The 461,373-nt window shown below is 41.7% G+C and carries 405 protein-coding genes, 5 tRNA genes, 4 pseudogenes, 1 riboswitch and 1 other annotated feature (2 of these 416 only partly in view); of the genes and pseudogenes, 163 read left to right on the top strand and 251 right to left on the bottom strand.

Annotation, left to right across the window (positions count from 1 at the left end; genetic code table 11):
- Together IUZ65_RS07040 and IUZ65_RS07035 are read left to right on the top strand one after the other, a co-directional pair.
- Positions 1-488: the final stretch of an HD-GYP domain-containing protein gene (locus tag IUZ65_RS07040; protein WP_195703063.1), read on the top strand. The gene continues 958 nt to the left of window position 1, outside the view; only the last 488 of its 1,446 coding nucleotides appear in the window; its start codon lies off the left edge, out of view; it ends in the stop codon at positions 486-488.
- A 212-nt stretch (positions 489-700) separates the two neighbouring features.
- Positions 701-1,891, top strand: a complete 1,191-nt coding sequence (locus tag IUZ65_RS07035; RefSeq protein WP_195703062.1) for an amino acid aminotransferase — start codon at positions 701-703, stop codon at positions 1,889-1,891.
- 186 nt (positions 1,892-2,077) lie between these two features.
- Here the strand turns inward: IUZ65_RS07035 and IUZ65_RS07030 are convergent, their stop codons facing one another.
- The 16 genes from IUZ65_RS07030 to nrfB all read right to left on the bottom strand — a co-directional run bounded on the left by IUZ65_RS07030 (position 2,078) and on the right by nrfB (position 17,316).
- Positions 2,078-2,716 (bottom strand): response regulator transcription factor, encoded by a 639-nt coding sequence (locus IUZ65_RS07030; protein ID WP_195703061.1) that lies wholly within the window; start codon positions 2,714-2,716, stop codon positions 2,078-2,080.
- The gene (locus IUZ65_RS07025; protein ID WP_195703060.1) at positions 2,701-4,077 is read right to left on the bottom strand and encodes a cache domain-containing protein; all 1,377 of its coding nucleotides are present in this window, start codon (positions 4,075-4,077) and stop codon (positions 2,701-2,703) included. The genes IUZ65_RS07030 and IUZ65_RS07025 overlap by 16 nt, the downstream gene beginning before the upstream one ends.
- Positions 4,078-4,199: 122 nt before the next feature.
- The gene (locus IUZ65_RS07020) at positions 4,200-5,483 is read right to left on the bottom strand and encodes a TRAP transporter large permease (RefSeq protein WP_195703059.1); all 1,284 of its coding nucleotides are present in this window, start codon (positions 5,481-5,483) and stop codon (positions 4,200-4,202) included.
- Positions 5,480-6,022 carry a TRAP transporter small permease subunit gene (locus IUZ65_RS07015; RefSeq protein ID WP_195703058.1) on the bottom strand — a complete coding sequence of 181 codons (543 nt, stop codon included), beginning with the start codon at positions 6,020-6,022 and terminating at the stop codon, positions 5,480-5,482. The genes IUZ65_RS07020 and IUZ65_RS07015 overlap by 4 nt, the downstream gene beginning before the upstream one ends.
- A 129-nt stretch (positions 6,023-6,151) precedes the next feature.
- A complete protein-coding gene (locus IUZ65_RS07010; RefSeq protein ID WP_195703057.1) occupies positions 6,152-7,252 on the bottom strand; it encodes a TRAP transporter substrate-binding protein in 1,101 nt (366 codons plus the stop codon).
- A 376-nt stretch (positions 7,253-7,628) separates the two neighbouring features.
- Positions 7,629-7,985 carry a MarR family transcriptional regulator gene (locus tag IUZ65_RS07005; protein WP_195703056.1) on the bottom strand — a complete coding sequence of 119 codons (357 nt, stop codon included), beginning with the start codon at positions 7,983-7,985 and terminating at the stop codon, positions 7,629-7,631.
- Positions 7,986-8,141: 156 nt separating this feature from the next.
- Entirely contained in the window at positions 8,142-8,795 is a 654-nt protein-coding gene (locus IUZ65_RS07000) for an MBL fold metallo-hydrolase (RefSeq protein WP_195703055.1), read from the bottom strand.
- A gap of 68 nt (positions 8,796-8,863) precedes the next feature.
- Complete coding sequence (locus IUZ65_RS06995; protein WP_195703054.1) at positions 8,864-9,430, bottom strand: YcbK family protein; 567 nt, start codon at positions 9,428-9,430, stop codon at positions 8,864-8,866.
- Between the two features lie 170 nt (positions 9,431-9,600).
- Positions 9,601-11,160, bottom strand: a complete 1,560-nt coding sequence (locus IUZ65_RS06990) for a L,D-transpeptidase family protein (RefSeq protein ID WP_195703053.1) — start codon at positions 11,158-11,160, stop codon at positions 9,601-9,603.
- Between the two features lie 159 nt (positions 11,161-11,319).
- On the bottom strand, positions 11,320-11,916 hold the full coding sequence (locus IUZ65_RS06985) for a GTP cyclohydrolase II (protein ID WP_195703052.1): 597 nt from the start codon (positions 11,914-11,916) through the stop codon (positions 11,320-11,322).
- A gap of 189 nt (positions 11,917-12,105) precedes the next feature.
- Positions 12,106-12,579 carry a heme lyase NrfEFG subunit NrfF gene (gene nrfF, locus IUZ65_RS06980; RefSeq protein ID WP_229638001.1) on the bottom strand — a complete coding sequence of 158 codons (474 nt, stop codon included), beginning with the start codon at positions 12,577-12,579 and terminating at the stop codon, positions 12,106-12,108.
- Between the two features lie 24 nt (positions 12,580-12,603).
- On the bottom strand, positions 12,604-13,116 hold the full coding sequence (locus tag IUZ65_RS06975; RefSeq protein ID WP_195703051.1) for a DsbE family thiol:disulfide interchange protein: 513 nt from the start codon (positions 13,114-13,116) through the stop codon (positions 12,604-12,606).
- The gene (locus IUZ65_RS06970; RefSeq protein WP_195703050.1) at positions 13,103-15,013 is read right to left on the bottom strand and encodes a heme lyase CcmF/NrfE family subunit; all 1,911 of its coding nucleotides are present in this window, start codon (positions 15,011-15,013) and stop codon (positions 13,103-13,105) included. The genes IUZ65_RS06975 and IUZ65_RS06970 overlap by 14 nt, the downstream gene beginning before the upstream one ends.
- 50 nt (positions 15,014-15,063) lie before the next feature.
- Positions 15,064-16,011 carry a cytochrome c nitrite reductase subunit NrfD gene (gene nrfD, locus IUZ65_RS06965; RefSeq protein WP_195703049.1) on the bottom strand — a complete coding sequence of 316 codons (948 nt, stop codon included), beginning with the start codon at positions 16,009-16,011 and terminating at the stop codon, positions 15,064-15,066.
- A gap of 2 nt (positions 16,012-16,013) precedes the next feature.
- The gene (gene nrfC / locus IUZ65_RS06960) at positions 16,014-16,697 is read right to left on the bottom strand and encodes a cytochrome c nitrite reductase Fe-S protein (protein ID WP_195703048.1); all 684 of its coding nucleotides are present in this window, start codon (positions 16,695-16,697) and stop codon (positions 16,014-16,016) included.
- Positions 16,698-16,707: 10 nt separating this feature from the next.
- On the bottom strand, positions 16,708-17,316 hold the full coding sequence (gene nrfB, locus IUZ65_RS06955; protein WP_195703047.1) for a cytochrome c nitrite reductase pentaheme subunit: 609 nt from the start codon (positions 17,314-17,316) through the stop codon (positions 16,708-16,710).
- Positions 17,317-17,800: 484 nt separating this feature from the next.
- Between nrfB and nrfA the strand changes: the two genes are divergently transcribed.
- A complete protein-coding gene (gene nrfA, locus IUZ65_RS06950) occupies positions 17,801-19,219 on the top strand; it encodes an ammonia-forming nitrite reductase cytochrome c552 subunit (protein WP_195703046.1) in 1,419 nt (472 codons plus the stop codon).
- Between the two features lie 741 nt (positions 19,220-19,960).
- Here the strand turns inward: nrfA and IUZ65_RS06945 are convergent.
- The 3 genes and pseudogenes from IUZ65_RS06945 to IUZ65_RS06935 all read right to left on the bottom strand — a co-directional run bounded on the left by IUZ65_RS06945 (position 19,961) and on the right by IUZ65_RS06935 (position 24,462).
- Positions 19,961-20,446 (bottom strand): TPR domain-containing protein, encoded by a 486-nt coding sequence (locus tag IUZ65_RS06945; RefSeq protein WP_195703045.1) that lies wholly within the window; start codon positions 20,444-20,446, stop codon positions 19,961-19,963.
- Positions 20,447-20,692: 246 nt separating this feature from the next.
- On the bottom strand, positions 20,693-23,353 hold the full coding sequence (gene gyrA, locus IUZ65_RS06940; RefSeq protein WP_195703044.1) for a DNA topoisomerase (ATP-hydrolyzing) subunit A: 2,661 nt from the start codon (positions 23,351-23,353) through the stop codon (positions 20,693-20,695).
- A 407-nt stretch (positions 23,354-23,760) separates the two neighbouring features.
- Positions 23,761-24,462 (bottom strand): annotated as a pseudogene (locus IUZ65_RS06935) (DUF1223 domain-containing protein).
- 221 nt (positions 24,463-24,683) lie between these two features.
- Here IUZ65_RS06935 and ubiG point away from each other — a divergent pair.
- The 4 genes from ubiG to IUZ65_RS06915 all read left to right on the top strand — a co-directional run bounded on the left by ubiG (position 24,684) and on the right by IUZ65_RS06915 (position 29,721).
- Positions 24,684-25,394 (top strand): bifunctional 2-polyprenyl-6-hydroxyphenol methylase/3-demethylubiquinol 3-O-methyltransferase UbiG, encoded by a 711-nt coding sequence (ubiG, locus tag IUZ65_RS06930; RefSeq protein WP_443083734.1) that lies wholly within the window; start codon positions 24,684-24,686, stop codon positions 25,392-25,394.
- A 405-nt stretch (positions 25,395-25,799) separates the two neighbouring features.
- The gene (gene nrdA / locus IUZ65_RS06925; protein WP_195703042.1) at positions 25,800-28,085 is read left to right on the top strand and encodes a class 1a ribonucleoside-diphosphate reductase subunit alpha; all 2,286 of its coding nucleotides are present in this window, start codon (positions 25,800-25,802) and stop codon (positions 28,083-28,085) included.
- 127 nt (positions 28,086-28,212) lie between these two features.
- On the top strand, positions 28,213-29,346 hold the full coding sequence (nrdB, locus tag IUZ65_RS06920; protein WP_195703041.1) for a class Ia ribonucleoside-diphosphate reductase subunit beta: 1,134 nt from the start codon (positions 28,213-28,215) through the stop codon (positions 29,344-29,346).
- A gap of 96 nt (positions 29,347-29,442) precedes the next feature.
- Positions 29,443-29,721, top strand: a complete 279-nt coding sequence (locus IUZ65_RS06915; RefSeq protein ID WP_195703040.1) for a 2Fe-2S iron-sulfur cluster-binding protein — start codon at positions 29,443-29,445, stop codon at positions 29,719-29,721.
- Here IUZ65_RS06915 and IUZ65_RS06910 read toward each other — a convergent pair.
- Positions 29,697-30,044: a hypothetical protein gene (locus IUZ65_RS06910; protein ID WP_331275672.1), complete on the bottom strand. Its 348-nt coding sequence runs from the start codon at positions 30,042-30,044 to the stop codon at positions 29,697-29,699. The genes IUZ65_RS06915 and IUZ65_RS06910 overlap by 25 nt on opposite strands.
- A gap of 295 nt (positions 30,045-30,339) precedes the next feature.
- The gene (locus IUZ65_RS06905; RefSeq protein ID WP_195703039.1) at positions 30,340-31,575 is read right to left on the bottom strand and encodes a CinA family nicotinamide mononucleotide deamidase-related protein; all 1,236 of its coding nucleotides are present in this window, start codon (positions 31,573-31,575) and stop codon (positions 30,340-30,342) included.
- 281 nt (positions 31,576-31,856) lie between these two features.
- Here IUZ65_RS06905 and IUZ65_RS06900 point away from each other — a divergent pair, with 281 nt between their 5' ends.
- Together IUZ65_RS06900 and IUZ65_RS06895 are read left to right on the top strand one after the other, a co-directional pair.
- Complete coding sequence (locus tag IUZ65_RS06900) at positions 31,857-32,759, top strand: DUF3943 domain-containing protein (protein WP_195705026.1); 903 nt, start codon at positions 31,857-31,859, stop codon at positions 32,757-32,759.
- A gap of 137 nt (positions 32,760-32,896) precedes the next feature.
- On the top strand, positions 32,897-33,409 hold the full coding sequence (locus tag IUZ65_RS06895; RefSeq protein ID WP_195703038.1) for a glycine cleavage system protein R: 513 nt from the start codon (positions 32,897-32,899) through the stop codon (positions 33,407-33,409).
- Positions 33,410-33,523: 114 nt separating this feature from the next.
- Here the strand turns inward: IUZ65_RS06895 and nspC are convergent, their stop codons facing one another.
- The 3 genes and pseudogenes from nspC to IUZ65_RS06880 all read right to left on the bottom strand — a co-directional run bounded on the left by nspC (position 33,524) and on the right by IUZ65_RS06880 (position 38,949).
- The gene (nspC, locus tag IUZ65_RS06890; protein WP_195703037.1) at positions 33,524-34,657 is read right to left on the bottom strand and encodes a carboxynorspermidine decarboxylase; all 1,134 of its coding nucleotides are present in this window, start codon (positions 34,655-34,657) and stop codon (positions 33,524-33,526) included.
- Between the two features lie 110 nt (positions 34,658-34,767).
- Entirely contained in the window at positions 34,768-36,012 is a 1,245-nt protein-coding gene (locus tag IUZ65_RS06885) for a carboxynorspermidine synthase (protein WP_195703036.1), read from the bottom strand.
- Between the two features lie 13 nt (positions 36,013-36,025).
- Positions 36,026-38,949, bottom strand: a pseudogene (locus tag IUZ65_RS06880) (pyridoxal phosphate-dependent class III aminotransferase).
- A 555-nt stretch (positions 38,950-39,504) separates the two neighbouring features.
- Between IUZ65_RS06880 and IUZ65_RS06875 the strand changes: the two are divergent.
- Positions 39,505-41,247 (top strand): methyl-accepting chemotaxis protein, encoded by a 1,743-nt coding sequence (locus IUZ65_RS06875; protein WP_195703035.1) that lies wholly within the window; start codon positions 39,505-39,507, stop codon positions 41,245-41,247.
- Between the two features lie 61 nt (positions 41,248-41,308).
- Here the strand turns inward: IUZ65_RS06875 and IUZ65_RS06870 are convergent, their stop codons facing one another.
- Positions 41,309-42,982, bottom strand: coding sequence for an EAL domain-containing protein (locus IUZ65_RS06870; RefSeq protein WP_195703034.1), 1,674 nt, complete (start codon positions 42,980-42,982; stop codon positions 41,309-41,311).
- A 200-nt stretch (positions 42,983-43,182) separates the two neighbouring features.
- Positions 43,183-43,845: an SDR family NAD(P)-dependent oxidoreductase gene (locus IUZ65_RS06865; protein WP_195703033.1), complete on the bottom strand. Its 663-nt coding sequence runs from the start codon at positions 43,843-43,845 to the stop codon at positions 43,183-43,185.
- Positions 43,846-43,993: 148 nt separating this feature from the next.
- Between IUZ65_RS06865 and IUZ65_RS23485 the strand changes: the two genes are divergently transcribed.
- Together IUZ65_RS23485 and IUZ65_RS06850 are read left to right on the top strand one after the other, a co-directional pair.
- Positions 43,994-44,494 (top strand): glucose PTS transporter subunit EIIB, encoded by a 501-nt coding sequence (locus IUZ65_RS23485; protein ID WP_443083727.1) that lies wholly within the window; start codon positions 43,994-43,996, stop codon positions 44,492-44,494.
- Between the two features lie 277 nt (positions 44,495-44,771).
- Positions 44,772-45,461, top strand: a complete 690-nt coding sequence (locus IUZ65_RS06850) for a hypothetical protein (RefSeq protein ID WP_195703032.1) — start codon at positions 44,772-44,774, stop codon at positions 45,459-45,461.
- A gap of 166 nt (positions 45,462-45,627) precedes the next feature.
- On the opposite strand, the gene IUZ65_RS06845 is transcribed toward IUZ65_RS06850, so the two are convergent.
- From IUZ65_RS06845 to IUZ65_RS06830, 4 genes are all read right to left on the bottom strand, one after another.
- Positions 45,628-45,714 (bottom strand) — tRNA-Leu (locus IUZ65_RS06845).
- Positions 45,715-45,933: 219 nt separating this feature from the next.
- The gene (locus IUZ65_RS06840) at positions 45,934-46,623 is read right to left on the bottom strand and encodes a LutC/YkgG family protein (RefSeq protein ID WP_229638000.1); all 690 of its coding nucleotides are present in this window, start codon (positions 46,621-46,623) and stop codon (positions 45,934-45,936) included.
- Positions 46,620-48,047: a LutB/LldF family L-lactate oxidation iron-sulfur protein gene (locus tag IUZ65_RS06835; RefSeq protein ID WP_195703031.1), complete on the bottom strand. Its 1,428-nt coding sequence runs from the start codon at positions 48,045-48,047 to the stop codon at positions 46,620-46,622. The genes IUZ65_RS06840 and IUZ65_RS06835 overlap by 4 nt, the downstream gene beginning before the upstream one ends.
- Positions 48,047-48,802, bottom strand: coding sequence for a (Fe-S)-binding protein (locus IUZ65_RS06830; protein WP_195703030.1), 756 nt, complete (start codon positions 48,800-48,802; stop codon positions 48,047-48,049). The genes IUZ65_RS06835 and IUZ65_RS06830 overlap by 1 nt, the downstream gene beginning before the upstream one ends.
- Before the next feature lie 128 nt (positions 48,803-48,930).
- On the opposite strand from IUZ65_RS06830, the gene IUZ65_RS06825 reads away from it, so the two are divergent.
- Positions 48,931-49,830 carry a LysR family transcriptional regulator gene (locus IUZ65_RS06825; RefSeq protein WP_195703029.1) on the top strand — a complete coding sequence of 300 codons (900 nt, stop codon included), beginning with the start codon at positions 48,931-48,933 and terminating at the stop codon, positions 49,828-49,830.
- 150 nt (positions 49,831-49,980) lie between these two features.
- On the opposite strand, the gene IUZ65_RS06820 is transcribed toward IUZ65_RS06825, so the two are convergent.
- The 5 genes from IUZ65_RS06820 to IUZ65_RS06800 form a co-directional block, all read right to left on the bottom strand.
- Positions 49,981-51,267, bottom strand: coding sequence for a rhodanese-like domain-containing protein (locus IUZ65_RS06820; RefSeq protein WP_195703028.1), 1,287 nt, complete (start codon positions 51,265-51,267; stop codon positions 49,981-49,983).
- A gap of 232 nt (positions 51,268-51,499) precedes the next feature.
- On the bottom strand, positions 51,500-52,876 hold the full coding sequence (locus IUZ65_RS06815; protein WP_195703027.1) for a DUF3373 family protein: 1,377 nt from the start codon (positions 52,874-52,876) through the stop codon (positions 51,500-51,502).
- Between the two features lie 139 nt (positions 52,877-53,015).
- On the bottom strand, positions 53,016-53,342 hold the full coding sequence (locus IUZ65_RS06810; protein WP_195703026.1) for a hypothetical protein: 327 nt from the start codon (positions 53,340-53,342) through the stop codon (positions 53,016-53,018).
- A gap of 46 nt (positions 53,343-53,388) precedes the next feature.
- The gene (locus tag IUZ65_RS06805) at positions 53,389-53,976 is read right to left on the bottom strand and encodes a cytochrome b/b6 domain-containing protein (protein ID WP_229637999.1); all 588 of its coding nucleotides are present in this window, start codon (positions 53,974-53,976) and stop codon (positions 53,389-53,391) included.
- 15 nt (positions 53,977-53,991) lie between these two features.
- Positions 53,992-55,611, bottom strand: coding sequence for a tetrathionate reductase family octaheme c-type cytochrome (locus tag IUZ65_RS06800; RefSeq protein WP_195703025.1), 1,620 nt, complete (start codon positions 55,609-55,611; stop codon positions 53,992-53,994).
- 604 nt (positions 55,612-56,215) lie between these two features.
- Here IUZ65_RS06800 and IUZ65_RS06795 point away from each other — a divergent pair.
- The 3 genes from IUZ65_RS06795 to IUZ65_RS06785 are packed head-to-tail and all read left to right on the top strand — an operon-like array spanning position 56,216 to position 58,601.
- Positions 56,216-56,602 (top strand): PepSY domain-containing protein, encoded by a 387-nt coding sequence (locus tag IUZ65_RS06795; RefSeq protein ID WP_195703024.1) that lies wholly within the window; start codon positions 56,216-56,218, stop codon positions 56,600-56,602.
- 9 nt (positions 56,603-56,611) lie between these two features.
- A complete protein-coding gene (locus IUZ65_RS06790) occupies positions 56,612-57,271 on the top strand; it encodes a response regulator transcription factor (protein ID WP_195703023.1) in 660 nt (219 codons plus the stop codon).
- Positions 57,261-58,601 carry an ATP-binding protein gene (locus tag IUZ65_RS06785; protein WP_195703022.1) on the top strand — a complete coding sequence of 447 codons (1,341 nt, stop codon included), beginning with the start codon at positions 57,261-57,263 and terminating at the stop codon, positions 58,599-58,601. The genes IUZ65_RS06790 and IUZ65_RS06785 overlap by 11 nt, the downstream gene beginning before the upstream one ends.
- A 139-nt stretch (positions 58,602-58,740) precedes the next feature.
- On the opposite strand, the gene IUZ65_RS06780 is transcribed toward IUZ65_RS06785, so the two are convergent.
- Complete coding sequence (locus tag IUZ65_RS06780) at positions 58,741-59,109, bottom strand: YgiW/YdeI family stress tolerance OB fold protein (RefSeq protein WP_195703021.1); 369 nt, start codon at positions 59,107-59,109, stop codon at positions 58,741-58,743.
- Positions 59,110-59,319: 210 nt separating this feature from the next.
- Positions 59,320-60,471 (bottom strand): iron-containing alcohol dehydrogenase, encoded by a 1,152-nt coding sequence (locus IUZ65_RS06775; RefSeq protein WP_195703020.1) that lies wholly within the window; start codon positions 60,469-60,471, stop codon positions 59,320-59,322.
- A 172-nt stretch (positions 60,472-60,643) separates the two neighbouring features.
- Here IUZ65_RS06775 and IUZ65_RS06770 point away from each other — a divergent pair, with 172 nt between their 5' ends.
- Positions 60,644-61,537 carry an AraC family transcriptional regulator gene (locus IUZ65_RS06770; protein ID WP_195703019.1) on the top strand — a complete coding sequence of 298 codons (894 nt, stop codon included), beginning with the start codon at positions 60,644-60,646 and terminating at the stop codon, positions 61,535-61,537.
- A 649-nt stretch (positions 61,538-62,186) separates the two neighbouring features.
- Here the strand turns inward: IUZ65_RS06770 and IUZ65_RS06765 are convergent.
- From IUZ65_RS06765 to IUZ65_RS06755, 3 genes are all read right to left on the bottom strand, one after another.
- Positions 62,187-62,262, bottom strand: a tRNA-Gly gene (locus tag IUZ65_RS06765).
- Positions 62,263-62,296: 34 nt separating this feature from the next.
- Positions 62,297-62,383, bottom strand: a tRNA-Leu gene (locus tag IUZ65_RS06760).
- Between the two features lie 228 nt (positions 62,384-62,611).
- Positions 62,612-63,853, bottom strand: a complete 1,242-nt coding sequence (locus tag IUZ65_RS06755) for an HDOD domain-containing protein (protein WP_229637998.1) — start codon at positions 63,851-63,853, stop codon at positions 62,612-62,614.
- A gap of 392 nt (positions 63,854-64,245) precedes the next feature.
- On the opposite strand from IUZ65_RS06755, the gene IUZ65_RS06750 reads away from it, so the two are divergent.
- Positions 64,246-64,548: an isoamylase early set domain-containing protein gene (locus IUZ65_RS06750; RefSeq protein WP_195703017.1), complete on the top strand. Its 303-nt coding sequence runs from the start codon at positions 64,246-64,248 to the stop codon at positions 64,546-64,548.
- A 140-nt stretch (positions 64,549-64,688) separates the two neighbouring features.
- Here the strand turns inward: IUZ65_RS06750 and IUZ65_RS06745 are convergent.
- The 5 genes from IUZ65_RS06745 to uvrY all read right to left on the bottom strand — a co-directional run bounded on the left by IUZ65_RS06745 (position 64,689) and on the right by uvrY (position 68,209).
- Positions 64,689-64,764: transfer RNA gene (locus IUZ65_RS06745), tRNA-Gly, on the bottom strand.
- A 19-nt stretch (positions 64,765-64,783) separates the two neighbouring features.
- Positions 64,784-64,857 (bottom strand) — tRNA-Cys (locus IUZ65_RS06740).
- A gap of 271 nt (positions 64,858-65,128) precedes the next feature.
- A complete protein-coding gene (pgsA, locus tag IUZ65_RS06735) occupies positions 65,129-65,686 on the bottom strand; it encodes a CDP-diacylglycerol--glycerol-3-phosphate 3-phosphatidyltransferase (protein ID WP_195703016.1) in 558 nt (185 codons plus the stop codon).
- Between the two features lie 46 nt (positions 65,687-65,732).
- Entirely contained in the window at positions 65,733-67,565 is a 1,833-nt protein-coding gene (gene uvrC, locus IUZ65_RS06730; RefSeq protein WP_195703015.1) for an excinuclease ABC subunit UvrC, read from the bottom strand.
- Complete coding sequence (uvrY, locus tag IUZ65_RS06725; protein WP_195703014.1) at positions 67,565-68,209, bottom strand: UvrY/SirA/GacA family response regulator transcription factor; 645 nt, start codon at positions 68,207-68,209, stop codon at positions 67,565-67,567. The genes uvrC and uvrY overlap by 1 nt, the downstream gene beginning before the upstream one ends.
- A gap of 285 nt (positions 68,210-68,494) precedes the next feature.
- Between uvrY and IUZ65_RS06720 the strand changes: the two genes are divergently transcribed.
- Complete coding sequence (locus IUZ65_RS06720; protein ID WP_195703013.1) at positions 68,495-70,858, top strand: DNA polymerase II; 2,364 nt, start codon at positions 68,495-68,497, stop codon at positions 70,856-70,858.
- 36 nt (positions 70,859-70,894) lie between these two features.
- Here IUZ65_RS06720 and IUZ65_RS06715 read toward each other — a convergent pair whose 3' ends face one another.
- A complete protein-coding gene (locus IUZ65_RS06715; protein WP_195703012.1) occupies positions 70,895-71,662 on the bottom strand; it encodes a nucleotidyltransferase domain-containing protein in 768 nt (255 codons plus the stop codon).
- Positions 71,663-71,841: 179 nt separating this feature from the next.
- On the opposite strand from IUZ65_RS06715, the gene efpL reads away from it, so the two are divergent.
- Both efpL and IUZ65_RS06705 read left to right on the top strand, forming a co-directional pair.
- Positions 71,842-72,411: an elongation factor P-like protein EfpL gene (efpL, locus tag IUZ65_RS06710; protein ID WP_195703011.1), complete on the top strand. Its 570-nt coding sequence runs from the start codon at positions 71,842-71,844 to the stop codon at positions 72,409-72,411.
- 10 nt (positions 72,412-72,421) lie between these two features.
- A complete protein-coding gene (locus IUZ65_RS06705) occupies positions 72,422-72,775 on the top strand; it encodes an HI1450 family dsDNA-mimic protein (protein WP_195703010.1) in 354 nt (117 codons plus the stop codon).
- 77 nt (positions 72,776-72,852) lie between these two features.
- Here the strand turns inward: IUZ65_RS06705 and rluB are convergent, their stop codons facing one another.
- The 3 genes from rluB to rnm all read right to left on the bottom strand — a co-directional run bounded on the left by rluB (position 72,853) and on the right by rnm (position 75,434).
- Positions 72,853-73,749 carry a 23S rRNA pseudouridine(2605) synthase RluB gene (rluB, locus tag IUZ65_RS06700; protein WP_195703009.1) on the bottom strand — a complete coding sequence of 299 codons (897 nt, stop codon included), beginning with the start codon at positions 73,747-73,749 and terminating at the stop codon, positions 72,853-72,855.
- A 190-nt stretch (positions 73,750-73,939) separates the two neighbouring features.
- Complete coding sequence (locus IUZ65_RS06695; RefSeq protein ID WP_195703008.1) at positions 73,940-74,560, bottom strand: L-threonylcarbamoyladenylate synthase; 621 nt, start codon at positions 74,558-74,560, stop codon at positions 73,940-73,942.
- A 31-nt stretch (positions 74,561-74,591) separates the two neighbouring features.
- Positions 74,592-75,434, bottom strand: a complete 843-nt coding sequence (gene rnm, locus IUZ65_RS06690) for an RNase RNM (protein ID WP_195703007.1) — start codon at positions 75,432-75,434, stop codon at positions 74,592-74,594.
- 123 nt (positions 75,435-75,557) lie between these two features.
- Positions 75,558-75,658: a sequence feature (Trp leader region), on the top strand.
- 174 nt (positions 75,659-75,832) lie between these two features.
- On the opposite strand from rnm, the gene IUZ65_RS06685 reads away from it, so the two are divergent.
- From IUZ65_RS06685 to IUZ65_RS06620, 14 genes are all read left to right on the top strand, one after another.
- Positions 75,833-77,398, top strand: coding sequence for an anthranilate synthase component 1 (locus IUZ65_RS06685; RefSeq protein WP_195703006.1), 1,566 nt, complete (start codon positions 75,833-75,835; stop codon positions 77,396-77,398).
- Positions 77,399-77,403: 5 nt separating this feature from the next.
- On the top strand, positions 77,404-77,982 hold the full coding sequence (locus IUZ65_RS06680) for an aminodeoxychorismate/anthranilate synthase component II (RefSeq protein WP_195703005.1): 579 nt from the start codon (positions 77,404-77,406) through the stop codon (positions 77,980-77,982).
- A 48-nt stretch (positions 77,983-78,030) separates the two neighbouring features.
- A complete protein-coding gene (gene trpD, locus IUZ65_RS06675; protein WP_195703004.1) occupies positions 78,031-79,029 on the top strand; it encodes an anthranilate phosphoribosyltransferase in 999 nt (332 codons plus the stop codon).
- 2 nt (positions 79,030-79,031) lie between these two features.
- On the top strand, positions 79,032-80,429 hold the full coding sequence (gene trpCF, locus IUZ65_RS06670) for a bifunctional indole-3-glycerol-phosphate synthase TrpC/phosphoribosylanthranilate isomerase TrpF (RefSeq protein WP_195703003.1): 1,398 nt from the start codon (positions 79,032-79,034) through the stop codon (positions 80,427-80,429).
- Between the two features lie 17 nt (positions 80,430-80,446).
- Positions 80,447-81,637: a tryptophan synthase subunit beta gene (gene trpB / locus IUZ65_RS06665; protein ID WP_195703002.1), complete on the top strand. Its 1,191-nt coding sequence runs from the start codon at positions 80,447-80,449 to the stop codon at positions 81,635-81,637.
- The gene (gene trpA / locus IUZ65_RS06660; protein WP_195703001.1) at positions 81,637-82,443 is read left to right on the top strand and encodes a tryptophan synthase subunit alpha; all 807 of its coding nucleotides are present in this window, start codon (positions 81,637-81,639) and stop codon (positions 82,441-82,443) included. The genes trpB and trpA overlap by 1 nt, the downstream gene beginning before the upstream one ends.
- 201 nt (positions 82,444-82,644) lie before the next feature.
- Positions 82,645-83,181, top strand: coding sequence for a septation protein A (locus IUZ65_RS06655; protein ID WP_195703000.1), 537 nt, complete (start codon positions 82,645-82,647; stop codon positions 83,179-83,181).
- A gap of 52 nt (positions 83,182-83,233) precedes the next feature.
- Complete coding sequence (gene yciA / locus IUZ65_RS06650) at positions 83,234-83,641, top strand: acyl-CoA thioester hydrolase YciA (RefSeq protein WP_195702999.1); 408 nt, start codon at positions 83,234-83,236, stop codon at positions 83,639-83,641.
- 95 nt (positions 83,642-83,736) lie between these two features.
- Positions 83,737-84,033 carry a YciI family protein gene (locus IUZ65_RS06645; protein ID WP_195702998.1) on the top strand — a complete coding sequence of 99 codons (297 nt, stop codon included), beginning with the start codon at positions 83,737-83,739 and terminating at the stop codon, positions 84,031-84,033.
- A gap of 2 nt (positions 84,034-84,035) precedes the next feature.
- Positions 84,036-84,449, top strand: a complete 414-nt coding sequence (locus tag IUZ65_RS06640; protein WP_229637996.1) for a GspS/AspS pilotin family protein — start codon at positions 84,036-84,038, stop codon at positions 84,447-84,449.
- Positions 84,450-84,717: 268 nt separating this feature from the next.
- Positions 84,718-85,866 carry an ABC transporter substrate-binding protein gene (locus IUZ65_RS06635; RefSeq protein WP_195702997.1) on the top strand — a complete coding sequence of 383 codons (1,149 nt, stop codon included), beginning with the start codon at positions 84,718-84,720 and terminating at the stop codon, positions 85,864-85,866.
- Between the two features lie 6 nt (positions 85,867-85,872).
- Positions 85,873-87,558 (top strand): ABC transporter permease, encoded by a 1,686-nt coding sequence (locus IUZ65_RS06630; protein WP_195702996.1) that lies wholly within the window; start codon positions 85,873-85,875, stop codon positions 87,556-87,558.
- Positions 87,524-88,162: an ATP-binding cassette domain-containing protein gene (locus IUZ65_RS06625; protein ID WP_195702995.1), complete on the top strand. Its 639-nt coding sequence runs from the start codon at positions 87,524-87,526 to the stop codon at positions 88,160-88,162. The genes IUZ65_RS06630 and IUZ65_RS06625 overlap by 35 nt, the downstream gene beginning before the upstream one ends.
- 2 nt (positions 88,163-88,164) lie before the next feature.
- Positions 88,165-88,791, top strand: coding sequence for a CDP-alcohol phosphatidyltransferase family protein (locus IUZ65_RS06620; RefSeq protein ID WP_195702994.1), 627 nt, complete (start codon positions 88,165-88,167; stop codon positions 88,789-88,791).
- A gap of 155 nt (positions 88,792-88,946) precedes the next feature.
- Here IUZ65_RS06620 and pepT read toward each other — a convergent pair whose 3' ends face one another.
- From pepT to IUZ65_RS06600, 4 genes are all read right to left on the bottom strand, one after another.
- A complete protein-coding gene (pepT, locus tag IUZ65_RS06615) occupies positions 88,947-90,170 on the bottom strand; it encodes a peptidase T (RefSeq protein ID WP_195702993.1) in 1,224 nt (407 codons plus the stop codon).
- A gap of 59 nt (positions 90,171-90,229) precedes the next feature.
- Complete coding sequence (locus IUZ65_RS06610) at positions 90,230-91,162, bottom strand: class I SAM-dependent methyltransferase (protein WP_195702992.1); 933 nt, start codon at positions 91,160-91,162, stop codon at positions 90,230-90,232.
- A 3-nt stretch (positions 91,163-91,165) separates the two neighbouring features.
- On the bottom strand, positions 91,166-91,846 hold the full coding sequence (locus tag IUZ65_RS06605) for a TIGR01621 family pseudouridine synthase (RefSeq protein ID WP_195702991.1): 681 nt from the start codon (positions 91,844-91,846) through the stop codon (positions 91,166-91,168).
- 116 nt (positions 91,847-91,962) lie between these two features.
- Positions 91,963-93,249 (bottom strand): sodium-dependent transporter, encoded by a 1,287-nt coding sequence (locus tag IUZ65_RS06600; protein WP_229638119.1) that lies wholly within the window; start codon positions 93,247-93,249, stop codon positions 91,963-91,965.
- Between the two features lie 491 nt (positions 93,250-93,740).
- Between IUZ65_RS06600 and cls the strand changes: the two genes are divergently transcribed.
- Together cls and IUZ65_RS06590 are read left to right on the top strand one after the other, a co-directional pair.
- Complete coding sequence (gene cls / locus IUZ65_RS06595; protein WP_195702989.1) at positions 93,741-95,195, top strand: cardiolipin synthase; 1,455 nt, start codon at positions 93,741-93,743, stop codon at positions 95,193-95,195.
- Between the two features lie 99 nt (positions 95,196-95,294).
- Positions 95,295-96,482, top strand: coding sequence for a cystathionine beta-lyase (locus IUZ65_RS06590; RefSeq protein WP_195702988.1), 1,188 nt, complete (start codon positions 95,295-95,297; stop codon positions 96,480-96,482).
- A 90-nt stretch (positions 96,483-96,572) separates the two neighbouring features.
- Here IUZ65_RS06590 and IUZ65_RS06585 read toward each other — a convergent pair whose 3' ends face one another.
- From IUZ65_RS06585 to pspA, 9 genes are all read right to left on the bottom strand, one after another.
- Entirely contained in the window at positions 96,573-97,226 is a 654-nt protein-coding gene (locus tag IUZ65_RS06585) for a PilZ domain-containing protein (RefSeq protein WP_195702987.1), read from the bottom strand.
- A gap of 163 nt (positions 97,227-97,389) precedes the next feature.
- Complete coding sequence (locus IUZ65_RS06580) at positions 97,390-98,535, bottom strand: HD domain-containing phosphohydrolase (protein WP_195702986.1); 1,146 nt, start codon at positions 98,533-98,535, stop codon at positions 97,390-97,392.
- Between the two features lie 150 nt (positions 98,536-98,685).
- Positions 98,686-99,240 carry a DNA-3-methyladenine glycosylase I gene (locus tag IUZ65_RS06575; protein WP_195702985.1) on the bottom strand — a complete coding sequence of 185 codons (555 nt, stop codon included), beginning with the start codon at positions 99,238-99,240 and terminating at the stop codon, positions 98,686-98,688.
- Positions 99,241-99,299: 59 nt separating this feature from the next.
- Positions 99,300-102,431 (bottom strand): efflux RND transporter permease subunit, encoded by a 3,132-nt coding sequence (locus IUZ65_RS06570; protein WP_195702984.1) that lies wholly within the window; start codon positions 102,429-102,431, stop codon positions 99,300-99,302.
- Positions 102,431-103,519: an efflux RND transporter periplasmic adaptor subunit gene (locus IUZ65_RS06565; protein WP_195702983.1), complete on the bottom strand. Its 1,089-nt coding sequence runs from the start codon at positions 103,517-103,519 to the stop codon at positions 102,431-102,433. Before IUZ65_RS06565 ends, IUZ65_RS06570 begins: the two co-directional genes overlap by 1 nt.
- A 1-nt stretch (position 103,520) precedes the next feature.
- Entirely contained in the window at positions 103,521-104,555 is a 1,035-nt protein-coding gene (locus tag IUZ65_RS06560) for an efflux RND transporter periplasmic adaptor subunit (RefSeq protein WP_195702982.1), read from the bottom strand.
- A gap of 130 nt (positions 104,556-104,685) precedes the next feature.
- Positions 104,686-105,075 (bottom strand): envelope stress response membrane protein PspC, encoded by a 390-nt coding sequence (gene pspC / locus IUZ65_RS06555; protein ID WP_195702981.1) that lies wholly within the window; start codon positions 105,073-105,075, stop codon positions 104,686-104,688.
- Positions 105,065-105,301: an envelope stress response membrane protein PspB gene (gene pspB / locus IUZ65_RS06550; protein WP_195702980.1), complete on the bottom strand. Its 237-nt coding sequence runs from the start codon at positions 105,299-105,301 to the stop codon at positions 105,065-105,067. The genes pspC and pspB overlap by 11 nt, the downstream gene beginning before the upstream one ends.
- Positions 105,302-105,319: 18 nt before the next feature.
- Positions 105,320-105,985 (bottom strand): phage shock protein PspA, encoded by a 666-nt coding sequence (pspA, locus tag IUZ65_RS06545; RefSeq protein ID WP_195702979.1) that lies wholly within the window; start codon positions 105,983-105,985, stop codon positions 105,320-105,322.
- A 211-nt stretch (positions 105,986-106,196) separates the two neighbouring features.
- On the opposite strand from pspA, the gene pspF reads away from it, so the two are divergent.
- The 6 genes from pspF (at position 106,197) to IUZ65_RS06515 (ending at position 112,676) form a co-directional block, all read left to right on the top strand.
- Positions 106,197-107,246: a phage shock protein operon transcriptional activator gene (pspF, locus tag IUZ65_RS06540; RefSeq protein ID WP_195702978.1), complete on the top strand. Its 1,050-nt coding sequence runs from the start codon at positions 106,197-106,199 to the stop codon at positions 107,244-107,246.
- 184 nt (positions 107,247-107,430) lie between these two features.
- On the top strand, positions 107,431-109,050 hold the full coding sequence (locus IUZ65_RS06535) for an ABC transporter substrate-binding protein (RefSeq protein WP_195705021.1): 1,620 nt from the start codon (positions 107,431-107,433) through the stop codon (positions 109,048-109,050).
- Positions 109,051-110,013: an ABC transporter permease gene (locus tag IUZ65_RS06530; protein ID WP_195702977.1), complete on the top strand. Its 963-nt coding sequence runs from the start codon at positions 109,051-109,053 to the stop codon at positions 110,011-110,013. It abuts the gene before it with no gap.
- Positions 110,000-110,887, top strand: a complete 888-nt coding sequence (locus IUZ65_RS06525; RefSeq protein ID WP_195702976.1) for an ABC transporter permease subunit — start codon at positions 110,000-110,002, stop codon at positions 110,885-110,887. The genes IUZ65_RS06530 and IUZ65_RS06525 overlap by 14 nt, the downstream gene beginning before the upstream one ends.
- Positions 110,887-111,879: a peptide ABC transporter ATP-binding protein gene (locus IUZ65_RS06520; RefSeq protein ID WP_195702975.1), complete on the top strand. Its 993-nt coding sequence runs from the start codon at positions 110,887-110,889 to the stop codon at positions 111,877-111,879. The genes IUZ65_RS06525 and IUZ65_RS06520 overlap by 1 nt, the downstream gene beginning before the upstream one ends.
- Positions 111,879-112,676: a peptide ABC transporter ATP-binding protein gene (locus tag IUZ65_RS06515; RefSeq protein ID WP_195702974.1), complete on the top strand. Its 798-nt coding sequence runs from the start codon at positions 111,879-111,881 to the stop codon at positions 112,674-112,676. Before IUZ65_RS06520 ends, IUZ65_RS06515 begins: the two co-directional genes overlap by 1 nt.
- 129 nt (positions 112,677-112,805) lie before the next feature.
- Here the strand turns inward: IUZ65_RS06515 and IUZ65_RS06510 are convergent, their stop codons facing one another.
- Entirely contained in the window at positions 112,806-113,204 is a 399-nt protein-coding gene (locus tag IUZ65_RS06510; RefSeq protein WP_195702973.1) for a DUF2750 domain-containing protein, read from the bottom strand.
- Between the two features lie 86 nt (positions 113,205-113,290).
- Positions 113,291-114,196, bottom strand: a complete 906-nt coding sequence (locus IUZ65_RS06505; RefSeq protein WP_195702972.1) for a manganese-dependent inorganic pyrophosphatase — start codon at positions 114,194-114,196, stop codon at positions 113,291-113,293.
- Positions 114,197-114,435: 239 nt separating this feature from the next.
- Here IUZ65_RS06505 and IUZ65_RS06500 point away from each other — a divergent pair, with 239 nt between their 5' ends.
- Positions 114,436-115,053 (top strand): DUF2057 family protein, encoded by a 618-nt coding sequence (locus IUZ65_RS06500; protein WP_195702971.1) that lies wholly within the window; start codon positions 114,436-114,438, stop codon positions 115,051-115,053.
- 92 nt (positions 115,054-115,145) lie between these two features.
- Here IUZ65_RS06500 and torA read toward each other — a convergent pair whose 3' ends face one another.
- Genes torA through torE form a run of 3 tightly spaced genes read right to left on the bottom strand, consistent with a single transcriptional unit; the run spans position 115,146 to position 119,030 of the window.
- A complete protein-coding gene (torA, locus tag IUZ65_RS06495; RefSeq protein ID WP_195702970.1) occupies positions 115,146-117,608 on the bottom strand; it encodes a trimethylamine-N-oxide reductase TorA in 2,463 nt (820 codons plus the stop codon).
- 18 nt (positions 117,609-117,626) lie between these two features.
- Positions 117,627-118,811 (bottom strand): pentaheme c-type cytochrome TorC, encoded by a 1,185-nt coding sequence (gene torC / locus IUZ65_RS06490; RefSeq protein ID WP_195702969.1) that lies wholly within the window; start codon positions 118,809-118,811, stop codon positions 117,627-117,629.
- 42 nt (positions 118,812-118,853) lie between these two features.
- The gene (gene torE, locus IUZ65_RS06485) at positions 118,854-119,030 is read right to left on the bottom strand and encodes a trimethylamine N-oxide reductase system protein TorE (protein ID WP_195702968.1); all 177 of its coding nucleotides are present in this window, start codon (positions 119,028-119,030) and stop codon (positions 118,854-118,856) included.
- 452 nt (positions 119,031-119,482) lie between these two features.
- Between torE and IUZ65_RS06480 the strand changes: the two genes are divergently transcribed.
- The 3 genes from IUZ65_RS06480 to IUZ65_RS06470 all read left to right on the top strand — a co-directional run bounded on the left by IUZ65_RS06480 (position 119,483) and on the right by IUZ65_RS06470 (position 121,794).
- Entirely contained in the window at positions 119,483-120,268 is a 786-nt protein-coding gene (locus tag IUZ65_RS06480) for an ABC transporter permease (protein WP_195702967.1), read from the top strand.
- A gap of 436 nt (positions 120,269-120,704) precedes the next feature.
- Positions 120,705-120,938 carry a TIGR02647 family protein gene (locus IUZ65_RS06475; RefSeq protein WP_195702966.1) on the top strand — a complete coding sequence of 78 codons (234 nt, stop codon included), beginning with the start codon at positions 120,705-120,707 and terminating at the stop codon, positions 120,936-120,938.
- Positions 120,939-120,951: 13 nt separating this feature from the next.
- On the top strand, positions 120,952-121,794 hold the full coding sequence (locus IUZ65_RS06470) for an NAD-dependent epimerase/dehydratase family protein (RefSeq protein ID WP_195702965.1): 843 nt from the start codon (positions 120,952-120,954) through the stop codon (positions 121,792-121,794).
- Between the two features lie 124 nt (positions 121,795-121,918).
- On the opposite strand, the gene IUZ65_RS06465 is transcribed toward IUZ65_RS06470, so the two are convergent.
- Positions 121,919-123,766, bottom strand: a complete 1,848-nt coding sequence (locus tag IUZ65_RS06465; protein WP_195702964.1) for a M3 family metallopeptidase — start codon at positions 123,764-123,766, stop codon at positions 121,919-121,921.
- 136 nt (positions 123,767-123,902) lie between these two features.
- On the opposite strand from IUZ65_RS06465, the gene IUZ65_RS06460 reads away from it, so the two are divergent.
- Complete coding sequence (locus tag IUZ65_RS06460) at positions 123,903-124,247, top strand: YajD family HNH nuclease (RefSeq protein ID WP_195702963.1); 345 nt, start codon at positions 123,903-123,905, stop codon at positions 124,245-124,247.
- 51 nt (positions 124,248-124,298) lie between these two features.
- On the opposite strand, the gene mukB is transcribed toward IUZ65_RS06460, so the two are convergent.
- The 4 genes from mukB to IUZ65_RS06440 are packed head-to-tail and all read right to left on the bottom strand — an operon-like array spanning position 124,299 to position 131,035.
- Positions 124,299-128,759, bottom strand: coding sequence for a chromosome partition protein MukB (gene mukB, locus IUZ65_RS06455; protein ID WP_195702962.1), 4,461 nt, complete (start codon positions 128,757-128,759; stop codon positions 124,299-124,301).
- Positions 128,756-129,475 carry a chromosome partition protein MukE gene (gene mukE / locus IUZ65_RS06450; protein WP_195702961.1) on the bottom strand — a complete coding sequence of 240 codons (720 nt, stop codon included), beginning with the start codon at positions 129,473-129,475 and terminating at the stop codon, positions 128,756-128,758. Before mukE ends, mukB begins: the two co-directional genes overlap by 4 nt.
- Positions 129,456-130,793: a chromosome partition protein MukF gene (gene mukF, locus IUZ65_RS06445; RefSeq protein ID WP_195702960.1), complete on the bottom strand. Its 1,338-nt coding sequence runs from the start codon at positions 130,791-130,793 to the stop codon at positions 129,456-129,458. The genes mukE and mukF overlap by 20 nt, the downstream gene beginning before the upstream one ends.
- Positions 130,794-130,834: 41 nt before the next feature.
- Complete coding sequence (locus IUZ65_RS06440) at positions 130,835-131,035, bottom strand: hypothetical protein (protein WP_195702959.1); 201 nt, start codon at positions 131,033-131,035, stop codon at positions 130,835-130,837.
- Between the two features lie 118 nt (positions 131,036-131,153).
- Here IUZ65_RS06440 and elyC point away from each other — a divergent pair, with 118 nt between their 5' ends.
- The gene (gene elyC, locus IUZ65_RS06435) at positions 131,154-131,954 is read left to right on the top strand and encodes an envelope biogenesis factor ElyC (protein WP_195702958.1); all 801 of its coding nucleotides are present in this window, start codon (positions 131,154-131,156) and stop codon (positions 131,952-131,954) included.
- A 53-nt stretch (positions 131,955-132,007) separates the two neighbouring features.
- Here the strand turns inward: elyC and torR are convergent, their stop codons facing one another.
- A complete protein-coding gene (torR, locus tag IUZ65_RS06430; protein ID WP_195702957.1) occupies positions 132,008-132,721 on the bottom strand; it encodes a two-component system response regulator TorR in 714 nt (237 codons plus the stop codon).
- Between the two features lie 233 nt (positions 132,722-132,954).
- On the opposite strand from torR, the gene torD reads away from it, so the two are divergent.
- The 5 genes from torD to IUZ65_RS06405 all read left to right on the top strand — a co-directional run bounded on the left by torD (position 132,955) and on the right by IUZ65_RS06405 (position 136,939).
- The gene (gene torD / locus IUZ65_RS06425; protein WP_195702956.1) at positions 132,955-133,602 is read left to right on the top strand and encodes a molecular chaperone TorD; all 648 of its coding nucleotides are present in this window, start codon (positions 132,955-132,957) and stop codon (positions 133,600-133,602) included.
- Positions 133,603-133,850: 248 nt separating this feature from the next.
- Positions 133,851-134,870: a substrate-binding domain-containing protein gene (locus IUZ65_RS06420; RefSeq protein WP_195702955.1), complete on the top strand. Its 1,020-nt coding sequence runs from the start codon at positions 133,851-133,853 to the stop codon at positions 134,868-134,870.
- 138 nt (positions 134,871-135,008) lie between these two features.
- Positions 135,009-135,111, top strand: a riboswitch (cyclic di-GMP riboswitch).
- 117 nt (positions 135,112-135,228) lie between these two features.
- Complete coding sequence (locus tag IUZ65_RS06415) at positions 135,229-135,819, top strand: TfoX/Sxy family DNA transformation protein (RefSeq protein ID WP_195702954.1); 591 nt, start codon at positions 135,229-135,231, stop codon at positions 135,817-135,819.
- Positions 135,820-135,955: 136 nt separating this feature from the next.
- Positions 135,956-136,633, top strand: a complete 678-nt coding sequence (locus tag IUZ65_RS06410; RefSeq protein WP_195702953.1) for a TVP38/TMEM64 family protein — start codon at positions 135,956-135,958, stop codon at positions 136,631-136,633.
- 3 nt (positions 136,634-136,636) lie between these two features.
- Positions 136,637-136,939, top strand: coding sequence for a DUF2007 domain-containing protein (locus tag IUZ65_RS06405; RefSeq protein WP_229637995.1), 303 nt, complete (start codon positions 136,637-136,639; stop codon positions 136,937-136,939).
- A 6-nt stretch (positions 136,940-136,945) separates the two neighbouring features.
- On the opposite strand, the gene IUZ65_RS06400 is transcribed toward IUZ65_RS06405, so the two are convergent.
- The 3 genes from IUZ65_RS06400 to topA form a co-directional block, all read right to left on the bottom strand.
- Entirely contained in the window at positions 136,946-137,743 is a 798-nt protein-coding gene (locus tag IUZ65_RS06400; RefSeq protein WP_195702952.1) for an alpha/beta fold hydrolase, read from the bottom strand.
- Between the two features lie 172 nt (positions 137,744-137,915).
- Complete coding sequence (glgA, locus tag IUZ65_RS06395; RefSeq protein ID WP_195702951.1) at positions 137,916-139,364, bottom strand: glycogen synthase GlgA; 1,449 nt, start codon at positions 139,362-139,364, stop codon at positions 137,916-137,918.
- A gap of 278 nt (positions 139,365-139,642) precedes the next feature.
- A complete protein-coding gene (gene topA / locus IUZ65_RS06390) occupies positions 139,643-142,270 on the bottom strand; it encodes a type I DNA topoisomerase (protein WP_195705020.1) in 2,628 nt (875 codons plus the stop codon).
- A gap of 369 nt (positions 142,271-142,639) precedes the next feature.
- On the opposite strand from topA, the gene IUZ65_RS06385 reads away from it, so the two are divergent.
- Positions 142,640-142,885: a DUF2498 family protein gene (locus IUZ65_RS06385; RefSeq protein WP_195702950.1), complete on the top strand. Its 246-nt coding sequence runs from the start codon at positions 142,640-142,642 to the stop codon at positions 142,883-142,885.
- Between the two features lie 121 nt (positions 142,886-143,006).
- Here IUZ65_RS06385 and aroA read toward each other — a convergent pair whose 3' ends face one another.
- Positions 143,007-144,293: a 3-phosphoshikimate 1-carboxyvinyltransferase gene (aroA, locus tag IUZ65_RS06380; protein WP_195702949.1), complete on the bottom strand. Its 1,287-nt coding sequence runs from the start codon at positions 144,291-144,293 to the stop codon at positions 143,007-143,009.
- Between the two features lie 149 nt (positions 144,294-144,442).
- On the opposite strand from aroA, the gene aat reads away from it, so the two are divergent.
- From aat to infA, 3 genes are all read left to right on the top strand, one after another.
- Positions 144,443-145,165 carry a leucyl/phenylalanyl-tRNA--protein transferase gene (gene aat / locus IUZ65_RS06375; RefSeq protein ID WP_195702948.1) on the top strand — a complete coding sequence of 241 codons (723 nt, stop codon included), beginning with the start codon at positions 144,443-144,445 and terminating at the stop codon, positions 145,163-145,165.
- A 13-nt stretch (positions 145,166-145,178) separates the two neighbouring features.
- Positions 145,179-145,877, top strand: coding sequence for an arginyltransferase (locus IUZ65_RS06370; RefSeq protein WP_195702947.1), 699 nt, complete (start codon positions 145,179-145,181; stop codon positions 145,875-145,877).
- Between the two features lie 79 nt (positions 145,878-145,956).
- Positions 145,957-146,175, top strand: a complete 219-nt coding sequence (gene infA, locus IUZ65_RS06365; protein ID WP_005600159.1) for a translation initiation factor IF-1 — start codon at positions 145,957-145,959, stop codon at positions 146,173-146,175.
- A gap of 150 nt (positions 146,176-146,325) precedes the next feature.
- Here the strand turns inward: infA and clpA are convergent, their stop codons facing one another.
- The gene (gene clpA, locus IUZ65_RS06360) at positions 146,326-148,596 is read right to left on the bottom strand and encodes an ATP-dependent Clp protease ATP-binding subunit ClpA (RefSeq protein ID WP_195702946.1); all 2,271 of its coding nucleotides are present in this window, start codon (positions 148,594-148,596) and stop codon (positions 146,326-146,328) included.
- Between the two features lie 47 nt (positions 148,597-148,643).
- A complete protein-coding gene (gene clpS / locus IUZ65_RS06355) occupies positions 148,644-148,964 on the bottom strand; it encodes an ATP-dependent Clp protease adapter ClpS (protein ID WP_195702945.1) in 321 nt (106 codons plus the stop codon).
- Between the two features lie 397 nt (positions 148,965-149,361).
- Between clpS and cspD the strand changes: the two genes are divergently transcribed.
- Entirely contained in the window at positions 149,362-149,583 is a 222-nt protein-coding gene (gene cspD / locus IUZ65_RS06350) for a cold shock domain-containing protein CspD (RefSeq protein WP_195702944.1), read from the top strand.
- Between the two features lie 82 nt (positions 149,584-149,665).
- On the opposite strand, the gene IUZ65_RS06345 is transcribed toward cspD, so the two are convergent.
- Complete coding sequence (locus tag IUZ65_RS06345) at positions 149,666-151,894, bottom strand: NADP-dependent isocitrate dehydrogenase (RefSeq protein WP_195702943.1); 2,229 nt, start codon at positions 151,892-151,894, stop codon at positions 149,666-149,668.
- 296 nt (positions 151,895-152,190) lie between these two features.
- Here IUZ65_RS06345 and IUZ65_RS06340 point away from each other — a divergent pair, with 296 nt between their 5' ends.
- Positions 152,191-152,871 (top strand): pseudouridine synthase, encoded by a 681-nt coding sequence (locus tag IUZ65_RS06340; RefSeq protein ID WP_195702942.1) that lies wholly within the window; start codon positions 152,191-152,193, stop codon positions 152,869-152,871.
- Positions 152,872-152,910: 39 nt separating this feature from the next.
- Here the strand turns inward: IUZ65_RS06340 and IUZ65_RS06335 are convergent, their stop codons facing one another.
- A complete protein-coding gene (locus IUZ65_RS06335; RefSeq protein WP_195702941.1) occupies positions 152,911-153,180 on the bottom strand; it encodes a hypothetical protein in 270 nt (89 codons plus the stop codon).
- A gap of 188 nt (positions 153,181-153,368) precedes the next feature.
- Between IUZ65_RS06335 and mnmA the strand changes: the two genes are divergently transcribed.
- From mnmA to IUZ65_RS06315, 4 genes are all read left to right on the top strand, one after another.
- Positions 153,369-154,478, top strand: a complete 1,110-nt coding sequence (mnmA, locus tag IUZ65_RS06330) for a tRNA 2-thiouridine(34) synthase MnmA (protein ID WP_195702940.1) — start codon at positions 153,369-153,371, stop codon at positions 154,476-154,478.
- Between the two features lie 36 nt (positions 154,479-154,514).
- On the top strand, positions 154,515-155,132 hold the full coding sequence (gene hflD / locus IUZ65_RS06325) for a high frequency lysogenization protein HflD (RefSeq protein WP_195702939.1): 618 nt from the start codon (positions 154,515-154,517) through the stop codon (positions 155,130-155,132).
- 33 nt (positions 155,133-155,165) lie between these two features.
- Positions 155,166-156,536 carry an adenylosuccinate lyase gene (purB, locus tag IUZ65_RS06320; RefSeq protein ID WP_195702938.1) on the top strand — a complete coding sequence of 457 codons (1,371 nt, stop codon included), beginning with the start codon at positions 155,166-155,168 and terminating at the stop codon, positions 156,534-156,536.
- 81 nt (positions 156,537-156,617) lie between these two features.
- On the top strand, positions 156,618-157,124 hold the full coding sequence (locus IUZ65_RS06315) for a GNAT family N-acetyltransferase (protein ID WP_195702937.1): 507 nt from the start codon (positions 156,618-156,620) through the stop codon (positions 157,122-157,124).
- 56 nt (positions 157,125-157,180) lie between these two features.
- On the opposite strand, the gene IUZ65_RS06310 is transcribed toward IUZ65_RS06315, so the two are convergent.
- The 5 genes from IUZ65_RS06310 to IUZ65_RS06290 form a co-directional block, all read right to left on the bottom strand.
- Positions 157,181-159,298, bottom strand: coding sequence for a methyl-accepting chemotaxis protein (locus tag IUZ65_RS06310; RefSeq protein ID WP_195702936.1), 2,118 nt, complete (start codon positions 159,296-159,298; stop codon positions 157,181-157,183).
- A gap of 164 nt (positions 159,299-159,462) precedes the next feature.
- Entirely contained in the window at positions 159,463-161,580 is a 2,118-nt protein-coding gene (locus tag IUZ65_RS06305; protein ID WP_195702935.1) for a methyl-accepting chemotaxis protein, read from the bottom strand.
- A gap of 538 nt (positions 161,581-162,118) precedes the next feature.
- Entirely contained in the window at positions 162,119-163,192 is a 1,074-nt protein-coding gene (locus IUZ65_RS06300; RefSeq protein WP_195702934.1) for a GGDEF domain-containing protein, read from the bottom strand.
- A 101-nt stretch (positions 163,193-163,293) separates the two neighbouring features.
- The gene (locus IUZ65_RS06295; RefSeq protein ID WP_195702933.1) at positions 163,294-164,250 is read right to left on the bottom strand and encodes a helix-turn-helix domain-containing protein; all 957 of its coding nucleotides are present in this window, start codon (positions 164,248-164,250) and stop codon (positions 163,294-163,296) included.
- Between the two features lie 316 nt (positions 164,251-164,566).
- Positions 164,567-166,180, bottom strand: a complete 1,614-nt coding sequence (locus IUZ65_RS06290) for a methyl-accepting chemotaxis protein (protein ID WP_195702932.1) — start codon at positions 166,178-166,180, stop codon at positions 164,567-164,569.
- Positions 166,181-166,455: 275 nt separating this feature from the next.
- Here IUZ65_RS06290 and IUZ65_RS06285 point away from each other — a divergent pair, with 275 nt between their 5' ends.
- The 3 genes and pseudogenes from IUZ65_RS06285 to xthA all read left to right on the top strand — a co-directional run bounded on the left by IUZ65_RS06285 (position 166,456) and on the right by xthA (position 169,411).
- Positions 166,456-167,643 (top strand): EAL and HDOD domain-containing protein, encoded by a 1,188-nt coding sequence (locus tag IUZ65_RS06285; protein ID WP_195702931.1) that lies wholly within the window; start codon positions 166,456-166,458, stop codon positions 167,641-167,643.
- A gap of 637 nt (positions 167,644-168,280) precedes the next feature.
- Positions 168,281-168,484 (top strand): annotated as a pseudogene (locus IUZ65_RS06280) (tyrosine-type recombinase/integrase); the annotation flags it as partial.
- A 120-nt stretch (positions 168,485-168,604) separates the two neighbouring features.
- Complete coding sequence (gene xthA / locus IUZ65_RS06275) at positions 168,605-169,411, top strand: exodeoxyribonuclease III (RefSeq protein ID WP_195702929.1); 807 nt, start codon at positions 168,605-168,607, stop codon at positions 169,409-169,411.
- Between the two features lie 126 nt (positions 169,412-169,537).
- Here xthA and IUZ65_RS06270 read toward each other — a convergent pair whose 3' ends face one another.
- The 4 genes from IUZ65_RS06270 to IUZ65_RS06255 all read right to left on the bottom strand — a co-directional run bounded on the left by IUZ65_RS06270 (position 169,538) and on the right by IUZ65_RS06255 (position 172,827).
- Positions 169,538-170,215, bottom strand: a complete 678-nt coding sequence (locus IUZ65_RS06270) for an ABC transporter permease (RefSeq protein WP_195702928.1) — start codon at positions 170,213-170,215, stop codon at positions 169,538-169,540.
- Positions 170,216-170,220: 5 nt separating this feature from the next.
- Positions 170,221-170,961 carry an ABC transporter permease gene (locus tag IUZ65_RS06265; protein WP_195705019.1) on the bottom strand — a complete coding sequence of 247 codons (741 nt, stop codon included), beginning with the start codon at positions 170,959-170,961 and terminating at the stop codon, positions 170,221-170,223.
- Positions 170,962-171,121: 160 nt separating this feature from the next.
- Positions 171,122-171,889, bottom strand: a complete 768-nt coding sequence (locus IUZ65_RS06260; protein ID WP_331275671.1) for an ABC transporter substrate-binding protein — start codon at positions 171,887-171,889, stop codon at positions 171,122-171,124.
- A 167-nt stretch (positions 171,890-172,056) separates the two neighbouring features.
- The gene (locus IUZ65_RS06255; RefSeq protein ID WP_195702926.1) at positions 172,057-172,827 is read right to left on the bottom strand and encodes an ABC transporter ATP-binding protein; all 771 of its coding nucleotides are present in this window, start codon (positions 172,825-172,827) and stop codon (positions 172,057-172,059) included.
- A gap of 811 nt (positions 172,828-173,638) precedes the next feature.
- On the opposite strand from IUZ65_RS06255, the pseudogene IUZ65_RS06250 reads away from it, so the two are divergent.
- The 3 genes and pseudogenes from IUZ65_RS06250 to IUZ65_RS06240 all read left to right on the top strand — a co-directional run bounded on the left by IUZ65_RS06250 (position 173,639) and on the right by IUZ65_RS06240 (position 178,812).
- Positions 173,639-175,180, top strand: a pseudogene (locus tag IUZ65_RS06250) (DUF3360 family protein).
- Between the two features lie 239 nt (positions 175,181-175,419).
- Positions 175,420-177,696, top strand: coding sequence for a formate C-acetyltransferase (gene pflB / locus IUZ65_RS06245; RefSeq protein ID WP_195702925.1), 2,277 nt, complete (start codon positions 175,420-175,422; stop codon positions 177,694-177,696).
- 120 nt (positions 177,697-177,816) lie between these two features.
- A complete protein-coding gene (locus IUZ65_RS06240; RefSeq protein ID WP_195702924.1) occupies positions 177,817-178,812 on the top strand; it encodes a lipid A deacylase LpxR family protein in 996 nt (331 codons plus the stop codon).
- A 38-nt stretch (positions 178,813-178,850) separates the two neighbouring features.
- On the opposite strand, the gene IUZ65_RS06235 is transcribed toward IUZ65_RS06240, so the two are convergent.
- On the bottom strand, positions 178,851-180,731 hold the full coding sequence (locus IUZ65_RS06235; RefSeq protein ID WP_195702923.1) for a methyl-accepting chemotaxis protein: 1,881 nt from the start codon (positions 180,729-180,731) through the stop codon (positions 178,851-178,853).
- Between the two features lie 215 nt (positions 180,732-180,946).
- On the opposite strand from IUZ65_RS06235, the gene pflA reads away from it, so the two are divergent.
- Entirely contained in the window at positions 180,947-181,687 is a 741-nt protein-coding gene (pflA, locus tag IUZ65_RS06230; protein ID WP_195702922.1) for a pyruvate formate lyase 1-activating protein, read from the top strand.
- Positions 181,688-181,741: 54 nt separating this feature from the next.
- On the top strand, positions 181,742-182,242 hold the full coding sequence (locus tag IUZ65_RS06225) for a YfbU family protein (protein WP_195702921.1): 501 nt from the start codon (positions 181,742-181,744) through the stop codon (positions 182,240-182,242).
- A gap of 68 nt (positions 182,243-182,310) precedes the next feature.
- On the opposite strand, the gene eat is transcribed toward IUZ65_RS06225, so the two are convergent.
- The 19 genes from eat to IUZ65_RS06130 all read right to left on the bottom strand — a co-directional run bounded on the left by eat (position 182,311) and on the right by IUZ65_RS06130 (position 199,138).
- On the bottom strand, positions 182,311-183,735 hold the full coding sequence (gene eat, locus IUZ65_RS06220; RefSeq protein ID WP_195702920.1) for an ethanolamine permease: 1,425 nt from the start codon (positions 183,733-183,735) through the stop codon (positions 182,311-182,313).
- A gap of 190 nt (positions 183,736-183,925) precedes the next feature.
- Complete coding sequence (locus IUZ65_RS06215; protein WP_195702919.1) at positions 183,926-184,474, bottom strand: BMC domain-containing protein; 549 nt, start codon at positions 184,472-184,474, stop codon at positions 183,926-183,928.
- Between the two features lie 12 nt (positions 184,475-184,486).
- Positions 184,487-185,830: a 4Fe-4S dicluster domain-containing protein gene (locus tag IUZ65_RS06210; RefSeq protein WP_195702918.1), complete on the bottom strand. Its 1,344-nt coding sequence runs from the start codon at positions 185,828-185,830 to the stop codon at positions 184,487-184,489.
- Between the two features lie 11 nt (positions 185,831-185,841).
- Positions 185,842-186,498 carry an ethanolamine utilization microcompartment protein EutL gene (gene eutL / locus IUZ65_RS06205; protein ID WP_195702917.1) on the bottom strand — a complete coding sequence of 219 codons (657 nt, stop codon included), beginning with the start codon at positions 186,496-186,498 and terminating at the stop codon, positions 185,842-185,844.
- Positions 186,499-186,507: 9 nt separating this feature from the next.
- A complete protein-coding gene (gene eutC / locus IUZ65_RS06200; RefSeq protein ID WP_195702916.1) occupies positions 186,508-187,392 on the bottom strand; it encodes an ethanolamine ammonia-lyase subunit EutC in 885 nt (294 codons plus the stop codon).
- A gap of 12 nt (positions 187,393-187,404) precedes the next feature.
- Complete coding sequence (locus IUZ65_RS06195; RefSeq protein WP_195702915.1) at positions 187,405-188,772, bottom strand: ethanolamine ammonia-lyase subunit EutB; 1,368 nt, start codon at positions 188,770-188,772, stop codon at positions 187,405-187,407.
- Between the two features lie 11 nt (positions 188,773-188,783).
- Positions 188,784-190,214, bottom strand: a complete 1,431-nt coding sequence (locus IUZ65_RS06190; RefSeq protein WP_195702914.1) for an ethanolamine ammonia-lyase reactivating factor EutA — start codon at positions 190,212-190,214, stop codon at positions 188,784-188,786.
- On the bottom strand, positions 190,211-191,452 hold the full coding sequence (locus IUZ65_RS06185) for an iron-containing alcohol dehydrogenase family protein (protein WP_195702913.1): 1,242 nt from the start codon (positions 191,450-191,452) through the stop codon (positions 190,211-190,213). The genes IUZ65_RS06190 and IUZ65_RS06185 overlap by 4 nt, the downstream gene beginning before the upstream one ends.
- A 6-nt stretch (positions 191,453-191,458) precedes the next feature.
- The gene (gene eutJ, locus IUZ65_RS06180; protein WP_195702912.1) at positions 191,459-192,301 is read right to left on the bottom strand and encodes an ethanolamine utilization protein EutJ; all 843 of its coding nucleotides are present in this window, start codon (positions 192,299-192,301) and stop codon (positions 191,459-191,461) included.
- A gap of 3 nt (positions 192,302-192,304) precedes the next feature.
- Positions 192,305-193,699 (bottom strand): aldehyde dehydrogenase family protein, encoded by a 1,395-nt coding sequence (locus tag IUZ65_RS06175; RefSeq protein ID WP_195702911.1) that lies wholly within the window; start codon positions 193,697-193,699, stop codon positions 192,305-192,307.
- Between the two features lie 27 nt (positions 193,700-193,726).
- The gene (locus IUZ65_RS06170; protein WP_195702910.1) at positions 193,727-194,023 is read right to left on the bottom strand and encodes a EutN/CcmL family microcompartment protein; all 297 of its coding nucleotides are present in this window, start codon (positions 194,021-194,023) and stop codon (positions 193,727-193,729) included.
- Between the two features lie 50 nt (positions 194,024-194,073).
- The gene (gene eutM, locus IUZ65_RS06165; RefSeq protein WP_229637994.1) at positions 194,074-194,352 is read right to left on the bottom strand and encodes an ethanolamine utilization microcompartment protein EutM; all 279 of its coding nucleotides are present in this window, start codon (positions 194,350-194,352) and stop codon (positions 194,074-194,076) included.
- 40 nt (positions 194,353-194,392) lie between these two features.
- Entirely contained in the window at positions 194,393-194,701 is a 309-nt protein-coding gene (gene eutM, locus IUZ65_RS06160; RefSeq protein ID WP_331275673.1) for an ethanolamine utilization microcompartment protein EutM, read from the bottom strand.
- 24 nt (positions 194,702-194,725) lie between these two features.
- Complete coding sequence (pta, locus tag IUZ65_RS06155; RefSeq protein ID WP_195702907.1) at positions 194,726-195,697, bottom strand: phosphate acetyltransferase; 972 nt, start codon at positions 195,695-195,697, stop codon at positions 194,726-194,728.
- A 1-nt stretch (position 195,698) separates the two neighbouring features.
- The gene (eutT, locus tag IUZ65_RS06150; RefSeq protein ID WP_195702906.1) at positions 195,699-196,502 is read right to left on the bottom strand and encodes an ethanolamine utilization cob(I)yrinic acid a,c-diamide adenosyltransferase EutT; all 804 of its coding nucleotides are present in this window, start codon (positions 196,500-196,502) and stop codon (positions 195,699-195,701) included.
- Between the two features lie 8 nt (positions 196,503-196,510).
- Entirely contained in the window at positions 196,511-197,221 is a 711-nt protein-coding gene (eutQ, locus tag IUZ65_RS06145) for an ethanolamine utilization acetate kinase EutQ (protein WP_195702905.1), read from the bottom strand.
- A gap of 34 nt (positions 197,222-197,255) precedes the next feature.
- A complete protein-coding gene (locus IUZ65_RS06140) occupies positions 197,256-197,735 on the bottom strand; it encodes a EutP/PduV family microcompartment system protein (RefSeq protein WP_195702904.1) in 480 nt (159 codons plus the stop codon).
- The gene (gene eutS, locus IUZ65_RS06135; protein ID WP_195702903.1) at positions 197,732-198,085 is read right to left on the bottom strand and encodes an ethanolamine utilization microcompartment protein EutS; all 354 of its coding nucleotides are present in this window, start codon (positions 198,083-198,085) and stop codon (positions 197,732-197,734) included. The genes IUZ65_RS06140 and eutS overlap by 4 nt, the downstream gene beginning before the upstream one ends.
- A gap of 354 nt (positions 198,086-198,439) precedes the next feature.
- Positions 198,440-199,138: a MipA/OmpV family protein gene (locus tag IUZ65_RS06130; RefSeq protein ID WP_195705018.1), complete on the bottom strand. Its 699-nt coding sequence runs from the start codon at positions 199,136-199,138 to the stop codon at positions 198,440-198,442.
- Positions 199,139-199,519: 381 nt separating this feature from the next.
- Between IUZ65_RS06130 and IUZ65_RS06125 the strand changes: the two genes are divergently transcribed.
- The 3 genes from IUZ65_RS06125 to IUZ65_RS06115 all read left to right on the top strand — a co-directional run bounded on the left by IUZ65_RS06125 (position 199,520) and on the right by IUZ65_RS06115 (position 204,396).
- Complete coding sequence (locus IUZ65_RS06125; RefSeq protein ID WP_195702902.1) at positions 199,520-201,454, top strand: PrkA family serine protein kinase; 1,935 nt, start codon at positions 199,520-199,522, stop codon at positions 201,452-201,454.
- 144 nt (positions 201,455-201,598) lie between these two features.
- On the top strand, positions 201,599-202,870 hold the full coding sequence (locus IUZ65_RS06120; protein WP_195702901.1) for a YeaH/YhbH family protein: 1,272 nt from the start codon (positions 201,599-201,601) through the stop codon (positions 202,868-202,870).
- An 11-nt stretch (positions 202,871-202,881) separates the two neighbouring features.
- Complete coding sequence (locus IUZ65_RS06115) at positions 202,882-204,396, top strand: SpoVR family protein (RefSeq protein WP_195702900.1); 1,515 nt, start codon at positions 202,882-202,884, stop codon at positions 204,394-204,396.
- 60 nt (positions 204,397-204,456) lie between these two features.
- Here IUZ65_RS06115 and kdsB read toward each other — a convergent pair whose 3' ends face one another.
- The 5 genes from kdsB to IUZ65_RS06090 are packed head-to-tail and all read right to left on the bottom strand — an operon-like array spanning position 204,457 to position 210,424.
- Positions 204,457-205,212: a 3-deoxy-manno-octulosonate cytidylyltransferase gene (gene kdsB / locus IUZ65_RS06110; RefSeq protein WP_195702899.1), complete on the bottom strand. Its 756-nt coding sequence runs from the start codon at positions 205,210-205,212 to the stop codon at positions 204,457-204,459.
- The gene (locus IUZ65_RS06105; protein WP_195702898.1) at positions 205,212-205,391 is read right to left on the bottom strand and encodes a Trm112 family protein; all 180 of its coding nucleotides are present in this window, start codon (positions 205,389-205,391) and stop codon (positions 205,212-205,214) included. The genes kdsB and IUZ65_RS06105 overlap by 1 nt, the downstream gene beginning before the upstream one ends.
- A complete protein-coding gene (lpxK, locus tag IUZ65_RS06100) occupies positions 205,372-206,379 on the bottom strand; it encodes a tetraacyldisaccharide 4'-kinase (protein WP_195702897.1) in 1,008 nt (335 codons plus the stop codon). The genes IUZ65_RS06105 and lpxK overlap by 20 nt, the downstream gene beginning before the upstream one ends.
- Positions 206,380-206,384: 5 nt before the next feature.
- Positions 206,385-208,136 (bottom strand): lipid A ABC transporter ATP-binding protein/permease MsbA, encoded by a 1,752-nt coding sequence (msbA, locus tag IUZ65_RS06095; RefSeq protein ID WP_195702896.1) that lies wholly within the window; start codon positions 208,134-208,136, stop codon positions 206,385-206,387.
- Positions 208,137-208,168: 32 nt separating this feature from the next.
- On the bottom strand, positions 208,169-210,424 hold the full coding sequence (locus IUZ65_RS06090; protein WP_195702895.1) for a DNA internalization-related competence protein ComEC/Rec2: 2,256 nt from the start codon (positions 210,422-210,424) through the stop codon (positions 208,169-208,171).
- 8 nt (positions 210,425-210,432) lie between these two features.
- Here IUZ65_RS06090 and IUZ65_RS06085 point away from each other — a divergent pair, with 8 nt between their 5' ends.
- Complete coding sequence (locus IUZ65_RS06085; RefSeq protein ID WP_195702894.1) at positions 210,433-210,942, top strand: DUF2062 domain-containing protein; 510 nt, start codon at positions 210,433-210,435, stop codon at positions 210,940-210,942.
- A gap of 305 nt (positions 210,943-211,247) precedes the next feature.
- Here IUZ65_RS06085 and lolE read toward each other — a convergent pair whose 3' ends face one another.
- Positions 211,248-212,495 carry a lipoprotein-releasing ABC transporter permease subunit LolE gene (gene lolE, locus IUZ65_RS06080; RefSeq protein WP_195702893.1) on the bottom strand — a complete coding sequence of 416 codons (1,248 nt, stop codon included), beginning with the start codon at positions 212,493-212,495 and terminating at the stop codon, positions 211,248-211,250.
- 1 nt (position 212,496) lies between these two features.
- Complete coding sequence (gene lolD, locus IUZ65_RS06075) at positions 212,497-213,216, bottom strand: lipoprotein-releasing ABC transporter ATP-binding protein LolD (protein ID WP_229637993.1); 720 nt, start codon at positions 213,214-213,216, stop codon at positions 212,497-212,499.
- A gap of 317 nt (positions 213,217-213,533) precedes the next feature.
- Between lolD and IUZ65_RS06070 the strand changes: the two genes are divergently transcribed.
- Both IUZ65_RS06070 and IUZ65_RS06065 read left to right on the top strand, forming a co-directional pair.
- The gene (locus tag IUZ65_RS06070; protein WP_195702892.1) at positions 213,534-214,466 is read left to right on the top strand and encodes a TAXI family TRAP transporter solute-binding subunit; all 933 of its coding nucleotides are present in this window, start codon (positions 213,534-213,536) and stop codon (positions 214,464-214,466) included.
- A gap of 96 nt (positions 214,467-214,562) precedes the next feature.
- Positions 214,563-216,452: a TRAP transporter permease gene (locus IUZ65_RS06065; RefSeq protein ID WP_195702891.1), complete on the top strand. Its 1,890-nt coding sequence runs from the start codon at positions 214,563-214,565 to the stop codon at positions 216,450-216,452.
- Positions 216,453-216,542: 90 nt separating this feature from the next.
- On the opposite strand, the gene lolC is transcribed toward IUZ65_RS06065, so the two are convergent.
- Entirely contained in the window at positions 216,543-217,751 is a 1,209-nt protein-coding gene (lolC, locus tag IUZ65_RS06060) for a lipoprotein-releasing ABC transporter permease subunit LolC (RefSeq protein WP_195702890.1), read from the bottom strand.
- Between the two features lie 177 nt (positions 217,752-217,928).
- Here lolC and IUZ65_RS06055 point away from each other — a divergent pair, with 177 nt between their 5' ends.
- From IUZ65_RS06055 to IUZ65_RS06040, 4 genes are all read left to right on the top strand, one after another.
- A complete protein-coding gene (locus tag IUZ65_RS06055; RefSeq protein WP_195702889.1) occupies positions 217,929-218,498 on the top strand; it encodes a PilZ domain-containing protein in 570 nt (189 codons plus the stop codon).
- Between the two features lie 3 nt (positions 218,499-218,501).
- Positions 218,502-221,969 carry a transcription-repair coupling factor gene (gene mfd / locus IUZ65_RS06050; RefSeq protein ID WP_195702888.1) on the top strand — a complete coding sequence of 1,156 codons (3,468 nt, stop codon included), beginning with the start codon at positions 218,502-218,504 and terminating at the stop codon, positions 221,967-221,969.
- Between the two features lie 67 nt (positions 221,970-222,036).
- Complete coding sequence (locus IUZ65_RS06045; RefSeq protein WP_195702887.1) at positions 222,037-222,798, top strand: peptidoglycan binding protein CsiV; 762 nt, start codon at positions 222,037-222,039, stop codon at positions 222,796-222,798.
- 89 nt (positions 222,799-222,887) lie between these two features.
- A complete protein-coding gene (locus tag IUZ65_RS06040; protein ID WP_195702886.1) occupies positions 222,888-223,430 on the top strand; it encodes a GNAT family N-acetyltransferase in 543 nt (180 codons plus the stop codon).
- 184 nt (positions 223,431-223,614) lie between these two features.
- Here the strand turns inward: IUZ65_RS06040 and IUZ65_RS06035 are convergent, their stop codons facing one another.
- The 7 genes from IUZ65_RS06035 to hinT all read right to left on the bottom strand — a co-directional run bounded on the left by IUZ65_RS06035 (position 223,615) and on the right by hinT (position 229,627).
- Entirely contained in the window at positions 223,615-224,904 is a 1,290-nt protein-coding gene (locus tag IUZ65_RS06035) for an NAD(P)/FAD-dependent oxidoreductase (RefSeq protein ID WP_195702885.1), read from the bottom strand.
- A gap of 318 nt (positions 224,905-225,222) precedes the next feature.
- Positions 225,223-225,762 (bottom strand): alpha/beta hydrolase YcfP, encoded by a 540-nt coding sequence (gene ycfP / locus IUZ65_RS06030; RefSeq protein ID WP_195702884.1) that lies wholly within the window; start codon positions 225,760-225,762, stop codon positions 225,223-225,225.
- Positions 225,763-225,959: 197 nt separating this feature from the next.
- A complete protein-coding gene (locus IUZ65_RS06025; RefSeq protein WP_195702883.1) occupies positions 225,960-226,805 on the bottom strand; it encodes a phosphotransferase in 846 nt (281 codons plus the stop codon).
- Positions 226,806-226,869: 64 nt separating this feature from the next.
- Complete coding sequence (lpoB, locus tag IUZ65_RS06020) at positions 226,870-227,460, bottom strand: penicillin-binding protein activator LpoB (protein ID WP_195702882.1); 591 nt, start codon at positions 227,458-227,460, stop codon at positions 226,870-226,872.
- Between the two features lie 9 nt (positions 227,461-227,469).
- Positions 227,470-227,859: a YcfL family protein gene (locus IUZ65_RS06015; protein WP_195702881.1), complete on the bottom strand. Its 390-nt coding sequence runs from the start codon at positions 227,857-227,859 to the stop codon at positions 227,470-227,472.
- Positions 227,859-229,250 carry a COG3014 family protein gene (locus tag IUZ65_RS06010; protein ID WP_195702880.1) on the bottom strand — a complete coding sequence of 464 codons (1,392 nt, stop codon included), beginning with the start codon at positions 229,248-229,250 and terminating at the stop codon, positions 227,859-227,861. The genes IUZ65_RS06015 and IUZ65_RS06010 overlap by 1 nt, the downstream gene beginning before the upstream one ends.
- Before the next feature lie 26 nt (positions 229,251-229,276).
- Positions 229,277-229,627 (bottom strand): purine nucleoside phosphoramidase, encoded by a 351-nt coding sequence (hinT, locus tag IUZ65_RS06005; RefSeq protein ID WP_195702879.1) that lies wholly within the window; start codon positions 229,625-229,627, stop codon positions 229,277-229,279.
- A gap of 249 nt (positions 229,628-229,876) precedes the next feature.
- Here hinT and IUZ65_RS06000 point away from each other — a divergent pair, with 249 nt between their 5' ends.
- Positions 229,877-231,868: a methyl-accepting chemotaxis protein gene (locus tag IUZ65_RS06000; RefSeq protein WP_195702878.1), complete on the top strand. Its 1,992-nt coding sequence runs from the start codon at positions 229,877-229,879 to the stop codon at positions 231,866-231,868.
- Positions 231,869-232,037: 169 nt separating this feature from the next.
- The gene (locus IUZ65_RS05995; RefSeq protein WP_195702877.1) at positions 232,038-233,198 is read left to right on the top strand and encodes a DUF1887 family protein; all 1,161 of its coding nucleotides are present in this window, start codon (positions 232,038-232,040) and stop codon (positions 233,196-233,198) included.
- Between the two features lie 118 nt (positions 233,199-233,316).
- Here the strand turns inward: IUZ65_RS05995 and udp are convergent, their stop codons facing one another.
- The 8 genes from udp to IUZ65_RS05955 all read right to left on the bottom strand — a co-directional run bounded on the left by udp (position 233,317) and on the right by IUZ65_RS05955 (position 244,226).
- Entirely contained in the window at positions 233,317-234,075 is a 759-nt protein-coding gene (udp, locus tag IUZ65_RS05990) for a uridine phosphorylase (RefSeq protein WP_195702876.1), read from the bottom strand.
- A gap of 237 nt (positions 234,076-234,312) precedes the next feature.
- Positions 234,313-236,592, bottom strand: a complete 2,280-nt coding sequence (locus IUZ65_RS05985; protein WP_195702875.1) for a zinc/cadmium/mercury/lead-transporting ATPase — start codon at positions 236,590-236,592, stop codon at positions 234,313-234,315.
- 102 nt (positions 236,593-236,694) lie between these two features.
- Positions 236,695-237,168 carry a response regulator gene (locus IUZ65_RS05980; RefSeq protein WP_195702874.1) on the bottom strand — a complete coding sequence of 158 codons (474 nt, stop codon included), beginning with the start codon at positions 237,166-237,168 and terminating at the stop codon, positions 236,695-236,697.
- Between the two features lies 1 nt (position 237,169).
- Positions 237,170-238,495: an ATP-binding protein gene (locus IUZ65_RS05975; protein ID WP_195702873.1), complete on the bottom strand. Its 1,326-nt coding sequence runs from the start codon at positions 238,493-238,495 to the stop codon at positions 237,170-237,172.
- A 5-nt stretch (positions 238,496-238,500) separates the two neighbouring features.
- Positions 238,501-239,919 carry an SLC13 family permease gene (locus IUZ65_RS05970; protein WP_195702872.1) on the bottom strand — a complete coding sequence of 473 codons (1,419 nt, stop codon included), beginning with the start codon at positions 239,917-239,919 and terminating at the stop codon, positions 238,501-238,503.
- Positions 239,920-240,087: 168 nt separating this feature from the next.
- Positions 240,088-241,557, bottom strand: a complete 1,470-nt coding sequence (locus IUZ65_RS05965; protein ID WP_195702871.1) for an MATE family efflux transporter — start codon at positions 241,555-241,557, stop codon at positions 240,088-240,090.
- A gap of 70 nt (positions 241,558-241,627) precedes the next feature.
- Positions 241,628-242,044 carry a CBS domain-containing protein gene (locus IUZ65_RS05960; protein ID WP_195702870.1) on the bottom strand — a complete coding sequence of 139 codons (417 nt, stop codon included), beginning with the start codon at positions 242,042-242,044 and terminating at the stop codon, positions 241,628-241,630.
- Positions 242,045-242,297: 253 nt separating this feature from the next.
- On the bottom strand, positions 242,298-244,226 hold the full coding sequence (locus tag IUZ65_RS05955) for a methyl-accepting chemotaxis protein (RefSeq protein ID WP_195702869.1): 1,929 nt from the start codon (positions 244,224-244,226) through the stop codon (positions 242,298-242,300).
- A gap of 442 nt (positions 244,227-244,668) precedes the next feature.
- Between IUZ65_RS05955 and IUZ65_RS05950 the strand changes: the two genes are divergently transcribed.
- The gene (locus IUZ65_RS05950; RefSeq protein ID WP_195702868.1) at positions 244,669-245,685 is read left to right on the top strand and encodes a LacI family DNA-binding transcriptional regulator; all 1,017 of its coding nucleotides are present in this window, start codon (positions 244,669-244,671) and stop codon (positions 245,683-245,685) included.
- A gap of 308 nt (positions 245,686-245,993) precedes the next feature.
- On the opposite strand, the gene IUZ65_RS05945 is transcribed toward IUZ65_RS05950, so the two are convergent.
- From IUZ65_RS05945 to IUZ65_RS05915, 7 genes are all read right to left on the bottom strand, one after another.
- Positions 245,994-249,095, bottom strand: coding sequence for a GH116 family glycosyl hydrolase (locus IUZ65_RS05945; protein ID WP_195705016.1), 3,102 nt, complete (start codon positions 249,093-249,095; stop codon positions 245,994-245,996).
- Between the two features lie 84 nt (positions 249,096-249,179).
- Positions 249,180-251,591, bottom strand: a complete 2,412-nt coding sequence (locus IUZ65_RS05940; RefSeq protein ID WP_195702867.1) for a GH36-type glycosyl hydrolase domain-containing protein — start codon at positions 251,589-251,591, stop codon at positions 249,180-249,182.
- A gap of 76 nt (positions 251,592-251,667) precedes the next feature.
- Entirely contained in the window at positions 251,668-252,759 is a 1,092-nt protein-coding gene (locus tag IUZ65_RS05935; protein ID WP_195702866.1) for an ABC transporter ATP-binding protein, read from the bottom strand.
- A 93-nt stretch (positions 252,760-252,852) separates the two neighbouring features.
- Positions 252,853-253,719 carry a carbohydrate ABC transporter permease gene (locus tag IUZ65_RS05930; RefSeq protein ID WP_195702865.1) on the bottom strand — a complete coding sequence of 289 codons (867 nt, stop codon included), beginning with the start codon at positions 253,717-253,719 and terminating at the stop codon, positions 252,853-252,855.
- A gap of 1 nt (position 253,720) precedes the next feature.
- A complete protein-coding gene (locus IUZ65_RS05925; RefSeq protein ID WP_195705015.1) occupies positions 253,721-254,713 on the bottom strand; it encodes a carbohydrate ABC transporter permease in 993 nt (330 codons plus the stop codon).
- Positions 254,714-254,793: 80 nt separating this feature from the next.
- Positions 254,794-256,041 carry an ABC transporter substrate-binding protein gene (locus IUZ65_RS05920; protein WP_195702864.1) on the bottom strand — a complete coding sequence of 416 codons (1,248 nt, stop codon included), beginning with the start codon at positions 256,039-256,041 and terminating at the stop codon, positions 254,794-254,796.
- Between the two features lie 17 nt (positions 256,042-256,058).
- Positions 256,059-257,063 carry a LacI family DNA-binding transcriptional regulator gene (locus tag IUZ65_RS05915; RefSeq protein ID WP_195705014.1) on the bottom strand — a complete coding sequence of 335 codons (1,005 nt, stop codon included), beginning with the start codon at positions 257,061-257,063 and terminating at the stop codon, positions 256,059-256,061.
- Between the two features lie 1,322 nt (positions 257,064-258,385).
- On the opposite strand from IUZ65_RS05915, the gene IUZ65_RS05910 reads away from it, so the two are divergent.
- Positions 258,386-259,621 (top strand): carbohydrate porin, encoded by a 1,236-nt coding sequence (locus IUZ65_RS05910; RefSeq protein WP_195702863.1) that lies wholly within the window; start codon positions 258,386-258,388, stop codon positions 259,619-259,621.
- Positions 259,622-259,962: 341 nt separating this feature from the next.
- Here IUZ65_RS05910 and IUZ65_RS05905 read toward each other — a convergent pair whose 3' ends face one another.
- The 4 genes from IUZ65_RS05905 to IUZ65_RS05890 form a co-directional block, all read right to left on the bottom strand.
- Complete coding sequence (locus IUZ65_RS05905; RefSeq protein WP_195702862.1) at positions 259,963-260,832, bottom strand: ABC transporter ATP-binding protein; 870 nt, start codon at positions 260,830-260,832, stop codon at positions 259,963-259,965.
- Positions 260,833-260,851: 19 nt separating this feature from the next.
- Positions 260,852-261,820: an ABC transporter permease gene (locus IUZ65_RS05900; RefSeq protein WP_195702861.1), complete on the bottom strand. Its 969-nt coding sequence runs from the start codon at positions 261,818-261,820 to the stop codon at positions 260,852-260,854.
- A gap of 108 nt (positions 261,821-261,928) precedes the next feature.
- A complete protein-coding gene (locus IUZ65_RS05895) occupies positions 261,929-263,329 on the bottom strand; it encodes a CmpA/NrtA family ABC transporter substrate-binding protein (RefSeq protein WP_443083726.1) in 1,401 nt (466 codons plus the stop codon).
- Positions 263,330-263,971: 642 nt separating this feature from the next.
- A complete protein-coding gene (locus tag IUZ65_RS05890) occupies positions 263,972-264,157 on the bottom strand; it encodes a hypothetical protein (protein ID WP_195702859.1) in 186 nt (61 codons plus the stop codon).
- A 168-nt stretch (positions 264,158-264,325) separates the two neighbouring features.
- On the opposite strand from IUZ65_RS05890, the gene IUZ65_RS05885 reads away from it, so the two are divergent.
- The 3 genes from IUZ65_RS05885 (at position 264,326) to IUZ65_RS05875 (ending at position 267,494) form a co-directional block, all read left to right on the top strand.
- Positions 264,326-265,330 (top strand): adenosine deaminase, encoded by a 1,005-nt coding sequence (locus IUZ65_RS05885; protein ID WP_195705013.1) that lies wholly within the window; start codon positions 264,326-264,328, stop codon positions 265,328-265,330.
- A gap of 93 nt (positions 265,331-265,423) precedes the next feature.
- Complete coding sequence (locus tag IUZ65_RS05880; RefSeq protein WP_195702858.1) at positions 265,424-266,899, top strand: coniferyl aldehyde dehydrogenase; 1,476 nt, start codon at positions 265,424-265,426, stop codon at positions 266,897-266,899.
- Between the two features lie 7 nt (positions 266,900-266,906).
- Entirely contained in the window at positions 266,907-267,494 is a 588-nt protein-coding gene (locus IUZ65_RS05875; RefSeq protein ID WP_195702857.1) for a TetR/AcrR family transcriptional regulator, read from the top strand.
- A 2-nt stretch (positions 267,495-267,496) separates the two neighbouring features.
- Here the strand turns inward: IUZ65_RS05875 and IUZ65_RS05870 are convergent, their stop codons facing one another.
- The 4 genes from IUZ65_RS05870 to IUZ65_RS05855 form a co-directional block, all read right to left on the bottom strand.
- Entirely contained in the window at positions 267,497-268,612 is a 1,116-nt protein-coding gene (locus tag IUZ65_RS05870) for a DUF481 domain-containing protein (protein ID WP_195702856.1), read from the bottom strand.
- A gap of 179 nt (positions 268,613-268,791) precedes the next feature.
- The gene (locus IUZ65_RS05865) at positions 268,792-269,640 is read right to left on the bottom strand and encodes an HD-GYP domain-containing protein (RefSeq protein WP_195702855.1); all 849 of its coding nucleotides are present in this window, start codon (positions 269,638-269,640) and stop codon (positions 268,792-268,794) included.
- Between the two features lie 281 nt (positions 269,641-269,921).
- Positions 269,922-270,896: a glycosyl transferase family protein gene (locus tag IUZ65_RS05860; protein WP_195702854.1), complete on the bottom strand. Its 975-nt coding sequence runs from the start codon at positions 270,894-270,896 to the stop codon at positions 269,922-269,924.
- A 112-nt stretch (positions 270,897-271,008) separates the two neighbouring features.
- Positions 271,009-271,674: a pyridoxamine 5'-phosphate oxidase family protein gene (locus IUZ65_RS05855; RefSeq protein ID WP_195702853.1), complete on the bottom strand. Its 666-nt coding sequence runs from the start codon at positions 271,672-271,674 to the stop codon at positions 271,009-271,011.
- A gap of 102 nt (positions 271,675-271,776) precedes the next feature.
- On the opposite strand from IUZ65_RS05855, the gene pdxR reads away from it, so the two are divergent.
- Positions 271,777-273,246, top strand: coding sequence for a MocR-like pyridoxine biosynthesis transcription factor PdxR (gene pdxR / locus IUZ65_RS05850; protein WP_195702852.1), 1,470 nt, complete (start codon positions 271,777-271,779; stop codon positions 273,244-273,246).
- An 18-nt stretch (positions 273,247-273,264) separates the two neighbouring features.
- Here pdxR and IUZ65_RS05845 read toward each other — a convergent pair whose 3' ends face one another.
- A complete protein-coding gene (locus IUZ65_RS05845) occupies positions 273,265-273,696 on the bottom strand; it encodes a c-type cytochrome (protein ID WP_195702851.1) in 432 nt (143 codons plus the stop codon).
- A gap of 189 nt (positions 273,697-273,885) precedes the next feature.
- Here IUZ65_RS05845 and IUZ65_RS05840 point away from each other — a divergent pair, with 189 nt between their 5' ends.
- On the top strand, positions 273,886-274,509 hold the full coding sequence (locus IUZ65_RS05840) for a cytochrome b/b6 domain-containing protein (protein WP_195702850.1): 624 nt from the start codon (positions 273,886-273,888) through the stop codon (positions 274,507-274,509).
- A 119-nt stretch (positions 274,510-274,628) separates the two neighbouring features.
- Here IUZ65_RS05840 and IUZ65_RS05835 read toward each other — a convergent pair whose 3' ends face one another.
- Positions 274,629-275,681: an MBL fold metallo-hydrolase gene (locus IUZ65_RS05835; protein ID WP_229637992.1), complete on the bottom strand. Its 1,053-nt coding sequence runs from the start codon at positions 275,679-275,681 to the stop codon at positions 274,629-274,631.
- A gap of 147 nt (positions 275,682-275,828) precedes the next feature.
- Between IUZ65_RS05835 and IUZ65_RS05830 the strand changes: the two genes are divergently transcribed.
- Together IUZ65_RS05830 and IUZ65_RS05825 are read left to right on the top strand one after the other, a co-directional pair.
- Positions 275,829-276,458, top strand: a complete 630-nt coding sequence (locus IUZ65_RS05830) for a TetR/AcrR family transcriptional regulator (protein WP_195702848.1) — start codon at positions 275,829-275,831, stop codon at positions 276,456-276,458.
- Between the two features lie 433 nt (positions 276,459-276,891).
- Positions 276,892-277,035, top strand: coding sequence for a hypothetical protein (locus IUZ65_RS05825; protein ID WP_195702847.1), 144 nt, complete (start codon positions 276,892-276,894; stop codon positions 277,033-277,035).
- 179 nt (positions 277,036-277,214) lie between these two features.
- Here the strand turns inward: IUZ65_RS05825 and IUZ65_RS05820 are convergent, their stop codons facing one another.
- From IUZ65_RS05820 to IUZ65_RS05810, 3 genes are all read right to left on the bottom strand, one after another.
- Positions 277,215-278,396: an NnrS family protein gene (locus IUZ65_RS05820; protein ID WP_195702846.1), complete on the bottom strand. Its 1,182-nt coding sequence runs from the start codon at positions 278,394-278,396 to the stop codon at positions 277,215-277,217.
- A 488-nt stretch (positions 278,397-278,884) separates the two neighbouring features.
- Complete coding sequence (gene nifJ, locus IUZ65_RS05815; protein ID WP_229637991.1) at positions 278,885-282,481, bottom strand: pyruvate:ferredoxin (flavodoxin) oxidoreductase; 3,597 nt, start codon at positions 282,479-282,481, stop codon at positions 278,885-278,887.
- Positions 282,482-282,491: 10 nt separating this feature from the next.
- On the bottom strand, positions 282,492-284,120 hold the full coding sequence (locus IUZ65_RS05810) for an NAD(P)-binding protein (RefSeq protein WP_195702845.1): 1,629 nt from the start codon (positions 284,118-284,120) through the stop codon (positions 282,492-282,494).
- 451 nt (positions 284,121-284,571) lie between these two features.
- On the opposite strand from IUZ65_RS05810, the gene IUZ65_RS05805 reads away from it, so the two are divergent.
- Positions 284,572-286,284 (top strand): sensor domain-containing protein, encoded by a 1,713-nt coding sequence (locus tag IUZ65_RS05805; protein WP_229637990.1) that lies wholly within the window; start codon positions 284,572-284,574, stop codon positions 286,282-286,284.
- A gap of 98 nt (positions 286,285-286,382) precedes the next feature.
- Positions 286,383-287,243 (top strand): DMT family transporter, encoded by an 861-nt coding sequence (locus IUZ65_RS05800; RefSeq protein WP_195702844.1) that lies wholly within the window; start codon positions 286,383-286,385, stop codon positions 287,241-287,243.
- A gap of 83 nt (positions 287,244-287,326) precedes the next feature.
- On the opposite strand, the gene IUZ65_RS05795 is transcribed toward IUZ65_RS05800, so the two are convergent.
- Positions 287,327-287,566 carry a hypothetical protein gene (locus IUZ65_RS05795; RefSeq protein ID WP_195702843.1) on the bottom strand — a complete coding sequence of 80 codons (240 nt, stop codon included), beginning with the start codon at positions 287,564-287,566 and terminating at the stop codon, positions 287,327-287,329.
- A gap of 123 nt (positions 287,567-287,689) precedes the next feature.
- Here IUZ65_RS05795 and IUZ65_RS05790 point away from each other — a divergent pair, with 123 nt between their 5' ends.
- Entirely contained in the window at positions 287,690-288,580 is an 891-nt protein-coding gene (locus IUZ65_RS05790) for an AraC family transcriptional regulator (protein ID WP_195702842.1), read from the top strand.
- A gap of 80 nt (positions 288,581-288,660) precedes the next feature.
- Positions 288,661-289,560 carry an AraC family transcriptional regulator gene (locus IUZ65_RS05785; protein WP_195702841.1) on the top strand — a complete coding sequence of 300 codons (900 nt, stop codon included), beginning with the start codon at positions 288,661-288,663 and terminating at the stop codon, positions 289,558-289,560.
- A 37-nt stretch (positions 289,561-289,597) separates the two neighbouring features.
- Here IUZ65_RS05785 and IUZ65_RS05780 read toward each other — a convergent pair whose 3' ends face one another.
- On the bottom strand, positions 289,598-290,557 hold the full coding sequence (locus IUZ65_RS05780; RefSeq protein WP_195702840.1) for a LysR substrate-binding domain-containing protein: 960 nt from the start codon (positions 290,555-290,557) through the stop codon (positions 289,598-289,600).
- A 99-nt stretch (positions 290,558-290,656) separates the two neighbouring features.
- Here IUZ65_RS05780 and IUZ65_RS05775 point away from each other — a divergent pair, with 99 nt between their 5' ends.
- Positions 290,657-290,863, top strand: coding sequence for a DUF1127 domain-containing protein (locus IUZ65_RS05775; protein WP_195702839.1), 207 nt, complete (start codon positions 290,657-290,659; stop codon positions 290,861-290,863).
- Positions 290,864-290,990: 127 nt separating this feature from the next.
- Positions 290,991-291,380 carry an MAPEG family protein gene (locus tag IUZ65_RS05770; RefSeq protein ID WP_195702838.1) on the top strand — a complete coding sequence of 130 codons (390 nt, stop codon included), beginning with the start codon at positions 290,991-290,993 and terminating at the stop codon, positions 291,378-291,380.
- Between the two features lie 25 nt (positions 291,381-291,405).
- Here IUZ65_RS05770 and IUZ65_RS05765 read toward each other — a convergent pair whose 3' ends face one another.
- Positions 291,406-292,272, bottom strand: coding sequence for an EamA family transporter (locus IUZ65_RS05765; RefSeq protein ID WP_195702837.1), 867 nt, complete (start codon positions 292,270-292,272; stop codon positions 291,406-291,408).
- Positions 292,273-292,687: 415 nt separating this feature from the next.
- Between IUZ65_RS05765 and glpD the strand changes: the two genes are divergently transcribed.
- Complete coding sequence (gene glpD / locus IUZ65_RS05760) at positions 292,688-294,217, top strand: glycerol-3-phosphate dehydrogenase (protein WP_195702836.1); 1,530 nt, start codon at positions 292,688-292,690, stop codon at positions 294,215-294,217.
- A gap of 181 nt (positions 294,218-294,398) precedes the next feature.
- Here the strand turns inward: glpD and IUZ65_RS05755 are convergent, their stop codons facing one another.
- Both IUZ65_RS05755 and IUZ65_RS05750 read right to left on the bottom strand, forming a co-directional pair.
- Positions 294,399-295,379: a Gfo/Idh/MocA family protein gene (locus tag IUZ65_RS05755; protein ID WP_195705010.1), complete on the bottom strand. Its 981-nt coding sequence runs from the start codon at positions 295,377-295,379 to the stop codon at positions 294,399-294,401.
- Between the two features lie 23 nt (positions 295,380-295,402).
- Positions 295,403-295,690 (bottom strand): putative quinol monooxygenase, encoded by a 288-nt coding sequence (locus IUZ65_RS05750; protein WP_195702835.1) that lies wholly within the window; start codon positions 295,688-295,690, stop codon positions 295,403-295,405.
- A gap of 120 nt (positions 295,691-295,810) precedes the next feature.
- Here IUZ65_RS05750 and IUZ65_RS05745 point away from each other — a divergent pair, with 120 nt between their 5' ends.
- From IUZ65_RS05745 to msrB, 4 genes are all read left to right on the top strand, one after another.
- Positions 295,811-296,686: a LysR substrate-binding domain-containing protein gene (locus IUZ65_RS05745; protein WP_195702834.1), complete on the top strand. Its 876-nt coding sequence runs from the start codon at positions 295,811-295,813 to the stop codon at positions 296,684-296,686.
- A gap of 119 nt (positions 296,687-296,805) precedes the next feature.
- Positions 296,806-297,900, top strand: a complete 1,095-nt coding sequence (locus tag IUZ65_RS05740) for a PfkB family carbohydrate kinase (RefSeq protein WP_195702833.1) — start codon at positions 296,806-296,808, stop codon at positions 297,898-297,900.
- Complete coding sequence (locus IUZ65_RS05735; protein ID WP_195702832.1) at positions 297,894-298,811, top strand: pseudouridine-5'-phosphate glycosidase; 918 nt, start codon at positions 297,894-297,896, stop codon at positions 298,809-298,811. Before IUZ65_RS05740 ends, IUZ65_RS05735 begins: the two co-directional genes overlap by 7 nt.
- Before the next feature lie 319 nt (positions 298,812-299,130).
- Positions 299,131-300,273, top strand: a complete 1,143-nt coding sequence (gene msrB, locus IUZ65_RS05730) for a peptide-methionine (R)-S-oxide reductase MsrB (protein WP_195702831.1) — start codon at positions 299,131-299,133, stop codon at positions 300,271-300,273.
- A 125-nt stretch (positions 300,274-300,398) separates the two neighbouring features.
- Here the strand turns inward: msrB and IUZ65_RS05725 are convergent, their stop codons facing one another.
- Positions 300,399-301,154 (bottom strand): nitroreductase family protein, encoded by a 756-nt coding sequence (locus tag IUZ65_RS05725; protein WP_231363606.1) that lies wholly within the window; start codon positions 301,152-301,154, stop codon positions 300,399-300,401.
- Positions 301,155-301,183: 29 nt separating this feature from the next.
- Positions 301,184-302,032 carry a 3-mercaptopyruvate sulfurtransferase gene (gene sseA / locus IUZ65_RS05720; protein ID WP_195702830.1) on the bottom strand — a complete coding sequence of 283 codons (849 nt, stop codon included), beginning with the start codon at positions 302,030-302,032 and terminating at the stop codon, positions 301,184-301,186.
- Between the two features lie 206 nt (positions 302,033-302,238).
- On the opposite strand from sseA, the gene IUZ65_RS05715 reads away from it, so the two are divergent.
- Positions 302,239-302,694, top strand: a complete 456-nt coding sequence (locus tag IUZ65_RS05715; protein WP_195702829.1) for a hypothetical protein — start codon at positions 302,239-302,241, stop codon at positions 302,692-302,694.
- A 217-nt stretch (positions 302,695-302,911) separates the two neighbouring features.
- On the opposite strand, the gene IUZ65_RS05710 is transcribed toward IUZ65_RS05715, so the two are convergent.
- The 4 genes from IUZ65_RS05710 to IUZ65_RS05695 all read right to left on the bottom strand — a co-directional run bounded on the left by IUZ65_RS05710 (position 302,912) and on the right by IUZ65_RS05695 (position 307,900).
- Positions 302,912-304,471 carry an AbgT family transporter gene (locus IUZ65_RS05710; protein WP_195702828.1) on the bottom strand — a complete coding sequence of 520 codons (1,560 nt, stop codon included), beginning with the start codon at positions 304,469-304,471 and terminating at the stop codon, positions 302,912-302,914.
- Between the two features lie 204 nt (positions 304,472-304,675).
- Complete coding sequence (locus IUZ65_RS05705) at positions 304,676-305,659, bottom strand: glutathione S-transferase family protein (protein ID WP_195702827.1); 984 nt, start codon at positions 305,657-305,659, stop codon at positions 304,676-304,678.
- Between the two features lie 47 nt (positions 305,660-305,706).
- Positions 305,707-306,402 carry a pirin family protein gene (locus tag IUZ65_RS05700; protein WP_195702826.1) on the bottom strand — a complete coding sequence of 232 codons (696 nt, stop codon included), beginning with the start codon at positions 306,400-306,402 and terminating at the stop codon, positions 305,707-305,709.
- Positions 306,403-306,604: 202 nt separating this feature from the next.
- On the bottom strand, positions 306,605-307,900 hold the full coding sequence (locus IUZ65_RS05695) for a MipA/OmpV family protein (RefSeq protein ID WP_195702825.1): 1,296 nt from the start codon (positions 307,898-307,900) through the stop codon (positions 306,605-306,607).
- Positions 307,901-308,216: 316 nt separating this feature from the next.
- Here IUZ65_RS05695 and IUZ65_RS05690 point away from each other — a divergent pair, with 316 nt between their 5' ends.
- A complete protein-coding gene (locus IUZ65_RS05690; protein ID WP_195702824.1) occupies positions 308,217-309,248 on the top strand; it encodes a DUF1254 domain-containing protein in 1,032 nt (343 codons plus the stop codon).
- Between the two features lie 171 nt (positions 309,249-309,419).
- Complete coding sequence (locus tag IUZ65_RS05685) at positions 309,420-310,025, top strand: LysR family transcriptional regulator (RefSeq protein ID WP_195702823.1); 606 nt, start codon at positions 309,420-309,422, stop codon at positions 310,023-310,025.
- Positions 310,026-310,068: 43 nt separating this feature from the next.
- Here the strand turns inward: IUZ65_RS05685 and IUZ65_RS05680 are convergent, their stop codons facing one another.
- From IUZ65_RS05680 to IUZ65_RS05665, 4 genes are read right to left on the bottom strand one after another with little or no spacing between them, the layout of a single operon-like run.
- A complete protein-coding gene (locus IUZ65_RS05680; RefSeq protein ID WP_195702822.1) occupies positions 310,069-311,589 on the bottom strand; it encodes a tripartite tricarboxylate transporter permease in 1,521 nt (506 codons plus the stop codon).
- On the bottom strand, positions 311,590-312,039 hold the full coding sequence (locus tag IUZ65_RS05675) for a hypothetical protein (protein ID WP_195702821.1): 450 nt from the start codon (positions 312,037-312,039) through the stop codon (positions 311,590-311,592).
- A 52-nt stretch (positions 312,040-312,091) separates the two neighbouring features.
- Complete coding sequence (locus IUZ65_RS05670) at positions 312,092-313,027, bottom strand: tripartite tricarboxylate transporter substrate binding protein (RefSeq protein WP_195702820.1); 936 nt, start codon at positions 313,025-313,027, stop codon at positions 312,092-312,094.
- A 46-nt stretch (positions 313,028-313,073) separates the two neighbouring features.
- Complete coding sequence (locus IUZ65_RS05665; protein WP_195702819.1) at positions 313,074-314,537, bottom strand: sulfatase family protein; 1,464 nt, start codon at positions 314,535-314,537, stop codon at positions 313,074-313,076.
- A 388-nt stretch (positions 314,538-314,925) separates the two neighbouring features.
- Here IUZ65_RS05665 and IUZ65_RS05660 point away from each other — a divergent pair, with 388 nt between their 5' ends.
- From IUZ65_RS05660 to IUZ65_RS05650, 3 genes are read left to right on the top strand one after another with little or no spacing between them, the layout of a single operon-like run.
- Positions 314,926-315,741: a LysR family transcriptional regulator gene (locus IUZ65_RS05660; protein WP_195702818.1), complete on the top strand. Its 816-nt coding sequence runs from the start codon at positions 314,926-314,928 to the stop codon at positions 315,739-315,741.
- Between the two features lie 29 nt (positions 315,742-315,770).
- A complete protein-coding gene (locus IUZ65_RS05655) occupies positions 315,771-316,181 on the top strand; it encodes a MerR family transcriptional regulator (RefSeq protein WP_231363605.1) in 411 nt (136 codons plus the stop codon).
- Between the two features lie 30 nt (positions 316,182-316,211).
- Positions 316,212-316,787 carry an NAD(P)H-dependent oxidoreductase gene (locus IUZ65_RS05650; RefSeq protein WP_231363604.1) on the top strand — a complete coding sequence of 192 codons (576 nt, stop codon included), beginning with the start codon at positions 316,212-316,214 and terminating at the stop codon, positions 316,785-316,787.
- 63 nt (positions 316,788-316,850) lie between these two features.
- Here IUZ65_RS05650 and IUZ65_RS05645 read toward each other — a convergent pair whose 3' ends face one another.
- Positions 316,851-317,942, bottom strand: a complete 1,092-nt coding sequence (locus tag IUZ65_RS05645; protein ID WP_195702816.1) for an alkene reductase — start codon at positions 317,940-317,942, stop codon at positions 316,851-316,853.
- Positions 317,943-318,009: 67 nt separating this feature from the next.
- Positions 318,010-318,639 (bottom strand): glutathione S-transferase family protein, encoded by a 630-nt coding sequence (locus IUZ65_RS05640; RefSeq protein ID WP_195702815.1) that lies wholly within the window; start codon positions 318,637-318,639, stop codon positions 318,010-318,012.
- 124 nt (positions 318,640-318,763) lie between these two features.
- Between IUZ65_RS05640 and IUZ65_RS05635 the strand changes: the two genes are divergently transcribed.
- Complete coding sequence (locus tag IUZ65_RS05635) at positions 318,764-319,642, top strand: LysR family transcriptional regulator (RefSeq protein WP_195702814.1); 879 nt, start codon at positions 318,764-318,766, stop codon at positions 319,640-319,642.
- A 214-nt stretch (positions 319,643-319,856) separates the two neighbouring features.
- Here the strand turns inward: IUZ65_RS05635 and IUZ65_RS05630 are convergent, their stop codons facing one another.
- Together IUZ65_RS05630 and IUZ65_RS05625 are read right to left on the bottom strand one after the other, a co-directional pair.
- A complete protein-coding gene (locus IUZ65_RS05630; protein ID WP_229638115.1) occupies positions 319,857-320,849 on the bottom strand; it encodes an aldo/keto reductase in 993 nt (330 codons plus the stop codon).
- Positions 320,850-321,012: 163 nt separating this feature from the next.
- The gene (locus IUZ65_RS05625) at positions 321,013-322,803 is read right to left on the bottom strand and encodes a choline/carnitine O-acyltransferase (protein ID WP_229637988.1); all 1,791 of its coding nucleotides are present in this window, start codon (positions 322,801-322,803) and stop codon (positions 321,013-321,015) included.
- A 428-nt stretch (positions 322,804-323,231) separates the two neighbouring features.
- Between IUZ65_RS05625 and betB the strand changes: the two genes are divergently transcribed.
- From betB to IUZ65_RS05595, 6 genes are all read left to right on the top strand, one after another.
- Complete coding sequence (gene betB, locus IUZ65_RS05620; protein ID WP_195702812.1) at positions 323,232-324,698, top strand: betaine-aldehyde dehydrogenase; 1,467 nt, start codon at positions 323,232-323,234, stop codon at positions 324,696-324,698.
- Between the two features lie 9 nt (positions 324,699-324,707).
- Positions 324,708-326,384 (top strand): choline dehydrogenase, encoded by a 1,677-nt coding sequence (gene betA / locus IUZ65_RS05615; protein WP_229637987.1) that lies wholly within the window; start codon positions 324,708-324,710, stop codon positions 326,382-326,384.
- Between the two features lie 266 nt (positions 326,385-326,650).
- Positions 326,651-327,868 (top strand): BCCT family transporter, encoded by a 1,218-nt coding sequence (locus tag IUZ65_RS05610; protein ID WP_195702810.1) that lies wholly within the window; start codon positions 326,651-326,653, stop codon positions 327,866-327,868.
- Between the two features lie 393 nt (positions 327,869-328,261).
- Positions 328,262-328,555, top strand: coding sequence for a hypothetical protein (locus IUZ65_RS05605; protein WP_195702809.1), 294 nt, complete (start codon positions 328,262-328,264; stop codon positions 328,553-328,555).
- Between the two features lie 157 nt (positions 328,556-328,712).
- Positions 328,713-329,108 carry a DUF3465 domain-containing protein gene (locus IUZ65_RS05600; RefSeq protein ID WP_195702808.1) on the top strand — a complete coding sequence of 132 codons (396 nt, stop codon included), beginning with the start codon at positions 328,713-328,715 and terminating at the stop codon, positions 329,106-329,108.
- A 173-nt stretch (positions 329,109-329,281) separates the two neighbouring features.
- Positions 329,282-329,440, top strand: coding sequence for a hypothetical protein (locus IUZ65_RS05595; protein ID WP_195702807.1), 159 nt, complete (start codon positions 329,282-329,284; stop codon positions 329,438-329,440).
- Positions 329,441-329,511: 71 nt separating this feature from the next.
- Here the strand turns inward: IUZ65_RS05595 and bioD are convergent, their stop codons facing one another.
- Genes bioD through bioB form a run of 4 tightly spaced genes read right to left on the bottom strand, consistent with a single transcriptional unit; the run spans position 329,512 to position 333,203 of the window.
- Positions 329,512-330,195 (bottom strand): dethiobiotin synthase, encoded by a 684-nt coding sequence (gene bioD / locus IUZ65_RS05590; protein ID WP_195702806.1) that lies wholly within the window; start codon positions 330,193-330,195, stop codon positions 329,512-329,514.
- Complete coding sequence (bioC, locus tag IUZ65_RS05585; protein ID WP_195705006.1) at positions 330,188-330,949, bottom strand: malonyl-ACP O-methyltransferase BioC; 762 nt, start codon at positions 330,947-330,949, stop codon at positions 330,188-330,190. The genes bioD and bioC overlap by 8 nt, the downstream gene beginning before the upstream one ends.
- A 41-nt stretch (positions 330,950-330,990) precedes the next feature.
- Positions 330,991-332,145 carry an 8-amino-7-oxononanoate synthase gene (gene bioF / locus IUZ65_RS05580; protein ID WP_231363603.1) on the bottom strand — a complete coding sequence of 385 codons (1,155 nt, stop codon included), beginning with the start codon at positions 332,143-332,145 and terminating at the stop codon, positions 330,991-330,993.
- A gap of 5 nt (positions 332,146-332,150) precedes the next feature.
- Positions 332,151-333,203, bottom strand: coding sequence for a biotin synthase BioB (gene bioB, locus IUZ65_RS05575; RefSeq protein WP_195702805.1), 1,053 nt, complete (start codon positions 333,201-333,203; stop codon positions 332,151-332,153).
- A gap of 122 nt (positions 333,204-333,325) precedes the next feature.
- Between bioB and bioA the strand changes: the two genes are divergently transcribed.
- On the top strand, positions 333,326-334,603 hold the full coding sequence (gene bioA, locus IUZ65_RS05570; protein ID WP_195702804.1) for an adenosylmethionine--8-amino-7-oxononanoate transaminase: 1,278 nt from the start codon (positions 333,326-333,328) through the stop codon (positions 334,601-334,603).
- A 150-nt stretch (positions 334,604-334,753) separates the two neighbouring features.
- Here bioA and serS read toward each other — a convergent pair whose 3' ends face one another.
- The 5 genes from serS to lrp form a co-directional block, all read right to left on the bottom strand.
- Positions 334,754-336,046 carry a serine--tRNA ligase gene (serS, locus tag IUZ65_RS05565; RefSeq protein ID WP_195702803.1) on the bottom strand — a complete coding sequence of 431 codons (1,293 nt, stop codon included), beginning with the start codon at positions 336,044-336,046 and terminating at the stop codon, positions 334,754-334,756.
- Between the two features lie 107 nt (positions 336,047-336,153).
- Positions 336,154-337,503 (bottom strand): replication-associated recombination protein A, encoded by a 1,350-nt coding sequence (locus IUZ65_RS05560; protein WP_195702802.1) that lies wholly within the window; start codon positions 337,501-337,503, stop codon positions 336,154-336,156.
- A 118-nt stretch (positions 337,504-337,621) separates the two neighbouring features.
- On the bottom strand, positions 337,622-338,221 hold the full coding sequence (gene lolA / locus IUZ65_RS05555) for an outer membrane lipoprotein chaperone LolA (protein ID WP_195702801.1): 600 nt from the start codon (positions 338,219-338,221) through the stop codon (positions 337,622-337,624).
- A gap of 304 nt (positions 338,222-338,525) precedes the next feature.
- Positions 338,526-341,372, bottom strand: a complete 2,847-nt coding sequence (locus tag IUZ65_RS05550) for a DNA translocase FtsK 4TM domain-containing protein (RefSeq protein ID WP_195702800.1) — start codon at positions 341,370-341,372, stop codon at positions 338,526-338,528.
- A gap of 164 nt (positions 341,373-341,536) precedes the next feature.
- Entirely contained in the window at positions 341,537-342,031 is a 495-nt protein-coding gene (lrp, locus tag IUZ65_RS05545) for a leucine-responsive transcriptional regulator Lrp (protein WP_195702799.1), read from the bottom strand.
- A gap of 156 nt (positions 342,032-342,187) precedes the next feature.
- Between lrp and ald the strand changes: the two genes are divergently transcribed.
- Positions 342,188-343,312 (top strand): alanine dehydrogenase, encoded by a 1,125-nt coding sequence (gene ald / locus IUZ65_RS05540; RefSeq protein ID WP_195702798.1) that lies wholly within the window; start codon positions 342,188-342,190, stop codon positions 343,310-343,312.
- A 265-nt stretch (positions 343,313-343,577) separates the two neighbouring features.
- On the opposite strand, the gene IUZ65_RS05535 is transcribed toward ald, so the two are convergent.
- Positions 343,578-344,789 carry a methyltransferase gene (locus tag IUZ65_RS05535; protein ID WP_195702797.1) on the bottom strand — a complete coding sequence of 404 codons (1,212 nt, stop codon included), beginning with the start codon at positions 344,787-344,789 and terminating at the stop codon, positions 343,578-343,580.
- A 51-nt stretch (positions 344,790-344,840) separates the two neighbouring features.
- Positions 344,841-345,815: an HTH-type transcriptional regulator CysB gene (gene cysB, locus IUZ65_RS05530; RefSeq protein WP_195702796.1), complete on the bottom strand. Its 975-nt coding sequence runs from the start codon at positions 345,813-345,815 to the stop codon at positions 344,841-344,843.
- Between the two features lie 305 nt (positions 345,816-346,120).
- Here cysB and IUZ65_RS05525 point away from each other — a divergent pair, with 305 nt between their 5' ends.
- Positions 346,121-346,882 carry a DNA repair protein gene (locus tag IUZ65_RS05525; RefSeq protein ID WP_195702795.1) on the top strand — a complete coding sequence of 254 codons (762 nt, stop codon included), beginning with the start codon at positions 346,121-346,123 and terminating at the stop codon, positions 346,880-346,882.
- 125 nt (positions 346,883-347,007) lie between these two features.
- Here IUZ65_RS05525 and IUZ65_RS05520 read toward each other — a convergent pair whose 3' ends face one another.
- Positions 347,008-350,196, bottom strand: a complete 3,189-nt coding sequence (locus IUZ65_RS05520) for a CBM96 family carbohydrate-binding protein (RefSeq protein WP_195702794.1) — start codon at positions 350,194-350,196, stop codon at positions 347,008-347,010.
- Between the two features lie 362 nt (positions 350,197-350,558).
- On the opposite strand from IUZ65_RS05520, the gene murQ reads away from it, so the two are divergent.
- The 6 genes from murQ (at position 350,559) to IUZ65_RS05490 (ending at position 355,222) form a co-directional block, all read left to right on the top strand.
- Positions 350,559-351,488, top strand: coding sequence for an N-acetylmuramic acid 6-phosphate etherase (gene murQ / locus IUZ65_RS05515; RefSeq protein WP_195702793.1), 930 nt, complete (start codon positions 350,559-350,561; stop codon positions 351,486-351,488).
- Positions 351,489-351,527: 39 nt separating this feature from the next.
- Entirely contained in the window at positions 351,528-352,010 is a 483-nt protein-coding gene (agaV, locus tag IUZ65_RS05510) for a PTS N-acetylgalactosamine transporter subunit IIB (protein WP_195702792.1), read from the top strand.
- A gap of 3 nt (positions 352,011-352,013) precedes the next feature.
- Complete coding sequence (gene agaW / locus IUZ65_RS05505; protein WP_195702791.1) at positions 352,014-352,787, top strand: PTS N-acetylgalactosamine transporter subunit IIC; 774 nt, start codon at positions 352,014-352,016, stop codon at positions 352,785-352,787.
- Position 352,788: 1 nt separating this feature from the next.
- The gene (locus IUZ65_RS05500; protein WP_195702790.1) at positions 352,789-353,628 is read left to right on the top strand and encodes a PTS system mannose/fructose/sorbose family transporter subunit IID; all 840 of its coding nucleotides are present in this window, start codon (positions 352,789-352,791) and stop codon (positions 353,626-353,628) included.
- Positions 353,629-353,695: 67 nt separating this feature from the next.
- On the top strand, positions 353,696-354,130 hold the full coding sequence (gene agaF, locus IUZ65_RS05495) for a PTS galactosamine/N-acetylgalactosamine transporter subunit IIA (protein WP_195702789.1): 435 nt from the start codon (positions 353,696-353,698) through the stop codon (positions 354,128-354,130).
- Between the two features lie 240 nt (positions 354,131-354,370).
- Complete coding sequence (locus tag IUZ65_RS05490; protein ID WP_195702788.1) at positions 354,371-355,222, top strand: MurR/RpiR family transcriptional regulator; 852 nt, start codon at positions 354,371-354,373, stop codon at positions 355,220-355,222.
- Positions 355,223-355,674: 452 nt separating this feature from the next.
- On the opposite strand, the gene IUZ65_RS05485 is transcribed toward IUZ65_RS05490, so the two are convergent.
- On the bottom strand, positions 355,675-356,904 hold the full coding sequence (locus tag IUZ65_RS05485) for a glycoside hydrolase family protein (protein ID WP_195702787.1): 1,230 nt from the start codon (positions 356,902-356,904) through the stop codon (positions 355,675-355,677).
- 808 nt (positions 356,905-357,712) lie between these two features.
- Between IUZ65_RS05485 and miaE the strand changes: the two genes are divergently transcribed.
- Positions 357,713-358,480 (top strand): tRNA isopentenyl-2-thiomethyl-A-37 hydroxylase MiaE, encoded by a 768-nt coding sequence (gene miaE, locus IUZ65_RS05480; RefSeq protein ID WP_195702786.1) that lies wholly within the window; start codon positions 357,713-357,715, stop codon positions 358,478-358,480.
- 160 nt (positions 358,481-358,640) lie between these two features.
- Here miaE and pyrF read toward each other — a convergent pair whose 3' ends face one another.
- From pyrF to sohB, 7 genes are all read right to left on the bottom strand, one after another.
- Positions 358,641-359,339 (bottom strand): orotidine-5'-phosphate decarboxylase, encoded by a 699-nt coding sequence (gene pyrF, locus IUZ65_RS05475; protein WP_195702785.1) that lies wholly within the window; start codon positions 359,337-359,339, stop codon positions 358,641-358,643.
- Positions 359,340-359,566: 227 nt separating this feature from the next.
- Positions 359,567-360,736, bottom strand: coding sequence for a lipopolysaccharide assembly protein LapB (gene lapB, locus IUZ65_RS05470; RefSeq protein WP_195702784.1), 1,170 nt, complete (start codon positions 360,734-360,736; stop codon positions 359,567-359,569).
- Positions 360,737-360,759: 23 nt separating this feature from the next.
- Positions 360,760-361,035, bottom strand: a complete 276-nt coding sequence (locus IUZ65_RS05465) for a LapA family protein (protein WP_195702783.1) — start codon at positions 361,033-361,035, stop codon at positions 360,760-360,762.
- A gap of 131 nt (positions 361,036-361,166) precedes the next feature.
- Positions 361,167-361,448: an integration host factor subunit beta gene (ihfB, locus tag IUZ65_RS05460; RefSeq protein WP_195702782.1), complete on the bottom strand. Its 282-nt coding sequence runs from the start codon at positions 361,446-361,448 to the stop codon at positions 361,167-361,169.
- Between the two features lie 74 nt (positions 361,449-361,522).
- The gene (rpsA, locus tag IUZ65_RS05455) at positions 361,523-363,202 is read right to left on the bottom strand and encodes a 30S ribosomal protein S1 (protein ID WP_195702781.1); all 1,680 of its coding nucleotides are present in this window, start codon (positions 363,200-363,202) and stop codon (positions 361,523-361,525) included.
- Positions 363,203-363,306: 104 nt separating this feature from the next.
- Positions 363,307-363,984 (bottom strand): (d)CMP kinase, encoded by a 678-nt coding sequence (cmk, locus tag IUZ65_RS05450; protein WP_195702780.1) that lies wholly within the window; start codon positions 363,982-363,984, stop codon positions 363,307-363,309.
- Between the two features lie 270 nt (positions 363,985-364,254).
- Positions 364,255-365,316, bottom strand: coding sequence for a protease SohB (sohB, locus tag IUZ65_RS05445; protein ID WP_195702779.1), 1,062 nt, complete (start codon positions 365,314-365,316; stop codon positions 364,255-364,257).
- Between the two features lie 87 nt (positions 365,317-365,403).
- Between sohB and IUZ65_RS05440 the strand changes: the two genes are divergently transcribed.
- Entirely contained in the window at positions 365,404-366,144 is a 741-nt protein-coding gene (locus IUZ65_RS05440) for a YciK family oxidoreductase (RefSeq protein ID WP_195702778.1), read from the top strand.
- A gap of 141 nt (positions 366,145-366,285) precedes the next feature.
- Here the strand turns inward: IUZ65_RS05440 and IUZ65_RS05435 are convergent, their stop codons facing one another.
- Positions 366,286-367,221 carry a hypothetical protein gene (locus IUZ65_RS05435; RefSeq protein ID WP_195702777.1) on the bottom strand — a complete coding sequence of 312 codons (936 nt, stop codon included), beginning with the start codon at positions 367,219-367,221 and terminating at the stop codon, positions 366,286-366,288.
- Positions 367,222-367,403: 182 nt separating this feature from the next.
- On the opposite strand from IUZ65_RS05435, the gene imuA reads away from it, so the two are divergent.
- From imuA to IUZ65_RS05420, 3 genes are read left to right on the top strand one after another with little or no spacing between them, the layout of a single operon-like run.
- Positions 367,404-368,093: a translesion DNA synthesis-associated protein ImuA gene (imuA, locus tag IUZ65_RS05430; protein ID WP_195705004.1), complete on the top strand. Its 690-nt coding sequence runs from the start codon at positions 367,404-367,406 to the stop codon at positions 368,091-368,093.
- Positions 368,093-369,490: a Y-family DNA polymerase gene (locus IUZ65_RS05425; protein WP_195705003.1), complete on the top strand. Its 1,398-nt coding sequence runs from the start codon at positions 368,093-368,095 to the stop codon at positions 369,488-369,490. Before imuA ends, IUZ65_RS05425 begins: the two co-directional genes overlap by 1 nt.
- Positions 369,491-372,589, top strand: a complete 3,099-nt coding sequence (locus IUZ65_RS05420; protein ID WP_195702776.1) for an error-prone DNA polymerase — start codon at positions 369,491-369,493, stop codon at positions 372,587-372,589.
- A gap of 32 nt (positions 372,590-372,621) precedes the next feature.
- Here IUZ65_RS05420 and IUZ65_RS05415 read toward each other — a convergent pair whose 3' ends face one another.
- On the bottom strand, positions 372,622-373,563 hold the full coding sequence (locus IUZ65_RS05415; RefSeq protein WP_195702775.1) for a chemotaxis protein CheV: 942 nt from the start codon (positions 373,561-373,563) through the stop codon (positions 372,622-372,624).
- Between the two features lie 178 nt (positions 373,564-373,741).
- A complete protein-coding gene (gene mlc / locus IUZ65_RS05410) occupies positions 373,742-374,956 on the bottom strand; it encodes a sugar metabolism global transcriptional regulator Mlc (protein ID WP_195702774.1) in 1,215 nt (404 codons plus the stop codon).
- A gap of 287 nt (positions 374,957-375,243) precedes the next feature.
- On the opposite strand from mlc, the gene pyk reads away from it, so the two are divergent.
- On the top strand, positions 375,244-376,689 hold the full coding sequence (gene pyk, locus IUZ65_RS05405) for a pyruvate kinase (protein ID WP_195702773.1): 1,446 nt from the start codon (positions 375,244-375,246) through the stop codon (positions 376,687-376,689).
- A gap of 70 nt (positions 376,690-376,759) precedes the next feature.
- Here pyk and IUZ65_RS05400 read toward each other — a convergent pair whose 3' ends face one another.
- Together IUZ65_RS05400 and cydH are read right to left on the bottom strand one after the other, a co-directional pair.
- On the bottom strand, positions 376,760-377,920 hold the full coding sequence (locus tag IUZ65_RS05400; protein ID WP_195702772.1) for a patatin-like phospholipase family protein: 1,161 nt from the start codon (positions 377,918-377,920) through the stop codon (positions 376,760-376,762).
- Positions 377,921-377,941: 21 nt separating this feature from the next.
- Positions 377,942-378,031: a cytochrome bd-I oxidase subunit CydH gene (gene cydH, locus IUZ65_RS05395; RefSeq protein WP_195702771.1), complete on the bottom strand. Its 90-nt coding sequence runs from the start codon at positions 378,029-378,031 to the stop codon at positions 377,942-377,944.
- A 639-nt stretch (positions 378,032-378,670) separates the two neighbouring features.
- Here cydH and IUZ65_RS05390 point away from each other — a divergent pair.
- Positions 378,671-380,158: a sodium-dependent transporter gene (locus IUZ65_RS05390; protein ID WP_195702770.1), complete on the top strand. Its 1,488-nt coding sequence runs from the start codon at positions 378,671-378,673 to the stop codon at positions 380,156-380,158.
- Between the two features lies 1 nt (position 380,159).
- Complete coding sequence (locus tag IUZ65_RS05385; protein WP_195702769.1) at positions 380,160-380,261, top strand: MetS family NSS transporter small subunit; 102 nt, start codon at positions 380,160-380,162, stop codon at positions 380,259-380,261.
- 67 nt (positions 380,262-380,328) lie between these two features.
- On the opposite strand, the gene IUZ65_RS05380 is transcribed toward IUZ65_RS05385, so the two are convergent.
- The 15 genes from IUZ65_RS05380 to yceD form a co-directional block, all read right to left on the bottom strand.
- A complete protein-coding gene (locus tag IUZ65_RS05380; protein ID WP_229637984.1) occupies positions 380,329-380,757 on the bottom strand; it encodes a DUF3996 domain-containing protein in 429 nt (142 codons plus the stop codon).
- A 158-nt stretch (positions 380,758-380,915) separates the two neighbouring features.
- Positions 380,916-382,349, bottom strand: coding sequence for a PTS glucose transporter subunit IIBC (gene ptsG, locus IUZ65_RS05375; protein WP_195702768.1), 1,434 nt, complete (start codon positions 382,347-382,349; stop codon positions 380,916-380,918).
- A 367-nt stretch (positions 382,350-382,716) separates the two neighbouring features.
- Positions 382,717-383,484, bottom strand: a complete 768-nt coding sequence (locus tag IUZ65_RS05370; protein WP_195702767.1) for a TatD family hydrolase — start codon at positions 383,482-383,484, stop codon at positions 382,717-382,719.
- Positions 383,475-384,440 (bottom strand): DNA polymerase III subunit delta', encoded by a 966-nt coding sequence (gene holB / locus IUZ65_RS05365; RefSeq protein ID WP_195702766.1) that lies wholly within the window; start codon positions 384,438-384,440, stop codon positions 383,475-383,477. The genes IUZ65_RS05370 and holB overlap by 10 nt, the downstream gene beginning before the upstream one ends.
- A gap of 5 nt (positions 384,441-384,445) precedes the next feature.
- On the bottom strand, positions 384,446-385,081 hold the full coding sequence (gene tmk / locus IUZ65_RS05360) for a dTMP kinase (protein ID WP_195702765.1): 636 nt from the start codon (positions 385,079-385,081) through the stop codon (positions 384,446-384,448).
- Positions 385,081-386,094 (bottom strand): endolytic transglycosylase MltG, encoded by a 1,014-nt coding sequence (gene mltG / locus IUZ65_RS05355; RefSeq protein ID WP_195702764.1) that lies wholly within the window; start codon positions 386,092-386,094, stop codon positions 385,081-385,083. Before mltG ends, tmk begins: the two co-directional genes overlap by 1 nt.
- Entirely contained in the window at positions 386,091-386,894 is an 804-nt protein-coding gene (gene pabC / locus IUZ65_RS05350; protein WP_195702763.1) for an aminodeoxychorismate lyase, read from the bottom strand. Before pabC ends, mltG begins: the two co-directional genes overlap by 4 nt.
- 87 nt (positions 386,895-386,981) lie before the next feature.
- Positions 386,982-388,223, bottom strand: a complete 1,242-nt coding sequence (gene fabF, locus IUZ65_RS05345; RefSeq protein ID WP_195702762.1) for a beta-ketoacyl-ACP synthase II — start codon at positions 388,221-388,223, stop codon at positions 386,982-386,984.
- Positions 388,224-388,322: 99 nt separating this feature from the next.
- Positions 388,323-388,556 (bottom strand): acyl carrier protein, encoded by a 234-nt coding sequence (gene acpP / locus IUZ65_RS05340; RefSeq protein ID WP_017051317.1) that lies wholly within the window; start codon positions 388,554-388,556, stop codon positions 388,323-388,325.
- A gap of 167 nt (positions 388,557-388,723) precedes the next feature.
- A complete protein-coding gene (gene fabG / locus IUZ65_RS05335) occupies positions 388,724-389,461 on the bottom strand; it encodes a 3-oxoacyl-ACP reductase FabG (RefSeq protein WP_195702761.1) in 738 nt (245 codons plus the stop codon).
- Positions 389,462-389,476: 15 nt separating this feature from the next.
- The gene (gene fabD, locus IUZ65_RS05330) at positions 389,477-390,400 is read right to left on the bottom strand and encodes an ACP S-malonyltransferase (RefSeq protein WP_195702760.1); all 924 of its coding nucleotides are present in this window, start codon (positions 390,398-390,400) and stop codon (positions 389,477-389,479) included.
- A gap of 72 nt (positions 390,401-390,472) precedes the next feature.
- The gene (locus IUZ65_RS05325) at positions 390,473-391,456 is read right to left on the bottom strand and encodes a beta-ketoacyl-ACP synthase III (protein WP_195702759.1); all 984 of its coding nucleotides are present in this window, start codon (positions 391,454-391,456) and stop codon (positions 390,473-390,475) included.
- Positions 391,457-391,461: 5 nt separating this feature from the next.
- A complete protein-coding gene (gene plsX / locus IUZ65_RS05320) occupies positions 391,462-392,502 on the bottom strand; it encodes a phosphate acyltransferase PlsX (RefSeq protein ID WP_195702758.1) in 1,041 nt (346 codons plus the stop codon).
- Between the two features lie 9 nt (positions 392,503-392,511).
- The gene (gene rpmF / locus IUZ65_RS05315; RefSeq protein ID WP_195702757.1) at positions 392,512-392,682 is read right to left on the bottom strand and encodes a 50S ribosomal protein L32; all 171 of its coding nucleotides are present in this window, start codon (positions 392,680-392,682) and stop codon (positions 392,512-392,514) included.
- A 30-nt stretch (positions 392,683-392,712) separates the two neighbouring features.
- Positions 392,713-393,237, bottom strand: a complete 525-nt coding sequence (yceD, locus tag IUZ65_RS05310; RefSeq protein WP_195702756.1) for a 23S rRNA accumulation protein YceD — start codon at positions 393,235-393,237, stop codon at positions 392,713-392,715.
- A gap of 115 nt (positions 393,238-393,352) precedes the next feature.
- Between yceD and IUZ65_RS05305 the strand changes: the two genes are divergently transcribed.
- A complete protein-coding gene (locus IUZ65_RS05305) occupies positions 393,353-393,940 on the top strand; it encodes a Maf family protein (RefSeq protein WP_195702755.1) in 588 nt (195 codons plus the stop codon).
- A gap of 11 nt (positions 393,941-393,951) precedes the next feature.
- Here IUZ65_RS05305 and rluC read toward each other — a convergent pair whose 3' ends face one another.
- A complete protein-coding gene (rluC, locus tag IUZ65_RS05300) occupies positions 393,952-394,893 on the bottom strand; it encodes a 23S rRNA pseudouridine(955/2504/2580) synthase RluC (protein WP_195702754.1) in 942 nt (313 codons plus the stop codon).
- A 615-nt stretch (positions 394,894-395,508) separates the two neighbouring features.
- Between rluC and rne the strand changes: the two genes are divergently transcribed.
- Positions 395,509-398,652, top strand: a complete 3,144-nt coding sequence (rne, locus tag IUZ65_RS05295) for a ribonuclease E (RefSeq protein WP_195702753.1) — start codon at positions 395,509-395,511, stop codon at positions 398,650-398,652.
- A 101-nt stretch (positions 398,653-398,753) separates the two neighbouring features.
- Here the strand turns inward: rne and IUZ65_RS05290 are convergent, their stop codons facing one another.
- From IUZ65_RS05290 to hutW, 5 genes are all read right to left on the bottom strand, one after another.
- Entirely contained in the window at positions 398,754-400,544 is a 1,791-nt protein-coding gene (locus tag IUZ65_RS05290) for an ABC transporter ATP-binding protein (RefSeq protein ID WP_195702752.1), read from the bottom strand.
- Between the two features lie 77 nt (positions 400,545-400,621).
- Positions 400,622-402,760 carry a TonB-dependent hemoglobin/transferrin/lactoferrin family receptor gene (locus IUZ65_RS05285; RefSeq protein ID WP_195702751.1) on the bottom strand — a complete coding sequence of 713 codons (2,139 nt, stop codon included), beginning with the start codon at positions 402,758-402,760 and terminating at the stop codon, positions 400,622-400,624.
- Positions 402,761-402,882: 122 nt separating this feature from the next.
- Positions 402,883-403,401 (bottom strand): heme utilization protein HutZ, encoded by a 519-nt coding sequence (gene hutZ, locus IUZ65_RS05280; RefSeq protein ID WP_195702750.1) that lies wholly within the window; start codon positions 403,399-403,401, stop codon positions 402,883-402,885.
- Complete coding sequence (hutX, locus tag IUZ65_RS05275; protein ID WP_195702749.1) at positions 403,391-403,921, bottom strand: heme utilization cystosolic carrier protein HutX; 531 nt, start codon at positions 403,919-403,921, stop codon at positions 403,391-403,393. Before hutX ends, hutZ begins: the two co-directional genes overlap by 11 nt.
- 15 nt (positions 403,922-403,936) lie before the next feature.
- Complete coding sequence (hutW, locus tag IUZ65_RS05270; protein WP_195702748.1) at positions 403,937-405,289, bottom strand: heme anaerobic degradation radical SAM methyltransferase ChuW/HutW; 1,353 nt, start codon at positions 405,287-405,289, stop codon at positions 403,937-403,939.
- Positions 405,290-405,462: 173 nt separating this feature from the next.
- Between hutW and IUZ65_RS05265 the strand changes: the two genes are divergently transcribed.
- The 7 genes from IUZ65_RS05265 (at position 405,463) to IUZ65_RS05235 (ending at position 411,849) form a co-directional block, all read left to right on the top strand.
- Positions 405,463-406,209, top strand: coding sequence for an energy transducer TonB (locus IUZ65_RS05265; protein WP_195702747.1), 747 nt, complete (start codon positions 405,463-405,465; stop codon positions 406,207-406,209).
- Entirely contained in the window at positions 406,210-406,932 is a 723-nt protein-coding gene (locus IUZ65_RS05260) for a MotA/TolQ/ExbB proton channel family protein (protein WP_195702746.1), read from the top strand.
- Positions 406,929-407,348, top strand: a complete 420-nt coding sequence (locus tag IUZ65_RS05255; protein WP_195702745.1) for an ExbD/TolR family protein — start codon at positions 406,929-406,931, stop codon at positions 407,346-407,348. Before IUZ65_RS05260 ends, IUZ65_RS05255 begins: the two co-directional genes overlap by 4 nt.
- A complete protein-coding gene (locus IUZ65_RS05250) occupies positions 407,345-408,184 on the top strand; it encodes a heme/hemin ABC transporter substrate-binding protein (protein ID WP_195702744.1) in 840 nt (279 codons plus the stop codon). The genes IUZ65_RS05255 and IUZ65_RS05250 overlap by 4 nt, the downstream gene beginning before the upstream one ends.
- 25 nt (positions 408,185-408,209) lie before the next feature.
- Positions 408,210-409,265, top strand: coding sequence for a FecCD family ABC transporter permease (locus IUZ65_RS05245; RefSeq protein WP_195702743.1), 1,056 nt, complete (start codon positions 408,210-408,212; stop codon positions 409,263-409,265).
- Positions 409,265-410,038, top strand: a complete 774-nt coding sequence (locus IUZ65_RS05240) for a heme ABC transporter ATP-binding protein (RefSeq protein WP_195702742.1) — start codon at positions 409,265-409,267, stop codon at positions 410,036-410,038. The genes IUZ65_RS05245 and IUZ65_RS05240 overlap by 1 nt, the downstream gene beginning before the upstream one ends.
- Positions 410,039-410,289: 251 nt before the next feature.
- Positions 410,290-411,849 carry a SulP family inorganic anion transporter gene (locus IUZ65_RS05235; protein WP_195702741.1) on the top strand — a complete coding sequence of 520 codons (1,560 nt, stop codon included), beginning with the start codon at positions 410,290-410,292 and terminating at the stop codon, positions 411,847-411,849.
- Positions 411,850-411,925: 76 nt separating this feature from the next.
- Here the strand turns inward: IUZ65_RS05235 and IUZ65_RS05230 are convergent, their stop codons facing one another.
- The gene (locus IUZ65_RS05230; protein WP_195702740.1) at positions 411,926-412,375 is read right to left on the bottom strand and encodes a low molecular weight protein-tyrosine-phosphatase; all 450 of its coding nucleotides are present in this window, start codon (positions 412,373-412,375) and stop codon (positions 411,926-411,928) included.
- Between the two features lie 83 nt (positions 412,376-412,458).
- Here IUZ65_RS05230 and cobO point away from each other — a divergent pair, with 83 nt between their 5' ends.
- Positions 412,459-413,064, top strand: coding sequence for a cob(I)yrinic acid a,c-diamide adenosyltransferase (cobO, locus tag IUZ65_RS05225; RefSeq protein ID WP_195702739.1), 606 nt, complete (start codon positions 412,459-412,461; stop codon positions 413,062-413,064).
- A gap of 147 nt (positions 413,065-413,211) precedes the next feature.
- Here the strand turns inward: cobO and IUZ65_RS05220 are convergent, their stop codons facing one another.
- From IUZ65_RS05220 to apbC, 3 genes are all read right to left on the bottom strand, one after another.
- A complete protein-coding gene (locus tag IUZ65_RS05220) occupies positions 413,212-415,362 on the bottom strand; it encodes an AsmA family protein (RefSeq protein WP_195702738.1) in 2,151 nt (716 codons plus the stop codon).
- Between the two features lie 172 nt (positions 415,363-415,534).
- Positions 415,535-416,176, bottom strand: coding sequence for a uridine kinase (gene udk, locus IUZ65_RS05215; RefSeq protein ID WP_195702737.1), 642 nt, complete (start codon positions 416,174-416,176; stop codon positions 415,535-415,537).
- Positions 416,177-416,336: 160 nt separating this feature from the next.
- Positions 416,337-417,401 carry an iron-sulfur cluster carrier protein ApbC gene (apbC, locus tag IUZ65_RS05210; protein WP_195702736.1) on the bottom strand — a complete coding sequence of 355 codons (1,065 nt, stop codon included), beginning with the start codon at positions 417,399-417,401 and terminating at the stop codon, positions 416,337-416,339.
- A 219-nt stretch (positions 417,402-417,620) separates the two neighbouring features.
- On the opposite strand from apbC, the gene metG reads away from it, so the two are divergent.
- Positions 417,621-419,666 carry a methionine--tRNA ligase gene (gene metG / locus IUZ65_RS05205; protein WP_195702735.1) on the top strand — a complete coding sequence of 682 codons (2,046 nt, stop codon included), beginning with the start codon at positions 417,621-417,623 and terminating at the stop codon, positions 419,664-419,666.
- A 157-nt stretch (positions 419,667-419,823) separates the two neighbouring features.
- On the opposite strand, the gene IUZ65_RS05200 is transcribed toward metG, so the two are convergent.
- From IUZ65_RS05200 to IUZ65_RS05185, 4 genes are all read right to left on the bottom strand, one after another.
- Positions 419,824-420,123 (bottom strand): Dabb family protein, encoded by a 300-nt coding sequence (locus IUZ65_RS05200; RefSeq protein ID WP_195702734.1) that lies wholly within the window; start codon positions 420,121-420,123, stop codon positions 419,824-419,826.
- A 38-nt stretch (positions 420,124-420,161) separates the two neighbouring features.
- On the bottom strand, positions 420,162-420,359 hold the full coding sequence (locus IUZ65_RS05195; RefSeq protein ID WP_229637983.1) for a GNAT family N-acetyltransferase: 198 nt from the start codon (positions 420,357-420,359) through the stop codon (positions 420,162-420,164).
- Between the two features lie 107 nt (positions 420,360-420,466).
- Entirely contained in the window at positions 420,467-420,640 is a 174-nt protein-coding gene (locus IUZ65_RS05190) for a hypothetical protein (protein ID WP_195702732.1), read from the bottom strand.
- A 145-nt stretch (positions 420,641-420,785) separates the two neighbouring features.
- Positions 420,786-421,688: a DMT family transporter gene (locus IUZ65_RS05185; protein ID WP_195702731.1), complete on the bottom strand. Its 903-nt coding sequence runs from the start codon at positions 421,686-421,688 to the stop codon at positions 420,786-420,788.
- A 175-nt stretch (positions 421,689-421,863) separates the two neighbouring features.
- Here IUZ65_RS05185 and IUZ65_RS05180 point away from each other — a divergent pair, with 175 nt between their 5' ends.
- Positions 421,864-422,760: an AraC family transcriptional regulator gene (locus IUZ65_RS05180; protein WP_195702730.1), complete on the top strand. Its 897-nt coding sequence runs from the start codon at positions 421,864-421,866 to the stop codon at positions 422,758-422,760.
- A 71-nt stretch (positions 422,761-422,831) separates the two neighbouring features.
- Here IUZ65_RS05180 and IUZ65_RS05175 read toward each other — a convergent pair whose 3' ends face one another.
- Positions 422,832-423,749, bottom strand: a complete 918-nt coding sequence (locus IUZ65_RS05175; RefSeq protein WP_195702729.1) for a LysR family transcriptional regulator — start codon at positions 423,747-423,749, stop codon at positions 422,832-422,834.
- 163 nt (positions 423,750-423,912) lie between these two features.
- Between IUZ65_RS05175 and IUZ65_RS05170 the strand changes: the two genes are divergently transcribed.
- Both IUZ65_RS05170 and IUZ65_RS05165 read left to right on the top strand, forming a co-directional pair.
- The gene (locus IUZ65_RS05170; protein ID WP_195702728.1) at positions 423,913-425,013 is read left to right on the top strand and encodes an alkene reductase; all 1,101 of its coding nucleotides are present in this window, start codon (positions 423,913-423,915) and stop codon (positions 425,011-425,013) included.
- Between the two features lie 162 nt (positions 425,014-425,175).
- Positions 425,176-425,388 carry a YwbE family protein gene (locus IUZ65_RS05165; protein WP_195702727.1) on the top strand — a complete coding sequence of 71 codons (213 nt, stop codon included), beginning with the start codon at positions 425,176-425,178 and terminating at the stop codon, positions 425,386-425,388.
- A 63-nt stretch (positions 425,389-425,451) separates the two neighbouring features.
- Here IUZ65_RS05165 and IUZ65_RS05160 read toward each other — a convergent pair whose 3' ends face one another.
- The 7 genes from IUZ65_RS05160 to IUZ65_RS05130 all read right to left on the bottom strand — a co-directional run bounded on the left by IUZ65_RS05160 (position 425,452) and on the right by IUZ65_RS05130 (position 436,216).
- Entirely contained in the window at positions 425,452-425,718 is a 267-nt protein-coding gene (locus tag IUZ65_RS05160) for a DUF5062 family protein (RefSeq protein WP_195702726.1), read from the bottom strand.
- A 212-nt stretch (positions 425,719-425,930) separates the two neighbouring features.
- Entirely contained in the window at positions 425,931-428,873 is a 2,943-nt protein-coding gene (locus IUZ65_RS05155; protein WP_195702725.1) for an EAL domain-containing protein, read from the bottom strand.
- 46 nt (positions 428,874-428,919) lie between these two features.
- Positions 428,920-430,875, bottom strand: a complete 1,956-nt coding sequence (locus tag IUZ65_RS05150; RefSeq protein WP_229637982.1) for a methyl-accepting chemotaxis protein — start codon at positions 430,873-430,875, stop codon at positions 428,920-428,922.
- Positions 430,876-431,183: 308 nt separating this feature from the next.
- Positions 431,184-432,710 (bottom strand): PTS transporter subunit EIIC, encoded by a 1,527-nt coding sequence (locus IUZ65_RS05145; protein ID WP_195702724.1) that lies wholly within the window; start codon positions 432,708-432,710, stop codon positions 431,184-431,186.
- 128 nt (positions 432,711-432,838) lie between these two features.
- Positions 432,839-434,083: an ABC transporter substrate-binding protein gene (locus tag IUZ65_RS05140; RefSeq protein WP_195702723.1), complete on the bottom strand. Its 1,245-nt coding sequence runs from the start codon at positions 434,081-434,083 to the stop codon at positions 432,839-432,841.
- Positions 434,084-434,085: 2 nt separating this feature from the next.
- Positions 434,086-435,522, bottom strand: coding sequence for a sensor histidine kinase (locus IUZ65_RS05135; protein ID WP_195702722.1), 1,437 nt, complete (start codon positions 435,520-435,522; stop codon positions 434,086-434,088).
- Positions 435,512-436,216 carry a response regulator transcription factor gene (locus IUZ65_RS05130; RefSeq protein ID WP_195702721.1) on the bottom strand — a complete coding sequence of 235 codons (705 nt, stop codon included), beginning with the start codon at positions 436,214-436,216 and terminating at the stop codon, positions 435,512-435,514. Before IUZ65_RS05130 ends, IUZ65_RS05135 begins: the two co-directional genes overlap by 11 nt.
- A gap of 288 nt (positions 436,217-436,504) precedes the next feature.
- On the opposite strand from IUZ65_RS05130, the gene nagB reads away from it, so the two are divergent.
- From nagB to IUZ65_RS05115, 3 genes are all read left to right on the top strand, one after another.
- Positions 436,505-437,299, top strand: coding sequence for a glucosamine-6-phosphate deaminase (gene nagB / locus IUZ65_RS05125; protein ID WP_195702720.1), 795 nt, complete (start codon positions 436,505-436,507; stop codon positions 437,297-437,299).
- A 359-nt stretch (positions 437,300-437,658) separates the two neighbouring features.
- Entirely contained in the window at positions 437,659-438,468 is an 810-nt protein-coding gene (locus tag IUZ65_RS05120; protein WP_195702719.1) for a hypothetical protein, read from the top strand.
- Positions 438,469-438,617: 149 nt separating this feature from the next.
- A complete protein-coding gene (locus IUZ65_RS05115) occupies positions 438,618-439,070 on the top strand; it encodes a DUF302 domain-containing protein (RefSeq protein ID WP_195702718.1) in 453 nt (150 codons plus the stop codon).
- A gap of 81 nt (positions 439,071-439,151) precedes the next feature.
- Here IUZ65_RS05115 and IUZ65_RS05110 read toward each other — a convergent pair whose 3' ends face one another.
- From IUZ65_RS05110 to IUZ65_RS05100, 3 genes are all read right to left on the bottom strand, one after another.
- On the bottom strand, positions 439,152-439,631 hold the full coding sequence (locus IUZ65_RS05110; RefSeq protein ID WP_195702717.1) for a GNAT family N-acetyltransferase: 480 nt from the start codon (positions 439,629-439,631) through the stop codon (positions 439,152-439,154).
- Between the two features lie 93 nt (positions 439,632-439,724).
- Entirely contained in the window at positions 439,725-440,174 is a 450-nt protein-coding gene (locus tag IUZ65_RS05105; protein ID WP_195705000.1) for a GNAT family N-acetyltransferase, read from the bottom strand.
- An 87-nt stretch (positions 440,175-440,261) separates the two neighbouring features.
- A complete protein-coding gene (locus IUZ65_RS05100) occupies positions 440,262-440,870 on the bottom strand; it encodes a LysE family translocator (RefSeq protein WP_195702716.1) in 609 nt (202 codons plus the stop codon).
- Positions 440,871-441,062: 192 nt separating this feature from the next.
- On the opposite strand from IUZ65_RS05100, the gene IUZ65_RS05095 reads away from it, so the two are divergent.
- The 3 genes from IUZ65_RS05095 (at position 441,063) to map (ending at position 442,756) form a co-directional block, all read left to right on the top strand.
- On the top strand, positions 441,063-441,620 hold the full coding sequence (locus tag IUZ65_RS05095) for a helix-turn-helix domain-containing protein (RefSeq protein WP_195702715.1): 558 nt from the start codon (positions 441,063-441,065) through the stop codon (positions 441,618-441,620).
- Between the two features lie 133 nt (positions 441,621-441,753).
- Positions 441,754-441,978, top strand: a complete 225-nt coding sequence (locus IUZ65_RS05090) for a ParD-like family protein (protein ID WP_195702714.1) — start codon at positions 441,754-441,756, stop codon at positions 441,976-441,978.
- Entirely contained in the window at positions 441,971-442,756 is a 786-nt protein-coding gene (gene map, locus IUZ65_RS05085) for a type I methionyl aminopeptidase (RefSeq protein ID WP_195702713.1), read from the top strand. The genes IUZ65_RS05090 and map overlap by 8 nt, the downstream gene beginning before the upstream one ends.
- A gap of 92 nt (positions 442,757-442,848) precedes the next feature.
- Here the strand turns inward: map and IUZ65_RS05080 are convergent, their stop codons facing one another.
- On the bottom strand, positions 442,849-443,322 hold the full coding sequence (locus IUZ65_RS05080; RefSeq protein ID WP_195702712.1) for a cupin domain-containing protein: 474 nt from the start codon (positions 443,320-443,322) through the stop codon (positions 442,849-442,851).
- A gap of 255 nt (positions 443,323-443,577) precedes the next feature.
- On the opposite strand from IUZ65_RS05080, the gene IUZ65_RS05075 reads away from it, so the two are divergent.
- A complete protein-coding gene (locus tag IUZ65_RS05075; RefSeq protein WP_195702711.1) occupies positions 443,578-444,285 on the top strand; it encodes a hypothetical protein in 708 nt (235 codons plus the stop codon).
- Positions 444,286-444,366: 81 nt separating this feature from the next.
- Positions 444,367-446,055 (top strand): amidohydrolase, encoded by a 1,689-nt coding sequence (locus IUZ65_RS05070; RefSeq protein WP_195702710.1) that lies wholly within the window; start codon positions 444,367-444,369, stop codon positions 446,053-446,055.
- A gap of 58 nt (positions 446,056-446,113) precedes the next feature.
- On the opposite strand, the gene IUZ65_RS05065 is transcribed toward IUZ65_RS05070, so the two are convergent.
- The 5 genes from IUZ65_RS05065 to IUZ65_RS05045 form a co-directional block, all read right to left on the bottom strand.
- The gene (locus IUZ65_RS05065) at positions 446,114-446,464 is read right to left on the bottom strand and encodes a hypothetical protein (RefSeq protein ID WP_195702709.1); all 351 of its coding nucleotides are present in this window, start codon (positions 446,462-446,464) and stop codon (positions 446,114-446,116) included.
- Positions 446,465-446,576: 112 nt separating this feature from the next.
- Positions 446,577-448,136 (bottom strand): putative bifunctional diguanylate cyclase/phosphodiesterase, encoded by a 1,560-nt coding sequence (locus IUZ65_RS05060; protein ID WP_195702708.1) that lies wholly within the window; start codon positions 448,134-448,136, stop codon positions 446,577-446,579.
- 246 nt (positions 448,137-448,382) lie between these two features.
- A complete protein-coding gene (locus IUZ65_RS05055; protein WP_195702707.1) occupies positions 448,383-448,727 on the bottom strand; it encodes a DUF3316 domain-containing protein in 345 nt (114 codons plus the stop codon).
- A gap of 171 nt (positions 448,728-448,898) precedes the next feature.
- The gene (locus IUZ65_RS05050) at positions 448,899-449,099 is read right to left on the bottom strand and encodes a hypothetical protein (RefSeq protein WP_195702706.1); all 201 of its coding nucleotides are present in this window, start codon (positions 449,097-449,099) and stop codon (positions 448,899-448,901) included.
- Between the two features lie 73 nt (positions 449,100-449,172).
- Positions 449,173-450,198 carry a helix-turn-helix domain-containing protein gene (locus tag IUZ65_RS05045; RefSeq protein ID WP_195702705.1) on the bottom strand — a complete coding sequence of 342 codons (1,026 nt, stop codon included), beginning with the start codon at positions 450,196-450,198 and terminating at the stop codon, positions 449,173-449,175.
- A 189-nt stretch (positions 450,199-450,387) separates the two neighbouring features.
- Here IUZ65_RS05045 and IUZ65_RS05040 point away from each other — a divergent pair, with 189 nt between their 5' ends.
- Both IUZ65_RS05040 and IUZ65_RS05035 read left to right on the top strand, forming a co-directional pair.
- The gene (locus IUZ65_RS05040; RefSeq protein WP_195702704.1) at positions 450,388-450,741 is read left to right on the top strand and encodes a DUF805 domain-containing protein; all 354 of its coding nucleotides are present in this window, start codon (positions 450,388-450,390) and stop codon (positions 450,739-450,741) included.
- On the top strand, positions 450,738-451,220 hold the full coding sequence (locus IUZ65_RS05035) for a hypothetical protein (RefSeq protein WP_195702703.1): 483 nt from the start codon (positions 450,738-450,740) through the stop codon (positions 451,218-451,220). Before IUZ65_RS05040 ends, IUZ65_RS05035 begins: the two co-directional genes overlap by 4 nt.
- Positions 451,221-451,334: 114 nt before the next feature.
- Here the strand turns inward: IUZ65_RS05035 and IUZ65_RS05030 are convergent, their stop codons facing one another.
- Positions 451,335-451,877: a DUF3332 family protein gene (locus IUZ65_RS05030; protein WP_195702702.1), complete on the bottom strand. Its 543-nt coding sequence runs from the start codon at positions 451,875-451,877 to the stop codon at positions 451,335-451,337.
- Positions 451,878-452,284: 407 nt separating this feature from the next.
- Here IUZ65_RS05030 and IUZ65_RS05025 point away from each other — a divergent pair, with 407 nt between their 5' ends.
- Positions 452,285-452,614, top strand: a complete 330-nt coding sequence (locus IUZ65_RS05025) for an EF-hand domain-containing protein (protein ID WP_195702701.1) — start codon at positions 452,285-452,287, stop codon at positions 452,612-452,614.
- Positions 452,615-452,839: 225 nt separating this feature from the next.
- Here the strand turns inward: IUZ65_RS05025 and IUZ65_RS05020 are convergent, their stop codons facing one another.
- Both IUZ65_RS05020 and IUZ65_RS05015 read right to left on the bottom strand, forming a co-directional pair.
- Complete coding sequence (locus IUZ65_RS05020; protein WP_195702700.1) at positions 452,840-453,943, bottom strand: methylated-DNA--[protein]-cysteine S-methyltransferase; 1,104 nt, start codon at positions 453,941-453,943, stop codon at positions 452,840-452,842.
- A gap of 56 nt (positions 453,944-453,999) precedes the next feature.
- Entirely contained in the window at positions 454,000-454,269 is a 270-nt protein-coding gene (locus IUZ65_RS05015) for a YrhK family protein (RefSeq protein ID WP_195702699.1), read from the bottom strand.
- A gap of 338 nt (positions 454,270-454,607) precedes the next feature.
- On the opposite strand from IUZ65_RS05015, the gene IUZ65_RS05010 reads away from it, so the two are divergent.
- Together IUZ65_RS05010 and IUZ65_RS05005 are read left to right on the top strand one after the other, a co-directional pair.
- Positions 454,608-454,913: a hypothetical protein gene (locus IUZ65_RS05010; RefSeq protein WP_195702698.1), complete on the top strand. Its 306-nt coding sequence runs from the start codon at positions 454,608-454,610 to the stop codon at positions 454,911-454,913.
- A 96-nt stretch (positions 454,914-455,009) separates the two neighbouring features.
- On the top strand, positions 455,010-455,699 hold the full coding sequence (locus tag IUZ65_RS05005; RefSeq protein WP_195702697.1) for an MOSC domain-containing protein: 690 nt from the start codon (positions 455,010-455,012) through the stop codon (positions 455,697-455,699).
- Between the two features lie 26 nt (positions 455,700-455,725).
- Here IUZ65_RS05005 and IUZ65_RS05000 read toward each other — a convergent pair whose 3' ends face one another.
- The gene (locus tag IUZ65_RS05000) at positions 455,726-456,520 is read right to left on the bottom strand and encodes a TSUP family transporter (RefSeq protein WP_195702696.1); all 795 of its coding nucleotides are present in this window, start codon (positions 456,518-456,520) and stop codon (positions 455,726-455,728) included.
- Between the two features lie 97 nt (positions 456,521-456,617).
- Between IUZ65_RS05000 and IUZ65_RS04995 the strand changes: the two genes are divergently transcribed.
- Both IUZ65_RS04995 and IUZ65_RS04990 read left to right on the top strand, forming a co-directional pair.
- Positions 456,618-457,526 (top strand): LysR substrate-binding domain-containing protein, encoded by a 909-nt coding sequence (locus IUZ65_RS04995; RefSeq protein ID WP_195702695.1) that lies wholly within the window; start codon positions 456,618-456,620, stop codon positions 457,524-457,526.
- Positions 457,527-457,616: 90 nt separating this feature from the next.
- Entirely contained in the window at positions 457,617-457,880 is a 264-nt protein-coding gene (locus IUZ65_RS04990; protein WP_195702694.1) for a hypothetical protein, read from the top strand.
- Positions 457,881-457,924: 44 nt separating this feature from the next.
- Here the strand turns inward: IUZ65_RS04990 and IUZ65_RS04985 are convergent, their stop codons facing one another.
- The 4 genes from IUZ65_RS04985 to IUZ65_RS04970 form a co-directional block, all read right to left on the bottom strand.
- Positions 457,925-458,302 (bottom strand): VOC family protein, encoded by a 378-nt coding sequence (locus IUZ65_RS04985; RefSeq protein ID WP_231363602.1) that lies wholly within the window; start codon positions 458,300-458,302, stop codon positions 457,925-457,927.
- 123 nt (positions 458,303-458,425) lie between these two features.
- The gene (locus IUZ65_RS04980) at positions 458,426-459,361 is read right to left on the bottom strand and encodes a LysR family transcriptional regulator (protein ID WP_195702692.1); all 936 of its coding nucleotides are present in this window, start codon (positions 459,359-459,361) and stop codon (positions 458,426-458,428) included.
- 78 nt (positions 459,362-459,439) lie between these two features.
- Positions 459,440-460,690, bottom strand: coding sequence for a 2,3-bisphosphoglycerate-independent phosphoglycerate mutase (gene apgM / locus IUZ65_RS04975; RefSeq protein WP_231363601.1), 1,251 nt, complete (start codon positions 460,688-460,690; stop codon positions 459,440-459,442).
- Positions 460,691-460,696: 6 nt separating this feature from the next.
- Positions 460,697-461,373: the 3' portion of a hypothetical protein gene (locus tag IUZ65_RS04970; RefSeq protein ID WP_195702690.1), read on the bottom strand. 79 nt of this gene lie beyond the right edge of the window; the window shows 677 of its 756 coding nt (coding positions 80-756); its start codon lies off the right edge, out of view; its stop codon occupies positions 460,697-460,699.

Below are 461,373 nucleotides of genomic sequence, written 5' to 3'. Positions count from 1 at the left end.
CCTCGTATATTGACATTCTTCACAAATCAGCGCCGCTGCACGACATGGGTAAAGTTGGCATTCCTGACAACGTATTGCTCAAACCCGGAAAACTCACCGAAGAAGAGTTTGAAATAATGAAGCAGCACCCGCAAATTGGTGCGGATGCCCTCTCCTTTGCCGAAGAGCAATTAGGGCCATGCTCATTCTTAAATGTGGCCAAAGAGATATCATTGACCCACCATGAAAAATGGGACGGTTCTGGGTATCCAAAACAGTTATCAGGCAGCAACATCCCAATCTCTGGACGGTTAATGGCTTTGGCTGATGTTTATGACGCGTTAATCTCGAAAAGAGTCTATAAGCCAGCTTTTAGTCATGAAAAAGCGAAATCTATCATACTGGAGGGCTCAGGCAGTCACTTTGACCCGCTCGTAGTGGAAGCCTTCTTGTCGGTAGAATCTGAGTTCGTTAAGATTGCCGCACGTTTTAAAGATAAAAACCAATAATACTTTTATGCATATTTTATGAACAACAACATTCAACAAGTTCAGCTGAATTTAGGATTTTTACTGTTTAAAGTGCTAAATAGGCTGACTTAAATCATTAAATTCATCCAAATTAACTTTATTTAGGTTTTTCTTCTTTTTTACTGTTGTCAGTTTTCATTCATACAGGTATAAATAAAATAACCCACTACTAATTAACACGGATGAAGATTATGTTTGAGAAAGTTGCTGCGGCTCCGGCCGACCCTATTCTTGGCCTAACAGAGCTATTTAAAAAAGACACCAACCCTAAAAAAATCAACCTAGGTGCTGGTATTTATAAGGATGAGCAAGGAACGACCCCTGTACTTGCTACCGTAAAGAAAGCTGAAGCAGCCATTCTAGAATCTGAAAAAACAAAATCTTACCTCACCATTGAAGGTACTGCAGAATACGGTCTAGCCGTTCAAAAACTCCTGTTTGGTGTTGACGCAGAGATAGTCTCGACTAAGCGAGCGAAAACGGCCCAGGCCCCTGGTGGTACTGGAGCATTACGTCTGGCAGGCGAATTCATTAAGCGTCAATTAGGTTCGCCTAAGATTTGGATAAGCAACCCTACTTGGGCGAACCACAATAGCGTGTTTACCGCTGCAGGTTTAGAAACCGTTCAATACAGTTATTATAACGCGGCGTTAAAAGAGAAAGATTTCTCCGCAATGGTCGCTGACCTCTCTCATGCTAGCGAAGGGGATATTGTTCTACTACACGGCTGTTGTCATAACCCTACCGGTATCGACCCAACTGCAGAAGAGTGGGAGCAACTTGCTAAACTGTGTGCTGACAAGAAACTGGTTCCTTTATTTGACTTCGCTTACCAAGGTTTTGCAAAAGGCGTGGAAGAGGATGCATCAGGTCTGCGTACTTTTGCTAAATTTAATAAAGAAATGTTAGTTGCGAGCTCTTTCTCTAAAAACTTTGGGCTTTATAACGAACGAGTTGGTGCGTTTACAATTGTTGCCGAATCTGATGAAGTGGCAGCAACTGCATTTTCTCAAATTAAGGCCATTATTCGATCGATTTATTCTAACCCACCAGCCCACGGTTCAGCGGTTGTCACTTATATCCTGAATAATCCTGAGCTAAGAGCAGAATGGGAATTAGAAGTCGCAGAAATGCGCGATCGTATTCAAGAGATGCGCACGCTGTTTGTAGAAACACTCAAAGCAGAAGGCGTGACGAGCGATTTCAGTTTTATCGAACGTCAAAATGGCATGTTCTCTTTCTCTGGTCTAAATAAAGGTCAGGTAGAACGTTTAAAGCAAGAGTTCTCTATCTACATTGTAGGTTCTGGTCGTGTCAGTGTTGCAGGCATGACCAAAGCGAACATGGGACCGCTTTGTAAAGGCATCGCCGCCGTTCTATAACGCCGCATTAACCCCATACTTTAAATGAACCGTCCCCGATCAGGGACGGTTTTTTTTGCCTACCTTTTAATACCAATCTAGGCAATTAACTGACCAGCAATATGGGTATTATGGAACAACCATCAAAATTAGTACTAAGCACGCACTTACCTGGCTTGATAAGAGATAGTGTTAACGTTTAGTTTGTCAATTTAGCAATCCAGTTTCAACTGCGTATTTAGCGAGCTCAGCAGTAGAATGCACATTCAATTTATGTTTTATGTTTTGCCTGTGAGTTTCGACGGTTCGGTAACTAATATTCAAAAGACTCGCTATCTTTTTACTACTACTGCCCTGCGCGACGAGTTTTAATACCGCTTCCTCTCGACGACTTAGGGGGTTTGCCTTTTTAGCGGCCGGTATAACCGCTTCAGCAAACAGCGTTTGCGTTGTCGATTCACAGAAGTAGGTTGAACCCAAGTTAACCGTCTTGATAGCCTGTACCATTTTTTCAGCGGATATTTCTTTAAGCATGTACCCAACCGCGCCAGCTTGCATGACATTGATTATATATTCACGGTTGTCGTGCATGGTTAACATCAACACCTTCACATCGGGGAATTCTTCTTTTATTAATTTGGTCGCGTCAATACCATTCATAATTGGCATACTCACGTCCATTAGAACCACATCAGGTTGATGCTCCTTGACTGAATCTATCGCTTCCAATCCATTAGATGCCGTTGCCACAACTTGGATTTCAGGCTCAATCTCTAGTCTGGCCATAAAGCCTTCTAATACAACTTGATGATCATCTACAATGATAATTCTTATCGGTTTTTCCATACCATCAATCCATCCAAGTTAAGCAACACAGTGATCTCCGTGCCTAAATGCGGTTCACTTGAAAGCTCAAACTCCCCGCCAATAAATTCTACCCTTTCTCTCATATTTCGCAGACCAATACCTTTTTTAACTAAACCATCGACTTCGTCAAATCCAACCCCATCATCTCGAATCATCAGCTGTAACATGTTACCCATCTGATGCAAAATAACTGTGATTTTTGAAGCATTTGCGTGTTTTTCAATATTAGTTAGCGACTCTTGGGTGACCCGGTAAAGCGTCGTCGCAATCTCAGAATTAAGCTTGCCGTCTTGAGTATCAAAGAGCGTTTCAATTTCGATCTCAGAATGGGATTTAAAATCCTTTAACAATGTCATCAAAGCGGCTTCTAAACCAATATCATCTAGTGCACTGGGCCTAAGATTATGTGAAATTCTACGAACTTCATTGATCGCCATCGACAATGAACTTTGCGATTTCTCAATGTGTTGGTTAAGCACATCACTCATTTCACTGTGATCCAGTTTGTTATCTAGAATCTCAAGGTGACACTTACTCGATACCAGTAATTGATTGATGCCATCATGTAATTCCCGTGCCAAGTGTTTCTTTTCATCCTCTTGAAACATGACTGTTTTATGAGCCAGTTCTTTTAGGTTTCTATCCGCTAACCTATGTTCATGTAAATTGATAGCCAAGGTCAGTACAATAATGACGGCAACCGTAACCGCCAATATTGAGATAACCGAAAAAAACGTGGTTTCGATATTTTTGTTTACCGTATCTTGCATCTGCATCACTTCATTGCTGATGTCTTCAATATAGAGTCCGGTGCCGATCATCCATCCCCACTTGTCGAGCCAGGCGGCATAACTTAGTTTTTTTACCACTTCATTGGTTGATGGTTTTTGCCATAGATACCGATGAAAGCCACCACCAGCTTGCGCTTGAAACAACAACGCTTCAATTAGGTAATCACCGTTATTGTCTTGGAACTCCATCAAGTTTTTACCAACAAGTTCTGGCAACATGGGATGGACTAAATTTACTCCATTCCTATCGTAAACAAAAAAGTATCCGTCGTTCCCGTAACTCAGTTGGCCTAAGATTGTTTTTACCTGCTCTTGTGCAACGAGATCACTAGATGATGCATTTTCGTATATTGGCAGAATAGCGCTGATTGCCATATCGATACTGTCTTTTAAAGCAGACTCTCGAGCTTGTATCAAGTTATCACGAAATATCTCGATCTCTTTTTGACCAAGTGATTTGGCTTGATAGATAGATATCCAGCTGATACTGGCGCTCACTATAATCAAAGGAATGAGGGTCAATAGGATTAATTTTGCTTTAAGTGGCATTTCTTTTCCCTAAATAACCTGAGCTTGAACCAAATAAAAAAACCGTACGCAAAAACGAACGGTTTTATCATAACAACTTATGTTAATAGTTTGTAATTAATACGGATTAACCTCGGATTCGATCACATTCCATAAAAACCAGGGAAAACCAATAAGCTAACTAAAACCGCCACTTGAATCAGAATAAAGGGCAATACACCTCGGTAAATATCGGCTGTCGTCACCCCTTTGGGTGCAACCCCTTTCAGGTAAAATAGGCTAAAACCAAATGGTGGTGTAAGGAAGGAGGTTTGTAGGTTCATCGCAACCAAGATAGCAAACCAAACCATATTGATCCCCATAAGCTCCGCTACAGGTGCAATAATTGGGACAATAATAAAGCAAATTTCAACGAAATCGATAAAGAACCCGAGAACCAATATCACGAGCATTACAATGATTAAAAATCCCCATTTTTCTCCCGGCAAATCAAGCATCCACTCTTCTACAAGTATGTCGCCACCGGTATAGGTGAAGGCCATAGAAAAGGCCGTTGCACCAAGTAAAATAGCAAACACCATCGCGGTTACTTTTACGGTCTCTTTCGATGCCTCATAAACCATGCGGAAGCTAAATTGCTTATAAATAATCGCAAGAACAATCGCCCCTGTACCACCCAATGCCGCCGATTCTGTTGGTGTCGCAATACCTGCAAATATCGACCCCAAAACAACAATAATGAGGGCAAGAGGAGGAATAACCGCTTTAAGGGCAGTAATGACCTCTTCTTGGCGTGATATCGACTCATCCCTTTCTATCGTTTGTGTCGCTTCTGGATTAAGCTTAGCGTATATAAGGATATAGATAATGTAGGCACCGACTAGTACGAAACCTGGCCATATTGCCGCTTGGAAAAGGTCTCCGACCGGTACACCGAGCACATCCCCCAATAGAATCAAAACGATAGAAGGCGGAATAATCTGACCTAAGGTACCTGAGGCACAAATCGTTCCGCACGCTAGGCCCTTATCATAATTATATTTAAGCATTACTGGCAGAGAAATAAGCCCCATCGCCACAACAGATGCACCTACCACTCCAGTAGATGCGGCTAACAATGCGCCTACTAAAACGGTTGATATTGCTATACCACCACGAACATTCCCGAACAGGCGTCCCATAGACTCTAATAACTGCTCTGCCAATTTGGTCTTTTGCAATACTAAGCCCATGAATACAAACAACGGGACCGCCATCAGAACGGTATTCTCCATTATCGACTGTATTCGATAGGGCATGAAGGCAAACATCTCGATTCCCTCGGCCCAAGTACCAAATAGGAAAGCGATACCACCAAATGTAAAGGCAACAGGAAAACCAAGTAACAAAGCCAAGAGAGCAACAAAAAACATCACTATACCGATCATGATTCGTTCCTCTTTGTCTCTAATAAAGCTCTTTTAGGGCTGATAATATTATTGATAGAATTGAGTAAAAGACCAACGCCACTGAGTGCCATAAACATAAAAGAAAGTGGTATGAGTGCTTTAATAACCCAACGGTAAGCTAGACCACCTGGGTCACCGGATGTTTCACCGAGCGCATAGCTTTCTTTGGCAAAATCGATACCATACCAAGCAACTAAAAGACAAAAAGGGAGTAAAAAAACAAGGGTGCCTATCAGATCAATAATAGATTGTGCTCTTGTGGATAGTCTTTCGTAAAAAATATCCACTCTTACATGTCCCGCAGTACGAATCGCGTAAGGGACACCAAGTAAAAATACGGCAGAAAAAAGGTGCCATTCCAGTTCTTGGAAACCAATAGATACATCGTTGAACGCATAACGCATAACGACATCGTAAACAACATTTATAACAAGCAGGATAAATAAAATACTGGCTAACCAGCCTAATAGATCGCCTATACGATTGAACAACTGTTCCATCTTGATAAGACTTCTCATTCCGAACTCCGTGGAATTTATAATTTAATTATTGCGCTGCCTTATGGCAGCGCTTGTTATTATTATGGATTTCTTCTTAGGGTTCTAGAGCAAGTTGTTATTTTTCTTGCCCTTTTTGCTATTTAGCCTTTATTCAGACTCAGCTTGGCTGTTTAGGTAGGCTCGATGGGAAATATTGGTCCATGAACGTACTTGTTTTAAGTAAGACGCTTGAGAATCTTGAATCTCTTTCGTTAGTGGGTCTTTAGCTGCATGCTCGGCAAGTAATTTATCATTTGCTTCGCGTAATGCTTTCATTACTGCAGGTGGGAAATCCTTCACTTGAACGTTAGGATATTCAGTCTTCATTGATACCCAATTCTTACCACTTTCATGCGTTGCCTGTGTGTACATGTCATAAGCAGCGGTGCGCATTGCTATTCTTAAAATTTCGCGTAAATCTTCTGGTAACTTCTCATAAGTACGCTTATTCACTAAGAACTGCAGTTCAGAACCCGGCTCATGCCAACCTGTATAGTAATAAGGTGCAATTTTGTGGAAGCCCATACGAAGATCTAACGAAGGACCAACCCACTCTAATGCATCAATTGTGCGACGCTCTAACGATGTATATAGCTCTCCAGGCGCAATATTAGTTGGTTTTGCACCCAGTTCAGCCAATACTTCACCTGCGAATCCAGGTATACGCATTTTCAACCCTTTTAGGTCATCAACGCTATTGATCTCTTTTTGGAACCAACCACCCATCTGTATATCCGTGTTACCACCAGGGAATGAAAGCAGGTTGTGAGGTGCGTAAACCTTATCCATTAACTCCATACCACCGCCGTGATAAAACCACGCGTACTGCTCTGCAGGCGTCATACCAAATGGCATCGACGTAAAATACAATGTATTGGGTACTTTACCTTTCCAATAGTATGAGCCCGAGTGCCCCATATCGTACTGTCCAGATTTAACCATATCAAATACACCAAGCGGTGCTTTGTGTTTGTTGGCAGAGTCGATGCGAATCACTAGCCGACCATTTGACATTTTTTCTGCCATTGCCGCCATATTCTTCGTTGCATCACCAAATACTGGGAAGTTCGGTCCCCATGTTTCTGCTAATTTTAATCGATACACTTTGTCAGCGGCAGTCGCACTCGTCGCCATTAGCGATGTACATACTGCAGCGACAACCATCGTCCCTGTAAAGACTCGTTTCACTGATTTCGAAATTAGGCTCATTTTTTTACGTCCTTTGTTATTTTACCGATACTTACGCCAGTAAGCACACGGGGTAACAATGGACATATTCGACACATAATGAAATCGGCGTGAACACGCATCCAATTAACATTTACACATTTAAGTTCGACTTTAGTATTACGTATTAATACGCAAGGAGAAAATTATCGTGGGTTTATATCGTTATATTACAATGATTTATTGGTTTATAAGGAAAGTAGGCTGGTATATAGTACCTACGTAGTTAACATTAAACCCGACTGGATAAATGTTATAATTTTGTGACCTATAGCTCACCGATGGAAAAACAGCAGAGTAAAACCAAAAAAGCTCCTAATAAGGAGCTTCGTTTTTATGGGCCTAATTAAATAAGGTCTTAGTTCGCTTTATACTGAACCTTGTTACCTTCAAGCTGCACTTTTAGTACAAGATTTTCTTCTAGTAACTTTTTCAGTGCACCCGTCGCCCAAGAGGCAGCTTTGCCTTCTTCTTGCCCTGCTTCTAAACCAATTTGTTTACTATTGATTCCTTCAGGACTATTCAAAACAATATCAAGAACTTGTTGTTGTTTTGGTGTTAAGGCAATAGACGTAACAACTTTCTCTTCTGTTACTTTAATCACGTCATTTTGAACTGTTTTTTTCTGTTTTGGCTCTGTTGAAGGTGCTGTTAAAACGACTTTTACGCGTTTTTGCAACTTCATTTGCACTTTACGTTTATGAGCGAGTCTCATTATATTTTCCTAAAATCCGCAGCGGTAAAAACTAAAGAGCGCTTTTATACCAAAAATTCGATACGAATTACAGTTTTGGACGATAGGTTGAATAATAATTGAACAAAAACCGATATTTAGCGGACTTTATTTAAAATAATGACCATCAAATGACTATTAATACAGAGGCATTTCGTCAGCTACGAATGGGTTTGTTCTTCGCTCTCTACCGATAGTTGAAATAGGTCCGTGGCCGGGAACAAATCCTACGTCGTTGCCTAAAGGCCACAACTTGGTCTTTATAGACCGAATCAATGTTTCGTGATCACCCTGCGGGAAATCGGTTCTGCCTATTCCTCCTGCAAACAATACATCACCGACAAAAACAAGTTGAGCTTCTTTACTGTAAAACACAACGTGCCCAGGCGTATGTCCCGGAGTATGATAGACCGCGAATGTTTGATTGCCAAAGGTAACTTCATCACCGTCAAGCAACCAATGCTGAGGCTCAAAAGATTCTGTTAATGGAAAGCCGAACATCTTGCTCTGACCTTCCAGCCCTTGCAACCAAAAATTATCCGCTTCGTGAGGGCCTATTATCTCAACACCGAACTCTTGAGCCAATGGCTGCGTCCCGCCAACATGGTCTAGGTGACCATGAGTCAACAATATATTGACGATATCTACACGCAGTTCTTGAATTAGCATTGTAAGCTGCTTGACGTCCCCACCGGGATCAATAACGATACCTTTCATGGTTTCGTCACACCAAACAATTGAACAGTTTTGTGCAAAAGAAGTGACTGGGACAATTTGATATTTAAGGCTCATAGTGTTGCTCAAGTTAGTTTACGTTTATGGCAAAACTATGACATTTGAAGACGCACAATACAAGCCAGTTACCAAGAACGTACTGGTCCAGAATCGATATGAACAAAATTACTGTTTGGATAATAACCAACACCACCTGCTTTTAATGTTTTTGCCGCATCTCGGACTTCGTCAAGCGGAACCCCTTCCAAGCGGAAATCCATTGCCTTGCCTAACATGTGGAAACTCTTTTTTGCCACTGCACCGGACTTAGACCGCAACAACTCGTTTGTTAAAGGCGATCGATATCCGGAAATTAATTGCACTTCAGCATTGGAGCTTAATAGCGTCTGAATCGCATTAAGTTGACTGAGTAAATGCTTATCGATGTCATGAACTTCGTTTCTACGGAAATCCCTAAAGATATGATTTACCTTATTTATTTCGGCTGAAAAGATTCTATTATTTGAATCAAACTGCGTTTGTAGTTTTTCTCCGGTATGGAGGTTTTTAAACGAGACCACTCTATTTTTAGTCAAATGACTATTTTGTTCTGCCAAAGAGGCCAGCACACTGGTAGGGAAAAAGGTAGCAAGGGCAACACCTCCAGTGGTTAGACGTAAAAATTGTCGACGGTCTACTGTATTAATTGGCATATAGTTCTCTTCATTAAATAAACGCTGTGCAAATTAACGTACATTAATTGATCAGTCAAATAATGGACGGGTGTATTTTTTGTTACTGAAATACACATTCAAAATTCAAGCCAACAATTGTCGGTTTGAATATTGAATTAATTGCCGTTTTTTTCGAAAAGCTCAATTTGTCAGTTTTTAGTCAAATTTAGAGAGGGTGTTCTGTTGTCATAACCGTAGATATCTTTTCTGTATTGAATCTGCCCATTTTTAACCCAAGCAGTTTGATAGAGTATATGAACAGGTATATGCCTTTTTAGTGCAACTCGATGCATTATGGGGTCTTCTAATGATTGCTTCGGTGGTTCAATCCCCTGCACTTGCATCAAGGTTTGAGCAAATTTGTCTGCATATTGAACCCTGATACATCCTGAACTATAAGCACGCGTTGTATTGTTAAATAGATATTTTGACGGCGTATCATGCAGGTAAATAGCTCTAGCATTTGGTGTATTAAACTTAAATGCACCTAACGCATTTCGTTTCCCGGGGGCCTGTATCATATTGTATGAGAAAGTGTCTGGATCGATTGCCTGCCAATCAATTGTCGAAGGGTCAATAACCTCTTTCGACCCCCAATACTTTACGATTTTCATATTCATTCTTTCGAGATAACTATCATCTTTTTTAATTAAAGGAATGATATCTTCACGCACTAGTTTTTTAGGAATCTTCCATGAAGGATTCATGATTAATGTATCCATCTTCACTCTTAGCAGCGGTGTTTTTCTTTTCTTTTTTCCTACAATAACCTTTGAAGAAAATTGATTTTCCCCTAGATACCAGTAATTTAAATGAAAACTAGGTAGATTAACGATAATAGTGTTTTGCAGGTCCTTTGGCATCAATCTGGAACGTTCCGTATTTAACGCGACAGAATATAAACGGTCTTCAAGCGGCCTATTTATCCAGTATAACGTCTCTTTTCCTATAACCCCGTCAACTTTTAAGCCATGCATTCTTTGAAACTGTTTTACAGCATTAATTAAAGGTTGATCATATTCCATCGTGTTGACATCGATATCTTCCGTGTTAATACCAACAACCTTCAAACGGTCTACTAGAGGACCTTTGTTATATATACCGTCGCCTTTTTTAATAATACCCACTTGTGTGTAGCGCCTGACTCCAGAGTCTATGCCTTGTGTCAGTATGCTTACCGCCTGATGCACGTAGTCCATTTGATCTGGAGTGCCATTGAAGGCCCTAACGTAATCAATAAGTGTCCCCTTATTCACGTTTTTCACGAACAGACTGATAGCATCATTGGTCGGTACAGTTTCTGGGAGTTCCACGCGGCTCCCGTAGTACCACTTAAAACCATTGTCTCTTACTAGCTTTGTATAGTTATTAAAATTCAATATCGTGTCGGTCGCAATAACATCGTACTCATACCACCGCCCTTCATCTCGCAAATTTTGCAACCTTAACAATCGAGCTGAGAAAAAATCACTTAACTGGGCGTAATGCACAATCATTAGCAATGACTCTAACTCTTGGGACGTCTCTGGTTCATGCCAAATGAGTTGAAAATCACGGGCAGTATAGATTTCGTTTAAAATTTCGGGATAGGTGACTTCCGAAGCGACTTTCTTGTCAACTTGCAACCAGTTCATTTGGTACAAATCTTCTAGTGCTAGCGATGGAGGAGTAAAACACAATGCTAATATCAGAAAAAACCGATTATTCATAAAAAGACAGCCATATTAAAGCGTTATATATAGAATAGGGCAATATATCACCAGATGTGGGGATTGAGATTAACATAAATGAGAAACACTACAAATAATACATAAAAAAACCCCACTTAAAGTAGGGTTTATTGGCATTATTTACGATAGTTTTTTTAACTAAATATCTAAGTTATGTTTACCGTGAGAAACCTTCGCTTTTAGGTAACTTTCATTGCCTTGCTTGACATGGGCAAAGGTATTTATCACCTCTTCAAGTTCAATGCCTAAACTTTGCAATTCATTTATTTTTTTAGGATTATTCGTAATCAGCTTAACTTTATCGATGCTCAAGGCGTTAAGCATTTGTGCAGCTTCGGTAAAGTCTCTTAAATCGTCGCCAAACCCTAGGTGATTATTCGCTTCGTAGGTATTCATTCCTTCACTTTGCAATCGATAAGCGTCGATCTTATTGTACAAACCGATCCCCCTACCTTCTTGTCTAAGGTAAAGTATGACCCCACCTTGTTCACCCATTTTATTAATCGTTTCTTCGAGCTGCTCACCACAATCACAACGTGACGAATGAAATACATCTCCGGTCAAACACTCGGAATGGATTCTCACTAATGGGGTATTTTCTTTTTGGTCGGCATTTTGAAACACTAGTGCTACATGCTCTTTATCGGTTTCCAAGCCACGAAATGAGAGAATCTCTGCATCAATATTACTTTTCAAACCAACCTTTAAAGCCACTCTGGCGCGGACTTCAGCCATATTTATTCTCGCTTAATCATTCATTAACACGTCAAATACATTAACGAACTACTGATATTCTAGATGATAACAACAATATTGGGATTGAAGTGAAGGATTTCAATGAAATATCGCGACATAGCAGCGAACTGTCGTTATCCATACGAAGGATAACTGTTATATTATAACAATAACCGAACCTTTCAAACCTTAATCTATATTTCTATCGTCGCTTCGCTTTGGTTTAACCAATCTAAACGCGAAAAATAGCCCAAGAATGAATAGAAGAATAGGAAAAAACCACAGTACCAATGTTCTATTTGATAATGCAGGATCATAAAGAACAAAATCACCAAAACGATGAGTCATAAACTCCACTATTTGGTCATCACTCTGGCCATCCTTTACCATTTGATACACTTTTAGTCGTAGATCCTTGGCTACAGGAGAGTTAGATTCAACTAAGTTTTGGTTTTGACATTGCGGACAACGAAGGCTTTTCGCTAGACTTACCGCCTCTTGTCTCTGTTGCTCTGAATCAAATTCAAATAACTCAGCTTGTATCGCAACATCTTTATTACTGTCATAAAAAATGACGGGGTCGCTTTTGTTGGCTGCTGTGGTCGTAAAAACAACCATCATTACCATTAGCGCTGAAGCCACGGATACCAATACTTTTTTCATTTTGCCCACTAGATATTGTTCTGATTAAAAATAGGAAGCAAGTTGATTGTGCCAGACATCTGAGTTAATGATTCCACTCACTCTGGCTATAATCTTACCGTTACCATCTATAACAAAGGTTTCAGGTGCGCCTAATACGCCTAAATCTAACGCTAACGCCCCATTTGGGTCATACACTATTTCAGCATAAGGATTTCCCTCTGCTGCAATAACCTTTTGTGCTTCTTTTTGATTATCTCGATAATTAAGCCCTATAATCTTAATACCGGATTCAGCCAGTTCAACAAGAAAAGGGTGTTCAATTTTGCATGCCGCACACCATGAAGCCCAGATATTCAATAATGTATATTCGTCACCAACAAAAATGGTCTCATCTACGATTTTATCACCATTTAGCGAAGACAAGTTAAAGCTTGGAACTGCTTCATTCATCATGGAGTCATTTAATTCTGTATTAGCGTTGTTTAGGCCATAATATAGGGTCCCAAATACTGAGAGTAAGATAACCAGCAATACAGATAACTTAACTAGTTTCATCACTCTTCTCCTTCATTGTAACGCTCGCAGTCCTTCGGTTTAATACTAGAGAAGCAACACCACCAAATACCATCAACAAACCACCAAACCAAATCCACTGTATGTACGCTTTATATTGGATTCGCACGGCGAACGAACCATCATATAATTTCTCACCTAGCGTTATATACAGATCCCCATGCCAGTAGCTTTTAATACCGGGTTCAGTCATATTCATCACTCGAACTTGATAATGTCTTCTTTCAGGAACCACTTCTTGCTTGCCATCAATCCTGAGCAAAACCTGCTCAGCTGTATAATTAGGACCAATGAACAGGTTCTGGCTTTCAAAGGTTAGCTGGAATCGTTCGAAACTTACTCGGTCACCAATACCAAGCTTCGCACTTGTTTCCACAGAATGATATGCGTTCATACTTGCACCAATACACGCAAGGACTATCCCCCCGTGAGCAAAACACATCGGCAACATAGCGATCCGACTTCTCGCCGTTCCCACATTATAAAATCGATGAAGCATACTAATACAAACAAATGAACACAGAACCCATGTAGCTAAAACCATCGGCTGCATAGTCTGATATTGAACTCGATATAATACGGTACCTATTAATAGGGCCACAATACTAAATATAACCAGCAATTTACCCGTTTTCCGATTATTTTTAACAATGATAGCGGCACTCATGAGTAGCAAAGCTATAAAAGTAAGCGGGGCAAACAGCGTGTTAAAGTATGGTGCACCGACAGAAATTTTACCCAGTCCAAATATTTGGAAGATCATTGGGTAAAAAGTCCCAAGTAATACGGTAATCATGGCAATAGTAAACAGGCCATTACTAAGTAAAAACAAAAAACTCCTGCTTTTATAACCTGGTATAGACTTCGATTTTATGTCGTCACTTCTAAAAATTTGGCTACCAAAACCGACTAACACGAGGGTTATTAAAATAGCGATAAGTACAACACCACGAGTGGGGTCGACGGCAAAAGCATGCACAGAAGTAATAATGCCTGAACGCACAACAAATGTACCAAGAATACTCAACGAAAATGTAATAAAAGAGAGGCCATAACTCCATTTCATTAAACGCTTTTCATGCTGGCTAATGATCAAACTGTGCACCAACGCAGTCCCTGTCAGCCATGGTAAAAGTGACGCATTTTCAACCGGGTCCCAGAACCACCAACCGCCCCAACCTAATTCATAATAAGCCCACCATGCGCCCAGCAAGACACCACTGGTCAAAAAAGTCCACGCAATTAAACTAAATCGGCGGCTAATTGCTAACCAATAAGAGGGGATATCTTTCTGCCATAATGCAGCTAGAGCGAGCGCAAAACTAGATGCAAAACCGATATAACCGATATACAACAAAGGCGGATGAAAGATTAGCGCAACATCCTGAAGCATTGGATTGAGATCTCTGCCCTCTTCTGGAAAAACAGAATTTACTTCAAATGGATTAGATGCAAGTAGTGTAAAAAAGGCAAACACACACACAAGCGTGGACGAGACGAGCAAGGCTTTAGCTAAGTATTCATCCGGTAGTTTCTTATAATTGAGTGCAATGGCTGAGTTCCAAAGTGCCAACGTAACGACCCAAAATAAAAGTGATCCTTCGTGACCACCCCATACGGCGGCTCCCTTAAAGAAAACAGGTAACTGCGTGTTGGAATGGGAAGCCACATAGACTAGTGAGAAATCATCAGTAACGAAAGCTACCGCTAACGCAACAATTGAAATTAGTGAGAAAAAAAGGCCGACATGAACCAATGAAAGCAATGTTCCAAGTGGAACTTTTTTTTTCAGTAACCACTGATTAGGTACATAACACAAAGAAAAAAGAGAACTAATAGCAACGATGAGAAGAGAGAATTGACCGATTTCTGAATACATATAATTTTAATTAGGCTTGACCCGAAATAAAAAGGTCAAGCCTATATTTCCTATACTACTGTCATTTGACCAGCATAAAGAACGAACGTACGTAACATTAGTACACCAACCAAGCTTAGTACCGTTACAATAACAATGAACCCGTTTTTATGTCGAACCGCTGCTGGCATGAAGAAGTTAAGCGCTAATGGCGTTAACATACCAAAAATGATAACTCCCCACCAGAACCAACTTGCCCAGAACCCACTGCCAATCGCATTGTATGCAGCGACTTCGCCTTGACCTCCACTAAAGATAAGTCCCGTAAAAAAGCAGAGCATAACAAACAATTCAAACATCACGACTGGACGTTCAAAGCTATGAACCCACTTCGCCGTTGCACTTGTTGGTGATTGCTTAAACACAACAATACCTCCAAGCATACAGGCCGCAGCACCAGAAGATAAGCTTGAGAACAGGAATAGGATTGGTAAAACTGGATTATTGAGCATCGGGTACGTTTGCAGAGCCGATAGTAAAAACCCGGTATAAGCAGCCAACATCACCGCCATAAACCCTAAGAACAGTTCCCAGAAATTTTCAATCTTAGCGAGTTTGACAATAATACCATCAACAAAAGAGAGTTGCTTCGGCATGTATTTCATAATGGTGTCTTTAAAGATAATTGCAATCCAGACAAATAGAACCATTAGATAGACTTGGAACAGAATAACACCCATCGACATAACCGAAGTGGGGTTAAAGTAGATCATAATTTTCCAAAATGCCAAAGGCTTGGTCAAGTGAAAAATTAGGATAGTAAGTCCAGAAATAATACCGAACGGCGCTATCCATGCGGTTGCTTTTATAATGCCATCTTTAGCTGGATCACCTTCAATGACTTTACGTTTCAGGTAAATAGATATCATCACAGCGCCGGCGGACATACCTGCTAAAAATAAATATATAGCGATTATCCAATCCCATACTAGGGTATCGAAATTAAATGCAGCTTCCATTTCTAAATCTCCCCTTTTTGGTGCGGAATTTTGTAAAGTTTAGGTTTAGTGCCTAAATCCAGTTTATCTCTATAAAAAACGTTATTGTTTAATACCGCATTGATTTCTGATTTCGGGTCATTTAAGTCACCGAACGTCAACGCTTTCGTTGGGCACGACTCTACGCAAGCAGGTAATTTCCCTGCCGCTAGGTTGGTATCACGACAGAAGTTACATTTATCTGCAGACTTATGTTCAGGGTGGAAAAAACGGACTTGGTACGGACAAGCCGCTAAACAATAACCACAACCAACGCACTTATCTTGATGGACATCGACAATACCAGTCTCTTCATCTGTATAAGCCGCTCCTGTAGGGCAAACCATTACACAAGGTGCATTTTCACAATGCTGACAAGATTTTCGTGTAAAACGGTAATCAACATCCGGATATTCACCTTGCGGCTCACTTCTAATAATCTCAAGCCTTGCTACACCTTCAGGAACATTATTTACTTCTCTACATGCATCCATACAAGCCGTACAGCCGATACAAGCTGTTTCGTCATGTACCATGCCATAACGCTTGTCGCCATCTTCCATCGTATTAGCAAGAGTCTTAGTGCTAAGAGCACCAGTACTTGCTACCCCGGTAGTGAAGATAACGGCGCCTGCGCCAGTCAAAAAATTTCGTCTAGAACAACTCATGTCATCTCTCCTACTCATTATCTTCTTTGTTTAGCTTAGCTTTCTTCATTTTCGTGAAGTCTGAGTGGCAATCGACACATAACTGTACTCTTTGCTTATGATCAAAGCTGAGTACTTTTGCTTTACTAGCGTGAACGTTATGACAATTGGTGCAGGTCAGGTTTTTTGCATGGACATCGTGTGTCCAGAATTTTTCGCGTAAATCGTCTGGCTTATGGCAGTCGGTGCACTCTTTATTCGCTTTCAATATTTCGCTTTGCGCCAGCACCTGCTTTTCAATACCCGGCTGAGATTGAGCTTCAAAATACTTGGTTACCTTTGGAGCGCCATTACGATGCTTCGAGCCAATCTTATTGTGACAATCAGCACACTTGACTTGTTTACCTAGTATATCAACCGCATTGTAACCATGAGACTCATGCAAAGAAGAATAAGATTTCTTGTGACACTTTGCACATTGCTTATCTTTACGTGAAATCACCAGTTTTTTTCTTTCCGGTTCTGCGGTAGCGGTGGTATCACTTGCAGTTTCCGCATAAACATTTATAGAGAAACCATAGAGACATAATATAAGAAGTGACTTCAGCATTATGGCTATGGTCAACTTGATATTGGCCATTTTTTCCTTCCCTTAATTCAGAATACTCTAATGTATTAATGAATGATATTTCTGAATAAGTATAAAAACTCTACAGGATTAATTTACAGCAATCCTAAACGATAATAATTCTTATTATTGAACAGCCACAACGCTATTAAAAGTATTATAAATAACTATATTAATATTACCTAATTTTAATATCACATAGTGACCAATTTCACCTTATTATTTCTGAGGTGTAGAGATGTAACTTCTTGAATAAGAAGAATTATTGAACATGTCGACTACCCCTTTATGGGTATATGAAACAAAGCGTGTCCGTGATCACCTTATTTATTTGATCTAAAACAATTTATTAAGCCAGCTATATACCTTATTTATTTTTTCCGTCTAATATATACGGGTACCTCCTATTCTTATTTAGGATACCAGTCCACAACGCTAGGTATAAAAATAAACGGAGTAATAAATTGAATAATCATATAAACATGGAGATAACACCATGAATAAGCACTGGGTATCTAAATCAGTAGCAATTCTAGCGGCGGGCTTGTTAAGCGCTTCTGTTGTTGTAGCTGCAGACGGTAAGATTGGCGACCCTCGTAACGAATCATTCGAGAGCAGTCATTCACAACAATACGAAACTTGGAAAGCGACTTCTGAGAGCACTGAAAAAACGGATGCTTTAGCTGGCGATCCGAACATGGTCATTATGTGGGCTGGTTACGGTTTCTCTAAAGACTATAACAAAGCACGTGGCCACTTTTACGCTATAGACGATTTACGAGCAACACTTCGTACTGGCGCACCTAAAGACGAAAAAACTGGGCCTATGCCTATGGCATGTTGGAGCTGTAAAGGCCCTGACGTGGCTCGTGTTATTGAAGAAAAAGGTGAAGACGGTTATTTTGAAGGTAAATGGGCACGTTTAGGCCACGAGATAGTTAACCCTATCGGTTGTTCTGATTGTCACAATACTAAGAGCGAAGCATTCAAAAATGGTGAACCTGATCTAATGATCACTCGTCCATATGTTGAGCGCGCGTTTGAGTCTATTGGTATGCCATTTGATCAGCAATCTGATATCGAAAAACAAGCAACAGTTTGTGCTCAGTGTCACGTTGAATACTATTTCACAGGTCCAAATAAGTCTGTTAAATTCCCTTGGGACCAAGGTACTACCGTCGATGACATGGAGCAGTATTACGATGCTCTTAACTTCAAAGACTGGACTCATAAAGTATCTAAAGCACCGATGCTGAAAGCTCAACACCCAGGTTTTGAAACTTGGAGAGTGGGCATACACGGTAAGAACGGTGTAGTTTGTGCTGATTGTCACATGCCTAAAGTTGAAAAAGACGATGGTACTGTTTATACAGACCATAAAGTGGGTAACCCACTTGACGCATTTGACAACACTTGTGCACAGTGTCACACACAAGAAAAAGAATACTTCCAAGGCGTTGTTTCTACACGTAAAGCTCAAGTTACTAACATGAAGCTTATCGCTGAGAAACAGATTGTTGCGGCTCACTTCGAAGCGGGTGAAGCTTGGAAAGCTGGTGCTACTGAAGAAGAAATGAAAGATATCTTAATGGATATCCGTCACGCACAATGGCGTTGGGACTATGCAATTGCATCTCACGGTGTCCATATGCATGCTCCTGAAGTTGCATTAGAAATTCTAGGTACTGCAGTAGACAGAGCGGCGGACGCTCGTACTAAGATTATTCGTCTACTTGCTAAGAAAGGCATCACTGACCCAATTCAAATCCCAGACATCTCTACTAAAGCTGCTGCACAAAAAGCACTAGGTATGGATATGGATAAGATGAATGCTGAGAAACAAGAGTTCCTTAAGACTCTCGTTCCTGAGTGGGAAGCGAAAGCCAAAGCACGTCAAGACAAGTACACTTATTAATAGATAAGTGAGGTCAACACCTCCCCGTTGACTTTAAATTAAATGCCAGCTTTTGCTGGCATTTTTCTTTTTTGTATTCCTAATTTTTCTTCAAACATCATCTTGGAAACGAATGGTTCCGGCGTGTTAGTGTCTTTCGTTGGCGTATATACGAACGTAATAGAGAGCACTCAATATCAATCAGTTACTCAGGTAGACAACCTGAATATAAAATATTGTCTGATCGTGATGGTGTGTTTCACTGGTTTTTGAATCACGAGTCACCCCGGCTGACTATAGATTTGCTAGAAAATAAACTTGCCCACTCTTGACCATCAAACAAACCACCGATTTAGTTGCGCTCTGGCGTCATCTCTTCACCAACATTGATTGGTTTTTAAAGGAATTAAACGATTCAATCTTGGCTATGGTTGATTGCAGAGAACTGAAGATAGACCACGCTATTCAATTCAGATATAGGTGCAGATTACTCACTAACAGTAATAAATTGTTAGTTGCAATCGGACTAATCAATTGGAGCGATATACGCGACAAGAGTAAGCAGTGTCGAAACGGATATACACCGCAAACTCTTGTATAGATAGAAAGGAAATGGCTAAAATGAGACGAAAAATTTAAAAATGTCACCCGTTAGTTGGCAGCAAGTAACCTGTTCAATTGAAAAGATGAGAGCAAGACAACTAGCCTGCTGAAACAACACCCAACATACAGAACAAGCACTCAATATCAAGAAACTGAGAACTACTTAGTTTGTAGTGCTTGGGTTCTGTTTATAGAATTAATGATTGCTACTCTGTCTATACCCTGGCGTTCTGAATCTAACACTTTTTGCCAAGTCTTAATCGCGTCATCATATCTAAAACTAATGAAGTGGTCATTAGCGATGAGCATTAAGGCAGTATCGTTTAGTTGGTCCTTTGACAAAGCGATATCCAGTAATTCATTTACTTCTTTAGTCATGCGCTGTGAGCTTAAATAATATAAGGCCGTGGCTTTTGCGGCATAAATGGTCGATGAAGGTTCATCAGTCAATCGCAACACGTACCCAAAGCAAGTGTCTGCATTGGTAAATTCTCCATTTGCAAAATATCCTTGCCCCAATTGAAACCACAAATCCGCATTATTTTTGTCTTCTCTTAGTTTGTCTTGAATCTCGACAATAATTTCATCGATAGTTAATGGGACAGCAAGTTTTACAACCTTGGTTTGCTCCTTACCTGGAGACACAATATAGAACCAAGAAAGCGTGCAAATCGAAGATAAAGTGACAGATATGACAAGCGGAGTTAATAAGCTGCTCTTTTTTTGATATCTAAAATGAAATAGAAAAATGATGAGCGTGAGTAACAAACAGAGAATTAAAACAGGCATATGGATAGATATAGAAAATGAGAATTGTCGCAATACGATAGCATTTCAAGCATAAAAAAACCGGGCTTTCGGCCCGGTTTTTTTATTAATTTTAGCCGTTAATTACTCTTCAGAGTCAACGTCAGCATCATCTTCAATGTCGTCATCGCTCTTTTCAGAATCTTGAGTATCAGTCACTGATTCAGATTCATTAGTTGGGTCAATTTCTTCCCCTTCTAATTCTTCTATTTCGGCTTCCTCTATCTCGTCAATTCTTTGCAGTGCAACAACATTTTCATCTTCAGACGTTTTGATTAGCGTGACACCTAGTGTATTACGTCCAACCTGATTAACTTCAGAAACACGAGTACGTACCAATGTGCCAGCGTCGGTGATCATCATAAACTCATCACCATCTACAACCTGCACAGCACCGATAACTTGTCCGTTACGCTCAGAAACCTTAATCGAAACCACGCCTTGTGTAGCACGACCTTTCGTTGGGTATTCTTCTAATGAAGTTTGTTTACCGTAACCATTTTGTGTCACCGTTAATATATTACCTTCGTTGGCAGGAACAATTAACGAAACAACTTGATCACCATTAACCAGCTTCATACCGCGAACACCAGCCGCTGTACGACCCATTCCTCGAACAAGTTCTTCTTTAAAGCGAACCACTTTACCCGTTTTAGAGAACAGCATGATATCGCTATTACCATCGGTAATATCAACACCAATAAGAGAATCATCATCTCTCAGGTTCACAGCGATAAGACCGTTTGAACGTACATTAGCAAAACTTGCTAATGATGTTTTCTTCACCGTACCATCACCAGTCGCCATAAAGATAAATTTATCTTCAGAGTATTCCGTTACTGGTAAAATAGCCGTGATTCTTTCGTTTTCTTCTAGAGGCAGAATATTAACGATAGGTTTACCACGTGCATTTCGACTTGCTTGAGGAAGTTGGAATACTTTCAAGCGATACGCCTTGCCTCTCGTAGAGAAACAGAGAATGTTGTCGTGAGTATTGGCAACTAATAGACGCTCGATATAATCTTCGTCTTTCATCTTAGTCGCGCTCTTACCCTTACCACCTCGACGCTGTGCTTCGTAGTCATTCAGGATTTGATACTTAACGTAACCTGCATGAGACAAAGTAACTACAACATCTTCTTGTGCAATGAGTTCTTCCATATCCATATCATGGACAGCGGCAATAATTTCCGTACGACGCTCATCACCAAAATTGTCACGGACAATTTCTAGCTCTTCACGAATCACTTCCATCAAGCGATCAGTACTAGAAAGAATAAGCATTAACTCGGCAATTTCTTCAAGAAGTGCTTTATACTCTTCAAGAATTTTCTCGTGCTCTAAACCAGTCAATCTGTGTAAACGAAGCTCTAGAATAGCTTGAGCTTGTTGTTCTGTTAGATAGTATTGGCCATCACGAATACCAAACTGGTCTTCTAGCCACTCTGGACGAGCAGCATCAGTACCAGCTCGTTCAAGCATCCCCGCAACATTACCAAGGTCCCAACCGCGAGCAACTAAGCCAGCTTTCGCTTCTGCAGGCGTCGATGCGTTACGAATCAATTCGATGATTTCGTCGATATTCGCCAGTGCTAACGCAAGACTTTCTAAGATATGTGCACGATCACGCGCTTTACGAAGTTCGAAGATAGTACGGCGTGTAACAACCTCACGACGGTGATCAACAAAACACTTCAACATTTCTTTAAGGTTGAATAGTTTAGGTTGGCCGTTATCTAGCGCGACCATGTTGATACCGAACGTAGTTTGAAGCTGTGTCAATGAGTAGAGGTTATTTAAAACCACTTCCGCAACCGCATCACGCTTACATTCGATAACAATACGCATGCCGTCTTTATCAGACTCATCACGTAGGGCACTGATACCTTCTACCTTTTTATCTTTAACAAGCTCGGCAATCTTTTCGATTACGCGCGCCTTATTAACCTGATAAGGTATTTCAGTAACAATGATTGTTTCTTTACCGTTCTTTTCAGATTCGATATGCGCTTTTGAACGCATGTAAACTTTACCGCGTCCGGTATTATAAGCTTCGACTATCCCTTTACGCCCACTGATTAAAGCAGCCGTTGGAAAGTCAGGACCTGGAATAAAGTCCATAAGCTCTTCGATAGTGATTTCTTCATTATCGATAAACGCTAGGCAACCAGCAATAACCTCATTCAAGTTATGAGGAGGGATATTTGTCGCCATACCAACCGCAATACCAGACGAACCATTAACCAACAATGTTGGTACCTTCGTTGGTAAAACCGCTGGAATAAATTCTGTTCCGTCGTAGTTAGGGACGTAATCTACTGTTTCTTTATCAAGGTCAGCAAGAAGTTCATGAGCGATCTTCGACATACGGACTTCCGTATAACGCATCGCTGCTGCTGAGTCCCCATCAATAGAACCAAAGTTACCCTGGCCATCGACCAGCATGTAACGTAAAGAAAACGGTTGTGCCATACGAACTATCGTGTCGTATACAGCACTATCACCGTGAGGGTGATATTTACCGATTACATCACCCACAACACGGGCAGATTTTTTATATGCTTTGTTCCAATCATTACCAAGCACATTCATCGCGAATAAAACGCGGCGGTGTACTGGTTTTAGGCCATCACGCACATCAGGAAGAGCACGACCAACGATGACAGACATCGCGTAGTCTAAGTAAGAACTTCTCAGCTCATCTTCAATGTTTATGGGCGTGATCTCTTTAGCTAGATCGCTCATAGAGCCATTTTCCCTCTATATTTTGATCGTATATTCGATACGTACAAGGTCGCAAAATATAACACAAAACTTATCGTATCCGCACCACTTTCCATCACCTTTTATGATGTTGTGGCATCAAAAAGTTGCAAATCCCATGAAAGACGCGTTTCTGTGTGCTAATTTATTGAATAGTGATGATTTTGTGAGCAGAAAAATACGCTATTCGCGTTTGTTGTCGAGAAAATAAGACGTATGTAAAGCTCGTAGCAAGAAATAGACAACAAGGAGATGACATTGTCTATTTCTTGCTAAAAGACGTAACAGAGCCGTGCTGGTTATTTCTCTATACGGTTTTATATTGGTGTTATGCGTTTACCTTCTCCCGCCTAACTTATTTTATTGCTCTGACTTCAGAGTTAATAGTTTTATTGTGATGAAACCAACAAGCCACCTACCGTTTGTATCGGTTGAAAGCTATCTCGTTTCGTTAACCATACCGCCATTGCGTCCGCTTTTTCTGGCCACGCTGATAACTCAAAGCGCCAGTTCTGCTCTGCTAGTAATTGTTGTTTATCTAAAACAACAAAATCGTGCTTCAATTTTTTACCTCTATTTTCGCCTGCTTTAATTTCTGTGCTCTCATCCATGGCGAGCAAGACAAGGTGCGCGATATATTCACCTTTTGCGCTATACGAAAGAACAAATTGATTCCCTGAACGCCTAACCATGAGTTTTCCGGCCACAGAAGCCGAATTAAAAGGCAATTGGTCTCTCGAAAAATAACCTCTCCATTCTTTGCCATCAACAAAGAAACCCGGTGTATAAACTGAAGATGAAGCACCATAGCTTTTATACAGGCGTTGGCGTTGAGTAAAAGAAGGATGTGAGAATTCATCTTTCCAGCCAAGGTAGTTTCAATAATCCACATGAAAAGCGAGCGGAATAAACTCAGTCCATAAACCAGAATGTTGTTGGAACTGACTCAAATACTTATCAGCAGGCGGACAACTAGAACATCCTTCAGATGTAAACAGCTCTATTAATTGCGCAGGTTGCCCTTCATGTGACCAAATCTGATCGCTAGCAAATGTTAGCGATGAATGAGAACCAGATGTGATTAATAACATAACAGTAAAAAAGGTGCTCTTGTTCATACTCGACTCCTTATTTTAAGCCTAATAATGAGACCTCTTCTGGCAGAGATAAATTTCATACTGGTTAAAACACTCTATCTTCTTATCTCATCAAAAACCTGCATTAGCGAACCGCTTTATTGAGGCCGTTCCTTTCAAGTCGCTGCAATATCTGTTTATAATCCATTATGAATACCGTCAATGAAGAATTAGCAATGTCACCAACAGTGAACGTCGATCCAGAAGAGATCAAAAAATTTGAAGATATGGCATCAAGATGGTGGGACCTTGATGGGGAATTTAAACCGTTACATCAAATCAATCCGCTACGGTTAAACTTTGTATTAGATAAGGCCAATGGTTTATTTGATAAAAAGGTATTAGACGTTGGCTGTGGGGGCGGAATCTTATCTGAAAGCATGGCTAAGCAGGGCGCACAGGTGACAGGTTTAGATATGGGCAAGGAGCCATTGGAGGTCGCGAGGTTGCATGCATTGGAGACAAAAACCAGCCTAACCTACATACAAAGCACAATAGAGGAACACGCAGAACAAAATCCAGATAGCTATGATGTCATCACTTGCATGGAGATGTTGGAGCACGTGCCTGATCCACTTTCTATTATCCGTGCGTGTGAAAAACTAATTAGGCCAGGTGGCCATGTATTCTTTTCAACACTGAACCGAAATTTCAAGTCTTACCTGTTTGCCATCGTAGGTGCAGAGAAGATTTTAAAGATTGTTCCTCAAGGTACGCATCACCATGATAAATTCATCAAACCTTCAGAGTTGCTAACGATGGTAGACAAAACCAACCTGTTAGAATTAGGGATTACAGGGCTACATTACAACCCATTATTTGATTCTTATCGCTTGGGCCCACGAGTCGATGTAAATTATATTGTTCATACTCAACTTCCCGCTTAGCGTCTACTAATTTGACGACAAATTAGACGGGTTTTGCATAATAATTAGATCAAGATCTTTAAATGTAAAACTCGTCAAAGATCAAGGAAAATATTTTTATTTTCTTTTCAAAACAGTATTCAATTAGCTTCCTTTTTATTGCTACTAATCCTCGTCTTATTTGCTCAGTAAGTGCCTACTAACTGATTGCCGACATTTTCCAAGTTATCCACAAACTAACCCACAACCTGAATCTTGAAAATTTCTTAAAAACGCACTATCTTGTAAGTCGCTCCACACAACACCCCTACATGTAGTGTTTTTCCATTTTTCATTTAGGGGGTATTGATCACACAAGCCCCTATTGCTTTTACAAAAATTACAAAAAAAGGGCTTTAGTCAGTCTTATTAGGGATATCGACAATAATGAACCAGCAACTCACCGTTACTAAACGTAATGGCCGTAAAGAAACCATTGATCTAGAAAAGATCCATCGCGTGATCACATGGGCCGCAGAGGGCCTAGACAATGTTTCCGTCTCTCAAGTTGAAATCAAATCTCACATCCAGTTCTATGATGGCATTACCACTAGTGATATTCACGAAACCATCATAAAGTCGGCTGCTGACCTTATCTCAGAAGAGACGCCAGATTATCAATATCTGGCCGCACGACTTTCTGTCTTTCACTTGCGCAAAAAAGCTTATGGTCAATACGAGCCACCCACTCTTTACAATCAAGTTTCTAAGCTCGTTGGTAACGGTAAATACGACAAACATCTTCTAGAAGATTACTCAGAACAAGAGTTCGTTCAAATGGACGAATTTATTGACCACAAGCGTGATTTGGACTTCTCATACGCCGCGGTAAAACAACTCGAAGGTAAGTATTTTGTGCAAAATCGTGTAACAAAAGAGATATATGAAAGTGCTCAGTTTTTATATATCCTTGTTGCAGCTTGCCTATTCGCTAAGTATCCACGAGATACACGACTCGATTACGTAAAGCGTTTCTACGACGCCGTCTCTACCTTTAAAATTTCTTTACCTACACCAATTATGTCTGGTGTTCGTACGCCAACTCGTCAATTTAGCTCTTGTGTTCTTATTGAATGTGACGATAGCCTTAATTCAATCAACGCGACGTCAAGCTCAATAGTACGTTACGTGTCTCAGCGTGCTGGTATTGGTATTAACGCTGGTAGAATTCGAGCCTTAGGTTCGGAGATTCGTGGTGGAGAAGCCTTCCACACGGGTTGTATTCCATTCTACAAATATTTCCAAACTGCCGTGAAATGTTGTTCTCAAGGTGGCGTCCGTGGTGGCGCTGCAACAGTGTTCTATCCAATATGGCACGGCGAAGTACAGTCTTTATTAGTTCTGAAGAACAACCGGGGTGTGGAAGAAAATCGTGTTCGCCATATGGATTACGGTGTACAAATCAATAAAACAATGTATTCGCGCTTGGTTAAAGGCGCCAACATTAGCTTATTTTCCCCTTCAGATGTTCCCGGTTTATACGACGCGTTCTTCGAAGACCAAGACAAGTTTGAACAACTCTATGTTCAATACGAAGCGGACATGAACATTAAGCGCGAGACAGTAAAGGCACTTGATCTGTTCTCATTGCTCATGCAGGAAAGAGCATCAACGGGTCGTATCTACGTTCAAAACGTCGATCACTGTAATACTCACAGTCCTTTTGATCCAAATGTTGCGCCTATACGCCAGTCAAACCTATGTCTTGAGATTGCGCTGCCAACCAAACCACTTAACAATGTTGAAGACGACAGCGGCGAGATAGCACTCTGTACCTTGTCTGCATTTAACTTGGGCGCCATCAAGTCATTAGACGACTTCGAAGAGTTGTCCGAGCTTGTAGTGAGGGCGTTAGACGCTCTGCTCGACTATCAAGACTATCCGCTGCCAGCAGCATACAAATCGACTATGAATCGTCGTACCTTAGGGGTAGGCGTGATTAACTACGCTTACTACCTTGCAAAAAATGGTGTGCGTTATTCCGACGGCAGTGCGAACAGCCTAACCCACAAAACCTTTGAAGCTATTCAATACTACCTATTAAAAGCATCGGTTAAGTTGGCGAAAGAACAAGGACCTTGTCCTTCTTTTAACGAGACACGTTATTCGCAAGGCATTCTCCCAATTGATACCTATAAAAAAGATATCGATCAGATCTGTGATGAAGCCCTTCATTACGACTGGGAAACGCTACGAGAAGAGATAAAAACTCACGGCCTACGTAACTCAACGTTGACGGCATTGATGCCATCTGAGACTTCTTCGCAAATCTCAAACGCAACCAACGGTATAGAACCACCACGTGGTTACGTTTCAGTTAAAGCGTCGAAGGATGGTATTCTTAAGCAAGTTGTACCTGAGTATCAAGCGCTCAAAAACAACTACGAACTGTTGTGGACTATCCCTCAAAATGACGGATACCTTCATCTAGTTGGTATCATGCAAAAATTTGTTGACCAAGCAATTTCTGCCAACACGAACTACGATCCGGCAGCACATTCCAACGGCAAAGTACCGATGAAACTTCTGCTTAAAGATCTACTCACCGCCTATAAATTCGGTGTGAAAACGCTGTATTATCACAACACCCGAGACGGTGCGAGTGACGACCAAGGTAAAGATGTAATCGTAAAAGAAGATGAAGATTGCGAAGGCGGCGGTTGCAAGATTTAACGCTATTACCTTATTAAAGTCTCAATTAAGATGTCTCGATTCACAAGTCAGTGTCTCGAGACTAAATCAGAAAAATACTATGCTCTAAAATCCTAACGAACTAGAGCAAGAAGGGAAACAAGCGACCATGGCTTACAGTACTTTTACGCAAATTAAGAATGACCAATTAAAGGAACCTATGTTTCTGGGTCAACCGGTAAATGTTGCACGTTACGATCAACAAAAATTTGAAATTTTCGAAAAGTTGATTGAAAAGCAACTTTCATTTTTCTGGCGTCCTGAAGAAGTTGATGTATCCAGCGATCGTATTGATTACAACAAGTTACCTGAACATGAAAAACACATATTCATCAGTAACCTAAAATATCAGACATTACTTGATTCAATACAAGGTCGTAGCCCTAATGTGGCGTTATTGCCCCTTGTCTCTCTGCCAGAAGTTGAGACGTGGATTGAAACATGGTCATTCTCAGAAACGATTCACTCTCGTTCGTATACGCATATCATTCGCAATATCGTCAATAATCCTAGTGAGGTTTTTGATGACATCGTCGAAAATGAATACATTCAAAATCGTGCCAAAGATATCTCACGCTATTACGACGACCTCATCGTCTTGACCAACGACTACCATCGCTACGGAGAAGGTAAACACACCATCAACGGCGAAACCGTTGTGGTTGATTTACACACGTTAAAGACAAAACTGTACCTTTGTTTGATGTCGGTTAACGCACTAGAAGCGATTCGCTTTTACGTAAGCTTTGCCTGCTCTTTCGCGTTCGCCGAACGTGAATTGATGGAAGGTAATGCCAAGATCATCAAATTAATTGCACGCGATGAAGCTCTGCATCTTACTGGTACTCAGTATATGATTAACCTGCTTCGGAATGGTCAAGATGACTTTGCCTTCGTTCAGATTGCAGAGGAGTGTAAACAAGATTGTTTCGACCTATTTAAAGCGGCAGCAGAGCAGGAAAAAGAGTGGGCGGAATATCTATTTAAAGATGGGTCTATGATTGGTTTAAACAAGGATATTTTGTCACAATACGTGGAATACATTACCAATACCCGTATGCAAGCCGTCGGCCTTGATATTGCGTACCCAGAAGCGACATCTAATCCTATTCCTTGGATCAACGCCTGGTTATCATCTGACAATGTTCAGGTCGCACCGCAAGAAGCTGAAATCAGCTCCTATCTAGTCGGCCAAATCGATAATGAAGTCGATGCGGACGATTTCGGAGATTTTGAACTGTAGTTTGTTACTGAAAAATTGTTCAAATAGGCCTTTAACCTGTTTACGGAAGCGAGTTAAAGGCTCAATGCAAATTTACTATCACCGATAAGTGTCAAAATGTTTAAACTTAATATCAACTCTCTGTCCCCTATCCTGTCCACAACGGAGCAAACTGTTCTAGAAGCGATGGAATCTGCAGGTTTGCAACCCGAGTACCATTGTCGAGATGGGCACTGCGGTGCATGTCGATGTGAATTAATGGAAGGGGAAGTAGAAGAGGTTCGATTCAAGATGGCTTATACGAGTGCTAAAGAAATTTTGCCCTGCATAAGCAAGGCAAAATCGAATCTTGTATTGACCAAGGTAAACTATCAGATAAAGGCTAAATCAGCCTGATCATCTTTAGACTTTCTGTTTGACTCAAGATGATTATCGACAGAAAAACAGAGTTGATTTACCGCCTGGCAAACATCCAATATCGGCCGATGACTTAGAATACTCTCAGCATACGATTGACTAACACTTTTATCTGCAATGTGCCTCCCATCATCGTCAAACAAGGATAGACGATAGCCTTCATTTTTTGACGATCTTTGATCATTTGGAAGATCCACCCAGAGAGAAATGACATCCTTTTGCCGTGTGCTGCACGTCTCGCCTAACAGAATTCTCTGGCCAGAAACTTTATACCAAACTTCGATTTTTGATTGACTCAACATTGCTCAAACCTCCTGCCATCCATGGGGAGTTCGCCTATGTCACAACGAACGGTGTTCATTTCGAACATCATAATTCAGTTTACGACATTTCTAAATTTAAGCTAGATGCATTATTGAGACAAACCCTTGGCTGACAATAACTCATTGTTTTTAAAAAAAATAATACTTATATCTTATTGTTATAAGGTAATGGTGAAAAATTCTTATTTTTCCATAAAACAAAAATATAAACCATCTCCTTTTAAAATCCTGTCCGTTTATCCCAATGTAGACGCCTCGTCATTCCACTTAAAAATTAAAGCAATGCTACAGGGACAAAGAGTTCTCGTAGGCGATGAATAAAACCATAATTGCCGAAGATTGGTTTATTCTCTTCATGTCTGCGAAGCATGTCAAGCAAGATCGCAGCGATCACTTTCGCTTGATCTTGAGGATTATAGTTACGACTCAATTCTACCCATTGGCCCCACTCTCCAGAGGAAGTAGACAGCGAAACAGCGACCTTATTTTCGCTAATTCCCCCAACGGCCAGTCCAATCTCACTTCCTGTTTTTTCACGAATTGAAGCCGCTAAAGCTAACGCAGCGGCAATAGGATCTTGTTCGTGGCTATCAAAAGAATCAATTTTGTTTAGTACCCATGCCTGTTTAAAATAGTCATGCGTTTTCTTGTTAATCTGTAACGAACTAGATAGATAGCCACCGGTTGCAGATTCAGCCACAGAGACTCGTCGTTGAGACTCAGCCAAAAGGTCGCCAATGTTATCCAACATTGTTTCATCAACACTCACCACATTCTCGCCAAGGTGAGCATAGATTATCTTTAATAAGCTCAATCGGACTTCGGGCTGACTTGCAGGCCCAAAGAGTTTCACTTCAATATAGGGAATATAAGAGCGATAACCCAATTCAAACCCCTCAGGTAGCACTATTTTATCCAGATGTGTTGCGATTCCCGATTCACCTAAGCCAAATGTATACATACGGCTTACTTCGAATGGTGACGTATCTGGGTACGTCGTTTTTAAATACGGCAATATTTCACCATCGACCATGTGTTTTAATTCGTTTGGAACTCCTGGCGTAAAGAAAAATCGAGCATCATTGATCATCAAGGTAAAACCACAAGCAGTACCAACCGGATTATCCACAATCTGCGCCTTTTCAGGCAGCATCGCTTGCTTCAGATTGCTGTCGTGCATCTTTCTACCAAGACGCGCAAACATCGCTTGCATGACCTCAACCCATTCAGGGAATAACCTCAACTCTTGTTCCGCAGCAACTGCCACTGCTTCTGCTGTAAGATCGTCGGTCGTGGGGCCAAGCCCCCCATTTACAATAACGATATCGTGATTAAGGCTGAGAGAAATAAGTTCATTAACAAGCGCTTTTTTTTGGTCACCAACGGTGCTTCTTTTAGAAAGGGAAAAGCCCTCTTCATAAAACCGACGCGACAACCAGGCAGCATTGGTGTCAACGATATCACCGTGAAGAACTTCTTCACCGGTGCTAAGCATAGCAATATTGAGCATTGTATTGACCTATTTTATTGTTAAAGCGATGTTATGTGATTACACAGAGTATAAGTTACGTCAGATTATGATGTGATGTCGAGAAATGATTATAAAAGTATGAGAATTCAAAGATTTTCAGCTAACCTAAATTAGGTTGTCTAGTCTGTGGGTCCACTTACTCGGCAACAATAGGTATTATTGTAAACTAGCCTCATGGACAATCTATGTATATGGACATTCATATTTTCAAGGAACGCACATTGAAACCAGAAACCACAATGGAAAGTACAACGTCATCAATGAGCCGTCTATTTGCTGCCTCTACTACGCTTCTTATGGTCTCTAGTGCATACTCAGCTCAGTACGATATCAATCAGCATATCGAATTTTCTTACACTATAGATTGTGACAACCAACTTAGCTACTGTATAGAAAAAGACCCTTTTGTTGCTCATTCGATCTTTTCATTAGATGCCGACGCGGCAAAGTCTTCAACGATAACAGAAAATGAAGAACGACCTCTTTACCTTACTATCAGTCAAGAAAAAGACTGGCAATACCTAAAAGAACAGACATACACCATATTGGGACTAAGTGTGGCTACCGTTGGATTAATGACTCTTTTGCCAGAATCAATCACCAAATGGGATGATGATTCCAAAAGCGTAAGCAACCTTGGCCAAAAATGGAAAGACAATGTAAAGGCTGGCCCTGTCTGGGATAAAGATGAGCATATATTAAACTACATTATGCACCCCTATTTTGGTGGTGTTTACTATACAGCTGCACGCCATTCTGGTTTCGACGAATTTGAATCGTTTATCTATTCTTGGACCATGTCGACATTTTTCTGGGAGTATGGTGTAGAGGCATTTGCAGAAATCCCATCTTGGCAGGATCTGTTTATTACTCCATTTTTCGGCGCTATGGTCGGCGAAATAATGTTTGAAGCCGAACAGGATATCGTTGCTAACGGTGGCGAAGTTATGGGCTCAGAGTCAATGGGTAGCTTTTCTCTTTTTTTCCTAAACCCTGTAGGACATATTCATTATTGGGTGACGGATGCATGGGGTGGCGAAGCAGAATTCAATTTTGTTTCTACACCTTGGTTCGGTAATCAAGATGCCGCCAGTTTCGCAATGGACGCTGGAGCTTCGTACGACTATCAGTTTGTTGGCGCAGAATTAAAAATAAAGTTTTAATTACAAAACATGATATTCCTCCGAATTCAAACTTGAAATATAGACCCCAGTCAAGCTTTCTCACCAGATTAGGCCTACACTAAATATAACATTTCAATTCATATAGTTAGGTCTGCGTCATACATGGAGGGTTTTCTATGAATAAAACGTTTATTGTCAATTTCGTTGGTAAAGCGACACCGTCTACTATTAAATCGTTTGCGGCCGCCACTCATGAACACGGGGGAAAATGGCTAATCAGTAAAGTTAATTTTATAGAAGACCAAGTTGCTGCGGTCATTAAAATTGACTTGCCGGTAGAAAATGAAGACAAAGTTAAAGACGCCATTAGGAAAGATCCTAATTTACTCGTGAAATTTACCGACAGTGATACCGCATCACACAATGTAGAGGAGATCTTCCAACTGCGGTTAGATTCTAACGATAGAGCTGGCATTGTAAATGAGATTACCAATGTACTCGACGGGCAAGGTATCAACATCCTAGATATGGACTGCCAACGCGTCTTTATTGCTGGTGGAGGCGGCGTAAGCTCTAGTTTATTTACCGCAAACTTGTCTATTCGCTTACCAAAAGAGATGGCCATTGAGGATGTGACTCATGAGCTTGAATCTTTGAGCGAGGATACAAGAGTTATTCTTAGTACGTGATTATCTGATTCCACATCTGAATAAATGACGATAAAAAAACACCCTCTTTTAGGGTGTTTTTTTGGTTTAAATGACGCCGTTCTTATCATCTTCCACAAAGTGTGCATCTAAATACTAGTTAATCTTCCATTGTGAAAGAGAACGCTTGAAATCGGCATAATTGAACTCATTCAATTTATCAATTTCACCATTTGAGCGCTGGCAGTAAATTGATGGCATTTTTAGTCCATTAAACCAATTTAGCTTTACCATGGTATAGCCAGCACTGTCCATAATACGTAACCTTTGACCTATTTTTAACGGCTGCGAAAATGTAGATTCACAGAATTGGTCACCAGCAAGGCATGAACAAGAACCGATAATGTATTTATGCTGTCCATTTTTATCTGCTTCGAATATCGACGCAGGCTCATCATAAATCAACGTATCGAGTCTATGCGCTTCTGCTGCGGAGTCGACAATAGCCGTCTGCTTTTCATTCTCAATAATATCCACTACTGATACCACCAAATCTGTCGTTTTGGTAATAATGGCTTCGCCCGGTTCCAGATAAAGCTGAACCGCATGCTTGTCTGAAAATTGTTTCAGAGCTTTGGCCAATTTGTCGATGTCATAACCCGGCCATGTAAAGAAGATGCCGCCACCCAAACTCACCCACGCCAGTTTATCGAGATAGTGACCAAATCGAGAAGATATTACATCCAACAATGTAATAAAAGCATCAACGTTTTTGTTTTCGCAGTTCATATGGAACATTGCCCCATCAAGACAATCGAAAACCTCTTCGGTTAATTGATCGATCTGAACCCCTAAACGGGAAAAACGCCGTGAAGGGTTTGCCAAATCTTGTCCTGCATAGCTCACGCCGGGGTTTAGTCTAAGCCCTATTGACACTTTACCTTCTGCTATATGACGATAAGCCGCTAACTGGGATTGAGAGTTAAATATTAATTTGTCGCATATCGGCACCACTTCTTTCATATCTTCTTCGCTATAACCAACACTATAGGCGTGGGTTTCACCACCGAAGGTCTCGTAACCAAGCTTTACCTCATAAGGTCCACTGCTCGTCGTCCCATCGAGATAAGGCTTGATTAGGTCAAACACCCCCCACGTAGAGAAACACTTGAGTGCCAAGACCAGTTTTACGCCAGACTGCTCTTTTAAATAACGAGCTTTCTCTAGGTTCTCTATCAACGCTTCTTCATTGATCATGAAATACGGTGTCGGAAGTTGTTCTGTCTTCATTCGTTCCAGCTTTAGTCAATATTTTCAGTAAGTGGGTGTTGCATCTTTGTTCCATCAGATTTAAAGCACGAAAACTCTATAAATCCAATTCGCTTTAAGATTCTCTGCCCTTATTTTAGAATCTGGATATTAGGTTGCTCGACCTCAAGTTCCTGTACATGCCAATCTAATCCAAGTTCTGGCATGGTTTCTAAGAATGGGTCTGGATCGAGTTGCTCCATATTAAATACACCCGCTTCGGCCCAATGACCACGAAAATATTGCAATGCAGCCGTAATGGCTGGTACACCCGTCGTATATGAGATGGCCTGATGCTCTACATCTTCATACGCTACTTCATGGTCAGCATTGTTATAGATAAACACGCTACGTGGCTTGCCATCCTTATTACCTTGCACCCAGGTGCCTATGCAGGTTTTACCTGTATACCCAGGAGCTAAAGAGGTTGGGTCTGGTAATATTGCTTTCAATACCTTAAGCGGCTCAACAACCGTTCCATCTTGCAGCGTGACAGGGTCCGGGCTCAGTAGGCCAATATCTCGCATGCAGTTGAAGTAATTTAAATAGGCGTCACCAAAACCCATCCAGAATTCTATTCGTTTTGCCGGGATAAACTCCTGCATAGAACGAACTTCATCGTGAGCCATTGAATACACTTTATGTTTTCCTACTAACGGAAATTCAAACTCAAACATACGCGTGTGACAAGGTACCTGCTTCCAATTACCTTCTTCCCAATAAAATGAGTCGCCTTGAATCTCTAACATATTGGTTTCTGGATCAAAGTTAGTTGCAAACTTTTTGCCATGATCGCCATCGTTCACGTCCATAACATCGATGGTATCGATATCATCAAATAGATGCTTAACTGCGTAGGCTGCAAAGACACTGACTACTCCTGGATCAAAGCCCGCACCCAATATACCAGTGATACCAGCTTGTTTGAATTTGTCTCTGAACGCCCATTGCCCGTCATAGGCTTGAGGAACTTGTTGGCCTTCAGAACAGAGATCGACAGCAACGGAGGTGTCTAGGTAAGAGACCTTAGTTTGTAGGCAAGCTTCCATAATGGCGATATTTATCCATGGAGGACCCGCGTTAATCACCAGCGTTGGCTTAACTTCCTTGATTAGCGCAACAAGAGCGTCTACATCGTCAGCATCGACCGCTTTGGATTCTAGTTTTCTCGTCACATCCTTTAGATTATTTTTACCCTTGATAGAGTCAATAATTTTGTCGCATTTTGCGATGGTTCTCGATGCTAAGGTAATATCACCTAACACGTCATTATTTTGCGCCGCTTTGTGTGCAATTACCCAACCCACGCCACCCGCACCAATTTGTAATATAGACATATTGTTTCCTTCTTTATACCAGTGAACTGGTATCAATCAGCTCTTGAGCTAATTGGTTAATTTGATTTAGTAATTTGTCGAAATCTGACATCGACAAACACGGATTCAGTATTGTGAACTTCAGGGCAGATTGACCGTCAATGGTCGTCTCACCTAATACGGCAACGCCTCTTGTTAATGCTTCGATACGTACCTTTTGATTCAATGCATCTAGGTTCTCCACCCCATGATGATTCAGCCTGAATAGCACGGTAGATAAAGACGGCGTTGCCAGTAATTGCAGGTTTGTTGTTTGCGCCACTTTATCGGCCACTTGTTGCGTCTGGACTAATAGATGATCGACCATCTGACCCAAGGTTTTCGCACCAACGCTCTGCATGGAAACAAACACTTTTAACGCGTCAAAACGCTTGGTGGTTGCAATGGTTTTATCCACCAAATTTGGCAGTTCATCGTGTTCACGATTCAGATAATCGGCGTGATGAAGTAGGTACTTAAAGTGGCGACGGTCCTTTAATAAAATTGCACCACAACTAATGGTTTGGTAAAAAAGCTTATGGAAATCCACACTGACTGAGTCCGCTTTTTCTATACCATTCAGCCTTTCTTTATGACCACTTAAAATCAGAGCACCACCATAGGCACCATCGACATGAAGCCAAAGCGATTCGGTTTGGGCGATGGAAGAAATGGCGTCGATATCATCAATCGCACCGTGATCCGTAGTACCCGCGGTTGCGACAACAGCGAAAGGAATCAAATCAGCTTGCTTTGATTCCTTAATTGCAATTTGCAATGCGGCAATATCTAACTCACCCGCACTATTGGTATCGACAGCAATAACCGCTTGCTCACCCAATCCCATCATTGAAGCCGATTTTTGAACAGTAAAGTGCGTATTCTTAGAACAGATGATTCGTAACTTATTCCAGTAATCTGGCAGACCCATCTTCTGAATTGAGTGATTGCTTATCTTTTCTGCAATCCAATCGCGCGCAAGTAGCAACCCCATCTGGTTAGATTGAGTTCCACCACTGGTGAATACACCATCAGATTCGTGACCGAGTCGGTAGATACCACACAACCAATCAACGACTTTTTGCTCAACAAATGTGGCTGCAGAAGCCTGATCCCACGAATCCATCGACTGATTTAACGCCGCGATAATCGACTCCGCTGCGATAGATGAGATCAATGGGGGAGTATGCAAATGAGCGATACAATTAGGGTGCTGAACCAAGATTGAGTTCTTACCAATCAATTCAACGGATTTCCTTACAATATCCGATAGATCCGCTCCACCATTGGTAAGGTCAACTCGATTAATCTGCTCTAATAATAGATCAGGCGAGAGCCCCGAGTACGGTTTGCTCGCGGTCTCGAACATGGTTTTCAGATGTTTATTGGTATTCGCGAGGACGAGGGAAAATTCTTCCGCTCCCTTCGACCCGGTATGAACAAAGTGCTTCTTCCAGCTCACTTGAGACGAATTTAATGACATTAACTCACCTCCTCTTTAGTCAACAGACCACCAGAAGTGATAATTGCCGCTTCTAAAGTCCTTAGGGCAAAATCAATCTGTTCAAATGTGATGATTAGAGGCGGTAGGAAACGAATAACTGAACCATCGCGTCCTCCTTTTTCTACAATCAATCCACGCTCTAAGGACGCCCTTTGAATAGATAACGTCAGCTCGGAATCAGCTTCACGCTCGTCAAACTTATTCTTACTGCCGCTCGGTGTCACTATCTCTATACCGAGCATCAAACCTTTACCACGAACCTCTGCAATACAATCGACACGCGTCTGAATTTCTTCAAGTCCAAGTCGAAAATAATTACCCGCAATATTGGCGTGCTCGACGAGATTATCGCGCTCGATAATCTCCATCGTCTTAGCACCAGATACCATCGCGAGTTGGTTTCCACGGAATGTACCGGTATGTTCACCGGCTTTCCAGGTATCGATTTGCTTATTGAAGACGAGAATAGACATAGGGAGTCCACCACCAATCGCTTTAGACAGACACAGAATATCTGGGGTTATCCCCGATTCTTCAAACGCAAATCGATAACCCGACTTCCCTACCCCACACTGGATCTCGTCTAAAATGAGTAAAATCCCGTGTTCTGTGGTGATACGGCGTAACTCTCTTAACCACTCAACTGGCGCAGGGATAACGCCACCTTCACCTTGTACTGGTTCGACGATAATCGCCGCAGGTTTTTGGATACCAGCTTCATCATCATTAAGTAGCCGCTCGATATAACGAATGCTCTGTTTTGCACCCGCGTCACCTCCTAGACCAAACGGACAGCGTAGGTTGTATGGGAATGGCATAAAGTGAACATCCGACATCAATCCAGTACGTCGTGCTTTTGTACCTAAATTGCCCATCAACCCCATCGTCCCATTCGTCATACCATGGTAAGCACCTCGAAAAGCAAACATGGTATTTCTACCTGTCGTCTGCTTAACCAGCTTAATGGCGGCTTCTACTGCATCCGCACCTGACGGGCCACAAAACTGTATTACTGAGTCCTTCGAAAAGTATTCTGGTAGAAAATTTTTGACCTGTTTAATAAAGTGGTCTTTTACTTCAGTGGTAATATCAAGCGTTTGATAGGGAAGACCGGAATCGAGCTGGTCCTTTAGAGATTGATTGATTTCTGCATGATTGTATCCAAGCGCTAACGTTCCTGCTCCCGCAAGACAATCTAAAAACATTTGTCCGCGTGTGTCTTCAACCAATACGCCATAGGCCCGCTTGATTGCTATAGGCAAACGTCGTGGATAAGAACGAACATCGGATTCGTTCTCTTGTTGATCGATCAGCAGTTGATCTAACGCTAGACTATAAATACCAGAGACCTCTGGTATTTCAATTCCAAATGGGGAGTTAGATTGATACGAATCTAAATTTATAACTGTGCTCATTACCAAATACCTTATGGATCACTACCCACTGCACGACTTTGCGTGCAGCAACAAACTCGGCAAATTAGCCGATAGAAAATATTGTTTACGAGTGGATCAAGGTTCAGTTATTACACTGCAGTTTGGTAGAACTAGGCTGAATTTGAACTGATTTAAATTAGATAACATTGTTGGGTTTCCTTTCTACAGTATCCCGTCTATTAGCTATGGCTAACTAATACCTACCCTACAAAACATCATCAATTTAAGAGGATGTTTCGAGTATCCCCCAGTAAGGTACTACCGAGATTGCGCGCGAGTCTACCCAACTCATGCAAACCAGACAAGCGTTTATTAAGAATAATCACGAGAAATATTAACCTGACTGACAATGCAATATATCAATCAGTTATCATAATAGTGTGAGCTTGATCGAACAAACACACTTTATTACGTATAAACAAGCGGTAAGCTAACATTGCACTCAAGTTTTCAAGATATTTTCCGACCTATAATCATAATATCAATAAACTCTATCTAGAATTGTTGCCAACTAAGAAGACGAAAAAAATTATTATGAAAAATCTATCCTTTAAAGCAAAAGTCCTCGCTTTGCTCATTTCGATAATTTCTATATCGGTGCTAACTTCTTTCTTAAGTGCGAATTACTATATTAGCCAATATATCGCTCAATCTGATACGAAGAATATCCAAACACAACTAGTTTTAGTAAAGGACAAGTTGGTCGGCGATATAGCGAATGATGTGAAATTAGCGAAAAGTTCTAATTTCAGCATTATGGAAATTTCAAGCACCTTGGACGCGACAGGTTTCAAAGACATTATCAAGCTATCTTATGACTTGATGTTTAATAAAGATGGCAGCATTGACGCGCCAGAATTGGTTGAAAAATACAAAAGCCAGATGACGACAGCAGGCACTGAAGCCGTTATTAGTGATATCTACTTTGAGAACAACGTCCCCCACCTTTCCATCCTAGTCCCACGCGGTGGCGAAGGGCGTGACTTATTCATCATCGATCTCACCAGCATTCAAGAGTTACTTTCCTCTTCTTCAGTCAAAGGTAGCTACGTTGAGTTAAAAGATTCTGTTGGTAACATTTTGTTCTCAAACAAGGTGGATGGTGATTTAATTCCTGTAGAAAATATCTTTGATGTGGGTGGCAAGAATTGGACACTCACGGGCTATATAGACAAAGGGTTTATTCAATCCAATACCGACAGCCTAAATGGATCCATTACTATTGCGCTACTCATCGCAGCAGCCATCATTATCCCTTTGAGTATTGTTGCTCTTAATATTGCCTTTAAACCGATTGTTGCGCTCAGAGATGTTATTACAGATTTGGCAAATGGTAGTGGTGACTTGACCCACAGGTTACAAGTTTACACCAAAGACGACCTCGGCAAGATTGCGGATGGTATTAATAAGTTCATTGAAAATCTGCAACGAATGATGATAGATGTTTCCTCTTCAAGTGAAAAGATTAACGATGAAATCGAACTCCTAGAAGGACAAGCTGATTCTAATCAAAATCTACTCAAAGCGCACACTGCAGAAATGGAAATGGCGGTTACTTCGATTAACGAGATGAGTTCAACCGCAGACGCCGTTGCAGAAAGTGCAGCGACAGCAGCCAAACAGACAGAGTCAACCAATAAAGAAGCTGAGCAGTCTAAGGTTATCGTTCAACAAGCCGTCAATAGCGTTACTGCGTTGGTTGATGAAGTTGAACACACGTCTCAAACAATTATATTGATGAATGAAGATACCGCTCAGATTGGTCAGGTATTGAATGTGATTGGTGAAATCGCGGAACAAACTAACCTCTTGGCACTTAACGCAGCCATTGAAGCCGCGCGAGCTGGAGAGCATGGTCGTGGATTTGCTGTCGTCGCTGACGAGGTGCGTGCATTGGCCGCCAGAACTCGACAGAGTACGACCGAAATAAATGAAATGCTTGATAAACTCAGCAGTGGCTCTTCCGCCGTTGTTTCGAGCATGAACTCAACCAAAGAAAGCTGCCAACAAACCGCTGATACAACGTCTCAGGTAATGACCTCTCTCGACCTTATGACCGATTCTGTCGTCGAAATAAACGATCTCGCGGCGCAGATAGCAACGTCTGCTGAAGAACAGAGCTCCGTAACCGAAGAGATAAACCGCAACATGGTTGCGATTCAACAAATGATAGAAACACTAAACAGTAACGGAAGCGAAACCGCAAACAGTACCCATCAACTTACCGATTCAAATCAACAGTTAGTGGGTATAGTGAGCAAGTTTAAGCTTCGTTAATAGTAAGGTGACAGTGTTAGGGTAAATGTATCCATCCTCACGACAGTGAGATTGGGTACATTTATTCAAACTTGAGCAGATTCCATTTATCATCCAACATCAAAGCGTCGTTCGGCTTCATTGGCCTTGCAAAAAGGTAGCCTTGATAAGAGCTCACATTTGCCGACTCAAATATTGTCAGCATTTCTTGCGACTCAATACCTTCAACGGTCACCGCGACGCCTCGCTCCTGATTCATCTCATTTAGAAATTTAAGATAAGAGAAAGGTTCCTCAGATTTGGTCGCTTCAAGTGCAAACTCTCTATCGATCTTTAACTGTTTAAAAGGAAGCCGGAAAAAGCCCGTTAAAGAGCTATGACCCGAACCAAAATCATCCATTGCAAGATTGAAACCAAACGCCTTTAATTGCCTGATTTGACCCATCGCCTGATACTTATCATCCAGCAGCACTGATTCTGTAAGCTCGAGCATGACATTGGACGCATTTACACCACAGCGTAGCGCAATCTCTGATGCTCGCTGAGGGAAGTTCCCATCTAAAAGCTGCAATACCGACACGTTTACATTGATAGTTAGGTTGCTTTTCCATTTAACATTGTAGCTATTTATGAACATGCATGCTTGTTCTAAAACCGCTTCACCCAGCGTTTCTATGAAGCCTTTGCGTTCGGCGACAGGTATAAACTCGTCTGGGTATATCTCGCCTTTCTCCCCATTTTCCCATCTTGCTAATGCCTCAAAACTGATCGGTTGATAGGTTTTCGCACTGACAATGGGTTGCAAACGGATGGAGATATCACCATTTTCTATTACACTTTTTATCTGGCTTTCAATATAGAAGAAACGCTCAACTTTTTTCTGTACCTGTGGATTACAGATAGCCCAATGAGCAGGCTCATGTCTCTGCGCATACTCACAGGTTTGTGCAGCCCAACTAATCACCTCTTCTGCAGATTTACTTTTATCGATACATGGATAAGCACCTACAAAAACCTCCCCCGCAAATAGCTTACCGTCAGCCCTCGACATATTGCGGAAATCAGTGACGAATTGCTGACACATTTTAGCCAAATCTTGTTCCATAATGGCGCTGTGTATCAAAATTGAAAATGTATCGAGAGAGTTTCGGTAGAATTCACAACGCTGCCTCTTAAACGAGTTCATACAAGAGATGACTCGCTCCAGCATTTCCACTATTAACTCTTCACCATATTGATTGATATAGGATTTAATCTTATCCAAATGGATATGAACCAATATATAATTATGGGGTAATTCTGAGATATCCTGCTTTAACTTATCGTTATTAGGTAGGCCTGATATTTTGTCAAAATAAGCCAGTTGACGTATATAGGATTCTAATAATTTTTGTTCAGAAATATCTCTATGATTCCCCACCATATAGCTACCCGAATCATCCTGCTTCATCACACCTGTTGCTTCAATCCAGCAGTAACTGCCGTCTTTTTTACGAACTCGATATTGGCTTTTAACCCGTTCATTGGACGACTCATCTTCAACATGATGGTCTACACGACTGGAGAATTGTTTTTTATCCATAGGGTGGATCAACGCAAGCCAGTCATCTAGATGAGTATCATCTAGATTAAGCTCAAATTGCTGGTAAAAGGTGTGATTATAAAAAGAGACGTTTCCATCTGTGGCCATAATCCAAAGACCTTCAACAGCAGAGTCAAACATGCTGATGAAGCGGCTATTTTCGTGGTGCGGCATTTTAAATTATTAACCCAATTCTGATTAGAGAATTTATACAACTCTAAACAATATTACTAAATTCATATTTAACGATTGTGGCATGTTAACAGTTTTAACAATAAACATAAGACTCAATATCTGATAACGGATAATTTTAACCGATAACCCGATCTGTTTTCGCAAAACTAAGACTTATGACCAAAGGTAATCGATTGCCACTATGTTCGATTAACACTAATATCCGAAATGTAACCGTTCTTTGTAGAATGCAGGCTATCTTTGATCATACTCGCCGCTTCATCAGCCGACATAAATGAAGATGTATCGAGTTCTTTTCCACTTGTTTGCCAAAATTCCGTCGCCATTCCTCCTGGATAAACACCAATCAATTTCATCTTTTTACCTTTTAGTTCCAGTCGAACGGATTCTACCAAACCTTTCACGCCCCATTTCACCGCACAGTAGGTTGACTCCCCCGCTTTCGCGGCTTGCGCAGCAGTAGACATAACAATAACGACTCGAACGCTCTCGTCTTTGTAACGCTTTACCAATTCCTGAAGCAGATGAATGGTAGTTAATAAATTATTGTCTATTAAATGGCGTATTTGATTGGGTTCTTGATGTTCAATTGCCCCAAAATACCCACTACCTGCGCAATGAATAACCATATTAGGCCGTTGAATAGAATCAAACAACGATGAGACTTGGGCTGCATCAGCGAGATCCACAGATAGGGCTTTTACGTTGGAAGGTAGACCTTGACAAACATTGGCGAGCTTTGCCTTGTCTCGGCCAATGATAGTCAACGATTCTTCTTCAACACTATGCAACTTCGCCAGAGCCGCCCCTAACCCACTACTCGCACCGGTTATTAAAATCATAAATTCTCCGTTAAATTGTTTATATCGACTCATTGAGGTGAATATAAACAAAACTTAATATTATTGTAAACGTTTCCATATTTTCATTATATACTATGCAGTAACGAGTAATATTTGAACACTATTTTTTAGGTATCAGGAGTATTTTATGTCGACTAATTTTTCAGACTCAGAGATGGCAAGGGCCCTTGTTGCCGCCTATGGTGGCAAACAAAACATCGTTAAGTTAGACGCCTGCCTTACGAGGTTACGCATTACCGTTAAAGCGTTCTCTGCAGTCGATCAAGCAAAACTCAAAGAACTCGGAGCAATGGGAGTAGTAACGGTTGGTCGAGTAGCACAAGCTATCTTTGGTAAGAATGCTGACAAGTATAAAGTTGATATGCAAACATGGATTGACACGCATCCAGAAGAAGGTATTTCTAGTGAACTTGTTACGGCATTCGGAGGCAAAGAAAACATAACTGATATCGATGCCTGCTTAACACGCCTAAGAGTTTCAGTGAATACGCTCTCTGCTGTTGATCAGAAAAAACTTAAAGACTTAGGCGCTAAAGGCGTCGTTGTACTGGATAAAAATGTACAGGCTATCTTTGGTAAAGCATCAGACGAACTAAGACAAGGCATGCTAGCCTGGTTAAGTAAATAACGGCCTTCGCTTATCATTAGTGACTAAGCTCATATTCAACAAAGCTGCTTTTTTTGGCAGCTTTTTATTTTGACCTTATGTGTTTATTGCTCAGCTTTCACCCTATCATCTGAGAAGAATAACTTAGGAAATCATCTAATTTGAATTATCTTTTTGCAGACTTAAGGTTTCGTCACATTTATGTTATTACCTATAATTTTATCAACTAGAAAAATTCTCCTACGTACTATAAAATCAATCGAGAAGAATTAGATAATAAGTATTCAGACTGTAAAATATGAAGCTATTTAAATATATAATTTACGCATTTATCGCCATTATCGTGGTAAGCCTGATTGTGTTGATCATTCAACCAGAACAATCTCAGGCATTAAGACCAGATTCCCAACCCAAAGTTAGAACCTCTAATTCAAATGCTAGCATCGTTGCAGAACCGACCGAACCAAATGCTATCGTTCTAGAGACAATCAAACCAGATGAAATTAAAGCGGCATTAACCTCAGAACAGATCAGTATTTTGCCTCCTTTTATTCAGGCTCTACCCAAAGACCCTGCTGAAGTGGACAGTAATGGTAACGGTATACGTGACGACCTTGAAGTCTATATTGGATACAAGTTTCCTTACCAGCCTAAAAAGAGAGCGGTCTACGTGCAGATGGTCAGCATTGTAGACAAAATGGCAAAAGAAAGAGGTAGAGGACGGATCTCAAGGCAGTATTCTATCTTTCACGAAGAGAATCATGCTATTCAATGCTGGTACGACAGCGGGTTTAGTGAGGACGAACTCACTCAATTTAAAGCATTAGTACTCAATAACAGCTATCGTCGCGAAAGCTATCAAGCGACGATTGATGTTCGACAAGATTTAGACCAAGACATCATCGAATCTTTGGATCTTTCTGAGAAGCCTTGCGATCAAATGATGAAAGAATATCAAATGGCATTACAGGAATGGAAACCAGAGTGAAAGTAAGACTAAATGAATACCGAGCTAGAAAACTTGCTACCCATCAATAAAGACATGAACAAGCATACACAAATGCGTATGCTTGTTTTTTCGTAAATAGACAACATAAAATCATTCGTTTCTATTCGTAAAAAAGCCCCCGCATTTCTGCGGAGGCTTTAAAAGATGGTGCCCCGGGCCGGACTTGAACCGGCACAGCGCGAACGCCGAGGGATTTTAAATCCCTTGTGTCTACCAATTCCACCACCAGGGCACGCAATTCTGGATTGCGATGCGTCTAACTGTATTGAGTTGACACCATCTATGTTATTGAAGCAAATTCAATAACTAAAACTTGTTTCTATACGAGATTGTTCTCTCGTGTGGCGGCTAATTTACCCACTTTTAGAATTACGTCAAGTATAATTCTTTGATTAGGTGTTCAACCGAACAAAAATTGACTTGTTCGCTTCATTTTCACGCTATTTCGTCATTACAATACGTCTTTTATAATTAACACCACAAGCTCACTTGGCCCATGAGCACCATAGGCAAGAGTTTGTTGAATGTCTGCCGTTTTCGAAGGGCCAGAGATCAATAGTGCGTTGGTTGGTATTGAATTCGTCCAATTCTGTGTGGCCATCACTTCAGAAAAATTGCTCATTATCATCGACTCTTCAATCACCGCAATATGACATGGCGGCACAAGAGACAAAGTCCTTGGTTCTTCAATGCTCGGCCACAGTACCAATGCACCCGTATCCGCAATTCCCGCTAAAACGTGCGTTACACCTACGTCGACGTTTTCAAATAACTCAGTCTTCCACTCTTCGATAGCCTTATCGAATAGCGTTGTCTCTAATTTATCTAAGCCACGAACAAAACTCTGATGATATTCTCCTGCGGTACCGATAGCGGCCGTTTTAAACGCCTTGTCCGCAACAATAGCTTGAATTGTAACGTCTAGTTCACTTTTTAGGATTCGCTTGATCTCTGTATGATTTGCTTCCATGCAGGCAATAAAACGTTCTGTTTTTTCAACCTGAGTAGGTGGTTCTACATGACCCCAAGGTTGATATTCCAACGTTTCTTTACCCATTGGTGTTACCTGTGCTTGATTTAGCTTTTCTAAGATACTGTTTCTCGCCGACTGAGAGCGCATTTTTACGTTATCACTGTTCATTTTTTATCCCTTTTATGCTCTTTCATTCTTTGATGTAATGTTTTTTCAGCCGGTTTAGGTGCCGTTCTACATTGCGTCCAAGGTCCCAATTTCTTCGGCATCAGAAAGCGAAATGTCGTCGCCGAACGGGTGCCAAAATGATACATGGTTGGATGCGTTGCCGCATATGCAAAGCTTTTTATGGCCAGTGCTTCTGTTTTGCTTTTGGCCGATTGTTGTCCTTTAAGTGGAAACGTCCCTTCTTGTTCCGAATTCTTCGCTTCTCGCCTTAAGCGCTGTAGCATTTCAGGAATAGGTATTCGGACTGGACACACCTCACCACACGCTCCACAAAGACTAGACGCGGTCACAAGGTCCTTGGTTTTATCTAAACCTAATAGATGTGGCGAAATAATTTTTCCGATCGGCCCCGGATAAACGGTACCATAAGCGTGACCGCCTATTTTTGTGTAGACAGGGCAATGATTCATACACGCACCACAACGAATACATTGAAGCGTTTTTCTTAACTCTTCGTCTCGGTAAGCCTGAGTTCTCCCGTTATCTAACAGCACAAGATGAACCTGTTCTGGGCCATCTTTTTCACCCCGCTTTCTCGGGGATGTAATCATATTAAAATAGGTGCTAATAGCCTGCCCGGTAGCCGAGCGAGTTAACGCACTATAAAGCGGAGGCACATCAGATAAAAACTCAACGACCTTTTCTATTCCTGTTATGGCGATATGGACATTAGGCACCGTCGTCGTCATCCGACCATTACCTTCATTCTCAACCAAGCATAAGGTTCCCGTTTCTGCCACCGCGAAATTAACACCTGAAAGTCCAATATCCGCATCATGAAACTTACGGCGTAATCGAGTACGGCCCGTTTGAATCAGCTCGTCAACATCAACAGTAGGTGTAAAATTATCTAGGTTTTGTTCGAAGGTATCGCTGACTTCCTGCTTATTTTTATGTATCGCTGGCATGATAATATGAGAAGGCTTATCGCCATCAAGTTGTACGATATATTCTCCCATATCGCTTTCTAAACACTCTATACCCAGCTTTGCCATTTCATGGTTGAGTTCTATCTCTTCACTCACCATCGACTTACCCTTGATGATGAATTTCCCCTGCACATTATTGGCAATGCCTGCAATAATATCGTTGGCTTGCTCTGCGTCTTCTGCCCAATGAACTAGTATGCCATTGCTGATGCAATTGCGCTCCAATTGTTCAAGCAATGTCGGTAGTTTACTTAAACAGCGCTGCCTTATCGCCTCTGAAAGGTCACGAATCGCTTTCTCTTCGTCCAAATCCGAAAAGGCCGTTTTTCGCTTGTCTCGCAGGTAATCCATCGCGCCACGAAAGTTGGCACGTAGTTGTTTATCTTGAAGTGCTACGTGGGCTTGCTGATGAAAATTCTGTGGAGTTTGTGACATTAATTCGCTCCCCTTATTCTTTCGATCAAGAAACTCGCGATGTGTTGTCCACGAATCGCTTTCCCTTGGTATTCATACGCTCCATTAATATTGAGCAAACAACCCCAATCAGCACTCACCAATCTATCTGCGTTCGTCGCTTCTATGTGCTTGGTTTTGTCCTCAACCATGGATTGACTTATATCTGGATGCCTAACTGAAAAGGTGCCACCAAACCCACAACATTCCTCTTCATAATCTTGCATCTTCAGCTCAACATTCTTTAACTGATCTAATAGCTGGGTCGATGTGACATGCACGTTCATTTCCCGTCTTGCCGCGCAAGAGGTGTGCATCACGACGCTGCTTGGTTCTCCTTGATCAATTAACTTTGTCCTGCATACATTGACGAGGAACTCTGTCAGTTCAAATACTCGTTCGCAAAACTGGTTTACCTTTTGTTCTTGTTCATCCCCCTTAAACAGGCGGCTGTAGTGATGATGCATCATTCCACCACAAGAGCCGGACAAAACCACGACGGGATATTGCTCTGGAAATAATGCGATTTGACTCAACGCCACACGCTTCGCTTCATCATCATAACCAGAGGTATAAGCTGGCTGTCCGCAACACGTCTGCTTTTCAACAAAGATAACCTCTAGCCCCTCTTTTTCCATAAGGCGTATCGCATCTAATCCTGCATCTGGGTCAAACATATCCACTAGACAAGTGGCGTAAAAATAGACTTTATTTGGCTTCATCGGGTAGATACGCATGTACTAATACCTCATTGCATTTGTCTTGATTTAATTATTGTTGTGTTCACTTTTTCTACGATAACGCTTTCCTTTTTTGCGATATAGAGAAATAATGAAAATAATTATTTCTAAATTGAACATAATGTATGAATGCAGACGATTTATTACTCTTTGCCCAAGTCGTTGAACTCAACAGTTTTAGCAAAGCCGCAGAGAAAAATAACCTTACAAACTCGGTAGTTAGTAAAAGAATCACCCGATTGGAGAAAGAACTTGGCGTTGCTTTGTTATACCGTACCACTAGGAAACTGACTCTCACTGAAGCGGGATCAACCTTGTTAGAACATGCGCAAACTGTGAAACAAGCGGTGTTCGACGGCCAAGATGCACTTTCAGGTTATGGCGAAAAAATCAGCGGTAATATAAAAATGTCTGTTCCTACTATTTCCGGTCGACTTGTTTTAGCCGACACCATCGCAGAATTTTGTAATCTTTATCCCGGCATTAACATTGAGATGAACCTCAACAACCGGTTTGTTGATCTTGTTGGAGAAGGTTACGATTTGGTCATACGTACTGGCCATTTGGAAGACTCGAGCTTAATAGCACGGCACATTACTGATTCGCAATGGGTTGTTTGTGCTTCTCCTGAATACATTCAAGCTAAAGGCCGTCCTTTTATTCCAAATGATCTTGTTAAGCATAACTGCCTTAAATATACCTATCAAACAAGTGGTGCGACCGAGTGGGAATTCAAAGGCAAAAATGGCGATTATATTGTTACCATTACCGGTAACTTTTCAACCGATGATGCTTCAGCACTCCGCAGGGCTACGCTAGGTGGACGAGGCATTGCTTACATGCCATCGGTCCTAGTCTATGACGACATCGTTGCTGGAAATTTGGTCGATATCTTTCCTGACTTAGTTGCAAAAAAACTAGGCATCTATGCCGTATATCCTTACACCAAACAGGTCCCCAAAAAAATACAATTACTCATCGAGCACATTAGAGATAAATACCACTCAATTATCCATGTGTTTTAGATACTCTTCGAGACCTCTTACACTACTTTCTCACATGATGAAAATTATAGTATAAAGCCCACTTTCTAGTGGGCTTTATTAGATTAATTGATCAGCTTTATGTCCTACTTTACCAATCATATTAATGATGTGACTAACCTGACATTGGTGTTATATCAATTCGATGCCATTGTCTTTCGCAACGTCGGCAAAGGTATCATTCAAGAACTTGACGTTTGTATAACCTTTCTTCGTTAATAGTGTATAACCAAGAGACGCACGAGCTCCACCAACGCAGTGTAGAATAACCAGTTTGTCTTTCGGGATCTTCGCTAAGTTTTGGTCGAGTTCACCTAATGGAATATTGATGGAACCTAATACTGCACCGTGGCTAACTTCAGCCGTATCGCGGACATCAATAATCATAGCTGTACCTTCTTTGGCTGCCTTCACAAACGCCGTTTCTTCTATTGCGCCTTTAGCCAGTTTTTTCTCATAAACCAATTCTGTCGCGACATTATCTTGTGGTAGATTCGCCGCCATCCACCCTTCCATACCTTCTTTTAAGATAACGACATTTTTAAATTTCCAAAACGTTAATATCTCATAGGCTTCAATGGCTTCATCTGCATCCGCTGTATCTGCAACTATGATGATAGGTGCTTTTTTGTCCCTAAGATTAAAAATAGTACGCTTGTTTGTTGCCACCTTTTCCTTGTTCATTTTGTCATGCATTGCGACGAGTTCTTCAGAAGGAAGCGTAACAGCCCCTTTAATCGAAGATGCAGGGTTAGAACGCACGTCTAAAATAACATGGTGCTTATCTAGGTTCTTTTTAACCCAGTCAGCGTTCACGTGAGAAGGATAAACCTCACCTTTCCATGCAGGAAAACCTTCTACATAGGCTTTTACGTTGGTGTAACCATTTTCCATAGCAATCTTAAGAGCCGCAGGGCTTAGCGGACAAGTAACACCACCACAGTAGAATACAATCAATGCATCCTTATTTTTAGGTAGCCAATTAAGGTTTTCCTTAAGTTTATTAGATGGAGTCGATTTAGACGTAGGAAGATGGCCTACATTATAGACATTTGGTGGGCGAGCATCACCGATAAATACCGGTGCTCCTTCATCAAGCAATTCAGATAAAGTGTCGGTATCAATTACCTGTTCTGGTGGTAACTTAACCAGTATTCTCTTAATCTTGGTGGCAACACCATTGTCGTCTAGTGTCGCTTTAAATTTGGTGTTTTTAGTAAGTTCTTTAAACGACTCAGCGTCTACTAATTTAGTTTGGTCGGTAAATTTGATGACCGTGACTTCTTTCGTTTTAGGATTTAAGTATTGAATAACTTTCGCATTGGTAGAAATGGACTGAATTTTACCGACCACTTCTTCGGCCATTAGCGACATTGGCGCTAACAGCAAGGATGTAATAATCAGGGAATGTTTAAACATTTGGTTCCTCCAAATTGTCATCTGTAATCTAGCAGTTTAAAAGAAAAGACGTGTCTTTCTTAACTTGGACTTCTATCAATAATAATCAAAGAAAAATGGCGATTGTGGTGTGCAATAGATCACTATATTCTAATATTCTTATTAGCTAAATTCTGTATTTTTGATAGACCACACACTTAATATGGTTTATCTGAAAAAATAAGGGCCGTTTATCACTAAACGGCCCTTATTTTTAATATTTGTATCTTAGCAACAGCCTAATATCTTCAGCCTCTTCTACCGGATTCATACCGTAAGACATGGCAGTCTGCATGTCGTATGGTGCAGACGCGCTGCCAAAAAATCCGTTGCTTCCACTGTAATCATATTTGATCTTGGTATACCTGACTTGCGCTACCCAAGCATCGTCAATAATAGGCAGATTGTAATAAAACTCTATTGCATCCCCTCTTGCAGCAAGCTTTGACCCAATAACCGTGTCTTCACCATAGGTGAATGAACGCCAGTACTCAGACCCATGGTTGAACTCGACTCCGAAGGAGTCATCTTCCATAAAGCCGGGAACGTTAACGCCTAACCAATACGAGTAACCTGTCTCTTTCTCTGTAGAACCTAGCATTGCCATGCCTGCAGAAGGATCGGTTTGAGATACCGCGTAAGAAGCAAAAATACGAGTATTGTCTAGGAAATCATTAATCAATTCGCCGATACCGTTCATTTCAAATGAAACTGTCGCGTTATTTAGATTACCGAAATCGTAAAACGTTGGCGCCTCACCCATTCCGATTTTTTGAGCGTCATAGCCTATCAAGTTTGACGCCGTATAGACCATAGCTTTTAGATCATATTGGCCGTCATCGTATGGGGTGAAAATGAAACCGACGAAATCGATGTTATCTGTTGCATCTTCGCTCGTGGCGTAATCGGTGCCAGACATTGTGAAACGTGTTGTAGTATTAGATAAGCCTCGTCCCGCACATAACTTGATTGCCGCTCCCGGGATACCAGTTAGCTCGTCCCATTTTGTATTTAGACTAAGTCCATCAAATTCAACGTTTATAGAATGGCCCAATGGAGATTGTGCTTCGTCAAACCCTTCGCGACGATTCACTAGAAAACCATCTGTTGAAGGCCTTCTCCCTAAACTAAATGACCATCCCATGTCGTCTACTCCCATAAACTGTTCACCTAAATAGAGGAAGTAAGCTTGACGCACATTTAACGAATTATCATTCGTCGGGTTTTCATTAACGACCCAGTCAAAATCAGCGTAACCACTTTGTGTAAAGGATTCGCCAAACGCTTTGTTATAGGATAATTGACCAATGAACGACAGGTTATCGTTGTATTGGTAACCCATATTGATCCATAACCTGTTGGTCAAAAGATCGCTGTTTTTTGCGGTGCTCCCATCAGCCATTTTGTACTCAATTGAGTCCATAGTGACGCGATAATCAACACCAAACTTGAGATTTTGACCCGCATTCTCAATTTTCATTTCTCGTACTTGAGCTTTTAGCTCATCAATTTGTACCTGAAGGTCCTCTTCAGCCTGAACGGAGGGTGCAAGAACCAGCATCACCGCTGCTGAAAGTGGTAATAGTTTCATAATAATATTCTCATATCTATTTGGTAGGAACTGAATGCACTAAGATTATTTTGTTAAGTCGTTCTCCACCATAAAGCGCATTCAATGACAAATTATGAATAAATTTCTATCGTTATCTCTTTCCTGATAACTGATCTAATTAGTTGCAGCTAGCGAGTTCTCCACTATCTGCCGCGTATTTAATAGCAAAATCAGCAATATGCGGTGCGATTTTTTGAAAATCTTCGCTGGCTAAAAATTCAGCGGATTCTGGATGTTTTTTGCTATATGTCTTGATAAACCTCTTTGCATCTTTTTTGAAATAACGTTTCCATTCCACTTTTAGATGTTGCTCCGCAAAATCCTGTCCGTTATAGCTAAAATAGGGACGCAAATATTTTAAGTAATATTGTTGTCCCTTGGCTGCATCAGCAAATGCACCAAATGACATCATTGAGACTAACAGACCCAAAATTATTTTTTTCATGGTAAAACCCTCTGCTTTTTTATTTTAAAATTCTTTATTACTCTTTTTACTCTTTACCCGACAACATCGCTTTCATATGGCTTGATAGCTTTTGGCCAAGTGTAATTAAATACAAATGCACAACGAGGAAAGCGATAACCGAATAAGCACAAAACGTGTGGATTATCGCCACTGTGCCTATGTGATCAATAAAACCTGCGGCTCGCAGTTCCGGGAAGAAAAAGAAAATCAGTCCAGTCACTATCTGCAATGGTATCAGGACAAATAGCACGCCAAGATAGGCCATTCTTTGTAGTGGATTAAATTTGTTTTCTGGTGACATATGATGAGGATGTGGTTCACCAACAAACACACCATATAAGTAGAATCGCAAGACTCCGTCGATTCCTTTCATATCTGGTACAAATTGCTTCCACTCGCCAGTAGTAAATACCCAAGTAAAGATAAGCACGACGAGCGCGGCCCAGATAAACCCCGCAAAGTGGTGGAAATGAGAACTCTTTCCAAACCCTAATAGATCGATAGTTCCGTGAAGCTCTAGACCGGTCACAATCAGCAGCAATACTAATGCCGCTTGACCCCAATGCCAGAAACGTTCAAACCGTTTAAATATTACAACTGTTTTGTTCATCATAAATTCCTGTAATAGTTACTTCTGGTTAGTCTGTTGTTTACGGCGACGAATAGTGAGTATTCTTCCTAGCGTGTGTAAAATCACACCGGCTAGCCCACCCCAAATTGCGATAACTCCAAACCATTCGACTAGAGTATTGCTGTCGCGGCCGACAAGATAAAAATCATTCAGTCCGTTCAGTCGACTTTCATTGCTATGGCAAGCTGAACATTTCACGGCTTGATCCGCTGGTGCAACCATGTGTTTGATAGGCCAATAGCCGTTAGTTTCAACGAAGTCGTAATTGCCGCTGAATTCGACGTGGTTCAGTTTTGCGCCGGCCTCGAGTGCCTTATCCCAATCCAATGTTGTCCAAAGTGCGCCCGATGATGCTTTACCGTAAAGTTTAATCGGCAATATTCTGTTCAGTTCGGTGTCGTAAGGTTGGTTACCTTTGTGAATCTTAAATGGCCAGATACGTGCTTCAGGATCGTCATAACTACCAGAGGGAGGATTGATATCAATAGGTGCATTATTAGGGTCGATGGTATCGAGCAGAGTCATCTGCTTGAGTTCACCTTTGTACCAACGGTATTCAGGAACGACATTTTTACCCCATGTAAATGTTCCTTTTTTACTCATATAAGAGTGGTTTTCCACGCCATCAAAAACCTGATCTTCTACATACGGTTTACCGTCTTTTGTTTTTCCTGCTGTCGACCAATCCCACGAAAGTTTGGTTAAGTAAGCCCCACGAGCCATCTCTGGTATATGACACGACGTACACGCCACTTTCGCTGTATGATTGTCAATATCTCTATCTTGGTGTGGCGTTGCGCTATGACATGATTCACAAGAGACGTTATTTCCGTCTCGGTCGTCGCGCCCCATATTTAGGTCATGATCCACAAAGGCTTTGCGGTCATTGTAGCGACCTGAAATCTTATGGTCGCTTGTGGTATGGCAGTCCTGACATGCAAAGTCGAGTTTCTCTGGGCTCATATGTACATCTAATGCAAACTCAGGTTGAACGAGAGACATATCAGTATCGCCGTGTTTAACGCCGTTACCACCGCCACCGTTCGCATGACATGCTAAGCAATTTTCTCGCTCTGGATTACCCACATGTGTCGCCACATAAGACAGGTCTACCGCTTTTTGCAACTTGCCACCAATTATCTGGTCTTCATAATATGGATGACCCGATGATGCCGCTGATTTTTTGTAGGTACCGGTTGTATCATGGCATACAAGGCAATCAACGTTCTCTTCTGCTTCTAAATCAAAGTCTTCATTACGCCATCCAAAACCGATGTGACATTGCGTACAGCTTTCGTTTCCTTTTGCCGATACACAATAGTTATTAAAGCCATTCTGAGCCTTACCGACTTTTACACCGTCAACCTCTTTGGACCAGGTCCAGTGAAATGTCTGGTGTAGTTGTTTAGACGCTTCGGTATGACATTCTAAGCACGCCTCAGTCACGTCAGGAGCGTAATCAAACTCTTGCTTTAGCACCTCAAACGTAGAGTGATCTGCCGTACTCGTTATCGAGCTTATTTCTCGTTTTTGCGTCGTGCTCTCCGCTACCCCTGATGCCATGGATAAACCAGCCCAAGAATAGAGTACGACCACCAGCATGATTAATTTTTTCATTTAAAACGTTACCTCTTGGTCAGCATATTCCCATTTAATAGAACAGCTCGGGCTTAAATCCTTTAAAGCTAATGTAGTGTTATATGTAATGCTTATATTTATAATTTAGAACTATCGCTTGAAACAACTAATGACCAAAATAAATAAATTGAACACCAAACAATAAGAAAAAACTAAAACACTTAAAGCTTATATACGTATTACTAATATAATACTAATGTCCATAACTTATCCATGGTTTTTTAAAAGTTCAGCGAAACCTTATAACTAGATCACATACTGTGGCGATAATTCTCATTTCCAAAAATTGATCCCTATCAATGATTCTCTATTTATTCATTAATAACAATCAGTTATAATTACAGTATTGTTATTGGCATATGCTAGTAAAGTGCATCTATAATCCTAAGGTAGTAGAAAAATTGAGGTCTATTCAGGTCCAAATCTTGGTCAATTTTCCGCATGATTTGTTATCTTAAATAACGTTTTGACCGCAAATTTCAATCGTGCTATTTCTCTTCTCATTTTTTAGTTATGACTCCATTCACTTTCTATTCATTTAGTCTCAGATATACTTAAAGAAATTTACTGAGCCGATGACGTTATGCCCAAACTTAAAGTATTCAACTTACTCTTAATATCGCTACTTTCTTGCTCTGTTTCCGCCTCTAATTCAGAGGAGAACGGCCATATGTTGATTCAAGATGAATTTCGTACTGGCACCAGTATCGAATTCGATGAGGATCAAGATGAGGTATATGATGCGGTTAAGAGAGGATTGATTAAGCCTTTTTCCGAGTTATATAGCGCTGTCGATCAACAGTTAAACGGCAGATTGATAAAGGTTGAACTCGATGAAGACGACGATGAATGGGTTTACGAATTAAAAATAATTCACGAAGATAATGTCATTAAGGTCGAGTACAATGCGACAACACTTGAAATAATAGAGATAAAAGGCCGTAACTTACTGAACGTCATAAAGAAATAGAGCCATCATATGAAAATTTTAGTTGTCGAAGATAATCCACAGTTAGGTGAACAAATTGTTTCAACTCTCGAATGCGCAGGATGGGTAGCAGAGTTGGCGCAAGATGGCATTGATGCACTGTATAGAGGTACGTCTGAAGATTGGGACGCAATAGTGCTTGACCTAGGTTTGCCAAAATTAGATGGGCTCACTGTTTTAAAAGGGATACGAGATGAAAATATCAACACCCCTATCATCATCCTCAGCGCAAGAAACAGCCTATCGCACCGTGTTGAAGGCCTTAACGCTGGCGCAGATGACTACTTAACAAAGCCGTTCGAGATGGTTGAACTGGTGGCTAGGGTTCGAGCTCAGTTTCGTCGCTCTTCAGGCCAAGCCTCACCTATTCTTCAGATCGGTGATCTGAGTCTGGATACGCGATCATCAAAGGTTATGTGGCTCAGTCAGGCTGTTGAATTAACGGCCCTTGAGTACAAGGTTATTGCCTATTTTATGCACAATCGTGAAAAAGTAATCTCTCGTACCGAACTCGTTGAACATATCTACAAACAAGATTTTGACCGCGACTCCAATACTATTGAGGTGTTTGTCGGACGTATACGCAAAAAGATTGCACCAGATATAATCAAAACGGTTCGTGGGTTGGGATATCAACTCAATGCAAAGTAAGTTGATCAGCTTTAAACGCTTAAGCATTCGAGGCCGGCTCGTTTTAGCGGCCTGCTTTTGGCTAGGTGGAATGATTGTATCTGCTGGTGTTGTAATACCCAAATTAATTAATGATTACCTCCGTACTGAGGTGATTTCTCAGCTAGATTTGGCTATGGACGAGATTGCCGGCAATCTGATAGTAAACAGCAGTGGTCAACTCACACTTACAGACAGTTTGTCGGACCCTAGATTTAAACAACCGTACAGTGGCGTCTATTGGAATGTAACTGGTTTTAGTCATACGCTACGTTCTCGATCTCTGTGGGACAAAAATATAGAATCAAGAGACAATCAACACTCTTTTGAACTGTTTGGCGCCAAGGGCGAAAAATTACTCTTTATTTCTAAAACAATCTATATACCTGACATAACCGAGCCATTGAACGTAATTGTTGGGGTAGATCAAAATCCACTTGATGATACGCTAGAAATGGTTATCGGCCAGCTTTGGTTAATTTTGTTGCTTCTTTTTGTTGGCATTCTTATTTTTATTTTACTCCAGGTTTCTTGGTCGTTACGACCATTAAACACACTCCAAGACGAGCTGAAGTCTCTAGAAAAAGGTAAGATCGACACCATTACAGGTGACTATCCTGCCGAAGTTTCACCATTAGTTGCTGACCTTAATGCACTGCTCTTTCACTACCAAGAGTTACTGCATAGAGCGCGAAACCATGCCGGTAATCTTTCTCATTCAATCAAAACACCTCTATCAGTATTAAATAATCAAGTTGCCGAGTTATCCGATCCGTCACGTGAAGATTTAATGCATTCGATAAAGCAGGTTCAATCGCAGATCGATTATCATCTCAGTAAGGCGCGAATGGCTGGTTCTATGAACATCTTGTCAGTTAAATCAAATCCTTCTGAACGCATAGACGCAATATCGAGCGCATTTGATAAAGTATATTCGTCTCGCAATCTAGTACTAGTGAATGAACTAGACCATGACTTCGAGGTAGCTATTGAACAAACCGATCTCGATGAGATATTAGGTAACGTGGTTGAGAATGCGTACAAATGGGCCACTACGCTTATACGTATTCACGCGGTAGTAGAGCAAGACTCGCTGACACTTTTTATTGATGATGACGGAATAGGCATTGCCCAGAATCAACTCAATGACATTGTAAAAAGAGGGTATAGGTTAGATGAATCAACACCAGGGTCCGGTTTAGGCCTCAACATTGTGTCTGAAATGATCCATAGTTACCGCGGGGATCTGTCATTTGATAGAAGTAATCTTGGTGGGTTGAGGGTCATACTCAAGTTAGCCCTTGCCCCATAAAAAGGTCAACGCCACCGACAAAACACCATAATAATCTCTTCCTCTTCGAAGAGAAAGATGACAATACGCCTGCAAATAAAGCGCCAAACTTTATTAGGTCACTCCAGCAGCAGGCATTTCGTTGCCATGAACAATAATATTATAGTATCTGAATCTGTTCAGCTTCAATCTCTGGCGTGCTTCCACCTTCGAACTCGCCATATATTCGCAATTTAGTTTCCGCAGTAATAGGAGCGGCTAGATTAATGTCATCATCCAGTTCAACTTCTATCTCTGCTTCTCCATCTGAAAAAATATACGTATCTTTTCGCGTCTGTCGTATCAAGTAGCCTTCCACAATGACCTCTTTTTCTGTGAACATACTTGAATCACTTAATAGGGATTTTACCGATGTGAGGTCCACCGGGCCGTTGAAATTAATCATTTTATTCTGATGGTCGTTGCCCGCCATTACGATTGCTGGCATTAGAATTAGCGAAGCCGCTACGGTTACAATTGTCTTTTTCATTCTATTTCCTCAGTTCACTCTCTGTTTTGATGGTGTTATTAAAACACGTTGATATTGAACCGAGGCTGAGTGATTCATTCATTTTGAGTTCATTGCGAAAAGTATCGAAGGTGTGTCTTCACCTATTTATCTACTTATATTCCCTGTGTTAACAAAAAAACCTCCTGAGATACGCTCTCAAGAGGTTTTTGTTATTTGAAATCTAAATGATTAGGCGACCGATGCTTCGAGTATTATACGACTTTCTTCAAGCGTAATTGCTCGATGCTCACCAAGTGCAACCATACCGTGCGCTTCAAGGTTCGCAAGAACACTTTGAATCGTGGTTGCTTTATCTGATCCATGCTCAGACAGCTGCGTTGCGACATCTAAACTGTGATAGAAGGCTTCGATTGCTTCTATCGTTCTTTCCGCTAAATCGCTGCCTGATTCTAGAGCGAACACATTTGTACCCATTTGCTCTAGTTTTGCTCGTTTTACTTCAATCTGGTTGCGATACAATGCAGGTTGAATGATAGCAAGTGAACGAGCGTGATCAACGCCATATAACGCGGTTAATTCATGGCCGATCATATGCGTTGCCCAGTCCTGGTCCACACCAGCACCGATTAAACCTGATAGTGCCTGATTTGCTGTCCACATTAGGTTACTACGCCAACCATCATTGTCACGATTGTTATAGTCTTTTGCTAAGGTCATTAGGTTACGTAAAAGCACTTCTGAGTAACCATCTTGAACCATTGCACCCTCTTTTTGCGTCGAGACATACAACTCACACGTATGTACCCACGCGTCTACCAATCCATTTCTCAGTTGGCGTTCAGGAAGCGACTTCATGGTATCTGGGTCTAATACGGCAAAAATAGGCTGAACCGCTGGTGAACCAAACGGAAGTTTCGTTTTAGTCGCCGCTTTAGTTAATACCGCGCCTGCGTTCGATTCTGAACCTGTTGCAGGGAGAGTTAATACCGCAGCAAGAGGCACCGCTTCTGTAACTTTATGTTTACCTAATAGGATATCCCAACCATCACCATCATATTTTGCCGCTGCAACGGCGTATTTAGAACCATCAATAACCGAGCCCCCGCCAACAGCGAGAACGAAATCTATTGCCTGTTCTTTAATTATTGCAACCGCTTTATCCATCGTTTCTACTGTTGGGTTAGGCTCAACACCTGAAAACTCTTGCCACTGGTGCTCAGACAATGCCGCCACAACTTGATCATAAACGCCATTGCTCTTAATCGAGCCACCGCCGTAGATAACCAATACTTTTTTGTCTGTTGGTATCTGTTGTTTTATTGCGGCTATCTGACCTTGGCCAAACATTATCGTTGTTGAGTTCCCATAGGTAAATTCCATGATTTTCTCCATCGTTTAATTCTGATTATATAGGTAGCAGTGAGCGAACACTCGACTCTTGCATTGCATATTACTGACAATCATACTGTAGATGAATACCTATTTATGTCAAATAGTTGCCCAAAAGTATCATTTTTGTTATTTTGAACAGATATTAATGAAAAGGTTCACCATGAAGCAATTCGTCCGTTATATGGATTCATACGTTGATAACAAACAATTGGGTCAGCTCGAAGGCTTAGTTAACACGGTGATACCGGGTGTCAAATTTTATCGATCAGGTAGATCACGTCCAAGAGAGCCCCTTGTCTATGAGTCAGGAATAGTCGTTATCGGTCAAGGTATCAAGAACATTTATCTCGGTGAACACAAAATGACATATGGCCAAGGCGATTTTGTTGTGTTCGGTGTCCCACTGCCACTTGAATGTGAATCCGAAGCAGAAAATAACAAACCAATAATGGGCCTTAAGATCGATATAGCACCAAAACAACTCCATTCGATAATAAACCATATTGACCAATACGACTCCGAAATTATTGCCCCCTTAAGCCGCAGCTGCCTTGGTATGAACTGCATGTCAATGTCTGATCCATTAGAAGATGCCTTTTCGAGGCTTATGAAGGTTTTACAGCATGATTCAGAAGCCGAATTTCTTGGGGAAGACATCGTAAAAGAAATCATCTATCGAGTGCTCAAAGGTCCGATGGGACATATCTTATATGAACGGGCGAATACTGAAGGTAATTATGCAAAGCTTGCAAAAGTTTTGGACCGATTGCATTCAGATTATGCGTCACCACTCACGGTCGATGAACTCGCTGCTGAGGCCTTTATGAGTGTCCCCGCCTTTCATCGTGTATTTAAGCAGGTGACAACGGAGTCCCCTCTTCAATACCTGAAGAAAGTCCGATTAAGCAAGGCTCGCGATTTGATCATGCTTGATGGATGCCGCGCATCTGAAGCCGCACGTATTGTTGGCTACAATAGTGCTTCGCAATTTAGCCGTGAGTTTAAGCGCCATTTCAACTATTCACCCGGAGCCACTCAAGCCCACGCGGTTTAATTTAGGAATGACGAACGTTGATGGCATTAAGGCCTAGACGTAAAAAAGCCCTAGCATTTCTGCTAAGGCTTTTACAAATTGGAGCGACACATCGGGTTCGAACCGATGACCTCAACCTTGGCAAGCGTTTCTTCTCTACCATGTTATGCACTTCATTATATCCTTGTGCCCCATTATTCGCTGGGCGGAGGAAGAGAATGACGAACGTTGATGGCGTTGAGGCCTAGACGTAAAAAAGCCCTAGCATTTCTGCTAAGGCTTTTACAAATTGGAGCGACACATCGGGTTCGAACCGATGACCTCAACCTTGGCAAGCGTTTCTCCTCTACCATGTTATGCACTTCATTATATCCTTGTGCCCCATTATTCGCTGGGCGGAGGAAGAGAATGACGAACGTTGATGGCGTTGAGGCCTAGACGTAAAAAAGCCCTAGCATTTCTGCTAAGGCTTTTACAAATTGGAGCGACACATCGGGTTCGAACCGATGACCTCAACCTTGGCAAGCGTTTCTCCTCTACCATGTTATGCACTTCATTATATCCTTGTGCCCCATTATTCGCTGGGCGGAGGAAGAGAATGACGAACGTTGATGGCGTTGAGGCTTAGACGTAAAAAAGCCCTAGCATTTCTGCTAAGGCTTTTACAAATTGGAGCGACACATCGGGTTCGAACCGATGACCTCAACCTTGGCAAGGTTGCGCTCTACCAACTGAGCTAGTGTCGCAGTGCTGTATTCATAGAATACAGACTTTATTAGATGGTGCCCCGGGCCGGACTTGAACCGGCACAGCGCGAACGCCGAGGGATTTTAAATCCCTTGTGTCTACCAATTCCACCACCAGGGCACGCAATTCTTTCTTGCTATGCTACTAACTGATTTTAGTTAGACACCATCTTGATACTGACGAGTCAATATCGCAAATTTCGTTTCTATAAAGCGTTTAACTTCGCTTCCAGAACAGGGCTGTACTTTACTGGATTCAGAAAATGAGTCAACCAAAAATTATTAACTTTTTAACCGTATGACTATTTTTTAATCTCAAAGAGGAAAAAATAGTCATTTAGAATTAAAACTACATAGAAAGCGTCAACTTACCGGGGTTACTATTTTTTAATGCGTTAAGCGCTTCACCATCTAGTTGGACATTTGCAAACCAATAAGGTGCGTGTTTATCTACAAACGCTGAACTTCTGCCTAGCATGTCATAGATAGCAAATGCCCTAGCCTGCCCTAGTGCAACACCATGCAGGCTTCTCTTCAATATAGGTGTATCAGATACGTCTTCCAGCAAAGCACCCCGTAGGTGCAAGACTCGTTGATCCCATTCAATATGCTGAACTATCCTTTCGGTCAATAGCCTATCTAGTTTATAAATAACATTAGGCAATACAGCTAATGTTGGTTTTACTTCTGCGCACGCAAAATAAGATTCCATGTCTTCATTCTCTCTGCACTCTTTCATTACGCTGACAAGCGCGTCTTCAAAGAATTGCGAAAAATAATTACAAATGGCGATTTGCGCTAAAGAACGGATGGTTCCGAGAAGAATACCTTCGTCTGGCTCCTTATACCCTGCTTTTACTAAGCGTAGTCTCGTGACGTTCGCGGTAACAATCAGTTGCTGCCATAACTTAGGTGACATTATTTTAGTATTTTTATCTGACCATCTGAGTAACGGTTTCGCCATGAGTACTGGAAATAGCCTACGGCAGTTATTTATACCGATATAACCAATGGCAATGTTAGGGTCGTTCGTGTGTTTGGGGGATTTACCAAGTAACTCACAAAACTTCGAATTACCAACCAGATCAAGTACATTAGATTTAAGCGACTGGCTTAACGCTGTTAATGAACCCAGCTTTGAAAAATTTAATGAAGCTGAATAAGCAAATGAACTGAAATGGTCAAACTGCGGAAAGCCCCAAATAAGTCTATCAACCGATAATGTAGAAAGCTTCTCTATCATCAACCTCTCTGTTTTCATTGCTACACGTGTTACCACTTTATCTAAAATGAATTGTCGCTCTTCTAATCGCTCTTGCCTTTCAATTACTTTTAATTTTTCGCACTGCAAAAGCACCCTTTGATTTTCCGTGATACGTTCTTTTTCTTCAAAAATAACCGATTCACAATACTCACCTTGAGCGCTTAATATGGTGTCTACATCAGCTTGATCTACCAAATATCGCATACTAACAAGCCATTGAGCATGTCGAATTAAAGTCTGCTCAGCTATTTTTCTAGCGACACTCTCAGCTTCGGTGTTGTACCGTTTATTCGTGAATAATCGTTCGGCTGTACTTTCTTTAGGCAATTGTTTTTCCGGTATATAAAGATAACAGGTTAATACCTGTAACATGTATTAACAATTACAGCACATAAACAATGATTGTGTTAATTGGTGGCTTTATTCAGACATAAACGCATAGTCTTCTAATCACATTAATCCAGCAGGAAACGTAATTCACACGGCTGACACAAATACTTTCTAAAAATATCATTTTTATTTTTACACATAATATCAATTGGTTAATTATCAATTAATCCTTACGCAGCATAGGGTTACATATGTTCGTCCCAAAAATCATGCGTTGTACTACCATAATCGCCAACTTCAGAAACCACAGTAATGCTAAAAAGACTTGAACTGCGTCACAAAATCGTCTACAAATTAGGCATTATGTTTGGTATCTATAGGAAAAATAAATGTTGAAGAAGCGCTTTTTTAAAACTAAAGACGAAGTAGAAGTAACATTCGAGTGGCCTCAAAGTGAAGAAACCAGTGTCGCAATCGCAGGTGATTTCAATAGTTGGGAAGCGACTCCAATGAAATTGAACAAAAAGAACAAAGCATTCACTCTAAAGCTTCGTTTGCCAAAAGGCGACACGTTCCAATTTCGCTATCTAATCGATGGTGAAAGCTGGGAGAACGATCAAGCTGCAGATGACTATGTAAGAAATAGCTTTGGCACTGACAACAGTCTAATTTCGACAGTAGAAGCTGCATAGTAGGCGGAAACAATCATATTCCAAAAGGAAGCACTTGTGCTTCCTTTTTTGATTCTACTGTTTGGTATTGATCGCTATTGTTTCATCAATATCCAGACGTAAAAAAGCCCTAGCATTTCTGCTAAGGCTTTATTACAAATTGGAGCGATACATCGGGTTCGAACCGATGACCTCAACCTTGGCAAGGTTGCGCTCTACCAACTGAGCTAGTATCGCAATTCATTCCATAAAGAAATGGAGGCGCGTCCCGGAATCGAACCGAGGTCCACGGATTTGCAATCCGCTGCATAGCCTCTCTGCCAACGCGCCGTTGTATCTCTTCTTGCCAGAGAAACTTATTCAGTTCCTCTTGAGTACGGGAGGCATTTTACGGATTCACCGAGGTGAGTCAACACTATTTTTATTTTTTTGTATCGTTTGGTTACTTTGCGATCAGTTCTGCTAAGATTGATTACTTTAGTAGCATAAATTCGCTATAAATCCGTAAGATAACTTGCCAGTTCTCGTACCCAATACCCTACTTACCTTCTTTAGAGACAAAAAAAGCGAGCCACTGCTCGCCTTTAAATCACTCTCAAACTTATTGGTGTTTCTTATCTAACAGGTCACCCTTCGCTGCCGCTAGATATTGAATCATAGACCAATAAGTTAGTATCGTTGCAATATAAAGTGCCGCATAACCAACCCAAACCATCCAATCATCATAACGCCATATTAACACCCATAAAGCAAACATCTGCGCCACGGTTTTGACTTTCCCAACCCATGAAACCGCCACACTAGCTCGCTTGCCAATTTCTGCCATCCATTCTCGCAATGCAGATATAATGATCTCTCGTGAAATCATGGTGACAGCTGGAATGGTTATCCAGATAGTCTCGTAATGCTCGGTAATTAAAATAAGAGCTGTTGCGACCATTACCTTATCGGCAACAGGATCAAGAAAAGCACCGAAGCGAGAAGTTTGACCCAGTTTACGGGCGAGCATGCCATCGAAATAATCTGTGACAGCAGCAAACCAAAAGACCATTGCCGCAGCAAAAGGAGCCCAACTGTAGGGAAGATAAAAAACAATGACCAAAACTGGTATTAACGCCAATCGTAATAAAGTAAGTATATTTGGTATGGTAAAACGCATTATAGTTAGCTCTTGTAAACCGCGAGGTAATGGTGCGGGAAAAATACTATTCTTTCAATGACTGATGTATCTTTTCTGCTAAAGAAAGACTAATTCCCGGTATTTTGCTTATATCTTCTACACTTGCTCGCTTGAGTTCCTGAAGCCCACCCATAAATTTGAGCAATGATTGGCGTCTTTTGGGCCCGATACCCTCAATGCCTTCTAAAGAACTGGTTCTTCTCGTCTTCGCACGTTTTGCTCTATGCCCGGCAATTGCATGATTATGACTTTCGTCTCTAATATGTTGAATTAAATGTAAAGCAGGCGCGTCACTTGGCAGATTAAACTCATCGCCTTCAATCGTAATCAATGTTTCTAGGCCGGGCTTTCTCGTTACACCTTTTGCAATACCAATAAGCCTTGGACGTTTGGGCCAATCTTCCCAATGGGAAGAAAGAATCTGATGCGCGCGATTGAGTTGGCCTTTACCACCGTCAACGAAAACAATATCAGGGATTTTCTCCACATCCAGCTGTTTACTATACCGTCTATCCAGAACTTGTCCCATCGCCGCATAATCATCCCCACCCGTGATACCCGTTATGTTATAACGTCTATACTCTGACTTGACTGGCCCTTCATGGTTAAATACAACGCAAGAAGCGATGGTACTTTCACCCATCGTGTGGCTTATATCAAAACACTCCATGCGACGAATTGATTCGATGCCTAGTTCATCTTGTAGAGCCGATACGCGCTGGTTAATCGTCATCTTGTGATTTATTTTGGTTGTAATGGCGGTCAACGCATTGGTATTGGCAAGTTTTAAGTACTGCCCACGGGTCCCTGTTGGATCTTGATGGAATGATACTTTCCGCCCTGCTAGCTTAGTGAGCGCTTCTTGCAATGGTTCACCTTCGGTAAACAGCCCTTTATTTAGCACAATACGAGTAGGTATGGTACGCGCTTCATTGTGTCCAAGATAATACTGACTCAAAAAGCTATAAAACACTTCTTCTCTTTCCGTGTTATTAGGTATCTTGGGAAAGTGGCTTCGGCTGCCTAATATTTTGCCTTGTCTAACCATCAATATATGAATACACGCTAGCCCGTTTTCTTGCGCGAATCCTAAAATATCTAAGTCATCCATACTATCTTCAGAGACAAACTGTTGTTCTTGCACTCTTCTTATTGCCTGGATTTGATCTCTTAGTTTTGCTGCATCTTCAAATCGAAGCGCTATACTAGCTTGCTCCATCTTGTCGACAAGTTCAGAGATAACCTGCTTGTCTTTGCCTTGCAAAAACAGCCGAACCATACCAACGAGTTCTGAGTACTCATCATCGCTAATGAGATTAGACACACATGGCGCCGCACAACGTCCGATTTGATACATTAAGCAAGGCCGAGTGCGATTACCATAAACGGTATCTTCACATTGTCTTACTGGGAATATTTTTTGTATCAAATGCAATGTTTCTCTAACAGCCCCTGAGTCGGGATACGGACCAAAATACTCACCCTTACGTTTTTTGGCACCTCGGTGAGAGGACAAACGGGGATGCTTATGGGCGCTTATGAAAATATAGGGGTAGGATTTATCATCTCGTAACAACACATTATATTTCGGCAAATACTGCTTAATATAGTTGTGCTCAAGAATCAGAGCTTCCGTTTCCGTATGGGTAACAGTAACGTCAATCTTTACGATATGGCTAACTAAAGCGCGCGTTTTTTCACCGTCAACATTTTTACGAAAGTAACTAGAAAGCCTTTTTTTAAGGTCTTTTGCTTTACCCACATAAATAATATCAGACTCGGCGTTATACATTCTGTATACGCCGGGCTGATTTGTGACAGTATTTAGAAAAGAGGATGAATCAAAACTGTTCGACACTACAATGTCTCAGTATCTAGCATTCCATGACGAATGGCCAAATGAGTTAACTCCACATCACCATTGATATCTAATTTACTGAACAATCTATAGCGATAGCTGTTGACTGTTTTAGGGCTCAGATTTAGTTGCTCTGAAATATCCGTTACTCTTTGTCCTTTCGTAATCATCAGCATGATCTGTAACTCACGCTCCGAAAGATCTTTAAACGGATTTTCAGATGCTGAAGAAAACTGACTTAATGCCATCTGTTGAGCAATTTCCGGGGAAATATAGCGTTGTCCGCTATGGACCATTCGAATCGCGTTCACCATTTCGTCTGGGGCAGCCCCCTTTGTAAGATAACCAGCAGCCCCTGCTTGCATTACCTTTGTCGGAAATGGATTTTCAGTATGTACCGTCAATACAATGATTTTTACATCAGGATTAAACCGTAATATTTTTTTTGTCGCTTCCAAACCGCCAATACCCGGCATATTCATGTCCATGAGTATGACGTCCGCATGATTGTTGCGACACCATTTTACAGAATTTTCACCGCTTTCAGCTTCCCCTGCTACGTTCATTCCACGGACGTCTTCAATTATACGTCTTATCCCTGTGCGAACTAGCTCGTGATCATCTACAAGGAAAACATTTATCAAACTTGTATCTCCACACTACCAACCTCTGCTAACCGAATCTCAATTTGAGAAATGGTACGCAATACTATAACGATTTTAACCTATTTTAGACAAGAATGCTTAACTACATATGAGTCGTAGCACAAACTTTCATTATTTTTTATAGTGACTATTTATCAACTAATTAATTTAACGCCGATTTTTATATCAATCGTTAATTATTCGATACAACACTACGCTACCAACTGGCTATTTGCCAACAATAATTGCTACTATCCAAGCATGTTCAGTACCTAAGGCTACAAATTGAATCTACAAAAAGGGTTTATCCTTACACGCCACGCCCGAGATATCAAAGGGTCAACTTTGATTGAGCTGTGGCTAAATACACCTGAGGGGCCAACTCAACTAAAGATTCAATCTGAAAAAAGCCTTTTTTTCATAAAAGCCACTGACTTGTCAAAAGTCCAAAGCCTTTGCTTGGAACACAGACAGAAATTAGAATTTAAGCCGCTTGAATTAAAAGACTTTCTACAAAACGCGGTCGTCGCTTGTTACAGCGAAAACCAATACCTAAAAACCCAAATCTTAACTCTGCTCACCTCTAATGATATCGAAACAATCGAATCCGACGTTCGCCTAGCAGATCGATATTTGATGGAACGATTTATTCAAGGGGGCATTGAGTTTACCGGTTATAAAACAGCAAAGAATGGCTACACCCAGATAACGCAAGCGAAATGCCGTAAGGGTGCGTACCACCCAAACCTAAGCTATGTCTCATTGGATATTGAATGTTCAGAAAATGGCATTCTATATTCCGTCGGATTGGCTTCACCTCTTGATAATCGTGTGATTATGATTGGCTCACCAGAACCTTGCGAAACTCCAGTTCAATGGGTTGAAAATGAAAAGATGTTGTTAGTCGCACTCATAGATTGGTTTAAACACTACGACCCAGACCTCATTCTTGGTTGGATGGTGGTGGATTTTGATTTCAGGTTATTAGTCAAACGGGCCGAATGGCATGGACTTAAACTCGCCATTGGTAGAGGAAATCAAAATGCTTATTTCAGGCAATCCAACCAAACGCAACAGGGGTTCATTTCTATTCCTGGTAGAGTGGTATTGGATGGTATTGATACGCTTAAAACCGCCACCTATTCGTTCCGTTCTTGGTCTTTAGAGTCCGTTTCTCAAGAACTGCTTTCCGAAGGTAAGGCAATACATAACGTCCACGACAGAATGGCAGAAATAAACAACATGTTCCGCCATAACAAACCGGCATTAGCAAAATACAATTTGCAAGACTGTGTGTTAGTAAATCGAATTTTCCAACATACTCATCTAATAGAATTTGTCATTGAACGTTCAAGGTTAACTGGTATAGAACTAGACCGCATGGGTGGATCAGTCGCCGCATTCACTAATCTATATTTGCCACAGCTTCACCGGGCTGGCTACGTAGCCCCTAGCCTTCAGAGCGAAAACTGGCAGGCCAGTCCTGGTGGTTACGTGATGGATTCTTTACCGGGATTGTACGATTCTGTTTTGGTACTGGATTTTAAGAGCCTTTATCCTTCTATCATCCGTTCGTTCTTAATTGACCCTCTAGGGTTAGTAGAAGGCCTCAAACTGACAGCAGGGAATAAACAAGACCAAGCGGTAGAAGGATTTGTTGGTGGGCAGTTTCACCGAACCAAGCACTTTCTCCCAAAAATGATAGAAGATTTATGGTCAGCGAGAGATAATGCCAAGAAAAACAATGAGAAAGCTTTTTCGCAAGCCATAAAAATCATTATGAATTCTTTTTACGGTGTACTCGGCTCGTCTGGATGTCGTTTTTTCGATGTCCGCCTTGCTTCCTCTATAACCATGCGCGGACATGAAATAATGAAGCGCACAAAGCAGTTAATCGAACAAAAAGGGTACATTGTTATTTATGGTGATACTGACTCAACCTTTGTCTCCCTGACCCGCGCCTTACCGACATCTGAAGCAGACGAAATAGGCAAAGAATTAATCGATCATATAAACGATTGGTGGACCAACCATATACAGCAGAAATATGGTCTCAGCTCTTGTTTAGAGCTCGAGTATGAAACCCATTACCGAAAATTTTTGATGCCAACGATTCGAGGTTCCGAAACAGGTTCTAAGAAACGTTATGCCGGACTTATTGGCGAGGGTAAGGCGGAACATATTGTATTCAAAGGGCTAGAAAGTGTGCGCACCGACTGGACGGTATTATCTCAGCAGTTCCAGCAAGAACTCTACGAAATGATTTTTCATGATATTGATCCAACTGACTATATTCGTCGTTATGTAGAAGCAACACTCAATGGTGAATATGACGATAAACTTACCTACCAGAAAAGGTTGAGGCGTAAGCTCAGCGAGTATCAAAAAAACGTACCACCTCAAGTTAAAGCGGCTCGTATGGCAGATGAAATTAATGCAAAATTAGGCAGACCTCTTCAATATCAAAACCGAGGTCGTATCGAATACGTAATAACGTTAAACGGGCCGGAACCAGAAGAATACAGACAGAGTGCCATTGATTATCAGCATTACATTGATAAGCAACTATTGCCCGTTGCCGATGCAATATTGCCCTTTATCGGGCTTGACTTTGAGAGCATAAACGCGCCACAGTTGGGCCTATTTTGATCTCAGTGAACCGTTTTAATGTTCATTGGATTGACACTAACCAATCCTAAACTCTGTTTTCTTATAAGCTTTAACCAACCAGCTACCATAGCTATCCAAGATCCCAATAATGGAGCGTTTAGGTATATATCGACCAGAAAGTAGAATATTGAGCCGCTCAATCTCTATATGCTTGTTTGGATAGTAATTTAGAAACTTCTCACCGCATTCGGCTGGATCGTCATACCAACCTTTGTCTTTATTCATGATCACTGAGTAACTTGCTCTGAGTAATTTTTTGGCGATGATTACTTGGAGTTTAATCTGCTCCTCTCTGTTTGTTGCTTGTGCGATTTTTTTCCGATAAGTTGCAATCCACTCATCGACATCCATATTCCAAAACTTAGCGATCTCCCAACTCGGCTCAAATTCGCCGTAACGAGTTGACAAGTCATCGCCGGAAACACAAACACAGCAGTGTTTCAGCATGAAACCCCAAGTGATAACACTTTCTATCGCTAAAATATTTTTGACCAAAGGGAACTGAAAAGATAAGTCAGTGATCAACGGAAAGGCTTTTTTATATCGCCATTTTATCGTGCTCAATAACGTCTGAAACCTTGCATCCGGTTGACGTCTTGTTACCACCACCAAATCAAGGTTAGATTTACCAGGCACGGCGCACTTTCTCGCCACGCTGCCATAAAGGTAGATACTATGGAGGTTACTACCTAACCCGCTTTCAAGCGCTGGAATTAATTCTTGAATGACTCTACGATATTCTTCTTGCCAAGGGGCGCTCGGATCTATCACTGGTAATGGCACAAAGTTACTCGCTATTGGTCGTTAATGATTAAAAAAAAACCTAAAATGGTAAAAACCGAATATAAACCTTATTTTGAGCTCAATTATGCCTTGTAAATATTGGATTTAAAACCAGAGGTTGTATTCTATTCCTTGTGCCCCAATTTATTGGTCAACTTATACATTTAAAGGTCAGAACGATGACAAAGGCTAGTGATATAAAAAAAGGCTTTGCGGTAAGCCTAAACGGTAAAATTTTACTTGTTAAAGATTTCGACATCACCACTCCCGGTGGCCGTGGCGGAGCGAAAATCTATAAATTTCGCTTCAAAGATTTAATGACAGGCGGCAAGGTAGAAGAAGGGTTTAAGAGTGATGAGCTTTTAGAAACCGTTGATATGACAAAGCGCAATGTGATGTTCTCTTACATTGACGGTGATGAGTATGTCTTTATGGATAACGAAGATTACACTCAGTACAACTTCAACGGCGATGACATCAAAGAAGAATTACTATTTATCAACGAAGAGACACAAGGAATACAGGTTGTATTGATCAATGACAAATCTGTTGCTATTGAGCTGCCCGCTTCCGTTGAAATGGTCATCGAAGAGACGGACCCTTCTATCAAGGGCGCTTCTGCTTCTGCGCGTTCTAAGCCTGCTCGCTTCGCGACGGGACTCACTATTCAGGTACCTGAATACATTGGGTCTGGCGACAAAGTGAAAATCAACACCGCCGAAAGCAAATACACGAGCAGAGCAGATTAGGAACAAGCATATGGTAGATAACAACGAAGGTAATCAAAACGCCCAAGAAGAACTGATTTCATATGATGATGTTATTGACGTCGCATACGATATCTTCTTAGAAATGGCACCTGATAACCTAGAACCTGCAGATGTGATTCTATTCACCGCACAGTTCGAAGACCGAGGCGCAGCAGAGTTGGTTGAAACTGGTGATGATTGGGCAGCAGAAGTCGGCTTTGAAGTAGACAAAGAAGTCTATGCTGAGGTTCGCATTGGCTTAGTGGATGAAGAATCGGATGTACTTGATGATGTGTTTGCCAGAATGCTCGTTAGCCGTACTCCAGAGCATAAGTTCTGTCATGTTTTTTGGAAAAGAGAGTAAACTTTAATTAAACGCAAAAACGGGTTACACCATGTATAACCCGTTTTTTATTATTCATCTATTATTTATCGTTTACGTTATTTTCTTACTTTACGATTTCTATTTCCACGACCTTTAGGGGCTGTCACTCTTTCTTCATGACGTCTAACTGCGCGGCGAATTTTCTGATGACGTGAACGTTCGCGTTTACGAGATGTATTGTTTTTATCTAGATCTATCACTGTATTCTTTTCTGGCTTCAATTCAACTAACTCACGCAAGTAGTTAACTTCTTTCAGTTCAAGTTCCATCCAACCACCACGTGGTAGCGTTTTCTCTAGGTAAATATCACCATAACGAACACGCTTTAATCGACTTACTGTTGTGTTTTGTGACTCCCATAAGCGACGAACTTCACGGTTACGTCCTTCGTTAATCACCACGTAGAAAGTATGGTTCATACCTTCACCACCGGCATAAACAACATCTTCGAATCGTGCCATGCCGTCTTCAAGTTTCACACCCTGAACAACATTGCGAACCTTTTTCTCGTCTATTTCACCAAATACGCGGACTAGATATTCACGCTCTACCTGACGGCTAGGGTGCATCAAGCGGTTGGCTAACTCACCGTCTGTAGTAAATAACAGTAAACCAGATGTATTTGCATCCAGACGCCCTACAGAGATCCAGCGTGCACCACGAATTTTAGGCAAGCGATCAAATACAGTTCTACGACCTTCAGGATCAGAACGAGTACATAACTCGCCTTCAGGTTTGTAATACGCCAATACACGACATACCTCATCGTCATCTTCTTTAATAGAGATAACATGTCCGTCCATACGGATAACTGAATTATCGTCTTCTAGGCGCTCACCGAGCTTCGCAACTTTACCGTTAACACTTACACGGCCTGATTTGATTAATGTTTCTAGTTCACGCCTTGAACCGTGACCGGCTCTGGCTAAAATTTTCTGTAGTTTTTCGCTCATCAATATACCTGTTGTTGTCGTCTTCACAGACGTCAGTAATTTAAAAAATTGTCTCTTGCACGACTTGCATCGAACAAACAAAACTGCAATAAAAATGCGGTCGGCGATTATACATTATTTTCATAAGAATTAGATAGCGATTTGACCGATTTCAATAAAGAAAAAGGAGCCGAAGCTCCTTTATTTGGTTCTATTTGAATGGAGATGGGTCACCTGCACCCAATCTCAGTACCACAGGTTCATCATCACTAAAATCAATGACCGTTGTTGGCTGCTCTCCCAGATAACCACCATTCATTATCAGATCAACCGTGTGCTCTAGTTTATCTCTGATATCTTCTGGATCTGATTCCGCAACATCACTTCCTGGCAAAATCAGGGTGGTCGACATTAATGGTTCACCCAAGGCTTCTAATAAATCAAGAGCAATACGGTTGTCAGGAACCCTTATACCAATTGTTTTACGCTTCGCATTCATCAGTCTGCGTGGAACTTCTTTAGTCCCTTTAAAAATAAAAGTATAGGCACCAGGCGTATTATTTTTTAGCAAACGGAATGCGGTGTTATCAACGCGTGCATATATTGACAATTCAGAAAGATCTCGGCAGAGAAGCGTAAAATTGTGTTTGTCATCCAGTTTACGAATACGACAAATAGTGTCTAATGCTTGTTTATTTTCTAGCTGACACCCAAGTGCGTAACCAGAATCGGTTGGGTAGACAACAACACCACCAGTTCGAATAATCGCAACCGCTTGGCTAATCAACCGAGCTTGCGGATTGTCTGGGTGTACATAAAAAAATTGACTCATGATAATTCCTCACTACCGACGCATCGGTATCTTAGGTTGGGTTTATACCCCAATCTTTCCATATTGGATCTACACCAGAAGGTAACCAAAGATTACGTCCCAGCTCCGTCCAAGGGGATGGATAATGAAAATCGGACCCTTGGGACGCTAATAGGTTGTATTGTATAGCATAATCGGCAAGGTTTCGCCTTTCTTGTTGACCTTGTTGAGGCAACGCGATTTCCATTCCGTTTCCACCTGCTTCCACAAAGGCTGATATCAAGCGTTTGGTCCACTTAGCGGTTAACTGATATCGTCCCGGATGCGCCAGAACTGCATCACCTCCAGCGGCATGAATAGCCGCAACCGCCTCTGCTATAGAACACCAGTTCGGCGGTACATAACCGGGCTTGTCTCGCGTTAAGTATTTTTTAAAAACCTGCTGCATGGTTTTCGCATAACCATTATCCACAAGCCACTTTGCAAAGTGAGATCGCGTAAGGGGGGCACCTGATGCGATTTCTTTTACCTCGGCTAACACCGTTTCTTTAGTGACCTTCGCAAGCCTTAGTGCCATCAGTTCAGAGCGTTCTGCTCTTCTCTGCTTTTGCTCTTGTATAAGAGTCAGTAGTTCAAGGTTGCATTCATCTATATTTAATCCGACTACGTGGATATCTTTATTTTGCCAGACCGTCGAAATCTCAATGCCACGAATCAGCTTAATATTCAGTTTGTTATTATCAACATATTCAAAGGCAGGCGCTAAGCCATCTATCGTATCATGGTCAGTAATCGCTAGAACGCGTACGTCAAATTCAATTGCCCTATCGACGATTTCCGTCGGAGTTAATCGTCCATCAGAGGCGGTTGTATGGCAGTGTAGATCAATTTTCATTTAATACTTGACTTTAGTCTCTAGTACTAGTTTACTAGTACAACTTTCAAATAGGAATAATACACTATGTTACAAGAATCTAACCAAAAGCCTAGCGATAAAAGAGCAGACATTGTGTCTGAGCTTCGTTGGTGGCGTATCGGTTTTGGGACTTGACGGGGTAACGATACTGTTTGATATACAGAATTTAGTTTAAAACCCGTCTATACGACGGGTTTTTTTATTGCTTCCACTTACTCATTTTTGAACCTAACGTTGATGACAATTTATTTTACAGAGATAACTTGTTAACTGAACAAAATAGCAACAGTTTGATTTCATTAATTATTGGGTAGCGTAAGTGTTTATGAGAAACTGGGGGCAACCGCTCCAAATTTAGCATTATCAGAGGATGTCTTATGAATAAGGCGATTCAAATTACACAAAAGGGCAAATTAGATGTTATCTCTCTATCTGTTCCTTATTCCGAAGACCCAACTCGCCTTTTTCAAGTGCTGTGTGCGGACAAAACAAATAGCCTCCTTTTAGAATCAGCGGATATCGATTCAAAAGAAGATCTAAAGAGCATGTTGTTGATAGATGCGGCTGTGCGCGTGGTTTGCAATGGGCACCATGTTGAGATGCAACCACTGTCTCTAAATGGCATTAACGCCTTAGCGCGAATTGCTTCACATGTCACCGCAAATGTTGCCATCAATAAAGAGGGTGAAAACCTACAACTAGATTTTCCTCAAGCTGACACAAATATAGATGAAGACAGCCGTTTAAAAGAGGCGTCTTCATTCGATGCTTTGCGTATTATTCAACACAGCTTTGATACCGAGAATAAGGACACCTTCGCTTTATTTATTGGTGGGCTTTTCTCGTACGATTTGGTTGCGAACTTCGAACCTCTAGGCCATGCTGAACAAACGAACAGCTGTCCAGATTATGTCTTTTACTTAGCCGAAACACTGATGGTTATAGACCACCAATCGCAGACCTGTTTGGTTCAGGGATCTGTATTTGATGGTACAGAAGCATCCACTAACCAAATACAACAACGGTTAACGGAAATCTGTGACCACAGTGAAGACCCCGCACCTTTGCGAGATACCGTTAAATTAAAGGCGTGCGAAGCGACCCCGAGTGTATTAGACGAAGACTTTTGTCAAACGGTTCGCGATCTAAAACAATATGTGATTAAAGGTGATGTTTTTCAGGTCGTCCCTTCGAGAAGATTCACATTGCCCTGCCCCTCGCCTTTGGGCTCCTATAAAGGGCTCAAAAAAAGCAATCCTAGCCCTTATATGTTCTACATGCATGACGAGCTGTTTACCCTTTTCGGCGCGTCACCAGAAAGTGCACTAAAATATTCCTCTGAAACCAATCAAGTGGAAATATATCCCATTGCTGGGACTCGACGTCGCGGCAAAAATCCGGATGGTTCCATTAACTTAGATTTAGATGGCCGTATTGAACTCGACCTCCGTAGTGATATGAAAGAAAACGCTGAACATATGATGTTGGTAGATTTAGCAAGGAATGATGTTGCTCGTATTAGTACTGCAGGTACACGCCACGTGGCGGACCTTTTAAAGGTGGATAGATACAGCCATGTCATGCACTTGGTCTCTCGCGTCGTTGGTCAACTTCGCGATGACTTAGACGCGCTGCATGCTTACCAAGCCTGCATGAACATGGGTACGCTAACTGGCGCACCAAAAATTCGCGCAATGCAGCTTATCCGGGACGTTGAAAAAGTGCGACGTGGCAGCTACGGAGGCGCCGTTGGTTATTTCACCGGACAAGGCGACCTAGACACCTGTATTGTTATCCGAGCCGCTTATGTAGAAGATGGTATTGCACAAGTACAGGCGGGTGCAGGCGTAGTCTACGATTCAGACCCTCAAGCCGAAGCCGACGAGACTCGCGGTAAAGCGCAGGCGGTTATTTCCGCTATCCAACTCGCACATACGGAGTAAGTGACATGGCGAATTTAGTGTTCATCGACAACTTTGATTCCTTCACTTACAACCTAGTGGATCAATTCCGTTCTCTCGGACATAACGTGACGATATATCGTAATAATATCGCTGCCACAACCATTGAAATTGCCATCGCTCAATTAAACAACCCTGTCATTATTCTGTCTCCCGGCCCCGGTGCACCTTCCGACGCAGGGAGTATGCCCGAGTTACTTCAGTTAATGAAAGGTAAAGTGCCCATCATAGGGATCTGCCTAGGGCATCAAGCAATCGTAGAAGCATACGGAGGCACAGTTGAAGGCGCTGGCGAGATTGTCCATGGAAAAGTATCAATGATGGAACACCAAAGTCACAAGGTTTATCAGGAGTTACCATCACCACTTGCCGTCGCTCGATACCACTCTTTGGTTGCGACGTCCGTACCAGAAGATCTAACGATTACCGCCCATGCAAATGGTTTGGTCATGTCGGTGGTTCACGAGCAAGACAGAGTATGTGGGTACCAATTTCATCCTGAATCAATTATGACGACTTACGGCGCCACCTTGTTAGCCAACACAATCCAATGGGCTTTAGATTAGTAGAGCATCGAAACGGCAACAATATTGAAGAATTTTGAAGGAATAACCATGCAAGCGATAATTAACAAACTATACGATCAAGTTTCCTTGACTCAAGACGAAAGCCACAGCCTGTTCGATTCCATCATCAAGGGTGAAATGGATCCAATGTTGCTCGCCGCAGTACTGACGGCTTTAAAAATCAAAGGGGAAACACCAGACGAAATTGCTGGTGCGGCGTCCGCATTACTCGCTAATGCTAGCCCATTTCCAAGGCCAGAATACGATTTTGCTGATATTGTTGGTACCGGTGGAGATGGTTCAAATACCATTAATATCTCAACGACAGCGGCGTTTGTCGCCGCAGCTTGTGGTGTAAAGGTCGCAAAACACGGCAACCGTGGTGTATCAAGTAAATCAGGTTCGTCAGATTTACTCGACTCGTTTGGCATAAATCTAGCGATGAGTGCAGAAGATACCGCTAAAGCCGTTGATGATTTAGGCGTTGCCTTCTTGTTTGCTCCCCAATATCACGGTGGCGTCCGCCATGCGATGCCAGTTAGGCAAGCGATGAAAACACGCACAATATTTAATATCCTTGGTCCCCTCATTAACCCTGCTCGTCCACCCATTGAATTAATGGGTGTTTACGACGCAGCGCTGGTTCGTCCAATCGCAGAAACTATCGCTAAGATGGGGCTAAAACGCGCTGCCGTTGTACACGGTAGTGGCCTAGACGAAGTAGCCATTCATGGCGAAACCATGGTCGCAGAGATCATCAATGGGAAAATAACCGAATACACGTTGTCACCATCAGATTTTGGTGTAAATACACACCCACTAGACGCCATCAAAGGTGGCGAACCAGAAGAGAATCGAGCCATTATTACCGACATACTTACGGGCAAAGGCACTGAAGCACAGGTTTCTGCGGTTGCTGTAAACGTCGCATTGTTGCTCCGACTTTTTGGTCAAGAGGATTTAAAAGTAAATACACAAAAAGCAATCGAAGCAATGAACTCAGGAAAGGCTTACGAACTTGTTAAACAATTGGCAGAAAGAGGCTAAATATGTCTGAACATATCACTAAACAGAATCGTGAAATGGCAGAAGTACTCGCCAACATAGTTCGAGATAAACGAGTGTGGGTTAAGGAAAGAAAAGCATCTCAACCCTTATCGACATTCAAGGATCAGCTTATCCCTTCTGATCGTGATTTTTATGCTGCGCTATCAAAGGACAAGACGGCATTTATTCTTGAATGTAAGAAGGCTTCGCCGTCAAAAGGGCTCATTAGAGACGACTTTGACCTCGACTATATTGCCTCGGTCTATGCTAACCATGCCAGCGCGATTTCAGTGTTGACCGATGAGAAATATTTTCAAGGAAGCTTTGATTTTCTACCTCAGGTCCGCTCACAGGCACCACAACCCATCTTGTGTAAAGATTTTATGATAGACACCTATCAAGTCTATCTCGCCCGTCATTACAATGCCGATGCCATATTGCTGATGCTTTCTGTTCTTAACGACGAAGAGTATGTAGAGCTTGCTGATGTTGCCCATTCTCTTGGCCTTGGAATCTTAACGGAAACCAGTAATGAGGAAGAAGTAAACCGCGCTATTGCCTTAAAAGCAAAAGTGGTTGGTATCAATAATCGAAATCTAAGAGATCTCTCTACCGACCTAAACCGGACTCGCGAGCTCGCGCCGTTATTGCCAAAAGGAACAACGATTATTTCTGAGTCTGGTATCTATACCAACCAGCAAGTTAGAGCGCTGAAGCAATACGCCAATGGTTTTTTAATCGGCAGTTCACTGATGGCAAAAGATAACCTTGAACTTACCGTACGCAGCGTGTTGCTTGGAGATAATAAAGTGTGCGGATTAACCCATGCCAATGATGCTGCCATCGTTTATCAAGCTGGAGCAGTATATGGCGGGCTTATCTTTGCCGAAAAATCGAAGCGCAAGGTTGACTTGGAAGCCGCACGGTTAGTCATGAGTGGTGCACCGCTCAATTACGTCGGTGTATTTCAAAACCAATCGCAAGACTTCGTTGTCGATATTGCGAATACACTCAAGCTAACAGCCGTTCAGCTACATGGCGACGAAAACCAAGCCTACATATCGGCGATTAGAGAAAAATTATCCGATGACTGTGCTATTTGGAAGGCGTATGGTGTCACTGACTCTATACCAGAACTAATAACGTCAGACGTGTCACGTCACTTGCTCGATAGCAAGGTAGGCACGCAGTCTGGTGGTACAGGACAAAGCTTTGACTGGTCGTTGATTAGCACAACCAATGACATCATGCTAGCGGGTGGCCTTTCACCGCAAAATGTTAAACAAGCGGCCGCGTTAGGTTGCCTTGGTTTAGACCTTAATTCTGGCGTTGAATCCGCACCCGGGAAAAAAGATCCAGAACTCGTTAAGCAAGCATTTACAGAAATTAAAAATTATTAAGATTGTGAGGAATAATCATGGCTAAATTAGACGCCTATTTTGGTGAGTATGGTGGGCAATACGTACCACAAATCTTGGTACCCGCTCTGGATCAGCTAGAAGACGAGTTTATCAAATCACAGAATGACCCCGAGTTTCAGGCGGAATTTATGACGTTACTTCAGGAGTATGCTGGCCGACCAACGGCATTGACCCTGACACGTAACCTGACGAAAGGAACCAAGTCTAAACTCTACCTAAAACGTGAAGATTTATTGCACGGTGGTGCGCACAAAACCAACCAAGTTCTTGGTCAGGCACTGCTTGCCAAACGTATGGGTAAAAAAGAGATAATCGCAGAAACAGGTGCAGGCCAACACGGCGTCGCCACGGCTCTGGCTTGTGCGCTGCTTAACCTAAAGTGTCGCGTTTATATGGGCGCAAAGGACATTGAGCGTCAAAGTCCCAATGTGTTCAGAATGAAACTCATGGGGGCAACCGTCATCCCTGTCCACTCAGGTTCATCTACTTTAAAAGACGCGTGTAATGAAGCGCTACGTGACTGGTCTGCTACCTATGAAGATGCACACTACCTGTTAGGTACCGCTGCTGGACCTCATCCTTTTCCAACTATTGTGCGTGAATTCCAACGCATTATCGGTGAAGAGACTAAGAACCAAATTTTGGCTCGCGAAGGCCGATTACCTGATGCGCTGATCGCATGCGTTGGCGGTGGCTCAAATGCTATCGGTATGTTTGCAGATTTCATCGAAGAACCGAATGTAAGGTTGATTGGTGTAGAACCCGCAGGCAAAGGCATCGATACAAACCAACATGGTGCCCCACTGAAACATGGAAAAACCGGTATCTACTTCGGTATGAAATCGCCATTAATGCAAGATGAAAACGGCCAAATAGAAGAGTCTTACTCCGTTTCAGCAGGCTTGGATTTCCCATCAGTAGGACCACAACACGCGCATCTCCACGCAACAGGTCGTGCTGAATATGATTCCGTTACGGATGACGAAGCATTGGAAGCGTTCCAGGAGCTGGCAAGGAGCGAAGGTATTATCCCGGCCCTTGAATCGGCCCATGCCCTTGCTCACGCATTAAAAATGGTGAGGGACAACCCAGAGAAAGAACAGTTATTAGTAGTCAATTTGTCCGGTCGAGGTGACAAAGACATCTTCACTGTTCACGACATATTAGAATCAAAAGGAGCTCTGTAATGGATCGCTATCAATTACTTTTCCAGCGCTTAGCCGATAAGAATGAAGGGGCTTTTGTCCCATTCGTCACCGTTGGCGACCCAAACCCTGAACTGTCTCTACAGATAATGGAAAACCTCGTAGATGCAGGCGCTGATGCGTTAGAATTAGGCATCCCTTTTTCGGATCCTTTAGCGGATGGGCCAACCATTCAGGGTGCGAATATGCGCGCACTGGAATCTGGAGTGACACCCAGTATCTGTTTTGAGTTAATTGGCAAGATACGCGCCAAACACCCTGAATTACCTATCGGGTTACTGATGTACGCTAACTTGGTTTTTTCCCGAGGCATAGACAGTTTTTACAAACATTGCTCGGAAGCGGGTATCGACTCTGTACTCATTGCAGACGTGCCAACTAATGAGAGTGCCGAGTTTACCGAAGCGGCAAAAAAATACGGTGTGAAACCTATCTTTATCGCGCCACCGACTGCAAGTAACGAGACACTTCAAGCTGTGGCAGAGCTTGGTGGCGGATATACCTATCTACTGTCTCGTTCTGGTGTAACAGGCGCTGAAACAAAAGCAAACATGCCCGTATCCCATCTGATGGAACGTCTTAATCAATACGATGCCCCGCCTGCTCTACTTGGTTTTGGTATATCTCAACCAGAGCAGGTTAAAGAGGCAGTTGCCGCCGGTGCCGCCGGTGCTATTTCTGGGTCTGCTGTTGTGAAAATCATTGAAACCAATGTAGACAATCCGGATAAAATGCTCGCTGAACTGACCGCATTTATTACGCCGATGAAAGCGGCGACAATACAATAGTTACCCTTCATCTAAAAATTCAGATGAAAGGCGATGGTTGAACAGTAATGCCTATCGAGCGCTAAGCTCGTTACAATGATTTAGTTCTGTAAAATGGCCGCATTAGCGGTCATTTTTGTATCCAGATCTTACGTCGCTATTTAGCATTGGCAATAAATTGGGTAGACTATGAGTCATCTTTATGTGACATATTAGTATTAAATGAAACAACTTATTGATTTTATTCCATTAATTATATTTTTCGCGCTCTACAAAATGTACGACATCTATGTCGCTACAGGTGCATTGATAGTGGCTACGGCGATTCAAATCGTATTGACCTACTTTCTTTATAAAAAAGTAGAAAAAATGCAATTAATTACGTTTGCAATAGTGGCTGTGTTTGGCGGTATGACACTCTTTTTCCACGACGACAACTTCATCAAGTGGAAGGTAACCATTGTTTACTCTTTATTTTCTCTAGGATTGCTCGTCACGCACCTAATGGGAAAACCAGTAATCAAAGGGATGCTCGGTAAAGAGATAGCATTGCCTGACGCCGTTTGGGCAAAAATCAACTGGGCTTGGATGGTATTTTTCGCACTTTGTGCGCTGTTAAATATCTATGTGGCTTTCAGTTTACCCCTTGATGTTTGGGTGAATTTTAAAGTATTTGGTTTGCTTGCCGCCACATTTGGCTTTACCCTCTTAACGGGTATCTATATCTATAAGCACCTTCCGAAAGAAGAGTCGAAATAAATCATTATCCCCTCGTATCTCAAATGCGAGGGCGTTATATTGGAAGTCATAAATGAGTAACAAAACTGATGAAAACCCTCGAGGGCAGATGCTACTTCGAACCCTTGCGATGCCAGCAGATACTAACGCCAATGGTGATATATTTGGTGGTTGGATTATGTCCCAACTTGATCTGGCCGGCGCCATATTAGCAAAAGAAATTTCGTTTGGCCGTGTCGTTACTGTCTCTGTTTCTAGCATCACATTTAAAGCCCCTGTCGCGGTAGGCGATGTGGTCTGTTGCCACGGTGAGTGTACGAAAATAGGCCGTACATCAATGTCGATTAATCTGCAGGTTTGGGTAAAACCAGTCAATGTCGATGGGATAGGTGATCGATATCAGGTTTGTGAAGCGACCTTTAACTATGTTGCTATCGACAGCAACGGCCGCCCTAGACCAGTAAAGAAAATAGACAAATAGTAGATATTAATTCACATTCTTTTCGTTAAATTTCACACAGACCCAATTGATTTAGTACAGTGGTCCTTATTCATGTCAACAAGGAGACGTTTTATATGTGGTATGTTATTTTTTCTCAAGATATTGAAAATTCATTAGAAAAACGCATGTCAGCAAGGGAGATGCATTTGGCTCGCTTACAGGCTCTTAGAGATGAAGGTCGTTTGTTAACTGCAGGACCAATGCCAGCCATTGACTCAGAGAACCCGGGAGAAGCGGGTTTTACTGGTTCAACCGTTATCGCTGACTTCCCGTCATTGCAAGACGCTCAACAATGGGCTGATACAGACCCATATATCGACGCAGGTGTCTATGAAAAAGTCATCGTCAAACCATTCAAAAAAGTACTTTAGCTATGAAAGATAAATTTTCTAAATTAGTGATAAGTGGCTTGTTTATCATGACCCTAGCAGCCTGTAGTGCGACTGCGGATAAAGAACGTCAAGTGGAAGCCATTGCAGCCCATAGAGCCTCTATTCTTTCTAACAATCTGCCAATTGAACATGGGCCATTGACGGTTATGCAAGCGAAAGCCAAAGGCAGCGTCGTTGAGTTAATGATGATTTATAACAGTGAAGGCTCAATCCCTCCACAACAGCTTATAGAAAAGAGTGTTAGCTACTACTGCTCAAATAGTGAAGTAAAAGCAAACTTAGTACATGGCGTAATTTATAATATCAAAATACGCAGCGAACGAGGTCAACTTCTTGTCGAGCAGATAATTTCAATCGATACGTGTACTGCCTTATCTGAAGAAACAAAAGTGTAATAGTAACAAACTCTTCGTATTTATCCCTCTCTAGCTCCTCTTTATAAAGGAAATTTGAGAGGGTAGCCTTGCCTAAACCTATTGCAACACCGTCAGTTAACCCCATGTTTAACCACTTATTTCTTTAGCGAAATCATTCTTTTTACTTCATAATGAATGAAAAGTAATAAACCTCCGGTCTACTCAGCTATATTGTTAATGTAACGCGTCTATTTTAATAAAATAAGTTAAATAGCCGTATAGACCGACGCTCAAAGAAAGGAATCCAATGAAGACTACTGCTCTCTTTATTACCACTGCTTTAATAAGCTCAACCGCTTATTCTGCTTCATCATCATGGCAAGACATCGAAACAAAAGCCAAAGGTCAAGATGTCTACTTTCATGCTTGGGGTGGCAGTCAGGAAATAAATGCCTACCTCAAATGGACAGGAAAAGAACTTAAAAGCCGTTACGGTATTAATTTCAATCACGTAAAAGTGACCGATATATCTAAGACTACCTCTCTTTTGTTAGCCGAAAAAACCGCCGATAAGAATAGCGGTGGCAGTGTTGATATGGTTTGGATAAATGGTGAAAACTTTAAGTCCATGAAGAACAGTGATCTTTTATATGGACCTTTTACTCAAACACTGCCAAGTTGGGAGTTCGTTGATAAATCCTTACCTATTGATTTTGACTTTTCCGAACCAACCAATGGCCTAGAAGCACCTTGGGGTGTCGGACAACTCGTCTTTATTCACGACAGTACCACGTTGAATAATCCACCCGCCTCATTTGCCGAACTGCTTAGCTACAGCAAAGCTTTTCCTAATCGAGTTAGCTATCCGAAACCACCTTCGTTTCATGGAACCAGCTTTCTAAAGGCACTTCTTATCGAGCTAACAAATGGGGATAAATCACTTTCTCAACCAGTGAACGAAGCTGACTTTACCATCGTTACCCAACCTCTATGGCAATACCTTGATGAGTTTCATAAAACGGCCTGGCGGGAAGGCAAACAGTTTCCTGCAGGTTCATCTGAAACCATGCAGCTACTCGATGATCGACAATTAGATCTCGCGATAACGTTTAACCCAAATGCCGTTTTTTCTGCACAGGCGAATGGTACACTTGCCGAAACGACCAAAACGTACGCACTGGATGCTGGTGCGTTATCTAATATCCACTTTCTAGCTATTCCGTGGAATGCTACTGCGAAGGAAGGTGCTCTGATTGCAATTAACTTTTTGCTCAGCCCAGAGGCTCAGTCACGTAAAGGCGATTTGAAAGTCTGGGGGGATCCTTCTGTGTTGTCCAATCAATACCTTACAGGCTCCGCAAAAAATACCAAGCTCTTTAAATCAATTGATGAACCACACCCAAGTTGGCAAACAGCGCTTGAAGCTGAGTGGTTAAAACGTTACGGAAACCAGTAACTGATTATGTTACGCCTATTCTATAGCTTTGTGATTCTTATCTGTATTGCTCCCATCATACCTGGTGTGTTGGGAGTCGTTCTGTCTGCACTTAGCTATATTCCTTCGCTCGGGCTCTCTGAAGTCTCTTTGAAAGGGTTTGCAGACGTATTCGCATGGAGTGGTGTAACACGGTCCCTATACCTCACGGTATTCACCTCTTTAACCAGTAGTTATCTAGCCTGCTTTATAACCTTTGCCGTATTACAAACAACTTGGAATACGCGCGCTTGGAAGTGGGTAACGAGTAGCTTGGCCCCTCTGCTTGCGGTTCCTCATATAGCTTTTGCTATTGGTTTTGCGTTCTTATTCTCGCCGACAGGGTTAGCCGCTCGAATTCTGTCACCTATACTGGGCAATAGCGATTTTTCTTACCTCGTTAATGACCAAAATGGTATAGGGTTAGCTCTCGCTTTAGCGCTAAAAGAACTGCCTTTCTTATTGTTAATGAGTATCCCAATTACTCAGCAGTTAAAGCTGGAAGAATCCTATAAGGTTGCAACCAGTTTAGGTTACTCTCAAGCCCAGTTCTGGTGGAAGTGTGTATTACCTCAGTGGTTAACTAAAATTCGTTTTTCTCTTTTGGCTATTATCGCCTACAGTGCCTCAGTGGTAGATATGAGTTTAATTTTGGGTCCAACGAATCCCCCTACATTCGCGGTATTGGTTTGGCAGTGGTTCTCAGATCCCGATTTATCGCTTTTCCCTAGAGCCGCTGCAGGTGCGGTCATTTTGTTTATTGTTTGCACCGTTTTAATTCTTTTGACAAAGTGGTTAGAGCATCTAATCGTGCGGAAACGACGAACATGGCAGATTTCCGGTAGGGCTGGTTTTCAATTGCGCGGTATGACATTATTTTTAGTAGTTGTGTTGATTAATATACTGATACTGCCGATCACGCTTCTATGGTCTGTTGCCCAACGATGGCGTTTCCCCGATCTTCTTCCGTCTCAATTTAGTCACCGTTTTTGGCAACAAGAATGGGATAGTGTGATTGCAACAATAAATACCAGTCTTTTTATTGCATTGGTATCGGCTTCTTTGGCGTTGGTATTTGCATTAATCGCGCACGAATATAAAAAAAGATATCGACTACGCATTCCCAATCTCATTATAGCAACGCCTATGCTAGTACCTCAGCTATCGCTACTATTCGGGCTTCAAGTCTCTACCTTGTATATCAATGTGAGTATGCCACTATTTTGGGTCGTCTGGTCGCACATATTTTTTGCTTTCCCGTACGTTTATCTCGCATTAGATGGTCCGTGGCGCAGCTATAATGACGGCTATAGCCAAACCGCGTTGAGCCTAGGGAAGACACCTTGGCAGGTTTGGTTTAAAGTTAAAATGCCCATATTATTTCCTGCAATAAGTTTTGCGTGGGCTGTTGGTGCTGGTGTCAGTCTAGCCCAATATCTACCTACATTGATGCTCGGTTCGGGACGAGTAATTACGATAACAACGGAAGCTGTTGCTCTATCAAGCGGGTCAGATAGACGAGTCATGGCGATCTATGCGCTGTGGCAAGCTATATTACCACTACTATTTTTCACTTGTGCATTCGTACTCAACCGCCTTCAAAGAAAGGGGCTAACACCAATTAGGAAACGTATATTTAATGAGCCTTTGTCTAAAAAACCTCACCATCTCTAACAGAAATAAGGTGGCTCTATTTACCCCCTTAAACATAGAAGTAAAACCCGGTGAAGTATTAACTCTTATGGGTCCAAGTGGATGTGGTAAGTCGACTCTACTGAATATGATAGCCGGTCACCTAACCGAAGAGTTTTCTTTCGATGGCAACCTCACACTAAATGGCATTTGTATCAGCAAACTCCCTGCTCATCAAAGAGAGGTCGGTATTCTCTTTCAAGACGATCTACTATTCCCTCACCTCTCCGTTTGGGAAAACCTTGCTTTTGCTTTGCCAAACTCAGTAAAGTCAGAAAATAGACGCCAGCAGGCTTACGCCGCGCTTGAAAATGTTGGATTATTTTCACTGGCAAACTCAATGCCACAACAAATCTCTGGCGGACAGAGAGCAAGGATAAGTCTCGTTCGCATGCTACTTGCAAAACCGAAGCTCGTTTTGCTGGATGAACCATTTAGTAAATTAGATAAAGAGCTTAGAGAGCAATTTCGAGATTGGGTGTTTGAACAGCTTGCTCGTGCGAAGGTACCTGCCCTACTCGTTACCCATGACGAATCGGATGTACCATCAAATAGTCAGTGTTTACGCTGGCCCTGGAGTCAATAAGCATGTTAGATAGATTCAGTATCAAGATTTTAAAAATGCCATTGGAACTAACCGCCAAAGGGCTACACAAGTTTAATGTTACTGCAGACCAAACCACTCTATTTGGATTTATGTTAGGTTGTTTGGTCTTACCTAGTCTTATATTTCAGCAATACGATCTTGCGCTAGTTTTCGTGATTTTGAATCGTCTTTGTGATGGATTAGATGGTGCACTTGCTCGAATCCAAGGCATTAGTGATTCCGGTGGTTTCTTAGATATCAGCTTAGATTTCCTGTTTTACTCGCTTGTCCCCTTTGGGTTTGTATTAGCTAACGCAGAACAAAACGCAATCGCAGGTGCATTTCTTATCTTTTCATTTATTGGGACAGGGTCGAGTTTTCTCGCATTCGCCGTAATGGCAGGAAAAAGAGATATAGAAAATCCAGTTTACAAAAACAAATCTCTTTATTACATGGCGGGACTAACAGAAGGTACCGAAACCATCGCATGCTTTGTGATTTTTTGTCTATTCCCAGATTACTTTGCTCAAATAGCGTATGTATTTGGCACACTCTGTTGGATTACCACCACAAACCGAATTTGGGCTGGATATACCACACTGAAAAGACACGAAGGTCTTGAGTCCTGAGGTTTTGACCAAACGACCGTTTCTACTACCTCGTAAATCCCTATTTATGTGTAATGCTGTTCGATTAGAGCTAAATACTTCGTCAGGATGACAAATTTAGATGACGTTAACCGAACAGTATTCTATTTATATAAGAACCTACGGGGCGTTTAACACTATTTTTTTGCAGTATTTTCTGCAATTTTAACAATAACTTCGACAGCCTTATTCATGCCTTGCACGGTGACGAACTCATGAATTCCGTGGAAGTTATAACCACCAGTGAAGACATTTGGACAAGGCAGGCCCATAAAAGAGAGACGGGCACCATCGGTACCACCTCTAATAGGACATATATGAGGGACAACATCGCAATCGATCATCGACTGCTTGGCAATATCAATAATATGAGGATGAGGCTCTACCATCTCCTTCATATTAAAGTAACTATCCACTAACTCTAGGGATACGCGACCTTTCGGCAAGGCGTCATTCAATTGCTCTACTTTAGATTTTATGTACGCTTTACGCGACTCTAAACCAGCTCGGTCAAAGTCTCTTACAATATATTTTAACTCGGTACGCGCGATGCTAGATTTGATCGAACCTAAATGATAGAAGCCGTCATATCCATCTGTGCATTCCGGAGTCTCATCCGCTGGCATACTCATTTGGAACTGAGCCGCGATGTTCATAGAGTTAACCAGTTTGTCTTTTGCTGTTCCTGGGTGCACGCTCACACCGTGACAAATAACATTCGCAGTGCTGGCGTTAAAGTTTTCATACTCAAGTTCGCCAATGTATCCACCGTCAATGGTATAAGCCCATTTGGCTCCAAATTTCTCTACATCGAAGAGATTAGCACCACGGCCTATCTCTTCATCTGGGGTGAAACCAATTTTAATATCACCATGTTTGATCTCAGGGTGGTTTATCAATACTTCCATCGCTGTAAGAATTTCAGCTATACCAGCTTTGTTATCAGCGCCTAATAATGTCGTGCCATCAGTAGTAACAAAGTCATGACCAATAAGGTTTTCCATGTCTGGGTATTGTGCCGGTGAAAGTTTTTCATCGCTGGTTCCTAGTTTTATATCACCACCCTGATAATTTTTAATTAGCTGTGGTTTTACATCTTTACCAGATTCATCAGGCGCCGTATCCATGTGTGCGATAAACCCAATAGGGGCCACATCATGGCTAACATTCGAGGACAATGACGCCATTAAGTAACCGTGGCTATCTAAGGTGACACTCTCTAAACCTATCTGCTCCATCTCTAGCTTGATCTGTTCCGCTAGCACCAACTGTCCTGGGGTACTTGGACAAGCACTGTTATCGCCATTGGACTGGGTATCAAATGCAACATAATGCAAGAATCTATCTAGTACTTTATTCATTTTAACTCTCTATTTTTTTAAAAATTTTCAACTTAATAAACCCAATATCATTCTGTTCTCTATTTGAATAGCAGTGCTTTTAAACTGGATAGTTCATCCACATCAGAAAATTCAGGTGGGTTTTCTAAGCGCTCTATAAACTCAAATTGAGGCGCTTCTTCATTCATGCTCTCTATCAAAAATTCTGGCGTTACAGACGGTGAGTTCACGCAGGCTAATACTTCACCGTTATCAGCAAGCAATTCTGGTAGTCTTCTCAAGATTTTTTTATAGTCTTTGGTAAGAGCAAAGCTTCCTTTTTGAAATGAAGGTGGGTCAATGACAATCAGGTCATAAGGGCCATTTTTACGGATCTTGCCCCAGGATTTAAAAATATCGTGGGCTAAGAAACTCACCTTGCTCAAATCATGGTTATTGAGCCTATGATTATCTCGCCCTTTACTCAAGGACGCTTTAGCCATATCAACATTCACCACTTTTTCAGCACCGCCTTCAATCGCTGCGACAGAAAAACCACAGGTGTACGCAAAGAGGTTAAGGATGCGTTTTTCTTTCGCGTTTTGTTGAACCCAATTTCGACCATATCGCATGTCTAGAAATAAGCCAGAGTTTTGATTTCTACCAAGATCGAGCTTGAATCTAAGGCCACTTTCTACTACTACGGGGTGAACCTCTAAATGACCTAAAATTACCTCAGCAGGGGCACCATTTTGATATCGATGTTGAAGTAAAATTGCCGTCCCCTTTTTTTCTTCCCAAAGGCTTTGCTGAGAAAAAAGTAATAAACCCTTTCGTAAGCTATCCAGAAACTCTTGGTCGACTTCTTTAAATAAACTGACGATAAGTTGACCCTGCAACCAATCACAAGTGAGTTGTTCTAACCCTTGCCATTTCCTTCCTCGCCCATGAAATAGGCGGCGGACTTCATTAGGCGCCGTCGCAATTTCGTCTGAAAGGTGTACAAAAAACTGATTTAAATTTTCTTTATTCATAATCTATTTAATCGTTGGCCATGGCAGATCCCAAGGCGTGTCCCATTGTTCCAATGCCATCAGCATTTCTGTAGATTGCCATTTTTCACCCATAGAGGGTGGTGCAATTAGACTAACTATCTCATTTTGAAACTTAAACCGAATCGCAAATGCGTGTAAATAACCTCGGTCACTAATGCAAGACGGGTTATATATCCGATCACCCACAATAGAAGAACCAACTGATTTTAAAGCAACTCGTATCTGGTGCGTTTTGCCAGTATAAGGCTTACACAGAAAAATACGTTCACCCGCTTCACCAGCCAAGGAAAAAAATTGGGTTACTGCTGGATTATTTTTGCTGTTGATAAGCTTCCAACTTGAACGACGCGAACGTTCCATGTCACCGCTAATTAAGCCTTGCTTCTTCTTTGGTTTTTTACTACCTATCGCAACATAATACTTTTCAATGCTTCGCTGCGCGAATAAGGTCGACAACTCCCGAGCCGCCTGCTTATTTCTGGCCAAAAGCAAGATACCTGAGGTCATTTTGTCTAGCCGATGAACAAGGTATAGCTGGTTGTCTTTGGTTACCTTTGCGACTTCTTGCAGCAGCATAGTGTCACCGTCATCTTTATGAACGCTAACATTGTGAAACTTGTTTATTACAATAAAGTCTTCTTGTAGTTGAAGAATATCAAACATAATCGTTACTCCATACTTTGGCGCAGATTAACTGCTTTGATAGAAAAATGCGAGTAGCGAGATCAAAAAGGCTCTGCAATTGCAGAGCCTTTGAACAACTTGGATGATTTTTGGTTTTATGCGAAGAAGACCAAAAGCATAAAGACGGGACAAACGACGCGTACATACCAAGGCCAAATTTTCCAAAACAATCCTTGTTCTACTTCTGGAAAGCCTTGTTTGATCTCTTGCAGTACTTTATCGCGCTTCCAAACCCAACCGACTAATAGCGCCCAACAAAGGCCCAATATTGGCTGACCGTACACCGTCGATATTTCGATAACCGTTCCGAACATTGCGCCGAAATTAAATACAATAACTGCCGAGAATACCGTGATCAAACCACCAATCCAAAGTACAGCAGTAGAGCGTTTTTGCTTTAGTTCTTCAATTGCACAGGCAACTGGAACTTCGAGTAAAGAGATGGACGACGTAAGCGCAGCGATAATCATCAGCAAGAAAAACACCAAGCTAACCAATAGACCAACAGAACCCATTGAATCGAACAATGCAGGGAGTACAGTAAATACTAGTGTATCCGAGCTTAATAACGCACCCGATTCAGAGAATATCTGTACACCGTGCTCTTTAGCTACAAACATTGCTGGTAGTATGAGAAGACCAGCACCAACGGCAACGCCAGTATCAATGGCCGCAACTTGTGCCGCAGTTTTAGGAATGTTCACATCTTTTTGAAGATATGAACCATAAACCATTATGGAGCCCACTCCCAATGATAGAGAAAAGAATGCCTGCCCCATTGCGCTAACTAGCAACTTAGGTGTGAAGTGCGAGAAATCAGGAATCAGATACATTTTTAGGCCTTCAGACGCGCCGTCCTGAGTCAAAATGTAAATAATTAGAACCGTAAACAGAGTAAACAACATAGGCATCAGGCGAGTAGACCAACGTTCGATACCGTCTGCCACACCATTTCTTACTACATACATAGTTAATGCCATAAAGGCAACCATCAGCAATAGATTACGTGCTGAACCGAAGCCATTTATCCAATCTGACGCAGCTGTCAATCCAACCAAATCAAAAACACTACCAGCAAAACCACCAACCAACCAGCCGGCAACGATCGAGTAAAAAGCAAGGATTAATGACGCACACGTCATCGCAGCTAAGCCTAGAAGTGCAGCACCTATTTTGCCATTTGGCCAAATCGCCTTAATTGAACCAATAGGGTTAGATTGGCCATACCGACCTATGGTTAACTCTGCGACTAACATGGGGAATGCAAGTACGCAAACCATCAAAAGATAGACAATTAAAAAAACAGCACCACCATTGCTCGCTGCCTGAGTTGGGAATCCCCAAATATTTCCTAAACCGACAGCAGAACCCGCTGCGGCCATTATGAAGCCAAATTTAGACGAAAATTGGGCTCTAGAATTCGTTGCCATTGTATTTACCAAATATGTAATTATGTACTGTAAAAATACAGAGAAATTGTGTAAACAAATCTGAACAGTCAGACCCGTAGACTATCAATGCATCAAGCGTGGCAAGTAAAACAGTTTGCGAGTAGAATTGGAAGACCCTCTGGTGTAAATTGTGGATTAAGCTGCCATTTACGCGAACAAATGTTGCTATTTTATACAATTGCTCGTTATCTTCCTATTAAGTAAACAAACCGCCCGATTATCTACTGTTATCTATTTCCTGTTATTCCATTGCCCGCATACTCAACTAAACTCCTATTAGCCTGTACCATTCTGTTTGTTAGAAGGATGGCTGCGCATTAAATAAACAAGCCTGTGACGCTAATTAACAATTAAGCTCAACAATATTTTTTAAAAGGCTTTATTATCAATTTGTTAACTATTCTTCTTTTCAACGAGGTTAGATGGAAAAGTTTTATCACATAATGACACTCGTAAGTATTGGCTTTTACTGGGTTCTTGTCGCCGGTGTAACGCTGCGCGTCGTACTGAAAAGACGAGCGGTGAGCGTTTCTTTAGCTTGGTTGATGATTATCTATATCATCCCTGTATTTGGCATAATCTGTTATTTTCTTTTTGGCGAACTAAATCTAGGAAAAAAGCGGGCGGAAAGAGCTAAACAGATGTTCACACCTTATGGGGAATGGTTCGATCAGTTACACGACTGCCAAGCTCATTTACCTGAACTGATGAGCCCACAGATCACGAAGATAGATGACTTATGCAACCACCGCATGAGTATTCCAGCACTCTGCGGCAATACCTTATCACTCCAACGTTTTCCGAATGAGATACTTCGTTCCATCATTAAAGACATCGATAACTCTAACCACCACATCCGCGCCGTTTTTTACATTTGGCACAACGGCGGTTTAGTCGATGCGGTAAGCAATGCCTTAATTCGAGCCGCAAAAAGGGGAGTAGAAATACAAATCTTACTTGACTCCGCTGGCAGTTATCGCTTCTTCAAGAGTCATTGGATACAGATGATGGAGCAAGAAGGTATCCGGGTGATCCAAGCACTTGGTGTTAGCCCTTGGCGTCTTTTTTTAAGACGTCTTGACCTACGACAACACCGAAAGATTATCGTGATCGACGATAATGTCGCCTATACCGGTTCTATGAATATGGTCGATCCTGCTTTTTTCAAACAGAATGCGGGCATTGGTCAATGGGTAGATGTGATGGTCCGTATTACTGGACCGACGGTTAATATTCTGTCTGCTATTCACGCATGGGATTGGGAGGTTGAAACCGGTGATAGACAACTGCCTACCTTGCCAGAATGTATTATTGCAAGCGACGACAAAGCTTTACCAATTCAAGTGGTACCATCCGGACCCGGGATGCCAGAAAACCTGATTCAACAAGTACTCACCCTAGCGGTAAACCAGGCAACGAAATCCGTCAGTATAACAACACCCTATTTTGTTCCTAGTGATGAATTATTAGAAGAGTTTCGCATGACCGCCCAACGAGGCGTTACCGTGGAACTCATCATCCCTAAAAAGAACGATTCTCTTATGGTTCAGTGGGCTTCTCGCGCCTACTACGACGAATTGCTCGATGCTGGCGTAAGGATATATGAATTTGATGGAGGACTGCTGCACACGAAATCGGTCGTTGTTGATGGCCTTTATTGTTTGGTCGGTACGGTCAATATTGATATGCGCAGTTTATGGCTTAATTTTGAGCTCACGCTCGCGATAGATAATCGAGATTTCACGTTGGAAATGGTTGATCTATTGGAGTCTTATAAAGCATTGTCAACCAGAGTTGATAAAGCACAATGGAACGGAAGAAGTATGCGATACCGATTTCTCGAACGTGTTTTCTATCTGTTTAGCCCATTGTTATAACGGTTTCTCATTCTTCTTCAGCGAATTTCAGTTGCTTAATATCTTCTATCATGTTTTAAATTAACCAAATCAGATTAAAACATCATGTAGGGAAATGGGATGTCCGAACATAAACAAACCAAGCTGGTCACTGCTGGCCGAGATAAAAAATGGACAAACGGTGTGGTTAACCCACCCGTTCAACGTGCTTCAACCGTTGTTTTTGAAACCGTCGCACAAAAAAATCAGGCAACAAAAGACCGGGCAAATAAGACCTTATTTTATGGTCGTCGTGGTACCAATACACATTTTGCATTTCAAGATGCAATGAATCAAATTGAAGGTGGGGTTGGCTGTGCACTTTATCCTTGTGGTACGGCGGCGATTTCCAATGCTATTCTCTGCTTCGTAGAGACTGGTGACCATATTCTGATGGTCGATACATGTTATGAACCTACCCGAAATTTTTGCGATGTAATACTAAAAAAAATGGGTGTTGAGACAACCTATTATGACCCTATGATAGGCGAAGGTATCCGCGAACTCATTAGAGCCAATACCAAAATATTGTTCCTTGAGTCTCCAGGTTCAGTAACAATGGAAGTGCAAGATGTTCCAACCCTAACAAAAATAGCCAAAGAAGCGGACATGATCACCATCCTTGATAATACTTGGGGTGCCGGTGTTAACTTCTCCCCTTTTGATTTCGGGGTTGATATTTCGGTGCAAGCAGCAACGAAGTATATCGTTGGCCATTCAGACGTTATGATCGGTACCGCGGTGTCGAATCAGAAATGTTGGGACCAATTACGTGAACAAAGTTATCTCATGGGCCAATGTATCTCACCCGACGATGCATACCTCGCGCTTCGAGGACTAAGAACACTGGATGTGAGATTACGTCAACACGAAGAAAACAGTATTAAGGTAGCAAATTGGTTAGCCGAGCATCCGCTCGTGGACCATGTTCGTCACCCTGCATTAGAAACTTGCCCGGGACATGCGTTTTATAAGCGAGATTTTACCGGTTGTAATGGTCTATTCTCTTTTATCCTTAAAACAGCAGATTCCAAAGCGACAACGGAATTACTCGACGGTATGAAACATTTTAGTATGGGGTATTCGTGGGGCGGATTTGAAAGCTTGATTCTTGCTAATGAGCCCAGCTCATTTAATAGTTTACGTACAGTAGCTAATCCTAATTTCAAAGGAACGCTAGTACGTTTACATATAGGGCTAGAAAACGTCGATGAATTGATCGATGACCTTGATAAAGGCTTAGAAAGATACCAACAAACGTTATCTTGATTAGCCGGTGACACATCGTCTGTTTTAGTTATCTCTTAGAAGTCGAGTCAATAATACTCGACTTCTATTTAGCCCACTACAGCGTTTAAATTATACCACTAACTGCAATATCTCTAGCCTCAACTCATCACTCCAATCTAGATCTTCTACTAACTCAACCCCAACTATCGTACTGTCAGATTGCACACGTGAATTAACAACATAAGCTTTGGGATAATGTTTAGGAATATTCTTAAGATCAGGGACTACAATGACTTCTTCACCGGGCTTGACAATAATTCTTTGTTTTATAAGCAATCCACAACCGGCCACTGAAATATCTAAAAGCTGAGCTTTGTACTCTTGACCGCCGATCTCAACCATTGCACCAATATTTACTTTATAACGTTTTGTCGCTCGGATTGGTTTGGTTTCAAACTTATTTGGATACGACAGAAATATTAGCCATGAAGAGCCCATCATCTTGACGCCTAAAATACGAGATCGAAAGGCAATAACGTGACCTTCATCTGTATTGGTTACGCCCCTAAGAACAATCTCCGAACCGTTTATATTCCTAGTCACAAGATCTTCTGTTGCTTTGGTACTAAGCTCAAAAATAAGGTAATTATGCTCTTTAAGGCCAATAAACGTACCCGTAAAGGTATATTGATTAGTCGGCCCAAAATTAATTACCGAAGAAAGTTTCATGCCAAACTGAAGGAATTTTTTAAGGTCGGTGACTTTAGTTGGTTCAATACTCATAGTATCAATAGACTTCTAAACATAAACGGATATGAAACTCATTGTTATTCATTAACTTTACAGGATAATCGATTCTCACAACAATTAGTTTGCTCTATGTCGAAAAAGCACATGTACACATTCTGATTGGTGGAGAACCGACAATACAGCGATATTGGCACTGCTATAAGCTGGGATCAGATTCCGGATATCGCCTGATAATATCAGCTAGGTAATCTTGATGTTCTCTTAATGCATTTACACAATGTCCATCTAATTTGCCACTATATACCATTTTTTCGAGCTCTAATAGTGCGGCTGAGACTGAGCAAGCCTGTTTATACGGGCGATGACTGGTCAACGCATCAAAAACATTCGCCACAGTAACTATACGAGCTGGGGCGGCTATCTCTCCATCAGACAGTCCATTTGGGTAACCTGTCCCATCTAAAAACTCCTGATGACAAGAGACAATGCTCTTAAGCACCTCGATACAACGGTGTGAAGGAAAACCTAGATTTTCGATAATTTTATCTACTTCCTTAACCCCACTAGAAATGTAATCCCTCATTTTCTCACGCTCATCGACGGCCAAAGGCGAAGGTTTCAGCAATATCTCAATGGATAACGCTGACTTGCCAATATCATGTAGGCGAGAAAATATATGCACACTCTCTATCAATTCATCATCGAGATGATAGATATCGGCCACCCCTTTGGCAATAAGATGCGCATAGCGGCTCATCCTCTCCATATGTTCTTTCGATTCATTTTTATAGCCGGCAGAAAGCGCTTTCGTTATCTCTGCTGATGTAAGAATCGCATTAAGCAATGAATACTCGGTGTTAACCGCAAAGTTAATAAGATCACAAAACGGGGACAGATTTTGTTGAATTTCGTCAGTAAAGACGGCTTTTCGATAAGAGTCAAAAAATATGAAACCGATAAAATTTTGTCCATTATAAATAGGAACGGTATAAGAAGAGTTATAGCCTTGCTGTAGTAACCATTCAGAATGCTTGTTACCACCTTCAATCGTCCCCGGCAAATCATCGACAATACGTGTGCACCTTTGCTCCGCACAGACTTTTAATTTAGGACAAGAGCTTAATGGGAAGGAGTAGTTAGTAAAGTTATTCAACCCCGTGTTACTTTCAACATAGGTATATAATTGTGTACTCTTAGGATCATAAGATACTATCGCTATTCGAACTACATCAGGTATTTCAACCAAAATACGTTGATGAATGTCTTTTAGTTCCTGACGCAAAGAATCACTATGCCCAGAGCGTGAATGAACAGACTGTTTAGTTTCTTTTAACGAGTTCATAACTCAGCACCTAACAAAGCATTTCGTTAATCCATATGAAAATACTTACGTATTTACAAATTAATCATATCCTCCTTAGATTTTAGTTCTAGAAAGACAAAAATGACCACTTTTGATAGTAAAAAGTAATCGGTACCGGAGCCACGCGTATTAGTTTTCTCTCTTAAAACAATCTATATCATGGTCATCAACTAGCCCCGTCGCTTGCATAAACGCATAAACCGTTGTGCTGCCTAAAAACTTAAACCCTCGTTTCTTAAGGTCTTTGAACAACCGATCCGATTCAGATGTCGTCGCTGGAGGAGAGTCACCCTCCGTTCGATTAGAGATTGGTTGCTTGCCTACAAACGCCCAAACATAGTCACTGAAGCTGCCAAATTCCTTTTGAATCTCAAGAAATCGCTGCGCGTTATTTATTGCTGCTTCTATCTTTGCTCTATGCCGGATTATCCGACTGTTCTGCAATAACGCTTCAACCATCGAACCGTCAAACTGAGACACTTTCAGTGGGTCAAAACCAGCAAACGCATCTCTATAACCATCTCGTCTTTTTAGAATGGTGTACCAACTTAACCCTGCTTGTGCTGATTCCAGGACTAGAAACTCAAAGAATACGTTATCTTCATAAATAGGTACTCCCCACTCATTATCATGGTATTCAAGGTAATCCAGTTTAGTTTCATCAGCCCACTTACATCTGTTCATCGTTATCCTTGATTGCGCTTTGCTCCAACCTAAAAACAAAGCGCCGGTTTGAAGTTGAGTTACCCTTTTGAATCGTCTATGGCAACTATCTGTATCTTATGCAAAATACGATAGAGCACAGGCACAACGATTAAGGTCAGTATAGTCGCGAAACCTAAGCCAAACATAATCGTCACTGCCATTGGTTTAAAGAAACTATCCGGTAGAAGTGGCACCATACCTAAAATAGTCGTGATTGCTGCCATACAGACGGGTCGAACACGACTCAGTGCCGCATCTACTACGGCTAGATAAGGTTCTTTTCCAGACGTCATCTCAATATTGATCTGATCGAGCAACACAATACCATTCTTCAGCAGCATGCCAGACAAACTCAGAAACCCGAGTAGCGCCATGAAACCAAACGGAGTATCAAGCAACAATAAGCCTGTAGAGACACCAATAATGGCCAAAGGCACCGTAAACCAAACAATCAGAGGTTCTTTAACCGAGTTAAATAAGAACACCGTAACCAAGAACATAAAGAGATAGCCCAGTGGCATCGTGGTAAATAAGGACTCTTGAGCATCAGCCGAAGACTCATACTCTCCCCCCCATTCCAACGAATATCCCGGAGGCATCTCTATTGCGTCAATTTGCGTCATTAACCGCTTTTGTAACGTCGCCGCCGTCTCGTCACCAAGTAAATCTGGGTCGGCAAAAATAGTCAGCATACGTTTACGATTTTTACGAATGATAAGCGGATCTTCCCAGCGAGTTTCATATCCAAGAGTGACCTGTTGTAGTGGTATATATTCGCTTAAACCTGGACTCCATATCTTCATACTTTCGATGTTATTTATATTCTCTCTTTCATCTTCAGGTAACCGAGCAACAATTGGCATTAACGTTGTGCCATCACGATAGACCCCAACGCTTTTCCCAGAAAATGACATGCTTAGGAATTCATCCACATCTGATTTTGTGATGCCGTAACGTCTAGCCTGACTTTCATTAAATATTGGTTCCAGTACCTTAGTTCTTTCCCGCCAATCATGTCTTATGTTCGTCGTCCCATTATCGACGTACATAAGATCCATAACCTGCGTAGCCAAAGCCCTCAATATTGTCGGATCAGAACCCACCAGACGAGCTTCTATCTTCGCACCCCCTCCTGGTCCTAACTCAATTTTCTTCAGCTTATAGTTTATCTCTGGAAAGTTAAGTTGAATATGAGAGCGGAACTTAGCCATTAACGGATCCATCACCTCTGCGGATGTAACGCGCGTGGCTATCTCACCATAGGCGGAGTAACTCTTTTCTGGTGAATAAGTCAGCATAAAGCGTTGCAACCCTTTACCAGCCGTTGTCGTAACGTGCTCGACACCATCTTGCTCTGATAACCAACCTTGCAATACCTGTAACTTAGTATTGGTCGCACGAATATCGGTTCCTTCTGGCATCCATACATCAACCATAAACAATGGAGTAGTGGACGATGGAAAGAAGGATTGTTTTACTTTGGTAAATCCATAAATGCTTATAACTAGCATCACTATCAACACAATGACGGTCGTCCATGCCCGTTTCATACAAAACTCTAAGAAGTTTCGATATATCACGAAAATCATTCCGTTATATGGGTCCGAACCTTCATCATCTTTGCTATCAGCTGAGGTTTCCTTGAAAAATAGATCAGCGAAGAAAGGGGTTAAAGAGATGGCAGTAAACCAGCTCAACATGAGCGAAATGAGCAGTACTGTGAATAGTGTGCCGCAATACTCACCGGTTGCATCGTCAGACAAACCGATTGGCGCAAATGCTGTAACGGCAATAACAGTTGCACCAAATAGTGGCCAAATTGTTTGCGTTACAATATCAGTAGCCGCCTGCAACCTCGTTCGCCCTTGCTTGGTTCCTATCAGTATCCCTTCGACCACCACGATGGCATTATCTACCAACATCCCGAGTGCAATGACCAAAGCACCAAGTGAAATACGTTGCAGTTCGATGCCCATATACTGCATAAAGATGAAGGTACCTAATACTGTCACTAACAGTATTAAACCAATGAGAAGGCCAGATCTCAGGCCCATAAAGAAAAGCAATACGATGATAACGATACCAACCGCTTGCGCTAAGCTAATAACAAACCCACTGACGGATTTATCGACTTCTTTTGGTTGGCTATATACCTCAGAAATATCGATACCAATAGGCTGCTGAAACTTAAGCTCTGCCAGTCGTCTGTCGAATCGCTTACCTACTTCAACAACATTGACCCCAGAGTTAAACGACACGCCCATATTGAGAGATAGTCTGCCATTAAAGTTAATGATATTAGAGGGGACCTCGACATAACCTCGCTTGATCGTCGCCACATCTTTTAGGAAGATAAGCCCTTGCGCTCCCCCTTCGGTTAAGATTAGGTCGCCCAGTTGAGAAACGTCTTTAAACTCACCGGTCGGTTGAATTCGAATGTACTCTTCACCAATACGTACTGCACCCGCATCGTTCACTGTATTCTGAGTATCAAGCAGATTAAATATCGTGGATGGCGCAATACCCAAGCTACTTAAGCGCTTCATCGATATCTCAATGAAGACTTGCTCTTGCTGCTCGCCAGATACGCTGATTTTGCCAATGCCATCGATTAACTCTAGGTCTCGTCGCAGGTAATCAACATAATCCAGAAGCTCTTTATAGCTGTACCCTTCACCTGATATAGCCAGTAATATACCGTACACATCACCAAAATCATCGATGACTTGAGGGCTATGTACCCCCGGCGGAAGAGTTGGCGCGAGATCGTTAACCTTTCGTCTTAATTCATCCCATATTTGTGGAAGGTCATCAGGACCATAGTTATTTTTCATGGTCACGGTTATCTGAGACAGGCCTCGACTGGAGATTGAGTTAACCTCATCAACATAGATAAGCTGTTGTATCGCCTTCTCTATTGGGTAAGTCACTTCTTCTTCGACCTGGACCGGTGTTGCACCGGGATAGCTTGTCACTACCATGGCGTCTTTGATCGTAAATGCAGGGTCTTCAAGTCGACCTAAGTCAAAAAAGGCCGATGTACCGCCAATCAAAAATATCAGCGAAAGCATCCAACTTATTACTTTATTCTTGATAAAGTAGGCCGCGATGCCCTTCTCTTCCGCAGGCGTTTCAGCATTTAATATGGGCGCATTTTTTTGATCGCTCATTAGTTTACCTCCTGCATGCTTGGCTCTACTTTTAATCCATCTCGCAAGCGTGTTATGCCGGCAATAACTATCTTGTCTTCAGCTGTTAATCCATCCAACACTTGAATTTCCTTATAGCTCACTCGTCCTGTCATGACTTTGGTGCGCTTAACTGTATTATCTGGTTGTAATACCCAAACAAACTTGTTCGCCCTATCTAGCGTGTCCCCATCTGGATTAAATATCGCTTCTATCGGTATCGACAAGGCAACGGTTTGTATATCGCCTACATGGCCTTTCTTCGGTGCAACCTCTACAGCCATACCATCTAAAATCAATATTTCCTTCGGCATAGGCATGGTTAGGGTAACGTTATAGGTTGCCGTGTCTTGGTCTTGTTCAGTGGTATATTCCTTTAGCTTCGCTGAATAAATGAGTCCATTAGCGACTTTAACATCCGCTTCAACTGATCTAAACTCCTCCATTTGAGGTGAATTAGCGAACAGCTTATCTGCTACCTGAATAACAATATCGACAAAGGCTGGATTATGGATATTAACTATCTGCTGGCCCGCTTGAACATTTTCAAATTTCTCAACATTAACGCGTGATATAATTCCATCGAAAGGTGCTTTCAGTTGGGTAAAAGAGAGTCTAAGTGTCGCCAAATCATATTCAGCTTTTGCTATCATGCGTTGAGCAGCCAGTTCATCGAATTGTGATTGTGCGAGCAACCCTTTTTTCACTAATGGCGCCGAGCGTCTATATTGACTATCCGCCACATTGAATGACGCTCTTTTATTTTCTACTTCTAGCTTAAAGTCATTGGGGTCAATCTCAGCGAGCACCTGTCCTTTACTCACTAAGTCTCCTTCATTGACATCAAGTTTGATTATCTCTCCAGAAAGCCGAAAGCTGAGATGAGAACGGTCAGCGGCCGCCGCGATAGCCGGGAAAAACATGCGACCATCGTAAACCTCATCAGATTGCTTTGAGAGATCTAAAATACGAACTCGTGGGGTCTCTTTTTCAACGTCGACAGGTTTTTTACCACAACCTACCATCGCAACAAGAGAACTTAATACTATGATATAAATTATTTTTTTCATATTACAGCCCTCTCTCCTTAACCCACTCTCTGACTTTTATTCCCTCTTCAATACCTGCCACTCCAGAAATAACCACCAAATCGCCATCAGACAATCCCGACTGAACCTTGCCAGCTTCACTTAATGTTAATTCCACTTTCTCTGTTAATCCTTCTTCAGTGACTCTCCATACATACTGTTTGTCATTTTCAGTGAACAACGCACTTTTAGGGACCTCTGTTGTATCAACTTTAGGAATAGAAACCCTTAATTGCCCTGACATTCCCGGAAGCGCCCCAACATCATCAGGTTTATCCATTACCATGGTTGTTTTATAGCTGTTCGTTTTTGAATCGGCTTCGGTGTCTATCTCGAGCAACTGAACAGAAAATGACTCTTGTGGAAAAGAGTCAAAGGTCATGGTCGCTTTTTTATTCATTCCCCCGCGAAATCGGTTTAACAGATAGCCCGGAAGTTGAAATTCGATTTTTAAGACAGCCGTTGTTTGTACATTCATCACCGCTTGACCGGCGTTGATGTATTCGTAATTTTCTATGTTAACAATAGAAACGGTGCCGTCATACGGAGCGACTAACCCCGTGTAGCTTAGGTTTGAGGAGGCTTGTTCGAGGGAAGCGTTTGCAGATTTGTAGTTGGCAAGAGCTCGATCATAGTCTTGTTCTGATACAACTTGATCCTTGCGCAGTTTTTTCATCCGTTTATATTGAACATTAGCCAGTTCAAAATTAGCTCGGGCCTGTTTTTCGAGCAATTTATACTCATCAGGATTAAGCGCTGCGAGTATATCGCCACGTTTCACAAGATCACCAGAATTGACTTTAAGCAGTTCAAGCTGACCCGGGACACGGAAAGCAAGGACAGCTTTATCGCCGGCTTGGGCTATTGCAGGAAATGTACGACTCAGATCATTATTACCAACGGACACGGCAAATAATTTAGCGGGTCGAGATTCTGGTTCAGGAACGGGGGGCTGCTCTTTACATCCAATAAGCAGAACCGCAAAAAACAACAGTGAAAACACTTGGGGTTTAAACATAAAACATCATCCATGTAATAGCTTTACAGCGCTAACTATTAACATAGATGATGGAAAGGGAATTTGCCAGTCAATTTAATCATAACTCACTGATAATTAAGTGTGATTCTAGCCAAGATCACCTTTGTTATTACAATTTGCTGAATTCTCGATTAACTTTAAATGATTCGGACGTAACATAAGCTTCCATTGCTCTCACCCCGTTATCCACTCGTCCTAGCTCATTTTCAATATTATTGAGCAGGTTTTCAGGCGTTTGCCCAGCCTGCCAAGCCTTATCTTTGATTTTGTGGTCCTGTTTAGTTTTGATGTTCTCTTGATACTCGTAAGGCTGTTTTTCCAACATCAAAGTAAATGCGACATAGGCGACAACAACCAAAAAACTGCCACCCAATAACGCAGCAGACACCACCAAGATTCTAACCAACCAGGTCTCTACACCGAAGTAGTTTGCAATACCCGCACAAACACCTGATAACTTAGCGTTGACGGGATCACGATAAAGTTGCCTATCTCTCATTATTCTGCCTCCAGCTTGGTGACTCAGAATCCAAGATCCGCTCTAACGTATCGACCCTTTTTTGCAATGATTCTGCTTTAGACGTTAGAGACTCTAAACGCTCGTAATCTTCCGTTGTTAAGCCATGTTCTGACTTTCTCTTACCGCGATAGTGTAAAAACAACCAAAGCGGCGCGACAAAAATCAAAAATACTATAATAGGTCCGGTAACAATGGCCGCTGTCATATACATTACTCCTAATTATTAGTCTTTATTCATCTGTGCTTTTAGTTTTTGCAGCTCTTTTTCTATCTCATCATTGGCTTGTAGTTCAGCAAACTCCTGATCAAGAGACTTCGCTTTACCCGACATTTCATAGGTATCAGCTTCAGCTTCAAGCTGATCAATCTTACGCTCGTACTGCTCAAACTTTGAAAAAGCTTCATTTGTGCGACTAGTATGAAGATGTTTTTGTACATCTCTACGACTTCCCGCGGCTTCACGACGAATCACAAGCGCCTGTTGCTTAGCACGAGTTTCATTGATTTTTGTCTCAAGCTTACTGATTTCGCCCGTTAACTTATCAATGGTATCTTCAACTAAGGTTTGCTCATGATGCAAACTTTTCACAATTTCAATGAGCTTCTGTTTTTCTATCAATGCTGCTCTAGCAAGATCTTCTCGGCTTTTTGTTAACGCCAATGTCGCTTTGTTTTGCCACTCTTCAATGTGCGATTCCATGGAGTCTACACGACGAAAAAGTTCTTTTTTGTCCGCAATAGCTTTTGCGGAATTAGTGCGAACTTCAACTAACGTATCTTCCATCTCTTGTAAAATGAGTCGAATCATCTTTTCAGGATCTTCAGCTTTGTCCAGAAGTGAACTCACATTAGAATTGATGATATCAGCGAAACGCGAAAAAATACCCATGATATGTCTCCTTAATAGTAACAGTAGTTAACCTTAACCTGCTTGTCATTCACAAATAGCTCGAGGTTTACGAATTATAATTCAATATCCATGCCAATATTTTTTATTAGTAATTACAAAGATTTAGATGCTAGTGGGTTTTTAAGGTCATTGTGCTATGATGAATTAAACCAACTATTGGTAAAAAAAACCACTCGACAGTGAGAGATGTATGGAACAGCAAACCTTGATTGGAGAATCACCACTTTTTTTGTCCGTTTTAGACAAAGTGTCGCGCCTTGCCCCCATCGAGAGACCAGTTCTAATCATTGGTGAAAGAGGAACAGGTAAAGAGTTGATCGCTCAACGACTCCACTACCTTTCAAAACGGTGGGACCAACCATTAGTGATGCTCAATTGCTCAAGCTTAAGTGAAGGACTCATAGATACCGAACTCTTCGGTCATGAAGCCGGGGCATTTACGGGTTCAAAAGGTCGGCATCAAGGCCGCTTTGAACGTGCAGAAGGAGGGACCTTATTCTTAGATGAGTTGGCAACCTCACCCCTTTCGGTACAAGAAAAACTGTTGCGTGTAATCGAATATGGTCAGTATGAGAGAGTTGGTGGCAGCAAAACACTCAATGCCAATGTCAGACTCGTATGTGCCACCAACGCAAATCTACCTAAGATGGCAAAAAACGAGACCTTTAGAGCTGACTTGCTGGATCGGCTCGCCTTCGATGTTGTTCATCTTCCTCCACTACGAGAACGCCAAGAAGATATCCCATTGCTCGCTCAGCATTACGCCATGAGAATGTGCCGTGAATTGTCGCTTTCGCTCTTCGTTGGTTTTACCGATAATGTATTTCGTATGATGTCGGAGTACCCTTGGCCGGGGAATGTTCGTGAGTTAAAGAATGTCATTGAACGCGCGGTCTATCAACATGGTAAGTCTGAATTACCTATTGATGACCTAGTCCTTGATCCCTTCAAATGTGAATGGGCAAGTGAAAATACGACCAATAACAACGATACTGAACAGGACGAACCAACGCCTAGCCAACAAACTCTGCTTCCTGAGCCTATTGATTACAATGTGCCCATTGATTATAAAGAATGGCAAGAACAACAAGATATACAGCTGCTCAACCACGTTATGGACAAAGCTAAACACAACCAACGTACCGCAGCTGAACTGCTTAATCTTAGCTACCATCAGTTGCGCGGTATGCTGAGGAAGTACAACATGGTCGGTCAGTCAAATGACAGTCCAGCTGAATAGAATACGTTCAAACTTATGATAAAAATTAATCTCATCTCATTCTATCGAAATAACTGACTCGAATTTTTTCCTGTTTGCTATTTACGTACCCAAAGAATTGGTCTGCCTAAAGAAAAGGTGTTAAATTATGCAGATCTTTAGGCATCTTTTGTTTGCCCGTTCTCAATCAATGATAGCTCTTTCTATGAAAGCATTTTTAAAGTTCACCACAGGATTCGTCAGTATAGGATTACTGGTTGGGTGTAGCGACAATATTGATCACGAAGAAATTCGCAAACATGGTTTTGTCTCTTGTGGACATAGCGCACCAAACGCCTTCAATCCACAACTCGTTGAAGGTGGTATTACCGCTGATTCGCTAAGCCCACAAATCTACGATTCATTATTAACGTTAGACCCTGTCACTCTGAAGCCGACGGCCAGCATTGCCTCTTCTTGGCATATCAACGATGACGGCACAGAATATACGTTCAAGCTCAAAGACAGTGTCGAATTTCAGCATACGGATTGGTTCACCCCTACAAGAGCCCTAAACGCCTCTGATGTCGTGTTCAGTTTTAACCGATTAATCGATCCAAGCCATTCATTTCATTTTGTTGGTAATGCAAGCTACCCATGGTTCGAAAGTATTGGCTTCAGTAATCTCGTTAAAAGCGTTGAGGCCATAGACCCTCTAACGGTAAAATTTACTTTAACAAAAGCGGACAATACCTTTCTTTCTAACATTTCGACCACTCACTCCGTTATTCTTTCCCGTGAATATGCGCAGCAATTAGAGATCAAAGACGAAAAAAACCGTATAGATGAATTCCCAGTCGGAACGGGCCCATTTTACTTGGCCGAGTATCAAGTCGGCGATCTCGTTCGACTTAAAAAGCACAATAAATACTGGCAGGGTGAACCAGAACTTGAGCAAGTAGTGTTTGATATTTCATCCCGTGGAACTGGCCCTCTTGCGAAGCTATTACGCAGAGAATGTGATGTTCTTTATACACCACTCTCTAGTCAGATCCCCATTATCAAGCAACATGATGATTTGATACTAGAAGCCAAGCCATCCATGAATGTCTCATTTATTGCCATTAATACCGACCATCCTGCGCTCAGTGATCAGAGAGTAAGAAAGGCGTTGAGTTTATCTATCAACCGAAAGAGCATCTTAGATGCTGTTTATTTTGGAACGGGTGAACAAGCTTATTCACTATTACCACCCAGCTCTTGGGCGTATCAAAAAGACGCGACGCAGATAAGATACGACAAAAATTACGCTGTCGGATTGCTTAGAGAAGCCGGTTACTTACAAGGTCTTCAGCTTTCAATGTGGGTTCCGTTAGAAGCAAGCCCATATAATCCGAGTCCCAGAAAAACAGCAGAGTTGATTCAGGCGAATTATGCCGACATTGGGATTGAGCTAAACCTGTTCACCAGTGACCGCTTTAACCGTACGGAACTGGCAGAGCATACCGATATTGATTTGATTCTCACCGGATGGAACGCCAGTACTGGTGACCCCGATAACTTCTTGCGCCCACTGCTGTCGTGTCGTGCAGAAGAGTCGGGACTAAATGTGTCGATGTGGTGTAATCCAGACTTTGATTTTTTATTGGATTTAGCAAAAGAAACCAATCAAGAGAGATACAGACTAAACTTATACAAAGAAGCACAATATATGATGAATGAAGCAGTGCCCGTCATTCCACTTGCGCATGGTGCTCAGTTTTTAGCTTATCACCAATCGTTAACTGGATTTGGTTCCAGCCCATTCAGTTCTCAGAGCTTCCATAAAGTAAGGAGAGTCAAGTAGATGTTTCGTTATACTATTCGCCGCTTTAATCTCTTTGCGATAACCTTAATTATGCTGACCTTTGTTGGTTTTAGTATTCTTCGCTTAGACGCAGAATCACCTTGGGCTCACTTGAGTTATCTGCAAGGATGGTCGCACTATGTTCAGGAGCTGTGGAATCTCAACTTCGGCTTAAATAAGCAAGGTTATCCTATCATTGACGATATCGTGGTGGTATTTCCTGCTACATTGGAACTTGTATTTATCTCCTTTATGCTCGCGCTCTTTATCGGTATCCCTTTTGGGACCATTGCCGGAATGCGACAAGGCAAAATGATCGATACGATAATCTCGTTCATTTCCATGTCTGGCTATTCTGCGCCTCTATTCTGGGTAGCACTGTTGTTGATTATGTTCTTCTCATTAGACTTGGGATTGCTTCCCGTCTCAGGTCGATATGACCTGCTGTATGAGATCAAGCATGTCACCGGATTTGCCATTATAGATGCTTTCTTATCTGATCATCATTACAAGGCAGAAGCACTACAAAGCGTATTGGAACATCTGGTGTTACCCTGTTTGGTCCTCGCACTCGCACCAACCACGCAAATAGTGCAGATAATGCGCGCCTCTGTTGCGGAAGTGATGACGCAAAACTACATTCGCGCAGCTAGAATTAAAGGTTTGTCGAAACGTGAAATTATCACCGAACACGTTTTTAGAAATGCACTACCCCCCATTTTTCCAACACTCGGTGTGCAACTCTCTAGTATGATTACATTTGCCATTATCACTGAGTCGATTTTTAACTGGCCGGGAATTGGTCGATGGTTGCTAAACGCATTAGCTAATCAAGACTACGCTTCCATTCAAGCGGGTGTAATGGTGGTCGCTTCCTTTGTTTTATCTGCCAATATATTGTCTGATTTACTTGGTACGCTATCGAACCCATTGGTAAGGAAAGAGTGGTATGTTAACCAATAGCATCTATCAAGAAGAGCATATTCCAACTCAGTTTGAACGCTTTGCTAAAAGCTATCGAAGCAATAGTTTAGCGATGTTTGGAATGTGGTGCCTTATCCTAGTAGTGTTAATCACACTCACTGCACAGTGGATTGCTCCACATGACCCAAATCTCCAAACAGGGCATTTACTGGTCCCTCCTTCTTGGGCGACAGAAGGCAGTATTGAATACTTCTTAGGTACCGATGATTTAGGACGAGATATACTTTCCCGAATTTTGACGGGTTCTCAGTTTACATTTGGTGCTTCAATTCTAGTGACAATCATTGCTGGCCTTATTGGCAGCAGTATCGGTATTTTGGCCGGTATGACTCGTGGTTTGTTGTCTAGCACCCTCAACCACCTGCTTGATACCGTCATGTCCATCCCTTCACTTTTATTAGCCATTATATTTGTGGCATTTCTAGGGTTTGGTGAGTTCAATATTATGCTCGCGATTGGCTTGGCACTGATCCCTAGATTTATCCGTTCCATTTACACTGCGATTCACGCTGAACTTGAAAAAGATTACATCATGGCGGCTCGCCTTGATGGGGCCAATGACTTATATCTGTTACTCAATTCTGTCTTTCCAAACATCCTTGCCATCATTGCCGCAGAAGTGACGATGGCATTAACACTGGCCATTATGGATATCACTGCCCTCGGGTTTTTGGGATTAGGCGCGCAAGCCCCTAGTACGGAGTGGGGAGCAATATTAGGAGACTCAGTCGAGTTGATTTATCTAGCACCTTGGACGGTAACACTTCCGGGACTGGCCATTATGTTTACAGTTATCGTCATTAATTTAGTTGGCGAAGGTATTCGACAAGCGTTAAATGCAGGGGTTGAATAATGCCATTACTTGATTTCAGGCACCTAACTATAGAGATTGAAACACCGCACGGGCTCGTCAAGGCTGTGGATAGAATGAGTCTTACAATCCAAGAAGGTGATATACGCGGTTTAGTCGGTGAATCAGGTTCCGGAAAAAGTTTAGTCGCGAAAGCTATCGTCGGTATCTGCAAGGACAATTGGCGTGTAAGCGCTGATCGGATGCGATTTGGTGATGTCGACTTGCTACAATTGACGCCAAAAGAACGGCGTAAGGTCATTGCCAAAGATGTCGCGATGATCTTTCAAGAACCCTCTACCTGTCTTGACCCATCAGAAGCAGTGGGCAGCCAACTCGCCGAATCTATCCCTTCTAAAACCTTTCAGGGTCGATGGTGGCAGCGCTTAAAATGGCGCAAGAAACAGGCAACAGCTTTGCTTCATAAAGTGGGTATCAAGGATCATAAGCGTGTTATGAGTAGCTACCCATATGAGCTTACCGATGGAGAATGCCAGAAAGTAATGATAGCGATGGCTATTGCGGCGAAGCCTCGACTGTTGATTGCCGATGAGCCAACCAATGACTTGGATCCCATTACTCAATCGCAAATATTGCGCTTACTAAGTCGCATGAATCAGGTGCACAACACGACCATATTGCTCATTGGGCACGACTTGACAACAATAACGCAGTGGGCAACCAGAATCACCGTAATGTACTGTGGACAATCTGTCGAATCCGCCGCTACCGAACAGATCCTAAAAGCACCAAAGCATCCCTATACCATTGCACTACTGAAAGCGATGCCGGACTTTAGTAATTGGATACCTCATAAGCAGAAGCTACAATCTTTACCGGGTTCTATTCCGGCACTCCAGCATCTTCCTATTGGTTGCCGACTCGGCCCACGTTGCCCGTACGCACAGAGGCAATGTGTCGAGATTCCGTATTCTAAAAAAATAAAGGGTCATAAATACTCATGCCATTTCCCGCTTAATACGGAGACCAAATAATGAACGAATCCCTTCTTGAGGTTAACGGTCTGTCCAAGCAATTTGTCACGCGATCTGGGTTATTTACCAAGAAAATCCAGCAATCGGTAAAGCCGTTGAGCTTTACCTTAGAGGCAGGGCAAACCCTCGGACTAATTGGTCAAAATGGTTCTGGCAAGTCAACTCTAGCAAAGATGCTGGCAGGGGTTTGCGAACCAACGAGTGGTGAGATTAGAGTGAATGGCGATAAGCTAGAACATGGAGACTACTCTACACGCTGTAAACTTATCCGCATGATATTTCAAGATCCTAATAGCTCTCTCAATCCAAGGATTCAAATTGGCAGAATCTTAGAAGGACCGCTACGACGTAATACGGAGATGCCACCAGAAGCACGTATGAGCCGAGTCAAAAATACCTTGGTTCGTGTTGGATTACTCCCAGAACACGCCTATTTCTATCCTCAGATGTTGGCAGCCGGACAAAAACAACGTGTATGCCTTGCGCGCGCTTTAATCTTGCAGCCTTCCATTATTATCGCTGATGAAGCGCTAAATGGTTTAGATATGGCAATGCGCTCTCAAATCATCAACCTTTTTCTCGAGCTTCAAGATGAGATGGGGGTTTCATTTGTTTATGCATCACAACATATTGGCATCATCAAACACATAACTGATAAAGTAATGGTGATGCACGAAGGTGATGTGGTGGAATATGGTGAAAGTAGTCAGGTTCTAACTCATCCAGAACATCCGGTTACTCAGCGGTTAGTTGAGAGTCACTTTTATAAAGCCCCGAACTATAAGAGATGTTCGTAACACAGCATCATTGTTCTATTGAAACGTCTTCTATAAAGCATAGTAAATGCGAAGAAGAACAAGCACAAAGTTAACTCTACAATTTTTTTATTTGGGTTGTAGAGTTAAGAAATAGAATAGCCTTTGGTATTATTTTCTATCGAGTTTCTGGGCTTGCTTTCTCAGTTCTGAGTCAAACTCATCCGGATAAAGCACAACGCCTTCTTCATTGATATTAGGGAAGACGACAATAGCCAACTCGTCCTCTTCTAATCCACGCGTCCAACGACTATGCCACTTGTTGATAGAAATACTTTCAGCAGTACAATCTTCCCATTCACCCGTCGCCCATTCTGTCGCAAACTCTTCATTTGGCCATACAGGTACACAATCTTCATCATCTGTATTTAGCATGACACATCCGTGTTCATCTTTAAGAATCCACACGCAACGACTAGAAGCGATCTCTTTAATGCAATATTTCATTCGCTGATCAGCGTCCATATTGTTTATTTCTTTCAACATACCGCTATCAAGTTTATCAGTCATACATACCTTAGATATTTTTAGGGTTTACGATCAAAAAAAGCGAAGGTTTACCACCCTCGCCTTTACATCGCTTTTTATTAACGCCGTTATAAAAGCTCGTTCTGAAGCCAAGGCCAACCTTGCTTCTTACGACTCAATGTATTTTCCATCATCAGCATGCCATCTTTTTCATGCTTAACCAGTTTCTCGGCCCACTCACCTTTGAATAATAAGCGTGTCGTAGCGGAAGTGATGTCAGTAAGCATTACCGCTGCAAATGACAAACCTTCTTCATCGCATCGACGTTGAAGGTCATCTTCAATTGCGGTAATCATCCCGTCAACTTGCTCAAGTGTTGCTAGCTCAATCTGACCAACAACGACATTTTTTCCTAAAAACGGATACGCTTTAAGATCTTTTTCAACCAATTGAGATGCACTAAGGCCTTTGATATCTGTTTTTGCTATCAATAGGTTCTTAATAAATGTATCTAAATCTGTCACTTCCGCGTAGACAGCAAGTGCCTCAACAGCATCTTTATCTTTTTGCGTACAGGTTGGTGAAGCGAAACCCACAGTATCGGACAAGATTGCTGACATCATGAGCGTTGCCATTTCACGAGTGATCGTTACTTCTTCCATTTTTAGAAGATTATATAGGATAGTACAGGTACAACCTACTGGCCAAATCCAAGCTTCTAACGGGTTTATCGTCATAACATCACCTAAACGGTGGTGGTCAACAATGCCTATGATCTCGGCTTCATTGATGTCGTCTGGTGCTTGAGAAACATCAGTGTAATCGACCAGCCATACTTTTTCGCCCGCAACACTTGTACGCAATTCTGGTGCTTCTACGCCTGCTTGCTCAAGAATGTATTGAGTTTCGCGATTGAGCTCACCTAAACGAATTGGGTTTGCTTCTAGCCCACGAGCTCTTAGTAACTCGGTGGCAACTAATGCACTACAAATGCTATCACTATCTGGGTTCTTATGACCGACAACTTGAATCATGTTATATCCTATACAAGTTTATAAATGAGGATTAAAGTCTTATTTGACCTTCCTTTAATGACGAATACTTTACCTGAATTTTAGAATTTGTCATTGGGTTGATTGTAAATAATTCTTACTTCTTGTTACTCATTTTATACAAATTCTAATTCAGGTGAAACAAGCACACGGTATTATGACTATTATTAACGATATTAAGTTTAAATCCATCGACCCTAAACCATTGGGAAACAGACCAAATGAAGCATATAGCCATTATTCTGTCCGCGTTAATGAGTTGTGTCAGTTTACCTGCATTTTCTACTATTGAATTGATCGCAAACTCGAACCTAGATTTTTTGGTTGTTAATGGAGCGAAAGCAAAGGTAGATAGCCGCCTCTTTTCGTCCAAACAAACAACGATACTGCCTAGCGGGGAAAATCAAATTGCCTTTAGATACAGTTATACTTATACCCGAGGTGACAACTATACGCGCGTTGATACACCGGTTATTATCGCAAAATTTACCGCACAAGATGCCAAACTCACCTTCCTGTTCCCGGAATTCAGAAGTGCCACAGAAGCAGAAAAAAACATCGATGGTATCACCTGGGCTCTTGTCGATACCGAGAACCAACAAGCGATTAAAAAAACTGAGGACAACCTGCGAATTGATGGCATGCAGATAGGTCGAAACTACGTAAAGGAGACACAAGATTACAACGCTTCAGGTGGACCAGCTTCGATTTCGAAGAATAATGCTTCAGTGACTAACCACACATCGAGCGCGAACACTGCAGAAGAGATGCTCCATTTTTGGTATGACAAAGCGACACCGGAAACCAAGGCGCGCTTTAAAGCCTATATCAATCAATAAACGCTTTGATTATGGAACCACAAATTTACTAAAAAAATACCGACCTATAAAAGGTCGGTATTTATATGTTACCTAAGCAATGAATGACTTACTTACGCTTTCATCTCGATTGGACCACCAAACGAAGTTACAGGCGGTAACTCACCGACAAATTTCTCGAAATCAACCAAACATGTGTTCGCTGACGTCGCTTGAGATAATTCTGATGCAGGAATATCCTGAGTCAACGTATTTGGATCGCCATAGGTATCGATAGAACCCACCTTTTCGTTAGCAGGACCATACCATGCTCCCTCTTCGATACGAACCACGCCTTGAGCATAAGAGTCCATCAACACAGCACCAGCAAGAAGCTGACCACGGTCGTTAAATACCCTTACCATATCACCGTCTTTGATGCCTTTAGCTTTTGCATCTTCAGGGTTAAGGTAGATTGGCTCTCGACCATTTACTGCGTAGGTTGATCTTATCTCTTCTGACTCACACATTTGCGAGTGAAGACGTTTATCAGGGTGACAAGACTGTAGCCAGTACGGATGTTTATCTGATCCCGGACCACCATGTGAACGTTCACTTTTCTCGAACCACATCGGGTGTTCTTGACACTCTTCATACCCAAAACGACCAATCTTACGGCTAGAAATTTCTAAGAAACCGGAAGGTGTACCTAATGCATTGGTTTCGGGGTCATCACGGAATGCAGCATGGCGAACCCAAGGTTTGCCTTTGCCCGCGTCGAAATACCCTTTTTCCCAGAACGCATCAAATTCAGGCAGCTCAAATTTACCCGTATTCGCCTTACGACATTCGCTATATAGATGTTGCACCCACTGCATCTCATTCATGCCGCGAGTATATTCTTTATCACGGCCAAAGCGTTTGGTCAGCTCTGTCATGATATCGAAATCAGACTTCGATTCGAACAGTGGTTCAACCAATTTATGCATGGCGACTAATCCACGCTTAGAATATGAACCGTATCCATCTAAATCATTACGTTCCCATTGAGTACAAGCGGGAAGAACGATATCGGAGAAACGACAACTTGCTGTCCACGCAAAATCTACCGTTACAACCGTTTGAAGATTTTGGAACGCTTTCTTCATATTGTTTCGGTCTTGATGGTGATGCCATGGGTTGCAACCTGAGATAACCATCATCTTGTAACCCGGCAGTTTAACCGTATTACCGTTGTGGCGAATCTCTTTACCCGGATCGGTTAAGCAATCAATCCAACGAGCCACCGGAATGACATTGCTGTAGCCGTTAAAATCGTTATTATCCCATTTAGGCTTAGTGCCTTGTTCTGGGTTACGAGGGAAACTACCCGGACTTGCAAATTCAGTTGAAGGAACACCAATAGAACTGTAATGGTGACCATAAGAAACACCACCACCAGGCAGACCAACTTGACCAAGCATTGCCGCTAAAACCGCGCCCATCCAATATGGTTGCTCACCGTGTTGCTGACGTTGGATTGACCAACCAAATAGAAGCTGCGTGCGACCATTTGTCAGCATACGTGCGAACTCACGAATCTTGTCTGCACTGATACCACATATTTCCGCCGCCCATTCTGGCGTTTTTTCTACTTTGTCTTTTGTTTCACCGTTTACATAAGCGATGAACTCTTCAAAGCCTAAGCAGTACGTGTCGACAAAATCTTCGTCGTACAACTCTTCTTTATACAAAGTATGTGCAAGCGCTAACATAAATGGAACATCTGTTTGCGGATGAATGTACATGTGATCGTTGTTGAAGAAACGTTGTGATTTGTTCTTAACTGGGTCAACCGATATCAGGTTGATATCACCCTTCGCTACTTTCTCTTTCAGCTGATCGAGATACTCAAATGATTCGTGAGTTTCACAGTTCCAACCGACTTGAAGATTTTTAACTGGGTCGTTCGCCCAAAGAATAATGTTGTCACTGTTCTCTAAGATCTCTGACCAAGAAGTACCTTGAGCGTACACCTCTGTTGAACCTAAAACATACGGTAGGATAGTTTGACCAGCACCCGTCGAGTAGTCACCAACTTTCTTAATAAAGTTGCCGTGCATTGCAACCGCGCGTTGCATGTGGTTACCAGAAGAGTGAACCTGACCAGTTTGACGCCAGCCAGTTTGACCAGCATGAAGAGCCCAAGGACCGTAGTCTTTCTGAACGCGTTCTAACTCATTGTAGAAGTGGTCGATAGCCTCATCCCAGCTAACACGAACAAAACGGTTGTTACCACGTGTGTCGGCTGCATATTTGTGTTTCTTAAGCCAATCTAAACGTATCATTGGGTAACGTACACGTGAAGGGCTATAAATGATCCCTTTTATGCCGTTGAGCATTTCGGTTGGGTGCTTGTCTAGCTCAAGTGGCTTGATCTCCTGCACTTTACCGTCTTGTACTAGCGCGCGAAATGCACCCCAGTGTGACCCAGTTGTTTTCCATGTACCAGCATCCGCAGCGCTTGCTTTTGCTGACATTAACAAACTAGGACCAATTACAGATACAGCGCTCGTTGCTGCTGCACCCTTAAGAAAGCTTCTTCTTGTTATAGTCATAGGGTTACTCCTTAAAGCTTAATGGCTATCTTCAGAGAAATCTGAAGAGTGTTTTTGTAAATATTTTAAGATGAGGGCTTCGGTATCCGTATCGAAATTTACGAATGCCAGCATCCCGTTGAACATGCCAGGCCAAGTATTCGTATCGAAATGACCCTCTTCTGGTTGTGAATGACAAGTAGAGCAGTTTGATTGATACGCGACTTTGGCTTTTTCCCAAATTGGATCAATGCTATTGATTGCGGTTTCTTTCTTCATCCAGAGTTTTGCCGTGACTCGTTGCCAAGGCAGGCCCGTTAACTCATCCACTTTCTTTTCGTGTTTCTTAATAATTTTCTTATTTTTTGCCGCTGCTTTCGTTAATGAAGCAACACCAATATTCATACCAAATTCTTCTTGGATTACACGCGCAAATCCACGAGCTTTACGCCAACCTTCTAATTGAATTTGAATCGCATCACCTTCTTGGCCGATGATAGTAGCGCTCGATGCGGGCATGATTTTTCCTGCATCAACGGTCATTGCCGAATCTTCAAAAAGCGCCAAATATCTTAACGTGGTGATACTTTGACCAATGTCATAGTTGGTCTCAGTTGCGATTTCTTCCAACGCTTCCATCATATCGCCTGCGCCGTTCATTCCTTCTGGCAATTTATGTGCAATACCTTTATGACAATCAATACAACTTTGATCTTTTTCTGCCGCTAATTTCATCTGTGTTTGCGCAGCCGGGGACATTGAGTCAAAATCCATCGAGTCATAGTTATGGCAGTTTTTACACTCTAGAGAGCCATTTGCTGAGAATCTGTCCCATTCGTGCTGTGCCAGTGCTTTTCGACGCTCTTCAAATACGCCAGGCTCGTCATAATTACCAAATACCTGAGCGAATACTTCTTTAGACGCCTGCATTTTGCGCGCAATCTTATCTGTCCACTCGTGAGGAACATGGCAATCTGGGCAGGTAGCACGTACACCAGAGTTATTTTTCCAGTGAACGGTTTCTTGAAGCTCCTTGTACACATTTTCCTCCATCGTGTGGCAACTGATGCAGAACTCTTCAGTATTGGTTGCTTCTAGAGCAGTATTGAAACCACCCCAAAAAATCACGCCGGCGATAAAGCCACCTAGCGTTAATACGCCCAAGCTAATATGCAACGCTGGTCGCGTCATGGTTGTCCAAAGTTTTTTAATTAAGGCAATCATATTTGGTTCTCTAAAAATTGAGTGTTTAAAAGGAGAAAAGTATTAACCGTGAATGCCCGGAGGCCCCATGAAAAAGACTTGCATAAACCAAATTAAAAATCCGTAACCGCCGACTAAGGCAACGCTTAAAACAGGAAACAGAACCACGGATATAATAAGAAAAGATTTCCACTCCAGAGATCTGGTTTCGCCATCCATGCTTTTGTTAACATTTTTCATACATTTACTCGCTATGTAACTAATATCAGCCAATCAATGTCCGAGGTTATCGAACAACAATTCATTTGTTATTGTAAATTTTAATCCCATTAAAATGTTTGCTTCAATAACCTTAGGCCTTATGTACCAAGTTATTCACGGCTTTTTTGATGTGAAACGAAGATGTGTTTTATTAATATTTTATGTGAATAGATGTAAACGGATATGTAAAAATAATACTGGTTTATTTTGTGATAAAAAGAGGTTAACTCGAGTGAAAAATCATCATTTTTTAGTGGTTTTTGCCTAAACTCGACAGATATTGGCGGTAATATAAAGGTCTGACCCCACTTATTTTGACGCCGGAAATGTTATCAATTTGTAAAGTCACTTCAAGAGTACACAGTAAATAATCACCGTTCATTTCAAAATGCGGTATGCTAATCATTACCTCCTATTTGATAAAAACAATCATGCAGACAGCCTTAGATATTTCTTGGATACAGCTTTCGCTCTTCTCTCTTGTGCTTCTTGTTCCTTTGTATATTAATTATCGATATCAACTGGAACTGATGAAGGATATGGTGTCCGCCACCATTAGAATGGCCGTCCAACTTGTATTAGTAGGCATCTATTTGGAATTCGTTTTTCAGACCAACAACCTATTGCTCAATTTATTATGGTTAGGCGTCATGGTCGTTGTCGGAAGTAAAACGATAATCGCTAAAGCCAAACTGCCCGCAAAGCTGTTATTTATACCGGTTTTAACGGGTTTATTGATAGGGCTTACTCCCCTACTTCTCATTCTAACTTTCTTCGTCATTCAACCGACCCCTTTATATAGTGCCCAATACATTATTCCTCTGTCTGGAATGCTACTTGGCAATAGTTTGAGTGGGAATATCGTCGCACTGCAAAATCTGTATGACTCGTTTGAACAACGTAAATCTGAATACGAAGCGGCTATCTCTTTAGGTGCCTCACCACAGTACGCATCTATTCCTTTTGTTCGTGTCGCGATGCAAAAATCCCTAGCACCAATCCTTGCCTCTATGGCAACAACAGGGGTAGTTACACTACCAGGGATGATGACAGGGCAAATATTAGGCGGTACTAGCCCAATGATTGCCATCAAATACCAGATGATAATTTTGATCGCTATCTTTGTCATGATGTCCATTTCAGTAACAATTACGCTTCAATTGAGCTTAAAAAAGACCCTTACTAAAGAAGGTAGAGTGAGGGTAAAATTTCTTTAAAAATAGCTTGCGCTTATGAAAAGCTCACTCTCATTAGTGTTTCACATTTTATCCACAGATATTGTGGATAAACACTTGTATGATTGAGTTCTATTGGTCATTTTTTTATACCCATTTGACATAAAAAAGCCAGCATTCTCATGCTGGCCTTGCAGATAAAACGTAGATATTTCTATTATTTCGCTCACTTTTTAAACCAAGTTAAAGCTTCATTACACTTATTTTTCTTGTCACTTCCTTCACGCTATAAAGGTGATGTTTTTTATTGTTTTTAGCTATATCCTAAGGCAAGTGCTTTCCCTACAATAACGCTGTATATTGCTCTAAAACTAACCATTTCCATCATAGCTAACAGTTTTTTGCACGGATTCTTGTTCCCAAGCGCAATGCAATTTAATGTTGGTGGCAGATAAGATAAATTGTTAAGGAATTAAACATGAAATATACAGAAGAAAACATCACCGAACTTAATCTACTTCTTCAGTTCGATATAAGCAGCGCAGCAAAGGGGATCAAAGTTCACAATGACGCATCAGAAGAACTACAAGCGGCAGTGAAACGTTTATATGCAAAAAATCTATGTACCATGTCAGATGGTGGTTATTTGACGAATGAAGGTATTGAAGTGGCTGAGCATGCTGACAAAGTATTGCGCATCCTTTCTGTGTAATTGAGAGCAGTTAATGACTAACATTGCTATCGTTGGAGCAGGTTGGCTTGGCCTTCCGCTAACACAACGTCTACATTCTGAAGGACAATCCGTTTTCGGCACAAGGACTACATCAGAAAGGCTCGAAGAATTGGAAAAATTATCCCTTCCTTGCTTTGCGCTGAACCTAGATTCAGAACACTCGGTAGCAAACCCACTAGTCATAAACCAATTGCAATCTCGTAATGTGCAAACCCTTGTCGGCGCCTTCCCTCCTGGGTTCAAAAAAGGTCAAGGAAAAGCGTATGCCAATCAATGGCAGGCCCTGGTTAATAGCGCGTTAAAAGCCGGAGTGAAGAAAATCGTTATGATCAGCTCCACATCGGCTTACTCTAATGCTAACCAAACGATGTTTGAACATGACGCCTGTTTGTCTTTAGCAGAAAATAATGACCTATTCTCTGAAAATGCACGCACCATGTTGATTGCCGAGCAATCGCTGATCGATTCAGGGATCGATTATGTGATATTGCGATGCTCGGGATTATTCGGTCCAAACCGTCATCCCGCCCGCTTTGTCAGTAAAATGACCAGTATTAGTAACGTCGCACCCGTTAATATGGTGCACTTAGAAGACGTCATCAATGCAGTGATATTTAGCTTAAGCAATATCACCAATCAAGTCGTTAATGTTACATCGCCTAATACGGTGACAAAATACGAATTTTACAATCAGGCAATACTGAACAGCGACGAGGAATCGCAGATGCCAGAATTGAACAACATACCTGCAAAAAGAATCAGTGCAGAGAAAATTGTCCAGTTAGGTTTTCAGTTTCAATATGAGAACGTTGTCGATGGCTTAAGCCACTGTTAAGTTAGTGAATGTATCGCATTCAACATAGTCCCCACGAAAGTGGGGACTATAAAGCAATGTCGACGCTTATTCTCAGAGTAATTTCCGGTCATTTAGATCAAATGAACACGGAAATCCGTCATAATCAATTGCTGTATACCTGATCTATATAACACTCAAACGCTTCACACATCGCATCATCCGACTGTTCATTCAACGCTAAGATTGTCGACCCATCAACAATCTTGATCTTCGCATTGAGTGCTTTTACCGCCGTGCGTTCACGCGATACTAGCGCAGATATCTTATCCTTTTCTATTTGCCACGCTTCATCCGAGGTCAAGTTACACTCATCAGCGAGATATTTCGCATTGAAGCCTTCTCCTGTTAAAGCTTGTATCGATTGTGTGTGTGAGGCACTGTTTCCTGCCGCCCAGTAATGCTTCGCCATTAACGGGCCAATGTTAGGATTGTCGGTTAGATAGCCAAATTTTTCCGTAAAATACGCCCGCGTTTGATAGACAGCCATATGTGCCAATAAATAACCTTGATAAGCACAAGCTGACTCATCAGAAAGAAGGTGCGGAATCGCCATGAGTGGCCTAGGGCTGCATTCTAAACCAAGTATCTTTTTCTCAGATTTACGCGCTAGCTCAGTCACCTGCTCTGGCGACAATTCTTCATCACTTAATAGATATAAATCCCGTTCAAAATAAGGCACCACCAAAATACTTCGTTCTTCATAGGCTTTAAATGGTTGCTTACTATCTATCATCCCCTTTATCACTTCTTGAGTAACCGACTCACCACTTGCATTTAATGCATATTGTTTCAACCAATCTCCGTCCGTGAGTAGGCTGTCACAAAACATCGATTGCGTTTCAGCATAGGCCATTGAGGTAGGTGCAAATTCTTGAGAAAAACAAGGTGCATTCATTTTAACATTGGCAAAATGTGCGGCGTGACCGCCTTCATGGAAAAGCGTATTGATACCGTCGTACCCACTGCCCATTTGGTCTGGCTTAGCGTTACTCGTAAAATTGACCTTTGCCGCTACCCAGTTTCCTTGGTCATAAAAAGAAGGAATAGGACCATGACAAAAACCATTTGGGTATTTGCCCTTTCTATCCAACAAATCAAGCGTAAGCTCCGCCCCTGAATAGTCAATGTTCAAGCGCCCGAACGATTCAATCCAACGTCGCAAAGATTGAGAAAAAGGAACGTACTGATCTAGATCCCTCATCGCGTCACCTGCAAAAGAGAACACAAAGTTATGCGCTGACAGTGCCTGAACGCCTTTCTCATTAACTAGGTTCTTTAAGCTGCCTAAATGACCTTTTTGAGTTTGTTGCTCGAAATCATCTAAAATAGAGAATAGTTGAGCCGTGGTCATTTGCTCCGTTTTCTCTATCGAATAGTCAAAAAATGTCTTATATCCCAATGAACGAGCAAACTGGTTTCTCAGCTTCACTAATTCCAAAAGCCCATTTTCGAGTAACCATTGCTCTAGGTCGAGAAGAGCATGATGCGCCGACTCTCTCACTTTCTCATTATCATGAGTACGAATCACTGCCCCTATCGTCGGGAGCGAACCTTCAAGTCTCACACCATTTTCATCGGTGTAATGCATAATATGATTCTGTTTTTTCTCGAACAAATCCGCTTCAAACTGAATCAGTTTGTCTTTTAATTGTTGCGCTTCTCTCGACTCGATAGAATGCGCCTGAAACATTGCAAGCCATCCAGACAGACCAACGATGGTTTGTCGTTTTTCTTCAGGGTCTTTTATACTACTGGCTACATCTAATTGCGCTTTTAACTCATTAATCTTCAGTGGATTACTTAGGTATTGAGTCCATTGAGTTTGCGCCTTAGTCGATCCTTCATGGTCATCACTGATTCCCATGTACGTTTCCCAAAAAAAGTCTTCTTTCTCTTTATGGATAGCGAGATATTTTTGATTCAATTTATTGAGGTAACTGGTTGCTGTCATGATATTTTTTTCATTTATAGATACACGCTTTTTATAGTAGCATGCATCGTTTAAATCCGCTTTTTGCTTTTATATATTGGCTCGTATTGTGTTACGCTAAGGCAGATTTTTAGGTGGTAAAAAGTTAGGAGTTAACATGGCATCAGATTTTTATGGTAGTAGTGCAGCATATGCTCGCAAAGAAAGTGATTACCGCGATAGGGCATTAAAAATGTATCCATGGGTGTGCGGAAATTGTGCGCGTGAGTTTGTATATTCAAATCTACGGGAGCTAACGGTCCACCACAAAGACCATGATCATACTAACAACCCTAATGACGGTAGCAATTGGGAGTTACTGTGTATTTATTGTCATGATCATGAGCATTCAAAATATACCGACCATGACCAATATGGTACTGAGATTAAACCAGGACAAGATGAGCACGAAAGTGCAACACACAACCCGTTTGCGGATCTTGCTAAGTTAATGAAAAAATAACACATAAAAAGCCAACCCTATGATTGCGGTTGGCTTTTAAATTTTACGCTATTAATTTTCTAGTAATTCTCCCTGCAATCCTTGATTGCGATTTTGCTTGTTACTAAACCCTTTCAGTCCTACAACATGCACATGTTCGTGATCTTTGAATATCTTTCGAACGAGTTTATAAGTCGTCCCTTGCTCTGGACTGATGTTCTCCGGTGCTGCGATAAGTAACTGCATATCTAAGCGATCACATAGCTCAAATAATGTATTAATCGATTTACTGTCTAGTCGAGCGGCTTCATCTAAGAAGAGTAAACGGCATGGTACGATATCTTTGCTACGCAACCGACGAGATTCTTCTTCCCAGCTTTGAACCACCATCAACAATATTGACTGACCCGTTCCGATTGCTTCACCAGTAGAAAGCGCACCTGATTCGGCTTGTAACCAACCATCTGTTCCTCGATTCACTTCCACGCCTAATTCAAGGTAGTTGCGATAATCGAGTAACTCCTCTCCCAATATTTGAGGAGAGCGCTGCCCCATATCGATATGCGGATTCACACGATGAAACAACTTAGCCATCGCTTCTGAAAAAGTAAAACGAGAGGTTTCAAATAGGTCTCTATGCGTATCCTGTTGATGAGCTAAACCTTTTAAAAGTGTCTCGTGACTTTCACGAATATTGACGTTCAAGCGAACACCCTTCACCTGCCCAAAATTAATATTCGATAAACCTTGGTTTAGCAGTCGAATACGGTTTTGTTCTCGTTGGATTGTTTTCTTGATTATCGATGCTGCGGAATCAGAGCTGATCGCTAAACGATTTTCACGTAACGTCAGTTCCTCACTCAATCTTGCTAACTCGACTTCCATCTCTTCTATCGCTTCGACCGGGTCATCAGTGCGAATAATATCTTGTCGGATACGCTGTTTTAAGTGCTGATAAACAGCAATGTAAAACAGCACTTTGCGTTCAGGGTACGCGTTTTCTTCCGAAGCCCGTAATGTATCACGAAGCTCTTCATTATCAGCAACCGCTAAACGAAGTGCACCCAAAGACTTGTCTGACATGGAACGCAGTTCCCTCGCACTTAAATATGCGAGTTCACGGCGATAGAGACGTCTTTCTACGTCATGTTGTTTCGCAAGGCGTAGCACCTCACACCAACTTGATTTTGCCAGTACCGCGATATTTCGAATCTCTTTATATTCTTTTTCTGAACGTTTCAGCGTTTGTGCTACCGATTTCATTTCTAGTTCAGTCGCAGTCATAGTGCGCGAATGTTCGTTCCGGCGACTTCGGCTAGAATGCAGTTGATCGAACAGTGATTCTTTGCGACTACGAGCACGATCGTCTGAACCTTCAGAGGTACTAACTCCTAATTCTTGCAAATCGTCTTTAAACTCTTGAACCGTCTCAGATTTGGCTTGGTAAGCGCTTTTAAGTGATACTAATATCTGATTTGTCTGATTAAACTCTTGATTTACCAGCTTTAGCGACGCCCTATAACTTACTCGGAGCGATTCAGCTTCAAGCAGTTTCTGTTTTAGTTGCTCACTTAGCTCACTGCTCTCATCTAACATTGAGACAGAATCTTTGTAAGCGAAATAGGTGCGGCGCTCTTTTAGATCGGCTAGAGAAAATTGATTACGTTTCAATGCTTGTAGGCTTTGATCAACCTGCTTGTATTCCAATTCAATTGAGACAGATTGTTCGGGGTCATTCGCCAACGCCGAAAGATACCCTTCAAGCACGTTGATTCTGGCTTTATGTCGGCTAATAAATACCTTACTTTCCGCCACGTTATTCAGTTGTCGTGCCACCTCTGAACGTCTTTCCTCTATGGTTGAATCGTCAGCTAAATAACCGATAACAGGCAAGGTTTTATCCAGTAAATTAATCGCTTGTTTACTTAGTAGCAATCGAGACTGTTGTTGCTTAGTCGCCGACTCTACGCGGCTTAACTCACGCTGAGTCTCTGTTAGCCTAGCCCTAATCTTTTGCATCTCTTTTTCAGGATCCGTCTCAAACGCATCTTGAATATAAATCGACACAAACTGGCTAAATTTTTGGTACAAACGCAGAATTTTTTGCGAATCAAACGCCGCTATAGAGTGCAATTCAAGAACATCGTCTCTCTCTTTTCGCAAGATATCTAGCCTTTGCTCGCGTGCCGCTCGGCCGAATAGAGGTATCGGTGGGAAACGAGAATATCGTAATTGCCTTTCATTGTATTGGACGCAAACAGCACCTTCCAATTCACTTGCATCGAATGTACTGTCATCAAACGCGTCAACATTGCCCTCTATAACATAAACATCTTCTGGGCAGTCAGTCATTTGATGCAGTTTTTCTTTCACACCACTCAAATCTGAAACAACAATAGCATGACGGGCTGGGCCATACATGGCACTAAAATAGGGCGCATCCTCTAGAGTAATATCGTCATATATTTCTGATAACAAGACACCACCCAAAGTTACAGCGACGTCTTTTAATCGTGCGTCGTTTGCTCCCCCTGATGAGGCAAGCTGTTCTATCTGCTGATTTAACTGATCCCGACGTATTGCTAATCGCTCTTTCTCTTGGTTGGTCTGCTTTTCTGTTTCCAATATTCTTTGCATATGAGACATAACCGCTTGGCGGCTATTCAACGGCTCTTCAGTCTGTGTAACCAGCTGTTCAAGCGCATTGTTTGCCTCTATCCATGCGGGAGCGTGAGCTTCGAGTTGCTTTAAGGCTAACTGAAAGCTTTGTACCTGTTGAGTAAGCTGAATTCTTTGGTCTCGGCCAAGCTCTAATGAACACTCTATCTCCTCAATCAATGCTTGATGACGTAGGGATTCTTGACCCACATCACTCTCGTCATTGAGGTCGAACTGATTGGCGTTCTTGTATCTCTCGGCAAGATCTATTGCCTGCTTCTGTTGGTTGAGTTGGCGCTCGATCTCCTTAAATTGAGACAGCCACTGCGACTCATTCGCCAGCAATAACTCCCCATCTTTTAGTGTCATTATCGCTTGTTTTGCGTACTTCAGTACGTTCGGTCTCTCTACATCAACATAGATGCTTTGCACCAAACTTAAACCCGTCTCAAACTGTTCAGCCGCTGCCGACGAAATATCGAGTTTATGTTTAAGCGCCAACAAAGTTTGCGTCTGCTCTTGTTCTTGCTGCTTAAGCTTTGCTGATAGAGGATCAATATCTTCAAGACAAAGCGCTGGGTCTTCGAATACCACGCGCGCTTGTTGCAAAGACTCCACTGCTTGTTGATATTGCAATGCACGTGTTTGTTGAACATCGAGTGCTTGCTGGTAGTCTGCCAGTTGCCTCTGTAAACTATCGACTTCTTGCTCTGCTAATGCCGCTTGCTCTTCGTGATGCAAAACGCATTCTTGTGACTCTTCCACCACCATCATCTGTTCTTCTAACCGCTCGTTCAACGCAGCTAGGTCATCGATGTAACGTTCAATTTTCTCTTTCTGTCTCAATGCATTCTGAACTAATTGAAGATGATCGGATGCGGCTTGGTGGTCTAATTCAAGATCGAGTTCCTGCTCTGTTAGGCGTTCTAACTCTTCTTGAATAGAATTAAGCAGTTGATGCTGTTCCGTTAGCTGACGCCGTGAACTGAACAGTTCACTACGCAGTGATAGCGATTTATCGAGTCGATTTTTCCGATCGTTCGTATGACGCATGTAGTCAGAGGCAACATAATTAGTGGACTCAGTGAGCAGATGCTTAAATAAGTCCCGGTCAATCTGCGTCGCTTTAATTGCATCGAGTGTGATTCGATTTTCACGCAGCGCTGATTCCATATCTTGAAACGCTTTTTTAACCCCGCCATTTTGAGGCAATAAATAATCCCTTAACGAACGCGTGATCGCGCTAGAGATCCCCCCGTAAAGGGAAGCTTCAATCAGACGGTAGAATTTTGAACGGTCACTACTGTTTCTCAATTTTTTCGGCAACACACCAAATTCAAACATTTGCGAATGATAATCGGTAACTGAATTGAACCCTTTAAACAAAACTCCTTCTGTCTCACCAACCACTTGTTTAAGTTCGTTGATATTTCTGACGCGAGCACTATTGTTAGATAACGCTTCAATCAACACGTCAGTCGGTTTCATTTGGCTTGGCAGCCCTTGAATAACAAACGGCTTAATATCAACTTTTTTGTCTCGGCCGGCGACTTGTTGCAACCTAACACCAAAAAGGACGCGTTGCTTTCTTGAATTAATGACATCCAACGCCGCATAGCAGACTCCAGGTTGTAGCTTACCGAATAACCCTTTGTCTCTTGACGTTTGCGAGCTACCTGCCTCGGTGGTATTTCTGAAATGCAACAAGGTTTGATCGGGTATAAGTGCGGTAATGAATGCCGCCATAGCTGTCGATTTTCCTGCGCCGTTACCACCAGATAGTGTTGTAACCAAATCATCGATATCAAAAGTACGAGCAAAAAACCCATTCCAGTTAATCATGGTGAGTGATTGATATTTACCTCTTTCAATCATGCTTCGTCCTCTATTTCTTCGCCGTGTTCATGGTTATCATTCTGCCGTTGGATTTCTGTGGGTGCGTTACCGAGTTGTTGAGCTATCACGGCCTCTCCATCACGTATCAATCTCAATTGAGCTTCTTTCAATTCGTCCCCTAAACGAACATCAGCGCCAAAACGGAACACCGCCTCACTGATGCGAAATTTTCCGTCTTCTCCTATCGCGATAACCATACCAAGCCGCTTTAAACGTCTTAACGAGGTTCTCACTTTCTCAAATAACTTCTCTTTATCAAGATCCGATCCCGTAGAGCGGTGGGTAACGATGCGCATTAACTTTTGCTCGTCCGCTAACGCTAACAACTCTTCATATAATTCCTGATTAGTGAAAATACCTTCATGGGCCAAACGCTCAGGGCTAAGGTAAAGAAAACAAAGCACCTTCCCCACGAGCATGTCGAGCTCTGACAGGACACTGCGACCGATCAAAGCTGTTGAACGCGGTCGCAAATAGAAAAATCCTTCTGGAGCCTTAACCAGTTCAGTATTATATCTTTGATAAAACAGCGCTAATTCCGTTTCAAAGTCAGAAAGTAGTGCGTGATTATCCATATCATCGGTTGATATGTGTCTGCCTGCTCTTAGTATGCTGTCTAAAGCCGGAAACAGTGGATTGGCTATCGCCTTTACCAGTTTGTCTGGCATATATTCGTCAGTATTTATTGATGACATTTGCTTGTACCTTTGCGCCAAAATCGTTAATAGATTGCCAATCTGGCTGAATAGCCTGATAGTCAGATTCGGAATATCCAAGCCTAACGGCTTGATCAATCACAATTCGAGCGAGATCAAAATGATGAGTCTGCGGGTGTTGTGCGAGATAATTTTTCAGCACAGAACCAAGATCTATCGCCTTACCCTGTTCTTTATGTAACGCCAACATCGACGCTACCTGCGTAGTTAACTCGTCGTTCACTTGTTGCAGTTCTTCGAATTCAACTTCCATGGGAAGATGACCTGTGACCTCATCGTCTCGTAAAACCATTGCTTCATCTCGAAGATCGGTCAGTTTTTCTGCATCAGCAAAAGTGAGGTACCAAGGCGCATCAAAGTAGCCTTTCACCGATTCACGAAGCCTTTGACTGAATGCTCGGTTTTTATCCATGTCTATCGCCGTGCGAATAAACTTGTGCACATGCCTGTCGTACCCTATCCAGAGGTCGATCGCCTGTTGACCCCAACTAACAATTCGGTCTAGTTTGACCTGCAGACTAAACAAAATTTGGTCCACAAAATCTAACGCTTCTTCACCGCGTATTTGCTCTTGAATATCAAGAATTCTAGTCTGCAGCTCATCGCCTACTGTTTGTAACGTATCTTGCAACTCTCGCAGTGTATTAGAGGTAGCAGATAGTAGAGATTCACAGTTACTGATGGCTTCCTGCCAATCTTTGTTTAGTAGTTCAGCAATTTGCTGTTTAACTTCCTGTTGTTGATCATCCATTACCCGTTGATTTAGATCTATTTGGTCGAATATTTCGCCAACCGAGTATTTCAGTACCCCATACACTTTCTTGTGCCAGTAAGCGATATCACCACCTTCAAGGGCCGCCGCCATTGCTTTCTCCATCTCATCGGAGACCATCGCTAACTGAATCGAGAGCTTAAGCTCTGAAAACTGACGATGCCTAAGGTAATAACCCGTAATACCAATGGCTAAAGACGAGAGCCTATAGATACTTGACCCATCAGTGCTTTCACTAGTGAAACGGCTGATTAGCTTTTGATTCACTAATTCATTTATCGCGTTGTTTGCCCTGAAACTGGTCGCGTCACCGGTACTTTCAAATAGCTGAGTGACAATCTTGAACGCATCATGCAGCTCTCCTTCACCCAACTCATCATCAAATTTTGTATCCCCTAAAACGGCTATTGAGATTAGAAAAGCCAACCGTTCGCTAGAGAGATTCAATGAGAAGTCATGTTTTTTCACCCAACTAACCAATTCTTCTATCGGTTGCTGTGAAAGCGCTTGAGTTATTTCACTCATCGTTGTTCCTATTAATTGTTACGCTTAAATGTATAGGCAAACTATTTCACTTTCTCCGGTCTATATTGAACCAGAGAGTAAATTAGCGAATAGTCTCCAAGTAAGCCGTTTTTGACAATGTCTTGCTTCCCTAAGTTGTACATATCTGAAGGGATATCACACAAAGAGAATCGATGGCGTAGCCCCGCTAATCGTTGAGATATTTGCGCTAGGCCATCATTTTCACACTCAATACTTTCCATTTTTATGATTGGAACATCATTTTTTAAATGAGCCCGCTATTCTGTCATAGGAATAATAAGAATAAAGGGGTATGCTGCTTTTTTACTTCTAAGTGATGGTTTTTCGGACTAATTAAGTATGTTTGAGCTGAAAAAGATAGTTTCTTCTCTAGCAATGCCCTTACCCGCTCTATTAATTATCGGGTTCATCGGTTTGCTATTTATTATGTTTACCCAGAGACACAAGTTTGGCGTACTATTTGTGTTTTTATCGTTAACTGGCATTTTTCTCGTTTCTTTCCAACCTGTCTCTACTCGTCTATTGATGCCAATGGAAAGAGAGATTACCGCTTTTTTACCGGTGGATGAAAATATCGATTATGTAATGGTACTAGGTGCTGGCCATGTTGTAGATGATCAAATTCCACCGACTTCAGAACTCAGTCGGACCGCGTTGATGCGATTAACTGAAGGGATTCGAATTATCCGAATGTATCCAGGGTCAAAATTAATCCTGTCTGGTTACGCAGGTGGTACCGAATTCAGCCATGCAAAAATGATGGCAAGAGTCGCGTTAGCACTTGGTGTCGCAAAGCCTGATATTATTCTTCTCGAAACCGCAAAAGATACGTGGGAAGAAGCAAGGCAAGCCGCCGCTTTCGTAAATCAGAGCAAACTGGTCTTAGTCACCTCTGCAAGCCATATGAAAAGAGCGCTGATGGAGTTTAATTCTGCGGGTCTTAATCCAACGCCTGCACCAACTAACTATTTGGCGCAATCGAATATTGAACAATACTGGCAAAAATACACCCCTCAATCCGCCTATCTAGAACAAACTGAACGCTATTGGCATGAACAATTGGGCCTTTGGTGGACATACGTTCGAGATACGCTTCTCACTGCGGAAGAAACGGAATTGAAGGTTACCCAACCAGAATAAAAAAGGCCGAGGATATTCCTCGGCCTTTCTTTATTTTAATCATTCCGTTTATTTTATTCGCCGGCAAACATGTAACCCTCTCCATGTACCGTTACGAATATTTGAGGATTCTTAGGATCATATTCCATCTTCGAACGTAAACGTCTTATTAACACATCAATCGTTCTGTCATTCGGTGCATCGACTCGATGACTAATTAGGCTCAGTATTCTCTCGCGGCTCAGCACTTTATTGGTATGCGTCGTTAGCGCAACCAATAATTCATATTCAGCTTTAGTTAGCTTCACCGGTTCGCCATCTTTGCATAAGGCTCTGCGCTGAATATCAAATACCCAATCACCAAAATAAACCGTATTTCCAGAGATATCCACAAGCTCTTTATCTTCTGGGATTTGATTTACCAGAGAGATTCGCCAGAGAAGGTTTTTGACCCGAACAAGAAGCTCTCGTAATTCAAACGGCTTGGTCACATAGTCATCCGCTCCCATTTCGAGCCCTACGATTTTATCAATGCTATCGGTTCGACCAGTCACCAGAATGATACCGATTGTAGACTGGCTACGCAGCTCTCTCGTTAACATCAATCCATCTTCGCCCGGAAGATTGACATCCAACATGATGAGATCAATCTCTTTTTCAGCGAGTATCCCACGCATTTGCTGACCATCTTCTGCTTCACTAACTTGATAACCTTCTTTTTGAAAGTAACCGACAAGTTTACTTCTAGTGACAACATCATCTTCTACAACTAATACATGACTGCTCATAATCGCCGCTTATATCTTGTTTGATTGATAGCATCTTATTCATATCTATTAACAATTCTAGCAATAGTTTTGAAAAACGCGCAAAATTTGTCACTTTATTGATTAAAGGCAACTTATTGACTTTGGGTTAATTTCCTTACATTTTCTGTCATATTTATTCATATTTTGGATTAGTTCTATTCACATTTTTTGCTTACACTAATAGAGACCTCATTAGTTTAGGAAATATCGTGATGGAAGAGACAAAAGCATTTAACGAGAAACGAGCTGAAATATACTGGTGGCTCTCAAGCCTGTTTGCGCGTGAACTAACACCAGAAGAAATTGAAACATACCAATCTCCTGAAATCCGTTCTTTTTTAACCGGATTGGGAGAGAACGAAAACTTAAAAGCACCGGTAAACAAACTCATCGACGCTCTCAACCGCCTACAAGATAGAGAAGATGCACATTTAGAGCTGGCCGCTGATTATTGTGAACTCTTCTTAACCACTGATTCTGCTGGAGCACTTCCCTATGCATCTATGTACATTGGTAAAGCAAAATTACTCAACGATAAGCCTGCTAGAGAGATGGAAGCGTTGATGCAAAGCAAAGGCATTGATGTAAAGGAAAGCTTTAATGAGCCCGCAGATCACGTTGCCATTGAACTCGATTTTTTGGGTAATATGATCATTCGTTCCAATGAACTAGAAAAACTCCAGCACATAAACGATGCTTTGATCGAACAAAAAGATTTTATTGAAACTTATTTGATGAGCTGGATCCCGCAGTTCAGCGAAAAGTGTGCCAAGTTAGATGACTTTGGTTTCTATGGCAGCATTACTGAGCTGCTTGTTAGCTTCTGTCAACTAGATTGCATCTACTTGACTGGCGAGTAAGCCTTGGTAAATATGGATACTAAGTATTAAATCTGAGTACTAGGTCTTAATACCAAATTTCTATCATTGTTTACTGAGCTATTTGCCTATAAAATCGTTCCCATATTTACGAGTAAAGATTACTGATAGCCGCTATGTTTAATAGCGGCTTTTGTGTTTTCTCGACATTAGCTGACGAAATCGCTTTCAATGTCTGTATGATATAATACGCACTAAAAACTCAGCCTTCGCAGAATAGGACAACCATAATGGCAACGATTAAAGATGTCGCCCGCATAGCCGGTGTATCCACAACCACTGTGTCTCACGTTATTAATAAAACTCGCTTTGTTGCAGAAACGACTCAACAAAGGGTTAACGAAGCGGTAAAAGAGTTGAACTATGCCCCCAGTGCCGTTGCTCGTAGTCTAAAATGTAATACCACAAAAACCATCGGTATGCTTGTTACTCAATCCACCAACCCATTTCTTGCAGAAGTGATTAACGGTGTCGAGAGCTATTGTTATCGCCAAGGCTATACTCTCGTGCTCTGTAATACTGGTGGTATCTACGAAAAACAACGCGATTATATCCGCATGCTTGCAGAGAAACGCGTTGACGGTATTTTTGTCATGTGTTCTGACCTAACCCATGAACTTCAGCAGATGCTCGACTCTCACGCTGACATTCCAAAAGTATTCATGGACTGGGGACAAGGTGAGTCGTTATCAGAGCAATCAAAAGACAAAATCATCGATAACTCCGAGGAAGGGGGTTACCTAGCGACGAAGTTTCTTATTGATAACGGTCATACTGATATCGTTTGCTTGAGTGGCCATTTAGATAAGACACTGTGTATTGAGCGACTCGACGGGTATAAAAGAGCGTTGACAGAAAACAACATTACATTTAATGAAGCTAACGTGTTTGAGGGCAACTTTGAATGCGATACTGCCGTCGAAACAGCAGATAAAATTTTGGCTATGGATAAAAAACCCACCGCCATTTTCTGCTTTAACGACACTATGGCCCTCGGCATGATGAGTAGACTTCAGCAAAATGGGATTCGTATACCTGAGGATATCTCCATTATCGGTTACGATAACATTGATTTAGCAGAATATTTTTCACCTCCATTAACGACAATCCATCAACCGAAACGACGCGTCGGTAAAACCGCATTCGAGATCTTATTGAGCAGAATTAAAGACAAAGAACATGAAAGGCGTATTTTCGAAATGCATCCGGAGCTCATGGTCCGTGAAAGCGTAAAAAACATCAAAAATTAATGTTTAATTTTAAACACTTAGCTTAAGCTGACTAAATATTGATTACAAATGCATAATTACACTGAATAATTGTGACCAATATCACGCTAGAAAATTCTATTGGTGATCTTTGTTCAAACTTTACCTATATTAATAGAGTCACGATCAGGGCAAACCAATTGAAAAGTTGGGACGCAAAGCTTCCGGCCTCACGTTAATTTTGCCAATTTGGCAGAATTGAAAAGGTAGCGGGGTTACCGAAGACCGGTTAACAAATTAGTCATGAGTTCTAACTTTCCTCTGACATCTCAAGTAATATATTTGTTAATTTCTCGGTTCTGAATTGGTTGATACAATTTTTAACCTGAGATTTATAAAAATGGATAAACCAGTACTTAAAAACTCATTAAAACTGTTTGAATTATTTGGCAAGATAAAATCTCGTTCGATGTTTGGTGGATTTGGCATCTTTGTTGATGACGTCATGTTCGCTCTCGTCGTGAATGATTCACTTCATATTCGCTGTTGCGAATCTCTTGAAAAACAGTTTAAGCAAGCGAACTACCAACCTTATGTATACAAGAAACGTGGATTTCCTGTTGTTACCAAGTATTTTGCTCTACCCAATTCACACTGGGATGACAGCGATCAGATACTCAAGATAGCAGAGCTTGCTTTAAAAGCCGCTCATAAAGAGAAAGAATCGAACGCGGAAGAAAAACCCACTAGACTAAAAGACCTGCCTAACCTTCGTTTAGGTACAGAACGCATGTTAAAAAAGGCGGGGATTAATTCGGTTACCGCGTTGAGAACGATGGGCTCTGTGCAAGCTTTCAAAGCCATTCAAGCTTCTCAAGAAGACCAACTTAATATCGAATTACTGTGGGCACTTGAAGGCGCTTTAAATGGCGAACACTGGTCTGTTATTTCTCAAGCACGCAGAAGCGAACTCATCGACTCATTACAATAAATAGTCTTCATTTTTTGCAACTTCTAATATTAAAAAACCGCTGAGCGACACTTAGCGGTTTTTTTACATCTATATGAAAGTTTTTCCTAACTTAGCCTGTCATAATAAGTAATATCATTTTACTGGAATTATCTAAATGAACAAAAAACTCATTATCGGCCTAGTCTTGGTTGCTACAATTATTTTACTTGCTACTCAGTTTGGTCAGTATTTCACGTTAGAAAACGCCAAACAGCAACAAGCACTACTCGCTGAATACATTGAAAACAACTTTGCGACAGCGGCGTTAATCTACTTCTTTACTTATGTTGCGGTGACGGCTTTTTCTATCCCTGGGGCGGCAGTGGTTACCTTATTAGGAGCGGCATTGTTTGGATTTATTACCAGCATATTCCTAGTATCATTTGCGAGCACTATAGGGGCAACGTTAGCTTTTTTGAGCAGCCGATATCTGCTTAGGGACTGGGTACAATCAAAATTTGGTACAAAACTTGAGACCTTAAATCAAGGCATTGAAAAAGATGGGGCATTTTATCTGTTTTCACTAAGACTGATCCCTGTGTTTCCCTTCTTTCTTATCAACTTATTGATGGGGCTAACACCAATATCAACAGCAAGGTTTTACCTAGTAAGCCAACTTGGCATGCTACCAGGTACCATGGTTTACCTAAATGCCGGTACCCAACTAGCCAATATTGATAGCCTTTCTGGTATCGTATCTCCTAGTGTATTAGCTTCGTTTGTTCTATTAGGCCTTTTCCCTGTGATTACAAAATGGGTCATGGCCAAACTACGTCCGAATGACGCGGTTTAACCTATGAAAGTGTTTTTCGCATCCAATCCTACCGAAGCTCATATTGTCTGTGGGCTTTTACACCAGCATTCTATTCGCGCAGAGGTGCGCGGAGAAGGTATTTTCGGTCTCAAGGGTGAACTACCGCTAACTGAAGATACAGATCCGTATGTGTGGCTACTACAGCCCAATAAAGTTGAAGTAGTAAAGCAGTTGATCTCAGATTATCAGCACCAGCAAGAAAATCTTGTGGATTGGACTTGTACCGGATGCGGGCAAGTGAACGAGGGCCAATTTGGACTCTGTTGGAACTGCAGTCATCAGTAATAAACGTTACTTTATTTGTTGGTGAATAAAGTCTATTGATTTGGCGTTAAATTCATCTGGTTTTTCTACATTACACACGTGACCACAATTTACTATTTCTTGTAGCGTACTTTCGCTATGTCTCGCGACCATCTCTTTTACTGGGGTGATAAACATGTAGTCTTTATCGCCCATTAAATAGAGTGTTGGAATGACCAGATCTTTATCTCGGAAATAACGCATCATAGGGTTTACCTCTGAGGTAAGCCTAACCCAACGTTTAAACTCTTTTTGGCAGAGCTTTTTGGCTTCGCGAACGAATATATGGCGTGATTCTTTCTGACTTCTCTGCGGCATGACGATATAGGCAAACAGACCATATAGCCACATATACGGAACAATGTGTTTACTTATATCGCCAAGCTTTACCAATATTTGGGAGCGAATATTTAAACGAGTCACCGCTCCACCTAACACCATTGACCTCACTCTTTCCGAGGCCAACTCTGCAATATTTCGAACAATGATAGTACCCAAGGACATACCAACAAAATGAGCCGATTGTATCTTAAGGTGGTCCAATACTGTCAAAATATCGAGCGTGACTTCTTTAAATGTATATTGATTGGTGATGAAGCCTTTCAATAAATTATTGGAACGACCATGTCCTCTCAAATCGACAAGCAACAAATTGAAATGTGCTTTGTATGCCTTGATCTGCTTAAACCAGATAGAAGAGCTGCCGCCAGCACCATGCACAAAAACGACCCACTCCGAACTGGTGGGGTGTGTATAGGTCTTATGGAATAAAAGTGCTTCTGACATAGGGCGTAACTTACAGTCCGTTTAATTTATAGAAACTTTAACAAGCTATTCAGCTTATCACATCTGCTAAATACAAGATTAGCGGTTATTTACATAAAATTGTATAAATTTATTTAATTTGCTACTAAAGTTGAATGCCTGTTCACCGAATTCACTCTACTTCGTATTATCCTCAAAACGCAGAAGAATACATCTTGAGATACTCTTTAGCTGAATGTTGCCAGTTAAAGTCTTTCTTCATGCCCCTAATCTGCACCTGCTTCATCTGTTTAGGCGACTGGAGATAGAAAATCAATGCCCGTTGCATTGTTACCAATAATGCCTGTGCATCTGGTTGCTTAAATACAAAACCCGTTGCACTATCCGGGTTTTCATCACAGTCAATGACCGTATCTTTTAATCCACCAACTTGCCGCACTATCGGTAATGTACCGTAAGCCATGCTATAAATCTGATTTAAACCGCATGCCTCAAATTCAGACGGCATAAGGAAAAAATCTGACCCAGCCTCGATCAAATGAGCCAACCGTTCACTGTATTGTTGAATAAAAACAAATTTAGTTGGATACCTGTCTGATATCTCTCGTAACTGAGCAGCTATGTTGGCATCGCCCGTTCCCATAAATACAAGTTGAACATCGTTGCGCAAAAAAGTCTCTAAGATAGGCAGAAGATAATCAAACCCTTTTTGATGCGATAGACGACACACCATACCAAACATAGGCACTTCTCTATGTTCAAGACCGTTTTCATGTTGCAAACACGCTTTTGCTGCAGACTTACCTTTTTTTAAACTTGCTTGGGTAGAGCGGTACTGGAATGGAATATATCGGTCTGCATTTGGGTTCCATGTATCATAATCGCAGCCATTGAGTATACCGACCAAGTCTTGTGACCGCTGATTAAAGTCCATATACAGTCCATGAGAACCTAGTGGTGTTAACAACTCCTTGGCGTAATTTGGACTCACTGCGTTAATCTTGTCTGCAAATGCTAGGCCCGCCCTAAGTAACCCCACATGGTTATGGTTGTACCTAATGTGCTCCATACCATCAAGTTTAATCTCAGGAATAATGTTCAATTCGTTGTAGGAGTAGACCCCTTGAAATAGCGCGTTATGTACGGTCAGTACGCTGCGCACATTATCAAAATAACGATCATGTCCGTATCGAGTCTTAATCAAGAGTGGCACCAAACCGGTATGCCAATCATTGCAATGTATAATATCAGGCTGAATTCCCAACTTGGGTAAGCAGTCCAAAGAAGCAGAAGAGAAAAAAGCAAATCTCTCAGCATTGTCGCTATAGGCTTGATTATTTTCGGCATAGAGCTGCGACCTGTCAAAATAATGCGGACAATCAATGGCGTAAACCGGGACCCCATCAAGGTCCATTTTTTTTACCTTATAAGCAATCCGCGGCCAACATTCTAGTTCTGTCGATAAGACAACCTCAGCGCTATCATAATCAGGCAGAAGGCTGTAACAAGGAATAACTAAAGCCACATCATGCCCAAGCGTTTTGAGTGCCTTAGGCAACGCTTTTGCCACATCAGCTAAACCACCGCTCTTAACCAAACCCTCTGCTTCAGAGACTACATACCAAATGTTAAATTGTTCCATTCTAAAACCACTTAAGATAAATAATTACGATGCCATTGATTTATTCGCACGCGTGAACACCGTATTTCTACGCGTTAGGTATACTACAACCCTGAATCGAAGTCTCGTTTAAATCCAATTTGGGCTTGATAATAGGACGTTCGGCTGAACAATCTTCGATCGAGAAACACAGGTTCATATTGATCACAAACTTACCTCGCTTAATATCAGGTATTTGCTCGTTAATCAGCAATAAAAAAGGCGCCCTTTCGGCCGCCTCTTAGTATCAAATAAACCGCTTATGCTTTCGGCTTTTTGCGCTTATCCGTGATTTCCCATTTACCATCAATGTATAAACCCGTCCATCCAGAAGGTTTACCATCTACTTCGGTACGAACATAGTTTTCTTTCGCCTTACGGCTGAATCGAACAACAGTCGGACGTCCGTCTGGGTCAGCAACAGGTGCGGTGGTTAGGTATTGGAATTTTGGCGAAATTCTATCTTTATAAAGAACCAATTCCTCTACCAATGGCGCACGAGTTTCACGAGATTTAGGGAAATTACTTGCCGCCATAAATAGGCCCGAAGCCCCATCACGCAATACAAAGTAAGCATCTGAGTTTTCACACGGTAATTCTGGCAGGTGTACTGGGTCTTCTTTAGGTGGCGCGACATCACCATTCCTAAGTATCTTACGAGTATTCTTACACTCCTCGCTAGTACAACCCATATACTTACCAAAGCGACCATTTTTGAGGACCATATCAGAGCTACATTTATCACACTCAACAATAGGGCCATCATAGCCTTTCAGCTTAAACTCACCTTTTTCGATTACATAGCCTTCGCAGTTCGGATTATTACCACAAACATGAAGCTTACGCGTATCATCGATCAGATAAGCGTCCATTGCCGTTTCACAAATTGGACAACGTTTCTTCGCTCGCAATGCTGCCGTTTCGACGTCTTCTTCCAAGACGTTAATAACGCCTTCTTCATCCCCCAAATTAATCGTTGTCTTACAACGTTCTTTTGGTGGCAGCGCATAACCAGAACAACCTAGGAACACGCCTGTTGACGCAGTACGAATTCCCATAGTACGGCTACAGGTGGGACATTCAATATCTGTTTCTACGATGTGGTTGGGCTTCATACCCCCATCGTCTTCATCCAGTTCCGCTTTCTTAAGATGGCTTGAAAAATCGCTAAAGAAGTTATCTAACACGCCTTTCCAATTCGTTTCACCTTCAGCAACTTGGTCAAGTTTCTGTTCCATACGAGCGGTAAAGTCGTAGTTCATAAGGTCATCAAAGCTGCCATCAAGACGGTCAGTAACAATCTCTCCCATCTTCTCAGCATAGAAACGACGCTGAGCCACTTTCACATAACCACGATCTTGAATCGTGGATATAATCGACGCATAAGTAGATGGACGGCCTATGCCACGTTTTTCTAACTCTTTAACCAATGCCGCTTCAGTGAATCGCGCAGGCGGTTTAGTAAAATGCTGTTTAGGTTCTAGGTCTTGCAGATCCAGTTTATCCCCGACTTGAACTGCCGGTAATATTTGGTCTTCATTTTTTCCCATTGGTCTTTGAACGCGAGTCCAACCATCAAACTTAAGGATACGACCTTTCGCTTTTAGGGTGAATTCGGCGGCCTTAACACTGACGGTAGTAGAATCATATTTCGCTGGTGTCATCTGGCAAGAAACAAACTGATTCCAGATAAGTGAGTAAAGCTTGACCGCATCGGCTTCCATACCTTGCAGATCATCCGCCTTAACTTCTACGCTTGATGGACGAATAGCTTCGTGCGCTTCTTGCGCACCCGCTTTACTACCATAGCGAATGGCGGCATCTGGCAGATATTTATCACCAAACTCAGACGAGATATAGCCACGAAGTGTCTCTACCGCTTCCGCGCTTAAATTTGTAGAGTCAGTACGCATGTAGGTGATATAGCCCGCTTCATAAAGTCGCTGAGCTAACATCATGGTCTTCTTAACTCCATACCCCATACGGGTACTCGCGGCTTGTTGCAGCGTTGAAGTAATATAAGGAGCCGATGGCTTACTTTGAGTGGGTCTATCTTCACGTTTACACACTTCATAACTTGCGTTATCAAGGGTAGCAACGGCCGACATCGCTTCCGCTTCAGCACTTGGCCTAAAATTTGAGCCGCTTCTTTGTGCAACCATCAAACGGAAATCGGTTTTATCCGCCGTTTTGGTATTCGCGTGGATATCCCAAAACTCTTCAGGGATAAACGCGTTGATTTCGCGTTCACGTTCTACCAGTAGCTTAACGGCAACGGACTGTACACGGCCAGCGGAAAGCCCTCTCGCAACTTTCTTCCAAAGTAACGGAGAAACCATAAAGCCAACGACACGATCCATAAAGCGACGTGCTTGCTGTGCGTTAACACCATCCATGCTTAACTCACCAGGAGTTTCAAAAGCCTGTTGGATTGCATTTTTAGTAATTTCGTTAAAAACAACTCGCTTATATCGCTTTTCATCACCACCGATGATCTCACGAAGGTGCCAAGCAATGGCTTCTCCTTCGCGGTCTAAATCGGTTGCGAGATAGACGGTATCTGCATCTTTCGCTAGTTTCTGTAACTCGGCTACCACTTTTTCTTTACCAGGTAGCACTTGATAGTTGGCTTCCCAGTCATTAAATGGGTCAATACCCATTTTTTTGATTAGTGATTTACGCTCTTTCTCATTCTTAATACGAGCTTTATCTTCCGGGCTCATACCTTTCGTCGAAATCGCCGCCGCTTTTTGGCCACTACTCTGGCCTGCCGTAGGAAGGTCTCTTACATGACCGACACTCGACTTAACAATAAAGTCTTTACCAAGATATTTGTTGATGGTTTTTGCCTTGGCAGGTGACTCCACTATAACAAGTGATTTACCCATAATAGACTCTGACATCCTCAATCATTGCGATGGCTATAATTCGATTGATAGCGTTAATATTCACTATCAAAACCTATACCAAATTTTAAGTTTCTATTTTTACTATTGAGCGAGAGCGCCAGAAGATCAACAAATATTTTTCATTTTAATTCTATCTGGTCGACTTATAGACAATAATTCGACGCTCTAAACTAGACGACGCACATAGTAATCAGCTACAAATTTATTTCCCTTATAAAACGAAGGATTTATGTCGCAGCTCACAGTTTCTTTATGCTTTAACTACGATTAAAGGTAATTTAAGCGTTGATTTTGATCTTTGAATGCATAAACTGTCAAAAAATCAATTTTTACCTAGGCAAAATAATTATGAGCGATAAAAAAAGTGTTTCCGAATTTGATCTTCTATTGATTGCAAACCAGATAATCCAAGATAGTGATGGTTATATAGAGGGAATGCACGCAGATTCCGTGATAGAAAAGGATGACATTTTTGTATTTAAGGGCCAATATTTCCTAGACGCAAACGGCTTACCAACAGCGGATACTACAGCTGTTTTCAACATGTTCAAATACCTCGCGATTAACCTATCTAAAGAATTTACGCTTCAATAACCTATTTACATGAGAGAGAATATCCACCGCTTTGGCGTATATAACTCGCATTACTATCCTTAGATAGTGTGAGATTCCCGCTTTCACGGGAATCTCAAGAGTTCGGCAACAATACATCCATCTACTGTGTCCTACTGAGACCTTTTAACTTGTCAAAGTAGTCCGGGAACGTTTTGGATGTACATGCCGGATCATTGATCGTAACGGGTGTATCACTTAATGCAACAAGAGAGAAGCACATTGCCATTCTATGGTCATCGTAGGTATCGATTACAGCATGGTTAAGTTTATTGGTCGGCGTAATAGTAATATAATCTTCACCTTCTTCTACTTCCGCACCAACTTTACGTAGTTCTGTCGCCATCGCGGCTAAACGATCGGTCTCTTTAACTCGCCAGTTGTAAACATTACGAATAACCGTGGTACCTTTTGCAAATAGAGCGGTTGTCGCGATGGTCATTGCCGCATCCGGAATGTGGTTAAAGTCCATATCTATCGCGTTTAATTCGCCAACCCGTGAGATGACATAATCGTCCCCCCACTCTATTTCTGCACCCATTTTCTCTAGCGCATCCGCAAATTTAATATCGCCTTGAATGCTGTTCTTCCCTATACCCGTGACCTTAACCTCACCACCTTTTATAGCAGCTGCGGCCAAGAAATACGAAGCAGAGGAAGCATCCCCTTCAACGAGAAAATCGCCGGGTGAGGTGTAATTTTGCCCAGCAGGAATAACAAATTGTGCGTAATTATTATTGATAACATCAACGCCAAACTGCTTCATTATGTGTAACGTAATATCGATATATGGTTTAGAAACTAGTTCACCATCAATATTTATGGTTACTTCACCCTCAGCAAGGGGAGCCGACATCAAAAAAGCCGTTAAAAATTGACTTGATATTGAGCCATCAATCGAAACGCTCCCTCCTTTTAATCCGGTCCCTTGGATTTTTAATGGGGGATAGTTTTCATTTTCTAGATACTCAATTTGAGCACCAGCACTGCGTAATGCATTAACTAAATGTCCTATCGGACGCTCTTTCATGCGAGGTTCGCCAGTTAATACGTAGTCGCCTTCACCTAAGCATAAAGCGGCGGCTAGTGGACGCATAGCGGTTCCTGCATTACCAAGAAAGAGTTCTAATACACTGCTGCTTTGAAATGATCTCCCTAGACCTTCTACTTCACAAATCGTTTTATCATCTGAAAGTGTATATTGCACACCCAAAAGTGATAATGCGTTGAGCATATGACGGATATCATCACTATCCAACAGATTGGTAAGACAGGTCGTGCCTTTGGCAAGAGCAGCAAGTAACAATGCTCGGTTTGAAACACTTTTTGAACCAGGAAGGTTTACTTCACCATTTACTTGATGAATAGGTTGTAGCGTAAGGGATTCCATTGAATAGATTGTCGATAAATTCTTCGTGTTAGCAGACTAGCGAAATTTGTTTAGGTTGGCTAGTGAAAATGACGAATCATTCATTTATGATATACAAATGGCCGAAATTGATTAACTCACATTACTAGTTGGATAATAGACCTCCCTCCATGACCATTTATTTACCAGAACTAGATTCAGACTTACTCTTATTCCCTTCACCTGAAGAAGCGTTGAAGGAGCCCAATGGATTGCTTGCTTTAGGAGGAGACCTAAAAGTCGAACGACTAGTTGAGGCCTATAACCATGGCATATTTCCATGGTATAGCTCTAGTGAGCCTATACTTTGGTGGAGCCCCTCACCTAGAGCCGTTATTGTTCCTAGTGATTTTAAGCCCTCTCGTAGCCTGAAGAAGTTTTATCGTCAATCGAACTACACTATCAGCATCAACGTGAACACGAAAAGAGTCATTGAATTATGCGGTTCATTAAGGGATGAAACCGAAATGTGGTTGAACCCAGAGATGCAGGTTGCATATAGTCAACTCGCTTCAACAGGGCACTGCCATTCGGTTGAGGTTTGGCAAGATCGCGAACTCATTGGTGGGTTATATGGTATCCAGGTTGGTAAACTGTTTTGTGGTGAGTCCATGTTTAGCACCAAAACAAACGCATCAAAAATTGCATTATGGGCCTTCTGCGAACACTTCCATTCCTATGGTGGTGAATTAATCGACTGCCAAGTGCTTAACCCACACACTCATTCTTTAGGGGCGATTGAGTTATCTCGTGCCGAGTTCTTAGAAAAGCTTGAGGTTTTAAAATCAGAGAGACTCGATAGCGCTTGTTATCAACCGCAGTGGCTCAATATTCCACCTTCGAATAAGCTGTAAATGGAGAAGTGTAATGCCCGCTGAATCTCGACAGATTAAGATTGGCTTGTCTAGTCAAAATCACTGCAATTACCTAGAAGACCGAATGGAAAGAGTCGCGGTTGCGATGGATGACGAACTGCATACTGAAAGCAATTATGAAATGCTTCTGGCAAATGGTTTTAGACGTAGCGGCAATACAATATACACCCCGCATTGTGACAACTGTAATGCTTGTCAGGCAATCAGGATATTCATCCCGGACGTCGTGCTCACTAAAAGCCAAAAAAGATTGAAAAATAAAGCACAGACGCTGAATTGGCAGATGAAGAATGAGATGGACGAGAATTGGTTCGAGCTATATAGCCGATACATCAACAAAAGGCATACAAATGGCAGCATGTACCCACCTCAAAAAGATGTTTTCGCTCAGTTTTCCCAGTGTGATTGGTTAAATACCCAGTATCTACACATTTATGACGGAAAGAATCTGGTCGCTATTGCAGTCACCGATGACATGCATCTTAGCGCGAGCGCCTTCTACACTTTCTTCGACCCTGACTACCCGCTATCCCTTGGTACTGTTGGTGTATTGATGCAAATAGAATATTGCAGTCAAACCAATAAACAGTGGCTATATTTGGGCTACCAAATAGACGAATGCCCAGCAATGAATTATAAAGTGCGTTTTCATCGCCATCAAAAGCTAGTAAATCAACGATGGCAAGGGTAGAATACTGCCCAACTTTACTATATATACAATTAATGACCATCGCGTCGTTAATAATCGCCTGATTTCTAAAGAGGATTAAATGGCTAAAGAAGACGTAATTGAATTGCAAGGCACTGTTCTTGATACTTTGCCTAACACTATGTTCCGTGTTGAGCTTGAAAATGGTCACGTTGTGACAGCTCATATCTCTGGTAAAATGCGTAAAAACTACATTCGTATTCTTACTGGCGATAAGGTAACTGTTGAGATGACGCCATACGACCTTTCGAAAGGACGTATTGTTTTCCGTGCTCGTTAATCGCTCAACGATTACGTACCTATAAAAAAACGGAGCATAGTGCTCCGTTTTTTATTACATAAAATTGAATCATTAAGTCCGCTTTAACGATAAACAAGATGGATGTAATTACGCAAACTGCGTCACCACACCCATGCTGTTATACGTTAACTAATGAACGGGTTCTTCCTGTGCATTGAAATAATGGAATTCCAGCTCACCATCCGTCAGATCAACTTTTACTGTGCCACCATTCACTAGCGAACCAAACAACAATTCATTTGCGAGCGGTTTCTTTAGTCTATCTTGAATGACACGTCCCATTGGACGAGCGCCCATCGTCTTATCATAGCCTTTAGTGGCTAACCAGCACCTTGCATCTTCAGAAACTTCTAAAGAGACACCACGAGCGTCTAAGAGCGCCTGTAATTCAACAATAAACTTATCTACTACTTGATGAATAACGTCTTCGCTCAAGCTATTAAACCAAATAATACTGTCTAAACGGTTTCTAAACTCTGGCGTAAAGACTTTCTTTATTTCAGCCATCGCATCGGTGGTATTGTCTTGTTGAATCAGACCCATCGATTTTTTCTCTGTTTCCGAAACCCCGGCATTCGTTGTCATAACTAGAATGACATTTCGAAAATCAGCTTTCCGACCATTATTGTCCGTCAGGGTGCCGTTATCCATTACTTGCAACAACAGGTTGAAGATATCTGGATGCGCTTTTTCAATCTCATCTAACAGCACAACGGCATGTGGGTTCTTTATAACCGCATCCGTTAGTAAGCCACCTTGGTCATAACCTACATAACCTGGAGGCGCACCAATTAATCGGCTAACAGAATGACGTTCACCATACTCAGACATATCAAAACGAAGCAGTTCGATGCCAAGCAGTTTCGCCAGCTGCAAGGTAACTTCTGTTTTACCAACACCGGTAGGACCGGCAAATAAGAATGAACCGACAGGCTTGTTGTCTGCACCTAATCCAGCCCTTGTCAGCTTTATCGCTTCACTAAGTACTCCAATAGCAGGATCCTGACCAAACACGAGCATCTTCATCCGTTTTTCAAGTTCTTGTAACGTGTCTTTGTCTGAAGATGAGACAGATTTTTCAGGTATGCGAGCCATTTTCGCGACCATCGACTCGATATCCGCGACGCTCACCGTTTTTTTACGGCGATTCGCTGGCATCAGTCGACTGCGAGCACCAGCTTCATCAATCACGTCAATCGCTTTATCTGGTAGATGACGTTCATTGATGTACTTTGCTGATAACTCAACCGCGGCTCTAAGCGCTTTATTGGTATAGCGGACTTCATGATGTGCCTCGTATTTTGATTTGAGACCAATCAGAATCTTAGTGGTATCGTCTAACGACGGTTCGATAACATCTATCTTTTGGAACCGTCGAGAAAGCGCACGTTCTTTTTCGAAAATACTGCTGTACTCTTGATAGGTAGTTGAGCCAATACAACGCAATTTACCGCTACTCAGTAGTGGTTTAATTAGGTTCGCCGCATCTACCTGACCACCTGACGCTGCGCCAGCACCAATAATGGTGTGGATCTCGTCTATAAAAAGAATGGCATCTTTTTCGTTTTCTAGTTGCTTAAGTATCCCTTTAAATCGCTTCTCGAAATCACCACGATATTTTGTACCCGCCAATAAAGAGCCGATATCAAGAGAATAGATTATGCTGTCTTGAATAACCTCTGGTACTAAGCCTTCAACAATACGCCAAGCGAGGCCTTCTGCGATGGCCGTTTTTCCGACACCAGCTTCACCAACTAACAATGGGTTATTTTTGCGTCTACGACACAGAACCTGGATAGTTCGCTCCAGTTCCTTATCTCGACCAATCAACGGATCTATGTCGCCGTTCTTCGCAACATTATTTAGATTGGTCGCAAAAGCTTCTAAGCGTTCATCTGCTGGGATATCTTCTTGTTGTGGGCTGCTACCAAAAACATCAGGTGACGATTCATCATCCTTATCGGATGACTTAGAAATACCATGGGAGATATAGTTAACAATATCCAATCGACTCACATCATGTTTTTTCAACAAGTAAGCCGCGTGGGATTCCTGCTCACTAAAGATGGCGACCAGAACATTTGCACCTGACACTTCGTTGCGACCAGATGACTGAACGTGAAAAACCGCTCTTTGCAATACGCGCTGAAAACTCAGTGTTGGTTGCGTCTCTCTGCTTTCATCATTTTCAGGGATAAGTGGTGTAGTTTGATCAATGAAGGTATCTAGCTCAATTTTCAACACCTCAATATCAGCCTTACAGGCTTTGAGTGTTTCCCTTGCTGCGTTGTTGTCCAGTAGAGCGAGTAACAGGTGTTCGACCGTCATAAACTCATGCCGTTTATCTCGAGCACGGGCAAAAGCGCCGTTAAGACTTGTTTCTAATTCTTTGTTAAGCATAAGTACCTCCGCAAAGAGCAACCAGTGTCCGGTGAATAGCGACTAAACTACGCTTGTTCCATCGTACACAAAAGCGGGTGCTCGTTTTCCCTCGAATACACAGTGACCTGAGCCACTTTTGTTTCGGCAATTTCAGCAGTATAAGTGCCACAAATAGCCTTACCTTCGTAATGAATTTGAAGCATTATCTGAGTTGCCTTCTCCAAATCCATGGAAAAGAATCTCGCCAGTATATCTATGACAAAATCCATCGGTGTATAGTCATCATTATTTAAAATGACATGGTACAAAGATGGCGCTGTGACCTTAGTTAGTTCTTTCTCCAGTAGGTCTGAATCTGGAGTGACCCATTCGTATTGTTTGCTCATTTCTACATCGAGTTGTTGAAAAGTTAAAACATAACTTTTCCTTAACTTAGAGCCTAATTCACCATCGGTGTACCTGCAAATAAAACTTTGTCATCTTTGAACTTTCTACGCCTGATCGAACAAAACCTAAGCAACTTCGCATTTAATGAACAAATACGTACCAGTTTGCACAATAGATCACAAAGTTAGTAAATTGTTAATCTCAAATCTGAGTTGTTGCATATTTTTTACGTTTTTGTGGTGTTTTAGTATTGACTGTCCTCTCTGATTGGCTAAATTATGTTCTGTAGTGACAGTGAATTAGGCAGCAAAATGGTTTACTCACTACAATTTACGCATTTTAGACGTAAATATGATGAAACAACTTCAGTTACAAAATGCATGAGGGATGTAAAGCATGGCTACAGGTACAGTTAAGTGGTTCAACAACGCCAAAGGATTTGGATTTATCTGCCCAGAAGGTGAAGACGGAGATATCTTTGCTCATTACTCGACGATAAAAATGGACGGATACCGTACATTGAAAGCGGGTCAGCAGGTATCTTACGAAGTTGAAGACGGACCTAAAGGTTCCCACGCTAGTTCAGTTGTTCCCGTTGAAGGTCAACAAGCAAAATAATAACAATGCTGCCTTAAATGATGTAGTAGAGAAAACAAAAAACCCGCCAAATTAAGCGGGTTTTTTTATTTTTTGATTTACATTACAAGTTATCTATCAATTGATTTAACGTAGCACTAGGTCGCATCAACGCTGATACCAAAGCATCAACAGGGGCATAATAGCCACCCAACTCACCTTTAACACCTTGCACTTGATTTAATTCATTCACAATGACATTTTCGTTAGCATTAAATTGCGCGGCAACCGGTGCAAACTCTTTCGCAAGTTGTGCATCCTGTGTCTGCTCTTTTAACGCCTCAGCCCAATACATTGCTAAATAGAAATGGCTTCCTCGGTTATCTAACTCACCAACTCGACGAGAAGGCGACTTGTTAGTATCTAAGAATTTACCTGTTGCCTTATCTAACGTATCAGCAAGAACCTTCGCTTTTGCATTACCAGTGACAACACTTAAATGCTCTAAAGAAGCGGCCAGTGCTAAGAACTCACCTAGCGAGTCCCAGCGCAAATGGTTTTCTTTTTCTACTTGTTGTACGTGCTTTGGTGCTGAGCCTCCTGCACCTGTTTCAAACAATCCACCACCATTCATTAGTGGTACTATCGAAAGCATCTTAGCGGATGTACCGAGTTCTAAAATTGGGAATAAGTCAGTCAGGTAATCTCGAAGAACATTACCTGTAACTGAAATGGTATCTAAACCCGCTTTTATTCTAACCAAAGAGAACTTTGTCGCTTCAACTGGAGACAGAATCTTAATCTCTAATCCAGAGGTATCATAATCAGGTAGATACTGTTCCACTTTTTTGATTAACTGAACGTCATGAGCACGCGCTTCGTCTAACCAAAAGATCGCAGGGACTCCCGTTGCACGAGCACGAGTAACAGCAAGTTTTACCCAGTCTTGGATTGGCGCATCTTTTACTTGGCACATTCGGAAGATATCGCCTTCCTCTACCGCCTGTTCCAGTAACACGACACCAGACGCATTGACAACCTTAACGGTGCCCGCTTCTTGAATAACAAATGTTTTATCGTGCGAACCATATTCTTCTGCTTTTTGCGCCATCAAACCAACATTTGGTACGCTTCCCATCGTTGTCGGGTCAAAAGCACCATTTTCTTTACAGAAATCGATAACGGTTTGGTATACACCTGCATAGCAGCGATCTGGGATCATTGCTTTGGTATCTTTTTGCTTACCATCTGGACCCCACATTTGACCAGAAGCTCGTATCATTGCAGGCATCGAAGCATCCACAATTACATCGCTCGGTACATGCAGGTTTGTGATACCGCGATCTGAATCAACCATAGCCAAAGGAGGTTGAGTGTCGTATACACTTTGTATCGATGCTTCAATTTCTTCTTTCTGAGCTTGTGGTAGATCTTGGATTTTCGCGTAAACATCACCAATACCGTTATTAACGTCTACACCTAGCTCATCGAAAAGCTGGCCATATTTTTCGAATACCGTTTTGAAATATACCTTAACCGCGTAGCCAAAGATGACCGGGTCAGATACCTTCATCATTGTCGCTTTTAGATGAAGCGACAACAATACATCTTCTTGTTTTGCTTTTGCCGTTTCTGCTTCAAAAAATGCAACAAGTGCTTTTTTGTTCATTACTGAGGCATCGATAATTTCTTTATCTTTCAATGCTATTTTTTCTTTAAAGATAACCGTATCACCACTTGCTTTAACAAGCTGAATGCTTACTTCATCCTCACCGTCAATAGTGACGGAGGTTTCGCTACCAAAGAAATCATTGTCTGACATGCTAACAACATCAGTATTGGAATCTTTAGCCCAAGCGCCCATTGAATGTGGGTTTTTCTTGGCATAATTTTTCACTGATGTTGGCGCTCGGCGGTCTGAATTACCTTCACGTAACACAGGATTGACTGCGCTACCTTTAATCTTGTCATAGACAGCTTTTACCGCTTTCTGCTCATCGTTTGTCGCTTCTTCAGGATAGTTAGGTAACGCGTATCCTTTAGACTGAAGTTCCTTAACTACCGCTTGTAGCTGTGGAACAGACGCAGAAACATTGGGAAGCTTGATAATATTTGCTTCTGGGGTTGTAGCTAATTCGCCTAGCTCTGCTAATGCATCGTCAATGCGTTGGTCTTCTTTTAAATACTCTGGGAAGTTCGCTATTACACGTCCCGCTAACGAAATATCACGAGTATCAACGTCAATACCAGAAGATGCTGTAAACGCTCGAATAATTGGCAGCAATGAGTGCGTTGCCAAAGCTGGAGCTTCATCTGTAATGGTATAAATGATGGTCGGTTTTTCTGTAGGCATGAAATTTCCCTATAATTTTGCAGGCTAATTGGATGAGAAGAAAGCCCGAATTTAATTAACACAATTGACTATAAAACATCCTCAAGATTCAACTGTGCTTGTTTGCTCTTTACGATCAAGTTTAATGAGCTTGACCACTCCATAAGCAGTTACATCGTTATAATTAAACAATCAACGTAAGTTAGTTTATCATAACGTGCAGCAATCCATATTTTCGGCGCAAAAATAATAGCTTAGTTTTCCTAATATTCAAACTTTTACACACAATTTGTTTACATAAATGTAAGGTAGTTAACATGTCTTCGCAGTTAAAATGCACTAAATCCAAACAATTCAATAAGTCGAGTTCTTCGCATTTTAAACACGCACTCCCTGTTTCTTCGAGTAAAAGCAGAGCCAAGAGTCGCAGGACTAAGCCAACTATCTCGCCGGAAGAAAGAAAAGTGATCGTGTTCAACAAACCTTACGATACTTTAAGCCAGTTTACCGACGGAGAAGGAAGAAAAACCTTAGCGGATTATATACCCATTAAAGATATTTACGCGGCAGGCAGGTTAGATAGAGATAGCGAAGGATTGATGATCTTAACTAATGACGGCATCTTGCAAGCAAAGTTAACTCAACCGAGCTCAAAATCACCTAAGACCTATTGGGTCCAGATCGAAGGAGCGCCAAAAGAGTCGGACATAGATAAACTTAGAAAGGGGGTCGAATTAAAAGATGGTTTAACGCTTCCAGCGATCATCGAAGTGATGGACGAACCGAATATATGGCCGCGAAATCCGCCGGTTCGTTTTAGAGCCGCAATCCCGACGACTTGGCTATCGATTACGATTTATGAAGGGAGGAATCGCCAAGTGCGTAGAATGACCGCAAATATTGGCCACCCTACTTTACGACTTATCCGTTATTCAATGGCAAACCAAAATCTTCAAGATCTGAAACCCGGTGAGTTCCGAGTCATTGACATGCAATAACACGATATTAACGATGTGATTGAACCGTTTGTGGCGACTCTACTCCCCTTGCATGAAGCTTAAGTCAGGCAGCATATCAAGGTGTTGTGCGTAGCGTTTCTCATCGAACTTACCATCGTTTTTCATCACATCAAATATCTCTATCGTTAATGCACAGGCCATCATCGCTTTAGCATCTTCCTTTGATGACCCAGTCATCATTAACCTCATTAAAGTCTCAGTGACTTTTTTTGGTTGTCCATCTGCCAACTGATTGTCTATCGTTTCGAGCAATTCAGCTTCACCCATAAATTCATTTTGTTCGGTCATTTTGTTGTCTCTTCTAAAATTCTGATTAAACTATGACAGATAATTGCTAAAACTCGAAAATAATTCCACATCAATTCAATTTTTACTCTTCTTGGAAGCTCAAAAACTGTGAACAGCGTCGCTAAACTGTATCCTTTAAAATCTTTCTGGTAGAATCATCGCCCGTATGATCTTAGTGGTAAAAAACAATGTCTGATAACAGCGAAAAGAAAGTCATTGTCGGAATGTCCGGCGGTGTAGATTCATCCGTATCTGCCTATCTTCTCCAACAACAGGGTTACCAAGTAGAAGGCCTGTTTATGAAGAACTGGGAAGAAGATGATGGTGAAGAGTACTGCACTGCAGCTGAAGACCTTGCTGATGCCCAATCGGTTTGTGACAAGCTAGGTATCTATCTTCATACCATTAATTTCGCAGCCGAGTATTGGGATAACGTATTTGAATACTTTTTAGCCGAATATAAAGCAGGACGTACGCCAAACCCTGACATTCTTTGTAATAAAGAGATTAAGTTCAAAGCATTTCTAGAGTTTGCCGATGAAGTCCTTGATGCTGACTATATTGCCATGGGACATTACGTCCGTCGAACCTTCCCACAACAAGGGAAGAAACCACAGATGTTGCGTGGTATTGATGGCAACAAAGACCAGAGTTACTTCCTGTATACACTGAGCCACGAACAGGTTGAACGAAGCCTTTTCCCCGTGGGTGAGCTAGAAAAACCAGAGGTCCGCCGTATCGCGGAAGAGCAAGGCCTGATTACGGCTGAGAAAAAAGACTCTACAGGTATCTGCTTTATCGGTGAACGAAAGTTCACCGATTTCCTTGGTCGCTATTTGCCCGCACAACCGGGTCAGATAGAAACGTCTGATGGAAAAGTAATTGGCGAGCACCAAGGGCTGATGTACCACACGCTAGGCCAGCGTAAAGGCTTACATATCGGTGGCCAGAAAGGTGGTGGCGGTAATGAAGATCCGTGGTATGTTGCTGACAAAGACTTAAAGCGAAATGTGCTGATTGCAGTTCAAGGGGCTGACCATCCGCTTCTAAAATCAACTGGATTGCTCGCATCACAGTTACATTGGGTAGACAAAGGTGTAATTTCAGAACCAATGAGTTGCACAGTAAAAACACGTTATCGTCAACAAGATATTCCATGTACAATCATCCCTGTCGACGACGAAAATATCAAAGTAATCTTTGACGAGCCACAAGTTGCTGTGACACCGGGGCAATCTGCGGTATTTTATAGAAATGATATTTGCCTTGGTGGTGGTATCATTGAACAAAGAATTTAATTCAAAACGAATTTAACACCTTATTAGGAGCTCTACGTGGCAAATACACTTTATGATCGTACGATTGCTTTTGCTGGCATATGCCAAGCTGTTGCACTAGTCCAACAGGTAGCAAAAGACGGTTATTGTGATACTGACGCGTTTGAAGCTTCTGTTAAAGCTATTATCAATACTAATCCTTCCAACACACTGGAGGTTTACGGTCGAGAGTCTGACTTAAAGATCGGACTTGAGTGCATGGTAAAAGGCATTGACAGTACACCAGCCGGAAGTGAAGTCACTCGCTACATCATCAGTTTGATGGCATTAGAACGCAAGCTAAATGAAAAGAATGAAGCGATGGCACAGTTAGGTGAACGCATTCAAATGATTGAACGCCAGGTGAATCATTTTGACCTTTTCGATGAGCAGATGATAAGCAACATAGCAAGTATTTACCTCGAGGTAATCAGCCCCATTGGTCCTCGTATTCAAGTAACTGGCACCCCATCCGTATTACAGCAAACCACTAACCAACACAAAGTTCGCGCTCTTTTGCTATCTGGCATCCGTAGTACTGTACTTTGGAGACAGGTTGGTGGTAAGCGTCGCCATATGGTATTTGGCCGTAAAAAAATGGTCGAACAGGCACAAATACTTTTAGCTCGACTTTAACATCTAACACCCACTTTATTCAGGAGAATCACCATGGAACTGTCAGCATTGACTGCTGTTTCACCCGTAGACGGACGTTACGGAAGTAAAACGATTGCGTTACGCAGTATCTTCAGCGAGTACGGTCTACTAAAGTATCGTGCTATCGTTGAAATTCGTTGGTTACAGAAGCTTTCTGCAACGGATGCAATAAAAGAAGTACCAGCATTCAGTGCCGAAGCAAACCAGTTCCTTGATGAACTCGCCGCAAATTTCAGCGAAGCCGATGCTCAACGTATCAAAGACATTGAGCGCACAACAAACCATGATGTTAAAGCCGTTGAATATTTCTTAAAAGAGAAGGTAGCGGACGTACCTGAGCTGCATGCGGTAAATGAGTTTATCCACTTTGCATGTACCTCTGAGGATATCAATAACACCTCACATGCATTAATGCTTAAAGAAGCGCGTGAGACGGTTATTCTGCCAGAACTTCGCAACATTATTGATGCGATAAAAGCCCTGTCCGTAGAGTACAGAGATATTCCTCTTCTATCACGTACCCATGGTCAACCTGCGTCTCCTTCTACCATGGGTAAAGAGATGGCAAACGTTGCTTATCGCATGGAGCGTCAATATAAGCAGATACAAAATGTCGAGATTCTGGCAAAAACCAATGGTGCTGTAGGTAACTATAACGCCCATCTATCGGCTTATCCTGACGTTGACTGGCATGAGTTTAGTGAAACGTTTATCACTGAGTCATTAGGTGTAACGTGGAATCCTTATACTACTCAAATTGAACCGCATGACTATATAGCTGAATTGTTTGATGCTATCGCTCGCTTTAATACTATTCTTATCGATTTTGATCGTGATGTTTGGGGTTATATTGCTTTAGGTCACTTCAAACAAAAAACGATTGCAGGTGAAATCGGTTCTTCTACAATGCCACATAAAGTAAACCCGATCGATTTTGAAAACTCAGAGGGTAATCTGGGACTTGCTAACGCTGTTTTTGGTCATCTTGCCCAAAAACTACCTATCTCTCGCTGGCAACGGGATCTTACCGACTCGACGGTACTTAGAAACCTCGGCGTGGGTTGTGGATATGCCATTATCGCTTACACTTCTACGCTTAAAGGCATTAGCAAGTTGGAAATTAACCGCGCTGCACTTCTTGCGGAACTAGACAAAAACTGGGAAGTGTTAGCCGAACCAGTTCAAACTGTCATGCGCCGCTACGGTATTGAAAAGCCCTACGAAAAACTAAAAGAGTTAACCCGTGGTAAACGTGTGGATGGCGAAGCGATGCGTCGCTTTATCGACGGCTTAGAAATACCTGAGGACGAGAAAGTACGCCTCAAAGAGATGACACCCGCTAATTACATTGGCCAAGCTATCGAATTAACAGATAAGCTATAATCTTAAAGCGTAACGAATTAGAAAGGTTGCTGATGGTTAGCAACCTTTTTTATTTTCAATCCAATTAACTATGTGACTTAAATGAACATTCAATACATCGCCGATAAGGATGTGACTCCCGTTATCGATGCACAACTCCGGTATATTTTGAGCACCTGTTTTGCAGAAGACGCGGCGATATTTAGCCAACAACGATTTTTCAACGAAATGCCGCCGCATCGCTATTTTGTTCTCGACAATTCTGAAAACATCGTCGCCCACATCGCTGTACATGAAAAAAACGTTATCATCGATGATGTTGAACTACCCGTCGCTGGGATTGCTGAAGTATGCGTTCTACCCCGTTATCGCAAGCAAGGTTTAGTCCATAACATGTTGGACCATATTCACAAACAGCTAGAAAAAAAAGGCATTCATTTTTCAATACTGTTTGGTGATTACTGCATCTATAACTCAAACGGGTACCAAGATGTCACCAACCTAATTATATTTTTAGACGGGCAATGGAAACCAGTCAAAGCAATGGCGTGCGGTATCACATCCCACTGGCCGAAAGAACCGGTTAAACTTGAAGGCGCTCCTTTTTAAAGCGTCGACTAGTTGAGTTCCTCTTTTTATTATGAGGCGTTATCGAACACATCAAACTAGACTTTGAATTGTCCTACTAGTGTTTGCTGTTCAGCGGAAAGCTCAGCAATTTGCCTACCAATAGATTCCGAAGACTCCGTTTGGCTCAATATCTGCCCGCTAAGATCTCTGATATTAGAAACACTCTGGTTTACTTCCGTCGATACCAATTGTTGTTCTTCCGCCGCCCGCACTATCTGACTATTCATCTCACTAATTTCTGCAATAGCTTCAAATACGGCATTTAGCTTCTCAACAGCATTTTGTACCTCTGTCGATGTATTCATCGCGAGGTCATTACCCTCTTGAATAGCGTTAACAACGTCCTTAGTGCCCAACTGAACCCTCTCAATCATCTGTTTGATTTCATCCACTGACGATTGGGTATTACTTGCTAAATTGCGAACTTCATCAGCAACTACCGCAAATCCACGACCATATTCGCCTGCCCTCGCCGCCTCAATTGCAGCGTTTAGAGCGAGTAAATTTGTCTGTTGAGAGATCGCTTCTATCACACCTAAAATTTCTGTAATGCTAACATTATTCGACGCTAACTCTTCTACCACTGGTACGGCTGCACTCATGCGGCTAACCAACCTATCCATCTCCACCGAGGAGCGAGAAATAACATCTTGTCCGAGGGTGGCCGCTTCATTGGCTTTCGTCGCCGCGACGACGGCCACATCCGCATTTTGGAAGACAAGCCCAGCAGTTTGTGTCATCTCTTCCGAAGCCGTCGCCACTAAGTCTACTTCTTTAAATAGTGAACCACTGTTATTGCGAGTGAAGATCGCCGCATCTTGCGCTTCCGTGGTCATCGTCGCGACTTGAGAACTGGTGTCGACGACCTGCTTAATTGTCGTTTGTAGCTTCCCTAAAAAATGATTAAATCCGTCGGCGAGCTGACCAATTTCATCCCGGCTCTTAACCTCAATTCTCTGGGTTAAATCGCCTTCACCAGAAGCAATATCTTCTAAGCGAGTGACCACTTCTTTTATCGGCTTAACTAAGGCACGTGCACTGATGGCGATAATACTCAACCCAATAACCACTAGAAAAACGCCGACCATTATTTCAGAGCTAACACTATTGCTAATACTCTTGGTAATTGCATCATCTAATTGATTCGCATCTGACAATACACTCTCAGCGGGTATCTCAAGCAGAACGCCCCAGTTTTGGTTTGCAATCTCTGCAGGGGCAAACACAATCAACCAGTTGTCATCTTGGCTCCACGTTGTCTGTAGAACCGCAGCGCTAAGAAAGCGCTTGAGTTCATCGTTAGAAATACTCGTAGCAGAAAAACTCTTTCCTATTTCACTCTCCATTTCATCGCTGGCAACCAGTGTCCCATTTGCGCTTAAAATGGAGACTTTCCCCTTTGCATCAAAGAGTTTTTTATCCGTATGAAGTGCAATATTTTGTAGATCACTCAGGTTTAAAACGATCCCTAATACGCCGACAACTTCATCATCTTTAATTAGTGGATACGAGATTGAGGACGTAAATACACGTGTACCAGAAAAATCAGTGAAAGAAGGTGTCGAGATACAACTCTGTGCCGTTTTCTTCGGACAGACAAATTTTTCTGCATTGGCTTGATCGGTTAATTCCTGTTCAGACAATACACTAGAAACCGCATCACCTCCGGGTTCCATCTGGCGCCAATGTGTCGAAAACCGTCCAATTTCATTGGATCCAACATAATCTGCACCATGATAGTTGCTATCTTCACTGTCTAAGGCGTCTTGCTCAAACACTAAATAGATGCTTTTAATTGCGTCAAAACTTTCTACAGATTGACGTAACATATCTTGCAATGAGGTTCTTAATACCTCACTAGAGGTAAAGTTATCCTCTGCATTCTGTTGCAAAAATAGTGTTGTTTTGGCCAACATTTCTGCACGATTCAAAGCCTCATCAAGATACTTGATCGCTTCTGTCGCATTTTGTTGTGATTGAGCTTCGAGCAGTTTCTCTGATTTAGAGATGACTGATTCGGTACTGTACGTTTTTATCGTTTTTTGGTTTTCATATGCATTGAAAACAGAAAAACCTATGAGGGATATGGAAGTCAAAACAAGGCACAACCCTGAGAGCAGGGAAATTTTCCATTGAACAGACATTGACCGCATGTTAAATCCTTTTACGTAGCGAATGAGCGTTAATACAGAGAGTAAATAGTTATCGACACTTTGATCGATAAGTTTAATTACATTTGCTTTTGTTTCAAACTATTAAAAACAAAAAAGCGCAGAAAGTAGTTTCCTGCGCTTTATTTGTATAACACTTGTGAATACTACACTTTAAATTGATTCAATATAGTTTGTTGTTCTATAGAAATATGGGCGATTTCCTTGCCAACTTTTTCTGCAGAGCTCGCTTGCCCTAAAATTTCAGCACTTAGATCGCGAATATTAGAAACGCTCTGATTGACCTCCGTAGATACCGCTTGCTGCTCTTCTGCTGCTCGGACTATCTGAGTATTCATATCTGTTATTTCAGAAATTGCTTCAAACACAGAGCCCAGCTCACTTACTGCTTGTACTACCTGAGTCGAGGTATTATTTGCCAACTCATTTCCGCTATGAATAACAGCAACGACCTGTTTAGTTCCGGATTGAATATTATCAATCACACTACCTATTTCGCTCAATGAATCTTTTGTACGACTTGCTAGGTTTCTTACTTCGTCTGCAACCACCGCAAACCCTCTGCCCTGCTCACCTGCTCTCGCCGCTTCAATGGCCGCATTTAAGGCAAGTAAATTTGTTTGTTCGGAAATACCTTCGATGACGGCAAGGATCTCGGTAATACTCAAATTATATTTCGCTAATTCTTCAACAATTGGTACTGCATTACTCATCTGCTCAACCAGACGACTCATTTCAACGGCGCAGTTTTCGATGACCTGTTGGCTCTCCGTCGCCGCCTTATTGGCCTTAGTCGCCGAATTGACCGCCATATCCGCATTTTGAAAAACAAGTCCCGCAGTTTGAGTCATCTCTTCTGAAGCCGTAGCGACCAAATCAACCTCTTTAAACTGTGAGTCACTGCTATTTTTAATCTGAGTCGCAGCCTGTTCGGCTTTAGCGGTAGTATCTGCCACTTGATTGGACGTTTGAATAACTTCTTTAATTGTTCCTTGTAGTTTTTCTAGGAATAGGTTGAAGTTATTCGCCAACTGACCAATTTCATCTTCGGATTTTACTTCTAACCGCTGCGTCAGATCACCTTCGCCAGAAGCGATATCTTTTAAGCTCGCCACTACCGTTCTGATGGGAGCGACCAGTTTTAATGCCGCGATGGCGATAATGACAAAACCAACCACAATGAAGACGATTCCCGCCACCAATTCAGCAACGATACCTTTATCAATTTGTTGTTCAATTATGCGATCTAGGTGTTCTGCATCCGCAATCACACTAGACTTTGGCATCTCTAATAAAACAGCCCATGTCTTGTTCGCGATATTGATTGGCGCATAGGCCACTAGCCAATCACCGTCTTGCGACCATTGTGTCTCAACCGTTTTCTGGCGGATTAATCCGTTCATATCAGAATCTGAGATATGCGTACTGTGATAGGTTTCGCCAATCTTTATATCTGGGTTATCGCTGGCGATAACCATTGTCTGGTCAGTTAGAATCGACACCGAGCCTTTTGCATCAAAGAGGTTTTTGTCTGTCTGCTTTGCCATTGCAATTAGGTTGTCTAACTTAAGATCAATCCCCATAAACCCTATAACTTCGTTATCAGCAAGTATTGGCATAGATATCGTCGTTGTTAATGTACTGATATCACCATAGTCACTAAACCTCGGTGTGCTCAAGCAGCTACTCTTGGATTCCAAAGCACAGGTAAAACGCTCGCGATTGCTCTCTTCAACTAATAGTGATTCATAAAGGATATTAGAGAGAGCCTTCGTCCCTTCAACGTTTATTGCCCAGTACGTGGCAAATCGACCTATCTCGTTTGAACCAGCATAATCGGCACCCATGAACTCGTCATCTCTTCCGTCCAATGCATTCTTATTGAAAACGAGGAATGCACTTTGTAGGGTATCAAATCGCTCAACTGAACGTCTGATCTGTTCGTCTTGCGCCATCCTAAGTTCTTCACTCGAAGTCTCATTAAATTCGGCATTCTCTTTCATGAGCAGAGCCGTTTCTACCATCATTTCGGCGCGGTAAAAGGCTTCAGATAGGTATTTTTGTATCTCTACAGAATTAAGTTGAGACTCACTTTCTAAGATCTTAGTCGACTTCTTGATCACCGACTCAGCACTACTTTCTTTAATGATATTTTGATTCTGTTTGGCGTTATAAACTGAAAAGCTAATAAGTGCGATGGAAGTAAGTATCAGACAAAGCCCAGAAAGAAAGGTGATCTTCCATTGAACGGATAACTTTTTCATATTTATGCCCTATAAATTTAACTCATCAAATCTATTACCGACGTCGTTATCGACTATAAACCTAATAGAATAATGACAATCTGGTCACTATTTGTTCCTATACAAATTAACCACAGAATTGTTCCTTTTTGAATGAAAACGTTTCCACTAGCACTTATCGATCACAGTTTTCACGTTTGAAACGAGCATGTTATCTATTCTATGAGCCAGACGATAGACAATCGAAGAAACAGCACTTTTATGTCAACATGTCATTTGACCTGCTGAGAAAATAGAAAGAAATCAGGGTTAGCGATCACGAAAGAAAAGTAAGGGGTATAAACGATATACGATTTTGGTCGGAAGTTATCAACGTAAACCCTAAGGGCTAATCGTATTTATATATTTATCAGCAACTACAATTCAGATCCATTGTTACCAAGACTATATCGACTCATTGGAGAACCACTCTCGGCTATATTACTGTTTTGATGGACAATTGATAATAAGGCGCCGTCAGTTCACCAAAGTAAGCTTATGAATGGTCAGTGTTAATAGTTTAATCATGCTTGAAATATGAAATAGAAATTCCAACTGAATTTTTTGCATCATACATTGCTGAATCGGCTTTACTGACAAAACTTTCTAAGCTAAATTTTTTCACCGGAGCATAATAAACACCAATGCTTACGCTAATTTGAATCGTATTATTATCAGTCGATATATCCCTTTCAAATTCAAATATTATTTTTTTCAGTATATTTTTTAGGGCTATCTCACTATCCAGTCCGAAAAGTGCTATAACAAATTCATCACCGCCATACCTTGAAATACAATCAGAAATCTCAATACAATTCTCTAGTCGATTTGCTACTGTAGTCAAAACAAAATCACCAATTGAATGTCCATATCGTTCGTTAATCATGCCAAATCCATCTAGATCAACGTACAATACTGCTGAAAAAGTATCATTGTTTCCATGTCGTTCAATTGAATTTTTCACTTTATGATCAAAAAGTCTACGATTGGGGACTTTAGTTAAATAATCTATATTTGCTTTAAACCACAAAGCTTCCTCATTCAATCGTCTTTCTCTGATATCCCTAGCAACAACGATATAACATTTCTCATAGCATTCTTCACAATGACATTCATTCACTTTGGATATATTAAATTCGATTGGTATCAAGTTATCATCACTGTCCATATGATATCCCTCATAAGTCAGGCTATGAACAGAGTCTACTAAATCTTCCAATTTATGCCAGTCGTCATATGTTAGTATTGATGGCATAATATCATATACAGTCAATTTAGACGTTTCTAAATATGTATAATTTAATTGTTTACAAAAATTTTTATTAAATCCGTGAACAGTCAAAGTAGGAAGAGCAATAATATACACACAGTCAACTGAGTGAGAAAATAGATTAGAAAGTTCACTCATAAGCTCACTATTATACCTTAAACATACACTCGAAAGCAACCTATTTCTCTCATACTTTAAAAGTTCCAAGGAGTAAAGATAATTACAAAACCCCCTTAATCTATTATTAATAAAGCCACCAATAAAATCAAAAAACAATAGATTACCCGCAATATATTTAAATTTCCTTACCAGCTTAATAATCATTATAATAACTTAACCTAAACAGATGGCAAATAGACAATCCGAAAATATAATAAACTTAAAACAGTGATAACATTATAACAAAATCAGTAATTAGAATATCATCAAAATAAACCGGAGATAATGTTCTTTTTTTTTCTTGTGTCTTTTGGGTACTCTCCATAGAAATCAAAGTATTCTCGACTAAATCTTCCTTTGTTTACTATTCCGTATTTTTCGACTATCTCACCAATGCTAATATTTTCATTCAAGATTAGATCTCTATTTATCATATTAAATCTACGTGATATCAGATACTGTTTAGGCGTTAATGATAATACTTTTTTAAAGGCATACTCCAATGTTCTCACACTACAAAAACAGTATTTGGCAATTTCTGGTATAGAGGCATAAACGCTATCACTTTGTTTTATGAAATCTAAAGCTCTTATTACAATAGCCCTCCTTTTGTTATAGGAGATGTTTATTTCTGGTGTCCTATGACTATTTTCAAAAAATAATCGTATGGAATTGGATATTCTATCTTGGATATCTTCAATGACGACACCAGATAAGTATTTATGTTGACTTACAGTAAAATTAATAACTTTTATGATATCATCCTTAATTAGCTCTAGGTCTTTAATGATGACCTTGCCAGACCTTATTTTCTCTGCATTTTTTATAAATTCATCATAAGTTTTACGTTCTATAAATTCTTTTAAATATTCCATATCAATTGCAAAATGATAACCTATAAGGCCGTATTCAAACAGAGCAATAATCTCTTCAGTTGGAGGCATGATATAGAGATTAGTTGAATAAACTGTTATGCCGTTAACCCTTATTGGTTTTCTATCAACAGGGATAGTGAATGACACATAATTAGGATTACATGCCCCATGAAACATAGCCGAACGACCTATTTCAATTTTTGATAATGAAAGTTTTGGCAATATCACTAAATCACTCGAAAAATTAAAAGTTTTTCCTGAAAGCTGTTTAACATCTTGATCTAGGTGCCCCAATGAAGTAGCGAAATCGTCTATGTCAGTTTTTATATGTCTTATTTTATCCACCATCAACTCCTAGCTAATATTTAATTAGCAGGTTCGCATGATTAAGACCAAACCAATTATGCAAAGTCAGATCCTCTTAACGAATACAACTATAATTCTAAATGATATAAATTTAAATAACTATTCTCATTAGTAATGTAAGACTTGCGAAAAATGTACAATTTAACGGATTTCATAAAGGTAAAATAGAAAGTTCCCATTCAGTTACTCTTCTGTAGTTGCATCCATGACTTAAAAATTCAGATTTGAAGATTTGACCTACATACAATCGCTGTGTATTTGGACTACGATTCAATGGTACAAGCCTGCAATACATTGTTCAAAATCTTGTAGGATGATTTGAAAACCGTGCAGTATTGGAAGTTAGAGTGCTTCCAAGCAATAACAGATGTTCTGATAGTTCTTGATTCTTACCTACGTTCATTCTTAACTTTTTTAAACTTTCAGTAACGGTCGTAATCCTTTGATTAATATCATCTGTAATTATACTTTGCTCTTTCGTTGTTGTAGCTATATCGAGATTCATTCCATTAATTGTATACATCGAAAGGACAGTATCTTCGAGTTGAGTATAGGCACGGTTAATATGCCCTATTCCTATTTCAGCTTGTTCATTACTTACAATCATAGCTTGTACAGAAAGTGAAGCTTGGTCTTGCAACTGTCTCACCATATTTTGTATATCACTAGTAGAATTTGCAGTCCTACTTGCTAATCCTCTAATTTCGTCTGCTACGACAGAAAACCCGCGACCATATTCACCAGCTCTGGCGGCTTCAATAGTTGCATTTAGAGCCAATAAGTTTGTCTGTTCAGCAATATCTTTTATTACTTTTAGTACTTTATTTATATTCAAGGTATCTTTGTTTAATTCATCTACTGAGCTACTTGCATTTTGAATATTTGTATGGAGCAATTCAAAACTGTGTAGTGCACCTTTCATCATGTCACTCGCATCTGTTGATTTAATAGATGCTACATTAGTACTATCTAAAGTTGAAGCACTACGCTTGGCTATCTCCCCCACTGTTGACCTAAATTCATTCATTGCTGTGGATATCAGCTCTATTTCTTGATATTGAGCCTCCATTGACTCTGTATTTTCTTTACTTCGATCTTTTAAATGCAAACTAGCATCAGTTAATTGTTCGCTTGAAATAACAACATCGTTAAGTATATTATTAATACTTGATAATACTTCATTATAGTCTGTATAAAGAACTGTGACTTCATCTTTTATTTCGAACTGAGGAAGATACCTAGTAAGATTACCGTTTTTAAGTTCTCTCAAAGCTTCACCAATTGGTAATAATGGTTTAGTCAAAAATCTGTCTACGTATAAATACAATACAATGGACAAAAATAATAAAATAGAAATAATAGATAATGTTATTAACATGTTATTTTTGACGCGTCTATTACTAGCATCTTCCATCAATAATACTGCGATATTCATCTCTCTGAGTATTACAGGAGAGTTTATAAAAATATTATTTATTATTTTATTTTTCATTTCAGGCGAGTTCATTTTTTCTTCAACTAAACTCAAAATATCACTCTTGTAATTGGACCATAGTCGTTCTACTTTTTTAAGCTGTGACAATATTTCAACGGTGAGCGGAGGTGATATATTTCTATTATCCTCGCCATACATTAGAGATTGCATTGACGATTCGAAAATGGTCAAGGTAGTGTTAACTTCGGCTACATCTCCCATACCCGAGTTAATAAATAACACTTCCTTTGCCACTCGTTGAGACAACATTCTTTGTTTTCCTGCCAAATTAATAGTTGATGCGTCAGCTTTCATACCAAAATAAATTAGGCTCATCGCGATCAAACCGAATACTATAAGTACAGAAATAAGCAGCAACAGTTGAAACTTTATTTTATTCAACCCTAGAGCATTAAATGCCATTCTCATTAATTTCATAAATTCAACACCAAACATATAACATTAGACTAACTAATCTTGATAATAAAACTATAAGTTAAATGTAAATGACAAGAATTAATACGTATTTATATAGAAAAAAGTTATTTTTGCGAATAATGTACATATTTAACTTTCATAAAACTTATTGGGAATTTTACAAACAAACTTTATCTTGATGACGGTCATAACTTAGATAAAGTTGCGTAAAATGTCTATTTTTTCATTGGGACGTGATGATAGGATTGTTGTAACATTTACTTAATGACACACATATGGCATATACATACGCGGCAAGACAGCCAATTCTAGACGAAAATGGTGACATATTTGGATATGAAATATTATTTCGAGATAGTCTTGATAATAAATTCCCTGACGTAAATTCAGACCATGCTACTAATAGAATTTTGGCGGAACAATTTTTTTCCACTCATGCTGATATTATCGAAGGAAAGTTGGCATTTATTAATTTTTCGTACAATTCCATCATAAACCTTCTACCCACATTGTTATCTAAAGATCAAATAGTAATTGAGGTATTGGAAGACTGCCTCCCTACAAAAGAATTATTTTTTGCTATGGTTAAACTAAAAAATCTTGGTTATAAATTAGCCCTAGATGATTTCATTCCTTCTCCAGACTGGATCCCTTTCCTTCCATACGTAGACATAATAAAGTTTGACATAAGAATAACTCCCGCCAATAAAGTCAAGAATTTCATTAAGAAAATATCTGGTTCAAAAATCAAATTCATTGCTGAAAAAGTTGAAACGCATGAAGAGTACCAAAACTCACTGGAAGCAGGTTTTCATTACTTCCAAGGATATTTTTTTAGCAAACCAGAAATAATTAAGAAGAAGAGAATATCTAAAAGCCAAATGACGGCAATAGAATTAGCTAAAGAAGTTTCTCGTAAGAGTATTGATTTCAAAAAAATTGAATCTATTTTTTCGTCTGATGTAATTCTATCCTATGAGCTTTTGAAGTATGTGAATACAGACAAAATAACGAGCTCGATAAGCTCTTTTAGCCACGCGTTGTCATATTTAGGAGAGGACAGACTAAGGTACTTTATATCTTTTTCAATTATGACCAATTTGTCTAGTTCTAAGCCTCCAATTATTAATAATTTATCGGTACAGAGGGCAAGGTTTTGCGAATTAATTGCTCTAACGATGGATAACGTAATTGATAGCGAATCTGCTTTCTTAGTTGGGTTATTCTCTCTATTGGATGTAATTTTCGATGCACCTATGGCGGACGTTGTTTCGTCAATTCCAATCGACCATACAATTAAAAAGGCGCTTACTCAAAATGACTGTGCGTTAAGTAATTTATTAATTTTAGCAAAATCATATGAATATGGCGAATGGAACACTGTGGATAAGATGGCTGAATTTATGAATGTGGAAACGGAGACTCTTCGTAGATGTTTCGAAGATGCTATTCGTTGGGATTAGACAATATAGTTGATATTTCATAGTCAATATAGACGGTATACCAACACACTACTATTTCAGGTAGACTAGACAAATTATTGAGCATTAGAATTAGACTAGTGAACGAACAATATTGCTATCTTATATTTCGCTTCTATAACCCGTCCCGTTAGTTGTCCGCTGGTATAAAACATTGAGTTTCTCCACAAATAAATATATTTTTTTATACACAGATTTTTATGAGCATTTAAAAATTTGACGACGACAGTTACAAACTATGGTTATGTGACGTTAAACCGCAAGATCGAAGTCCTGACCTACGAGAAGTTTGTTTTAAATGAAGCGTATATATAGTAAGTCGTGGTTGGGTGAAAAATTAGAGAACAGAACATTGTTTAAGCTTGTTGATGTCTGGTTCTAGGTTCATGGTAAACACCTTAAATCGAGCGTGCGTGAAAAACGTCGTGTGGACATCATCAACGAACACAAATTGTCGTTTCTAAGTTGCCAATAATTGAAACACTATTTGAAAACATGCAAAAGCGTCCTAATAAAGATCAGTTATTGACTACATTTAGAATAAGCTTATCGACCGGCGAAAGTATAATTGAGGCTGGCTATTTACTTGTAGATATGTTGTCACGCATAGAATACTTTTCCCGATTTGCCGAAAGGACAAGCGACTCATGTACTTCGACATTCTTTTGCTTCACACTTCATAACGAACGGGGGTAATATCATTGTATTGCAGAAAATACTTGGACATATGAATATTAAACACACCATGATTTACGCCCATTTCTCGCCAGACAAATTAAGTGATGTGATTGAATTAACTCTCTGCATTGTAACCAAAAAATGACGACAAAATGACTCAAAAAAGTACCAACATTGCCATTTATATGTTTATATATACAGTGCTCAATAAATATAAGTCATTACAAAATAAGAAATATTTGTAAAATCATAAGGTTAAAAACTAATGAAAGTAATCAGTTTTAATATAAATGGACTCCGTGCTCGACTGCATCAACTTCAAGCGATCATCGATAAGCATCAACCTGACGTGATTGGCCTACAAGAGATTAAAGTGCATAACGACGCTTTTCCTTTAGAAGATGTTGAAGCAATGGGCTACAAGGTCTACTTTCATGGACAGAAAGCTCACTACGGCGTTGCCATGATGTGTAAACAAGAGCCAATATCTGTTCAATACGGTTTTCCGACTGACGACGAAGATCATCAAAAGCGTATGATAATGGCAACCTTTGAAAATGCAGAAGGTGAAAAAACCACCGTATTAAATGGCTATTTCCCTCAAGGCGACAATATCGAACACGAGATAAAGTATCCATATAAACGCCAGTTTTACAAAGATTTAATGGCATACTTAAGCGGTCATCACACCAACGAAGACAACCTCGTAGTTATGGGCGATATCAATATTAGCCCGATTGATTTAGATATCGGTATCGGTGAAGCAAATCGTAAGCGTTGGCTAAAAACAGGTAAATGTTCGTTCCAACCAGAAGAGAGAGAATGGCTAAAAACACTACTCGATTGGGGTTTTGAAGATACGTTTAGGAACTTGTATCCTGAGGTCCAAGATCAATACTCTTGGTTCGACTATCGCTCACGTGGATTTGATGATAATCGTGGTTTGCGAATCGACGTCGTTCTTGCAACACCTAAGTTAGCGGCTAAATGTGTCGAAGCTGGCATCGATTACGAACTGCGAGGCATAGAAAAACCGTCTGATCACGCACCTATTTGGTCTGTGTTTAGCTGATACTAATTGAACTGTTCAACGTACAAACCCACCTGAACAGAAAGTGATTTAGGTTACGCCATAAATAAAAAAGCAGCTTATGAAGTGACCCCATAAAGCTGCTTTTTTGTTCCTAGTGATTGACCGTTAGCTCAGTGGCCTTAGATAAGCCAAATACTTCTTCTCTGCCCATTTGAAGAACCATAGGATGCAAAACGTTAAGCACATATAGAATAACCCTGCCGTCAAGAACGATTCAAATGGCGCATAATAGCGGGAGTTAACTAATCGAGCCGCACCTGTTAGATCCAATATAGTCACGATACCCGCAACCGCAGAACCATGCAGCATGAATATCGCTTCATTACTATAAGCCGGTAAAGAGCGGCGCAAAGCACTTGGTAATATAATCCGTTTATACGTTTTCCACGTACTCATACCGTAGGCTTTAGCGGCTTCAACTTCACCTTTCGGCAAGCCGTTAATAGAGCCGCGTATAATCTCTGCACTGTAAGCCGAAGTATTTAATACAAAAGCCACCAAAGCACAGAACCAAGCATTTTCCCACAACGTATCTTTGACCGGTACAAATTGGTCCATACCATAGTAAATCAGATATAACTGGACCAACAACGGTGTTCCACGAAAAAAGTAGGTGTATGCCCATGAGGGAAAACTAATCAACGGATTGCGACTGTTTCTTGCGACCGCTAATGGAATCGCAATACATAAACCCAAGAAAAGAGAAACCGATACTAGCCAAAGCGTCGTCCATAACCCTTCGAAATAGATAGGCAGGCTTTCGATTATCAATGAGAAATCCATATCATCTACCTCGTGTGAATACTGAATTTTCGCTCTGCAAGCTTAAGTAAGCCCGTCGAAACGCTGGTGAAAAATAGGAAAATAATCGAAATTGTCATATAGAAAGTGAATGGCATTTTTGTTGACCCTGCGGCTAATGAACCAACTCGAACCATGTCTTCTAGTCCAATAATGGACACCAACGCCGTGGTTTTTAATAGCACCAACCAGTTATTACCAAAACCAGGTAAAGCATGACGAATCATTTGAGGTAGCAGAACACGTTTAAATGCCATTGGACCACTCATCCCATACGCTTTCGCCGCTTCCAGTTCACCTTTGTCGACCGCCATAATGGCACCACGGAAGGTTTCCGCCATGTAGGCACCGAATATAAATCCAATGGTTAATACACCGGCAACAAACGGACTGATATCGATATAGTCAGGCAGATAAGCTGTCCATTCATGGGCAGGATCAGAAGATACCATCCATTCATTTATCCATTCATTCACAGCGTAAAGACTATTGTTAAGAAGAATTTGCCCACCGAAGAAAATCAGCATCATGAGCACGAGATCAGGGATACCGCGGATTATGGTTGTGTACAAGGTAGCAATCGATCTTGCAAATCGGTATGGCGCCATTTTTGCTAACGCTCCGGCCATTCCTAACACAACGGCAAGAAGCAGTGACAATACAGCAACCTGTATCGTTAATAGTGCACCAGATAATATAGAGGCTTCGTAACCTTGTAAGTCGAACATCGTCGTTAGTCCATTATTCAGCAAACCAGCTAGGCCGAAGTTATGACCATTCAACATATTACTCCGCCTCATGTCTTATAGCTCTGGCGAAATTACGTGTTGAATGGACACTCCTTTTAGATAAGAGGTGGCAGTAACCGCCACCTCTTCATTTTACTACTTAGTCACCGTAGACATCGTAGTCAAAGTATTTAGCTTGAATCTCTTGATAAATACCTTTTTCACGTAAAGAAAGTATCGCTGCATCAAGCGTCTTTGTTAAATCTTTGTCTTGCTTGCGAACAGCAATGCCGAACCCGTCGCCAAACCATTTAGGATCGGTTAATGAAGGACCAACAAACTCATAAGCTTCACCACCTTGTTGGTTTAACACACCCTCTTCTAGAGCAGATGCATCACCTAAAACGGCGGCAACACGGCCATTACCTAAGTCGAGATACGCTTCATCAAATGAACCGTAGCGTACAACTTCAACATTTTTAAAGTTGTCCGTCAGGTATTTGTCATGGGTTGTTGCGCGCTGAACACCAATTTTCACACCATCAAGATTTGAGAAATCGAGAGCAGCGTCTTTTTTGGCAATAAATTTATTTGGGATTAAAGCGTACTTACCTGTGAAATCAATCTTCTTTTTACGCTCTTCAGTAATCGACATAGCCGCGATTATCGCATCGTATTTACGAGATAATAGAGAAGGAATAATACCGTCCCAATCTTGAGCAACGAGCTTACACTCTACCTTCATTTCCGTACATAATGCGTTAGCCATGTCTACATCAAACCCACTAAGTGAGCCATCTGCTTCTGTTTTACTAAAAGGAGGATAGGCTCCTTCGATACCGAAACGCACAACCTTCCAATCCTTTGCTTGAGCTACGCCTGTTACTGCTGTAGCAGCCAATGTTGCCGCTAATAACCACTTTTTCATTTCCATACTCCTGTGTGTTTGCAATTCGGTTTCTAAGTTTTGGTTATATTAATAAGGAAATTGACTTCGCTTTCCTAATCTAACCAACTCTTAATGAAACCTTTTCCATGTTGTTATATTTCTTGTAAAGATAGGTATTTGCACCACCTCTACTTTTTGAAATATTGTTAGTATATAGACGATATAAACTGCCTTAACCTATCTGATTTCGGATCAGTAAATAACTTTGCAGGATCACCCTGTTCTTCAACTAAACCTTGATGTAAAAACATAAGATGATTTGATACATCACGGGCGAATGCCATTTCATGCGTGACCACAAGCATGGTTCGTCCTTCATCTGCTAGATCGCGCATAACGCCAAGTACTTCACCAACGAGCTCTGGATCGAGCGCAGAAGTTGGTTCATCAAAAAGCATCACTTCCGGATCAACGGCTAGCGCTCTTGCAATAGCCGCACGTTGCTGCTGACCACCAGATAAATGTCCTGGGTAATAATCTTTTCTTTCCAATAGTCCGACTTTATCAAGAAGCGCCTCGCCTTTTTCTATCGCTTCAGCTTTTGGCACGCCAAGAACGTGAATAGGTGCTTCAATTACATTTCCTAGTACAGTGAGATGGGACCAGAGATTAAAACCTTGAAAAACCATAGCTAAACGCGAACGAATTCGTTGCACCTGTTTTTCGTTGACAGGGACAGATTCACCTTGACGGTTATTTTTCATTTCGATGAGCTCACCATCTACCCAGATTTGACCTGCGGTTGGTGTCTCTAAAAGATTAATACAGCGGAGAAAGGTACTCTTACCTGAACCAGATGACCCAATAATCGAAATCACGTCACCTTTACGCGCCTGAAGCGAAATACCTTTGAGTACTTCATTTTGACCAAATGTCTTATGTAGATCTTTAATGTCCAGCGCTGGTACATCATTCATGCGCCACTACTCCCTGTGCAATATCGAGAGGTTATCCGACCTCTTTAGTCGCTACAAATTAGCATTCATCCTAGAAACATGCAACAAATCATTAACTGACAAGATAGCAATACACAAGCGATAGTGCTGCATTTTTATTCAAATACAGACTATAAATCTAGCCATGAGCGCATAAAACAGCAAAACCCGAGAAAAACAAATACCGCAACTTGTAAATATAAAGTTAATTAATTCCGATATTAGTAGCAAAGTTAGTGATAACTGTCACAAACTCTTTCACACCCAGATTAATCCCCTAAATAATTAAGGTCTTATGATATTTTCAATCAAATATTTAATTTCACAATGCCACTGTGAACAAATATACGGCATTTATTAATGACCTAAACATCCGTTTAAACCATTGAACTTTTCGAACTCTTCACCCCAACTGTAACCCCTCATAATTGGTTATTTATTTCTTAGTTATCTTACCGAATTCATGTTGACAGTGGTGAAAGTAGATATTCTTATGCTTGAGTTATTGAAAGGCAGTTACAGAAACTGATTACCAACTCACAATTCCACCAATTTTCCCGTAGTTTTATTTCACTATTTTTCATAAAATGATCAGGATCAATCACCCAAAATAGGTAGCTTGTTAGACTCCGTCAGCAAATATGGGGCAAATTTTAGTCCTTTGTCACTTTAATATGAAGTATGATTAAAACACGACATTCATGTGGCACAGTATGTCGATGACAAAACACAATTATGATGGCTATACAGCTACTTAAAATTCAAATCACTAACAATACTAAATGAGGAATCTATGTCAGACGTAGTCAACACAGACCACTCAGAAATCGACGAGAAAAGCTATTCAGAGCTACATCGCCCTGCTTCTGAGTTCTCTAGTCGTTCTGAATATCTGGACCACGAACTTCAAATAATGAAACCACGCCGTTATGCTTTAAACCTTCCGGGCCGTGATTTCCGATTCGAAATTGAAGATCTAGTACCTGCCATTGCGGGTACTATTGGTATAATCGCGATGTACTCGGCTGTGATGATGTCTTGGGCTGATGGCCTAACTCAAGCATGGGACCACATCAATTTAGGAAAAGATTTTGCGATTGAAGTTGCTCGCGTAGAAATGCTTATTCCTGCTCTACTTTTCTGTGTTCTTGCTTCTGGTTTTATTAACCCACGTGCCAACCTTGCAGGCAACCACGGTCCGATGATTCCGCTTATCGGTACGATTGCACTTGCCGGTGCTCACCCTCTAGCGCTTGCTATATTACTCGGCGTATTTGGTCTTCTACTTAGTTACTTCAAAGGTGGGTCTAAGTTAGTCAACTTGACCAGTGAAGGGGTCGCAGGTGGTTTGCTTGTTTTCCTCGGTTTCACCGGAACCATGAGTCAGATTGGCCAGATTCAAAGCTGGGCGGTAGGTCTTGAGTCCGCTGAGATTGCGAAAGGCAGCATGGGCTACATCGGTCTGGTTGTGTTAGGCGTCAACATTGTTCTTTATGCATTCCTTGCGAAGATAAATAAGCGTTGGTTAGCTATCCCAGCTTGTGCAGTAACTGGACTACTTATCGCGTTGATATTTGGTGCTGGTTTTGACCTGACCTTTGAAACAGAGATGGGTCTTCCTAACCTAAACCCAGTTTACTGGTAGGGTAATACACAAGAAGGATGGATGTTAGGTTTACCAAATCTGCAACATTTCATCGCCTCTTTGCCGTTTGCTATTCTGGCGGTTGCAATGTGGTCGCCAGACTTCCTTGGTCACCGTATTTTCCAAGAGCTTAACTATCCTAAGCGTACTGAAAAAGTACTTATGGATGTAGACGATACGATGACAATGTGTTCTATCCGTCAGATGGTTGGTACCGCAGTGGGTGGTGGTAACATTACATCATCTTGGGGTACTTATATGATCCCAGCGGCGATTGCTAAGCGTCCTATCCCGGGTGGTGCGATCCTGCTTGGTCTTTTGGTCATGATTATTGCAATCTTAGGTTTCCCTATGGATGTAGCAGTATGGCCTCCTGTTATGCGTATTGCTCTTCTAGTGGGTGTTTTCCTTCCACTATTGGAAGCGGGCATGCAAATGGTTAAAGATACGAAAGACTCCCATGCAGCCGGTATCTGTATTTTCGCATCTGCTGTAGCGAACCCTGTATTGGCTTGGGCCTTAACGATGTTGCTTGATAACAATGGTTTGATCGGTAATAAAGAACGTGCTCAAAAATTATCCATCATTGATAAAGTCGTTATCCCTGCTTCTGTGCTCGTCATCTGCTTAATTGCAATGCTTTCAGTCGGTATGTTTGAAGGAAAATATGGCATTCCAGGCTTCCTATAAATAGATAAAAATTGGGCAGCAGAAATGCTGCCCATTTTTTTGTATATTTTTTTTAAATTTTACAATATAATTTGAATCACAAAATCGAATGACAATTTTGGTTACAATATCTATGGTTTAATGACGTATCATTTGGTCATAAATATTGTTATTAATTAAAAAGTGTACTGTGTGCTTCGGCACTAGCTAATATCAGTAAAAACAGTACGTAATTTTTCTACGAAAAAGGTAGGTATATCATGGCAGAGCAATTTGCTAAAGCTTGGGAAGGTTTTGCGAACGGAGATTGGCAAAACGAAGTAAACGTTCGTGATTTTATTCAAAAGAACTATACGCCTTATGAAGGTGACGAATCTTTCCTAGTTTCTGAAGGTACTGAAGCAACTAATTCGCTTTGGGCTAAAGTAATGGAAGGCATCAAGCAGGAAAACAGCACTCATGCTCCTGTGGATTTCGATACTTCTATTATTTCTACCATCACTGCGCACGATGCTGGCTATATAAACAAAGATCTAGAAACCATTGTTGGTTTGCAAACTGACGCTCCATTGAAACGCGCTATCATCCCTAACGGTGGTATTCGCATGGTTGAAGGTTCTGCAAAAGCATACGATCGCGAACTTGATCCTATGGTTAGCAAAATCTATTCAGAATACCGTAAGACACATAACGCGGGTGTTTTTGATATCTATACGCCTGATATTATGGCGTGTCGTAAGTCTGGTGTCCTAACTGGTCTTCCTGATGCTTATGGCCGTGGTCGTATCATTGGTGATTACCGTCGTGTTGCTCTATACGGCATTAACTTCTTGATGAAGGACAAGCTAGCTCAATTCAATTCTCTTCAAGAGAGATTTGAGAATGGCGAAGATTTAGAAGCAACAATGCAACTACGCGAAGAAATTGCTGAGCAACATCGTGCACTTAAGCAAATCAAAGAAATGGCAGCTAAATACGGCTGTGATATCTCTGGTCCTGCAACGACGGCTCAAGAAGCGGTACAGTGGACTTACTTCGGTTACCTAGCCGCAGTTAAATCTCAAAACGGCGCTGCAATGTCTTTAGGTCGTACTTCGACTTTCCTAGACGTTTACATCGAACGTGATATCGCTGCTGGCACTATCACTGAAGCACAAGCTCAAGAGATGATCGATCATTTCGTAATGAAACTACGTATGGTTCGTTTCCTACGTACTCCTGAGTATGACGAGTTGTTCTCTGGTGACCCAATTTGGGCTACAGAATCAATGGGCGGCATGGGTCTTGACGGACGTACTTTAGTGTCACGTAGTAACTTCCGTTTCCTAAACAGCCTATACACAATGGGTCCAAGCCCAGAGCCGAACATCACGGTTCTTTGGTCTGAGCAACTACCTGACGGATTTAAACGTTTCTGTGCGAAAGTATCTATCGATACTTCTTCTATCCAGTACGAAAACGATGATCTAATGCGTCCAGATATGGCGTCTGATGACTACTCTATCGCATGTTGTGTATCACCAATGATTGTTGGCAAGCAAATGCAGTTCTTTGGAGCTCGTGCTAACCTTGCTAAAACCATGCTTTACACAATCAACGGTGGTGTTGATGAGAAGTCTAAAGCTCAAGTTGGTCCTGTTATGGATAAAATCACTTCTGAAGTGCTTTCATACGACGAACTTTGGGACAAGATGGACCACTTCATGGATTGGCTTGCTAAGCAATACGTGACGGCTCTAAACAGCATTCACTACATGCATGACAAGTACAGCTACGAAGCATCATTAATGGCTCTACATGACCGTGACGTTTACCGCACAATGGCATGTGGTATTGCTGGCCTTTCTGTTGCGGCTGATTCATTGTCTGCTATCAAATACGCGACAGTTAAACCAGTACGTGATGAAGACGGCATCGCTATCGATTTTGAAATCGAAGGTGACTATCCTAAATTTGGTAACAACGATTCTCGTGTAGATGATATCGCTTGTGAATTAGTATCCGTATTTATGGGTAAAATCCGTAAACTGAAAACCTACCGTAACTCGGTACCTACTCAGTCTATTCTTACTATCACTTCAAACGTGGTATATGGTAAGAAAACGGGTAATACACCAGACGGTCGCCGTGCAGGTGCTCCATTTGCTCCTGGTGCTAACCCAATGCACGGACGTGATGAGAAAGGCGCTGTAGCATCACTAACATCAGTCGGTAAACTGCCGTTTGCTGATGCGAAAGATGGTATCTCGTATACGTTCTCTATCGTACCTAACGCACTAGGTAAAGATGATAACTCTCAGAAAGCAAACCTTGCAGGTCTGATGGATGGTTATTTCCACCACGAGACTGGCATTGAAGGTGGTCAACACCTTAACGTTAACGTTCTTAACCGTGAAACGCTAGAAGACGCCGTTAAGCATCCTGAGAATTATCCTCAGCTAACGATTCGTGTATCTGGTTATGCTGTTCGCTTTAACTCTCTGACTACAGAGCAGCAAGCTGACGTAATCGCGCGTACGTTTACTGAGACTATGTAATCCAGTAAACATCATTCAATCTCGCTAGTCATAGCGAACATTGATTAAAGCCTCGCATTTATGCGGGGCTTTTTGTTTTTTATAAAAAAAAGGCTACACTAAGTGTAATTATAATAAAAGTTGTTTAAGGCTGATATTATCCAATTAAAACATCTATTTATCTCATCTATCTTCTTGTTGCCATTTACAGCAAACGCCAACGATAGCATGATTGCTATCTCCTTCGATAATGACGGGCCATTTGGTACTGATCAAAATTATACGAACGGAATCCAAATCGATTATTCGACATCACTTTTAGATTTGGACCATGCTTTAGTCGCCTACTCACCTCTATCATTGCTTGAAAAGCACGAACTCAATACACATAAATGGCACGTAAATATTGGTCAGAAAATGTGGACACCTTCGGACATCAAAAAAGAACAACCAGAACCAAATGAGCGAGCTTATGCAGGTCTCTTATATACACAAGGAGAACTCATCACAATTTCAGATAAATACACCCAGGCTTTTGGTTTGATGATTGGAGTAACCGGCCCGAAATCTTTTGCCGAAGGCGCTCAGAGAATTGTGCATGAAATTGTCGGCTCCGACACTCCTCAAGGATGGGATTATCAGATAGAAGGTACCTTCATTGCGAACCTTTCCTATGATAGTAATTACCAATTATACGCCATTGATATGTCAGCGGGTCTATCCCATGAGATCAGCGCGCCGATTAGAATATTAGCGGGCAATTATCGAAGCGAAATCGCGACCGGGCTTTTATGGCGGTGGGGGTTGAACTTGCAAGACAGTACTGGCAGCACCAAAACAGAGAATGAAATGAGCTTTAAGTCCTATATGGTACAGGGTAAAACAACCGGGGCTTTTCTATTCGCCGGTGCTGAAGCACGATATCGATTTAATGACATAACAATAGACGGCGACCGCCCAGATGAAGTATACCCTACCGACGTAGAGCACCTTCAGGCCACGGCCGTGTTTGGTGGTGCAGTGTATGGCGAGTCTATAGGTGGTAGCGCGACATTAGCATTCAAATCAGAAGACTTTGAACAGGACCTAAACGGCTACTCAGCAAATCTATCTATGTCACTTTTTTGGATGTTTTAAGCGACCCAATACCACGCCTTGATTCTACAATTCATGTTTTACAAGGTAAACTTTAAGCATTTTTCATTTAGGGTTGTTGAACGTTTATCCACTCGTTGACTCGTCTGTTTAAGTTCATTATTACTAAGGGCGATAGAGCTCATCGAGGTCGAAATCTGAGACATACTATCAGCCATTGACTGACTTGTTATTGCCAACTCACGAATTGACGAAAATATCATATCCGTCTGTTGACTCGCCTCTTCGGCCTTATCCGTTATTTCAGATAACGCTTGAACAGCATCATGGCCATTTTGTCTACCGGCTTCCATCGATTTTTGAGACTTGTTGATGTACTGAATAACTTCACCACTCTCGGTCTGTAGCGTCTCGATAGTGCCAGAAATCTCAGAAACGGCTTCCACCGTCCGAACCGCCAAGTTTCTAACCTCGTCAGCGACAACGGCAAAACCTCTACCCTGTTCACCCGCTCGAGCCGCCTCTATTGCCGCATTCAGTGCTAATAAATTGGTTTGTTCGGCGATACCGTTAATAATGTCCATTACTGAGTCTATCTTATTCGACGCCGCCTCTAATTGCTGAATATGCGTCGCTGCCAGAGTTAAAATACTGCCTACCTGTTCAATCGACTCAATCGCAAGCGTAATAATCTTACCTCCATCATCGGCAGACTGAGCCGACGACTTACTTACTGCTGAAACTCGCTCTAAGCTGTTTGAAACCTCTTGCGTGGTTACGCTCACTTCTTCTGTCGCAGAAGCAAGTATATGCGTCTGTTCAATGGCCTCCGATTGCCCCATGACCACTCTTTCAATACCTCGATTAAGTTCTTTCGCGTTAAGTGAAAGCGCGTCACTATTACTTTGCACTTCGCTAACTAACTCCGTTAAGTTCTCACAGGTTTGGTTAATTGCCATCGACAATTGGTTAAATTCATCCTTATTGTTAAGGGTCACCGGTAGCCGCACACTTAGGTTTCCTTTCGAAATCGAATGAAGTGCCGTATTGGTTTGATTAAGCGAGCGTGTTATAGATAATGAGAGCGTAATAAATATCACAATGGTTATCACCGCGAGGACAATGCAGGCGATAAGCACCGACCAAAGTGAGACGTCTGCTGTTGCGGATGCGGAATCTTGATAACGCTCACTAATAGCAGCAAGTTCAGTTGTAATCTGCTCCACAGCCGTTAACAACACATCTTGATTGACGTAAAGATCAGCTTCAATATCACTCAGCTGTCCAGAAAGCACGGATACCTGCTCAAAAGTAACTGAAAATGCTTCCAACTCTTCTTCATATAGGTCAAGCATCGCATAGGTATTGGACATATTCTTAAAACCTGCTTTTGCGCGATTAAAAAGCTTTAGGTTCTGTTCACTTGGAGTAAGTAGATAGTTTTGCTGCGCTTTTATCATCGTTTGAAAATCAGAGTTGAGCGTTACCATTCCGGTTTCTGCGATTTTTTGTTCTATAATCACAGCGATTTCTTTCAGCCTACCTAACTTCCCATCATCTGCATTAAAACCCAGTTCACGTCTAAGAGTTAACCAGGGGTCGACGGTATTCTGGTAGCGGTCAATTAAGTTCATCAGCTCATTTGCTCGATTTTCCATGCCGACATTATTTAGGTATTCTCTATTAATCTGACCCTTATTTTGAATGGCAGATAAAGATTGCTTAACGGCCTCTACTTTCTCTGAGTTCATGGTCATTAAACTGTTAGCTAACTTAAACAGATTCACCTGAGTCTGTTCAATCTCATTGGAGCCATTGGTGACATCTATACTCAGGCGATATTCTGAATTCATTGCTTTAAAGCTACTGCTTGTGTAAGCAGCCAACCCGATAAAACCGACAATCAATACCCCTAATACAATCCATATTTTTTCTTTTTGTGAGAATAAAAAACGTTCCATGTATTTTCCTTAGACACACCAGTAATAATAGCGCAACCAAAATGCGCCCTACGATAAATTTAACAATATCATAACAATTATAACGCGAATGGAAAAAACCACCATCAAAGCAATTCATTAATCAAAGAACATACGTATTAGCAGAAAGTTAGACTAGGTTATGGCACCTAAATGTAATAAAATAACAAATAAGAAAAACTCTCTGAGAAGAACCTATGTCAACATCTGGTCGTATCCATTCATTCGAATCTTGCGGTACCGTAGACGGACCTGGTATTCGTTTTATCGTATTTCTACAAGGTTGCTTAATGCGCTGTATGTATTGCCATAACCGTGATACGTGGGATACACATGGTGGTAAAGAAGTTACCGTAGATGAAATAATCAACGAAGCTAAGTCGTACCGACACTTCATGAAGGCATCCGGCGGCGGAATTACCTGTTCCGGTGGCGAGGCGATGCTTCAACCAGAATTTGTTCGTGATTTTTTCCGTGCAGCGCAAAAGGAAGGGATGCATACGTGCCTTGATACCAACGGCTATATTCGTAAACATACCGATGTAGTCGATGAAGTATTAGAGGCATCCGATTTAGTCATGCTTGATATCAAGCATATGAAGGATGAAATTCATCACGACTTTATTGGTGTGTCGAACAGGCGCACTCTGGACTTTGCGCGTTACCTACAAAAGATAGGTAAAACAACCTGGATTCGTTATGTCATTGTACCCGGATATACCGATGATGAAGAGTCGGCACATCTGCTCGGTGCGTTCATTAAAGATATGGATAACATCGAAAAAGTTGAGCTGCTGCCTTATCACAAATTAGGGGCTCATAAATGGGAAGCACTCGGCTATGATTACCCTCTAGAAGGGGTCAATCCGCCAAGTAAAGAAACCATGGATAAAATGGTGGGTATACTCGAACAGTATGTCGACAATGTGAAATATTAGTACTTTGATTATAAATTAACAACAAACAGATAATAATTACTTCGAGGCCTCACAATGGAAATGACGAACGCTCAACGCTTGATCCTTTCAAATCAGTACTATCTAATGTCTAAGCTCCGACCTGAAAATGAAGCTAAATATAGCCGTTTACAAACGATTGTGGAGAGAGGCTATGAGTTACAAATGCGTGAATTGGATAAACATTTCGGTAAGATAACCGAAGAAGAATGTCGCGAAGTGATCAACATCATGGAGATGTACCACGCGATGCAAGAGTCAAATAAAATGTTAAGTGAAGCGGATAGAAACAACGTTGATCAACGTAGACTACAATTCTTAGGGTTTGACATCGCAAGTGAACATCAACTCGTCAATTATGTTCGTTTCCTCGTTGATTCTGAAGGGCTTTACCCTCAATTTGAGAAAAGTGACCACCACTTTAATGCCCAAATGCCTATGTTAGAAAAATATGCTCGTATGCTAACAACTTGGCGCAACTGCCCACGTCAATATCACCTATCTTCTACTGAGTTTACTCAGATATTTAACGCATAATAGGTACACCATTTTAAATAAAAAAAGGAGGTCAATTGACCTCCTTTTTACGTATTTACAAGACTAGATTAATCATCCAGTTCCGCTTCTGCTTTAAAGATTGCTTCAAATTCTTCTTCCGCAGTATGCTTAGATACTTCTTTATGCTTAAAGATAAAGTAGTAAGCCATACCAATCGCATATAAACCTACAGCCCAGAATGCCGCTGTTGCGTCATATACAAAACATGATGATAGAGCAAGTAACGAAAGAACTATCGTGATCCAAGGTGTAATGATGCCACCTGGTGTTTTATAAGGACGTTCTAAATCAGGTTCATTTTTTCTCAACAAGATATGACTATAAGCTTGTAGAGCATAAGATATAGTTGCACCAAACACCGCGATCATGATCATGCGATCACCTTCGCCGGTTAATGATGCTAAGAAACCTACAATCCCAGGAATGATCAATGCCCAAGCTGGAACTTTACGCTTACCAGTTAATGATAAGAACGCTGGTAGGTAACCCGCTCTCGAAAGTGCGAATACTAAACGACTATAACCATAAATAATTGAGAAGAATGACGCAATAAGACCAGTCAAACCAACCACGTTCACGAAGTTCGCTAACATGGAATCTTCACCATGAACAGCACGCAACGCATCGACTAATGGTGCAGCATACCCTGCGGTAGCTTGAGCACCAGCAGCGCCAGGAACTAATAACATTACCCCAACAGCCGTGATTAATAGGAATATCATTGCCGCGATGATGCCTTTAGGCATATCTTTCGCCGGATCTTTTGCCTCTTCCGCAGCCAAAGGAACACCTTCTACTGCTAGGAATAACCACATACCAAACGGTAGTGCAGCCCAAACACCATTCCAACCTTGTGGTAAGAACGTCGTTGCTCCTGCTATTGCTGGGTTGGCTGGTATATCAAAAAGGTTAGCCACTTCAAAATAGGGGATCAACCCAAAAGCAGTTGCAATGATTGCGACAACAGCCAGTGCTGTAATAACAAGCATAATACGCAGTGCTTCACCGGCACCAATCAAATGGATACCAATAAATATTGCATAAAAGACCGCATACACCGTTGGTCCGTTCCACCCAACTAATGCTTCAAGGTAGCCACCAATAAAGATAACAATGGCAGCGGGTGCTATTGCATACTCTATTAATACCGCTAAACCCGTGGCGTAGCCACCGATCGGCCCCATTACTTTCCTCGCGAAGCTATAACCACCACCTGCTGTTGGTATCGCTGCCGACATTTCTGCCAATGACAACACCAATGTTAGGTACATTATTCCCATCAACACCGATGCGATTAACATGCCGCCCCAACCAGCAGTAGCGATACCGAAGTTCCACCCTGCATAGTCTCCCGATATTACGTAAGATACCCCTAGCGTCGCGAGCAAAAACCAACCAGCTACACCTTTCTTAAGCTGTCGTTCATGCATAAACTCGGAGGAACCAAAATCACTTGCTTTATTTTCAGACATAAGCCACCCGTATGATTTAATTTTTTGACCCAGTAATCATCGTCTGACTACCAAGTGATATGACGGATCAATCCTTCTTGTAGGGTACGGATTGATGCATCCCTATAATTTTTTAGTTAACATACTGTTTGTTCTAGTTTATTTTCTGTTTAATTTTTTCTATCTATTTACTAGCTAATGCTCCTTATTTTTATACTTTGTCAGCCAATATTTCCTTACGTGGTTGGGCAATCACAACCTTATCCACGAGCAATCCTTTATGTTTAATACACTCCGCACCCGCTTCTACAGCAGCAGTGACTGAAGCGACGTCTCCGGTTAAAGTGACGTATCCCTTGCCTCCAATGGCCATTGCCATATGGACTTCAAGCAATTCAACGTTAGCCGCTTTTACGGCAGCATCTGCAGCTTCAACGATAGAAGCGACTGAAAATGTCTCGATAATTCCAAGCGCGTCTGTACGCTCAACGACTCGCGTACCTGAGATCGCAGGGAATACATCTTCATGAACATTTGAAATTATTAGGTCGTCTACAATCTCTGGACCACCTGCGATCATACCGGCTTCTACTGATGCGTTTACCGCGGCAACATCACCGCATATCATCACCATGAATTTCCCCGGACAGATACTACGGTTAAAAATTATTTCAACTTGCGCCGCTTTTAACATTACATCAGCAACAAAAAAACCACGTGCGATAGAATTAAGCTCGATACATCCAATTGCATTAATCATATTTTTACTCATCTATTTCGTTATCACGACATGCTGCTCGGTGACAGAGGTCACTTTACCAGCGATGCTTGCATGAATGTTGACGCTCAAAGCATCGTCTAATGCCAAACCAATCACTTGACCAACCGTCACATTTTCACCCACTTTGACACACGCTTGAGCAGGCGCTCCGATATGCTGTTTTAGTGGAATGTTGACGTGTTTAAAGTCAAATTCACCTTCTAGATTTTTGGCTTCTATTTTGCTGTATTGCACCAAGCCCAAACGCTGAATCAACCGCTTAGTTGGTACACCTCGATAATCACGCATTGGGTGTACATCTACGGTTTGTCCTTGCAATTGTTCAGGAGTCATCAGCCTTCCCGATTCACGTAAATCACGTTTCGTGGTTACACACATATTCCTTGGGTCTAAACCTTCAGGACAAGACCACATTGAACATAGGTTACATTCACTGCACGCTTGAGCCGATAAGGCATACGTTTCACTATTAGGTCCTGATGTCTGTAATGCTCGCATGACCAAGTGAGGTTTTATGGGGTACCCCAACATGTTTCGTGGACACATAGAGGTACACAAACTACATTGGTCACAAGCCGCTTTACCAATACGTCGATACGTCGATTCTGGCATCGTCTTTTTAACTGCCAATGACGATGATGTAGGAATAACAATAAAACCACTTGAAAGCCGTGTTATCGGCTGGTCAAGAGAACTGACCACGCCACCCATCATTGGTCCCCCATCAATAATGATGAAGTCATCACAGGTTGTCCCACCAGCAATGTCCAGAGCGTCAGAGATCGAAATACCGACAGGCAGCCATGCTGTATAGGGCGATTGCACCTCACCATGAACGGTCAGCATTGTATGTGTGACAGGTTGATCTATCGCCGCTCTAAATATATTTATATATGACTCAGAATTTTGCACCAAAACGCCAATATCTTTCGGAAGACCACCTGAAGGCACTCGCTTCCCTGTCGCCTCGTAAATCAGCTCAACTTCATCGCCTGCTGGGTAGACGTCACGCATTTGCAATACCGAAAATTCTTCAGGTTTTGCTAGTTTTTGAATTGCGCTTTCTATTATCTCGATAGTATCTTGATGTTTGTCTTTGATACCGATAATAGCTTGCGATGCCCCCGTTTGTTTCATCGCGAGTAACATGCCTCCGAGCATTTCATCTGCCCAGATCTGCATAACAACTTGATCTTTATTTAGCAAAGGTTCGCATTCAGCACCGTTCGCAAGAACCAGATCGACTTTGCAATCTAGCTTTACGTAGGTAGGAAAACCAGCCCCTCCAGCACCAACGACCCCAGCATCTCTGACTTTATCTAAAAATGAGCTCATGTTAACGTGCCTTAGTGAGAGATTGGGTTGCTAGCAATGCTGATTACTGCTTCAGCAAACGCTTCGCACGCAGCACGGCAAGCCGCTTGAGAACCAACTAAATGAGCGCCAGCAAAGTTTGTTTCTGATGGTGGTTCAAACAGGTTTTTTAATTGAACATCAGCGGATTTTAGAGCGGCGTCAATAGCAAACATGGCTTCCAACGGTGGCGCAATTAGATACGCCAATGCATCACCTTGTTCGACATCCGCTTCCGCAGAAAGGTAACTACCTGTTGAAGTGACTAAGTGTGCAAAATAAGCGATATCTCCTGCTTCATTTGCTGTCTGGAACGCGGCCTCATTTTCTATTACTTCTTTGCAACGATCTAAACCTGCAATGACATCTGCCGGGCATTCACCAGCAATGATACCGATGACTTCACCAGATGTAGGTCCAGATGAGTGTGCCGCACCAGCATAGAACGAACGAGCGTATACGACTTCTACGTTTGCGGCTTTTGTTGCTTCATCTAGAGCACAATACGTAACATCATCACAATCACTCGTAATCAAACCAATACTGACTTGATTCGGCTTTAACTTAAGTGCTTTAGCATATTCTGATTCAACCGATGCAATCACTCTGGTTGCTAATACAGATGCTGGAATTTTGTCTTGAATAGCCATCGTTCACCTCTATCTTTTTAAATTGATGCCGCTGGTTTTTTGCTCCAGCATCGTTTTAATTAAATCGACTATTACGGCAGCCGCTTCCACCGGTGGAGTTCCACCGCTATGAATGTTCGAAATAACGGTACGATCAGATTCCACGGTATCTTTAGTCGGTTTATAGATCGCGTAACAGCTCAACGATTCCGACTGTCCAAGCCCTGGCCTCTCACCAATCAACAGAATATTCACTTCTGCATTGAGTAGTTCACCGATTTCATCCTGAGCTTTTACACGACCGTATCTAAGGAAAAAAGGCGCGTTTGTTTTAAGCCCAGCATTTTTTATACCATTCATCAACGGAGGGAGAATTTCATCCAGATTGCTTGTGATAGCATCCATACTCAATCCATCAGACAGAACCACCTGAACCTGCGGTGACTGCTCACAGTTTTTAGTGATAATATCTCGACTATCAGGGCAAAGTTTTCGACCCAGATCTGGACGCGTTAGGTATTCATCTTTATCTTTAGCCTGGCTTTTAGCCTCTACTAAATCATGGTCTTTCAACCACTGCTCACTGATGTTCTTAATTACTGTGTCTTTCGAGCGGGAGTGATCGGCCCAGAAACGCATCAATGCCGTCGTTCTAGGACGAGGGCCAGCACAACCATTTCCAACCCGGGCCCCTGTTTGAGTCATCAGATCCTCAACTATTTTAGGATCTTGAGCATTAACCACACCGTTCCAGTTTTTGAACTCATCGTCGCCTAAATCAGGCAATGAGCCATCACTTACAACAGGCGTGATCTCTTCACTAACCACTCTCTTAACCGTTGAAGCGGATACATCTTTTTCTCCAAGCTGTTGTAAAACAGCTGAGACAATATCTTGTATATTTTTGTCGTTCATTGTTATCTCCGCTTATCGATTAAAGAAAATTGAAGGGTCACCAGCTTTTGAGGTTAATAGCCCGTTTTCTAGCAGCCCCATTTTCTCCATCCATTTTTCAAATTCTGGAGCAGGTCTCAGCCCTAATAATTGACGAACCGTCGCAGTATCGTGGAAGGCATTTGTCTGATAGTTCAGCATAATGTCGTCCCCCATAGGCATACCAATAACAAAGTTGATACCTGATGCCGCTAACAACGTTACTAAGTTCTCATTTGAGTTCTGATCGGTATCGGCATGGTTTGTATAACAAGCATCACAACCCATAGGCAGACCAGACAGTTTGCCCATAAAGTGGTCTTCTAAACCTGCACGGATAATCTGTTGGTGATTATAGAGATATTCAGGGCCAATAAATCCAACCACAGTATTAACTAGATGCGGCTTATAACGGCGAGCCAATCCATAACAACGCGCTTCCATTGTCATCTGGTCTGCCCCATAGTGAGCATCAGCAGATAGCGCAGAACCTTGGCCTGTTTCAAAATACATCATATTATCGCCAGCTAAATGACAATACTGTTTGCCTATTTCATAGGCTTCGTCAAGCATCGCTACAGAGACGCCAAACTCAGACAACCCTTTTTCAGAGCCAGAAATACTCTGGAATAAAAGGCCTCCTGGAGCGCCTTTACGAACCGCTTCCATTTGAGTGGTGATATGTGCCAGCACACAAGGCTGTGTCGGAATTTCAAATTTGTTAATGACATCTTGTATTGCGTTAAGCATTTGAGTGGTATTTTCGACACTGTCGGTTACAGGGTTTATACCGATTACTGCGTCGCCACACCCATACGTAAGACCTTCGTAGGTTTGTGCTAAAATTGAATTTATATTGTCACGCGTGTCATTTGGTTGTAATCGACAACTAAAGTGGCCGGGAATACCTAAGGTACTATTTGCTTTAGTCACAACGGGTAACTTTTTCGCGCCAAACATTAGGTCGGCATTCGAACAAAGCTTTGCTGTTGCAGAAATCATTTCAGCCGTTAGCCCTTTGCTGAGCCTCTGGAATTCTTCCCTGCTCGGCGTATTAGAAAGCACATACTCTCGTAGTTCACTTACCGTCCAGTTCTGGATTTTCTCATAAACAGCTCGATTCAAGCTGTCCTGATTTATCCTCGTGATCACGTCGAGTTCATATGGAACCGAAGGGTTTTCACGTAAATCTCTAAGTGTCAATTCAGACAACACCTGTTTCGCAGCAACCCTCTCTTGAGAGCTAGAGGCTGCAATACCAGCGAGTACATCTCCCGAACGAAGATCGGACGCTTTCGCCATCACTTCTTTCACGTCTGAGAATTGATATGTCTGACCAAACAGACGGGTTTTCAAAATCATTAGCCACTCCTTTATGACGGAAACGCGAGAGATTTCACCGTGAGGGGAACAATCTCCCCTCCAAAATAACTTTTACCAATATCGATGTAGTCCCCTTCTCGGGTAGCAACTTCATCAATAACCGCAAGCGGTTGAGGTAAAAGCAACGGTTGTAACTCCATTCCGAGTGCTTTGCCTATATCATTATGAGAAATTATTAGTGCTGAATCGTTGTGATTACCATGTAAACGATAAAACTGCTCGAGTCCTTTGACAGCTTGGAGCACCGCGCGGTATTTAGTTGGCATGCTACTATCTAATGCAATAGCATATTGGTCCGTAGCAAGGGCAATATCCATCCGTTCAGCACAGATACATATTTCCTTGCTAACATCAAATTCTGGGTTGTTCCAATCAATCGTTGGGTGGATAACCGGAACATTCTTTATCGGTAAGCTTTCTAATTCGAGCCATATAGTTGAACCAGAAAGAGAAAGTGAATGTGCTCCTGCACCAATTACGGTTGCTCTCACTGTCTGTTTTGGTTCGACAAATGGCAATCTTTCAAACTCAGTGTGTCTTAGCATAGATCGAGCGAGCATCGGACCCATATCACCAAATTTCAGGTCATCAACGGGGTTCACCCGTTCTTGGAACAAGCACTTACCCACACCGCCACTGATATAAATGGAATCAATATCATCAAATTGCTTAAGCTCTGCCGTTTGTAATAGTCGAGCGGTAATTTGGGTGTTCTCGCCTCTTATTAACCCGAACAGAATATCGGCCATTTTGTTACTAATACGTTTAATATGGTCTTTCGTTAATGCGTTGGGACTGATCTGCTCCCCAAAGACTTCTTTTACCAACATGGCTCCAGCTTCGGATAGATAGGTCACTTGTCCCTGCTCTCCCAACTGAATGAGTCTGCCACCTATATTGATACACGCGGTATCGACTACTCGACCACAATCAAAAACAACAAAGTTGGCGGTGCCACCACCGATATCAATGTTCATAACACGGCGATGATTCGATTCAGACACCTGTTGAGCACCACTACCCCGACCAGCAATAATAGACTCTAAATGCGGACCCGCAGTGGCAACAACAAAGTCACCCATTTCTTGTGAAAGGTGGAGAAGAGAAGAACGTGCATTTTTCGCTTTCGCGGTTTCACCCGTGATAATAATCGCCCCGCTCTCAATGTCATCATGCGTGATGCCTGCAAGGGATACTTGTTCCTCTATAAACTGTTTGATTTTTTCGTTATCAATCACGCCATCAAAGTTGATTGGCGTAAATATGACGGGACTTTGATAGATTACTTTTCTATCAATGAACTCATAGACAGGCACTTGCGATGCTGGTGCACGGTTAACTAATGTTAATCGCGAGAATATGACTTGAGTTGTGGTGGTACCAACATCAATGCCTACGCTAGTGATTAACTTGGTATTCATACAATAACCTCACCAGAAATCGACCCGCTAACAACATCTTGCAGTAACGAAATGATCTGCTTTGCTGTCACTGTGCGGGGATTGCCGCCTAAGCAAATATCTTCTAATGCATCTTCAGCAAGCGACAGCATGGACTCGAGATGTATATCTACATGAGCTAACGACGTGGGTAGCCCTAGATCCTGAACGAGTTGGCTGACAGCTTTAATTGCCGCCCAGCAGCACTCTCTTTGAGTCATATTTTCTCTAGCCACACCTAAAGCGACGGCTAACTCTGCATATTCTGACTCACTGACAAGGGCATTAAATGCCATGACATAAGGTAGCAAAATGGCATTAGCCGTCCCATGAGGGATGTGAAACTGAGAGCCGATTTGATGTGATATTGCGTGGGTTAAGCCAAGACCCGCATTGCTGAAAGCAAGCCCCGCTTTGTAAGCAGCAACAGCCATGTCGTATCGATCATCCAAGTTATCACCACAACCAACGGCTCTACGTAACGAACGGGCGACAGCTTCCACTGCGTGATAGGCATAAGCTTTAGATAATGGGTTAGACCCTCTTGAAACATACGCTTCAATCGCATGCGTTAATGTATCTACACCCGTTGCCGCGGTCACTTCCGGTGGAACACCTAACATCAATGCGGGATCAATAATGGCTAAGTCAGGAACAAGTGCTGGTCCTTTAATAGGTAGTTTTACCCCAGTGGCAAGATCTTTAACCACCGTAATATCGGTGACTTCCGAGCCCGTACCAGCTGTTGTCGGAATAGCACCTAAGCCAACCCGACGAGATGCCAGTCCTCCGACCTTAAAATCACTGATACTGCCTGTATAATCGACCATAACAGCCACGGCTTTTGCTACGTCTAAAGCAGAGCCGCCACCAATACCAAGAACAAAGTCAGCATCAGCGGTTTTCATCTTTTGTATGCATTTGTTGATAATGTCTGAATCTGGTTCACCAACTACTCCGCTAAAAATAGTGTATTCAATTCCAGCAAAGGTCAGAGAATGCTGACAACCCTCAAGTAAACCAAGTTGATATACCATTTTATCTACAACGATAAACACTTTGGTTACACCTAACTCAATCAGCACATCACCAATTTGATTGACGCTATATCCACCCGTTAAAGTAATAGCAGGTGAACGGAAGAAAAAGCCTTTGTAGAGTTTCGACTGCTGAATACTATTAGTGACAACTTGGACTAATTCTTCACGAGAAAACGACATTGTCAGTTACTCCACAATTCTATGAATGACAGGATTTAAGCCATAATTTGCAATCGCGAGCGGTGTTAAATACAGAGCGTGCTCGAAGGTTACAATTTCCGTTTCTGGAAACGTGGCGCTAAAGATTTTGTTCACGCCGTTAACCAGAGTTCCACCACCCGTTAAGTACATATGAGAAGGTGTCTCTTCTTTAATATGATGCTTAACAATATCCGCCATTTTTTCGATTACAGGCCTTACAATGATGGCAATATCATTCTTTTCAAAGCTTGTTCTCTTCAAGCGTTCCGCTTCATCATCATCAACTTTTAGGCTACCTGCGATAACTAAAGAAACATGTCTACCACCACTAGGATCATCTAGCGAATAAAGCTGCTTCCCATTTTTGATTACCGCAGTACCTGTTGTTCCACCGCCAATATCGACTACCGCGCCATTTTCTATATTCAGTAGGTCTGCGACGCTTGACGGTTCGTCAATCACCTTCGTCACTTCAATACCCGCCGACTCAACCACGTTAATAGATATTCTTGGATCAGTACCCGGGGGATACGACGTAATCGCGCTCTCAACGGTAATAGATAACTTATCTTCAACTCGTTTTATTTGAGAACGCACAATCCGACACGCCCCCATATAATCAACAACTACGCCATCATTGACGACATTTGCCCAGTCTAAGAAGGCGGCGATTGGCGCACCTTCTCCATCAAGAACCACCGTTTGAATATCTGCGGTGCCAAGATCTACGCCTATGATCCAGTTTTCCGGCGTATCTGTTGGCGTATCATCATTAACAATATCGTTAATGACCGCGAGACGTTGAGTGACAATTTCTAGCTGGTTCATCGACTAAATAATCCTAAACGAATCAACCGCCGTACAACGACGTTTACGTGTAAAGGTCAACGAGTTAGTCACACCTTCACCGGTTGGAGTAGAGATGGTCATGGTTGTCCAGCCTTCTCCACCGGCACCAATTGCAGCAATACAAGGACCATTTTTAGCAAGAAGACTGCTGTCTATTTCATAAGCCATTCGCGTCAGCACATCGATATTTTTTGAATGAATTGCTGCGGTGTGATGATTGCCTGATTCAAGCTCTACTGCCCAATCAATGGCCTGATCTGCATTAGCGGCTTTAATTACAGGTAAAATTGGCATCATCTGTTCTGTGGTCGCAAAGACATTGTCTTTGGTGGCATGAAAGACGAGTAATCGAGTAGACTCTGGTATATCTAATCCGATGGTGGCGGCAATTTTACTTGCATCTCTCCCAACCCATTGAGGGTTTGCACTAGGCGAATCACCTGGATAACCTTTCAATACTTTTTTGGCGATTTCATCTGCTTGGCTAGCGCTAATTTCATACGCTCCATGCTGAGTCATCGCATGCATTAGATTGTCAGCAATAGCCTCTACTGCAATAATTTCTTTTTCACTTGCACACACGATATTGTTATCAAAAGACGCGCCTTCAACGATCGAGATTGCAGCACGATCAATATCGGCAGTCTCATCAACCACCACGGGAGGATTACCTGGACCCGCGGCAATTAAACGTTTATCCGTAATCTCTTTTGCGGCATCAACAACCGCATCACCACCAGTCACCACTAACAGCTTGATGCCAGGATAAGTAAAAAGTTTTCTCGCATTATCTAATGAAGGAACTTTTACCGTGGTGCATATATTAGGTGGGCCACCCGCTCGAACTGAGGCCTGATTAACCAACTGAATAGCACGTTGCGATACTTTTTTTGCTGCTGGATGCGGTGCAAATACAACAGAATTACCCGCGGCAATCATACTGATAGAGTTATTGATGACAGTACAAGTTGGATTTGTGCTTGGTGTTACCGATGCAATCACACCCCATGGAGCGTTCTCTATCAGACTCAATCCACTGTCACCTGACACCGCCTGAGGAGTAAGAATTTCGGTACCAGGTGTCCTTGAAGCAACGAGTAAATGTTTACGAATTTTATCTTCCACACGACCGAATCCAGTCTCTTCGACTGCCAATTCAGAAAGCTCTTTTGCATGTTTCTTTGTCATGCGACGAATTTCGGTGATGATATTATCTCGAACCGCTAAGCTGCGGATCTGTTTTTGCGCATCTCGAGCGGCAGCAACCGCATCATCTAACGACTCAAATACACCATGATCACTGCCCGTCGGTTGGTCGTCAGACTTTAGTTGAACAACAACCCGACGGACAATATCTTCAATTTCGCTCTGATCCATTCTATTTTCCCCTAATCCAGGTACTTATCAGCTTTTGTGGTATTGGACACTTTTATCTGATGTGATCTCATCAATAATTCCAACGACGCAAAGATCAATTGGCGAGTGCTCGCCACTTGTCCCGTAGGCCATTCGAGCTGAGCTTCCAGCAACAACTAACACCCATTCGCCTTCACCAGCACCAAGTTGATCCATAGCTACATGGACTTCACTCGTCGAATTACCTTTCTTATCAACAAACTCGACTAAACAGAGTTTGTCCGCTCTCATATCCGGGCTACGAATTGTAGCCACTACTTGCCCTACTACTTTTGCTACACGCATGTCTCCCCCTTGTCTTCTAACGCCTACCTAGCAAGGAGGCGACGCGCAACTTATTTTTTCAAAGAAATAGGGAACACATTCTCAAGATCTTGGTGAGGCCTTGGAATGACATGAACCGCAACGAGTTCGCCCAATTTTTGTGCAACGACAGCACCTGCGTCTGTAGCCGCTTTACAAGAAGCAACATCGCCACGTACCAACGCCGTTACATAACCGGAGCCTATTTGCTCATAACCAACCAACTCAACACGAGCCGCTTTTACCATCGCATCAGAAGCTTCGATTAAGGAGGTAAGCCCTTTTGTTTCTATAATGCCTAACGCATCCATTAGCATTTCCTCATAAATTCATTGTTTTTCGTAAAATAGTTTATTTTTTAGCTGCCGGTGTTGGTGCTGGCGCCTGAGTTATTGGGAAAATAGCTTCCAAATCACCATGTGGACGAGGAATAACGTGAACCGCTACGACTTCGCCTAGACGTTGCGCTGCTGCTGCACCTGCATCTGTTGCTGCTTTACAAGCCGCCACATCACCTCGCACCATTGCCGTTACTAAACCTGAGCCAATTTGCTTGTAGCCAACTAACTCAACACGTGCCGCTTTTACCATTGCATCAGATGCTTCGATAAGTGCGGTTAGACCTTTTGTTTCTATAATGCCTAGAGCTTCCATTTGAATTCTCCTAACGTTTATTCACATTAATTACATACATGACGTAAGTACTGATATATCGACGATATCGTCGGAACTGCAACCCCGAGACAGATCATGCATGGGTTTTGCTAACCCTTGCAACATCGGTCCCAGAGCAATATACCCCCCTAAACGCTGTGCAACTTTATAAGCAATGTTGCCAGCACTTAAAGAAGGGAAAATAAATACATTTGCCATTCCACCTAGTGGACTATTTGGCATTTTTTGGGCGGCGACTAAAGGCTCTATAGCGGCATCAAATTGAACTTCACCGTCAATGATGAGATTAGGGCAGCGTTGCCTAACTAATTCTGTTGCTTCAGAAATTTTACTTGCTGCGGGGTGTGAAGCACTACCTTTAGTAGAAAATGACAGCATCGCAACACGAGGTTCGATACCGGTTAATCGTTGAAAGTTATTAGCCGTATCAACTGCGATATCCGCAAGCTGTTCCGTTGTAGGTAAAGGAATAACTCCAGCATCAGCAAAGGCATGGGTCTTCGTACCATCGGGGGACAACATTAAGAAAAAACTCGATACTGTTTTGCTACCAGGAGCGACACCGATACCTCGAATTGCGCTGCGAATTACATCGCCAGTTGTCGACAAATTACCCGCTATACATATATCGGCATAACCTTGATCAACCATAAGTGCCGAAAACTGTAAGGGATTAGATACCTGCTTTCGAGCTTCATCTATCGTTATCGGTTTGCGTTGCTTATCGACGAATATTTGAACCATTTCATCAAAACAGCCCGCGGTTTCTGGTGCCAACGTTGTTAAACAAGGCATTGCTATGCCTGCCTTATAAGATCGGTCACGAAGCATAAACGGATTACCAAGAATAATTGGCTCAGCTAACCCATTTAACTTCAGTTCATTTGCAGCATGAAGAAGCCTCACATCGTCCGTATCGGGAAAGACGATTCTCTTAGGAGCTTGACGACATTTGTGTCTACATTGCTCTAGAATTTCCATGTTATTTCAATCTCTCTAAGACGCTTTCGTTACCATTCTTACATTGCCATACCAATATCATCACCACATAAACAGCACTGGATAGACGGTTTAGCCCCGCAACAATATCTTCCCTTTCCAAGCGCATACTTATATCAATAAATACTCGACTCGCTTGCAATTCTAGTTCTCGAATAGAGGCTCTCAATGTATTGAGCTTAGCGACATCCAAACCAAATCTTTCTTCCGGTAACATGTGGTCGTAGCCTAAATATTTTAATGGATTGTGTGACCACTTATGGATGATTTCAGAATCAATATCGCCAAAAGAAGGAAGAGATAGTGGTTCACCAGTAACCTCAGATTTCAATAGCTGTCCAAGGTAGGAGCGAATATCGGACATTGCATGAGTGATGAAGAGTGGTTGCTCTTGCAAAACACACTGCGCTTCAACACACAAACAAATAGTGGTATCTATCTTTCCTCTAAGCGCTATACGGGGATGATTTTTTGGTACAAGAACTTGGTCATCTAGATGCGTCATATATGACGGTTTGTCAGTGATATCACTTCCGCACGCCCAACAATCATTCTGTGGCTTTTGGTTATTTACTTTTAATGGGTGTACTTTTTCAATACCTGAACCGTCATGCTGAGGAACAAAGACTTCACCTTGTTCGTTCACATAACGAATCGTTATCTTACGCTCTGATAGTAATGCTGCAGCAGAAGGCGTAAAGCGAGATCCCTTTGAAAGATGCACTTCACTTCCATATGCTAAGCCAAACTCGGCTCGCAGAAAATCCTCAGTAATGAAGGTATTCATTACGCCACCTATTGCTCTGACCAGTCTGCAGGATATGCGACATAAACAAAACGAACATGCGTCGGTGTGCCAAATTCAATACTGCTTCCTTTCGGAATGAAAATAACATCACCAGGCTTACCTATCGTTGTGCCAGATGGCGTTTTGACATGCAATTCACCTTCAAGTACCACATCGACCTCATCGTAGTTGAGTGTCCAAGGAAAAAACGCTTTCTCCCATCCCATGTAACCAACACCTAACGTACTATTTTGTGCGGTTCCGATCACATCGGTTAACCCTATATTTTTACCTGGCGCACCATCAAATACATCAAGCTCTACCGAATTACCACGTACTAAAACAATACCATCATCATTGATCTGGCGTGGGCATGTCGGTGCTTTTACATTGAAATCTGCCATTGCTTTTTTGATCAATGACTCAATCAAGTCGCTTTCCACATTGCCACCGACTCTCGATTGAATTTCATCCTTAATTTTGTGTAATGTTTGTTGCTTAGGAGAGGGAGGAGTTAGTGATGAGTCCTTTTGTACAGTTATTTCATTCGGCTTCGTCGGTATAGCATTGGACCCCTCTTCGATTAGAGATATCCCGAATGTTTTCGCAACGTCATAGGCTTCCGGCGTAACAATAGTAAACCCTGCTTTTGTAGCGATCTCTTTTATACTTTTTGCATTAGCGTCGCGTACATCATTAGCAGTAATTAATTTTTTCATCAACTTCACCTTGACAGCCTTATTATATAAGGCTTTATTTATTTAAACTGCACAAAAAAATTCTTAATTTATTTACAGATTCTTCATCGAAAATAGATATATGAAAATAAGGACCTTCAATATCATTTCTTATCAAAAATCGCTCAGCTTTATCTACGTCAGCATTATCCATATCCACCTTACTGATAACACCAACAATACGTTTATTAGGGTAAACCCTTAATAAACCTTCAGGCACAGAAAATCTTTTTGCATTTGCTGGTTGCAAATAGACAATTGTATTTACTGACGAGATCGTTGACAGCAAAGGACCATTCCATGCTCGGTTATCTACATATTCACCTGGGGTATCTATCGCGCAACCAGAATAATAAATTGGCGTTTGTGTTTTCCTTTGGTTTCCTTGCGGATTAACCAAACGTGTAATCAATGCTGACTTGCCAGCATCGACTTCCCCGATTACGGCAAAATTAGTAGGTAATGTACTAGCACCTTCATGAAGGAGCTCACTCATGTGCGAGTTGCCTTGCAGGTTGTATAGCACAAATCACCAGCCAGAGTCCTCAGTACCTCTTCAAGAGCGACCTCCACTGACCCTACAGAGCCTGTAATGACAAGTGAACCTGAGAATCTATCTAAGAAACCTATGCCCACGTTTGCCGATTTGGTGGCGATATCACCAGCAATGATAGCTGTTTCACCCGGAGTCAACGTTAGTATCCCAATAGCTTCGTTATGGACAACTCCAATCCGTTCACAAAGTTCTTCTGTTGGGTTTGCAACCATATGCGCTAGCGTTATCTGCTTTCCGGGCACATATTCTTGTACAACCCTATCTATTGGGTCACCAAATTCATGGTTCATTTAAACCACTCACTATCTGTTTGTTTTTTTTACAATAACGCCAATCTTCTATATTAGATGTGATACTTATCTCAAATAATTATTTGTTATTATTTCGAAAGTTAAATTAAGAGATAGAAATCACAATAAGGAATAAGACTAGGCAATATAAAGAAAAATTAAGCTAATTTATGTAAAAATATTTCAACCCAACACTCATTTAATTCGAACAGTAAAATATATGTTTATACATCCCCATATAATACGTACTATTACATGAGCACATTGTATATTTGGAAAGGTCTACATCAACAAATCTATTAAATATATTTATTGATGTAGATCATTGTTATTCTGATTTCATTAACAATAGATTTAGAAGGAATAGGTAATTCCAATATTCGCGGTGGTAGAATCCGTAGAATCTAAGAGTGGGCTTTTTTCTATATCACCTTCTAGATTGGTGTACCTTACACCGCCCCGAACCATCACACTTCTGCTCAAGAAAACGTAACCACTAACACCGACGAAATACTGCCCGCTTCCGTTAATATCAAACTCACTTATATCCCCACCCGTCTTATCTGACTCTTGCTGTGAGACACCATATAAGTGTTGATTCATTTTGTTGTCATTGTATGAGTAACCTATGGCAGGAGTGATACCACCGCCGCTAAACCGGAGAGGAAATCGCCACGCTAACTCGCCATATAGTCCATTGTGCACACCAAGTATGTCTGCGCCTAACGCGGCTTCAAACAGCCCAACAGGTGTCAAATACTGATAACTAGCACCCGCTAAAACGGTGTCTTCTCTTTCATCGAGTAACCTCATATTGGCAATATCAGAATCACCCGGCTTAAAAGTCCTCGGGTCGTAAATCGCTCTTAGTATGAAGTTATGAGTCGACCCTCTCGGATTGAATCGATATCCCGCGTTAAACCCTCTAAAAAAAAAGTTCTCGCCTTCGTAACCAAGAATAGGAATGACGGTTTTATTGGTTGGTGTTCCTTTATAGACCTTAGGAGAATAGGCAGCACCAACACCAACTGACCATGGCGACGGACTAGCCATTGCAAAAGAACTATTTAGTGCAATTACACTCAATATTGCTATTTTATTAAAATTTCTCACGGCTCAACCTTATCATTAGAATCAACCTAGCATTTAAATGCTTGTTTATATCCGAATAACTTCATCTAACAACAAGCTTGCAAATCATAACTACTACCAATGCTACTGACCAGAAATTTTACATATTTTCTACTAGAAATAGACATCTAAAATGTGACTCATATAACCCATACTTTTGGGTTATCAATCAACACCATTATTCGAAAAAAGTATAAATAAATACATAATTGTTAAACATTATCTCAAAACAACGACTAGTCTTAGTTAATGAAGGATTACTATTTTGCTGTTGTCTGTTTGACGGTTTTGGAGGGGTAAAGCATGAGTATTTTTGACCATTATCAGGCGCGTTATGAAGCGGCCAAGGACGAGAAGCTTTCATTACAGGATTTTTTATCACTTTGTCAAAAAGATAAAAGTGCTTACGCGAATGCAGCCGAACGCCTTTTACTTGCGATAGGCGAACCAGAAGTTATTGATACCGCTCACGATCCACGATTGAGCCGCATTTTCTCTAATCGTGTCATTTCTCGATACAAAACCTTTGAGGACTTCTACGGTATGGAAGACGCGATTGAGCAGATCGTTTCTTACTTAAAGCATTCCGCTCAGGGTTTAGAAGAACGAAAACAAATTCTATATCTATTGGGACCCGTTGGTGGGGGTAAATCCTCATTGGCTGAAAAACTCAAAGCGCTAATGGAACAGTGCCCAATTTATATACTTGCCGCAAACGGAGTACGTAGCCCGGTTAACGACCATCCTTTCTGTTTATTTAATGCTGAAGAAGACGCCACATTACTAAAGAAAGACTACGGTATTGAAAAACGATACCTACGATCAATTATGTCACCATGGGCGGCGAAAAGACTGCACGAATTTGGTGGAGACATCAGTAAGTTCACCGTAATTAAATTACGTCCTTCTATTTTGGACCAAGTGGGTGTTGCAAAGACTGAGCCGGGTGATGAAAACAACCAAGATATCTCATCGCTGGTTGGTAAAGTCGATATCCGACAGTTGGAGCACTATTCACAAGATGACCCAGATGCGTACAGTTATTCAGGTGCACTTTGTAAAGCCAACCAAGGCTTAATGGAGTTTGTGGAAATGTTCAAAGCACCAATCAAGGTGTTGCACCCACTACTAACTGCAACACAAGAAGGAAACTACAATGGTACCGAGGGGCTTTCAGCACTACCCTTCGATGGCATGATACTCGCCCACTCCAACGAATCTGAATGGCAAACCTTTAGAAACAATAAGAATAATGAGGCGTTCCTAGATCGCGTTTATATTGTCAAAGTACCATATTGCTTAAGAGTTTCTGAAGAAATTAAAATCTACAAAAAACTGTTAGAACACAGTGAACTCTACAAAGCACCGTGTTCACCAAGTACCTTAGAAATGCTGGCGCAATTCAGTATCCTCTCTCGAGTTAAAGATCCAGAAAATTCATCTCTATTCTCCAAAATGCGGGTTTACGATGGTGAAACGCTCAAGGATACCGATCCAAAGGCAAAAAGTTATCAGGAGTATCGAGACTTTGCTGGTGTCGATGAAGGTATGTCAGGGTTATCGACACGCTTTGCATTTAAGATCCTGTCTCGAGTGTTTAACTTTGACCAAACAGAAGTCGCAGCCAATCCGGTACACCTCTTCTACGTCATAGAGCAACAAGTTGAACGCGAGCAATTCCCAGCGGAGTTAGCAGAAAAATACACAGAGTTTTTAAAAGGATATTTGGTACCTAAATATATTGAGTTCATCGGAAAAGAGATACAGACCGCTTATTTAGAGTCCTATTCAGAGTATGGCCAGAATATTTTTGACCGTTACGTCACTTATGCAGACTTTTGGATACAAGATCAGGAGTATCGCGACCCGGAAACCGGCCAATTATTTGACAGGTCAGCGCTTAACAGTGAGTTAGAAAAAATTGAAAAACCAGCAGGCATCAGCAACCCGAAAGATTTCCGTAACGAAATAGTGAATTTTGTATTGCGTGCCCGCGCCAGTAATAAAGGATCGAACCCAGTTTGGACCAGTTACGAAAAACTTCGCACTGTAATAGAAAAGAAAATGTTCTCTAATACAGAAGAGCTATTGCCCGTTATCTCGTTTAATGCAAAAACATCGACAGATGATCAGAAAAAACATGATGATTTTGTCGCTCGAATGATGGAGAAAGGTTACACCAAGAAACAAGTAAGATTGCTGTCTGAGTGGTATTTACGCGTTCGTAAATCCTCTTAATTACTTAGACCTTAACCAATGCCTATGTGTAGATTGACCATCGCTCGAGTGCATTTATTTCAAGTGAAAGGAGTGTTCTCGTCACATTGTATGCATTCATTGATGAGCGAATACTTACGCTATGGCGTTTACAAGGAGTAACTCATGGGGCAGTTTATCGATAGAAGGCTCAACGGTAAAAACAAAAGCACTGTCAATCGGCAAAGATTCTTGCGTCGTTATAAGGAGCGGATCAAAGAGTCAATAGCCGATGCGGTGAATCGCCGCTCCATTACAGATATTGAGAGTGGAGAGGATATTGCTATCCCTCATAAAGATATTAAAGAGCCGACCTTTCATCAGGGACAAGGCGGCAAACGAGAACGTATCCATCCGGGAAACGATCAGTTCATCAAGGGTGACAAAATGGAGCGCCCAAAAGGAGGTAACTCCGGTGGTGGTGCTGGAGAAGGTAATGCCAGTCCTGATGGTGAAGGTGAAGACGAATTCGTTTTCCAGATATCTAAGGATGAATATCTGGATTTATTGTTTGAAGACCTCGCGCTCCCTAATCTAGAAAAAAATCAGATAAATAAAATTATTGAATGGAAAACCTCCCGCGCTGGATACAAAACTTCCGGGGTTCCTTCTAATATTGCTATCGTCCGTTCTTTACAACAATCTCTTGCGCGCAGAACGGCCATGACAGCTGGCAAGCGACGTCTACTCAAAGAACTAGAGCTTGAGTTAGACCGAATTGGAAAACATGAACCCGCACAACCACTCGAAGAGTCACGAATCGAAGCAGAAATAGCAGAGCTTAGACGACGAATTTCAAGTGTCCCATTTATTGATAGTTTTGACCTGCGATTCAAAAATTTCGACAGACGACCGATCCCATCTAGCCAGGCCGTCATGTTCTGTATAATGGATGTTTCTGGTTCAATGGACCAGGCGACAAAAGATATCGCCAAGCGCTTTTATGTTTTGTTGTATATGTTCTTAACTCGAACCTATGAAAATGTAGAGGTGATATTTATTCGACATCATACCCAAGCAAAAGAGGTGGATGAACACGAATTCTTCTATTCGCAAGAGACTGGAGGCACTATCGTGTCCAGTGCTCTAAAGCTGATGGACAAGATCATTAAAGAACGATATCCACAAGGAGAATGGAATATTTATGCCGCGCAAGCGTCTGACGGAGACAACTGGGCGGATGATTCTCCAAAATGTAAGGAGCTATTGCGAGATAGCTTACTTCCTACCTGTCAATACTTTTCGTACATTGAAATTACTAAAAGGAGCCACCAAACTCTGTGGCATGAATATGAGAAGATTAAAGAAACATCGAATAACTTCGCGATGAAAAACATTCGCTCTGTGGAAGATATCTTCCCTGTATTTAGGGAGCTGTTTAAAAAAGAAACAGCTTAGGGAGTATTGCAATGATAAAAAAGAACAGCAGCAAAATGTTACCAGACGGACCAGATTGGACATTTGATATGCTTGAGGTGTATCACCAAGAGATAAAACGAGTCGCCGAGCACTACCGTTTAGATACTTACCCAAACCAAATTGAAGTGATTACTTCTGAACAGATGATGGATGCCTACTCAAGTATTGGTATGCCGATAAATTATCACCACTGGTCATTTGGTAAAAAATTCATCCAAACCGAACAAAATTATAAACATGGTCAGATGGGTTTAGCCTATGAGATAGTCATTAACTCTGACCCTTGTATCGCCTACCTGATGGAAGAAAACAGCGTCACTATGCAAGCGCTCGTCATGGCACATGCCTGCTACGGACATAACTCTTTTTTTAAAGGCAATTACCTATTTCAAACATGGACAGACGCCAGTTCCATTATTGATTACCTATTGTTCGCCAGAAACTATATAACCGAATGTGAAGAAAAGCACGGCGTTGATGAGGTAGAGAAAACACTTGATTCTTGTCATGCACTGATGAATTTTGGTGTAGACCGATACAAACGCCCGGAGAAAATTTCCATTGCAGAAGAAACCATTCGCCAAGAAGAGCGCGAGGCTTACTTGCAATCTCAGGTGAATGACCTTTGGCGTACTGTTCCAAAATCCAAAGATATATCAGAAGAAGAGAAGCGACGTTTCCCTTCTGAACCTCAAGAAAATTTACTCTATTTCATCGAAAAAAACGCACCTCTATTGGAATCGTGGCAACGAGAGGTCGTTCGTATAGTAAGGAAAATAAGCCAATATTTTTATCCACAAAAGCAAACACAAGTCATGAACGAAGGTTGGGCAACTTTCTGGCATTATACGATTTTAAATCACCTTTACGATGAAGGTCTTGTCTCCGACAAATTTATTCTTGAGTTCCTTCACAGCCACACCAACGTCATCGCACAACCCCCTTACAACAGTCAGTATTACAGCGGAATAAACCCATACGCGCTTGGTTTTGCGATGTTTCAAGATATCCGACGTATCTGCGAGTCCCCTACCGATGAAGATAAGGAGTGGTTCCCTGATCTGGCCGGTTCCAATTGGTTAGATTCGTTACACTTTGCAATGCACAACTTTAAAGACGAGAGTTTTATCAGCCAATATCTTTCTCCCAAAATGATTCGAGATTTCAAACTGTTTTCTGTTTTGGACGATGACAGACAAAATTTCATAGAGGTCAGTCATATTCATGATGATCCTGGTTACAGAAAAATAAGAGAAAAATTGGCGGCACAATATAATTTAAGCAATATAGAACCTAACATTCAGGTCTGGAATGTGGACGTAAGAGGCGATCGCTCGATGACGCTCCAATATATCCCTCATGATAGAGTCCCTCTAGCCGATGGGCACGATGAAGTATTGAAACATATGTATCGATTATGGGGATTTGATATTGTACTAGAAGAGTTAACCGAAACTGGCCGTAGAAACATAATTAGTGCGTGCCCGAATAAGGCTGAGTCTTGACAGAGTAAAATAGAATATTAATACCCGATGGCTTTTTCTAAAACTATCGGGTGTTAATAACTACATCTTAGCAACGATATCCCGCACCTTTTGTAAATCTTCTGGTGTATCCACACCAGCCGGTGGAGATTCGATTGCCACATCTACGTGAATTTTTTCACCGTACCAAAGTACTCGAAGCTGCTCTAAACTTTCAATTTTTTCTAGCACACTAGGTTGCCAGTTTATATAGGTATCAATAAACCCAGCTCGGTAAGCGTAGATGCCAATATGTCTTAGTAATGACTGTTTGATGGCTTTAGGATCTTTAGCAAAATTATCCCTATCCCAAGGAATGGACGCTCGGCTAAAATAGAGCGCAAATCCCTTGTCGTCTCTCACCACTTTTACTGCATTAGAATTAAATACTTCATCTTCGTCAGCAATTTCAACCGCTAACGTTGCCATAGGAGCAACGCTATTTTTAGCGAGATTTTCTGCAACTTGTCTAATAATACTTGGCGGAATCAGTGGCTCGTCACCTTGAACATTAACGATAATTTGATTTTTATTTATCCCCATCTTATCGACAACTTCTGCTAGACGCTCTGTACCCGATTCATGATTAGGAGAGGTCATGCACACTTGAGCACCAAACTCTCTCGCTTTGGCCTCGACACGTTCATCATCCGTAGCAATAATAACCTGTTCTGCTCCAGACTTTAGTGACTGTTCATAAACCCATTGGATCATCGGTTTACCACCAATATCGGCGAGCGGTTTACCGGGTAAACGACTTGATTGATACCGAGCCGGAATAACAACAGTAAATGACATTATCTACCCTCTTCTACTTCCATTGTGCGCGCTTCTGGTTCCAATAAAACTGGAATACCTTCTTTTATTGGATAAGCCAAACGATCAAATTTGCAAATTAATTCTTGATTTTCAGCATCATAAAACAGCTTACCTTTGCACACTGGGCAAGCAACAATCTCAAGCAGACGGTGATCCATACTCATTCCTAACATTCAATATTTTGTCTAGTATTTGCTTTTCTTCTTGCTGAGAGAAACTCGCGGTTACTGGTAGGTACCACCAATTCTCTTTCGCATACGAAGAACACTTAACTGCGTCTTTTTCGGTCATAATCATATTCAAGCCAAGTTGTTGCAGTTCAAACAACTCAGACTGCTTAAAATCTTGATGGTCAGTAAAACCCTGTGTTTTCACAATGTCGGCGCCAAGCGAATCGAGTGTTTTGAAAAAACGATTAGGATTGCCAATAGCAGCAAATGCAACCAATCTATCTAGCTCGCTTACCATTTTTTCTTCACCTGTTACCAAATTTTTAGCAAAACCCGGATAGAGCGTCATGGCGATTTCACCTTCGCGAGTCATCCCACCATTGTTCACTATAAAATCCACATTATTTAATCTATCAAGCCCTTCACGTAAGGGGCCAAGTGGTATAAATGACTCATTACCAAAACGACGTTGGCCATCAATAACGACAAATTCAATATCACGAGCCAATGCGTAATGTTGTAAACCATCGTCGGTAATGATGATGTCGACATCGCTATTAAGCAGAGCCTTCACAGCGTTTGAACGTACAGGGTCGACAACGACGGGAGCACCTGTGCGTTTAAATATCAGCTTTGGTTCATCACCACTTTCTTTGGTCGATGTTTTCTCATTGACAATAAGTGGATATTGACTGGTTTTGCCTCCATACCCGCGAGAAACTACAGCAGGCTTTAACCCTAATTCTTGTAGCTTTTCCACCAACCAGATTACAACCGGCGTTTTACCATTACCACCCGCGGTAATATTGCCAACCACTACAACGGGTAATGGCGCCCGATAGCTTTGAGCATTATTCTGAAGAAAACGGTCTCTACGGGAGCTTGCAACCCATTTAAAGATCTTACTTAGTGGCCATAGGAAGGGCCACAAAAGCAAGCCTAAAAAATGATTCTCAAACCATATCTTTTCAATCATGAAGGCTATTCGCCAAACTGTATACGATGAAGTTGTGCATAGGCACCATCTCGCGCTATTAATTCAGCATGTGACCCACGCTCTATGATCTCCCCTTCATCAACGACAAGAATCTGGTCTGCGCCCTCAATGGTGGATAATCGATGCGCAATCACCAGTACCGTTTTGTCCTTTTGCAGCTCATCTAATGCCGCCTGAATGGCTTTTTCAGATTCTGTATCCAAAGCTGATGTTGCTTCATCTAAGATCAGCACCGGTGCATCACGTAAAAGCGCTCTTGCAATCGCGATTCTCTGTCTCTGTCCTCCAGACAGACTAGCACCATTCTCGCCGATCACAGTATCTAAGCCGTCTTTCATTGTCTCGACAAAATCCATAGCGTGAGCGAGTTTGGCTGCCTTAACGATCTCTTCCCGGCTATATTCCGATTCTGCTGCGTAGGCAATATTGTTTGCAATGCTATCGTTGAACAGGTGTACATTTTGAGACACGAGAGCAAACTGAGAGCGTAGGTTCTTTAAGGTATAATCTTGGATCTCATACCCATCAAGTTTTATTGAACCGCTGTCCACATCATAAAAACGCGTAAACAGGTTTGCGATCGTGCTTTTCCCCGAACCTGAACGTCCAACTAGTGCAACAGTTTTACCCACCGGGATATCAAAGCTAACCTTATTTAGCGCCGGCTTGTCCTTGCTTTGATAGGTAAATGTTACGTTTTCTACCGCAATTTTTCCGTCCGCTCTATCAACACTATGCGTGCCTTTATCTTTCTCTGGTTCAAGATCCATTAAAGCGAAAAGGGTCTGACATGCTGCCATACCACGTTGAAACTGTGACGTAACGTTGGTCAACGCTTTTAAAGGCCTCATCATGCCAAACATAGCAGTAAATACGACACCAAACGTACCAGGTGTCAGTTCACTGCGAATAGAATCAATGCTCGCTAAGTAGAGTACGACCACAATAGCAAAAGAAGCAATTAGCTGAATAATCGGATTCGCCATAGCTTGTGCGGCAACTAGCTTCATGGTTTGTTGGCGCATAGAATTACTGACTTTATCAAAGCGCTGTTCTTCTATCGCTTGTCCGCCATAACTTAGTACTACCTTATGCCCTTTAAGCATCTGTTCGGAAGAGGTTGAAACGACACCCATTGCAGTCTGCATATTCTTAGATATCTTACGAAAACGTTTCGATACCACACCTATCGCCAACGCAACAACTGGAGCGACAACCAGTAATACAATAGAAAGCTGCCAGCTGTTCCAAAACATAAGGAAAAGCAAACCAATGATACTGACACCTTCGCGGACAATGCTGACAAGCGCTTTGCTGGTTGCTGCCGATACTTGTTCAGAGTCATAGGTAATACGAGATAGAAGGGCCCCCGTAGACTCACGATCAAAAAACGCAACGGGCATATGCATGAAATGGTTAAACAATTTGCGACGAATAGTCATCACAACATTGCCTGAGACCCAGCTCATACAATAATCAGACACAAAACCGCTGGATCCACGAATAACCATTACACCTAAAATAATAAACGGCAATACTTTTAGAAAATCAGACTCAGCATCACCAAAACCTTCATCAAGGAGAGGCTTTAACAATGAGATCATATAGGTATCAGAGACGGCGTTTATTGCTAACGCAAAAACAGCAACGATAAGACCAGACTTATAATTTCGAATATACGTCCACAAACGCTTAAACGTTTGTAGTGTCGTCTCATCATGGGTATCAACAGACATAGGAACACGTTATTTTTAAGTTAATTAACCTCTTATTCTACCCCCTTACGCAGTATCTGCCTATACCAAGTCAGTGATTGTCTACTTCGTTTAGTCATTATTTTCCAGCCTTCACGAGAAAACACTATTGATATCTGTCCGCTTTCTCCCGTATCCAGCCAAATTGCACCACGATCTATATATCGAGTCACCACTCTATTGTCGGGTAGGCCCCATTGATTGCCTTTAGCAACGGATGCCAATCCAACTTTTGCTCCAACTGCATCCAAAAAATAGTTGGTTGACGAGGTTTTACTGCCATGGTGAGGCACCAGTAAAATATCCGAGCGTATTCTTTCCTTTTGTTGGGCTAAGAGTAACTCCCCTACCGCTTCTATGTCCCCGGTGAGTAGTACGCTCGTTGTCCCATCGGTCACCTTAATCACACAAGAATGGGGGTTATAGGCTCTTTTAACTCTTTTAGGAGGCCAAACCACCGTGAGCGTTAAACCATTCCATTCCATCTCTGTTTTATCGATACAGGGTAAATAGCCATCGAGATGCTGGCTACTAAGCTTCTGCTTAGGTGAAAACTGCTTCTCAATATACTCTCGTCCACCAGCATGATCCGAATCAAAATGACTGATAGCCAGCAGATCTAGGCGGGTTACGCCTCGACGCCTCAACACTGGGGCAATAATCATTTCAGCAATACTACCCGTCTCCCACTTAGCACCCGTATCATACAAAAAATACCGATTACCTTTTTCTATCAGAACCGCTAAACCATGACCCACATCGAGAACAGAAACCTCCCAAATCGCTTTTGACTTAAACGTCATACTTTGGATAACAAAGAAAACCGTTATGAAGACCGCGATCTGATGCTCTCTTCTCATTAATGGTCGAATGCATATAAAAACCACTAAAGCCGTCAATGATACTAAAGCCATTCGATGGACATGTACCCAACTGTCCATCGCAAACGGAATACTCCAGTTAACCACGTCCAGTAATCTATCAACAATCTTCCACACATATGGCGCGACCGTTGGAATGGTAATTGAGGTCAAAAGTGCCACAAACAACAATGGAACAATAGCGAAGCTAAACAAGGGGACAAAAAAGAAGTTATAAACACTCGATGACAAACTAAAACCAGAAAAATAGTAACTTGTCACAGGCACCATGATCGCACTCAGCGCTAAAGGCATAAAAATCAGCACTTTAAACCAATCAGATTGAGAGGAAAACTTGACACTTATTACGACATAGATGCAAGCAACAGCGAAAAATGTAAGCCCAAAACTCACCGAAAGTATCGAAAAAGGATCAAATACCAACAATCCAGCCATAGTAAAAATAAGTATCTGCCAAGAACTGAAGTGCAACCTTTTATACGAGAACACCCCTAACATACAACACATAATTAAGGCGCGTACTGTCGGGACACTAAAACCTGCCAGCCATGAATAAATGGCGGAAAATAACAGTGCAATGATCAATGGAGCGCTGTACCAGTGCCGAAAAATCAACCTCACTAGAAATCCGACTTTCCAACCAATAAAGTATGCAATACCAATATGCAGCCCAGAAATAGCAACAAGGTGAATCAGGCCGCTTGCCTTAAGCTGTTGCCATTGTTCTGCGGATATATCATTGCGGTCACCAAAGCTCAACGCCAACAATATTGCTTTATTTGGTAGCGCTTCTATATGGCGTATAACGATTCGGTAGAATCTCAGCCTTAAGGAATGGGATGGTTCCATCATTTTCGCTGAACGAATATCAGTTAATTTTGCCTTGGCATGCCAACCTTGGCTGATATAATACTTCTCTTGGTCAAATCCGGCCTCGTTAAGCCGACCAATGACTGGTTTCACGCTAACCGCAAGCTCCCAGCGTTCGCCTAGATTGAATTCTACCTCTTCAGGTGCAATTAACTTGATCTTTGGTTGGAAATAATATGGCATTTTTTCACCATTAACTGACTCTAATCTAAGCAAGTATTCATTACCTCTCGTTATTTTCTTAAAAAAGCTGTCAACGCGAGCCGTTATAGTAGTATCATTTCCAAAGCGAAATACAGATTCAACCTTCACCTGAAATAGATGACTGTGAAGAGAAATCAAACTTAGTGCCAACAAAAAGCCTCTTGCCCAACCAAAGGCAGGCATCTGGTAACTGACTATAATGATGATAAGAAAAGCGACGACACTTTTAATGGCTAAAGGATATGGCCAATAAGGAAAAGTTAAAGTGGTCGCGATAAAAACGATAATATTCCAGTAGTAGCAATAGAGAGTCATTCGTCACAATGCCTAGAAAGTTCATACAGCGCTTTATGCCAGATCACGAATTAATTAAGCGTCAAAAGGCGCTCAAAATATTTGGCAATGTGCTTTATAATCCTAATTTATGGTGTCTAAACCGGCGTTCTGCATCCGGCGCATTCGCTTTGGGTTTATTTATGGCTTTTGTTCCATTACCAAGCCAGATGATCATGTCAGCTGGAATGGCCATCATGTTAGGCGTCAACCTACCGCTATCTGTCGCTCTAGTTTGGGTGAGCAACCCAATCACTATGCCGATCATGTTTTACTTTTGTTATAAGGTAGGCGCGCACATCTTGCATATCCCTTCTCAAGGGTTCCACTTCGAACTTTCTTGGGATTTTCTAATAAACCAAATGAGTACCATAGGCCCGCCCTTTCTTTTAGGTTGCTTGGTTTGTGGCTTATTAGCCGCATCCGTAGGGTATTTTGGTATTCGAGGTTTATGGCGATACTCAGTCGTTAGAAGTTGGCAGCAGAGAAAATCAAGATAACCGTTCGTACGTAAAACATCCCTACTTAACGTTGACCTTTCGACGCAGGTGTCATTATATTTTGCAAACCACATGCTAGCCGAAATAAAATAGAGATGCCCATCTCAAGCAAACAAGACGGTTTGTTTAAAGACGTCTATGACGTCGTTATTTTCTAAAGTATATCCGTATGACGTGTCGTTTCCATTCTTTATGGCGATGACGTAATTACGCAGGGGAGATGAAGTCACTCTTAAGAGTGACTTCATTGAAATGATGGTTATTCATACAAAAGATTAGGCATGATTTTTTATTTTACAGCGGTCCTATTTAGAGCTCAGCACTCTTGCTGGGTTCATTTGGCTCGCTTTTGTCGCGGGGTACCATGTTGCCAATAAACTAAGAATAATAGCGGTACCAGAAACAATCAATACGTCCATGCTTTCAACCTGAGAAGGCAAAAAATCAACGAAATAGATATCACCAGAGAGAAACTGATGACCTAATACAGTTTCCAGCCCCTTTATCAAAGAGGTTAGGTTTAGCGCCGCAACTACCCCTACTACACTGCCAACAATACTTCCCAAAACACCAGACAAAACCCCAAGCCAAACAAAGATTCGGCGAACCAATCCATCTGATGCCCCCATTGTTCGCAAAATTGCGATCTCTGATGCTCTTTCCTTCACTGCCATCATCAAGGTGGACACAATATTAAAGCAGGCAACGCCTATCACGAGCACCATAACCAAATACATAATGGTGCGTACTAACTGGATATCTCTGTAGAGATATCCGTATTTCTGCTTCCAACTCTTAAGATAGACGTAGCTTTCTAATTGATTGCCGATTTGCCTAACATACAATGGCGCATTAAACACATCGGTCGTTCTAATAGAAACCCCTGTTACCGCCTCACCTAATCTTGCATATTCTTGCGCATCTTTGAGTGGAATAAGCGCTAAAGCGTGGTCAATCTGCCCACCAAGCGTCAACAGACCCGCCACCTTCACTCTCACTCGTCTTGGGGCTTGTACTTTATTAATCGATGCATTTAATACAGGAATCAACAAGGTAACCGAGTCACCTTTCTTTAAACCAAGGTTATCCGCGATTCCTTTCCCTAAGACCACTTGTTTCTCGCCTGCTCGAAACCCTGCCCATACGTCTGCAGGAATAAAATCCGTCAGATTTGAGACCGCAGACTCTAACTTCGGGTCGACACCACGAACCTCAATGGCTTTAATATTCTGACCTCGTTCGGCCAAAGCGGTAAAACGAACGTAAGGTGCCGCCGCACTCACTTTCTCATGCGCGTTGGCTTGTTCCATCACCTTCCGCCATTCTACGATTTCACCCTTTACACCTTCAAACTCACCATGAGCGACAACGGACAGAACGCGATTCTTTAACTCTCGTTCAAAGCCATTCATTGCGGAAAGACCAATAATAATGACCGCAACACCAACAGCAATACCAATGGTTGAAGAGACAGAAATAAAGGAGACCATTTTGTTTCGTTGCTTACCACCACTAAAACGACGACCAATAAAGAAAGAAAGTGAACGAAACAAGTTACACCTCCGCCGACAATTCTACAGGGTGATTATTAAGCAACAGGCCATCTTGCATATTCAATTTTCTATCCATTTTACTCGCTAACTCACCGTCGTGAGTGACAACTAAGAATGCGGTTCCCGACTCTTGGTTAAGCTGGCGCATCAAGTCATAAATTGCCACTGCGGTTTTATAATCGAGGTTACCTGTAGGTTCATCCGCCAATACCAAATCGGGTTTATTAACCAACGCCCTTGCAATCGCAACACGTTGTCGTTCCCCACCAGAAAGCTCGGACGGTCGATGTTGAAGCCGATGAGACAAACCAACTTTATCTAATAATTCGGCCGCTTTACCTTTGGCAACGTCTGCCTTTTCACCCCCGATTAATAACGGCATTGCCACATTCTCAAGCGCTGAAAAATCAGATAGAAGATGATGAAATTGGTATACAAAACCAATATGTCGATTACGTATCTTTGCCTGTTTATTTGCGCTCAAGCCTGCCAAGTTGTGACTTAAAAATTCCACTGAACCTTGAGTCGCATCATCAAGTGCCCCCAATATATGCAGAAGTGTGCTTTTTCCAGATCCTGACGTGCCGATGATGGAAACTAACTCTCCCTTCTGCATAGAGAAACTTACCCCTTTCAGGACTTCAGTCTCCATCGATCCTTCACGATAGGTTTTGCTAATTGACTCACATTTTAAAAGATAATTCACATCTGATTCAGGCATAGTTGATCCAGTTAAAACAACACGTTACGAAATATAATAGCACGGGCAGATAATTAATCACTTTAATAGCATGAGTGCACGTATAGAAGAATGTCTAGTGTAAGCCAAACGGACCAAGTGTGAAAGACGATAGCAACTTCCAACTATCAATATTCACCATCAAATTGGAGGAACGAAAACGTATATCTGATGCTTGCCTACACAATACGCACTCATACACATATAGACTAAAGTCGAATAAGGTAAATTGCCTTGCTCGGTATAAGCTGTTCGATGTACGTTTTTCTATACGTTATTTAAACAAAAGGAAATGTTAAATGATAACAATCAATAAAAAGGTTCTTACCCTCGTCGCGTCAGGGATTCTTTCATTCTCTGCATTAGCAGAAAATTACACTATTGGCACAGGTAGCCAAAGCGGCACGTATTATCCATTGGGTGGAACATTAGCGAAAATTTGGGGGGAGACAATCCCAGATTTCAATATGAGAGCGGAAGTAACTGCAGGCTCTGTAGAAAACAGTATCAAAGTGGCAACTTCCAAGCAGCTAGCCGGCATTGCTATGGGAAGTGTGGTACAAAAAGCACACGAAGGTGTTAAACCTTTCCCGAAGAAAATGGACGTAGCCGTTATATCGGCACTGTACCCGAACGTTGTTCATTTCATGGTTCCAGCAGATTCAGATATTTCTAACATCGAAGATTTAAAAGGTAAGAAAGTCTCTCTCGGCGCACCGGGCTCTGGTACCCGTACGAGTGCGATTGGCATTCTATCTGCACTTGGAATCAATGAAAGTGAACTAAAATCTCAAAGCTTAAATTACACCGCGACAACGTCAGCACTTGCTAACGGACAGATAGATGCAGGCGTAATTGTTGGTAGTTTAGGTGTGGGTGCAGTTACCGAGTTAGCGCTAACCCGTGATATTCGCATGCTTTCATTTACACCTGAGCAGCTTGCCGCAATTTCAGAAGCAATACCATCATTCCAGCCATTAGACATTCCAGCTGACAGTTACCATAACGTTGCCGCATTCAATACTCCAGCGGTCTGGAATGTACTTGTCGTTAATAAAAATGCCGATGAAAAATTGGTTTATGATATGACCAAATCTATGTTCGAAAATATTGACCAAGTTCGCCAAGCCATTAAAGTGACTCAATATACAACATTAGAAAACATGCATCGACTTGGTGGTGTACCTATCCACGCTGGTGCACAAAAATATTTTGATGAACAATCGAAATAACTTTAAATAGTGACATCACCTATATAACTAACGATATCAACCCATTAGTTGGCTATATAGAGACGGTTTTGTAGTACAAAAGAATGGAGTTTTTTTATGCGGCAGGCTTTATCCATTCAGCAATCTCTTATCCAACTTTTAATGAAAATAGCCGCTATCGCGGCTATCGCTTTATCTGTATTTCAGATCTGGCAAGGGATCTCTGCTGATATTTCAGCGCCAATATTTCGACCAATACATCTTAGTTGGGTGATGATTTTAGTTTTCCTTACTCACCCAATCATTTCTAACAAACATAACCCTGTTCTCTATTTAGCGGGACGAGGGTTAGACCTTATTTTTTGTGTATTAGCATTTTGGGCCACGTGGCAAATCGCGGTATTTGATTATGACGACATCACCTTTTTATTAGAAGGTATCGTTGGCTATGACAAGCTCGCAGGTTGTATCACGATAGTTTTGTTATTGGAAGCCACTCGCAGAACCGTTGGGTTCGTGATGGTTGCCATTGCGTTAATTTTTCTTGCTTATGCAATGTATGGCAACTATTTACCCGACCAGTTCGCCAGTAATGGTTTTCCACTAGAAGATATCATTCGATTCCACATTTATTCTACTAACGGTGTATTTGGAGCACCTCTTGCTATTGCCGCTGGCGTGGTATTTATTTTTGTACTCTTTGGGGCTTTCTTGCAGGTAACTGGTGCCGGTAAGTTCTTCATAGACAGTGCCTTTGCTGTTGCAGGTAAATACCGAGGTGGTCCAGCTAAAGCAAGTGTTATTGCGTCTGCGGCATTAGGGTCCATATCTGGGTCGGCAATCGCCAATACTGTTACAACGGGTTCCCTGACTATTCCTATGATGAAGAAGTTGGGTTATAAACCTGAACAGGCTGCAGGTATTGAAGCCGCAGCCTCTACTGGTGGACAGATAATGCCACCAGTTATGGGTGCCGGTGCATTTGTAATGGCTCAGTTTACGGGTATTCCTTATAGCGAAATTTTACTAGTATCTATCATGCCTGCAATCCTTTACTTCGCTTGTACCCTGTTATACGTGCACATCATGGCGTGTAAACTGGGTCTAAAAGGAATGGACAGCGTCGAACAGATAAAAGTAGTCATGGAGAGAGGTTGGCATTTTCTTGTCCCGTTAATACTGATCACGGCACTGCTGTTAATGAGTTATTCGCCAGTATTGGTGGGTATCGCAGGTTGTGCCGCCATATTGGTCGCATCACTGTGTAGAAAACACAGCCGGATCACCTTAGCGACATTCTTTGAAGGAATGAAACAAGGCGCTTTTCTCGCGTTACCTATCTCGCTTGCCTGTGGTACTGCTGGCATCGTCGTCGGCGTGGTTGGCCAAACGGGCATTGGGCTTCAATTTACCCAGTTCTTAATCGCACTTTCTGGTGGTCATCTCTTTGCAGCCATGGCTTTGATAGCGCTAGCGGCTGTCATTTTGGGTATGGGGTTACCCGTTACTGCGGCCTACATTGTCTTGTCCATCATGGCCGTTCCGACACTGCTCGATTTCGGTATCAGCATGTTGGCCGCTCATATGATTGTGTTTTGGTTATCTCAGACCTCCAATGTAACACCACCGATTGCGTTAGCCGCATTTGCTGGTGCAGGTATTGCAAAAGCATCACCGATGAAATCCGCGGTTCAGGCATTTAAGCTGGCACAAGGTTTCTTCCTCATACCGCTAATGATGGCGTTTTCAGGGCTAATTTTTGACAGCAGTCAAATGGTTGAATTTGGTATTGCGACCATAAGTACCATCGCATTGGTTGTCGCTTTTGCGGGCAGTATCGAAGGTTTTTTTGTAGAGTATCTAACCAAAGTAGAGCGTCTGATTTGGCTAGCAATCGCAGTTGGTATTGCGTTGGGAAGTACTATAGTGACGTTTACATGCATCATCGGATTAGGCTTTATGGTAATGATCAATGTAAAGAAATCGAAATCGCTAAAAACCGCCTAAACGGAAGCATAAACTAAAAAGCACCATCGAGTTGTTAGCCGGTGGTGCTTTTTAGTTGTCACAACTATTCTTCATAAAGGTAGGTAATAACTACTCATATCTTAACGCTTCAGCAGGATTTACTGACGATGCCTTATATGATGGAAATAGTGTCGCGAGTAGACTCAGTAAAATGGCCAGTACTATCACCACGGCAATTTGAACAGGTTCAATACTGATTGGCAACTGACCGCCAGCCGCGAACAAAGCCACCCCCATCGCGCCTAGAATCTGGTTTAGATTACTGGCAAGTAATACACCCAACCCACCCCCGACCAATGCGCCAATAATGCCACTGCTTGCACCTTGCACCATAAATACCGCCAAGATTTGGCCATTAGTCATCCCTTGGGTTTTTAATATCGCGACTTCAGACTGCTTCTCCATCACTACCATGATAAGCGCTGAAATGATATTAAATGCAGCGACACCAACAATCAGACCCAGCATCAAACCCATCATGTTTTTTTCCATTCTTACCGCTTGAAACAGTTCGCCTCGCTGTTCTCGCCAATCGCTCCACATCCAACCTTCAGGGAAAGCGGTATTGGAGAGTTCCGAAACGACAAACGGGTCATCAAAAAATAGCCGCCAACCTGAAATCGTGTCTGTTTTGAACTTCATCAGTTTACCAACATCTTCAATATTACCGATCATCAACTGACCATCTACGTCAGAACCGGTATTGAACACGCCAGACACCGTAAAGTTACGCTGGCTTGGAATCCGTCCTAATGGCGTGAACTGGCTGGCACTAGTCACCATTAGACGAACCTTATCGCCAATCGAAACCTTCATGTTTCTTGCTAACGTATGGCCCAAGAATAGTTGATATTTACCGGCTTCAAGATCACGTAAACTTCCCCCCATCAAATACTCGCCAATTGGATCGTGTTCAAGTGGCGTAATCCCAATTAGTAATCCTGCCGAAAGCTGAGCAGGGCTTTGTATAACAGCCTCACTTCTGACGATCGGCGCAATATTTGTGACATAGGGTATCGCTTGTAAAAATGCTGGCGGTTGATCGCTATTGACTGTTTTTTCATCTTGTTGGTGTACCACAGCTTGTGGTAGTACACCGAGAATTCGGTTCTTCAACTGAGATTCAAAACCATTCATCACAGATAAAACCGTGACTAAAGACATCACCCCGATAGTGATACCAACGGTCGACATAATGGAAACAAAACGACTAAATCGATCACCAGAGCGACCGATTAAATAACGCAGACCAATAAAAGCCGAAACAGGATGAAACATAGATAAGAAGACCAAAGATTGTGGATAGGATTAATGTAACGATTAATTGGCTCTGTTTGTAGCGCTATTTGATACAAATAGACAAAAACCGACGATTTCAGCAATGAAAACACTACAGCTCTTGCTATGTTGCCATACATGACGATAATCAAAAGGTTAGAGAAAAGGAATTAAGGCATGGATCAACAAGAATTTTTTACTGTCCACCACAAATTGACTGCCAATGTCGAGCCTCTTGAGAGTGGCTTTACCTTGCCTAGCCAAAGTGCATTTATCTTAGAAATCCCAGCGCCATTCATCGTCGCGAGTGAATTTAGTCAACTTGACAGTTTGACGGAAAGCGCAATGAGTGAACTAAAAAATAGCGATTTCAAACATGTTATTCAGCTTCTCGACCATCAAAACGGCAAACTGAATCTGCTACTCACCTTTATGCTGGCGCAACAAGATAAAGAAGAGCATCGGTTCTATACATCCAGTTTTGGTGCAAGTCAGTTCACTTTTAAAAGTGAGCACGAGTTCGCGGTCGAATCGCTTGCACGAGTGAAGCTTTTCCTAGACCATCCTCCTGCTGCAATATACTGCTACGCTGAAGTCATTGAGTGTAATCAGGATGAACTAGGTTATGAAGTAACGTTAACCTATAAATTGCTTCGAGAAATCGATCAGGATTTGTTGATTAAAGCGGCGCTCTATCAACAACAAAAATTATTACGCCAACGTTCAATTGACCGTCAGAACAGATAAATAATGTCGAATAAAACATCACTTTTTTCCATTGTTACCCCTGAGAAGGCCGGTGACAAAAAGTTTGTGGGCAACCTTGTCGGTGCAGCCCTTCCTATCGCTATTGCTGAAATTTCTGAGCAACACCAAGGCCACACACTGTTAGTGGTTCCGGACCCTCAGTTAGCGTTAAAGCTGTTAGCGGAAATAGAACAGTTCTCTAATGAAGAGGTCAGCCTATTCCCCGATTGGGAAACGCTGCCCTACGATAATTTCTCACCTCATCAAGATATTATCTCGGATCGGATCGCGAAACTCTATCAGTTGCCGACTCAATCCAGCGGCATCACCATCGTACCAATAAGTACCTTACTGCAAAGACAATCCCCTAGAGATTTCTTAATGCAGCATACTTTGATGGTTAAAGCAGGTGATCTTTATTCATTAGATAGATTGAGAATGCAGCTTGAGAAGTCTGGCTACCGCCATGTAGACCAAGTATTTGGTCCAGGCGAATATGCGAGCCGAGGCTCTATCATCGATCTATTCCCGATGGGCAGCGTGGACCCATATCGAATCGACTTCTTCGACGATGAAATAGACACCATTCGAACGTTCGACCCTGAAACTCAACGTACCGTCGAGAACATTGAGACCATTCGTCTGTTACCCGCTCATGAATTTCCAACTTCTAAAGAGGCGATAGAAGAGTTTCGTGGTCGGTGGCGTCAAAAGTTTGAAGCCAAACGTGAACCAGAATCAATCTATATGCAGGTAACCAAAGGAACATGGCCTGCTGGTATCGAATATTGGCAACCTCTGTTTTTTGATAACACGGAAACGCTGTTTGATTATATCTCTGACGATACCTTGTTGGTCAATGTTGGCGATCTTGAAACCGCGATAGATACCTTTCTAACCGATGTTGATTATCGCTATGACCAACGCAAGATCGACCCTTTACGCCCATTACTCGACCCCAAAGAACTCTGGCTGAAAAAAGACGAATTGTTTTCGTATTTCAAACAAAAACCTATTGCGCAGCTATCGATAGAGAAAATCCAAGCAAGAGCAGGCAGAACCAATCCTAAATTGGAAAAACTGCCAGATTTACACGCCAAGCAGCAAAACAAAGAGCCCTTAGCTGAGTTAAGGCAATTTAGTGAGAGCTATAGCGGAAACATAGTCTTTTCCGTTGAGTCTGAGGGCCGAAGAGAGGCGTTATTAGAACTACTTCGACGTATCAAACTTAAACCTACCGAGATGGACTCTCTCAACGGAGCGGTAGAAAGTAAACGCAAGTTCACCATGATACTTGGCGCCGCTGAACACGGTTTCGTCCATTCTGGACCCGATTTCGCCCTGATCTGTGAAAGTGATTTACTTGGTGACCGCGTCATACAGAGACGCCGAAAAGATAAAAAAGCCGTTAATAGCGACACGATAATTCGCCACCTCGCTGAGCTAAAACCCGGGCAGCCCGTTGTTCATTTAGAACACGGTATTGGTCGCTATATTGGCCTTCAAATACTTGAAGCGGGTGGCTTAACGACCGAATACGTAACACTTGAATATCAGAATGATGCCAAGCTCTACGTTCCAGTTGCGTCCTTAAACCTCATAAGCCGATATTCTGGTAGCGCTGAAGATGGAGCACCGATACATAAACTTGGTGGAGAAGCCTGGGGGAAAGCCCGACGACGGGCCGCAGAAAAAGTACGTGATGTAGCCGCTGAACTGCTTGATGTTTATGCCAAACGCGAGCTAAAGCCAGGCCACAAATTCAAACTCGATAGAGGCCAATACGCCACATTTAAAGCTGGTTTCCCGTTTGAAGAAACTGACGACCAAATTACCTCAATAGATGCCGTCATGTCAGACATGTGCCAAGCAAAGGCGATGGATAGACTTGTCTGTGGCGACGTAGGCTTTGGTAAGACTGAAGTTGCCATGCGTGCAACCTTCATCTGTACTGATAACGACAAACAAGTTGCGGTTCTTGTACCGACAACTCTCTTGGCACAGCAGCATTTCGAAAACTTCAGGGACCGATTTGCTAACCTACCAATACGGGTTGAAGTTCTCTCCCGATTCAAGTCCGCGAAAGAACAGAAGCAGATTCTAGCCGATACCGCCGAAGGCAAAGTCGACATACTGATAGGGACCCATAAGCTACTACAAGATAGTATTAAATTCCGGGACTTAGGCCTACTCATCGTCGACGAAGAACATCGCTTTGGGGTAAGACAAAAAGAAAAAGTTAAGGCGATGCGTGCTGATGTAGATATCCTAACACTAACTGCGACACCCATCCCGCGAACGTTAAATATGGCGATGAGTGGTATGCGTGATCTTTCTATTATTGCGACCCCCCCTGCCCGTCGTTTAGCGATAAAAACATTCGTCCGGGAAAATGATGACAGCGTCATTCGTGAAGCAATTCTTCGTGAAATCATGCGTGGCGGACAGGTTTACTATCTACATAACCAAGTCGAATCCATCGATAAAGTGGCCGAAGACTTAGCCAAACTCATTCCGGAAGCTCGAGTTACAACGGCACATGGCCAGATGCGCGAAAGAGAACTTGAACGCATTATGAATGACTTCTACCATCAACGTTTCAATGTGTTGGTCTGTACCACCATTATTGAGACCGGTATCGATGTGCCTACTGCCAATACCATACTGATGGACAGAGCCGATAAGCTGGGTTTGGCGCAGCTCCATCAACTGCGTGGCCGTGTTGGTCGTTCACATCATCAAGCTTATGCATATCTGTTGACGCCACATCCAAAAGCTCTTTCTAAGGACGCGGTAAAACGACTCGAAGCTATCGCTTCTTTGGAAGATTTAGGTGCTGGATTTACGCTGGCAACACATGATTTAGAGATACGTGGGGCAGGTGAGCTACTTGGTGACGAACAGAGCGGCCAGATACAATCGGTAGGCTTTACCTTGTATATGGAAATGCTAGAGCAAGCAGTAGAGGCGCTTAAAGAAGGTAAAGAGCCTTCACTAGACGACCTATTAAGAGAACAAACAGAGGTTGAGCTTAGGCTACCCGCGCTGTTACCAGATGACTACATTCCAGATATTAATACCCGTTTATCTATGTACAAAAGAATCGCGAGTGTTCAAAATCTCAATCAACTGATGGAGATGAAGGTAGAACTCATCGATCGATTTGGTACCTTACCGGATGCAGCTAAAAACTTACTCTCAGTCAATGAAGTGAAATTGGACGCCGCCGCTATCAACGTCAAAAAAATTGAAGCGCACGATAAAGGTGGTTACATCGAGTTTTATCCAAATGCTGACATTAACCCAATGTTTCTAGTTAAACTATTACAAGGTCAGGCTCAAAATTATAAGATGGAAGGGCCTACTAAGCTTAAATTCACACTGCCTTTGGCTGATAGACGCGAAAGAATTCGCTTTATCTCTGATTTGCTTGAACAATTTCAACAAAATAGAATGCCTAAAAGCGCGTGATAAGCAATAATGAACCAATAAGAAATACGATGCTCAACGTTAACAGCACCATTTTTGCGGAGTCGAAATGAAAAAACTGGTCTTTCTACTACTCTTTATCATGGCGTCGCCGTCATTCGCGGCCGATCGTCAATTTGATATAGAGCTTATTGTATTTAAACGTTCTATCGATCCGGACAAACTCAGTGAATCTTGGCCAAGTACATTGCCACCGATCGACTTCACCAATGTGGGAACCTTTGAAAACAGCGAATATAGACAAAGAAAAGGCGTTTCAATACGTGGTTACGACGAGTTTCAACTTCTTAACCAAGTAGAGCGACTCAAAAAGCACGCTGGTTTTCAGGTTTTGATGCATAAAGTATGGCGTCAAGGTGATAACGGTAAAGCCTCTGCCCCTAAATTTCGAATTCGCGCGGGTAAAGATTATTCCAAATCTTATAATCCAGATGGTAGCCAAAAAGTCACTTTTACTGACAATAGCGAAGGGGCAATCCAAGAACAAACCATCGATAATCCGCTTTATGAATTAGATGGAGAGTTACAGGTATATGTCCAACATTATCTATTTTTAGAAACCACCTTAGATCTTAAAGCGCCCGGGGTTCGTGACGTCATCTTAGAAGATAAACGATTGGTTCTAACAGAATCGGATTCTGATGAGACGGTACAATTCGGTGATATGAGAGAAGTGTCGCCAACGGTTCAAGAGGAACGTTTCTTAAAGAGCTACAGAATGGATCAAAAACGGCGCATACGAAGCAGTGAAACGCACTACCTCGACCACCCATTAATGGGTATTATTGTTCAGATACGTCGGGTGCCTTAACGCGACCATTTAACTCAACCCTGTTTGCCCTAAACCGACTAACATTGCTTCCCCATTGGGGGGCATTTTACACCCTTGGACTGTTCAATTTGGTCACTAATTTAGAAATATTCACCAAGCGATTGCAGCTTAAAATCATTCGCCAAGAACATAGCCATGCATTTGCCAATAGAATCTCTGATTCATTATCTTTGCATGACTGGATGGATTGGTGCCATCCTAGGTTTAGCGAAATGGATGCGCAAGACTTTATACGAGCTAACCGATTGAACTGGGTGAAAGGGAGCTCATATGGTTTTGGGGTATTTCGCAAAGAAAGCCAAGAGTTTATTGGTATGGCGGCTATCACTGAGATCCATCTCATCTCTAACTCTGCAAGCCTTGGTTACTGGATAGCCGATAAACACCAGCAAAAAGGCTACGCAAAAGAAGCCCTTAATTCCCTTATCAGTTTCTGTTTCGAAAAACTGCAACTAACACGAATAGAAATAATCTGCGACCCTGACAACGTACCTAGCCATAACGTTGCATTAGCTTGCGGTGGCATAAATGAAGGAATCAACCGAAATCGATTTATTTATAATGACAGACCGAGAGACGGGTTAGTCTTTTGCATCACTCCCGATCTTTGAAACTAAACCCAGGTTCTTTTTTTTCTCTTCTTTGTTTAAAAATGCAGTTTCCAGGTCGATATCATAGCGATTCGCAATAGAACACAAATAGATAAACACAGCGGATAACTCATCCCCTACTTCACGCTGTTTTGGTCATGCCATGCAATTGCATGGCTTTAACTTATAACGTCAACCTTTAATCTTAGTGCAATTTAAGGTTTGGTCTTAACACCCTGTTTATACGGCCAACTAGCATCATTAGTGCCGTCTTAACCATGCCATGCAACGCCATTTGATGCATACGATACAAAGAGATATAGACAACGCGTGCAATGCGCCCTTCTATCATCATTGAGCCTTTGGTTAGGTTACCCATTAAACTGCCGACCGTCGAAAAACGGCTGAGAGAAACCAATGATCCGTGATCTTTATAAACATACGGTTTAAGCGCCTTGCCATTTAACTTCGCTATTATATTTGTATACGCTTGACTCGACATCTGATGCGCTGCTTGTGCACGTGGAGGGACAAATGAGCCGTCAGCTTGTGTACATTGGGCTAAGTCACCAATAACGAAGATATCGTCATCACGGGTGGATTGTAGGGTGTCATTCACCACCAATTGGTTGATGCGGTTCGTCTCTAAGCCCGCAATATCTTTGATGAAATCTGGCGCTTTAATACCCGCCGCCCACACCATGATATGGGCATGAATTTTGTCACCGCTTTTGGTGGTTAAACCATCGGTTTCCGCTTTTGTCACCAGCGTCCCTGTTCTTACTGTTACACCTAATTTCGTTAGTTCCTGATGAGCAGAAGTGGAGATCCTTGGTGGTAACGCAGGAAGAATACGCTCGCCGGCTTCGATCAGGTTCACATTAAGTTTGCTTGAGTCAAGATCGCCAAATCCATAGGTTCTCAACTCTTTGATTGCATTATGCAGTTCAGCTGATAACTCAACACCAGTTGCACCAGCACCAACAATCGCGATATCTACGGTTCCTTGGCCAGCTTTCGCGTGAAGCTTCAAGAATTCGTTGTTCATTAAGCTTCGGAAGCGATGTGCCTGCTCAGGACTGTCCAAAAAGATGCAATTGTCACGAACCCCCGGTGTATTAAAGTCGTTGGAGGTTGAACCAATGGCCATCACCAGAATGTCATACTCAAATTCGCGCTGAGGCAATAATAGTTCACCATCATCGTCTTTTAACTCCGCTAATAAAATGACTTTGCGATCGCGATCTATCGCTTTAAGAGTGCCTAATCCAAAATTGAAATGGTGATTCTTTGCGTGAGCACGATAGCTTATAGCATCAACACCTTCATCGAGTGAGCCCGTAGCGACCTCATGAAGTAACGGCTTCCACAAATGACTTCCTTTTCGGTCTACTAATGTGATTTCCGCTCTGTTTTTACGTCCAAGTGTATTTCCCAGTTTAGTCGCAAGCTCTAAACCTCCAGCTCCACCGCCGACAACAATGATTCGAGTCATGTTGGCACTCCTTTTAGTCTACAATTTTAAATAGCCTGAATGTGTCAAGCTATGAGATTCTGTATATGGGCCAATATTCACGCTTTGTTTTGGTCAGCTTCTTGAAGGTTTGCTCACTCTTTTAATTCAACTTTAATTGATATAAATCAAAAAAAGTTGAATTTTCATTATATATAGGTAAATGAGGACCGCAAGAAATTATTTAATCCTCATCACATTTTCACTCTTTTTGGTTAACCTTAAGCCAGGTATTTCAAAAATTGAACAAAAAAAAACGACCTCTTATTGAGGTCGTTTCACGAAAATATTTTGTCTTGATCAAGCTTCTTTAAAAGCCTTAATGGTTTGTAGATGTTGCGATATTTTCTTGAATTTATGGGTTTCCGTTTCATCCCAAATAATCCGATAGTAATCCTCTAACGCCTCAACCGTAAGGCTATGGTCAATAGCATCATCGGCTTTAGATAAGATAACTAAACAGCGCTCTTTATTTTTAATTCGGTACTGAGCAACACACTTCGTTGCTATATCATCGTACTCTTCAGGGCGATCTATCTTCCCACTCATATTAGATTCTGGGAACAAGTTCGGATTAAAAATCACTTGCTTAATACCACACAAAAAACCAATTCGTTCAGACCAGTAGCCACCAAGCCCTACACCACAAATAACGGGATGACGGTCATCTGATTGCTCAATTGCCTTGTGCACCTCTTTTAACAGGTGTGCCATATCATGTTTTGGATGAAGAGTACTGTAGTTAATAAAACGAACATCGTCGTCTATAAATTGAAGCTGAAGTACCTTCTCGTGATTCCCTGGACTTGTTGAATCAAAGCCGTGTAAATAAATTATCATGGTACCTCCCACTATCCTTTTTGGTATAACTTTACATCTACTACTAATTAATTTTAACTTAATTGCCTGATTTTTTATGCATTATTTGTTTTATAGCATAAAAAAAAATCTTATTCGATTCGAAAGTTAAGTTTGCAGAACAGCTAATTTATTGAAAAAGATAAGTTTCCAAAAAAAACACCTTCAATAAACCAGCGTTAATGTGAGAGCAAAACCTCTAAACGATTGGCTTCTAACAAGTAATGTTCATCATTCCACAACTGATAGCCGAGTAAATACCACAGCATTGCCATCATTTGGTTGCGAGGTGTCCACTTATTAACGCCTAATAACCAGCTATCGATATCCTCTAGCTCCCTCAGCTTACAGTACGCTACTACGCTTTTAAGTACATTAAGCCCACTGAGTTCTAACGTCATGGCTAAATCCATCCTAGGGTCACTTACACCCGCATACTCCCAGTCAATGACCTTTATGCCCTGATCGGTTCTCACTATATTGTAGTCTCCCAGATCAAAATGACATAGTGCTGGCTCGATCTGAGGTATATTTGGTAGCCCTCTATAGCGATTATAGAGCGCTTCGCGCTGTATTGATTTTAGGCTGGGGTCTAACTTATGCCAATAACCATCAACTTTTGCTGTAAAAGCGAACAAAGGCACGGGCTTATTATGTATGTTTACCGTGTGAATTTTAATCAGAGTCGCAAGTAGTTCTAGTTCACTTAACGGTACGTCGCCTACACTGCCCTCTAACCACTCAACCAACAAACCTTTGTCGTTTAAATGCACCGGCATTGGGGCAAATTGGCATTCTCTCAGTGACTCCAATAATTGGTTCTCTCGGATCCGAGAAATACCAAATTGAAACAAATGAGTAGAGTTAGGTCGCCAGACATAAGGGACACCAGAATGTGACGTAATCTTCCAACATCGATTCGTTAAGCCACCAGCAAGAATTTCGGCAATTTGAGGTGGCACACGAAAAAAGGGTTCCAGCGACAATAACGACTGGTCAAGCGACGTTGCTTCACTCCAGGTCATTCTCACAGGATACCCTCTTGTAATCAAACGTTCGTTGTTAAACGACGCTGGTCTAAGATTGAGTTTAAAGGCCTAATAAACTCTTCGATTCATTTTTACGAATCTCTGTTTCATCAGCCCACTCAATGAGACCCGTTTCCAAGTCCATTAATCGCATCGTCATTTTATAGTATACGTCTTTTTTGCTGCCCGCTTGCTTCACAATACTCGACAGGTTGCCATACAGCATATATTGAGCGCCAACCATTTTACCAAACTGAATAGCACTGCTTTGGTCCGCTAGCTCGTCGTTGTTCTGGAAGTTAAGTTGTTTACGTACTGATTCAACTCGGTCCATATCAACAAAACGGAACTTACCAGAGTTCAGCATCTTAGTGCTAATAGAATCGGTAATTGATTCTGTATCTATATGTTCACTCGTCTTATTCTTGATGGTCTCAACAAATGCTATTGGACGACTGTCTCTAGTAATCGCCGCTACCGAGCCTGACATAAGCATGCTATCTACCATTTCGCTCGCGATCTTTTGTAGATCTGTAGAGCCAAAGTCAATCGTTGTGGTCTCAGCTTCTTGCGCATCGCCATAATTTACTTTATTAGAACAGCCGCCTAAAATAACTGCTAGTCCAATTAACGCTATAACACCTTTATTCATCTCTCACCCTTATTTATTTGCTTCGCGTATTTGAACACGGAATTGTTTGCCGTTTGGATTAATAGACACTTCCGAAATAGAAAGCGTTTCAAAACCTCTAACAATCTGTTGTTTCCACGCCGCTTGCTTCGAATTTACTTCTAGTCCTTCATTATCGTACCAATAGAAACGATACTGAATATTTTGATCACCTTTAAACTGGCTGGTAAGCGTAACGATACCTCTTGCATGCCCCTCCTGATCTACGGTCGCTATGTTGTCTATTAATAACCGTCCCCCGAGAACATTGTCACCAAACATCACATTTTGCGATTGGCCATCAACTCGAAGACCCGCTGTATTTTTAGAACAACCGATTAAAGCCAAGGCCATAACTAATGCTATCCCTATTTTTTTCATTACAAACTCCCAAGTTGTTTGTGCCAAATTGTTGCATTCGAACCCTGTCTAGAAACCCAAACCAAAACTGTTCTCCCTTCACCTACAGTGACATCGTAATTCTGATTTCCAACATCTATCGTGTAATTACCGGGGTCGACAACTTCACTGCTGCTATAAACATTGGCAGGCAATGTTTGCCAACTGCGAGTATCGGGTTGCTCTGTAAACACATTCCATACGTTAACCAAAAGGTTTCCGATATCATCACCATTTGCTGTCTCTCGACGAATCTGTTCTTTTGCGACCACTCGTAAAGCCTGTCTTAGCAAGATTGTCGGCATTCTTTCCGTCAGATCTTGTTGCGCCATCAAGTTTACGTCGACAAGTTTAGACTTAGATACCGATTTACCATTTATCTTAAGCGTAGCAAACTGGCGAGAAACCTGTGAAGGATAATATGGAAGCGACATGGTAAAATAAGCCCACTGTCCCTTCGTATAGATAGGAAGCGGCTGTTTCCAGCCTTGCTTTGAAAAGACCACGCCTTGTTCATCTATAACGATTAACCTTGCTTTGTTTTTTGCCAAAGGTTTTCTGTCACCATATTGCTTAACTAGCTTGCTCAAGTCTTCTTGCATGCCTAACTTTCTTGCCACTCTAATCGTGCTATCGATTATCTCTGAGTTGCTGGGCATGACTGCTAACGCTCGTCTATAGTCAACATACGCGTTATTTAGTTCCCCTGACGTTTCATAAAGCAGCCCTGACAGGAAGAGTAAGTAACCATTTTGAACCGCCTGTAATTGTTTACCCGCGTCAGGATATTTGGACAAAACTGAGCCCAAATTAGGACTCAAACCGTCTTTCCTCATATCTGATTCAGCAGAGGCCAGATCGGCTTCTCGTGTTTTCTTCGCTTTTTCCTGAACCTGATTGGCTTTACGTACCTCGACTAACGCACCTTCTAGTGAATTTTCACTGAGATAGTTAAGTGCCAAATAAAGGTGCAAAAAACCCAATTCATAATCGGCAGGGTAATAACTATTCAAGTTATCATTTACAGCCAAAGATCCTATGCTAGACGCGCTTTCACTAATAGAAACAACCGCCTGATCTTGTTGTTCACGCACAGCATATTCACTGCTCTCTAAGAAAGCTTTACTCTCTTCATAGGTCTGATTGAGTAGATTAACTCTACCCTTTTCCATATTGTCTAGTATGTCACCCGCTATGTAATCTGGTAATAGATCGACGGCTTTTTCATACTGCCCAGATTCTACTGCTGTATAGACGTCACGATTTTGAGCACTATAGTGACTAAACAGGTTACCAGCAGATAGGGTAGAACAAGCAGTCACTGTTGCTGACACAGTGATAATAAATAGTAATCGGCACGTTTTATTCAACATAAGCTTACAAAGAGATTATTCCTAAATTAACCAAGTAGTAGTGGACCTAACGGACGACCACCAAGAAGGTGCATATGAATATGATATACCTCTTGTCCACCATGAGCATTACAGTTAATTATCAAACGATAACCGTCTTTATCAATGCCTTCATCTTTCGCTATTTTTCTTGCGGCAGTAAACATTCTACCTAACATTAACTCATCCTCTTCTTCTACATCATTCACTGTAGGGATCAGTTTGTTTGGGATAATTAGAATGTGACTTGGAGCTCGTGGGCTGATATCTCTGAATGCGGTAACCAAATCATCTTGGTAGACGATATCCGTGGGGATTTCTTTTCGAATAATTTTGCTGAATATTGTTTCTTCCGCCATTACGCTGCTCCATGTTTAACGGTAATTTTTGTTGAGTATGCGTTATGGATCACCAAATCACAATAAAAAACAGCGTTCAACACTTCATTTTCTAGAAGCGCTGCCGATAATTCAAACTGAGGTTCAAATCTCGGTTTGTAGCGTATGAAATACGTATTATTGGTCAGCTATATTCTGACATTAAAAACAATAATTATTGTGCAATACCGTGTCTTTATTTATACCTTATTTTTCTAACGGGGAGAGAAAATGAAAGGGTCTGTAATCAGGCGTATGTACACCGGATTTACCATTTTGGTGGTCATGTTTATCGCCACTGTCACTATCATGCTGAATGGCATGAGTAATATTCACGCTATGTTCAGCACGGTAACCGAGAAGTCATTGCCACTCGTGTCGCTTTCAAATCAGACAAGCGTTAAACTGCTTTCTGCTGATAAAGCATTTAAAGACTTTCTAACCACACAAGATGTGGAACGGATGGAGCAAAATAAGAGTAATTTTCAACAGGCTCAAGATAGCTTTGAACAAGTATTTAGCCAGCTCGAAACGGCAAGCTCAAACTACCCATCCTTGCAGAAGGATATACTCCAGTTAAAAGACCTAGAAACAACGTACTTTTCCGTTGCACAAGATGCAATGGGTAATTACCAGGATATGTCTGTTGCTCAAGAACAGGTTCGAAAATCAACGCGTAATTACCAACGACTTCATTCCGAATTGACCGTCGGCATGAAAGATTTTGTAGATGATCAAAGCAGCATTTCTATTAAACTATTGGCCAAAAGTTATTTCTTGAAGCTTAAAAAAGCCGAAATCGTCACCTCAGACGCGCTTGCGAGTGATGACCTTGAGTTTGTAGCAAAATCGTTCGCTGATAATAAAAAATCGGTCGCGCAGCTCGTCTATGCATATGAAGGTTTAACGACTCAGCTTCCATCGATCAAATTCTCTTTCGATAACCCAGTGAAACAATTTACTAAAGATATAGGCAAAAAAGGCGGCGTTCTGGATCAACATTCGGCCTTTTTGGAAGCGCGTTCTAGCCTATACATGAACGTTGAGAACCTAGCCGCAGAAGTTGACAAAACCATGAATCTGCTTGGTGGATTTAATCGTGTTGCAACAGAAGAACTCAATGGCACACTTACGGAGGCTGAGAACATCTATAAAGATGGTCGTTTACAGGCCATCATTATAGGTATCGTGGTGGCAATCATTGCGATCGTGATCGGTTATCGTCTGGCCCATAGCGTAAGAGAACCTCTTACCCGCATCTTTGATACGCTAGAAAGCCTCGCAGACGGTGACATGACCAAGCGTATTGAGATTCGCTACAACAACGAGTTTGGCCGTGTGAGTGGTCATATTAATACCCTAGCAGATAACCTACATAACATTCTGCAACAGCTCAGTAGCGCGTCGCACAACCTGACGAATGCATCTACAACCAATCAATCCACCTCAAACAATGCACAAACCCAACTTAGTAGTCAGCGAGAACAAACCGCTAATGTGGCCACGGCAATGACAGAGATGGCCCATTCTGTCGCAGAGGTATCACAAAGCGCACTAAGCTCGTTAGACAAGGTACATCAAGTAGAAAGCGCTTCTGATAGTGGTCGACAAGTAATGAGTCAGAACATCACCACAATCAACCAGCTCGAAAGTCGATTAACCGATTCGGTAAGTGCCGTATCCGAGCTACAAAAAATGAGCAGCGAAATTGGATCGATCTTAGATGTTATTCGAGGCATAGCCGAACAAACTAACCTACTTGCACTCAACGCCGCGATAGAAGCCGCGAGAGCAGGCGAACAAGGTAGAGGGTTCGCTGTCGTCGCGGACGAAGTCAGAGTGTTGGCTCAGAAGACGACGGAGTCGACCACTGAAATCGAGAGCATGATCGCAAACCTTCAATCGAGTTCAAAATCAGCCAATCAGATCATTGAAAGCTGCATGGGTGATATGGAGAACTCCGTTGCTCAGGCGTCAAATGCAAACAGCTCTATGGAAGAAATTCAGGCGTTAATACTCGAAATTAGTCAAATGAGTACACATATATCTGAAGCGGCTGCGGAACAAAGCACAACCACTGGCGACATAGCGCAAAGTTTAGAAGGCATTAATCAGATTGCCGATGAAAGTTATCACGCGATGTCAGAAATTGCCTCTGTAAGCGAGAACTTAAGCACTATCGCGCAGGAGCAAGAGAGCTTGGTGAGCCGATTTAAGCTCTAAATTCAAACTCTAGGTCATGTTAAGGTCAATTTTTACTTTAACAAGGGTGAATTGTTATCAATTCACCCTTGTTTTTTATATAGTTACTACAATATAAAATGTAAGGCCAGCGAACCCTTCCCACAAAATTTTAATGCCGGCCAATACTTATAATTAGTAAGGACGTTAAATGGCCATTCACGTTGGTATTATTGATCGAGATCCCATCCGCTTAATCACGCCGCTTTTTGATAATAGAGCAATCTGCGAGCACATCATCTTTATTGGGGACAAAAACCAAAAGACAATGTTTCAGAGGCTCAAATACGTTTTAGACAAACGAAATATTGAAACCGAATTTTTTGAAATAACATCAATCGCTGACACACCTTTGATTAGACAAGCGATACATCAACTAGAAACAAATCTTCGTCAACGTGGCAAAGAGCTAAAGCTCAACGCCAGTTGTGGTTTGCGTCATCGCCTATTGCCTGTTTATGAGATGTTTCGACGCAATGCTTGGGAGATCTTCGTTGTTGAACCAAACAGCGATAAGATTTGCTGGATTTATCCGGAAGAAAACAAAGATGCTCAACTAGAAGACCATATCACGATTGCTGACTATCTAACTATTTTTGGTGCGCGGGCTGAATTTAACGAACATGACTTGCCGGATCAACTCGATCAACAACTCTATGAACTCGGACAAAGGTGGGCAGGCAATGCCCTCGAACTTGGCCCTGGACTCGCGACACTCAACTACTTGGCAACAACGTGTCGTAAAGAGCAAAAATTAGAGGTGAGTTTAACCGAAAAACAGCAAAGCTATCGCGAAGTGAATATGCTTCTCTCCGACCTTGTGGACACACAGCTTGCAACCTATCAAAATGGAATTCTCAAATTTGCGAGCGAAGACGCAAGGCGATTTTCTAATGGAGAGTGGCTTGAAACACTGGTCCATAGCACCGTTAAGCAAATTCAAGATGAACTACCAACCATTCAAGACCATTCTCTCAATGTTCAGGTGTATCGCCAGTTAGGTGAACGTGAAGTCCGAAATGAGCTCGATGTAGCTACTGTTGTGAACAACAAACTGCATATAATAGAGTGCAAAACAAAGGGCATGCGCGACGACGGTGACGATACTCTTTACAAACTCGAGTCCTTGAGAGATTTATTGGGTGGCTTACAAGCTCGAGCGATGTTAGTTAGCTTCCGTCCACTAAGACACAACGATATCACTCGTGCGGAAGACTTAGGGTTAGCACTTATCGGTCCTGATGAACTGAAGGACCTGAAAAAACACCTAACTCTCTGGTTCGCTGATGCAGGTGGTCACGATGAATTGTGATGTTGGGCTGCAATTTTAGATAAGACTGACAACAAAAAATCCCGAATACTGAATGTATTCGGGATTTTTATTATTAAGCAACGTTGCTCCTAAAATGACAAGAGCAACCGATCAATAATTAAAGCATTTTACGCGCAGCAGCAATAACGACCTGAATAGAACGAGTCTCAGTTTCTTTAAGCGTTGCATGATCAGGAATCTCTTTCTGAGTACGGTTGATTATAACACCCGCAACACAGCCAGCTTTAAGACCAGAGCTCGCACACATTGTAAATAGTGTTGCAGATTCCATTTCGAAATTTAGAACCCCCATGTCTTGCCACTCTTGCATTGAACCTTGGAAACGCTTAACAACACGACCAGAGAACGTATCGTAACGCTCTTGTCCTGGATAGAAAGTATCACTCGACGCCGTTACGCCCATGTGCACTTTCGCGCCCGACTCTTCTACCGCTTCTTTCATTGCAGTTGCAACTTCAAAGTTTGCAACGGCTGGAAACTCTAGCGGAGCAAAATGCAAACTAGCGCCATCTAAACGAACGGAACCAGTAGAAACAATCATATCTCCGACGTTTACATCTGATTGAATAGCACCAGTCGTACCCACGCGTAAGAATGTACGTACACCACATTGCGCAAGTTCTTCAACTGCAATAGAAGTAGAAGGACCGCCAATACCCGTAGAACAAACTACAACAGGTGTGCCATCTAATTCTGCCAAGTAAACATTGTATTCACGGTGGCTTGAAAGTTGTACTGCATTATCCATTTCAGCGGCAATTTTTGGCACGCGATCTGGATCACCAGGAATAATAGCGACAGTTGCGCCTTTAAGATCGGCCGCAGTAATACCAAGGTGAAAAACAGGTTGAGACATAGATGGCTCCTTAATGTGGACTCAGCATTTTGCTAATCCAGAATATGGGTGAAGTTGACAGACAAACTGTAGCGAACAAATGCCACCCATAGAGTGATCGCAATCACAATATAAACTTACATTACACTATCCATTACATAGAAAACCGATTGGCATCACGTTTTTCTACGCTTTTGAATGGAATTCGTTCAATTAAAAGAATAGCAAGCATCTGAAATTTATCCTGTCCAAATGCCACTATTTCAACCTCAACAATCTTAAAGCATTTGCTGTTACTAATAATGTCGCACCACTGTCTGCCAATACCGCCAACCATAATCCAGTAATACCCAGAAGGCTCGTCACCAAAAACACAGCTTTTAACCCTAATGCCAAAGCGATATTTTGACGAATATTTGCCAATGTTGCTTTCGAAAGAATAATGATTTCTGCTACATCCGTCAGACGGTTATGGGTCAAGGCCGAATCTGCCGCTTCCAGAGCAACATCGGTGCCGCTGCCCATCGCAATACCGATTGACGCCGCTTTCATGGCTGGCGCGTCATTGATACCATCGCCAACCATCGCAACATGCTTCGTTTTCGCAAGCTGCTGAACAAAATCCACTTTATCTTCAGGAAGCAGACCCGCCTCGTATACAACACCAATCTTGTCAGCAATACCTTTTGCACTTCGCGCATTGTCGCCTGTAAGCATTAACGTACTGATACCTAGTTTGTGTAGCTTATCTATCGCGTCTTTCGCATCCTCACGCAGGGTATCTTGCCATGCAAGAATGCCAATCACCTTCGACGCCTCCAAGACTAGAACCGTTGTTTTACCTACACTCTCTAGACGAGCAACGTGTTGCTCTATCTCCGTCGATATCGGCACGTTAACTTTGCTTGGCGCGCTTATACTATAGTTAACGCCCGCAATGATTCCAGAAACACCAATACCCGCAATAGCCGTTTTCTCGGTCGCTTCCGATATGGTGATATGTTGACTCTTAACGTAAGCCACTAACGACTTCGCTAATGGGTGGCTTGAACCTAATTCGATGGATGCGGTTAGCGCGAGCAAGCGTTCTTTCGTTATATTCCCTAACGGCAAAACGTCCGTCACTTTCGGTTTACCTTTGGTCAGTGTACCCGTTTTGTCAAAAGCGACTGTTTCTATGCGTCCTAGTTGCTCGAGTGCTGCTCCACCTTTTATTAACGCCCCACGTTTAGCGGCAACCGCTAACCCAGAAGTTATGGCAGCAGGCGTAGAGATAACCAACGCACAAGGACAAGCTATAAGCAGTAAAGCAAGGCCTCGGTATACCCATGTCTCCCAAGGCTGCTCAAGCAGAAGCGGAGGAGTAATAATGACCAATAATGCTAAAGCCATCATGGCAGGGGTATACCAACGACTGAATCTATCGAGAAAACGTTCAAGTGGCGCTTTGTGCGACTCTGCTTGTTCGATTAGGTGCAGTATGCGATCAATGGCGTTTTCACCTTGCTTAGAGGTAACCCGCAAGCGAACCACTTTATCGACGACGACAGAGCCAGCAAGAACCTGGTCGTCTACTAGATGTTCTACCGGAAGTGACTCCCCCGTTAACGCACTTTCATCGAAACTGGCCGAGGTTAGGATCACCCCATCAGCAGGAAGCCGAGAGCCAGGAGAGACCTCAATAATGTCTTCGGGATTTAATTCACTAACTGAGACGTGAACCCGTTCTCCTTCCACAATCTTTACCGCGTCTTCAGGAACCAAAGCCATTAAAGACTTTACCCCACTTCTTGCCCTTGAAGAGGCGTAGGCTTCGAGTTTTTCTCCAAGTAAAAACAACAGTAAAACCATTGCCGCTTCAATCGTTTCACCTAGATACAGAGCCCCAATTGCAGCGACACTCATCAGCGTTTCAATTGAAAACGGAGTACCAGATCTCGCTAGTATCATCGCTTTTTTACCGATAGGTACCAACCCTAACAAACAAATTGCAACAAAAGACCACTCACTGAATTGAGGTAGAAGTGGTTGTAATGCAAAAGAGATAAGCATCGCGATCGCAAGAGAGATAACTTTGATATTTTGTTTGAATAGGCCGCGCAGACTGAAATCATCGTCTGTAGTAGGTTGAGAGGTATATAGATTTAACGGGAAACCGGTCTTTAGCGCGACAGATTCGATGGTTTGAGCCAGCGCCGCATTATCGTATTTAACGACGAGTTTTTCAGTAGCAAATAGTACTTTAACATCGCTAACACCGGAAATATTGCTAACCGCCATTTCAATTTTTCGAGCACAGGATGGGCAGTCCATCCCTGCAATTTTCCAGCTTTGAGTAAAAAGGGCTTGTAAACCTGAGGGGTCACTTTCCTCTGAAGGGTCAGAACCACTACTGCAAGTACCAGATTCACCGCTACAGCAGCCTTCATTTTCGCCACCGATGGCTTTTATCTGGGTAATCATTGGAGTAGAGCAGCTAGTGCTACTGATATTCTGAGCGGTTGCCTTTGATTGGCAGCCTTTGTGTTTAGTACACATGGTATCTCCTTTATCACCATTTGGTGTAAATGACTTTTGTTAAGATACCAACAAGCATAAACCTTGGAGTTAACTCCAAGGTCAAGCTTTGATTTCATAAATTTAACGAAGGCGAGCTAAAACCACATTTTGGTCTAAATTACCCTGATAGTCGGTGTAGTCCAATCCTTGGTCAAATATAAACTCTGTGACCAGTGTTCTTGCGCGTTCGCGTAAAACTTCCGCATTCCAAGGCTTTTCAAAATAACTCTCGATACGAGCAAGATTAATAGCAGTGATGGTATCTTGATGCGTCGCTTGTCCGGTCAGCAAGATTTTTTTTGTTGTTGAAAAACGACCGTCTTGGGAGATTTCAGTCAACAACTCCACCCCGGTTTTACCCGGCATAACGTGATCAGAGATAATCAAGGCGACAAATTCGCCTTCCGCGTCAAAATCATCCATCAATTCGAGAGCTTCAGCTGCTGATTCGCAATCTTCTATGTTTAACCAAGTACTAAGTGGTTCTAGATCTTGTAGTACCGCGCTCAATACTTCACGTTGGTCATCTACACAGATCAGGTTTAACTTCTCCATATTATTCCTCGACTGGCAATTTAATTCTAAAAATGGTTTTTTCCGAACCGCTTTTCACAGCAATAGTTCCACCATAACCACTTACTATTCTTTTCACGATTGAAAGTCCAAGCCCTAAGCCAAAAGAGAGTCCACCTTTCTTGGTAGTGAAGTTTGGCTGAAAAATCTGACGTCGCGTTAATTCATCAATTTCAGGGCCATTATTGGAAATCGTGACAAGAATCCGTTTGTTTGTATACCGTGTGGCAATCTCAATAGCTGGCTCCGCCGTATCTTCCATTGCATCACAGGCATTTTTCATAATATTCGCCCAAATCTGAACCAATTCAGTAGACGAACCTTTAAATTTCGGAAGATTGGCAGGACTTAGATGCACTGACACTCTCCGTAAATCGCTTTGTAATAAAGCGATAGCTTTGTTAATCGACTCGTTTACATCCAACCACTCATCGGTATCAATATCCGAGCGACCGAGTTGCTTCACCGACTTAACTATACCCACTGAGTGCCTTGCGGCTAATCGCATATCGTGTAAGTCGCGACCGACTTTCCAATAACGTATGGCTTCGTTCGGGTTCTCTAGCCACTGTTTGGGTATTTCACCTCTCGGTACCGCTCGAGCTAAAGATTTGGAGAGATCACGGGATAAACCCAATTCTGATTCAAGTTCTCTAGCACGTTTACGGATCTCCGAAGAACTCGCGACCTGCCCTTGCAATAACCCTTGCTCCAAAAAGACGCTCGCCTCAGGGTGAAGTTCTTCCATCAACTGAGAGATCACCGACTGCATCCGCTCGGTCTTACTGCTCAATACGCCGACGGCATTATTAAGCTCATGCGCGATACCTGCCGCAAGCTGTCCTAATGTGGTCATTTGCTCAGCGGTATATAGCTTTTGCAATGCCTCTTCTTTGGCGATAGATTCCCGTATTGCTCTCATCTGTCGACGCGATAATTCACTCACAATAACGGGCGTAAATTGAGCCGCTAACGGACCATAATATTCTGGCTCTACCGCCCGCGTCTGCCCATCTATCCAAGCAAGTTCGACATCGGTTTTAGCGACAACCGTTGAAGAAGCAATGAGTGTTTCAGAGAAAAAACTGTGGACCCCTAAAAAGGCACCTTCGGTTCCATTAAAGATCTTCGTTTCTCTTTCGCTCTCTTCATCAACAATGTAGCCTTCAATCTCTCCTTTCCAGACATAATACAGTCGCTCATTATCACCACCTTGCAATATGATGGATCGACCCGCAGCGACCGTTAGCCTCCTTTCAGGTTGGCTAAAGTAACATCTGACCAAACGGGTGAGCTTTTCTGTATCCATATAGGTTATCCGATAAAACCAACGACGTTGAGTATCCAGACCAAAACAAAGCTGCCCAGGACACCAATCACACCCATTATCACGCCCACTTTCGCCATCTGGCCACTTTCAACGTTACCCGTTGCATGAGCTAATGCGTTTGGTGGAGTACTAATAGGTAAAGACATCCCTAACGAAGCCGCAAACGTGACGACGAGGATCAATGTCATCTGTCCACCCAATGGTGCGAGAGAAGTCATTGAAGCACCCAGTGCTGCCATGATTGGCATCAACAAGTTAGCAGTTGCCGTATGTGACATGAAGTTTGCCATAGTCAAACAGAGGAATGCCGCGCCGAATAGGACAATATATGGTGAGTATTCATCAAACGGAATACTGTGCACCATAAGCCTAGCAAGACCCGTCTTATCTAAGGCAAGACCTAATGCAATACCACCGGATACCAACCATAAAACATCCCATGAAATTTTCTTAAGATCTTCTTTATTGATAATGCCGGTAATCGAGAAAATCGCGACGGGAATCAAGGCAACAGTATAAGAGTTCATTCCGTGAGAAGAGCCCATTAACCAAAGCACAATTGTTGTACCAAACGTAATATATACCGTGATCGCTTTTGGTGTTTTAAGGAATTTACCTTTGATATTCAAATCGATCGACTTGGTATCCGCACCATAAAGTTTATTAATTAAGAACCAAGCCAGTGCCATCATAATGATGACGAACGGTACACCAAATGTCATCCATTCGCCAAATGTGATCAGGTTGTCACCGACCAAGTATTTAAGTGCAATAGCGTTAGGTGGGGTACCAATAGGCGTACCGATACCACCGATATTAGCGGCAACCGGAATACAAAGTGCAAAGGCGATTCGACCTGGGTCATTTCGACTAAAAACAGCAATAACAGGCGTTAGAATAGATAACATCATCGCCGTGGTCGCCGTATTAGACATGAACATGGAGAAGATGCCAGTTATAAGCATCAGACCAAGCATTACATACTTAGGATCTGAGCCAAACGGCTTAAGCAACACACGAGCTAGGTTGACATCTAGACGATATTTGGTGGCGGCCATAGCGAGAAAAAAACCACCTAAAAAGAGCATAATTATTGGGCTAGCAAACGTAGCCATAATGTCTTTGTAGCTCAGTAGTGTTCCAAACTCTGGTGTTCCTTCTCCAAGACGAAAAAAGATAATGCCCTTATTTGAAAGCAACAATAACTCTAGAACAATAATCACAACCGAGGTTGCGTAGATAGGGATTGGTTCGAAAACCCAGCACAAAGCAGCAAGTAAAAAGATCGCAATTACACGCTGTTGAATGATTGTCATACCGTCAAAAGGAAATGCTGATAAAGGTAAAACTAAAATAAATAGAGGGATGATCAAGGGGATGAGATACTTCATATATTGTCGCATAGAGTGGTTACAATTCCATCTTACAGATTCCAAAAATTAAGACCGGCTGGCGCCGATCAATCTGTGTTCATTATGTGGCAATTCCTCAACTCAATTTGTAGTCGTAGATCAAACTTCCTACAATTCAACAATAAAAATCATTAAAAAACATATATATCATGACACACGTCAGTTTACATTTTGATTTCTTGACACTAAATCAAACTGTTGGACAGGAAGTTCTTCAGCAGCGACCACATCCGTCGAGCTAAATGGCGTCATTGTAACGCACTTCACTGCGGGGTCGATCACATCAACATCGACGATAACATCGGTCATCAAATCACCAATATGTTTACGTAAAACGATGATTCCGATAATACCAAATAAAATACTCCCTGCGGCTTGGCCATAAATGACCCCAAGAGCGCCAAACCACTGCGCGCCAAAGTACACAAACGGCAACGTACCTAAGGTCGCTTTACCTAGATTTAAACTGGTTGAATAGAAAGGTTTACCCAAATTATTGAACGACGCGTTAGCGACAAATAACGCCCCATTGAATACGAACGTTAAGGCAACAAAGGAACAGAATGCAGAAACCAATATCGCTGCATCTCCAGTTAAAGAAAAACTTGAAATAATCAAGCCCTGGGCCATATAAAGAATAGCGGTAACCGATATACAATAAATAGTGACAAAAATAAGGGCGTTATAAAGCGTCTCTTTCACTCTATCTAAACGCCCTGCACCGTAATTTTGACCAATAATGGGCCCTACCGCGCCTGAAAGCGCAAAGATCACAGCAAACGCAACCGGCATTATGCGGCCGATTACGGCAAAGCCTGCTACGAAGTTCTCGCCAAATTGGGCAATGTTTGTGGTGACAATCGCGTTACCAATGGGGGTTGCCGTATTGGTTATAATAGCAGGTAAAGCGATAGCCAATATTGTCGGTAGATGCTCTTTCACTATCCCAAACTGAGGTCGCCCAACGAGATCATGAATTCGAACCAAAGGAACCATCGAAAAAACAAGCACAGTAAAACGTGCCACTACTGACGCGGCGGCAGCGCCCTCTACATTCCAACCGAAACCGAAGATAAACAAAGGATCTAAAATGGCGTTGATTATCCCACCAGCTAACGTTGCCCACATCGAGCGCTTTGCGTCTCCGACGGCACGCAGCCCGGCGCCTGCAACCATAGCCAATGCTATAAATGGACTACTCGGCAACAGAATCTGCAAGTAAGCTTCTGCACGTTCTGCCGCAAAGCCTGTCGCCCCGATGGCAGCCAACAATTCAGATATATTAACGAACATAATACTGGTTACGACAACGCTTATGACAAAAGCGACCACCAGCGTGCTCGCGGCTATCTGCCTGGCATATTGCCGTTTTTTGGCCCCTAACGCTTTAGAGACGAGCGCCCCCATAGCAATAGAAGAACCAATAGAAACCGAGGTAGAGAAAAAGGTTAATGTGCCCGCAAACCCTACCGCTGCCGCCAACTCTACCTGACCTAACATACTGATAAACAACATATCCATCAGGTCAACCACAAACAACGCCATTAAACCTATTGAAGCGGTTCCAGACATCACCAAAATATGTCTCATCGTTGAACCTTCAACAAATTTCGCGGTTTGTGTACTCATTCGTCTTCCTTTTTACGTTCATATCAAAAAAACAAAAGGCGCTTAATGCGCCTTTTGTTTTTTTATACCTTTAAAGCTGATTTTTGAAACTCGTCTCTAACGCCTTACCAATCGCGGTTAACACATCGCGCCGCGTAATAATTCCGAGTAACTTCCCTTTGTCTACAACAGGATAAACTTTCGGTTTTCCGACTTTCATCATCGCCGCCAATTCAAATATACCGAGATCTGGACTAACAGAAAGAACCTCTTTGTACATGCAATCACTAACAATATGCGTTTCTTGGCTGGTATACGCTACCTTCATCAAATTCGCTAATAAATCCTGCTCTGAAATGAATCCTATAACCTTTCCATCGGCGTCTACAACAGGACCACCCATATGGTTTGATTTCATGACTTTATCTAGCGCGGCAGAAAGAGACATTTCAGGGCTAAATTTAACCGCGTGATTATCCATGTAGTCTTTAACTTTTAGTGTTTCCATTACTTATCTCCTCAAACCTATCTAGCATGTATCTATCCGGAAGCTCGTATTGATTAACCGAAACTAGCGAATAACATCTTTCAACCTATAAACTATATTGTTACCTAATTTACTGATTTTACAAATAGATAACACCAATTTATTCAATAAGAAATAACTATTAAGAGGTACTACTTGGTTATAACGTACTTGTAACCCTTTAAAAATCGGGGTTTTTACGCTTTATCTAAGCCCAATAAAAATGAAAACTTCGCTATAAGTGAAACGATTTTGTTAAATTAGATTGCTGTTCAGCCATGTTTTCTAATTTCTCACTTAATAAAACTAAACTATGTGCACTCTGGGTCGTGTCTTGTGCTAATCCGTGGATATGAGCAACGTTTGTAGTAACCTCTGTCGCGGCGAGTTTATGTTGGTTCGTCGCGGCCGCGATCTGATGACTACTCTCTTCTATTTTACCTAGAAATTGATGCACCTCAGATAGCGCCAAATTTACCCCATCGGCATGTCCACTGTACTCGTTCATATAATCACTACACGCCGCAATTTTGGATACAGTGATCTCGGCACTTTTCTTTAAAGAATCTATTTTTCGTTTTATTTCTACCGTCGAGCTTGTCGTCTTCGAGGCAAGTACTCGCACCTCGTCAGCCACAACCGCAAAGCCTCGTCCTTGTTCCCCCGCTCTTGCCGCCTCTATCGCCGCGTTCAAAGCCAATAAATTGGTCTGCTCTGAAATATTTGAAATGACATCAAGTATCGAACCTATACTTGCACTCTCCATTTCCAATTGTTGGATGCTTTCTGCCGAACTCGCTAATTGAACCGAAAGTTGCTCAATTAGTTGAACGTTAACGTCCATTAACGCCTTACCTTTATCCGAACAGGCAACCGCATTGGTTACCAAGTTAAAAGAGTCATTCGAAGCGTTTGCAATCTCAACTACCGCGTGTTCTATCTCTTCCATTGCGGAAGCCACTTGTAAGATTTGCGCCGTTTGCTCTTCGATCGCAGAGCTAAGGCTGTCACTCGTTGTCTGGTTTTCTATCGATGCCCCATTGAGATTATTCGATGACAAACTCAATTGATTTATAACCATTGATAGTTGCTCAATCATCAAATTAACCTTGCTAGCGACCTGCCCTAACTCATTGTGAGCGTGATAATGCACTCGTACTGCAAGGTTTTTATTGGCTACGTCATCCAAAGCACCGTTTATTTGTTTACTCGGCACCTTGATTGACCGCGCGACAATCCAACCGATAGCACACGCTAACGATGTCGCGGTCAACACTGCCGCAATAATGGAGATAGTCGACTGCTTAAGTTGGCGCTTCGATATTTCAAACAAAGAATTGGCGTTATTTGTGGCAAATATTGCCATTGTTTCAATTTCCTTTAATTGATTATCTAACTCTGTTTCTAGTTCTAACCGTAGAGAATGAGTATGATTATTCAACTCCATCGACTGAAGATAGAGGGTAACCGCGCCAGTATCAGAGAAAACCAATGATTGAACTGCATTCAACCCCCCTTTAAGATTTGAATACATCTCAGGGTTATTATCTTGAACCTTCCGTAACAATTCTGAGTATACCTGTTCTCTTCGTTTAAAATTTTTCGTCTCAGGTTTAAGTTCTATTGGGTCTTTTAACGAAAAAATAACCTTCGATTGAGATTCAATCAAGCTTACTTGGCTCTGCAATTGTTCTATTACTGTCTTGTCTGCCCCTGAACGAGATGATTGGGCTTGTAATTCATTGCTCACCTGCTGTAATAGCATTGCCGCATCAGATTGTGCATACAGGCTTTGTTCGTTGATATCGATAAATTGAGCGTGAGTCGTCGTTACATCATTAAGTTGTTCAACAACCCATTTACTACTCGATGAAATAGCATCAACATATTGATTAAGTTCACTATTTACATCAGCATGCTGAATGAACCATTGCAATTCATTGTGATAATTGCTAACCGACGATTCAATCGCTTTATTCGCTTGCTCTAATTCATCAATATAAGAAATGAATAAGTAAGGCGTTAAACTGCGATTAATATTGAGCAAGGCCACTTTCAATTGGCTTGAATGTACGACTAAAGGCGTGGATTCATTATTAATCATCTCCATTCTGTCCGCTGACCCTTTGATTAAACCCAAACTAAACCACGATATTAATACCATAATTGATATCAATAATACGAACCCTAGATATATCCTAGATACAATAGATAAACTTTTCACTTTTATAACTCGACGATAAATATTTACACTATTACCCCATAAAACCACGTCTACTTTCCATATCAATGCTCACAGAATGGTCACTCAAAAAATCTATGAAACAAAACTGTCATACCTCAAGACTACACACGTAAGATATAGAAAAAAACAGCTTAAATACATAAGGTTAAAAAATTAAGCACACATGCTAACACTCGCTAAGAAAACGGTTTCATAATGGGGTGATAAAAAATATGAACACGTCACATAACGCAAAAATTTGTTAAGCCTAGCACTCCAAAAATGAACGTTTGTTCAATGTATTTTTTCCCAATTTTGAATGCTTTATGATAAAATAATCAACGGTAATTCATAAGTGAACACTTTAATTAGGTTATTTATTATGAGAAAGAAAAAAGAAACCGCTACCGTATACGATGTAGCTAAACTTGCCGGCGTATCGCCTGCCACTGTTTCTCGATTTTTAAATAGAACGACGTTTGTTTCAGATGAAAAAAGCCACAAGATTGAAGATGCCATCAACGCATTAGATTACAAACCCGTTTATCAACCTGCAATTACAGGCAATCGTCGTTCGATGACGATTGGGGCTCTCGTTCAGCATCCCGATAGTCCGTTCACCAGCCAAATTTTAAACGATATGGAAAAAGTACTTATTTCGCAGGGATATCAGTTAACTATTGCCTCTGGTCACTGGGATAAGAAACTTGAAACCTATGCATTAGCAAGCTTAAAACAGCAAAATATTGATGGTCTTATTATCGTCACTGGTAACTTAACAAACAACCAACTTATTGAATTTTCAAATGAAATACCTATCGTTGCCGTAGGTTATGATGTAAAAGCAAGCAAAATACGCTGTATTAATATTGATAACGAGTTAGCAGGATATATGGCAACACTTCACCTGCTTCAGCTTGGTCATTCAAACATTGGACACATAAAGGGACTGGCGTCTCAACCTGACTCATTGCATCGATTTGATGGGTATAAAAGAGCCTTGAAAGAAGCCGGACTAAGACCGAACCAAAGGCTAATCAAACAAGGAGATTTTAGTTCGGCTCTCGCTTATAAGCAAACGGTTGAATTACTCAACGATGATAAAGCCAAAGTCACGGCAATATTCGCCGCGAATGATCTCAGTGCATATGGTGTAATTAAAGCCATCCATGATCACGGTCTTAGCGTACCTGATGATATCTCAGTGATTGGTTTGGATGATTTACCTACCTCGCAATACTTCACGCCGGGCTTAACCACATTAAGGCAACCAATAGAAGAGATTGGCACCGTTTCTGCCAACTCAATCTTAAATTTCTTAAGCGGGGATCGGCATGAAGATAGGTTGCCACCGATAGATTTGATTGTACGTCAGACAACTCGGTCCTTAAGAAGTTAAACGAGCAAATGTTAGCGCTAGCAAGTTTGTGACTCGCTAACGCTAACTTCCCAGATTTGTATTAAAAAAGCACCACCTTAATCGGTAATGCTGGTCAATTAAGACAAGGTATTCAGTAATTCGCCGCCATTCCCGTAAAAACGGGAATCTTGGTGATTTTAGATCCCCATTTTCATGGGGATGACGTTGGTTTTCATGGGAATGACGAGATTTGGCAGCTTTCAGTGAGCGGTATTACACCATATTTGGTGGTATTTTAATCAACAGAATTTGCTTTCACTTAACAAAAACTTAGATACTTACGTCGTTTATCTTTGTTGCAATGCTTCTGGTAAATACGCAAATATCATCCCCGGTCTGAAGTAACGCCCTGCTGTATATTTCAATCCCGTATTCTGTAACCAAACATGCAAACTCGCCACATGTCCCGAGTCAATGATTGGGGCGACCAACTTAGTAAATGTCTCTATTTCAGAAGTAATAAATGGATTTACTCGTCGATCCGTTAGCAAGCATTCCGTTTTACATAACTGGGTGTGCCACTCATTCGCCACTGTACTAGAAATTGAAAACTCAGAAACCAAATCATCTGCTGATACAGTCACAGAACAATTAAATCCTTCTGGTGCGGCAAATGGAATTTTTGATTGATGATATAGAGCGTCATAGACAGTATCCATCAATTCAACGGCTTGATCATTTTTACCGCTAAGTCTTAGAGCTGAAGCGACACTAAACTGCACTCCTATCCAGACGTCTTGAGCCTGAAATGCGTCATGCGGCATGCCGTTTTCCAAGGTCATATTGGCGATACCAAGTTTAGGGCTGTTTATTTTATAGTTCGTCTCGTAAACATAATCTAAGGCTCGTTCGACTTTATCTTGACTAAACAAACCATTTAGACCCAATAACTTGAGGTAACTGTCCGCAAGTAACGCGTCCCCAAAACTATTATCCGAGTCCATCTCGATAATGGTATTATATTCACTACTAAACGCGAGCGGAGCGATGTCTACCAGAAGCCGTTTAGCTTGGTATCTCGATTGTACTTTGCTCTCATTTAGGTTCGCTTGTACACCATCAAGATACTCATTTAGTATATCTTTATCTACTACACGGTTTCCTGTTAGATGTAATCCAATCGTCGCCAGTTCTTGAAAACCTGTTCCCGTTAAGTGTTTAGTTTGAATTGGAGTAATATAAAAGTGAAAATACCCTTTTTGCTCATCCCATAGCCCTTGCTCTAGAACTGACAACGCTTTGTCAGCGAGATCGCTATGTTCGATCTCAAGTTCTTCTCGGCCCATCAACTTAGCTAACTCCGCTCCCGCATAAAGACCGGCAACCCAAAGACTCGCGCAATATACCGATATGCCATGCGAGGCTAGGTTATCAAAGGTGTCGTCTGTTCCTCTTGTTAGTGGCAGTACATCCCCTTCTTCAATCAGATTGGTCAGATATTCAATGCTCTCTCTTACCGCTTGCCAACAAGATTCAACAACAGAAAAATCATTCGTTTGCTTGAAATGACGATAAACCATTAACACATATTTTGGCGCTAGGTCCTTCCACTCTTTTACATTGTGCCAAGTATAAGCGTCTGGTTGAATGTCAAAAGGACTACCAAGATCATGTATCACCGCACCACGTATTGCCCTTACCCCTTCATATTTGGCATCGATAAGCTCTGCATGTGGTTTGTCTTCATACTCCCAAAAACGACGCTTGGTTACATCTTCAGCAAGAATCGCGTTGGAAAACTCTTTCATTACACAACCGTCGAGCTCTGGTAATAGATAAAGCAGCGAAAACGAACCATAAAAATAGACATCCAGAGAATTGAAAAATGGATAATCTACACACTCTTTCACTAGGAATTTATCTGTCACATCCCATACCGTCGATTCAGCAAGAAATGACAACGTATTCATCGCCATGGTCGCAAAACTTACCGCAGAAGCGTTATCCCCTATCGCTTTTTTAGCCTGATCTAGGTAATGGCTTTGTTCTGTGATTATGCGCTGTTCAATGGCATCTATACTTGGTAGCACCTCTTCCATAATAGCAACAGAACGGCGCTCTTTTTGATAGAACTGACAATAGGCTTTTTCGCTTTGCCAGTCTTGCAACAATATTTTATTGTGGTCCATTACTTGAACAAATCGAACACTTAACGACTGATTAGGTTCCAGATCTAGCTGAACCGTTACCAAAGCCGAAAGCGCCTCGCGTCCACTGTAGATTCCGCTGTCGAAATGCGCGTTAACTCGACCAGTATTTAAGGCATCGATTACAGCTTCGTTTTCATTGACCGTATATACCGATGGCTTTGTTGATACCGTAATCGATTGGTTTTTCAGTAATGACCGCTCTGTCTGAGCGCCAAATAACACTTCACCATCAACATCGGATTGATAGGGTGATTGATTGGCTAGCTTCACACCAAAAAAACCGTGCGTTTCTCCAACCTGAACTTCATAACCAGTATGAGATTGCTTCACAGGATTTTGCGTAAGCGTGCAAGCCGAATCCTGAACACCTGGCCGCTGCTTGGCATAGGTTGAACCGATAAGGTTTTTTAGCGACTGAACTAAGGTAACCGTCTTAGGTTTATCCGACAAGTTCGTCACTTCAAATTCATTCCAGTGGATAGGCAAAGAGCACAGTCTTTTATCACCACGAACAATCGGTGATACCACCTTTCGTTGAATGCCAATCTCACTGAACGCAGAGTAACGATACTGAGCCATAGGATACAGAACCTGATACTCAATCTCACGTTCTGCTATAGCGTCAATTCCCTTTCGGTCCGACTGAGCAGTAAGCGACACTCTTTTTGCACTGTTATTGATAACTAAACCGTTGAAAAAGTCTAAGACAACCAATAACTGGGTCCTCGTAGAGTGGGGATCTGCTGTTATTTCTGCTTGAGTTTTCGTGGTGAACTCAATGGCCCACTTTACGAACTGAGGTTGGTTTTCTGCATAAAAATGACCCGATTTTACAGCCTGTATTAACCCGCTTAATGCGCGCTCTGACGTGGAAGTGTCAAGTATCTTCCCCTGGAAAAGGGCGGGATAAAAATGAAGATGTTGCGCAAGTTTTTCTAGGTGTGCAATAGCGAGTTTGTCTGTGCTAAGTTCATCTGCAACCGAGACAAAAAAATCGTTAAAGTTAAACTGGTTATCGTTGTTATCAATATAGATGCCGGGGATAAAAGCAAAGCTCGGCGTATTACCTAAAGGGGTTAATGTAAAGGTACTCCCTATACCACCAACAGCCATACCAGTATTGTTCGGTGTGGTCGAAATTGGCGAATACCACGGCTGAATAAATTCTACCGCATTACCCTGTGCACAAATCTGTTCTGAAACACCAGTAAAACTTGTGTATGGAATCGTATTTCTCATCATCAAAACCTAATTTAGATTTGATAAGCGCACTCTTTGTTCATTGTAAACACGGTCAATGAAAACAAAGTGCGCCTATTTTATTTAGCCAAGTATTACGTCAATTTTGTGTTCACCCGTGGTGAATACAGGCGCTTTATTACCTTCAATTCGTTCACCATCGACACGCATTTCGCGAACACCTTTACAAACAGAATCAGGGTTAGATACATGAATACAATACGTTGCGCCTCTAAATTTACGTTTCATCGTAAACTCAGGCCAATTAGCTGGAATGCATGGATCGACAAGCAAACCATCCACCTCCGGTCTTACACCAAGTATCCATTGAGTACCTGCAACATATGTCCACGCTGAGGTACCTGATAGCCACGCATTTCGACCTAAACCAAATTGCTTGTGCTCGTCACCTAATATATTTTGTGGATAGCAATATGGTTCGGTTTCAAATGTATTCAAATCATCGTTTTTTGATGCTGGGTTAATCTGTCGGTAGTATTCATACGCACGCTCGCCATTGCCCATTTTTGCTTCAGCAATCATCACCCAAGGGTTGGAGTGTAGGAAAATACCACCGTTCTCTTTTGCTCCTGGAGGATAGGTTGATACACCACCTAAGCGAGGTTCGAACCCATTATAACCCGGCGTAGAGAGCTTAATTCCATTGATCGTATTTAGCTTCCTGTTAACAGAATCAAGCGCCTGCTCTGCTCTCTCATCTGTAGCAAATTCAGAGATAACCGGCCAGCTCTGCCCATTTGTATATATTTGACCTTGTTCATTACTATGTGAACCAATCGGCTCGCTATTCTCATCATAATAACGGACATACCATTCGCCATCCCAACCGTGATCATTGACCACTTTTTGCATATGTTTATATTGTGCGGAAAACTCTTCACTGAGTTGTATTTCATGTCGCAATTTGCAAAGGTCAAGCATATCGAGCAACGCTTTACCGTACATGTTTGCCACCATAAGTGATTCCGCACCCGTTGGTAGGTTAACTGTGTCGTTCCAATCCGCAAAACCAAGCAAAGGCAAACCATGTGAACCCGTATTGGTACGAGTAAATTCAATGGATCGACATAGATGGTTCCACACGGTTCCTTTCTCTAGAGGCGCATTCTTACTGTCTTTCTCATAGAAAGGGATAACCTTATTCAAGAACTCACTATTCCCCGTCTCTTTTACATACTGCGTTACCGCGTAGATGATCCATAAATGGTCATCACCATAGTAACTAGGACGGTCTTCTTCTTCTCTTGAATCGCCTTCGTTGGCTTCCATCGTAGAAGGGAAAAACTGGTGCATCGCCGACCCATTTCGCTTTTGGACCGAGAGCAAACGTTCGATGAATTCACGGGCTTCTTCCGGCATATGCGCAATCACACCAAGGGTGTCTTGAGATGAATCACGGAAGCCAATACCACGTGCTCCATAACCAAGTTGATACAACGACAGGTAACGAGACCAATTTTTAGTGGTATGACACTGACGTGGGTTGTGGATATTTAACATCGAGTTCATCGACTCATCTGGCGTACTAACCTGAAGAGTATCTAAATAAACGTCCCAATCAGAAGAGAGCTCAGACAAAGCGTTATCGACATTACTGTGATTGCGATATTTTGCCATCATTTCCGTCGCTTCACTTAGCGTCGCTTTTTGAGTCAACTGCACCACCGTTCTTTCTGTTGAACCCTTGCTAATCCAACCTAATCTTAGATTTAACGCGCCAATATTGTCGCCGCGTAGACACTCTGTATTTCCTAATTCATCGTTTTTCAGAGCCATTGGCGCTGCCCAACTTCCATAACCAAAGTCACCGAGAAACTGCTGGCGATCTCCATCAAATGATGTAGCCACACGGTCTGCAGTCATTAAGTTAACGGCGTAATCACGCTTCATGAAGGCATACTGTTCAAGCACCACGTGACCAGAATCTTGTGTGTGTGCATTCAACGTCATAGTTTGAGGAACCCAATCGGCATTGAGCAACTGCTTAAGTGCATCAAAATGCGTAAATTCAAATACAGGCACAACGTCAACATGTAACTCTTCATCAGAGATATTGGTTATTTTTATATCTTGCAGGAGTACTTCATCGTTTTTCGGTACGAAGAAGGTCACTTCACTACGTACACCGAACGCTTCAGAGACGATCGTGGTATAGGAAAGCCCTGTGTGATTTTCGAATCTATCTAACGGCTTTAGTGTTGGCGTAAAAAACGGCGAGAAGATCTCTACATCGCCCGCTTTATTACGAACTTTTAGATATAAGGTGGAGCCCTTAAAGTCAGAGTTAGGCATCTGTGCGACGTATTTGGTAATACGATTTAGAGCAGGATCGCCTTTACATAGAAGCACGCCACCGTTGCTATCAACGATGCCGCCAAAATTTAGTGTGCCAACGTAGTTACTCCATTTAATCGGCGTCACTGGCGTTGTGGCTACATATTCTTTTTTCTTGTCGTCAAAAAAACCAAATTTCATTTTAAATCCTTAGGTGCTGCCCTAAACAACAGCACTATTAAACCTTTATTAATTTTATTATTTTGTATCAGTTAGATTATACCGCTAGTGATTTACCACTTAATGCATCGAATAGATGAATCGCATCTAAATCGATGTAAAGTGTAGCACTTGCCACATCAACAGCTGCCGCTTGCGTTTCTACCATCATTTGTTGGTTCGCAACCTGCGTCTTAAGTAAGATGCTTGCGCCAAGTAATTCTTTATCTTGAATAACTACGGGCACAGGCAATACACGATCATGCTCTACTTGCTCGCTACGCAAATGAAGGTCGGTAGGACGAATCCCCATGTGTAACGCAAGGTTCTTGGTCGCCAACGTTTTAAATCGCTCAGGCAGCGGGATAACAATATCACCTAATTGGATAGCCCATTCGCCATCGGTATCAACAAGATTGGCATCTAACATGTTCATCGATGGGTTGCCGATAAATTGAGCCACAAACTTATTGGCAGGACGCTTAAATACGTCTGTCGGAGTACCGACTTGCTCAACATAACCATCTTTCAGAATGACAATACGATCCGCCAACGTCATTGCTTCAATCTGATCGTGCGTTACATATATCGTTGTTGTTTTGAGTTCACGATGAAGATGTTTGATTTCTTCACGCATTACACCACGGAGTTTTGCGTCTAGGTTAGATAAAGGCTCATCAAACAAGAATACTTTCGGCGTGCGTACCATTGCACGTCCCATTGCCACACGTTGACGTTGACCACCAGAAAGTTCTTTTGGTTTCCGGTCTAAAAGCGGATCAAGTTCAAGCATTTTCGTTGCTTTGCGAACCTCCGTATCTATATCGGCTTTTGCCATTCCTTTTAGCTTGAGGGCAAAGGCAATATTTTCATAAACCGTCATATGTGGGTAGAGTGCGTAGCTTTGAAATACCATCGCTAAATCACGATCTTTAGCATCTATCTTGTTCATCAACTTACCACCAACGTAAATCTCGCCGGAGGTGATGCTCTCTAAGCCCGCAAGCATGCGTAGCGTGGTTGATTTACCACAACCAGATGGCCCTAAAAATACAACAAACTCACCATCTTCTACTTCAAAATCAAACTGTTTTACTACTTCTACATCGCCGAAGGATTTTTTGATATTTCTAAATTCTACATTTGCCATAATTTTATTTCTCCGCCTGCGAGTGCCACTCTCTATGAGCTTTGCACTCGCCTTGCATTAATTAGTCATTGTCCGGGTTCAATTCGTAAAGAATTACCCTTTCACTGCGCCAGAAGTTAACCCACTTATCATCTGTTTGGATGCAAACAGATAAGCGGTGACAAGCGGCAGTATCGAGATTGTGGTACCTAACATTACCGCTCCCCAAGGGGTGTTTGGTATCCCTTGCACACTCCGCAATGCCTGCGTGATTACGTAATTTTCTGGCGATGTAAGCACAACAAGTGGTTGCATGAATGAGTTCCAGAAAAATACAAACTGAACGATGGCCAATGTCGCAAGCGCCGATCTCATCAACGGAAGCACAACACTCCAATAGGTTCTAAATTCGCCTGCGCCGTCCAACTTAGAGGCTTCCAATAGCTCTTTAGGAATAGACGCAATAACATGCTGTCGCATTAGGAAGATGCCAAACGGGGTTGTAGTAAACGGTAACCACACCGCCATATGGTTATCCATTAAGCCGAGGAATTTCACGATCATGAAATAAGGTATAAGGCTTAACACCGGTGGGATCATCATTGACCCAACTAACATACCAAATAGAACATTCTTGCCTTTAAACTTAAACACGGCAAACGCATACCCACCCATACTACAAAACAGCAGCGAAATAGTCGTTCCTAGAAAGGCAACATAGATACTGTTAAACATTGCCTGCCAAAATGGCATTATTTCCAATAATTTATCGTAGTTAATCGCAAGGCTGTCGCCCATCATTAGACTTATGCCAGAGCCAAATATTTCGGAACGGTCACGAGTAGACAACAATGCAGACCACAAAAACGGGAATACAGTTATCAACGCAGACACGATAAGAATGGTGGCTAGCGCGGCCAATAAAACTTTTGTGATTAGCTCTGAAACATCAGAACTTGGCTTTAGTGCACTTAATTTCATTTTATTGCTCCCCTAAGCCTTTTTTACCAAATAATACAAACTGAATCGTTGTGAAGAATGCAATGAGTGCGAATAACAACCATGAAATTGCAGATGCCGTTCCCATCTCTAGCCACTCCCAACCGACTTTGTATAAATACATAGATATTGTTAAGCCAGCTTGCCCTGTACCACCAAGACCTTTCGTCAATACAAACGGTTCTTCAAACAGCTGCAAATTACCAATGATAGTCATCGTGACGGCAAAGAAAACAAACGGACGAATCATCGGTAATGAAACATACCAAAATCGATGCAGTGCATTTGCACCATCCATTCTTGCTGCCTCTAAGATATCTTTTGGTATGGTCATTAACCCTGTCGTATAAAGCACGATATTGAAACCGGTATATTTCCAGAATACAACGATAGCGATAGATGGTTTGATAAATGAGGCATCATCCAACCAACGGATTGGTTGGTAGTCGTTTACCCACGCAAACGCCCAACCTAACAATGTACTGTCAGCCAAACCCATCAATGCTTGGTTGATTACGCCTGAGTTCGGTGAATACATGTTAAAGAAGATCAGAGACGCCGCGACGGTTGACGTAATGTACGGTAAGAAATAGGCTGACGTCAGCCAGTGGCGTAACCTATCCCCTAGAGAAACTAAGATGTAAGCCACCGGAATCGCAACAAGATGTTGTGCAACACCAGAGGTAATTGCTAGCCAGAAAGTATTCTTAAGAGAACGCCATAGCCACGGGTCTGTTAATGCAATGCTGTAGTTCTCGAAACCCACAAATTCCATTGCGGCTATCCCTTCTACTGGATTCCATGCATGGAACGACAGAAAAACAGAAAAGAGCAGCGGAAAAATACCAAAAACAGAAAAAATTATTAAAAAAGGCAGAAGAAAACCATACGGTGTAAGCGCTTTCACGTTTAACCGTGAAAGAAACCCTTCCTTCTCAGAAAGTTCCTCCTGATTCGACAATACTGTTTCTTTCATTGTCTGACTCATAATAACGACCTCACTAGGTAGAGGCGCCTGTCTCTAATGGACAATGCGCCTCTTAAATTTACTAATAATTACTTAAGGTTACGGGTACGACGTAGGATTAGACGTTCGGCTTCGCTAAGCGCCGTTTTGATGTCTTTACCTTCATCAAGTACTTCCATTAATGCATTTTCTAAGATAATTGAACGAGCAACGTGGTCACCACGGCCTGGCTCTACTGGCTTGATATTCTTCGCAACTTCAGCAAACAATTGACGAGCCTTTTGACCACCTAGGAATTCAACTTCTTCATTAAATAGTTCATCATCATAGGTTGTGATGTTTGCAGGGAATGCAGTAATTGTTTCGAAGTGCTTAAGCTGAACATCACGATTAGTTGTCATGTATTCAATAAGCTTCCAAGCTTCATCTTGCTTCTCGGATTGCTTCGGAATTGATAAGAATGAACCACCCCAACTACCATAGATTCCATCGGGAAGGTTTGATACACCCCACTTACCTTTGGTTTCTGGTGCAATCCAGTTTTGTAGATGGCCTAGAAGCCATGCGCCAGAAAGCTGGGTCGCAAACGTACCGTTGCGGAAGCCCTCATACCATTCGTTTGACCATGCGGTAATACGTGCGTCCAAGCCGTTGTCGCGGATCTGCTTAGCGACTTCAAATGCGTGAACAAAACGCTCTGAGGTTACGACGGGTTTACCATCTTTATCAAAGTAAAGACCTTCACCTTCAGGAACAGTAGTGAAAATAATCGCTTGTGCTACGTCTGCCGCTGAAGCGATAAGATAGATATTGTCTTGCTTTAATTTCTTACCGTATTCAATGTAAGAATCCCAATCTTTAATTACTGCGTCTTGCTTCACGCCTTCTTTATCAAGAATGTCGGTGCGGTAGTACATCACACCAGGACCTAAGTCGACCGGAATGCCGTAAACATTACCGTCACCACCTTTACCTTGAGTCCATGCGTAAGGAGCAAAGCTATCAGCATATTTGTCTGCACCATACTGTTCAGAGAGGTTAACAAGCCCGCCAGAAGCAACGAAAGGACCGATTTTTTCTACATCAACAACAATAACATCACCCGCACCTGAACCCGTTGCCAAGTTAGTGGTTAACTTAGTGTGGTGATCGCCGTGATTATTCATCAAATAATCTACTTTGATACCCGTCTGCTTTTCAAAGTCAGGAAGGATAACCTTCAAGCTGCTATCGAAATCTGGAAATCCATCAAAACGAATATCAGCATCAGAGGCATTTGCTGTTGCTGCGAGTCCTAAAGCAACTGCACTGGATAGGGTAAGAGTCTTAAGGTTCATCTTATAGTCCTTCATTATTATAAATTAGCTGTGAGTTTTTTCACCGACTCTCTAATCACTAAAGAGGGGGAAAGTTTAAAATCTACTTCTGTTTTCTTTTTAATGAGTTTTTGAAGGATTAACTGCACCGCTTCAGTACTCATCTGTTCTATTGGAAAATCGATCGTTGTAAGCCCTGGAGTCAGATAACGAGCAAATAAAATATTGTCGAAACCAATGAGGGAAACATCTTCAGGGACCAATAAATTGGCTTTTTTCATCTCTCCAAAAGCGCCAAAAGCCATATGGTCATTTGCCGCAAAGACCGCGCTAAAACGGCAGTCACGGTTAAGAAGCTTATTCATGGCGCTAGCGCCTGTTTCTTCGGTAAATCCCGCTTCAACTACTCGTGATTCACTGTATTCAATACCCGCATCTTCTAGTGCATCGCGGTAGCCTTGTAAACGACCTCGCGCATCAGATTTAGACAGAGGGCCTGTAATACACGCAATTTCACGATGCCCCATATCAATAAGGTATTTTGTCGCAATATTAGCACCCAGCTCGTTATCGAGTTCTATACAGCTATTATTGAGTTCTGGTACAAGACGGTTCACAAGGGCAAACTGAATACCCTGAGTTTCTAGGTCAATTAGATAGTCGTCAGAAACATCCTGAGTATGTAGAATGAGCGCATCGACACGTCGGCTTAGCAAAAAGTCTATCGCTTGTTTTTGACCCTCTTCGTCATTGGAACCTGCCGTCACCACTAAGTGATAACCAAAACGACGCAGTTGATCCTCTATTGCTTGAAGCATTCCGGAGTAGAAACCTGCCAGTTCAGGAACGACGACTCCAATGCTGCCCGTACGACTAGACGCCAATGCCTGTGCGATAGAATTTGGGCGATAACCAAGTTTCTTAATCGCTTTTTCTACCGACATTTTTTTATCATGGCTTACTCTGGTAGAACCGTTGACCACTCTTGATACTGTTGCTTGAGAGACACCAGCGAACTCAGATACGTCTCTAATTGTTGCCATCATTTTGTCCCTCCTTATGTCATGTATTCATATTGGAAACCGCTTTCATGTAACGGATGATAGAGCAATAAAAATGAGAATTCGTGAACTGGGTCACGTTGAAATTAAGGTGATGAATTGGAGGTTCAAAATCTTGAAAACACCGACAGGAAACCATGCCCCTATGAAACTGTTTCATGGAGTTCACACCGAATAAAACTTACGAAAAATAGACAAAACCCCTTAAAAACAAACAATTAACATATAAAAAGTAGAAATGAAAATTAGATAATCATTCTGTTTCATGAGAAATACGGAGAGATTTCACTTTCGGAAGCACAAAAAATGGGGCACTAAAGTGCCCCTTAACTGTGTGGAGTTCACAAAGCATATGCTGCTGGTTCTGCCGCCCAGAGATATGCAAATCATTGCTAGAAAAGGCTTGAGATTTACTTTGTACTGCAATCCAACACTGTTTTTTCGACGAGGTACAACTAAAGCTCACCAAACCCGACATTGCTCATGATTTGATTCGTTCCTGTTATATGTCGTCAATAGGAATTTAAACAGGCGCTGGAGAAACCATAATAATAATAGATGCACATTAAGACATAGATTAGAATCACGAATAATAAATATAAATACACTAATGAAACAAGTTCGACTTTATAAGACAACCGATAACATTGAAAATCCATAGATATAACAATAACTCTGTGATAAATACCTTTACCATCTGATGGCTTTTATTTCTCTTTGTTTCATGAAATATGATGAACCAACGCAACCCATTATATCTAAAGAATAAATTAATTTAAAAACACCCTCATTATAAGTTAAGTTCTCTTTTTCAGCACAATGAAAATCTGAACATTCTATTTAAACACACAGTACATCTAATTAGTGGCGCTATAATTCTTCCCTCTCTCTTCATTAAAAATTCAATTACAGCACATTTAAATATGGATCTTGTATATTCTATACAAATTTGATTGCTCATTTTATATTTAAAAAATCATAGAATTCATGAAAGATCTCAAATATATGAAACATTTCATGGCTCTTACCAATAAACGGTCCATATAGTCCATTACAAATGTGACGAAAACACGTATATCCTGTGAAATGAAAGCGATTGCAGAGTACGTAAGTCGTCACAAAATTTCAGATAACCAATTGATATTTAACATGTAAATATTGTGCCATTCAATTGTTAATTGTTTTATTTTGTTTCATGTAATTTATGCCTCTAAAACGTGTGAGCCCGTAGTGTTTTTTCAAACGTTTCATTCCTTAATATTTCTCCCGAAATAACAAAACCTACAATAAATTAAGGACCGTACATGAAAAACTTTAAGGTTTTATCTCTCGCCCTAGCAGTGGCCTCTTCTCTAACAACTTTTGGTGCTGTCGCTAACGAAACTATCAACATGCAGGCGCAGATTGATGACTTACAAGCGCTTATGGCAAAAAAAGAAAATGACGTAATCTTCTTTGGTTATGCTCGATATGGTGCGCAATATCAGAATGGTGATACCCGATATGTAAACGGTATTGGTAGTACGGGACAAACTGTTGGTCGTTTGGGTAACGAAGCCAATGGTGGTGAGTTTGGTATTGCTAAAAAGTACACCGCTGAAAATGGCGCGGTTTGGGACCTTGCTGTAATGGTAGAACATTGGTCAAATGACGAATGGGGTGATGAATCCTACGGTGGTGTAAACCTTAAACGATTTTACTCAGGTGTAACCAACATTTTTGAATCGCAACCAGGTTTGTATGTTTGGGCAGGTCGTGATTTCCATGCTCGCTTGCAACAAGGCTTAAACGATTACTATGTAACTATCGAAGATGGTCAAGGGGGTGGTTTCAAAAACTTTGACTTAGGTGGTGCAAAATTGGACTTCGGTTTTGTCGGTGGTGTCGACGATAATGAAGGCTCCCTTGGCAACGACAACGGTAAATATGCTGCGACCTCTAAGATTAAAGGCATCGATGCTGGATTTGCAAAAATTGACGCATATGCACACTTTGGTTTTACATCAGAAGATGAAGAGATTGAAACTTCGGGATTAGATAGCGAGACAGCGTGGTTAGTCGGTACTCAAATTAAGTTTGATTCTTCTAGCTTGCATGTTCGATATGGTGACGGTGCAAATAACTCAGTAATGGGCCTTAAAGGCGATTTCCAAAGTCTATTTGTCAGTTATGAAGGTGGATTTAGTGCTAGCGAAAATTGGGATATCAACTACCTAGCCGCTTATTATAACCAATCTGGTGATGACGCGACTGATCAGAATGAATATAGCCTAATCGTTCGCCCTCAATATCGTTGGAACGACATTCACTCCACATGGATTGAAACTGGCTATGCATTAGTTGATGAAGACAGCGGCAACGAAACGGATGGTTGGAAAGTAACACTTTCTCAAAACATGTCTATAGGTGGCCTACCTGGGAGCCGTCCAATGCTTCGCTTCTATGCCACTGTTGGTGAAAAAGATGTTGCCCCACAAGGATCGGCTAATACAACTACCGATACCGTTAGCTTCGGCGCAATGTTCGAGGCATGGTGGTAAAAATCGTCAAGTTTAGACGTACTTTGTCATTCAATTGAATACACATTGGCTAAGTTTTACGCTCTATAATGATTAAAATAAAGGGTCCATTAAGGGCCCTTTATTTGTCTTTTATAACGATAAAAAAAGGGGTTTCACTAAGTTTTAATTAATAAGCCATGTTTAGATTAACCAAAGTTACAAAAACACCTAGTGCGCCTTTATGTAAATAAAAATATTTATGCTAGCAAGAAGAATCAAAATGAATAATAGGAAATTTGAAGAGGCGGATAGAGCCTAAACCACGCGTAAAAGGCCCTCTTTCGAGGGCAATGGTGTGACAGGAAAGTGTCTCCCTTACATCAAGCGATTTTTGCTGCTTTCTCTAGCGGCTGAAAGTCTGCGCCCGTATTCGACTCATTGACAGATTCACACGTTGGTAAAGGTTCAACCTTCACCTGTTTTTCGTATAGGAATCTTAATACTGATTGTCGGTATTTTTGATAGGTCGCATTATCCGCTAACGCGACGCGATTACGCGGTCTTTCAAGTTCAATATCGAGAACTTCACCTATTGTTGCGCTAGGCCCATTGGTCATCATGACAATTTTGTCTGACAACAAAACGGCTTCATCTACATCGTGGGTAATCATAATAACCGTATTGTTTAGATCCGCTTGAATTTTCATCAACGAGTCTTGAAGATGGGCACGAGTCAACGCATCAAGGGCACCAAAGGGCTCATCCATGAGCAATACTTTAGGCTTTAATGCCAACGCCCTTGCAATACCCACACGCTGCTTCATCCCACCGGATATCTCGTCCGGCTTTTTGTCAGATGCATGTTGCATTTGAATAAGCTCTAGATAATGTTCTACTTGCTGTTTTATCCACGCTTTAGATTTCCCTTTAGCCACTTGTTTTACGGCAAGTTCTACGTTTTGATACACCGTCAACCAAGGCAATAATGAATGATTTTGAAACACTACCGCCCTTTCTGGACCAGGTTCAACGACTTCTTTACCATCGAGTATCACCCCACCATCGGTTGCTTCTAGAAGACCAGCAACCAAGTTAAGAACGGTCGACTTGCCACAACCAGAATGACCAATCAGTGAGATAAACTCGCCCTGCTTGATATTGAGATTGACATCTTTAAGCGCGACAAACTCACCTTTGGCCGTTGGAAAGCGCATTCCTAACTGGGTTAAATCCAATAATACTTTTGACATAATTTATTCCTTTTCCCAGTTATCTAAGCTCTTGCGATTTATTCCAAGAGAGTTTCTTCTGTAGTGTCAACATGCCTCGATCTAAAAGCAGCCCAATAAATCCAATCGTTATAACCGCGACCATTATTCGGCCTAATGACGCTGAACTACCATTTTGAAATTCATCCCAAACAAACTTACCTAACCCTGGGTTTTGCGCGAGCATCTCAGCAGCAATAAGCACCATCCATGCGATGCCTAAAGAAAGACGCAGACCCGTGAATATCATCGGTATTGCAGACGGTAGTACGATAGTACGAATGTTTTGCCACCAAGAAAGTCGAAGCACCTTACTCACATTAATCAAATCTTTATCTACGCTTGTTACACCAACCGCCGTGTTGATTAACGTAGGCCACAAACTACACAATGCAACGGTAATGAGTGAAGTAACAAAAGATTTGGGTACTAGTGGATCGCTACTCACATAACTGGCGCTCACGACCATGGTCACTATTGGCAACCATGCCAAAGGAGAAACTGGCTTTAATAACTGAATAACCGGGTTAAATGCTTGGTAAAGCCCCTGATTCAATCCAAGGATAATTCCAAGAGGGATCGCTATAACCGAAGCCAGCAGGAAACCGGCCGCGACCGTAATCAAGCTCGTCCCTATCTGATCAAAATATGTAGGCTTGCCTGTATACGATCGAACCTTTACCTTTGCCTCAGGGTTCTTGGCTAATTTCGCTGCGTTGCGTTTTTCTTGCCTTTCAAAGAATGCGTCACTTTTATCTCGTTCTCCAACATGTTCTTCAATCAGATTGACGAACTGAGTATAGGTTTGCACTGGTCCCGGAAGGGTGCCTAGTGACGTTTGAACTTGTTTCGCGGACATGTGCCAAATCAATAAGAACAACACAAAACCCAAAAAGGGATAGACAAACATTTTTGATTGATTTGCTACTAACCTGGTAGCTGGCAGGATGGAAATAACATTGTTAGACATAACGACTCCTTAGCCAATTCACTGAAACTGAACATGGAGAAAAGGGGAAGTAATCCATCTCACTTACACCATGTTCACGTCAACTATCTAAACTTTAACCAAGTTAAATTACACTTTTTCGGCGCCTTTTAGGCCAATAGAAAACTGCCGTAGATAATCATTTGGTTTTCGACCGTCATATACCACGTCATCAATAAAGTGCGTTTGTGGGTCTTTAAATCCATCTTCGGACTCAAATGTAGGGAAATCATTCGTCTTCAGTACGCCTTCTTCAACTAATGCTTCTGCCGCTTGTTGGTAGATGTCAGGGCGATACACTTTCTTTGCAATATCCATATACCAATCATCCACTTGCTCCTCTGGTATTTGCCCCCAACGACGCATCTGAGTCAGATACCAAATTGCGTCGCTGTAGTAAGGAAATGTTGCGTTATAACGGAAGAAAACATTGAAGTCAGGCACTTCTCTTTTATCGCCTTTTTCATACTCGAATGTCCCCGTCATACTGTTCGCGATGACATCAGCATCAGCGCCTACATAGTCACTTTTTGCCAACATTTTCACCGCTTCTTCGCGGTTAGTATTCTCGTTCTCATCTAGCCAAGCCGCGGCTCTAATCAATGCCTTAACCACCCTAATATGGGTATTTGGGTATCTATCTGCCCACGCCTTAGAGACACCAAACACTTTTTCCGGGTTGTTCTTCCAGATCTCGTAATCGGTGACAACTGGAACACCGATATTTTTGAATACCGCTTGTTGATTCCACGGTTCACCTACGCAGTAACCCTTTATAGTACCTGCTTCCATTGTTGCTGGCATTTGCGGTGGAGGAGTTACCGATAAAAGAACATCCGCACTTATCTGCCCACTGTTGTCGCCTGCTATAGGAGCATAATAACCGGGATGAATACCACCAGCAGCTAGCCAATAGCGAAGCTCATAATTGTGCGTTGAAACAGGGAAAACCATGCCCATATTGAAGGGTTTACCTTGGTCTTGGTAACGGGTAACCACGGGCTTTAACGCGTCTGCTTTGATTGGATGTACCGGCCATCCGTCTGCCTGCATTTCTAAGTGAGGTTTCATCTCCTCCCATGTATCGTTAGATACAGTAATCGCGTTCCCATTGAGATCCATACTGAACGCAGTAATAATTTCAGCCTGCGTACCTATCCCAATCGTTGCACCAAGTGGCTGTCCAGCTAGCATGTGTGCTCCGTCTAATTCACCATCGATGACACGGTCTAAAAGTACTTTCCAGTTCGCTTGCGCTTCCAACGTAACGTACAGGCCTTCGTCTTCGAAGAAGCCTTTTTCATACGCAACCGCTAAAGGTGCCATATCAGTTAGCTTGATAAAACCGAATCTTAGCTCATCAATTTCTGGCTCTCCCACCTCTGCCCACGCATTACTCACTAAACACGAGGCAGATAACGCAAATCCAGTCGCTACAATTACTGCCCTTCTTATCGCTGATTTATTCTGCATCCGAATTCTCCATTTCATCGCTGCTATAATTTATTAGTGGTTTTTTTCTCAAAAATTGGCATTTAAAAACACTCTGCTTATTTCAAGTAGTGGCGCCGTTGCTGTCATGTCTTCATCGTCGTGATGTCATCATTCCATTTGCAAGTTATCGAGTTAAAAACCTTATCAAATTTTTTGTTACTTATTGATGTATATCAAGTAGCGTGCCAATTAGATTTTTTCTTTAATATCAGTAAGTAATGGTAGAATCTGTCCTCTTCCACATCCATTGACGCATTTTGTTAGTGCATCGCGCACCATTGTTATCAAAATGTTATAACCCTAAAGAGGTAGTGAAAAATGGCGATATTACGAGGGATACGTACATTGGGGTTTACGTCAATATTCTATCCGCTCGCCTAATCAACACTATAATGTGATAGATGTCTCTTTATAAATGTAAACTAATTGTTAGTATCTTTGAAAACGTGACTTGACGTACCTTCAAATAGGCTACATCTACAATAATTAAGAAGAGGAAAGTTATGATTAGAAGAACTAGACGAGCACAGCTAAAACGCTGTCGCGGTCGTTTTTGGAAAGAGACATCGAAGAAGATAACTTTCCTAAGATAATCAGAGCTAAAGGCTAACTAGGTTAGCCTTTTTTATTGCTTACCATTTATTTCTCTCGTGCCGTGTTAGAACCCATATTTATCTCTTCATCACTTAACGAAAAATTAGCTTCCAAAGCGAGTTCATCAGCACGCCTATGCATGGCTTCTATAAGTTCTCTGTCGTGCTTTGCAAAATAGAGATCTTCTTCGGCTTTGCCCTTTAAGCGAAGCTTTTCTACAAAATCGACCATACTTCACCTCACCTATGCTTTGCTATTGATATAAGTATAGTCAAATATTCAACGAATATTTCGGCTTCTCATTTGCAGCTTTTCCGTAACTCATATACCTTTAGTAGATAACAAAAATATAGAGGTAGCCCTATGAGCAATAAAGATTTTATTGATAACAAAGAAGACATGGGGACCTTTATTCAGAAGTTACCTAAGGTTGAACTGCACCTTCATATTGAAGGCTCGTTAGAACCAGAGCTCATGTTTGAGTTGGCTAAAAGAAATCAAATTGAACTGCCTTATAAATCGACTGAAGAGATTCGTGCTGCTTATCAGTTTGACAACCTTCAATCTTTTTTGAATATCTATTATCAAGGTGCTCACGTTTTATTGCATGAGCAAGACTTTTATGACCTCACATGGGCTTATCTGCTCCGGTGCAAGAAAGATAATGTCATTCACTCTGAAATTTTCTTCGATCCGCAGACACACACAGAGCGCGATATATCATTCGATATAATAGTCGGAGGCATTCATAAAGCCCTTAAAAGAGCAGAACACGAGTTAGGTATTAGCACTAATTTGATTATGTGCTTTCTGCGCCACTTGAGTGAAGATGAGGCATTCTCTACTCTTGAACTTGCACTTGAACACAAAGACAAAATCGTCGCCGTTGGACTCGATTCATCAGAGCAAGGGCATCCACCTAAGAAATTTGAACGCGTCTTTCAGAAAGCTCGTGAGCAAGGATTTCTCGCCGTTGCCCACGCAGGTGAAGAAGGGCCAGCCCAAAATATCATTGATGCTATCGAAAATCTAAAGGTCGATAGAATTGACCATGGTGTTCGATGTATTGACGACGAAAACCTCATGTTGTCGCTGGCTCACTCTAAGGTGCCTCTAACAATATGTCCTTTATCAAACATTAAACTCAAAGTGTTTGAGTCTATGGCACAACACAATATCCTCGAATTGATGAGAAAAGGGCTGCACGTTACCATTAACTCTGATGATCCCGCATACTTTGGTGGTTACATGTCTGACAATTTTCTGGCCGTTGCTTCGGCATTACCATTTTCCAAGCGAGAGTTAGCTCAGCTATCACTCAATGCTATTGAAGCTTCTTTTATTCCTATTCAACACAAAGAAGACCTCAAACAACAAGTACACACATATTTAGCACGGCAATGACAGCCGATTAACCTTGATTGCAATCGATGCTTATTTCAACTATCATCTTACCGACTGATTAGTCGGTTTGTTTATAATGTAAAGGTGACTTTAATGACAACACATTCCTCTGCGCAACCATCAGATAGTGCTCCCTCACCATTATTTGAACTATTCACGCAACAAAGACAGCAATACGCTCAACATCCTTTGTCTACTTATCAGGAACGCGTACGTCAGTTAAAAGAGCTAAAGAGTGCGATTCTAAATTATAAACAAGAACTCGTCTCGGCAATGAGTGCCGATTTTGGTTACCGTTCTGAGCACGATAGTCTTATCGGAGACATTCTGCCTGTCGTTAGTCAAATTAACTACACACTTAAAAAACTGAAGAAATGGATGAAACCGAGTAAAAGGCATGCCGGCTTGTTGCTTGCTCCTGCATCCGTTCGAGTTGAGTACCAACCAAAAGGTGTGGTTGGCATAATCGCTCCGTGGAACTTCCCGATCATGCTGTCACTTAGTCCACTTGTGACGTCTTTAGCCGCGGGTAATCGCACCATGATAAAGGTGTCTGAGTTTACGCCGGAAACCAACAAAGTACTAACCATGTTGTTAGGCTCTATATTCTCTAACCGAGAAGTCGCGATAATAGAAGGTGAAGTCGACATCGCAAGCGAGTTTTCTTCATTGCCGTTCGACCATATCCTTTTCACGGGTTCGACTCCAGTTGGTAAACATGTTATGCGCGCCGCCGCGGATAACCTCACACCCGTAACATTGGAGCTAGGAGGCAAGTCTCCAGTGATCATTGGCGATGATATGCCAATAGAAACAGCCGTCGAACGAATCATCTATGGTAAGTGTTTAAATGCAGGACAAATTTGTGTTTCGCCCGACTACATACTTTGCCCTAAAGAGAAGATAGACGACTTTATTTCTCTATATAGAGCGAAATTTCAAGCGCTTTATCCAGACTTCGATAACAACAAAGATTACAGCCAGATAATTAATACACGTCAGGCGCAAAGAATCGATTCCGTGTTGCAGGACGCTTTAGCCAAGGGCGCGATTGTTTACTCCGCTGACACAAATAACGAAGCCAGTACTCAATTAAGCAGTGAGAACAAAACAGTACTTGATACTGAATCAAAAAAGTGGCCGACTCAAATTATTACTAACGTAAGCAACACTATGCGAGTTATGCAGGAAGAAATTTTCGGCCCACTTTTGCCTATTGTTCCGTATCAGTCTCTACAAGAAGCGATTGAATTTGTGAAGAGCAATCCAAGGCCACTTGCGCTCTATTTGATGAGTCATGACGAAGCAGTACAACGCCAAGTACTTGAGCAAACACACTCAGGCGGAGTCTGTATCAATGAAACGGTATTTCACGTCGCAGCTGAAGATGCCCCTTTTGGTGGTATTGGTCAATCTGGAATTGGACACTATCACGGTACCGAAGGTTTCAGAACACTAAGTCACGCTAAGACCATTTTACAAAGAGGCACATTTAATACCGGTAAATTGATACATCCACCTTACGGTAATCTGGTGCAAAAAATGATGCTCAAATTCTTTTTAAGGTAGGGTGATTATGAAACCTGACAAACGCCAAAAAATACTTGATACCGCGTTATCACTCTTTGTAGAGCGCGGGTTCTATTCTGTATCTACAGCGAGTATTGCTAAACAAGCTGGCGTTGCCACTGGCACGCTTTTTCATCATTTCGCTACAAAAAACGCGTTGTTAGAAGAACTTCTCATCACCGTGAAGCAAGAATTTGCCGATTCTGTATTACAAAACAAAGCCGTCCTCACCACTGCTTTGGAAGCGGATATAAAAAACCAAGCAAAAGCTATCTGGTTTGCAGGTCTAGAATGGGCAGTAAATCACCCTGATAAATTACAGTTATTCTTAGCCTTCTCTCAACTGCAGCAAGTCAACAAGCTCCTTGGACAAACAAAGGTTAGAAGCCTACTCAGCTTCCTATATCAATTAATTGAAGCAGGTGTGCAGCAGTCGATATTTAAACCCTATTCAGAGGAACTTCTTACTGACTGGTGCCACAGCCAATTTCTATCAAGTGCACGCTATCTGACGAGCCAACCTCCGTCTCAATTTGATGAGTTAACGGTTGCTACCTTTACTCTATTTTGGGATGGCATCGCTAGAAAGAACTGATTCTAGAAATTGTATTCGATCTCTATTACCATCAACAGGTCGGTGTTTTCAGGTTTACGCCCCTCTTCGTTCGCAACAGGGCTATAGGTATTGTCTATAATGGCGGCGATTTCTAGATCGATGTCATCGATTAACTCTATTTCGATACCGGTCTCTAGGTGTTGTATAAATCGCCCTGATTCTTGATTTACCACCTTACCGTCGTAGATAAAAAAGTATTCAAGATCTTTAGTGATATCTAATTCGTAGTCCATTCCAAACGCAAACACTGGTGAAAGATTGTTCTTCTTTTCACCCACCTCAACACTGTTGTATTTTGTATGTAATACGCTAAACCCTGCGTAAACAACCAATTCTACATCACTTGTATCGAACACTTCGTAGCCCATTGAGACACCGAGTGTCGTCTGCGCGTCTATGTTCTTAAATTCATCGATATAGAGTTCATAAGTCGGAAGCCGAAAATAAACTTGCTCGGAGTAATACAGATCAAAGGATCCATTTAACCTGTGATTGTCTTCTGTTTTTTCTCTACTATCAGAATCATTATTTGCACTTTCTGACACAACCCCTCGATAATTAAATAGAAAACGGCCATGAGCTGAGAGATACCGAGCTTTCGCACTAAAACTATAATCTAGGCTTTCTGAATTGCCGCTTTTGTATTTTAGTCCAGCACCAAGCTCTCCATCCCAAAGGCTTTGTTCGCTATTCTCGGAAGGGGATATAGAGAGAATCATATCTCTTGGGTAGGCTTTGTCGGGAAGGTCGATAAAGGTCAAAGTGGAATCCGTTAGCCATAGCTGACCATCTCTAATGATTCCATCTTTAAAACGCACTCTCATCTTTTGCTTGGTTCGTAGCTCCCTAATATCTTTCATCTCGATATCAACAAACCCCACTTCATCGCTATCAAACTCAATCTCTTCTTGGTACATAGCAATCAAGTCACCTGCAAATAACTCTCCTTTCCTTAGAAGAACCCAATCGTATTTAATTGGTACGCTCGGAATATCCACCTTCCATGGTGAAGGCATTATTTCATTTGAGCTAACGGCCGTTTTCGGGAGTATTACCAACAATCCTAACAGTAGAAAAACTTTAACTCTATTTTGCATCCCTGCCCTTAACCCTAAATTGAATCAACGAATCGTCTGTAAAAACCCTTCGACTAGCATAATTGATCCATCAATATAATTTAACAGTTTAGGTTGATTCTATGGGGTGCATCATCAAAATATCTGTTGTATTACTTTTCTCGCAGGATAGCGAATTTGGCAGCAACACTAAATAGCCATCAACCATTTCCGTCAAGTTCTGACATGTTATTCTGTCGCAGTTCGTTTTTCGTCATTGCGGCATTTCTTAGATCAATAATAATTGAGAAATGCGCCAATATTAGATCAACCAATTCAGGCTGAAAATGTTTACCTGACTCGTTTCTAAGTAATTTTTTAACTTGATCCACAGACCATGGCTCTTTGTAAGGGCGTTGACTCAACAGTGCGTCAATAACATCTACGATGGCGGTAACTCGTCCATATATATGTATTTCTTCAGCCACCTTTCCATTAGGGTACCCAGAACCATCCCATTTCTCATGGTGCTCATGAGCCACTATAGCAGCCATCTCCATTAAGTAGCCACGACCTGAAGAAAGGAGCTTATAGCCCTCTGTAGTATGACGTTTCATCTCTTCAAACTCGTCATGATTGAGCTTACCGGGTTTATCCAATATCTTTTCGCTGATCGATATTTTTCCAATATCATGCATAGGGCTAATGACTTTTAATACCTCGCATTCAGCGTCATTTAATCCATAAAGCTTGCCGACGTAACAAGACAGTTGAGCGACTCGTTTAACATGGCTTCCTGTTTCTCCCGATCGACACTCAATGGCTTTCCCCATCATGGTTAATATATTTTTTTGTAGATCAAATATCTCCTGTTTTGTCTTCGTCAAGGCAAGTTCACGTTGTGCAACCTCTCGCGGTTTATTGGTATGCCTATACATCGCATAAAAAAACGAAATGATTAACGGTAACAATGCCAAGACTAACAATACGTCATCGCCGATTAAGGCAATAGGAGAGTCGACAGCCGTATCGTTGTGCGGTTTAGTCCGTTCATTTAAAGTATTCAGCATAATAATAGGTGTCTTCAATGTTAATTTAAAATGATATATAGACTCTTTTTACGAGAAAAATAATATCATTGAAAATAGGCATCAAAGGACGTTTAGGAATAGCCCTACATAGAAGTAGGCATGCTTAACAGAACAGAGAAAAATAGAGTAGAAAATGAGAATTGTGTAGGAACCCTCTGTTTATATACGGCATCACGTATTACATAAACAGAGAGGTTTCATCGAATCACAGAAAGCGGATAATTAGAATTTCATTATTTTTAGGTTTAAAAGCAACCAGGTCAACGAATGCCAGTACTGTATGGGCTATTCACTACCCAGTCACTCCATAATGCGTAGGCGAGTTCATAGGCTTTCTCTCTATCATTTACCTTCGCGAACAATACGGCACATAACGTCGCGACAACCGTATTTGCCATCATATTGTGATCGCTTAAATCCGTCCCTAACAGTGGCTCTTTAGGTAAGGGGAGATCTGAGGCCATTGTTTCTGGCCAGTAGTGCGAAGTCACTCCTTTGCTATCACTTCTCCAAACCGTTTGGCTCACCTTAGGATTGTATTCTGACTCACCGGACTGACCTTTAAAAGAGATGACCGCGTGCTTACTCAGACCTACCGCGTGCTCTACTTCTGCATGCAGTTTTTGGAACCCTGGGTGAAAGCTACCCCTAATACCGTATCTTGCGTTGCCAGGATTAAGCGCTCTAACTACCGTATTGATTGGTGTTCGTAAACCATACCGATTTTTCCAATCCAACATAGTCACCACTTGAGGAGCAAAACTGGCTAGAGGTAGATAAACAATATTGTGCTGCTCAATCATCTCTTTTGCTTGCTTCACATCATGTGCCATTGGAATATCAAGCGCATCAATGTAATAACGAGCGTGTTCACGAATCGAAGTTTCTTCTAAGTGTCCATGCACTAACACTTTGTAACCATTCTCGGCGAGTATTTTAGCGGCGATAATGTGCCAAGGTTTTCCTGCGCTTGCTCTTTTTCCAGCATAGCAAGGCCAGTCGATATCAGCACCAATATCTGGCATCCTCGTTTGGAACGCCTTAACAAATCCAGCAATTTCGTCATGAGTTTCATTTTGAACTCGAATAAGCATCATCAACATAGCCATCTGGTCGTCACCAATTTTGCCATCGAGATACTCATCCATGACTTGATAAGCTTGCTCAAAATTAAGAGGTTTTCGTCCCCTTTCACCTTTACCTACGGTTCGTATACAATCGAGAATTGTGCTCATTATCTTCCTTGATTTCTATCTATTGTTTACAGATTTAATTCGACTAAAAAACATTTTATGCCGTTAAATGTATCGTATTAAACATAGATAGCAACTGTTCTCGAACAATCACTTACTCATTTGAACGGCACCAACGGTCACCGTAAGCTGAAGAATAATCAGGCGTCGCAATGCCTTCGCCGAGATCGGCCACAGGTTCAAGAGGCCCGATAACTGTTCTATAAGGCAAAACACCCGCCCATACTGGTCTATCCAAGTCCGCCATATCATCGTTAACACCATGGTTACCAATTTTTACTGAGGTTTCTGATAATGGCATTCTCAATAGCAGTGTCGCAGACAACTCTTTTTGATTACCTAAACGGACTTCACAGGTACGATTAGGGGCTATTTGTTCAACAAAGTGGTTCAATATACGGTCTTTTTCGCCATTTTCACTTATCTGTTCAAACCGACCAAATACCACCGCACTTCGATAGTGTGCGCTATGATGCATTGCCGATCGAGCCAGTACCCAGCCATCAAACAGTGTAAAGGTCAAACTCGTTTCTACGCCATTTTTCAACGCCCTGAGTAGACGGCTATTGTTCGCACCGTGGATATAGATATGATCATCGACTCTCCAAGCCAACATAGGAATAACGATAGGCACTCCCTTCTCCACAATAGCGACATGAGCGAGCAAACTTTCATCAATTATTTGATGCAACTTAGTTTCGTCATCGCACGCTTTATGCGCGCCCTTTTTGATCGCTGTTCGTTCTGTTTTTGAAAGCATTATTTGGCTCCTAGTTTAATCTTTTTATCTGGTGTTTTTACAATATACAATCAAACTGGTATCTTAATTAGAGCCAATTTTAAATAAACCAAAGGGCCAGTTATGAATTTGATCGACGTCGGCGACCTTTTCCTGTCTAAGCAAAGTTCTTCACTTCAACAAACATTATTTGACGCCATTCAGCAAAAAATAATCAATGGGCATTGGAAAAGAGAACAAAAGTTACCCTCTACCAGAAAGATGGCAGAAGAGCTTACACTGAGTCGAAATACGGTCACCAGTGCATACGAACAGCTTGTTGCAGAGGGATACTTGCAAAGCCGAAAAGGTTCAGGGTTTTTCGTAGCGGTATCTATCCCCGAGCATTTTCTGAAGATCGTTGTCAGCCAATCCGAACGACCAGACAGATCCGACGTAATCAATAAAGAAAGCACTGTTGTGCCCCCATTCGATACACAACGATCACTTTATCTAAATCGACCATTTTCTCCCGGTATACCTGACCTCGCTGAATTCCCATATACCAAATGGCAAAGATTGCTACAGAGGCATATTCACCGAGATTCATTGTCAGGAATGGGTGATATACAAGGTTATTTCCCGTTGCGTGAAGCACTCAGCCATTATCTACAATCAAGCCGCTCTGTTTCTTGTCATCCTAACCGAATCATCGTCACCTCAGGCGCGCAGCAAGCACTGTCCATCGCAACGCTAGCGACTCTAGAGCCAAATCAAACGGTGTTAATGGAAGAACCAGGATACTCACAGATGCGTAAAGTGCTGAACCTTTATCGTATTAAAACGGTTTCAGTATCAGTCGACCCACTATTGGGACTCAATATTGCCTCATTGTTAAAACACAAGGCGGCGGCCGTTTACTTAACGCCCAGCAACCAATACCCAATGGGAACAAGTCTAAATACAGAGCAACGATTACAAATATTGCAGTGGGCAGAGGTGAACCAAGCTTGGGTTATCGAAGACGATTATGATAGCGAGTTCCAATTTGCTCATAGACCCTATACGTCACTTCAAGGGTTGTCTGCACAATCTGGGTTTTCAGATCGTTGTATTTACGTCGGGTCGTTGAGTAAAACAATGTTTAACGGCTTAAGGATTGGCTACATGGTGGTACCGGAAGGTTTAGTCGAGGTATGTTTAAAGATAAAAGATGCGATGGCAGGCAATACCGCAATACATAGCCAGGCCGCTTTGGCAGACTTTATCTCTGAAGGGCATTTTCTTCGTCATCTAAGACGAATGCGAAAAATCTATCAACAAAAATCTATTTTATTACGAGACGCACTCACGCAACATTTTGGGCGAGAATGGCAAGTGATCAGTCAGGAGGCTGGGCTACACACCACCGTTCGTTGGCAGGGTTCACCTAGCGAAAATCAAGTGGTTGAAGCGGCAGCGAAAAAAGGGATCACGGTTAGACCCCTATCTTATTATGAAAAACACACCAATCAGCGCGACTGGAATGCTCTGGTTCTCGGCTATGGCAATGTACAAAGTAATAAAATTGAACCACTTATTGCACAACTCAGACAGATTTATCTCAGTCTATGAGTAGAACCCTATTTAACTTTATTTCTTATTGCGGAACTTACGATGACAGCCTTTACAGGTGCCCGTCGCATCTTTAAATCCAGCTACGAGAGCGGCCTGATCTTGTACCTTCGCTGCCGCATAGAAATCTTGAAAGCCTTGATCCAGTTTATCTAGATTCGTTGAGAATTTCTCAAAATTCTTCCATACCGCCTTTTTGGCATTACTACCTTCCTGGCTTCCTTCTGGAAACAACGTTTTTAAGCTTGATGAGTGCTTGGTTAGTGCCTCTCCCAGTCTCTCAAACTCAGCGTAATCAAATTGACCACTTTCGAGCATGCCGCCAACCGCTTCGACATTGTCTTTGATACCTGAATATGCATCCTGACGAGCCTCTATTTCCGCTTCAAACGTTGCTGCACTAGCCGAAACCGAAATGAGCATAAATAGGCTTACTAATTGCTTTTTCATTTTACTTCCTCCATGTCGCTCATATGAGAGCTGTTTATTATTTGAGCATAGTTACACAATAATAAGGCTTAAGTAAATAGTGGTTATTACGTAAGTAGTGTTTGTTATGTAAATAGTTGCAATACCCATTACTCTTCGGTGAATCAGATTGTATAATGAGGAATGGCAAACTACCTACAAGGACGGGACATGAAAGTTTGGGACTTACCGACACGTTTATACCATTGGATTCAGGCGCTACTATTCGCTGGGTTGGCCTTTAGCGGTCTCACGGAACAAGGTCCACACGTTTACTTTGGTTTAGCCCTTTTTACTCTGCTCATATGGCGTATTATTTGGGGCTTTTTCGGAAGTGATACAAGTCGTTTCTCACGATTTATCCGATCGCCAAAAACGGTCGTTCAATACCTAAACGGACAACATTCAGAACAACCAGGCCATAACCCTGCGGGTGGTTATATGGTCATCGCCATGATTGGTACACTATTGATTCAAGCGCTGACTGGTCTTGCTCTATCTGGGATGTTGGACCCCTTACCCGGTTCAGAAATCTGGCTTAACGATGACATATTTGACGTATGCGTTCTCATACATGAAAACCTCGTTAATGGAATATTTTTGCTTGTAGGGCTACACGTGCTGGCCATTATTATTTATAAATGGCGTAAAAAACCCCTCCTCAAAGCAATGTTTACTGGCTATCAGGAAAACATGGTAACCAAAATAAATTTAGCTTCAAATAGAAGAGCCTTGGTGATACTGATGATCGCCTTAGCAATAACATCGACAATCTATACACTTTCTATCGAATAAAATGTCGAATAACCATCAATTCGAATTAACGCGTCATCGTCGTTAATAGCGATCCTGATACAGCAATCACTGCTTTGCTTAGCTATAGAGTCTGGCAAAGCAGCGACCCACGTATTTTATTACTCTTGTAGCGCTAACGCGGACTCTCTCGTCTCTTGGGCTTCACGCCACCATGCATAGTTGCTAACCGGATTGTCGAGCTCAATAGCATCACCAAACACGGGCGTTAATAGGTTAACGTTATTTTTCTTCGCTAATCTTGTAATTCGCTCAAACGGTTCAAACCAGTCATGCATTGAGAGATCAAAGGTGCCATTGTGGATTGGCAACATCGCTTTGCCTTTGAGATCCAGGTGTGCCTGCATGCTATGTTCAGGCAGCATATGAATATCTGCCCACAAGTCATTATAAGCTCCCGTCTCTATCATAGTGATATCAAACGGACCGTATTTTTCACCAATCTCTTTGAAACCATTAAAATAACCGCCATCTCCACTAAAGAATAAATTGTGTTTGTCGCTTTGGATTACCCAACTTGCCCACAATGTTTCATCCCGATCAAACAGACTTCGACCAGAGAAGTGTTGAGCAGGTGTCGCAACAAGATGAATATTGCCAATCTGCACGTCTTGCCACCAGTCCAATTGGGTTACTTTGGATTCGTCAACACCCCAATCGATAAGGTAGTCTCCCACTTTTAGAGGGGTAACAAAATGCTCGACCTTGTTCGCTAATTTTTTGATTGCCGCTTTGTCCAAATGGTCATAATGATCATGACTGATAATCACCACTTTAATATTTGGTAGATCTTCAATAGAAATGGGGGTTGGATGAAACCGCTTAGGCCCCGCCCATTGCACTGGTGATGCTCTTTCGCTGAATACCGGATCAGTCATGACATACTCACCATTTAGGCTCATTAAGATGGTTGAGTGCCCCAAGCGATAAATGGCATCCTCATCAATGATCTGTAGTTGAGCCTGCGATATTGTTTTCAATGGAATCTCACCTGCTGGCTCCGCTGCGGTCCGTTTTGTATTAAAACGTTCAACTATGATGTCCCAGATGTTCCCTAGAGACGGGTTGTATTTGATTTCCGTATTTACGAACTTTCCTTCATTTTGAGTCGCACCAGTACCGGTTACACACGCGCCAATCGTTACAACTGTCATAAATAAAGCTCCTAAACCAAATATTTTAAATTTCTTCATTCGAGTACTCAAACTTGTAAACTACACTGGGTAGTTTACATTTATACATTGAAAAGTAAACTACTCAGTGTAAAATAATTGGCAGCCTATCAATGAGTCGATTTTTAAATGTCTGAAGTAAAAAGAACAAGAAGTGAACTAAAACGTGAAGCAATTCTTAATGCCGCTAAGAAAGCCTTTATAAAAGATGGCGTGCAGAGTACCAGCATGGACAAGGTATCCGAATTAGCTCAAGTTTCAAAAAGAACGGTTTACAACCATTTTGAAACCAAAGAGATGCTTGTCATGCAAATCATGGCGGAGATGTGGCGAAAATCAACCATTCAGCCTGATTTTGAGTACCTAACAGATACCCCTCTTCATGAGCAATTAAGCGCTATATTACTGGCTGAAGCAAAGATGTTCTCTGCTAAAGAAAATCTTGATCTTTCACGCGTCGCATTTGGGCACTTTTTTTACAATCCTGAGGCACTACAAAAAGAGATGGGCAAATTCTCTGCTCGAGAAACCACCCTTTTTAAATGGTTAGAAGCAGCGGTCGCTGACAACAGGCTTAAACCAATGGATTTTGAGTTTGCTAATAGCCAATTACATAACATGATTAAGGGGCACTGTTTCTGGCCCTTATTGCTCAATATAGGCAGCGTGATAGAGTTAGACAAACTCAAAAAGATCACCGATGAAACGGCCGCTATGTTTTTGAGTCACTATGCAAAAAACTCGTCTATCGTCACCTAATAACAGAGTATACTGAAACAACCAGACAGATTAGAGCAGCAGTTAACGGCTCAACTACACTGCAATTAGGGCCAACTGCACAACCTCATAGTACACTGGGACAATAGTGACCAATGCGACTTATGATTAACAAGCAAATCAATACACCTGAAAATAACTTAGCAACAGGAATGAGATAAAGCGACTGACATCACCCATCTTAATCAATAACCCGCACCAATATATTTATTGTATATAAACAACAAACACTCTTATGTATTAAGTATTACATTGACTCAGTTAATATTTGTATCGAATTGTAAAAAATGATCATTTTCGTTTTTTTTATAACAAAGAAAAACATCAATTCATCTAGACAACCTATGTCTCAACTTAATATTTAAAACACAATTAAAATTAAATAAATTTGATCAGTTTAAAAAAGGAAACATAGATGAATAAAATAATAAACACACTAGGTTTAGCGATAATTGTGAGTAAATATGCTGTTGTTATCTTGCTCGCAGGTCTGTCAATCACTACCGGTGCTGTGGCCTCTGATATGATGACTCTGGCCTGTTTAGGCTCGAATGAATAACCGCTTTTATTTATATTTTTTATCATTCAATTTTCATCAATTAGAACTAGATTAATTATGTAACTTGCTCGTATAAGACAATGTTCCATCATATATAATTCACCCTAAAGCAATAATAAAAAACCGCATCTAAATAACATTAGATACGGTTTTTATCTGGTTAATATATTCACCACTTATTAACCTGGATGTCCATCCACTCTAGGCGTCATAAGCATAATAGCAAAATTATATAGAAACATAACAAACGCAATCGTCCATAACACGGCAGCGCTGTTCACTAACAACATCAGATGTTCAGGAAATAACGCGACAGCAAAACTTCTTATCAAAGCCGCGATAAACAGGGCCAAAAAGGCAGGCCACATTCTAGGCCCTTCATAAATAGCATGACCGGTATGTCCCATCGTTACTCGAGAGATCATCGCTAAAATTACCCCACTCAATGCACCAATCGCGAATAAATGAATCATAGAGTGTTTGAAAAAACCTTCACTAAGACCGCTTGCAAGCAAACCCAATGGTATACAAAGATAGGCACTATGCAGCGACCATACAAGTGGTTCGCTTAATGTGAGCCACGGCTTCCAACGTGCAAAACGAATAAATTGAAATAGCGCACCAACGAGTAAAAAGGCCTGTGACAGTTGTTGATTCGCTAAAGGAAAAAAACTGAGCACAAACAACATCACTAATGGCAAGTTAGCACCAACATCAAGCCACAATTGCGGCTGAGCTTTTTCGAAGTTAAATTTTCGAGCGGTAAAAAATGGTATCACTCGTCCACCCATTACGGACAAAAGTAACATAAACCACCAAAGCATCGCCTGCCACACAGCAAGAGAAGGGAATGGCGGTAAACCTTTGATTGTTGCGTAGCTGGCAAAATTCGCGATTAACGCAAGAACAAAAAGAGGGACAAAAAATAGATTTTTCCACCCTTTTGACTTAACCACTCGGAAACCCACCTCATACGTTATGGCGGCCAAAAATAGTGCCTCGACTATAGAGATGAGCCACAAAGGTGTTTGTGTCCAAAAAAGTAATCTAGGTAATGCCCACAACGACACAATAAGCCCGAGTCGAAAACCCTTAGTACCGTTAATTCCAGTCCATGTTTGCACCGCCGTTAATACAAAGCCGGCAACGATGGCCATTGCGAAGCCAAACAACATTTCGTGGACATGCCACCAAAGAGCAGGAACGTTAAGGGCACTGGGTTGACCGTATTGAAATGAATACACCCAAACGAGAATCGATAAAACCGCGTATAACGAGCCAAAAAGAAAGAATGGACGGAAGCCAAGCCTTAAAAGTGGGGTAATTTTGTCTTCTTTGCTTTTGTCAGTAATGTTTAACAATGTTGGACCTTAGTAAAATAGAGCAATTGACCTCGAAATGCAGGAAATATGCCGATAATATTGATCAATAGAAAATACCAACAACCCTTAAATATCAGTCTATTAAAGGTGTCTTTCAAAAAATAAAGCACACATCAAGAGTCATAAAGACAATCAAAAAGTGTCAACTTGACACAATAAGTGTCTTAAAGACAGTTCAAGTTGCTGTTTAGTATATTTAATTATGTTATATCAAACAGTTAATAACTGGCACAGATACTGCTACACCAAGAGAATAACCTTGCAAATTGGTCACGATATGAATCCGAATCTATCCGCTATTCTAAAATCCAGCGTCATTCTATTCGCGGTATATTGGCTTGCAGTATACGCCGCTATATTACCAGAGTTAATTTATATGTTTGCACTAAAGATAGGTCTATTTTAATCGTAAACCCATTCTCCCCCCACTGATAAGAGGGGGAGTTAAGATGAGTTATTGATTGGTTTTACTTTTGAGCGGTCAACTCAACATGCGGGGCAATAGTCCCTGTACTTCGAGTCGCTAATTCTTCGTATAATTGCCATTTCCTATGGGCAACCTGTTGGGCTTCTTCCGTAATTTTCTCCGCCATTTCCGGATCGCTTCGTTGTAAAATTCGATATCTATCCTCATTCATTCGATACTCTTTAAGAGAAATACTTGGTCTTAATGAGTCTAGAGAAAAGGGATTAATATCCACCTCTCTAAGCGATGGATTATATCGGAACAGAGGCCAGTGACCCGATTGAACCGCAAGTTGTTGCTGTCGTAAACCATCTTCCATATTGATGCCATGCGCAATACAGTGGCTATACGCAATAACGATAGAAGGTCCGCGGTACATTTCAGCCTCACGCATTGCCAATAGTGATTGTTGTGGGTCCCCTCCAAGGGCGATACGAGCAACATAAACATTATTATAAGCAATGGCTTGCATTGCGAGATCTTTTTTGGTCGCCTGCTTCCCCGCCGAAGCAAATTTCGCTACCGCACCTAGAGGCGTTGATTTCGACATCTGACCACCAGTATTTGAATACACCTCAGTATCCATAACCAACACGTTTACATCCGCACCACTAGCTAACACGTGGTCTAACCCACCTGAATCAATATCATAAGCCCAGCCATCACCACCAACAATCCATATTGAACGACGAACGAGCTGCTCCGCAACGGAAGTGAGATTACGTGTCGATTCTGTATCTATCTGTTCAAGACGTTCCTTGAGCGTATCGACACGTTTGATCTGCGCCTGGATTTCAGACTCCGTTATTTGTTTTGCATTAAGTAGTTGGTCAACTAATAACGGATCAAAGTGTTCGCGATTTTCTAACAACAGTTGTTCCGCTAATTCGCGCTGCTTAACGGCCGCTAGCCTAAAGCCAAAACCGAATTCTGCATTGTCTTCAAACAGCGAATTGGACCAAGATGGGCCTCTGCCATCACTATTCACTGACCAAGGCGTTGTGGGTAGGTTACCACCGTAAATTGAGGAACAACCTGTCGCATTCGCTATCATTAATCGGTCACCGAAAAGCTGTGACATCAATTTTAGATACGGGGTTTCACCGCATCCTGAACACGCACCGGAAAACTCAAACAGAGGTTGAAGGAACTGAACACCTCGAACGTGTGAGAAGTCCACTCGAGATCGGTCGTTGTAATCTAACTTTTCAAAGAACGCCAGATTACTAATTTCTTGTTCAAGGTAAGGTTCTTTAAGCTCCATATTAATCGCTTTACGCGTCTCACCCTCATTTGAGTTAGCGCTTACTACTGCTGGGCACGCATCTACACATAAACTACATCCTGTGCAATCTTCAGCATACACCTGCAATGTGTAGCGAATCTCCGGGAACCCTCTCGCCGAGATATGCGCTGTTTTGAACCCATCAGGTGCAGAGTCCAGCATCGATTTGTCATAAAACTTGGCTCGAATCGCGGCATGAGGGCAAACAATACTGCAATTACCACATTGAATACACGCATCAAAATCCCAGATAGGGATACGCTGTGCGATGTTTCGCTTTTCCCACTGCGTTGTACCAGAAGGATAGGTGCCATCAACCGGCAACTGGGAAACAGGAATCAAATCACCCTTGCCTGCCATCATCATCGCGGTCACTTCTTTTACAAAATCAGGCGCTTTATCAGAGACAAATTTGATCTCTTCAATATTTGCGGTTACCTGTTTAGGAATATCGATTTGATAGAGGTTCGCTAGAGCTTGATCCACCGCTAAGAAGTTTTTCTCAACGAGTGCTGGTCCTTTTTTCGAATACGTTTTTTCAATCGCTTTCTTAATTTTCTCTATCGCTTGGTCTTTCTCAATCACACCCGACAGGGCAAAAAAGCAGGTCTGCATGATGGTATTGGTTCTGTTGCCCATACCTGTTTCACGCGCCACCTTATAGCCATCAATAACATAGAGCTTCATCTGTTTTTCGATGAGCTGTTTTTGCATCCTTGCAGGCAAAGAATCCCACACCAACTCATTATCAACAGATGAGTTAAGCAAGAAGGTGGCATGCAATGCCGCCTTAGCCAGCATATCTGTTTTTTCGACAAAGGTTTGTTGGTGACAAGCAATAAAATTTGCAGACTGAATCAGATACGGACTGTTAATTTCATGGTGACCAAATCTAAGGTGTGATTCAGTTTGCGAGCCTGATTTCTTAGAATCATAGACAAAATAACCCTGTGCAAAATAGTCAGGGTCGTCCCCTATAATCTTTATCGTATTCTTGTTTGCACCAACGGTACCATCGGCACCCAAGCCATAAAACATGGCTCGAACTACTTCATTCGGTTCGATATCAAAGCTTTCATCAACCTCAAGATGTGACAAACCTACATCATCAATAATGCCAACAGTAAAATGCCGCTTAGTTTCGCCTTTAACATTATCAAACACCGCTTTTGCCATTGCAGGGGTAAATTCTTTGCTCGATAGACCATATCTTCCTGCCAACACTCTTGGCATCGATTCGAATTTACTTCCGTCTTCCATTAACGCAGTAATAATATCTTGATAAAGGGGATCCGCCGTTGCACTTGGCTCTTTGGTGCGATCAAGCACAGTAATGAATTTTACATTATCCGGTAATTCAGCTAAAAGGTGTTCGGTCGACAATGGGCGATAAAGGCGCACTTTTAACACCCCTACTTTCTCGCCCTTTTCGACAAGATAATCAACCGTTTCAGTTAGGGTTTCAACCCCCGACCCCATCGCAATAACGACATGTTCGGCATCTTCTGCACCATGGAATTCGATAAGTTTGTAATGTCGACCAGTTAGCTCTGCTAGCTTATCCATACACCCCTGAACAATACTTGGTGTTGCTGCATAATACGGGTTTACAGTCTCTCTCGCTTGAAAATAGACATCTGGGTTTTGCGCCGTGCCGCGAATAAAAGGTGTATCGGGGCTAAGTCCTCTAAGTCTATGTGCTCGCACAAGCTCGTCCGAAATCATTTCTCTTATTACTTCATCAGAGATTAGATTTATTTTGTTCACTTCGTGTGAAGTGCGAAAACCATCGAAAAAATGGATAAACGGTATTCGCGCAGACAATGTCGCAGTATGAGCGATAAGCGCCATATCGTGCGCCTCTTGTACCGAAGATGCCGCCAACAAAGCAAAGCCAGTACCGCGAGCCGCCATAATATCTTGGTGATCACCAAATATTGATAACCCTTGTGCTGCCAGCGATCGCGCCGCCACATGGAAGACCGCGGGCGTTAACTCTCCAGCAATCTTATACATATTTGGCAGCATCAACATCAAGCCTTGAGAGGCAGTAAATGTGGTGGTTAATGCCCCACTTTGAAGCGCCCCGTGTACCGTTCCTGCGGCTCCTCCTTCACTTTGCATCTCAGCAATTAAAGGGATATTCCCCCAGATATTTCGTTTGTCTTCTGCTGCCCATTGATCAGCAAATTCAGCCATTGTTGAAGAAGGCGTTATAGGATAAATAGCACAAACTTCACTCACGCGATACGCGATATGTGCTGTAGCTTCATTACCATCACAGGTATGCATGACATGATTAAATTGACTCATTTAGCGCCTCCTACTTCACTTCAGCTGCGACCATTTCGATCGCGTGACATGGGCATTGGGTATAGCAAGCTTCGCAACCCGTGCATTTATCGTAATCCACCTTGTACCCTTTACCCTTACCTTTTGATGTAATCGCACCATAGGGACAAGCGCCCAAGCAACCATCACACTCAAAACAGTTACCACAAGAATAACAACGTTGGGCTTCAAACAAGGCTTCTTGTAACGTTAAGCCCCCTACTACTTCTTCAAAAGATGAGGTACGGATTTCCGGTGCTACGGCAGGTTGTTCCCGCTTATCTGCATCGGTTTTATACCAGAGATGCAATTGATCATATTTAATCAGTGGTTGCTTCGATACTTTGGAAAATGCTCTGCCGCAAAGGAATCCATTTATATGCGCGGCTGCTTTCTTACCATGTCCAACAGCAATCGTCACAGTTCGATCACTTGGTACCATATCACCACCAGCAAATAGGCCAGGATACCCTGTCATCATTTGATTATTTACGACGACAGTTCCATCATCCTTGTGCTCAACACCCGGTACATTTCGAGTCAATTTGGTATCGATATTCTGTCCAAGGGCGAGAATAAGGGAGTCGGCTTGTATGGTTTCATATTCACCCGTTGGCTTCGGCCGCCCATCAACTATATTCATTTTTTCTAGCGTAAAGGTTGAACCATCGATGCTATTGATGGTTCGGAGCCAGTGAAACGCTATCCCTTCTTCCATCGCTTCCACACATTCAAAATCATGCGCAGGCATAAGTTCTCGATTGCGACGATAGATAATCATCACCTCAGCCCCCATTCGTTTTGCAGTACGAGCGGCATCCATTGCGGTGTTGCCCCCGCCGTACACCGCGACTCGCTTGCCCAAGATCGGCGCATCACCCATCCCGATATTGCGCAAATAAGTAACGGCATCAATGGCTACGCCGGGGTCATCACTCGGGATCTCAATACCACGACCGACATGGGCACCGATAGCCAAAAATACCGCATCAAACCGCCCCTGCACTTTTGCAGCTAATAGGTCATCGACTTTACTGTTGAGAACAATATCGATGCCCATTCCTTGAATACGTGCAATTTCTTGATTCAATACCTCTCGAGGTAAGCGGTAGGCAGGAATACCGAAATGCATCATTCCACCCGCCATCGGTCCTGCTTCGTGGATCTCGACATCATGACCAAATCGTTTTAGATGATACGCCGTCGCTAAACCACTCGGTCCAGCTCCTACCACTAATACCCTTTTCCCCGTTGCTTTCGCATCAAAGCGCACTGGCCATTTTTTCTCAATAGCGACATCGCCTAGGTAGCGCTCTACAGCGTGAATACTGACAGGTTGATCAACATCGGTTCTGTTGCAAGCGGTTTCGCAAGGATGATAACAAACGCGCCCATGGATCGCGGGAAGCGGATTATTCAGTACCAGTTCTTGAAACGCTTCTTCGTACCGTTCTTCCTGCGCTAAGGATAGCCATTTTTGAATGTTGCTGCCTGTCGGACATGCATGGTTACAAGGCGGTAGAGAGTTTGAATATATTGGAAATTTAGTACGTACGGGGCCAGACCCTTTTTTAATAGTCAGGTCAGGTGGCAGGGTCATATCCTTTAACGAATTGCTCATATTGTTCTACCTTATGTTTGGGTAAAAACGAAAGCGGCGTCACGATTGTGGCAAGTTTTTCTTCTAACGTGCGCTCCATTGTAAAATCTTTACTATTGCTTCTCACTCGTTGTTTTTCTCTTTTTTAGGCTTTTACTATAGCCCTGCGCACAATTTAAATTTGTGCTAGTGGTCAATTACTGAACGTATTTATCCGCTTAAATTAGAAAAACGAGATATAACCCTTTAGTCGTACGTACTCGTCACACTATCAATAGATCTATTAATCTATCTGTCTAATATTGATGCATAAAAAATAGAATGGTCATGTGCACCCACTCAACACACCAATGCCCCTCGGGTTTGAATTCAGTTGAAAACTTGCTTTTTACTCATAATTTCATAGAGTTAAATGTAGAAAGGCATCATTGAAATATCCTTATGACAACACTCTTTACGGAGGCGGACCGCATTGAATACTCAATCTATGAACGCATACGATCCTAATGAATCTCGATTTTTGCGACTGATAGAGTCAATGCCAAAAGTGGCAGTACAGGGTTATGACAAAAACAGAAAGGTAATCTATTGGAATGAAGCAAGCTGCGAGATCTATGGATACTCCAAAGAAGAGGCATTCGGACAAACCTTAGAAGATCTCATTATTCCTGACGCCATGCAACAGGTCGTTATTGACCTCCATAAAGCGTGGATCGACCACAACATCGCCATTCCTGCAGGAGAGCTTTGCTTACGACGCAAAGACGGCCAACAAGTCATTGTGTATTCAAGCCACATCATGTTTAAACAAGGATCGGATGAACCAGAGATGTTCTGCGTTGATGTTGATCTTACCGAACAGCATAAGTCGAAGCTGGAGTTGCAACGAATAGCAACCACGGACAGTTTAACCGACCTCCCCAACCGGAGATATTTTGAGGAAGAACTCGCTCGTCGAATCAGTGAAGCTAAACGATTCAATCAAAAAATGGCCGTGTTGTTTATCGATCTCGATCTATTTAAAGAGATTAACGACACTATGGGACATAATGCTGGGGACCGTTTATTAATACAAGTTGCTCAGCGACTCAAGCGTCGTCTAAGAATGTACGATACGCTCTCTCGATTTGGTGGAGATGAGTTTCTAGTCGTTCTGCCAAATATTCAAGACAATAGTGACGTCGAGATTGTGGTGCATAAACTCATGTCTGAGTTTGAACAGACGTTTACGCTTTTTAAACAGAATATATACATCACAGCAAGCATCGGAATCAGCCTATACCCAAAGGATGGGATCGATACAGATCAGTTGCTTAAATATTCAGATGCCGCCATGTATCAAGCAAAAGAAGACGGCCGGAATCGCTATCGATTTTTTGACAAATCTATTCATAACGTTCTCCGCTTCCAACGAGAGATCTCAAATCACCTCAGAGATTCTCTTTATTTAAACCAGTTCCATCTCGTTTATCAGCCTCAAATTGACCTCAACAACAATAAAATAATCTCTTGTGAAGCATTAATTCGATGGGATCCAACCCCTCCGATTAAGGCAGTAGGCCCGGATATTTTCATCCCAATTGCAGAACGTTCAGATCTGATTATTAAGATTGGTGAATGGGTGCTCAGAAGTGCCTGCAAACAGATATCGCAATGGAAGCAACAAGGCATTAAAGACATACGAGTAGACATCAATGTCTCTGGTAGGCAATTAACACAGAATGACTTTTTCTCCTTCTTATTTGACACGTTGCGCGAGTTTGGCTTACAGCCAAAAGATCTCGGTATTGAATTGACGGAACACACATTGATTGCCGCAAACGACGATTTGATGACCAAATTAAAACGTCTAAGAAAAGCAGGCACGGCAATATCCATTGACGATTTTGGCACTGGCTATTCATCACTAAGCTATCTACGAAAATTCCCAATTAGTTACCTTAAAATTGATAGAGCGTTCGTGACAGAAGTACCGAATGATCACAAAGATGAAGCGATTTTGAAAGCAATTATAGACGTGGGACACATCCTCGATCTCATTATCGTTGTAGAAGGCGTTGAGACTGAAACTCAGGCTCAAATTTGTCGTCAACTCGGTAGCGATTCCGCTCAAGGGTACTTTTACTACAAGCCGGTAAAAGCCGAACAGATGCTATCTCTATTACAAATCCAACTAGAAAGCTGAGCTATATACTTAAACAGTATATAAAGGTACGACTTATACTAGATTAGGTAATAAAAACACGCCACAATGGCACAACTATTCGCTCAGAAGTGGTCAATGTGAAAACCTTACTCTTTACCTTTGTTGCTATGCTCGCTTTCGCAGCCAACTCTATTTTATGTCGCATTGCGTTACTAGAAGGACACATCGATGCGGGATCGTTCACACTGATTCGAATTTTTTCCGGAGCGATAACACTCATTGTCATTACGCTTATTTTCCGTCGATCCAATTCATCCGTCCTGCCCGTCAACAAAAAATCCGTCATCATTTCGTCTATATCGCTGCTTGGCTACGCGCTGTTTTTTTCATTTGCGTACATCAAACTTGGGACAGGGACAGGCGCACTTATTCTGTTTGGGGTTGTACAATTAAGTATGTTGATCAATTACGCTTATAAGGGAAACCACATTATTGGTTTCGAGTGGCTAGGCATTGGAGTTGCCATCAGTGGTTTTTTGGTTTTGCTATTGCCTTCTGCAACAAGACCTGACCTCATCTCGGCCCTGTTGATGGCAGTGTCTGGAGTATGTTGGGCAATATTTACTCTTCAAGGAAAAGCGTCTGGCACGCCTTTACAATCTACCACCCAAGGTTTTGTGGGCAGCTTGGTGATTGCTCTTCTAATGCTGCCATGGCTATTAAATATAGGCAGTGTTACTCAAACGGGCCTTTTGTTGGCTGTCTGCTCTGGTGTTTTCACTTCAGCATTAGGTTATGTCATCTGGTATATGGCGTTAAAGCAACTCACCGTGCTAACGGCATCAATCGTTCAACTTTCAGTGCCTGCAATTGCTTTGCTTGGAGGCGCCATCATTGTAAGAGAACCGCTCTCTTTTAATATTGTGCTTTCTACCGCGTGTATTTTGGGCGGAATTGCTCTGGTATTCATCGCACAACAGAAAAAAACAGCACGCTAATCATGTAAACCATGTGGGTGAAATCATCCCGACAATAAATAAAAAAAAGGACGCTTTATCAGCATCCTCAACGGGGACCAACCCTATAAAAACATGGCCATGAGGCCCAAAGGAATCACAAGAAGGTAAAGCTCTAACCCACGGTCACTGAGTGCTAAGTAAACCGACTTAATAACCATGCCAAGCTTTAGTCCGAAGTGCACAACATCAAGCTTAAAATTCTTATCACCTTCCACACTGATATGCGAACTGGTCAAATCGATATGCTTATTGGCATAAATATTTTTATGGCCAAATGACCTATGTTTTGTTAACTGGTTCATAATAATACCTCCACAACCTTTTGTTAACACCTATTATATAAGCATTGTCACAAAATAAAATATCATGTTTGGTATATTGAATATGCTTATTGGCAACAACAAAATTTTGTATGGATGGCACTAATGGTAGAAAAAAATTCACATAAGTTTTACGCGAAGGATGACCTATTTGAAAGTGAACTGATTGCTAAAGAGTGCCCTGATATTAATTCGCCTTCGAATTATTCACGGACATTAGGGGCGTCACAAAATTGGATTGGGTGTGGATACATACATAAACCCGGCATTGAAACCGAACATATTAATATTAAATTTCCCTTCTTTTCTTTGGTTTATGTCATTCGAGGAAATGGGAGTTATACCGACGAAAAAGGCAAACTTTACCCGCTGTCGCCGGGCTGTGTATTTCAACGCAGACCAAAAATCATGCATACCACGGTGGTTAATCCCCACAGTGACTGGCAAGAATACTACCTAGACTGTAACGAAGAGTTGTATGAACACCTAAGTAGCATGTCTTTGATCAACAGAGATATCGCGGTGTACAGTAATGCTGTATGCCCGGGTATTAAACCCGACATAGAATCCCTAATGTCACAATTACAAAACGCCAACGAAGAGGATGTATTCGACGCCTATTTAAGTTTCCTGAACATAATGAGAACGTTACTAACCTCTCAAGATGAAGCGACTATTCCAAGCGACATGATCACAGAAAGCATCACCGATTTCGAGGTCCGTTATGCCGTTCGATTTGACCTCAAAGTGTACTGTGTGGAAAAAGGCTGGGGCTACGAAAAATTTCGAAAAACATTTAAAAAACACATTGGCGTCTCTCCAAAAGAGTATTTGATCAGAAAACGAATGGATGAAGCTTGTCGCCTTTTAAGGTCGACCAAAAAACGTATCTCGATTATCGCAACAGACTTAGGCTACGCATCACAGTATGAGTTTTCGAATCAATTCAGTAAATATTTCAACGTTGCACCTAAGCATTATCGAGAAGGAATCTAACGAATTGAATGATTTTAACTGTACAAAAACACAGTAAATTGTACACTTACAATATCATTTATTGTTATGAAGAGACCCAAATGAGAACGGATTACCACACTAAACTGAAGCCCGTTATTCGTTTTTTAGAACAAAATTACAATGTGCCGCTAAACTTAGAAGAGGTGGCTAAACTAGCCGCACTTTCCCCCTATCACTTTCACCGAGTTTTTAAAAGTGTTACTGGGGAAACATTAAATGAATTTCTGCGTCGTCTTCGATTACAAAAAGCAGCACACGATCTCTTTTATAACAAACCACCTATTATTGACGTCGCTTTAGAGCAAGGGTTTTCCAGTTCCCAAAACTTTGCGAAAGCGTTTCGCAAGCATTATGATCTATCCCCCAGTGAAGTTCGCGAATGTACTAATCTCACGATTTTTTCTCAGGTTCTTCGAAAGAGCAAGATAGGAACCACACACAGCAAAAACGGAAACGACTTAGTCGAAAGCACTTCCTATAATTCTTCTCACACAACACAGAGGAGAATAAACATGATTAAGCAACAGTTTGACCAAGGAACCTTAGCCTACGTTCGAGTCACAGGACCTTACGGTGAGAACTACAAACCCGCACTAGACGCCCTTTATGGTTGGGCGAGCTCTGAAGGTGTCGCAGACGCTACTTGTATCTTCATCTATCATGATAACCCTGAAATAACGCCGGCGGAAAAGTGCCGAACAGATATTGGTTTATTGGTTCCAGAGAATGTAGAAGTAGCAGGAGCAGTAGAGAAACAACCATTTGTCGGGGGCACATATGCCACGTTACGAAAACAGATCACTGACATGTCCCAATACGGACCGGCGTGGAATGAACACATCGCCCAAATCGTTGATCTAGGAATAGAGATGGATGACGGCCCGTGCTTTGAGCTTTACCATAACTTCAACCCGGAAACTAATGAATCGGATGTGAGTTTCTGTAGCTCAATTAGGTAATAATTGTATACACAGCCTTATCTCAGAATAGATAAGGCTAGGGTCTTTTGAGGTCAATCACGCCATCCTTTTCCGGTGGCAGATCAAGAAGGTTGATACCTTCCGCGTCGTTTTGTTTGAACTCTTGCACCTGTTGTTGAATCCAGTCAACAAATGAGCGAATTTTTTCACGACGAAAGTACCCTTTAGGGGCACAAAGATAATAACTGTATCGAGACTTTACCGCTTTATCACCGATACGTACCAAGTTCCCTTCACGTAAATATCGATTAGCCAAACTATGTTTAACTAAGGCAACGCCTTGCGCTGACAATGCCCCCTCCATTACAAACTGCGAACCGTCATATTCAATGGAAGCATGCCCCGTAGAAAGCTGCATCGTTTCAAACCATATTGACCAGTTCATATCCGGCCATACGTCTTCAATTAAGTCTACTTTAGATAGATTAGAAACATCAAATAGTTGATGTTTCTGTTGATAACTGGGGTGACAAACAGGGTATAAAATTTCATCCATCAACCAAACGGATTCAACATTGGCATATTGGCCGTGACCATAACGAATACAGATATCCACTAAGCCATCTTGAAAGTTAACCAGCTCATTTTTCGGGTCCACCAATAACGATAACTGAGGGTAGAGAGATCGAAAATGATTAATACGCGGAATCAACCAATGTTGGGCAAAAGTCGGATGGGTTGAAATAGACAATCGACCGGGCTCTGGATCTTGGTTTAGGTTTCTCACGCCATCTTGCAGGTGAGCGAATCCTTTCTTGGCTGACTGAAAGAGCGTCTCACCTTCGCTCGTCAACAAAACTTTTCTGTGTTGTCGCACAAATAACTCGCAATCTAACCATTCTTCTAACTGACGTATTTGTTGACTGATTGCCGCTGCACTAACAAACAATTGCTCAGCGGCTAATTTAAAACTGCCTTTTTCTGCCGCAACATAAAAGTAAAACAGGCCTTGTAGGGGAGGCAATTTATCTTTCACTTAAGTTTTCCTTAACTCAATGTCAATTTCTATCGTTTGTCAGAACGAGCACATTGATTGAGTATTGACCATGAAGTCCACCACGATCAAGGAGTATTTATGACTATTCACACAAATTCATCAATTAACTACCATCGTTCTAGCACGCAAGTTTCGCTTAAGCATTTCTTCACCTTGATAAAGAAATGGCACCACAATGCTTGTAGCCGACAGGCACTGAACGAGCTCTCTAAGCACCAACTGTCCGACATTGGGCTAGATAAACTACAGGCAGAAAAAGAGATCCAAAAACACTTTTGGCAATAGTAAAAACGCCAGATGCTAACCAAATACACAGAACGGCCATGGTGTAGCGTATTGAAAAAAATGAGAAATGAGAATCAAACTCCTTTACTCTAGAGTTCTATTGAAAATTTAGATAATGGAATGAACAATGATTACTGCGCTATATGCATCTCTACTTATGTTGTTAATAATTTGGTTGACCGTTAAGGTGATTAAGCAACGCCAATCCGGAAAAATAGCGTATGCAGACGGAGGGGTAAAAGAGCTTCAGATAGCCCGCTCGGCACACGGTAATGCATCAGAAACCATCCCTATAACATTAGTTTTAATGATTCTTTTAGAGCTAAATAGCGGTAATATTTATCTGCTCCACTTGTGCGGAGTAGCGCTACTATTGGGTCGAATTCTTCATGGGACAGGGATCCTTAACGAGAACTTTGGCAACAGAAAAAAAGGCATGGTACTCACCTTTATCAGTCAAATAATTCTTGTCGTCGGCAACCTCATCTACTTACCCTTCGATAAAATGTTCGGTTAAGCAAACTTTGTTAACGTGTGAGATCCTAAAGATAAAAGGTGCCAACAGCGACAAACATCATCGCGGCACCGAATAATTTTTTCTGCCAGAGCACTTTAGATTGGTTGATCTGATGCCTAAAAAAGAAAAACGCAAGCAGAACACCAATCACGCCTCGTAAAGATTGGATAACATTTCCTGTCACTACACCGCTCATATTGAACCCAATCAACAAGAATACCACGGCAATTAACCATGCTATCGCAACCCATTTCACTTGATAAACCATTTTAAACGTCACGCCTTTTACAGGCATTAAAAATAGACTCCCTAATCCACAGATAAAATAGTTAATCGAAATAGTCACCACCGACTGCTCAAAAGGGTTTGACTGAATAATCTCTTTTGAAAACTGTGCAATGGCCATATCAGCAAAGCTATAACCGACACTTGCCGCCAGAACCAATAAAAGCGGCTTCATCGCTATTTTTCCTGATAGCGCTGAAAATCGCCACGCTATGAACAGAATAAGTAAAATAGATAGCCACTGTATTAAAGTAAACTCGGCATTAAACATAGCGACAGATATCATCGCTAATACCGGAATTTTGATTGCCAACAGCGGTGATACTACCGAGGCATCACTTAGCTTTATGGCTTTTATAAGCATATATTGGGCAAAAAGGTAAGGAAGATTAATAAGCAGTATATCTAAGGTTTGAGAGGGTTCTATTAACCGCCAATAACCCATAAACAACACGGGGTATGCGGCAAACACTCCGATGGCGACATGTACGGCGATCAGTAGTTTCACCCCATCAATATTAAAATTTTGTTGGCAACGTTGTGTAAGAATATAGTTGGTCGCTTGAAAAAAGGCGGCCAGAAAGCTAGCAATAAACCCAAAAATCATACTAGGTAAATCTTCTAAGTGATGTGGGGGAACACATGGAGCATTCATTAAAGGAAATATAATGCAGCCTGAAGGGTTTCTATTATAGTGGCTCTTCTGTACCAACAATCATGTATTGTATCACCATGCTCTAATTGAAGATATTACCACTACATTTCATTCCATCTTTTCATTACCAACAAACGCCAAAATCACCATTGCGCTCGTACGAGCAATTGATAAATAGCAACATTTTCGCAACAAAAACAGTCGACAATGCCGACTATAACGGCGAAAATTGGTTATTTACGGAACTAGCTCGTCGGTTTTGTAAAAAATAATTAACAACTTTTTGCACGTTTTTAATCGATTTTTTGTCGATTATGTGCTTTTATATATACATCAATGCTCGAACGAACATATAAGAGTCGATATAATGGAAAAAGTAGAAAACGTTCATGATTTAATTGTCATCGGCGGCGGCATCAATGGTGTCGCTGTCGCAAGTGATGGGGCAGGTCGCGGGTTAGACGTCGCGTTATTTGAGATGAACGATCTTGCATCTGCCACCTCCTCTGCAAGTAGTAAACTGATACATGGTGGACTTCGTTATCTTGAGCATTACGAATTTCGTTTAGTCAGTGAGGCATTAGCAGAGCGTGAAGTATTGTTGAGTAACGCACCTCATCTGGTGGCTCCTTTACGTTTTCAACTACCACATCGCCCACATCTACGCCCAGCTTGGATGATTCGAATCGGTCTATTTCTTTACGACAACATCGGCAAGCGCGTCTCTTTACCTGCAAGCCACGGATTGAAATTTGCTTCTAACGGCCCGTTATTACCACAAATGAAAAAAGGCTTCGAGTATTCCGATTGCGCCGTAGACGATGCTCGTTTAGTGGTTATTAACGCCAAATTAGCGCAAGAGAAAGGAGCGAAGATACACACACGCTCAAAATGTATTGACGCAACTCGCAATAAAGAAGGTTGGACGGTCACAATAGAAGATACATTGACAGGAAAAACGACCGAGTTTAAAGCGAAGGCATTAGTCAATGCTGCTGGGCCATGGGTCGATAAATTTTTTGACTCACAGTTAAAAATGACTTCGCCTCGTGGAATTCGATTGGTGAAAGGCAGCCACGTCATCGTACCCAAGATGTATGAAGAAAATCATGCCTTCATTTTACAGAACGAAGATAACCGAATTGTATTTGTACTGCCCTATCTCGATGATTATTCGGTTATCGGTACCACCGATGTGGAATACACAGGCGACCCTTCAAAAGTGACGATAGATGATGACGAAATAAGCTACCTATGTGACATCGTTAATCAGCATTTTGTTAAACCCGTCTCCCCAGACGATGTCATCTCAACCTGGTCTGGTGTCCGCCCTCTTTGCGAAGATGAGTCATCCGATGCACAAGCGGTAACGAGAGATTACACCATAGAACTCGACGACCAACAACCAGATGCGCCTTTACTCTCTATATTTGGTGGCAAACTCACCACCTACAGAAAACTTGGTCAAGCGGCCGTCGATCAGCTTTCACCTTTTTTCCCTCAAATGAATGAACCCTGGACCAAAACAGCGACATTACCAGGTGGTGACTTCACCAATAGAGATAGCTTACAAAGCACGCTTTTAAAACAGTATCCATGGTTAGAAGCCAAGCTTGCGAGGCGCTTTGTTAGGGCTTACGGCACCCTTTCCGTTTCTATTCTTAAACAGATAAGTAGCGTAGAGGAACTCGGTACGCACTTTGGACACGGTTTGTACCAAGCGGAAGTAGATTATTTGGTCGCTGAAGAGTGGGCGGTCAGTGTCGAAGATATTCTTTGGCGCAGAAGCAAGCTCGGACTCAAGTACACACAAGCAGAAGTTAACACTTTACATGAATACCTTAATCCCCTTAGCACACAAGCTGAAAAGGCAGAAGACACAGCTTTATCGGCTTAATTAGCGGGAATACCTTCTTTTAAGGCGATTAAATCCTTCCCCCAAGTTCCGTTGTCCCCACTATTGTGGGGACGTGACCTGTTCTAACGATCCCATGAACAACGAGGCATTCCGTAACTATAAATACATCTGTTTATTCTGCAAAAGCCCTCGTTTAACCACTTGTCCACGACTTAGTGGTTCATAAACCTGTAGCGGCTTCCCAATCGGTTAGGAGTCGCATGATTGTTCTAGAGTCTTTCGGTCGCGCGCTGGTTCCTTTTAACGTGAGATCACCCTGCTCTAAAGCTTGTCTTATATTTCGTACCTGATACAAGAAGCCATTCCCTATTGCATCTACATTGACCACTCTTCCATCTTGCTCATACTCAGTAACCACAAAATGATTCCCCGCCGCTTCCGGTAACCAAGGGTTTGACGAAACCGCGAGGCTTCCTTTGCTTCCAAGAATCGTGAATTGTGGAAACAAACCGTGGTCTTCTGCCGTATGTAACTGCGCAACAACACCATTTTTAAATTGAAACATTGCGGCGGTATCACATATATTCCCATCGGTACCCATTTTGCCAAATGCAGCCAAATTGTATTGATCAAACACTTGCTCACCAAAACAGCTTTTTAGTACAAGATGCATAAGAGACACAGGATAACAACCTAGATTATATAGCGCGCCTTTACTATCTGGATTAACAAACTCAGCGATAGAGGCCACATACTGCGCATTAATCGACTTTACTTCGCCAATACTTCCGTTAGCAAGTTCCTGCATGATCTGAGCAATAAGTGGATGGTTGAGATACATCAAACCTTCCGCAAAAAAAACGTTATGCTTTTCGACCGCTCGCAGCGCTAAATCGGTCTTCTGCATATCAACAGAAAGAGACTTTTCACTTAAGATAGCTTTGCCAGCTTGCGCTGCTTTAATAATGTACTCATGATGAAGATGATTCGGTAAGGCGACATAAACGACATCAACCTCTTTATCGTTAATCAACGCATCGAAGTCTTGGTAAACCTTCTCAACCTGATGCTGTTTTGCAAACGCTTGCAGCGGTTCGAGCGAACGACCAGCAACAGCAACTATCTCGGTTGTTCCTTCTTCTTTGATGGCATCGGCCATAACACCGGAAATAAAGCTTGTTCCTAAAATACCCCATTTCAGTTTCTTATCCATAATATTTCTCTTTAGAACTGGTAAGTTTGATAGGCGCTAACAAGGTCTGTGAATCCTTGTTTAATAAACTTCTGCGTATGTTCTGCGCGAAAATGCTTTTCATAGGCAGCTTCATCTTCATAACGCTCCCAGAATATAAACTGCCGTGCGTCTGTTTTACTCTTCATCGGTATTGCCATGGTACAGCCTTCTTCGCTGTTCATACTTACACAGAACGCTTTGATCGCTCGTAACGCATGGTCATAATCCACATCTTCTTTGATGCGAATTTCTGCTGTAATAAATAGACCTTTATCCACTTCAATCTCTCTAATAACTTGGGTTCATTGTATTCATTAATGTAATTGACTCTCCAAGCTTTATAAACGACCATTATGTTTATTGTTTATAAACCATGAGTTACTAATAGGGCATATCGAATGGACAAGCTAAAAAGTATGCAGGTCTTTGTTTACGTGGTCGAACATGGCACATTTTCCAGCGCCGCGGTTCATTTCTCGATAACCGCTACTATGATTGGTAAACATATAAAACAACTTGAGAAACAGCTTGGGACTCAACTCATCACTCGAACCACGAGAAAACAGTCATTAACTGAATCTGGTCAACTTTATTACAGCGACTGCAAACGAATATTAGAAGAAATCACCAACGTAGAAAATAAAATACTCACCGTTGAAAACAGACCAAAAGGGACGGTTAGAATTAATGCGCCTGTCACGTATGGAAGTATCGTTTTGGCCCCTATTGTCGCCGATTTTCTTAAGCTATACCCAGAGATTAACATAGAGCTCACCTTGGATAATCTCCGTATCGACCCTATTCTGGATCAGGTTGACATCATCATTCGCATTGGCCATCTTAACGATTCAGCGTTGATTGCTCGCCCATTAGGCCAGTATGAGATGATCTTTAGCGCCTCCCCAAAATATTTATCCACCTACGGCATACCAAGCAAAGTCAAGGACCTAGTGAATCATCATTGCTTGGGCTTCCACTATGGGGATATTCAATCTCATCAGGCAAGTCGATTAGGCACACATGCCTTTGATAAAACCAATATCCGTTTATCCTCAAACAATGGTTATGCGCTGAAAGTGGCCGCTTTACAAGGCCTTGGGATAATGCTCCAGCCGAAGATTTCACTTACTTCTGAGATAACCGACCAATCGCTTATTCAGATTCTTGATGACGAATCACCAACCTCTAATCCAATACATGTGTTGTATAAAAGTAAGTTTATTCCTATCAAAACACGAACATTTGTCGACTATTTATTGGAATGTACTGTGTAATCTGACGCTTATATGTGATTTAAATTGTGATCCAGAGCAAACGGTTACCTTTCTAACTATCATTTTGCAGAACGTCAGCCTATTATACAAACTTAAGTTTGGTTGACGGACATATGTTTATGACTGAGAGAGAACAACAGATATTAAGTATCTTGCGAACAGAGCCAATGATCGCACAACAAGTTCTAGCGGATAAGCTAGGGTTAAGCCGCAGCGCCGTTGCTGGCCATATCATGAACCTTACGAAAAAAGGGTTCATTCAAGGCAAAGGGTACATCATTGCACCCAACCAATACGCTATGGTCATTGGTGGTGCCAATATGGACCTTTGCGGACGTTCCTCTGCCGCTTTAATACAAGGTGATTCTAATCCTGGCCAGCTCACAAGTGGTGCTGGAGGCGTAGCAAGAAATATTGCTGACAATCTTAGCCGTTTAGGCAGTTCCGTACAGTTTATTGGTGCAATGGGTGACGATAATTGGGGTGAGCAGCTTAAATCTGCCTGCCGTGAAGCTGGTGTTAATGTCGAGCACTGTTTAACAGTGACAGGCGCAACATCTAGCAGTTATTTGTCGATACACGACCATGATGGCGAGATGCAATTAGCACTTAACGACATGAAATTGATCGACCGACTTAATGCAGAGCAACTCGCTCAACGTGAGGGGGCCATTGCTCGCTCTAGCGCGATTGTTCTCGATGCTAACTTAAGCCACAGCGCTCTTGAATACCTCTTTCATGTTCATAGCGACATCGACATTTTTGTCGACCCTGTTTCGTCAGTCAAAGCGCCCAAGCTACTGCCATTCTTAGATAAAATTCACACGTTAAAGCCAAACTTAATGGAAGCGGAATTACTGTCTGGCATTACGTTTATACAACAGAGCGACCTAGAAAAAATCGCTGGAACCCTACACGACAAAGGGGTTGAGCAAATACTGATAAGCCTTGGAAGCAAAGGGGCTTATTCCAGCTGTAGCGAGGGAGCAACATTTATCCCTCCATCAAAAACACAGGTTAACAATGTAACCGGAGCAGGCGATGCGTTAATGGCTGGCCTTACTCACGGGTATCTGAATCAATGGCAGTGGAGTAACACTGTCGAATTTGCACTTGGCGCAGCACGATTAGCGCTAGTTGCTGAAAACACGATTAATTCAACTATGTCTGAAAAAGCGGTTCGACGCTTAATAGAGGAAACCATCACATGTTAGAGAAATACCTTGATATCCAACCAGAAGTGGCACAAGCATTAGCCAACAACCAACCTGTTGTTGCCCTAGAATCAACAATCATCTCACATGGTATGCCATTTCCAAGGAATGTAGAAACGGCTCTGTTGGTTGAGAACACCATCCGTGAACAAGGTGCTGTCCCTGCCACTATCGCTATCATCAATGGTCGCTTAAAGGTTGGACTTTCAGAAGAACAGATCACACACCTAGGCAAAGCTGGTTCAGCCGTAACCAAAGTAAGCCGTCGTGATATACCTTTTGTGGTCGCAAGCAAACAAGATGGTGCAACGACCGTTGCAGCTACAATGATTCTGGCATCAATGGCGGGCATTAAAGTCTTCGCTACTGGTGGTATTGGTGGTGTTCACCGTGGTGCACAACAAACCATGGACATCTCTGCTGATTTGCAAGAGCTTGCAAATACAGATGTTGCGGTTATCTGTGCGGGTGCTAAATCGATTCTTGATCTTGGACTTACGCGCGAATACCTTGAAACTCAAGGTGTACCAGTTATTGGTTACCAAACTGACAGCCTTCCAGCGTTTTACACGCGTGAAAGTGAGCACAGCATCGATTATCGCCTTGATACGGCAGATCAAATTGCATTGGCACTCAAAGCAAAATGGGAAATGAATTTAAACGGTGGCGTTGTGATAGCCAATCCAATTCCTGTTGAATTTGCCATGCCAACAGACACCATCACTAACGCTGTCAACACTGCGTTAGCGGAAGCGGAAGAACAAGGCATCTTAGGTAAAGAATCAACGCCGTTCTTGTTGGCTCGCGTTTGCGAACTAACCGGTGGCAATAGCTTAGATTCAAATATTCACCTCGTATTAAACAACGCTCGTTTAGGCGCTCAAATCGCGATTGAATACAGCAAGCTTTAACACATAATTGATTCGTAAAACGTAACAACTTAATAATGGCTGTTACAAGTAGCGATTCAAATGAAATGAGCTCGATGGAGTGAACTGCAATAGGCAAAAATGTCTTGAACCGTTTGCAAAGTCGAGTTCATTTTGATCATATAAGCACTACGATCGGTATGATTTAATCTCAATTCACCACTACCCTTTAGACGAATCACCTCTCTTTTTCAAGAAAATCAAAGATTCTAAAATTTATAATATCTTTTTTTGAAAGTAATTTGGCCTTTCCCCTTTCTATATCCCTACATAAACTTTACAAACAACAAGAGGGAAAGACATGAAGCGATTATCCAAGTGGTTGCTCTCTTTCGCGGTGATATTGCCAGCACTCGTACTGATCATCATGCCAGAAAGCTCTGCCAACGCAGAGAGCAACAAACCAACCGCGATGAACAGCCAAGTTGCCACACTTGCTGGTGGTTGCTTTTGGTGTACAGAATCTGATTTCGAGAAACTCGATGGCGTAACAGACGTCGTTTCTGGTTATGCCGGTGGTGAGCTCGATAACCCAACTTACAAGCAGGTCTCTTCAGGTAAGTCAGGCCACATTGAAGTTATTCAGGTTACCTATGACGCAGATAGCCTAAGCTACGAACAGATACTCGATCACCTCTTTAGACATATGGACCCAACAGACAACAAAGGTTCTTTTGTCGACCGTGGTCCGCAATACCGTCCGGCTATTTTTTATCACACGCCAGAGCAAAAAGCGATCGCGATGCAATTCATTAAAGAGGTAGACGATGCTGGAATATATCCAGATCCAATCGCGACTGAATTGATAGAATATACCGAGTTTTTCCCGGCGGAAGATTACCATCAGGATTACTATAAAAAGAGTAAGGTTCGCTATAACTACTATCGCTATGCATCGGGTCGAGATCAATACTTAGACAAGCTATTTGGCGAAGATAGAAACGAGAACCAAGTAACGTTACGTCAGCTAATCGATGGTAAAAAACAGGCCGCAAGCCTAAAACAGTATCGCAAGCCCTCGGATGAGGAAATCCGTAAAAATCTAACCTCACTACAATATGATGTTACCCAAAAAGATGCGACTGAACGTCCATTTAACAACCCCTATTGGGATAATAAGAAAGAAGGCATCTATGTGGATGTTGTTACAGGTGAACCCCTTTTCTCTTCAACCGATAAATACAAATCAGGAACTGGCTGGCCAAGTTTTACCAGACCACTTGCTGGTAGTTACGTTGTCACCACGACAGACTACAAACTGATTTATCCAAGAACAGAAGTTAGAAGCAAGTTTGGTGATTCACACCTAGGCCATGTATTCAAAGATGGGCCAGCCCCTACCGGGCTTAGGTATTGTATGAACTCTGCTTCAATGCGATTTGTCCCTGTAGAGAAGATGGGGACAGAAGGATACGAGGAGTATCTACATTTGTTTGAAGGATAAAGAGTGATTTCCATTCAAGAATGACAGGCGTCAATACACTCTATTCCACCATCCCCACGAAAGTGGGGATTCTTTAACACAGAGAGCCTCCTTGCCACCTGTATATCTGTCCTTTGGCTTACCTATCAATGAGTAAATACAACGTCATTACGACTGACTCTTTGACGTTCGCTATAAATACCATCTTCAGTACGCGAACCACAGCTTATTATCATGGTAATCTCTGCGTTTTTTTCCAAACCTAACAACGCTTTTGCCCGTTTTGAATCAAAGCCTTCCATTGGGCAAGTATCGTATCCTTCCGCCCGCATAGCGGTCATAAATGTCATTGCGGCAAGCGAACTACTTTTATGCAGACTGACTCGAAGATCGGACTTCCCAACCTCTCTCACTGACGGTTTTTTCAAACCTAAATATGCACTCCACAATTTCCTGAATAGCCCAAACAATCCAAATCTATCGTTTTTATATAATATAGGAATAAACTTTTCGTAGTATTTTAGAGCTCTTTTCGAAACCGCATCTTCACGTCCTTCGAAGGCCTTACGTACATTTTCAGCATTCATTTGAGCCCGAGGTCGCCACTTATCTGGAGTGACCACGAAGGCAACCAATTCGTTAGCGGTTTTTGCCGCTTTCTGCCCCATACAGATATCGGCCAACTCACTTCTAGCCTGTTCACCAATGATTCGATGAAATTGCCAGAGCTGCATATTGGAACTATTTGGCGACAATATGGCCAAGTCGAGAGAACGACTCACCGCTTGATGATCAAACGCAGCAGTTTGATCATATTTTCTCACCGAGCGACGCGACTGAATCAGTTGCTGAAAAATAGCTGATTGCGTGTCTTCTGGAGGATTTATTAACGTTGTTTCCACTTTACATACTCACTTAGTTACAAATAGGATTACTCAATAGGGAAGTCGTGCCTTGAACCCCACTCCGTCCATGAGCCGTCATACACCGACAGTTTTTGCTTATTGCACTGCGTTGCAGCAAGCGCTAAAACGCAAGCGGTGACACCAGAACCACAGGTAAAAATTAGGGACTGAGAATCGTCACAGACATCGGCGAACATCATTTTCAATTCGCTAATTGGCTTTAGATAACCATTCTCAACCAAACGAGGGAACGGTAAATTTTTTGAGCTGGGGATATGTCCGCTTCTGACATTTTCCCTTGGTTCTGCTTGTTGACCATGGAAGCGCTCTGCTGGTCGAGCATCGATTATTGCCATCTCTGGCAGATGCGTTTTTGTATTCAGTGTCTCGATATTGATCTGCCACTCTGAACATAATTGTGCTTGATAGCGACAGGTTGGCAATGCAATGGGCTCACTACAGTCTAACGGTGCACCAGCCGCTTTCCAAGCTGGCAACCCACCATTTAAAACCGCGACATCATTGTGGCCCATGGCCTTAAACATCCACCATACTCGTGGCGAAGAAAACAGACCATGGCTATCGTAGACCACAATTTTTGTGCCATTCGCAATACCTAACAACCCAACTTGTTCAGCAAAATAGTCTGCCGACGGCATCATGTGTGGCAACTCTGAACCTAAATCGCATATCAAGGTATCAAAATCAAAAAACAATGCACCGGGTATTCGTTCTGACTGCCATTCTGACCGTCCATCCCTTTCTATGCCCGGCATAAACCAGCTTGCATCTATCACGGTTAGCTCTGGGTGGTTCAGGTGTGTTTTTAGCCAGTCAACATCCACGACTGAACTCGACAATTCAAATAAACTCATCTGTTTTTTTCTCCATCTTAAAATTCCATTTCCAGTATTCCAAACCCTTCATATCTGAATATCGACGTTAGTTCTTTCCTTCACTTTCATGGGTATACCATAACAAAATAAGACAAAAAATGAATTCGCCTTCCCCTAGAGAAAGTATTAAAGTGAATAGATAAGGGTTCCGAGCCCGAATTCAAGCATTTATTTAGAGGAAGACGATGAAAAGTATCTCTATTGCTACAGCGATAATCGCGCTTACTGGCTGTCAAAGCATGAGTAACGACAAACCATCTGACATGCCGATTGGACATATCGATCAAGCCCAAGACAGCCAACAATGTGCCATCTACGACACGAGAGATTGGCAGGCCAGCATCACGCCTTTAACCGGTGGCGAAAACGACTATGTTCTCAAAGTTAGTGGATTGGTTGATCTGCCCTCACCCGCGTATCAAGTGATATGGCAGAAAGGACCGATGGACAGAGCAAACCCACCAAGTCTGCGTCTAAGGTTAACCACATTAAACCCGACCGAAGGTGCTTCCATACAAGTCATAACGACGGCAAAAATAGAATACACATTAGAGACGCCGTTGCCAGCTATGAGAAACGTGATGGTTTCCTGCGGTGATTCTGTTATTGCTACCATTCCTGTGTCTACGGGCAGTCATTAACCAGACCTATAAAAATGTAGGGAGGTTTCGTGTAGAAGAGAGTTACGTAACAACTTCCAGCTGTAGCAAATAAACAGAGCCAATAGGTGTAAATACCCCCCCTATTGGCTCTGTTTGATTCTCGACATAATACGGACTCAACCGTGATATCTCCGTTCCACCTAATAACAGGTCAGACGAGATATGTTTGAGTTTACCTTCTCATCATAGGATTGACCTACATCGAATAGGTATATGGGGCTTGAATACCCAAAGGTATACCTAATGCCCAATACGCGAGCAAAAATATCGTCCAGCCAATCAACATTACTATTGAATAAGGCATCATCAAGGAGGCGAGTGTTCCAATACCCGTCGATTTAACATAGCGCTGGCAATACACCACGACTAACGGGAAGAAGACCATGAGTGGGGAGACAATATTCGATACCGAATCACCTACACGATAAGCCGCTTGAGAAAGCTCAGGCGCGATACCTACCGCCATAAGCATCGGCACTAAAACAGGACCAATTAACGCCCATTTAGCCGAAGCTGACCCCACAAGTAGGTTAATCAATGCGGTCAGTAGAATCATACCCACTATCGTAGCCTGTCCCGGAAGGTTCAGCGCTTTAAGCCCTTCTGCCCCGTACAAAGCCAACATAGTTCCAATATTGGATTGCCCAAATGCAGCTAAGAATTGAGCACAGAAAAATGACATCACAATGTACGCACCCATGGTTCCCATGGTGTTTGACATCGCCTTAATGACATCATTACTACTTGCGAAAGTTCCCGCTACTCGACCATAGACAATCCCCGGAATGACAAACAGAATAAAGATCAGAGGAACAATAGATTTCATCAACGGTGCTGAAAACGACGTAATATCTCCTTCTGGTGATCTCAATGCAGAGTTTTCAGGTAGAATCGCAAACACAAGCAATGCAATACCTGCCATCATCGACCAGCCTGCCCATTTGAAGGCACGAGATTCTATCACCGAAAAAGAGGCAAGATCGGGAGCTTCCTCTGCGTCCTCATCTACGGGTGTAGAGGCAAGTCTAGGCTCTATAATTTTTTCAGTGACATACCAACCAATCGCGACAATTAATACCGAAGAAATCCCAGTGAAAAAGATATTTGCCAATGGATTAATCAGGTAATCGGAATCAAGCACCTGTGCTGAAGTTTGGGTAAATCCGGCAAGCAAAGGGTCAATACCAGAAGGAATAAAGTTGGCAGAAAAACCACCTGAAACACCTGCGAACGCCGCAGCAATACCCGCTAACGGATGTCTACCCGCCGCATGAAATATAATACCGCCTAATGGGATGACCAACACATAACCAGCGTCTGCTGCCGTATGTGACACTATCGCTACCAAGATCAACATCGGCGTAAGTAATTTGGCTGGCGTAAAGTTCAGCATTTTCTTTAGGCCAGTCGTAATGAAACCTGAAGAATCCGCGACACCGACACCAAGCATGGCAACCAATACAATCCCCAATGGTGCGAAACTAGTAAACGTTGTCACCATGTTAGCTAAAAACGACGCCAGTGCTTCTCCAGTAAGTAGGTTCGTGACTTGAAGGACTTCACCCGTTCTTGGATTAACCAAATCAAAGGAGACATTGGCGAGAATGGCAGAGCTTACCCAAACAATAATCAACGCCCAAAAAAACAGAATAGCTGGATCTGGAATTTTATTGCCAGTCCGTTCTATAAAGTTAAGAAATCGGTCCATACCTGTTGGCTGCGCATCCGTTGCGACTTCTACAGCCTGATTACTCATAGAAACTCCAATTAAAAAATTAGCCTTAACTAAGGCAAATGAATTGGAGTATTGTATAAAAGTATCGAATGTTAACGTGCTAAAACAACCTCAAAATTTCTAAACACTGGTTATTTCTATTATTATTCAATTAGTAACAAGTTCAAACCGAACCGAATTTAGATGTTCGGTTCATCTCCATTTATATAATTAATGTGATCTTGGTTAGCCGAATCGACGATGACGTGAATGGGTAGACATATAGTTAATCTCTGGCCCTTCAGGAACGATTTGTGTTGGGTTGATCATTGTATGGCTAAAATAGTAGTGACGCTTAATATGAAAGAAATCCACCGTATCTGCAACACCTTGAAACTGATAGAGATCCCTTACGTATTCTGCAAGATTTGGAAACTGCTCTATTTGTTGTCGGTTACACTTAAAGTGTCCAAAATAGACTGGGTCAAAACGAATTAGAGTGGTAAAGAGTCGCCAATCTGCCTCAGTCAAGTTATTGCCCGCTAAGTAACGCTGCTGACCGAGAAGCTCTTCGATGTTATCTAGCGTCTCAAAAAGTACAGCGTATGCTTCTTTATAGGCAGTGGGGCTGGTTGCAAATCCAGCTTTATAAACACCATTATTGATTGCGTGGTAGACAATATCATTCATCTCATCGATCTGCTTTCGTTGCGCCAACGGGTAAAAATCAAGTTGATTACCTGTCAAACCATTAAAGGCGGCGTTAAGCATTCTAATTATCTCGGACGATTCATTACTCACAATACGATTGGATTGTTTGTCCCACAAAACGGGCACTGTCACCCGTCCAGTATAGTTAGGCTGGTTACGCGTATAGATTTGAAACAAGTGGTCTGATTGAAAAAGATCATCACCAGAGCTATGGTTATCTCGGTCGAAACTCCAGCCACTACTAAGCATATCCGGGCTGACCACCGAGACAGTTATGTGCGATTCTAAGCCTTTTATTGCTCTAAAAATGAGCGTACGATGCGCCCAAGGACACGCCAATGAAACATACAAGTGATATCGGCCAGATTCTGCTTTAAAGCCACCTTCTCCTGTCGGACCGGCTGCACCATCTTCTGTCACCCAGTTGCGTAATTGGGCCTCTTCTCGCTTAAACTTACCGCTGTTCTGTTTAGTTTCATACCATTGGTCGTGCCAAACGCCATCTACGAGCAAACCCATATTCTTATCCTCTTATTTTTTATAGTTTAATCCGTTTTATAAACAAATTAAGGCAAATCAAAAACAAGCGCTATCACCTGAGTATAGCCTTTGTTAACAAATAATATATTATCGACCGACTCAATTTTTACACCATCGCCCTCACTCAGCGTCTGGTCATCCATAGTTAGCTCCCCAGATATATGGTGCACATAAACCTTTCGGCCAGAATCAATGGTGAGGTTCAATTCTGTATTTGGATCAAGCACTAATTGATGCAACGTAGCATCTTGTTTGATGTTAAATGCAGTACCTTGCCCAGTTGGAGATGCAATCGTCGTTAATCCTACATCCGTACCAAAAGATCTTTGTTGGTACCCCGGGTTGTTACCGAATGAATTGGGTTGTATCCAGATCTGCAATAGATGCAGTTCATCACTTTTCGACGCGTTAAATTCACTATGGTATATGCCACTACCCGCCGACATTAACTGGTATTCTCCCGCAGAAAGTTGCTCAATATTGCCTTCGCTGTCTTTATGTTGAATGGCGCCTCTAAGCACAAACGTGATGATTTCCATATCCCGGTGACCATGGGTATCAAAACCCGAATTTGGTTTCAGCACGTCGTCATTGATCACTCGTAAAGCTGAAAATCCCATATGTTCCGGGTCATAATAATCAGCAAAAGAAAAGGTATGTTTACTCTCTATCCAGCCGTGATTCGCTTTGCCTCTATCTTGCGATGGTCTTATCGTAATCATATTACTACCTATCCATATTTTGTTGGCTATGACAAGTAAACATCGGTGTGCTTGCTGTCATCAATAGGATCAGTATATCTCTGTTATTTTGGGTTTAATAACACAAAATATTGATACTCTATTTCAAAATATTTGAACCCATTTTGAGGGACTACGCTGCGACCTTTCGATAGTAACAACAGAATATTTAGAGACGTTTTGATTACAAATCGACTTGCAGATAAATGGTATTGTAGTTGCTTCCGCCCTTTATTCGACCAAACTGAGAGGAAGACTCAAAGATGGCAGAACGATGATGCAGCGAGTAACCCAACCATATATTGTTCCAGTCTCGTTTGTTGAATAAGTCTCCGAGATTTACGTCATATGAGACATCCAAATAATTAAGAAGTTGGCTAGGTTCATACCCCTTATCAGCCATACTTTTTCCTTCCATATAGGTGATTTTATCAATATATGAAAGACCTTCAGCCAGACCAATTCGCCATTTGGTTGGCCAGTTCAACGTGTAGTACGCTTTAACCGCCACGACATATTCTGTGCTTGCCCCTTGAGCGTCCGATGTCCAATGGTGAATCAAACCGGGCGTAAGATAGATATCGAAATCATATCCAAACAGTTCATCAGTGAGGGGATGTCCATAAAAAATTGAGCTGAGTATCCCGTCATTTTCATCTTTTTCGCTCTCCAAGCGGAAAAGAATATCACCCATATTAGACGTCGTTGCCCAACCGTGTGCCACTCTCAAGTAAGGCGATATGGAGAGTGACTCTCGTAATGGCGTGCTTTTATCATTAAAAAAGGCAATACCTGCATAAGCTTCACCTTGCCACCGTTCTTCAACAATCTCAGCCCTGTACGCATTACTATCCAGATACGTAGCACCGATGCTTCCCAATAAGTAGAAATTAGAAGTCACATGATATTTCGCCCTAACAGCGGCCGTCGCGTCTACTCCTCCATCAATTGATTCTCCGGTTTCTTGCTTAAAGGCATAGTATTTAGAATTGAATTCTTGGCTTTTCAACCTCAGGGTGAACTTGGGTTCCAACTGCCAATTACCGAATTCATAGTCACCTGATAACACAAAATTGGAGTGCAAGTAAATATCGTCATCACCCATTAACTCAGCTTCGAAGTCCCAATGTTTATTAAATGGGATCTGGAATTTAAAGCCAAGATCCGCGCTATCTCCACCTGCTTCATTTTGTAGAGAGCGCGGTATATCAACAAAACGAGTACGCAATATGGCGAAAAGGTTGTAATCCAGTTCTGGGTGGGTATACAGCTTCGCGCCACCTTCTAATCCATCGAGATAAAACGTCTCACCCTGAAAAAAAAGCATCGGCACAAAAGAGTTAACGTAATCATCGTCAGACTCATTAGCAAAAGGAATTGTCGCGGAGCGCATCACCCCAGCAATACCCCATTCTTGCTCTGAATAAGAGGCAAATACAGAGGTTGAAAAAAGTAAAACGATACATAAACCAAAACGCATAGTACAAACCCAACCAAATAAAATTTAAGTCCCTGTTTAGATTGTATAAGAACAATGGCAAAAGCACATCGCAAAGTGTGCAGAGAGATATATAATAATTCAGCAACGCAACCAACCGTTTTTTATTATCAATGCTACGCTTAATGGCGTACCGATAATCCATTCGTTGACCCAGTACCGTGAGTGAATAACCACTCTATTATTCACTTACTGCATATCAGCCTATACCTATAAGTCATTGGATGAATAAATTAGATTCAAATAGAGTAATGACCATACCAATTCAAGCTTATCCTTAACTGACGTGAGATCTATTATGAAATCAGTACTTACCTACATTGCTCTGAGTATTCTTATCGCAACACCAGCTATAGCAAACGAGAACTCTCAAAAACTCATTCCTATTACTGAAAGTAATTATCCTACGGCAGAAACTCATCGTCAGATGGTTATCGTCCAAGAAAAAGCGGGCGGCATTAACAAATTTCAGCACAAGCGCGAATTAACGCCTACTGACAACCAACCTGTCGTGCGGATGAATCGCGACACGTATTACTCTATGGCTGTTGTCAATGTATCGGAAGGGGCAAGTTACACAGTACCGCAAGTGCCTGATGGCATGTATGTATCGGTACAACCTGTGACTGAAGACCATAGAATACAAGCGATGAGCTATGGTGCAGGGACCTTTGAAGTGACAACGCATACTGGAGATTTTGTCTACCTTGTCGTCCGTCTTGACTCTCGCTTAGATAAAAAGGACGTTGTTGTAATTCAAGACGCCATGAAAATTAATGCAGGTTCATCAACGCCTTTCTCAGCAGACAAGTTTGATTTTGATTCAATCGAAAAAGTCGAAAACAGCTTGAAAGCACAGATGCCTGAGATTAATGAACGCGATGGTTATGCCGCTCTCAATGGCATGTTTACTTCCCCAACAGATAAAAGCAACGACGAATTTACATTAGAAAAATATCAAGTAGGGGCGGCAATTGGTTGGGGCGGCGCTCAGACCATTGATAATGTGTATGAAGTGTCGGGGAATTATCCAGCCGATACTTGTCATACAGCAACCTTTGAAAACCCTAAGAACAAGGCATTTTGGTCTATTACTGTCTACGACAAAGCCGGTTTTATGTTCAATGATGTCGCCAACATGAATTCACATACGGCTAGCCAGAACGCCAATGGGTCTTACACCGTCTCTTTTGGTTGTGGTGACAACGCCATCAATAATATCGAAACAAATAATCCTTCTAGCGTGTTTAACCTTGGTGTACGTCACTATATGCCAAGTGAACAAGTTCGCTCCGGTGAGCTACGTGTATTACCGACGGTAACCAAATAGCACGAAATACCATTAAGTACTCATAGCCATGTTGGTCAACACCGCCAGCATGGCTCAATCCAAACAGACATTCTTTCTATTCCTATTCCTATTCCTATTCCTCACCTTTTTAAAATTCACATTCTGACTTATTCTTACAAGTAATTATGCTAATTTTGGATAATACCTGAAATGAAAAGAAGCGTAGAATTTGAATTATCTCGTGTTGACCTCAATCTACTGGTGTCACTTAAAGTACTCCTAAAAGAACGCAACGTTTCAAGAGCCGCGGAACAATTGTTTGTATCCCAGTCAGCAATGAGTAGGACATTGGCAAAACTACGAACTCTGTTTGCAGACGATTTATTTATTAGAACCTCAAGTGGTATTTCTCCTACCCCTAAAGCAATAGAATTGGAATTATTGATTGCCCCACTGCTAAGCGACCTACACCACCTAATTGTACCAAAAGAGTTTGACCCCTTTGATAGTGAAATTACCTTTAATTTATCTGTGCCTACTTACATCGCCTCCTTTTTAATGCCTCGTTTGGCAACAGACATAATGAAAGTAGCACCAAAGGTGTCAATCACAGAATCAAATATTAAGTCCAATCCCTTCCCCTTACTTGATGCTGGTGAAATCGACTTTACTATGCACTACACGCGGGAAAATAGTCATAAATACTTATCTGAACACATCGGTAGCATTTATCCCATACTTTACGCGCGAAAGGGACATCCTCTTTTTGACGATGATGTTAACTCATTTGAAGGCGGTCTTAAATTGAACCAGTAGATTATGTTCAGCTCAAAATATGAACATAATCTACTGGACAGTCTTACAATGTGGCTTGATGTGTGTCTTCAGGTTCTGACCGTTTTTGACTCTTTGTCGTCAATTGTTTGTAGGCCGAGAATAGCAATATCAATGTGCTTGCTGCCAAAATTACCGCACTCAAAGGATGGCTAACAAAGATAACATAACTGCCTTTTGAAATGGTTAGCGCTTGGCGGAATGATGACTCGGCTATCGGACCTAATACGATACCCATGAGCAAAGGTGTTAATGGATAGTCAAACTTTGGAAGAAAAAATCCGATCATTCCAAATACCATCATGACTTGCACATCGAATAAGCTATTATTGACCGCGTAGCATCCTGATACGCAGAAGATAAACAAAATAGAGGTAAACAAATAGGGGTTAATTTTCATCACGTTTTTGTATATTTTGATATAAGCAAGCGCATGAAAGATCATCAATATGTTAATGATAAACAAGCTAAATATCATTCCATATACTTCTGTGGCATGATGTTCAAATAACTTAGGTCCGGGAATAAGACCATGTACCATTAGCGCCCCTAATAAAATGGCTGCAATGATGTCTCCAGGTATACCAAGGGTTAGCATTGGGATAAGTGTCGCGCCAGTAATACCATTATTGCCCGCTTCAGATGCTGCAATACCTTCTAAACTGCCTTTGCCAAATTGTTCTGGATTTTTAGAACTTCTTCTCGCTTCGTTGTAAGCCAAGAACGAAGAAGTTACGGCTCCAGTGCCGGGTACTGCACCAATAAAAGTACCGATAAAAGAGGACTTAACAATTGTTTTCAAGGATGGCAGAAATTCAGCCATCGTCAACGAACCTCCTGTTGTAGCAGGGACGCTGAGCTTTCCTGTTTTACGTAAATCATCTATGCGCCGCAATATTTCAGAGACAGCAAACAACCCAATTAAGGCCGGTACAAGCTCGATACCGCCACTCAAATCTAATAGATCAAACGTAAACCGATCTAATCCATCTATCGGGTCCAAACCGACGGTTTTAATCAGCATTCCGATACATGCTGCCGCAATACCTTTCAAAATATTACTGTTTACTGCAATGACGACAGACAATCCAAACACGGCTAAAGCGAAGTACTCTGCTGAGCCAAATTTGAGCGCAACTTTTGCCAATTGGGGTGCAATAAATAGCAGCATTAATGCACTAATAATCCCACTGATCACCGACGCATAAAGCGCCATTTGCATCGCCTTTAATGCGAGACCTTTTTTCGTTAACTCAAAGCCATCATTTAACGTTGCGGCAGAAGCGGGTGTCCCAGGTGTTCGAATTAAAATTGCCGTGATTGACCCTCCATACACCCCGCCACAGTAAACGCCCAGTAGCATCCCTATTCCTGTCGTTGGAGCCATATTAAAAGTAAATGGTAGTGCTAGAGTGACCCCCATCACCGTCGTTAGACCGGGTAAAGAGCCGAAAATGATGCCGACAAGCAGGCCCACATTTATAAATAAAAATGTATCCCAGTTCAACAACATATAAAAACTGTTTAAAAGCTCTGCATAATTCATCTAGAGAACTCCCGTTGGCAATTCAATATATAGGAAGGTTGTGAATATATAAGAGATAAAATAGACCATGATAGGAATGAGTACGTAGGCATATATTTTTTTCAATCTAAGAGTAGCGAGTATCAAAATTGATCCAATAGTGATTGCGATATTGAACCCTATGTAAGACATAGCAATCACGGACAATAACATGATGCTATACACGGTAATGGCCTGACCCGAAATAAGCTCCGTTCTTATTTTGCATCCACTTTTTGAAGTGAAAAAATCGTAGCATCCACTCGTTACAGCCACAACAAATAACGCTTGGCAAAGCAATGTGGGGAATGCCCTAGAGGAGACATAAGAAACTTGTAAGTCAGAGGTTTGATATGGAATCAATATATAAATCACTACTGAAAATAAAATGATTATTAGGTTAAAAATGTTCTTCGAGACGTTATTGTTCATCGTATTCATCCAAATAGCTGCCATATCTCAGTATGGCAGCCAACTACTTAGGTTATTTGATAATTCCCATCTCTTTCAGTAATGGGGGAAGTTCATTAAGTTCCTTATCAAAGTTCTGATAGATTTTTTCTGATGTTATATCGAATACGGTAATATTCGCGTTATTAGCAAATGTCTTGAATTCTGCTGAATTTAGCATGGTTTCAAAACCTGAACGAATAGTCTCAATTCTATCTTTTGGCGTATCCTTAGGCGCCATAATAAAGTTGTAGTTATCCATTACCAGATCAAAACCGGCTTCACGTACTGTCGGAACATCTGGATACTCAGGTAGCCTTTCTTCAGTAAAGACGGCTAAAACACGCATCTTTTCGCCCAAAGAAACTTCAATAGAAGGCTGCGTTATAGAGATATCAATGTGACCACCTATCATGGCAACATTCGCTTCTGTTGTACTTTTGTAGATAACATTATCCATACCAAAGCCAACTTTTTTCGACAGTGCCACCATCGCGATATTAGGCATGCTACCAGCGCCAGGTGAACCAGCATTAAAATCATGACCTTTTAGGTCAGCAACTGTGTTATATGGTGAAGATTTAGGCACAGCTAACAACAATGGTTCTGATGTTGTACCAATAACTGGAACAAAATCATCAAGAGAGTATTTTACTTTTCTGATCATTGGTTGAGTGGTCGACACACCAGAGGTATACCACATTAAAGTGTACCCATCCGCTTTTGCACGCGCCAGTTCTGTCGCCGCAATAGTACCACCCGCACCCGTTCTGTTTTTCACAATAAGATTAGTGTGGATATATTTTTGCGCAACATTCGCTAATGCACGAGCTTGAGTATCGGAACTACCACCGGGTCCCCAAGGCATTAATAGCGTAATCGGTTTCGCCGGAAACTCAGCTGCCGAAACAGATAGAGATAAAGCGGCTAGAGGTAAAGATAACAGTCCTAATAGATGCTTCCTATTCATGTCAGTTCTCCGTTTTTTGTTTAGGTTATTGGTTCAGGTTATTGGTTTAAAGATTGTTTTTCATCTTTTTTATTCTTAGAAGGTTTTCATGTTGTTCAAAATCACCAAGATATGATTTTGGATTTCGCTCAAACACCTTTTGTGCGGTCTTTGGCAAAAATTCTGGTGGTTGCCCTTGGCACTGCTGTCTTTTTAATAAAGTCAGTGTTAACTCATGGCGTATTTCGTTATAGCTTTCATCATCAAACAGGTTGGTTGTTTCTTCTGGATCTGCGGTTAAGTCATAGAGTTCACCGTTATCGTCGGCGTAAATTACCAACTTATGTTTTTTAGTACGTAACATTGTTCCAGGACCCCATTGTGTTGGATCATGGGGTGCCTTGATTGCAAGGCCAGAGATCGGTGCTTTTGGCTGCATCGCATATATACCGCCTTCTGCCAATACACTCTCTCTTTCTATGTAGTCTTCTGATATCAGGCTTTGCCCTCGACAATAAGATGGTGTGTCTATCCCAAGGATGGACAAAACCGTCGGCATAATATCAATAGATTCGACTAGGTGAGAATTGGAACCAGAAGAAAGGTGACCACTAGGATCATACATAATAAGCGGTATACGAGTTAGGCAGTCATAGAACATAAGTCCTTTATGAGTGACACCGAAGTCTCCTAAGAACTCGCCATGATCACTCCAGAAAATAATAACGGTATTATCTAATTGGTCAAGTTGCTCGAGTTTGTCAATTATCCTACCTACCTGATCATCAACATACCTTATTTGACCACAATACATCGCCATGGCCTCTTTCATCTCTTGCTCTGTTGCCTGCAAAGATTCGCTGTGTATTCGCCAGTTTGTCAGCCTTACTGGCTCCTTGTTGTCCACTGATGTTCTAAAGCTCTTAGGTAGCTCAAATTGCTCCGCAGAGAAGAGCGAATCGTACGGTGCTGGCGCAGCAAAATAGGGATGAGGGTCTTGTAGATTAATAGTGGCAAAGTAAGGTTTATTCTCGGTGACATTACGTTCAATAAAACTGAGGCAATTGGTCGTAAGTCGTTCAGTCAAATTGTATTTTGATTCTGCGGTAAGTGAACCACTATCCCAACTTTTTTTGTAACCTGGATGATCGTCCATGTTACCGATACAAATATCTTCACCTTCATCGTACATCACACCGATGGCGTCCGGTTCAATGATATGATCTTTGCCAAACAGGCCCAAGTTATAGCCATTTCGCTTTAACTCTGAGAGCATATTGGGATAATCTGGTGACATCGTACCGACATAATTTCTAATTTGGTGCTCAATTGGGTACTGACCAGTAATAAATGAGGTTCTTGATGGCCCACACATTGGGCTAGTGGTGAATGCGTTAGGGAAATAGGTCCCCTTCTCAGCCAATCGGTTAAGATTTCGAGTATCTATAAACGGATGACCCGCAGGCGTCATATAATCTGCCCGCATTTGGTCTGGATTAATAATAATTATGTTATACGGTGATTTTGACAAAATACATTCCTTTTATTACTCCAGACATCTTTGATACCATAAAGATGCGTACACTTTAAATAATACTGGTTGCATAGGTAATATATTTTATAACACCAAATAAAATCTTGATTGCATTTAATAAAAAGAAATTCATTCTATATTTAAAATCAAACCCAAATTTTTCTTTTTTAGTTAAACGTACATCACCATAAACTATATAAAGAAAACCATGATTTGAATTTTGTGTCTATTGTTATTATTGCATACGGATATGCTCAATCTGGATAGGTAACAAAGTTTTTCACAATGCGAAGAAGCTCACATCATATTCAATCGTTCGTACTATAATGTCTATATTTACAATCCTATGTCGAAACTAAATGATCTTAAGTTATTGAGGATATTCGTGGTTACTTTTCAGAAGAAAAGTGTCACTGGAGCCTCTGAAGTACTCCACTTATCGCAGTCAAGTGTTACCCGAGCGATACAATCTCTTGAAGATTATCTGGGCTTATCCCTTTTTACTCGTACAACCAATGGCTTAGTGCCAACAGAATTCTCTTGCCGGTTTTATCAGCGAGCCATTTTGATTCTGGATGAAATTGAACATATACATCATGATGTACATAATCTTTCTCATGAGAAAAGAGTTATTTTAAATATTGGACTAGGCATCGATTGCTATCCCATTTTTCAATCGGGTTTACATCGTTTCTTAGAAAAAGAAGAAGACTATAATTTAAATATCAATATAGCGAGTGCTCGAGGATTAGTGGGCAATAGTGAGACCAAAAATTTGGATCTAATTATTGCTGATTCTACTATTATCTCAGGATGCTCATGGCTTAAAACATTACGAACGTTCGAGTCCAAAAAATATATTATTGTTCGAGAAGGACACCCAGTACTCAAGCTTGCATTAGATAAACAGTTTTCCGCGTTAAAACCCTATCCATATTATACTTATCACCTATTAGAAGATTCACACGGGTCTAAAATACCAAAGCCGCCATTAATCAGAATGAATGACTACATGTTCTTGCTTGATAGAATAGAACAAACGGATGGCTATATGTATGTAAATGAATCGACGCTTAGTCTCATAGAACGCTTTAAAGTCAAAGTCGTTGCAGAAACCAACTTTGATGCGATGCAATACTCCATTGCATATGAAAACATCGAGAGAATTGAAGCTTTATTACCTTATTTGCAACCGTCTTAAATTGCTCAGAAGAGAGCGATAAGGATAATGTGTTAAAACTCGAATACAAAGAGTACAAAAATATGTTTATTGGTGAGGTTTCAAAAAGAACCGGACTATCCATAAAAGCGATCAGATTTTACGAAGAGAAAGGACTTATTCGGTCTCCATTGCGGCAAGGCCGTTACCGTGTCTACACAAACACAGATATTGAGATTCTCAGTCTAATTTCTGAGGCTAAAAAACTGGGTGTTACATTAGCGAGATTAAAAAATGTGATTGTTTACCATGATGGGGTAATCGACTGGGCTCGAATAAACCAATTTCTTATAGAAGTCAAAAATGAACTGCAAGCAGAGATGCTAGCTATCTCTAATAAGGTAAAAAAAGTGGAGAAATGCATCGATGCGATGAATTTTTCTTCTAATACGCTTGACTCTTCCCTTAAGGGGAGAGAATAAAATATTCGTCACTACTTAAATAAGGAAGTAATGATGAAAAACATTTTATTATTGAACGGCAACCCAAAGGAAGTCAGTTTTGCCAAACAGTTGAGTGATACCTATGAAGACGAAGCAAGTAAAGAGTATCAAGTGTCTCGCTTTAATCTTTCAGAGATGCATTTTAATCCAAGCTTAGAGAATGGTTATGACGAGATACAACAATTGGAACCGGGTCTAATTGAGTTTCAACAATCCGTTCTATTAGCAGACCATATTGTTATCGTTGCACCAGTTTGGTGGGGGGGGGTACCCGCAAAACTAAAAGGCTTATTCGACCGCACGTTTTTGCCGGGATTTGCTTTTAAATTTGAAGATGACAACCCAGAACCCGTGCAGCTACTAAAAGGTAAAACCTCAAGGATCATCTTAACGATGGACGCACCGGCTGACTATGCAACAGAACAAGCACAACCCATTATGCAACAATTAGATCAGTTTACGCTTCAATTTAGTGGGGTTAGCAAGGCCGAACATAACTTATTTGGTTCGGTTATCTTATCAGACCAGGAGCAACAAAATAATTGGCTTCAAACCGTTAAAGATGTGGCTGCAATAGGTAGATAATGGCTAAAAGAGCAGCGGATCAATTCGATGCTCTTTTATACTAATTATACCCTATGACTAATGTTAATTCCCGTGGCTAAGTAGCTTCGGATAATCGGTATAACCTTGAGCCCCTTGGCTATAAAACCGAGTAGTGTCAGGGCTAGCTAACACCAGATTATGTTGATAGCGCTCTACAAGATCTGGATTGGCAATAAACGGCATACCAAACGCCACACCATTCGCAATACCCGTCTGCAATACCTGCTCCGCACTCGTTTTGTTGTAGCCTCCATTGACGATCAGGTAACCCGTATACTGTTCTCTTAACTCCGGAGTTAAGTAATCCAAGGTTTTTCTTCCAGTATCAGCTACCGGCTTTGGTTCTAAAAGATGCAAGTAAGCTAATCCAAACCGATCGAGCTTCTGTACCGCTTGAGTAAACGTTTCTCTATACTGGCTATCTGAAATTTCCCACACGTTGTTGGTGGGAGAAAGCCTGATTCCAACTTTGTCTGGTCCAATTTCATTACAGACCGCTGTGACGACGTCCATCATGAATCTCAACCTATTTTCGATACTTCCACCATAGATATCATCGCGCTGGTTACTGCTGTCCCGTGTAAACTGATCGATAAGAAAGCCATTGGCAGCATGAATTTCTACCCCGTCTAAATCTGCATCGATCGCGCGTCTTGCTGCATTTTTGAAATTTTCAACCTGTACTGAGATCTCATCAATGGACAAAGAGCGAGGCTTAACGAATTGTCGGTCCCGCCCTTTCGGTGTGGGTAGTTGCCCTGTTAGCTGCACTGCTGAAGAAGATACAGGCGTTTCACCGCCGAGAAAATCTGGATGGACTGCCCCTCCCATATGCCAAAGTTGAACAAAAATGGTACCTGAAGCCTGATGAACGGCATCGGCTATTTTTTTCCAACCTTGTTGCTGTTCATCATTAAACAACCCAGGTGAATTAAGCCATCCTCGCCCATCTTTACTGACGGCGGTTGCTTCGGCAATAATTAGCCCAGCACTGGCTCGTTGGCGATAATATTCGGCCATAAGCTCACTTGGGACACCCGTTTCATTCGCTCTTCCCCGTGTCAGTGGTGCCATAACCATACGATTTTTTAAGGTTTTTTTACCCAGCAATACAGGCTTAAAAAGTGATGTCATTTCTATTCTCCTACGCAACAAAACACAATCATTAAAACCGGCAGAAGATATCCTCTGCCTTGTAGACTTAACCACCAAACTCAGTTTGATAGAGCGAGCCGATGGTAGGTTCTTCATAGATTCGAGCTTGATACGCTTCAATGTTTGGGTATCGACTCGAAAGCGATGTTTTTAAGGCTCCTTGCCAATGCACTGTCACCATTAGATAAAGATCAGCCAAGCTTAGTCTCTCCCCTGCGATATAGTTGTGTTTGCCAAGCTGTGCGTCGATAAGGGAATACACTTTATGCAGCTCTGCCTCGGATAATTCACGAACACGACCGGCATCGTTAGAATAACGCTCCGGAAAAAATAGACGGCTCCAATGAGGATGCACCGTAGCGTAAAGAAGCTGAAACCATTTTAGTGCCTCGGCATACGCCAACGTATCGCTCTTAGGCATTAATTGTGCGTCAGGAAACTGGCTTGATAGATATAACAAAATTGCCGCCCCCTCGGTTAAGACATAATCTTCAGCGTTCTGGGCAATAACTAAAGCAGGAACCTTGCTTAATGGGCTGATAGCAATGTATTCATCTTGAAAATGCTCGCCATTGGCCAAGTCCATAACTTGGGTTTCAAATGGTGTGCCTGTTAGTGTTAATGCGGCTTTGACGGCCAATGAGCATGTTCCAGCTCCGTGATATAACTTATACATAGTCGTTTCCTAATTTCATTAGTGAGTGGCTTAGTTCGACAAGAAGTGTAAGACGAATTAGACTGTTAATAAATTCGCAATAAATGCAAATCAGCCGTGCATAAACGCACATAGGTAGATCACTATGAATGATTGGGACGATATTCGTTACTTCCTCTCTGTTTCACGAGAGGGTAGTGTGTCTGGAGCCGCCAAGGTATTGGGGGTTAATCACTCTACCGTTTCTAGACGAATTAAAGGGTTTGAAGAAAAGCATGGCGTGCTTCTCTTCAACCGTCTGCGAGACGGTTACGAAATGACAGAATCAGCTGACGCTATTTTTGAACAAGCACAGAATATGGAATCGCAAAGTGAACAAATCTCTCGAACTCTATTTGGTCAAGACGCGAGGTTAGAAGGGCCGATTAATCTGACCATGCCACATGACATTTTTGAGTATTGTCTCGCACCTGAGTTGGCACAATTTAATAAAAAACATCCGGGTATCGAAATAAATCTGATGGTAACCAAAGGGGTTCGAAATCTTGCAAGCCGAGAGGCGGATCTTGCCATTCGTCTGACGCCATCCCCACCCGACTACTTAATAGGCAGAAAAGTGTCTGGTTTACAGCACGGGGTATATGTTGCGAGCCATATTGATTTAACTCAACCTGTTGGGATAATAATATGGAGCGGAGAAACCGAGCTACCAGAATGGGCAAACCAGTATTTCCCCAATGCCTACATTTCACTTAAGGTTGATGATTTATCGAGTATGTATGCAAGCGTCAAAGCAGGATTTGGCGTTGCACGTATGCCGTGTTACATGCCGGATAGCATCCATGACACTCAGGTAGTAAAACTCAATATCCCAATACCTCGTTCAGATTGGTCGGTATGGGTACTTAGCCATATTGATCTAAGAAAAACAGCACGAATCAAAAAATGCCGTGATTTTTTGATCGCAGCGATAAACAAAAAAAGAGCACTATTTGAAGGTGACACCTCATTAGAGAAACAGTGATTGCACTAATGACATGAGCTTTGACTAAATATCTAACTTACTTGTGAGTATTTGAATCCTACTGCCCCAAAAAATAGCGCAAACAGAGACTCAAATACTCTACGAGTTTTAGTATAAAGGTGCCGAATAAGAATATTAGAAAACATAAGCGCATAACCAACTAATAGTTTATATCTTCCATAATCTACCTCATCCCATACAACCCTAAAATGGCTTAATACGGTGCAGGGTAGGTTTTCAAAACACCATCAATACTCGTCAATATTTCTTGACTTAACGGCTTAGAAAAAGCACTAATATTCTCTTTAAGCTGAGCCATAGATGTCGCGCCAATAATTGTAGAAGTGACACCATCTACTTGGTTACACCATGCTAATGCCAGCTGACTAGGCGTAAAATCGTGTGCATCAGCAATCTCCATATACTCTTTAATCGCGCTGCTCGCAATTGGCGTATCGCGGAAAATTCCATTGCGTTGCATATATGTCCAACGACTGCCTTCTGGACGCTTTCCGTCTAAATACTTTCCACTAAGCATGCCACTCGCGAGCGGAGACCATGGTAAATAAGCAATGTCCTCGTGGACGCAATTTTCGATTAAATAAGGCCAGTCTTTAGCATGCAGCAGGTTGAACTCATTTTGGATAGCAACCATACGTGGGAGGTCATACTTTTCACTCAGTTTTAGGTAAGTATTGATCCCCCATGGCGTATCGTCCGATAACCCACAGTGGCGTATTTTCCCCGCTTTCACACACTTAGCTAACCCATGCAAAATATCGAGCATTTGCGCTTCTTGTTGCTTGGCGTCAAATTCACTAAAAGAAATTTTATTCGGCAGGTGTTTACCAAAATGAGGCGAAGTACGATTTGGCCAATGCAACTGATAAAGGTCGATGTAGTCGGTTTGCAATCGTTGGAGAGAGGCATCTACAGCCGCAACAACCGCATCACCAGTGATAGGCCCACCTTCTCTCACCCATGGCATGCCTGGACCCGCGATCTTAGTTGCGATAATAAGTTCTTTTCGACGATGCGGGTTTTCGGCAAGCCAGTTGCCAATAATGGTCTCTGTTTTTCCGTAGGTGTCTGGTGAAGGAGGAACGGCATACATTTCAGCCGTGTCGATAAAGTTTATTCCCTGACTTATCGCATACTCTATCTGCTGATTTGCATCTTGTTGATTGTTCTGCAGACCCCACGTCATACTGCCTAAACATACACGTGACACCAAAATATCACTGCTACCGAGTTTAGAAAATTCCATTTACACCGTTCCTTTACTTTTCATTTAGCAAATATTATTGACAATATTTCATATTAAACTCGTTTTGTCTTTAGTTGATAGCCAACTTATTCAAGTTCCACAATCAATTCTCTGTTTCTTCACGCATCAATTCTGCCATTTCACTGAGAGACTGTTCGATATAAATCACCATTTTATCCAAATTTTCCTGCATTTGAGTTCGACTCGTCATGTTGAAGCAGATGCCATCGTTTTTAGTAAAATATCTGATCCCGTAACCATCATCGACAATAGGCCCATACCCCGCGAGATCAACACCATATTCGGACGTTGTACTTGTGCAAACGACACTATGGGTTAAAGCCTGATAGCCCGTATCTGTAAACAATGTTGGTAGGCTACTTAAACCGATAGAACGGCCGGCTATTTTATACCGATACTTTAACGCAAGAAGATGAGTGTATACCCCATTACCAACCCTACATTCATGGGCTCGTGCAATGTGCTTCTGTAGCGCTTGTCTCAGTAAATGTTGTTTTTCTTTCACACTGCTGTTTGACGAATCTACATTCCGAATAAATGCCATCGACTCGGGAGTGACGGTGTACAGAACATCGATACGACCATCAAGGAATGTTCGAGTCATAACGGCCTCATAGGCGCTGTAACATTTTCCATACAGCTTATATTCTGCCAACTGTAACGCCAACTGAACAAACGCATCTGGACTCACACCAAATTGTTTTATCTGATTTTTGCCAAAAAAAGAAAAATTCAGCACCCTCGTTTGAGTATTAGCCGTATGCTGAATAAATTGGTCGCCTGCATCTTGTACCGTGCGACACAATGCATCATTTAGCTCAAATTTAATGCCTTCGACTTCCGATGGGATCGCACTATTTTTTATTTCCTCACGATCCTTTTCGTCAAAAACAACCGCATCAATCGAGTCATATATATGCGCAATCAATCGAAGCATAACCGAACCATCCACCCCAGTATGCTCGAAGTTTATTCCAGTTTTTCCATTTGCAAACACAATAAATTGTACCGACTTATCAAAATAACGATTGCTGCCCGTTCCGTGCAACAATTGTTTTGAGATTTCGGTTATTGCTTCTGGCTTATTTTCATCTAAACACAACGCAAAAACCGCTTCCTCTATAACGGTCATGCCCTCCTTGTTGCTCGAAGAACTATCGAGCAATTCTGCTCTACGGTTTGCCCAGACATCGCGCGGCATTGTGGTTAGCAAACCTATATTTTGCCCTTTATCAGAGGCGGATAAAATGCACTCAAGATCGAATTCGATAGCGGATGGCGATCGGATATTGCCTTTTCCGTCAATAATATTGATTTTATAGATATGCTGATTCCGCAGGACAATAATATGCTGCCTAGATGATGATACTTTAAATTCGTCGGTTCCAATCCTGGGTATTCTGATTGAAGAAAAAATGCTGTTATATTGATTCATGCAAAGCGGTATTTCTTTTTGCATATCAACATTGAGGTCATGTTTATCAATCAATGCGATAAATCTATAGACACTGACAATTAAAGCAGCAGCGATAGTCGCTTGTTTACACACCTCTTTATCCAGCTTACTTTTGAGGTAATAAAATACATTGCTATTAATGACCAAAGGCTCGCGAGATTCTAGATAGAGATCTTTCCAAGCAGATGATGACCAATTGGAAACATCATCACGATCATTCCAATCACACAGCTCATTTTGTAGTCTTTCACCCTCTCCACCAGAAAGAAGAAACTGCTCTACTACAATTTTTGCACTTGTTCGTTCTTCTTCCGTCAATAAAGGTTCTGCCCATTCTAAAAGCCTATTACATGTATCCTGTAAATCTGGAACGGGCATTGTCGGCAATGCTTCTTGGCAACTAAATGTGTTCACCATCGATCGTTCAACTCCTATTACAAAATAAATAACTATTTTTCACCCATCGAACCAAGCTAACTTGATTGCTACGGAATCTAACCAAAATAACGACCAGCCATCATGACCTTGATCAAATGATTACAACTCAAATGATTACAACTCAAATGATTTAACTATAAGTAAGCTAGTTTATTGGTTAAAGGCGAGCTAAAAAACACCCAACAACAACCTTTAAAAACAACAAGTTACCCACAAAACAGTGCACATACAATTCGGTTAATAGTTCAAACCCACTTGATCATTAGAGAAATAATAATTAGTATTCTAACTAATTTAGAGTTTAACCGATGTCACGCTCACCTAAAAAGGTATGTTTTCTCTCTAATTTCAACGAATAAAACACCATAATCTAATTGATTCTTGGTCTTAAAATACGAGGAAACTTAATGTCATCGTTAGTCGTTTATCAAAACTATGTACACGGTCAATATCTATCTAATAATACGGGTGAAACATTTGAAGTCATTAACCCCGCGACAGGCCAAATAAGCTACTTAGTGGAGACCGCCAACGAAGTCATACAACAAGCCGCAATAGAAAGTGCTAAATCTGGATTTGCCACATGGTCAAAAATGACACCGGTCGAACGGAGTCGTATTCTCCTAAAAGCCGTCGCTTTATTACGCGAGTACAATGACGAACTTGCCGCCGGTGAAGTACGGGATACCGGCAAGCCTTGGCAAGAAGCCTCGGTTGTTGATGTGGTTACCGGTGCAGATTCAATCGAGTTTTTTGCAGGATTAGCCCCAAGTATAGAAGGTAATCAGCAAACTGTTGGTGACGATTTTTATTATACGCGCCGCGAGCCGCTCGGCATTTGCGCGGGTATTGGTGCATGGAACTACCCCTTACAGATCGCGTGTTGGAAAGCAGCGCCAGCCCTAGCTTGCGGAAACGCCATGATCTTTAAGCCATCGGAAGAAACGCCGAGAGGCGCAATACGTTTGGCCGAGATATTCACGCAGGCTGGTTTACCTGATGGTGTTTTTAACGTTGTTCAAGGTAATGGTCGTGTTGGTGCGTGGCTAACAGAGCACGAGGACATCGCAAAGATCTCATTCACTGGGGAAGTGGGGACAGGTAAAAAGGTCATGGCTGCCGCTGCCAACTCACTTAAAGAAGTGACCATGGAATTGGGAGGGAAGTCTCCTCTAATCATCTTTAATGATGCTGACTTAGAAAATGCAATATCCGCTGCCATGCTCGGCAACTTTTATACGCAAGGTGAGGTTTGTACTAACGGTACACGCGTGTTTGTTCAACAAGACATTTACCCGCGTTTTATTAAACGTCTCATAGAGCGTACCGAACAAAATATTATCTGCGGCGACCCAATGAATGTAGAAACCAACTTCGGGGCTCTTATTTCAAAAAATCACCAACAAAAAGTGCTCGACTACATTGAAATTGGCCAATCTGAGGGCGCAACACTTCTTACGGGCGGAACCGCCTTGCAACCAGAAGGTTGTCCCAACGGGTATTTCGTTGCCCCGACCGTTTTCACCGATTGCACCGACGAAATGACCATCGCGAAAGAGGAAATCTTTGGCCCTGTTATGTCGGTACTCACATTCACCGATGAAGACGAGGTAATTCGTCGTGCAAACAACACACGCTTAGGATTAGCGGCTGGCGTATTTACCCAAGACATTAGCCGTGCCCACCGCGTCATTCATCAAATACAAGCGGGTATTTGCTGGATCAATGCTTACGGCGCTTCGCCTGCAGAAATGCCGGTAGGTGGCTACAAAATGTCTGGCATCGGACGAGAAAATGGCAGTGAAACCTTAAAAGCATACACGCAAATCAAGGCCGTATATGTTGGTATGCAATCACTTGATAGCCCGTTTTAAGGAATGACAATGACCAACTCAAATTATGACTACATCATTGTAGGAGCAGGAAGCGCGGGCTGCGTACTCGCGAACCGTTTATCCACCGACCCTAGCAATAACGTCTTGTTACTAGAAACCGGCGGCAGTGACAAAAGCATTTTCATTCAGATGCCCACAGCATTATCTATCCCGATGAACACAGAAAAGTACGCTTGGCAATTTAAGACCGAAGCTGAACCGTTTTTGGATAACCGTCATATGCACTGCCCTCGCGGAAAAGTATTAGGGGGGTCTTCATCCATCAACGGCATGGTCTATGTACGCGGTCATGCGCGTGACTTCGACGAATGGCAAAAAAATGGAGCAGTAGATTGGGATTATTCGCATTGCCTACCCTATTTCAAAAAAGCAGAAACATGGTCATTCGGTGGTAATGACTATCGAGGCGACCTCGGCCCTTTAGCGGTAAATAACGGCAACAATATGAAAAATCCGTTATATCAGGCATTTGTTGAAGCAGGTAAAGATGCCGGGTATTTGGCCACTGCCGACTACAATGCCGAACAACAAGAAGGGTTTGGCCCAATGCACATGACGGTAAAAAATGGTGTCCGTTGGTCGACAGCAAATGCCTATCTAAAACCAGCCCTGAAGCGAAATAATTTGACGGTTGTTACTCACGCACTTGTACACAAAATTCTACTAGAAAATAAGACCGCCGTTGGTGTTCGATACGAACGCAAGAATCAAATAATTGATATACGTTGCAATAAAGAGGTGGTGCTTTCCGCTGGCTCAGTTGGTTCGCCTCATATACTACAACTGTCTGGCATTGGCGCATCTGATACATTAAAAAATGCCGGCATTGAACAGGTTCATGAATTACCGGGGGTAGGCGAAAACCTTCAGGACCACCTAGAGTTTTATTTCCAGTTCAAATGCTTAAAACCAATATCATTGAACGGAAAACTTGGCCCATTTAGCAAATTGTTAATTGGTACTCGCTGGATACTCGACAAGTCCGGACTTGGCGCAACCAATCATTTTGAGTCTTGTGGGTTTATCCGTTCTAAAGCAAATTTGGAATGGCCAGATCTCCAATATCACTTCTTACCAGCCGCGATGCGATATGACGGTAAAGAAGCTTTTTCAGGTCATGGTTTTCAGGTTCACATTGGTCATAACAAACCCAAAAGCCGAGGTACTATTAAGGTGTCGTCAAACGACCCTCATATCGCCCCTAAAATCCAGTTTAATTATCTGTCTCACCAAGACGACATCGATGGATTTAGAGCCTGCGTGCGTCTGACTCGCGAGATCATAAATCAACCTGGACTAGACGAATATCGGGGCGAAGAAATTCAACCTGGGCTAACCGTGAAGACCGATTCAGAGATTGACCAGTTTGTTAGACGCTCTGTTGAGAGCGCCTATCATCCGTCTTGTTCCTGCAAAATGGGTGAAGACTCAATGTCCGTTGTGAACTCTGAAACCAAGGTTCACGGTATCGAGAGTCTGCGCGTTGTTGATTCTTCAATATTCCCCACAATCCCTAACGGTAACCTTAATTCACCTACCATTATGGTCGCTGAGCGCGCCGCGGATATTATTTTGGGAAAAGAGCTATTAGAACCAAGTACGGCTCAAGTGGTTACTGCATCGGATTGGCAAACAAGCCAGCGATTACAAAACCCTAAGCGATAAACATTCACCCTAACCAAGGAGTGCATTCACTACCCTATACCTAACGAAAACATTCGTTCATAGAAAGTATGATTAATATGACCAACTTATGCGATGTTCGCAAATGGTCGACGTAACTATGTTCAATTTATCAGGTTTTAACTATCGTCAAAACGATACTTAAGGCCTGATGGCACTTGCCGTCTTAAAAAATTGGGACATAGCATCAAAACATAAATCAAGGAAATAATTATGTTTGCTCGTATCACCCCCACGGAGGCCAAATAATGACTACTTGGTTATCCATAGGTATTTTATTTACCTTTGCCGCTATCGTGTTTGTCCTTTACCGTTGGGGCAACATGAAGTGTATTGGCGTCACTCCCGTACGCAAATTTGCCTTTATCGCCATCCTCTTTACCTCTGGTTTAGATGTTGGGCTGATCATGTTTCCACTAACCGAGTTCGCTGGTTATGCCGATCTAGCCACCAGCCCTGAATACTCTTTTACTAATCCGTTGGCCATAGAGTTTGGTTTCTGGGCATTCTTCATTTGGGCCTTCTACTTCTTAACCTGTTTTTACTTCTGTGTTATTGAGCCAAGGGTCAAGTTCTTCGAGATACCGTTAATCAAACTGATTAATAACATGGTTATTATTGGTACGTGTGCGTTTACCGCTTACCTGTTATTGGTTAACTTACCGTGGTATTTACCCGAGTTTGGCGATGGAGAGACCATCATAGGTAGCTTCTATTTAGTGGTACTCGCCATCATTGCTGTCGCCGTGTACTCAAGTACAAGTATCCGCTACGTCAGAATTTTAAGCTTAGGAAGCAGTTGGTTATTCCTAGGTTTGATCGCATTGATGTGGTCTGGTGCATTTTTATCCGACAACTCAAGTGTTGGCGAATTCTTTACCACATTAAGTCTTTTAGGCGGTTACTTTACTAACCTGCATAAATTTGTGTTACCTCTTAACGACTACCACGAATTTTACCTTTATTGGTGGTTTGCATGGAGCATCATGATCGGCCAATTTACTGCTCGTTTTGTCAGTGGTCTCAGAACTTACCAAGTATTGGTTTCTATGATGGTATTCCCTTCTATTCCAATCGCTATTTGGTTCAGTGTTCTTTATTACTACAGCGCCAACGCAATACCGGTTGCTGGCTTCTACAACCTCGCAATGGTCTTGGTTGGGATGACATTTGTAATCAACTCACTTGATTCATTGGTTCGTTTATATACCGACAACTTAAACCTCACAGTTCAGCGATTCGGTAAAGTGCGATACATGATAGGTAATGTGGTTTTACTCAGCGGATTAACACTGCTATTCAAATTGGACTTTCTTCAGATCCAATGGGTCGGAGCATTGGCAATTGCGTTAATTTTAGGCTGCTTTGGCTATATTCTATTGTTCCACTTTCGTAAAGTTAGCGAGATTGAACGTTCACCTAAAGGGAACAGTATCGATTTCAACAAGATTGAATTAATCAACTAGCACATTGCGATAGGTGTCGGTTAGACGACACCTATCGCTCATTTTAAACCTAACTGATAGCCTATAAATTCCATACGATTAACGTATAGCAACATACATTTACCAAGATTGTCCCCCCTCCTTCATCTTCTCAAGCTACGCGAACTTTTAACATTTTTTCTCAAATTAATTTTTATCCGTTATTCCCTACAAGGTATTGATGCCTATACGAAGGTTTTATCTAACGGCCCTATTTAATCACTAGGCTCTGATAACAATTAACCATTTCTTGAAGGCAGTTACATTTTCACAAACCCGATATGAAAGCTGATTATGTTGTGAGGTCAATCTCATACTTAACATGAAGAGTATGATTTCATAATTACCCCAACAAAAATTGAATAGGATAGTTTAATGGAACGAATAGCAACAAGATTGGATGGTTGGAACTTATACAAAGCGGGCGAACAGTACTTCGAGTCACAAATAAAACTGACGAGCGAACAGTTAGCTTCTGATGGCGAAGAAGTTCTTACCAATTCAGGTAACCTAAAACAACTTGAATTTAATCAAGATTCAATCAAAAACTGGTTCAACGACAGTAAAACGGATGATGATTTTCGAAGAATAATGACTGCCCTAGAACCAATAATTATTGCGCTTTGGACAGAGAAAAAATTAAGTTCTTGGACAATGGAAATATACTAGTAGACGCTGATTTACACCCAATTCCAAAAAAACACTATTTATTTTAGATATCAATTGGTTATTACTCTCGAACCATGCCAATTTTTGTTGACGATGACCGGTTCGCACTAGCACATTTTACATCGACATCGAATACAACCAGTAGAAAGGGATTGATATGAAGTTATTTTTGACGATGGTCTTGGTTGTATTAAGTGCAATCTCTTTTTTCACTTGGTCCAATGATAGTGAATTGAAGCAGGCATTTGAATCACGACAAAGTGATGTACAAGTCCAAGGTGTGGGTACTGTAATTCGTTTATTGGCAGACGATAATAAAGGGTCGAGGCATCAAAAATTTATATTGAAACTGTCTAGTCGTCAGACGCTCTTGGTGGCACATAATATTGATTTAGCACCGCGTATTTCGAACCTAAAAACGGGAGATGTTGTTGAGTTTTACGGTGAGTATGAGTGGAATAATCGAGGTGGCATTATCCATTGGACACATCGCGACCCAAGAAAAAAGCACAAGCATGGTTGGCTCAAACATAATGGTCTGATGTACAACTAATTAACTTTGCTAAATTTAAATAAGCTTAGGCATGGCTGAATTACTCTATAGCATAAGTCAATGCATAACGCTGGATGTTAGACTTTCGTCTTATTGAGTAAATGACTCGTTAAGCGTAGATTCGAAGCAGCGTAGGATTGCAGCTGCAGTTCGCTTTGATAAGGAATAGAACAATGGTTGAGAATACCAATTTTCAAATGGCAATCGACTTACTTTGTTGTCACCTAGGGATCACGGAAAAAGAAGCCAAAGAACAACTAGGTATTGGCGAGGACCAATTACTTCATAAGCAAGTATTGGATACCCAACGCACTCTGTCTGATGGGGTTTAATTCCGCAAGATAAATTTTATAAAAAAAATGGGTTGCCAAAATTTGGCAACCCATTTTTTTTATATTGAATCTTATCCGTTAATAATTGGTTCTATATTCATATACTTACCAATGTTTTTCTTTTTAACGCTAGGTACATAAGGTATCTCACCCAATTTAGGGGCAGGAATTTTTTCTTCCAACATACGGATTATATCCGCATAGTTCTCCGTTCCAGGATTAATGCGATTTGCAGCCCAACCAATAATTTCTAGACCATCATTCTGAATCGCTTCTACACTAAGCATGGCGTGGCTCAAGCAACCAAGTTTAATGCCGACCACCAGTACGACAGGAAGCTTTTCCTGCTTTACCCATGTCGATAAACATTCTGTGTCTGAGATAGGAACACGCCAACCGCCCGCACCTTCTACCAATACCACATCAGCAACACTCTTATGTGTTGCTAATTTTTCACTTAATAGCGCGGGTTCTATCTGCACATTATCGAACTTAGCGGCAATATGTGGTGATGTCGCGCTCAAGAGTGCATACGGGTTTGCTTCATTATAAGCAATATCAATCGTTGCCGCTTCTTGCAAATGAAGCGCGTCAGAGTTTCTAAGCCCTTGCTCTGTTTCTTTACAACCCGCGGCGACAGGTTTATAACCAATGGTTGTTAAACCTTTCGCGGCAAGTGCTTGTAATATTGCTTTTGACACAACAGTTTTACCAACTTCAGTATCTGTTCCGGCAATAAAAAATGCATTAATCATAAAAAATTGTTCCTAAACACACTTGATAAGTTGCGGGTAGCAACTCATTATCATTTTTAAATCTTTGGTATTCGGTCTCAACGCGAGACAAGGTGCTTTTCTTGGTCAACCCGGGAGAACGTGCTCCAACGTGAGTTGCACCAATGCCCTTTAAGTCCCGCATTAACTTAAATGCCGATGCGTACCAAAGCTGAATTGTTAGTAAGTCTAGATGATGGTTTTGTGATCCAGCTTGCGCTAACGCAATTTTTATCTGTTTCTCACTTAGAAATTGATTCACGTGTTGATATGAATCAATTTCAGCCCACGCATTTCTCAGCTCAATTAACGATCCTTGCATTAATGTAGAGAAAAGAACCTTGCCACCTTTTTTTGTGACTCTTTGTAGTTCTCTAAGCGGAATAGACAAATCGTCACACCATTGAAGAGCCAAACTTGAAAAAACAATATCGAAATGGTGGTTGTTAAATGGCAATGCTTCTGCATCCGCTTGTCGATATTCAAGCACATTATTATTGCAACGAGCTTTGGCCTGAACGAGCATTTTTTTCGAAAGATCTGCAGCAGTAACCTCTGCTCCTCGGTTAGAGAGAATCTCGGAAAAATACCCCGTTCCGCAGCCAATATCTAACACCTTCAAGCCTGACAAATTTTGTGGCAAGTATTTCAACAGTTCGTTGCCGACATCTCTCTGGAATTGTGCATGCTGGTCATAGCCATGGGCAGCCTTGCTAAATGCCTCTGCAATAGCCATTTTACGAGCCGAATTATTAGGTACGGAACATTCCACTAGTATTAACCTTTATTATTTTTTTCGGAGAACTGGATGATGCTATTCGCCAAATCTGTTACCTGTTTCTTTGTGTGGTTAGCGGTGAGCGTAATTCTAATTCTACCGCTCTCTTTGGGCACCGTAGGGGGCCGAATCGCTGTCACCCAATTCCCCACTTTTTTGAGGCTTTCTGCTAGCATCATGGTCTTAGTGACATCACCACAAATAAAAGGCTTGATGGGTGTTTTTGTCTCTACGAAGCCGGGAATACCGGACAAAGCCGCATTATACGTATCGTATAGATTCATCAGCTTATCTCTGCGCCAATGCTGGTTTTGTAGCATCGTAGCGGCATGCGTAAGGGCATGAGCTTGACTCGGTGGTATCGCCGTGGAGTAAACGTGGTGTCTTGCAAACTGCGTTAGATAATCACCTAACGAGGCACTGCAAAGAACAGCAGCACCTGAAAGCCCAAAGGCTTTACCAAATGTCACAACCAAAACTTGAGGTTCAATATTCGCTTCGTTGCAGCTCCCTGCGCCATTCTCACCGAGGATTCCTACCCCATGGGCGTCGTCGACCATTAGCCAGCTCTCGCGACGACTTGTCACCTCTGCTATTTCAATTAGCGGTGCTAGGTCGCCGTCCATGCTAAATACGCCTTCCGTTACCACAAGGCTTTGCTTTTCGGTAGAGAGCACCTCATTAAGGTGGTTCACATCGTTATGCTTAAATCGCTTCATAGACGCCGGACTAAGCATACCCGCCTCCATAAGTGAGGCGTGGTTTAGCTTATCTTGAACCAATAAGTCTTGCTTTTCTAACAATGAAAAAAGCACCGCTTGATTAGCACTAAAACCTGAACTGAACAAAATTGCTCTTTCAAAACCAAGCCAGGTACAGAGCGTTTCTTCGAGCCTTTTATGTGCCGTAGAAAAACCAGTGACTAACGGCGATGCACCACTGCCGGCACCATACTTGTCGATGCCCTCTTGCCACGCTTTAGACAATTCATTTGAACTAGCCAACCCCATATAATCGTTACTCGAAAAGTTGGTGTAGCACCTATCTCCAAAACGAAATCTCGGTTGATTACCGCCCTCAAGTACCGTTATTTTACGGTCTAAAGCGGCGGTTTTCCTTCCCTCTAAAGCAGCATCAATTCGACGACTAAACACAATATTTACTTGCTCGCATCATAAAAAAGATCGTCTTTTGTCGGCCGTGCTGCGACTCTTTCTACAACCTGATCGAGCAACTCACTTTCTTGGACTTGATCTGGCTTTTGACTTACCTCAACGCTGTTAATACCCAGCTTATTGAAAAGCTGCATATCGCTGTCTTCATCCGGGTTTGGTGTCGTCAATAGCTTGCATCCGTAAAAGACTGAATTGGCTCCCGCCATAAAGCAGAGCGCCTGCATCTGTTCATTCATGCTTTCGCGCCCGGCCGAAAGTCTAACCGCTGATTCTGGCATCATGATCCGCGCAACAGCAATAAGACGTATAAAGTCAAAAGGCTCTACGTCCTCTGCATCTTCCAACGGTGTGCCCTGCACTTTCACTAACATGTTAATTGGCACGCTCTCAGGGTGGACTGGCAGATTGGCAAGTTCAGCGAACAAACTTGCCCGATCATTCACACTCTCACCCAGACCGATAATGCCACCCGAACAAATCTTCATACCAGAGTCACGCACGTGAGACAGGGTATCTAATCGATCTTGGTAGGTACGGGTGGTAATGATGTTTCCGTAATATTCAGGAGAAGTATCTAGATTGTGGTTGTAATAATCGAGCCCAGCGTGTGCCAAATCGACGGCTTGATCTGGAGTTAACATACCCAATGTCATGCACGTTTCTAAACCCATTTCCTTAACACCTTTCACCATATCTTTTAGATATGGCATATCACGCTCTTTGGGGTTTTTCCACGCCGCTCCCATGCAAAATCGTGTCGAGCCGGAATCTTTTGCTTTTTGAGCCGCGTCCAAAACGCTCTGCACTTCCATTAGGCGTTCACGGTCTACATCGGTACGGTAATGGGCGCTCTGAGGACAATATTTACAATCTTCTGGGCAGGCCCCCGTTTTGATTGAGAGAAGCGTGCTGACCTGAACATAGTTATGCTGCTGATGTTGACGATGGACCAGTTGTGCTTCGAACAGTAGATCCATAAAAGGCTTTTCTAATAATGCACGAACTTCTTCAATTTCCCAATTATGACGAACTTCCACGTGATGCTTCCTTTAGTTATTTTTTTAAATACTTGGCTAGTCTACTGATTCACTTTAAACTGTCAACATAACTAAACGATTCAAGTTTACACTTGGATAAAAAATAACCAATAAGAAATAAAATGGACTTAAAATTCGATCGCCAGCACATTTGGCACCCTTACACCTCTACAATTAATCCGTTGACTTGCTATCCAGTGACAAGCGCAAAAGGGGTTGAAATCATGTTAGAGACAGGAGAAATGCTTGTTGATGGCATGTCCTCTTGGTGGTCCGCGATACATGGTTATAACCACCCTCATTTAAACGAAGCGGCACATAAACAAATAGACAGCGTCTCTCACATCATGTTTGGTGGGATAACCCACCAACCCGCCATTAGTCTATGCAAGAAATTGGTACAATTAACCCCTAGCGAACTTCAGCATGTGTTTCTTGCCGACTCAGGGTCTGTTGCGGTTGAAGTCAGCCTGAAGATGGCGTTGCAATATTGGCACGCAAAGGGCAAACCAAAATCTACGTTCCTCACTCTACGCGATGGTTATCATGGGGACACTTTTGCCGCCATGTCTGTTACCGATCCTGACAATTCAATGCATAGCCTATACAAAGGTTTTCTCCCTAAGCATCTATTTGCTGATTCACCAAAGATTGGATACTGGCAAGAGTGGGACGACTCGGATATTGACGACTTTAAGAAAAAGATAACGGAACACCACAACCAGATCGCGGCTGTCATACTAGAACCGATTGTCCAAGGCGCGGGAGGAATGCGTATTTATCATCCAGAATTCCTTAAGAAAGTGCGAGCATTATGTGATGAATTCAATGTCCTTCTCATTCTCGACGAGATAGCAACTGGATTTGGCCGAACAGGTAAGCTATTTGCCTGCGAACATGCTGAGATTCAACCCGATATCTTGTGCGTTGGTAAAGCGATAACTGGTGGGTATATGACCCTATCCGCGACGTTAACCACTAAAACTGTCGCAGATACAGTTTGTGGAGGTGATGCTGGTTGCTTTATGCACGGTCCTACTTTTATGGGCAACCCATTAGCCTGTGCGGTTGCTAATGCAAGCATGGAGCTCATTGAAACGGGTGACTGGCAAAGACAAACCGCCATGATCGAATCTCTTTTTGCTAAGAAATTACCCGAATTAACCCACTATGAGTTAGTACAAGACACGCGTTGGCTGGGTGCAATCGGAGTAATCGAAACAAAGAAAATGGTCAATATGGAAGTGATTCAGAAGTTTTTTGTTGATAACGGTGTTTGGATACGGCCATTTGGCAGGCTGATATATATTATGCCCCCGTATATCAGTTCGCCAGAGCACGTGAACAAGCTAATTGATGTGATTGAAACCGCACTACAAGACAAGAATTGTTTTATTTAGAGCGTTTCAGATGAAAACCGACGTCATCCCCATGAAAATGGGGATCTAGCATCACCAAGATTCCCGTTTTCACGGGAATGACGAAGAATTTAGCATTAACCGAACAGCATTAGACAATATTGTCGGCATTTATCTACTACGTTGTCACGTTTAACCGATGTGGGTTAATCCATTCATGTACTTACGCAGTACTTCTGGAATCTCTATTCGTCCATCCGCTTGCTGATTGTTTTCTAGTATCGCAACCATAGTACGACCAACAGCCAAACCAGAACCATTTAGTGTATGGACAAGCTCCGGCTTCTTTTCACCCTTACGGCGGAAACGTGCTTGCATACGGCGCGCTTGGAAGTCCCACATGTTAGAGCATGACGAGATCTCGCGGTAGGTTTCTTGAGCAGGAACCCACACTTCTAAATCGTAGGTTTTGCGAGCACCAAAGCCCATATCGCCAGTACAAAGTATGACTTTACGGTAAGGAAGCGCTAACAATTGAAGGACTTTTTCAGCATGACCAGTTAGTTCTTCTAATGCATCCATCGAGTCTTCTGGCTTGGTAATCTGCACAAGCTCGACTTTATCGAACTGGTGCATACGAATAAGACCACGAGTATCACGACCATAAGAGCCCGCTTCTGATCGGAAGCAAGGTGTATGCGCCGTCATTTTAAGCGGTAGATCAGCTTCGTCAGAAATAGTATCACGCACCATATTGGTCACTGGAACTTCTGCCGTTGGGATAAGGCACATACCCTGACCTTCTTCCGTCGCAGGCTTAGTATGAAATAGATCCTCGCCAAATTTTGGAAGCTGCCCGGTGCCATAAAGGCTATCGTGGTTCACTAAGTATGGGACATACATTTCTGTATAACCGTGTTGTTCAGTATGAAGATCGAGCATGAACTGAGCAATTGAGCGATGTAGACGCGCAAATTGGCCTTTCATAACGATAAAACGAGCCCCAGAAATCTTTACTGCACTTTGAAAATCTAAGCCGTCACCCATCTCACCAAGATCAACGTGATCTCTCAGTTGAAAATCGTAAGATTTAGGCTCACCCCAACGCGCTACTTCTACGTTCTCATTCTCATCTTTGCCTGATGGAACGGCATCGTCAGGTAAATTAGGTACGGATAGTGTGATTTCTTCTAGTTGAACTTGTAGCTCTACAAGTGCATTTTTCGCTTGATCGAGTTCGCTGCCAAGATTGCCGACTTCTGCAAGAATTCGTGCCGCTTCATCATGGTCGCCTTTTGCTTTTGCTTGACCAATGGACTTCGAACGAGAATTACGTAGCGCTTGTAGTTCTTCAGTTTTCACTTGAAGGGATTTACGTTGTTCTTCAAGTTCACGTATTTTTTCTACATCAAGAATAAATCCTCGACGGGCTAGTTTTTCAGCTGTGTCATTCAGCTCTGTTCGAAGTAATTTAGAATCCAGCATTGCTAATCCTATGCTTTAAGTTGTGAAAAAACGCGTTGTTCATTGACTTCAACATCAACACCAACGCGTTATAGAATAATTAATCGAGTAAAGATATCCAAAAAGCACTACTTTTCATAGCGCTTTTGTAGGCTTTTTTCATCTAATGAGGAAAGATAATCCAACTTATCGCCAATTTTTGTTTCTAAGCCGCGATTTGTCGGAAAATAATAGCGCGTTTCTTCCATTTCTTCTGGAAAATAATTTTCTCCGGCAGCATAAGCATTAGGTTCATCATGAGCATATCGGTACTCTGCTCCGTACCCCATATCTTTCATTAAACTGGTGGGCGCGTTACGTAAGTGGTGAGGTACTTCATATTCAGGTTGATTATGCGCGTCCGACAATGCCTGCTTCCACGCAGAATAAACGGCATTACTTTTAGGTGCACAGGCCAAATACACGACAGCTTGGGCAATGGCTCTTTCTCCCTCCGCTGGACCTATTCTGGTAAAGCAATCCCAAGCTGAAACAGCAATCTGCATCGCTCGCGGATCAGCATTACCAATATCTTCAGATGCGATAGCCAACAATCTTCTAACGATATAGAGCGGGTCACAACCTGCAGCCATCATACGCGCAGACCAATAGAGTGCCGCATCTGGGTTAGACCCTCTTATCGATTTATGCACGGCTGAGATAAGGTCATACCAAATATCGCCTTTATTATCGAAACGAGACACCTTCTCTCCAGCAACTTCAGCCAATAACGGCAACGTGATTTGCTTGATGCCCGCTTCATCCTCTTCCGCCATGTCATAAAGCAGTTCAAGGTAATTAAGCGCCATTCGAGCATCACCGTTAACCAATTCGGCTAATCGCTCTGAAACATTATCGGTAAAATTCGCTTCTATTTGACCTAAACCACGTTCTTTATCTTGCGCAGCTTGATGAATAACAGAAAGGATGTCTTCTTGATTTAGTGAGGTGAGTTTATACACCCTCGCTCTGGATAACAGGGCGTTATTAAGTTCAAACGATGGGTTCTCAGTCGTGGCCCCAATAAAGGTGATGGTACCATCTTCAATGTGCGGTAAAAAAGCATCTTGCTGGCTTTTATTGAATCGATGGACTTCATCGACAAACAAAATAGTTCGGTGCCCTACAAGTTTGTTTTCTCGTGCTTTTTCAATAGCAGCACGAATATCTTTTACGCCTGAGGTAACCGCTGAAACACGTTCGACTTCAGCGTTGGCATAGTTCGCGGCAACCTCTGCTAACGTCGTTTTACCGGTGCCCGGTGGACCCCATAAAATCATAGAGTGTATATGACCAGCTTCCAGAGCTCTACGTAACGGTTTGCCTTCCCCTAGAACATGTTTCTGACCAATATATTGTTCCACGGTCATAGGGCGCATTCGCGCAGCGAGCGGACGAAAATCTTCATCGGCTGCAAAATCTAGATTGTAATTACTCAATTTGACGCCCTATACCACAAATATAATTCATTACTGTGAATGCCATTCGCTACTGAGGATATCGATAGTTACTTTGGATACCCATAGTTGCGGATATCAAAAGTCCCTGTGGAAGCGATCAGTTTCTTTGATCATCCACTTCAACGCCATCGGGGATAACGAAGGTGAATCGTTCCTTATTTGGAACCTTATCGCTGTAGCCATTGAAAACAAACTGACCTTCTTGGCCATCTTGTTCGATGACATTAAACCCTTTAATGACACCCGTACTATCCACATCAACCTGAAATTGACCTTGATTAGAATCGATGGCTGTCGGGGTTAGGGTAAATCTATCCCCTTTCTGAGAAACCAAATAGTTCTCCCAGTCACTTGATCTATTCCGAGTAAGAAGCACGAACGGCGTTTGTGATGTCGCCTGCTCTTGCCAATAGATACTCACTTGTTCTACAAACGGGCTGTAATACCAAAGTGTTTTACCATCGGATACCAGCACGTTTTCGTCTGGCACAACCGTTGCCCAACGAAAAAGACTTGGACGCGCAATCTCTACTTTCCCTTCCCCTTCCATTACGACTTCATTGTCAGGACTAATAACCGTTTGAGTAAAAGAAGCACTGAAACCGTCGGTTTTAGAAAGTCGTTCGCTTAGCTCATCCTTAGGAGAAGCACTAGCGGTAAAGCTAAAAAGAAACAAAAGAGTTAAAATCTTATTCATTTATAAACCTAGTGTTGTTGGTAACTATACCAATTGTTTAAAGTAATCAAATTACGTCATTCAACGAAATCAGCGGCATCTCCACTAAATCAACGACATCCCCATAAAAATGGGGATGTACAATCACCAAGGTTCCCGTTTTCACGGGAATGACGAAGTATTTAGCACTAAACGAACAGCATCACGTTTTCACGGGAATGACGACGGAACTTAGTACTCACCGAACAACATTACGTTGTCTTAAACAATTCGCGTTGAGATGATGTCTGATACGTATACAGACTCCCTTACGCGAGGTTAGTTCCTATTCTTTAACTGGCGCGGGTGCCAACACTTCTCGATTACCATTGTGTCCGGGAGAACTAACGATACCCTGCGCTTCAAGTTGTTCGATAATTCGAGCCGCTCGGTTGTAGCCAATTTTAAACCTACGCTGGACACCCGAAACGGAACCACGACGGCTTTGGACTACGTGCTCAACAACCTGATCAAATAGAGGATCGACATCCTCATCACTGTCCATATTCTCACCGGGAAGTAAGGTATCTGCCGTCTGCTGACCATTAACAATTTCGTCAATGTAGTTTGGTTGTCCACGAGCCTTCCAATCGTTTACCACGGCGTGAACATCATCATCTGAAGCGAAAGCACCATGCACACGAGTTGTATGACTAGAGCCCGGAGGCAAGTAGAGCATGTCACCCATGCCGAGCAGTGACTCTGCGCCGCCTTGATCGAGAATGGTTCTTGAATCTGTTTTGGTTGATACGGTGAAAGCAACACGAGTTGGGATGTTTGCTTTGATAAGACCCGTAATTACATCCACAGATGGCCGTTGCGTCGCGAGAATGAGGTGGACACCGGCCGCACGAGCTTTCTGTGCTAATCGGGCTATCAATTCTTCTACCTTTTTACCCACGACCATAATTAGGTCGGCAAACTCATCCACCACCACCACAATATACGGCAGTTTCTCAAGCAGTGGCGCCACTTGATCCATACTGTCACCGGCTTTCCATAACGGATCATGAATTGGATGCCCTGCGTCGGCAGCCATTTTCAGTTTTTCATTGAAGCCTTTTATATTACGTACACCCAAAGCGGACATCAGTTTATATCGACGTTCCATTTCACCAACACACCAACGCAATGCATTAGCGGCATCTTTCATGTCAGTAACCACTTCTGAAAGAAGATGAGGAATACCTTCATATATAGAAAGCTCCAGCATTTTAGGATCGATCATAATAAAACGAAGGTCTTCTGGCTTAGCCTTGTAAAGCATACTCAGAATCATGACGTTCACGCCAACTGATTTACCAGATCCCGTAGTACCTGCGACGAGTACATGAGGCATTTTGGCAATATCAGCAATGACGGCTTCGCCAGCGATATCTTGTCCCATAACGACGGTTGTTGGTGACGTAGATTCTTGGAAAATCTTGCTGTTTACAACATCCGAAAAATACACCGTCTGGCGGGTAATATTTGGTAGTTCTAATCCCACATAGGGTTTACCCGGAATAACCTCGACGACCCTTACGGCCATCGCAGAGAGCGAACGAGCCAGATCCATAGAAAGGCTAGAGATTCGGCTCACTTTCACCCCTGGAGCCAAATCCAATTCAAAGCGTGTGATAACCGGTCCTGGGAAAATATCGACTACTCTCGCCTTGATTTTGTAATCATCAAGTTTTGATTCAACTAATCGCGCAATCTCTTCGAGCGCGGCTCTATCTATGTGATTCTCACGCTTCTCTGGATGATAAAGTAACTCTAATGTAGGCAAAGGCGCGGTTGGTACAGGCAGATTGGCTTGTTTTTGAACCAAGAAAGGATTTTGCTCTGCCGCCATATTCTGCTGCGCCTCTGAAACCAGATCTTGGAACGCTTTCACGTCTTCGTCACCTTGTTCTTCTTCGACTACGTTGCCTTGAATATCCGTCCGAGTTTCTTCAACGGTATTGCTTTCTTCACCAATCGTTGTTTGTACCCGATCTTGTTCACTGTTGTCATCGATTTCCAACACCTCGGAAACACGGCTCTTTTCAGCAAATTCATCATCGATGAGATGGTCAAGCGCTTCTCTTGATATCGACGGCTCGTTTTTTTCTGCCTCATTAACAACGTGTTCAATATCTGATTCCGATGGCTCTACCCTATTTGTTATCTCCATTCTATGAGACGTAAATTCATCATCTCTTAGATTAATATTTTGAGTCACTATAGGCATATCATTATGCTGCTGTGCATCCTGTTCTAACTGTTCAATCGTTGAATACAGTTGCTGCGAGCGTTCTACGTCTGACGCCTCTTCATTTGTACGAGATACAGATGCTTCTTGGTTTTCTTTAGGAATATGGATGTTATATCGACGTTGTGGATTATCTTGCTCATTATCGGATTCAAGACGATGTTCAAATGGCGTATCAATGGCCAGTTCTTCTTCACTGGTCGTTTCTTCTACCTGATCATTATTGACAGATTGCAGTGTCTCTTTTGGTGAACCACGAAGTGTATTTAGAACCCATGTCAAAGCACCTATAAAGCGCGAACCTAACCACTCGACAATTGATAGCCAAGATATTCCGGTTAATAGTGTAAGACCCGCGCCCCACAAAAACAGGAATACAATGGTGGTGCCAAGGAGATTGAGTATCGGTAGAGACAAGCTTGTCAGCACATCACCAATGACACCACCCGATGAGAAGTACCAAATATCATCGAAGTTTATATCGGCTAACCCACAGCTCGTAAGGATAACGAGACTAAGGCCAAGAATTCTTGTTCCCCAGAGCATCAAATCAATTGAATCGTCATCTTCCCGTCTTCTAAACAAACCCCATGTAAATGCCGCGATGACAATAGGCACACAGTATGCCAATGAACCAAATGCAAAAAACAAAGTATCGGCTATCCATGCACCTAATATACCGGAGGCATTATTGACCTCACCGCCCCACGAGGTTTGAGACCACGACGGATCGGCAGGACTGAAGCTATAGAGGGAAATAGCGAGAAATATAGCAATGAGAGAACCAAGGATAAAACAGCATTCTCTAAGACGCTGAAAACCACTAAGACGGCGTTGGTCGCTTTCATCCCCGGTTTTGATAATAGTTTGTACTTTGTTTTTTTGTTCTTTGAACATAGAAGCTTACTAACTTTATAAAACAATCCGAGCGGCCAGTGCCGCTCGAATAATAAGTGATTAGATCTCAATAACTAAATTTAATCATATCACCAATAAAAACCCAACCTGTAGAAAGCCTTAATTTGAACCTTGTCCAGACTTAGAACTTTCTACTATCGCAGTTATCGTGTTTGAATGACTAACTGGTTCGATTGTTTGACTTCTTCCATCACAACGTAGGTACGAGTGTCATTCACACCAGGCAATCGCAACAGCGTATCCCCGAGTAGTTTACGATATGCACTCATATCGGATACACGTGTTTTAAGAAGATAATCGAAATCACCAGATACAAGATGACATTCTTGGATATCATCTAGCTTTTGTACGGCTGTATTAAACTGTTCAAATACATCTGGTGCACCACGGTTCAATGTAATCTCTACAAAGACGAGTAAAGACGCATCTAAATATTGTGGATTTAGTAATGCGGTATAACCAATTATATACCCTTGTCGTTCCAATCGACGAACACGCTCCAAGCACGGTGTAGGTGAAAGACCTACTCGCTTAGACAGTTCTACATTCGATATACGACCATCCTTTTGCAATTCATTTAGTATATTGCGATCAATGCGATCTAGTTCCTTGGACGGCTTTTTGTAGTTGTCTGCCATTTTTTATTCCACCTTTTAACTTCCCTGCAAAAAAATATACTACAACTTAGTAATATACAGAATCAAATATTGCTTTATACACTTTATACTAGAGGTATATTTGGGATTTTAACTAAAAACCCAGTTGTTACAACCACAAATCGAGAAGGAGTTAGCATGATTATCGGCGTACCGAAGGAAATCAAAAACCACGAGTATCGTGTGGGCATGATCCCAGCAAATGTGAGAGAACTTATTTCACATGGTCATCAGGTGTACATTGAAACCAATGCTGGTTCGGGTATCGATTTTTCAGACGATGATTACATCGCTGTAGGCGCATCCATTCTTCCTACTGCTTCTGACGTATTCGCTAAAGCAGAAATGATTGTAAAGGTAAAAGAACCTCAATCTGTAGAGCGTGCAATGCTCCGTGAAGGGCAAATATTATTCACTTATTTACACCTTGCACCAGATTTTACACAGACAAAAGAGCTTATCAAGAGCAAAGCTGTCTGTATAGCCTATGAGACTGTAACAGATTATATGGGTCGTCTGCCACTATTAGCACCGATGTCTGAAGTTGCAGGACGAATGTCTATTCAAGCTGGCGCACAAACTTTAGAGAAATCGAATGGTGGGCGCGGCCTTCTACTTGGAGGGGTTCCAGGTGTTGAACCCGCTAAAGTCGTTATAATTGGTGGTGGCGTTGTAGGATCTAATGCAGCAAGAATGGCCGTTGGTATGCGCGCAGATGTGACTATCTTGGACAGGAGTCTCGATACCTTGCGTCAATTAGACGAAGAATTCCAAGGCAGAGCAAAAGTGGTTTATTCTACAGTGGACGCCTTAGAGAAGCATATTCTGGAAGCTGATCTTGTGGTAGGTGCAGTACTTATACCGGGTGCAGCGGCACCTAAACTCGTCACTAAAGAACATATTTTCAACATGAAACCTGGTTCTGCTATCGTTGATGTCGCCATTGACCAAGGTGGCTGTTTTGAAACCTCGCACGCAACCACTCACGCAGACCCTACCTATGTCGTTGACGATGTGGTCCATTACTGTGTAGCAAATATGCCGGGAGCGGTGGCAAGAACCTCTACTTTTGCACTGAACAACGCCACTCTACCTTATATCCTAAAATTAGCAGACAAAGGCTACAAAGAAGCTTTACTTGGTGATGAAGGGTTCTTAGACGGGCTTAATGTTATCCATGGCAAAGTTACATGTAAAGAAGTTGCTGAGAGCTTTGAACTTGAATATGTAGAAGCAAAAACAGCGATAGCGATGTTTAATTAAGCTGAATACCTCAAGTCATTTCGTCATCCCCACGGAAGTGTAATGCTGTTAGGTTAGTGCTAAATACTTCGTCATTCCCGTGAAAACGGGAATTTTGGTGATATTAGATCCCCATTTTCATGGGGATGACGTTAGTTTTCGTGGAAATAGATCAATTTTCGTCGGGATAATAGGTTTAAATAACCTTAACCGAACATCATTACACGATAGTGGGGATCGAATTCCACGAGATTCTCATTTTCATCGTAATAACTGGAAGACAAATTTAGTCGCCTAAGCACACCTCTTTTTTTACCGCATGAATCATAATATTTCGCGGTGTCACTTCTCTTTCACAGAATTCTACAACGGAAACCTGATAACCATTTTGTTGTAAAAATAGTGCTCGATCATACACAAGCCACAATTCTAAAGCGCGACGAAACAGTTGTTGAAGCAGGCTTTGACGTTCCATTTGCCAAAATCTCTTTTCCCCTTCGTTTTCCCAAAGGGCGAAATCGATAACAGGCAAATTGATGTCCTTTTCCTTCGCGGCCCAGTTACAAAAATGTTCAAACCCCTCAGAAAGCATCGATTTTTTGACGCTTGGGACGGCAACATAGCTATCAATGCCAAGTACATTTTTTAACACTAGGTCAAACCCTAATCGATAACGCATCTCTTCTTCTCGATGCCTTGATACTCTTTTTCCACCCGTCACTGTCTCTTGTAAAGGAATGCGTAACTCTGCTTTTTTAAGGTTAAGTGTCGAACGTAAGCCCTCTTCTGAAAGTGGTTGATACTTTTCATGTTCAATGAGGTGATAACAACAAGGGGAAATAGAGATAGCTTGGCTGCCTGCTGCACTAGCGTGCTGGATTAATCTGACATGAAGATCACCACAGGCATGCAATGCAACAACATGTTGATTTGAAGTGACAATGTCTCGTGCTTTTTCCGATAAAGCATCCCCTTGAATAAATGTCATAGGAAGGGACTTCTTGATTGCCTCCCGTTGTCCTAATTCACAAAGTGAGGTTTGCCATTCAAAACTGACCACAGGTTGAGTTGAACGTGATGCTAATATTCGTCCTAGGTAACCTTTCCCTGAACACCATTCTAACCACTCGCCCCCTTTGTGGTGTGCTAAAGCAAAGCTCCCCATCGATACAATCTGTTCGAGTTTTCGGCCCGGAATGCCAGAATCAAGCCCTCTTTCTAACGAAACCAGCTCTTTCGTTGCCATCGATAACGAAATAAGCCCCTTCAGTTCTTCCGCTTGTGGAAATACTGAAGTGACATCATTCATTAACTCAGAGGTTGAAGATTTGTATCGTCGAACTTGTTCTATTGATAGCGCGGATAGCCATTGATATAGATCTGGATAATCACCAGAACATGCTAGCTGAGATTGAATACTCTGATGAAAGGGTTCAAATCGCCACAGGGATTGATTTTTTTGGAGTATGTGTTCGAGCTTTAAAAAAACGGATTGCATGATTCCCCCAAGCAAAGCGAATTGTAGGAGGAATCAGATAAAAATAAATACTTACCGTATTGGTAGGTTTATATCTTTAAACATCTCTTCAATTTCGACATTATTTCTTAGTGATATAGCCTGTTCAACGACTGGGCGAGTAAGATGCGGTGCAAAACGCTCCATAAAATCAAACATGTAAGCACGTAAGAAGGTCCCACGCCTAAAACCAATACTTGTCGTACTAGACCCAAAGATATGGCTGGCATCGATAACAACTAAATCGGTATCTTGAATTTGATCAATCGCCATACTCGCGATAACACCTACACCAATGCCCATTCTAACATAAGTTTTTATGACATCAGCATCGGTTGCGGTAAAGACAATTTTAGGTGTTAGACCTGCTGTATCGAAGGCCGTGTCTAGTTCAGAACGACCTGTGAAACCAAAGACATAAGTCACAAGTGAAAAAGCAGCCAGATCTTCAATCGTCAGCGATGATTTTTGTGCTAATGGGTGATCTTTTGTCACTACAATAGATCGATTCCAATGATAACAAGGCAGCATGATGGCATCATGATAAAGGTGCAGGGCTTCTGTCGCTATAGCAAAATTGGCTGTTCCTTTCGCAACAGCCTCTGACATTTGTGAAGGTGTCCCTTGATGCATATGCAAAGAAACTTTAGGGTATCGAGCAGTAAAACCTTTGATAACATCAGGCAAGGCATAACGAGCTTGAGTATGCGTCGTTGAAATATTTAACGTACCCATTTCCGGGTTAGTGTGCTCACTCGCAACCGATTTGATACCATCTACACGTGAAAGAATTTCTCTTGAAATTCTTACAATATCGACACCAGCCGTTGTCACTTGAGTTAAGTGCTTACCACTGCGTTCAAATATTTGAATACCAAGCTCATCTTCCAGCAAACGTACTTGTTTACTAATACCGGGTTGAGAAGTATAAAGACTTTCTGCTGTCGCGGACACATTGAGATTGTGATTCACGACTTCAACAATATACCTTAGCTGCTGTAACTTCATTATGTTACCTGTATTCCTTTACCGTCTATCGTTATAATCAAAGGTTATAAATAATAGTTATAACGTTTAATCATAAAAATTGATAGTGAAAATGCATAGCGATCGAAATAATCTGTCGCAAGATTAATCGCTTAATGGTGTTATTTGCAATCAAACACACAATTTTTGGCGATATATATCGATTTTTATTACCAATCGCAAACTTAACGTTAATAATTATGTTCATCGTCAATACGACTATTGACCCCTTATAGATTAGTGTATGCTGTCTATAGTTTGATTCTCCACCTGATAGATATAAGTTTATGAATATTGGTCTAATTGTTATCCTCGTTGCAATATTGCTGATTATGGTCATCGGCTATAACGTTATGTTGCAATATAATGCAAAGATTGAGTCCTCTCGAAAGGTCGAATCATCGCGCTATCTCGCGATTATTGATGCCACCGAAGATCTTATCGGTAATGCTCATCATCTACCCTATAGCCAAGACTTATTGATCTGCCTAAACAGTCGAATTTTGGATGCATTAGAAAACATGTTTATGCTTGATCCAAAAAACAAGCAACTCGCTCAACGTATCGAGAATATTAAGCATCAAATTCAAGCATTGAGAAACAACTACACGAGTGGAGAGAGTACAAACTTCAAGGTTCCTAGTAGTGATAAACAAGCAATCGTCATGTTAAAGCTTGTTAAACGCCTAAAAGATACTATTCGAAGCGAACACAATAAAGGTCGCTTCAATACTCAAGGTTACGTCGCTGAAAACTCTCGATTGGAGACGATTCAACTGCGGATAAACATTGAGAATGTCATTAAGCGAGCCAATGAGGCCGTTGTTCGCGGCCAGACAGGAACCGCAAGACAACTACTCAACAAAGCTATCGATATTTTGATGTCTAAGAACGACGCATACTCTACTAAGGCACGCGAAAAGTTACAGGGTATGTTGAATGAGTTAGATAAAAACAAAAAAAGTCAGAATGCAAACCTTGTTGCTCAAGAAGAAAAAGAACGCGACAGCGATATGGAAGCTTTATTTGGCGAAAAGAAAAAGTGGTAATCCTTTTATTTTTATTTGAAAGGTCGCTAATGCGACCTTTTTATTAACAAAAAAAATACAAATTATATCGGTGAGTTTATTCAACAAACATCATAAGATGTCTGTTAGATTGTTTTGGCTAAAACTCAATAATGTGTACTGATTAACGTTGGTGCTTTTTCGTCACTCTCTTTACTGTAGAAAGTGGCATATTTAGTACCGCCTTCATCTACGCTATAAAGCCTGAGTGATATTTCCTGTTTGTTTTTTATAATAGCGGCTTTGACCATATCAGTAATATTTACCTTTACACTCTGATCTGTTGTTACTAAAGGAACCGAAACAACCAGCTCAGTTCCATCAACCGCACTATTGAACGTCACATTATCTTCGCTCCATTCAGAGCTAACCTGCTCAACATTAAGTGTCATTGCAGCGCCAATACCTTTTACTTGTAAATCAATTTCTACAAGACTCAATCCATCACTTTCAAGGTTACTTATTGGGAATTTAAGAAAAGTTTCACGTGTAAGGCTTGTTGAATTTGGATCCAACTTAACTATCAAACGACTATCTTGCCCGAAATTAAGATTAGCTGAACTACCACCTTGAACAAATGCGTCAGAGCTGGTTACCACCTGATTTTCTTGTGCATTGTAATCAATATTAATCACTGGAGCCGTCGCTGAACTTTCTTTACTATTAAAGGTAACCCAGTTATTAGTACCGTTATTTGCCACTCCTAGTTTCAGGCTAATTGCTGACTCACCTTGTTCTTTAGCCGTACGAATAACATCTGATAGGTCCCATTTAAATGTACCATTATCTACCAGTGCACTTGATATTTGCTCCCCGGCAGCTGGAGCTGAATTCGCAACTATGCTGAACTCATCCCATGAATTGTCATTCAATAAATAGGCAATAACGGGTTGAGGGCTACCAATATTGAACACTGATAGTTCGAGCATTGCGCTATTAAGCGCAGCAGTATTGACTGTATCGATAGGGAATTTAAGAAAAACATGACGACGGAAGGCGGAATTTGAATCTGCCTTTACCGCAAGTCTCTCAGAAGTGCCATAGTTCTCATCTGAATATCCACCATAGCGAACAAATGTATCGGCCGATGCATAAAGCTCTAAGTCATACTGAAGCTCCGTCTCCGCTATATTCAGAGCAGCCGATGATACATTCGTCGACTTATAGTCAGGCTTAGTCAATTGAATAGAAGCACTACCATGCGTATTATACAAACTTACCGAGGCCAAAGTATAAGCTTGATCCGGGTCCGCAAAATACAGTGTTGGTGTCGAAGAGCTTGCTGAGGTAACAATGAACATACCCACTTGATCGGATACCAATGTCAATTCGTCATTATTCCATTGTCCTGCTTCTCTTAACACAACCTGAAGTACATCATCTCGTTTATCATAAACCGCCAATGTATCCCCTTCTTGATAAGTATCGAATCGACTACGAGGACTTAAGTCAGCGACCGTATCAGCAGAGACTCCCGGATAAATAGCGTAACTGAATGTATCGTTGCTTGGGTAATTACCATGGTCAATCCAAGCACTAAATACGGTACCGGTTACATCTCGGTTGCTTTGAGATGAGTTAACCTTGGTCCATTGGCTCGTGCGATCTTCAACACTAACGTTGAATGTATTGCTATCCAACGGCATATAAGCGATTCCGTTGTGCAGCACATACGCCAGATTATCTCCATTATAACTGTAAGAGCCCGTTTCAATTTCATCCGAATCGCCATTTGTGAGACCAATTTTGACTTCATCGCGGAACCAACTTTGATCAAGAGAAGTGGTTACTTTACCATCTTCAGTTGCAGTCACTTCTGACGCGATAGCAATAATTACATCATCAAAGACAAAGTTTGCTTTTTTGACTACAACATCAAGTTTATTCTGACTATGAACCATTATGGCTTGGTTCCCAGTTGACATCACTCCAGAGAAATCAATCCCCCTAGCGCCGGAAGTCACACTCATTTCTTGACCTTCTCTGCCAGTCACTCCCGGAATTTTCAACCAATCCCAAAGTGGAAAAATATCAAAGTACTCATCGCCAGAAACACGTATAGAGTGAGAACCCATAGACATAAGTGAGCCCAATAAATTTTCCGCATTAATTTGCTCTATCTTCAGTGTTCGCGGCGAGTGAGTTAATGCTGAGTACTGATAAGCTTGCTCATTCTTGAGTAGGTAGTCACTGTTCCAATATGCCTTAGCACCACGGTAAGGCATTTTATCTGAGTCAACAAGGCCACTCGTCACTTGATTAACCAAATTAAAGTGCTCTGCCCTATCAGGGTTAAGCCGCGCTAATGTATAGGTAGAGAAACCTCTTCCTAAATTACCTTCACGTGATACCCCGCCACGCCCACCAGTTAAATAATCGTGGTATCGTCCTCTGAATGTAGGATAGACTCCCTGATCCATGAAGCTTTCCAATACACTTTGGCTATTTGCCGCCATTGTAAAGTAATTACGGGTGAAATTTTCAACTTGCAACGTTCGCATCACCAACACCCAACCATAAGAGTTAGTATTGAGCATTGGACCATGAGCAAAAAAACTGTTATCTGCGTTGATACCAATTCCAGAACGACCAATTTCATTAAGTGCTTCATTGACGTAATAACTTAAACGTTTTTCATTATTTCTTACAACGCCGCTATACATATTAGCAATAGAAATATCAATCGCATTCGCCCCTCTACCATAACTCCAATGGCTACGAACATTGAGATATTTAGCATCCACTAAGGCTTGATAATCCGCTTGATTAACTGGGATATTCTTAGCTTTAATATAAACCAATAACTCTCCAACACGTTGAGGAATACCAATATAATTAAACCACCAACCACTGTGCGAGTATTCTGCTTGCGCAAAAGACTTCATGCCTGATGAAAGAACCGACAATATAGCTGGGTTATTATTTTCAATAGATCTCACGTTGGTATAACTTCGCGCTAGCATTAACAAACGATCAAGATGGTCTGTTACCGAAAATGCAGCTGAAGTGGAATAGGTATAATCAATATCTGACCATTTCCCGGTTTCAGGGTCAAACAAACCGCCTTTAGATATAGGCACTATCCATGCACTCACATCTGTCGTACTACTATGGGTTTTGTCGATGTAATCGGCCATCTCTAATGCAATACCATCTATTACACTATTGCCTACGACCTCTGCATTTTTTTCTGGAATAACCGAGCTTACGCTCATACTCGCTATTGATACTGGAGTAACCAAAGCCCCGAGCATCATTGCTAGTATACTCTGTTGTAATACACTTCTTATTTTCATGCTTTACTACCTTAACCCTATTTGGGATAAAAGGAATAGACGTTAATCTCCAGAAATTGGCTGCGCATCAATAGAGCCCCCCTATCAGCAATCTATGAAAATCTACTTTTGAGTTGTGCGATATTTACAGCAGCAAATAAATTAAGTCTGTTGATAGAACTCAAGACATTCATTTACAAATCGTATGCAACCATTCTCTTTTTATGTAGCCAAAGTACTATTGTCAATATAATATATGTATTTACGTTACATTACTCTCATTTTTGTCAATATTTTACAAAAAGTACTTTCATTACATTTATCGAATGAATTAAAGTACTGTCATTACGATTGGTTTGGGTTTATTTATAAGGAAGCTTTTTATGCGCGACAAAAATATTGATGCATTGATACAAAATGAAGTCAATACACGAGATTTCGACCTTTCTCAAAAAAGTACAATACAAATTTTAAATAAAATAAATGATAACGATAAGACTGTTGCATGTGTTATTGAACAACATCTTCATATGGTAGAAAAAGCCGTAAACGCAATTTGTGTTCAACTTCTCAATGGTGGTCGCATTTTTTATGTCGGCGCCGGCACGAGTGGTCGCCTGGCCGTTCTGGATAGTGCTGAATGTCCCCCTACGTTTGGTACTAGCCCAGAACTGGTTCAGTCGATTATTGCAGGTGGTTTAGACGCGATGTTAGCTGCAGTAGAAAGTGTTGAAGATAGCGAAACCCTGTCTGTTTGCGCATTGCAAGAACGCAATATGACCAATAAAGATGTAGTGATTGGTATCTCTGCGAGTGGCCGAACACCATTCGCACTTTCAGCATTGAAGTACGCCAATCGCATGGGATGTTTGACGATCGCAATTTGCACACGCGGGCCGTGTGAAATGGAACGTGAGGCCACAATCGCTATTACGCCAGATGTAGGTGCAGAAATCCTCACGGGCTCCTCCCGAATGAAGAGTGGTACCGCTCAAAAAATGTTACTTGGTATGATAAGTACTACAACCATGATTCGTCTTGGTAAAGTTTATAACAATCAGATGATTGATCTGGTCGCAAACAACGAAAAACTAATCTATCGTGCCGAAAATATCGTCGCATCAATTTGTGAAATATCTTTAGAAAAAGCGAGAGAATTCCTCGAAAAATCACAATATAAACCGAGAATAGCCGCACTAATGTGCTTAGGGGAGCTTTCTTATCTACAAGCTTTAACATGTGTAAAAAGTGAATTTGAAACATTTGATGAGCAACTATTAAACGTAAAACAATTATTAAAAGCCAAGCAGTAATTTAACCAATAACCTAAACATGGAAAGAGAGAACAACAAATGGGCATCAATTTAACGCGAGTCGATAATCGATTGTTGCATGGGCAGGTTGCAGTAGCCTGGAGTCATCATGCTGAAGCAAACCTAATCGTTATCGTAAATGACGACGTAGCAGAAGACCAAATGCAACAAGACTTAATGACAATGTCGGCTGGTAATATGGGAGTACGGTTTTTCTCCGTACAAAAAACAGTCGATATTATCCACAAAGCCTCTCCCGAACAAAAAATCATGTTGGTTGTAAGAACACCACAAGATGTGGTGCGACTTGTTGAAGGAGGAGTACCTTTAAACGATATCAACATAGGTAACATGCACTTCTCTGAAGGAAAGAAACAGATCCACATCACGGTATCTGTTGATGATGAAGACATGCAGGCATTTGAACGCCTGCGAGAACTTGGTGTGCGTTTTGCGATTCAGCGAATGCCCCATGAGGATAAACTAGATATATTTCAATTACATGATGCATATAAGGGATAGCAAATGTTTGAACTAATTTTAATTGGGTTGTGGGCTGCTATTGCAGGTGTCGACTTTTATAGCGGTCAATTTTACATTGGGCGTCCTATTGTAACAGGCCCGGTTGTAGGGCTCATTATGGGCGATTATCAGACTGGATTAGCCGTAGGTGCGGCTTTGGAATTGGCTTGGCTTGGTTTAGTACCAATCGCTGGTGCACAACCACCAAACGTAACCATTGGCGCTGTAGTCGGTACTGCATTTGCTATAAAAGGTGGATTTTCTCCAGAAGTTGTCGTTGGTATTGCTCTTCCATTCGCAATCTTAATGCAGCAACTGATTGTACTTCAATTTACTGTCTTCTCAGGCTTAATGCACAAGGCAGACGATCTAGCAGCTCAAGGGGATGATAAAGGCATAGCACGTATTAACTACCTTGGAATGCTCTCTTTAGGTGTACTTTACTTTGTCACAGCGGCGTTGCCGGTTTATTTTGGCGAAGAAGTGGCCAATGCCATTATTCAATACGTACCTGCAGGTATTATTACAGGTTTGAAAATTGCTGGTGGTCTTATGCCTGCTCTTGGTTTCGCTATGCTTATGAAAGTCATGTTCAAAAAAGCGTTCATTCCGTATTTCATCGCTGGCTTTGCCGCCATGACATATCTAAACCTTCCGGTTCTAGCTATTGCTATTTTTGCCACGTGTATTGCTGTTATCGATTATATGACTCGTCAAAAAATCGGAGAAAACAAATCAGTTACTGTACCAAACCAGAACCAAGGTGGAGGAATTTAATATGACGGAACAACTAACTCAAAATGCTCAGGTTGATGAACACGAAAGTGCCGACACGACGAATACTCTACCAAAAAAAGTAGTGCGTAAAATATTATTACGTCAATTATTCATTCAGGCTTCATTCAACTATGAACGTATGCAAGCATGTGGGTTTTTGTGGGCTATTTCTCCAGGATTGAAACATATTCATAAAGAGAAGGATAAACTTGGCGAATCAATGCGCAGCCATATGGATTTTTTCAACTCACATACTTACTTAGTGACCTTCATTCTTGGTGTGGTATTAGCCATGGAACAAGGTAAGCAAAAAGCGGAGACAATTCGCGCGTTTAAAGTTGCAGCAATGGGTCCAATTGCAGGAATTGGCGACGCTATGTTTAACTTAACGCTCAAACCAATCAGTGCTGCAATTGCCGCCTCATTGGCATTGGATAACGTAGCTTTAGCACCTGTTTTCTATCTCTTATTATTAAATGTTACCCGTCTGAGTGTTCAGATACCGTTATTTAAGTATGGATATAACACAGGACTAAAAGCATTAGAGAAAATGAAAGACCATACGGTTGCGATGGCTCGTTCTGCTACCATCATAGGTATTATGGTTATCGGAGCAATGTCGGCTCAATTTGTTAAGCTAAACGTTGTTGCAACAATAGGTTATGCCGATACTACATTCAATATTCAAACCGATTTATTAGATAAGATAGTACCCAATATCTTACCATTGATGTTTGTAATATTAACGTATCGCTTACTAATGAAGGGCATATCCCCTACTAAGATCATTTTCCTCATGATTCTGTTCGGTATTGGTGGTCATTATATTGGACTTCTCTAGGCCATTTTAAACTCATGCGGGATCTTAAATCCCGCATTATTAATACAACCAAATAAAGGAACATAAAATGATTGCTGTGATTCTTGTCGGCCATGGACGCTTTGGCTCAGGGCTAGGCTGTGCGGTAGAACAGATTATTGGAGCTCAGGACAACTTTACTACCATCGATTTCGTTGAAGGCATTTCTGTGGCTGACTTAGAAGCCATGATGTTACAAGCCCTCGAACAACTCTCTACCGAAGAAGGCGTCGTTTTTCTTACTGACTTACTTGGCGGTAGTCCATTCCGAGTTGCTTCTCAAATTGCTTTGCAGCGCAAGAATGTTGAAGTTATCTCTGGTACCAATTTACAGCTTTGTGTTGAGATGCTACTTGACAGAGATGAAATGGAACTTAACGAATTTTGTCAAACGGCTATTACCTGTGGACGCAATGGCCTGACTCGTCTTTCAGATGAGCTTAAAAATACGTCCCAGGCAACTTCCTCTGATGATGGCATTTAGTTTCATTTTATCAAGATAATACCATTACTGTATGTTTTATTAATACTCATTCTCTTTCTTGGTTTCATCCCTAGTTATAATAATGTCATTGATAAGCCCTATACTTATCTTGTATTCTTAGCCATAGTAGTTGAGTAACTATATGAAACCAAATTGTGATATATTTAAATATGTTAAGCACAATATGTATTGGTATAACAATTATGATACTACTCAACGTATTTGATAAATAGGCGTCATATGTCAGATCTTATTCCTAGGTTAGAAATGCTCTCAGTTCATGGCAGTGAATCAGAAAAAAAAATTTCTGGGTTTCTGATTAATGACAAAGAACACAACATTACGACACTTAGTGCCGTAGCGTTAGGCAAGCAATGTGGTGTCAGCAATGCATCTGTGATTCGTTTTGCTCAAAGCCTCAACTATAAAGGTTATTCTGAATTTAAACTTGAATACCTAGCAATACAAAAACAAAGCACCCTAGAAACTATCTACGATGATGTCCGTCTTGAAGACTCGGTTGTAGAAATAATCAAGAAAGCAGAATATTTATTTAGCCAAAATATCGAAAATTCCATAAATCTAGTCGATCCTGAAACGCTCGACCAACTTGCTCATGTTATTAGCAAAGCAGACAAAATTGCGCTTTTTGGTGTTGGTTCTTCAGGAATAGTGGCATCAGACGCATACCAAAAGCTCATTCGAATTAACAAGAATGTATTATTTAACGCAGATACCCATGTCCAACGCGCTTATGCGAGTATGTTAACTGAAAATGATCTGGCTTTGGCCTTTACTACAAGAGGGAATACAAAAGAAGTCAATCAAGCACTAGATATTGCCCAACAAGCGAATTGTACCATTGCTGCTATCACACGCTACGGTAAAACACCCACAAGTAAATTAGCAGATTTAACTCTGCCATTTGCTTATAAAGAGCGTCATCATGAGTTAGGAATGATAACCCCTCAGCTGTCTCAGATGATGTTATTTGATATTCTTTATTTTCGCATTACCGCGTTATTAGGGGATGCCGCTCTATCTTCACTAAAACGAATTCGTGGCAATTTTGTGAACCTCAATAAGAGTTAGTCTCACATTAGAGGCCGTTGATTAAACGAGCAACAAGTATTTCTCAATATAGCATTTATAACACCAAACAGGCCAGCTAGACTTATATTCGAGAAAAATCATTGACTGACTAATGAAGAAATGTCCGTTAAAGGTACCGTTCTTAATGCTCGACTCATAGCCGTTATAACGATGTAGATCTGTAAAAAATATTATTATACACTCCGATCAATATTTTCAATACAGTAACCGCCAATTAGCAGAAGTTCAATCAAGCACGTAAATTAGTGCCTAATATGGACCGTTATGGAGATGATCGGGACCACGATATTGTGGCGTTATTCTTTAGCAAAAGAAGAAAAGAAAAATCAAATAAGATACCACCCAAAATTGGTGTTTAATTAATTTCTCTCTTAAGAAGAGAAGGCACCTTCGGCAGAACTTATTAGATCTTTCAATTCATATATAGAGACCTATTCTGAAACCACTTTTAATGGAATTTGCACATTGAAAGATGATCCGTCTTTCCTGACATTAACATTTGTAATTGCACCTGCTGCATACAATACTCGTGGATTGCCATCAGGCCCAATCAAAAGTTGTGGCCTCTCTAAGCGGTCCATTGAAATGTGTTCTCCACTTTTTAATGTCACTTCTTTCTTCATAAATAGTGGATTTTGTGTTTTCTCCCAATCCAGTCCATTTTCTGACCACATCATCGCGAGACCTGGTTTACCGTCTGTAAACTTACCTGTAAAGTCTTTAAATATAGCATAAAATTTATTATGTTTCGGATGATACCAAACATAAGGATCTTCAGCTGCTGCAAAAGAACCATCGTCCATCATTAATTCAAAAACAAATCTATCCAATGTAGTAAAAGGCCCCGTTGGTGAGTCTGATATTGCAACTCCATGAACCCCTTTCCATTCTGGATCATATATATTCCCTTTGAAATAGAGCAAGTACTTTCCATCTGAAGGCCGTTGAACTACTGATGGATTTACGACTACAAGATTATCTGGTTTAGCTTCTGTACCAAAAGGAGAAGGATCAACTACTTTATCTTTTTTTACACGAGTTCTTGGAACGAGAATAGGATCAGAAGGTCGTTCAAAAGATCCATCCAATATTTGGTCAAAACTGTCAAATGTTATCACCCCAATTTTTTGCAGCTGTTGTACACGATTTCTTTTGTTTACCAATTCTCCCGTCGATCCTTGAGCTTGTTTACCAGGGTCCCGTGATCCGATGTAATATAAATAGTACTTGTCACCGAACTTCTGAATATGAGGGTTGTGCGTCATTTGGGCGTCCCATGCGCCTGGATTTCCTTCCAACATTCTGCCGGGAAGGAATATTTTCTTTGTCTTAAAGCCACGATCCGGGAACTCAGAGACAGCATAAGCAATCTTGGAATACTGCACCCAAGAATCCGAAAACTGAGGGATATTTTTGCCTGCTTCCCAAGTGGAATAAAACATATGGTATTGACCATCGTCCCCTTTGATAACACTGCCTCCCCAGACAAATCTTTTATGATCATTTAGGATAGAGGGACCTTGTAGTATCGGGCCCGCTACTAAAGCATCAATTGCTTGTGCTTCTATCTTCAGCATTTCTTGCTTTTCATTTGTAGTTGCATTTACATTAAATACACCAGAAAGTGCAGTTATAATTATGAATATATATCGTTTTTTCATCTTCTAATTTCTCGTATTTTGTAGTCTTTGATATAGCTCAGTTATGAGAAAAACAAATCTACATTGAGTAAATTTTTATTGATGAGTACCCTGAAGAACACCTTCCACCTTATATTTCGGTGGATTATGCTGTCATTTATCATTCAGTTCGTTAACTAACTTAGTTCACCCATCAACATGACTTTAACAGATTCATTTAGCTTCTTTTTTGCAAAGCATCTATTCTTTAGTTACACCAACACTCTTAACAATGTAACGTTAGTACTGTAATAGATCATCACTATGTAATGAAAGAACTCTATTGACTCTATTGATAAAAATGTGACACGTCGCATAGTATGAAATAAATATGGTGTAAGAGGTAAAGCAAAAAATGTTGAATGTCATCTTCATTCTATGAAGGTTTTTTATTCTAATAATTAAAAGTCGACATTATTTTCTTGTAAAAATGTACGCAATATTAAACTAATGGATATTTGATCGATAGTAGCTAGGTTTTATAAAGATATTCTTCCACAGTTCAATAATTTTCACCCTAAACTATCAACATTTCTTTTGTTTGACTTCAGGGTGGACATATAGAAATATAGTTAATTGAATAATTATTTATAGCTTTACGCAGAATAATGTAAAATAGTCTACTCTAAATTCAGTCTACGCAGGGATAGCGAGACCATAATAGGTTAAAATTTCTTAAAAACATTTATGTGATTACAAATATACTCTTTCAAACATTATATAGAATCTATAAAGATGATATTTCCGTGCTAACATCGTCTTTACGGATCAAGTCAACAGAATAATAACGATGCATCAAAAACTCTTAGCGCCAATTAACTCCTTTTTGAAATGTTCAACTCCTGACGCGTGGATTGATAAAGCAAGTAAGCCAGAAAACTTGCCAATCATTCTACGGGACCATCTGCTATGTGAATTAAAAGCCGGCCAATCGGCTATGTACCTGATACGAAAATACGCAGTTGATAGCCAAAGCGCAGCAACTTTACTTGAGTGGTTTAAGCCTTATGAAGATATCGCTTACCGCAAGATCGGTAATTCAACAACACTCAAAGGCGTGAATACGGTCACTAAAGCGATTATGGCTAAGTCAGATTCACCCTATAGCCAAAACCTAATCGACAAAATGGTCATGCTGATTAAAGAAGAATTACATCACTTTTATCAAGTCTTAGAGATCCTGGAGTCTAGAGGGATTGAATATGAGAGTATCAGGCCGAGTCGATACGCTAAAGGCCTATTATCAAAGGTGAAAACTTACGAACCCGATACCCTTATCGACAAATTAATTATCGGCGCTTACATTGAAGCGCGATCTTGCGAACGATTTGCGAAACTGGCTCCTTACCTTGACGAAGATTTGGAAAAATTTTATATCTCCCTGTTACGTTCTGAGGCACGCCACTACCAAGATTATCTTGCGTTAGCCGAACAAATTGCAGGAAGAGATATCTCCGAACGAGTGAAAGAATTGGGCGTGATCGAAGCGGAGCTCATCTCCTCACCAGACAATGATTTTAAATTCCATAGCGGAAGACCGGTGGGTCTTGAGTCTTGAGTCTTGAGTCTTGAGTCTTGAGTCTTCGAAAATGATATTTTAAATATGATCGTCAACAAGACCCTTCAAGATTTAAGAAGCAAGGCGTTAAAACGCGAACCTCTTTCAATAGTCAGAAACTAAAGGCGCTCAGATTCAAAAACTAAGCGCCCGTATTTATTTAACCATTCAGACTGTTATTTATTTCTGTAAGCACAAATGCTGGGTCTTTTGCCTGTGTAATAGGCCTGCCTATTACTAAATAGTCAGAGCCTGCTTTAACTGCTTCTGACGGCGTCATAATGCGCTTTTGATCACCAACTTCACTACCAACAGGTCGGATTCCAGGCGTAACTAAAGTAAATTCATCGCCCAGACTAGATTTAAGCATTGACGATTCTTGAGCCGAACACACCACGCCATCCAAACCGCTATTTTGAGTTAATAGTGCAAGGCGTTTCACCTGTTGCTGTGGTTCCATGTCTAATCCGATGCCTGCGAGGTCAGAACGCTCCATACTGGTTAGTACGGTGACACCAATGAGCAAAGGTCTTTCTTTCCCGTAAGGCTCTAATATCTCTCGAGAAGCCGCCATCATCTTCTCTCCACCACTAGCGTGTACATTAACCATCCAGATACCCAGCTCAGCCGCTGCTCTTACTGCTTTTGAGCAGGTATTAGGAATATCGTGAAATTTGAGGTCAAGAAATACAGAGAAATTACGTTTATGCAGTTCTTGTACAAATTGTGGACCATAGAGAGTAAACATTTCTTTGCCTACCTTAAGACGACAAGAATTGGGATCGATTTTATCAACAAAGGCTAACGCATCCGCTTGATTATCATAATCCAGAGCCACAATAACTTTTTGATCCAACATTTTCTCTCCTAACTAATATTCAAAAAAAACCTCCAATTTGGAGGTAATAGCAATCACATTATTTTTGTGATTAAAATGAATTCGATTCCGTAAACCGCTTAAGACATCAAATTCTGTCATCCTCACGAAAGTGGGGATCTAATCCCACACAGATTCCCGTTTTCACGGGAATGACGATGAATGCTTTTTCTTAAATAACGAAAACTGCATCAATATCATCGGTTTCATTATTCCCCATCAAGTCCACGAATTGGCTTAATGGTCCCCCAACCTTTACATGATGGACAGTGCCAATAAAGTGAATGGGTTGAAAATCCACATTTTCTGCAGCGATAATGCGGCTTTGTTTTAAGTTGCTCGCCGACAAGCGACCGTAGCGTCGTTAAACTTTCTTTAGCTCGTCCTTCTTCAGCTTCGGCTAAATGGTAATCCATTAGGCGATGAAAGCCCTTCATCGTTGGATTTCGAAGTAGTTGCCGGGTTAACAATGTCTGAGCAGAAGCAAAGCCTTCATGATGTGCGACCAGTTGTGCCAACATCAGTTCCGCCGAAACTCCTGCCTTCTTATCTATACACTTGCGCAGAAACTCAACCAGTTGCTCTTCTTGGCCAATATGGTGATAGCACTCAGCCAACGTTTCAAGCACTTCGCTTATAAAGTCAGTATCTTGATCTAGCACCATTTCCATATATTTGATAGTGCCTTTATAATCTTCATTCTCAAGATATATTTTACCCAAAGAAATGCTTGCTCTTACGCATTTAGGATCTTCAGATAGCGCTCTTTTAAAATAGAGTATCGATTTAGCTGTATTGCTTTCCAATTGTTCTAACAGTGCCAATTCACACCAAAAATGGGCAATATTTGCTGTTATGCGTTTGCGGCCAAGTTTCACTAATGCCGTTGCATATTTGATTGCACTATTCCACTCTCGTGTCTGTTGATAGATGCTCACCAATTGAGTCAACGCGGCTTCTTTATGAGAAGGCTCGTCAACTAATTGTTCAAATATTTTTTCGGCCCGATCTAAGAAACCGGAAACCATGTAATCTTTTGCCAATTGTTGTAATGCAAGATTTTTTTGATCTATAGAGAGGTTCTTTCTTGAAATAAGATTTTGGTGAATTCGTATAGCTCGATCAACTTCCCCACGAGATCGGAACAGGTTTCCGAGGGCTAAGTGAGTATCAATGGTTTCTGCATCAACTTGAAGTAATTCAATAAAGTGATCGACCGCTTTATCTGATTGATCAGACAATAGCAGGTTCAAACCCGTAACGTATTGCCGGGAAATTTGATGGGACTGTTCTTGTTTATCTTGCCGTGCGCTTCGGTTGCCCATGTACCAACCATAGGCTGCCGCAATTGGCAATAATAAAAAGAGTAGTTCAAGCATGGATGCTTACCGCTATATCACCATTAAGCTTTCGACTCGACCGGAAGCTTATTGACAGAAGACTTCTTCAGCTTTCGATTTAGACGACGAATGGTTAACTGAGATTTTAATTGCATGCTTCCAACAATAAGCCAAGCTAGTACAAATCCAGCAACAAAAACAACCCCTAGCAATGTAGACAGGTGAAATTCACCTTGTGCCAATAGGTAGTTAAAAGAGACGACTTCTTGATTTTGCGCACCTAATGCTAATGCCACAAGAAAAAGTGCAATGACTAGAATCGTTTTTATAATTTTCATGACTCACTACTCCAGATATTTCGCTAACGTCTGATTATGCAGTAATTTGAGTCTACAAACCATCGGAAACCGCTTATAAAAAAGCGGCATATTAAAATATGCCGCTTTTTTATAACTCTATATGAGTGATATTAGCTAATATCTACGCGTTCGCGAAGCTCTTTGCCTGGTTTAAAGTGCGGAACATATTTACCGTCAAGTTCAACCTTATCACCTGTTTTAGGGTTACGACCTAAACGAGGTTCACGATAATGCAATGAGAAACTACCAAAGCCACGAATTTCGATTCGATCACCACTTTCTAAGGTAGAAGCCATATGCTCTAGAACATCCTTTACAGCGTCTTCTATCTCTTTCGCAGAAAGGTGTGTTTGCTCAGCACAGAGTCTTTCTATTAGTTCAGACTTAGTCATATTTACCCTCATCACATTTTCAAAAACGTCAAATCATAAAAAAAGGGAGCCAAAAGGCTCCCTAATTGCGATTATTACTCGCCTTTAGCAGCCTTGAAAGCATCTGCCATAGCATTTGTGAACCCGCTAGTAGAAGTATCTTCTTGCTTGTTCACTGACGCCATTGCTTCTTGCTCGTCAGCTTCATCCTTCGCTTTAACAGAAAGGTTTACTACGCGGTTCTTACGGTCAACGCCCGTGAACTTAGCTTCAACACTATCGCCTACGCTTAGGATTAGAGATGCATCTTCAACACGGTCACGTGAAACTTCAGATGCACGGATGTAACCTTCAACACCCTCTGCAATTTCAAGTGTAGCACCTTTTGCGTCAACTGCAGTTACAGTTGCGTTAATTAGAATGCCTTTCTTGTTATCAGCAACAAATGCGTTGAACGGGTCATTTTCCATTTGCTTAACGCCAAGAGAAATACGTTCACGCTCTGCATCAACTGCAAGAACAACTGCAGAGATTTCATCGCCTTTCTTATAATCACGTACCGCATCTTCTCCTGCAACATTCCAAGAGATATCAGATAAGTGAACAAGACCATCGATGCCGCCGTCAAGACCGATAAAGATACCAAAGTCAGTGATAGACTTGATCTTACCAGTTACTTTGTCGCCTTTAACTTGCGCTTCAGAGAATGACTGCCAAGGGTTAGCTTTACACTGCTTAAGGCCTAGAGAAATACGACGACGTTCTTCGTCAATCTCAAGAACCATAACTTCAGCTTCGTCGCCAACGTTAACCACTTTAGATGGGTGGATATTCTTGTTAGTCCAATCCATTTCTGAAACGTGTACTAGACCTTCAACGCCTTCTTCGATTTCAACGAAGCAGCCGTAGTCAGTTAAGTTAGTAACACGACCAGTTAGTTTGTGACCTTCTGGGTAACGCTTAGCGATTGCTACCCATGGATCTTCACCAAGTTGCTTAAGGCCTAGAGATACGCGAGTACGCTCACGGTCAAACTTAAGAACTTTAACTAGGATTTCATCACCTACGTTTACGATCTCAGATGGGTGCTTAACACGCTTCCAAGCCATATCAGTAATGTGAAGTAGGCCATCTACGCCGCCAAGGTCAACGAATGCACCGTAGTCAGTAAGGTTCTTAACGATACCTTTAACTTCGCTACCTTCTTGAAGTGTTTCAAGAAGCTCGTCACGCTCAACACTGTTTTCAGATTCGATAACAGCACGGCGAGAAACAACAACGTTGTTACGTTTTTGATCTAGCTTAATTACTTTAAACTCTAGCTCTTTGTTCTCTAGGTGAGCAGTGTCGCGGATTGGGCGAACATCTACTAATGAACCAGGTAGGAACGCACGGATACCGTTTAGTTCTACTGTGAAACCACCTTTAACTTTACCGTTAATGATACCAATAACAGTTTCAGCTTCTTCGTATGCTTTCTCAAGAACGATCCAAGCTTCGTGACGCTTAGCTTTCTCACGAGAAAGTTTAGTTTCACCAAAGCCATCTTCAACAGCATCAAGTGCTACGTCGATTTCTGAACCAATCTCAACATCAAGTTCGCCAGCAGCGTTCTTGAATTCCTCTGCTGGGATAGCAGATTCTGATTTTAGGCCAGCATCAACAAGAACGAAACCGTTCTCGATAGCGACTACAGTACCTTTAACAATGGTACCTGGGCGAAGTTCTAGTTCGTTTAGAGACTCTTCAAAGAGTTGAGCGAAAGATTCAGTCATTAATTTGATCTTCAATTATTAAACTTCCACGGGCATCCTACCGCGTGGGGTTGATAAAATAGCCAGTCATCATCCTTGCGACCGACCTCCTATTGCCTCTTAAATTAAGACAATTTAGATTCGATATATTCAAGCGCTTGGTCGACCACTTCACCTATAGAAAATGTAGTGGAATCAAGCACTAATGCGCCATCAGCAGGACGTAACGGAGCCACCGCACGGTTGCGGTCTCTGTCATCACGCTCCTGTATCTCGCGTAAAAGGTGGTCAAATTTAACACTTAACCCCTTTTCTTGCAACTGCTTAAGGCGTCTATCCGCCCTTTCCTCAGCCGTTGCGTCAAGGAAGATCTTCACTTCCGCATTTGGGAAAACTACCGTGCCCATATCACGCCCATCGGCAACCAAGCCTTGTTCGTTGCTAAATGAACGTTGGCGTCGTAATAACGCCTCTCGGACTCGTGGTAATGCCGCCACTTTTGATGCTGCGGTACCCGTCTCTTCTTTACGGAGCTCTGAAGAGACATCTTCCCCTTCTAAAATAACCTTAACCAGATCACCTTCCGCGATAAACTGTACGTCTAAATGCGTCGCCAAAGGTACTAACGCCTCTTCCGATTCTGTATTGACACCATGATGAATAGCCGCAAGAGCTAATACACGGTAAATAGCGCCAGAATCAAGTAAGTGAAAACCGAGTTTTTCAGCCAACAACATACATAGCGTGCCTTTACCTGCACCACTAGGTCCATCAACAGTTACAACGGGTTTCTTCGAGGACATTTATTTCTCCAATTCTTAAGTGTGTAGTAATTCTATCCGTATAGAACCACTTTTATCGGCGGCATATTATAGGTCGAAATGAGGATCGGAGCGAGGAAAGAAGGAGGAAAATTTAAAATTTAATAATTGACTATTAAGTCATTAAAAGTGGGTTAATCAAGTGCTTGGTTAAGCTAATACCTTGTTAACCCACATAATAATCTTAGATAATAACGACGTTTTACTATCGTATACAGATGTAACCTATCGAAAGATACACACTGTCGTTCTCTACATTATTGGTCTTTGTCCACGAGACAACCATTTCATCAATAAATGATCGGCGGCTTCGCCACCAATTCTGGCCAGTTTATCCGCCATTTTTTTCTTTTGAACATAACGGACAGAAAGTACGGTTTTCTTTTTACAGGCATTAACGACGATATCATCAGATGTGCTGATTTCATCCACTAACCCTAGCGCTTGAGCTTGTGTTCCAAACCAATGCTCACCTGTTGCCACTTTTTCTAAATCAAGTGCAGGACGTCGTTCACGGATGAAATCTTTGAATAGTCCATGGGTTTCTTCAAGCTCCTGTTTAAATTTATCCCGAGCTTTGTCGCTGTTCTCTCCGAACATCGTCAATGTACGCTTATATTCACCAGCCGTGAGCTGTTCAAACTCTATATTATGTTTTTTAAGCAGTTTGTTGAAATTCGGCAGTTGAGCAATCACACCAATTGAGCCAACAATGGCAAAAGGAGCAGATACAATTTTGTCACCAATACACGCCATCATATAACCACCACTTGCGGCGACTTTGTCGACAGAGATAATCAGTGGGATATTTGCAGCTTTGATACGGTCAAGCTGCGAGGACGCAAGGCCGTAACCATGGACCATTCCACCACCAGATTCTAGACGAAGTAACACCTCATCCCCCTCTCTAGCAACAGACAATATTGCCGTGACTTCTTCTCGCAGAGACGCGACTTCTTTGGCATCAATGCTGCCATTAAAATCCAAAACAAACAGATGCGCTTCACGTGTACTCTCTAAAGCTCCTTCTTTAACCGCTTGTTTCACCTCTTTATTTCGTGATTTTTCTTTTTCCTTTTCTGCCTTTTTTTCTGCCTTATCACGCTCTTTTATAAAGGTGCCATCATGTAAGTGATGCTCCATCACTTCAATGTTATCTTTGTGTCTCTCGGTTAGATTGGTGATCTCTAACTCACCTTTCGGGCCACCTTGTTTCCCACCGACTGCTTTTGCAACCACTAAAATAGCAATAACTGCCACAACAAAAGTCGCAATCTTGGCCAAAAATAGGCCGTAGTCCAACAAAAATTCCAATCTAGTATCCCCAATCATTTCAATTCGTGTATTGTAATCACTTTGTCATGATAACCAACATTAAATAATAAAAATAGGGATATGGAAGTGGATTATTCAGTCTCAAAAGATGCACTCAAAGATAAAATCATTTTAGTTACCGGCGCTGGCGCTGGAATAGGAAAGCAAGCGGCTCTTAGTTATGCCGAACATGGTGCGACCGTTATTCTATTGGGCCGTACCGTTAAAAAACTTGAACAAACTTATGATGAAATAGAAGCAGCGGGTTATGTTCAACCTGCCATTATTCCATTGGATATGAAAGGGGCTAGTAAACAAAACTATATTGATATGGCTGAAACGATTGAACAACAGTTTGGCCGTTTAGATGGTGTATTACATAATGCAAGCCTGCTTGGCGTCATCAGTCCATTCGATCAAATAAGCGAAGACACCTTTGATGATGTGATGCAAATCAATGTAAAAGCGCAGTTTTTGATGACTCAGGCCTTATTACCTATTTTGCATAATTCTGATGATGCGCGCATTGTCTACACTTCGTCTTCTGTAGGACATAAAGGCAGGGCTTTTTGGGGAACCTATTCAATATCCAAATTCGCGACCGAAGGTATGATGCAGATCCTTGCTGATGAGTTAACCGATACGGCAATTAAGGTTAATGCCATTAACCCAGGCGCAACGCGAACAGGAATGCGGGCTACAGCCTACCCAGCAGAGGATTCGCATTTATTAAAAACACCGTTAGATATTATGCCACTCTATCTCTATTTAATGGCACCTGAAGGTAAAGAGATAAATGGGCAGTGTATTGATGCCCAGCCTAAATAGGTTCCCCTCGATTTACTCAGTGTTCACTCTGTTCGCTTTGTAAATCGAGAAATCCTTCACTTCTTGAACCGTCACTCCGTTCATTTCTAGACAAGCGCGAAGTGATGGTTCGAGAAGACCTTATAGCTAACGCTTAACACTCTAAAGCAGCATCACCGTTATTGGAAAAGCAATAAGAAAAGCCAAATAACTATAGAACCATGCCGTATTGGCAAGATCGCTGTCTAGGCGATACAACACCGTTGGTATCGTTGAAGTAAAGCCCGTTGGCATAACCGATAACAATATACATACCTTCGCAACCAACCCATCGTATACTGACCACAAATCAAACAATGTAATGAGAAGAATCGCAACGACCGGAGCAAAAACGGCCCGACATGTTGATACCTGTATCGCCAGTATTTTCCACTTATCCCCGCCCTTAAGGTTAAATGTCAACCCCACAGAGAAAACCATCAGTAAGCTGCCAAATGGAATCACATACTGGTTAATATCACCAATAATCAACGGTCTGTTGAGGCCACTTAGGTTAAGCATCAAACCAATAAAAATGGCACTGATTGCCGCTAAAAATATAGGGTCGCGCCAGAAATATCTTTTACCAATATTGAGCGGCTGATCTCCGCATTTTCGGGCGTAAGGGTAGATCCCAGCAAAATAGATTAACTCCTCACTTAATTTATACAGGGCAGCAATCGCTATCCCATTTTCGCCGAAGATAAAAAAAGCACACAGATTACCTAACGCACCTAAATTATAAATTGTGGTCACTGAAACTAATGCCCCAGCTTGCTTAGGTGCAAGCTTTTTCCATTTCACGGCAACAAAACCGACCAGAGCTCCTAGAAAGATGACCCCTACCCCCACTAAAGGAAGATAAAAAAGTTGAGATTCTATTTTTGGAAGTTGCCAGATAGAGGTCAGTATTGAGTAGGGAATGATGATGGTTAAGGTAAATTTGCCTAAGGTTACGCTAAGAGATTGATTGATCTCTGCATATTTTTTTTGAAACCATAAGCCGATGGAAAAACTCATGACAATGAGTGCGAACAGCATAATGAGTTGCTGATGCATTAAATAACTCCTAGATACGGCTCACTCGGTGAGAATTATTGATTCAGACTCGGATACTATACAACGTTCTGTATTTTATATAGAAATAGTTTATCTCTCTGATTCCTACTTTTCTTCCTTGATCCTCTCTCTCGATCAAATATACTGTATGTATGCACAGTATATTTAGCCGAGTAAGAATGATGCAAACCGCTATTGACTTATTACATAGTAAGCACTTGATTTGGCAGGGTTCTAAACCTCAAAATCCCGTAGAAACTCACCCAACAGGATATATAGAGCTCGATAAACAACTGGGTGGTGGCTTTCCAACTCATGGTGTAGTCGAAATATCATCCGCTTTTGGTATTGGCGAACTACGATTGCTCACGCCGTACATAAAAGAAAATGGAAAACAAAGGCTTAGCGTGTTTATCAATCCACCTGGACACCTCTGTTCCGAGTACTTAATTCAACAAGGCATAGATCTAAAACGCGTCGTGATGATCTTTCCTAAAACAAAAAAAGAAGCGCTTTGGTCTGCGGAGCAAAGCTTGAAAAGCGGTTGTTGTAGCAGCGTCACTTTATGGCACCCATCATTAGAAGTGCATCAAGCAAGAAGGTTACAGGTCGCCAGCGAAACAGGACAATGCCTCAATTTTTTATTCAAAACCAAACAAAAATATCAGATTAGTTTACCTATTTCACTGAGTATGCAGCTCCAACCTCACGCCAATGCTATACAGGTCACTCTCCATAAACGTAAGGGCGGTTGGCTTAAATCAACATTCTCTGTCGATATGAGCCATCGTTGGTCTCATCTTAGCCAAGGGGAAAGTGCCGAAAAAAGTAACATTACGCCGTTTCCTCTACTGAAACGAGGCCACGCGTGATTCTTTGGCTTTATCTTCATTTTCCTAAACTGCAACTCGATACCCTTTTCTCAGAATCAGGTGAATTACCTATTGCTATTTTGCACAAAAATCACATCGTGCAACTCAACAACATTGCGACAGAATCTGGGCTGAAACTCGGTATGGGGTTAGGCAATGCTGCTTCCCTTTGTAATCTTTTACAAGTACACCCATACAAATCGGATATTGAAGAAAAAAAATTGCTAGAAATTGCTCACTGGTTATATATGGTTACAGCCGATATTTCTCTCTCCTCACCTTCAGGGTTATTGCTTAAAGTCAGTAATATGTTGACTCTCTATGACGGGTTAGATAGCTATTGGCAAGCGATTAAAAAACCATTAGACGAACTTAATATTGAATACTGTTTCGCGACAGGTTACTCCCCCTACTCTGCCCGATTACTCGCTCAAGCCCAACTCAACCGTATATCAGAAGATAAGGGGGCAATAGAGCGGCAATTAAAAAAATACCCTTTAGAAGCAACCGCATTGACCAAAAAAACCATAGAGAAGCTGAATCGTGTCGGTGTTCGCCATTTAGGCGATCTTCTCATGCTCGATATTTCAGATGTTGCCCGTCGTTTTGATATTGAATTGGTTAATTATATTGGTCAGTTAACCGGGCGTTTTAAGCATCTTATCGAATTTTATTATCCACCAGAAACATTTACCCGATCTTTAGAATTGCTTTATGAAATTGATAATTTTCAGTGGCTAGAAAAACCATTACACACACTATTCAAGCAATTAGAACGTTTTCTTAAACGAAGAGATCAGATCGCTTATGAGCTGACATTGACACTTCACAAGCGCGAAAAAAGCAACGAGACCCAAGAAGTCATGTTCACCTCAGCACAGGGTGATTATCTTGCCACCAAATGGCATGAGCTCAGCCAGTTAACCTTAGAGTCGATTAAACTCGATGCCCCCGTCGTTGGCATTACCTTATCCATTAGCCGAGTTGCCCAACAGCAAGCAGACGAACACGACCTCTTTGATGGTCCGAAAGGAAACATGTCGGCTCTCGAACTAATATCTCGCTTACAAGCAAAGTTGGGTAAAGAATGCGTTTCAGGTTTAACCCTAACCTCAGACCCAAGACCCGAACAAACAACACGGCTTTGTCAGCCTCTAGAGAATAATACTATTGGTCAAAAAACGAAGCAGATAAGACCCAGTATTCTGCTTCCATTTCCAACACCTTTACAGGAGAAAGTCACCATCGTCCAAGGTCCGGAAAGACTCGCAACAGGATGGTGGGATGCGGGTGAAGTAACAAGAGATTATTTTATTGCCAGAGGTCATAAAGGGAAGATATTGTGGGTATTTAGAACCCCAGAAAAGGAGTGGTTCATACATGGGGTGTTCAGTTAAATGACGACCCAATCACTCAACTACGCTGAACTCTTTTGCCAGAGTAATTTCTCTTTTTTAACAGGAGCTTCTCACCCAGAAGAATTGGTTTTGCAGGCCGATTTTCTACGTTATTCTGCTATTGCTATTACTGATGAATGTTCGGTCGCTGGTGTCGTCCGTGCTTTTCGTACCATCGAAGAGAAAAAGCTCAAGGTTAAACTTATCATCGGCAGTATGTTTTGGCTCAATTCTGAATGCCAGATAGTCCTACTTAGCCCTACACGCGAAGCTTACGCCGAACTATGCCGAGTCATCACCAATGCAAGAAGACGAGCAGAGAAAGGCAGATACAATCTCTCCGAGTGGGATATTATGTCCCTTAAACACTGCTATATCCTTTGGTTGCCTCGTCAAAAACACTGCGATCAATATTGGGGAGACTGGTTAGCGAAACATCATCAAGAAAGGATGTGGCTTGGCCTCCAACGCCATCTAAAAAGCACAGACAAATGTTATCTCGACCACTGCAAACAACTCGCTGACTTATTCAATATTCCAATCACGGCTTGTGGCGGGGTGTTAATGCATAGCGCTACACGTTTGCCGCTTCAACATACGCTAACAGCAATACGAGAAAACAGTGCTATTACTGGCATTAAACAACATCTTATTAGTAATACCGAGCAAAGCTTACGCCCCATAGATAAGCTGAAAATTATCTTTGAATCTTCGTGGTTGCAAGCCTCGCACAAACTGGCTCAACAATGTACGTTTACGATGAAAGAGCTTTGTTACCAGTATCCTGCAGAGCTCATACCCATTGGGCATACCCCCATGAGTTATCTGCGGAAATTAGTTGAAAACGGAAAAAAGATTCGTTTCCCTAATGGTGTTCCTATCGAGGTTCAAGCAACGATAGACAAGGAGCTAATTCTAATTGAAGAGTTAAAATACCCTTTCTATTTTTTAACTATCCATGACATCGTCATGTTCGCCAAAAGTCAGAGTATTCTCTACCAAGGACGCGGTTCAGCCGCCAATTCTGTTGTTTGTTATTGTTTAGAGATTACCGCTGTCGATCCAAGACAGATCTCCGTTCTGTTTGAACGTTTCATCAGTAAAGAGAGAGATGAGCCACCAGACATCGATGTCGATTTTGAGCACGAAAGGCGAGAAGAGGTGATTCAATATATCTATAAAAAATATGGCCGAGAGAGAGCCGCTTTAGCCGCAACGGTTATCAGTTATCGATACAAAAGCGCAGTTCGAGATGTCGGTAAGGCACTAGGAATTTCAAACACTCAATTGGACTTTTTTATAAAAAACACCAATCGACGTGATCGCACCCTCGATTGGCAAGCCCAGCTCACCGAATTAGGTCTAAAACCCGACTCGCTAAAAGGCCAACAATTTATACAACTGGTTAATGAGATCATGGGTTTTCCACGTCATCTATCTCAACATGTTGGTGGTTTTGTTATCTCTTCTGGCCCTCTATATGAACTGGTTCCAGTCGAAAATGCCTCTATGCCCGAAAGAACGGTAATCCAATGGGACAAAGACGATTTAGAAACACTCAAGTTATTAAAAGTCGATGTACTTGCTCTTGGTATGCTCAGTGCGATTAGAAAATGCTTCGATCTCATACAAAAACACGAACAGCGTACGTTAACTATCCCGGATATCAGTCGCATGCAAGATGATGAAAAAGTCTACGCCATGCTACAAAAAGCAGATACCGTGGGTGTATTTCAGATTGAATCTCGAGCTCAAATGAGCATGCTGCCGCGTTTGAAACCGAGGTGCTATTACGATCTTGTTATTCAAATTGCTATTGTTCGCCCTGGGCCTATCCAAGGCGATATGGTTCACCCGTTCCTAAAACGGCGAGATGGTAAAGAGCCCGTCACTTACCCTTCGGAAGCCGTTCGTGACGTTCTACATCGCACGATGGGCGTCCCAATATTTCAAGAACAAGTCATTAAGTTAGCCATGGTGGCCGCGGGTTTTACAGGAGGAGAGGCAGACCAACTACGACGAGCGATGGCCGCATGGAAAAAAAATGGTCATGTGTTTAAGTTCAAGGATAAGCTTATCAATGGCATGCTAGAAAGAGGCTATGACGCTGAGTTTGCACAGCGCATCTTTAATCAAATCTGCGGCTTTGGTGAATATGGTTTTCCTGAGAGTCATTCTGCCTCTTTTGCAATATTAGCGTACTGCTCTGCATGGCTAAAATATTATTATCCTGAAGCCTTTTACACCTCTATTTTAAACAGCTTACCGATGGGGTTTTATAGCCCATCTCAGCTGATTCAAGACGCCCGCCGACATAATATTTCGGTTCTACCAGTGTCTGTGAATCATTCAAAATACGACCACATCATGGTGCCTAACGATCAACGAAACAACCAAGGTTACGCCTTACGTCTAGGGTTTCGCCTTGTTCGAGGGCTTTCAGAAAAAGGGGCAAAACAACTTATCAATAATCGTCCAGAAAATGGGTATAGCAACAGTGGGCAACTCAAAAACATCGGTTTGAACAAAAAGGATATCGAAGCCTTAGCGTCTGCTGATGCCTTAAAAGCACTTTCAGGAGACCGGTATGCAACCCGCTGGGCCGTCATGGATTCAGTACAGGATTACCCTCTATTTCGACAACATTCTACCGACAATAATACGTTCCAATACCAAGAAAATGAATTTGAAACATTAACTGAAGACTATGCTGCAACAGGCGTATCGCTCGCAAAACACCCTATAACCTTGTTGGAAGAAAAAGGGATATTAGGTAAATTTACGCGGCAGGTAGAATTGTTAAATCAGCCACACAAATCACTGGTGACGGTAGCAGGTATTGTTACGGGCCGACAGTCTCCTGGGACCGCGGCAGGTGTGACATTTTTCACTTTGGAAGATGATACTGGTAATGTCAATGTGGTGGTGTGGTCTAACACCGCAAGGGCTCAACAGGAAGCGTATCTAACCGCTAAAATACTAAAAGTAAAAGGGATACTAGAACATGATGGTCAAGTAACCCATGTTATTGCAGGTAAGCTGATTGATTTAACCGACTCTATCGCACAGCTTAGTACCCAATCTCGGGACTTCCATTAAATTTATTTCCGGCATAAAAATGCCGGAGAACACTAATCCAAAATCTGCTTCATTCTCTCTTGGGCCACACCCACTAAAAGATCGGGTTGGAATTTAGAGATAAAGCGATCACAACCGACTTTTTCTACCATTGCATCATTAAAACTACCACTCAAAGAGGTATTTAAAGTAATAAATAGATTTTTCATTCGTGGGTCATTCCGTACTTCGTGAGTTAATCTATACCCATCCATTTCTGGCATTTCAGCGTCGGTAATCATCATCATCAGTTTTTCAGTAATGTCTGTCCCTTCATCACTCCACTTGCGTAGTAAATTCAAGGCCTCTAAACCATCACCGCACTCAATAATATTCAAGCCTAATTGTTCAAGTGTACCTTTGATTTGACCTCTAGCAGTCGATGAATCATCAACGACTAGGACACTTCTACCCACCATTTGAGTCGCAAGCCGCTCATCAAGAACGCCTTCAGAAATAGAAATATCGTAATCAATAATCTGAGCCAATACCTTCTCGACGTCGATGATCTCAACAATCTTCTGTACGCCTTCATCTTCTATATTAGTGATGGCCGTTAAGTAGTTTGATTTACCGGCTGTTTTAGGTGGCGGCGCAATATCAGTCCACGTTGTGTTTACAATATTCCGAACCTGACCGACTAAAAAACCCTGAACACTTCGGTTGTATTCCGTAATAATTAAATTCTGCTCTTCATCTGGGTGCATAGGTCGGTACCCAATAGCAGCACGAAGATCAATAATGGGGACTGACTCTCCACGTAAAGAAGCCACACCAATGACATTCGGGTGAGAGCCTGGCAATTTAGTTACAACAGGTACTTTTAGTATTTCTTTAACCTTAAACACATTGATCGCAAACAGTTGGCGATTGCTCAGTTTAAACAACAACAACTCAAGTCGGTTTTCACCCACCAAGTTCGTTCTTTGATCAACGCTACTTAATACTCCAGACATACGACTTTCTCACAGAGATTGGAATTAAGTTCTAATTCACACTTAGAAACAAAAAATTACGATACCGTTATTTATACTATACAACATCGGATAAACCTATCCAGTATCCATAGACACACCATGAAAACATAAGACAACTGATTAATATCAATCTTCAGTACATAACATGTACCAAAAATCAGCCCTCCACTACCTTCATTAATAGCTCTCCATCATACATAGCTTGTTTAATTAACGCGGCACCAGGCATAGTGGCTTGCTTGAGAAAGCGACTCTCGACTATATCTACGTTTCGATGATAAACGGCTAAGCTTTGCTTCTTAATCGAAGACTCTATAGCCGGATAAAGAATGGATTTGGCGCGGTTAATTACACCGCCAATGAGTACTTTTTCAGGATTAAACAGATTGATCATGATAGCGATGGCTGATCCCAAATAATAACCAAGCTTTTCAATTACCTCCACCGCGAGAGGATCGCCCGCCGCGGCTGCAGAACAGATCGCTTCGATAGTGGGGTTGGCAGCATCAATAGAGGAGACTTCTCCTTGTTCCAGACGCATTGTGACTTCTTCTCTAATTGCTTTAGAACTCGCGACCGTTTCAAGGCAGCCGTAGTTACCACAATGACAACGCTTACCCGCGGGATCTATCTGAATATGCCCAAGGTCACCAATATTACCATTTTTACCCTGAAGTACCCGACCATCTAGCACAATACCCGCGCCAACACCGTGATGAATCGAAATCAACACAGAACTATCATTTACCTGAGAGTTCCCAAAAAGTTTCTCAGCAAGTGCCCATGCGTGCGTATCATTGGCAATAAATACAGGCAAACCTGTCGCCTTGTACATTTCTGGGCCCAACGGCAAATTTGCGACATTGTAGTGTGGCATTTGAATCACAATACCGTGCTCAGAGTTAACCAAACCCGGCAGCGTTACTGCAATACTGGTTACTCTATTTAACTGATCGGCATAGGTTTGAAAAAATTCCTCCGTTTCATGGAGAAGACGTGCGAGTAGATCATCTTGTTCCACTTCATGAATATCTATTTTTGTATCGACTAAAACCGAACCACCTAACTCATGCAGTGCGATAGTTAAATATCCACGACCTAATCTCATAGAGAGAAACTGCCAACCCTCATTATTAGTTTGTAAACCGACAGCAGGCCGCCCACGACTCGTCGCTTCCTGAACCGTAGTTTCATGAATAAGATGTGCATCGATAAGCTCACGAGTAATTTTTGTGATACTTGCTGGCGCCAAAGAACTCGTTTTCGACAGATCGATACGAGAGATTGGGCCGAGCTCATCAATTAATTTATATACACGACCAGCATTGAACTGTTTGATATGATCAATATGGCCTGGTTGAGCCATGTACATCTGAAACTCCAAATAACACTGTTAGGGTGATTTTTTTACTTTGCGAAGTAATTGTGAAGCGCCTTAGCAAATCGCCGTGACCAGTATCACGCACAAATCGTATTTAGTTCATAAATAGAGAGAAATTTATATTTCAAACACCGAAATAATTGATCCAGGACAGGATTACCACGCCGTCGAAACACTTTACCCTAAATGATAACTACACCCCAATAGAACAATTCTTTTTTCTCGCCTTAGATTCATATCATATACTCAAAGAGTAAAGTCAGTAACGGAGATAAAAAATGGTAGAAATGCTTAGAAGAACAAAAATTGTTACCACACTTGGTCCTGCCACAGATAAAGACAATGTCCTCGAAGACATCATCAAAGCTGGTGCAAACGTTGTTCGCATGAATTTTTCACATGGCAGTGCTAATGACCACATTAAAAGAGCAAAAAAGGTCAAAGAAATTGCTGCGAAATTAGGTCAACACATCGCTATTCTTGGTGACCTACAAGGCCCTAAAATTCGAGTCTCTACTTTTAAAAATGACAAAGTCGACCTCGTTGTTGGGGAAAAATTCACCTTAGATAGTGAACTAGAAGCAGGGATGGGAGATCAAGACGCCGTTGGTCTGGACTATAAAAACCTACCGCAAGATGTTTCTAACGGTGACCTTTTAATGCTTGACGATGGCCGAGTTCAGCTCAAAGTTATATCCGTAAAAGGCAGCAAAGTGTTTACTGAGGTTGTCATCGGTGGCGTGCTTTCAAACAACAAAGGGATCAATAAAAAAGGGGGAGGACTATCTGCAGAAGCGCTTACTGAAAAAGACAAACAAGATATTTTGACCGCGGCAAAAATAAAAGTCGATTATCTCGCTATCTCGTTCCCGCGTAATGGGGAAGATATGAGATACGCGAGAAGGCTTGCCCGTGATGCAGGATTGGAAGCGAAATTAGTCGCTAAAGTTGAAAGAGCCGAAACGGTTGCAAATGCAGAAAGCATAGATGACATCATTCTCGCTTCAGATGTCATCATGGTCGCCCGTGGTGATCTAGGTGTAGAGATCGGTGACCCTGAATTGATCGGAGTCCAAAAACAACTCATTAAACGTACTCGCAGTTTAAACCGAACCGTGATCACCGCGACTCAAATGATGGAATCAATGATAGTCAACTCAATGCCAACACGTGCTGAAGTAATGGATGTCGCTAACGCCGTATTAGATGGCACAGACGCGGTTATGCTATCCGGCGAGACTGCCGTTGGTGCACACCCCGTTGAAACCGTAATATCAATGGCCAGTGTCTGTGTTGGTGCAGAAAAAATGCCGTCTTTGAGTACATCGAGTTATCGTATTGATAAGACATTCCAAGCGACCGAAGAAGCAATAGCGATGGCAACGATGTATTCTGCCAATCATTTAGAAGGTGTGAAAGCGATGATATCACTAACAGAATCGGGTAAAACACCACTTATGATGTCTCGTCTAAGCTCTGGTCTCCCTATATTTGCACTCTCTCGCAATGAGTCTACCTTAAACAAATCATCTTTATATCGAGGCGTTACGCCTGTGTACTTTGATTCCCATGCAGATGCGGGCATATCATCGGCTCAAGAGGCCATTAATACTCTAAAAAATAAAGGTTATGTACATAGTGGGGATATTGTCATTATTACGCAAGGAGACGTAATGGACATCATTGGTTCAACAAACTGTATGCGAATAATAACCGTACAATAGTCGCCTATCAGTGCGAGGGTCTGTTGATCAAAATTTAACCACGAAAGATCAACTGACCCTAAATTCTTACCTAATACTTACATCTGGATTCAGGTATATTAGCAGCGTTCTTTCTTGCTAAAGAGTGTTGCTTGATAAATTCGTAACCCGCACTAAGACCCAGTTCATAGTCAAAAATGAGGTCTTCTTTTTTACTCATTAGCGGTGAGGATTTTAGCGGCTCAGAAGGTACTATTTGCACAATAAAACAGTCATCAGGAGGATTACTCAAGAATGCATTAGTTAGTGCAAGACTTTGATAATGAACCATAAAAAAGTCGGCCAAACCTGAATCAAACTTTCCGCCCAGTAAATGGCTTAAGCGATACACGTCGCCTGCCCCATACAACCAACGCCCGCCATTAAGAATATCTAAATGCTTATGGTGTGTTTTCTTCTTTCTCGATTTATCTATTTGCTCCTGCCAGAAACCACTCCACTCGTTTTTCCACTGTTCAACGGTTTTATTCCAACGGTCTTGAACATTATTCATTGGTTCTTTAATCCAATGAACATCAATATTTAACTCTCTAATTTTTTCTACTTCTGATTCGAGGCTTTCTGTTCGAATGACAATAATATTACGAGCACCCTGTCGCCAAGCTTCTTGGACGGGTATAGCGGCGGTCACACCACCATCAACAAACCTCTTACCCTCAATTATCACTTCTTCAGAGTAAAGACCCGGAATAGCACACGTTGCTCGCATGATGTCATACCAGTTTTCTGACAATAGCGGAACATATCTGTCTTTAATGCTACTAACTTCGGTAACAGCAGCAAAGGCTTGCCTCTCTCTTAGAACCTTTCGTCCCATATCCAGATCAAGCTTGTAGGGATAATCGCGAAATTTATTCAGTGCCCAATCAAGATCCATACTTTGTTTACGTCGCATATAACTGAACAGATGGAAAAACTTATCATCTGTCGTCAAATCTAACGTAAAGGCTTTACCTATACCGGGTTGTCGGCACAAATACGCGCTAATATTTAACGCACCTGCAGATGTGCCATAGAAGACATCGAAGGGATCAAAATTGGAAAGGAGAAAGGCATCTAAAACGCCAGACGTAAAAATACCACATTGACCTCCTCCCTGAGTAACCAATGCACTGCGCCCATTTTGGTACTTACCATACTTAATAAGATCTAAGTCTGAATGTATACCACTTACAACACCTCGATTGGACATAGTGTACGCTTCATATAACGATTAGTTAGCGATCGCTACAAAGCTACAGAAAAGAATGACAGCATAAGATCCTGCAACAACCGCTAGTGCCATTTTTAAGTTGTATTCCATAACACGTTCTCCTTTATTTTATATATTGACTAAATAACAGACGAAGCTAATATTCACAAGCAACCATCACCGCCAAGCTTTGAAACTGTAGCGGTTGTCACACATCGTCCTCTAACCTTTTATGTCTGTTTCACTTTATCAGCATGAAAGCCTTAAATAACCAAAAATATAGGTAAATAGTAAGATAATTGTGCATATTGCACATTTTTCAGTCATACGCACTGCGATGAGGAAAAGTAATATTATCTATTAACTTATCTAATATAAGATATTAACACTGCCTTTAAGATAAAACATAAACTATTCCCCCAAAATATAGCCTCATTAACACTTTTAGAACCAAAATAATTATATTTTTTAACAACCCGTTTCTATTGCTTTACTCTGTCTATCTCTGTAATCTCCACTCAACGCGTAGCTGATTATTTCAGGTTTCGCAAACACACACCATATAATACAGAACATAACTCTGAAATTTACCTTAGTAACTAGATATTAAATCTAGTTTTCTACACAGATGACAGAATTAACTCTATCAAGTTAGTCTTAAAAGAGTTAATAATGTTACTTAGTAGTTAATCCATATTGGACGAAGTGTAAATGCTTCATAACTCAGAGTTTAGTAGTAAAGGAGTAACTATGAAGCGTGAACAATGGGGATCCCGTGCAGGATTTATTCTTGCCGCAGTTGGATCTGCTATCGGCCTAGGAAACATCTGGCGTTTTCCTTATATGGCCTATGAAAATGGTGGTGGCGCCTTTTTGATTCCTTACCTTTTTGCCATGATCACCGCAGGTATCCCATTCATGATCCTAGAGTTCAGCATGGGTCAAAGAAATCGTGGGTCGGCTCCTATTACTCTGGCGCGTATTAACGCCAAATTTGAGTGGTTGGGTTGGTTCCAAATCGGTGTTGCCGCAACGATTGCCGTGTATTATGTGGCCGTCATTGGTTGGGCGATTTCATACTTGGGCATGTCATTTACTCAGGAATGGGGAGCAGACACAAATGCGTTCTTCTTCAGCGAGTATCTAGGATTGGGTGACAATTCACCTTCGAATCTAGGTGGTATGCAGTGGGGTATTGCTGGTTCGATGCTGATCGCTTGGGCCATCACTTATGCCGCGATTGCAGGTGGAGTTAAGGCCGGTATTGAACGTGCAGCAAAAATTATGATGCCAGTTTTGTTCATCATGGTGATTGTATTGATTGCGCGTATGATTTTCCTACCAGGCGCTATTGACGGTATCAACTACCTATTTGAACCTGATTTCAGTCGGCTTACGGATATGAAAGTGTGGGCGGCGGCTTATGGCCAAATCTTCTTCACACTGAGTATCGGATTTGCCATCATGTTAGCGTACTCAAGCTACCTACCTGAAAAATCGGATATCAACAACAACGCCTTTATGACGGTATTGATAAACTGTGGTTTCTCAATCCTCGCGGGTGTAATGATTTTCTCTGTTCTTGGCTACATGGCCGCAGAACAAGGAAAACCAATAACAGAAGTGGTATCTGCTGGTGTTGGTCTTGCGTTTGTAACGCTGCCTGCTGCGATTAACTTATTACCGGCTCCATACATCCTTGGCCCTCTATTCTTCCTAGCATTGGTTGTTGCCGGTTTAAGCTCTCAGATTTCCATTATGGAAGCGGTTGTTTCGGCTGTCATCGACAAACTAAACTGGTCACGTAAGAAAGCGGCGACTATCGTTTGTGGTATTGGTCTAATTATCTCGATGGCATTTGCTACCGATGGTGGTTTGTTGCTTCTAGACTTAGTGGATCATTTCGTAAACAACGTAGGTATCTTAACGAGCTGCTTCATCGAAATTATGCTAATGGCTTGGTTAGTTAAGCTTGCTGACGTACGTGAATATGTGAATAAAGTATCCGATTTTACAATCGGTGCATGGTTCGAAGTTTGCCTACGATTTATCACTCCATTAGTGCTTGCAGCGATCCTATACACCAAGTTCACTAGCTTAATCGCTGATGGCTACGGTGGTTACGCGAAATCTGAACTTATGACTCTAGGATGGGGTTTAATCGCTCTGCTAGCGGTAATAGGTATTATCATTAATGTGGTAAGCAAGCCGCAAAAACCCGTTGACGCAGAGGTTTAAAATGACAACTAGTGCAATTATTATGATGATTATCGGTCTGGGTATTACCTGGGGCGGAGCAGCTATCTGCATTAAACGTGCAATGGATAGCGGTAAAGAATAATCACCTTTTTACCTTTTAGGTAAGAAACGTGAATAAAAAGCCAGCTGTCGCTGGCTTTTTTATTGCATCAAAACGTGTACCGAACGCCAACACCTGCCCCCATACCCAACTCCAAGTCATCCGATTTCGTGTTGTAACTTAGTTCTGGGTGGATCTGAGCATACGCATCCCAATTAGTTGCAAAGTCCCAATCTAAACCTAATGGTAGTCGAGCCCCAAATTCATCGCCGTGGTTATCCCAACCTACCCAACCACCAGCGCCAACATACCAAGTAAAGGGAAAGTCGCTGCCTTCAAATACACCCTCTTTAAAAATATAATCAAACGCGACACCATCATTCCCTATCGCCAAATTCATATTTTCATCAATCTGAATTAACGCACTAAAGCCTTGATCGATACCAAAGCCGACAGCCAATGGAGTGACCTCCTCTGCCTGAGTACCGTACGTAACCATTGACGACATAACAACTAGTACTGCCAACTTCTTATCCATATTTTTACCACTCCAATTTAATCGACGATTACATCGTTCATAATAATTATGTGCCAAAGTACACTCAATTCCATCTTTAGCCTGCCACTCAAGATAAGAATCAAAAAGGGAGACTTTCGCCTCCCTTTGTTTAATCTAAACTAAAAATAAAGGCGAGATTAACCGTGGTTACGCATCCACACATCCATATCTGTTTTCAGGTTATCTGATTTGGTTCCAAATATTGCCTGAACGCCACCAGAAACCACCACCACACCAGCAGCACCAAGCTGTTTTAACTTCGCTTGATCAACCGCATCTTGATCAGCGACGGCGACACGAAGACGCGTAATACAAGCATCTAATCCAGTAATATTATTTTTACCACCAAATGCCGCAACCAACTCTCCAGCCATTTCATTTTCTGAGACCGCAACTACAACCTCATCTGATTCCTCTTCACGACCTGGCGTTTTAAGATCCATCACCCTTATAACAGTACGGAAAACCACATAATAAAGCGCAGCGTAAGCAAGACCTAGCCCTACCAGCAATACCATGTTTTCAGCACGTGGTGATTGAACAACGAAATCAATGAATCCATTAGAGAATGTATGACCGTGAACAATGCCCAAACCATTAGTTAGCGCATAAGCCGCGCCAGCTAATACTGCGTGAATCGCATAAAGTACCGGAGCAACGAACAAGAATGAAAATTCAATCGGTTCTGTAATACCCGTTAGGAATGACGTTAACGCGGCAGAGACCATGATACCCATAACTTTCGCACGATTCTCTGGCTTAGCTGAATGTGCAATAGCTAACGCCGCTGCCGGAAGACCAAACATCTTAAATAGATATCCGCCTGCCAACTGACCAAAACCATTCCCTGCAGCTCGTGAGGCATCATCAGCCGTCAAGAAACACGTCATAATACCGTTTACTTCATCACCAGATGCGTTGACGCAACTACCTGCTTCGTAGAAAAATGGAACATTCCAGATGTGATGTAGACCAAATGGAATGAGAGCACGTTCAACAACGCCATAAATACCAAATGCAGTGATTGGGTTTTGATAGGCAGCCCAGTCAGAGAAAGCATCAATACCAGAACCAATTGGTTGCCAGATAAACGCCAGTACCACACCTAAAGCAATAGCGAGAAAACCAGTGACAATCGGTACAAATCGTTTACCCGCAAAAAAGCCTAAGTAATCCGGCAATCTAATTGTATAGAAGCGATTAAAGGACCAAGCGGCAATAGAACCCGCGATGATACCGCCAAGTACACCTGTATCGATACTATCGACACCTAACACACCAGCCATAACAGATAGAGTGGCAACCATGATTCCGTAACCAACAATTGCAGCAAGACCTGATACACCGTCATTGTTAGTAAAACCTAAAGCAACACCAACCGCAAAAAGCAGCGGCATTTGACCAAATACGGAGCCACCAGCCTGTTCCATCAAATGAGAAACTATCTCGGGTAACCAACTGAAATTGGCCGCACCAACACCAAGTAAAATACCCGCAACCGGAAGAACAGATACTGGTAGCATCAGCGCCTTACCGACTTTTTGCAAATTGGCAAAAAGATTCTTAAACATATTTTATGCTCCTGATAAGTAGATAAACGAGGTAAGATCCTAATGGAACTTTACTTAGCCCTAATATTAGTACCCTTAAAAAATATCGCATGAATCCCTCAAAAGAGGTCTTGTTCACGCGTCACTTTTCTCATATATGCTATTTTTATCATCTTCATTCATTAAAATTGGCATGAATATATATATTTTTAGAATACGATTTCAGCAATCAGCCAATCATTATCGAATAGCTGATCTCAGGTTTTTCTCGGTTTCCTTAAGGTCTACACACACGATTAGTTAACTTCAACATAAATAGTTAACAACTAGGTTGTAACCAAAAAAAAGGAGCAAGCGCTCCTATATCTATGTCGATCAACGATAGTTATTATCGCAAGAATAAATCTCTAAAGTTCTGAGTGGTCTTTTGTGCGACTTCCGTCAGTGATGTCGATTTGAGCTGCGCAATATATTGAGCGACTTCCACTACATAGGCAGGTTGATTCTGCTTGCCTCGATGAGGAACGGGCGCCAAATAGGGTGAATCGGTTTCAATAAGTAATCGATCTAAAGGCAATTGTCTCACCACTTCTTTTAGCTCAATCGCTTGCCTAAAGGTAACTATGCCAGAGATAGAGATATAAAAGCCTAACGACATTGCGCGTTCAGCAAAATCAAGGTCTTCAGTAAAGCAATGGATGACACCACCACACCTTTCTGCATGTCCATCTATTAGGATAGATAGCGTATCTTCTCGTGCATCTCTTGTATGGATAATGAGCGGTTTATTCAGATCCACCGCTAATTCAACTTGTTGTTCGAACCGCTCTCTTTGAAGAGCAGCGGTTTCCGGCTTGTAATGATAATCCAATCCAGTTTCACCAATGGCAACCACTTTAGAGTGGGTTGCATACTGCTTCAAAGTATCAAGAGAAAACGGACTTTCTACGTCAAGAGGATGCACTCCACAAGAAGCATGGACATGATCATAGGCACTGATCATTTCAATCATATTAGGAAAGGCATCGAGCGTTACGCCGACCGACAGTAATTCGTCAACTTTCGCGTTAGATGCTTTATCGATCACATCTTGAATACCATCATGCAACTCGTCATAATCTAATTTATCTAAATGACAATGTGAATCTACAAACATACGTCCTCTTGAAGATCGATTAACCAATTAATTAACAATAACTCAGTATTTAACCCTGAAAAAGATTCTAACTTATCTTTCATTTTGTTTATGGATAGCATGGCTTTATACGCCGCCGAATAGGGCACTTGCTCTGCTAATTCCGCACTCTTTTCACACATACCAAGTTCACTGCAACCAAAATGTACTTTTTGGATATCACTCATTATGATCGCTAGCCAAGATAATCGCCCAACTGGATTATCTTTTATCGATAACCACACTGGGTTGTAACTTGCCCCTTCTGAACTCAAAAACGACTGTAATGTTGACTCTACTTTTTGGAAATCGACATACGTTTTTTGTTCAAAAAATTCTAAAGCCTTTAATGGCGCACCGTTACTTAAACGAATGCCTACATAGTTACATGGTTTGGTCGTTTGGGTTAACAACCATTGATAAGTCTCTTCTAAATTAGACTCAGCAATCGTCCATTTTTGACAGCGACTAATAATAGTCGGCAGAAGCTTATGGTTATTGTTCGCAAGCAGTAAAAAAACGCAGTTTTTAGCTGGTGACTCTAACGTTTTTAACAATGCATTTGATGCCGACTCATTCATCGCATCAGCTGGTGTGATGATGATAACGCGCTTACCTGCAAGTTGAGACGATTCTACGGCCCATTGATTACAGGCACGAATCTGGTCAACCGTAATAGACTTCCCCTCCTTTTCAGGGGAGATCCAATGAATATCAGGGTGATTGCCAGATTTTGCTAGCTCACATGAATGACAAAAACCACAAGGTTCTGACGTGGAATGACTGCACACTAAAGTATGCACAAACCATTCTGCTAGTCTTTCAATACCGCTGCCTTGTGGGGCACTACATAACATCGCCCCAGAAACTCTATGAGTCTCACTCAGCGCCTGCCATTTATGCAACAGAGGCAATAACCACGGATAAATATCTCGCATAAACGTTACCTGTTCGCCTTAAGCCAATCCAGTAGCGTTTGTTTTATACTTGCCGCCACCTGCTCAATTTTTTGGCTCGCATCAACAATCAACACGGATTCATCCTCATTGGCGAGCTCCAAATAGCGTGCTCTAGAACGATCGAAAAAACTGATATCATTCTTCTCAATTCTATCTAACTCTCCCCGACCTCGTGCTCTTTCAAGACCTAAACGAGGGTCGAGGTCTAGGTACAGCGTTAAATCCGGTTTAAATTCGCCTAAGGTTACCTGTTTTAGCTTTTGCATGGTATCAAGAGGGATCTGACGTCCACCACCTTGGTACGCTTGAGAGGACATATCATGGCGATCGCCAACGACCCACTTACCGTGTTCTAGCGCGGGTTTGATGACATTCTCGACCAACTGAACACGAGCCGCATACATCAGGAGCAACTCCGTCATATCTTGTAAAATTTCACCGTCGTGTTCTTCCTTCACCAGCGCGCGCATTTTCTCCGCGAGTACAGTACCGCCAGGCTCTCTCGTATTCACAACTTGTTGAATACCTTGCTGCTCTAATACTTCATTAATCGCAGCAATCGCAGTGCTTTTTCCAGCACCTTCTAATCCTTCAACAACAATAAATTTGGTTTTAATCATTATTTTTTTCTTAATTGTTTTAAATAGTTTTGAACAGCTCGATTATGTTCTTTCAAGCTCTTGGAAAACACATGACCACCCTTGCCGCTTGCAACAAAATAGAGGTAACGAGTTTTATCAGGATTTAATGCGGCATCCACAGATGCTTTTCCCGTCATCGCGATAGGAGTAGGAGGTAATCCATTTATTGTATATGTATTGTAGGGTGTTGCCGTTTGCAGATCTTTTTTGCGAATATTCCCTTTGTACTTATCTCCCATACCATAAATAACAGTTGGGTCCGTTTGCAAACGCATTCTACGATTAAGTCTGTTTACAAATACGGAAGAAACTTTGGTTCGTTCTTCTTCTACCGCGGTCTCTTTCTCAATAATCGATGCAAGTATCAATGCCTCATAAGGCGTCTTGATAGGCAGTTCTTTTTGGCGTTTTTCCCACGCTTGATTCAATACCGTGTTCAGGTTTTGGTGCGAACGCTTTAGTATGTCTAAATCCGACATCCCCGCGGTGTAATGGTAGGTTTCAGCCAAAAACAAACCTTCCAATTTTTCATGTTCGATGCCGAGTTTTATTGCAATCTCTGATTCCGATAGATCCGTGATCTCATGTCGTAACGAATCTGCTTCCGCCAGCGTTGTTCGCCACTCAGTAAATCGGCTCCCTTCAACAAAGGTAATAGTAAATTGATGTTCTTTACCCTTGGAAATGAAAACGATGGCGTCACTTAAAGATATACCTGGCTGAACTAAAAATGTACCCGCTTTTACTTTCGTTAGCTCTGGGCGAAACCTTCTTACTAACTTTGTATATTGACTTTGGTTCACCCAACCAGAAGATTCAAATTTAGAGAGCACCGTTTGAAAGCTACTGCCACTCTTAATAGTAATAATTTCAGGTTTAGTGATAGAGAGAGGTTGGTCGATATAAAGGTCTACCTGCTTCTCGATATAAAAATAACCACCGACAACAGCGCCGATAATGATGAATATTAAAACCAACAGTTTCTTAATCACGAATTTAGATTCTCCTGAAAACGTCGCGTTATCGCTCCAATTGGAAAGTGCGACCTATCTATTTTTCTCACAGGGGCAACACCGAGTATTGAATTCGTCATAAAGACCTCATCTGCACATATAAGGTGACCCAGGGAGAATTCCCCAATAGAGACTTCTATCCCACTATCTTGGGCATCTTTTAAAATCATTCTCCGAATAACACCTGCAACACCGGAGGAAGCCAAACTAGGCGTGTATAATATGTCGTGTTTAGACCAAAACAGATTGGCCATTGTGGTTTCAACTACATGATCATAAATATTCATAACGACACCATCTTGACATCCAACACGCTCCATCTCTCCTCTAAGAAGAACCTGCTCTAAACGATTATTATGCTTGTGCCCAGCAAGAAGCGGCATTATACCTAGCTTGTAACCACATATACCTAAATCGACACCTTTTTCTTGCCAATCTAAGTAATGGGAAGGATACGAGAAATGACTGATTGTTGTCGTCACTGCGTCCACGTCAGTAGGATTATAACCCCTGCCGCCTTCTCCGCGACTAACGTGCAATTTTATTCCGGCCAACGAATCTTTGAGCGCCGCTTGATCCACCCAAACTTTAACCTGATCCCAGTCTGGACTCTTAATAACTAACCGATCTAGGCACGCTTGCATTCTATTAATATGTAAGGGCCAGTGCTGAGCCACACCTTCTTTAGTAAGAATAGTGGTAAAACAGCCATCACCATACTGAAACGACCGATCAGAAAGAGATATCATTGACGCTGGTTGTCCATTCACCCAAAACATCTATTCGCATACCTTTACAAAAAATAGTCAAAAAAAAACGGCTTAATGCTGAGCATCAAGCCGCTGTTAAGCTAGTTTAATCGACTATCACATTTTTTTAAAGATAAGCGAACCGTTTGTTCCACCAAAGCCAAAGGAGTTACACAATGCGTATTCCATATCGACTTTACGTGCAGTGTGGGGAACAAGGTCAAGGTCACACTCTTCATCAGGGTTATCTAAGTTAATTGTTGGGGGCACAATTTGATCCACTAACGCCATTGCAGTAATGATGGCTTCTACAGAACCTGCAGCACCCAATAAATGGCCCGTCATAGATTTCGTAGAAGAGACAAGTACTGTCTTAGAACCTGCTTCGCCAAGAGCGCGTTTTACACCTCTTAACTCTGCAACATCACCCGCGGGTGTAGACGTTCCATGCGCGTTGATATAACCGATTTGTTCACCAGTAATACCAGCATCACGCATTGCCGCTTCCATCGCTAACGCACCACCAGAACCATCTGCACTTGGCGATGTCATATGGTAAGCGTCTCCACTCATGCCAAAACCGACAACTTCGCAGTAGATTTTCGCGCCACGAGCTTTAGCTTGTTCGTATTCTTCTAAAACCATAACACCCGCACCGTCACCAAGAACAAACCCATCACGGTCTTTATCCCAAGGGCGTGAAGCCTTCGATGGTTCATCATTGCGCGTTGACAATGCTTTTGCAGCAGCAAATCCGCCCATACCAAGAGGCGTAGACGCTTTTTCAGCACCACCAGCAACCATCGTCTCTGCATCGCCGTACGCAATCATACGGGCCGCATGGCCAATATTGTGTAAGCCAGTAGTACAAGCGGTAGAAATCGCGATGTTGGGGCCTCTAAGGCCTCGCATTATCGACAGATTACCTGCGATCATATTAACGATAGTGGATGGCACAAAAAAGGGGCTAATTTTGCGCGGGCCTCTTTCTGAAAGAACTTTATGGCCGGTTTCAATTAGACCAAGACCACCAATACCAGAACCAATTGCGACGCCAATGCGTGGCGCGTTCTCTTCAGTAACGGTGAAACCTGAGTCATCTAATGCTTGAATACCCGCTGCGATGCCGTACTGGATAAATAGATCCATCTTACGCGCATCTTTTTTGGTCATATACTCTTCGCAGTTAAAGTCTTTGACTAGACCTGCAAATCGAGTTGTAAATTCGGATGTATCAAAGTGTTCGATATCAACAATACCGCTTTGACCTGCTAACAGGGCTTTCCATGATGATTCTACAGTGTTGCCTACCGGTGACAACATACCCATGCCAGTAACCACTACGCGACGCTTTGACATGATAATTTTCTCCGGGGATTGAATGAATGATTTGATGGGGAAATAAAGCGTTTTAGATAAAACTCAGGCGGTCAAGGTTGACCGCCTGGGAGAGAAATATTACTGAGCGCTGGTAACGTAGTCGATTGCAGCTTGAACAGTAGTGATTTTCTCAGCTTCTTCGTCTGGAATCTCAGTATCGAATTCTTCTTCCAAAGCCATTACTAGCTCAACAGTGTCTAAAGAATCTGCACCTAGATCGTCAACAAATGAAGCTTCGTTCTTAACTTCTGCTTCGTCTACACCTAGCTGTTCAATAATGATTTTCTTTACGCGTTCTTCGAGGTTGCTCATTTTTTCTTTTCCTTTACAGACTTTCGCGTTATGCGATGTTTCCGTAGTTTATTCAAACTTTTAAAAGTTGCAAGGGTGTGATCGCTGGTCAAACCACAATTTTTACGATTTTGACCGGAAATAGGTACATTTTTGACCTAAATCATACACAAAACATAGTGCACAACTTAAACCATGTACATTCCACCGTTTACATGAAGTGTTTCACCAGTAATATATGCCGCATCTGGAGAAGCTAAAAATGCTACCGCTGCTGCAATTTCACGTGGGTCACCTAAGCGTCCCGCAGGTACCTGAGATAGTGTAGCAGCACGCTGCTCATCATTCAGTGCTTTTGTCATGTCAGTTTCAATAAAACCGGGTGAAACAGTATTAATTGTTACACCGCGTGAAGAAACTTCACGTGCCATAGACTTAGTAAAACCAATCACACCCGCTTTCGCTGCGGCATAGTTAGTTTGACCTGCGTTACCCATAGTTCCGACAACAGAACCGACATTAATAATACGTCCGTTACGTTTTTTCATCATGCCACGCAAAACTGCTTTGGACAGTCTGAAAATAGACGTGAGGTTAGTATCTATGATATCCGTCCATTCGTCATCTTTCATACGCATCAATAGATTATCACGAGTAATACCAGCGTTGTTAACTAAAATATCTACGCCGCCATAATTTGTTGTGATCTCTTTGATAACGTCTGTAATAGATTCTGGCTCAGTTACATTGAGTTTAAAACCTTTGCCATTCTCACCTAAGTATTCAGTGATAGCCGCGGCGCCACTTTCACTTGTTGCCGTACCAAAAACTGTCGCTCCACGTTCAACAAGTAGCTCCGCAATTGAGCGTCCAATACCACGGCTTGCACCAGTAACCAGTGCTACTTTGCCTTCTAGGTTTCTCATCTTCTATCTCTCTTTTTACTTCGCTGCTTCTAATGAAGCACAATCATTTACTGCCGCAGCGGTAAGCGTTTTAACAATACGTTTAGTTAAACCCGTTAGCACTTTGCTTGGACCTAATTCATAGAGCTTTTCAACACCATCATCACTCATTTGTTGAACACCTTCGGTCCAACGAACAGGGCTATGAAGTTGACGAACCAAAGCATTTTTAATTTTTTCTGGATCCGTTTCCGCAACAACATCAACATTATTAATCACTGGGATAGCTGGTGTGTTAAATTCAATATCTTGCAGTGCGATTTCTAATCTATCCGCTGCTGGTTGCATTAATGCACAATGAGAAGGCACCGATACAGGCAAAGGCAGCGCTCGTTTCGCGCCCGCCGCTTTACAAAGTACACCGGCTCTCTCTACAGCTGCTTTGTTGCCAGCAATCACAACCTGACCAGGTGAATTGAAGTTGACAGGAGAGACAATTTCGTCTTGCGCCGCTTCTTCACAGGCCTTTGCGATCGATTCATCGTCTAACCCGATGATGGCATACATCGCACCCACACCAGCAGGTACTGCTTCTTGCATGAACTGACCACGTAACTCGACGAGTTTAATCGCCTGCTGAAAATCAATCACTCCAGCACAAACAAGGGCAGAATACTCACCTAAGCTGTGTCCTGCTAAATTGACAGGTTGCTCCAAACCTTGTTCTTGCCATACACGCCAAATAGCGACAGATGCAGCAAGCAGTGCAGGTTGAGTGCGAGAAGTCTGATTTAAATCTTCTGCTGGGCCATTTTGAACCAAAGCCCAAAGATCATAACCTAGCACTTCAGAAGCCTGAGCGAAGGTTGCTTTTACAACATCAAATTGTTCACCAAGCTCTGCAAGCATACCAACAGTTTGAGAACCTTGACCCGGAAATATGATAGCAAATTTGCTCATAGTTATTTTCCCTCAAGCAATGCATTAATAATTGAAGTAGACAGACGAAAGCCTATCTACTGAATTTAAATTTTAAAACTTAATTAAAGCGGAGCCCCAGGTGAAACCACCACCGAATGCTTCCAATAGTATGGTCTGCCCACGTTGAATTCGACCATCGCGTACCGCTTCATCTAATGCCGTCGGTACCGTTGCCGCAGACGTATTACCGTGGCGATCTAGCGTAATAACTACCTGTTCTAAAGGCAGAGACAATTTTTTAGCCGTCGCAGAGATAATCCGTAAGTTTGCTTGATGTGGTACAAGCCAATCAAGTTCGGATTTATCCATACCATTTGCTTTAAGCGTTTCTTTAACTAAACGAGATAATTGCGTAACAGCAACTTTAAACACCTCATTTCCAGCCATATGAAGCCAGCTATTTATGTCGTCAGTTTGAGCGAATTCACCTTCACTCTTTTCTTTTTTACGACCAGGATGTTTAAGGCTTAATAGATCGCCAAAACGCCCATCGGCATTGATGTGTGTCGATAGGATCCCCGGCTCTTCGCTTACACCGACCACAACTGCACCTGCTGCATCACCAAAAAGAATGATGGTGCCACGATCGGTGGGATCGCAGGTTTTTGAAAGAGCATCCGCACCAACCACTAATACATTTTTACACATACCTGATTTGATATGTTGATCCGCAACTGAAAGCGCATAAACAAATCCAGAGCAGGCTGCCGCCATATCAAAAGCTGGGCAATGTTTAATACCCAATTTTGCTTGAACTTCACAGGCAGCCGATGGGAAAGCATTTGAACCACTGGTCGTTGCGACGATAATCATATCGATATCGTCCTTATCTAATCCAGCCATATCGATAGCATTTTGAGAGGCTATTGTTGCCATGTCAGCTACCGTTTCATCCGGTGCAGAAATACGACGCTCACGAATCCCAGTTCTTGTTACGATCCATTCATCGGTGGTATTTACCATTTTCTCTAAGTCTGCGTTTGAACGCACCTGAGATGGCAGATAACTGCCCGTACCTAATATTTTACTGTACATATAGACTAATAATGCCTCTCGAGTAACACCGCTTCTAAGCGGTCACTAATACGACTTGGTACTTGTCGTTTGACTTCGTGTACTGCTTCACCAATAGCATTGACGATAGCAGCCACATCAGCACTTCCATGACTTTTTATCACAATACCGCGCAATCCTAACAAACTTGCGCCATTGTACTGGTCGGGGTTCAACTGTTTTATCTCTTCTATTAGGTTGGCAAATAATTTTCTTGCTATCCAACCCTTTAGATTTGATGTTGCCATATGCTCTTTAAGTTTACCAATAAAAAGGTGGGCAACACCCTCTGCTGTCTTTAAACAAACATTGCCGACAAAGCCATCGCATACAACGACATCGGCCGCATCGTGAAGTAACTGATTGCCTTCGATATAACCACTAAAGTTAATCGACTTAGTTTGACTTAGCATTTCAGCGCATCTTTTTACTAAGTCATTACCCTTAATCTCTTCTTCACCGATATTGAGTATAGCCACTCTTGGTGGTCTATCTAGGTGTTCTTCAGCTAATGCTCCACCCATCACAGCAAATTGGAATAACGTATCCGCATCCACAGACACATTTGCACCGAGGTCAAGCAACCAAGTTTTCTTACCCAACGCCGTAGGAAGCGCCGACACTAAAGCTGGTCTCTCTATGCCGGGTAATAATTTGAGTCTAAACCGAGAAAGTGCCATTAACGCACCGGTATTCCCGCCACTTAAACAAGCATCTGCTGTACCGTCGGCTACGGCGTCAATGGCCATACGCATCGACGAGCCAGTGCTGTTTCTTAAAGCAAGGGAGGGTTTTTCCGAATTAGATATGACTCGTTCACTATGGGAGATAGTTAAACGACGACTGATTGAGTGATCATCTCCCACATATCCTAGGCGAGACAATTCAGGTGTGATCATGGATTGATCACCGACTACAATCACTTTTAGCTCTGGGAAATGCGACAGTGCCTGCACGACGGCAGGCACTGTTACGCAGGGACCGAAATCCCCGCCCATTGCATCAAGTGCAACGGTAATAGTTTTCAAAGGTCAACCTTACTTGTTGATAACCTTTTTGCCACGGTAGAAACCGTCAGCAGTCACGTTGTGACGCAGGTGAGTTTCACCTGTTGTTGGGTCTACAGAAAGTGCAGCTGTAGTTAGCGCATCATGTGAACGACGCATGCCACGCATTGAACGTGATTTTTTGCTCTTTTGTACGGCCATGGACCCTACTCCTTTGTCTATACTTAAAGCTTATCGCTTTAAGCTTTTTAAAACATCAAATGGGTTTGGTTTATCTTCTTCAACTTCTTTCGGAAGCACACCAAACACCAAATTATCTGAATTAACGCTACAGTTCGCATCATCATGCATTGCCACTTGAGGCAAACCAAGAATGAACTCGTCTTCAACTAGTTGTATGAGATCAATCTCACCGTACTCGTTCCGATCTACCAAATCGTACTCTTCGGGTGTATCCACTTCACTTTTCTCACTGCGAACAGGAGTATAAGTAAATTGAACTTCGCACTCATGTGCGAAAATCTCGTTACAACGCTGACACTCTAAATCGACTTCAACGTTAGCTTTACCAGAGATAACGGTTAATCGTTGTTCATCCATCTCAAAAGACAATGAGACTTCTGCGTCGCGTTTTACGCCTGAGGTCGTCTCAGCTAAGCGCTTAAATAAACTAGGTTGGATGATACCATCAAAATCTAGTCTACTTTGTGCGGCTTTAACCGGATCTACCGTGCGTGGAATTTTTACTTTTTGCATAGGGCGCGAATAATATATTTCTAATCGTCTTGAGTCAAAGGAAAAGTGAAAAAGTTATGCTTTTTTTAATTATCGTTTATTCTGTCGCTATTCTCTGCTCTACAAGACGTTTCCTATGAATAAATTGGACCTCATTTTGGCTTCAACCTCGCCGTTTCGAAAATTAATTTTGGAAAAAATTCAGATACCTTTTAAGCAAGCCAATCCAAGCTGTGATGAAACCCCATTAGAAAGAGAAGCTCCGGAGCAATTAGTCCTTAGGTTGGCTTTAAATAAAGCCAAGAGCTGCAAAATCGATGATCATTCCCTCATAATCGGCTCTGATCAGGTTTGCGTCATTAATGGAGACATTATCGGTAAACCCCACACAGTAGAAAATGCCGTTAAGCAACTCACCGCGGCAAGTGGGCAATGCATCACTTTTTATACTGGGTTAGCTTTATATAATACCAGCACAGATAGCACCTCAGTAAAACTGGATACTTTTAAGGTTCATTTCCGAACACTTAATCAAAAACAGATAGAAGATTACGTCAAACGAGAACAACCACTAACCTGTGCGGGCAGTTTTATGAGTGAAGGGTTAGGCATTGCACTCTTTGATAGATTAGAGGGGAAAGACCCGAATAGTTTAATCGGGCTCCCGTTAATTACACTGATAGATATGCTAGAAAAACAAGGCGTCTCTGTTCTCGGTTCTTAACGATACGTTTTTTAACCTCTTAATCGCTGGAGTACCGCTTCTAATCTTCCTTCCATAGGCGCTGAGATATCTATCTTTTCCTCTGTAGCAGGATGGGCAAACTTAATGTTGGCGGCATGTAAAAAGAGCCGGTCTAAACCAACCTTGCCAGTATAAGCATCAAATCGACGGTCTCCATATCGATCATCCCACGCTATTGGGTGTCCAGTGTATTGCGCATGGACGCGAATTTGATGCGTCCTCCCTGTAATTGGACTTGCTTGAACCAATGTTGCTTCAGTGAATTTTTCCACTATTTTGAAACGCGTTTCAGAAGCCTTGCCATTAGGGTTTACACGAACAATGCTGTTCACTTCATTCTTCAGTAATGGTTCATTTACTCGTCGACAGCTTGGCTTCCAGTGCCCCATAACAAGCGCGAAGTAATATTTTTGTACCGTTTTTTCACGGAATTGGGCTTGCAAATGTCTCAGCGCAGAGCGTTTCTTCGCGACAAGCAATATTCCTGATGTATCCCGGTCGATACGGTGGACTAATTCTAAAAAGCGCGCATCAGGACGTAATGCTCTGAGCGCTTCTATTGCACCAAACTTCAACCCACTCCCACCATGAACTGCCGTTCCGGACGGTTTGTTTAAGACAAGCATGTGATCATCTTCAAATATGATGCAACTCTCTAACTCAGCAACTTTGTTTAGTTTCGTGTTAGGCACATCTTTTTGTTCAACCTCTTCCATTTTTACCGGTGGTACTCGAACAATATCGCCCGGCTGCAGTTTATATTCTGCTTTGATTCGTTTTTTATTTACACGCACTTCACCCTTTCGAATGATTCTATAGATCAGACTTTTAGGCACGTTTTTAAGTTGATTGCGCATGAAATTATCTATGCGCTGTCCTGCCATATCAGCATCAATATCGACAAACTGGACTTTGGTTTTTATCTCATTCATGGCGCGCATTCTATCATTCAAATTGAGTTTTTATCACTCTTTACTTATTTCATCTTATCTAACACCAATATACGGCAATTAATGTCGAATGAGTCTCGTGAACGTAGCCTGTGTATAAATATTGGGATTAAAATTGGACAAAATTAGAGCAACCTTATAAAAGCCATTATTTATCATAAAGATAGCTTTTTTGAAATTTTAACTACTTTCAAATATTTTGCCTGTTTATAACAAAGCAGATTGCTGTATTTTCACCGCACTGCTATAGTCACACCTGCTATGGGTAATTTGAATGCATTTCGCAATTTTTCTGATTATCCAGCAGCAATAAGCTAAATGAGTAGAAGAGTTTTATTATTCGATGCAGCGTATGGCGTAAGACGTTGAGAATAAAGCTTACTTGTCGCTCTACTCATCGTTCACTGATGTTGAGTATTCACCACCAAAGTTGTGGATCAGGACCTATTAATTTAGTTCCTGATGACTGGAGTGTCCGAGAGCATCCCTTCCAGCCGTGAGGCTGCACTTATTAAGTCATGGGATCTGACACCATCGGTATCGAAGCCAAGCGGCATATGTAATTAAAATAAAGAATAATCAACGAGAAATTAAAAAATGAAAAGAATGTTAATCAACGCAACTCAAAAAGAAGAGTTGCGTGTCGCTTTGGTCGATGGACAGCGACTTTTCGATCTTGATATCGAAAGCCCTGGCCATGAATCGAAAAAAGCAAATATCTATAAAGGCAAAATCACACGTATAGAACCAAGTTTAGAAGCTGCATTTGTTGACTACGGTGCAGAAAGACATGGTTTTCTTCCTCTTAAAGAAGTTGCTCGCGATTACTTCCCTAAAGGGTACACTTACCAAGGTCGTCCAAGCATTAAAGAAGTGCTTACTGAAGGCCAAGAAGTCATTGTACAAGTTGAAAAAGAAGAACGCGGCAATAAAGGAGCAGCACTAACAACATTTGTCTCGCTTGCGGGTAGCTATTTAGTTCTGATGCCAAACAATCCTAGAGCCGGTGGCATTTCTCGCCGTATCGAAGGTGATGAGCGTACAGAACTTAAATCGGCACTGAGTACTTTAGACCTCCCTCAAGGTATGGGCTTAATTGTTCGTACTGCTGGTGTAGGCAAAAGTGCTGAAGAACTAGAGTGGGATCTAAACGTATTACTTAATCATTGGAACGCGATAACGGAAGCCGCAGGCACAACCCCTGCTCCATTCCTAATCCACCAAGAGAGTAACGTTATTGTACGAGCGATTCGTGATTATTTACGCCGTGACATTGGTGAAATATTAATAGATAGCGCCACTATCTACGAACGCGCTAGACAACATATCCAACTTATTCGTCCTGACTTCCTTAACCGTGTTAAGAAATATGATGGCGAAGTTCCGCTATTTAGTCACTATCAAATAGAGACCCAAATAGAGTCAGCCTTCCAACGTAATGTGAGCTTGCCTTCTGGCGGTTCAATCGTTATCGACCCAACTGAAGCGCTAACCTCTATTGATATCAACTCCGCTCGTGCGACGAAGGGCAGTGATATCGAAGAAACAGCACTAAACACTAACCTAGAAGCCGCCGATGAAATTGCTCGTCAGCTGCGTCTGCGTGATCTTGGTGGTTTGGTGGTTATCGACTTTATTGATATGACACCTGTTCGTAACCAACGTGAAGTTGAGAATCGATTACGTGAAGCCGTTCGTATGGACCGTGCGCGCGTTCAGATCGGACGTATTTCTCGCTTCGGTCTATTGGAGATGTCTCGTCAACGATTGAGCCCATCTCTAGCAGAAGCAAGCCACCATATTTGTCCACGTTGTACTGGTACGGGTGTGGTTCGTGATAATGAATCACTTGCATTGTCTGTACTTAGATTGATTGAAGAAGAAGCGCTAAAAGACAACAGCTCTCAAGTTGTTGCTGTTGTCCCTGTCGCCATTGCTTCTTATCTTCTTAATGAAAAACGTCGTTCTGTTAATACCATTGAATCTTCACAAAATGTGAGGGTAATCATTGTTCCAAACTCCGACATGGAAACCCCTCATTTTGAAGTGGTCCGTGTACGTGGTGGCGAAGAACACGACATTCTTTCATACCTAGTTCCTAAGAAATTAGAAGCGATGAAAGAAGCAGAAGCAACAGAGCCTTCTGAAGCAGACATTACGCCTAAGAAGATTGAAGAACCCGCGCTTAAAGGTTTTGCTGCGCCGGCTCCTCAACCTACATCTCCAGCGCCAACGCCAGCTAAAGCAGAAACTCCGGTTAAAGCTGAAACGAACGAACCTGGTGTTGTTTCACGTCTGTTCAAGGCACTAACAAGTTTCTTCTCTACCCCTGTGGAAGAAGTAAAAGAAGAGAAACCTGCTGAGCAACCTCAGAACAATCGCAATAATCGCAATAATCGCAATAATCGCAATGACAACCGTCGTCGCAATCCTCGTGACGGTAATCGTGATCATCAAGGCAACCGCGATCAAAACAAAAATCGTAACAAGCCTGTTCGCAATGACCAGCAAGAAGAACAAGCAGAGACTAAACCAAATCAACGCAGAGATAACCGACGTCCTAAGCAAGACAAGAAGGTTATCAAGTCTAACGCTAAAGTCGCAGAGCAAGGCCAACAAATTGCTGCTGAGGCACAAGTTGAGGTTGCTGCTCCTGTTGTAGAAGAGAAGCAAACACAAGTTATTAAGCAACGTCGTCAACGTCGTCAGCTTAAGAAACAGGTTAGAGTTAAAGACCAACAAGATACCACCGCTCAACAAGAGAAAGTGACACAAGTTGAAGCGAAGGTAGAACAAGACGTTAAGGTAGCTCAAGACGTTGTTGAGACTAACAAGCCCGCTGTTGTTGAAGGCGAAAATAAGGAAGAGACGAAACGCCGTAACCGTCGTACTCCTCGTCATTTACGTGCCAGTGGACAACGTCGCCGTCGTGGCCGTGACCGCAGACCTAACCCTTTCCGCCTACGTAAAGGTGGTGTTGCCTCTCCTGAGATGGCAATGGGTAAAGTGATGCCTAAGTACGATCTTGCGAAACCAAGATATAAAGAAAGAACACGCATTACTCCTGAAGTAGAGCAAGTCGCTCTAAATGGTTTCGCGTGCCCTGAAATGGCAATGGGTAAAGTCATTATCCTTCGCGATATTGTTGAAGACAAAGCGCCTATGATTGAAGCTGCACCCGTTATTGAGCAAGCACCAATCGAAGCTCCTGTTTATAACGAAGCTGTTCCAGCGAACGATATAGCAGAAACAACCGTCACTGATGCGCCTATTCAAAAGACGCCTGAAGTAGAAGCACCGGTTGTTGAAGAGTCAGTTGTTGAAGCGCCAGCTATTAACGAGCCGGCTATTGAAACGGCGATGGTGGAAACTCCGATCACTGAAGAACCAACCGTTGAAGCAGAGGTGGTGGAAACACCAGTCACTGAAGAACCCGTTGTTGAAGCATCTGTGATTGAAACGCCAGTCGTTGAAGATAATACGGCACCAATAGAAGTAGCTACTCAACAAGCTGAAGTTGAAGTTAAGCAAAAAGCGGTTGTCGTAGCGAAACCTAAAGCGACCACTCAAAAGCTAAAAGCTCGTGCAACATCAGTAATGACGAAAGCACCTGGACCTCAAGATATTAAAGAGATTGAAGTCAAGGCAGCGCCATTAAAAGAAGAGCGCTATAAGCCTAAAGGTGCAGGTAGCCAGTCAGCGACCAGCCAAGCATCGTCAGGTACGTCAAAGACACTGTAGTTTGTTCACACTACAACCTTGACGTCCGTTAGTTGCTAGATAAAGCATAAATAAAAAGGTAAGACTTCAAAAGTCTTACCTTTTTTTATTGTTTTTTGGTCCTATACTTGAGTGCCATAAAGCGTCTGATACAACCCTTCTTTTTGAACAAGCTCATGATGATTTCCAGATTGAATCACTTTTCCATCCTCCAGTACATAAATCAAGTCAGCTTGTTTTACAGCCGATAATCGATGCGCCACTATCAGCGTTGTTTTACCATCCAGAAACGTATCCAAAGCATGGTGTAAAGCAGATTCTGTCGACGTATCTAGCGCCGAAGTAGCTTCATCTAGCACCACGAAATCAGGGTTAACCAGTACCATTCTTGCTATCGCTAAACGCTGTCTTTGCCCCCCCGACAACTTAACACCTTGGCGGCCGAGTTCAGAACCCAATTGATCTGGTAGCGCAATTACAAACTCGTACAGTTGAGCAACCTTAAGTGCATTCCAAAGTTGGTCATCACTGTAACTCTCACCCAAAGTAAGGTTTTCTCTTAAACTATCGTTGAAGATCATAGGGTGTTGTAATACAACAGCTAGCCTATCTCTTAAGCTTTCATAACCCACATCCTCTATAGGATACCCATTGATTAAAATATCCCCGTTGGTTTTTTGATAGATACCAAGCAACAGCTGAATAAGTGTCGATTTTCCCCCTCCAGACGCTCCGACCAAAGCAACTCGTTTTCCTCTAGGGATACACAAACTCAGGTTATCGATAACCCGTCTTTCTGAGTCATAGGCAAATTCAATGCTCTTAAACTCTATATCAAACGACTGATTTCTCTCAAAAGGAACAAGTTTTGGTAAGTACACCTTTTCCTCTTCCAACATTAATAAGCCATTTAAACGCTTCATTGCTGCTGAAGCACTAAACCAAGAATATTGTATGCTCAGCAAATCCTGTATAGGTGAAAGCAGGTACCAAAGGTAGCCAAAGACCGCGAATATTTGGCCCACAGTAAGATCCCCCATCAGCACCATCACCATCGCCACGGCTCGAAATATTTCAAAACCGACGAGAAACAATAAAAAAGAAATTCGGTTGGCGGCATCCGATTGCCACGCATAATTATCAGCGTCTTGCCTGATACCATCGGCATCTTGCATTAACCTTTCTAGGTATTCTCGCTCTCGATTTGACGCTCTCAATTGATACAGACCATCCAGCGTTTCGACTAATCGTTGCTGAAACCTTTCAAAGGAACGATTCTCCTTTTTCTTTAATTCTTTTACTTTATGGCCCATCTTTTTGGACAACAGTACAATGACTGGATTGAGTAAAATGATGAAAAGCGCTAGCTTCCAATCTAACCAAAACAAAACCATCGAAATTCCGATAATCGATAGAATGCTGACGACAAATCGACTCATGGTCGAACCAATAAACTTATCAACGGTTTCGATATCCGTGACGAGATAAGAAGTCAGTGCCCCACTTCCTCTCTCTTCGTACTGACGCATATTGATTTTACCGAGTTTTTCTAAAAGTCTTTTTCGTAATGTGCAAGTGAGCGACTTAGACACTAAAGTAAACTGACGAGCCTGTAATATATTCAACCCCTGACTGACTAAGCGCATCATAATAATGAGCAGTAAGACCATCGCTATATAGCCTTGAGGACTATGTAAAGATGTTGGTATTAATCGATTAAGGAATGCAATGCCAGAGCCTGGTTGTTGTAGCAGTACCTCATCGACTAACAATGGAAGCATTAAAGGTATTGGTACACTGATAACCGCAGCCAAAACAGCAACGCAATTTGCCACAACAAGTTTTTTCTTATGTTGTATGGCATGGCCATATAGCCATTCTATATTGATTTCTTTTATTGCTTGATTTGACACTATTTGATCCAAATTTAAAAAGCCGCCTTTTAATGCAAAGGCGGCTTTTGGTTAAAAGAGTATAAGATAAGGGAGACCTAGAACTGGTAATCCACCGCTACACCCCAATTACGCCCAGGCTGCGATTTTATATCTTTGTTAAAGCTGTTCGTCGCTGTTCGTCCAGCGATGTCATCATATAACCAATACTTTTTATCCAAAACATTAAACAAACCTGCTGATACTCTTACATCTTGGGTAGGTTGATAATACGTCGTAAAATCGACTAACGTATAACCCGAAACATTTTCATTATCATCCGCTTGCCAATCATTTTTAGCCGCAACCATTTTTACATTCAACGCCGCACCATAAACCTCTCTATCCAACCCCAAACCGATAACGCCTGTTAGCGGTGCAACTGAATCTAATGCGTCACCAGTTTTCTTATCTTCGCCGTCTAAATAGGAAACACTGACACGGCTATACATCCCTTGAGGGGCAGAAAACATCTGGTCAAGGTAAATGGTTGAGCTAAATTCAACACCATATATCTCAACCTCATCAAGATTCTTTTTGGTAATAACATCTTTACCGCCTCGTTCACCCGTGACCTCTTGAGTAATAAAGTCTGTGTAATCATTGTAGAACATAGCGAACTCAAAGCGCGCTGAACTATTTTCACCACGTAATCCAAGCTCATAGGCCGTACTTCTCTCCGCTTTTAAGTCCGGGTTGGTTTCAATAATCGCCCCTTGATTATAAAAGTAATATAGGTCGTAGACGGTTGGTGCTTTAAAGCCTTGGCTCACTTGACCAAATAACGAGAGTTGATCATTCAAATGATAAACCGATCCAAGCTTCCCTGTCACTGCACTGTCGCTATTTTTTGCATATTCTGTTGTATAGCCCGAGTCAGTACTTGGGTCAGCGGAAAAAGAATCAAAACGAAGCCCGGCGGTGACGATTAGACGCTCTTGCATAAAGAAAGCCTGATCTTGGATAAATACACCCCACTGAATGACATTCGCATCAGGAATCCCCGTACTTCCTGGTGTAACAGTGCCAAAATCATATTTATAGTCTGTATTATCTAACGCAAAATCATTATTTAAAAACATAGCCCCGTAGGTAAACTCATGCGCATTGCCATCAATCATGGTAATTTTAGATAATTGGGTATCCACCTGAATCGATTTGTCTGAAGCATCTCGCTCCCGCATGCGTTGACCAGAAAAACCCGTCGTATCGTAATTTTTCGACAATGAACTCGAATCTTGGTAATTGATTGACCAATCTAAAGAGTCAGCGAACATTACATCCATAAACATTTGATGCTCTAAACCGATACGAAAACGTTCATTAACATCTTTGTTATAACTATCAGTGTAGGTAAACCCCGGCATAATGCTATAACCGTTATAGTTCAGTTCGTCTTCATCGTACTGCTGATTATAGTACTCAACCGTGAGGCCGATTCGATTGTCTTGATTGACTTGATAAAAAGCTTTCCCAAGAAGGTTAGCTAATTCTTTGTCTGCTGGGTTTGCAGCACCACGATCAGGGCCTTCAATCGCATCACCTGAACCGTGCGTCTCTGTTTCATGTCCATTGGCATAGGTTGCCATCAATAAGGTTTCGAGCTTATCCTGGCGCATCGCCCAATTAACCGTCGTTTTGAATTCATCACTCGCCGAGGCGTAACCGCTTTTTATACCAAATCGATGCTCGTCACCTGATGTGGTGAGGTAATCTTGAGGAGATTTAGTACGCATTAATACGACACCACCCAAAGCATCAGAACCATATAAGGTAGAAGAAGGGCCTTTATTCACCTCTATTGATTGCAGTGTATCGACTTCAATCGTATTAGGGTATTTCCGCTGCTCGCTTGAACCGGGGTTATAGGGCGTTGGTTGCTGAACACCATCCACCATCATTTTAACTCGGCTCTCTTCAACGCCTCTGATATTGACACCTGAAACACCAAAACGACCCGAACCTTGAGCATCAACACCGGGGGTATATTGAAACACCTCTTTCAAATCACTCACTACGTTTTTGTTCATATCCTCTGCGGAAATCACGTCGATCGAGGACGATACATCTTTCTTACTTTGTTCCGTACGTGTCCCCGAAACCACTACTTCGTCAAGAGAGTATGTCTCTGCATTCGTCGTTGCTGGTAGTGAAAGCACCCCCGCTATCGCCACCGCTATTCTTGTTTTGTTAAGCATTTTTCTTTCCTTTATCCATTTTTTAGGCGAACAAATTCACAGACGAGATTTGATGTCTCATCTAGTCCTTTATAGTTGTTGAATTATTTTTTGATATTTAAATCACGTATGATGATGCGGCTCTATTTATTATTTATATGGCCTCCATCTAAATGAACGATATCCACTTTATCGCTTCCCGAGATATCAAACGCTTTGCCAAAACCTTTCACAAAGCGCCCTTTTTCTGGGATAAGTTGATACATGTGAAAATCGCCTAGTTTGCTCAAGTTATTAACAATTTCTCCAAATCGTTGTTCAAGTGCACTGATCGCCGTTAGCCAAGAATCAGACTCTCTAGGAACGAGGTTTGCTTTGGTATCAAAACTCAAACGCTTTCGAGCATAGATACTTTTAGAATCCTGTTCATCCTCTATCATCATGATTGAAACCTGTTGATGATTTTTAATATTCTGCCCATGCTTAGCGATATCACTGATCAAGATGTAGTAACCGTCAGGTAAATAAACAAATGGGGTATAACTCACATGGGGGCAGCCGTCATGGGTAAGTGTGGCTAATTGCAGTGTTTTTTGATGCTGGCGAAACTCTAAAATATCATTTCCAATCCGATTCTGTATTCGGAGTTGTTTATTTTCCATTGCTCAGATCCCTCTGTAAGCTTCTAAATAACTCTATTTGACCTGCTAATATCTGGCGTTTTTTATCTCTACCTAAATAGACTTTAAATACGCAATTTCCCGCTTGCTCGTAGAAGCCAATGAAATGACTTTCCATTCCACGAAATGGCTTAGACACAAACGCAACATCTGTAACAAGGTCAATTTTCAAATGGCCATTCAATTCACCGTCTCGCCTACCCATAAGGTTATAGTAGCCATGCGAAACCTTCCCTTTAGGAAACGGCGCTTTGGTTTCAAAAATTGACCCGTGGGAATGCACAATGGTGGTCACATTCCCCCAAAATGGTAATGCTTGCAAAATAGCTTGAGTGCAACCTCCGTCAATAGAAAAAACGTAGTGACTCGGCAGAGCTAATGTCGCTTCTCCTTCCGATACCTCCAATTTACTTGCCATCTCCGCGACGGAAATATTCGGTTCTTGTTCATTTAGTTCAAATATCCTTGTTCTGATCTCTTCTATTGGGCAAGATAGGTTCATTGTTTTCTCTCCAGACTACGCAGCACGTACTAAATAATGATTATTCTCGATGACTTCAATAAGGTTTTGAGCCAATGTGACAGACCAAAACTGTCCCGCGACCGTTAGAGTAAGGTATTCCTTTTCTAGGTTAACGAGGCCATTGGATTGCCAAGCATGAAACAATGGTAATAACGCCTCAAATAACGTTTCACCATAGAGTGAATCAAGGCGGCGTTTTACTAATACACCTTGATCAAAAGCCGATTTTACTTCTGCACTAATACCTCGGGTAATTGGGGCCTCAAACGCCATCGCTATTGGAAACTCCTGTTTAGTCACCGCCTCGATATAAGCGCCCATATCTCTCGTATGCATCATCTGAATTCCTCCAACATTCCCTCCTGCACCCGCCCCTAGAGGCAACACTTCCGCGGCAGAATTAGCCAAGCTGTTATAAATACTTCTTTCCCTGTTAGAAGATGCCCAGTGATTTACGCTCAATCTCTTCTGATAATGTTGGTCCATAAATTGAACACCAAATTGATACATTCTGGCTTTCAATGCCGTATCTGCAGGCGCGGGTAATTTACCTTTTTCGACCAGTTGAGCCATTGGAAATCCTTTCATTTCAATCAACTGATATAAGTCGACTCCGTGAGCCCCTGAGACCACGTAGTCATTCAGGTCTTGTTCCCAAATATCTAATGTTTGATGCGGCAACCCATAAAGCAAATCAAGAACAATAGGTGCGGCGTTATAACGGACCAACTCTTGAACTCTGTTTAGTACGTATTCTCTATCATCCAGCCGTTTTGCTGCTCGTCTTACTTTTGAGTTAAATGACTGGATACCAAAAGAAAAACGATTGAATCCACCTTCTAACGCATGCTCGAATTTATCTGAGTTAAATCCGTTCAATCTACCTTCAAGCGTCAGTTCACAATCCGATGTTAATGGGAACAAACGTCTAATTGTTTTGCCTAATATTTCTAGCTGCTCAGCACTGAGATCCGTGGGTGTACCTCCGCCTATATATACCGCGTGAAACGGCTGCGATTGCGTCCATGCGAATTGAGATTTCCAGTGAAGCTCGGCTACTAGCGCTTGAAAATAATTTTCTATCAAATTTTTGCTAGAAGCATATTGGAAAAAATTACAGAACGTACAACGAACTCGGCAGAAAGGAATGTGTACATACAGGCAACGAGAACGATTATTTTCCCCTTGCTGTTTTAACCTACGAGTTAACTCAAACTGAACGTTTGCCTCACTAATGGGCGTAGATTGTCCTCCTGCATGAGCACCAGTTTTTTTAACAAATGCCGTGCTTATCGGGTCAGGAGAATGGCATCCAACCAAATTAACATCGTCTAAATCAATAATCATGAGTGAGCATTAACCTTACTAAATATCTTATTTTAAAGCGTTCTTCGATTTCTAAGAATACTACCGTCAATTTTTACAAATGTAAATACGAATTGATCTCATTCGTATTTACATTTACAATCTACTCGAAAATTGATTATCTAGATGTACTGACATCATTCTAAGGGTCTACTTTGAACGATAAACGATATGTGATATTTGGAAGTGTTTCTCTTGCACTGCATAGCCTTATGTTATTGGCTCAACCAGCACAGAATGCGTTGACTGTCTCTCTGGATTCGACAACAGCGAACATGCATTTGCAATTCGTCGCGGCGCCTAAAAAAGCAATACCTATCCCACAAGAGAAATACGCTAAATCGCTGCCGGCTATTGTCGAAAAACAAGATTACTCGGTCAAAAAAGACACCGAACTAAAGAAACCTATCGATTCGATAAAAACAATTGTTCCCAAAAAACCAATATCAGAAACGATAACATCCAAAAACAAAGTGACGAAAAATCGTGATACTAGAAATGAACAAGCGTTAAAGGTTGAAAAAAGAACAACCGTTAAAAAGACAAAAACCTCAACACAAGCTGATATACCTAGCAAACCCGTCGAGAGTGCAGTAAATACTTCTAGGTCGTCCACTCCCATGCTCATAAAAAAGCCAACCTTTAAAGCAAGGCCAACCCCTGTCAGCTATCCACGTTTAGCGAAAAGGCGCGGTCAACAAGGCAAAGTACTGATAGAGGTTTGGATCGACGATCAAGGGAAACAGATCAAGCAGTTTATCGTCGATTCTTCTGGTTTTTCGACGCTAGACGGTGCCGCATTAACCGCGATATCAAACTGGAAATTCGACGTTTCAACCAACCGGGGACATGCCATCGCTCATCGAGTACAGATACCCGTAAACTTTAAATTGGATAGATAAATGAACACCTTAACGACGATTCATAGCCAGTTGGGCTTGATGGCTTTGCCGCTAACTCTACTCTCACTCCTAACGCTAATGCTGTTAATAGAGCGCATTGTTTTTCTCAGTATAAATAGCAGGACATCCAGCCTTTACCTGATTCGAAAAATTAGAAGCATCGATATAAACAATAACGACGCACTCAATGAACTGATCCAAGAACAATCGGCGAAAAAAAATACATTATCAAAAGGGATCGCGCTTCTGCTCACACACAAAAATTTTGCTCAATCCTTAAGAGAACAAACCGTGAGTATTTGGTTAGCTAATATTCGCCAAGAGTACACATCAGGGCTGCGTTTTCTTTCTATTATTGGTGCAATCAGCCCTTTGATCGGCCTACTTGGTACGGTGCTCGGGTTAATAGAAATGTTTAAAGACCTTGCGGTTACAACCGGTCCTATTGCGCCTTCTTCACTGGCTAAAGGCCTAGGGCTTGCGATGTCGACTACCGCCGCCGGATTAATCATTGCGGTTCCCGCTATTTTTGGTAGTCAAATTCTTCAGTTATGGGCGGGACGTTCTATCGCAAAAATAGAACATGCATTGAATCACTGCAGCCTTTTCCTCGAAGGCATCTCGTTAGAAAAATCGACCCCTGAAGTCATCCACTGCCAATCATTTACCAAGTTGCACAGCACCACAAAGCCAACCAATGAATGTAAGGTAAGGACCGTATGATCACTTCAGGCGATCATCAACAAAATGCATTAACGCCAGATTTAACCCCACTACTAGACCTTATTTTCATCGTTTTAGTATTCCTATTATTAACGACCAACATTCAGATTAAAACGATGGAAGTGAACCTTCCTCAGACTCTAGACCACGAAATACTGGAAAGCCCTGATAAAGAAGTCATCACTATCAATATACACGCTAAGGATTCTCTTTGGGCTATAGAAGGAAATCGGTACTCGGATTGGGCTCGATTCACGCACGACCTTATGTCAGCAATCAAAAAACACCCGAACAAAACACTTGTCATCGCCGCGGATAAGTCCGCATCCGTAGAAGCCATGCTAAAGCTTTTGGCTTTTTTACAAAAAAACCAAATCAACGCCACCAATATAATTATGGATAACCAAGAATCATGAGAGTCTATTTAATCGGTTTGAGCCTACTTTTGTCCCATTTTTCAGCCACAGCGGAGGAGCGGATTATCAGTGCCGGTTCTGTTGTCACTGAATTAATTTATGCTCTTGGAGCAGAGCAGCAACTTATTGCCGTCGATGCTACGAGTAAGCATCTACTGACTGGCAGTAACATCCCTCAGGTTGGCTACCACAGAAAGCTATCTTCTGAAGGATTATTGGCTCTGAATCCGAGCTATCTTATCGGTTCTGATGAAATGGGACCTGATACAACGTTAGCTCAGTTAAGATCAAGCCATGTGAACGTTTTGGTTGTACCTCCGGGCAATTTAATCGAAGATTTATTTCATCGAATTGATATTATTGCAGAACTCACAGGCACAACCAATAAAGCAGTAAAGCTTAAGCAAACAGTAAAACAAGATATCGATAATTTGAATACATCCGAATTGACACGCAGCCCTAAAGTCATCTTTTTGATGCTAAAAAAAGGCCGACCTGCTACGGTGGGCGGTAGAGAGACGACGGTCGATAAGGTCATTGCATTGTCCGGTGCGACTAACCCAGCGAGTGAAGCTGTACGCTCCTATAAACCGCTTTCTATAGAGTCCGTTGTCGCATTGCAACCCGACTATATACTGGTTAGCGAACGAGCGTGGAGTAGCCTTAAGGGTCATGACGGAATAATGGCTACTTTCCCTTTATTGGCTGCTACACCAGCGGGCCAACCAGGAAAAATCGTTTCTATTCCAAGCCATGCATTAATCGGAGGGTTTGGTATAGCAAGTATTCAACTTGCTCAAAAGCTGCATGATATGTTCAACCAAAACGAATTATAAAACTATCGAGACGACATAATACAAAATGAATAATATGATCTCAGGGCGAATTTCTGTCCGATTATTAACACCTATAGGATTATCACTTCTATTTATCGCTGTGATTGCCTCGGTATCCATAGGGCCGATGGATATTAGTTTTATAGACAGCATGCTTGCTATTCTGCCTGGAGACTTTTCTTCGAAAAGTGCTGATGCAAACTACATCGAATTAATTATTCAGCAGATCAGGTTGCCAAGAACCCTATTGGCTGTTGCGGTTGGCGCGATTTTGGCCTTATGTGGCACCGTAATGCAAGGCCTATTCCGAAACCCTCTTGCCGACCCAGGGATTATTGGTGTGTCCGCCGGTGCCGCTTTAGGTGCGGCTATTGCCATCGTCCTTTTCGGAAGCCTTGCCGAACAATATCCCGGTCTATTGTTATTTGGAACCGTGCCTTTATTCTCTTTTGTAGGCGGTACTATCACTACTCTACTTGTCTATCGCCTAGGGACATCTCCAACAGGAACGTCTGTAACTATGATGCTTCTAGCGGGAGTCGCCATCAGTGCTCTAGCGGGGGCGGGTCTCGGTTTGATGAACTATTTTGCGGATGATAAAGCATTAAGAGATCTCTCTTTATGGACAATGGGATCACTGGCCGGAGCAAACTTACAAGGTTTGGGCATGGCTTTTTCAAGTCTAATTATTCTCTTTATACTTTTTTATCGTGATGCAAATAAACTCAATGTTTTGCTGCTAGGTGAGCCGGAGGCCAAACATATGGGCATAGAAACTCAAGCGCTAAAACGCCGACTTATTTTACTTACCGCCGCAGGTGTCGGCGTGACAGTGTCTCTTGCAGGAATGATCGGTTTTATCGGATTAATCGTTCCTCATTTAGGTCGAATGGTCACGGGGCCCAACCATCGCACATTGCTCCCTCTCTCAATGATAATTGGGGCTTTATTATTACTCGTTGCCGATATGCTCGCCAGAACGGTAGTCGCACCACTCGATATGCCAGTAGGTATTGTTACTGCGTTAATTGGTTCTCCTTTCTTTATCTGGTTATTGGTGAAACAAAAAGGGCGTATTTAATGACGACAACCGCGATTTCTCTCAAAAATTTACATCTCAAACTTGGTGGAAAAACTATTTTAGATGACGTTTCCGTTGATTTTCATGCATCGGAATTAACCATCTTATTAGGACCAAACGGAACCGGAAAGAGCAGTTTATTGAAGCTGATCACTAAGGAGTGGCCTCTTAAAGGCAAAGTGAGTTATTTCGACATCGACTCCGACAGTTGGAAAGCATCCACATTAGCAAGACACATGGGCGTATTGCCTCAGTCCAGTACACTCTCCTTTAATTTTTCTGTTAAAGAGGTCATTGAGCTTGGAGGCTTGACCTTACGTGCATCGCAGAAGGAGATAGCGTCTATCGCAGAGCAATATATGCGAGAAACCGATGTGCTGCATCTCGCTGACCGCTTATACCCTAGCCTCTCTGGTGGTGAAAAACAGCGTGTACATTTAGCCAGAGTATTGACCCAATTGGCACAGAGCCAAGACAAAAAAGTATTACTTTTGGATGAACCAACCTCTGCGCTAGATTTGTCACACCAACATAAAACGTTACAGCTAGCAAAATCATTAACCAATGAAGGGGCATCTGTCATCACCGTTATTCACGACTTAAACCTTGCTGCGCAATATGCCGACCGAGTATTGATTCTAAATGAAGGCAAACTTGTCGCCGATGGGACGCCATGGGAAACCCTAACAAAGGAAAACATTGCTGATGTCTACCATTGGCCAGTACAAGTTGTTCCGCACCCTGAACGAGGCCACCCCATCATCTTGACGTGATAAAAAACACCTCTGCGGCGATGACTGTCTACAACCAATTGTACGACTCAGGAATTGTTAAAAAATCATTAATTTCTGGGGCCAAAATCACAATTATTCTTGAAGTCAGTCACACTATTCTGTACGATTCGCCAGTCAAATTAGAATCCGATCACAATTGCATTTAAAGCACGCTTTTTGCTTAACCATTTGGCTTTAGTCGCAATATAGATTGGTACCACTTTATCTATCCGCAAATATACTGAGCTAAAATGTTTGAATTTCCACAATTTTCAGGGCAATCCATTAAAAATGATACGCTATCGGGCCTTACTGTTGCTCTTGCCCTTGTGCCTGAAGCAGTCGCCTTCGCTTTTGTTGCCGGTGTTGACCCTATGGTTGGCCTTTATGCTGCCTTTATTGTTGGGTTAATCACATCAATTTTCGGTGGCCGTCCAGGTATGATCTCTGGTGCGACAGGCGCAATGGCCGTCGTTATGGTGAGCCTCGTTGCCACTCATGGTGTGCAATACCTCTTCGCTGCAATACTACTTGCCGGTGTTTTACAGGTTTCCGCTGGTATATTCCGTTTGGGTAAATTTATCCGTATGGTGCCGCATCCCGTGATGATCGGTTTTGTAAATGGCCTTGCTATTGTTATTTTCCTAGCTCAACTTGGTCAATTTAAAGCCCCCAACATTGATGGTGTAATGAGTTGGCTACCAGTTGACCAAATGTCCATCATGGCAGGGCTTATCCTGCTAACGATGGCGATTATTCATTTCTTACCTAAGTTCACTACAGCAGTGCCTTCGTCATTAGTGGCGATTGTTTCTGTTACCTTATTAGTGCAACTTTTTGGCCTAGATACACGCACCGTTGTCGATTTCCTTCGGTCCATGTCAGGTGATGAAGCGGCAACGCTAGCAGGAAGCTTACCAAGCTTCTCAATCCCAATGGTTCCGTTCAACTTGGAAACACTTCAAGTTATTCTACCTTACGCAATTATTCTAGCAGCCGTCGGCTTAATTGAGTCATTACTGACGTTAACCGTCATTGATGAAATGACAAATACACGTGGTCAGGCCAACCGTGAATGTGTCGGTCAAGGTATTGCGAATATGACTTGCTCGGTATTTGGTGCGATGGGTGGTTGTGCGATGATTGGTCAGTCGATGATCAACGTTAACTCGGGCGGTCGTGGTCGACTTTCCGGGATCATGGCAGCACTAGCCCTATTGTTCTTTATATTATTCGGTTCTTCATTAATTGAGATGATCCCATTATCAGCGCTCGTTGGTGTTATGTTTATGGTGGTTATCGGCACATTTGAGTGGGCAACGTTTAAGCTTGCTCGTCGCGTTCCGAAACAAGATTTCTTCGTTATCGTGTTGGTTACTATTGTTACGGTATTAACGGATTTAGCTGTAGCCGTGGCCGTTGGTGTTATTGCCTCTGCACTCATGTTTGCATGGCAACACGCGAAACATATCTACGCGAGCAGCCGCCTAAATGAAGAAGGTTCAAAAGAATATCATATCAACGGTCCCATCTTCTTTGGGTCAGCAGCAAACTTCTTAGAGCTATTTGACTCAAAAAATGACCCTGTTGACGTCATTGTGGATTTTGCTAACTCACGTGTCGCAGACCACTCTGCTATCGAAGCCATTGAAACGATTGCAGAACGTTATACTGCAGTAGGTAAAACATTGCACTTACGTCACTTAAGCCCTGATTGCCGTAACCTACTTGAAAAAGCAGGTAGCCTTGTAGAAATTAACGTAAAAGAAGATCCAAGCTACAAAGTGGCGACGGATTTATTGGCCGGTTAATTTACTCGCCATTCGCTAAACATCAAAAAGCCCAGCGCCTATTACGCTGGGCTTTTTTACATTAACCATCTGTTAATCAAAGCTTCTTCAACAACTCTTCGCTCGCTTCTTCGATTAAATCCAACACCAGCTCAAAACCACCTCCTCCACCATAGAATGGGTCTGGAATCTCATTGTATTCAGACTCAGAGTGGCTGAGAAACAGACTGATCTTATGAGTATATTCTGTGGGGCACATACCAAGCAGGTTATTCATATTATCCATATCGGCAGCCAAAATAAGATCAAAGTATTCAAAATCTTCTTCTGTCACTTGGCGAGCGACAATATTATCAAACGAATAGCCCCTAAACTCACCAGCCGTCCTAGCTCGATGATCAGGTTTATCTCCCGAGTGAAAATCAAGTGTTCCAGCAGAGTCTACTTCAACTGACACATTCATCTTTTCGGCTGTCGCCCTCAATACGGCTTCACCTGTAGGGGAGCGACATATATTACCCATGCAGACCACGAGAATTTTCTTCATACTACCCTCCATAAATTAAGGTTTTTCCGTTGACCTTATTCCTTTATCATAGTCGTTAACTCAGCATAATTAAAAGGGATACCATGAGTTCTAATCAATCAAAAGATGACCGATATAAAGCACGCCAAGAAAAGGTGAAGCAACATATCGATGAAAAGATAGAAAAAGCTCAAATAGAGAAAGGACTGCTGTTAGTTATTACTGGAAACGGTAAAGGTAAAACCACCGCTGGATTTGGTACTATCGCGCGCGCGGTTGGGCACGATTTAACATGTTCTGTTGCTCAATTCATTAAAGGAACATGGGACAATGGCGAGAAAAATCTGCTCGAAAAACTTGGTGTTGAATTTCAGGTGATGGCAACAGGGTTTACTTGGAATACCCAAGATAAAGAAACCGACACAATAGCCGCCCAAAGAGTATGGCAAGAGTGTAAACGCATGCTCAAAGATGATTCCATTGATGTGATTCTATTCGATGAACTCACTTACATGGTGACATATGGCTACATCGACCTTGATGAAGTGTTAGACGCTCTCCAGTCACGACCTAAAATGCAATCTGTTGTTATCACAGGCAGAGCGGCCCATCGCTCATTGATAGAGCTTGCAGACACGGTGTCTGAGGTTAAGAACGTAAAGCACGCCTTTGAATCAGGCGTAAAAGCGTTACGTGGCGTTGATTGGTAAACCTGCTGTCTTTTTACTGTTTGGTTAACATCGACCAAATGTTTGACCCTTTAAGGGTAGATAATAAAAAAGCCAACAGATTGATGATTATTCTCAATCGTTGGCTTTTTACCTAAATTACCATTTCAAATTGCCTTCTATCGAGAGTTAGTTAAACAACCCTTTTAGCAACTTATCAGCAAGATCTTTTGTCTTACCATCTTTTATCTTATCACCTAGAACGCGATTTAGTTCTTTCTCTGCTTTTTTCTCTAGCTCTTTCTTTTTCTCAGATTCTAGTTGTTTCCACAACTGGTCGAACTCAATTTTATATTTAGGATCTAACCACTTATTGTAAACACGAACAGGAATTGTAATGTCTTTCAAGTCATTAATATCCTTACCGCCTTGTCCTTTTAAGCTACCCACAACAGACGTATTTAATAAGAAATCCATCGTCTCTTTAATGTAGTTCGCGTTCCCTTCACCATGGATTCGCAGTAGAGGCGATGAAATAGCGAGGTCATTCGTCGTCATCACACCTTGGCTCAGCTTCAACGTTGCTTTCATCGCGCTAAAATCCGTTTTCTTCTCTTCTTTCTCTGGCTCATCCACCTTTTGGCCTTTGATCTTGGCATAGTTAACGCGGATAAGTTGGGCTACATTTACGCCATTAACCGCACCATCAGCAAAATTGATTTTCACAGTACCCGCAAGATTTTGCTTGATGCCTGTTGGTGTTAAACTTTTACCCTTAACGTCCACATCAATATTACCCGTGCCTTCTAACATATCGTTATCTGCCACATCTTTAAGTAAAGATTGAACCTTAACGCCTTTGATCTGCTTTTTAGCCCAGTAACTTGCTGGTGTTTTTCGTGCATCTAACTGAGCAGAAGCCTTTATCGAACCCTGATATAGGTTTGAAGTAAACGAGTTAAGGTCCGCGACGCCACGATTAACCGTAAAGCTTGTCACAACAGCCTGCATCTTGGCATTGCTCGCTTTAAACCTGTCGATGGTAATTTTACCCTTCACGTCTAAAGTCTTAAGGGCATTCAAATCTGGTTCAACTTCCTTTTGCACCCCACTGGATGTTGAAGCGGTTGACGTTCCGGTTGTTGTCGCCTTTTCAGTTACAGGTTGTTCTGTTGGTGATGGCTTGTTCAAGCCTAAAAACTCGTCTAAATCTATATTAGGGCTATGCAGATTAAACCGAACCTGTGGGATATCCGTTAACTTAACGGTACTTTTTCCGTCCAATTGAATCGCATTTAAGTTTAGCTTCTGTAGATCAAGAGATATAAGTGACTGCTTTATATCGAAACCAAACTCAGACTTACCCGTTATCTTCATTGGAGACTGAGGTAAAGTGTCGCCGACGAAAGTTGAATTCAAGTCCATATTTTTAAGTAGTACCTGACTAATCTCTTTATCAATAAACAGAGCAGAGGTCAGTTTCAGATCAATATCTAAATCAGCAGCACGACCCTTCACGCTAATCGAAAGTGGATTTTCTTTATCGAAGGCAAATGTACTCAGTTCAATTTTAGCCTCTGAAATCGTCGTCGAAGGATCACTAAAAGTAGAATCTAATACTATATTTCGTAATTCGTATGTCGCAAGGTCTTGCAAAAGATTAAGTTCTGCTTGCCCTTCAGCTGAGAAGCTTTGCTGATTATTCTTGCCTTTCGCTGCGAATGTAGCCGTTGTCCATTGTCCAAAAGCGAATTCAGATACCGTTAAACCCACATCATATAGCTTGGTATAAGAACCTGTAGAGTCATCTTGTATTTCAAGCAGTGCATTAGTGACAGATACACCCGCAAGGTTGATTGTCCACGACTTTTGTGGCTCTGATGACACCGAAGGCGCAGGTTCTGTTGGAGTGGATGAAGCCGTGGAATCGACAGGTTCCGCTTTATTTGACTGTGTTAGCGCATCAAGGTTACTCGCCCCATCTTTTTTCGTTTCAAGATAGATTTCCGCACCATCGAGAGAGACATTCCCAATATATAGCTCTTTGCTGAACAGAGGCATAACGGAAACATCGACGCCAATACCTTCAATTTTTAATAGGTTTTCATTTTTGAACCCTTCAGGGTTCTTAAGTTCTGTTTTACCCAAACTTAACCCTAAAGATGGAAAAAGCTGCCAATCGATATCTCCGTCTATTACAAGATCCATTCCTGTTTGTTTTTTAGTCTGTTCAACAATCAGTGGCTTAAACTGATTAGGGTTAACGAACAAAAGCAATGCGGCTATCGCCAAGATAATAATCAGAACTGGGATGCCAACAATAAATAGAAGTTTTTTCATTCACTTTTCCTTTGCAAAAAAATGAGGCAGCGGCCTCGTCCTAGCAATAATAAATTATAGGTATAATAATATTGTTTTCTTAAGACAGAAAATGGCACATAAAGTGCCATTTATTCAACTACATATTATTAATTTAGTGCAATAAGCCTGTTAACTGCTCATTATCTTAAAATTAAGAAGTCAATAATTTACCAATATGAGCTTTCAATACATCGATAGCGATTCTGTTTTTTCCACCACGAGGAACGATGATATCTGCATATTGTTTCGATGGCTCAATAAACTGCATAAACATAGGTCGAACCGTCTTTTGATATTGTTTCAAAACTGATTCCATCGTTCTGCCACGCTCTTGCACATCGCGAGTCACTCGTCGAAGTAAGCATATGTCTAGTGGCGTATCCATAAAGATAGAAGCATGCATTAAACTACGTAACCTTGGTTCTGTTAATAGCAAAATGCCTTCCAAAATAATTACTTTTTTCGGGGTAAACTTTGTTGTTTGCTTTACACGAGTATGCTCCGTATAGCTATACTCAGGGATCTCAACCGTTTCCCCTTTCATCAACGCCTCTAAGTGATCACACAGCAAGTCATGATCGAGAGCATTCGGATGGTCATAATTTGTTTTTACTCGATCCTCCATACTCAAGTCGCTTTGATCTTGGTAGTAGCAATCCTCTGTTATAACACCAATTTGGTGATCGCCGACCTTGGCTTTCAATTCATTATAAATTGTACTTGCGATTAAACTCTTTCCGGACGCAGACGCGCCAGCAATACCTACGATGACGCAATTATTATTTTCAGACATGATCTACACTTGGGACAATGGAATAAACCGTATAATTATAGAGATTACTCTGGCCAGATACTAGGATTTGTATCAAGAGAATGCAGCTATACGATAATAAAGAAGCAAAACCGTACAGCTACCTATCAAAATTACCCAATTATATTTTACAAACGTCGATTTAACTTAGATTTGTAAAAGGGATGCTTTTTGGTTTAGCACTCCCCGACCAATACATACTGCTCGCCATTTTTTCTGCCAATTGCAAGTATATCTGGGCATGTTCGCTATCCGGACGTGCATAAACGGTCGGTTTACCAGCATCGATATCTTCACGCATCGAAATATGCAGTGGAATTTGAGCCAACAAACTCGCACCAAACTCCTGCGCCACTTTTACTGCCCCATTTTGACCGAATATGTGCTCTTTTTCACCACAATGACTACAGATGTGATAGCTCATATTCTCAATAACCCCAATGACAGGAACATCGACTTTCTCGAACATTGCCAACCCTTTACGAACATCGGCTAACGCGAGATCTTGTGGTGTGGTAACAATCACAGCACCGGTTACAGGGATGCTCTGGGAAAGTGTCAGTTGCACATCACCCGTGCCTGGTGGCATATCAATCACCAAATAGTCTAATGGTGGCCAATCGGTCTCATTCAACAACTGCGCTAGCGCCTTAGAAGCCATTGGTCCACGCCAAATAGCCGCTTCTGCCTTATCAACCAAATAGCCTATCGAATTGGTGTAAATACCACATGACTCAATCGGGATCATAAATTGATTATCACGCACTTCCGGCGACTCATCTTCTTTGCCAAGCATCATTGGTACCGATGGCCCGTAGATATCAGCATCAAGTAAACCCACTTGGGCGCCTTGAGTACTTAAAGCCAACGCGAGGTTTACCGCCGTCGTTGATTTACCGACACCTCCTTTCGCTGAGGTGACGGCGATGATGTTCTTTATGTTAGAAAGTTCCGAATTAACCACTGTTTCCAATGCTGCAACATTAATAGAAACGGACACTCTTTGTGCATCAACATCTTGGTTCTCAACCCAACGAATGAGTGAACGATGTAAATCCAATGAATAAAATGGTAATTCTATGCTCACGCTGCCATTTTTTAGCCGCTTTACAATGGATGAGTCTTCGGCCCAACGTTCGATGAGCAGAGGATGCTGAAATTGATTTAGCCAGCCGACAAGTTCTTCTTTTGAATCGAATATAGACATGCATTTGCTCCTAGTAATACCCATCATGACAAACAAATTATTCGTTCTATTTGGATATCGAATTGAATTTTATTCATTTCTTACATGCTAACACTCGAACCTCCACAGCTAAACCCCAAAAACTTCGTGGAATAAATGTTTACATTCTTGGAGTAAAGCCTTGTATAAGGTAGTATTACAACCTGATTTTTATCTCCTAATTAAAGTGAATTATTAAGTATGGCAACTGATCCAAGAAAACTTTTGGTAACTTGTGCCCTTCCGTACGCTAACGGTTCAATCCATCTTGGTCATATGCTTGAGCATATCCAAGCAGATATCTGGGTTCGATACCAAAGGCTACGAGGCAACACAGTAAACTTCATCTGTGCGGACGATGCTCATGGCACACCAATCATGCTAAAAGCGCAGCAGATGGGAATATCACCAGAAGAAATGATCGCTGCTGTAAGTGAAGAGCATCAAAAAGATTTTGCTGGCTTTGATATTAGCTTTGACAATTATCACAGTACTCATAGCGATGAGAACCGCGAGTTAGCAGGGTTGATATACACTCGACTTAAAGAGAGTGGCTTCATTTCTAGCCGAACTATTTCTCAGTTATTTGACCCTGAAAAAGAGATGTTTCTGCCAGACCGTTTCGTAAAGGGAACCTGTCCGAAGTGTAAATCTGAAGACCAATATGGCGACAACTGCGATAACTGTGGTGAGACTTACAGCCCAACAGATTTGATAGACCCGAAATCAGCGGTCTCTGGTGCGACGCCAGTGATGAAAGATTCTGAACACTTCTTTTTTGACCTGCCACAATTTGAAAGCATGCTTAAAACGTGGACGCGTTCTGGCTCTCTTCAAACTGAAACTGCCAATAAAATGCAAGAATGGTTTGAATCTGGACTGAAACAGTGGGATATCTCTCGCGATGCTCCTTATTTTGGATTTGAAATCCCAGGTGAAAAGAACAAGTTTTTCTATGTCTGGCTTGATGCTCCAATCGGTTATATGGGTTCATTTAAGAATCTGTGTAACAAAAGAGATGACCTTAACTTTGATGAATATTGGGCCGAAGATAGCACTACCGAGCTTTATCACTTTATCGGTAAAGACATCGTCTATTTCCATAGCCTTTTCTGGCCTGCGATGCTAGACGGAGCAGGGTTCCGTAAACCGAATAATGTATTCGTACACGGTTATGTCACGGTTAATGGGGCAAAAATGTCCAAGTCGAAAGGGACGTTTATTAAAGCAGCAACTTACCTGAAGCACTTAGACCCTGAATGTTTACGTTATTATTATGCCGCTAAATTAAATAATCGTATTGATGATCTAGACCTTAACCTAGAAGATTTCACACAACGAGTTAACGCAGATGTCGTCAATAAGATTGTCAATCTAGCGTCACGAAATGCAGGCTTTATTACCAAGCGATTTGAAGGGAAGTTGTCCGCTCAATTTGCAGAACCTGAATTGTATGCTGAATTTGTCGCTGCTGCTGAGAAAATTGCTGGGTTATATGAATCGCGTGAGTTTAGTCGTGCTATTCGAGAAATAACGGCGCTAGCGGATAAAGCCAATCAATATGTGGACGAAAAAGCCCCGTGGGTCGTGGCTAAAACGGAAGGTCAAGACCAAGAACTGCAAGATATCTGTTCTGTTGGTATTAACCTATTCCGCGTGCTTATTACGTATCTCAAACCTGTGATGCCGGATCTAGCCGCAAGAACAGAGGCGTTCTTAAACCAAGAACTTACTTGGGATGGCATGGCTGAACCTCTTGTTGACCATGACATCACGAAATTTAAAGCCTTATTCAATCGTATCGACCCTAAAAATGTTGAAGCAATGACTGAGGCGTCAAAAGAAGACGCGGCCGCAGAACAAGCAGCGAAAGAAAAAGCAGCCGCACCTGAGACCGAGCTGAGCAAAGACCCCGTCGCCGATGAAATAGAATTTGATGACTTTGCTAAAGTTGATCTACGAATCGCTAAAATAGTGTCTTGCGAAGCCGTACCTAAAGCCAACAAATTGCTCAAGCTTGAGCTTGATATTGGTGGTGAGACGCGTCAAGTATTCGCCGGTATCAAATCGGCTTATAAGCCTGAAGATCTAATCGGAAAACATACCGTTATGGTGGCGAACCTAAAACCACGTAAGATGAAATTCGGTATGTCGGAAGGCATGGTTTTAGCCGCCGGGCCGGGTGGAAATGACCTTTGGATATTAGAGCCGCATGAAGGTGCTCTACCAGGCATGCGTGTGATGTAATACCATCACTGGTTAATTGACATTGATTAGCCAGTTAAATTTAACTACTCGTAGAAAGAGGTAGCCCATTTCCGGACTACCTCTTTTTTCGTTACGCAATTAGTGCGCCGTATCTTATTTGGCCACAAACATATATCAAGCTAAGTAAATTGGTGACTTAATACACCGTATAGTCCAGAACAACAATATCTTGGATTATCTTCTTAAAATGGACCTTGAGGGCATCGTGCTCTCGGTGAGTCAGATAAATATTACGAGCACTATCGTCCGTAAATGTCATCACGATCGCTAAATCGTAGGCCTTATTTTTACCTTCTGGACTATTATTCGTACCCCACTCTACCGCCTCAATTCCTGCAATCTTAGTCGGAATATCGATAAAAGCCTGCTTTGCTATCTCAATTTCATTGGTCGTGGCTTCTGGTTTCATTTCCACCAGCATTAGATGACGAATCATTTTTCTCTCATTCCCTTATATCCTTTACTCTTCTCTGGCTAAAGACATTGCTTTAATTTAGCTTCAAGCATAATGTCCAATTGCCACAATTCAAGTTCTTCACCTTCTTCGTCGATTATCAATTCTTTATATGAAAAACCATTTTTTCGAACCACACTTAACGACGCTTTGTTGTCTGAGGAAATCGATGCAACAACCGTCTTAACTAAGCCAGAGTCAAATGCGATTTGGGACAACTGCTGCACGGCAAAAGTAGCAGACCCCAACCCTCATTTGAAATCTATTCAATTGGATAAGTTTCATCATATTCTAACTGACTCTTGTTATGTTATAGCGTACTTCATTATTTTTTCTTGTCTGTTCTGGATGTACTGGGCAGTATAGCGGCCAATAGAATACCGATGAAAGCGCCTATAGAGATTCCCATACCATCATTATCAAACAGAAATTCACCAAATATAACGCCTAATCCAGCGCCAAGTGCAATACCCAGACCCATTTTATTATTCTTGGTCATACACCCTCCATATTGTGCCTCAACACCGATTGAAGCCGTAGCATTTAGTCATCATTTATAAACTATATTCATAAAGAATAGTTTTTATCAACCCGAATTCTAAGCTCCGTTATCAATACTGAGAGACACGCTAAAACACGGACTTTCAGGCAAGAATAGCATTGTACCAACGTTTAATTGGCTCAGGAATTCCAAACACACGTAGATTACCCGCTAACACCAAGGTGACGCCAAGTGCCGATAGCCATGTCCACTCATAGCTTTCAAATAGTGTAGATAATGATAGTGCAACGAGAGGAAATAGAACCGTGCAATAGGCGGCTTTCGCTGCACCTATCCTCCCCACCAAAGCAAGATAAGTATTAAACCCAATGACAGACCCAATGATGGCGAGGTAAACCAGTGCCGAAAGATACATTGGTGTCATAGTAATACCCAGAGGTAATCCGAACATTAGAGCGATAACAAATAGATACACTGAACCGTAGCCCATAGCCCATGCGGTAGTTGGTAACAGTGGCATCTTCTTTTTTTGAGCTCGAGCAGAGACCATATTGCCTACTGAAAACAAACACGTCCCTAAAAAGCTAAGAAGCAAACCTAACAAAATAGTCCAGTCCATCTCAGTACCTAAAAATTGAGACACAAAAAGAAGGACAACGCCAATAAAGCCCATCAATGCACCTTGTAAAAACGGGCCTGATGGGCGATGTTTTTCCAAAACCCAGAGATTAAGAGCATTCAAAATGGGCGCGAGTGAGAACACAACAGCATTCAAACCACTAGGTAGATATTGTGTTGCAGCGTAAAAACAAAGAAAGTTGTTTGAAAATAAACAGAGACCAAGTAACGCTGCGGTCTTATGGTTTTCTATAGACAGTTTCGGTAATGCATTACGAAAAATCAAAATGGTAAATAACACGATTGAAGCAAGACCAAACCTCCAACCCACAGACACCACAACAGGTGTATCACCAAGTTGATACGAAATAGCAAGCCAGGTCGACCCCCATATAAAGACCGTTATCGTGTATAGAATACTGTTCATCGTCTTACTCACCTTCGTCAAATTATTGTCGTATCGTTTCATAGTATCGGTCTGAAGCCCGGTGTGCGTTTATATTCCTGCTGTTTTTATAGATTCTTGCGGTTTTCTTTTTTCCTCTGTTTTTATAAAGAGCCCCAACCTGTATATTAAATTACAGATTAATTAAGGAGTGTCGATGTACAAAGGATTGCCTCTAAGGCCAAAAAGCAAACAAGTATTCAACGTGTTGACAAACAATACGGCTACTTTACATAAGGAATTATGGCAGGACAACGGTATGGGTTCTGCTGTTTGGAGTAATAGCCATGGCAGGGCGAGCTATGACAAGCCTGACCACCATACATTGAGCTACTATTTGGAAGGCGGTCAAAATACCCAACGAATTATGAGATCAGGTAACGCATTTGGAGGGGCGAATAAGTTGTGTTTAATGCCGAAAGGTCACCGGTCTAGTTGGTCGTTTTCCGATCCTTTTCGTTTTTTTCATTTCTATTTTGAACAAGATCATCTACATAATTTTTCTGAACAGGTATTCGATAAAGAAGGTCGTCATATAGAATTAAAAGAACTTACCTATGTTGATGACCCATTTACTAATCAGCTTATTCGAGAGTCCATGCTAAAACTTAATTGGGAAAGTCCAACAGATAAACTGATGGTGTCTCATTTACAACAAGTATTGCTGCTTCATCTCGTTCGTCAGCATTGCCACCAGCCAATAAAAACACCACTCAGCACCAGTGGCTTATCGCCTATCAATCAACAACGAGCAATAGATTTTATTGAAGAAAATGTGTCTCACTCTTTCACATTAAATGAACTGGCTAAACTCACTCATTTAAGTGATTTTCATTTCGCTAGAATGTTCAAAATAAGCTTTGGGTGTTCCCCACATCAATATGTTCTATCTCGCCGTATTGTGTTGTCTAAACAATTACTTTCTCGTCAGGCGATGTCTTTAACCGATGTCGCATTCGCATGTGGTTTTTCATCACAGCAACACCTATCCCAGCAATTCAAATTACGCGTTGGAATAACACCTGCCGCGTTTCGGCGAGAGCAATGTAAATAAGTCAGAAATACTTCACGCTAAGGCGTACTCAATGATATATACCATTACCTGTAGCCACATCCATCGCACCACTACACTAACTCACTAAATCTTTCAAAAAGAAAATCCAAGAATAGCCTGATCCGTTTTGGTTGATATTTTTTGCTAACATACACAACATGCAAGTCTGCACTTGACGCCAAAGTAGATGCGTTAAAGTTCGTCATATACCCATCGAGTACGACAACAAGACGTTGATTGTTAATATCATCTTGCACATCTAATAATGATTTGAGTGCTATCCCCGCACCATCCAATGCCCATTGTCTAATAACCTCACCATCATCTGAGAATCTCTTCGCAACCACTGTTATTGACTCCTTTGCGTTTTGCTCCCGGAAGTGCCATGTCTTCAATTCCTCTCCATTGCGAACCATAGCTAGACAGTCATGACCCGTCAGATCTTGTGGTTTTATGGGGGTCCCGTATTTCGTGAGATAGGCTGGTGATGCGCACAGAACTCTTTGGCTTGGCGATAGCCTTCTGGATATGAGGCTACTGTCATCAAGCTCACCATAACGAATCACAATATCGATACCAGATTCTGCAATATTTGATATATGGTCACTCAAGTACAGGTATGGCACGACCTCCGGGTACTTTTCCGAAAACTCAGACAATATTTTCAAAATATATTGCTTTCCAATGTCCTTCGGCGCAACTATTTTTAATGGACCTTTAACATCATTAACGCCGTTTTGTATAAGATTCTCTACATCACCGACACTATCGAGTATTTCTAGGCACGCCTTATGATAAAGCGCTCCCTCGTCCGTTAACGACAAATGCCTTGTGCTCCGATTAAGAAACTTTACACCATACCGTTCTTCGAGCGCCTGAAGTCTTGCCGTCATTGTAGCTGGAGAAAGACCAAGATCTCGTCCAGCAACCGCTAACCCTTGATGTTTAACGATACTCACGAACATTTCCATATCAGAAAATTTATCCACCTTCGCCTCCATTATTCGGTTAAATCGAATTATAATTTTACATTTTACTCAATTATCAAAATGAAACGAATGATTATAATAAGAATAATTAAGGAAGTAACAGCACAAATTGTGAGTTTATGAGAAACAATTTGTATTTAATTATTCAATAAAAGAGAACGACATGAGCAAATTATTCCAGAACACAACCCTAAAGAGCTTGGACCTACAAAACTGTGTCGTGATGGCTCCGATGACGCGGGCCCGATCTAGTCAACCGGGGAATATTCCAAATGAAATGATGGCCACATATTACGAACAACGTGCTACCGCAGGGTTGATCATTTCTGAAGCGACTCAAATTTCAGACGACTCACAAGGTTACTCATTTACACCTGGCGTTTATACTGATGACCAAGTGAATGGTTGGCAACGGGTAACAAAAGCAGCACAAGAACAAGGAGCGGCAATGTTCTGTCAGCTATGGCATGTAGGCCGCGTTTCTCACCCAACATTTCAAAAAGGAGAACGACCTATCGCGCCGTCTGCCTTGGCCCCAGTAGAGACAAAGGTTTGGATTTCCGATATAGAAGGCAACGGCAATATGGTTGAATGTATCCAACCACGTGAGATGAATAAAGCAGATATAGATCGAGTAGTTAAAGACTTTGCCTACTCTGCACAACGTGCTGTGGAAGCCGGTTTCAATGGCGTTGAAATTCATGGTGGTAATGGCTATCTTATCGACCAATTCCTTCGTACAAACTCAAACAAACGCACCGACAATTATGGCGGCACCCGAACGAATCGAATTCGATTTCTTCTTGACGTTGTTGACGCCGTAATTGATGCGATTGGCGCAGACAAAATCGGTGTTCGACTTGCACCCTTCATTACATTTAAAGATATGGATTGCCCAGACATCGTGCCGACAATCTTAGAGGTGTCGAAAGAGCTACAAGCACGTGATATTGCTTACCTGCATTTATCAGAAGCGGATTGGGATGATGCACCCGTCATTCCTGAAAGCTTCCGCATAGAATTGCGGGAAAACTTTATTAACACCATTATTGTTGCGGGTAGTTATACACAAGAACGTGCAGATGAAATGCTTGATAAAGGCTACGCTGATCTTATTGCCTTCGGTCGTCCATTCGTTTCGAATCCAGATCTCATCTCGCGCTTAAAGAACGGAGATGAACTCGCCGATCTGAATGCGGCAACTTTATTTGGAGGCAACGAACTGGGCTACATTGATTATCCAATACTGGACGAACATCAATAAGTTGTTACCCTGCACGAGATTTATGCTAGGAGACAAATGGAAACTGACGTATTCGATAATCGAAGTTGTCAATCCAATCTCAGACTAAAGGCCTAAGCCGGTTCGACTACCTCTCTATTTAAGTGTATCTTCAAGCAAAATTGATACATTAAGGTAGAGACAATGAGTGGGACTAAACGCGCCAATATACATCCAGGGTTAGAGGTGCAAATTGTACTTAAAAAAGATCAACGTAGCGGTACACTGACCTCTGGGATTGTGAAGGATCTCCTAACCAAATCACCAAACCACTCTCATGGCATTAAAGTTCGTTTAGAAAGTGGGGATGTCGGTCGAGTGAAAGTCATATTAAATGCAGCAAGATTAGAAACTTAATCCATCGTTAATTGATATTGCTACACCCAAATCAACCACACGTTGATTTGGGTTATTCTAAGATTATTTCAGGGGGTCTTCTTCAGGTAACGCATTATGCATCCACAGTGCTATTCGCTTTTTAATATTTTGCCCATCTAATTTGTCGGCAGGGAGAGGCGTAATCTGGCGCACTTTAACTAAGAACAAGTAAAGCGCTTTAATTTTAATTGATTGTGATGCACTTGGGCTAGTGAGTTCGTATCCCTGCATTTCGGCAATCTTACTACCAACTTCCAGAGCTTTTTTGAGCAATTTATCTTCGTTTTTTATCTTAACTATTTTCGACATAGGATTCCCATCGTTCACACTAAATCGTGCAGTTAGTATATATCAAACAACGCACTCTGCTTACTACTAACAAGGTAAGCAACTTCCCGTGCTTGAATACTCTCTAATGTATAATGAAAAGTATCACCTTTTCCGCATTCAAACCAACCACCATTGACAACACCTACCCAACGTCACATTTATAAGTGATGAAAGAAGTGAAGAGGAACGCCTTATTGCTTTCTATTAATAGCTACTACGTTTTCAAGGGAATCATTACTTTCAATAACTTGCTCTAAAGGTTTTGGCTTTGAAAAATAATATCCTTGAAGAAAATTACACCCCATTTCAAATAAAGCATCCGCCTGCTCACGCGTTTCGACACCTTCTGCAACCACCAAAATATCAAGAGTTCGAGCCATTTTGATTATCGCTTCAATAAAGGTTCTATCCTGATGATTAAACTCTATATCGTCCACAAATGCTTTATCAATTTTTAGAATATCAACTGGAAAATGCTTTAAATAACTCAGACTCGAGTAGCCTGTACCAAAATCGTCTATCGCGATCAAAATACCAAACTTTTTTAAACGACTTAACACTTTCAAACTTTCGTCGGGGTTTAGCATCAAACTTGTCTCTGTAATTTCAAAGATAAATTTATCTGGTTTCACTCCCTCTTCTCGCATGATACTAATTGAATTTTCAACAAAGTTAGGTTTGGATAGTTGAACGGCACTAATATTAATAGATAGCTTTCCAAAAACACCAGACAACAAAGACATCGATTGACACGCCTGCCGCAACAACATATAGCCAATATCAACAATGATTTGTGTCTCTTCTGCAATCGGGATAAATTTGTTAGGAGGTGTCATGACACCGTCTGATGAGATCCAGCGGCACAACCCTTCAGCATAAACGACGCGTTGATTACTCGCTTCAACAATTGGTTGATAGAAAAAAACAATCTCTTTATGCTCTACCGCATATCTAAGTTTTTGCTCTAAATGCAGTCGTTCATTCAACTCTATTTCTAATTTTCGAGAATAAAGACTGTACGCGTTGCGTCCAAGATTTTTGGCTCGATACATTGCAACATCTGCTCTACGGAGCAACGTTTCAGGATCTTTCGCATCTCGTGGGCACGATGAGACACCCACGCTCCCCGTTATTCTAAACTCACGGTCCCTTACTATTATAGGGGTCGCTATGCTCACCAAAAATTCAGTACACCATTTTGATAGTTGAACCAAATTAAGGTCACCTTCCAAAATAATGACGAACTCATCACCACCTATTCGTGAAACAGTATCGGTTTCTCTAGTGACTGATTTGATTCTTTTGGCAATGCATTTTAGTACATCATCACCAAAGCTATGTCCTAAGGAGTCGTTGATAGTCTTAAAGTTATCTAAATCCAAAAACAGTAGAGAAAAGCCAATTTTATGTCTGTTGTAATTCGCACATGCTATGGTTAACCGATCCATTAATAGCACTCGGTTTGGTAAATCTGTGAGCATATCGTGTTGCGCGAGATAGGACATTCTTTCAGATATTGCCCGCGTTTCGGTGACATCTTGAAAGACCATTACCGCGCCACGAACATTCCCTTGTTTATCAATTATCGGTGAAACGGAATCTTGAATCAGAAACTTGTCTCCAGTCGTGCTTTTCAAATAGGCGGTCTCTGGGATCCCCATACGACAATTGTTTTCAATCGCTAACTCCGCTGGATTGTATAAAGACTTACCAGAACTGTCAGCATAGAGATGAACTATATCTTCAAATGGTTTACCTTTTGCATCCGCAAACATCACTCCAGTTAGCAACTCAGCAACCGGATTCAGATACGTAATATCTCCATGCTCGTCCGTCGCGATCATCCCGTCGCCCATGGACTGAAGTGTAATTTCTAGTAACTCTTTTTCTTCATACAGCTGCTTCGTTAAAATTTTCTCCTTAGATACGTCATATAACACCGAGTAAGCCCGACTCTCAGATTCATCTTTAATGAGTACCGCAGATAATTCGATATCTAATGTTCTATTGTCCGATCTAACCATCTCATAATTAACCTTATCAGCTCGTCCTGTTTTGAAAAATTGTGGCAAGGATTCGTGGGTTGCTATCTCAGCAGAAGCTGTAGTCAAAAAATCAATGGATTTTTTTCCGATGACTTCATCCCTTCTATAACCAAATAACTCCAACCATTTATCACTGACGGCAACGATCACACCTTGATTATTGATTGAGTGCATCGCTGCGGGTGTTTTTTCATACAACTGCGTTGCTTTAAACGAAACACTTTCTAATGTTCTATTATCAATTCTTGCTTTCCTCAATGTGATTGAGTAAAGCAAGGAACAGAGAATAATCATCAAAAGATAACCATAAAGATAAACCAGATCATTACTTTTTGAATACGGAAACTGTTCGAAATAGATCAAGACGGGTATGAGTAAACTCAGATTAAATATGGTAAATGAGAGCCTGAAAAATGACTTAGACGCGACAAGGATAAGTAATATGAGCACAATGACAAATGGCTCGGTAGAGTATCTACTCGCGGCATATGTCACAATAATTGAAATAGCGAAATATAATAAAGAAGTTGGTGTCAATGATAACTCAAGTATCTTTTTCCTATCAAAAGCCATTAGGCACAATGATATTGGTAGAATGCTCACACTTCCCAACATACTACTTATGGTCCAATGAAACCAAAGTGAAGGAATACTAAATTGCCCCATTAGGGAAAAAACGAAAGAACTGACTATTGCACCTATTGTTGGCGGAATAAAACACACGTAGATTATAACTTTTAAGAATTCATGCCTCGATTCAAGTGCCTTGGTGATATTACAATGATACTTACATAAATAAGCAACTAACATAACCTCTATTATGTTAGAAGGAAGGTAGGCCATCGTCTGAATAAAGCTAAAAGAATGTGGTAAATTCGCGAACAAATTTGCTAGGACTAACGTAATTGAAAGTGAGCCCCAATTCTTAACAGGTTGTGTCGTTAATAAAAGGCCATAAACGACATTCGGGTACCAAATCAATGCAATAGAATGGCTATCTCTCGTTAATAATATTGAAAGGCTCGCTAAGAAATAATAAAGAACAAAAGCGAATACGTGCCATTTAATTCTATCCCTAAGATTATCCATTCGAACCCCTACCAATATATTCAAAAAGTAGCCATTGATGTCCTTTTTATACTTTAAACATACTTATCGCATCACTTAGGCGATTCGCCATAACTTGTAAGGAATCCGCTGTTCTCACGTTCTCTTGAACATCGTCAGCTGTGCTTGCCGCTAAGTCATTAACATTCACGACATTTTCATTGATCTCTGCTGCGACACTCGACTGTTCTTCTGCTGCTGTTGCAATTTGATTGTTCATATCTTGAATAGTACGAATTTCGCGTTCAATCAATACAAGGGCACTACTCGCTTCATCCGATTTGCTTAGCGTCAGTTCTGCACTTCTCGAGTTTTCACTCATTAAGCTCACGGATTGAGAGGCCTGCTCTTGAAGCACCTGTATCATCGATTGTATTTCATTAGTACTTTCTTGTGTTTTTGTTGCCAGAGTACGAACTTCATCAGCCACAACGGCAAAGCCTCTACCATGCTCACCAGCTCTCGCAGCCTCAATAGCGGCGTTCAAAGCCAATAGGTTTGTTTGATCGGCTATCCCTCGAATAACATCCAATATCCCACCAACATTTTTTGTTTCATTTTGCACGTTGGTGATCGCAGAATGGACGCGACTAATATCACTGACCAACTGATTTATATCTTTATTCATTTCACTTACCACGTGCAAGCCTCTCCCTGACTTGTCGCTTGCGTCATTCGATGAGTTTGATGCTTCAACCGCGTTTTGAGCTACTTCAGAAACGGTTGCCGTCATTTCATTCATCGCTGTAGCTACTTGTTCTAATTGCATCATCTGAGATTTTGAAGCGTTATCTACTTTAGTCGATGAACTCCCTAACTGGTTAGATAAATCAAGTAGTTGGTTAGAAGATTGATTAATATCAAAAATAATTTCCTTAAAATTATTTGCCATTACCAATGTAGAGCGATAGACACCCACACTATTATCATCCAATTTAGGAACGTTGGTTAAATCACCATTAGCAATAATATTTACAAGTGCTTCTATCTCTTTGGGTTCTCCACCAATAGGTTTCTTTATTATTCTAGGCATGACAACTGAGATAATAACGCCTAAAGCAACCGCTATTAAGGCAACGACTATAATAATAGTCAACCCAGTTTCAGTATCGCTTTGAACTTTGGGCCCTAATGTGTCTTGATCTTTTTTAACCGATAGTTTTACTTTTTCAATTTCCTGCGCAACGCGAGGCCCTATTGTATTTAAGGTATTTTTAATATGGTTATTTCTTTGCGTTATAACTAATTCTATACTATTGAACGCCTCCACATACAAAGCATGTCCTTTATTTATTTTCTCTAGTAGATCTATTCTAGTTTTATTATTTAATCTTTTCTCCAACTCTTCTAAAAATAAAGGCATTTTTTCCGATAACTCACTCTTTGCTCTTTCTGCATCTTCAGAATTGTTGGAGACTAAAAATTTATTCACATATAGGCGAGCAAGCAATAAGTGCTCTTGAAGCTGTGCCGCTAGAAATGCAGCCTCGTTATCCTTGTCCTCATATGCCGATACAATAATACTTGACAATGCCTCTCGCATTTCCAAACCATTAGGATCAAGCTCTTCTTCAACTATCTGATTTCTTTGATTGAAAAGGCTACGAACCTGTTCAAATCCTTCTTCATAGTCCTTAATCTCAGAAACTATGTTACTCACAGCAGCTGCTCTTTCTGGTTGCTGAATCTCCTTTTGAGCCTCATCTAAGAATTCTTTCATCTTGTTACGACGTTCGTTGTATTGTGTAACAGACTCACCAGACTGCGTATTAATATAGCTAAGAACTGACAATCTCATAGTCAACATGTTGGCTTGAACGCGTCCCACAAGGTTTGTATCTCTTGCTAACCCTCTATACTCAACAAAACCATCATGCGTCCTATTGAATCCTACATATGACGCTATAGATATAACTGATAATAGCAATAATATAAGACCAAAAGAGACATACAGCTGAGTATTAAGCTTCAACTTACTTATCATAAAAACCCTTTTAATATTGTTGGTATTGAACTTTACAATTATTTAACCTTTGATTTAAGATTAAACCAAAAATATTGGAAATAACACACCAAATCCAAAATATATTCTCGGGTGATATCGTACTTATTAATACAGAAGGGATGATGGGCATTGCTATCCATCTTGGGTTGTGGGTATTGATGCACCTCTATCACCTCAAGATGTTTACAATAGGCCACTTAACAAAAAAGACACACCAACATTTGCTGGTGTGTCTTTTCATTAGTGATAACTCATTAACGACGTTATCTATTCGTGGTAAACGTTGACTAGTGTTGGTTGATACGCTCGGCTATAAATTGTGCTTTTGCACCATACACAATCTGTATTCCGTTTGAGCCAACCTTAATGACACCCATTGCTCCGATATCTGATAATCCTTTTTCATTAATTAAGGAGGTATCTTTAACTTCAAGGCGAAGTCTCGTGATACACGATGTAACAGACGTAAGGTTGTCGTGGCCACCGACGAAATCAAGCGTTAATTTGGTAAGCTGTTCATCGCTTAAGGTGACTTCTTCTTTTATTTCATCAGTACGGCCTGGTGTTTGCACATCAAATTTTCGAATCACGAGACGGAATACGAAGTAGTACATAATGGCCATCGGTACACCAACTATCGCTGCCGCGAGGTAGTTAGTTTCAAATCCATTAAATGAAGGAATGATACCCAAAGTAATATAATCGATTAATCCCGCAGAAAATGATTTGGCTAGGTGAGCGTCAAGTAAATACATAAACATGTATGCAAAACCAGTACTGATGGCATTAAAAATATAGAGCAGTGGGGATACAAAGATAAAGGTGAATTCGACAGGTTCAGTTATACCTGTGATAAAGCACGTGAGGGCAGCGGAAAATAAGATACCAGCCGCGTATTTTCTGTTTTGAGTTTTTGCTTCATGATACATCGCTAGACATGCTGCTGGTAAAGCAAATAGCATTAGAGGGAACTCACCCTGCATGAATTTTCCTGCACCCTGATAGGTATCAGAGTTAAAGTCTTTTACACCTTCCGCAAACATTTTGAACCAAATTGTCTGATCACCATTAATGACAGCCCCTGCTTCATTGGTATATTCACCAAATGAGAACCAGAATGAAGGGTACCAAATATGATGAAGACCAAGAGGAATCAACGCCCTTTCCGTGAAACCAAAAATGAAGGTAGAAAGTGCTTGGTTATCACCATTTACGATATTTGATAGTGCATCAATCCCTGCCTGAACATGCATCCATATACTCGGTAGAATAAGACCAAGTAAGAAAGCACTGACTGCGGTAACAATAGGGACAAACCGCTTTCCAGAAAAGAAGCCTAGAAAAGCAGGGAGCTGGATTTGGTGGAAGCGGTTATACATAGTTGCCGCAAGAATACCGGCAATTAGTCCACCAAAAACACCCATTTGAAGGCTAGGAATACCTAACACCAAGGCGTAAGCTCCTCCTGCGAGGGCCATTTCTTGAGTAACCCCAGCATGAACACCAATTGTCATGTTCATAACCAGCATCGCAACGACGGCGGCTAATCCTGCAATACCTGATTCTTTCGTGAGACCTACTGCGGCGCCGACGGCAAATAATAAAGGTAGATTGCTAAAAATAACATCACCGGCACCAACCATTAACGGAATATCTAATTTGTCCCCGAACGCCAACAATAGCCCAGCGGCTGGCAATATCGAGATAGGTAGCATTAACGCCCTACCAACAGTTGAGAGCCTTGTTATGCCTTTCTTAAGGATGGAGAATAAAGACGTCCCTTGTTTCGGCAACGTCGAAGTTTTTGTGCTCATAAGAATACCTCATAGCTATGTTATATATGGAAGATGAATCTCTTCCATATATAAGCTACAGAATTTGGTATCGCTTAAGGTTAAATAATGTTGGCTTTTTGTAAGTGTTCTATTACAAATGAATACACTTAATTGTTTCCCGAGCGGCTACTTGATATAGCAATTAATCGAGAGATAAACTGCTCAGGTGTTTTCGTAGAATCGTTAAAGAAGCGATAAAGCTCCTCAATTATGGCGTTCTGAACAATAGGAGCGACAGCCATCGAGTCCGTCATACTGGGTACTAGAGCGTCATTTTTTTCGGATACATCGAAGTCTTGTCGAGATTGTTGCGAACAGATATTAAAATCATTTAATGGTATATCTCCTCGGGCAGGAATAGACCCTTTCTTTTTACTAAATTCTTTCTGAAACAAAGCGCTAGACAACGTTTTACCAAGACCATCCGTATCTGATTTCTGAAATCCAAAACTCTGGTTAAATATTACAAAGCTATCCATATTGTATATATAAACCCCCTCAGTTTGAGGCGATACAAAGCAAGAAATATGATCAGGTATTTGCGCGTCATCAGAAATTAATTCACCTATAACCCAATCACCCAATATTTGGAAAGCGGCTTCATTATTAATTAACTCATTGGTTGCTTCATCCCAACGTTGCTTAGTCAGGCTATCTTTAGTGATATCCCCGATTTGACGAAACACATTAAGAATGTCGACCATTTCTTGACTATTTAGTGCGTCAGGAGACATCTCTACTAAGGCTTTTTGATAATAATCTTGTCCTCCTATCCCAAGGGCAATGTTTTCAAATAACATCGATATTTGCCATGGAGAGTTCCCCAGCGCGAGCGGTTTAATCTCTTTTGTTTTAAGAACTTTTAACGCCGCAATAAACTCCGACCACGTTTGTGGTACCTCTAAACCCGCCTTCGCCAATACCAAGTTATTAACCCACATCCAATTTACGCGATGGATGGTAATGGGTACAGCAACATACTCACCCTTAAACTTATTGATGTTTCGTGCCGTGGGTAGCATTACTTCATCCCACTGTTCAACTTGAGCGACGGTGTCTAATGAGGATAAAAAACCCAGTTTAGCCCATGATTTAATCGCCATGCCTTCAATTTGCGCAAGCGTTGGTGGGTTTCCGGCTATCGCCCTTGCTTGCAATACCGCCATAGCGGTATCGCCGCCGCCCCCTTTGACCGGTGTACTCTTCCATATGTGGTCTTGAGCGACTAATGCATCTTCCATCACTTTTAGCGCGGCGACCTCTCCCTTTGATGTCCACCAGTGAAGGAATTCTACTTCCTTAGATTGCGACTCAAAACTGAGTAGCGCGATACAAATCATTAATAATTTCATTCTTAATCTCTACTTAGTGTTAAGCAGACCTCAAAAGTTTGGCTTTCTAGTTGGTTAATGAGTACGATATCTCCACCGTGGGCCCTAGCGATACTCCGTGCGATGGTTAAACCTAACCCACTGCCACTGCTATCAGAGGTTTCTCTAAAATAGGGTTCAAATACCTTCTCCGTTAGTTTTTTATCGATTCCCGGCCCTCTATCGACAAATGAAATGACTACTTTTTCGGGGCTATCTTTCACTGTAATTGAAACGAATTTTCCATATTTAATGCCGTTATCTACTAGATTCTGAATACAGCGTTTAATGGCTAACGGTTTACCGTAATACAGCTTTACATTGGACCCATTTACCGTTACTTTTTTCGCATAGCGATTATATAATTCTGTACTCGTGCCCAGTATTTCTATTATGTCTATCGCCTCAATTTCTTCATGAATATCCGTATCCCGAATACACTGAAGTGCCCCCTTGACCATCAAATCAATTTCATTAGTGAGTTTTTCAAATTTCGCTCGTGTATCGTCATCTTCTAGCATTTCTGTCCGCAGTTTTAAGCACGCTAGTGGCGTTTTTAAATCATGCGAAATAGCGCCAAATAACATTTCTCGTTCTCGTAAATACGATTTCACACGACGATTCATTTTATTAAAAGCGTGCACGGCGGCCTTAAGTTCCGAACTTCCCTCTTCCTTGACTTCAGGAATAGAAAGCTTGTTACCCATTAACGTTGCGGCTTTTGCTAGGTTTTTGATTGGTCTGAGTTCTGATCGCACAACAAGCCAAGTAAAAACAAGCAATATGATGGCGGATAATGCCAAAAAGAAAAGCTGCTTACTGTCCATAAATGAGCTTTCAAGATTGACATAAGGAGCTGGTAATACCGCCGCCAAATAAAACCATTCCTGCGGTGATACTTCAATTTGGATCACCAATATCGGCGGACTAATTTCGCCAAAAGACAAGCTATAGTGAGCCCAAAGTAATGGTAACTCGTCTATGCTAATACCGGTGCTAAATACCTTAAGTTCCTCTCTGGTGGTAAACTCAACAACAATATTATTGTCACTACCAAGCTCCTGATTCAATACCCTTTTCGCTTCATTTAGTACGAGTTGCTTTCTTGAAGAATCCGCTATTGGGACGACCGGTAATTCCCGGTTATTTAGCGACACGAAGAATCGCGTCCCCCCCATACTTCTCAATTGATCGAGTACGAGATGTCGGTAATCCAGAGGAAGTGTGCTAAAAAAAGAGATGGTGGATGAAGCGCTTAACACTAAGCTGCGTACCGTGCTTTTTAATCCTTGCTCTTCATTCTCAGAGCTGTGAGAGAACCATATTAAACCAGCAAGTAATTGTGATGCGATGATAACAATAAGTAGCATAGTGCTGGTACGTGCGGCTAAAGATTGAGGGACAAACCTCTTAAGTTTCATGCAACGTTTCCACCGCTAGCATATAACCTTTATTACGAACGGTAATGATGGTATTTCTCTGTTTATCATCTAAGTGGTGGCGTAACCGGCTGATCTGCACATCAATCCCTCTTTCTAACGGTTCAGAATCTCGCCCCCATATCGCCTGTGCAATTGCGTCTCTAGAAAGTATCTCATTGGGTTGACGTAAAAAAAGAGCAAGTAGAGAAAAGTCCGCACCAGAAAGCTGTTTTGCTGGTTTATCATGGCACAATAATTGGCGAGTGATTGTATCTAGCGTCCAACCAGAAAAGGTGACCTTTCTAGAAAATGGGGCTTCTGGGCTGTGGGTCGCCCGCCTCAAGATAGCTTTTATTCTCGCAAGAAGCTCTCGGGGGCTAAATGACTTGGTGATATAATCATCGGCGCCCATTTCTAATCCAGCGACACGATCAGCCTCTTCTGTTACTGCTGTTAGCATGATAATTGGCACACTAGAGTTACGTCGAATTTGTGAGCACAACGTAAATCCATCATCTCCAGGCATCATGATATCCAGTATGATCAAATTTGGCTCATGGGTTTCAAGTACACGCCACATGTCTTCGCCATCGCTAGCCGTGAGTACAGTGAAATTGCTACGCCCCAGATATTCACTAAGAGCATCTCTTAATTCCTTATTATCATCGACGACCAATATAGTTTTATTGTTCAATTCTAAGCGCCTTTACTTAATAACGATTTCAATGATAATTTCGATCTTAACTATGTATCCATTTGACAAAAATCACAATAGTCGTGTTCTCTATTTGACCACTTTCCCCTGTTATTTTTGTAAGTAACCACTTACAAATTAATTACCAATAGCAACCTTCGCCAATACCCAATGACTTAATATCAATCGTGATCAATTTATGGACAACATTAATAATTATCGAGTTCGCACAGATATCAAACATATCGTTATTAACTAATTAAATTAAAAGATTGAAGGGTACTAATTATGAGGCTGATTCCGCTTGAAAGTAGTTCAAATGTGGGTATTTGGAGTGCTCACCACATAGTAAAAAGAATAAAAGCATTTAAGCCAACAGAGGGCAATCCATTTGTACTTGGATTACCCACAGGTAGTACACCATTGTCTACCTACCAAGAGTTGGTAAAACTGCACAAACACGGAGAGGTTAGCTTCAAAAACGTGGTTACTTTTAATATGGATGAATACGTAGGCATTAACCCTGAACATCCCGAGTCTTATCGTTCTTTTATGTATAAGCATTTTTTTGACCATATCGATATCCAAGAAAAAAATATCAACCTTCTTAATGGTAATGCCAAAGATTTAGTCAAGGAATGTCAGGATTATGAAAAAAAAATAGTGTCGTATGGAAAGATACATTTGTTCATGGGTGGTGTGGGTAGTGATGGTCATATTGCCTTTAATGAACCCGCATCTTCTCTTTCATCTCGAACACGAGTAAAAGTGCTCACAGAGGAAACTCGTCGAGCAAACTCTCGTTTTTTTAACCACGCGATTGATCAGGTGCCTAAAAACGCGATGACGATCGGTGTCGGAACGTTACTAGATGCAAAAGAGGTGATGATACTTGCTATTGGCCATGGTAAGTCACAAGCCGTACAAGCCGCTGTTGAAGGTGCAATAAACCACCTTTGGACAGTAAGTGCACTTCAACTGCATCCAAAATCTGTCATTGTTTGTGATGAAGAAGCAACCTATGATCTTAAAGTGAAAACCTTAAAATATTTCACAGAATTAGAGCAGAATAACGCAGAATAAGCAGCTATTTAACCCTTCCTTACGACCACACTCATTCTCTACCAGTCTGTATTTAGTGTGGTCATATGCCGAATACACTAATTGCGGCCTATATCCCTAGCATACAGAACATTTCATCGCCTTATTCGCGGAAAAATGACAATAACAGTACTAGCAGGAATGACACCTTCAAATTGAAGTGTATGTTCCTTTATTTACTGTCTTTTTTACTATTTGGTCTCACCATCCCGGTGCGACTCGCACCACTTTACACAAAAAACCTAAAGTAATTCCTTTTAACCCATTGAATTTAAAATTCTTTATACTTGGCATCATCCCTGCTTACTACTTAAAAGCCAAAACAAAGTAAGGGGACTTCTATGTTTGTATTCATCACTGTTTTATTATCGCTTTTTATCTGTTTAGTCATGCTATCTCTCTCATCAAAGCGCAAATCAAGCTATCAACAAAAATACGACCTCATCACTGATTTAAGAAATATCGTAACGTCATGTCGGCAGCATCGCAGTGCTAGTCATTATCTTCTCTACTACGGTAATCCCAAAAGCCATGAAATTCTTCTACTAGAAAAAGGCATGTCTACCACAACAAAGACACTGATAAGCAAAGCCCATTTCGATAATAAACCCATCTATCGAATACTGTTTTCAAAATTAACCAATTTGATTGATGAATGGGAACATATGACAATCAGTCAGAATCAGATGAGCCACGGGAGAGTGATTCGGCACTGCTTATTTTTGATTGATGAGGTCATTCTTGCATGGCTAGTCGAGTCTCAACGCGTTGACTTGGTAGACGAATATAACCTGAGCTGGCATCAGATAAATGATAGCTTGGAGTCATTGACTCAATTTAGAGTAACCATACAAGATGTAAATACAGACAACGGCATTGCAAAGCTGAACCCTCACGCGAAGTTAATGGTCAATCGACTCAATCAACTCGCACTTATTAATCCTTTAGCCATTGCTTCACCTGCCTGCTCACTACTTTGCAGACAGCTAGAAGGCATGTCCGAATCAAAGGAGCTCGAATTCACACAAGAACAACTTTACAAAATATCGACAGATGCATCTCTTGTCATCTTCAACACCTATGATTTTTTACTCTCAAATATTACTGAGTCTATCTATGTACCTTTACCTAAACTCGCGGTTTCTATTTAACCTCAATATTTGTGAAATTAAGAGTAATGTCTACTCGGCAAACACACTGCAATAAGCGCTGACATGATTCAATTTGCAAATGGTGAATGTAAAAACTACGCTTTCATAACGTGCTACACCTTCACTTCACATACGCAAGGAATAATACAATGACACTTAAGACTCTAGGACTAATAGTGTTTTTTTTCATAACATCAACCGCTTATGCTGAAAATGGATTGATAAGTGTCAAGAGTACATTCGATGTCAATACCACGACGGATCGACTGGAAAACGCTTTGAAGGCAAAAGGCATGACTGTTTTTTCACGCATACACCATTCTGATGCGGCCATGAAAATTGGCATCACCATTCGTCCTACTCAACTTCTTATTTTTGGTAACCCTAAGGTCGGTTCTCCTTTAATCGCCTGCAAACAAAGCATCGCGATTGACTTGCCTCAAAAGGCACTCATTAGTCAAGACGAAAACAATGTCGTCTGGCTTACCTATAACGATCCAAAATACCTCGCTGCACGCCATAACGTTTCGGAATGTAAAGATAACATTATGAAAATCGAAAAAGCGTTGGCTAATTTTGCTCAGAAAGCAACGCAGCCTTAAATCAAGAGAGCGCCGATGTGACGAAAACATAGCGACCCCATTGGCGTTTTCAACTAAACCTTGTATCTGTAGATATTGAGACTATTCATCACCAACATCTTTGGACATGTTAATACCCGTTATTGCAAAACCAACGTCCTGATACAGTTTTAGAGCACGCTTGTTTTGATATGCTACTCTTAACTTTATCTGCTTAATACCAACAGAATATAATTGTCTTTCTAACGCTGATATTGCTTGCTTACCAAGACCTTTGCCTCTGTACTCACCAGCAATGAAAAAATCGTAAATAAAGGTCGATTCGTCCGCAATATTGATTGAGTGCCATAGATACCCAACTAAGCATGACGTGCCGTTAATATCGGCATCAATACATAGCAATGATTGGTTATTATTGTCTAACCCTGTGGGGAAGTTTTTATTTAGATCTTTTTTGGCTAGTTCAATGGAGACATCCATCGAATGACCATAATTGAGCGCAATTTCTTGACTATAATCGTCAATGAAGTACTCGCAATATGCTGGGTATTCTTCTTGACGCATTTCCCTAAGTACCACCATTTTTCTTTCCTTAAGCGATGAATTCATTTTTGAGAAAATTGGGACGCATATTCCGTCAGTCAACATGAAACGTCATAATGATTGAGTTTCATACTAATCCAACGTTAATGTAAGCCTAAGCATATCAACATGTCGGAGGCCATTCTCGTATATTGGTTTATCATAATTGTCGATAAAGTAATTCTTAATGACACCATCGACCCTAAATCCTAACCGCTGATAGAAAGCCAATTGATATCCAAACGTACCCGTACCTAGACATATTTCTATAACGCCTAGTTTCGCTAAGTTATCGACAACATGTTTTAACAACCCTGCTCCAATGCCCCTGTTCTGAGCCTTTGGAAATACAGCAATATTGCAGATTTCTGATTTACTGCTCGCGAGTGATTTAACCACGCAAACCCCCATCATCTTGCCTTGCTCATACGCCGCAAAACACAGTGACCCAGAAAAGTATTTACTAATACTCAACTCTGAAGGGTCCGCTTCCAATAGCAAATTCATAGGTACTGAGCAAGTATCAATTTGTCTGTATTCCACCATGTAAGGACACCTAAACGTCACTCTTCTATCAACATACGCATGAATTACTTTGCATAGAAAGATTCTAGTGTTTTCGTCACCCGTTTAAAACTGATACCAAATATCTTTGACGACAGGCAACACCGACCCCACCAACAGAAGCGACATCGTGATGTTAAACCAACGTAAGTAAGCCGCATTATCTAAGAATTGACGTAACATGGACCCAAACATCAACCAGATACCAACACAGGGAAAAGAAATAATAAAAAAGGTGGTTGCTATCGTCATATTCTGTGAGAAAAAGCTTTCTCCCATTGTGGTAAATGCTGATATAGCCCCAATGGATACGACCCAAGCTTTAGCATTCACCCATTGAAACAAAGCACCTTTTATGAACCCTATCGGCTTAACTTGCTGGTTAGTTACCCCTACGTTACTGGACCTAGCAATCAACCACGCCAAATAAAGCAAGTAGGCGGTACCAATAATTTTAATGATCAAACTTAATTGAGGGAATAATGTAAATAACTGACCAAAACCCAGCCCGACCAACAATAACATCGCAGTAAAACCGACACAAATCCCTATAAGCAATGGCATACTTCTGCGTATACCAAAGTTAAGTCCAGACGTCATCACCATGATATTATTTGGACCTGGTGTGACTGATGATGAAATTGCAAATAGTGCAACCGATATCAAGTAATCCAAGTTTTGTCTCCCTTAATGTTATTATGTGATTTCGAGTGGTTCTTAAACCAAGGTTTACCTTCAATATAGCCAACAACTATACATTATACTGAACGAGTGGTTTTTATATTGAACGATCATTTTTAGTTTGTCAAAAAATTCGATCGTATTATATAATGAACAAGCTATTCATAGAGAAGACGTCCATTCATCATGACCAAAAATAAACCACCTATCGCGCAAATCGCCGCAACATTGAATGCTGAAAGACGGCGTTCAAATCTCAGCATCGCCGAAGTCGCCCGACGTGCAAATATCGCCAAGTCAACCTTGTCTCAACTAGAAAATGGGGTCGGTAACCCAAGTATCGAAACGTTATGGTCCATCTGTGTAGTACTGGATATTCCCTTCTCGCGTCTAATCGAGACGCCAAAACCAAAAACAAATATCATTCGCCAAGGTGAAGGGGTATCTGTACTTACTGAACGCAAAGACTATCAAGCGACTCTGCTGGCTGCATGTCCACCTAATAGCCGTCGTGATATCTACTGGATCGAAGTCAGTCCAGGAGAACCTGTTTACTCGAAGCCGCACAACTCAGGAGTGATAGAACACGTAATTATCACCAAAGGACGAGCAAAACTTGGTTTAATATCAGAATCTTACGAGCTAAATAAAGGCGACTATATTTGCTACCCCGGAGACTTGCCGCACGTATTTGAAGCGCTTCAAGAAGGCACTTCCGCCATCTTAATTTCGGAATACCGCTGAGCCATTTAAAAGCCTAGAGCTTTCTAGGATTGAGTGGCATCGAATAACAATAGTGTTTTCCAATTAATTATCTTGACTACTCGCTCTCTGTAAATACAATACGCATACGAAACATGTATGGAACATATATAAAATGGGTATTGTAAAGATTTCCGAAGAACTTCATGAAGAGATAAGAAAAGCAAGTTCTGTTATGTCACGCTCTATCAATTCACAAGCCGAATTCTGGATAAAAATTGGTATGTTAGCCGAGCTTCATCCACAACTGTCTTTCAATCAAATAGTCGCAGATCTTATGAAGTCAGCCGATGTATCGGCAACGAAAATAACGGTAATGGAAGGAAGTACCAATGAATAAGAGCGTTAATATCAAATCTGCTTCTGAAATTGAGTTGATGCGCAATGCCGGGAAATTACTTGCGCAGGTCTTTCATATGTTGGACTCATACGTAAAACCGGGGTTATCAACCATGGACATTAACAACAAAGTTGAAGACTTTATTGTTAATGAGCTGAACGCTAGACCAGCAAGCAAAGGTCAATATGACTATCAGTATGTTTTGAACTCGTCGATTAATGAAGTCGTGTGTCATGGTGTCCCCAACACAAATCAAATATTAAAAATCAAAGACATTATTAACCTAGATATTACTTTGGAAAAAGAAGGGTTTATTGCTGACTCCAGCAAAATGTATGTCATGTCAGAAGCCAATCCTTTAGCTAAAAAGTTGGTTGACGTCACGTATAACGCTATGTGGGCTGGAATTAAACAAGTCAAACCTGGTGCTAGACTTGGAGATATAGGTCATGCTATCCAGAAACACGCTGAGAGCTATGGCTACAGTATCGTAAAAGAATATTGCGGCCACGGTATTGGTCGAGAAATGCATGAAGAGCCACACGTGCTTCACTACGGATCGCGAGGAAAAGGTCTTAAGCTAGAAGAAGGGATGGTGTTTACGATAGAGCCCATGGTTAACCAAGGTACTGCAAAAATCAAAACAAAAAAAGATGGCTGGACGGTCATTACACGAGACAGAAAATTATCAGCTCAATCAGAACATACTATTTTAGTTACAACATCTGGGTATGAAGTACTTACACTACGCGAAGATGAAAAACACAATCATCACTAATTCATAACCCATTAATGCAAGGCGTAAACACAGAGGGTATGGTTTATTACTGACTAAGTGAGGTAAAGCGATAAACACTTACTTGTTATGTGTTAATAAGTAGAGCCATCCTTATGTAGAATAGACCAAGACCCATTTATTTCTTGAGTTAACGCTAGATCATCGTCCGGATACTTTACGCTTTCGTTAGGGCTTCTATCACCAACTTCGATAAATATGACGTCCTCTGACGTATTGTTCACTAGTTGGTGCCCGACACCACTATTAGCTTTAAAACCCATGCAGTCACCAGGGTTCATTTGAATTTCATCTTCACCATAAATGAGCGTTGGGTTGCCCGCAATGACATAGATAAACTCATCCTGCATTACGTGGTGATGCTTTAGTGCAGACATCGAATTTGGCGCTAAAACCGTATAATTCACGCCAAAGTTTTCTAACTGAAAAAAGTCACCTAACTTTCGCTTAGTACGATCCTTTACTCTATCTGCAAACGGTTCCGGATAAATTGATTTCGACATATTTACTGGAACGAGCTCAACGTTTATTGGGGATATTTTTTTCATTCTTTTCACTCTCTATACAAGTAACAACGTAACCATCGATATGAACACACTTTGCCAAATACATACTCAGTATTTATCGTGATGATATTTATTGCAAACGATAGCCTTCTTCTCGTCAATTCATGATGATAAAAATCAGCTTATTTGAATTTCAAATGACAGACACTTTACTGATTTTAATCATTTTATTACAAAATTTCTTGCTGTAGTGCGTATACTAATAGGCAACAATTAAACACAACAGAGTAAGATAAAATGAATAATCGCGCACTAGGTAGACTTTTTCTTCTCAGTTCACTCGCTATAGTCGGCTGTTCTACTACCGAGAACATGCCTAATAAAACATCATCTTCTAGCCTATCAGCTAGCGCCAGTGAAAACACGATCGCCACTTGGGTAGATACCAACATTCTGGCACCGGAAGGCCTTTCCTTAGCACAAGACAAAGTACGTTACCTAACAGGTAGCGCCGATCTGAATGGCGATGGCATCGCCGAACATATCGTCTTAATGCAAGATCTCTATTTCTGTGGCAGCGGTGGTTGCACCGCTGTCATGTTTGATAATGAGGGCAACGTCATCAACCGAATGACTGTGGTGAAAACCCCTGTCGTTTTGGCGGACAGTTATCGCAACGGTTGGCAGGACTTTATAGTGTGGAGCAACAGCGCTCATCGCTTGATGAGCTACAACGGCGAATCCTACCCTAGCAACCCTTCACTCGAACCAACCGCAAACAGAGACGCAAATAGGCAATCGGCTATCGCTAACGTAATGGCGACAGAGCTATACCAGCAAGACGGCTACGACATTATGCCCTCAGAAGCGAAGGAGCTATGGACACCCGTCAACGTGTACCATTTCAGTTTCAAACACTATGGTGATCCAGACAGTATTTACCAGGCGGCAGTGGATATGACGAATGGCGATGTTGATATTGAGGCGGTTGCGTTACCGCAATAGCTCATCATCTTATGGTTGGAATATCCGCGCATGAGAAGAACGATTGTTAGCAATGATTGTGGAACAGAAAAGGAGTAAAGAATGAGCCGAGTTTATCCTCTAACAATAATCGCGAGCCTAATAATAAGTTCTAATACACAGGCTTTCTCGCGCTCTGATATGATCTTAACAAATGCAAGGATTTACGGTCACGAGAATGCCAATACGATCGTCATTCGCGATGGTGACATTGCTTTTGTTGGTCAAAAACAATCAATGGATGTATATCGTAATAAAAACACTACCGTTCTCGATCTTGAACAAGCCTATGTATTACCAGGCTTCATTGATAATCATAACCATGTGTTTGAGGCGGCTTCAGAAGTCGGCGGTAATTGCGAGCTAGGTATGGATGCATCACTTGAAGAGCAGATTCCCTATCTAACCGCATGTAAAAAACTCGAATCGAATAGCTGGCTGATGGGGTATGGCTTTTCTTTAGAGGCCATCTTGAATGAGGATAGTCACAGCACGCCATTAGACGTAATTGATCGTATTTTTCCGACACAACCTGTCGTACTTATGGAGCAAACCTCACACTCAATGTGGGTTAACTCCGCAGCGCTCAATTTAGCGGGTATCACCAAAAATTCTCCCGAGCCCCAGGGTGGAAAATTTCTTAAAGACAAAAACAGTGGTGAACTGAATGGCATTCTATTTGATAACGCTGGCGATATCGTCATGGAGATGGCTTGGAATAACTTAGAGAATCGATTCGACCAAAGCTACGAAGGTTTAATGATTGGTCTTGAAGAAGCTTCAGCACATGGCATTACCACCATTGGGGATGGGCGACTTTATTGGAAACGCGGATGGTATGACGTATGGCAACAAGCCGAGAAAAACGGAGACTTAACCGCCCGAGTTTCTCTGCGTCCTTGGATCTACCCTACGGACTCGATGGCACCCCAGTTGGCATTTTTAAAGAAAATACATTCGAACGATAATTCGCGTTTGTTATTAGTAGACCAAGTGAAAATGTATAGCGATGGCATCATTATAAATGGCACGGCAAAAACGTTAGCACCATATTTAAGTACCTATATTCCAGACGAGCCTTATGGCATCAACTATATTCCACCACATCAAATGAAAACTTGGTTGGATGCCCTGAATAACATTGGTTACAGCGCCCATATCCATGCAATTGGTGACGGTGCAGTTCGTGAATCACTGAATGCCATCGAACATGCTCGTAATCAAGGTTCAAAAAAACCATATACGCTTACGCATGTTGAATTAGTGAACTCAAAAGACGTTCCTCGTTTCGCGAAACTCGATGTGACCGCCGATTTCCAAGTAGGATCTGAATACGTGGCACTACATGATCACCAATGGGCCGAAGCCTTCATAGGGGTTAAGCGGACACATTCATTGATGAATCCAAAAGCCATATTCAATACCGGTGCTAATATTACGTTAAGTAGCGACTGGAATGTAAATGAAATCAACCCATTAGTTGGTATTGCAAATAGTCTAAAAATGGATAGTACGGGCTTGCCAAACGTGCATTCCGCCATAAATGCCTACACAATTAATGCGGCCAAAAGTTTAGGGATCAGTGATATTACAGGTTCGATAGCCGTTGGCAAATCAGCTGACTTAGTCGTTTTAGAGAAAGATATTACCCGTTTACCGGCCAATGATATTGCACAGACAGAAATCTTAATGACAATATTACAAGGTGATATCGTCTTTGGTTTAGAATCACTGCCTAAATCGGAAATATAATCTCAAAATGCATTTATGCCCCAAAACTAACTTATTGGCATAATTTTTAGACGTTTGATTAAAACACCATTGCGTGATCAACTAGGAACCGACCGTTTTTGTGTATTAACACAATCTCAGCGACAAACTCGCCTTCAGCTTTTGTGCAGAATTGTTTCCAAATAATTGCCGCCGAATCAGGTCTTCTGAATACGGCAACGGACTCTCTATGCTTCCAAAAACCTTTTTCAGACTGGTATTTAGCGCACACTCTTTCAAGGTGTTCTTCCGTTACTATTGCTTTTGCACGATCAGTGAAATCCTGAACATGTTTAGCATGATCAATATCCGTTGATGCTTGCATCAAATTATCCATAATGGGGTTTGCAATATCTAGTATCTCTTTTTCAGTCATTTCCTGAAAGTTCATCTTACTTCCTCAATAACGCTAACATTTGTATATTACGCATGCGCGATTAATTGGCAAATAGTACATACTCAATTAGTAAATTTATTATTAACTATTTTCTGACTCTCAGTCATTACTCGACACTCGTTAACTCTAAGCAGTTAGACTCTATTGCTCTAGCTGGTTTTTGAAAGTAGTCACCTTGCATATATAATGATCCGAATTCACGTAAAAATTCAGCTTGCTCCTTTGTCTCAACACCTTCAGCCACAACGTCAACATCAAGAATTCGAGCTAACTTAATAATTGTCCTATATATTCCATTGCTTTTCTTATCTCTCAGCGCATCGACTAAGAAAGATCGATCGATTTTCAACCTATCAACGTGTAACTGTTTTAAGCGATATAACGACGAGTACCCAATACCAAAATCATCAATCATAATTTTGACACCGTACTCTCTGAGTTGTTTAATTTTACGAATCGACCCTTCAAAGTTTGTTATTATCGAACTTTCGGTAATCTCAAGCTCTAGGTTTACTGGGTCAAAGCCGTATTTTTTGGTTAATGCCTCGACGCTTGTGACGAACTCAGGTTCAAGAAACTGCTTGGCGGATACGTTAATAGCCAAAAATTGAAGGTTTTTAAGCAAGGTTTTACTTTCTTTAAATGTTGTTTTCATTACCCATTGCGAAATGATATGGCTCAATCCAATCTCTTCCCCTAACTTAACAATCACTTCAGGCTTCACCATCTGCCCATCTAACTTCCAGCGGATCAATGCCTCATAACCTTGTATTACGCCAAATTCATTACAAATAGGCTGGTAAGCCATATATAACTCATCATTCTTTAGTGCATGCTTAAGACTTAAAGATAACTTATTCCGTTCAGCAATTTCTTCGCCTAGGTTTTTCGTATAAAAACAAACGTTGCCAGTCCCAATACGTTTTGCCTCATACATTGCTATATCTGCTGCGCCAAGCAAACCTTGAGAAGAATCACCATCTTGGGGGTAGATGGCAACGCCTATACTAAAGTTCGTACTGACTGCGTTATTCCCTAAAAGAAAAACATCATCCTGACACCGCTGAATGCGTTCAACCAAAGAAACGATATTCGTATCCTTCCCGGAAATTTCGGCAACAATCAAAAACTCATCGCCTCCTAGTCGGGCAACAATCTCACCGCCTCTACTGTACTGATTCAGTTTTTGACTAACCAACATGATCAATTGGTCACCAGCATCATGACCATATCTATCATTGATGCCTTTGAAATTATCAAAGTCTAAAAAGATCACAGCAACACTATGCGAAAACTGACTCGCTTTAGCCAATTGTTGTTCAAGATAGTACATTGCCAGATTTCGATTGGGTAACTCGGTTAAGGCGTCATAGTACGCACTTCGAGTAATATCCTGATTGAGCGTTCTGATGTCCAACCATCGCCTTGCACCATAAATAACCGAGACAATAGCGAGCCATAAAACACCGAATATAATTTCATCAAGTTCCCACTCTTCGTAGTGTCGTGTGAAATTATAAAAAGATTCTACTAACTCAGTATTTGACGAAGAGGACAAATAAATTAGAAATATGACAATAAAACCGCCAATCAAAAACTCATCGCGTGCTCGTTTTTTGATTCGAATACTCGTTGGTGTTTCTAGTAACTTATTATCTTTTCCCACGCCCTATCCTCATGCCTAAGAAACACTAGAAGATTACACTCCAACAATATACATCTCATTTATACAAATTATATATTAGTCAATAAGAAGAGTTTGCACAAACTGATGAATAACCAATCAACACACCTCTAAGAATTTAGTCGGCCTAGTATGACGACCACATCCAACAAATGCAGAGCAATAGACAATCAAAAAAGCCAACAGATCGAGACCTGTTGGCTTTTCAAATTCTAAAACAACGGGATATTAGTCGTTGTTGTTATCGCGGGCATCGAAATGATAATCAACATTGACGATAGCGCGATAAGATATTTCACCGCGAGCTTCTGAGAACTCTTCAATAGTCACAACTGTGTCGTCAAGCTTAAGATTAGAGACGGTATTTTCTCCAATGGGTGCCAATTTGAAGCGCAATTCTGAATTGGTCGCTGTTTTTAGTGCATCTACGTAATCAAACCCTGCTTCATACGCGGCGGCTTTTGAAGAGAAACCGGCTGTTGAAAGGTTTGCCTCGCTATACACCGTTTGAGTGCCTGCAAAGGCGGTAACGCTAACGAGGAGAGTGGCGGCTAGAACGGTTAATTTTTTCATCTTATTTACCCTTAAAGTGTCTGTTAAAAATGAGTGACTACTTGTTGGGGTTACTGCCCCTCTCACTCGATGACGCTATTATTCACTATTTACATGTGATGTACATCACACATATTCACCATTCATTATGGGTAATTTGGCATCAATAGAATGAAAGCTTTTGGAGACTAGTTAGTTAAGGATATATAACCAGTTTTCAGAGTCTTTGTCCCAATCAAGTAACCGAGATTCAAATTTGGCTTTGATTTCTTGTGAGTTTGGCAGATAAAAACATAAACCAATGACTTCAGGTTTAGTGTGTATTAGACGGAATAGATCCCCATCCTCTTTTATTATCTGAACCATCTCGAGACGCTCTGAAACTAACGGCATTTTTATCCTCTTAACCTATTCATTAGACAAATAAGCTCGCATCAACCGATCAAGACGTTTCTGTTTATAACTATTATGTATCTATTTTTCGATACTCACTTGGCGTCATCTTAGTTACCCGAAAAAACTCTCGGTTAAAATTTGATTTAGTTTGAAACCCTGAATTCATAAACACTTGCGTAATCGTATTGTCGGTATCGGTGAGCTCTTGTTTCGCATGCTCAATTCTATATTCATTAATCAATTTCGATATGTTCTTTCGATGAACCATATTCACTGCGATTGAAATCTGTTTAGCCGGAATACCCAGCTTCCTAGACAGCCTCGAAAGGGTTAAATCTGGGTCTAGATAGATGGCCTTATCTCGAATTTTCTTATCTAATAACTCTACTATTTCATTTATTCTCTCATCTGCAATTAATGGCGGCGGTGCTTTTTTGTCGTCTATACCGCCGAGTTTTGATGTTGCTTCAGCTAAAGGCGTATTAACGCCAACAATCACCACTGCAAACGACAACACAGGCAACAAAACTAGGTGACCAACTGTCAAAATATATTGTGAATATCGACCTTGGTTGAAAGAAAAATCCAGAGATAACAACATATCAATAAGCGCCGAAAACAATAACATCCAACCTGCGATTTTCTCCGCTTTTTTGACCCCTTCCCAATTACTCAACGTGACATTAATCAACAATGTATCTTGAGACGAGTACCGCACCAACGTTATGCCATAAAACAGATACGTGCCAGAAAGAAAACCATCTAAAGGTAAACCCAAAACCGGTTGAGTTATGACACTAATCATGACCAGTGTGGGTCCCAATAAATGCAAATATGAAATGGTGTCTAAACCCGAACTCGCACGGGTAAAAGTGTACCAGGCAAAGACAGGAATAAGAGAGGCTAATATTGGTTGAGCGTAACTAAATGCAACCACATCAAACGTCCATCGCAGTCCGACCATTGTTGTTGTAGATGCACACAGAGCTAAAAAAAGGCACACCGTTTTCGCTTGCTTGCCAATTCGCACATACAAATTCACAGCAAGTAAAATAAGCAACATAGAGACAACAAACGGAACGGGAATCGCCAACATAGATAGTCCTGATTAAGCAAAGTAGATTCAACAATAACCTATCAACAGCATATCCGTTTGAATCCACACACTAAAGCATTCCGTTAACAAATACTGGTTTGAGTACGTCCTTAAACCTGTTTAAGGACGTTTTTAGACCCAATCTACACCAAGATAATGTCATCCAACGACAATAAGAGAGGTGGACAAATGGTATTTAACTTGTTTGTGTTTTATCTAAATGCTTGGAGGCGCTATTTTGATTTCTCAGGCTGCACGTCCAGACAGGAATTCTGGATGTTCATGTTGGCTCATTGTTGTGTGACGTTAGTGTTTATATCGGTAGACATCTGGCTGCAAAATTCAGGCTGGTTTGATGTGTCTTATAGCCTAATTAGCTTAACACCTTTGTTAGCGATAGTACTTCGGCGCTTACACGACATAGGACGTTCTGGTTGGTGGAGTTGGGTGTTTATAATTCCTGTTATCGGCCCTTTTTGGCTGATCTACTTATTAAGCCAAAAAGGCACTCCAGCTTATTGCAATGAAAGGGGGACAGAATGAAGTCACTGACTACTTTACTTGCCTTAATGAGTGTATTTGTTATCGCTCAGGCAACCGAAATAGAAAGCTTACCGGAAGGAACGATGGGAATATTAACCGTGAAAAATATGACAGAAGGACAACTACTTTGGATGAAAGGACGGGTTGGAGAAGGTAAATATACAAATGTTGATGTACAGAATCGCCATTGTTCAATTACAGTACCAATAGCGATTGGCGGATTTGCTGAAACTCGATTGGGCATTCACTCGGTACAAGGGCTAACGATTGCTATCACTAACCAAAAATTAAGTGATTCTCTTTTGAGTGGGCAACGAATTCATAGCGAAAACTGGATATTTAGAGCGGCAGTGGAAAATGAACCTGCAGATGGTTATATCATTAGTGGTATAGAACCTACTGAACAGTTTATATTACATTCACGAAAGCGTTGGATATCTTGGTTGTTAGATGACACACCTAGATTAACCTGTTTGTAGATATAAAACATAAGAGGTCGTTATGGTGAATGACTGATGATCAGAACAATGCATCACGAGTGTCGACGGTTATCTCTCCCTATCGACACTGGTGACTGTGCACAATCAACCAATTTAAGAGTCTATAAATTCTCTCAATTGTGTCATCGAAGTTTCGCTGACGACTAGACCGTCAATATAGTACGTAATTAATTGCCCCTGTCTTACTCCAGTTAACACCGACACATCACCATTGTTGTATGTGATCTTCATCTCTAATGTATTATCGTCCACTTGCTTCATTACACCTGTATCAATAATGCGTAAATTAGTCAGCGGATCAACCGGAGCATCCGTCAATGAAGAGTCTAAATCATCATTTATCTTAAAGTCTGTATCTACTTTTGAATCAAATATATGAGGACTGCCATTGAGAGGGTTTTTTCCTGTCCAAAATTCAAGTGAATTAAATATCAAGTAATCGACTGCTATTGATATACCATAAACAGGAGCCATCAATATATTTAACCCGCCTCTAGCGTATCGATTATCAACAACTTTCACATTAAATTCCATTACGTTTGCGGTTACTGCATTACTCCCTACACATCCTGTTATACCAATTAATGAAGACGCCACTGCAGTTGCGATAATAACTTTTTTATATCTATTGCTCATTATAATTCCTTTTAATCAGTTACTTGCATGTATTACTTCCAAAAACTGTACAATTAGAATTACGTTAAGAGATCTAACCAGACAGTTTGAACGATTCAGCAGAACATAGAAGTACCTATCCACATCCGTACATATTAACAAAGGCTCATATTTAACTTAGGATAGATAACCGATCTCCGCAAATGTCAGAAGCCCATCAATGTGTACCATTTCGTAGTGATTTACGAGAAAGTCGCATCTTGAAGTAGGCAGAACTTCCATCGAGGCAGTTACTTTGAAGGCGTTTGTATAGCCCTTTTCTTAAAAAAAACTATCTCAGCCAATCGATATAATCTTTACATAACCTTACAATTATAGTGGTTAATTGGGTGTATAATTTGGTTGAGAAGTTGGCAAAGGAGAAAACCATGAATCGCTATTTTCTATCGATACTACTAGGTTGTCTCACTATTTCTCTGTCAGTTGATGCTATCGGAAGAGGAAATGGAGGAATGGGCATGTCCCAGATGCCTGTATTTTCTGATTTTGATACGAATCAAGACGGACTAATATCTGAGGAAGAGTTTGATTACTTTCAGAAAACAAGGCAAGAGCAGCGTAAATCTGAAGGTCGCCTCTTAAAAAATTCATTTAACAGTGATGATATGTTTGAGCGTATCGACTCAAATGATAATGCATTTATTGACGCAGACGAATTTCAATCTCATCGAGGCGCTATGAGGAATCCCAAATCATAAGCCTCATCTAAGAGAGGTGATCTCTACTGCCTCTCTTTTTAATTGTCATCTCTTTATACAGCAGAATAATTTTCCGTGTTGCCTCATAATGCCCCGCTAATTCATCGTCTTATTATATTGCAATTACTAATGAGTTTCCGCTCGCTACTATTTCGCTAATCAACCTTTTAATCGACTCATTTGATATGAACCCGTAGTTTTTGTCATTTGGGACCTCTTTATTTCTTAGATAGTGTGTAGCGTTGAAGATTGACAGAACTCTTGCATTGGACACACAAGACATTTCGCTTTTGATTTAAGGCAAAAGGCCTTGGCGTGTTCGACCATGAGGCCATGAAAGTATGCGTATTTTGCGCAGTCATCTGTTATTGCATCTTCTATCTTCGCCCTAAACTCATCATAATCTTTCGGTACGTTAAGCCCTACTCTAGAAAATATTCGACGGGTATAAGCATCAATAACGAAAGATGATTTTCCGATGGCATAGACAAGGATAGAGTCAGCGGTTTCACCACCAATGCCTTTTATCGCCATCAGTTCATTTCTCAATTTTTGCTTGTCTTGGCTGCGTACATTCTCGATATCGAACTGATAGTGCTGATACCATTTCGTCATGGCTCTAAGTTTGATTGCTTTTTGGTTGTAGTACCCGCTAGGCCTTATTAATTCTGCAAGCGAACTTTCCGACATAGCCAATATCTTTTTAGGACAGAGTTGACCGTTTAGATTATTTAAGGCTTTTTCTACATTTTTCCAGTTGGTATTTTGAGTCAGAATAGCCCCCACCATTACCTCGTAAGGATTGTCAGAATACCACCACGTAAATTCACCGAAGTGTCCGGCTAATCGCCGAAATACCGTATTGATCAGCTCCAAATCAATCAGCTTGGTTTTGATATCTAACCCAAAGGCATAACCCGTTAACTTGCGATTACTGCCGATGACTCGATGACAAGGGATGATAATCGGCAGCGGGTTTTTATTGTTTGCCATGCCAACGGCACGGCTTGCTTTTCCATCACCTATCTTTTCTGCGACCGCTTTGTAGCTTTCCGTTTGAGCATAAGGAACAGTAGTTAAAGCTTGCCATACCCTTTTTTGAAACTCGGTTCCCTGAGGTGATATTTTAAGATCGAATTGACAACGAATACCGCTAAGATATTCGTTCAATTGCCGTCGTACATCATTAAAGTTATCCGGGTTATGCTGCCAATCTGATGGAATTGAAAAATCTTTGCTTCCGTTATCTATGCAAAGTTGTGTCAGCCCGTTTTTATCGCCAACAACTATTACGCTGCCGATACGGCATTCAAATCTGTCAAAAAACATCGTAGGCACTCCTTAAAACTTGTTACATTTAGCGATTGATGCTCGGGTATTAGTACTCACTTATTTGTTTTTGAATCATAAATCCGGCTTACGTGTACCAGACTTATCAGTTTTAATGTTGGCTTAATAAGCAGTTGAGCACTACCCACGACGAATAGCCAAGTACCACTTTCAACCAATGAAGCGGTGAGAAAGAAAAAACTGCCGATCAAAAACCACACGGCGATCAATAAATCATTTATCGCGCCCAGCATTTCATATCTACGTTGAATAATAATGTGCTTTTGACCTAGATCTAACACCCATTGATTATTACTTGAATTCATACCTATTCCTTGAATATTGACGCAAACCTACATAAAAATATAACGCTTTAACAATGGGTAAAAAACGATTGGCTAAAACGTTAAGGAGCGAAAATATACCACGTTTCCTTGTTCACTAGTCGGTCATGTGTCTAATACAGTTTATAACGTGAATTACCTCTCCCTTTATACGCTTCTTCTGTATTTCAGGTAAACTACACGTATTACTAGGTAACTATGATTTATCGATGCAACAACGGTCATGTCTCAAATGGATGCCTTTTAAATTGATAACATTTAAACTGAATATGTTAAGTAAATTGGTAACCTCGGTTGACTAAAGAATAAAGGAATTTTTTATGGCTATTACATATGAGTTAGTTCGAGACGCAATAATTAATAAAAAGCAGGTTTTTGCCACCTACCAAGGGCATGAAAAAGAAATGTGTCCTCACGTTATAGGCAAAAAAAATGGACGACAGCAGGTCTTGTGTTATCAATTTGGCGGTACTGACAGCAAAGGCATAGTGACTGGTGATTGGAAATGCATCCAAATTGCACTATTAGCAAATGTTAGGACAGTAAATGGTCAATGGCACACTGATAACACTCGCTCTCGACCTCAGAATTGTGTTGATTTAATCGATGTTGAGGTTTCATTGTAAGAACAGGTAACTAATAATATCCGAATAAATGGGCTTACGATAAAGGGCAGCATTTTTCATTTTGATGCTATTTGAAATGAGGACTAAAGAGTAAATATGACACCGTTAGGAATAGTAAATGCGGTTTTGGTTGGTAAAACAGTGCCATTTGCTAAAGGAGTGCAAAGCGCAATAAATAAAAAACCAACGACTGGACGCCAACAGGTTTCAGCATTAGGTATTACTGATGATGAGCAAGGAGATCCACGTTTTCACGGAGGGGTAGAAAAAGCACTTCATATCTATCCGACCGAACATTACCCAGAATGGCGCAAAGAGATCGGGGAGAAACCTGTCCTTAATACTGTCGGTGCTTTTGGCGAAAACATTAGTTCAATCGGTCTAAATGAGTATACGATTTGTCTGGAAGATAAGATTCGTATCGGATCAACGCTTCTTGAAGTATCACAAGGACGAATGCCGTGCTGGAAATTAAACGTGAGATTTGAGCAGCAGGATATGTCGCTTAGACTACAAAACACACTACGAACTGGTTGGTATTTTAGGGTTTTGGAAACAGGAGAGTTAGGAGAAGGTGACGACATTATTCTCTGTGACCGACCTTATCCAGATTGGCCTTTATCGAGAATAATGGGGCTAATTTTTGAAGGCTGTCTAGATGAACAAGAACTCCGACAACTGTTAACTTTGCCTCTAGTTGACTCATGGAGAAAGCTAGTCGAATGTCGCTTAGACAAGCACGTAGTCGAAGATTGGTCTTTACGGTTGTTGGGCTCTAGGGAATGACTTCCTAAATGACCCCCCAGTGCAAGCTAAATAAATAATTCGATGGGCCAGTTTTCGTATATCAACTTGGCCGTCATCGCCATACTCACAGAGATGAACACCGGACGAACAAGCTTAGTACCATACGCAATGACAAACTTACTGCCAATGACAGAGCCTACTATCTGCCCTGCCCCCATAATCAAACCCATTGTGTAGTCTACATGCCCTAATGCAATAAAAAGTATCAGTGACGCCATGTTTCCAACAAGGTTCAAAGGTTTGGTTGCCATTGTCGCTTGTTTAATGGTGTAGCCCAGTAATATCACAAATGCCAACATCCAAAATGACCCCGTTCCGGGACCAAAAAAACCATTATAAAAGCCAATGAGCAGTCCATTCAATACCATAAAACTGGATATAGACAACTTAGCTTCGGATGCATCAGTTGATTTAAGTTTACTTGACGTTATCGAGTAAATCGTAATGCCCGCCATCATAAATGGCAATAGTACCTGTAGCGATTCTTTATCAACTAGACTCACAGCAACGGAACCTGCTATCGCACCTATCGAAGTAAAAATAATCCCTAATATTATTCCTTTCGTTGGAAGCTGTTTACTGAAAATAAACACAAGTGACGTCGTCAATTCACCAATGACGGCTTGAAGTTTGTTCGTGCCAAGAGCAACCATTGGAGGTAGACCCAATAACAATAGACTAGGTATCGTGATAAGCCCACCACCACCCGCAATCGCATCAACGATACCTGCAACTACGGCGATGGTAAATAAAAATGAATAGACCCAATCAGCACTGTGTAACGTTAATAAGTGTTCCATTTCACATCTCGTATGAGGTTTTTGTTTTGATATTTTACAACCGGACAAGATAAAGTTAAATTAATGGCTACTAACTCTATAATTAAGGTTGAACTTAATGGTGACATCTCAAGATATTGAGTTTTTTATTACCATTGCAGCGAGTCGCTCGTTAGCTGCCGCCGCTCGAAAAATGAATGTCACTCCACCAAGTGTCTCTCAACGGTTGCAAAATATTGAAGGTAAACTCGGGGTTAAACTGGTAGAAAGAAATGCTCGTTCAATATCATTGACCAATGAAGGGGAAATCTTTGCTAGAAAAGGACAACTGATCTTGTTGGAATTAGAAAATCTTCAACAAGATATTTCGGACAAGAAGTTAGCCATTTCTGGTGATTTAAAGTTGGTTTCTCCCATTGGCTTTGGAGAGCGGCACATTGGCCCAATCGCAGCGGAATTTCAAAACCAATACCCGTTAACAAAAATCGAACTTAGCCTCTCAGATATCCCTAAGTGGTCAGTGCACAATAGCCCCGATATCATGTTTTACATTGGTCAATTGGATGATTCCTCCCTTAAAAGAGTCGTTTTAGCCAAAAATAGACGGTTTTTACTGGCTTCTCCTCGTTATATCAAGTCCGCGCCGCCATTAGAAACACCGACAGACTTAGGGAATCATCGATGTATTGCACTAAGAGAGAATAATGAAGATGCTACTATGTGGCGTTTCACTGAAGCAATCACTGGTCACGTGAAAAATGTCAGAGTCTCTCCCGTTTTATCAAGTAACGTCAGCCAGGTGACGAAGGATTGGTGCGTTGCTGGACAAGGGATAATTCAACGTTCTGAGTGGGATGTACAGCAAGAACTTGAGAGCGGACAACTAGTACAAGTCCTCCCTTCATACGAACTCGCTACCGCAGACATCGTCGCACTCTTATCTTCAGAGCGCTTTAACCGTTCAAGAAAAGTCACCGCTTTCCTTGATTTTATGCAAGAACGGTTACCAGACAGATTAGAATATTAGTTACCCAACACGGACGGCTTTGTTGCTTGCATCTACCTCCGTTATCCTTTTAAATACCTAACCTGTTAACCCTCACCCTAAGGACTAAGCATGTATCTTGTATTGTATTGCCACAACATCGGTATGACGGATTTTTCATTTTTTGAAACCGAAGATTTCGATAAAGAAGAAGGTTACATCGTTCGAGGTAAATGGCCGAACCAGCAAGCTTTTAGGGACTATTTAAAAACAGAATTTGGTGACATGTCGGAACTTCATCTGCTCGATTTAATCGCCAATGGTCAAGAAGCAGAAAACTACTCACAATCAGATTTAATGCAGTTAGTTTTGCCTTTATCATTAAAAAAATCGTGAGAGAATATCTGCTGTGGATGACATTGCCCTACATGCAAAAAATATTACTCGTTGATTAAGCAAAATCCATTACCGAAAGGGTCAGCACAATGAGCAATAGAACCCCACTCACCGCTCTCTCCTCCCTCATGTAAACCACCCAATTCTAGTATTTTTGAAACACGTTCATTCACATTATTACAAAGAAAGTCTAAATGAACTGGAGTCCAATGACGTTCATAATCACGGACAGCCTTACTCGATACAAGTGGCTTTGATCCGACCTGTTTTTCTTGCAGATATATCTCGGCATTGTCAACAGAAAGAACAGCCATAATAGCGCCTTGATCCCGAACCTTTTTACACCCAAGCGCTTCAACATAGAAAGCTTCTGCCTTCTTCAAATCGGATACATCAATGCTCACTGAAATCTTTATCATCATAAATACTCTAGTCATGGGTAGAACCAATAGACTAGAGTATAACTGTACGTATGTACAGTTATACTCTAGTCTATTCTCTACAAAAGATGCTACTATGTATTAAACCAGTTTCCAGAAAACTAGCTAATGGTCAAGCATATATAAATAAGGGTATTTATCAGACAAATCAGTTTTTAGCGTTTGAATAAACATTTCTGCAGCAGGGGACAAACTGCAATTACTTCGATATATCAACATGATTTGTCTCTGCATCTCTACACCAGAAATATCAAAAGAGCAGAGCTTCCCATCTTCGATTTCCTCCTCAACGAGAAAATTAGACACTATCGCGATACCCGAATTTAACATTACGGATTTTTTTACCGCTTCCATACTTCCTAAAACAATAGTGTTATTGAAATCAATTTTTTCATCACTTGCTCGCTCTAGATTTTGTAAAATGGAACTCTTACTATTGGAGACTAATAAGTTATTCTTTTGTAGATCTTTCAGACTAATTTTACCACTACTCTTCCACTTCCCTATATCGTTGTGATTTGGTGACGCTATCACTGTTAGTTGATCTCTCAAAACCGGTTCAAAACACAATTTTTTGTCATCAATAAGATTAGGTTGCGAGATCAATCCTAACTCTGCTTCTCCCTCAAATGAAATCTCTTGTATTACATCTTTGGCATATTTAATACGAGATTCAATTAACACTCCCGGATATTGCATATGAAAATCCGCTAGTACTTGTGGCAATAGATATATACCCGGAGTATTCGAACTACAAAGTAATAAATTTCCAGTTGATAAACCATTAATGGCCTCCAACTCAATTTTTGATTGGTGTATAGCAACAAGAGCCGATTGGCAATAAGGTAATATTCTTCTACCTGATTCTGTAAGTTCGATATTACGCCCTACTCGATCGAATAGTTGAGCTTTGAAGTAATTTTCCAGATTTTTTAGACGTTGGGATATGGTCGCTTGGGTACAAAAGCAAACATCAGCAGCTTGAGTAAAACTTCTTAATTTTGCGATGGTGACAAATGCTTCTAAATTTTCTATCTTCACTTCTTACTCCATAAACCGAGAGAAAGGCAGCAACATTGCTTTGTTGCTGCCTTTAAATGAACCACATTTATTCTTTAACTAAGCACCTAGTTTGGGAATAACGCCAAGATAATCCATTTGAATATAAAAGAACTCTCGTGCCGTCAAATTATTAAGTGAACCATGGTTAAGATATTTTTCTCCAAAACCATGCAACTCTGTCTTCCGCACATCCGAACCAGCAAAAAAAGTAGGGACTGGGTCACCCGAATGATCACGACGAATACATGGCGTAGAATGATCACTAGTATAACCAACGTAACAATTGTCGAGGTCAATGTTCTTCAATATATACGCAATCATATGATCAAACTTTTCAGCCATTTTTACTTTTACATGAGGTAAATTATCATGGCCTGCTAGATCAGGGGACTTTACATGTAACACTACCCAATCGTACCCTTGCTTTAGTTTTTCAACCGCGACTTTGGCTTTACCTTCGAAATCTGTATCGAACCCAGCAGTAAAGCTTGGTTGATGAAATGTATCCAGCCCTGACATTCTTGCAATACCCAATACCGTTCGGTCCCCTGCAATACAAGCACCAGTAATACCGAATCTTTCCGTCACTTTGGGAGCTTGAATTTCTTTCCCTATGCCACGTAACAAAATCATATTTGCTGGAACTTGTTTGTTTATCTTTCTCGCTTGGTTAACCGGATGCAAGGATAAAACAGCGTAAAACTTCTCACTCAATTCATTAATTAACAGCGCAGTGGTTTGAGCTTCAAGTGAATCATTTAATGGTGTTGATTGAACAACATGATTACCTTCTTTAGCTGTACCAGGATCAGACGTGGTGACATGTTCAGATAAACCCTCACCACGTAAAACCACTGCTACCCGATGGGCGCTAAGTGCTCTTACAATGACTTGAGTACCGTTAGATAGTTTTATTCCATCGACCGACTTGGCAAGTTCATGGGTTCCACTATTAATCCTTTCAGCGCGACGATCCAGTACAACGAATTCGTCATCGATAGTAGAAAAATTACCACGAAAAGCAATATCGCCCGGCAGCATGTCAATTTCGGCCCCGTAAGCCTCTATAGGTCCTCGACCAGTATAAACTTCATAAGGGTCGTAACCAAAGATGGCTAAGTGACCGACATCTGTGCCTACAGGTACACCAGGTTGAATAGGGTGAACATTACCAAATAGACCTTGAGATGCTAGATAAGTCATATTAGGAGTATGTGCGTATTCTAATGGTGTTTTTCCTCCGAGCTGTGGATTAGGTAAGTCACCCATCCCATCAGCAATAAGCAGTAATGCTTGTTTTTTCATCATTGCTCCTTAGTTCGCTGTCACTTTATCAGTGGGAGATTCGGTTTCTAACTTCGATAAAATATCACGGCGCTTCCAAAGCATTGCGACAGACAAAAATATCACCAACGCCCACAATGTCCACTTAATTACAGGAGATGGCGTATATGTACGGATCTTAAATACAACTTCGTCACCAGAAGCGACCTTTTTACGCCTAATTTCTACTATTTTACTGCCACTCTCTTTCCTAATGTCAAAGGTCTTTTTTTTCTTCGATCTTTCAGGTTCAACAACTCCGTACAATTCAGTCTTATTCGGTACACTGAGCTGACCTGAATAATTTGCAATGGTAACAGGGGCTGTATTGGTGAACTCATAAGTGATTTTTTTTACGCCACCTGGTTTACTGTATTTAATTTTTGCTTTCTTTGTTTTATACACATCCTCGACGAATAAGGTCTGCTCTAGAGTGACCTGGCTATTGGAGTCTGAAAACTGATAAGCAATAACGTCTCTTCCGTGAATATTCGTCATCTCAGGTGCGTGTTCCACTTTCCCACGTAATGTTGAATAGGTTCTTATAGAGCTATCTTCATAGCTTGGTAAATAAAGAATACCTTGATCGTTAGTCACACCTGAAACCGTAATGCTAATCGTTCCGTCACGTTCAACAGGTTGAATGATTTCACTGTAACTATGTATCT

The organism is Vibrio sp. VB16 (genome assembly GCF_015594925.2).
GTDB lineage: Bacteria > Pseudomonadota > Gammaproteobacteria > Enterobacterales > Vibrionaceae > Vibrio.
This window is presented reverse-complemented; position numbering and strand designations above follow the sequence as displayed.

Bases quoted from the DNA above. Each gene is read 5' to 3' on its own strand.
- IUZ65_RS05305 (WP_195702755.1), top strand. From the start codon at position 393,353: ATGAATAAATTGGACCTCATTTTGGCTTCAACCTCGCCGTTTCGAAAA.
- apgM (WP_231363601.1), bottom strand. From the start codon at position 460,690: ATGATGAAAAAACAAGCATTACTGCTTATTGCTGATGGGATGGGTGAC.
- hutX (WP_195702749.1), bottom strand. From the start codon at position 403,921: ATGAACCTATCTTGCCCAATAGAAGAGATCAGAACAAGGATATTTGAA.
- IUZ65_RS05955 (WP_195702869.1), bottom strand. From the start codon at position 244,226: ATGGTATTAATATCGTGGTTTAGTTTGGGTTTAATCAAAGGGTCAGCG.
- IUZ65_RS06805 (WP_229637999.1), bottom strand. From the start codon at position 53,976: ATGATGAACAAAACAGTTGTAATATTTAAACGGTTTGAACGTTTCTGG.
- IUZ65_RS06910 (WP_331275672.1), bottom strand. From the start codon at position 30,044: ATGTTGAGTCAATCAAAAATCGAAGTTTGGTATAAAGTTTCTGGCCAG.
- IUZ65_RS06500 (WP_195702971.1), top strand. From the start codon at position 114,436: ATGAAGCATATAGCCATTATTCTGTCCGCGTTAATGAGTTGTGTCAGT.
- lolD (WP_229637993.1), bottom strand. From the start codon at position 213,216: ATGCCTGAATCAGATGTGAATTATCTTTTAAAATGTGAGTCAATTAGC.
- nrdA (WP_195703042.1), top strand. From the start codon at position 25,800: ATGAACCAGCAACTCACCGTTACTAAACGTAATGGCCGTAAAGAAACC.
- mukF (WP_195702960.1), bottom strand. From the start codon at position 130,793: ATGAGTGAAATAACTCAAGCGCTTTCACAGCAACCGATAGAAGAATTG.
- IUZ65_RS06985 (WP_195703052.1), bottom strand. From the start codon at position 11,916: ATGGCTGAAGTCCGCGCCAGAGTGGCTTTAAAGGTTGGTTTGAAAAGT.
- IUZ65_RS06010 (WP_195702880.1), bottom strand. From the start codon at position 229,250: ATGTTGAATAAAACGTGCCGATTACTATTTATTATCACTGTGTCAGCA.
- IUZ65_RS06515 (WP_195702974.1), top strand. From the start codon at position 111,879: ATGAACGAATCCCTTCTTGAGGTTAACGGTCTGTCCAAGCAATTTGTC.
- IUZ65_RS05155 (WP_195702725.1), bottom strand. From the start codon at position 428,873: ATGGATAATCTTAGGGATAGAATTAAATGGCACGTATTCGCTTTTGTT.
- IUZ65_RS06055 (WP_195702889.1), top strand. From the start codon at position 217,929: ATGGATCAACAAGAATTTTTTACTGTCCACCACAAATTGACTGCCAAT.
- nrfD (WP_195703049.1), bottom strand. From the start codon at position 16,011: ATGGAAGCTGCATTTAATTTCGATACCCTAGTATGGGATTGGATAATC.
- IUZ65_RS05635 (WP_195702814.1), top strand. From the start codon at position 318,764: ATGAATGATTGGGACGATATTCGTTACTTCCTCTCTGTTTCACGAGAG.
- hutZ (WP_195702750.1), bottom strand. From the start codon at position 403,401: ATGGAAAATAAACAACTCCGAATACAGAATCGGATTGGAAATGATATT.
- IUZ65_RS06185 (WP_195702913.1), bottom strand. From the start codon at position 191,452: ATGTCGTTTTCTCGTGAAGAATTAGTCCAAGTTGTCACTAATAGTATT.
- torD (WP_195702956.1), top strand. From the start codon at position 132,955: ATGGAAGAGACAAAAGCATTTAACGAGAAACGAGCTGAAATATACTGG.
- IUZ65_RS05145 (WP_195702724.1), bottom strand. From the start codon at position 432,710: ATGAGCACAAAAACTTCGACGTTGCCGAAACAAGGGACGTCTTTATTC.
- IUZ65_RS06865 (WP_195703033.1), bottom strand. From the start codon at position 43,845: ATGATTTTAATAACCGGTGCGAGTAGTGGGTTAGGGGCGGCTCTGGCG.
- IUZ65_RS07000 (WP_195703055.1), bottom strand. From the start codon at position 8,795: ATGAGCCTTAAATATCAAATTGTCCCAGTCACTTCTTTTGCACAAAAC.
- IUZ65_RS06070 (WP_195702892.1), top strand. From the start codon at position 213,534: ATGATAACAATCAATAAAAAGGTTCTTACCCTCGTCGCGTCAGGGATT.
- torR (WP_195702957.1), bottom strand. From the start codon at position 132,721: ATGAGCAGTCATGTATTAGTTGTAGAAGATGATGTTGTCACTAGAAGT.
- IUZ65_RS06870 (WP_195703034.1), bottom strand. From the start codon at position 42,982: ATGCCGCACCACGAAAATAGCCGCTTCATCAGCATGTTTGACTCTGCT.
- IUZ65_RS06785 (WP_195703022.1), top strand. From the start codon at position 57,261: ATGCAAAGTAAGTTGATCAGCTTTAAACGCTTAAGCATTCGAGGCCGG.
- IUZ65_RS06015 (WP_195702881.1), bottom strand. From the start codon at position 227,859: ATGAAAAAAATAGGGATAGCATTAGTTATGGCCTTGGCTTTAATCGGT.
- IUZ65_RS06590 (WP_195702988.1), top strand. From the start codon at position 95,295: ATGTCCGAACATAAACAAACCAAGCTGGTCACTGCTGGCCGAGATAAA.
- IUZ65_RS05830 (WP_195702848.1), top strand. From the start codon at position 275,829: ATGTCTGAAGTAAAAAGAACAAGAAGTGAACTAAAACGTGAAGCAATT.
- acpP (WP_017051317.1), bottom strand. From the start codon at position 388,556: ATGAGCAACCTCGAAGAACGCGTAAAGAAAATCATTATTGAACAGCTA.
- fabG (WP_195702761.1), bottom strand. From the start codon at position 389,461: ATGAGAAACCTAGAAGGCAAAGTAGCACTGGTTACTGGTGCAAGCCGT.
- IUZ65_RS06195 (WP_195702915.1), bottom strand. From the start codon at position 188,772: ATGATTTTGAAAACCCGTCTGTTTGGTCAGACATATCAATTCTCAGAC.
- IUZ65_RS05870 (WP_195702856.1), bottom strand. From the start codon at position 268,612: ATGCAAAATAGAGTTAAAGTTTTTCTACTGTTAGGATTGTTGGTAATA.
- eutL (WP_195702917.1), bottom strand. From the start codon at position 186,498: ATGGCTATTCAAGACAAAATTCCAGCATCTGTATTAGCAACCAGAGTG.
- IUZ65_RS06655 (WP_195703000.1), top strand. From the start codon at position 82,645: ATGAAACAACTTATTGATTTTATTCCATTAATTATATTTTTCGCGCTC.
- map (WP_195702713.1), top strand. From the start codon at position 441,971: ATGAATAAGAGCGTTAATATCAAATCTGCTTCTGAAATTGAGTTGATG.
- cls (WP_195702989.1), top strand. From the start codon at position 93,741: ATGGAAAAGTTTTATCACATAATGACACTCGTAAGTATTGGCTTTTAC.
- IUZ65_RS06370 (WP_195702947.1), top strand. From the start codon at position 145,179: ATGCCCGCTGAATCTCGACAGATTAAGATTGGCTTGTCTAGTCAAAAT.
- IUZ65_RS06310 (WP_195702936.1), bottom strand. From the start codon at position 159,298: ATGCGGTCAATGTCTGTTCAATGGAAAATTTCCCTGCTCTCAGGGTTG.
- IUZ65_RS05630 (WP_229638115.1), bottom strand. From the start codon at position 320,849: ATGACGTGGGGTCTGCAGAACAATCAACAAGATGCAAATCAGCAGATA.
- IUZ65_RS06840 (WP_229638000.1), bottom strand. From the start codon at position 46,623: ATGAACAGTGATAACGTAAAAATGCGCTCTCAGTCGGCGAGAAACAGT.
- IUZ65_RS06815 (WP_195703027.1), bottom strand. From the start codon at position 52,876: ATGAAACTATTACCACTTTCAGCAGCGGTGATGCTGGTTCTTGCACCC.
- clpS (WP_195702945.1), bottom strand. From the start codon at position 148,964: ATGAGCAAACAATACGAATGGGTCACTCCAGATTCAGACCTACTGGAG.
- eutC (WP_195702916.1), bottom strand. From the start codon at position 187,392: ATGAACGACAAAAATATACAAGATATTGTCTCAGCTGTTTTACAACAG.
- nrfF (WP_229638001.1), bottom strand. From the start codon at position 12,579: ATGAAAAAAGTATTGGTATCCGTGGCTTCAGCGCTAATGGTAATGATG.
- IUZ65_RS06905 (WP_195703039.1), bottom strand. From the start codon at position 31,575: ATGCTCAATATTGCTATGCTTAGCACCGGTGAAGAAGTTCTTCACGGT.
- IUZ65_RS06270 (WP_195702928.1), bottom strand. From the start codon at position 170,215: ATGGATTTCTCATTGATAATCGAAAGCCTGCCTATCTATTTCGAAGGG.
- IUZ65_RS05285 (WP_195702751.1), bottom strand. From the start codon at position 402,760: ATGCTTAACAAAACAAGAATAGCGGTGGCGATAGCGGGGGTGCTTTCA.
- nagB (WP_195702720.1), top strand. From the start codon at position 436,505: ATGAGGCTGATTCCGCTTGAAAGTAGTTCAAATGTGGGTATTTGGAGT.
- IUZ65_RS05840 (WP_195702850.1), top strand. From the start codon at position 273,886: ATGAAAGTTTGGGACTTACCGACACGTTTATACCATTGGATTCAGGCG.
- pyk (WP_195702773.1), top strand. From the start codon at position 375,244: ATGGTAGAAATGCTTAGAAGAACAAAAATTGTTACCACACTTGGTCCT.
- IUZ65_RS05835 (WP_229637992.1), bottom strand. From the start codon at position 275,681: ATGACAGTTGTAACGATTGGCGCGTGTGTAACCGGTACTGGTGCGACT.
- IUZ65_RS06645 (WP_195702998.1), top strand. From the start codon at position 83,737: ATGTGGTATGTTATTTTTTCTCAAGATATTGAAAATTCATTAGAAAAA.
- IUZ65_RS05895 (WP_443083726.1), bottom strand. From the start codon at position 263,329: ATGAAATGGAGAATTCGGATGCAGAATAAATCAGCGATAAGAAGGGCA.
- IUZ65_RS05930 (WP_195702865.1), bottom strand. From the start codon at position 253,719: ATGAAATTAAGTGCACTAAAGCCAAGTTCTGATGTTTCAGAGCTAATC.
- IUZ65_RS05685 (WP_195702823.1), top strand. From the start codon at position 309,420: ATGAAAAGAAGCGTAGAATTTGAATTATCTCGTGTTGACCTCAATCTA.
- IUZ65_RS06420 (WP_195702955.1), top strand. From the start codon at position 133,851: ATGGCAACGATTAAAGATGTCGCCCGCATAGCCGGTGTATCCACAACC.
- IUZ65_RS05795 (WP_195702843.1), bottom strand. From the start codon at position 287,566: ATGAACCAGTTAACAAAACATAGGTCATTTGGCCATAAAAATATTTAT.
- gyrA (WP_195703044.1), bottom strand. From the start codon at position 23,353: ATGAGCGATCTAGCTAAAGAGATCACGCCCATAAACATTGAAGATGAG.
- IUZ65_RS06620 (WP_195702994.1), top strand. From the start codon at position 88,165: ATGTTAGATAGATTCAGTATCAAGATTTTAAAAATGCCATTGGAACTA.
- IUZ65_RS06295 (WP_195702933.1), bottom strand. From the start codon at position 164,250: ATGGTGGATAAAATAAGACATATAAAAACTGACATAGACGATTTCGCT.
- IUZ65_RS06190 (WP_195702914.1), bottom strand. From the start codon at position 190,214: ATGAATACCAAGTTAATCACTAGCGTAGGCATTGATGTTGGTACCACC.
- purB (WP_195702938.1), top strand. From the start codon at position 155,166: ATGGAACTGTCAGCATTGACTGCTGTTTCACCCGTAGACGGACGTTAC.
- msbA (WP_195702896.1), bottom strand. From the start codon at position 208,136: ATGTCTGTTGATACCCATGATGAGACGACACTACAAACGTTTAAGCGT.
- IUZ65_RS05090 (WP_195702714.1), top strand. From the start codon at position 441,754: ATGGGTATTGTAAAGATTTCCGAAGAACTTCATGAAGAGATAAGAAAA.
- IUZ65_RS06225 (WP_195702921.1), top strand. From the start codon at position 181,742: ATGGAAATGACGAACGCTCAACGCTTGATCCTTTCAAATCAGTACTAT.
- IUZ65_RS07015 (WP_195703058.1), bottom strand. From the start codon at position 6,022: ATGAGAAGTCTTATCAAGATGGAACAGTTGTTCAATCGTATAGGCGAT.
- IUZ65_RS06625 (WP_195702995.1), top strand. From the start codon at position 87,524: ATGAGCCTTTGTCTAAAAAACCTCACCATCTCTAACAGAAATAAGGTG.
- IUZ65_RS05180 (WP_195702730.1), top strand. From the start codon at position 421,864: ATGTACAAAGGATTGCCTCTAAGGCCAAAAAGCAAACAAGTATTCAAC.
- IUZ65_RS06480 (WP_195702967.1), top strand. From the start codon at position 119,483: ATGCAGACAGCCTTAGATATTTCTTGGATACAGCTTTCGCTCTTCTCT.
- glgA (WP_195702951.1), bottom strand. From the start codon at position 139,364: ATGGAACAATTTAACATTTGGTATGTAGTCTCTGAAGCAGAGGGTTTG.
- IUZ65_RS04985 (WP_231363602.1), bottom strand. From the start codon at position 458,302: ATGATGATAAAGATTTCAGTGAGCATTGATGTATCCGATTTGAAGAAG.
- nrdB (WP_195703041.1), top strand. From the start codon at position 28,213: ATGGCTTACAGTACTTTTACGCAAATTAAGAATGACCAATTAAAGGAA.
- IUZ65_RS06025 (WP_195702883.1), bottom strand. From the start codon at position 226,805: ATGACCTGGAGTGAAGCAACGTCGCTTGACCAGTCGTTATTGTCGCTG.
- IUZ65_RS06400 (WP_195702952.1), bottom strand. From the start codon at position 137,743: ATGTCAGAAGCACTTTTATTCCATAAGACCTATACACACCCCACCAGT.
- rne (WP_195702753.1), top strand. From the start codon at position 395,509: ATGAAAAGAATGTTAATCAACGCAACTCAAAAAGAAGAGTTGCGTGTC.
- IUZ65_RS05070 (WP_195702710.1), top strand. From the start codon at position 444,367: ATGAGCCGAGTTTATCCTCTAACAATAATCGCGAGCCTAATAATAAGT.
- eutM (WP_229637994.1), bottom strand. From the start codon at position 194,352: ATGGATGCGTTAGGCATTATAGAAACAAAAGGGCTTACCTCCTTAATC.
- IUZ65_RS06565 (WP_195702983.1), bottom strand. From the start codon at position 103,519: ATGAAAAAAATAATTTATATCATAGTATTAAGTTCTCTTGTTGCGATG.
- IUZ65_RS06535 (WP_195705021.1), top strand. From the start codon at position 107,431: ATGAAAGCATTTTTAAAGTTCACCACAGGATTCGTCAGTATAGGATTA.
- IUZ65_RS06850 (WP_195703032.1), top strand. From the start codon at position 44,772: ATGAAGCTATTTAAATATATAATTTACGCATTTATCGCCATTATCGTG.
- IUZ65_RS06570 (WP_195702984.1), bottom strand. From the start codon at position 102,431: ATGAGCGATCAAAAAAATGCGCCCATATTAAATGCTGAAACGCCTGCG.
- tmk (WP_195702765.1), bottom strand. From the start codon at position 385,081: ATGATTAAAACCAAATTTATTGTTGTTGAAGGATTAGAAGGTGCTGGA.
- IUZ65_RS05925 (WP_195705015.1), bottom strand. From the start codon at position 254,713: ATGAAAGAAACAGTATTGTCGAATCAGGAGGAACTTTCTGAGAAGGAA.
- trpB (WP_195703002.1), top strand. From the start codon at position 80,447: ATGGCTAAATTAGACGCCTATTTTGGTGAGTATGGTGGGCAATACGTA.
- IUZ65_RS06125 (WP_195702902.1), top strand. From the start codon at position 199,520: ATGAGTATTTTTGACCATTATCAGGCGCGTTATGAAGCGGCCAAGGAC.
- IUZ65_RS06990 (WP_195703053.1), bottom strand. From the start codon at position 11,160: ATGAATAATCGGTTTTTTCTGATATTAGCATTGTGTTTTACTCCTCCA.
- IUZ65_RS05065 (WP_195702709.1), bottom strand. From the start codon at position 446,464: ATGAACTTTCAGGAAATGACTGAAAAAGAGATACTAGATATTGCAAAC.
- pspC (WP_195702981.1), bottom strand. From the start codon at position 105,075: ATGAGAGATAGGCAACTTTATCGTGATCCCGTCAACGCTAAGTTATCA.
- IUZ65_RS06750 (WP_195703017.1), top strand. From the start codon at position 64,246: ATGTTGAAGAAGCGCTTTTTTAAAACTAAAGACGAAGTAGAAGTAACA.
- pdxR (WP_195702852.1), top strand. From the start codon at position 271,777: ATGAATTTGATCGACGTCGGCGACCTTTTCCTGTCTAAGCAAAGTTCT.
- aat (WP_195702948.1), top strand. From the start codon at position 144,443: ATGACCATTTATTTACCAGAACTAGATTCAGACTTACTCTTATTCCCT.
- IUZ65_RS05595 (WP_195702807.1), top strand. From the start codon at position 329,282: ATGGTTGAGAATACCAATTTTCAAATGGCAATCGACTTACTTTGTTGT.
- IUZ65_RS05945 (WP_195705016.1), bottom strand. From the start codon at position 249,095: ATGAGAAATACGATTCCATACACAAGTTTTACTGGTGTTTCAGAACAG.
- IUZ65_RS06175 (WP_195702911.1), bottom strand. From the start codon at position 193,699: ATGGATCAGAGCGAAATTGAAGATATTGTCCGTCGGGTTGTTGTTCAA.
- lpxK (WP_195702897.1), bottom strand. From the start codon at position 206,379: ATGATTGAAAAGATATGGTTTGAGAATCATTTTTTAGGCTTGCTTTTG.
- IUZ65_RS06085 (WP_195702894.1), top strand. From the start codon at position 210,433: ATGCCTAGAAAGTTCATACAGCGCTTTATGCCAGATCACGAATTAATT.
- betA (WP_229637987.1), top strand. From the start codon at position 324,708: ATGACCAACTCAAATTATGACTACATCATTGTAGGAGCAGGAAGCGCG.
- efpL (WP_195703011.1), top strand. From the start codon at position 71,842: ATGACAAAGGCTAGTGATATAAAAAAAGGCTTTGCGGTAAGCCTAAAC.
- IUZ65_RS06120 (WP_195702901.1), top strand. From the start codon at position 201,599: ATGGGGCAGTTTATCGATAGAAGGCTCAACGGTAAAAACAAAAGCACT.
- IUZ65_RS07020 (WP_195703059.1), bottom strand. From the start codon at position 5,483: ATGATCGGTATAGTGATGTTTTTTGTTGCTCTCTTGGCTTTGTTACTT.
- IUZ65_RS06115 (WP_195702900.1), top strand. From the start codon at position 202,882: ATGATAAAAAAGAACAGCAGCAAAATGTTACCAGACGGACCAGATTGG.
- IUZ65_RS05995 (WP_195702877.1), top strand. From the start codon at position 232,038: ATGGCCATTCACGTTGGTATTATTGATCGAGATCCCATCCGCTTAATC.
- IUZ65_RS05435 (WP_195702777.1), bottom strand. From the start codon at position 367,221: ATGCATCAGCAACTCATTATGCTGTTCGCACTCATTGTCATGAGTTTT.
- IUZ65_RS05735 (WP_195702832.1), top strand. From the start codon at position 297,894: ATGTTAGAGAAATACCTTGATATCCAACCAGAAGTGGCACAAGCATTA.
- pflB (WP_195702925.1), top strand. From the start codon at position 175,420: ATGGCAGAGCAATTTGCTAAAGCTTGGGAAGGTTTTGCGAACGGAGAT.
- IUZ65_RS06475 (WP_195702966.1), top strand. From the start codon at position 120,705: ATGAAATATACAGAAGAAAACATCACCGAACTTAATCTACTTCTTCAG.
- IUZ65_RS05745 (WP_195702834.1), top strand. From the start codon at position 295,811: ATGGACAAGCTAAAAAGTATGCAGGTCTTTGTTTACGTGGTCGAACAT.
- IUZ65_RS05860 (WP_195702854.1), bottom strand. From the start codon at position 270,896: ATGAGCACAATTCTCGATTGTATACGAACCGTAGGTAAAGGTGAAAGG.
- nspC (WP_195703037.1), bottom strand. From the start codon at position 34,657: ATGAAGACAGAACAACTTCCGACACCGTATTTCATGATCAATGAAGAA.
- IUZ65_RS06440 (WP_195702959.1), bottom strand. From the start codon at position 131,035: ATGGAAAGTATTGAGTGTGAAAATGATGGCCTAGCGCAAATATCTCAA.
- ycfP (WP_195702884.1), bottom strand. From the start codon at position 225,762: ATGATAATTTATTTACACGGCTTTGATTCAACAAGTCCAGGGAATCAC.
- IUZ65_RS06045 (WP_195702887.1), top strand. From the start codon at position 222,037: ATGAAAAAACTGGTCTTTCTACTACTCTTTATCATGGCGTCGCCGTCA.
- rpsA (WP_195702781.1), bottom strand. From the start codon at position 363,202: ATGACTGAATCTTTCGCTCAACTCTTTGAAGAGTCTCTAAACGAACTA.
- IUZ65_RS06340 (WP_195702942.1), top strand. From the start codon at position 152,191: ATGTCTTCGCAGTTAAAATGCACTAAATCCAAACAATTCAATAAGTCG.
- IUZ65_RS06215 (WP_195702919.1), bottom strand. From the start codon at position 184,474: ATGATTAATGCAATTGGATGTATCGAGCTTAATTCTATCGCACGTGGT.
- mnmA (WP_195702940.1), top strand. From the start codon at position 153,369: ATGTCTGATAACAGCGAAAAGAAAGTCATTGTCGGAATGTCCGGCGGT.
- IUZ65_RS05075 (WP_195702711.1), top strand. From the start codon at position 443,578: ATGAATAATCGCGCACTAGGTAGACTTTTTCTTCTCAGTTCACTCGCT.
- IUZ65_RS05675 (WP_195702821.1), bottom strand. From the start codon at position 312,039: ATGAACAATAACGTCTCGAAGAACATTTTTAACCTAATAATCATTTTA.
- cydH (WP_195702771.1), bottom strand. From the start codon at position 378,031: ATGGAATACAACTTAAAAATGGCACTAGCGGTTGTTGCAGGATCTTAT.
- IUZ65_RS06405 (WP_229637995.1), top strand. From the start codon at position 136,637: ATGAAAGTGTTTTTCGCATCCAATCCTACCGAAGCTCATATTGTCTGT.
- IUZ65_RS06410 (WP_195702953.1), top strand. From the start codon at position 135,956: ATGAACAAAAAACTCATTATCGGCCTAGTCTTGGTTGCTACAATTATT.
- hinT (WP_195702879.1), bottom strand. From the start codon at position 229,627: ATGGCGGAAGAAACAATATTCAGCAAAATTATTCGAAAAGAAATCCCC.
- IUZ65_RS05235 (WP_195702741.1), top strand. From the start codon at position 410,290: ATGTTTGAATTTCCACAATTTTCAGGGCAATCCATTAAAAATGATACG.
- IUZ65_RS05785 (WP_195702841.1), top strand. From the start codon at position 288,661: ATGAGAACGGATTACCACACTAAACTGAAGCCCGTTATTCGTTTTTTA.
- ald (WP_195702798.1), top strand. From the start codon at position 342,188: ATGATTATCGGCGTACCGAAGGAAATCAAAAACCACGAGTATCGTGTG.
- agaV (WP_195702792.1), top strand. From the start codon at position 351,528: ATGGGCATCAATTTAACGCGAGTCGATAATCGATTGTTGCATGGGCAG.
- IUZ65_RS06635 (WP_195702997.1), top strand. From the start codon at position 84,718: ATGAAGACTACTGCTCTCTTTATTACCACTGCTTTAATAAGCTCAACC.
- IUZ65_RS05400 (WP_195702772.1), bottom strand. From the start codon at position 377,920: ATGTCCAATCGAGGTGTTGTAAGTGGTATACATTCAGACTTAGATCTT.
- IUZ65_RS05670 (WP_195702820.1), bottom strand. From the start codon at position 313,027: ATGAATAGGAAGCATCTATTAGGACTGTTATCTTTACCTCTAGCCGCT.
- holB (WP_195702766.1), bottom strand. From the start codon at position 384,440: ATGCGAGATATTTATCCGTGGTTATTGCCTCTGTTGCATAAATGGCAG.
- IUZ65_RS05535 (WP_195702797.1), bottom strand. From the start codon at position 344,789: ATGCAATCCGTTTTTTTAAAGCTCGAACACATACTCCAAAAAAATCAA.
- IUZ65_RS05550 (WP_195702800.1), bottom strand. From the start codon at position 341,372: ATGTTCAAAGAACAAAAAAACAAAGTACAAACTATTATCAAAACCGGG.
- IUZ65_RS06235 (WP_195702923.1), bottom strand. From the start codon at position 180,731: ATGGAACGTTTTTTATTCTCACAAAAAGAAAAAATATGGATTGTATTA.
- IUZ65_RS06970 (WP_195703050.1), bottom strand. From the start codon at position 15,013: ATGTATTCAGAAATCGGTCAATTCTCTCTTCTCATCGTTGCTATTAGT.
- IUZ65_RS06640 (WP_229637996.1), top strand. From the start codon at position 84,036: ATGAAAGATAAATTTTCTAAATTAGTGATAAGTGGCTTGTTTATCATG.
- clpA (WP_195702946.1), bottom strand. From the start codon at position 148,596: ATGCTTAACAAAGAATTAGAAACAAGTCTTAACGGCGCTTTTGCCCGT.
- IUZ65_RS05035 (WP_195702703.1), top strand. From the start codon at position 450,738: ATGAAGTCACTGACTACTTTACTTGCCTTAATGAGTGTATTTGTTATC.
- IUZ65_RS06775 (WP_195703020.1), bottom strand. From the start codon at position 60,471: ATGGAATTTACCTATGGGAACTCAACAACGATAATGTTTGGCCAAGGT.
- IUZ65_RS05905 (WP_195702862.1), bottom strand. From the start codon at position 260,832: ATGTCAAAAGTATTATTGGATTTAACCCAGTTAGGAATGCGCTTTCCA.
- lpoB (WP_195702882.1), bottom strand. From the start codon at position 227,460: ATGAATAAAGGTGTTATAGCGTTAATTGGACTAGCAGTTATTTTAGGC.
- IUZ65_RS06580 (WP_195702986.1), bottom strand. From the start codon at position 98,535: ATGAACTCGTTAAAAGAAACTAAACAGTCTGTTCATTCACGCTCTGGG.
- eutS (WP_195702903.1), bottom strand. From the start codon at position 198,085: ATGAACCATGAATTTGGTGACCCAATAGATAGGGTTGTACAAGAATAT.
- rpmF (WP_195702757.1), bottom strand. From the start codon at position 392,682: ATGGCCGTACAAAAGAGCAAAAAATCACGTTCAATGCGTGGCATGCGT.
- pyrF (WP_195702785.1), bottom strand. From the start codon at position 359,339: ATGTTGGATCAAAAAGTTATTGTGGCTCTGGATTATGATAATCAAGCG.
- IUZ65_RS05625 (WP_229637988.1), bottom strand. From the start codon at position 322,803: ATGGTGAACACATTTAGTTGCCAAGAAGCATTGCCGACAATGCCCGTT.
- IUZ65_RS05160 (WP_195702726.1), bottom strand. From the start codon at position 425,718: ATGTCGAAAATAGTTAAGATAAAAAACGAAGATAAATTGCTCAAAAAA.
- serS (WP_195702803.1), bottom strand. From the start codon at position 336,046: ATGCTGGATTCTAAATTACTTCGAACAGAGCTGAATGACACAGCTGAA.
- IUZ65_RS06800 (WP_195703025.1), bottom strand. From the start codon at position 55,611: ATGAAAAAATTAATCATGCTGGTGGTCGTACTCTATTCTTGGGCTGGT.
- topA (WP_195705020.1), bottom strand. From the start codon at position 142,270: ATGGGTAAATCACTTGTTATAGTGGAGTCACCTGCCAAGGCAAAAACC.
- eutQ (WP_195702905.1), bottom strand. From the start codon at position 197,221: ATGAAAAAATTAATTACTGCTAATGATGTACGCGACGCTAATGCAAAA.
- IUZ65_RS05645 (WP_195702816.1), bottom strand. From the start codon at position 317,942: ATGACATCACTTTTTAAGCCTGTATTGCTGGGTAAAAAAACCTTAAAA.
- metG (WP_195702735.1), top strand. From the start codon at position 417,621: ATGGCAACTGATCCAAGAAAACTTTTGGTAACTTGTGCCCTTCCGTAC.
- IUZ65_RS05420 (WP_195702776.1), top strand. From the start codon at position 369,491: ATGACGACCCAATCACTCAACTACGCTGAACTCTTTTGCCAGAGTAAT.
- IUZ65_RS05855 (WP_195702853.1), bottom strand. From the start codon at position 271,674: ATGCTTTCAAAAACAGAACGAACAGCGATCAAAAAGGGCGCGCATAAA.
- IUZ65_RS05980 (WP_195702874.1), bottom strand. From the start codon at position 237,168: ATGGAGAAGTTAAACCTGATCTGTGTAGATGACCAACGTGAAGTATTG.
- IUZ65_RS05605 (WP_195702809.1), top strand. From the start codon at position 328,262: ATGGAACGAATAGCAACAAGATTGGATGGTTGGAACTTATACAAAGCG.
- IUZ65_RS05000 (WP_195702696.1), bottom strand. From the start codon at position 456,520: ATGGAACACTTATTAACGTTACACAGTGCTGATTGGGTCTATTCATTT.
- kdsB (WP_195702899.1), bottom strand. From the start codon at position 205,212: ATGTCATTTACTGTTGTTATTCCGGCTCGGTATCAATCAAGTCGTTTA.
- IUZ65_RS06820 (WP_195703028.1), bottom strand. From the start codon at position 51,267: ATGTTTAAACATTCCCTGATTATTACATCCTTGCTGTTAGCGCCAATG.
- IUZ65_RS05385 (WP_195702769.1), top strand. From the start codon at position 380,160: ATGACAACTAGTGCAATTATTATGATGATTATCGGTCTGGGTATTACC.
- IUZ65_RS05970 (WP_195702872.1), bottom strand. From the start codon at position 239,919: ATGCGACAATATATGAAGTATCTCATCCCCTTGATCATCCCTCTATTT.
- nifJ (WP_229637991.1), bottom strand. From the start codon at position 282,481: ATGAGTCAATTTAATCATGTCATGCATACCTGTGATGGTAATGAAGCT.
- eutJ (WP_195702912.1), bottom strand. From the start codon at position 192,301: ATGAACCAGCTAGAAATTGTCACTCAACGTCTCGCGGTCATTAACGAT.
- IUZ65_RS05695 (WP_195702825.1), bottom strand. From the start codon at position 307,900: ATGCGTTTTGGTTTATGTATCGTTTTACTTTTTTCAACCTCTGTATTT.
- IUZ65_RS05185 (WP_195702731.1), bottom strand. From the start codon at position 421,688: ATGAACAGTATTCTATACACGATAACGGTCTTTATATGGGGGTCGACC.
- bioD (WP_195702806.1), bottom strand. From the start codon at position 330,195: ATGATTAATGCATTTTTTATTGCCGGAACAGATACTGAAGTTGGTAAA.
- xthA (WP_195702929.1), top strand. From the start codon at position 168,605: ATGAAAGTAATCAGTTTTAATATAAATGGACTCCGTGCTCGACTGCAT.
- IUZ65_RS05710 (WP_195702828.1), bottom strand. From the start codon at position 304,471: ATGAGTAATCAGGCTGTAGAAGTCGCAACGGATGCGCAGCCAACAGGT.
- IUZ65_RS05030 (WP_195702702.1), bottom strand. From the start codon at position 451,877: ATGAGCAATAGATATAAAAAAGTTATTATCGCAACTGCAGTGGCGTCT.
- mfd (WP_195702888.1), top strand. From the start codon at position 218,502: ATGTCGAATAAAACATCACTTTTTTCCATTGTTACCCCTGAGAAGGCC.
- betB (WP_195702812.1), top strand. From the start codon at position 323,232: ATGTCATCGTTAGTCGTTTATCAAAACTATGTACACGGTCAATATCTA.
- IUZ65_RS05005 (WP_195702697.1), top strand. From the start codon at position 455,010: ATGACACCGTTAGGAATAGTAAATGCGGTTTTGGTTGGTAAAACAGTG.
- IUZ65_RS05920 (WP_195702864.1), bottom strand. From the start codon at position 256,041: ATGAACCTTAAGACTCTTACCCTATCCAGTGCAGTTGCTTTAGGACTC.
- IUZ65_RS05485 (WP_195702787.1), bottom strand. From the start codon at position 356,904: ATGAAAAAACGATATATATTCATAATTATAACTGCACTTTCTGGTGTA.
- torC (WP_195702969.1), bottom strand. From the start codon at position 118,811: ATGATTGCCTTAATTAAAAAACTTTGGACAACCATGACGCGACCAGCG.
- trpD (WP_195703004.1), top strand. From the start codon at position 78,031: ATGCAAGCGATAATTAACAAACTATACGATCAAGTTTCCTTGACTCAA.
- IUZ65_RS06290 (WP_195702932.1), bottom strand. From the start codon at position 166,180: ATGAAATTAATGAGAATGGCATTTAATGCTCTAGGGTTGAATAAAATA.
- IUZ65_RS06510 (WP_195702973.1), bottom strand. From the start codon at position 113,204: ATGACTGATAAACTTGATAGCGGTATGTTGAAAGAAATAAACAATATG.
- mukB (WP_195702962.1), bottom strand. From the start codon at position 128,759: ATGATTGAAAGAGGTAAATATCAATCACTCACCATGATTAACTGGAAT.
- IUZ65_RS05025 (WP_195702701.1), top strand. From the start codon at position 452,285: ATGAATCGCTATTTTCTATCGATACTACTAGGTTGTCTCACTATTTCT.
- IUZ65_RS06680 (WP_195703005.1), top strand. From the start codon at position 77,404: ATGGCGAATTTAGTGTTCATCGACAACTTTGATTCCTTCACTTACAAC.
- IUZ65_RS05715 (WP_195702829.1), top strand. From the start codon at position 302,239: ATGAAAAGTATCTCTATTGCTACAGCGATAATCGCGCTTACTGGCTGT.
- IUZ65_RS05910 (WP_195702863.1), top strand. From the start codon at position 258,386: ATGAAAAACTTTAAGGTTTTATCTCTCGCCCTAGCAGTGGCCTCTTCT.
- IUZ65_RS05600 (WP_195702808.1), top strand. From the start codon at position 328,713: ATGAAGTTATTTTTGACGATGGTCTTGGTTGTATTAAGTGCAATCTCT.
- IUZ65_RS05015 (WP_195702699.1), bottom strand. From the start codon at position 454,269: ATGAATTCAAGTAATAATCAATGGGTGTTAGATCTAGGTCAAAAGCAC.
- cmk (WP_195702780.1), bottom strand. From the start codon at position 363,984: ATGTCCTCGAAGAAACCCGTTGTAACTGTTGATGGACCTAGTGGTGCA.
- IUZ65_RS05220 (WP_195702738.1), bottom strand. From the start codon at position 415,362: ATGAAAAAACTTCTATTTATTGTTGGCATCCCAGTTCTGATTATTATC.
- eutT (WP_195702906.1), bottom strand. From the start codon at position 196,502: ATGAATACCTTCATTACTGAGGATTTTCTGCGAGCCGAGTTTGGCTTA.
- IUZ65_RS06470 (WP_195702965.1), top strand. From the start codon at position 120,952: ATGACTAACATTGCTATCGTTGGAGCAGGTTGGCTTGGCCTTCCGCTA.
- IUZ65_RS05050 (WP_195702706.1), bottom strand. From the start codon at position 449,099: ATGCCGTTAGTTTCAGAGCGTCTCGAGATGGTTCAGATAATAAAAGAG.
- IUZ65_RS05240 (WP_195702742.1), top strand. From the start codon at position 409,265: ATGACGACAACCGCGATTTCTCTCAAAAATTTACATCTCAAACTTGGT.
- IUZ65_RS04995 (WP_195702695.1), top strand. From the start codon at position 456,618: ATGGTGACATCTCAAGATATTGAGTTTTTTATTACCATTGCAGCGAGT.
- pspF (WP_195702978.1), top strand. From the start codon at position 106,197: ATGGAACAGCAAACCTTGATTGGAGAATCACCACTTTTTTTGTCCGTT.
- IUZ65_RS06255 (WP_195702926.1), bottom strand. From the start codon at position 172,827: ATGAATGATGTACCAGCGCTGGACATTAAAGATCTACATAAGACATTT.
- udp (WP_195702876.1), bottom strand. From the start codon at position 234,075: ATGTCTCAACCTGTTTTTCACCTTGGTATTACTGCGGCCGATCTTAAA.
- pspA (WP_195702979.1), bottom strand. From the start codon at position 105,985: ATGGGTATTTTTTCGCGTTTCGCTGATATCATCAATTCTAATGTGAGT.
- IUZ65_RS05370 (WP_195702767.1), bottom strand. From the start codon at position 383,484: ATGTTTGTAGATTCACATTGTCATTTAGATAAATTAGATTATGACGAG.
- IUZ65_RS05080 (WP_195702712.1), bottom strand. From the start codon at position 443,322: ATGAAAAAAATATCCCCAATAAACGTTGAGCTCGTTCCAGTAAATATG.
- rnm (WP_195703007.1), bottom strand. From the start codon at position 75,434: ATGAAAATTGATCTACACTGCCATACAACCGCCTCTGATGGACGATTA.
- nrfA (WP_195703046.1), top strand. From the start codon at position 17,801: ATGAATAAGCACTGGGTATCTAAATCAGTAGCAATTCTAGCGGCGGGC.
- IUZ65_RS05190 (WP_195702732.1), bottom strand. From the start codon at position 420,640: ATGACCAAGAATAATAAAATGGGTCTGGGTATTGCACTTGGCGCTGGA.
- IUZ65_RS06105 (WP_195702898.1), bottom strand. From the start codon at position 205,391: ATGGATCACCGTCTGCTTGAGATTGTTGCTTGCCCAGTGTGCAAAGGT.
- IUZ65_RS05150 (WP_229637982.1), bottom strand. From the start codon at position 430,875: ATGATAAGTAAGTTGAAGCTTAATACTCAGCTGTATGTCTCTTTTGGT.
- IUZ65_RS05965 (WP_195702871.1), bottom strand. From the start codon at position 241,557: ATGAGTACACAAACCGCGAAATTTGTTGAAGGTTCAACGATGAGACAT.
- lolA (WP_195702801.1), bottom strand. From the start codon at position 338,221: ATGAATAAGATTTTAACTCTTTTGTTTCTTTTTAGCTTTACCGCTAGT.
- IUZ65_RS05885 (WP_195705013.1), top strand. From the start codon at position 264,326: ATGGGGACCTTTATTCAGAAGTTACCTAAGGTTGAACTGCACCTTCAT.
- IUZ65_RS06305 (WP_195702935.1), bottom strand. From the start codon at position 161,580: ATGAAAAAGTTATCCGTTCAATGGAAGATCACCTTTCTTTCTGGGCTT.
- IUZ65_RS05245 (WP_195702743.1), top strand. From the start codon at position 408,210: ATGAATAATATGATCTCAGGGCGAATTTCTGTCCGATTATTAACACCT.
- IUZ65_RS06885 (WP_195703036.1), bottom strand. From the start codon at position 36,012: ATGTCTATATTACAAATTGGTGCGGGTGGCGTGGGTTGGGTAATTGCA.
- IUZ65_RS05380 (WP_229637984.1), bottom strand. From the start codon at position 380,757: ATGGATAAGAAGTTGGCAGTACTAGTTGTTATGTCGTCAATGGTTACG.
- ubiG (WP_443083734.1), top strand. From the start codon at position 24,684: ATGTCACCAACAGTGAACGTCGATCCAGAAGAGATCAAAAAATTTGAA.
- IUZ65_RS07010 (WP_195703057.1), bottom strand. From the start codon at position 7,252: ATGAGCCTAATTTCGAAATCAGTGAAACGAGTCTTTACAGGGACGATG.
- IUZ65_RS06900 (WP_195705026.1), top strand. From the start codon at position 31,857: ATGAGCCGTCTATTTGCTGCCTCTACTACGCTTCTTATGGTCTCTAGT.
- infA (WP_005600159.1), top strand. From the start codon at position 145,957: ATGGCTAAAGAAGACGTAATTGAATTGCAAGGCACTGTTCTTGATACT.
- elyC (WP_195702958.1), top strand. From the start codon at position 131,154: ATGTTTGAGCTGAAAAAGATAGTTTCTTCTCTAGCAATGCCCTTACCC.
- IUZ65_RS05825 (WP_195702847.1), top strand. From the start codon at position 276,892: ATGAATAAAATAATAAACACACTAGGTTTAGCGATAATTGTGAGTAAA.
- IUZ65_RS05640 (WP_195702815.1), bottom strand. From the start codon at position 318,639: ATGTATAAGTTATATCACGGAGCTGGAACATGCTCATTGGCCGTCAAA.
- IUZ65_RS06530 (WP_195702977.1), top strand. From the start codon at position 109,051: ATGTTTCGTTATACTATTCGCCGCTTTAATCTCTTTGCGATAACCTTA.
- IUZ65_RS07005 (WP_195703056.1), bottom strand. From the start codon at position 7,985: ATGAGACTCGCTCATAAACGTAAAGTGCAAATGAAGTTGCAAAAACGC.
- IUZ65_RS06300 (WP_195702934.1), bottom strand. From the start codon at position 163,192: ATGATTATTAAGCTGGTAAGGAAATTTAAATATATTGCGGGTAATCTA.
- rluC (WP_195702754.1), bottom strand. From the start codon at position 394,893: ATGAATGAGATAAAAACCAAAGTCCAGTTTGTCGATATTGATGCTGAT.
- IUZ65_RS05020 (WP_195702700.1), bottom strand. From the start codon at position 453,943: ATGTTTTTTGACAGATTTGAATGCCGTATCGGCAGCGTAATAGTTGTT.
- torE (WP_195702968.1), bottom strand. From the start codon at position 119,030: ATGAAAAATGTTAACAAAAGCATGGATGGCGAAACCAGATCTCTGGAG.
- IUZ65_RS23485 (WP_443083727.1), top strand. From the start codon at position 43,994: ATGTCGACTAATTTTTCAGACTCAGAGATGGCAAGGGCCCTTGTTGCC.
- IUZ65_RS05200 (WP_195702734.1), bottom strand. From the start codon at position 420,123: ATGATTCGTCATCTAATGCTGGTGGAAATGAAACCAGAAGCCACGACC.
- mlc (WP_195702774.1), bottom strand. From the start codon at position 374,956: ATGTACATGGCTCAACCAGGCCATATTGATCATATCAAACAGTTCAAT.
- imuA (WP_195705004.1), top strand. From the start codon at position 367,404: ATGCAAACCGCTATTGACTTATTACATAGTAAGCACTTGATTTGGCAG.
- IUZ65_RS05810 (WP_195702845.1), bottom strand. From the start codon at position 284,120: ATGAGCAATTCGTTAAAGGATATGACCCTGCCACCTGACCTGACTATT.
- IUZ65_RS06830 (WP_195703030.1), bottom strand. From the start codon at position 48,802: ATGCGTATCTACCCGATGAAGCCAAATAAAGTCTATTTTTACGCCACT.
- IUZ65_RS05700 (WP_195702826.1), bottom strand. From the start codon at position 306,402: ATGATTACGATAAGACCATCGCAAGATAGAGGCAAAGCGAATCACGGC.
- IUZ65_RS06385 (WP_195702950.1), top strand. From the start codon at position 142,640: ATGAGCGATAAAAAAAGTGTTTCCGAATTTGATCTTCTATTGATTGCA.
- IUZ65_RS05765 (WP_195702837.1), bottom strand. From the start codon at position 292,272: ATGATTTTTGGGTTTATTGCTAGCTTTCTGGCCGCCTTTTTTCAAGCG.
- IUZ65_RS06610 (WP_195702992.1), bottom strand. From the start codon at position 91,162: ATGAATAAAGAAAATTTAAATCAGTTTTTTGTACACCTTTCAGACGAA.
- IUZ65_RS05010 (WP_195702698.1), top strand. From the start codon at position 454,608: ATGGCTATTACATATGAGTTAGTTCGAGACGCAATAATTAATAAAAAG.
- IUZ65_RS05705 (WP_195702827.1), bottom strand. From the start codon at position 305,659: ATGGGTTTGCTCGTAGATGGCGTTTGGCACGACCAATGGTATGAAACT.
- IUZ65_RS05890 (WP_195702859.1), bottom strand. From the start codon at position 264,157: ATGGTCGATTTTGTAGAAAAGCTTCGCTTAAAGGGCAAAGCCGAAGAA.
- IUZ65_RS05390 (WP_195702770.1), top strand. From the start codon at position 378,671: ATGAAGCGTGAACAATGGGGATCCCGTGCAGGATTTATTCTTGCCGCA.
- IUZ65_RS05960 (WP_195702870.1), bottom strand. From the start codon at position 242,044: ATGGAAACACTAAAAGTTAAAGACTACATGGATAATCACGCGGTTAAA.
- IUZ65_RS05690 (WP_195702824.1), top strand. From the start codon at position 308,217: ATGAAATCAGTACTTACCTACATTGCTCTGAGTATTCTTATCGCAACA.
- IUZ65_RS04990 (WP_195702694.1), top strand. From the start codon at position 457,617: ATGTATCTTGTATTGTATTGCCACAACATCGGTATGACGGATTTTTCA.
- IUZ65_RS05650 (WP_231363604.1), top strand. From the start codon at position 316,212: ATGATGAAAAACATTTTATTATTGAACGGCAACCCAAAGGAAGTCAGT.
- miaE (WP_195702786.1), top strand. From the start codon at position 357,713: ATGCATCAAAAACTCTTAGCGCCAATTAACTCCTTTTTGAAATGTTCA.
- IUZ65_RS05940 (WP_195702867.1), bottom strand. From the start codon at position 251,591: ATGAAATTTGGTTTTTTTGACGACAAGAAAAAAGAATATGTAGCCACA.
- IUZ65_RS06875 (WP_195703035.1), top strand. From the start codon at position 39,505: ATGAAAAATCTATCCTTTAAAGCAAAAGTCCTCGCTTTGCTCATTTCG.
- IUZ65_RS05935 (WP_195702866.1), bottom strand. From the start codon at position 252,759: ATGGCAAATGTAGAATTTAGAAATATCAAAAAATCCTTCGGCGATGTA.
- IUZ65_RS05055 (WP_195702707.1), bottom strand. From the start codon at position 448,727: ATGAAAAAATTAACCGTTCTAGCCGCCACTCTCCTCGTTAGCGTTACC.
- IUZ65_RS05115 (WP_195702718.1), top strand. From the start codon at position 438,618: ATGACACTTAAGACTCTAGGACTAATAGTGTTTTTTTTCATAACATCA.
- IUZ65_RS05740 (WP_195702833.1), top strand. From the start codon at position 296,806: ATGACTGAGAGAGAACAACAGATATTAAGTATCTTGCGAACAGAGCCA.
- IUZ65_RS05775 (WP_195702839.1), top strand. From the start codon at position 290,657: ATGACTATTCACACAAATTCATCAATTAACTACCATCGTTCTAGCACG.
- IUZ65_RS05490 (WP_195702788.1), top strand. From the start codon at position 354,371: ATGTCAGATCTTATTCCTAGGTTAGAAATGCTCTCAGTTCATGGCAGT.
- IUZ65_RS06705 (WP_195703010.1), top strand. From the start codon at position 72,422: ATGGTAGATAACAACGAAGGTAATCAAAACGCCCAAGAAGAACTGATT.
- IUZ65_RS06265 (WP_195705019.1), bottom strand. From the start codon at position 170,961: ATGTTCGACTTACAAGGTTACGAAGCCTCTATATTATCTGGTGCACTA.
- IUZ65_RS06585 (WP_195702987.1), bottom strand. From the start codon at position 97,226: ATGAGTATTGAACCAACTAAAGTCACCGACCTTAAAAAATTCCTTCAG.
- IUZ65_RS06335 (WP_195702941.1), bottom strand. From the start codon at position 153,180: ATGACCGAACAAAATGAATTTATGGGTGAAGCTGAATTGCTCGAAACG.
- IUZ65_RS06630 (WP_195702996.1), top strand. From the start codon at position 85,873: ATGTTACGCCTATTCTATAGCTTTGTGATTCTTATCTGTATTGCTCCC.
- pspB (WP_195702980.1), bottom strand. From the start codon at position 105,301: ATGACAGCGGCCATTGTTACCGGACCTATTATAGTATTTTTGATTTTT.
- IUZ65_RS06915 (WP_195703040.1), top strand. From the start codon at position 29,443: ATGTTTAAACTTAATATCAACTCTCTGTCCCCTATCCTGTCCACAACG.
- IUZ65_RS05975 (WP_195702873.1), bottom strand. From the start codon at position 238,495: ATGGATACAGAAAAGCTCACCCGTTTGGTCAGATGTTACTTTAGCCAA.
- IUZ65_RS06795 (WP_195703024.1), top strand. From the start codon at position 56,216: ATGCCCAAACTTAAAGTATTCAACTTACTCTTAATATCGCTACTTTCT.
- agaW (WP_195702791.1), top strand. From the start codon at position 352,014: ATGTTTGAACTAATTTTAATTGGGTTGTGGGCTGCTATTGCAGGTGTC.
- IUZ65_RS05465 (WP_195702783.1), bottom strand. From the start codon at position 361,035: ATGAAAATTATAAAAACGATTCTAGTCATTGCACTTTTTCTTGTGGCA.
- IUZ65_RS05500 (WP_195702790.1), top strand. From the start codon at position 352,789: ATGACGGAACAACTAACTCAAAATGCTCAGGTTGATGAACACGAAAGT.
- apbC (WP_195702736.1), bottom strand. From the start codon at position 417,401: ATGTCTATATTCGATTCAAAAGAAGAACTTGTCGGCTGGCTAAATCAA.
- IUZ65_RS05140 (WP_195702723.1), bottom strand. From the start codon at position 434,083: ATGAAATTATTAATGATTTGTATCGCGCTACTCAGTTTTGAGTCGCAA.
- bioC (WP_195705006.1), bottom strand. From the start codon at position 330,949: ATGGCTATTGCAGAGGCATTTAGCAAGGCTGCCCATGGCTATGACCAG.
- aroA (WP_195702949.1), bottom strand. From the start codon at position 144,293: ATGGAATCCCTTACGCTACAACCTATTCATCAAGTAAATGGTGAAGTA.
- hutW (WP_195702748.1), bottom strand. From the start codon at position 405,289: ATGATTATTGATTTAGACGATGTTAATTTGGTTGGATGCCATTCTCCT.
- IUZ65_RS05865 (WP_195702855.1), bottom strand. From the start codon at position 269,640: ATGCTGAATACTTTAAATGAACGGACTAAACCGCACAACGATACGGCT.
- IUZ65_RS06560 (WP_195702982.1), bottom strand. From the start codon at position 104,555: ATGTTTAAACCCCAAGTGTTTTCACTGTTGTTTTTTGCGGTTCTGCTT.
- IUZ65_RS05525 (WP_195702795.1), top strand. From the start codon at position 346,121: ATGAATATTGGTCTAATTGTTATCCTCGTTGCAATATTGCTGATTATG.
- IUZ65_RS06895 (WP_195703038.1), top strand. From the start codon at position 32,897: ATGAATAAAACGTTTATTGTCAATTTCGTTGGTAAAGCGACACCGTCT.
- IUZ65_RS05875 (WP_195702857.1), top strand. From the start codon at position 266,907: ATGAAACCTGACAAACGCCAAAAAATACTTGATACCGCGTTATCACTC.
- IUZ65_RS06520 (WP_195702975.1), top strand. From the start codon at position 110,887: ATGCCATTACTTGATTTCAGGCACCTAACTATAGAGATTGAAACACCG.
- lrp (WP_195702799.1), bottom strand. From the start codon at position 342,031: ATGGCAGACAACTACAAAAAGCCGTCCAAGGAACTAGATCGCATTGAT.
- IUZ65_RS05260 (WP_195702746.1), top strand. From the start codon at position 406,210: ATGAACACCTTAACGACGATTCATAGCCAGTTGGGCTTGATGGCTTTG.
- IUZ65_RS06780 (WP_195703021.1), bottom strand. From the start codon at position 59,109: ATGAAAAAGACAATTGTAACCGTAGCGGCTTCGCTAATTCTAATGCCA.
- IUZ65_RS07035 (WP_195703062.1), top strand. From the start codon at position 701: ATGTTTGAGAAAGTTGCTGCGGCTCCGGCCGACCCTATTCTTGGCCTA.
- pepT (WP_195702993.1), bottom strand. From the start codon at position 90,170: ATGAATAAAGTACTAGATAGATTCTTGCATTATGTTGCATTTGATACC.
- cobO (WP_195702739.1), top strand. From the start codon at position 412,459: ATGAGTTCTAATCAATCAAAAGATGACCGATATAAAGCACGCCAAGAA.
- IUZ65_RS06975 (WP_195703051.1), bottom strand. From the start codon at position 13,116: ATGAAACTAGTTAAGTTATCTGTATTGCTGGTTATCTTACTCTCAGTA.
- nrfB (WP_195703047.1), bottom strand. From the start codon at position 17,316: ATGGCCAATATCAAGTTGACCATAGCCATAATGCTGAAGTCACTTCTT.
- IUZ65_RS06130 (WP_195705018.1), bottom strand. From the start codon at position 199,138: ATGGCTAGTCCGTCGCCATGGTCAGTTGGTGTTGGTGCTGCCTATTCT.
- IUZ65_RS06825 (WP_195703029.1), top strand. From the start codon at position 48,931: ATGAATGCAGACGATTTATTACTCTTTGCCCAAGTCGTTGAACTCAAC.
- IUZ65_RS05520 (WP_195702794.1), bottom strand. From the start codon at position 350,196: ATGAAAATAAGAAGTGTATTACAACAGAGTATACTAGCAATGATGCTC.
- IUZ65_RS06465 (WP_195702964.1), bottom strand. From the start codon at position 123,766: ATGACAGCAACCAGTTACCTCAATAAATTGAATCAAAAATATCTCGCT.
- lapB (WP_195702784.1), bottom strand. From the start codon at position 360,736: ATGCTTGAACTACTCTTTTTATTATTGCCAATTGCGGCAGCCTATGGT.
- IUZ65_RS06000 (WP_195702878.1), top strand. From the start codon at position 229,877: ATGAAAGGGTCTGTAATCAGGCGTATGTACACCGGATTTACCATTTTG.
- IUZ65_RS05770 (WP_195702838.1), top strand. From the start codon at position 290,991: ATGATTACTGCGCTATATGCATCTCTACTTATGTTGTTAATAATTTGG.
- IUZ65_RS06685 (WP_195703006.1), top strand. From the start codon at position 75,833: ATGAATAAGGCGATTCAAATTACACAAAAGGGCAAATTAGATGTTATC.
- IUZ65_RS05120 (WP_195702719.1), top strand. From the start codon at position 437,659: ATGTTTGTATTCATCACTGTTTTATTATCGCTTTTTATCTGTTTAGTC.
- IUZ65_RS05985 (WP_195702875.1), bottom strand. From the start codon at position 236,592: ATGTGTACTAAACACAAAGGCTGCCAATCAAAGGCAACCGCTCAGAAT.
- IUZ65_RS06695 (WP_195703008.1), bottom strand. From the start codon at position 74,560: ATGAGTCAATTTTTTTATGTACACCCAGACAATCCGCAAGCTCGGTTG.
- IUZ65_RS05790 (WP_195702842.1), top strand. From the start codon at position 287,690: ATGGTAGAAAAAAATTCACATAAGTTTTACGCGAAGGATGACCTATTT.
- IUZ65_RS05415 (WP_195702775.1), bottom strand. From the start codon at position 373,563: ATGTCTGGAGTATTAAGTAGCGTTGATCAAAGAACGAACTTGGTGGGT.
- IUZ65_RS06260 (WP_331275671.1), bottom strand. From the start codon at position 171,889: ATGAAAAAGTGGTTATTAGCGGCAACATTGGCTGCTACAGCAGTAACA.
- IUZ65_RS06460 (WP_195702963.1), top strand. From the start codon at position 123,903: ATGGCATCAGATTTTTATGGTAGTAGTGCAGCATATGCTCGCAAAGAA.
- IUZ65_RS05095 (WP_195702715.1), top strand. From the start codon at position 441,063: ATGACCAAAAATAAACCACCTATCGCGCAAATCGCCGCAACATTGAAT.
- lolC (WP_195702890.1), bottom strand. From the start codon at position 217,751: ATGTTTCATCCTGTTTCGGCTTTTATTGGTCTGCGTTATTTAATCGGT.
- udk (WP_195702737.1), bottom strand. From the start codon at position 416,176: ATGTCTGAAAATAATAATTGCGTCATCGTAGGTATTGCTGGCGCGTCT.
- agaF (WP_195702789.1), top strand. From the start codon at position 353,696: ATGATTGCTGTGATTCTTGTCGGCCATGGACGCTTTGGCTCAGGGCTA.
- IUZ65_RS05250 (WP_195702744.1), top strand. From the start codon at position 407,345: ATGAGAGTCTATTTAATCGGTTTGAGCCTACTTTTGTCCCATTTTTCA.
- IUZ65_RS06575 (WP_195702985.1), bottom strand. From the start codon at position 99,240: ATGAACAGATGTAAGTGGGCTGATGAAACTAAACTGGATTACCTTGAA.
- IUZ65_RS06810 (WP_195703026.1), bottom strand. From the start codon at position 53,342: ATGAAAAAAATAATTTTGGGTCTGTTAGTCTCAATGATGTCATTTGGT.
- mukE (WP_195702961.1), bottom strand. From the start codon at position 129,475: ATGTCATCAATAAATACTGACGAATATATGCCAGACAAACTGGTAAAG.
- IUZ65_RS06790 (WP_195703023.1), top strand. From the start codon at position 56,612: ATGAAAATTTTAGTTGTCGAAGATAATCCACAGTTAGGTGAACAAATT.
- yciA (WP_195702999.1), top strand. From the start codon at position 83,234: ATGAGTAACAAAACTGATGAAAACCCTCGAGGGCAGATGCTACTTCGA.
- IUZ65_RS05170 (WP_195702728.1), top strand. From the start codon at position 423,913: ATGAGCAAATTATTCCAGAACACAACCCTAAAGAGCTTGGACCTACAA.
- IUZ65_RS06525 (WP_195702976.1), top strand. From the start codon at position 110,000: ATGTTAACCAATAGCATCTATCAAGAAGAGCATATTCCAACTCAGTTT.
- IUZ65_RS05880 (WP_195702858.1), top strand. From the start codon at position 265,424: ATGACAACACATTCCTCTGCGCAACCATCAGATAGTGCTCCCTCACCA.
- cspD (WP_195702944.1), top strand. From the start codon at position 149,362: ATGGCTACAGGTACAGTTAAGTGGTTCAACAACGCCAAAGGATTTGGA.
- rluB (WP_195703009.1), bottom strand. From the start codon at position 73,749: ATGAGCGAAAAACTACAGAAAATTTTAGCCAGAGCCGGTCACGGTTCA.
- IUZ65_RS06065 (WP_195702891.1), top strand. From the start codon at position 214,563: ATGCGGCAGGCTTTATCCATTCAGCAATCTCTTATCCAACTTTTAATG.
- IUZ65_RS06345 (WP_195702943.1), bottom strand. From the start codon at position 151,894: ATGCCTACAGAAAAACCGACCATCATTTATACCATTACAGATGAAGCT.
- IUZ65_RS06835 (WP_195703031.1), bottom strand. From the start codon at position 48,047: ATGTCACAAACTCCACAGAATTTTCATCAGCAAGCCCACGTAGCACTT.
- pflA (WP_195702922.1), top strand. From the start codon at position 180,947: ATGTCAACATCTGGTCGTATCCATTCATTCGAATCTTGCGGTACCGTA.
- IUZ65_RS06210 (WP_195702918.1), bottom strand. From the start codon at position 185,830: ATGAGCTCATTTTTAGATAAAGTCAGAGATGCTGGGGTCGTTGGTGCT.
- trpA (WP_195703001.1), top strand. From the start codon at position 81,637: ATGGATCGCTATCAATTACTTTTCCAGCGCTTAGCCGATAAGAATGAA.
- IUZ65_RS06995 (WP_195703054.1), bottom strand. From the start codon at position 9,430: ATGCCAATTAATACAGTAGACCGTCGACAATTTTTACGTCTAACCACT.
- IUZ65_RS07030 (WP_195703061.1), bottom strand. From the start codon at position 2,716: ATGGAAAAACCGATAAGAATTATCATTGTAGATGATCATCAAGTTGTA.
- fabF (WP_195702762.1), bottom strand. From the start codon at position 388,223: ATGTCAAAGCGTCGCGTAGTGGTTACTGGCATGGGTATGTTGTCACCG.
- IUZ65_RS06505 (WP_195702972.1), bottom strand. From the start codon at position 114,196: ATGATTCAAGTTGTCGGTCATAAGAACCCAGATAGTGATAGCATTTGT.
- IUZ65_RS05040 (WP_195702704.1), top strand. From the start codon at position 450,388: ATGGTATTTAACTTGTTTGTGTTTTATCTAAATGCTTGGAGGCGCTAT.
- IUZ65_RS05900 (WP_195702861.1), bottom strand. From the start codon at position 261,820: ATGTCTAACAATGTTATTTCCATCCTGCCAGCTACCAGGTTAGTAGCA.
- fabD (WP_195702760.1), bottom strand. From the start codon at position 390,400: ATGAGCAAATTTGCTATCATATTTCCGGGTCAAGGTTCTCAAACTGTT.
- ihfB (WP_195702782.1), bottom strand. From the start codon at position 361,448: ATGACTAAGTCTGAACTAATAGAAAGACTCTGTGCTGAGCAAACACAC.
- IUZ65_RS05165 (WP_195702727.1), top strand. From the start codon at position 425,176: ATGAGTGGGACTAAACGCGCCAATATACATCCAGGGTTAGAGGTGCAA.
- pgsA (WP_195703016.1), bottom strand. From the start codon at position 65,686: ATGCGTTTTACCATACCAAATATACTTACTTTATTACGATTGGCGTTA.
- IUZ65_RS05045 (WP_195702705.1), bottom strand. From the start codon at position 450,198: ATGTTGGCGATTCCCGTTCCGTTTGTTGTCTCTATGTTGCTTATTTTA.
- IUZ65_RS05845 (WP_195702851.1), bottom strand. From the start codon at position 273,696: ATGAAAAAGCAATTAGTAAGCCTATTTATGCTCATTTCGGTTTCGGCT.
- IUZ65_RS06170 (WP_195702910.1), bottom strand. From the start codon at position 194,023: ATGCGTGTAGCAAAAGTAGTAGGGCAAGTAGTGGCTACAATTCGTAGC.
- IUZ65_RS05610 (WP_195702810.1), top strand. From the start codon at position 326,651: ATGACTACTTGGTTATCCATAGGTATTTTATTTACCTTTGCCGCTATC.
- IUZ65_RS06415 (WP_195702954.1), top strand. From the start codon at position 135,229: ATGGATAAACCAGTACTTAAAAACTCATTAAAACTGTTTGAATTATTT.
- bioA (WP_195702804.1), top strand. From the start codon at position 333,326: ATGGACTTAAAATTCGATCGCCAGCACATTTGGCACCCTTACACCTCT.
- IUZ65_RS05950 (WP_195702868.1), top strand. From the start codon at position 244,669: ATGAGAAAGAAAAAAGAAACCGCTACCGTATACGATGTAGCTAAACTT.
- cysB (WP_195702796.1), bottom strand. From the start codon at position 345,815: ATGAAGTTACAGCAGCTAAGGTATATTGTTGAAGTCGTGAATCACAAT.
- IUZ65_RS07025 (WP_195703060.1), bottom strand. From the start codon at position 4,077: ATGCCACTTAAAGCAAAATTAATCCTATTGACCCTCATTCCTTTGATT.
- IUZ65_RS06035 (WP_195702885.1), bottom strand. From the start codon at position 224,904: ATGACTCGAATCATTGTTGTCGGCGGTGGAGCTGGAGGTTTAGAGCTT.
- IUZ65_RS06600 (WP_229638119.1), bottom strand. From the start codon at position 93,249: ATGGCCGCAGCGGGTTCTGCTGTCGGTTTAGGAAATATTTGGGGATTC.
- IUZ65_RS06315 (WP_195702937.1), top strand. From the start codon at position 156,618: ATGAACATTCAATACATCGCCGATAAGGATGTGACTCCCGTTATCGAT.
- sseA (WP_195702830.1), bottom strand. From the start codon at position 302,032: ATGAGTTTATTTGAATTGTCGAGTTCAGTCGTGGATGTTGACTGGCTA.
- IUZ65_RS05915 (WP_195705014.1), bottom strand. From the start codon at position 257,063: ATGGCAACAATTAGAGACGTATCTGAGTTCGCTGGTGTCTCTCAAGCA.
- pabC (WP_195702763.1), bottom strand. From the start codon at position 386,894: ATGTTTTGGGTGAATGGACAACCAGCGTCAATGATATCTCTTTCTGAT.
- IUZ65_RS06770 (WP_195703019.1), top strand. From the start codon at position 60,644: ATGAAGCAATTCGTCCGTTATATGGATTCATACGTTGATAACAAACAA.
- msrB (WP_195702831.1), top strand. From the start codon at position 299,131: ATGAAGCGATTATCCAAGTGGTTGCTCTCTTTCGCGGTGATATTGCCA.
- IUZ65_RS05325 (WP_195702759.1), bottom strand. From the start codon at position 391,456: ATGTACAGTAAAATATTAGGTACGGGCAGTTATCTGCCATCTCAGGTG.
- yceD (WP_195702756.1), bottom strand. From the start codon at position 393,237: ATGCAAAAAGTAAAAATTCCACGCACGGTAGATCCGGTTAAAGCCGCA.
- IUZ65_RS05255 (WP_195702745.1), top strand. From the start codon at position 406,929: ATGATCACTTCAGGCGATCATCAACAAAATGCATTAACGCCAGATTTA.
- IUZ65_RS06140 (WP_195702904.1), bottom strand. From the start codon at position 197,735: ATGAGTGAGCTCCTTCATGAAGGTGCTAGTACATTACCTACTAATTTT.
- eat (WP_195702920.1), bottom strand. From the start codon at position 183,735: ATGTCTGAAAATAAAGCAAGTGATTTTGGTTCCTCCGAGTTTATGCAT.
- glpD (WP_195702836.1), top strand. From the start codon at position 292,688: ATGGAAAAAGTAGAAAACGTTCATGATTTAATTGTCATCGGCGGCGGC.
- IUZ65_RS05680 (WP_195702822.1), bottom strand. From the start codon at position 311,589: ATGAATTATGCAGAGCTTTTAAACAGTTTTTATATGTTGTTGAACTGG.
- torA (WP_195702970.1), bottom strand. From the start codon at position 117,608: ATGACTATAACAAGAAGAAGCTTTCTTAAGGGTGCAGCAGCAACGAGC.
- pta (WP_195702907.1), bottom strand. From the start codon at position 195,697: ATGGAAATTCTAGAGCAATGTAGACACAAATGTCGTCAAGCTCCTAAG.
- IUZ65_RS06285 (WP_195702931.1), top strand. From the start codon at position 166,456: ATGGCATATACATACGCGGCAAGACAGCCAATTCTAGACGAAAATGGT.
- IUZ65_RS05230 (WP_195702740.1), bottom strand. From the start codon at position 412,375: ATGAAGAAAATTCTCGTGGTCTGCATGGGTAATATATGTCGCTCCCCT.
- ptsG (WP_195702768.1), bottom strand. From the start codon at position 382,349: ATGTTTAAGAATCTTTTTGCCAATTTGCAAAAAGTCGGTAAGGCGCTG.
- murQ (WP_195702793.1), top strand. From the start codon at position 350,559: ATGCGCGACAAAAATATTGATGCATTGATACAAAATGAAGTCAATACA.
- nrfC (WP_195703048.1), bottom strand. From the start codon at position 16,697: ATGAGTTGTTCTAGACGAAATTTTTTGACTGGCGCAGGCGCCGTTATC.
- IUZ65_RS06605 (WP_195702991.1), bottom strand. From the start codon at position 91,846: ATGTTTGATATTCTTCAACTACAAGAAGACTTTATTGTAATAAACAAG.
- IUZ65_RS06090 (WP_195702895.1), bottom strand. From the start codon at position 210,424: ATGACTCTCTATTGCTACTACTGGAATATTATCGTTTTTATCGCGACC.
- trpCF (WP_195703003.1), top strand. From the start codon at position 79,032: ATGTCTGAACATATCACTAAACAGAATCGTGAAATGGCAGAAGTACTC.
- IUZ65_RS05110 (WP_195702717.1), bottom strand. From the start codon at position 439,631: ATGGTGGTACTTAGGGAAATGCGTCAAGAAGAATACCCAGCATATTGC.
- IUZ65_RS05135 (WP_195702722.1), bottom strand. From the start codon at position 435,522: ATGAAACTTAAGAGGTTTGTCCCTCAATCTTTAGCCGCACGTACCAGC.